The sequence below is a fragment of the uncultured Winogradskyella sp. genome (genome assembly GCF_947501905.1).
In the GTDB taxonomy this organism is placed as follows: Bacteria; Bacteroidota; Bacteroidia; order Flavobacteriales; family Flavobacteriaceae; genus Winogradskyella.
In genome coordinates, this window is sequence record NZ_CANMXL010000001.1 from 346,028 (window position 1) to 772,589 (window position 426,562).

Here is a 426,562-nt window from a genome sequence, read left to right on the forward strand (position 1 = left end):
TCCAAAAAACAACTTAATAAGCTAAAAAAATCTGTATTAGGCTTTAATTCTTGGTTAAAAAGAATCGGAGAAGCACCAACCATATTAGATGAAGATAAGACGGAAAAAACAAAAAACAGATTACGTGCCTATTACTACAAGCGTGGATGGTTATATAATGATGTAGATTACACTATAGAGCGTGACTCAAACAAACGTGCTAAAGTAAAATACACAGTTACTAAAAATCTTCCGAGTATTTTAGACACCTTAAAAACTACAATAAAAACTCCTGTTGTTGACTCAATTTATAAAGCTAATGTTAGTGCCTCATTACTAAAAGAAGGAGAACAATATGATGAAGACAATTTTACTGGTGAACGCTCTAGAATAAATAAACTTATGCGTAACTCTGGTCTTTACTTTTTTGGTCAAGATTATGTGCGTTTCGAAATAGATACTTTTAAATCTAGAAATACTTTTAATGCTGAGTTGTTTATAGATAATCGTGTTATCAGAAATGAGGATTCAACTAGAACAGAGCCCTTTAAAGTCTATAAAATAAAAGAAGTTAATATTATCACTGATGCTTCTAACGAAAATAGAATTGAGGGCAAAAAAATAACAGACAGCACCACTTATAATGGATATAATCTTTACAGTTTTGATAAACTTAAATTTAAACCTAAGGCTTTGACAGATGCTGTTTTTATAAAAAAGGGAGATATATACAGAGATATTGATCGTACTAGGACATCACGATATCTTAATCAGTTACAAATGTTTAGGTATCCAGGTGTAGATTACATTGCCAACGAAGCTGACTCTACGCTTACTGCTAATATATTTTTATCACCTAGAAAAAAATATGAGTTAGGTTTCTCATTTGATGTCTCTCAAAGCAATATACAAACTGTAGGTTTCGCGTTTAGCACTGGTCTAAAGATTAGAAATATTTTTAGAGGCGCGGAAACTTTAGATATTTCCGCATTAGGATCAATTGGCGCCTCAGATGATGTCAGTGATAGCGATAATACTTTTTTTAATATTAATGAGTTTGGTGGCTCAGTTAGTCTAACTATTCCAAGGATATTTTTGCCTTTCAATACTGAAAAAATCATCCCTAAAGCAATGTCTCCTAGTACAAAAATAAATATTGCTGCAACAAGCCAACAAAATATTGGATTAGATAGACAAACGCTCTCAAGCATTTTTGCTTACAATTGGTTTCCTACCGATAAAGTAACTAATAACTTAGAATTGTTTAATGTTCAATATGTACGAAATCTAAATCCCGAAAACTATTTTGGAGTATACTCTAATTCCTTTAATAGATTGAATGAAATTGCTAGGGACATAGGGTATATAGGCAATAATGATGTGCTTCAAAATCCTCCATCAGACTTTACACCTGCAGATACATTTATCAATGATGTACTAAATGGCAACACTTCACTATCGCAAGGAGATGCAGCCTTTACTGATGTGAATAATATAAATCAGCGCCAAGACCGATTAACAGAGGATAACCTTATTATATCCTCTAATTTCGACTACACAAGAGACACAAGAACTGATTTGTCTGACAATAACTTTTCAAGATTTAAATATCATCTTGAAATAGCTGGTAATTTAGCATCTGGTATTTCTAGTCTGGCTGGCTTGGATAAAAATAATGATGGTCGTTATGAGATTTTTAATGTCCCTTTTTCTCAATATTTCAAAACTGAAATTGATTATGTAAAATATTTTGGTTTAAGAGGAAAGAAAAATGTATTAGCCTTTAGAAGTTATTTTGGTGTAGCTATACCGTTTGGCAATTCAAACAACATTCCTTTTGTAGAAAGTTTCTTTGCAGGTGGACCAAATGACAATCGCGCATGGACAGCTTATAATCTTGGCCCTGGAAGTTCTCAAAACACTAATGAATTTAATGAAGCAAACCTAAAATTACATTTCAGTCTTGAGCAACGCTTTAATTTATTTGGAAATTTTGACGGTGCTCTTTTTGTTGACGCTGGTAATATTTGGAATGCATTTGATAATGTTGAAGATGACCCTGAGTCTACATTTACAAATCTCAAATCTTTAAGAGATATTGCTGTAGGTAGTGGTTTTGGTCTCAGGTACGATTTTACCTTTTTCGTACTCCGTGGAGATATTGGTTTTAAGACGTATGACCCATCATTGCAAATGGGAAATCGTTGGTTTACAAACTATAATTTTGGCAATGCTACTTATAACATTGGCATAAATTATCCTTTCTAAAAAACAACATTATTAACGACATCGTTTTCGTTAATTTATGAGCAAATATGCTTACCAAAGAATAGCTTAATGCTGTAAATTATGTATTTTTGAATACTATAATTATTCAACTTAAATACTATGAGTCATAATATAAAACCAGGTGTAGCTACTGGATACGAAGTTCAAGAGATTTTTAAACTTGCCAAAGAAAAAGGCTTTGCCTTACCAGCAGTAAATGTTATTGGCTCAAATACCATAAATGGTGTTTTAGAAACTGCAAAAGAATTAAATTCACCAGTAATAATCCAATTCTCAAACGGAGGCGCACAATTTAATGCTGGAAAAGGCTTAAGTAATGATGATCAAAAAGCAGCTATCGCGGGTAGTATTGCTGGAGCAAAACATGTACACCTTATGGCAGAAGCTTATGGTGTTCCTGTAATTTTACATACTGATCATTGCGCAAAAAAATTATTGCCTTGGATAGATGGTTTGCTAGATGCTAGTGAAGCACATTTTAAAGAAACTGGAAAATCGCTTTACAGTTCACATATGATTGATTTAAGTGAAGAGCCTCTTGAAGAAAATATTGAAATATGTAAAAAATATCTTGCTCGCATGAGTAAGATGGGGATGACTCTAGAAATAGAATTAGGAATCACTGGTGGTGAAGAAGATGGCGTGGATAACAGCGATGTTGACGAGTCCAAATTATACACTCAACCAGAAGAAGTGGCTTATGCTTACGAAGAATTAAGCAAGATAAGTGACCAATTTACAATTGCTGCGGCATTTGGTAATGTGCATGGAGTATACAAGCCAGGTAATGTGAAATTGACGCCTAAAATTCTTAAAAATTCCCAAGAACATATCACAGAAAAATATAATGTAGAGCACAATCATATAGATTTTGTGTTCCATGGTGGTTCTGGTTCTACTTTAGAAGAAATTAGGGAAGCCATTGGTTATGGTGTTATAAAAATGAATATTGACACTGACATGCAATACGCATTTATGTCTGGTGTTAGAGATTACATGGCAGAGAAAGAAGCTTACTTAGCAGCGCAAATAGGAAGCCCAGACGGACCAGACTCTCCAAATAAAAAACATTATGACCCACGTGTTTGGCTACGTAAAGGGGAAAATGCTTTTGTTGAGCGTCTTAAAAAAGCGTTTGAAGATTTAAATAACGTAGACACCTTATAATTAATATTTTACAAAAAATCATTATCCTGCTTCAATATATATTGAAGCAGGATTTTTTTTATAGAAACGTATATAGCAAAAGCAAATGTTGAGTAGTATAGATAAAATGAGTAATTTTGTACGTTTGAAAAACTCAAACAAAAACTAACTAAATCAATTTTAGGATAACTCTAAAATTGAAAACCCAAAAATCTAAAATCAGCATGGCTTGGTTTAAAAGAAAAGATAAAGGTATTCAGACGTCTACTGAAGAAAAGAAAGACACCCCAAAAGGTCTTTGGTACAAATCTCCAACAGGAAAAATTATTGACACCAAAGAGCTTGAGCAAAATTTTTATGTGAGTCCAGAAGATGGCTACCATGTAAGAATAGGAAGTAAAGAATACTTTGAAATATTATTTGACGACAATAAATACAAAGAACTTGACGCAGGTTTAACTTCGAAAGATCCTTTAAAATTTGAAGACACTAAAAAATATCCAGACCGATTAAAAGCAGCACAAGCAAAAACAAACTTAAAAGACGCTGTTCGTACAGCAGTAGGTAAGTCTAAAGGAAATGACTTGGTGATTGCATGTATGGATTTCTCTTTTATTGGCGGTTCAATGGGGAGTGTTGTAGGCGAAAAGATTGCACGAGCAGCAGATTATGCTTTAAAGAAAAAACTACCATTTATGATTATTAGTAAATCTGGTGGAGCGCGAATGATGGAAGCTGCATTATCTTTAATGCAATTAGCAAAAACATCTGCAAAATTAGCACAATTAGCTGATGCTGGTATTCCTTACATTTCATTATGTACTGACCCAACAACAGGAGGAACAACAGCTTCTTTTGCAATGTTAGGAGACATTAATATTTCTGAGCCAGGTGCTTTAATTGGGTTTGCTGGACCTCGAGTTGTAAGAGATACTACTGGAAAAGAATTGCCTGAAGGTTTTCAAACTTCAGAATTTTTGTTAGAACATGGATTTTTAGATTTTATAACTCATCGAAAAGAATTAAAAAACAAGGTGAACCTTTATATAGATTTAATAAAGAATCAAGCTTTAAGAGCATAAAAAAAGCGAGCCAAATGGCTCGCTTTTTCATTAAAACTCAACTTCAACTAATCAAAACTAATTTAAAGTAATGGTAATCTCAGTACCGTTATTGAAGGTAAAGGATGCTTGATTATCGCAATCACCTTCTCCATAATCAAATATACCTCCAAAATTTGTGCGTTGTACATCTACAGTACCACTAACAAAATAAGTACAAATTACTTCTCTTCGTAATGGTGATGTAACTTCGTATGTATGTGTATTTCCGTTTACAAAAGTCGTTGTCCAATTTCCTGTAACTTCAAAAACGTTATCACTAAAAATACCATTGCCAAAACCTTCAACCCACTCTCTTATTTTTAAACCAGAACGTGAAGCTTGAGCACCATTTGGCCATATTACAGTTAAGTCAAGATTATGAGTAAACTGAGGGTTTCCGTTTTCGTTTTCTTTCTCTTTTAAAATTGTACGGCTTCCTAAAATATTCTTATTGTCAAAGAAGAAATCAATCAAATCATAGGTAATTAAAATTTCTTGCGCTTCTATATCTCTTGTGTAAGAGAATACAATTTGTCCTTTAAGAATATGCCCTCTAACTAAACAGCCCTCAGCACCAAAGTCTATGGTAACTTCTCTAAAGCTTTGTTGCGCCACAACTGTAATTGTAACACAATCAGGTAATGCAGGTGGTTGTACTCTTCCGTTAGGGTAAGCTTCATCAAATTCATAAACCTCTATAACCATATCCTCTAGAGATGAGCTAGCTGCATCAACTTCAGAAGCTCTTGCTAATTCTATAATGTCCTGGGAAGTATCATCAGTTTGTAATGGTTCATCATTATCAGAACAAGAATTAAATGCTAATCCGATAATTAGTAAAGTCAAAATGCTTTTAAAAATCTTATTAAAATTTTTCATAATCAATTTATTTAAGTTAATAATGGTTACTTCAAATACTTTATAATCTTCTGCGCACTAAGACTTTAAGCAAAGTATTCAATATTTTTGTTTGTTAACATGATTTTAAGACCTTGTAGTTTTAAAAAGGTTTAATTCTGTTCATCGAAAACTCTAAATAATTGTATTAAAGACTTGTAAATATTTAATTTTTCCTATATTTGCCGCCTGAAAGAACGACTTTCAGAATACATAACAATCATTTACATAAATATTAGCATGTACGTTACAAAAGAAAAGAAGGCTGAAATCTTCGCAAAACACGGTAAAGGCGCAAATGACACAGGTTCTGCAGAAGGGCAAATTGCATTGTTTACTGCAAGAATTAATCACTTAACTGAGCACTTAAAAAACAATCGTAAAGATTATAACACTGAGCGTTCGTTAGTAAAATTAGTGGGTAAGCGTCGCGCATTACTTGACTACTTAACTAAGAAAGATATCTTGAGATATCGTGCGATAGTTAAAGAATTAGGATTAAGAAAATAATCTAAATATAAAGACCACGCCTAACAGCGTGGTTTTTTGTTATCATATTACGCAATCGGAAGCGCCTAAAATTCGAATTGAAGAAGCTAAATACAGTTTTTCATTGGTCAGACAATAATATTTGTCATTTACAACAACTACACACAACAACACAACGACCATTGTTTAACAAGACTTTGATAGCTAAATATCAAAGCGTGAATTAAAATTTTATGATTCCAAAGACTTACAAAGAGGTCATTGACCTTGGAGACGGTAGAGAGATTTCTATCGAAACCGGAAAACTAGCAAAACAAGCACATGGTAGTGTAGTTGTGCAATCAGGAAAATGTATGCTATTGTGTACAGTAGTTTCTAACTATCATCAAAATGATGTTGACTTTTTACCATTAACTGTAGATTACAGAGAAAAGTTTGCTGCAGCAGGTCGTTACCCTGGTGGTTTCTTCAAAAGAGAAGCAAGACCTAGTGATGGTGAAGTATTAACAATGCGTTTGGTAGACCGTGTTTTACGTCCATTATTCCCAAAAGATTACCATTCTGAGACTCAGGTGATGATTCAACTAATGTCTCATGACGATGACGTTATGCCAGATGCTATGGCTGGTTTAGCAGCTTCTGCTGCTATTCAATTATCAGACTTCCCTTTTGAGTGCCCAATCTCAGAAGCTAGAGTAGCTCGTGTAAATGGTGAATTTGTAATCAACCCAACTAGAGCACAATTAGCAGAATCTGATATTGATATGATGATTGGTGCTTCAGCGGATTCTGTAATGATGGTTGAAGGTGAAATGGATGAGATTTCTGAAGAAGAAATGGCAGACGCTATTAAGTTTGCTCACGAAGCCATTAAGGTACAATGTGCTGCTCAAGTACGTTTAGCAGAAGCTGTTGGTAAAAAAGAAGTACGTGAGTATGATCCTGAGCGTTCTGATGAAGACTTAGCTAAGAAGATTCATGATATGGTTTATGACAAAACATATGCCATTGCAAAAGCAGGTTCTGCAAAGCACGAGAGAGGTGCAGCATTTTCTGAAATTAAAGAAGAAGTTTTCAATTCTTTCTCTGAAGAAGAGCAAGATGATTTAGGAAAACTGATTCATAAATATGTAGCGAAAGCACAAAAAGAAGCGATTCGTAATTTAACTTTAGACGAAGGTTTACGTTTAGACGGTCGTAAGACCACAGATATTAGACCAATATGGTGTGAGGTAGATTATTTACCATCTACACATGGTTCGTCTGTATTTACACGTGGTGAGACTCAAGCGTTAGCCACAGTAACATTAGGAACATCTAGAGATGCTAACCAAATAGATATGCCATCTTACGAAGGTGAAGAACGTTTCTATCTACATTATAATTTTCCTCCTTTCTGTACTGGTGAGGCTAGACCAATCCGTGGCACATCTCGTAGAGAAGTAGGACATGGTAATTTAGCACAACGTGCATTAAAAGGTATGGTACCAGAAGATTGTCCTTACACAGTACGTGTGGTGTCTGAAGTATTAGAATCTAACGGTTCTTCTTCTATGGCAACTGTTTGTGCAGGTACAATGGCAATGATGGATGCAGGTGTACAAATGACTAAACCAGTTTCTGGTATTGCTATGGGATTAATTTCTGATGCTGATTCTGGAAAATATGCGGTTTTATCTGACATCTTAGGTGATGAAGATCATTTAGGCGATATGGATTTTAAAGTAACTGGTACTGCTGATGGTATTACAGCTTGCCAAATGGATATTAAAGTAAAAGGATTAAGCTACGAGATTTTAGTCAATGCACTACAGCAAGCTCGTGATGGTCGTTTACATATCTTAGAAAAATTAACAGATACTATTGCACAACCAAATGCTGAAGTTAAGGAACATGCGCCTACAATGATAACAAGGCGTATCCCTAATGAATTTATTGGAGCCTTAATTGGGCCTGGTGGAAAGGTAATTCAAGAATTACAGAAAGAAACTGAGACTACTATTGTTATAAATGAAGATCCTGTAACAGAAGAAGGTGTTGTTGAAATTCTTGGAGTTGGTAGCGCTGGCATTGATGCTGTAATGGCAAAAATTGATTCTTTATTATTTAAGCCAGAAGTAGGTAGCGTTTACGAGGTTAAAGTCATTAAAATGCTTGATTTTGGTGCAGTTGTAGAATATACTGAAGCACCAGGGAATGAAGTTTTATTACACGTAAGTGAATTGGCTTGGGAACGTACAGAAAATGTATCTGATGTGGTAAACATGGGTGATGTTTTTGATGTAAAATACTTCGGTGTAGATTCTAGAACTCGTAAAGAGAAAGTATCTCGTAAAGCTATTTTACCAAAACCTGAAGGTTATGTAGCTAGACCTCCAAGAGACAACAACCGTAATGGTCGTGATAACAATAGGGGTAGAGATAATCGAGGACGTGATAATCGTAACAGAGACAATCGCAGAGACGATAAAAAACCAAGGGAAGATAAAAAAGAGGATTAATTCTTTTAATTCTTAATATATAAAAAGCCCAACAGTGATGTTGGGCTTTTTTTATTCAACTCTGTTATAAACATGATTTACCGAATAGGCTATACCTGAGCTTAATACAATTAGTAATCCTCCTGCCTGTTCTTTATAACCGTTTAAGATTAAATTATCATCCTTAGTTAATCCTAACTCATATTTCATAATATCATATTCTCCTAAAAGATAAGGAATTCCGGAAACTCTAAAGTTTTGATTTCTTAGTTTTACAAATCCATTATTACGTAATCTATATTTTATAATTCTACTTTTGGCAAGACTATCATTTTTGAAAAAATCAATTTTTAAAAATTTTTGGTTAAGAACACTAATTTTAAATGTTTCAAAACTTGTAGTATCTCTATTCTTTTTCCTCCAATTAATTTCTCCATTAAAAGAATTGTGGTACAATTTAATAGAATCTTGAAGCATATTATTATACGTACCTTCAATTGATTTTATGTCAGAAACTTTTTTCTGATTTTCATTTTTATATCTCTTAATTCCAGCACAACTTAAAAATAAGCTACAGAGTATAATGCAAATAAAATGTTTCATAATTTTTAGCTTTTAAAATTCCAATTAATAAATGGTAGTGAACGTTTTTCATTTTTATTCCACAACCCTATCTGAATGCCTTTTAAATTATTACACTTATTAAATAACCCTATTTGAATACCTTTTACTTGAGTATCAAAATTACCTAACAATGCAACACTCAATCCATTGACTTTAAAATGCTTATTCACTAAAGGTGTAATTGAAACACCATTAATTTGTGTATCAAAACCTCCTGTTAAATTTAACTCTAGACCATTAATGATAGCTGGATCAAGAAAAGCAATACCAAACCTAATACCATTAATTTTATCAAACTTATAGGAATCAAGTTTAGACAAGTCATCTAAAGGTGGATTATGCAAAAAAGGAGGTATTGAATGGATTGCAGTTAAAAATGGAAAAAAAATACTCAAAGGATTTAAACCCAACTCCAATCCATTGACTTTATATGTTTTATCTTCCGAATACCAATATTTAAGACTTAAGCCATTTATTTTTTTAGCTCTTGATGGAGAAAAACTAAATACACTTCTTACCTCAATCGAATCTTTAATTTTAATTTTTTGCTCTAAATTGATTTGAGAAAGACACGTCAATGGAATTAAAATGAACCCAGTTATTAAAAAAAACTTCTTCATAATTTATAATGATTTTAAAATTTAAATCAAAATTATTGCAATAATCACATTCAAAACTTGATTAAGCACGATTATAAAAATTAATTTTTGTGATAATCACAAATATTTATATTTTTAAGCATGTATCAAACCCAATTACTAAAGCATTTAAAAAACGAGTTATCTACAAATGCATCTCTAATAGAAGCTGTAGCAACAGCACTAGATATAAGCTATGATGCCGCACATAGACGTGTTAGCCTAAAAAGTAAACTCTCTATAGATGAAAGCGTATTATTAGCAAATTATTACAACCTATCGTTAGACAAACTATTTGAAACCTCTGACCTAAATGTAGTAGCTGTTGAAAAAACAAAGCATATCGAAAGTGAGCAAGAATTACAGCAGTACTTTAAAGAATCTTATGAGTCTTTACTTCCACTACTCACTCAAAAAGACAGTAGTATTTTATATTCAGCTAAAGACATTCCACTGTTTTATAATTTATCCGGAGACACGCTAAGCCGCTTTAAATATTACGTTTGGCTAAAGTTATTGGACCCATCTTTTGCGAACAAAAGTTTTGAAAATTTTGCTCCAAAACCTGCATTAATTGAAACTGGAAAGCAATTAGGAAGCTTGTATAGTGACTTAAACACTTCAGAAATTTGGGACATTACAACTGTAAATAGTACACTAAAACAAATTCATTTTTATACAAAAGCTGGTCAAGCAAGCTCCAAAACAGCATTAAAAATGTGCCTAGAATTAAGACAACTTATAAACCATATAGAGTTAAAATTAACTAGCTCAAATTTTAAACTATACTATAACGAATTACATTTAATGAATAACAATGTATTGGTTAGTGCACCAAATCTGCAATCGTTGTATGTACCTTTCACATTGCTCTCCTATTATAAAACAAATAACAAGTATACTTGCACTGAGGCAGAGATATTCTTAAATAAGCAGCTACAAAACTCCAAATTATTAAATGCTGCTGGCGAGAAGGAACGGAATACTTTTTTCAATAAAATTTATTCAAAAATTGATGCTCTATATCTGCTTATAGAAGCAACCGAAGTATTAGATTTTGAATAAACCGATAACAAATACGCAACCTTTTTTAACTTTAAAAGACTATAAGTAAATAGTCATCATGAAAAATCACTTTATAGTTTATTTATTACTAGTAATAACATCATGTTCTAATGAAAGTATTGACACAAATGAAGAAGTTAACAATCAAGAACTAACTAATTATATTTTCAAAACCTATAATGTAGGTAACGACCCTAACACTATTATACTAGAAAGGAATTTTACAATTGAAAATGATAAAATCATAAGCTCAATAAATACAAGCACTCAATCAAATAATATTGTGACTACGGAGTATACTTATGAGAATAATCGCATTTCAGAAGTCTCTCGTTACATAGATGGCAGCCTAATTTCAATAAAAAACTTTACTTATAATAATGAAGGAAATCTGTCAGAATATTTAAATGAGAATATTGATAGTAATCAAGATAGTTTTTATAATAAGATTAGCTTTATACACACGGCAGACACCATATATGGAATATCTAATGGCAGTGAAGATGGAATAAACTTTGACATTAACTTTGTAGAAGCTAAAATAGTTTTAGATACAAATAAAAACAAAACATATCAAGAGATTTATGATGTCAATAATGATGAAACATCATATACTGAATATACTTATGATAGCAACAATAATATATTAACGTCCAACAAATTTGAAGAGATAAACGGCACCTTTTTTTCTGTATTATCCTTCTCATACACTTATGAAAACACCATAAATACCCTAGCCAGAATATATGAAGAAACTTATGGAAGAGAACTATTAATGTTATTAAACCAACACAGAGAACTTAATACTTCGGCCTTAAATTATTATGACACAAAATATATCACCACAAACTGTTTTCAATCTGTAACGTCAAGTTTTTTTGGAAATAATCTTTCTGCTGAATTTACAAGTACGGCAAACGAAGATAATTATAGTACCTATAGTGATTATAAAACCCTAGATAGTGGGTCTACTATTTCAAGATTTAGTTATGATTTTATTTTTGAATAAAAACTCAATTAATTATCCTTAGTTTATTGTATTGAATTTAGATAACCTAATAAAACGTTGTAAAAAACAAAAGCTAGACGCTCAGAGTCAACTATACAAGCTGTATAAAGATGACTTATTTATTCTATGCCTTAAATATTGCCGTAATAAAGAAGAGGCACAAGATAATTTACAAGATGCATTTCTTGAAATCTTTCAGAAAATAAAATACTATAAAGGCATTGGTTCTTTTGAAGGTTGGATGAAGAGAATTACTATTAACAAGGCTATAGATAAATACAAAAGTAAACACGAAATTAACTTTGAAATTAATGACAACATTCTAAAAGACACTGAATTTACAATCGAGAATATTGAGGCAATTCCTCTTGAGGACATACTCTTTCAAGTACAAAATTTACCATCTCAATATAGATTAGTATTTACCATGTATGAGTTAGATGATTACAGTCATAAAGAAATTGCTGAGTTGCTTAACATAAGTGAAAGCACATCAAAATCTAATCTACATAGGGCCAAAAAACTTTTACAAACCAAAATACAACGACCTATAAAGGCGTCTTAAATATGCTGAAACATGAATTCAAAAAATAACATCGGCACTCAAATAAAATCAAGGCTAAAGCACTTAAGTGCATCACCTGATGACTCTGTTTGGGAAAATATTGAGAAAGAACTAAAGAAAAAGCGACGTAAACGTATTCTATTTTTCTGGTGGTTATCTTCAGGTTCTTTATTAACAATTGCCTTAGTAACAGCAATATTTTATGGCTATACAACATCTAAAAACCCTCTTCAAGAAAAAACTAATGAAATAAATAAATCTACTACAAAAAAAACTACTAACGAAAATGCAGATTATAATAAACCTAGTGAAAAAACCCTTACTTCAGGTATTTCTAAAGAGCCACAAAAACCTTCAGCATCTAAAAAAACCTATTTATTAGAATCTTTAAATAATAAAAACAACTCATCTAAAGGCACTAATAATCTTGTGAGTAAGAAGAACACTTTTAAAAATTTAGATGAAATAAACAATTCTAGTTCGTCAGTGGATAATACTTTAACTCTGCAAGACATTAAAACTGATGAGGAAGAAGAATTAAAACACACAGTCGCAGAAGTTAAGGTAAAGGAAGACATAAAAAAACCTGAAGAATTAAAAGAGAAACAAAAAGACAGTACAAAGAGTCAAGATTATTCTCGTTGGAGTTTTACACCACAAGGCTTATTATCTTATTACGGCACTTTCAAAAGTAATGCTTCAAATAATACTAACTATAATTATGGATTTTTAGCAAGCTATAAAATGAACTCACAATTTTATGCCAGAACAGGAATTCGATTATTAAACCTGAGCCAAGATATTAATGGACTTACAAGAGAAGTCACCTATTATCAGTTCCCCTTAGAGATAAAATACACTCCTTTTCAATATAAAATTAATCCATATGCAATTGGTGGTTTTAGCTATTATAGTTTAAGAGATTCTAAAACAAATAGTAATACTCTAGACTTTCAAGCTACTGTAGGATTAAATGCTGGATTAGGTGCTGAAATAAAATTATGGAAAAAAACTTTTATCAATTTCGAAAGCATTTTTAACTATCAATTAATGCCATTTTCTAATAAAAATGATGTAAAACCATATATCCTCAATTTAAGTTTGGGTATAGAATATAGATTTTAAAAAGCAACCTTTTTCAAAATTTTACATCTAATTATAAATCAATCACCATGAAAAAAATTAATCTTCTTTTTTTAGCACTCTTTTCACTTATACTTTCTTGTACAAAAGATTCGATAGACGAAAATTTCAAAAATGCTTTTGATTGTGAGTTCGACTCCAATCCTAACTTTATTGGAATCTGCTTAAATGGATCAACTTTAGCATTAAAAAATGAAGTGTTAACCTATGCAAGTAAGTCTACTTCGAACTTTTCTGAAATTTCATGGGAAATAGAATCCGGTAATATGGAAATTCTAAATATTGATGCAAGTGTTGAGAACGGTGTTAACAAATCTATTGCAACTATTCAGTTTAACTCTGATTTTAATGGAGGTAGTATTAGAGTTTTTACGATTGACAGCAATAGTAATGCTTTTGCTGAAATTTCTAATTATGCCATAACACTAGAAACTCAGTGAAACCATTAATCATAAAAACTCGTTCATCTTCATATATTTTAATTCTACTAAGCATTTATGAAAATTATGATACCAAATTTTTTATTTCAATTATTAAAATCAACCTATTTTCTTAATACAAATACGTTAATGTTATTTGTATTAGTAATAACAACTAATTCCTGTAGTAAAGATATAGACGACAATCAACGAATTGATTTAAACAATCAATTTAGAGAAATAATCAAAGATCAATATAAAGCTTCAAACGGAATTATTTATTATACAGGTTGCAATTCTTGTACGAGCGACGGAACATACAGTTTCGATTCAAATAATGTTTTATTAGATTTAGAAATATTAGACGATTTACCAGAGGAGCATGATCTTTCGAACTACTTACCTCCTATTGGAGACCAAGGGAGACAAGGTTCATGTGTGTCATGGGCTAGTACTTATTACCTGAAATCAATACAAAAAAGAATTGAGGCTAGTCCTCCATATAATTTATCTACTATAATGAGTCCCTCATATACTTATAATCAAATTACTGAGGGCATTTGTGAAGGCACACCTATAAATAGCGCTCTAGAAATACTAAAAGACAAAGGCACTACACCTTTACAAATATTCCCTTACTTTGATAACACATGCAGTATACAACCTACAGAGGAACAAGATGAAATGGCAATTGAAAATAAAATAGATAGTTACAAATATCTTTGTGGAGAAAACATGATTTTAGAAATGAAAACGCTTATCGTAGAGGAAACTCCAATATTAATTTCAGTATTCCTAACTTCTGAGTTTGCTAAAACTGATGTTTTGGGACTAACAGCTTACAGAGAACATAATATCGACTTTTCTATACCTGGCGGCTGTCATGCCATGTTAGTAGTGGGTTATTCTGAAGCATATAATGCTTTTAAAGTTGTTAACTCATGGGGTGAAGATTGGGGTGATAATGGATTTGTATGGATAGATTATGCAGCCTTTGATAATGTTTTAGATGAAGAAGCTAATTTTAAAGTAATCAGTACAGCCCTAATTGCAAATGATTTATAAAAAAAATCATCCCTTTTGTAACATTTTTTGTGTTTGCTACGTATAACTATAGCACAACATAACGTTGTTGTAAAAATTGCACACATAAAATTACATGAGACAACTTAAAATCACCAAGCAGGTTACTAATAGAGAAACCGCTTCATTAGACAAATATTTACAAGAAATTGGCAAGGTAGACCTTATTACAGCAGACGAAGAAGTAGAATTGGCACAGCGCATTAAAGCTGGAGACCAAATTGCTTTAGAGAAGTTGACAAAGGCAAATTTACGTTTCGTTGTATCTGTGGCTAAACAATATCAAAATCAAGGTCTAACATTACCAGATTTAATTAACGAAGGTAACTTAGGTTTGATTAAAGCCGCACAACGTTTTGATGAAACTCGTGGTTTTAAATTTATATCATATGCAGTTTGGTGGATTAGACAATCAATCCTACAAGCATTAGCTGAACAATCTCGTATTGTACGTTTACCGCTCAATAAAATTGGTTCTATTAACAAAATCAATAAGACATTTGCCTTTTTAGAGCAAAGTCATGAGCGTCCTCCATCTGCTGAAGAAATTGCTAAAGAATTAGACATGACTATTAACGATGTTAAGGAGTCTATGAAAAATTCTGGTCGCCACGTATCTATGGATGCACCTCTTGTTGAAGGAGAAGATTCAAATCTATACGACGTATTACGTAGTGGAGAGTCTCCAAACCCAGATAGAGATTTGTTACACGAATCTTTACGTACAGAGATAGAGCGTGCACTTGAAACTCTAACACCACGTGAAGCAGATGTTATTCGTTTGTACTTTGGTTTAGGAAACCAACATCCAATGACTCTTGAAGAAATTGGTGAGACATTTGACCTTACTCGTGAGCGTGTAAGACAGATAAAAGAGAAAGCAATTCGTAGGTTAAAACATACCTCGCGAAGTAAAATATTAAAGACTTATTTAGGATAGTAAGCTAAGTGTTTTAATTTTCCATTATTTTTTGTTAGATTACAACACGATTTACGACTAAATTACGGTAACAACAGTTACAAAACATAACTGTTCGTTTTTTGATTGATGAAAGAAACCTCGGCTGATTACTGGGGTTTCACTTTTTTATGTAAATTCAGCTTTACCAAACCCCCAATCAAAAATGAAGGCTATTTGCTACATTAGTAACTTTTCTAAAGATTTAGATAAAAAAAGTATTGACAACCTAGTGCATGATGTCAATAAAAAGAATAGGATTCATGATGTTACTGGTCTTTTAATTATTAAAAACAAACACTTTTTTCAAATTTTAGAAGGAGAAGAAGAAAAGACTAATAATTTATATAAAAAAATTAAAACTGATTTAAGGCACACTGGAGTTATCAAATTGTTAGATACAAAAATTGAAGGAAGACTTTTTAAAGACTATAATAGTGGAGAATTTGAAGTTTTTCAAAAATTCTCAGACATGAAAAAGTTATATTTGTACTTCAATTGGATAAAAAATGCAGACTATTTACCTGCAGATGAAATAATTAAATTAACTACCAACTTTTTAAACAATAACAAATGAGTAAATGTCTAATAGCACCTTCAATGCTAGCTGCAGATTTCGGTAATCTTCAACGTGATACAGAAATGGTTAATAATAGTGATGCCGATTGGTTTCACATTGATGTTATGGACGGACATTTTGTACCAAACATTTCTTATGGAATGCCAGTAATAGCTGCTATTAAAAAACATGCTACAAAACCATTAGATGTACACTTGATGATAGAAAAACCTGAGCGTTATATTGAAGAGTTTGCAAAAGTTGGTGTAGATATTATTACGGTACATCACGAAAGCACCGTACACCTTCACAGAACACTAAGGCAAATAAAAGCTGCAGGTTGTAAAGCTGGAATTGTTTTAAACCTAACAACACCTGTTTCTGTTTTAGAAGACATTTTACCAGAATGTTATATGGTATTATTAATGTCTATAAACCCTGGTTTTGGTGGGCAAAAATTTGAAGACATCACTTATAACCGTGTAAAGAAGCTTCGTAAAATGATTGACGAGCAAGGTTTGGATACATTAATAGAGATTGATGGCGGTGTAACTGACCAAAACATAAAAAAACTAGCTGATGCTGGCGCCAATGTTTTTGTAGCTGGAAGTCACGTTTTTAAAAGTGATAATCAGCCAGAAACTATCTCTAATTTAAAGCGTTTGGCTAATTCTTAATTAGTTTTTTAGTAATTACATTAACAATACGCTCAGCAGTTTTGCCATCCCAAAACGGAATGGATTGTGTCTGTTTCCATTGACCTTTAAAAAGCATATCTAAATAGGGTTTTAAATTTTCAGGATTTGTACCTACCAACTCGTTTGTACCTAGTTGAATAGTTTCTGGTCGTTCTGTATTGTCTCTAAGCGTTAAACACGGTATATTCATAATAGAGGTTTCCTCTGTTATGCCTCCGGAATCCGTAATTACTGCTTTAGAATGCTGGACTAGATAATTGAACTCTAAATAACTCAAAGGCTCAACAATGCAAAGGCGCTTAGTATCTACATCTAACTGAGATAATATTTTTTGCGTTCTAGGATGTGCCGGAAATACAATTGGTAAGTCTTTAGTCTGATTCAAAATTTCATTCAACATCACTTCAAGATTATGCTCTTCATCAACATTTGCAGGACGATGCATGGTTAAAACAATATACTGTTGAGCTTTAAGATTTAAAGCCTTCCAAATTGAAGGTTTATAAAATCTATTTTTATTATTCAAAAGTGTATCTATCATGGTGTTTCCAACCAAAAACAGTTGATTCTCGGCTTTACCTTCTTCTAATAAATTTTTATTTGCTAATTCTGAAGTTGTGAAGAAGTAATCAGCTATACTATCAGTCACAATCCTGTTTACTTCCTCAGGCATTGTCATATCGCCAGAGCGAATTCCACCTTCGACATGAGCGACTTCTACATTAAGCTTTTTAGCCACAAGAGTACATGCCATTGTAGAGGTCACATCACCAACAACTATGACCAAATCAGCGGGGAAGCTATTTAACTCTTTTTCAAAAGCTAATAATATACTTGCCGTTTGTTCAGCTTGAGTTCCGCCAGCACATTCAAGATTGGTGTTAGGCTCGGGGATAGCTAATTGTTCAAAAAAACTTTGGGACATGTTTTTATCGTAATGCTGCCCTGTATGTACCAATCGATAACTTAAATCTACCCCATCATCTTTCGCTTTATTTAAAGCACTTATAATAGGTGCAATCTTCATAAAATTTGGACGTGCTCCTGCTACTATTGTAATTCTATACATATTGGACTTTAGGCTGAAAAATTTAAGTTCTTTCAAATTTACACTTTTAGAACAACTATGTCGCCTACAAATAAAAAAACCAGAGGATTTCTCCTCTGGCTCATTTTTGGTGAAAATTGAAGTCTTAATTAAATCCCCAATAGTAATTACTACAATTTTGGCTTCACCTACTTATGAAAGGTAATTTTATATTATTCTTTAAAAGGAGCATACTACTCCCGACATTTTTAAATCTATAGTGCTTCCTTCTGAGCATGAGCAAAATCTTGTTAAGATTTTTCCGTCTGGATATACAACGGTTACCAAAATGGCAAAACACTTCTTGTTATCTGCGATTGGGTTCTCAATTACATTGCCATCTATCTTTAAGACACCTTCTCTATTTTTATTCCTTAACAGTACTTGTACTTTTTGTGTGACATCGTATCCTGCAACTGTTGTAGAACTTGAAGCGTCACAAGAATATATCGCTGAATGGACTTTGAATTTATACTTAGACATAATGGGGGATTTATTTTCTAACTCAGTATAAATGTAGATGACATATATATACTATGCTCATAAAATGTAATGGAAGCGGAATTCTAAACCGTGAAGCAGAAAAAAAAGGTAACGAAAAACTAGAGGGTCTTGACTCGTTTTATAATTTCACGATAATTGTCACTCAAATCGGCTTTATGCCCACCTGATAAAAGAATTAAATTGTCTGAAAGAATTATCTCTTCAACTTTACTAACATTAACAATGAATCGTCTGTGTGTTCTAAAAAATTGGTCTGGATTTAATAGCTTAGAAATTTTTACTAATGATATATTAATAACAAATTTCTCTTTCTCAGTAATAATATTACAGTATTTATCTTCAACCTCTATATAAATAATATCTTTTACGAGAACTTTTTTTAAAGCTTTTCCTTTTTTAATAAAAAGATAGTCGTCCGTGATTACAGTATCTTCATCATCACTTAAAAACACATCTTTTTGTTCGTAGAATTTTTCAAGTGCCATTTCTATAGCATAAAATAATTCTAACTCATTAAAAGGCTTTAGCAAATAACTGAAGGGACGTGTTAGTTTAGCGCGTTCAAATATCTGCCGGTCACTAGAACTAGTTAAAAACACAAAAGGTTTAGCGCTATCTGGGTTTACAGAGATTGCCTCAGCAACATTGATTCCTTCTGGTAGACCATTAAGGAAAATATCCACAATAAGTACATCTGGATTTGTACTATTATAAAGTGAAATGGCATCCTTAAAATTAGTAGCCAAACCTACTACATTAAAATTATTTGCCTCTAAAGAAGCAATTAAAGCATCACTCTCTGATACAGTATCTTCAACAACAAGAACATTTATCTTATCCATTATCACCCGCTTTTGGTAAAGATACAATCATTTTTGTGCCTTTGCCTAATTGACTTTCAATAGAAAACTTTCCATTGTTCTTTCTAATCATAGATTTACAAAGTTGTATTCCCAAACCTGTACCTATAACATCTTCGTTCTCTTTTTTTGATAGTAAACTTGTCTCTTTTAGTAGCTCCAATCGTGTATTGTCACTCATACCTAGTCCGCTATCTTCAATAATTAACTGGATGTAATTTTCGTCTTCAACTTTACTATAAACCGAAATAACATCATTGTTTTCGGTGAACTTTATAGCATTATCAATAAGATTACGAATAATAATTTTCAAAGATTCTTGATCGGCTAAAATTTTGTCTTTTTTTGAAACGCTATTCTCAAATTTAATTTCCTTTTCTGCAAATAAACCTTGATAATTAAAAACCACATGCTCAACTAACATATATAGACGATGCTCCTCTATATGAAAATAAGTTTGCTTGGTCTGAAGCATTGCCCAATTAAGTAAGTTATCTAATAAATTATAGGCGCCATTGACTATACTACTATTAGTATTTAAGAGTTCATCTAGTTTTTCGATATTCTTAGTTTCTAGATTATTGACTAATGTTCTATTACTACTTTTTAAAGCATTTACTGAGGAACGCAAATCGTGGCTAACAATAGAAAACAACTTATCTTTAGTTGCATTAAGAGTGTCTAAAGTTTCGTTCTGAGTAGAAATAATTTTATTGGTCTTTACCTTTTCTCTATAGTAATAAATACTAACACCTAATAATGCTAAAAGCACTAATGCTGAAACCAAAATACCATTTCTCTGAGCAGATTTTACTTTATTTTCTGCTTCTAAGACTTGAAGTTCTTGATTCTTTTTTTCAACAGCTAGTTTTTTACTTAAATCTGCGATTTCCCAGACCTTATCTCTATTCCAAATGGAATCTTTTAAGGTATTAGATGTCTCTAAATACTTAATTGCTGTTTTATAATATCCTTTAGCTTCATTAACCGCAAATAGATTATAATTTATTTGCTGTCTAACATTGATATTTGTGCTATCTTTTTTTTGAAATGCATTGATTGCCTTTAAGAAATATTCTTCAGCTTTTGCATCTTTATACTGCTCAAAATATAAGTTCCCTAGGTTACTGTAATTTATTGCAGCTTGAGTAGTTTTATTATTATTTAAGTATAATTCTAATCCTTTTATATAATATTTCTCAGCTTCATCATAGTTTTTGCTTAACAGGTTAATATTACCTAGAGCATTATATAAAAGTGTTTGCTTTTCAGGGCAAGATTCTTTATCTAATAACAATTCTGCTTTTTTATAGTATGGTATAACTTTGTCAAAGTCTCTAATTCCAGAAATATAAATATCTCCTAGGGCTATATAAGCATAAAATGCTAAATCATTATTTATAGTGTTTTTTGAGAGAGATAATTTATACGTTTCAACACTTTTTTTAAAAGAATTATTTCTCCTATGTAGTTCACCTTCCAAGAAAAGAATTAAAGATTCAAAATTTTTATCCTGTTTTGCTTCTGAATCTAATTTTAAATTTTCGATGAGCTTAAAAGATTCTTCAAGAGAATTATTTGATAGTAATAAATGTGCTTTGTGTAATTTATCAGAATTACATAAAGATTCAATGAACTCTTTTTTTGTACAAGGTTTATGTTGAGAAAAACCGCTAAAAAAAAAGCATACTAAAAATAATAGAGGGAATAAAAATTTAGCAGACATAACACTAAAATAGGTTATATCTGCTAAAAAAAAGAATTGTTGTAATGAAATTAGCCTCCGCCGTTAGTAATTACTTTTGTCTTACGTACTGGATCACCCAATTCCCCTGGATTGGTTACTGGCAAACCTTCTTCATCAACAGAAATATTAATAACTACATTACCATTACCATCTAAAACTGGGCCTGTCAAAGTAAATGAAATTTTGATTACTTGTGTATATACAGTACTTAGTGGAATACTATGATTATATATTGGCGTAATGGATACATCATTGCCATCTTCTACTGCTGACACCTCTATTGATGGCGCTTGATTTGCATATACGTTATTATGAAACGGGGCAATGACTGTTACATTAACTGCACCCTCAGCTAGAGAACTACAATATGCTAAAGGGGTTTCTGGACTTTGAAAATTTTCTCCGTCATCAATTTGAGAAATAGTAACATTAATTATTCCTGGCATAATTTTTAGATTTTAAGGGTTAATAGCCTCCAATATATAGAAATATTTAAAAAATAATCGATTAAATGCCATAAAAGTCCGATTTCCTGTCTTAAAACAGCTTTTATAGGGAATGAAACATAAAATACTTGGAACTAACTAGCTCTAATAATCTGCAAAATTGAAGTTTAGCATCTCCTTTACTGTATTATAAATATTTGGAAAGATAGTCCTAAACTCATCTGGTGTTTCAATAAAACATTCAATTAATACAGCCATGAACTCATATTCATTTGTATATGCATATGCTCTAAAGTATTTGGTAGAAATTAATTCTTGTCTTTTGGTTTCATTCTCTTTTAAATATCTTTTTAAAGCCTTAAAACCATCTCTAAAAATCAATGAACTGATATCATTATTTTTAAAACTATTTAAGTGTATGGCATGACTAAACTCATGAATACCAAGATTTAAGTTATCATTAGCAATATCATAACCTTGTTTAAAATCTTTCCATGATAATGCTAAAACACCTAACATAGGATTAACCTCTCCTTTATGTAATTGTTCGTTAATTTTAGAATAAAAAGCCTCTGGATAGACTAATACTGCTTTTATGATAGATAAGGAATAATCTCTAAATCCAAAAGTTAATTTTACGGCAGTAGCTGATATTAATACAATTATCTCGTCTGTTAATTCCAAACCATCTCTCCCATAAAAGCTCTTATTATTAATAAATGTTGCTACACGGTGTCTAAAGATTAATTGTTCTTTATGAGACAACCTACTATAAAATGTAAACTGTTTTTCTAAAATTCGTACTTGTTCTTTAGTTAAGCTCTTTTTAAAAAGAACAAAATTTAGCATCAAAGGTTTCTTTTTAGATTCAGCATAAGATTGCTCTATAAAACGAAATGTATACTTCAACACAAATAATCCAATTATTGATAAAAAAAATATATTGAAGATTAGACTAGAATTAGTCATAAGATTTTGGGACATTGTTATTTGTAAATATAAAGCCTTTTAAAATAAGTAAGAAATATACTCTTATCAAACAAAAATGCTCAAGTGTGCTTGGCGTAATCTTAATATTACAAGATTAATAATTTGGATTTGCTCCAAACATTCCTCAAGGCTCCGCTTTGAAAATAGTCTAAACAAAAAAACGCTCAAGTAAACTTGGCGTTTTTTCTTATTAAACTATTTATTTGTGACCTCGAAGGGATTCGAACCCCCAACCCTCAGAGCCGAAATCTGATATTCTATCCAGTTGAACTACGAGGCCATATGAGAGACCTTTCGACTGCGCTCAAGGTGACAATACTCTCAAAAAACTTATTTAAGACATTAATTTAGCCTTAACAATAGTAGAAATGGTTTTACCATCGGCTTGGCCTGCCAATTGTTTATTGACAATGCCCATAACTTTACCCATGTCTTTCATACCAACTGCACCAGTATCTGCAATTGCTTTTTCTACAGCTGCAGTAATAGTTGCTTCATCTAATTGCTCTGGCAAAAACTGACTTATAACTTCTGCTTGAGCTAATTCTGGCTCAGCCAAATCGTTTCTATTCTGTTCTGTGAAAATCGCAGCACTATCTTTACGCTGCTTAACCAATTTAGATAAGATTTTTATTTCATCGTCATTAGTTAATTTGCCATCGCCACCAGATGTTTGCGCTAATAAAATTTCGGATTTCACTGCTCTTAATGCTGCTAAAGCCGTTTGATCTTTATCTTTCATTGCGGCTTTCATTGCGGTCATTATATCTGCTTGTAAACTCATAATCGTATTATTTATATGGATTGCGAAGATACTAAACTATTAAAACAAAACCCGAAAAGCTGAGGGGCTTTTCGGGTTTAAAAATGTACTTAATTAGTACTTCAATAGATTAACCATTAATCGACATTATCATGTAAAAAAGAATTGTTACTTCTTAATTGTATATCATCGTTATCATCAGTTCCTACAGACATACGTGATGCGTTGGTCTCTGAAGAATGCTGAGTGTCTTCAAGATTTACGCCTTGTCTTTTATATGCAGGTTCTTTTTCTATTTCGTCAATTTTTGCATTATTAAACTTATAGTTAAAATCTTTCATCTTCTTGCGACGTTCATCAGCTCTAGCTTTTAAGATTTCGGAAATTGGGCTATTCATTGGGTCTATTTCTCCCGAAACTTCCTCTTCTTTTTCTTCAACTGGAAGTGTTTTCTTTTCGAAAACAATCTCTTCTTTTACCTCTTTTTCCGTTTTTGCTTGTGTTGACGTTCCTGTTTCAGAAGTTGAAAAATCGTCTAATGCATAACGTTTTTCTCCTTCTTCATTAACTTCTGTCACAGAAATTAATTCTATTGGGTCTGTAACATCAATGTCTTTAACTTCTTCTTCAAGCTGAAATAACATTTTCTCATCTCCGGTTTCTGGCTCTTCAATTTTTTCGCCATCAAATTGAGATAACGGCAAATCAAAAGTTAGCGTAATCTGTTCTTCCTCTTTTTCATCCTGAACCTCAGTTTCTACTTCCTGAACTGGTGTAATTATAAAATCATCTTCAGTTACTGGTTTAGCATCTAAAACTTCATCATAAATAACATTTATATTTCTAATAGCCTCTGTTGTTTTTATGAGTTCATTCTCAATAACTGGTGTTTCTTCTTCAAAATCATCTTCAGTTAAAGTATGAATAATTGGTGCTTCAACTTCATTCTCTAAAACAATGTCTGGTGTAATAATTGCTGGTTCGATACCTTGAACTTCTACATCTTCTTTATAATCATCATCTTCTAATGCATGAATAACTTTCTTAGCTTCTGTATTAGAAATTTCGTTTTGCTGATCAATATCAAAACCTGTTGCAATAATAGTTACGGAAATAGATTCTTGTAAAGATTCATCCTCTCCAACACCCATGATAATGTTAGCGCCATGTCCTGCCTCTGTTTGGATATGATCATTGATTTCTCCTATCTCATCAATAGTAATTTCCTGAGAACCAGAAACGATAAGCAACAATACGTTTTTAGCTCCAGTAATTTTATTATCGTTTAATAATGGAGAGTCTAATGCTTTCATAATAGCTTCTTGAGCTCTAGTTTGCCCTGAAGCTGTAGCTGAACCCATAATTGCAGTACCACTTTTACTCAATACCGTTTTAGCATCACGTAAATCAATATTTTGTGTGTAATGATGTGTTATAACTTCAGCAATTCCTCTAGAAGCTGTTGATAATACTTCATCTGCTTTTGAGAATCCAGCTTTAAAACCAAGATTACCATAAACCTCACGAAGTTTATTATTATTTATTACAATAAGAGAATCTACATGCTCTCTTAGTTTTTCGACACCACGTTGAGCCTGCTCGTTACGCATTTTTCCTTCAAACTGAAACGGCATTGTTACTATCCCAACGGTTAGGATATCTAACTCACGTGCCATCTTTGCTATAATTGGCGCAGCCCCGGTACCGGTACCACCACCCATTCCTGCTGTAATGAATACCATTTTTGTATTGGTATCTAGCATGCGCCTGATGTCTTCTAAACTCTCAACTGCTGATTGCTCGCCAACATCTGGATTTGCTCCTGCACCAAGACCTTCGGTAAGATTGACACCTAACTGAATTTTGTTTGGAACACCACTATTTTGTAGGGCTTGAGCATCAGTGTTGCAGATTACAAAATCTACACCTTTGATACCTTGTTGAAACATATGATTTATGGCATTGCTTCCGCCTCCTCCAACACCAATGACTTTAATAACATTGGATTGATTTTTTGGTAAGTCGAAAGCAATATTCCCAAATTCGTTGTTGTTGCTCATATTAACTTTGTTATGGGGTTTTATATTTTTTGGATTGATTAATTATATATTTTTTACTATTCTGCGTTGTCTAAAAAGTCCTTAACACGCTCAGTTAGTTTATCTAAGAACGAGCGGCGCTCTTTCTGTACTTCGTTAACAACTTCTTTTATGTCTTCTTCACTAGCTTCATTTTCATTTACAGTTTCTTCAACTGCTTCTTCTGCCATTTTTCGGTCTTGACGTTTTAAGCCATCCATCACCAAACCAACAGCAGTTGCAAATAGAGGACTTGCAATTTCTTCATCACTTCCTCCAGCTAAATGTTCGTTAGGATAACCGATTCTGGTATCCATTCCTGTAATATATTCTACTAATTGTTTTAAGTGTTTTAACTGACTTCCACCACCAGTTAAAACAATACCGGCAATTAATTTTTTCTTTTGTTCCTCGTGTCCGTAGTTTTTTATTTCTACATAAACCTGCTCTATGATTTCTACGACTCTTGCATGAATAATTTTAGACAAGTTTTTCAACGTAATCTCTTTTGGGTCACGACCTCTTAAGCCAGGAATAGACACTATTTCATTGTCTTTATTTTCTCCAGGCCAGGCTGAACCGAATTTCATTTTTAATAATTCCGCTTGCTTTTCTATTATCGAGCAACCTTCCTTGATGTCTTCAGTAATAACATTACCTCCAAAAGGAATTACTGCAGTATGGCGAATAATACCATCTTTAAAAACTGCCAAATCTGTTGTTCCACCACCTATATCAATCAACGCGACACCTGCTTCTTTTTCTTCTTGGCTCAATACTGCATTTGCAGAAGCTAAAGGTTCTAGTGTTATACCTTCTAATTCTAAATCCGAACTTTTTACACAGCGACCAATGTTTCTTATTGAAGACACTTGACCAACTACAACATGAAAATTAGCCTCTAATCTCCCACCATACATCCCTATTGGTTCTTTGATTTCAGCTTGACCATCAACTTTAAATTCTTGTGGTAGCACATGGATGATTTCTTCACCTGGAAGCATAACCAATTTGTGTACTTGGTTAATAAGTCTATCAATATCTGCTTCGTCAATTACCAACTCAGAATTTGCTCTAGTGATGTAATCACTATGTTGTAAACTCCTGATGTGCTGTCCTGCAATACCAACAGTAACTTCTGATATTTTCTCAGAAGCAGCAGCTTCTGCCTCTTGAACAGCCTGCTGAATAGATTGAATTGTTTGCGTAATATTATTTACTACGCCACGATGCACACCTAAGCTTTTAGATTTTCCAACACCTAAAATTTCTACTTTCCCGTATTCATTTTTGCGGCCTATCATCGCCACAATCTTTGTGGTTCCAATATCTAATCCTACCGAAATATTATGCTCTTCCATAATCTATTTTTTGGTGCATATCACTTGGTTATCAAACCTTAAGTTTACACTACTATACGTGTTTATTGTCTTATCCTTTATTGCTTTTTTATAAAAAGCCTTAAAATTATTTATCTTCTTATGAAGCTTATTTAGGCTTCCCATTTTTATGCTAAAATCGTATTTACGCAATCTTAGACTTATATTCTGATTTGCATCTTGACGGATTTCAATAACATGCTGTTTTAAAAATTCGTCTTCATCTACAACTCTAGCGATTTTATAAATTTTATCTAGCTTGGTTTTATAAACCGTACCTGTTACAAGTGGCACTCTCGCTGAATAATTTGCTGACAAAGGCATATAAGACCCTTCATCGTCTACATAATATGAAGCGTTTGTATGCACTCTTGCTATAGGTCTTTTTTGCTCGATTTCTGCTGAAAGCTCACCATTTACGGACATAAAGACCTCAGCATTTTTAACCATCGGATTAGAATTTAGGGCAGATTCTAATACATTCAAATCTATAATATCTTTTTTGTCGTTATTAAGACCACTCGGATTTTGTATTAACAATTTACTAACATTGTCATGTGTCAAAAATAGATTGTCAGAACCTACAAATTCTACATTAGGTTTAGCGATAACTCTAGACTTATTCCTAGCATTTGTAAATGCATACAAAAACCCTACTATCACTAGTAAAATCAACACTTTTATGTAGCCATAATTAACTCGCAATGCTCAATGCTTTTTTAATTGTTTTCACTTCTTCTCCGATATCACCAGCTCCAATAGTTAAAATAACCTTAGCGGAACTCGCTTTTATAGTTTTTACTAACTCTATTTTGCTAATTAATACTTTCTTAGGATTTGAAATTTTCTCTAATAACCATGAAGAATTTACACCTTCAATTGGTAATTCTCTTGCAGGATAAATGTCCAATAATACAATCTCATCAAACTGAGATAAGGCTTCTGCAAATTCATCAGCAAAATCTTTAGTTCTTGAAAATAAATGTGGTTGAAATACAGCCAAAACCTTCTCATTTGGATACATTTCTCGCACGGCTTGATGTACTGCATTAATTTCTTCAGGATGATGCGCATAGTCATCAATAAATACTAAATCATCAGTCTTTATCTGGTAAGTAAATCTGCGCTTAACACCTTTGTAGGATGCTAAAGCTTTGGCGAGCTGTGGTCGAGGGAGACCGTATTCTACAGACATCGCCAATGCTATCAATGCATTAGACAAATTATGTCTACCAGGTAGGTTAAATCTGAAATCTTCTAAAATAGCTTCTGGTGTTTTTACATCAAAAATGTATGTCCCATTTTCTATTCTAATATTTTGTGCGGCATAGTCTGAATTATCTTCAATGCCATATGTTATTCCTTTAATCGGCAAACCATTTCTAACAAATAGCTTTCCGCTTGGCTTTATTTTTTTTGTAAATTCTTCAAAAGATTTTGTCAATTCTGATGCGTCTCCATATATATCTAAATGGTCTGCGTCCATTGATGTAATACAGGCGTAATCTGGAGAAAGTGTTAAGAACGAACGGTCAAATTCATCAGCTTCTACTGCTGTAACTTTAGTCCCGTTTATGATAAGATTTGAATTATAATTTTCGCTAATTCCTCCCAAAAAGGCGGTCATATCTACCTCACATTCATTGAGTAAATGACCAAGAATACTTGTAGTTGTAGTTTTCCCATGCGTACCTGCAACTGCAAAACAGAATGTGTTTTTTGTGATATCACCAAGAACTTCTGAACGCTTCTTGACTTCAAAACCATTATCTAAAAAGTAATTGTATTCTGAATGTGATTTTGGAATTGCTGGTGTATAAACTATAAGTGTTGAAGATTGGTTTTTAAATTCAGTAGGAATAGCATTTACATCATCTTTAAAATGAATTGTAATACCTAAATTTTCTAAAGTCTTTGTAATGTCCGAAGGTGTCTTATCATAACCAGCAACCTTATTTCCATTAGCCACAAAATAGCGCGCTAAAGCGCTCATGCCTATACCGCCGATCCCAATGAAATAAATATTTTCCTTACTGTTCATTTACGTTCAAAAGCTTTTCTACTTCGTCTGCTATATCTTTTGTTGCATTAACTAATGCTCGTCTTTTAATATTTGCTCCTAGAGTTTTTCTAGTGTCTTCTGATTTTAGAAGTTGCTCGAAAGCCTTATTAAAATCAGAATCGAGTTGCGATTCTTTTACCAGAATTGCAGCATCTTTATCCACAATTGCTTGTGCATTTTTTGTTTGGTGGTCTTCAGCTACATTTGGCGATGGAATAAAAATTACTGGCTTACCAACCACGCAAAGTTCAGACACAGAACTTGCTCCAGCTCTTGATATAATGATATCTGCCGCTGCATAAGCCAAATCCATAGTATTTAAAAACGCATGCACTTGCACATTATCATTAGCATTATATTTACTGTATTGTTCTTGATACAATTTTCCGCATTGCCAAATAAGTTGTACCTCATGATTTTTGAAAAAATCGAGTTTACTTTCTATGAGTTGATTTACGCGTCTTGCACCTAAACTTCCTCCTAAAACAAGAAGCGTTAATTTGTTTTCATCCAAACCAAATTCACTTAAAGCTGAAGCCTTTTTACTTTTAATTTCTATTAAATCTTTTCGGATTGGATTGCCCGTTAAAACAATTTTTTCTTTAGGAAAAAAGCGCTCCAAACCTTCATATGCAACACAAATACTATTTGCCTTTTTGCTTAGCAATTTATTAGTGATTCCTGGATATGAATTCTGTTCTTGAATCAATGTTGGGATGCCTTTGGAGTTTGCAACTTGCAACAAAGGACCACTTGCAAAGCCTCCTGTTCCTATAACTACATCAGGCTTGAACTTGCTAATAATTCGTCTTGACTTAAATAAACTAGACATTAGCTTAAAAGGAAACATTAAATTCTTTAACGTCAGTTTTCGTTGAATACCTGAAATCCAAAGCCCCTCAATTTTATAACCAGCTCGCGGTACTTTTTCCATTTCCATACGGTCTTTTGCACCTACGAAAAGGAACTCAGAGTTATCATAACGTGATTTTAATTCATTAGCAATGGCTATTGCAGGATAAATATGTCCACCAGTTCCACCGCCTGATAAAATGAATTTGTATGTCTGTTGACTCTTGTTCAATTTTTTTAAATAGTTTCTGATAAAATATCTAAGGGATTATCTTCTATTTCTTGACCTTCTTGCGCTTTTATTTCTTCACGTTTTGCACTAACACTTAATATGATTCCTATTGCCATGCATGTCATCCAAATTGATGTTCCTCCACTACTTATCAATGGTAATGTTTGCCCTGTAACAGGAAACAGCTCTACAGCCACAGCCATATTAATTAACGCTTGAAACACAATTGGCAGGCCTACACCAAGTACCAAAAGTTTACCAAAAATGGTGTCAGATTTTTGAGATACAATTACAATTCTGAACAACAACCACGAATACATTACCAAGAGAAATAAGCCACCGAACAATCCGTATTCTTCAATAATAATTGCAAAAATGAAATCTGATGATGATTGTGGCAGGACGTTTTTTTGAATACTCTTACCTGGTCCTAAAGGTTTAATACCAACTGCTATAGCAATTTTTGCGTTTTCAATCTGATAATCTTCGACGGTATCTTCTCCGTTAGCAAAGTTTTCGACCCTACTCATCCATGTGTCTACACGATTTGGCATTACATCTGGAAAAGATTTTGCTACTAGAACAAAGAACACCAATGCCATTATACCTGACCCTATTATTAGTATTAAATAACGAATAGGATAACCACCAATGAAGGTTAACAAGACAACCATTAAAAATATAATTGCTGTGGTTGAAAAATTAGCTGGTAATATTAAAGCTAAAACTATAAAAACAGGTATCCACAATGGTAAGATGGTTTCTTTAAAAGATACCTTCTTATCCTTAATTTTTGACAAATAGCGTGCTACATACACCATTAAAACTACCGAAGCTAGCGTTGATGTCTGAAAGGACATATTTACTATCGGAATCTTAATCCATCGACTCGCATTAGCCCCATCAATTGTTGTCCCTTGCAAAACAGTAACCACAAGCAGTACAATAACCACAGGTATCATTACCATAGACAAGCCTCTAAAATATCTGTATGGTATTTTATGTACACCATACATTATTGCAAAGCCTAAAAACAAATGCATAAAGTGCTTCAACAAATAAGCAAAAGTGTTACCCGAGCCGCCAGTATATGCCAAATTACTAGCTGCTGAATAGACAGGCAAAAATGAGAAAATAGCCAACAAAGTTGCTATTGCCCAAATGAGCCTATCACCTTTTATATTTTGAAACAATGCTTGCATTTATCTATTATAACTTACGAACCGAATCTTTGAACTGACGTCCCCTATCTTCATAATTTTCGAACAAATCGAAACTTGCACAAGCTGGAGATAATAGTACATTGTCGCCAGCACTTGCAATCTTGTATGCAATTTTTACGGCTTCGCTCATAAACTGCGTTTCGATAATTACATCGACCATATTCCCAAAAGTTTCCATCAATTTTGCATTATCAACCCCAAGGCAGATAATGGCTTTTACTTTTTCGTTTACAAACGGAAAAAGCTCTCTATAATCATTGCCTTTATCTTCGCCACCAACAATCCAAACCGTCGGTGCTTGCATACTTTCTAAAGCAAAATAAGTTGCATTTACATTGGTAGCTTTGGAGTCATTGATGTATTGTACTTTATTAATTCTGAGTACATTTTCTAGGCGGTGTTCAACACCTTGAAAGTTTTCTAAACTTTCCCTAATGGTCTGCTTTCTAATTTTAAGCAGGTGAGCGGCTGTTGATGCAGCCATTGCATTTTTAACGTTATGTTTTCCGTCTAATGCTAGTTTTTTTATTGGCATAGTTATTTGATTATTATCAATTGTTATTATTATTTCTTCGTCTTTTATGTATGCGCCATTTTCAACTATTTTGGTTAATGAAAATGGTAGTTTTTGAGATTTAATGGTATTTATTTTCATCCAGTCTTCTATAACTGGGTCATCAGCATCGTAAATGAAAAAATCGTCTTCGGTCTGATTTTCTACTATTCTAAATTTTGAAGCGATATAGTGTTCAAACTTATAATCGTAGCGATCCAAATGGTCTGGTGTAATATTGGTTAGTATTGCAATTTTTGGCTTAAAATCTTTAATGTCATCCAACTGAAAACTGCTAATTTCTAACACATAGTTATTGTAATCTTCTTCCAGAATTTGCTTTGCAAAACTATCTCCAATATTACCTGCTAAACCAACATCTAAATCTTGTTTTAATAAGTGATATGCTAGACTTGCTGTTGTTGTTTTACCATTACTTCCTGTAATTGCAACCAAAGTTGCATCAGTGTATTTTGAAGCAAATTCAATTTCAGAAACAATAGGTATGCCAGCTTCGCGAATTTGTTTTACCAAAGGCACTTTATCTGGAATTCCCGGGCTTTTCATTACGATATCTGCATTCAGAATTTTTGATTCTGTATGCTGTTTGTCTTCCCATGTAATCTCATTATGTCTAAGAACGTCCTTATACTTCTTTTTTATTTCTCCTTTATCCGAAACAAAAACATCGTATCCTTTTGCTTTTCCTAACAGTGCTGTCCCAACACCACTTTCTCCTCCACCAAGAATCACAAGCCTTTTCATCTATCTAATTTTCAATGTCACGATGGTTAAAATGGCTAGTAGGATTCCGATAATCCAGAATCTTGTAACTATTTTACTTTCGTGATATCCTGATTTTTGATAATGATGATGCAGAGGCGACATCTTAAAAATGCGTCGGCCTTCTCCATATTTCTTTCTTGTGTATTTGAAATAACTTACCTGCATGATTACCGATAAGTTTTCTGCCAAGAATATGCCGCACAGCATTGGAATTAACCATTCTTTACGCGTCGCAATAGCTATTACCGCAATAATTCCTCCAATAGTTAAACTCCCTGTATCACCCATAAATACTTGAGCTGGATAGGTATTGTACCACAAAAAGCCTATTAAAGCACCAACAAATGCTGCAATGTAAATTGTAATCTCAGAGACTCTTGGGATGTACATAATGTTCAGATATTCTGAGAAAATGATATTACCTGAAACCCACGCAAAAATCCCTAAAGTGAGAACTATTATTGCAGATGTACCTGCGGCGAGACCATCAATGCCATCGGTAAGATTAGCACCATTCGAAACAGCAGTTATTATAATGATTGCCGCCAAGATGAAAATAAGCCAAGCATATTTTCCTAAACTTGGGCTAATCCAAGTGATTAAATCTGCATAGTCAAATTCGTTATTTTTTACAAATGGAATTGTTGTTTTGGTAGACTTTTCTTCAGCTGTAAATAATTTTGAAGCTTCTATATCTGGGTTTTCGGCAAGTAAAACTTTCTGTTGCTCAATAGGCAGCTTCTCCTTCATTGTCACATCCTGATGAAAATATAATGTTACGCCTACGATAATACCTAAGCCAACTTGACCTAAAACTTTAAACTTCCCTTTTAAACCTTCTTTATTATTTTTGAATTTTTTGATATAGTCATCCAGAAAGCCTATTGCACCCATCCAAAGTGTAGTTACAATTAACAGGATGATATAGATATTTGCAATTTTAGCCAGTAATAATACCGGGATTAATGTTGCCAAGATGATGATTAAACCACCCATTGTTGGCGTACCAGCTTTTTCTGCTTGACCTTCCAAACCTAAATCTCTAATCGTCTCACCAACTTGTTTTTTTTGTAAAAACCTAATGATTCGCTTTCCATATACAATTGAGATAAGCAAAGACAAAATCATAGCAATAGCTGCCCTAAATGTTAAATACCCAAAGAGTGTTGCTCCAGGAAATTGAAACTGCTTTTCTAAATAATCGAATAGATAGTATAACATAGTTTTACTTTTGCAATTGGTTTAATAGTTCTCCTACTATTTTATAATCATCAAAATCGGTGCGTTCACCATTTACTTCTTGATACGTTTCGTGTCCTTTGCCAGCAATAAGAATAATATCATTAGGCTGTGCCATTTGGCATGCAGTTTTTATCGCTTGCTTTCTATCTAAAATTGAAACCACTTTTTTGTAATTCTGAGGCTCTACTCCTGATTCGATAGCATCAATTATAGATTGTGGATTTTCTGTTCTTGGATTATCACTTGTAAAAATGACCTTGGTGCTTAAGGCCGATGCTATATGTCCCATTTTTGGTCTCTTTGCTGCATCTCTATCGCCTCCACAACCAACAACTGTAATTAACTCTTCATTTTTTGTACGGATAGCATTTATAGTCTCTAATACATTTTTTAATGCATCTGGTGTATGGGCATAATCAACGATAGCCGTTATTTTTTCTTCTGAAACAAAATATTCGAAACGGCCGCTTACGCTTTCCAGCTCACTTATATACCTTAAACTCTCTTCTTTGTCTAGACCCAATAGTTCTGAAGTGGCATAAATGGCTAATAAATTATAAGCATTGAAACTGCCTATTAGTTTTGTCCAAACTTCATTTTCATTTAATTTCAACAACAATCCTCCAAACTGATTCTCTAAAATTTGTGCTTTGTAATCTGCGTAGGTTTTTAATGCATATGTGTATTTCTTTGCATTGGTATTTTGCATCATTACCACACCATTTTTATCATCAGTGTTAACTAGACAAAATGCTGTTTTTGGCAAGCCATCAAAAAAAGCTTTTTTGACATCTCTATATTCTGCAAATGAAGTATGATAATCTAAATGGTCATGAGACAGATTAGTAAAAATTCCGCCTGTAAAAAACAAACCTTCTGTTCTACTTTGGTGTATACCATGAGAGCTCACTTCCATAAAACAAAACTCAACACCTTCATTATTCATCAATTGTAAATACTTATTTATAGTTAATGAATCTGGTGTTGTGTGTGTCGCCTTATACTCAGCATCATTTACCATAACTTTTACAGTAGATAGTAAGCCTACTTTGTAGCCTGCTTTTTTAAACAACTGGTACAATAAGGAACTAACCGTAGTTTTTCCGTTAGTTCCTGTTGTACCGACTAACTTTAAATTTTCAGAAGGATTTTCATAGTAATTAGCAGCCATAAAGGCTAATGCTTGACTAGAATTTTCTACTTCTATATATGTTACATTATCAACTAAATCGTCCGGTAATTTTTGACAAACAATAGCACGAGCACCATCGCTGACGGCTTTGGATATATAATCATGTCCGTTAGCTACTGCGCCAATAATAGCTACAAAAATGTCATTAGATTTCACATTTCGAGAATCGAATTCAATTTTATTCACTTCAACACTTGTGCTTCCTACAACAGCATTAATAGTAACCTTGTACAATATGTCTTTTAAAATTTTCAAGATGCTTCCAGAACAATTGTTTGGTTAGACTTTAACTTTATGTTTTTTGCAATAGATTGCGATTTAATAACTCCGCTTCCATTTAATTTTACTTTTACATTAACCTCCATGTTTTCAAGAAAAGCAATGGCATCCATAGCTGGCATACCTATTAAGTCTGGCATAATCGTTTTATAGGTATTGGAAACTGAATTGAATTTTTCAAAATCCTGAACAACTTCAGGGTTTTTATAGTCTACAGATTGTATCTCGTCTATTAAAGGCGTATCTGTATAAATCTTTTGCGCAATACGTTTGAAAACAGGCCCAGAAACATCTGCACCATAATAACCAACCTTTGTACTTGGCTTATGAATCACAACAATGCAAGAATATTTTGGGTTTTCTGCAGGAAAATACCCAGCAAATGATGATACATACTTTCGGTCTTTTCGCCATTCTTCATAGTTTGCATAATCTGTTCTTGCTGTACCGGTTTTACCAGCCATAGAAAATGTTTCAGAATACAATCTCTCTCCAGTTCCTCTAATAACTATATTTTTTAGAATGTCCTTGATTTTTGCAAGTGTATTATCCGAACATATTTTATTGACAAGTACTTCTTTATCAAAAACCTCTTCTTCTCTATCAAACTCTTTTACTGCTCTTAGAAATCTAGGTTTGATTAATTGTCCATTATTTGCAATCGCATTGTAAAAAGCCAATGTTTGAAGTGGTGTTAATTGCATATTGTACCCATAAGCCATCGATGGCAATGCATTACGACTCCAAATCTTATCTCCAGGTTTTGGGATTACCGGCTCACCTTCTCCAATGATAGAAACACCTAAGGTTTTATCTAATCTCCAAGCTCGAAGTCTTTTTAAAAATTTCTCAGGATTATTTTTATAATTATCATCAATAATAGTAGCTAAACCAATATTTGAAGACACTTCTAAAGCCTTAGCCGCTGAGATTTTTCCATGACCTGCTCCAGAATCATTTATTGGCCTGCCATAAAACATTTTACGTCCATTCTTTGTATCTACAACCGTTGATGTATCAATAACCTTATCTTCTAAAGCCGCCATCATAGCCATAACCTTAAATGTAGAACCTGGCTCGTGACTTTCGCCAACGGCATAATTAAGACGCTCGTAATATGTTCCGTTTTTATTTCTTCCTAGGTTTGAAATGGCTTTAACCTCTCCTGTTTTTACATCCATAACTACAACACAACCATGTTCTGCTTCATATTTTTCAAGTTGCCCCAACAATGAATGGTGAGCTATATCTTGAATATTTACATCTATTGTTGTATAAATATCTAAACCGTTTTTAGGCTCAATTTCATTGGCGTCTCTTAAAGGCTTCCATTCACCTTTACCTATACGCTGTTTTAAACGTCTACCGTTTTCACCTCTTAAGTAATCTTTACCAAATGCCCCATCAATTCCAACACGAGTTGCATAGCCGTTTTCATCTATACGCTCATAACCTATTGAACGTTCTGCAATACCTCCCATTGGATGTTCTCGTTTTGTGATTTGATCATAGACAAAACCGCCACGAATAGAGCCCAACTCAAAAAGTGGAAAATTTCGAACACGAATAAATTCTGAATAGGATAAATTTTTGAGCAATAATAAATATTGATCCTTTGTATTTCTTGCTTTCTTAATTTTCTGCTCAATACTTCCCGAAGACTTACCAGTAAAAACTGCCAATGAATCGCATAAAGGTTTGATATACTTTTTGAAATTTTTTTCTGAAGATGTTACTGCATCGATAGCAATATTATACTTAGGGATAGATGTAGCTAAAAGACTTCCATCAGCTGAATACACATTACCACGATTAGCTGGAATATCGAATGGCTTTATAGATCGCTTTTGTGCCATGGCACGATACTTATCCCCATCAATAAACTGAATAGTACACAGCTTAAAAACTACGGCAAGTGCAAAGACAAACATACAGCCTGCGACGAAGTACAATCTGTTTAATATGTTGGTTTCTGTTGTTGCCAAAGCTTATTCTTGTGCTTTAATTTTTATTTTTCTTGGAGGAGTTGTTGAAATCTCCAATCCTTTTTCCTTTACTTTTTTTACAATGGTTGACTCCATTTTTAATCTCATGAGTTTGGAACGTCCGTCTACAAATGCTGAACGCAACTCCTTTACTTCATTGCTCATTCTCGATATTTCATAAACTTTCTTGTCAGCACTATGCGCACTAGCAATCATGATTATGGCTAGCCCAGAAATAAAAAGAATGACCCGCCAATTTTTGAACGAATCATCACTGATTAGAAATGTACCTCTTAATATGCTGTAGATACTTTTTTTCACAATTTCTCTGCTATCCTGAGTTTAGCACTTCGTGCTCTATTGTTAATTTTTATTTCCTCTTTTGTTGGGACAATAAGCCCTCCAACCTTCTTTAGTGGTACTTCAAAATTTCCAAACATATCCCGCTCTGGTTCACCCTCAAACATTCCGTTTCTTATATAGCGTTTTACCAGTCTATCTTCTAAAGAATGGTAGGAGATAAAACTCAAACGACCACCAACTTTTAAAACCTGTGGTGTTTGCTGCAACAATTCTTTTAGTACTTCGATTTCTTGATTAACCTCTATTCTTATCGCTTGATAAATCTGAGCCAACACTTTATTTTCTTTCCTATGATTTAAAAATCGCTTTAAGACTATCTTTAATTGCTCACTCGTTTTTATCTCTGCATTTTCTCTTTCTTCAACAATCACTCTTGCCATTGCTGGCGCTTGTCTTAACTCACCATATTGCAAAAACACTTGCTTTAGCTCTTCTTCATCATAAGTATTAACAACTTCAAAAGCAGACAGCTCATTATCCTGATTCATTCTCATATCTAAGTCCGCTTCAAACCTTGTTGAAAAACCACGTTCCGCAACATCAAATTGATGTGACGATACACCAAAATCTGCAAGAATACCGTCAACTTCCTTTACACCATAAAACTTCAAAAACCGCTTGATATATCTAAAGTTTTCATTTATGAGTGTAAACCTATGGTCATCAATAGCATTATTTAAAGCATCTGTATCTTGATCAAATGCATATAATTTTCCATCTGGACCAAGCCTATTCAATATTTCTTGACTATGACCTCCACCTCCAAAAGTGACATCCACGTAAACACCATCTGGCTTTATGTCTAAACCATCAACTGTTTCTTTTAATAAAACTGCATTATGATATTCCATCTACCGCATCATCTTGTCCCATAACCTCTTCAGCTAAATCTGCAAAATCTAATGCTGCATCATCAATAGCTTTCTCATACTTGTCCTTATCCCATATCTCAACAATATTTACAGCCGATGCCAGTACGGTTTGCTTAACAATTCCAGAAAACGACAGTAAATCTTTTGGGATAAGCAAACGACCTGTTGCATCTACCTCTACAACTTTTACTCCCGCAGTAAAGCGTCGAATAAAAGCATCATTTTTTTTATTGAAACGGTTTAACTTATTTACTTTTTGCATCAATTTTTCCCATTCTGGCATCGGATAAAGTTCTAGACAAGGCTGAAAAACTGCACGCTTAATCACAAAACCAGATTGCATAACAGGAGCCAACTGTTTTTTTAAAACAGCTGGCAGCATAAGCCTTCCTTTGGCATCTGCTTTTACTTCGTATGTTCCTATCAATGCGTTCAATCTATTGGGTCAAAAAAGGTTACAAAACAATTTTAAAATCAAATATATTGAAAAATTACCCACATTTTACCACATTTTACCACTTTTGTTGATAAGTTTTCTATTTATCGACTAAAATCAGTGTTTATATGATGATTGAAACATTAGAATATTGATAAAAATGCTACAGGATATTAAAGTTAAAATCCCAAGTATTTAACTATATTTGTTTTTAACTATACTAACTAATGCATGGCACACCTTTTAAAGGAAGAAAAGGATTTTAGATACATTGAAGTTGGCGAAGGAACCCCTATTATCGTCCTTCACGGACTTATGGGTGGACTAAGTAATTTTGATGGTGTTACTGACTTTTTCAGCAATAAAGGTTATAAAGTTCTTATTCCGGAATTACCTATATATACTATGTCTTTACTTAAGACTAACGTAAAGAGTTTTGCCAATTACCTTAAAGATTTTATAGAATTTAAAGGCTTTGATGAGGTTATATTACTAGGAAATTCTCTAGGCGGTCATATTGGTTTATACCACACAAAACTTTATCCTGAAAAAGTAAAAGGTCTCGTCATAACCGGAAGCTCTGGCCTATATGAAAGTGCTATGGGCAGTGGATATACAAAGCGTAGTGATTATGAGGTGATTAAGAAAAAAGCTCAAGATGTTTTTTATGACCCTGAAGTGGCTACAAAAGAGATAGTAGATGAGGTATATGAAACTGTAAATGATAGAAATAAGCTTATAAAAACATTGGCAATTGCAAAAAGTGCTATTAGACACAACATGGCAAAAGACTTACCAAAAATGCATACACCTACTTGTATTATTTGGGGTAAAAATGACAATGTAACACCTCCAGAAGTTGCTGACGAGTTCCATGAATTACTACCCGATTCTGATTTGTTTTGGATAGATAAATGTGGTCATGCAGCTATGATGGAACATCCTGATGAATTTAATAAAATATTACACAGCTGGTTAGAATCAAGAGAGTTTTAAGCAGTTACTTATCTTATGTAATTAAATGAAATTCCCGCTTTCGAGGGAAATGTATATGAAAATTAAATCTGCTGAATTTATAATAAGTAATTCTGATGTAGACAAGTGCCCTACACAGCCATTACCTGAATATGCCTTTATTGGTCGTAGTAATGTTGGAAAGTCTTCTTTAATTAATATGTTGACAAGCCGTAAGAGCTTGGCAAAAACATCTGGAAGACCTGGGAAAACACAACTAATAAATCATTTTTTAATAAACAAAAATTGGTTTTTAGTAGATTTACCAGGCTATGGTTATGCGCGTGTATCTAAATCTTCTAAGAAGAAATTTCAGAAATTTATTACCAATTATTTTGAGCAACGTAAACAACTCGTCTCTGCATTTGTTCTGATAGACATCCGTCATAAACCTCAACCTGTAGATTTAGAGTTTATGCAGTACTTAGGTGAGAAGGAAATACCTTTTTCTATCATTTTTACAAAAGCCGATAAGTTAAAACCAAAAGCTGTAGAAAGACATGTTGAAGATTATTGCAACAATCTATTGCAATATTGGGAAGAACTCCCGCCTCATTTTATTACATCTTCGAGTAAAACTATTGGCAAAGATGAGGTTTTAGGGTTTATTGGAGATACAAATGATGAGATTGAAAAATTACGCGCTCAGGCTTAATTTTTTACATCCAAAGCATCACGTAAGGCATTACCAATTAACATAAATGCCATGACCAAAATCATGATGCAAACACCCGGAATTAAAGCTAAATAAGGTTTTCCCAGTATAATATAATTATAATGGTCTTTAATCATAGCGCCCCAACTCGCCATTGGTGGTTGCGCACCTATACCCAAAAAACTTAATCCACTTTCTATTAAAATAGCAGCTGCAAAATTAGCCGCTGAAATTACAATAAGTGGCGCCATAATATTTGGCAAAATGTGCTTAGTTACAATTCTAAAATCTCTAAAACCTAAAGCTCTTGCCGCAGTAACATATTGTAACTCTTTAGCACCTATTATTTGCCCTCTAACTACTCTCGCTACCTCAACCCACATGGTTAAGCCAACAGCAATAAATACTTGCCAAAACCCTTTACCTAAGGCTAGAGTTATTGCAATAACTAAAAGTAAAGTGGGTATAGACCAAGTGATATTAATTATCCATATGATAAAGGCATCTACTTTCCCGCCATAATAACCCGCCAAACTTCCCATAAAAAGTCCAACAACTAAAGAAATAAAAACAGCCACAAAACCTATAAAAAAAGAAATACGAGCACCTATTAGAATTCTACTTAAATAATCTCTTCCATATTTATCTGTGCCAAAAATGAAGTGCCTTTCTTTGATGAAATCTTTATATTCATTGTTAGGAAAAGTATTAATATCAATTGACTTTTCTTGACCAATCAATCCATCTGAAGCATACTCTATATAAGTTATAGTTTCGTCTTCAAGATTAAAATCTGAAATCGGGATTTCAGTGGTTGTATTATTTTGACCAAAAAAGATTTTAGATATAAATGAATCTTCATCTTTAATTTCATTAGGAATCTCTAACATCCTTACCTTAAATCCAGGAGATTTAGAATGTATAGACAAATGCATCTGATTAGCATTTTTAGAATTGTCAGGCACTAAAACATAGGCGAATACTGAAACTAAACCAATAAACACTATCACCCAGAAACTGAAAACGCCCCAAATATTCTTTTTGAATTTTTGGAGCGCTAACTGTGATAATGAATTATTGTTTTTTGACATCTATGGCCAAGTTTTAGTTTTTCATCTTAGCTACATTGTTTTTAATCGCATAAGACAACTTTAAGTCGTTTAACACATTAAGAGCTTCTTCTACATATACATCCTTACTTAAACTCACATGCCAACGTTTTCTCTTTTCTTTAAGAATAGAATCTTTTTGCATTAAGCTTATTTCATATGGCAACGAATTAAACGTTAAGTTTGTAGAGTAGTCCGATATTTTTTCGAAACGCTTTGCCTCTTCTTCGTTAAGTTCTAAACGTTTTTTGTAACTATTATAATTAAGTGAATACGTTTCGTTATCTCTAATTTCATTAATCCACTTTGCATTTTCATCAATTAACCTTAATTGTTCGTTGCTAGCAATTCGTTCCTTACTTTTTGCTATAGCTGCATCATAATCGTAATAGTTTTCCCAAACATTATAATCCGCCGCACTAATTTCGTCCCAAGCTAATGGATTATCTTGTGTACGCTCTCCAATACCAATATACTTGTAACGGTCTGGCACAACAATATCACTCTTGACACCTTCTAATTGTGTTGAGCCTCCATTAATTCTGTAATACTTATCTGTTGTAAATTTAATAGCACCTAAATCTCCATTAGTATTATTACGCACAACTCTATTTAAGTCCACAACATTCTGCACTGTCCCTTTACCAAAAGTCTGTTCACTCCCTATTATAACTGCTCTTTTATAGTCTTGCATCGCCGCTGCTAAAATCTCTGATGCTGAAGCCGACAATTCATTAACCATAATGACTAATGGGCCATCCCAAACAATAGATTTATCTTTGTCTCTGTATATACGTTTTGGTTCAGTAGTACTCTGAACTTGAACTATTGGACCTTCTTCGATAAATAAACCTGCCATATCTACAACAGCCCCTAATGAGCCTCCACGGTTATCTCTCAAGTCCATAATAATACCTTCAATACCTTCTTTTTTTAAGCGCTCTATTTCGCGCTTAACATCTATAGAACAACTAACTCTATCATCTCGGTCGAAATTATCATAAAAACTAGGAAGGTTTATAACTCCATACTTTTTACCATCTTTAATTACTGTAGATGATTTGGCATAAGTCTCCTCTAATACTACTTCATCACGGACAATAGAAATATCTTCTAGAGCACCGTCTACTTTTTTGACAGTAAGTGTAACTGTTGTTCCTTTTGGTCCTTTTATAAATTTAACAGCATCTTCTAAACGCATACCTACAATATTCACACCTTCTTCTTCATCTTCTTGTGTGACTTTTAATATTTGGTCACCTGTTTCTAGCTTGTTTTGTCTCCAAGCGGGTCCACCACTAATCAGTTCGCTAATAGAAATTACATCTAAACTACGCTGTAAACGCGCACCAATACCATGGTATTTACCAGACATTTCTACATCAAAACGATCTTTATCTTCTGGCTCAAAATAAAATGTATGAGGGTCAAACTCTCTAACAATTGCATTTATATATACTCCAAACCAGTCTTTTCGTTCACGTTCATCCATGTATGTATACAGCTCTGTCAAAGAATTTAAAGTTGTTTCACGAGCTTCTATTTCTAATTCTTTTTTAGATTTTTTCTTTATTGACTCGTCTTCCTGAGACATTAAGAGATTATTCTCAATAGCTTCGTCATAATTAGCAATAGTAGAAAACTTTAATTGCTTTCTCCAGCGCTCTTTCATTTCGCGCTTATTCTTGACATAATCTAAAGATTCGTAATCAGAATTAAAGCTTTCCTCCTTACTATAATCAAAAGGTTTGTCCAAAATTTTTGCATAAACTTCTTTAGACTCAGCAATTCGCTGTAGTAAACGCTTATGAGTTAAATCGAAAAACGCTAAATCATAAGTTTTTAATTGGTCATCTAACTGATTTTTATATGACTCAAACTCTTTGATGTCAGACTTATAAAAATACCTTTTAAAAGGATCTAACTGTCTGATATAATCGTCATAAACTCTTTCCGAAAAATCATCATTAATATCTTGAGGCGCATAATGACCTTGGTCTAATAAATAAGTAATTATTCGAATAAGTAATTTATCTTTGTCCGAACCTTCACCATTTACTTTACTTGTAAAACTACAAGACGCAAATGCTATTAGCAACGCTAGCAATAAGAATTTGTATTTCCCTTTCATGTGTTAATTTTTATTGTTTTCATTATGTCACACGGAACAACCATATTAAGATTTTGACTATTTAGATAAAAAATACTAATCATGGTTGTTTCATATGTTTTTTTAATTTTTGAAAACGCTTTTTCATCAATAATTGTCTAAAATAGACGAAAAAACCATGCCAAAAAACCAAAGCGCTACTAATTTTTTGTTAAACCATGATATAGTAGCTTTTACTAGCTATTTTAGTATTTTAGCACTACAAAATTTAAACACTTAAAATGTCTAAAAGACCGCTGATTTTAGTAACAAATGATGATGGCATTACTGCCCCAGGAATAAGAACACTTATTTCAGTAATGAAAGAGATTGGAGATGTTGTAGTTGTAGCTCCTGATAGTCCACAAAGTGCTATGGGACATGCTATAACTATCAATTCTACATTGCATGTTGAAAAAGTGGTTATTGACAATGGTCCTCAAACAGAATACAGCTGCTCTGGCACACCTGCTGATTGTGTAAAACTGGCGGTTAGAGAAGTTTTAGACAGAAAACCTGACCTTTGTGTATCAGGCATAAACCACGGATCTAACTCTTCTATTAATGTTATTTATTCCGGAACCATGAGTGCAGCTCTTGAAGCTGGCATAGAAAGTATTCCTGCTATAGGTTTTTCTTTATTAGACTATAATTGGGGCGCTAATTTTGAGCATTGCAAATCATTTGTAAAAACAATAGCCTCAAATGTTTTAGAGCATGGCTTACCTGATGGCGTAGTGCTAAATGTAAATCTCCCTAATGTTGAAAAAAAAGACATCAAAGGCATTAAAGTTTGTAGACAAGCACGTGCAAATTGGGAAGAGGAATTTGATAAACGCACCAACCCAATGGGGCGTGAGTATTATTGGTTAACAGGAAAATTTGTAAATATGGATAATGGTGAAGATACTGATGAATGGGCTCTTGAGCACAATTATGTCTCTATTGTTCCTGTTCAGTTTGACTTAACTGCTCATCATGCTATACAACAATTAAACTCTTGGGATTTTGACGCATAAAAAAGAAATAATTATTGGTTTTTTTGTTGGCATTATTGCAGTATTAATTGGTATTTTCTTTTTTGATCTTTGTATTGGTTTGTACAAGGGCAGTTCTTTTAGCCGCATTATTGATCGTTCTTTTAGCACCACGCTTTTAGATAAACGTGCCAGTATAGGTGTACTAATTAACTTGCCTATATTTTATTTATTTTTAAATAAGAAAAAAGAGAATATAGCAAAAGGCGTTTTACTAGCCACAATTTTAGTAGGCATCTTATTTTTAATCAATAAATTATAACCATGAAGTACTACATCATTGCAGGAGAAGCTTCTGGAGACTTACATGGCTCTAATTTAATGAAAGCCCTTTATGAAGAGGATAAAAAAGCTGATATTCGCTTTTGGGGCGGTGACCTTATGCAAAGTATTGGAGGCACTTTAGTCACCCATTACAAAGAACGCTCTTTTATGGGCTTTGCAGAAGTGATACTAAATCTAAAAACCATACTTGGGTTTATTAAATTCTGCAAAAAAGATATTGAAATTTTTAATCCAGATGTTATCGTATTTATAGACAATTCTGGCTTTAATTTACGTATTGCAAAATGGGCAAAAGAAGAAGGTTATAAAACACATTACTATATATCTCCACAAGTGTGGGCATCTCGTGCTGGCAGAGTTAAAAAGATAAAGCGTGATGTTGACGCAATGTATACCATTTTACCTTTTGAGAAACCTTTTTACGACAAATATGGGTATGCTGTTAATTTTGTAGGTCATCCATTAATTGATGCTGTTTCTAATAGAAATTTAGTTGATGAAAATGTTTTTAGACAAGAATACGGATTGAGTAATAAGCCAATTATTGCACTATTACCTGGAAGCAGAAAGCAAGAAATAAAAAAGATGCTTGATGTGATGCTGAGTGTTATTGATGACTATACCGACTACCAATTTGTAATTGCTGGAGCTCCAAGTCAAGATTTTAGTTTTTATAAGTCTATTATTCAGTCAAGAGCAATTGCTTTTATAAATAATAAAACTTACGATTTACTAAGTGTCTCTTTTGCTGCTTTGGTCACTTCTGGAACTGCAACTTTAGAAGCCGCTCTATTTAAAGTACCCCAAGTTGTTTGTTATAAAGCTAATGCTATTTCTTACCAAATTGCAAAACGCATTATTACTTTAAAATATATTTCATTAGTCAACTTAATTATGGACCGTGAAGTGGTTACAGAATTAATTCAAGCTGATTTAAACACCAAACGTCTAAAGAAAGAACTTGGAACTATTTTGAATCCTGAAAAACGCAACCAATTGTTTTTGGATTATTATGAATTAGAGAAAAAGTTAGGAGGAAAAGGCGCCAGTAAAAAAACAGCAAAATTGATTTTTGAAGCGATTAAGAATTAAATATGAAGAAACTCTACCTACTACTAATCATACTAGTAACCTTAAGCAGTTGCAAATCCACAAAAAACAAATCTCAACGCAGCACTAAAAAAATCCCTAAAACCGAAACTAAGAAACCAATATCTAAAGAAGCAACTTCCATTATAGCATATGCAAAACGCTTTAAAGGTGTCAAATACAAATATGGTGGTACTTCTAAAAAAGGGATGGATTGTTCCGGGCTTATTTACACTTCTTTTGGTGCTCATGATATCTCAATGCCAAGAACAACAAAAGATTTAGCTGTTAAGGGTAACTGGGTAGATTTAAAACAAGTACAAGAAGGTGATTTAGTGTTTTTTGCCACTAAAAAAAATAGTCGAAAAGTAAATCATGTAGGTATTGTTACTGAAGTCAATAAAGGAGACGTTTCTTTTATTCATGCTTCAACTAGTCGAGGTGTGATGATATCAAAAATCTCAGAACGTTATTGGTATTTTGCTTACGTTCAAGCCAGACGTTATTTGTAGTTTCGAGAGCGTCAGTTACTAAACATGCAAAATTTCAATATTTTGTAGTAACTTTCTGTCATGAAGCTACTTAATTTTGCAGTCATAAAGCTTACGATTTGCCAAATATGCGGTATTATTATAGGGTTTTACTTAAGCATTCCTCTTAAGGCTATTCTCATACCTTTATCTCTATTCTTACTTAGCTTAATTGTAAGTTATTTCTATTCCAAAACTCATAAGAAATCATCTATACTATTCACTGGCTTTGCTTTTGCAGTATTTATTTTAATAGGCATATTAAGTACTACCCTTTATGACGAAACCAATAGACCGTTGCATTATGTGAATTCTAATATTGAATATACCAACTATCAAGACTTTAGTTTCAGAATAAAAAAGCGTCTAAAATCAGACAACTATAATCATAAGTATATTTCTGAAATTGAAAGTTTAAATGCCAAAAAAGCAATTGGGCAAATCTTAATTAATCTTGATAAGGAATCATTACAAAATGAGCTAACAGTTGATAATCTCTATTTTACAAATACTAAACTTTCCGAAGTTGTAAAACCTAAAAATCCTTTTCAGTTTGATTATTATAATTATTTAAAACAGCGAAATGTTAATCACCAGATTTACATTAAGCAAAATGAATTAATGTTATTAAAAAACGATTCAAAATCTATTGTCGGCTTTGCGGATGCTTTTAGAAACAACGTAAATTTTAAATTAAAAAAGAATGGTTTTAAGCCAGATGCTCTTGCTATTATTAATGCATTACTTCTCGGGCAAAGACAAGATATAAGTCCAGAGATTTATAATAATTATGTAAATGCTGGCACAATACATATTCTAGCTGTTTCTGGTTTACATGTTGGTATTATCTTTTTAATCTTAACGCAGATTCTAAAACCTCTACATAGAATTAAGCATGGAAAACACATTATAAAACCAATACTTATTGTCTTGCTGTTATGGTCTTTTGCTTTTATCGCAGGTTTATCACCATCCGTAACTAGAGCAGTGACTATGTTTAGTATTATAGCTATTGCCCAACATCTAAGAAGACCAACCAATATTTATAACACATTAACAATTTCAGCATTTTTAATGTTGCTTTTTAAGCCTATTTATTTATTCGATGTAGGATTCCAGATGAGTTATTTAGCAGTTTTAGCAATTGTATCTATTCAACCCTTATTATATAATCTATGGAAAGCCCCTAATCTGGTTTTAAACAAATTTTGGGAGATTTTTACAGTTACAGTCGCTGCCCAAATAGGTGTTGCCCCTATTGGATTGTTCTATTTTCATCAGTTTCCTGGTCTATTCTTTGTTTCAAATTTGGTTATCATTCCATTTCTAGGGTTAATTCTTGGCCTAGGTATTTTAGTCATTGCATTGGCATTATTAAACATATTACCTTCGGTTTTGGTTACAGTATTTAGCTTTATCATAAATACACTAAATGCTTTTATTGCTTGGGTTGCACAATTTGAAGATTTTCTACTAAGAGACATTTCTTTTAGTATTTACCATGTATTTTCAAGTTACTTAATTATAATAACCGGACTTTACCTATGGAAACGAAGAACTCTAAAGTCATTGCATTATTCTTTAATGAGTTTATTACTTTTTTCTTGTGTACTATTATATACCAAACACAAAAACACTTCTGAAGAATTTATTGTTTTCAATAAGAATAGAACAACTGTATTAGCTAAAAAAACTAATCAGAGTTTAATGCTCTATCATGATTTAGATAGTTTAACTATAAAAGAAGACAAAACAATTAAAAACTACCAGATTGGCAGTTTTATAAAGGCAACGTCTAATGATAGTTTGATGACTGTTTATACACATAAAGACAAACTTATTTTGATTATAGATAGTTTAGGCATTTATGATGTGAATAGTTTTAAACCCAATCTTGTAATACTAAGAAATTCTCCTAAAATTAATTTAGACAGATTAATTGATTCTCTTAAGCCTGAACAAATCATTGCAGATGCCAGTAATTATAAATCCTATGTAAACCGATGGAAATTAACTTGTGCGTATAAAAAAATCCCTTTTCATAGCACATACGAAAAGGGAGCTTTTATATTAAAGTAATGTATTTATTTACCTTCTTGACCAAAAGTTGGTTTGAAAGCCTTGTAATACTCATTAAATGCTTCTTGAGATGTCATTGTTTTGTACTTATCATCTTTAAACAATTTTAAATACAGCTCTAATTGTTGTGGCTTTTGATAACCTGTAATCGGAGCAATCAATTGTAATTCTTCATCAAAAAAAGCAATTGTAGGATATGCTCTCACTTGTAAAAAGCGAGCAAATTCATGAGAACTATTTCTTCTATTTGCCTTAGCTGGGTCGTAGCTTGGGTTTTTAAAAACATTTTCCTTGTAAGTTACCTCTTTATTACCTTCTGCATTAAACTTTACAGCATAATAATTATCATTAACATACTTAACAACATCTTTATTTTTAAAGGTATTACGATCAAGCATCTTACAAGGACCACACCAATTGGTATATACATCCATCATTATCTTTTTGGGATTTTTCTTCTGTAGAGCTACAGCCTCTTCAAAAGTTACCCAGTTAATCTCCTGTGCTGATACATTGATTGCTAATAGCAATACAAACGCTCCTAAAATTATCTTTTTCATCATATCTGATTTGTAGCAATTACAGTACCAAACTTACAAAATAAAAAAAGCTCCGATTGGAGCTTTTAATATTTTAACAATTTGTTTTATCTCACGCCATGCATTAGTTTTTTAATAACTGGATATAATATTGCTGAAAGAATCCCTAGCCCTACTGCAACTGCAGTTAATAACCAAAAGAAGTAACTTAAACCTTCAGTTTTTGCTATACCTTCTGAAGCTTCACCAAATACCCCAGCTAATTTCATACCAATTGCTACCGCTAAATACCATATACCAAACATCATTGCAATCATTCTACCTGGCACAAGCTTACTCACATAAGATAAAGCGACTGGAGATATACATAGCTCTCCCATAGTATGAAAGAAATAAACTAAGACCAGCCATATAAGACTTACTGACGCTGTTTTAGCACCAACAGGTATATCTGACGCTCCAATAGCTACACATGCCATACCAATACCTAATAAAACCATACCTATGGCATATTTCATGTTTGCATTAGGATTATATTTACTTTCCCACCATTTCGAAAACAATGGTGCAAAAGCAATAATGAACAATGAATTTAGCACTCCAAACCAAGATGCTGGAACCTCAGCAATATCTTTCAAATATTCTGTATACAACATCCAAATAGAAATAGCCCATATTATTATAAAACTAATAGCTAAAATGATATTTGACAATGCATATTTCTCAAATGTTTTTCTAAATAATCTTATTAATACCCATGTAATTATGGATAAAGGAATAATAGTCATTAATGAGTTTACTATCTTGAAAATAAATGCAGAATTACCTTCTAAAACTCGCTGTGTATAATCCCTAGCAAAAATAGTTAATGAACTAGGTGCTTGCTCAAAAATTGCCCAGAAAAAAATGGTAATAAAAGCAAAGAAAATAACTGCTAACATTCTATCTCGAACAATTTTTTCGTATTTAGGTATTCTGATAATCAAGAGCAAAATAAACAATGCTAAAGCCAATAGAATTACAAAATTAGAACCTGATAACCCAAACACTGAAAAATCAAATAAATTATAAGCACCTTCTGAAATTTTAGAAACAGGATCATTTAAAATCCATGCCAAACCTAATATTGATGATATAGCAATTAATGCTAACTGGAAACTTGAAAAAGGATTTAATTTCTCTTTATTTTCTTCTGCTTCATCTTCAAGTTCTTCAATTTGATTTTCAGGCTTCAATCCAATATCGCCAAAAATATTTTGAGCAAACCAAAATTGCAGTAAACCAAATAACATAAAAATACCTGCAACACCAAATCCCCATGACCAGCCTACTTTTTCGCCAAGATAACCACACAATAAAATCCCTAGGAAAGCTCCAGCATTTACTCCCATATAAAAAATAGTATAGGCACCATCTTTTTTTTCTGGTTTTTCAGCATACATCTCTGAAATTATTGAAGTCATATTCGGTTTAAAGAAACCACTGCCAAAAACCAAAAGAGTAAGTCCAGTATATATAAAAAATGGTGTCTCAATTGCCATCGATGCATGACCTAAAGTCATTAATAATGCTCCAATTACAACTGCCCAACGAAATCCAATCACCTTATCAGCCATATAACCTCCAAGGAGTGTTGACAGGTAAACTAAAGATGTATAAGTACCAAAAATAGCAAAAGCATGTTCTCTTGGCCAACCCCAACCTCCATCCATAAGTGATGCAGTAAAAAACATAACGAGCAATGCTCTCATTCCATAATAAGAGAAACGCTCCCACATTTCGGTAAAGAATAACACAAATAATCCCGCAGGATGCCCAAGAACTTTGTCTTTAAAAAGATGATCTAATTTAGATTCCATATTTAATTGATTTGTTATTAAAAAGAAAACCTCATGGTTTTCATCCCATGAGGTTTTATATATAATGCTATTAATTATCCGCTAACTCGAAACCTTCAGCTTCTTCGTGTTTTAAATCTCTTTCTTGGTCTTCAACGCCATGTGTTAAACGCTTTAGTGGTTTAAGTATAGCTATAAATAAGCCGCCAATAACAACAGTAAATACAACAATGCCAATAAATATAGTTTTTTCACCATAGTCAGTTGCAGATTCACCAACTATACCAGCTACTTTATTTCCTAAACCTGTAGCTGCAAAATAAACACCCATCATTAAAGAAGCATATTTTAGCGGTGCCAACTTAGTTATAAAAGATAAGGCTACTGGAGAAATACAAAGCTCTCCTATTGTATGGAATAAGTATGCCAACACCAACCATATCATACTTGAAGTGCCAGACTTTTCAAACTCCATAGCGGCAAATACCATAAATAAAAATCCAAAGCCCATGATTATAATACCTAGTGCCATTTTGAATAATGAAGATGCTTCTCTTCCTTTTAGCTTTCGCTTAGCCCAATATCCAGCAACTGCAGTTGCAAATAATATAATAAAACCAGCATTTAAACTCTGAAACATTACCGTTGGGATTTCCCAACCAAATAACATCCTATCAGTGTTAGTTTCTGTATATAAATTCATTAAACCTCCAGCTTGCTCAAATGCTCCCCAGAAAATAATCACCATAATAAAAGACAATAGAAGCACCAAGAAACGGTCCTTGTATGCTTGTGAACTCAAGTCTTTATATATCATCATTAAAAGTGCAGTAATTGCTGTTAAGAACAAGAATAACAATCCATAACCCCAACCTAAGTAATACCAGCCAATACCTGATAAAATAGTTAATAGAATGGTAACGACTAATTGAAATGGTGAACCAGAAAGTTTTCCATATAATTTACCATAAGATATTTCTTCATCATCATCAGCATTTGCTGGGACAAAATTACCTACATGAGTTAAGTATTTTTGCCCATACAAATAATTAATTAGACCAAGAACCATAACTATTCCTGCAAGACCAAAGCCTGCATGCCAGCCCCATTCTGCTACAACTAAGCCTACAATCATCGTTGCTAGTAAAGAACCTAGATTAATTCCAATGTAAAAAATACTAAATCCTTTATCCCTTCTAATATCTCCATCTTTATATAGTCCTCCAACCATAGTCGATATATTAGGCTTTAACAAACCTACTCCTAAAATAACCAGACCTAATCCAGTATAGAAAGCCCATATATCTGTGAGGACTAAAACGCCGTGACCTAAACAAAGAATAATAGCTCCAAATAAAACAGCCTTTTTTTGACCAATTAATTTATCAGCTATCATACCTCCTGGTATAGACATAACGTAAACTAGCATTGTATACCAACCATAAAGTGCAAGAGCTTCTTTACTTGTCCATCCTAAACCAGCACCTCTATCATCTCCAATGGTCTGCGTAGTCATATAAAGCACTAAAAGCGCTCGCATTCCGTAATAGGAAAAACGCTCCCACATTTCTGTTAGAAATAATATGTATAGGCCAATTGGCTGACCCCATAATTCTTTTTGATGTGCTTTAACTGCTGTAGACATATAATTTATATTAGTTAGTATTTAGTTATTTTATCCTTTTATTTTAGACTTTATTTCCTCTTTTTCTTCTGCTTTTTCACGCTTATCGCCAAGAGTTTTATGAATAAAATCCGTCATTTTATTATACAGATGTAATCTTGTGTTTCCACCATAGATACCATGATTTTTGTCTGGATATATCATCCAATCAAATTGTTTATTGGCTTGCACTAAGGCTTCAACCATACGCATTGTGTTTTGCAAATGCACATTATCATCACCAGACCCATGAATTAATAAAAAGTCGCCTTTTAATTTATCTACATGATTAATTGGCGAATTTTCGTCATAACCACTAGGATTTTCCTGAGGTGTAGTCATGTAACGTTCCGTATATATAGTATCGTAGAATCTCCAACTAGTTACTGGAGCAACTGCTATTGCCATTTTAAAAACATCATTACCTTTAAAAAGTGCATTACTACTCATAAAACCACCATAACTCCAACCCCAAATTCCTATTCGGGATGCATCAACATATGGTAAAGCTCCTAATTTTTTTGCAGCTTCTATCTGGTCTTCAACCTCATATTTACCTAATTCATTTTGAGTCACTTTTTTAAATGCAGCACCTTTTAAACCTGTTCCTCTTCCATCTACACACGCCACAATATAGCCTTGTTGGGCTAAATGCTGATACCAATAATCATTACTCCCATTCCAACGATTAGCAACTTGCTGAGAACCTGGACCTGAATACTGATACATAAACAGTGGATAGGCTTTGTTCTCATCAAAATCTGCAGGTTTAATCATCCACATGTTTAGGTCATTTCCGTTAACAGAAATGGTACTAAACTCTTTTTTAGAAGTCTTATAATCGGTAAGCTTGCTCGCTAACTTATCATTGTCTTTAATACTCTTAACTAACTTGCCGCTTTTAGCGTCGTTTAAAGTATACTCTTGAGGCGAAGTTGCACTAGAATGTGTATTGATAAAATACGTAAAGTCTGCGCTAAAAGAAGCTCTATTTGTACCATCTCTTTTAGTTAAACGCTTTTTGTTTTTCCCATTGAGTTTAACGGAGTACACATCTCTATTAATAGAACCATTTTCAACAGACTGATAAAAGATTGTATTTGAATTTTCGTTAAAGCCATAATAATTGGTCACTTCCCAATTACCATTAGTGACTTGGTTAATTAGCTCTCCATCTTTTGTGTAGTGATAGATATGGTTATAACCATCTTTTTCGCTAGTCCAAATAAAACTATTATCCTTTAAAAATGTGAGATTAAACGTTACATCTATGTATGCATCATCTGTTTCAGCCAATACTAACTTAGAGGAATTTTGAGCAACATCAATCATCCATAAATCTAATTCGTTTTGATGACGATTCATAAACTGAACACTTAAAACATTAGCTCCCTTTGTCCATTCTAATCTTGGGATGTAAAAATCTTTATAAGCCTTATCTACTTTTAATTCAGATAATTTATCTGTATCTAAATCATATAAATGCAAAGACACTTTAGAGTTTCCCTCACCTGCTTTTGGGTATTTAAAAACTTGTTGCGTTTGGTATAAACCAGTTCCAAAAACATCCATTGAAAATTCAGGCACGTCAGATTCATCAAACCTTATAAATGCTATTTTATTGCCATCAGCATTCCAATCAAAAGCACGCACAAAACTAAATTCTTCTTCATATACCCAATCCGTAATACCATTAATAATAGTATTCTTTACGCCATCAAAAGTGAATTGTTTTGCAACTCCAGAGTTTAAATTTTTTACATATAAATTATTCTGAAAACCATAAGCAACCTTTGAGCCATCAGGAGAGAATGTTGGCTCTTGCACTAAGTCATCAGATAACTTTGCTAATTTTTTAGAATTAATATCATAAATATAATATTCACCTAAAGTTGAGCGTCTAAATACAGCTTCTGATTTTGTGGTTAGTAATATTTTAGATTCATCTTTACTAAAGCTATAATCAAAAAAAGCTCCGATTTCTGGTAAATCTGACGAGCTTAATAATGTGGTTACCTTTTCTAAAGTTTTATAGTCATAAATATCGATAGAAGTTGTTCTTGCAGTTCTATCATAATTCAAAACTGAATACTCCTTTCCATTGTTCATAGAATGAAGCGCTTGCATGCCTTCTGTTCTAAAAGTGCCGTTCCAAATTTCTTCTAAGCTAATTTGTTTATTCTGTGCAGTTACTAGAGTTGTAACCAAAAAACCAATAATGGTAAGAAAACGCGTGAATCTCATTAATCTTCGTTATTTAATAAAGCAATGCCAAGTTTACTAAAAATTATGCAAAAAACCCGAATTATTAACAGGAAATCGGCAATATTACAGAACATGCAACACATATTGTACCATTCCTAGTATCTTTGTGTTTTAAATGAAAATTAATCATGCAAAACACCATTTCTGGATTTTCTAAATTAACTAAAACCGAAAAAGTTGATTGGATACTTAAAATGTATTTCAATAATGATGAAACTTCAAGAAATCTAATAACTCAATATTGGAATTCAGACCAAAAACTACAAAAATTGCATGATGAGTTTATAGAAAATACCATAACAAACTTTTATCTACCACTTGGTGTGGCACCAAACTTCTTAATCAATGATACATTGTATACTATACCAATGGCCATTGAAGAAAGCTCTGTAGTTGCAGCAGCAAGTAAAGCTGCTAAATTTTGGTTTGAGCGTGGTGGTTTTAAAGCTAAAGTCATCTCGACAACAAAAATTGGTCAAGTTCACTTTACATATCCTGGTAACAAAACAGATTTGAAAAACTATTTTGAATCTGTAAAATCAAAGCTTATTTCTGATGCCTCTGCAATAACTAAAAACATGGAACGTCGTGGTGGTGGCATTTTAGACATAGAATTACGTGACAAAACTGAAGACTTAGAAAACTACTATCAGCTTCACGCCACATTTGAGACGCTTGACGCTATGGGTGCAAATTTTATAAACTCCTGTTTAGAACAATTTGCCCAAACTTTTGAAGATGAAGCTATAGCACATAATATTGAAGGCATTGACATTATAATGAGTATTTTATCTAACTATGTACCAGAGTGCCTAGTTAGAGCTGAAGTACGTTGTAATATCAAAGATTTAAAAGATAAAGACATTCCAAACCCTAAAGCATTTGCCGAAAAATTTAAGCAAGCTGTTGCTATAGCTGAGGTTGAACCGCATCGTGCCGTTACACATAACAAAGGCATTATGAATGGTATAGATGCTGTTGTTTTGGCTACTGGAAATGATTTTAGAGCGGTTGAAGCTGGTGTACATGCTTATGCTTCAAAAAATGGAACATACTCTAGTTTGACACATTGTAGTATTGAAAATGATGAGTTTTGCTTTTGGTTAGAAATACCATTAGCTCTAGGAACAGTTGGTGGATTAACAAGCTTACACCCATTAGTAAAGTTTGCATTACAAATGTTAGGCAAACCATCTGCTAAAGACTTAATGAAAATTGTAGCAGTTGCTGGCTTGGCGCAAAACTTTGCAGCTCTAAAATCCTTAACCACAACTGGCATTCAGCAAGGACATATGAAAATGCATTTGATGAATATCTTAAATCAGTTTGAAGCTAACGCAACCGAAAAAGCAGAATTAATTGAACATTTTAAAACTAATACAGTAACTCATAGCGCCGTTGTAGAAGCTATTGAAAAGCTAAGGTCATAATATCAATGATAAACTATAGAAGTAACGGAAAGCTATTATTAACAGGAGAGTACCTTGTTCTCGATGGTGCTAAATCTTTAGCATTACCTACTAAATATGGCCAAGAACTTTCTATCATTGAAAATGAAAGCAATTATATTAATTGGAAAAGCTTTGATGAAAACAACAATACCTGGTTTGAAGATAAATTTTTAATAAATAACATACTTTCTTCATCATATACATCAGAAAGCGACATATCTAAAAGACTAATAGATATCTTAAAAAGTATTCATACTCTAAACCCTAGCTTTTTTAAACTAAACAAAGGTTTCAATATTACAACTACTCAAGATTTTAATAGGGCTTGGGGATTAGGTACTTCATCTACTTTAATAAACAATATTGCCAATTGGGTAGGTATTGACCCTTACAAATTATTAGAGCTTACTTTTGGAGGTAGTGGTTATGATATTGCCTGTGCACAAAATAATACGCCTATTACATACCAATTGATTGGTAAAAAACCCCAAGTATCTAAGACTGGCTTTAATCCTAGATTTAAGGACCATCTTTACTTTGTTTATTTAAATCAAAAACAAAACAGTCGTGATGGAATTGCTGCTTACAGAAATTTCAAGGGTGATTTAAAAACTTTTATTTCTGAAATTAATGAGATTACCGAAGCTATTATTTTATGTAATAATCTTAATGAGTTTGAAAAACTTATTACAAAACACGAATATATTATCTCTGAAATCATAAATCAATCACCTATAAAAGATAGGCTTTTTACAGATTTTGATGGCGCTATTAAAAGCCTCGGCGCATGGGGTGGTGACTTTGTTTTAGTGGCTTCTAAAGACAATCCAATAGATTACTTTGAAGCCAAAGGTTACACTACTATTCTTTCGTATTCTGAAATGATAAAATAAAAAAAGGCTTTGCAAAATTGCAAAGCCTTTTTTTATTTCTATAGCTTACTATTTTTAGTAAACCGTTTTTGCTCTATTGTCTTCAACATCAGCAGCCTTTTCTAATGCAGAATACACTTGAGTTTGAACTGTATTTTTACGTGCATTACTTAAACGCGCTAAAATTGCAGCGTAGTTATCAAGTTTTGTTGCTTCAGTAATTTTCGTAACCTCTACCACATAAACTCCTTTTTCTCCATCAACTGGCTTAGAAACCACTCCTTGTTGCAAACCAAATGCTGTACCAATCACTTTAGGTTCTACACCAGCACCAGAAAGTGTTGTGTTTTTCATTGTCAATCCAGTAGCCGTTTTAACCGTTTGTCCTTGATTATTAGCAATATCAGCTAAGGTTGTAGCAGATATCTTATTACGAATCATTTCTGCTTTCTTCTCTTTTCTTACAGCAGCTAAAACAGGTGTTGTTGCATTTTCTACACTCATTAAACCTTCTTCATTAACATCAACTAATTGAGCAACTACATAACCAACTCCAGAAACTGTAAAGCTTTTATAATCGCCAACCTTTGTGTCTTGATTATATGCCCAACGTACAATCTGTCTTTGACTACCTAAACCTGGTATATTTTCATCCAATTCTTTAAAAGTAACTGGCTTAGCTGTTAAACCACGCTCTTCTGCTAATTCTCTGAAATCTCCTGATTCTGCAGCGATTTCAAATTTTTGCTTTCCGTTAAAGACATCGTCAATTGTTTTTTCTGATGCCTCAATCTCACGAGCCACTGTAGCCAGTTTGATGGTATTACTAAATCCTGATTGATCTAATACTTCAATAATATGGTAACCAAAGCTAGTTTCTACAACATCCATATCACCTTTCTTCTTATCAAAAGAAAACGCTTTAAACTCTGGTGCAAATCCTTGATTGTATGTAAACTCTATAACACCTTCTTTTTCGTTACTTACTTTATCAGAAGATAATTCTAATAAATCCTTGAACTTAGAGCGGTTTCCTTTAAGTACATTAAAAATACTATCAGCAGTTGCTTTTGCTTCTTCTGGCGTTCTTGTAACGTCAGGAGCTACTCTATTTGCTCCAGCATAAGGAATTAATATATGGCGTACTTTAACAGAATCTGCTTTACTAGCTCTATCTAAAACTTTAGAATACTTGTAGAAAGTTCCATCTTTATATGGTCCATAATATCCACCTATTTCAGTATTTGCCAAACTATCTTTTGCTACTCCTAATTGAGAAGGTCTTAAATATTCATCAGAGAATTTAATGTCTGAGTTACTATTAACAAACGCTTCAATATTGTTAGTGTTATCAAAACCTAAAACAGTATCAGTAGCTTTAGTTGCTGAATTAAATTCGAACTTATCGGCTTTAAGACCTAATAACTCAGCTTTTAAAGCATCCTCATCTTCTTTAGAAGCATCTTCTCTAAACTCTACAAATAATATCTCTCTAGTCTCATCTACCTCATAAAGATCTCTGTTTTTTTCCATGTAAGCTTTAATCTCAGACTTACTTACTTCAACTAAACTATCTGCAATGCTTGTATAAGGCACTTGTACATATCTTACATCAACAGTTTTTGCATCTGCTAAATACTCATCTTCTGCTTCAGCCACTGTAGCATTAACACCGGCTTTTACTAAGTTATAATATTGCTGCGTTAAAGCACCATTGGCAAGAGACTGCTCATTGTTTGTCCATTGTGCATAATTAATTGTAAACGTGCTCAAAGGCGCCCCTTGTGGCTGGATGTCTTTAAGATTTGCAATAAAAGCATTCAGCTTATTGACATCAAAAATACTGTCTTGATTCTGAAACTCTGGATAAGCACCAAAACTAGTTTCTAATAACTCACGCATTTTATCCTTCTCAACAGAAAGTCCAAGTTTTTCAAACTCTGAACTCATAACAATACGTCTAAGCTCTTCGTTGTAAACTTGATTTTTTATTTGAGTTTCTGTAGCATTTGGACCAGAACGTTGTTGTCTGTTCTGAACCGCAAACATAAATGGTTCTCTTTTAATGTCTTCGCCGTTGATTGTTGCAATAATATCTTGCGATGTCCCAAATGAATCTGAGTTTTTGAATACATCTCCAATTACAAAGGCAAATAATGCCATTGCAATTACTAAAATTAACACTAGCGAACGCTGTCTGATTTTATTTAAAACTGCCATTTTATGGTATATAGTTTGTTGAAATTAAGTGTGCGAAAATAACATTTTATACCAAATAATAAAAGGATGAAGCCTCTTTTTTGACTGACAAGAATAGGATTAGTCTTCAGGCATTAATTTAAGATGAACACTATCTATTTTTGTTAATGAAACCTCTGTTATTTTGAATTTGAAATTTTCTATTATAATCGTCTTACCTAGTTCTGGAATATCCTCTGTATAATTAACAATTAAACCGCCTAAAGTCTCATAAGCTTCACTTTCTGGTAAGTTGATTTTGTAAGTCTCGTTTATATAATCAACTTCTAATCGTGCAGAAAAGTTAAAACTATCTTCTGCAAGCTGTTCTTCAGTAAGTTCTACACTATCATGCTCATCTTCAATTTCGCCAAATAATTCTTCAATAATATCTTCAACGGTCATCATTCCAGAAGTGCCACCATATTCATCAATAACTATTGCAATACTTTTTCTCTTTTTTGTGAGCAGATTCAGTACATCCTTAATAAGGATAGTTTCTGGCACAAAAACCACAGGTATTACAATTGATTTTATAGTCTTAGGTTTTTTAAACAGCTCAAAAGAGTGTACATAGCCAATAATATCATCTATAGATGCTTTATAGACTAGTATTTTAGTGTAGCCTGTGTCTACAAAAATCTGTCGCAAATTTTCTATTGACTCAGATATATCTATTGCCATGATTTCAGTTCTTGGTACCATGACTTCTCTAGCTTTTACTTCTGAAAATTCTAAAGCATTCTGAAAAATTTGTATCTCGCTATCAACCTCGTCATGTTCTTCAACAGATTCCATTTGTTCAGTAATAAAATTACCCAATTCAACCTTAGTTAATGCCAATTCTACTGCATCACCTTCAGTCTTAAAAAAGGTCTTAAGTACAAAGTCAGAAATCCATATTACAAACTCAGAGATTGGTGTAAAAATCAAGTAAAACAGATATGCTGGTAGCGCAAAAAATTTAAGTAATGTGTTTGAATATATCTGGAAAAATACTTTCGGCAAAAATTCTGCAGTTAACAAGATAATAGCTGTAGAAATTATAGTCTGCGACAGTAATTGAAGTTCAAAAAACAAGTAATTAATAATAGTATTATCAGTTGAGAACGTCTGAAACCAATGTACTAAAACCTCTCCCATCTTAAAACCATAGATAACCAATGCAATATTATTACCAATAAGCATAGTGGTAATAAACTTTGAGGGTTTTGCTGTAAGTCTTGCTAGAAGTTTACCTAAAAAGTCCCCTTGTTTTTTCTCTAACTCTATATGAATTTTATTAGAAGACACATAAGCAATCTCCATCCCAGAGAAAAAAGCGGATAGTAAGAGTGATACAATAATAATTATAGCATCAATAGACATAAATTATTTTTTATGACGGTCTTCTATTCTTTTTCTGAAATTCTTACGAAAGAAAAACATAAATATAGCTAGTGCTGCAAAGAAAATTAAAAAATAAGATTTGCTTCTATCTTCTGACCAATTAGAAAAGGCCTCATAAATAAGAACAATTGCGATAACTAAGTAAGCGTATTGAAAGATTTTAAGTGCTTTAATCATGATAATTTACATATTGTAGCACAAAGGTAGTTAATTATTGACTTCGATATCACCTGCGAATTCAAGCATTTCGTAATCATCAAAATTTCTGTCAGAATCAAAACCTCTACCTGAGACATCTGTGCCTTCAGAACGTAGTCTAAACTCTTTATTTGTAAACACCCATTCGCTTGTTTGATCAAAATACATTTGTGGTGTAAATAAGGAGTCTTTTTTATGTGTGGCCAAAATAACATTACCACGAAGATCTACTAAATCTGTTTCGCTGTAAATAATGGCGTAATCCGCAAAGATTTTACTTTTATTGCCGTCATCGTCGTAGATAACAAGCTCTATACCTTCTGGAAACTCTGAAAATGCAAAATTACGGTTTGAGTAATCTAACATTTTTGGACTTAAAAGATTTGCCTTTAACTTAAAAGAATCTGTATACTTTAAGTTTATAGTATCTGCTACACCAATAGGTTCATTTTGCAAAACACCAACTTGCTGTATATCTTTAAAGTTGTTTTTACATGAAAAAAACATAGTCACAGCAATTGCTGTGACTATGTTAAAAATTATATGTAAATATTTTGTTTTCACTTAATAATTAAGGTACTCTAACAGATGCACCAATCCAACATCCTATTTTAATTGTTTGTCCAGAATTACCTTTAGTAAAAATCATACTCTTGTCTGGAGCTTTAGCTGAGTAACTAGCCGCTGTTTGTGATGCCGCCTTCTTTAAACGACCATCTACATTACCTGCTTTACGTGCTTCTGATGCTGCTAACCAATAGACTGCTCTTTTACTAAAGACATCATTTCCACAACTGTTAGCACTACTAGCGTACATACCAGCAATTCTTAGGTAAGGATTTCCATTAGATGGATTAAGTTTTAAGGCTTCTCTGTATAATTGTCTAGCTTTACCATAAGAGCCTTTCTTTCTATTTTTTTCAGCAAGACGGTATACTAACTTCCACTTTTTTAAAGGATCCGTTTGTAAGTCCATTGACTGCTTGTAATACTGTTCTGCCTCAGAAGTTTTTCCTTCTTTTTCTTTTAATACACCTAAATAATATGCTGTATCTGCATTTGGCTCAATAGAATTTTTCTGCTGTACAACTTTAATAAACATTGGGTCATCTGTACAATCCTTAGAATACATTTTATTCATGGCACGTTGTAACCACTTCGCATCATTTTTATTCTCTTCAAAATTCTTTTGATATAATGGGATTAAAACATCGCAAGTTGCTCTCTCACTAATTATACCATCTAAGCTCCCTGAAATTTGGTCAAAAGCCTTAAGCAAACTTTCATAACGTTTCTTATACTGACCCTCTTTTTTTGTCAGAGCAGCTCCAGATTCTTCTTTTTTAATTAACTCATTCAACTTTTTTGATGATTTAGAAACTTCTAATTCTATTTTGTCATTAACATCATCATACTTATCAAAAAGAGATTGAGTCTCTTGAGTAGATTTACTCCCAGCATCATAAGCATTGACCTTTAGATCAAAATATCTATAAAGTGCTCCTGGATCATCAAAACTATCCAAATGATTTTTGTATGCATCATCAAATATTTTATAAATATCATTATCTGTTAAGCCTAATTCTTTTCTATACTTAAATGATAACTTACCTTTTTTTGCATACATTTTTCCTGCTGGAAATTTAGATGCATAATACTTATTGTAATCTTCATATAGAGTCAATAAGTCTTTTACAAAACCTAGCTTTTCAGCTCCAGTATTATTTTTGATTTTATGCTCTAAAATCTTTTCTCCTCTAACATAAATAGCTCTATTAAACTGAGGGCATTTAGTCTTCACTTTCATCCAAGACTCATAAGCTTCGTCATATTTTTTGTTCTTAGCATAAGAATCAAAAATAGATAAGTTATTCATACACTCTTCATCTTGCTGCGCATAACTTGTGTTAAAGCCAACAAGCAAAGCTATGAGTAGTAATGTAATCTTCGTCTTCATCTTTTAAATTTTTGTTAGTTATATTTTCGTTTTTTAAACCATCTATCGCTCAAAGATAGACTTACGTTGACATTAAAGAAATTTTCCTGAATTAAATTGCTGTTCTTTGTTCCTCTTTGGCCAAACTCAAAACCTAAATTAATTTCAGAAAATGTATTCGTTGAAGGGCCAACTGGTAAACCTAGACCAAAAGATATGCCAAACTCATCTATTGATTCATTATTTACAATTAAACCTGTATTTTCGAAACGAGCGCCAGCTCTGTAAACAACTCTTTTGAAGTAACTTGATAGAGATCTATGATTAGGAATATAAAACCCACCTACTGCAAAAGAAGATGCGTTTTCGTATGATGAGTTAGTAGTACTAAAAATAGGATTATCAAAAACACTAGTATTTTGAGAAACATATTCTGCACCTACAAACCACTTAGATGTTTCGCCAATACCTAAACCAAAAGAAAATCTATTTGGTAATTTAAGGTCTGTTTCTTCTAAACCGCTACCAGACAAATCTACATCTATAGTATTTTGAACAAACTCATCTCCTAAAACTGAAACTATTACCGTAGAAATAGAACGGTCATTTTTTGAAGTTAAACTACTTTCTGGAGAATATGTAGCTGTAGCCGATAATTCTAACTTATCTGTTAGCTTACCCTTATAAGCAGCTCCAAAATTAAAATTAAGACCGCTTAAGTCTGACCTATTGTTTTCCCTAGTTGCAAATTGTACAATATTACCATTAGTATCGTACAAAAACTGGATAGCGCTATTTTGAGTATTCCCAAAATTATAATTAGCGTCCACTCCTATTGAAAAATTATCGTTTATAAGATATCCCAAACTTAAGAAAGCCTTATTAAGTCCTCCTTCACCCTCATATCTAAAATCTACCCTATCATTTTGCATTGGATCAGTATCTTGTAATTTGTATCCAACAGATGTAAATGGCAACAAACCAAATCCTGCTCCAAATCTTCCTAAAGGAATCGATACTGCTAAATAATCAAAAGCAGAAGCACTAGTATTTTCTGAGGCTGTATTACTATTTAACGCTATGTTACTATACGATCCTGCAACAGAAAACTTTACAGGCCTACTCTCACCATCATAAGGAGAGGCTTTAAGATTTTTACCTGCATAAGATGCTGGATTTCTAAGATTAATGTGTAAACTGTCTATATAAGAACCTATACTACCCATTCCTCTACTCTCAACTGTGCCTCTAAACTTTAAGCTACCAATTCCATAAAAAGAATATGGTGATGCTGTACCTTGCTGAGCATAGACTTGACAGCTAATAATTGCAATAAGAATTACAACAAATTTTTTAATCATTATTTCGAATTAAATTCTAGAATATAATTTAGACCTTCAAGCAGAAAATCCGAGTTCGCAAATATGCTACTTTTTAATTGTTTAGACAACATTTTAGCATCGCCTCCTGTTAAAATAACTGTTAAATCTGAATATTTTTCTTTATAAATGTTAATTACACCATCAATCTCGTTAACAGTTCCTAAAACCACACCTGAATGTATTGATGCCTCTGTACTATCTCCAACTATAGTTTTTGGCACTTTGGTTTCTAATAACGGAAGATTTGCTGTTAAATTATTTAGTGATTTGTAACGTAATCTTAAACCTGGTGAAATGGCTCCACCTAAGTATTCATTTTCATTAGTAATAAAATCGTAAGTAATACATGTTCCTGCATCAATTATAAGTACATGTTTTTGAGAATACTTTAGCACAGATGCACTAACCAAAGCTATACGATCTACGCCGAGAGTTTCTGGTGTTTTGTATTTGTTTGTAAAAGGTACTTTGGTTTTTGAATTCAATTCCAATACACTAAAGTCTGCTTCAATTAAATCAATTTGTTTATCTGAAAGGCGACCAACAGAAGAAACAATAGCAGATTTTAATTTAGGAAACTGCTTTTTAAGCAGTTTATATTCTTTTTTGAATTGAGAAAGCTTAAAACTTTCTTTCCAAATAAGATTATCCTTTTCGAATATGGCAAATTTTACCAAGGTATTTCCAACATCAACAATAAGATTCATAGGCTTTTGAGAAAAGACAAATTTATAAAATCAAATTTTACAATTTTCTTTTTGGTAATACTAAAAATGAATTTATATTTGCATCCGCTTTAGCAATGAAGCAACTGGTGCCTTAGCTCAGTTGGTAGAGCAAAGGACTGAAAATCCTTGTGTCCCTGGTTCGATTCCTGGAGGCACCACCATCAAAAACCCGATTCATTTGAGTCGGGTTTTTTGGTTTTAAGATTTTATGTAAGCTTTAGGGTTTTACTTCGTCCTAAAATATTATCTTGTTTTTTCAATTAAAACAATAACATATTATATGTCTAAAACATACTATGACCCAGCAGACTTAAGAAAATTTGGAAAAATAACCGAATGGAGTGAAGAATTGGGTAATAAATTTTTTGAATACTACGGAAAAGTTTTTGAAGAAGGTGCTTTATCAGCTCGCGAAAAATCACTCATTGCTTTGGCAGTAGCACATACAGAACAGTGCCCCTATTGTATTGACGCCTACACCAAAGATGGCTTACAACGTGGTGTAACCAAAGAAGAAATGATGGAAGCTATTCATGTTGGTGCAGCTATAAAGAGTGGTGCAACATTAGTGCATGGGGTACAAATGATGAACAAAGTAAATAAACTAGACGGATAGTCTTTTATATATGACAAAACTAAAAACGCAATCGCTAAAAAAAAGACAGAGTGATTTAGCAAACACCAATAAGCAGCTTGAAATTTTATCAAACGGTATTTTTCAAAATGGTGAATTACCAACTTTTAAAAATAAAATTGCTGAGACTAATCAGTTTCCATTAAAAGCAAAAGCTCTAGAGATACTTCAAATTAATGTAGGTTACATGTGTAATCAGGTTTGTGAACATTGCCACGTTGATGCTGGTCCTGACCGTAAGGAGATTATGACGCGTGAGACTATGCAGCAAATATTAGATGTAGTAAAGACTACTGGTGCTCATACGCTCGACTTAACTGGTGGTGCTCCCGAGATGAATCCAAACTTTAGGTGGTTTGTAGAGGAAGCTTCAAAAATTGGAATTAAAGATTTTATTGTGCGTTCTAATCTTACTATTATAAGAGCCAATAAGAAGTATTACGATTTGCCAGAATTCTTCAAAAAACATAACATTCATGTCGTGAGCTCAATGCCACACTGGACACGTGGAAAGACAGATAAACAACGTGGCGAAGGTGTTTTTGACATGTCTATAAAAGCTTTACAAGAGCTTAATGCTGTTGGCTACGGCATGCCTGATAGCGATTTAAAACTTGACTTAGTTTACAATCCATCAGGTGCATTTTTACCAGGAGACCAAGCCAGCATGGAAAAGGACTTTAAAAAAGCATTGATGGAAGATTTTGGCATTCAATTTCATAACTTATTTGCTATTACGAATTTACCTATTTCACGCTTTCTAGATTATTTAATTGCTTCAGAAAATTATGAAGATTACATGTATAGTTTGGTTGAGGCCTATAACCCAATGGCTGTAGAAAATGTGATGTGTACCAACACGCTCTCTGTAAGTTGGGACGGCTATTTATTTGATTGCGATTTTAACCAAATGCTAGATCTACCAGTAAATAGTAAATCTAAGCATATATCAGAATACAAATCTGAATTGCTTGAAGGCAGAAACATAGTTATCTCGCAGCATTGTTATGGCTGCACAGCTGGAGCTGGAAGTAGTTGCCAAGGTAGCGTTGCTTAATTTCTATTAATCATGAAACGTATTATTACATTTTTTTCGATTCTAGTTTCAATGCCAGGATTCTCTCAAGAATCACTTTCAGAATTATTGAAACAATATAACGACAATGGTGTTCCTTACATTTCAATTCAGGAATTAGCAATGCCTAAAACTGAGGCTATTCTTTTAGATGCTAGAGAACCAAAAGAATACCAAGTCAGTCATCTTAAAGGTGCTATTTGTATAGGCTATGATTTTTTTGATTTAAAAACTGTAACAGATAAAATCAAGGATAAGGACCAACCTATTGTGGTATATTGCTCCCTTGGCATACGTTCAGAGACTATTGGCGAAAAGCTCAAAGAAGCAGGCTATACCAACGTACAAAATCTATATGGTGGTATTTTTGAATGGAAAAACAATAATTTTGAAGTCTATAACTCCAATAACAAAACAACTGATAGTGTGCATGCGTTTTCTGAAGAATGGAGCAAATGGCTAAAAAAAGGCATAAAAATTTACCCCAAACCAAAAAAATGATGATTGATAGGGCATTAATTATCTTTACCAGAAATCCTGAATTAGGTAAGTGTAAAACCCGATTAGCAAAATCTGTTGGTGACGAAGAAGCTTTAAAAATCTACAAGTACCTTCTTCAACATACAGCAAATGTTGTAAAAAAAGTAAATGCTGAACGTTTTGTATTTTATTCTGAAAACATTCAGGAAAATGATATCTGGGAAGATGCTTTTTTTCATAAAAAGCTGCAACATGGAAATGACCTTGGTGAGCGTATGCAAAATGCTTTTGAGGCATTATTTTCTAAAAAATTTAAAAAAATAATAATTGTTGGAAGTGACCTCTTAGATTTAGACGAAAAAACAATCGAAAAAACTTATCATAAACTAGAAGAAAGTGATGCTGTCATTGGCCCCGCAGAAGATGGCGGCTATTATCTTTTAGGCATGAAATCTCTCAATAAAAAGGTATTTAAAAACAAAGATTGGGGTTCGAAAACAGTATTAAAACAAACAAAAAAAGATTTTTTTGGACAATCACTGTATGTTTTAGAAACTTTAAACGACATAGATTATTTAGAGGATTTAAAACCTTACAAAAAATTCAATTATTTGTTTTAACTAACACCAATTTTTCATGAAAAAACAACTACTTTTTTTAGCCGTTATTTTTACGGCTTCTTTTCAATTTATTAATGCGCAATGTACAAGAAGCGGCAGTTTTGTTCAGAGTGACCCTGCATATAGTATAAGTGGGGATGCTAATATTACATTTACCACTTCTGGAGATAAAGACGTGATTTTTGAATCCAATTTTGCCACCGTTCAAGGTGCCGATTTAAGAGTTTATGTCTCTAAAATGGACGATATTAAAACTCCAGGGGCAGATGCAGTACAAATATCATCTCAACTTATGAATGATGGTGGAGGCACTGGAGGTCCTGGAGTATCTCCTATAACAGGAATGATGACTTTCGCATTACCTCCAACTGTAGAATTGTCCGATTTTGATTATATAGTTATAGAGTGTATTGTAATCAATGAGCGCTGGGGATATGTAGCTTTAGGAGCTAATACTGGTGCAGATTGCGCTTCTCTTAGTTTAGATAGCAACACACTTTCCAAAGTTGCAATTTATCCTAATCCATCAAACGGAAATATAACTTTACAAGCGCAAACTAATGAAGATGCTCAAATTTCTGTATACAACATCTTAGGGAATAGAGTGTATCAAACAACGCAGTCGCTAAATTCTGAAATGGATTTGTCTAATCTTAAGACTGGTATTTACTTAGTTAAGATTGAAGCAGAAGGCAAACAAACAACAAAAAGATTAATTATAGAATAATTATAATTTAAAAATTGTTTACAATCGTAGTTATAGATACATTTGATACTATAACTACGATTTTTTTATCATGACAAAATATATAACAGAAAGCACCGAATATCTTCAAAAAAAAGGATTTGATAATCCTGAAGTGGGAATAATTTTAGGCACAGGTCTAGGGCAACTTATTAGTGAAATTGAGGTTATTGCTGAAGCTAGCTATAATCATATTCCAAATTTCCCTACAGCTACAGTAGAGTTTCATAAGGGTAAACTAATTTATGGCTTATTAGCAGGTAAGAAAGTTGTGGTTATGCAAGGTCGTTTTCATGTTTATGAAGGCTATTCGCTTCAAGATGTGACTTTCCCAGTGCGTATTATGGAAAAACTAGGTATACAAACCCTTTTAGTGTCTAATGCTGCAGGAGCTATAAATTTAGACTTTAAGAAAGGTGAAATCATGTTAATTGATGATCATATCAATCTACAAGGCAGTTCTCCTTTGGCCTTTAAAGGCGTTGAAGAATTAGGTGAACGCTTTACAGATATGAGCGCTCCATATAATCATGAAATCAATTCAAAGATTGAAGCTATTGCAATTGCTAATAATATCAAATTACACAAAGGTGTTTATGCTTCTGTTGTTGGACCACAATTAGAAACTCGCGCAGAATATCGTATGCTTAAGATTATCGGAGCTGATGCTGTAGGCATGAGTACAGTGCCAGAGGTTATTGTTGCAAATCATTTAAATTTAAAGGTAGCTGCGGTGTCAGTTTTAACAGATGAATGCGACCCAGATAACTTAAAACCTGTTGACATTGGAGAAATCATAGCTATGGCAGGAAAAGCAGAACCAGAGATGATTACCCTTTTTAAAGAATTAATAAAAACGTTATAAGAGAGATTATGAGTTACTTAGAAGCTACAAACGATTTATATAAAGAAGCAGCATTGACGCCAGATGTTGGTTTGTGTTGTACTACAAATCCTATTTGGGAATTACCTGGATTAAAAATTCCTAGAATCATGCAAGAGATGAATTATGGTTGTGGAAGCACTGTAAACGCACGTGATTTAACTAATAATCCAAAAATGCTTTATGTCGGCGTTGGTGGTGGTATGGAGTTATTACAGTTCTCTTACTTTAATCGTCAAAAAGGCGGTGTTATTGGTGTTGATGTTGTAGATGAAATGTTAGAAGCATCTCGCAAGAACTTCATAGAGGCCGAAGCACAAAACGATTGGTTTAAAAGCGAATTTGTTGACCTTAAAAGGGGAGACGCATTAAATCTTCCTGTTGAAGATAATAGCATAGATGTTGCTGCTCAGAACTGTCTTTTCAATATTTTTAAAGCAGAAGATTTAAAGAAGGCCATTGATGAGATGTATCGTGTACTTAAGCCACATGGTCGTCTAGTGATGAGCGACCCAACTTGTGAGCAACCAATGAACGACACATTGCGTAATGATGATAGATTACGTGCATTATGCCTTAGCGGGAGTTTGCCTATTGCAGAATATGTAAAAGCATTAACCGATGCTGGTTTTGGAACTATCGAAATTCGTGCACGTAAGCCTTACCGTATTCTTGACCCTAAAAATTATCCAACTGAAGAGCTTATCTATATAGAATCTATAGAAGTTGCGGCTATTAAAGACCCAATGCCAGAAGATGGACCGTGTATTTTTACAGGAAAAGCTGCTATCTATTATGGAGAAGAGCCTTATTTTGATGACAACAAAGGGCATATCCTACTTAAAAATCAGCCTATAGCTATTTGTGATAAAACTGCAGATGCTTTAGCTGATTTAGGTAGAGACGATATTTTTATTAGCGAGTCTACTTACCATTACGATGGTGGTGGCTGTTGCTAAAATTGACAATAAAAAAGAGCACTAATTAGTGCTCTTTTTTTTGACTAATTGCAAAATCACAATACTATTTAATTATATTATTTTTACTAAGCAATTTTGACTTTGCTGCCGTATGGAAAAGTATATAGACATCTTTAAAAATTCGTATTTGAATTATTGGAATTATCTTAAATACGAATTAATAGACCTCAATCATTGGGATAACTTTTTCTATGGATTAATTATAATTTCTATTGCTGTTTGGCTATTAGAAATTGCTTTCCCTTGGCGAAAACGACAAGCCATTTTTCGTAAAGACTTTTGGTTAGATATATTTTATATGTTTTTCAACTTCTTTATCTTAAATCTCATAATCCTTATTGCGCTGTCCAATACCGCTTCAGAATTTTTTAATGATATACTTAAACGTGTTGGAATAAGTATAGGTAGCCTTCAACTATTTGATGTTGATGATTTACCAAAATGGATGGGTTTGCTCGTGTTTTTCATAGTGTCTGACTTTGTACAATGGAATACGCATCGTTTGTTGCATAGTATACCTTGGCTATGGAATTTCCACAAAGTGCATCATTCTGTAAAAGAAATGGGCTTTGCAGCGCATTTACGCTATCATTGGATGGAGCCTGTGGTTTATAAATCTCTTTTATACATTCCATTAGCAATTATTGGTGGTTTTGACGCACAAGATGTCGCTATCGTTTATTTCTTTGCTATAGCTATTGGACATTTGAATCATGCAAATTTGGGCTGGGACTATGGTTTCTTTAAATATATATTCAACAACCCTAAGATGCACATCTGGCATCATGCTAAAGAATTACCTAAGCATGTAAGGTATGGCGTTAATTTTGGACTTACTTTAAGTCTATGGGATTATCTCTTTAAATCCAATTATGTACCTCATAATGGACGAGACATAGAATTAGGTTTTAGTGGAGACGAAACATTTCCTAAAGATTTTTTAAGTCAAGAATTATATCCTTTAAAAAAGAAATGAAACAAATAGCACTCCTTATACTTTTAGTTTTAATCATGTCATGTGGTGGAGCTAAAAAAGCCATTGAAAACTCTGAATCGACCAAACAAGTTGAAGGAACAAAAACTATTAATACTTCTGAGACTGAAATTAAAGTTGAAAAAGAAATAAAAACTGAAGTCAAAACAAAAGAAGAAACACCTACTGAGACTGAAGATCTAGTTAAAATCTCAGAAACAAAAGCCGAAACAAAGACTGAAGCTTTTAATCATTACGCTTTTGACTATTTATTACAAACAAATGTTTCAGTTGATGGAAATGTTGACTATAAAAATTTTAAAACTCAAAGTGCTGATTTAGCAATTTATATTAAATCATTAACCGAAAATATGCCTTTAGAATCTTGGTCTAAAGAAGATAAACTTGCCTATTGGATAAACGCCTACAATGCATTAACCATTGATTTAATACTTAGAAACTATCCTTTAAATAGTATAAAAAACATAGACAAACCTTGGGACCAACGTCTTTGGAAATTTGGAGACAAATGGCTAAACCTTAATGATATTGAGCATCAAATTCTTCGTAAAATGGACGAACCTCGCATACATTTTGCCATTGTTTGCGCGTCTTTTTCTTGCCCAAAGCTTCAAAATACGGCATTTACGGCTTCAGATATAGATACACAATTAACAGATGCTACTAAAGATTTCTTAGCTGACCAGGACCGAAATAACATTTCAGAAAACAGCCTTAAACTTTCAAAGATTTTTAAGTGGTTTGCTAAGGATTTTAAAACAAATGGTAGCTTAATTGATTTCTTAAACAAATACACTGAAGTTGAGATTTCATCCAAAGCAAAAAAATCTTTCAAAGATTACAATTGGGACTTGAATGATTAAAACTGACATTGACTTTTCTTCGTAAGTAGATATATGATTAGTATTATAATCCCTGTTTTAAATGAGTCCGAAACTATAGAGTCACTTCTCTATCATTTAGTTGATTGCGCAGATTTAAAAAATATAAACGAAATTATTGTTGTTGATGGCGGAAGTGTTGATGGTACTCCAGAAATAATTACGAATTTAGATTTAAAAATAAAATTATTGACTTCAGAAAAAGGTCGTGCTAAGCAGATGAATACTGGTGCTAGATTAGCAACAGGGAACATTTTATACTTCTTACATGCAGATTCTTTTCCACCTGTAAATTATGACCAACATATTATAGAAGAAGTCGAAAAAGGAAATAATGCAGGTTGCTTTCGCTTACAGTTTAATCATAATCACTGGTGGTTACGCCTAGCAAGTTGGCTCACACAGTTTCGCTGGCGAGCTTGCCGAGGTGGTGATCAAAGCCAATTTATTACAAAAGCGTTATTTGAAGATATTGGTGGTTTTGACGAAACCTACACTATCTACGAAGACAATATTTTAATTAACGAACTCTACGAACGCAATGAATTTGTAGTAATAAATAAAAAGATAAAGACCTCAGCAAGGCTTTACGAAAAACACGGTATATGGAATTTACAATACCACTTTTGGACTATATATGTCAAAAAATGGTTTGGCGCTTCTGCAGATGAGTTATATAGATATTACAAAAAATACATATCTTAAAAATACTGTCCAATACCAAACACAAATCCATTGGTAGCATCTGGTGTTATACCATAACCATAATCGATTCTAAACGTAGCATTAAATATTTTTTTATGTATAAATCGCAATCCAATGCCTGGATAAATCCTGATATTTTGAGAATCACCAAAATCACCAAAATCTCCTCCAGGATTTCTCCAACTACCTCCATCAACAAATACATTGGCTTGCATAGCAAACCAATCCTTATCAATAAAAGTATGTCTATACTCAGTATTTAAAACTATTACACCTGTACCACGATCAATTGTATTACCAACACCTCTTACATTTAAGTTATTATCTACAGAAAATGGTGCAAAAGGCGAATCATTATTTGTAGCCAATCCTAAACGCAGTCTATTGGCCCAATTACCCTTTTTTCCAACCCTTAGAAAATATGAAAAATCATTCCAGCCAATAACAAATTCAGGTAATGTTTCATTAGTTGATGTCACATACTGAAAATTGAAGACGCTTTGAAAACCCTCTAAATATTGATAATAATAATTAATATTATTAAACTCATATATCAATTTATATAGCAACTTTTGTACTCTTAATTCTTGAGGCACACTTGGGTTTGTTGCTCCAAATAGATACTCGTAATCTTCAGTAAAATAATTAATCCCTAATTCAAATCGGTTATTAAAATTTGGTTGATACAAGACTAAACCTTCAATAGATTCATTATTATATCTATAATCTGCAGTAGTATTATCAAAAAAAACAGGTTCTTGAGTTGTTAAATTTTGATAGTTAATAGCCAGTCCTAACTTTCTTGAAAAGAGATATGGTGCTCTTAAGTTTATACCATAAGAACTAAAAATATCATCTTGGTAAAAACCACCAAACGTAATATTTTGACCTAATAAATTATATTCATATAGCCCAACTCTGAATGCAAATTCATCGTCATTAGTCGTATAAACATTTGCAGAAGGAATTATAGTAAAATTCTCTACAATATTATAAAACACATTAAATTCATTTGGGGCATTAGCAGGAAACACTTGGTAATAAGCATGTGCTATTGACGGTAAACGCTTTAGCAACTTTATATCTTCTTCTAATTGCATTGAGTCTAGCATAACTCCCGGTTTAACCAGAGCAATTTTTTTTACAAAAGATGATTTTAGTTTTTTATTGCCCTGAACTTTTACATCTACAACTTTGTTTTCTTGTGCTTGAGATAAGCTAAGAAAAAATAGACATAAAATTGAGGTCAGAAATCGCATTATTCAGGGTTATAGTGTAAAAATAACACTTCTTCTAAAAATATTGACCTATTCCAAATACAATACCATTATTTGCCTTATCTCCTAAGTTGATTCCGTAATCAATTCGGAATACTGCATTAAAAATACGCTTGTGGATAAATCTCAGACCAAGACCAGTAAAGAGACTCGCACTTTCACCTTCAATTAAATCTCCTAAATTTCCACCTGGATCTTGCCAAGTGCCGGCGTCTATAAATGCATTACCTTGCAAAGCAAACCAACCTTTTTCGTAAAACGTGTGTCTATATTCGGTATTTAATACAATCGAAGCTGTTCCTCTATCGACCACATTACCTACCCCACGAATATTTAATTGATTATCTAAAGCAAAAGGCGCAAAAGGCGTGGTATCATTTGTAGCATAAGCTAATCGTAAACGGTTTGCCCAATTACCTTTTTCTCCAATACGCTTAAAATATTCAAAATCATTTCGACCAATAAAAAAGTTGCGAAGCAAATCGTTATTCCCGTTTGAATCTAAAGTAAAACTATACGTAAAGACACTTCTAAAACCATCGACATATTGAAACTCATTGGTGATGTTATTATATTCATATTCTCCCACAACCGAAACACGGTCAACACCAAGTTCTTCAGGAATATTTTGAGGGCGATTTCCGTCTAAAAAATTATAATCTATATTGGCAAAATTTAAACCTAATTCAAATCGATTTTTAAAATTATGCTCATAAAATACACGAAATTCAAAAGCTCGACTATCGAATTTATAATTCACCTCATCATTATTATCTAGAAAAATAGGCTCTTGCAATACATTATGCTGATAGTTGACACCAACACCCCATTTACGGGTAATTAAGTTGGGGGCTTCCCAAAAGAAACCATAAGAATCAAATACATTTTTGCTGTAAAAGCCACCAATGATTTGGTTTTGCCCTAAAAAATTAAAATCAAATAATGATACACGATATGCTAAGTCTTCATTGATATCTTGGGACACATTTAGACCCGGAATAATGGCAAAATTCTCAACAACTGTATACGTCAAACTATAGTTTTTATCATCAATCTTTTCGAGCTTAGAAGATGAGCTTGCTACTGAAGGCAATAAACGAAAACGTCTTTCGTCTGATGCAATACGGGCAGTATCTAACTGGCTTCCTTCTTTTACAAAGGCTAAACGTTTAAGGAAGCTAGTTCGTGTACGCTTATTACCCTCAATATTGACTTCTTTAATGGTTTGTGAATGACTAAAGGTAAAGACAATAAAAAAGAAGAATATAGTGGTTGCGAGTTTCATTAGTAAGGATGTTTCATTTTTTGTCGAAGAGATGAAATAACCTTACTTATTTTAAGTAAAAATTCTGATAATAAAACTTACACTATTCTTTTTTGGAGTAATATGTTTTTATCACCTGTTCTACAGGTTTGTTTTGTGGAGTAAATTGATTGTCATCCTTACCTCCTGCCTTATCGTATTGTATAAACCACTTCCAAATAAAGCCGCCCGCAAACCACTCTTCGTGCCAAAAGGTTTCATACAAAGCTTTTGTAGCGTTTACTTGGGCTTCATGATTTACTTCGGTCATACTGCGGTCATACTTCCAAGGTTCTTTACCTGAATAATCGACACTTCGGTAACCATACTCCGTAAACAAAACCTGTTTTTGGTACTTATCTGCATAGCTCTTTATTACAGGTTTGTGCTTTTGCCAACCTTCCATACTTTTTTCAAAAGTTGGTGTTTGTTGATCACTCACTGGAAAATAAGCATCAATACCTATAAAATCTAATTTACCCCAAAATGGTGTTCGCTTGTACTCGTCCCAATTTGCGGCATAAGTGAGTTTTCCTTTGTATACTTTTTTAATTTCATCTATCAAATTGATCCAATATTCTGGACGCTTATCAATAAAATTTTCGAGCTCAGTCCCAATACATAATATCTCGGCATTGATTTCTTTAGCCAAATCGGCATATTCTAAAATAAAACTGGAATAAGAATCTTCTAGTTTTTTCCAATCTGCTTCTGTTTTCATATTTAGAAAGCCAGTAAATTCTCCACGGCGAATCCAAATTTGAGGCTTCACCATTATTCTAATATTCTGCTTTCGCAACTCTTCAGAATATTGTTTTGCTCCTGCTCTAGTTTCTCCAAACCATTGACGGTCTGTATTATGTATTATTTCGGAGCTATTTAAACCTCTGATAAATCCAAATGGCATCACAGCGGCATAATTGGCATTGATTTTAGTAACTAGTGGTTTTGTATGGGTTTCATCAACAGGAATCCCGTAAGCCACAAAACTAGCGCCATTAACCTTTTCATTCTGGCTTGAACAAGATGAAAGTAAAATAGCGTAAACAAAAAAAATTAGAAGCTTAGTTCTATTCATAGTATAGATTTAAGCTCCTAAAATAAGTATATCTCTAAAATAAGGCTCTTAAACCTATATTAAAAGTTTGTCCAAGACCTGTATCGTTACCTCTTACAAAGTTTGTATACAAGGTTTCGATATTTAACTCTTTTGTTAATTGGTACTTTACACCACCTCCAACGGCTGTGAAATCTTGAGAAAAGTTATTATTGATATCTATGAGTTGAGAATGTTGTACTAATCCTAAAATAGTAAATTTAGAGCTCGGGAAATAGCTTAAAAATACACCAGGTGTTAATCTAAAACTATCATTTGCAAAACTATCATTTTCATCACCAAAATTGTATTCTGTATTTAGTTCTGTAAAAATTTGCCAATCACCACTTGGAAAAGTATAATCATAGAAAAAACGATTTTGAAAAATAAATCCGTTTTGGTCTAAGAACACACCATTTTCAGTTTCGTTATCAATTAATGGAATATGAAAAGCAGTCTGAATTGTAAAATTAGATACATTTTTGAATGGGTTAAACTTAATAGCTGGAGCAAAAGAAGTGAACCCAGAGCGTGCAGTACTTGATTCTCCATCAAAAGAGAAGACATCAAAGGCATTTCTATTGCTATTTACATTAGAACGGAATTCTAGTAATAAACCAATATTAAAACGACTGCTTTCAGATACACCAGTAAACACATCTAATGTAGATGTAAAAAAAGTCTCTCTTGGCTCTGTTCCACTACTAAAAGTACTTTCGGTTTGCGTATAAAGGTTATTGAACCATTTTATATCCCACTGTCCTTTCTTTAATAATTTTGAAGGCGTGTATTCTTGTATAACACTTTTTTCTTGTTCTTCGGTCTCTTGAGAAAAGCCAGTAAATCCTATTACTAATGCTATTATAGCTGTTATTATTCTTTTCATTTTTTTGGTTTATTAGTTATAATTTTTAAGTTTATTATTGTTTGTTTAAGTTCCAGTTATATTCAAAATAACTGAGCTTAGATTTTGCTAATATTTTTTCGGTTCTGTACTTATTTATAAAGTCTATTTCCGTTGCTCCATTCATTGTAAAATCTTCTTTATACCATTCCATTATTTTTGAAGCAGAAACTTTGTTTTTCTTCACTTTAAGAAAGCTTCCGTTAATCGCTTTTTTTGTTTGTGCTTCTAATTGAGTTTCCAATGTGCTTGGTAAATACGCTTTACTTATTAATGGAGGACAACCCAAAGCGCCACAAACCAATACAAAATGAAAGCGTGGGTCTTTAAATTTTGGCCTTAATAGTTTATGTTCAATATCATTTAGAGTAATCTGCTTTCCTCCTAAACTATAAGTGGTCTTATCGAAAAACCCTGAATTATCTAATGGAGATTTAGTTGGATAATTATCAATTATACCTTTTATAACAGATAAGTTATAGGCATTAATCCAGAAGGCTTGATAATTCTTTGAATCGCTTTCTGATACAGATACCCCTTCTGCTATTGCTAAAACCGCATTTAAGCCTTCAGGGTTATCGTTGATTCTTGAGTAAGCAACTTTTCCGTTTTTGACATTAGCTTTAAAAAAAGCGTCAGATTGATTAAAGAAATCATTCAAGTTTTGAGCTTGCAGATTTGTCCCGACTAATGCAATTAGTATTAATATGTGTTTTTTCATGATCTATACTTGTTATAAATGTTGTAACGGCACTTATGTCGCGCTTAAAAGAATCTACTTACATATTTTTTGAAAGAAATTTAACGTCTCTTTCAATTTTAATTCCTTACACTTTTTTCCTATTTAAATTCTTTCTAAATTATAGTTACTGCTTAAGGTGTTATCTTTAAATCCGACTCACCAACCACTAACAAAAAAATATGGAACACATCGTAATTATCGGAAACGGTATCTCAGGGGTAACTACCGCAAGGCATATTCGTAAACTATCTGATAAAAAAATAACCATTGTATCTGCAGAAACCGACTACTTCTTTTCACGTACAGCTTTAATGTACATTTATATGGGACATATGAAGTTTGAGCATACCCAACCTTATGAAAATTGGTTTTGGAAAAAGAATAGAATCGAGCTTAAAAAAGGATATGTAAAGACAGTTGAGACTAAATCAAAAACACTTCATTTTGCTAACGGTGATGCTTTGCAATATGATAAATTGGTGATTGCCACTGGAAGTAAGCCTAACAAATTTGGTTGGCCAGGACAAGATTTAAATGGTGTTATGGGCATGTATCATAAACAAGATTTAGACAATCTTGAAGAACACGCGCCTAACAACAAAGTATGTAAGCGTGCAGTTATTGTAGGCGGTGGCTTAATAGGAATTGAATTGGCTGAAATGCTAAATTCCAGAAGCATCCCAGTTACTTTTTTAGTGCGTGAAGATAGTTTTTGGAATGGTGTTTTACCAAGTGGAGAAAGTCAAATGATAAACAGACACATTAAAAATCATCACATAGATTTAAGACTCTCTACCAACTTAAAAGAAATAAAAGCGGACGAAAACGGAAAAGTAAAATCTGTAATTATTGAAGAAACTGGTGAAGAAATTGAGTGTAATGTCGTTGGCCTTACAGCTGGCGTGTCACCAAATATAGATTTTATAAAAGATTCTGAAATAGAAACTGGACGTGGTGTAAAAGTTAATCGTTTCTTAGAAACTAATATAGAAGATGTATATGCCATTGGTGATTGTGCCGAGCAGCATGAAGCTATAGGAAACCGCAGACCAATTGAAGCTGTTTGGTACACTGGTCGTATGATGGGTGAAACTTTAGCGCAAACCATATGTGGCAATCGTATTGAATATAAACCAGGGCATTGGTTTAACTCTGCAAAATTTATGGATATAGAATATCAAACTTATGGTTGGGTATTTAGTGAAAGAAGCAAGCAAGATTACGAGCAACATTTTCATTGGAAACATGAAGATGATACCAAATGTATCACTATTGCATACAATAAAGACACTAATAAATTTTTAGGCATCAATACATTTGGTATTCGTATGCGTCACGACGTTTTTGACAAATGGCTTACTGAGGAGCGCGACGTAGATTATGTTATCAATAATCTACCAAAAGCCAACTTCGACCCAGAATTTTATAGCCATTATGAAGCTGATATTCTTTCAGCCTATAACAACACATTACAAACTGCCTAACCATGAGTAACAAATTAAATCATAGTATGTCTTTGGCAAAACCAGACGCCTTGAACATTACAACAAAACAAAAAATAGCTTTAATAATAGGTATTACTGGCTTATTTATATTAACACTTGCGTTATTAAACACTAGCTTTCCTAATAAAGGATTATTTCTGTCACTGTCTTTAGGCTTAATTTCTATTGGTACTATTGTGTATTCAAGAGAGGCTTATCTTACTAAGCTAGAAGGTATTAAAAATGATGGACAATGGCTTAAATCCATATCCTCAAGAGGACTTTGGGGTTGGATTCTTGGTATAATACTTACCGGATTTTATATTGTCCTTTACTTCTTTGAACAATTATTAGGGCTTGGACAAGGAGTTGATGGAGCAAACACTGGATTAATTTCTTTGTTTGACCCATTAAGTCAACTATTATCTGGACGCCCAGCAAGTCAATGGTTTGTTTACGGAACATTATATACTATTGCCATTTTAGCTTTTGGATACAAGTTTATATTAAAGTACAGGCATAACAAATATCAACAATTACGTACTGTATCAGTTATGTTTTTTCAATTAGGCTTTGCATTTTTAATTCCAGAATTTATGTATCGCATGAATTCTAGCTTACCCTATTACGACCTTAAAAACATGTGGCCTTTAAACTATTACAATTTTGAGCAATACAGAGTGGATAGTTTTATAAACAATGGTAATATTGGTATGGCCTTATTGATATTTGGAGTGCTGTCAATTTTTGTAATCTCACCTTTTTTAACATACAAATATGGAAAACGCTGGTATTGCTCTTGGGTTTGCGGTTGCGGAGGATTAGCTGAAACTGCTGGAGATTCATTTAGACATTTATCTTCTAAAAAGATGTCAGCATGGAAATTAGAACGATGGCTAATACATACTGTTTTAGTATTCTCTGTTGTTATGACAACAGCAGTTATCTATACATATTTGGGTTATGACCCAGATAAATATTGGCTTACTAGAGAAGTTTTTTTGATTAGTATTGGTGTATTCTTAACTATTGTTTTTGCAGTGATAATGATTTTTAAACGCCAAGAGTTAGGGAAAGATGCAAAATTTGGAGCAATAGGCTACTTTGTCGTTATTGCATTACTTATAGCAATGCACTTTACCGGCACTACAGATCAAGTTTTCTTTGTTAAAGCAGGTGCATTAAAATCTGCTTATGGTTTTTATATAGGTTCAATCTTTTCTGGAGTTATTGGTACAGGTTTTTATCCAATTTTAGGAAATCGTGCTTGGTGTCGTTTCGGTTGTCCAATGGCTGGAATTTTAGGATTCCAACAACGCATGTTTTCAAAATTCAGGATTACAACTAACGGTGGTCAATGTATCTCATGTGGTAATTGTTCTAACAGTTGTGAGATGGGAATCGATGTGCGTCACTATGCACAAAAAGGCGAAAACATTGTACGCTCTAGCTGTGTTGGTTGTGGTATTTGTTCTGCGGTTTGCCCAAGAGGTGTTCTTAAATTAGAAAATGACAGTATGAAAGGAAGAATCAATCCTACTGAAGTATTACTAGGAAACGACGTAGATTTAATGGAACTCGTAAACCAAAAGTAATGCATTTAACACTTATTCTTTGCCTTATTTGTAACTTTGCATTTGCACAAAAGAGTTATCAAAAAAATTATTTTGATGATGGTAAGATTGAATCTGCTGGTTGGGTTGAAAACGGAAAAAGAGTCAAGTACTGGCGCACATATCATCCTAACGGAAAGCTAAAGACTGAAGGACATTACAGCAAAGGGCAAAAAACTAAGTTTTGGAAACTTTACAGATTAGATGGCAGTAAAGAAAGTGAAGGTCATTTTCAGAATGATAAGAAAGTTAAATGGTGGATTTTTTACAACAACAGAGGTCTAGTAATTCATAAATGTCAATTAAAAGACAGTCAAAAGAATGGCTATTGTTTGATGTATAAAAATGAAAAACTTACATCGGCCATAAAATATTCTTTAGGCAAAAAAATAAAAGAATGGACTGATTTTAGGTCATTCAAAAAAGAAAATAGATTAAGGGATCTTCAATGAGTAAAACCAGTGCTGAGCATAGCCGAAGTATAAAAGTCATCATTCCTGCTTATAATGAAGCGGAATCTATAACACATGTTATAAAAGACATACCAAAAATAGTAGACGAAGTTATTGTAGTTAGTAATAACTCTACAGATAATACTGAAACCAATGCAAAAAATGCAGGCGCAACAGTTTTAACCGAAAAACAAAGAGGCTATGGTTATGCCTGTCTAAAAGGTATGGATTATGTTGCCCAGAAAGCTAACGAGCCAGATATTATCGTTTTTTTAGATGGTGATTATAGTGATTACCCTGAAGAGCTTACTAAAATAGTCGAACCTATAATTAAAGAAGATATTGATTTTGTTATTGGTGCAAGAGACAAAAAACTAAGAGAAGCTGGTAGTATGACAGGTCCACAAGTTTTTGGAAATTGGTTAGCTACTACTTTGATGAAAATCATGTTTAGGTCAACATTTACAGACCTTGGTCCATTTAGAGCTATAAAATACGATAAGCTTTTAGCGCTTGAAATGGAAGACAAAACCTATGGTTGGACTGTTGAGATGCAACTCAAAGCGTTGAAGAAAAAATACACCTACAGAGAGATTCCTGTAAACTACCGCAACAGAATTGGTGTCTCAAAAGTTTCTGGAACGGTAAAAGGTGCTATATTTGCAGGCGTTAAAATCCTGACATGGATTTTTAAATACAGTTTTAAGTAATGCTATTAGAATCTATAATAATCGTTATTTATACGATTGCCATCATACTCATTTTTATGTATGCTTTGGCGCAACTCAACCTACTATACAACTACCTATCCTCAAAAAAGAAAAAAGATACTTGCGAAAAGTTCGATTTATCTAAGTCAGAAGAAACGCCATACGTTACTATACAACTACCTGTTTTTAACGAGATGTATGTAATGGAAAGACTCTTGGAAAATATTGCTTTAATAGAATATCCTAGAGAAAAACTAGAAATACAAGTACTTGATGATTCCACTGATGAAACTGTTGAGAGTACTTGTAATCATATCGAAAAATTAGCAGCTACTGGTCTAGACATAACACACATTACACGTACTGACCGTCAAGGTTTTAAAGCTGGAGCTTTAAAAGAAGGTTTAGAAATAGCAAAAGGTGAATTTATTGCCATTTTTGATGCGGACTTCTTACCACAACCCAATTGGCTGAAACGTACAATTCCTTATTTTAAAAATAAAAAAATTGGTGTTGTACAAACACGTTGGGGACATATTAATCGTAATTATTCATTATTAACAAGAATACAAGCCTTTGCTTTAGACGCCCACTTTACTTTAGAGCAAGTTGGACGAAATAGTAAAGGACACTTCATCAATTTTAATGGTACAGCAGGCGTTTGGCGTAAAGACTGTATTATTGATGCAGGCAATTGGGAAGGCGATACCCTTACTGAAGATTTAGATTTAAGCTATCGTGCTCAATTAAAAAATTGGGAATTCAAATATTTAGAAGATGTTGAAACACCTGCGGAGTTACCTGTAGTCATTAGTGCTGCGCGCTCACAACAATTCCGTTGGAATAAAGGTGGTGCTGAAAACTTTAGAAAAATGCTTTGGCGTGTTATAAAATCTAAAAACATTTCAGCTAAAACTAAAGTACATGGCTTACTGCATTTGTTAAACAGCACGATGTTTTTAAGCATATTTACGGTGGCTATTTTAAGTATTCCGATGTTATATATTAAAAATGAATACGCACATTTACGTAACTACTTTTACGTGATGAGTTTCTTTGTAACGAGTACTATTATATTCTTTGTGTGTTATTGGTTTATGTACAAAAGTATTTATGGTAGTGGCTTCAAAAAGTTCTTTAGCTACATCGGTATGTTTTTTACCTTTTTCTCAATAGCTATGGGCTTTTCTTTACATAATTCTATCGCAGTATTAGAAGGACATATTGGCAAACGCAGCGAATTTGTACGTACGCCAAAATTCAATATCAGTACACTAAAAGATTCTTGGAAAGGCAATAAATACTTACGTAAAAAGGTATCACCACATGTTATTATAGAAGGTGGATTAATGGCATATTTTGGCTTTGGCATGTATAGTGCATTTGTGGTTGGCGATCAAGGCGGTGATTTTGGACTTTTCCCTTTTCATTTAATGCTTTTTATAGGTTTTGGCTATGTATTTTTTAAGTCTTTAAGTTCTAAAGCATAATAATTCTGGGGTTGCATTATCTTTAATCAATGCTAATAAATTCAAGCTTATTCAAATATCAAAAAACACCTCTATTGTGTCTTTTGATTAGTATTGTATTATATGCAAGTTTTGCATACAACTTGGTTCGTACTGAAGCCACAAAGCTTGTTTTGCTTTATATTTCTCTTTTTGTACTTGCCTATATTCTAAAAAAATCTGCTGGTTTTAATTTTGGCTTTTTAGTACTAGCTTCAGTAATAATTCGATTGGTATTTCTACCTGCCATACCAAATTTATCACAAGATTTTTATCGTTTTATATGGGATGGCCGTATGCTTTTTGAAGGTTACAATCCTTATCTGCACCTGCCAGAGTCATTTATAAAAAATGGAGAATTCCCTATAGCCCAAGCTAAGGAGTTATATGATGGTATGGGCAAATTAAGTGCATCACACTTTACCAATTACCCGCCAATTAATCAGTTGTGCTTCTATATTGCAGCTTTGTTTTCTGGAAAAAGCATTACAGGTGCAGCGATAACCATGCGACTCATAATTATTGCTGCTGATATTGGAACATTATACTTTGGAAAAAAGTTACTCGAAGCTTTAAAATTACCATCTAGTCGTATTTGGTGGTATATACTTAATCCTTTTATTATAATAGAATTGACAGGCAATCTTCATTTTGAAGGCGTTATGATTTTCTTCCTTATTTGGAGTTTGTATTTATTACATTCTGGCAAATGGCAATGGGCAGCTGTAGTTCTGGCTTGCTCTATTTCTGTTAAGCTAATTCCACTAATGTTTTTGCCTATATTTTATTGGTGGTTCACTCCGACTTCACTTCGACCTCGCTCAGTAACCACACCAAGTGAGGAAAATATTAAACAAAAAAAATGGATTCCTGAAAAAAGTGCATTTATAAAACTAGTAGGTTTTTATACTATAGTATTAGTAACAACCATTATTTTATTCATTCCGTTTTTTTCTATGGAATTTGTAAATAATTATGCGGAGACTGTCGGACTTTGGTTTAATAATTTTGAATTTAACGCCAGCATCTATTACCTAGCAAGAGAAATAGGATATGCCATTACTGGTTATAATGAAATTAAAATCATTGGCCGTATTCTTCCAATTGTTGCTTTATTAATAATTCTAGGATTTGCTTTCTTTAAAAAGAATTCAACCATACCAAAACTCACAAGTTCTATTCTCATCGCTTTTACTTGCTATTTATTTTTGAGTACAACTGTACACCCATGGTATTTAGCAACTTTGGTGGCACTTTGCTTATTTACAAATTATAGATTTCCAATCGTATGGAGCTTGGTAATAATACTAAGTTATTTGGCATATTTAAGTATAGGCACTGCAGACAAGTCAGAAAATCTTTGGATTATTGCTATAGAATATAGTATTGTCTTCTTTGCTTTTATATGGGAAGTTATCTTAAAAAAGAAAATTAAGATTTAGTTCTCTAAATCATTGGGTGGCTGAACAGCTTCTGGGTCATCTTCATCAAAATCGTCATAATCATCTTCGTCATAGTTTTCCATAGTCACGGCTAAAGTCGAACTTACTTTTACCAAATACTTTGTGTCTTCAGTAGTTACCTCTACAGCTTGAATAAGTTCATTTTTAGCATTTTTAAATTCAATGATATGAATATCATCGTAACCATCAGGGTACTTTTCTACAAGCAATGCTAAAATTTCTGGTGTTAATTTCTTAAAGTCTACTATAACACGTTTTAAATTGTCTTTCATGTCAAAAAAGAAATAATTCAATAGTACTAATTTACAAAGGAAAAGTATTCAAAAAATAAAATTATATAAATATTTCATTACTATTCGATTAAGTGTTAACTCAATAAAATACTATATTTACTAAACCATAATCAACGATAACTCATCATTACTTGAAACTATAGGTTATTGCTCATAGTTTTGAGTAAAACAAAATATATTAATTATGAAAAAAATTGCATTCTTACAAAACGGCGCTTCCAATAAAGTGCTATTACTTATGGGCTTTTTATTTTTAGCCACTTTTTTATGTAACCCATTACAAGCGCAGAGCAAATCAATAACTGTTAAAGGCATTGTTAATAGTGAGATTGGTCCTTTAGAAGGTGTTAGTATTTATCTTAAAAACTCTAAAACAGGCACAGTTTCAAAGGCAGATGGCAGTTTTACATTTCCTTCGCAGTTAAAAGCTGGCGATGTTTTAATCTTTAGCTATTTGGGTTACGATAAGCAATCTATTATTATTACAGAAACGTCTACTTACTTAGATATTTTTATGAAAGAAGCTCCAATTGATGTACTCAGTGCCGTCAATAATAATAAACGCTATAAGAGCAAACGTCCAAAAAAGAGCTAGATCATCTGGATGAAATTTCGTTATTTTTTTAGTGGAATACTATTAGTTTTTGCACTGCAAGCCCAAACACAAGCTTGGGATTTTGACCATATCAGTTTTAAAAAAGCAGATAGTCTTGCCATGGTTAATAAAGGTGCCTCGTTAGACGATTTACCAGAATTGGTATATAATCTTACCCATAGTTTAGAAACCGATGCTGAGCGGTTTAGAGCCATTTACCTATGGGTTTGCACTAATGTTAAAAACGATTATGGTCTTTATGCAAAAAATAAACGCAAGCGTAAACGCTACCAAGATGATAGCCTAAAACTTGAAGCATGGAACGAAAAATTCAAAAAGAGAATTTTTAAAACGCTCCTTAAAAGAAAGCGAACCATATGCACGGGCTATGCATACATGGTAAAGACGTTGAGTCAATTGGTAAATATAGATTGTAAGATTATTAATGGTTTTGCAAAAACAAGCTCTGGAAATCTTGATGACCTCAGATACCCAAACCACAGTTGGAATGCTGTAAAACTAGATGGCAAATGGTACCTCAGCGACCCAACTTGGGCAAGCGGCGTACAAAATTTAGATAATAGCAGATTTAAGTTTGATTACAATGACGGTCTTTTTTTAGCACCACCAAGATTATTTGCTATTAATCATTTTCCATTAGAAGCAGAATGGTTTTTATTTAAAGATATGCAACCAACATTTACGGATTTTTTAGAAGCTCCCATTGTGTATAATGAAGCGTATAAATTGCTCGCTAATCATAAAACACCTCAAAAATTATACAATGAAGTGCCTCGCAACTATACCTTGAATTTAGAGTGTTTACTAAAACCCAACATCAACCCTAAGAAAATTACTCTAGACATAGATGACGGTATTAGTAGCAAAACTATAGTGCCTGATAATTTTATTATAAAAGACCAAAAACTCTACGTAAAGCATAATCTTACAAAGTATGGCTTTTATGATATTCACTTAAGTATAGACGACCAACTTGTAGTCAGTTATGTCTATAAAGTAAAGCGGTTTAAAGCAAAAAGTAATTAATTATTCCTTCTGGACATAGCCAAAAATATCTCTTCTCTCAAAAGCAGAATTGTGATAATACTTATCTTTATTATATTATAACACTTTGTATATCATGTAGTGAATTAACTCAAAACAGTAAAATGTTATCATTATTTATACGAAATTTATTTTTCACAATTTTACAACCTGGATTAGTCGCTGGGCTCATTCCTTTATGGATTATAGGTTTCAGAATAAGCAACATATTTGATAAAGTTTGGCAATTACACAACTATATAGGAATAATTGTTTTTTTAATTGGCTTTTTAATAATGTTTTGGTGTATCATAAGTTTTGCAATCTATGGACGAGGAACACTTTCTCCTGTTGACCCTACAAAAAAATTGGTAACATCTGGTCTTTATTGTTTCTCCAGAAATCCAATGTATGTTGGTGTGATACTTATTTTAATTGGTGAAGCTGTTTTTTTTAAATCAATTGAATTATGGATTTACTCTCTCTTAGTATTTATAGCTTTCTACATTTTTATATTACTTATTGAAGAACCTCGTTTGAGAAAAGATTTTGGAGAAGAATATAAAACATATTGCAAAAAAGTAAGAAGATGGGTTTAATATTTTTATGCACACCAACAAATTATATAAACAAATAACATCACTTGTCTTTGTGTAACCCATTCCTCCAAGATTTCATTTTACCAAAACACTTATAGCTAAATCTAAACTCCTACATTTTTATTATCTTTAATTCAATTCATCAAAGTCTAGATTTATGTTTAAAAAGTTAATCATATTTACCGTTTTTTTAAGTCTATTTACGCTTCAAAACAATGCTCAGTCCATAAACAATCTTGAAGATATCAATAAAACTTGGGAGAAATTTTATAAAGCTTTTGACAGCTTAGATTATACCTTGATGGCGGATATACATTCTGAAAAATTAATTCGTATATCTGGAGGAAACAGAATCACAGATTATAAAACCTATATAAATAATTACAAAGCTACTTTTGATAGAGCTAGAGAAAATAAAACGTCTAATACTATCGCGCTTCGTTTTTTTGAAAGGATAAGCAATGACTCTACTGCTAGTGAAAGAGGCATCTATAAACTTACTAGAATTGAAAACGGGAAAGCTCCAAAATCTTATTATGGACAATTTCATGTTATTTTTATAAAAGAAAATAATGACTGGAAAATACTAATGGATTATGATTCAAGTGAAGGAAATACTATTGGAGAAAAAGATTACCTTAAAGCAAAAGACATAAATAACTTTGATGATTTTATTAAAAATTAAAGCTGGGTTAAGCTTAAGCCGTAACAGATTATGATACATCTTATTAAGAAGAATATACTTGGTATTTGCATTATTCTTTTAAGCGTTAATTCTTATTCTCAAAACAACGAAAGCAAAGCAAAAGCCTATTTTAATCAATATCTTACAAGTAAAGAGCAATTTAAGCTTATCGCTAAATCTTTACCTACGTTAGAGCAATGCAATGCTGTATTTAAAGAAGTGTATGCAAAAAGGTATTATGAATTTGTATCAACTCTAGATAAGGAAATTGATAGTGCATTTTCAAAACTAGATTTCGAAAAACATAAAGACTGTAAAATTGAATCTGTAAATACGAGTACTTTAAATTCTGAAAAGAATAGTTTTAATGGAGGTATGGATGAATTCCAACATGTTTTTAAGCCCAATATTGTTTTCTATAGAGTGACGTATGTGTTAGAGGACGGTTCAGAATCTTATAATAGTTTCTATAAGTATTTTGTAAATATAGATGGCAACTGGTTATTCTTTGCAAATCCAGGCATAGTATTTAGAGAATAGATTAGAAAAAGAACCCAAAGCTTCCAGTAATACCAAAACGTCTAGCATCTGGTAAATCCAAATAGTTTCCTCTAAAGTTAAAGTCTATTCTCAAGACTTTAAAAATATTGGCAACACCAACGCTATACTCATAATATACTCGAGAATCTGGTGCTCTTAAAACAATCTCGGCAGGATTTCCTGTGGTGCTCAATAATCTATTTTCATCAGACAATTCACCCCAAACACCACGCATACCTAAAACAGCTCTTAGGTTATATTTTTTTAAGAATGGAATACGTGAAAAAATACGGCCATTAAAATTATGTTCTATATGTAAAGACGTATATGTGTCTGTAACAAACTCATAAAAATCTAACTGTGGAAAGGTGTTGTAAATAGAAAAGAACGTTTGGTTACCTGGCACAACACTTAGTAAAGCTAATGGTACTTCACCAAAAGTTTTACCAGCCTCAACTGAAGTTGTTAAGCGTCCAAAACCTCCAACTTGCCACGGCTGAATATACGAGAATTGCAACTTCGTATAATCAAAATCACTATTTAAAAATCCTTTATCACCTTGGCTTACTTGGGCGAATAAACGTGCAAAATTATCGTTCTTCTCCTTTCTTTCTACACCAAAACCTGTCATTTGTCGTTTAGGATAATAAGCTGCAGAAAGTCGTGTTTCAAACTGGTTAACTTCAGATGAAATGCCACTTACGACGTCTGGATTATTATAATCTAAACTAAATGTTGGTGAAGCAGAACGTAACTCGCGATAACTTCCGTCTAAACGTAAAACAAAATTACGCAATGGCTCTATCGAAAAACCAAGGTTAGTAAGGTTAATATTGGTCAATTTATCGTTTGCACCTGTACCAATCACTGCAGATGAGGCTAAGCTTCGACCAAGAACATCCGTAGAACTTGTGAGGCTCGCTCCTATTTGTTCGACATCTCGTCGGTTTCCTCCAAAAATAGTAAGTCGACTTTTCTTATCAAGCAACCATTTCCCTGAGATTCCATATTTAAATTTATCATCTCTAAATCCATATGCCAAAAAGCCTTCTAATCGCCATAAATCATTAGGTCCAAAATAAGTACGTCCTCCTGCTCGTAATCGCAAACCTTCAACATCATTAAACCCAAAAGTTGAAAATATAGGGCCATAATCCATATTAATGCCGGGGAATTCTATATAACCTGAAGCCAAAATACTTCCTAAGTTATATAACCTTTTAAATTTCTTTACGGTTTTTAACGTGTCTAACATTTTATAGACACCTTTTTCGTCTTTATTTAAAGCTTCGAGTCTATTCTTCTGCCAAAAATCTTCTTCACGATTGTAGACATCCGCATCATAGTTATACACAACCTTATCGTAATATTTTGAGTCTTTAGGTTGGTCAAACTTGTAATTATCATAGAGTGTGGTTCGTTTTCCGTAAACACCTCTTGACTTTTCTTTTTTATTTAATGCAAAATCAGACAGGAAATAATCACGCTTAATTAAGAATAGAGAATCATTAAGCACATCAAACTCTTGCTCAATATAGATTTCTTTTACCCAGTTTATATTTGCGCTTTTTGAAGCTTGAAGATTAATCTCTTTAATCGCATAAGTAGAATCATTGACCCAGAAGTCACCTTTAAAAGTCAATTCATTTTTTCGTCTTGGATAATAAATAATATTATAACACCATTTATTATCTATAAAAGCACTATCCGAAAGCACATAGTTATAGGTCTGAACACCTGTACGACTCAGTGGGCTTACAAAACTCTTATCAAAGAACTTAAGATAATTATCATAAACATTATAATCAGAATATAAGTCGTCAATAAAATCTATTATGATTTGATTGTTACTAAATCCTGAGTTTTTATTACCTATTAAATCTTCTCGTTTTTTTCCAAGCAAATTATCGCCAGAAACCTTTTTTACAGATTCATTTAAGAATATTGGTAAATACGTTTTACCCGTAACTCGTGAGGTATCTACTTCTTCAAAAACAAACTCCATACCTCTAAAAAGCTTACTTTTTATAAGGGCACTATCTATGGTATTTAAATCAAATTCAACTTTTTCGTATTGGTCGTATTCGTATTGTTTAAATTGTTTTAAACCATTTTGTCGCTTACGTTCCCATATTTTTTGAAGTATCGCAATAGCAGGATTTTCAGATGCTTTTTTAGATTGCTTTCCTGTTACAATAACTACAGCATCAAGAGCCGCAGCTTCTTCCTTTAGAGTGAATTTTAAATCGTAATTAACCCGTTTTGGTAATTGATACGTTAATATTTCATAGCCTAAAAAAGACACCTCTATAGTGTTCCATGTTTCATCAGACTCTAAATAGAATTTACCATTTTCATTAGTCGTTGTACCAGTTGTCGAGCCTTTAAAAATTACACTAGCGTATGCAACAGGTTCATTATATTCATCAAAAACGTAACCGCTAACTTTTGTCTGTGCCAGTACAAAAGCAGAATTTAAGATTACAATAAGTAGGAGTAGTTTATGCTTCATATCAAAAAAACTTCATCAACTATTGTGCTAAACTTAAATTACAATAGAAGATGAAGCTTATTTAACGCAGAAATCTGCAATTTATTTATTTGTACATTACTTTTTTAACAGCTTTTACAACATCGGTATGATTTGGTAACCATTCCGCTAATAAAACTGGTGAATATGGTGCTGGCGTATCTGCCGTATTTATTTTTACAATTGGTGCATCTAAATAATCGAAAGCTTCAGATTGTACTAAATATGTGATTTCTGTTGCTACGTTACCAAACGGCCAAGCTTCTTCTAAAATCACTAAACGATTCGTTTTCTTTACAGATTCTAAAACTGCTTTTCTATCCATTGGACGTACAGTTCGTAAATCAATAATTTCGCAAGAAATACCTTCCTTTTCTAATTCGTCAGCAGCTTTATAAGCTTCTTTTATAATCTTTCCGAAAGACACAATAGTTACGTCTGTACCTTCACGCTTAATTTCTGCAACTCCTAATGGAATCGTGTATTCGCCTTCTGGCACTTCTCCTTTATCACCATACATTTGCTCACTTTCCATAAAAATAACCGGGTCGTCATCTCTAATCGCAGATTTTAATAATCCTTTTGCGTCATATGGATTTGATGGCACTACTACTTTAAGACCAGGTGTGTTTGCAAACCAGTTTTCAAAAGCCTGAGAATGCGTTGCTGCTAACTGACCAGCAGAAGCTGTTGGACCTCTAAATACAATTGGACATTTAAACTGTCCGCCAGACATTTGTCTAATCTTTGCAGCGTTATTAATAATTTGATCGATACCTACTAGAGAGAAGTTAAACGTCATATACTCTACAATAGGTCTGTTGCCTGTCATTGTAGACCCAATTGCTATTCCTGCAAAACCAAGTTCGGCAATTGGTGTATCTATAACGCGCTTAGCTCCAAACTCGTCAAGCATGCCTTTAGATGCTTTATAAGCACCATTATATTCTGCAACTTCCTCACCCATTAGGTAAATGCTTTCATCTCTACGCATTTCTTCACTCATGGCTTCAGCAATTGCTTCTCTAAATTGAATCGTCTTCATACTTGTAGTTTTAATCGAAAAGCAAAAATAGGAATAATGAAAAATTATATAAATGAAATTTCTTTAAAATTTATTATGCACGCATAGTAAATATTTGAAAAAAAGTGTATATCTTCGTAACCGCTTAATTTGTAGATGGTTTTTACACTTAAAACCCTACAAAACAAAGCGTTTAAGTAGAAATTACGATAACGTTATCGTTAATAAAATCATATTATTTAAAAGATAAAAGAACAGTTATGAAGATTTTAGTATGTATTAGTCATGTACCAGATACAACATCAAAAATTAACTTCACTGATGGTGATACTAAGTTTGATACTAATGGTGTACAATATGTAATTAACCCAAATGATGAGTTTGGTTTAACACGTGCTATGTGGTTTAAAGAAAAACAAGGTGCATCCGTAGATGTTGTTAATGTTGGAGGACCAGAAACAGAACCTACATTACGTAAAGCATTAGCTATTGGTGCAGATTCAGCAATACGTGTTAATACTGAAGCTAAAGATGGTTTTGCTGTCGCAAAAGAACTTGCTAAGGTGGTTACTGACGGCAGCTATGATTTAGTTATTGCTGGTAGAGAGTCTATTGATTATAATGGCGGTATGGTTCCTGGAATGCTTTCAGGTTTAACTGGCGCTAACTTCGTAGCAAATTGTATAGGTCTTGAAGTTGACGGTACAAATGCAAAAGCAGTAAGAGAAATTGATGGCGGTAAAGAAACTGTGAACACATCTCTCCCATTAGTAATTGGTGGGCAAAAAGGATTAGTAGAAGAAAGTGATTTACGTATCCCAAATATGCGAGGTATTATGATGGCTCGTAAAAAACCATTAAATGTGGTTGAACCTGCTGGTGCAAATAATGAAACCTCAGCAAATAGTTTTGAGAAACCAGCGCCTAAAGGTGCCGTTAAATTAGTAGACGCAGATAATATAGATGAATTAATAAACTTACTTCACAACGAAGCAAAGGTGATATAACCTTTGAATAAAACTAAGTTTATAACCATTTAAAAAAGAAAATATGTCAGTTTTAGTATATACAGAATCGGAAAACGGAAAATTAAAAAAAGCAGCTTTAGAGTGTGTGTCTTACGCCAAAGCAATTGCAGATGAAATGGGAACTAGCGTTACAGCAGTTGCTATTAATGCAAATGACACTGATGCTTTAGGAAATTATGGCGCTTCTAAAGTTCTTAACGTCAATAACGATGCGCTTAACACTTTTAACGCCAAACAATATGCATCGGTAATTGAGCAAGCTGCAAAACAAGAAGGCGCTACTGTAGCAATAGTAAGTTCTAGTGCAGATAGCAAATATTTAGCACCTTTATTAGCGGTAGGCTTAGAAGCAGGATATGTTTCTAACGTGGTAGAAAAGCCATCAAACCTATCGCCATTTACTGTAAAACGTACAGCTTTTACTAATAAAGCCTTTGCTAATACAGAAATCAATACAGATGTAAAATTAGTTGGATTATCTAATAATTCATTTGGATTAGTAGAATCTGGAGGTTCAGCTTCAGTTGAAGATTTCTCTCCATCAATTGCAGATTCTGGAGTTTCTGTAGAGTCTGTTGATAAAGCTGTTGGAAAAGTGACTATTGCAGATGCAGAAGTTGTAGTCTCTGGCGGTCGTGGATTAAAAGGTCCTGAAAATTGGGGATTAGTAGAAAATCTTGCTGAAGTTTTAGGTGCAGCAACTGCATGTTCTAAACCCGTATCAGATTTAGGTTGGAGATCTCATAGTGAGCACGTAGGGCAAACAGGAAAACCTGTTGCTACAAACTTATACATTGCTATTGGTATTTCTGGAGCTATTCAGCATTTGGCAGGTATTAGCGCTTCAAAAGTAAAAGTGGTTATTAATACGGATCCAGAAGCACCTTTCTTTAAGGCTGCAGATTATGGCATTGTTGGTGATGCGTTTGAAGTTGTTCCTGTTTTAACAGAAAAACTAAAAGCTTTTAAAGCGCAAAACGCTTAATTATTCTTTTGAAATTATAATAAATGAACCGTTTAGATTTGATTGGCAGTTGCTAAAGTCAAAATTTAAACGGTTCTTTGTGTTTCATAACGCTTCGAAAATAAGTCAAATTTCAAGGTGTTATAAAACGAAATTATTCGGATTTCAATTCGAAATATTTAAAATCTCGATTATCGGGTAAATTATGAGTTTAGTACGTTTAAACATAAAAGGCATTTCGTATAGCCAAACCCAAAATGGCGCTTATGCTTTAATATTAAATGAGGTAGATGGTGATAGAAAATTACCAATAGTTATTGGCGCTTTCGAAGCTCAATCTATAGCTATTGCTCTAGAAAAAGAGATTCGTCCACCACGACCATTAACTCATGATTTATTTAAAAATTTCTCTGATAGATTCGAAATAGTCGTAAAGCAAGTTATTATTCACAAGTTAGTAGATGGTGTTTTTTATTCTAGTCTTATTTGCGAACGTGATAATATAGAAGAAATCATTGATGCCCGTACAAGTGATGCTATTGCATTAGCACTACGTTTTCAAGCACCAATTTTTACCTACAAAAACATATTAGACAAAGCCGGAATCTATCTTAAAGTTAACCCTAAAAAGGATGAGCAAGATCAAGATAGTATTTTAATGGATGAGCTTATTGCAGAAGAAATTGAAACGACTGCTTTTGGCGATGATATATATAAAGAAAAGTCATTAGAAGAATTACATACACTTTTAGATGAAGCCGTAGCTAATGAAGATTATGAAGTTGCAGCAAAGATTAGAGATGAAATTTCTAAACGTTAATCCCACTCACATGAAACATTTTTTATTAGCTATTACAGCTATTTTTTTTGGACTAACAATTAGCGCGCAAGAATTAGAGGAAACAACTGATTCTATAAGTGCTCAAATTGAAGAAAGAACCAACTCAATTAATGTAGCTGAGGTAGTAGATTATAAAATCAATGATTGGCAACTATATGAATATACTATCTATGAAAAATATCCAGATAGTATTCAAACTAAAAAAGAGTTTACAAAAGGAAAAGAATTTGTTAGCCTTGGAAAAAACGGAGAATACGTCTCAATTTTAAATAACACCTTTAAAAAAGGTATTTGGCTTCAGAATAATAATCTTCTTGTTTTCAAACAAAAAGTTCCAACAACTGTTGACGTGTATTATGAGATTACAAAGCAAGATTCTAATCTGTTGGAATTAAAGAATGGAAATGAAGTATTAACTTATATTTCTTCCGAACATCCAAACTTCCTCCCAAAAGAAGAAGTTCAAGATACTATAATCCCAAGTGAAGGTTTCTCATTAACAAGCTTATGGAGAGGTGCTTTGGGGATGGTCACGTTAATCTTTATTGCATTTTTGTTTAGCAGTAATCGTAAAGCTATTAATTGGAAAACTGTTGGTATTGGATTGGCTTTTCAACTTATCATTGCCATTGGAGTTCTTAAAGTGGGATTTGTAAAGACCATCTTTGAAAGTATAGGTCAGGTATTCATCAATATTTTAGATTTTACAAGAGCTGGTAGTGAGTTTTTGTTTAGCGGAGTTATGGATGTTAATTCTTATGGCTTCATTTTCGCTTTCCAAGTATTACCTACCATATTATTTTTCTCTGCATTAACATCGGTACTTTTCTATTTAGGGATTATCCAAAAAGTAGTTAAAGCATTTGGTTGGTTATTGTCTAAACTTCTTAAAATATCAGGTGCGGAAAGCTTAAGCGTTGCTGGTAATATTTTCTTAGGGCAAACCGAAGCACCTTTATTGATAAAGGCCTATTTAGAAAAAATGAACAAGTCCGAGATACTACTTGTTATGATTGGTGGTATGGCAACTGTTGCCGGAGCAGTATTAGCAGCCTATATCGGCTTTCTCGGAGGTGATGACCCAGCACTAAGATTAGTATACGCTAAGCATTTGTTAGCTGCATCTGTAATGGCAGCACCAGGTGCTATTGTGATTTCAAAAATATTATACCCGCAAACCGAGAACATAAATACAGAAGTAAAAGTCTCTCAAGAAAAAATAGGAGCAAATATTTTAGATGCAATTTCAAATGGTACAACCGAAGGCTTAAGGTTAGCTGTAAATGTCGGTGCAATGTTACTCGTCTTTGTAGCATTCATAGCAATGATTAATGGCATTTTGGGCTGGGTTGGTGATGTCACAACCATCAACGAGTGGGTCATGGCAAACACGCCATACCAAACATTATCTCTTGAGCTAATTCTGGGCTATACTTTTGCACCATTAATGTGGCTTATCGGTGTGTCATCTCAAGATATGGCACTAATGGGACAATTATTAGGTGTTAAATTGGCTGCAAGCGAATTTATAGGCTATATCCAGCTAGCAGATTTAAAAAATGTAGCAAATGCTACGCATTTAAATTATAACAAATCAGTAATCATGGCAACCTACATGCTTTGTGGTTTTGCGAACTTCGCTTCTATTGGTATTCAAATTGGAGGTATTGGCTCGTTAGCTCCAGGGCAACGTAAGCAATTATCAAAGTTTGGAATGAAAGCTTTAATTGGTGGTACAATTGCATCGCTAATCTCTGCTACTATTGCAGGTATGATAATAGGATAATTTTAGTTAATAACTTTTTATATCATTAAAAGTCTTAAACTTTATCGTTTAAGGCTTTTTTTTATTTTTATCATCGAATGATTTTGTCATTCTGAGCGCAGTAGAAGAATCTAAAATTCGCTGCTTTTATTAATTTAATGAGATTCCCATTTCTGTGGGAAATGAATATGAAGCAATATCACGATTTAGTTAAGCACGTATTAGCTGAAGGCAACGAAAAAGGGGACCGAACAGGAACAGGGACTAAAAGTGTTTTTGGTTACCAAATGCGCTTTGATTTAAGTGACGGTTTCCCAATGGTAACTACAAAAAAATTACACCTTAAATCTATAATATACGAACTGCTTTGGTTCTTAAAAGGTGATACTAATATTAATTACCTTACTGAAAATGGTGTGCGTATTTGGAATGAATGGGCCGATGAAAATGGCGATTTAGGACCGGTTTATGGCCATCAATGGCGCAACTGGAACAATGATGAAATTGACCAAATTAAAGACGTTATAGAAACTCTAAAGAATAGTCCTGATAGTCGCCGAATGATGGTTTCTGCATGGAACCCTTCGGTAATGCCAGACACTTCAAAGTCCTTTTCGGATAATGTAGCAAATGGTAAAGCGGCACTTCCGCCATGTCATGCCTTCTTTCAGTTTTATGTCGCTGACGGAAAATTATCTTGTCAACTCTACCAACGCAGTGCCGATATCTTTTTAGGTGTACCTTTTAATATTGCGTCCTATGCCTTATTCACAATGATGATGGCGCAAGTATGCGGTTACCAACCAGGTGATTTTATTCATACGTTTGGTGATGCCCATATTTACAACAATCATATGGAGCAATTAGAATTACAATTATCTCGTGATTGCAGACCATTACCAAAAATGGTTTTAAACCCTGAGGTTAAAGATATTTTTGATTTCGATTTTGAAGATTTTACTTTAGTAGATTACAATCCGCATCCTCATATTAAAGGTGCTGTTGCTGTATAAGAATTATTATCTTTACTTAAGATACAATGTTATATGTTCGGAAAAAAGAAACAGACTCCATCTATAGATAAAGACCAATTAGAGCTTATTGAAAATGCACAAAAACGCATTAAGCAAAAGAAAAGGCTCTATATCCATTTTGTAGTTTTCTTAATTGGCGCTGTTTTCTTAATTATTGCCAACACTGTTTTAGGCATAGGCGAAGACTTTAAAATAGCTGATATCAATTGGTTTGTCTATGCAATTCTGGCTTGGTTATTTTTATTTGTCTATCATTTTGTAAATGTCTTTATCACTAATAAGTTTATGAGTAAAGACTGGGAGAAACAACAGTTAGATAGACTAGTTGCCAAACAACAACAACGTATTGACCAACTCAAAGCTAACTTACTTAAAGAAGAAACTAAGATTGCTAAAATACAGATGAAAGAAGAGACACAATCTTCAAAAATAAGTTCTGTAAAAAACAAATCTGAATTAACTATAATTGTAGCTGCTGGTGAAAACAATGCTATTGGTAAGGATAATGACCTTATCTGGCATTTAAGTGATGACCTAAAACGTTTTAAGCGCTTAACCAATGGGCATCATATTATAATGGGCCGTAAGACCTTTGAAAGTTTTCCAAAGCCATTACCTAATAGAATACATGTTGTTATTACACGACAAAAAGATTATAAGGCTCCAGAAGGTGTGATTGTTGTTAACTCTATGGCTGATGCTTTAGATGCTGCTCGTAAAGACGACAATCCGTTTATAATTGGAGGTGGCGAAATCTATAAACAAGCCATGCCCATTGCTAGCAAATTAGAAATCACAAGAGTCCATTCTATTTTTGATGATGCTGATACTTTTTTTCCAGAAATAAACACCTCAATATGGAAAGAAATTAGCAGAACTACACATGATGCAGATGAGAAACATGCACATGCATTTTCTTTTATCACATACGATCGTAAATAATTAGCAACATACCTCAGGCAACCATTCTTGTCTATTTAACGTCTTTTAAAGTATAGATTCTTTTTTATAAATTGAATCGAAATATTAATGGCCACTGTAACACATGCAAAAATTGGTCGTCTTACTAAAAACTATCAATCAAAAAACTCCAACTAATGAGCACACTCAAAATCTCAAATTTATCAAAAACATATGCTAATGGTGTAAAGGCATTAGATGACGTTAGTCTAGAACTCGAAAACGGAATGTTTGGTCTTTTAGGACCAAATGGCGCAGGAAAATCATCACTCATGCGTACATTGGCAACTTTACAAGAAGCAGACTCTGGTTCGGCAAGTTTAGACGATATAGACATCTTAAAACAGCCTGCAGATCTTAGAAAAGTTTTAGGATATTTACCTCAAGAGTTTGGCGTGTATCCTCGTATTACTGCCGAACAATTATTAAATCATATCGCAGTTTTAAAAGGTATTACTAACCCAAAAGAACGTAAGTTACTTGTTAACTATTTATTGGATAAAGTAAATTTATATGATAAACGCAGCAAGTCAGTAAAAGGATTTTCTGGAGGAATGAAACAACGTGTAGGTATTGCACAAGCCTTAATTGGAAATCCAAAGCTTATCATTGTAGATGAGCCAACTGCTGGTCTTGACCCAGGTGAGCGTAATCGTTTTTATAATCTTTTGGCAGATGTAGGTAAAGAAGTTATTGTGATTCTTTCAACCCATATCGTTGATGATGTTAGAGAGCTATGTACCAAAATGGCGATTATGAATTTTGGTGAAATCGTATATCAGGGATCACCACAAAGCGCCATTGATAATCTCGGCGGTAAAGTGTTTCAAAAAATAGTGGACAGAGACCAGCTTAAAGACTACGCCGCAGACTATAAAATTATCTCTAATAAAATGGTTGGTGGCCAACCTTTAATACATGTATATAGTGAAGACCATCCGCAAAATGGTTTTGAACAAGTGACTCCAAATCTGGAGGATGTTTTCTTTTCAAAAATCAATACAGCAAACGTACTTGTTTAATCTTCATTAATCTCATATATCATGTTTAAGACATTTTTTCTTTCAGAATTAAAGTACACCTTAAAACAACCTATGGTGTATATTTTTATGTTCATCTTGGGCTTAATGGAGTTTTTTGCCACAGTAAGTGACAACGTACAAGTAGGTGGCGCTATAGGTAATGTATACAGAAACTCGCCTTATACCTTGACAATTCATGTTACAATATTTTGCATTTTCAGTTTATTAATGGCTGTAGCATTTTTTAATAATGCAGCGTTACGTGATCATAATAACGAGTTTAACGAAATATTATTTACCACACCATTAAGTAAACCAGGGTACTACTTTGGACGCTTTTTAGGTGCATTGTTTGTATCTACACTTCCATTAGTTGGTGTATTTATAGGAATGCTACTGGGCACGTATTTAAACTCCATTTTTAATTGGATAGATACAGAACGTTTTGGGCCTTTCTATATAGAAGCTTTCATCAACAACTATTTGCTTTTCATTTTACCTAATATGTTTCTAGCTGGAACTGTAATTTTTGCCATGGCAAACAAGTGGAAAAGCACAGTTATTTCTTTTGTTGGTGGCTTAGTGATTATCGTAGCATATATTGTTGCAGGTTCGTTTGCTTCGGATGTAGATAACGAAACAGTTGCTGCTTTAACAGATATGTTTGGTATTAACACCTACTCTATTGAAACCAAATACTATACCCCTGTTGAAAAAAATACATTAAGTCCTGGATTCTCTGGACTATTATTATATAATCGATTAATTTGGGTTGCAGTTGGCTTTGTTATTTTAATGCTTTCATATTTTAATTTTTCATTCAAACAGAAAAATAAAAAGGTTAAAAAAGTTAAGAATGGAGCCACTAAAGCTGATAAGATTTTCGACTTACCAAAACTTAATCCATCTTTTACTGGCACTACTAATTGGCAACAATTCAAGAGTTTTTTCTATACCAACTTTTTGAGTATCATTAAGAGTGTGACCTTTAAAATTCTATTCTTATTCTGCATTATTATTTTAGTAACGGACCTTGCTGGTGGTTTTGAGTATTTCGGATTACAGTCATATCCTGTGACCTATAAACTCATTGATTCCATAAAAGACAATACAGATATATTTATCATCATTATTGTAGTATTTTTTAGTGGAGAACTCATTTGGCGAGATAGAGATAATAAAATTAATGAAGTTATTGATGCTACAGCACATACATCATTTATCTCAATGGCCGCTAAGACTTTATCGTTAATCAGTATAGCTACTATCCTAAATCTTTTCTTTATCGGAATAGGTATTATATACCAATTATTAAATGGTTTTACACGTATTGAAGTCGATGTTTATTTATTAGATTTTTTCTATGATAATTTACCTTTATTCATTGTATTTGGTGCAGTAACCATATTGGTACAAGTCTTATCGAGTAACAAGTATATCGGCTATTTTATTGCCATTCTTATACTACTTGTTTTAGAGATTGTTCTAAATATTCTAGACATCAACTCTAATATGGTAGACGTAGGTGGCGGCCCATCAGTTTTGTATTCAGACATGAATAGCTTTGGCCCTGGCCTAAAAGGCGCCTTATGGTTTAACTTATATTGGACTTTTTTCTCAGTATTAGCGTTACTAATTGCTGGAGCTTTATGGAATCGCGGTTCTAAAAGCTCGTTATTGAGTCGAATTAAAACAGCTCGAAAAGAAGTCCCTAAAAGTTATAGAGGTGTAATTATTGGTGCTACTCTTTCATGGTTAGCAGTTGCGGCATTTGTTTATTATAATACTCAAGTATTAAACACATACAAATCAGGTGATACCTTAGAACAGCTTGCTGTAGATTACGAAGAAACCTATAGTAAGTATAGAAATGTAGCTTCTCCAAAAGTTACGGACACCAAATACTTTATTGATATTTTTCCAAAAGAAAGAAACATTTCTGTAAAGGCTAAAATAGAAGTAATGAATGCCACAGATAAGGCTATGGATTCAATTCATGTATATTTTCAAGAAGAATGGGACTCAAAGCTGAGCATCCCTAATTCCAAAGTTGTATTCGAAGATGACACTTATCTTTTTAAGATATATAAATTGTCCTCTCCCTTGCAACCAGGCGAAAAGACAACATTTAATTTAGATACTAAGTATATTACTAAAGGATTTAAAAACAACCGTGGCAGTACTATGGTGGTTAAGAACGGAACATTCTTTAATAATGGAAGTATATTACCAACAATGGGCTATAATGAAGGTTACGAGATTAATGATAGAAATACCCGTAAAAAGTATGGCTTACCTAAAAAAGAACGTTCTCCAAAGTTAACACCCGGTGTGACAAAGCTACATATGGGTAATTACTTATCTGGTGAACAAGGTGATTTTATTAATGTTGAAACTATAATTTCTACATCCGATGACCAAGTGGCAATTGCTCCCGGTTCATTACAAAAACAGTGGATAGATAATGGCAGAAACTACTACCATTACAAAATAGACACACCTTCTTTAAATTTCTATTCATTTATATCGGCAGATTATAAGATTGCAAAGCGCAAATGGAATGACGTAGATATCGAAATCTATCATGACGAAAAACATACTGTCAATATTGACATGATGCTAGATGCGGTTCAACGCTCTTTAGAATATTACACGGAAAATTTTGGACCATATTACCATAAACAAGCGCGAATTATTGAATTTCCTCGCTATGCAAATTTTGCACAAGCATTTCCCGGGACTATGCCTTATGCTGAATCTTTTGGTTTTATTGTTAACCTTGAAGATGAAACAGACAACAACGTCATTGATTTTGTGATTGCACATGAAATGGGACACCAGTGGTGGGCACATCAATTAATTGGAGCCGATATGCAAGGTGGTACAATGCTTAGTGAGAGTTTCTCGCAGTATTCTGCAAATATGACTATGAAGAATATTACTAAAAATCCAATGAAAATGCGTAAGTTTTTAAAGTACGATCACGACCGTTATTTATCTGGACGCAGTGGAGAAAGACTCAAAGAGCTGCCACTTTATAAAGTAGAAGATCAAGCATACATTCACTACGGAAAAGGTAGTGCAATACTTTATGCACTTCAAGATTATATAGGCGAAGACAAAGTAAATATCGCCATGAAAAACTTTTTAGATGAGTATAAATATAATGCACCGCCATATCCAAGTACTCATGACTTTTTACGTCATTTAGAGCCTCAAGTTCCAGATTCATTAAGTTATTTAATTACAGATTGGTTTAAAGAAATCACTTTGTATGATAATAGACTTAAAGAAGCGACTTACAAAAAATTAGATAACGGTAAATATCAAGTAAAGTTAGATATAGAAAGCTATAAAATAAAGTCCGACAGCTTAGGTAATGAGACTCGTGTTCCAATGAATGATTGGATAGATATTGGTTTCTTTATGGATGACGATGAAGACCAATTATATGAACAAAAACGACTTAAATTTAATACAGATACATCTTCTTTAACTGTAGAGTTAGATTCGCTTCCTGCAAAGGCTGCAATCGACCCTAGACATATTTTAATTGACCGTGTTTACAAGGATAACATCAAAGGTCTGAGTATAGAAGAATAATAAAAATCATGCGATAATTAAAAACACCCTATCTATTTAATGTAGTTAGGGTGTTCTTATATATAATTTGCTAATTTCGCCACATGATTAAAGCCTTTCAACTTCGTTTAAATTTACATCAAGAAGGAAAACCCGATGGTTTACTTAACAAAGCGGCTTACGATTTAGACATTGACAAATCGAAAATTCACGGTATTAAAGTTTTACGAAAATCTATCGATGCCCGTAAAAAGAATATCATGTTTAATTATAAAGTTGAAGTTTATATCAACGAACCTATGCCTGAAAACTCAGAGTATAGCTTTGATTATAAAGATGTATCTAAAGCAAAACCCATACACATTATAGGCTTTGGCCCAGCTGGTATGTGGGCGGCATTACGTTGCATTGAGTTAGGTTTTAAACCTATAGTATTAGAACGTGGTAAAAATGTACAAGATCGTCGTCGCGATCTCAAAGCCATAAACCAAGACCATTTCGTTAACGAAGATTCTAACTATTGCTTTGGTGAAGGTGGCGCAGGTACTTATAGCGATGGGAAATTATATACAAGAAGTCTAAAACGTGGCGATGTCCGACGTATTTTTGAAAATCTTGTTTTTCATGGTGCTACAGAACAAATCTTAGTTGATGCGCATCCGCATATAGGCACAAATAAATTACCAAAAGTTGTTCAGAATATAAGAGAAACTATTCTAGAGTTTGGTGGCGGAGTACATTTTGAATCTAGAGTTACAGACTTTAAGATAAAGGATAGTAAGATTGTTAGTATTCAGCTTGAAAATGAAAAAGAATTGGACGTTGACAAAGTTATTTTAGCTACTGGTCATTCAGCACGGGACATATTCTACTTACTTGATAAAAAACAAATTGCATTAAAAGCCAAATCTTTTGCCATGGGCGTAAGAGTTGAGCATCCGCAACACATTATTGATGGTATTCAATACCATTGCAAAGGCGAGCCTCGTAATGAATTATTACCAGCTGCAGCCTATAGCTTAGTACAACAAGTAAATAATCGTGGTGTGTATTCATTTTGTATGTGTCCTGGGGGTTTTATTGTTCCTGCAGCTACTGCAAATGGTGAAGTTGTTGTTAATGGTATGTCACCTTCTAAACGAAATAATAAATATGCCAACTCTGGTATTGTGGTAGAGATAAATGCAGAACGTGATTTGTATAAATACGAACAATTTGGCGCATTAAAAGGTCTTGAGTATCAAAAGAATTTAGAACGTCTAGCCTTTACATCTGGTGGTCGTACCCAAACAGCACCAGCACAACGTTTAACTGATTTTGTTGAAGGCAAATTATCAACAGACTTAAATGACACATCCTATCAACCAGGATTAAAATCATCACCATTACATTCTTTATTTCCCAAACTCATTGGCGGTTCACTTAGAAAAGGCTTTAAAGCTTTTGGAGATAAAATGATAGGTTTCTATACTGAAGAAGCAAATATTATAGGTGTAGAATCGAGAACATCATCTCCTGTTAGTATTCCTAGAAAAGAGACTTTAGAACATCCTGAAATTTCTAATCTTTTCCCATGTGGCGAAGGTGGCGGATATGCTGGTGGTATAGTCTCTGCAGCTATGGATGGCGAGCGTTGTGCAGAAGCGGCTTGTAAGTAAATAATTAAGAATATTTATCCTATTTTTGCACCACTAATTTGAAATTAAAAATGAACGCATATATATTCCCTGGACAAGGTGCGCAATTCTCAGGAATGGGATTAGACCTTTATGAAAATTCGCCTTTAGCACAAGAGCTTTTTGAAAAAGCTAATGATATTCTTGGTTTCTCTATCACAGATATTATGTTTGAAGGTTCTGCAGAAGACTTAAAACAAACCAAAGTTACACAACCAGCTATCTTTTTACATTCCGTAATCTTAGCAAAAACTTTAGGTGATAGCTTTAAACCAGATATGGTAGCTGGTCACTCTTTAGGAGAATTTTCTGCATTAGTTGCTGCTGGCGCATTAACCTTTGAAGATGGCTTAAGATTAGTGTCTCAACGTGCTCAAGCTATGCAAAAAGCATGCGAAATTCAACCAAGTACCATGGCGGCTGTTTTAGGGTTAGATGACGATATTGTAGAAAAAATATGTGCCACTACAGAAGGTGTTGTAGTTGCCGCAAATTATAACTGCCCAGGTCAGTTAGTGATTTCAGGAGAAGTTGAGGCTATTAACAGAGCTTGTGAAGCTCTAAAAGAAGAAGGTGCCAGACGTGCATTGGTATTACCGGTCGGTGGTGCATTCCACTCACCAATGATGGAGCCAGCTCGTGAAGAATTAGCTGCAGCAATTGAGAATACCACTTTTAGTAAACCAAACTGCCCAATATATCAGAATGTAACTGCTTCTGCAATTACAGATGAAAATGAAATTAAAGCCAATCTTATTTCTCAATTAACCGCTCCTGTACGTTGGACACAATCCGTACAACAAATGATTGCTGATGGCGCTACACATTTTACTGAAGTAGGTCCAGGAAAAGTACTTCAAGGCTTAGTAAGAAAAATTAACCGTGATGCAGAAACAGCTTCTGCTACATTTGAAACTAACGCCTAAATATCCATTGACTTTGAACAGAAATCTATTTATCGCGCTTATCATAATTTTTAATGTTGCTATTGACCAAATCTCAAAAGTGTTGGTTAGAGCTAATATTAGTGAAAGTCCTCGTGAAGAAATCGAATTAATTGGTCAGAAGTTTATAATGACTAATGTTTATAATGAAGGTGCTTTTTTAGGAATGGGTAGCGATATGCATCCAACACTTCATTTTATATTCTTAAAATTATTGCCTTTACTTGTTTTAGGTTATGTTATCTATTATATCATAAAAACCAAAAACTTAGATCGTACAAGTCTTATTGCTTTTTGTTGTATTGTAGGTGGTGGATTAGCTAATGTTTTTGATCGCTTTGCTTTTGGAAAAGTAACTGATTTTTTATTTATAGATTTAGGAGGCGTATTTAAAACAGGAATTTTCAATATTGCCGATGTTGCTGTGACGACAGGAATGTTTATGCTAATTTTCAGCAACTTTATCATGAAAAAGAAACAAAACTAAGATTCTTTGTTATTCTAGTTAAAAAGCCTTTCCTAATTAATACCCTTTCAAATAAGTCTGACCTTTATTAAGTTCGTCTACAATATCATTTTTATTAATCTTAAACTTAGTTCTTAAAGTTTTATATTTATTATTTTTATCGGTAAGGTATAAATCTACATGTAAATGAGGTGCCGTACTCCAGCCTACATTACCGCTTAAGCCAATTAACTGACCTTTAGACACTTTTTGCCCAAGACGAACTCTAACACCATTTTGTCTAAAATGTAAATATTGCATTATTGTACCGTCATCATGTAAAATCTTTACAAGATTGTTAAACTCAGCGCATTTTGGTTCATTACAACGCTTAGAATTCTTTTTAACCACTTGTACAACAATTCCATCTCTACATGCTAATACTTTAGTATTTACTGGCATGTCAAAATCTAGTGCAAATTTATTTTGATGAGATATATTTCCATTATAACCTTGCCCAATTTTAAAAGATTTATTGGTTTCAAAAGGCAAATCATAAATATAGTTTTCATCATACTCAGTATCTGTTAAATCTCCTAAATAAGTTCTAGTATTTCCTTTTTTAAATTTCCATCCTTTGGATTTGTCAATTTTATCAAATCGTACTACTTCATAATTTTTTGTTCTAGGAGGGACAACCACATAAGTTCCATTTAGTTTATCAGCCTTAAGGTTTTCAGGATGGTAATCTAATACAAATGTTATAGGCAGCCAATTATCATTATTGGCCATCAGCTTGGTACCCCCTTCAAATTTTTCCCAATTAGATGTATAAGAATCTATCCAAGTTCTATTTTGAGTATTTGAAACTGCAAAAAATAATAGTAGCAGTATTATAAATAATTTTTTCATGTTATCTTAATTCTTATAAACCTTACCTTCTTTCATTACAAAGACTACATTTTCCATTGTAGAAATGTTTTTAGTTGGGTCTTCGTTAACTGCTATAATATCTGCAATAAAACCACTTTTAATCTGACCTAATTCATTTTCCTTTTTTAGAATCATAGCATTTGTTACCGTAGCACTTTGAAGCGTTTCCATCGCAGGCATACCTGCTTCGACCATATAACCAAACTCTTTCCCATTATCACCATGAAAAAAAACTGCAGCATCTGTACCAAATGCAATACCTACTCCATTTTTGTATGCACGGGCAAACATATCTTGAATTTTAGGTCCAATCTCTAAAGCTTTAGGCACTATAATTTCGGGATAATACCCTTTTATTTTTGCTTTATCTGAAACAAACTTACCTGCAGTAATCGTAGGCACCAGATACACATTGTGTTTTTTCATGAGTTCCATTGTTTCTGTACTCATTAGCGTGCCATGCTCAATGGTTTTTACACCACCTATTATAGCACGTTGCATGCCTTCATCTCCATGAGCGTGAGCAGCTACATGAAACCCATAGTCCTTAGCTGTTTCGCAAATGGCTTTGATTTCTTCAATAGTAAATTGTGGGTTTTGTCCGCTTTTAGCAACGCTCAATACGCCGCCAGTTGCTGTAATTTTTATTAAATCTGCACCATTCTTATAACGCTGCCTTACAGCTTTTTTTGCATCTTCAACACCATTAACAACACCTTCTTTTGGTCCAGGATTCCCCATAAGACTCTTTTTAGCACCATTGGTTGGGTCTGCATGCCCACCTGTTGTCGCCAATGCTTTTTCAGCAGTAAATATTCTAGGCCCTTTTACTTTTCCTTGGTTTATAGCATTACGTAAAGATACATTTACACCAGAGCCGCCTAAATCTCTAACGGTTGTAAAACCATTCATTAATGTAACTTCTGCATAGTGCAAAGAATTATATGCTACATCTGCATCATTCTGAGTATAAGCTTGTAAATATCGTTTTGGGTTGGTTTCGTGTTCTATATGTACATGCATATCTATTAAACCTGGCATGACTGTTTTAGATTTTAAATCTATTACATTGCCTGATTCTGGCTTAGCATATCCGTCAACTACATCTATTATTTTGTTTCCTGAAACAATAACTGTCTTCTCACTTAAAACCTTTCCAGATTTTGTATCTACGAGTTTCCCACAATGCAAATACGTATTTTGACCAAATGCACTGATGGCAAATAATAAAACAACAAATTTTAATAATGCTTTCATATCTATTTTATTTAGTTCTTAATTTCTGCTCCCACTTCCATGCATCAGCCATGGCGTCATCCAATGTATATTCAGCTTTCCAACCAAGTTCATCATTAGCTTTTGAGGTATCTGCAAAAGCAGCAGCGACATCACCCTTTCGCCTATCAGTAATTTTATAATTTAGTTTTTGGCCCGAAACACGTTCAAAAGACGCTATAACTTCTAATACAGAATTCCCTTTTCCAGTACCTATATTAAAGGCATCGAAATTAGAATCCTGCTCTTTTTTTATTAATCTTTTTAAAGCGATAACATGCGCTTTAGCGACATCTACCACATGAATATAATCTCTAATACACGTACCATCTTCTGTCGAATAATCATCCCCATACACAGACAATTGTTCTCGTAAACCAATAGCAGTTTGCGTAATATAAGGCACTAAATTTTGAGGAATACCTATTGGTAATTCGCCAATATTTGAAGAATCATGAGCGCCAATAGGGTTAAAATATCTGAGTGCGACTGTTTTTAAATCTGGATTTATTTTACAAGCATCTTTTAAAATTTCTTCGCCAATCTGTTTGGTATTTCCATATGGAGATTGCGCTAGTTTAATAGCAGACTTTTCATTAACAGGAAGTTTATCGGCTTCCCCATACACAGTACACGAGGAGCTAAATATAAAATTCTGCTGTCTTAACCTTTGCAATTCTTGTAATACATAAATTAAAGTAGTTACGTTATTTTCATAGTAAAACAAAGGTTTTTCAATACTTTCGCCTACAGCTTTACTAGCTGCAAAATGTACAACTCCGTCAATATCCTGATGCTGTTCGAAAAAATCTTGAACTTTATTTTTATGTTTTAAGTCTAATTCATAAAACTCTGGAGTTACTCCAGTAATTTTAGTAATGCCTTCTAACACTTTTGTAGACGAGTTTGAAAGGTTGTCTATAATAACAACATCATAGCCTGCAAGCTGTAACTCCACAACTGTATGTGAGCCAATATAACCAAGCCCGCCTGTTACTAGAACCTTCATTTTATGAATTAACCGTCAATAAAATCTAATACTGTTTTGGTAATAAAACCTATTTGCTCCTCATCCAGTTCTGTGTGCATGGGTAAAGAAATAACCGATTGCACCAATTGATTAGTTACTGTAAAATCATCTTCGTTATAACGTTCATCTACATAAGCTTTCTGCTTGTGTAAAGGAATCGGATAATACACACCACAAGGAATTCCATTTCCGTTAAGGTGGGCAACAAGAGCATCTCTATCAACACCTTTAAGGTTTAAAGTATACTGATGAAACACATGACAATCACAAGTATCACAAATACCTTGACAATCTGTCAAACCACTTGGTGTGGTTATGTTAGGATGATCTTTAAATGCTTGATTATATTGTCTTGCTGCATTTCTACGCGCATTATTATAACTATCTAAATGAGGTAATTTAGCGTCTAAAACCGCAGCTTGTAGTGAATCTAATCTTGAATTTACACCAACAACATCATGATGATAGCGCTTATACATTCCATGATTAACAATACCTCTTATAGTATGCGCCAAATCGTCATCATTGGTAAAAATTGCACCACCATCTCCATAGCAACCTAAATTCTTTGATGGAAAAAAAGATGTAGAAGCAACGTGACCAATAACTCCCGTTTTGGTTTTAGAACCATCTTTATGTGTATAATCGCCTCCTATACCTTGAGCATTGTCTTCAATTACATATAGATTATGTGCTTTTGCCAGAGACATAATCTCATCCATATTAGCAGCTAGACCAAACAAATGTACAGGAACAATAGCTTTAGTTTTTGGAGTAATTACTTTTCTTATAGCATCAACATCTATATTAAACGTTATTGGATCTACATCAACTAATACTGGTGTAAGCTTTAGCAGAGCAATCACTTCAACTGTCGCCGCAAAAGTAAAATCTGCTGTAATAACTTCATCGCCTTGTTCAAGGCCTAAACCCATCATCGCAATTTGCAAAGCATCAGTACCATTTGCACATGGTATCACATGCTTTACATCTAGATATTCTTCTAAGTTTTTTTGAAATTGATGAACCTTTGGTCCATTGATAAAAGCGGCGCTTTCTAAAACTTCATTGAACACTGGATTAATAACATCTTTAATCTTTGCATATTGGCCTTGAAGATCGACCATTTGAATTTTTTTCATTCTGGCAGGATATTAAAATACTTTAGCCTTTGGCTACTAGCGAAAGTACAAAAATGTTATGTGTCGCCAATGTATTTAATTGAAAGAAATGTATTTTAGCATAAATCGAATATGTTGAGATTATTTTATTCCATAGGAATTTATTTGACAAGCCTTGTGTTACAAGTGCTTTCTCTTTTTAATCAAAAAATTAAGCTTGGTGTTTCTGGAAGAAAAAACACTTTTAAAATTCTTAGTAATAGTATTTCTAAATTAGATAAAACTATTTGGATGCACTGTGCATCTTTAGGGGAATTTGAGCAAGGATTACCAGTCTTACAAGGATTAAAAATTAAATATCCCAAACACAAAGTGGTTGTATCATTCTTTTCTCCTTCAGGTTATGAGGTTAAGAAAAATACGCCACATGCAGATATCATTGTTTATTTACCTCTTGATACTCCTAAAAATGCTAAACGCTTTATAGATAGTGTTCATCCTGATTTAATTCTATTTGTAAAGTATGAAATATGGCCAAACATAATTCTAGAAGCAAAAAAGAGAGGTATTAAATCGCTTCTTATTTCGGCAACATTCAGACCTAGTCAATCTTATTTTAAATGGTATGGCAGTTTAATGAGAAGTGCTTTGTTTTCTTTTGAACATATCTTCACCCAAGATGAAAATTCTAAAAAACTAATTGAAAGTATTGGATATAACTCTGTATCTGTTTCTGGGGATACGCGTTTTGACCGTGTTAGCAACCAACTAAAAATTGATAACACTGTTGATTTTATAGAAGCGTTTACTAAAAATAACACCTCTATTGTTTTTGGTAGTTCCTGGCCTGCAGACGATTCACTCTTTATTCCATTTATTAACAGTAATAACAATGACAGTATAAAATACATCATTGCACCTCACAATATTAAGGCTAGCTATATTGATTCTATTGTAAAACAGCTTAACCTAAAAACTGTTTGTTTCTCTAATATGAATGGAAAGAATCTGTCTGAATATAAAGTGTTTATTTTAGATACCATTGGATATTTAGGAAAAGTATATAGTTATGCAGATGTTGCTTATGTTGGTGGAGCAGTAGGACATACAGGACTACATAACATTTTAGAACCAGCGGTTTTTGGCATGCCAATTATCATCGGAAAAAATTACCAAAAATTTCCTGAAGCTAAAGAACTTGTGCAGCTTAATGGTATATCTGTTGTAAAAAACGTCAATGAATTAAATGATACGCTTTCATCTTTAATTAAAGATGAAAAATTAAGGAAAGAGCAAGGTGATATTAACTTGGAATTTGTACAAAAAAATAAAGGTGCCGTTAAAAAAATACTCAATCATATTAGCTAATGATGATTTACTTCTTTTGAGTAGTCCCGTTAAGACTTAATTGACTTTTTACCATAATTGTTTTATGCTTAACTCTATTTTTTGAGTTAAGTTCATCCAATAATAATTCTGCAGAAGTTTGTCCAATTTTAAATCCTTTTTGATTAACTACAGATATTTTTGGGCTTGAGACAAACTTAGAATCTACATAGTCAAAACCAATAATAGAAATATCATTTGGTACATCTTTATCTATCTTTTTTACCATATTAAGGGCCATAATGCCAGTAATATGGTCTATGGATATAATGGCATCTATGTTAGAATTTTCCTTTAGATATTTTAAAATCACTTCATCCGGGCTAAGCTCATCATCAAGCTTTAGAACACTTGGCTTAAAAGTAGCTTCTTCCATAGCTTTTGTGTAACCTTTAATTCGTTGTTTACCTACACTTAACTCTTCAATATTGCTAATTAGAAGCAAATGTTTTCTGCTTTCTTCTTGAATTAAATACTTAGTTGCTTGATATACGGTTTCAAAATCGTCTACTACAACCTTACTACAAGCCACATCATTAAGAACCCTATCAAACATAACTATTGGCGTGGTTCTACTAACACTTTCAAAATGCTTTATGTCATGTTTAGTTTGAGTTTCTCTAGCGACTGCGACTATAAATCCGTCAACACTTCCTGTAGACAATAAATCAAAGCTTCGTTGTTCTTTTTCTAAACTCTCGTTAGAAATACAAACTGTCATGTCATAGTTATGGTTACCTAAAGTCGTTTCTATGCCATGGACAACTTCTGCAAAAAAGGGATTCATCAAACTAGGCACCACAACACCGACAACCTTAGTCTTACTAGATTTAAGTTGTTGAGCAATCCTGTTTGGTTTATAGTTAAGCTCATTTGCTAGTTCTGTAACTCTGCGCTTTGTGTTTTCACCTATTTCACTACTATCACTCAAGGCTTTTGAAACCGTAGAAACTGAAACATTTAATAATTTTGCAAGCTCTTTAAGTGTGACCATTGTCTTTTAAAAATTGAAAGATATCTATATAAATGATAAAAATCTCTAGGTTATTAATTCATTTAATACTTCTATTTAAGAAGTTGTTCTACAGCAATATTGATTGATTTAACTGGCAATTTACATGTTCCGTCCACACATACGTATATGTATGTATCATCTTCATTATACCTGTTTTTCATTATAGGAATACCACTATCTTCAGTAGCACCAGCTACTAAAATATTAGGCAAATAATAGTTATTAAGTTCTTTTAATTTTTCTTGAGCATTTTCACCAGATATAGCGACTTCAAAATAAGGGTTTGAATAATTTAAATATAGATTTAACCAATTAGAAAAACTAGATGGTGAGTTTTCGATATTTTCTTTCATATTGCTAAGCATTTGCTTTGCCATTTTAGCATATTGTTCATCGGAGTAGTAATGACTTAGTTTAAAAATGTTTTCTGCAAGCACTGAATTTGATGATGGAATAACATTATCTATAGTCTCTATTTTTCTGGTAATCAAACTCTTTTCAGTATCTGGTGTAAAATAAAACATACCACTATTTTTAGTTAAAAAGTGAGATATAGAATAATCTAAAATGTGCTTAGCAGTTTTTAACCAATCTTCATTTAGTGTCACTTCATATAAGCTTATATATGCAGAAATCACATGAGCATAATCTTCAGAAAATCCTTGAATTGAAGTCATTCCATTTTTGTAATTATGAAACAAACTTCCGTCTGCTTTTAACTGATTTACTTTAATGAATTTTGCATTTTTAATGGCTTTATCTAGATAGTTTTTATCTCCTAAAACGCGATATGCATCAACATAAGCTTTTAACATAAGCCCATTCCATGATGTTAATACTTTATCGTCAGTTCTTGGACGTTCTCTTTTTATACGCTCATCAAATAATTTTTTCTTCCACTCTTCTACTTTAGTTTTTAAATTTGAAATACTCATATCGTGAGAATTTGCAAATCCTTCATCTGTTTTCGTTTTGAATAGCACATAATAGTCATTCTCCCATTTTCCTGTAGCATTTACATTATAGTAAGACGAGAAAAGCTCAAAATCATCTTTTAATATGAGTTTTAGTTCATCTTTTGTCCATCTATAAAAAACGCCTTCTTCTAAAACACCTTCTGCTGTTTTACTATCTGCATCTATAGATGAATAAAATGCGCCATTAGTTTCTGTGAGTTCTCTATCGACAAAACCTAATGTCTCAGTTATAACCGTTTTATAAGACTCCTTTTTTGTTATTTGATATGCTTTGGAATATAGACTTACAAGTTGCGCATTATCATATAGCATTTTTTCAAAATGAGGTATATGCCATTTTTCATCAACGGAATACCTCGAAAAACCGCCACCGATTTGATCATAAAGACCTCCACTTGCCATTTTAGTAAGTGTATTATTTACATAGTCTTGTATATCTTTATCATCATTCTGAAAACTATATCTAAGCAAAAAATCTAAACGACTGGGTATTGGAAATTTAGGCGCCTTATTTTGCCCACCAAAATTATAATCTAACTCTTTTTTCCATTTCTCAGTTTTAGCTTTTAATGCGTTTTTACTATATGTTACTTTATCCGTATTGAGGGTTATTAAATCAGAATTTTTTACACCTTCAGTAAGTTGCTCTGCATATTCAATTACCTTCTCTGGGTTATCCTTATACAAAGTTGACATATCTTTTAAAACTTTCTCCCACTGTCTTTTTGTAAAATAAGTACCTCCAAAAACAGGTTGTCCGTCCGGTAGTGTAATACAGTTAAGAGGCCAGCCACTATTACCTGTCATTAACTGTACAGCATTGATATAAATTTGATCTACATCTGGTCGCTCTTCTCTATCTACCTTGATATTGATAAAATTGTCATTCATGAGTTTAGCGATAGAATCATTTTCAAAGCTTTCTTCTTCCATGACATGACACCAATGACAAGCTGAATATCCTATAGAGATAATAATGAGTTTGTTTTGTTTTTTGGCGAGTTCTAAACTTTCAGTATTCCATGCTTTCCAATTTACAGGATTATATGCATGTTGAAGCAAATATGGACTTGTTTCGTTTATCAATTCATTAGCATGTACGCCTGTAGTTTTTGTCTCAGTATTATTACTAACACAACCAGTCGCAAAACTAATTACTAAACAATACAGAAGTTTTTTTACCATAAAAATTGATACTATTCTAGTTTTTTGAAATACAATATAAAAATAACAAATACGATGTATAAAAAGAGGTCGTCAGAAAATGAATTTTCTGACGACCTCAAGTATTAATTAGTTAAAGATAAACCTAATTCTTAACTAATTTTATTGTTCTTACTGCATCACCAGAATAAAGCTTAGCCAAATAAAGGCCAGTCTTAAGACCAGATGCATCTATAGCTGTTTGTTGGCTATTAGGACTTAAAGTCTGAACTCTTTTACCTAAAATATCATAAACTTCTATTGTATCTATTGTAATGTTTGCACCTTCTATATTCCAACTATCATTTGTTGGATTAGGATATACTCTAATAGAATTTAAATCAAAATCATTAGTACTAAAAGTACTCTCATTAGCTGCCAATGAGAAATTTCCTGGAGCTCTAGCAGTACCATCATCATTAACTCTAACATAATATGTAGTACCATCTACCAAACCTGACACAGCACTTGTTCCGGGATTACAAGCAATTTCTGTTAAACTACCACATGCACCACTCCACACAGATAAGTTTGGCGCATCTGTTTGAAAATAAGCTTCTTCTGTTGATGTTGCAACAAAAGAATACCAAACATCAGAAATTATACCACTATCACAAGTAGCATCTACACCGGAGTCTGTTGCTCCAATATTACTAATAGTAACTGTACTACCATCTAGCAAAATTGGGTCTGCGTCTGCGCAAGTATCGTTAAGCTTGTAGAAATATAAATTATCAAAATATATTGGTCCAAAGGATGGTGACCCAGCAGCTACAACTTGTACAAGAGCCACTTGGTCTCTAGCTGCCATTCCATTATTAAAATCATCTAATGCTACATCTCCAGAAACCCATACACCAGATCCTGATGCATTGACATCAAAGGAAGTATTCGTATTATATGATCCTGCCCCATCTGGATAGTTAGGAAAGTTTAAAAGAAATATTTGAAATAGTTGACCTGGGGATACATCGCCTTCAACATAGAAGTCAATGTGCGCATGGGTAAAATCTGTTAAATCTAGAGCTGGTGACCCTCCAAAAAATTCAAATTGAGCTCCACCACCAGGATTAGGTGCTGTAAGACGTCTAGTATCATCAGTAACATCTATTGTGAAATTATCTAAACTCGCTCCAGCAAAAGTATTTACACCAGACACAGAAACATCTGTATACACTCCACCACTAAATACGGACAAAACATCTCCTGCATCTCGCGCTGGTGGGTCAGGTGCTGCTGTTGCTGGTGGCACTGGACAAGCGTTAGGACATGTCCCACCACAATCTACACCTTCTTCTCCAGGATCCATCATACCATTTTCGCAGGGATCTACTGCTGCAGCTTGACCCGAAATGTTATCAAAATATACTGTCCTAGCAATTGCTGGGTTTATAAAGTTATCCGTGTTAGTGTCCCAGTTTGGAAAAACAACAAAACTGGTATAAACACCATCTGCAATTGGCTTTCCTTCTAGTGAAGTATCAAAGGTTGCCGTTAAAGTTGCCCAAACACCACCTCCAGGGTGAGTTACCACAGCTGAAGCCTCGTCATTAACAGGACCTCTAACCCTAACAAGCATAGATATTGGATCCATAGAATCTGAATACACATCTATTTCCATTTGTCTATCTGCTGGTAAAGTTTGCGTTAAATCTACATTTTGGTCAAGTACAATATTTGCACCTTGCCAAATATCACCTCCTGCACCGGCAATTATTTGAGCTACTGTACCATTTGTTCCTCCCATAGCGGGGTCAGCTACTTCTGCTGTTGATACGCCAGAACCAAACCCTCCATCAATAGCGCCAGGAGTTTCAAAATCTTGTAATACATCTTGAGAAAATCCAAAGGATGCCACAAGCAGCATTAGTAATAATGTAATTTTTTTCATATTATTTCTAGTTATTATTAATATACCTTGCAAAATACTGCTTTTATCTCAAGGCAAGTGTTAATAACGACTATACAAAAACTATACAATCTAAAAATTAGAGTAAAACAAAAAAATCATAAAATACTGTCTTTCAGTATTTTATGATTTTTTATTAATTTGAAATCTGAAAAAAGTATCTATACAAGAATACTTTAGTTGTTTTTACTAAATAATGATACATTATTATTATTATTTGTTACCAATATATTGTCGCCAATTTTTATAACATTTCTGCTATCATAAGGTACATAAAAACCACTTTTAATTGGAGACATAAACTGGAAATTATTATTTCCATCGCCTAATAAAACAGAACCAAATCCGGCATCATATCTTGTTGTCTCGACTTCTACTCCATAATGATTCCCTACTGTTAATATATCTTGATATCCATCTTGATTTACATCCATTATAATAGAAGATTTTATTGGTGATACTTGAGCTTCATTTGGCAACGATTTTATTACTAATTGACCATTGTCATTTATTAATATTACACTATCAAAACTAGAGATTTCATAAATCACAGCATCGTCCACTTTATCCTCTGGTAATATATCTATCAACTTAGATGAAGCAAAACTATGATAATCCTTAAACTTTTCTGCGACATATGGCATTTGCTGACTTGTACATTCTCTTCCTCTTAAAGGCACGTAATCATCTTTATAAAACTTTGCCAAAACCACATCATTAGTTCCGTTTTCATCAAAATCGTTGGCATATACTTTAAAAGGGTGCTCGGGTGTTGCTTTAAATTTATTATTCTTACCTAAGTTTCCTATGACATAATCATCATCGCCATCATTATCTAAATCTTTTGCGGTAATTGACCACCATATACCTCTGGTATTTTTATCCATTCCGTATTTTTCTGAAACATCTTCAAAAACACCATTAGAATTTTCAAGTACCTTAATGGTCATCCATTCTCCAACTACAATTAAATCCTCATCATTATCTTTATCTATATCTGTAAATACAGCATCAGTTACCATACCAATATTTGTAAGACTTGAGGCCAAATTAAATGGCGCTTTCTTAAACTGACCATTGTTATTTATTAATAAATAACTTGTTGCTGGAAATGTATACTTCCCTGAAATAAGTCTTGTGCCTAAAAATAAATCAAGATCACCATCACCATCTACATCAGAAGCTTTTACACATTGAGAACTTTCCTTAATTATTGGCAATGCTTTATTGCTTTTTGAAAATCCTCCAAATCCATCATTGATATATAATCTATCTTGCAATAGTGGATTACCACTCTTAAACTCATTACCTCCACTAGCAACATATAAATCTTTATCTCCATCATTATCAACATCTATAAAAAGGCTGCCTAAGTCTTCTGAAGCTTTATCTTTCTCCCAAGGCTGAGATATGTTTTTAATATAACTTCCTGTTTTTGACTGCGTGTATAATATTCCACTCTGCCCTTTTGCACCTCCAATAAAAACATCATCTAAGCCATCTGCATTGATATCAGCTATTGTAAAAAATGGTCCATTTTGCGACAACTTATGTGGTAATAATATTTCTTCTTGAAAATCATCAAAATCATTTTCGGAATGTTTATAATCTATTCCTAAATCTTTAGCCTTAACTTCTTTAAATAAAGTTTTATTAGATTGGTTTGTTTTCGAATTAGTTTTTGCGTTATCAAAACTAGCAGTAATGGTTTGGTTAGCATCTATATTATTAAACACATTTGTTTTTCCATTACTCCAAATCACTTCTACCTTATCTACTTTAGTAATTTTTCCTAAACCAAAAAACATACCCCCTTCTACTGAAGACAAAAAACCTCTAGTAACATTATTTTCTATAACTTGTTTCTCATTACCATAGTAAATAATTGCTTTAGCTCCTATACCAAATCTATTTTTTTCTGAACCTTCCAATTTTATTTTTAAGAAATTACCCGTAGCTTTATTTTCATAAACAAAGGCTTCACTTTCAATGTTATTTGTGACTATATCTAAATCTCCATCATTATCTAAATCACCGTAAGCCATTCCATTAGAAAAACTTGGCGTGTCAAAGCCCCATGACGTTGTTACCTTTTCAAACTCAAAATTACCTTTGTTTTTAAACGCATAATTGCTTATTGCCTTGGAAGGCGTGTTTTGGCTATATTTAAACAATTCTTTGGGTGGTATATTAATATCGATATTGCTTACTAATTTTCTGTAGTCATTATTATCTATGTCTTTTTTAATACCATTTGAAACTAGAATATCTTTTAATCCATCATTATCCAAATCTACTAGAAGACTTGCCCAACTCCAATCAGTGCTTGAGATACCTGCTAAGTTTGCGACATCAGAAAACACACCTAATCCTGTATTTATTTGTAAGGTATTAGTCATATACTGATAACTATTGGTTGACTCTACCATTTCATTAAAGTTACTTGTATTCATTGATGCCATATTCATCTTTGAACGATAATGATCTGCAGGTGTCATATCTGTAGTAATTAAATCTATTAAACCATCATTGTTAACATCACCTGTATCAGAACCCATGCTGTATTGCGACATGTGCTTTATATAATCTTCAGTTACATCTTTGAATGTTCCATCTCCATTATTATGGTACATAATATCCGGCCCTCCATAATCATTGGACATATACAAATCGATGAACCCATCATTATTAAAATCTGAAGTATTAACACTTAATCCATAACTCATTTCTTCAGAAATACCAGCTTCTGTAGATACATCCGTAAAATAACCATCATCATTTCGGTATAATCGATCTTTAAAATACTTGAATTGATTTCTTGGTATTTTATTAATCAGTAAGGCTTTTTTATCGGCTGGCTGATTGACTTGGTACATATCTAAATCTCCATCATTATCCATATCAAAAAAAGCAGCTTGTGTAGAAAACCCAACGTCAGCTATTCCATATTTTAAAGCTGACTCTGTAAAGGTGAGGTCTTGATTATTAATATATAGTTGATTTCTACGGTCTTTAGATTTTTCAGAATTTCCGTTTCTACTAACATAAATATCTAGATAACCATCTGCATTGATATCAACCATGGTAACTCCCCATGTCCAACCTGGATTTACTGCTATTTTTGATTTCTTTGAAATATCATCAAACTGAAAATTACCTTTATTGAGATATAATTTATCTCCAACTTGATTACCTCCAAAAAAAATATCTGGTAAGCCATCATTATTAATATCTCCTATGGCAACACCTGAACCTACATAAATTTGGCTATAATAATAATGATTAAAATAAGTAGACTCTTTAATTGTATTATTGAAATCTATACCTGTTTGTTCAGATGGTAATAAATCAAAACCGCCAACTAACTCTTCAGGATATAGATTACGATTTGGTTTATCATTACATGAAACAAACAATACAAAAGCTAATAATAAAGCTTCATATATATTTAATCTCTTCATTTATAATTAATAATTATGTGTTTTATAAAGATACTGAATTATCATATTTCAATTAATAAAAAAAGCCTATTTACTGGTATACAGAAAAAGGCTTTTAATTAACAAAACATTTATTTTAATTTAAAACTTAAGGTTCTCATGTTTATCCCAAAGTCCCCAATAAGCTCCTACATCACCTTCGTCTCCAGTTTTCCAAGATTCATCAAAAGATGAAAAGTAAAAAATTGGGATGTCGTTTTCTTTAGTCCAACTCATAGCATCAATAAAATATTTCATAGCCGCTTCTGAGCCAGCCAAAGCACCTTTTTCACCTCCACCTTCACTAGGCCAACCTGTTTCTGTAATAATTATTGGTTTTCCTTGAGCTGCATCAACTACCTGACCATACATGGCTTGCATGTGGCCCAAAGCATATTCTATTGGACATCCTTCCCAATATGGGTAAAGGTTTGCCAATATTACATCTGAATGCTCTACCAATTCTGGATGACGAGAAAATTCGTAATAAGCGTCTACATAACCTACAGGGATATCTAACCCAGACAATGCTTCTTTTACGCGTCTTATATAGCTTAGCAATTCTTCAAGAGATAAGTCATTTCTATACAAAACTTCATTTCCTACAGCAGCAACATCTACATGACCAGCTTTAGCAAGTGCAATCAATCCTTCGATTTCTTTTTCATTATCATCTTTGTCATCACTTAGCCAAGCACCTACCAATGTTTTTAATCCATATTTTTTTGCAACAACAGGTATATGTTCATTACCCTCAATACAAGAAAAAGAACGTATTGCTCCCGTATAAGGTTTTAAAATTTTTACACGCCGCTCTACTTGTTCTATACTGATTTCATCTCCTGGTTCTTGACCATCTTCATACATGCTAAAACAAATACCGTGCATACCATCTCGGATGGTTTTATGCCAAAGTGCTTTTAATTCTTCTAAAGAGTATTTTGATAAATCAATACCTTGCGTATTGATTTGACTATAGTTAGATTTATAATATGATTCTTCTCTGTAAGACATTATTTGTTTTATATTTTATGTCGTTATAATTCGCCTCTTCTTTCAACTAGTATCTCCTTAATTTCTTTTGCTCTGGCTTCATCCAAGCTGTATTTACGCATTACCCAAATAGCTAATGCTGCAGTAAGCACTGGCAATACTATATCTGTAATACGCATTCCTGTTAGGGCTTCTGCTGTTTGCGTTGTCGCAGTAGGATCATAACCAAGTAACTTTAATATAATTCCCGAGAAAACTAATGCAATACCCTGACCGACTTTGATCATCCACCAATAAATAGCACCAAAAGTACCTTCCTTACGAGGCATACCATTTTCTAATTCATCTAAATCACATACATCTGCTGTCATAGACATCATTAAAGTAAATAAACACCCCATACCAAAAGCCATCAAAGGAATAGGCAAAAAGATCATATAATAATTTTCAGGATCAAAGCCCCACCATTTTAAAATATACCCAAATATTGAAATCAACGTTGCATACATAAAAGCTTTACGCTTCCCAAGCTTATTCGCCATCATATTTATAATAGGAATTGCAACAAACGCTGTATATGCTGCAGTTACTGCAGGGAAAAGCGCTACCCACCATTTTGAGGCACCCCAATCACCATCAAACATGTAAAAGTTAATAATAAATACACCAAATTCTGCAACAATTTGAAACCCATTAAATACAAGGAAAGTAGCTAAGCATAATTTGACAAAAGGTTTATTTTTAAGTACTAGTTTTATACCTGTAAATATTTTACCCATACTTTTCCAGAGTGCTTTTGGAGTAATTTCTTCTCTACCTTCCATTTTACTAGCATCTATACCTCGACAAAAAATTGCTGGTAAAATACCTAAAAGAATAATTACAAATCCCGCTATTAAAGCTACAATTCTAACACCTTCAGGTTGTGTAGCAAAAAGATCTCCATCAGGTATTAGTACATATAAAAAAGGCACTAACATCCATGCTACTTGCCCAATGATATTTGCAAAACTCATTAATCGTGTACGCTCTTTATAATCCGATGTCATTTCATATCCAAGAGCAATCAAAGGAGTAGAGAAAATTGTATTACCAAAAATTAGTAATATTGAAAAAATCAATAAATACCAAAAATTATACATCTCGGGGTTTGTATCGTGTACTTGCCACAAAATCGCAAATATTGCACCTGATAAAACTGCCCCTATGAAAATATAAGGTCGTCGCCTTCCAAACTTTGAACTTGTGTTATCTGACACATAGCCCATAACAGGATCTGTTATAGCGTCAAATAATCGAGGAATACCAACTATTAGACCAGCTAATACAGTATCCATTCCAAATCCATCGGCTGACTTTAGTATTACTACGAAAACACCCAGAATTCCTGGAATTAGATTATTTATTAAGTGACCAGCACCGAAGGCTGCTTTTTGACCAATAGGGACTCTAGATGAACTCATATTATATTTGGTTTAGTTAGTTGCTATCATTATCGTCTGAAGTGCTTGAGCACTAATATTTATATGTTTTGATTTTCCATTAAGAGAAATATCAAAATTTTTAGGTTCTTTTCCTTCGTTAAAAACAACTACTGCAATTGTTCCGTCAGGGTTTTGTGCTGCTGTTATTTGAAGTTCTTCATCAGAATTTTCAACACCTATCACTTCTGCGCCAGGGCGTATGTATTTACTAAAATGCGCCATAACATAGTATAATGGCGTATAATACACCTCATCATTATCAGGGTCTACAATTATTGGTGCTACACACCAATTCTTAAACCAGTTTGGTCCGCCTTGCTTATCTAAAACCATGTTCCAATCAACCCATCCGTCTACCCAATTATTTAGACAGCCAATAATGTCTCTGGCATATCTGTTTACCGGAGCATATTTAGGATGTAAATATTTTTCTTCTTCAGATGCCCAATCCCAGCCCCAATCTGTTGCTTCTTTTTTCCAGTACCAAGCATCATCTTTCCATACTGGCACTTGAGAATCTATACAACCTTCTGTTTCTATTAAATACTTATTTGGTGCTTTGTTATGAGCATATTGTAAATCCTCGGAGTAAATCTTATAAGTGCTTTCGTACCAATGTATCGCTGTACCATCAAAATATTTAGAAGTTTCTTCGTTTTTGTACATAGAATCCACCCATTCTTTTAATCCAGCTCGGTTTTGATCGTAACCTAAAATAATTTTATCACCATGCCCATCGGCTTCTAATTTTGGACCTAAATGATTCATGACAAAATTGGTCATCTCATCTGGTGTATAGTGCATACTTTCCCAGTTATTTCCATTACCGTGTGGTTCGTTCTCTACAGTAAAGCCCCAAATATCAATGTCTTGTTCTTTGTAAGCATCAACATACTTTGAGAAAAATAGTGCCCAAGTATCATAATACTTTGGTAATAATTTACCACCAACCCACTCGTTATTATCTTTCATCCAAGGTGCTGCTGTCCAAGGCGATGCAAAAATTTTGAAGCCGTCTTCTGAAACAGACATCGCATCTTTTATCATCGGGATTAAATCATCCATGTCATCCTTTATAGTAAAATGCTCTAAATCCATGTCATCTACTACTGGCGAATATGAATATTGTGATAATGAGAAATCACATGAGTTCATGTGTGTTCTTGTTAGAGAATAATTAGCGCCTTCTTTACTGAAATAGGCTTTTAAAATTTCCTCTCTATTCTTTTTACTAAGCTTATTTAATAAATAGGCTGAAGATTCTGTAAAGGCACCTCCGAAACCTGTTATTTTTTGAAATTTCTTACTTGTATCAATACTTACGGTAGCCGTTAAGCTATCTTCAGCTTTACTAAATTGAGTAATCTCAGTTAAACTATTGCCACTTTCTGAAGTCTCGTAAACTGAGACTTGCAATTGATTGTCTTTACTACAGCTCATTATTAATGTTAAAACACAAATGATACAATACGTCTTTGATTTCATCTTTTTACAATTAATTATTCTATTAGCGAGGCGCCATAATCTCATGTTTAGTAGGCGGCGCTAAGACATCTTCTATTAGCTTAGCTTGATTTCCGCCATATGTCTTTTTTATAGGATTTCCATCTCTTGTTAATCCTTCAAAAACACCATCATCAACTAAATCCCAAATCGGGTATTTAGCTTTTCCGTCTATGGTGAATAAACCAAAATGATTTTCTGAACCTGATGAATTTTCGGCATCTTTCCATTGCTCATTAAATGCTTCAAAATAAAAGCATGAAATTGATGCTTTATTTGTCCATTCGCGCATTAGCTTATAATACACACCTTGCTTATACTCGTCAGTAGCTCTCGAACCATTATCTCCATAAAAACCACTGGATACTGTTGCCCAGCCTGTTTCTCCAATATGTATAGGCTTATTTACACCTAAACTTTTCATATAATTAGTAACACTATCGTATTGTCGTTTAGAAAACTCAATAGCACGCTCAATTGCTAAATCGACTTTCTCTCTTTTGGACAAAATCTCTTGTTTTTCTGGCACTCCCCAAAATTCAGGATTATAATGTGTGTTGTGATAAGGATAAGTGTGCATTGAAATATAATCCACAGCTTTAATTAAATCTTCTAAGTCTTTAACATGATACTGCTCTTCTCCACCACCCCAAGACGCAAAATCATCTGAGCTTGTTATCCACAAATCTTTAGGAAGTTTTCCTTCTGATTTTAAGTTTTGCAAGTGATTAACCCACTTTAAGATTACATTTGGCTGCACATAATAACTTGTTGCCCATTTTACCATGGCTTCATTACCAACTGCTATGACTTTTACAATGTCTGGATATTGATTAGCAAGAGCAACTGCCCTATCTATTTCGGAAGCATTATTTGGGCTTTCGATATCGTGATTTGGTTCTAAACCTGTCCAAGCATTTAGACAATCTATCCAAGCACCGAGCATAACATACATCTCAAAATCTTGGTCTTCAGCTTTTAATTCTGATATCGCTTTTAGAATATTTGAGGCATGTGGTAATTTTGGCTGTACGTTATATGTTCTTACAACTTTAATACCCATTGCCGAAAGCAATTTCATATCCTCTTTTAATTGCGGTATTGTAGGTTGACTATCTCTAGACTTTTTTCTATAGCCTCCATAAGAAATGGCTAAATAGTCAGGATTACCTAATATATCTTTTGCTGTCACTTTTTTATGTGTCTGCATTATTTTCTCTTCTTTTCGATTTTGATTACAAGCTATGATGAATACACTAAAAACAATACAAATTGATATGTTAAAATTCATCTTCATCTTGATTCTATTTTAATATTGATGATTTAATATTCACAACGATACTTTCTATCTCACCACTTCTTGTAAATATACTTTCGCTTTTAGTCTTATCTATTTTTAACCCGTCTTGCATTAGCTTTGTGCCATCCGTTTTAGAAATCTCTATTGCATTTGATTCTGATATCTTATAAACTACTGGTATTTGACAATAGGTAAATGCTAAACTATTTTCTGAAAGTTGCAGTGATTTTGATTCTGATTTTATTGTTGTATAATCGAATATTTTATTAGTCTCTAAAAATTCTTCTTTTCTAAGTAAGCATGGATTAAATGTTAATTGCCCTTTTTCAACAAAAACACCTAACTCTCCAATGCGACTTAATATATCCTCTTTTACCTGGCCTGTCATTCCTGGTTGCTGCGCACCTTTACCTCCCGGTGTATGAGAATAGGGATCTGTTGGAAAAGCGCCATACAATTGTGGCGGTTTGTGCGCGCCTATACCTTCATTAATTTCATAATAGTGCTCTAGTAACCTACCAACAACCTCGTCACTTTCGTTATCACGAACAGCTTTAAGGGCGCATTCTTGAACAGCTAGTTGTAATTTAGATACCATATGCCAGTATATCGAACCTAGACCTTCATATCCATAAAATGTTCCTGAACGACCTGTGAATGCCTTATGATTAAATACATCTTCATAGGTTTGAAGTATTTGTGAACTTTCTTCACTCACTAATTCTTCATATTCTGTACCCAACCCATTTAATACATCTTCAAGGCTATTTGCATTATTAAAATTGCCATTAAAATGATAGTTACCTTTAATATCTTCTGTAATGATTTGTCGATTTCCATTTTCTAACAAACGTGTTAGCAATTTTGAGTCATGAACTGCATTTTTTGGAATATTATTCTTTTCCATAAAACGCGGTAAATCTTTATTAGGATAGAGCAAATAACTGTATTGGTCAGGACGAAATATTTTGCTGTTTTTCATACTATCCAGAACAGCAATGGCTTCATTAGAACTTAAATACCCTGAACTTAAAGCGGCAACTTGACCTTCAAGCATTTCGTCTAAATAAGAGATTTTTATTTCATTATCGTTTACAATAGTAATAAGGTTGTAAGCATGATGCATGCTATCTGAACGCCTATTAGCATCTATAGTATGCTCTAAAAATGTTAACGTAGTTTCTATAAAACTATTTAGTTCTTCATTTTTTAATGATGTTTTATCTCCTGAAAAAGCTTTGTTATAAATAGTAGTTCTGTAAAAACTCCCTGCTTCTCCTAAACCATCTAAAATAGATTTTCTATCCTTATCTGAAATCACATTAGTTAATCTCTTTTTATGGTTCTCTAAAGTTGAATGCACGCTATCGAAGAAGATTTTTAGTTCTTCTGATATTTCAAAACTCTCTAAAGATTGCGAGTTAATTGTATGTTTGAAAAATTTGAGAAAACGTCTCAAATAATTAAGGGTTACCATTGACACACCATTACCAACAAGAGCATTATTAGCATCGTTCCATTCTGGGCGCTGTGTGTTTAACCATATACCAGCTTCGGGGATAAAATTTGATACTTTAGCTAATACAGTAGCTAGTATTTTCTCAACAAAATTAACTTTATAAATAAAATAATTTTTATCTCTAAGTAAAGCGCCATCTGCACCAAGCTGCTCACGTTTTACATGAATCTCTTCATCCGTTTTTTCATCAAAATCTATAGTATCCTTTGGGTTTTTAAGAAGGTCTTGATATGGTTTTATTCTGTAAGGCACATTTGCATAAACAAATAAATCTTTATCAAAAAAGCTACCTAATCTTCCTGGCTTATGATCTTCTATAAATTCTAAAAACTTGAGTAAATATATTATTTGATGATCGCCCCAATACCCTATATAAGACCATGGGTCATCTGGTTCTATGGTTTCCCAATCAAAACCATCTTTAGTTACTCGGTAAGGGTTATATCCATCAAAGGTTGTGGCATTTAAAAACTTGTGAATCATACTTTCCACAAATTCAGGAAAAGCATGCGCTAAAGCTTCCCAATTCTGAAAAATATCACGCCAATTGCCTTCATAATCTAAAACTTTAGAACCATCAATTTCGTTACGTGTATTTATTGAAAATTTATTCCATGGTCTACTTGGATCTCCGTGTCTTCGACTAAACTTAAGCGGCATGTATTCGAGACATAATCTTCTGAAATTTTTGTCATCACTAGCATAGGCCATGTCCCTTAAGTGAAACAAAGAGAATGTACTCGGTAAATCTTTTAAGACATTACTAGACTTAGCGAATACTTTTTTATTAGCTTTAGATATATAGTTAGTAAAGTCCCATTTTTCGATAGTATAATTATCATCAAAGATACCACCACGCATGATATTAAATAATGTATTTGCAAAATGCCTTGTATCTCTTTGCTTATCATTAGTTAATTGCAATGCATCTGAAGAAGCGTTTAATTTTATTAATTTTTGAGTTCCTCTCTCTATATCTTCATCAATAACTGATTCTATATTTACATCAGACTTTATTTGATGCATCAACTTAGCAATATCAGAATGGTCTTGGTTAACGTTAGCTACCAACATCCATTTCTTTTTAGAATCAGGATTTAACTCTACTCTAGCATTTATAAAATAAGCGCCTTTTTCTGCTTTTACGTCTGTCTCTTGTGTTACTTCTCCAGTTTTTCTATAAGTATCTAACTGTAAAGATGAAACTAGATATTTAGGATTATCTAATCCTTTTGACCAAACTGTATTAGCTTTTAGGGCCTCGCTTGGCTCTGCTTTATCTACTATTATTGCACTTAAAGCAAAAATACCTAAGCCATATTCTTCTTCTAATTGATTACGCTTATATGCATCAACTAAATTACTAACTCTCATTTGCGTATCAGATGGCACACCATATGGTAGAACATTTTGAAGTCCATCTAATAATTGCACATTTACTTTAGAGCTACCATTGTTTTCTAGAGATGATTTTTTAGCAAAACCATAAACATCACTAGTATTCCACTCGTATCTATAAGTAAGGTCTAAGTCATGATTTATTTCTTCAAAAATAATTTTGTTTCCATAAATATTCTTATAAAGATTTCTAGACGTTTTATACAAACCTTCTTGTCTAATAGAAAATGGTTCCCAAAGATGTTCCCCATTTATCCAAAAAATAGATTTACTTCCAGTAATTTCAGAAGATTCTGTAATCTTATCATCTGTATAATAAGGAAAAAGAGAGTATTCACTATTTTTTCTTCCAGCTGAAACACCTCCGTTACTTGATATAAACATCCAGTGATTAGAATCACTAACTATGCTCATAAAAAATGGACGCATCTCGTCGCTATTTGAAATTTTGAAATAAGACTCTTTGTCTATAATTACAGTTTCAAAACCTACATCTCTATTAAGATTTAAATCTTTTATATTTTCTTGTAAAACAGGGTTACCCATTGACTTAATTATACTTTTAGTAGTTTTTATAACAAAAGGCTAACTCATAAATTAAATAGCAGTTAGCCTTTTTTTGTTTTTTTACTTTAATTTAAAGTTATTCCATTAACTCTATATCATCAATATAGTATGTACCTCCATTTGTGATAGGGCTGTCTGCCATATCATTATCTGGTTTAATAACTAATCTAAAATATGACGTTGGTGCTGGAATAGCTGTAAATGTGAAGGTTACTTCAGTCCAAACATTTGCATTAGGAACTGTCACAAATGCACCTGGTGGATTACCTACTCCTGGGTCATCTTGAGCTACTTCAAAACGGAATGTAGCATTAGCCTTGGTTGAGTATATCTTCATTTTAAACTCATGAGCAGCATTGGATAAATCAAAATTGCTTGCAAAGTTATTTTGAACGCCTGCAAAGAACTCCGAGCCTGTTGGCTTATCAATTCTTAATACAGCACTAGAAGTATTAATTCCTGATGGGTTAGGGTTAACATCTAAACCTGAAGTTAATCCACTACCAAAATTTAAACTTTGAGGGAAAGTTTCACAACCTTCAAAATCTAATGGTAATGCCGCTGCAGCTACTTCTCCAGTAGTACAATTTCCACCATTAGGTCCACCACCTCCACCTGGCGTACCATATACCATTAAATCGTCAAAATAATATGTACTACCATCAGCCACATTGAAATTGAAGAAAATAACAATCTTATCAAATTGTGGCGTAGCAGTTGGTGCAAAATCATATGTTAATTCTGTCCACGTATTTGCAGCTCCAGTTGTTTGTAAAATTTCAACAAAGTTTCCAGAGTTACCAATTTCTTCTAGTTTTAATAAAACTGGGGTATTTGCAACTGGAGACCAAACTTTCATTCTCATTCCTTCGGATGCGTTAAAATCTAGTTTGTCTGCTAAATCAATTTGTACGTTATCAAAAGGAGAAGCATTAAATCTTAGAACCTCAGCAACTCTACAAGAGCTATTTACCGGGCCAGAAAAATCAGGATTATCGATATATGACACTCCCGTATTATCTCCAATTAAAGCAGGTGTATCTGTCTGGAACGTAATATTTAAATCCGCTGCTGCAATAGATTCTGTAGTTTCAGGTGTACAAGTAGTTGGGCCACCGCCACCACTATAAACCATTATATCATCAAAGAAATAAGTGCTACCGTCAGCTACATTGAAATTAAAGAAAATTACCATTTTATCAAATTGTGGAGTAGCAGTTGGTGCAAAATCATAAGTCAATTCTGTCCAAGTATTTGCAGCTCCTGTCGTTTGTAAAATTTCAACAAAGTTTCCTGGGTTTCCTATTTCTTCTAATTTTAATAAAACTGGTGTGTTTGCAATTGGAGACCAAACTTTCATCTTAATACCTTCTGATGCATTAAAGTCTAACTTATCTGCTAAATCAATTTGAAGATTATCAAACGGTGAGTTATTAAATCTTACAGCCTGACCAACTTTACAAGATGGGTTAACTGCATTGTCAAAATCTGGATTATCTATCCAAGTAAATCCTGTATTATCTTCTATAAACGTAGGTGTATTAGACTGAAACGTAATATTTAAGTCTGCAGCTAATATAGATTCTGAAGTTTCTGGTGTACATGGTGGACCAGTTACTACTGATACTTGCTCTATATCATCCACATAGAATGTTCCCGCATCTGTTTGGTTAAATGCTACAAAAAGTACCATATCATTATACGACCCTGAAGAGTTTAAGGTAAAGGTTAACTCTTCCCATCCAGTACCCATGTGCATTTGTAAATCTTCAACATCGGCTTCAGTGCCATCTTCAAACTTTAATAGAATTGGAAGCGCTTGGTTAGAGAATAATTTTAGTCTTATACCTTTATCTGTAGAAAAATCAACAGGAACATCAAAATTAAAGAATGCGTTTTCAAAATTATCTCCAGCATTTGTAATCTCACCAACCATAGAAGGCATATCGTTAATACCTGATAACTCAGGATTATCTATTACAGTGAAGTTTACATTACCAACTATCTTAGTTGCATAATCAATAGTTTCACAATCAAAATCAACTGGCAATTCTAAATCTGTATCTGTACATGGAATATCCGCGGTATTAATCTGCGAAATATTATCAATATAGAATGTCCCTGCTGTTGTACCTGGACCATCTACAAAAAATGTAATTTGAGAGTAACTTGCTGCTGAATCGAAAGTAAAATATAACTCTTCCCAGCCTGTACCACCATGACTAGCTGTAATCTCTACATCTGCTGCAGTTCCGCTTTCTAATTTTAAAAGAACATCAACCGGTGTGTCTGACCAGAATAATATACTTACAGTTTTATCGGTTGATAAATTTAATGGCTGACCTAACTCAAAGAAAAATCCTTCAAAAGTTGCACCACTATTTACAATCTCTCCTACATTTGAAACTGTTGGGTTAGCGCCAGATGCATCTGGGTTTTCCACTATTTGAAATGCCGCACCGCCAAATACAGTTGCTCCATAATCAACTAAGGGATTATCAAAAGATATTGGGAAAGCTACTTCTTCTGGAATACTAATTGTTATTGTATCTTCAAAAGTGTCTGATGCTCCTGCTACATTATTTGCAGTTAATACAATCGTATAAGTACCAGAAGTATATACTTTTATAGGATTAACCTCAGTAGATGTTGTACCATCACCAAAATCCCAGGTATAACTATCTGCATTTGTTGATGTATTAAGAAATGATACCACACCTGTATCTTGGTTAATTGTTTGTGTGAATTCTGCATTTATCTGTGGTAAGACAGCATCGTCTTCATCGCAGCTTAAATATGCTAAAGCCAAAAACAGGACTGAAAGCAATTTTATTCCTCTAGTTACTTTTTTCATAATATTATTGTATTGCATTATTTTTTATTGTTGATAAACTCGTACATAATCTACGAGCATAGTTTGTGGAAATTCAGTTTCTGCATTAGGTGGTCCTGGCAAATTGCCGCCTACTGCTACATTTAAAATGATATAAAATGGTCTATCGTTAAACACCCATTCTCCTTGACCATTTGTTTCCTCTTCAATATCTTCAGGTGTAATTTGATTATAGAGCACATCATCAATGTAATAATTGATGTAATTTGGACCCCATTCTATTCCATATACATGAAATTCTGTATCTACTCTGGTATTCTCTAATGTGTAGTTTTTTGATACGGACTCTGCCCCAGAATATCCTGGACCATGGACAGTACCAAATATTTGCGTTGGCTCATCTCCTACATTTTCCATAATATCAATTTCTCCTATTTGAGGCCAAATTGAACCATCACTATCATCTCCTAATAGCCAAAATGCAGGCCACATTCCTTGACCATAAGGCAAGCGAATACGTGCTTCAAAGCGTCCATATTGCTGTTGGAACTTATTTTTAGTTTGTAACCTAGCAGATGTATACTGTGCGCCATTAAAATCTTCTTGTTTCGCAGTAATTAAAAGAAAGCCGTTTTCTACAGTTGCATTATCTGGTCTATCCGTGTAATACTGTAATTCGTTATTTCCCCAACCAGGAATTCCTTGTGCAGTACCATCACCAATATCAAAATTCCATATTGTAGTATCTATAACACCATCAGTATTAAAGTCATCTTCAAGTACGAGATTATCAAATGTCGCCACTGTCTGTGTTTCGTCTGTATTACAGCTTGATAAGGCTAGTAGCATCACAAGAACAGGAAATGTGCTTCCCAGAGCTTGTCTTATTTTTATTTTCATGTTATTCATTTTCATATTATTTTTTATGCTATTAATAGAAATAGATATTATCTAGAAATAGGTTTGATATTGTTGGGTTGTCAGGACCATCTTCTGAATTAAATAATAACAATCCTATACGAGACCTATCACTCAACCCTGAAAAGCTAGATAGCGGTATATCAAAACTCGCCCAAGTATCTTGCGCAAGTTCACTACCGTTTATTAAATAAGAACCTACCGTTTCAGTAGCTCCGTAATTAGTTAGTTGCAATAGAAGTCTATCGCCAGACTGTACTGCTTCTTGCACATTGATATCTATATGCAGAGTTGTTAGACCAGTAGCATTCACTGGTGGTACGGCTTCTGCAGGGAATATAACATCATTAAAGACAATACCTACAAAATTTAAATTGGTATAACTAATTATTGATTGATTAGCAACAGGCAAAACACCTCCTAATGTGTTTTGAAAAGGCTCAAAAAATGAATTATATCTAGATACTGGAATATCTACATAAGCATCACTGAATAAAGACACAACAGATGCTGGGTCTTGAGTTGGAACAGGTGCAAATTGAAATGGCCCTGTTGTTGTAATCTCTAAAGAGCCCTCAGCTAAAACACCGTTAAGCTGAGCAGTAATTATTGCTGTTCCTTCTCCAATGACAGAAATTTGTCCAAGTTCGTTAACAAAAGCTACATCTATATTTGAGGATTCAAAATCAAAATAAGAAGGAGCTGCTTCGACTGTAACATTACTACCATCTTCTATATTAAAGGTTTGTGTTAAACCAGTAATCTCTATGGTGGTGTCTGTGAATGCTTGTTGAACAATATCTTGTCCGCTAAATATTTGTGGTCTTGGTTGTGCTACAGTTCCTAAGTTCTCGAATCTTAGCTCATCAATCCAAAACGTAAAGCCAAATCCGTTTGTACTATTGGTTCCTGCTGAAAAGATAAACATCCCTTTTTCTTGTATTAACTTTGAAGCATCTGGTATTGGAATTGTATACTTTCTCCAATCTGTTGAAAGTTGAGTATCTAATTTGCCAACACTGTATTTATTTTCCTGGAAGTCTGTACCAAAACCAAACAACCCTACGGTTGCAGTTGTAGATGCTCTTGCCCAAAATGTCAATGCATCGTAACCGCTAAGGTCTCTTCCTGTTCCGCGATCGAGAAAAATTCCACCTATAAATCCTCCATTAGGATCATTAGGTGCTGGTACATCTATTCTAATTGAAGACGTTCCTTCAAAAGCGATATTATCATCAGTACCAAAACCTTCTGTATTTGCTCCGCCTGCTGGATCAAAAGAAACAAAAAACTCATCGGTAAGGCCAACAGGTGCATCTGTATATATGTCTCCAGTAGTTGGAAATGATGCAAACTCAACATCATCAGACAATCCTCTTTCACATGCAAACATAACTGATAGTACAGCTAGGAGTGTCAATACTTTATTTATGTTATTAATTTTTTTCATCTTAAAAATTATTTTCCAATGTTAATGTGTACATAAGTTCTAATCTCCCATTCTTGTCCGTTGCCGAAACCTACAGGGCTAATAATAGGTGGTGCATTAAACGTATTTGCTGGTGTAGCAAGTGGAGAATATCTTGGTGAAAACTCGTTTAATGATCTCCATGTACCTCTTATACCTATTCGAGTGCTCGGCAAAATAAACCAGTCTGGCTTTCCAATACTTGTTGATAAATCTACCATAAGTTGTAAAGGGAACGTAAGGTTAAAATCTCTGTGATAATCAAATGGTCCCCAATCGTTAACCTTGACATGGGTTTGAAGCATATTCTTTTTATAGATGGCTCTAATATCACCACCAAAACGTTTGATTAATCTATCACTATCACCGTTTGCTTGACCATTTCCATAATAGAAATTTCCAATAATACCTAAATCATTATCAAGCTTAGATACCATTCTTGAATTAATCTCCCACAGGTCTTCAGCAGGTGCTGATTGTGGAAAAGCAAAAAACTGTCTATTTGCAAGGAAACCAATGTGTGCATCAGTAGTCGTAGGCAATCTTCTATATGTAAAACCAAGATTAGCAGCAAATTTTGCATCTTCAGCTCTATCATTGTTCCATTCGTACATCCATGTTCCAGGAGTAGGGTCATAAGTGACTAACATTTCGTAACCATAAGTTTCACGGTTACCGTTTCTTACTGCAAAAGGATCATCAATAATATTTCTTAATCGTCCAGGTCCTTGAACATCATTAGGCATTGGATCTACTAAAGGTTTTTGATACATAAAGTTTGGAGCTAGTTGAAAGTCTCCCACTGTATACGTAAATCCAGATAATACATTGACTTGATTTCCACTACCTGAATCTTTTAATCTCCAACCTGTAAACGTTTGCGTTTGGTCTGCACCTCCATTAGCAACTAAGCCCATATAAGCTGCTTGCCCGTACCAATTAAATTTACCGCCTTGGTACATAACTTTAAATTTACCTCCCCAATTATCACTAGATTGGATTCTATCTTCATAAACCACATAGTTACCAGGGGTACCTCTTACATCTTGAAATGTCAAATCATTTAATGGGCTTCCTGCCCAAATACCACCTATCATGACATCGAACTTACCAAACTCTCTCTCTATTGCAAGTGTAGCTCTTTCCGTAGGGAATGCTGGTATAATACCACTTCGAACTTGATTTGCATCTAGTACACGTTGTCCAGTAGTAGGGTCAATCTGTATATCTGTCTCAAAATCTCTGTGATAAATACCTGTGATATCAAACCCTTTAAATTCCTTATGATATTTAAAAAGCATTGTAGGATTAGCACCCCACCATAGTTGCGGCCCAATTGCAGCTTTTAAGCCTTTAAAAGCACCTTTACCGTCAATTTCTGCACCTAATATTTCACCTCCATAAATATCTAAATTAGGACCATAGTTAGCTTCGGGATATAAACCGAAAAAATCTCCTTCATATCCCCAGTGGTAATGACCCGTTCTATAGAATCCTCTTAAATCGAACTCTTTAGCGTTCCATTCAAATTCAGCACTATAAACTTGAACTCTGTTATTGTCATTCAAAACAATTTCTTCTCCATTAGCACCTTCTACTGTAACTGGTCTGGCTCTATTCTCATAAAATATCTCATCAATTGGGTTTTGAGCTACATTACCAACAATATTGAAATCTACATTAGCCTTCATGTTTGGTGCCGGTTTTCCTTGAATACCAACAAAATAAGACTGCATATGATCAAACCCTAATTGATTAGGGAAAGATGTAGCTGTTGGATCTGGACTATCAGGAGTTGTTAGTAAATTTCCTCCAGTACTAAAAGTTGTAAATCTAGCTCCAAGTCTACTTATACTAAGTTTTTGCGAATCACCAGCTCCAAGAGCTGCTTTGTCTCCACGAGCTTTTAGCACTGCGTCCATTAAGTTTATATTCTTGAAGTAATTCTGAACGAATTCTAAACTTACACCTTCTTCATAAGGATTTAAAGCATGTGCTTCCTTTAGTGCGTAATATGCTGCTCTTGGATATAACGTATATAATCCTCTAGTATTTGTTGGGCCTTTGGCGCATATTCCAAACCACTCTTCGTTCATATTATTTGCACCTGGAAAAGCTTCGTCTATTTTATACCCACCTGCATTCCATGTAGATTCTGTTTGCTGTGTATCTGCATCTTTTCTATCATCAAAACCTGCTTTCCACCATCCATCAGAAAATTGAAATGTAAAACCTCCAAGCGAATTTTGTGCTTTACCTAAACCAGCCGCATTTTCGTAAATTTCTTTCCAGTTACTAACCATGTAATAAGCCTGCATCCTTTGGTCTTCGGCATTTTCGATTGCATTATACGCATCTGAACCAAATTCAGTAAACATGATTGGTTTTCCATATACTTTTTTTACTTCTTCAAAAGCACCTGTAAAAGATTCTCCACGATACATGTTGGTACCATAGATATCAACGTCAGGACATTCATCAGCAACTATATCCAAAAACAATGTATCTCCATTACAAATTGCAACTGGATGATTAGGGTCAATAGCTTTCATTGCTTTTGCCGCCTCATTCATTAGCTTGTACATTGGGCGTCCTCTCAACTCTCCTACTGCTCTTTTCTTTTCGTCTCCTTCAGGGAAATCCTCAGTCTCAGCACCTTGCCAAAATAAACCATAGTTGTTTTCATTACCAATTAAATACATCAGTATACCTGGCGTATTTTTATAGTCGGTCACCATTTTGGTGATTTCTGACATCAATAACTCTATTGTTCGTGGATCTTTATAATCTGTAATTGGTGTCCAAACACCATCTATAGTTAAACCATAACGTCCAAATGAATCATTTAACATGGTGTAGACACCATAATTTTCGTAGATGTACCTTACCCATTTTGCTGGGACTCCGGTATACTGTCTAATAACATTTACATTCATGTTCTGTAAAAGCAACATCTCTGCATCTAGACCTGCTTTTATAATATCATCAGATTTTTTATAAAATTCGGCATCTATAACATTAGTACCTCTTGGAACATAATCCCAATTCATACCATTAATCATAAAGTCTTTACCATCGACAACAAGTCTATCACCATTTTCATCACTGACAACAGAAACCTTAGCAGCTTGAGCAAAAATGGAAGTTGAGATTAGGATTGTAAACAATCCAAGGATTAGTTTCTTCATTATTATTTTCTATTTAAGTGTATTTTTAAATGAATACTATTACTAACACTCTATTGCGATATCAATAAAGTTGAAGCACATTTCTTAGTGTTTTGGTAAATTTAGGAGATATTATTGCGAATATGACAAAATATACTGCAATAAAAAACATACACATAAAAAAATGTATGTTAAAAATGAATAAAAGTTAAACAAAATTTTTAAACAACACGTAATCAATCATTTATGATACTAAAAAATCATATATGTAAGCATAACAAATACTATTTGTATAGGTAATGTTGTGTGAAAAAGCTGAAATGTTGTTATTTTATACTTCTAAAATATAATTTGTTAAGCTAGCTTCATGTGGTAATTCCATCTTTTTTCGCAAACGATATCGCTTTACTTCTACACTTCTGTGTGAGATATTTAATAATGGTGCTATTTCCTTTGACGAAAGATTAAGTCTAAGATAAGCGCATAGCTTTAAATCATTTGGTGTTAATAGCGGATGTAGTTTTTTAATCTTTTTTAAGAAGTCTTTATCAGCATTATTAAATGCTTCTTCAAAGAACTTCCAATCTTCAGTATTATTAATGTTCTTATCTATAATCTTAATGATTTTACTTAAATCTTTGCCTTCACCCATATTATTTAATTCTTTTTTAAGGGTATTTAAAAATTCGTTTTTACGAATTAAATTCATTGTTGATAATCCAAGCTCTCTATTCTTGCTATCTATATCTTGCCTAAGTGTTTTATTTCTAAAAGCCATTATTTGCTTTTGATTTTCTAATTCTTTTATCTCAAACTCTTTTTCTTTAGCGATTACAAGTTTTTGCTTTTGCCTTTTGTAATACATTCTGTTTAAATACTGAATTATAGAAGCAATTAGAAGAAATAAAAGTATATAGCAAACTATTGCCAGAGGTCTTAAATACCATGGCTTTTGAATTGTAAAAGAATAGGAAGCTGTATTAACCGATAAATCATTACCGACTTTAGCTCTTGCTTCAAAAGTATAACTGCCATGGGGCAAATTATCAAAAAGAATATTTGATTTCGGCGACCAGTTACTCCATGTGTCATAGATTCCTTTAAGTCTATATTGATATAAAGATGGTGTTAGCTTGTCAAAATCTGAAACACTATAATTGAAATACAAATCATTCTGCTTGTTTTGCAATGTGACTTGTTGAGATATATTTATAGGCTTTATATCTTGTTGTAATGAAGCATATGAAGCATTATTAATTGATATATTATATTCTCGCTTCTTAAACTTATTTATGTCAATTACTAAGTAACCATCAGTAGTACCCATTAAATAAGTTTCATCTCTTAAGTGAAGTATATTTTCAAATCCTAGTTTACTTTTTCTTAAATCACTTGGCAAATCAATAGTGTTAATAGTTGGTTGACCTGTTAATTTACCAGGCTCTACATAAATCAATTGATCTTTAAAAAAGCACCAAAGTCTATTATTTTCTTTGTCATTTATTAATTTTCCTGACACATAATTGTAATCTGAGAAAAAGTCTTTTAAGAATTCGCTTTTTTTTATGGTTTTATTGTCTTCATCATACACATAAACGCCATCACTATATGTGTAGAGTATACTATCTCTATATTTAACAACACTTGACCCTATACCTTTATCAACACCTTCTTTTGTATACTTCAAAACATTTTTAAGAGAGTCATCAAATCTTATTCTATAAACACCTTTATACTCATGGCTCATTAACAGTTCCTTGTTATCTATAAACTCAAAATATCTTGTAGATATATTGAATCCATCAATTTTATGTTTAAACTGCCAATTCTGGTTTTGCTTTTTTTCAAGGATGCTCAACCCATTATAATTTCCTTGAATTAGCATATTGGGATTTCCATTAATAGACTTAATATTCCAAGTCCCTTTTTCTTTAGAAACTTGTGTAGCTACTCCTCCTTTAATTACAAAACTTCCTTTATCATGTCCGCAAAATAAAGTGCCACCTATACGCTTTAAAAACCAAACTTGCCCTTTTGTTCCAGGAATTAAGTTAAACTTCTCATTTGTATCTAATGCCCTATAAAACAAACCTTGGTTTGTTCCTAAATAAAGGTTCTCTTCGGTTTTTTCAGATGCGTAAACAGTTCCTAAATACCCTTGATCATCAGTATAAACTCTGTAAGGAGAGTTTAAATTAAGCACATTAATACCATTGTCTAATCCCAACCAAATATTACCTGACATGTCTTGAAAAGCCGATAGAACAGTATTATTTGATAAGCCATAATTTTTATTAATTTGAAACAGTAAGTTACCTTCAGCATCTAGTTTAATCACTCCATTAGAAATTGTTCCAAGAATGAAATTTCCGTTTCTTAGTCTTGTACTATTATATACACTAACACTAGAGATTAAGTCATTAGCTGCAATATCCCATTTTTTAATTTGCTCTTCTTGGTACTCAAAAAATCCATTTTCTCTTGTTTGAAACAACAGCCCTTTATTGTTTTTAAAGATATTAATGACCTCTTTATCACTTAAAAATGAAGTGTTAGCAAGTTTAACAACTTCACCATTTTCAATTTTAGATATACCTATACCGCTTTCTTGAAAATAAATAGATTCATCAACTTTAAAAGCTTTAACAATTCTCGCCTCAGAATCAATTATTCTAAATTTTTTTGTCTCAGTATTATGAATATAAATGCGATCTAAGGACTGAAAAAGAATAAACTCTCCAAAAGAAATTATATTCCAGAACTCTTCATCTTCAACTAAATTTCTATCTAAACTACCTACTAGAGATTTATATACCAACTTCCCAAAAGCATCTCTTTTCCAACAGCCAAAATCCATATAGCTACCGGTATAGACTAAATCGTTTATAACCGCTACTGACCTTATGATTGATTGGTTTGGCGTATTGTAGAGCGTCCAACGAGCGCCATTATATTCTAAAAGTCCTTTGTTATTAGCAATGTATATATTTTCATCACTACTCTGGCTTATAGACCAATTCTGATCATCAGCCATATAATCTTGTGGTGTAAATCTTTCAATTGGGGGGAGTTCTTGTGACTGAACTATAGAATAAAACACAAACAAAACAAAACAAAACAATAGTCTAACTTTGGAAGTTCTTAAATTATCAAAACACATAGAATATTTTTTTGTTAAGTTAGTAAAAACTATGCAAATCAATAAAATAAAGGCTTTCAGTCCATAATGCAACATTCATGTATAGTTTTTAAACTCATGACGTTTAATTGCAAAAGCTTTTAAAAACAAAAAAAGCCCAATCTTTCGATTGAGCTTTTCTCTGTACTGAAGGCGGGACTTGAACCCGCACGACCCAAGGGTCATTGGATTTTAAGTCCAACGTGTCTACCAATTCCACCACTTCAGCATCTAGTTACGCATGTAACTAATTTGGTATATTATATTTGAGCGAAAGATGGGATTTGAACCCACGACCTCCACCTTGGCAAGGTGATGCTCTACCCCTGAGCTACTTTCGCAATTTTTTAAAGAACTTTCGCCGTAAAAGCGGATGCAAATTTAAAATATTTATTAGAAAAGCAAAGCCTTTTTTAAAAATAAATAGAATTTATTTTAGGCTTGTTTTTTCTTGAGTAGCATTCGTTTTATTTCGTTAAGCTTCATTAAGGCTTCAACTGGAGTAAGCGTGTCAATATCCGTGTGCAAAATTTCGTCTTTTATTTCTTCTAGTAACGGGTCGTCTAAATTAAAAAAGCTCAATTGTAAATCGTCTTTAAGCGTCTTTACTTTATCCGTTAACTCTTCACTAGAATGTGACTTTTCTAATTTTGATAATATCTTATTTGCACGACGTATCACCTGCTGTGGCATTCCTGCCATTTTTGCAACATGGATACCAAAACTATGTTCACTACCTCCTTCAACTAACTTACGTACAAAAAGTACATTGTCCTTTAGTTCTTTTACAGCAACATTGAAATTCTTGATACGAGAAAACGTTTCGGTCATCTCATTAAGTTCATGATAGTGTGTTGCAAATAAAGTTTTTGGCTTTGCCGGATGCTCATGCAAATATTCACTTATAGCCCAAGCAATAGAAATACCATCATAAGTACTTGTCCCACGACCAATCTCATCTAAAAGCACCAAGCTTCTATCTGAGATATTATTTAAAATAGAAGCCGTTTCATTCATTTCTACCATAAAGGTAGATTCTCCCATAGAGATATTATCACTCGCGCCTACACGTGTAAAAATCTTATCAACTAAACCCATTCTTGCTTCTTTAGCAGGCACAAAACTTCCAATTTGCGCCAATAATACAATAAGTGCTGTTTGTCTTAAAATTGCAGATTTACCAGACATATTAGGTCCAGTAATCATGATAATTTGTTGAGATTTTCTATCCAGATAAACATCATTAGCAATGTAAGGTTCACCTAACGGCAATTGTTTTTCAATTACTGGGTGACGTCCATCTTTAATCTCTAAATCAAAGCTATCATCAATTTGCGGATAATTGTATTTATTAGCTTTTGCTAAGCTTGCAAAACCACACAAGCAATCGAGTTGTCCAATCAATTGTGCATTTTGTTGCACCTGAATAATAAACTGATGCATCCAAGCAATTAACTCAGAAAACAACTGTTGTTCAATAGCTAAAATACGCTCTTCTGCACCAAGTATTTTTGCTTCGTATTCTTTGAGTTCTTCTGTAATGTATCGCTCAGCGTTGACGAGCGTTTGCTTTCTTATCCACTCATCAGGCACTTTATCTTTATGCGAATTACGTACCTCGATATAATACCCAAATACATTATTAGACGCTATTTTAAGCGATGTAATGCCTGTACGCTCACTTTCGCGTTGCAACATACTTTCGAGATAGTCCTTTCCGGATTTAGACAAACCTCTAAGCTCATCTAACTCTGTTGAAAACCCTTCAGCAATGGTATTACCTTTTAACACATTTACAGGTGCTTCTTCATTAAGTGTTTCCTTAATTTTTTCACGAAGCAAATCGCAATTATTTAAGCTTTCACCTAAAACTTTTAAAGCTTCATTTTCACAAGTCTCTGCAACAGATTTTATGGGAACAATGGCCTCTAATGAATTTTTAAGCTGAATAACTTCTCGAGGACTTACTTTAGTAGTGGCGATTTTTGAAATTAAACGTTCTATATCACCAATATGCTTTATTTGCCCTTGAATCTTTTGCAAAATAGGTTCATTATCTAATAAATACTGAACCACTTCATGTCGTTGTTTTATCTTATCGGCATGCTTTAAAGGCAAAGCCAACCAACGCTTAAGCGTACGACCACCCATTGCAGAAATGGTCTTATCTATCACACTTATTAGCGTTACTGCATTGGCATTTGTAGAATGATACAACTCTAAATTTCGGATGGTGAATTTATCCATCCACACATAATCATCCGTTGCAATTCTCGAAATTGTAGCAATATGCTCTAATTTGTTATGTCGCGTTTCGGATAGATAATGCAATACAACACCAGAAGCAATAATACCTTCGTATAAATCTTCGATACCAAAACCTTTGAGTGTATTGGTATTAAAATGCTTGGTCAACGTTTCATTTGCATAATCTGCTTGAAATACCCAATCTTCTAGATAAAACGTATGAAAATCATTCCCGAAAGTTTCGGTAAATTCTTTTCTGCTTTTCTTAGAAATTAAGACTTCACTTGGATTAAAATTTTGAAGTAGCTTATCTATATATTCGGCATTACCCTGAGAAGTCAAAAACTCACCTGTAGAAATATCTAAAAACGAAACGCCTATATGTCGTTTATCAAAATGAACCGAAGCTAAGAAATTATTAGATTTAGAATGCAGAATATCATCATTAAAAGCTACGCCAGGTGTCACTAATTCAGTCACACCACGTTTTACAATTTTTTTGGTTTGCTTAGGGTCTTCAAGTTGGTCGCAAATGGCCACACGCTCACCAGCTTTAACCAGTTTTGGTAAATAAGTATTTAAAGAATGATGTGGAAATCCTGCCAATTCTGTTTCGCTCTCACTACCTGCACCGCGCTTTGTTAAAATAATATCTAAAATTTTAGATGCTTTTACAGCATCACTTCCAAAGGTCTCGTAAAAATCACCTACTCTAAACAACAATAAGGCATCAGGATACTTTGCCTTTATGGCATTGTATTGCTTCATTAATGGTGTTTCTTTTTTTACGATTTTAGCCAATGGTTTTATGTATTTTTGTCCCGATAGTTATCGGGATTGTAAGATTGCTAATTTAGCTAAATAACCGAGTTCAATAAAGCTAAAAAGTTAGAAGTTATCTACAAAAAGACCAAGATTTCAACATGCGAAAATTAAAAAATAGCGAATTAGACCGTTTAGAGATTTCAGAATTTAAAGATGCTGAGAAATCACCAATACTAATTGTTTTAGATAATATTAGGAGTCTGAATAATATTGGTTCGGTTTTTAGAACAAGTGACGCTTTTTTAATTGAGAAAATCTACTTGTGTGGTATTACAGCGCAGCCACCGCATAACGATATACGTAAAACTGCTCTTGGCAGTACGGAAACCGTAGATTGGGAATATGCTGAAAACACGCTTGATATTATTGAAAAACTGAAAGCAGATAAGGTTAAAATTTGCGCTATAGAACAAGCTGAAAATGCCATGATGTTAAATGATTTTAAACCTCAGCCAGATACCAAATATGCTTTTGTCTTTGGTAATGAAGTAAAAGGCGTAGCTCAGAATGTGGTTAACTCAAGTGACACTGTGATTGAAATCCCTCAATATGGCACCAAACACTCTTTAAATATTTCTGTAAGTGCAGGTGTTGTGATTTGGGATGTGTTTTCAAAGTTAAAAAAGAAGCCCGTCTAAATCTTCCCGAAGAAAAGACATAATCATTATTTTTATAAAAAATGAAAATTGAAAATTCAATTCGAAAAAATATTTAAAGGTTGGGGAAAGCAAATCGTCTGTTTTTCTGCATTATTTGTTGTGAATCCTTATTCATTCTGGTATGGTTTACCTGTATATCTTATCGGCATTCTATTAATATGGAATTCAAAGATTACAAAGGAATCAAAAGTTAAATGGTCTGTACTTCCACTAGCTGTAGTTGGAGCAATTTATCTTCTAATTACTCTTTTTTTTATCACTTAATGCTTAAAAAGAAATCACCCTGGCCAACCAAAGCTGTCATGGAACAGATATATGAGCAACACCTTTGGGGTGGAAACACTTTTGATTTTTATTCAGGTGAAGGTTCTCATAAAAAAAACATTACCAAACCATATATCGAAACCGTTTCAGATTTTTTGAAATCACAAAACAAAAAATTAACTGTGTGTGATTTAGGTTGTGGTGATTTTAATATTGGAAAAGACCTTATTAAATACACTGAGAGTTATATCGCTATTGATATCGTAGAATCATTAATTGAAAGAAACAAAGCTCTTTTTCGAGCTGAAAATTTAGAATTTCAGTGCTTAGATATTTCAAAAAACAAATGGCCTAAAGCTGATTGTGTTATTCTAAGACAAGTGCTTCAGCATTTATCAAATACCGAAATTCAGCAAATTCTAGAGAAACTAAAAGCGTACAAATACATAATCCTCACGGAGCATTTACCAGTTGGAGATTTTACATCAAATAAAGATAAAATTGCAAGTCAAGGCATTAGACTAAAACAGCAAAGTGGTGTTAATATTTTGGCAGAGCCTTTTAGTTTTGAAGTGAAAGAGAAAGTGATTTTAAGTGAAGTTGTTTTGGGTGAAAAAGATGGTCGGATAATTACAACACTATTTGAAATATAAATTATGTGATTTCTCCCTTTGGTCGAAATGACTAGTAAACATATTATATTTTTTAATCGAAGTTCTAGTCATGTCGATACGTAGTGAGACATCACATCCCTAGAAGAGAATTTACAAGATAGGAATCCAGATTTCTTCTTCGTTAATCTCTTGCATTGGATTATAACTTGAAGGCAATCTTTCAAAATGCGGTCTACTGTCTAACTCGTATTCAGAATTTGGCAACCAGCTAGAATGAATGTTTTGCCAAAGTGCTATAAAATCTGGAATTGAACCTTTAAAGTCAATTACTAAATATCGTCCAGAAGCAATAGATAAGGTTTCCATGTTTTTTGGAACTGCATCTAGATTAGTGACTTCTACACCAATCCATTTCTCAAATCCCTCATCAGGATTAAAGGTGTTATAATCGAAGCGATTGTATTTTTGTAATGATAGTGTGTACTCATCTTTTCTAGATTTTACTTCTTTTAGCCTTGGCATAAATTGCCTTGCTAATTGAGGTGTCACTAAATGAATATTATGGAAATTTGCTTCAGCTTTTAAGCCAACTACAAGAATCTCTTCTTTTTCAACTACTTTGTACTTCATCATTTATTTCATTTAAAATCCACAAATAGTCTTCTCTATTTTCCACAAAGTCACGATCAGAAATGTCAATGATTTTTACATTAAGCTCCGTTTGAGATTTTAAGAACTCCAAGTACCCGGAATTCAATTTTTCTAGATATTCGTCTTGTATATCGCTTTCGTATTTACGTCCGCGTTTTTTAATATTTTCTTGAAGTCTTTCAGTATTCTGATACAAATAAACATACAAATCTGGCTTGGCAATATCTTTATAAACCTGGTAAAAGAGTTTACGGTACAAACGGAACTCATCTTCTGGTAAAGTTACTTTAGAGAAAATAAGTGATTTGTTAACGTCGTAATCACTAACCATAAAATCCTTAAACAAATCGAGTTGAGATAAATCGTCACTGATTTGCTGATAGCGGTCAGCCAAAAAAGACATTTCTAGAGTGAATGCATAACGCTCAGGTTCTTTGTAAAATTTTGGCAAGAATGCATTGTCTGCAAAACGTTCTAATATCAGTTTCGCATTGAAATCTTGAGCAATTTTCTTAGCTAAGCTAGTTTTGCCTGCACCAATATTCCCTTCAATAGCGATGTAATTATAATCCTTAAAAGCGTATGATTTGCGAGGGTTTTTTAGCCAGATGTTTATTGGCTCAATTACAGAATCATCTTCGCACTCATCTAATAGCGCCTCTATGGTTTTTTTTAAGATAGGATGCTCAAAATCTTTCAGGATATCTAATAATGGTTGTAAAACAAACTTTCTATTTTGAATTTCGGGATGTGGAATAGTTAGATTTTTATCATCAAAAACTTCGTCTTCATAAAAGATAATATCTAAATCTATTTCTCGTGACTCGTAACCTTTTGAAGTTTTTTCGGAGCGTCCCAATTTTTTTTCAATGGCCTGAAGTGCTTTAAGAAGCTTTTTAGAACTAAGATATGTTTCTACTTTAATACAAGCATTGTAAAAATCATCACCTTCAAAACCAAGTGCTGGTGTTTTATATACCTTAGATAACTTTTTTACTGCACCTACGGTTTCGAAAATAGCATCTACAGCAGATTGCAAGTATTGCAACTTATTGCCCTTATTACTGCCAAGCGCTATGTAAACAAGTTTTGATGGTTTCATTGAATAGACAAATTAACTAAAAGAAATATTAATAGATTATCTTTACCTAAACTATTTATTAACCATTTTCGATGCAATTAAAAGACAAGCTCCTAGCCCAACGTATCTATCTGTTTTTAGGCGCATTATTTATAACCTCTCTTGTAGTTTCTAATCTTATTTTTCAGAAATTCTTTTATTGGTATCCTTTAGATATCGAAATCTTTGGTTCTAAGCTTTTTGAAATTTCAGTAGGGATTTTGCCTTATCCAATCACCTTTTTAATCACAGATTTAATTAGTGAAATTTACGGTAAAAAGCGCGCTAACGATATAGTGATTGCTGGTATTTTTGCGTCATTCTTCTCTATGCTAATCGTTTATGTTGCTAATACCGTACCGGCCACTTCATGGGCTCCAGTACAAGATGACACATTTACAACTGTCTTTGGCAGCACTGCTATTGCTGTACTTGCAAGCATGATGGCATATCTTTTAGCTCAATTTGTAGATATTCAGATTTATCATTTTTGGAAGAGTTTGACAAAAGGCAAACACCTTTGGCTTCGTAATAACTTTTCCACTTTTTTATCGCAGTTTGTAGATACTGCAACAGTATTACTTTTGCTCTGCAGTTTTGGTAAAATTGAGTGGGATAAATTTATGGGGTTATTAGCTGCAGGATTTATTTTCAAAGTTATCATAGCTGCACTTGATACCCCATTTTTATACATAGGTGTATACATATTTAGGAGGCGTTTTAAACTTAAAGTCAATGAAGAAATTGATTTAACTTAATCATTTCTTGGTATTAAATTATTATTAAAATTAGTTAACATCACAACTATTCCTTGTAATATTTCGTATTATCTATAGCAATCATTCATATCGTTTAATAAGTAATGAAAAAAGTATTCAAGGTTATTGGTATTATTTTACTCATTTTTATAGTACTCCTTATAAGTGTTCCATTCTTTTTAGAATCTAAAATTGATGCAATTGTTCAGAATTATGCTGATGAAAACCTTAATGCAGAATTAAGTTTTGATGACATTAGTTTAAGCCTAATTAGTAGCTTTCCAAAAGCCGAAGTGAGTATTCAAAACTTAAAAATCAATACACTTGTGCCTTTTGAAGATGAAATATTAGCATCTGCTAAATCCATTTCTTTTGAAATGCCAGTTGGTGAGTTACTCAAGGGCTCTGAAGAGCCTTTAACAATCAATGAAATCATTGCTGATGAACTATTGTTAACTTTAAAAACCAATGAAGCAGGCAATGTAAACTACGACATTGTAAAATCAAAAGATGGGGAAATAAAAATCTCATCTACTAATTCTAATGCTTTTAGTTTTGACATTGAACATTACGAACTTAACAATAGTGCCTTTACTTATATTGACCAAGGTGCAAATACCAACCTTTATGTAACAGAGGTAAATCATAAAGGCAATGGTATTTTTTCTGGTGGCCTTTCTGAACTAGACACTAATACAGAAGCTAGAATTAGTCTTTCTGTTGATAGCACAGAATATTTAAGCAATAATAGTATAAAACTAGATGCGTTAATTGATTTAGACTTAGAACAAAACAAGTATACATTTAAAGAAAATAAAGGTTTTATTAATGCATTACCACTCGAATTTCAAGGTTTTGTTCAACTGGTAGAAAAAGGTCAAGACATTGATATTAGTTTCAAAAATCCTGAGGCCTCTTTTAAAGACTTTTTAGCTGTAATTCCTAAGAACTACACAAAAGATATTGCTAATGTAGAAACTACTGGAGATTTCACTGTAAATGGCATTATAAAAGGCCTTGTTTCTGATGAAACAATTCCTCATTTAGATATCAATATCAATTCTAATAATGCGTCTTTTAAATATCCTGAATTACCAAAAAAAGTTGAAAATATAATTATTGACGCTTCTGTAAAAAACAATACTGGAAATGTTGATGATACGTTTGTAGATATTAATACACTCAACTTTAAAATTGACGAAGATGTTTTTAAATCTGAAGCGCATATAAAGAATTTGACTAAAAATATGTTAGTTAATGCCAATCTAGATGGTGTTTTAAATTTGGCAAATATCACTAAAGCCTATCCTGTTGAATTAGACAATCAGTTAAGTGGAATTTTAAAAGGAAAACTCAATACTTCCTTTGACATGAACGCTATAGAAACCAATGCTTATCAACGTATAAAAAACAACGGAACTATTTCTGTTGAAAATTTCATCTTTTCGTCAGAAGATATTGTAAATCCTATACAAATTAATACAGCAGATTTAAGCTTAAAACCTGGAATGGTAACACTAAACAAGTTTGAAGCGCAAACAGGAAAAAGTGACTTATACGCTACTGGTGTTATTAATAATCTTCTGGGGTTTCTACTGAGTGACAAGAAACTTCAAGGTGATTTTAAAGTCACATCGGACAACTTTGTGGTTTCGGACTTTATGGTTGAGAATGAAGCGGCTTCAGAGACTTCAAATAAAACTACATCAGATTCCGAGTCATTGAAAATTCCTAACTTCTTGGATTGCGTTATTCATGCTAATGCACAAAACGTTGTTTATGACAATTTAAACCTAAAAAAGGTAAGTGGAAAATTGAGAATAAAAGACCAAAACGCAAGCCTTAGTAACATGACCACAGATTTATTTGATGGTAAACTCGGAATTTCTGGAAATGTCTCTACAAAGGATAAAAAACCAAAATTTGATATGGAATTGGCCATGCAACAGTTTGATATCTCTCAATCTTTTAAAGAGCTTGAATTGCTTAAAGCCTTGGCACCAATTGCAAAAGTTGTTCAGGGAAAACTCAACTCTACTGTAAAGCTAAATGGCCTTTTAGATGAAAATTTTTCGCCAGACTTAAGCACAATATCTGGTAATGCATTGGCTGAATTATTAACTACAAAGTTATCTACCTCTCAAAGTAAAATTCTTGAAGGACTTGGTTCTAAATTCGATTTTATAGATTTTCAAGACTTAGATTTAAAAGATTTGAAAACCAAATTGAGTTTCGATAACGGTCAAGTTTCAGTAAAACCATTTACTATAAATTATAAAGACATTCCTATAGAAATTTCCGGAACTCATAGTTTATCAAATACTATGAACTATAGTGCTATATTACAGGTACCCGCAAAATACTTAGGTAATGATGTTAATAATCTGATTGAGAAAATAAATGACACTGAGGTCAATAAAATAACTATTCCAGTGACTGCAAATATTGGCGGGACATTTACAAAACCAAATATTACCACCGACCTGTCAAGTGGTGTTGCAAATCTCACAAAACAACTTATTGAAATTCAGAAACAAAAATTAATAGATAAAGGGTCGGATAAAGTTAATGATTTATTAGGTGGAATATTAGGCGGTACCACTACAAATCCTAAAGACTCAACCCAACTCGATTCTTCAACTACAAAACCTAAAGACCCTGTAAAAGATGGTGTAAAATCTATACTTGGCGGACTTTTAAATAAGAAGAAAAAAGCAAAAGATAGTACAGACAATTAATTACTAGAGACATAGCAAATCAATTTGCAACAAATTATTTGTACATAATTATATTTATTTAATAAAAGATATTATCTTTGCCAACTCTTTAGTAAAATAGACAATAGAATATTACAGATATGATTAAAATAGAAATCAAAGAAGGCGAAAACATAGAAAGAGCTCTTAAAAGATATAAGCGTAAGCACAGAAATGTACAAATTATGCAAAACTTAAGAGAGTCTCGTTATTTTACAAAACCTTCTGTAAAGCGTAGAAGAGAGATTCAAAAAGCTTCTTACATACAAGGTTTAAGAGACGCAGAAAACATATAAGTTATCTTAATATATACTTAAAGCGACCAAATTGGTCGCTTTTTTTATGTCCAAACTGTAAGGTTTAAAAAGTGATAGCTACAAAGTTGCTATGATACTTTTATACCTCTTATTAGGAATTATTACATCTATAATTGGCGCCTTACCATTAGGTGCTTCTAATATTGTAGTTATAAATACAACTATAAAACAAAACTTGAGATTAGCAATGAAAATTGCTATAACCGCAGGAATAGCAGAAGTTATACTGTCTTATTATGCTTTAAACTATAATATGTTAGTTAAAGATTTTTTTATGAGTAATCAATGGCTTCAAGTTTTAATAGCAATAGTTTTATTAGGCATCGGAGGCTTACTTTTCTTCAAAAAAAGTAATTCAAAAAAAGTATCTAAAACCAGTAACTCTTTTTTAAAATCTAAATATGCAACAGGTTTTTTCTTAGGGCTATTGAATCCTCCTGTTTTAGTATATTGGTTATTAGTGTATGGAATTATAAACAGTAATGTTGCTATGCTTTCAGTAAAATCTTCAGCAATTGTGCTCATACTCTTTTTTCTAGGAGTTTACATAGGTAAAGTTTTTACACTATACATATATGGAAAGTTTAGTGTTTTTATGGAACGAAAATTTAAGAATGTAAATTTACTCATCAATAAAGTTACCGGTTCTTTATTGTTCACCGTAGGCGTATTACAGTTTGTGAAGTTGTATTTTATTTAGATACCAATCTCAACTACCAAACCTTCATTAGCCCTTATATTAAAAACAGTGTTATCTTCAAAAATGAAATACTGCCCTTTTATACCTACTAATTTTCCTGAATAAGCGCCTTCTTTTTTTAGATTCAAACTTTTGGGTTTCTCAGGATATTGATTCACAGGAAAATGAAGATGAGTCTCTTCGTTATGCTCAATAAAATAATCTTTTGCTTCAGTAGGAATATGCGATTTTAATCTTTGGCGCCACTCTTTTAAATTCTCATCTTCAATCTCATTCTTTAGCATTTTACGCCAATTGGTTTTATCGGATACAAAATCCTTAAGAGCAACTTCGGTTATCCCAGCTAAATATCTATTTGGCACCTCAACAATTTCAATAGCTTCATGTGCGCCTTGGTCTATCCAACGCGTAGGCACTTGCGCTTTACGCGTTACTCCTACTTTAACATTACTAGAGTTCGCCAGATATACAATATGTGGTTGCAATTGCACTTTCTTTTCGTATTCTAAATCTCTGTCTTCTTTTCCTAAATGTGCTGTACTTAATTCTGGACGCATAATCCAATCTCCAGCATTTGGCGTATCAAAAAAGCAGCTTTTACAAAAACCTTGACGATATATTTCTCTACTTAATCCACAATTAAGGCATTCATCTCCAACATAAGTCATCGTAATTGACTTATTAAGTAGCTGATTTACATGAATAAAATCGTTTTTAAAAACTAAATAATATTGAATCGGATCTTGAAACTCCGTCTGCATTTTAGTAAGTACACCTGTGTAAACCATAATAAAAATTCACTATTTTTAAAATCTAAACTTTATATAAAAAAGTTTAAGAATAACCAACTAAACAATCAAGTTGCCTTAGTGCATAAAGATAACTAATCCATGCCAATTCCTATTGTAAATTCTATTGCTTCATGGTTTTTAAAAAAGCGATTCCATCAGATTGAATTGTTTTTAAAATACCCGCACGATGTACAAAACGAATTGCTTTTTGGCCTGCTAAAAACAGCTAAAGATACAGAGATTGGTAAAACGTATGATTTTGCTTCGATTAAATCTTATGAAGATTTTAATCAGCGTTTACCTGTCGTAAACTACGAGGTTATCCAGCCACAGATAGAACGCTCACGTCTTGGCGAACAAAATATTTTTTGGCCTGGCACTATAAAATGGTTTGCAAAATCTAGTGGCACAACTAATGCAAAAAGTAAATTTATTCCAGTAAGCACTGCTTCTTTAGAAGAATGCCATTATGCGGCTGGCAAAGATTTGCTATGCATGTACCTAAACAATAATCCTGAATCTCAGTTGTTCACAGGAAAGAGCTTAAGACTTGGAGGAAGCAAAGAACTTTACAAAGAAAACGGAACTGTTTTCGGAGATTTATCAGCAATATTAATTGATAATATGCCTTTTTGGGCAGAATTTAGCAGTACTCCAAGTAGCAAAGTATCGTTGATGAGTGAATGGGAAACTAAAATGCAAGCTATTGTTGATGAAACCATAAATGAAAACGTTACAAGCTTAGCAGGTGTGCCATCTTGGATGCTAGTACTACTAAACAATGTTTTAGAAGAAACAGGGAAAGATAGCCTTTTTGATATCTGGCCAAACTTAGAAGTTTACTTTCATGGCGGTGTGAGTTTCAATCCTTACATAGAGCAATACCGATCTATTCTTCCTAAGAAATCATTTAAATATTATGAGATTTATAATGCTTCTGAAGGCTTTTTTGCTATTCAGGATCAAAACTATTCAGGTGATTTACTTTTGATGCTTGACTATGGTATTTTTTATGAATTTATTCCAATGGATGCCTATGGCACAAAAGAGCAGAAAGTAATTCCATTGAGCGAAGTTAAGCTTAATACCAACTATGCCGTAATCATTACCACTAATGCTGGGCTTTGGCGTTATAAAATTGGTGATACGGTAAGATTTGTAAGCTTAAATCCTTACAGAATTAAAGTCTCTGGACGCACCAAACATCATATTAATGCTTTTGGAGAAGAGCTTATTATCGAAAATGCAGAAGATGCTCTTAAAAAAGTATGTAAACGCACTGGTGCTGAAATTGTTGATTACACTGCTGCACCTATCTTTATGAAAGGTAAAGAAAAAGGTGCCCATGAATGGTTGATAGAATTTAAAACACCTCCAGAAAATTTTAATTATTTCTCTGAACTTTTTGACAATGCCCTTAAGGCTTTAAACTCTGATTACGAAGCCAAACGTTATAATAATATGACGCTAAATAAACCCACTATACATCAAGCACGTCATAACTTATTTTATGATTGGTTAAAACAAAATGATAAATTAGGTGGCCAACATAAGGTCCCAAGATTATCTAACACTAGAGATTATATTGATGAGTTACTTTCGTTAAATTCTTAATGCGCTTAATCGTTAAAATTTACATTCTAAAAATCTATACCGAATAATTGTGTTGCTTATCTAAAATGATTTGTGTAGGTAAATATTACATGTACATTTAAATCAAATTAACGAACCGCTTATATTATAAGTTAATTAATCCAACAATAAAAAACCCATGAGTTATCATGGGTTTTTAGTTTTTATAATTACAAAAAAACTTATGACACCGCCTTTAATTTCTTTAAGGTTGATTTTGTAAGTTTCTCTTCAGCATAAGTTTTTGTAACATTAAGCTTGGTTTCGTCAGAACCTGGGAGATTAAACATAGCATCAGTAAGTATTTCTTCGCAAAGCGAACGCAATCCACGAGCACCTAACTTATATTCAATGGCTTTCCCTACAATAAATTCTAGTGCTCCATCAGTAATACTTAATTCAACCTCATCCATTTTAAACAATTTTTTATACTGCTTTACTATGGCATTCTTAGGCTCGGTTAAAATTGCCCTTAACGTTTTGGCATCTAATGGGTCCATGTGGGTCAATACTGGTAAGCGGCCTATAATTTCAGGTATTAGCCCAAAGTCCTTTAAGTCTTTTGGAATGATATATTGGAGTATATTATCATTATCTACATTATCATCAGAATTTATAGAGCTGTAACCAATAGCTTGCATATTTAAGCGCTTAGTAATAACACGTTCAATACCATCAAAAGCTCCTCCAGCAATAAACAAAATATGTTCAGTGTTGACCTCAATAAATTTTTGATCTGGGTGTTTACGACCTCCTTTTGGCGGAACGTTAACAACTGTTCCTTCTAACAATTTTAATAATGCTTGCTGAACACCTTCACCAGAAACATCTCTAGTTATTGATGGGTTATCACTCTTACGAGCAATCTTATCTATCTCATCTATAAAAACAATGCCTCGCTCGGCTTTCTCTAAATTATAATCTGCAGCTTGTAATAAACGTGTTAAAATACTTTCGACATCTTCACCAACATAACCAGCCTCAGTTAATACCGTAGCATCAACAATTGCCAAAGGCACATTAAGCATCCTAGCTACAGTTTTTGCCATAAGGGTTTTACCTGTACCGGTTTGCCCAACCATAATAATATTACTCTTTTGGATTTCGATATCATCATCAGTTGGCGGCTGTAACAATCGTTTATAGTGGTTATAAACAGCAACGGACATTACACGCTTGGTGTATTCTTGTCCGATAATATACTCATCTAAAAAAGCTTTTATTTCTTTTGGCTTTTTCAGCATTAATTCTGCACTAAGCTCAGCGTTTGTCCCTTGCTTAGACTCCTCGATTACTATACCGTTTGCTTGTGTGATACAACGATCACAAATGTGAGCATCTAATCCAGCAATAAGCAAATTGGTCTCTGGCTTTTTCCTACCACAAAACGAACATTCTAATTCTTCCTTTGCCATAATCTTGTATTTCTAAATTTAGTTTAGAAATTTTTAGTCGTTATTAGTCTTTTTTACTTTCTTCCTAAAACTTCATCAATCATACCATACTCCAAAGCTTCTGATGATGTCATCCAATAATCACGGTCAGAATCTTTTTCAACTTGCTCGTAAGTTTTGCCTGAATGGTTAGAAATAATATCATATAATTCTTTTTTCACTTTTAAAGTTTCACGCACTGCAATCTCCATATCAGATACTTGACCTTGAGTACCACTCATTGGTTGATGAATCATAACTCTTGAGTGTTTTAATGCTGAACGCTTACCGTCATGACCAGCACATAATAATACAGCTGCCATAGATGCAGCAATACCTGTACAAATTGTTGCAACATCTGGCTTTATAAACTGCATAGTATCGTAAATACCTAAACCTGCATACACAGAACCTCCAGGAGAATTGATATAGATTTGAACATCTTTAGAAGCATCTACACTCTGTAAGAATAGTAATTGCGCTTGAATAATATTAGCCACTTGATCATTAACGCCTGTACCTAAAAATATAATACGATCCATCATTAAACGTGAGAACACGTCAAAAATAGCAATGTTCATCTGACGCTCCTCTATAATATTTGGCGTCAAATTAGTAGGGTACATACTCTCTATAATCTTACTATAATAATTACTGTTTATTCCTTGATCTTTGGTTGCAAATTTTTCAAATTCTTTTCCGAAATCCATATTCTAAATTCTGTTTGTCGTTAAAATTAATAAGGCGCAAAATCTATTGATTTTACGCCTTAAAGATACAATTTATATTGCTAAATGATTAACTGTAAAATTCTTTTACAAAATCATCATAAGTAATCTCTTTTGTTTTAAGATTAGCTTCGGTTTTGTATAATTCTAAAAGCTTTTGACTCATTAATTGCTCAGACAAACGCTTAACTTCATCCTGGTTAGATAAAATTCGTGCTGCGATATCTTCTAATTCTTTTTCTGAAGGATTCATCTGACCAAACTGTGCCATTTGACCTTTAATCATTTCCATAGCATATGCTTTTAAATCTTCAAACTGAACTTGGAGCTTATGGTCTGTAATTAATTTTCCTTCAATTAACTGATAGCGCATACTTTTTTCAGACTTCTCGTATTCTTCTTTTGCTTGCTCTTCAGTCATTTCTTCTTCACCTGCAGTTTGCATCCATTTCTGTAAAAACTCTGCTGGTAAATCAAACTTTGTGTTATCTACTAAATACTCAGTAACATCATTTAATAGTTTCTGGTCACCTTGCTGTGAAAATTGCTTTTCAGAATCTTCTTTGATTTTTGCTTTTAATTCAGTTACAGAAGTAACAGTACCTTTCCCAAATAACTTATCGAATAACTCTTGATCTAAATCTGCTAATTCTCTCTCGTTGATTTCAGAAACCTCAAAGGCAACTTCTACATTTAAGTCATGAGCATCATCATGAGACACTTTTAAGAACGTCATTAAATCATGTGCGTCATTAAAAAGATTCTTCGTTTTTACAGTAATAACATCACCGGCTTTAGCCCCAATAAATTTCTTAGGATTTGTTTTTCCTTTTAATTTATCTAAAGTAATTGTTGCTACATTATCGATACCAGCATCTTCGTTAGTAAACTTTCCTGTAATTTCTGAAGCTTCAGTTGCTTCAGTCTGAGAAATTATTTTACCGTATTGTTTTTGGATATGCTTAACTTGATTCTCAATCATCTTATCATCAGCAACAATACTATAATGTGTAATTGCTTTTTTACCTTTAAGCTTAACATCAAACTTTGGCGCTAAACCTAGCTCGAACTCAAAAGAAAAGTCATCAGAATTCCAATCTAAATCATCTTGCGCTTTTGGTAAAGGATTACCTAAAACATCTAGTTTTTCTTCTACTAAATACTTACCAATAGCATCTTGTAATAATTTATTAACCTCATCTACCAAAACAGCTTGTCCGTATTGTTTTTTAACCATACCCATTGGCACATGACCTTTTCTAAAACCAGGAATGTTTGCTGTTTTACGATAATCTGATAAGATTTTCTCTACTTTATCACTGTAATCAGCTTTAGCGATATCTACTTTTACAACTGCGTTTAACGCATCGATGTCTTCTCTTGTAATATTCATTGTAATACAATCTAAAATTGGGGTGCAAAAATACACATTTTTTTGCAACACAGCAATAGTTTCAAGCTATTGATTTTTAGTTCTTTTTCTCCTCTTTTAATAGTGAATGTAATATAGATTGAAGCACAGATAAAAGAATACTAAAAAGTACAGCAGTCCATATACCGTTTACAGAAAAACCATCAATGAGCTTATCAGCCAAGAGTATAATTAAAGCATTAATTATTAGAAGAAATAATCCTAATGTAATTATAGTTATTGGTAAAGTTAAGATGATTAAAACTGGTTTCACTAAAAGGTTTAAAATTGAAATTACAATAGCAACGATGATTGCTCCGACATAACCGTCTACACTTACTCCATTTAAAAAATATGCCAAAACAAAAACGAAGAGAGCATTGATAAGTAAACGTAAAATTAAATTCATAATATTATACTAATACTTTATTGTACATAGAAAACTATCGGCAGAGCATATGGCACAATAACAGGCTTGCCCCTTTGATATCCTGGTGTTATTCTTGGTAATGTTTCAAAAACTCTTTGAGTTTCAATTCTCAATCTATGATGAGGTGCCTTAACAGAAGAAAGACTTACATACCCAAGTTTATCAATTTTAAAAGCCACTAAAATCTTTTGTTTCCCTAATAAGCCAATATTCTTCGCTTCATTTTTATCAAAATTATCAAGAATAAACTTTGCTAAGTTTTCATTCATGCATTTTTTCAGAGCTTTATTTCCATACACATTCTCACAACCAGTAAAAACTGGCACTTTTTCTAGAACTCCATCTGGCACCGCAGTTACTTTAAAAGGTAAAGTTTTCTTTTTCGTATTAACTTTCTCAACCTTTTTGCCTGAAGAATCATATTTTACCCATGTTTTAGAAAAAGCATCACCTTTATAACTACCAACCCATTGCAAGTTCCCTAATTCATCATATCGTTTTTCTTCACCATTTTTTTTATCTCTTAAAATAACACCTTCTAATCTCAGGTTCTTATTTTTGTAAAACTGTTTATATATACCATTTCTGTAACCATTTTCATAGCTAACACTCCATTCTAAATTTTCATCTTCATCATAGAATTTCCATTTCCCGCTTAATTGGAAATCTATGTAATTCGATTCAATTTTTAAAGAACCATTTTCTCTATACTCTTTATAATAACCACTCTTATACTGGTTTTTGTAAAACAATTCTCCTGTTTCGTAATAACCAAAAACAATATATCCTTCACCTTCTTTTTCTACTTTTCTTTTAACTATCCCACTTTCAAAAAAAGAAGCTTCGGGAATTTCTTTCTTTCCATTTGTATAACTTGATATATTAGAAATTTGACCACTCTTATAATATCTCTTCCATTCTCCAACTCGTTTTTGATTCTTATATACGCCTTCAGTTTTTAATTCCCCTGAACGATAATATAACTTTGCAGGCCCATCTGGTTTATCTTGAGCAGAAACAGTAATTGAAATAAGTAATAGAATAAGCAATAGGTTTTTCATAAAAATCAATGTATCGAATTATAAATTTACGTTTTTTTAAACACCATAATATCTTGGTATTCGGTTTTACTATTATCAGCATTTTGCCCTTTCCAAAAACCATCAATAATTTCTACAAGTTCTAGATTAGCTTGTTCTAGCATTTGTATAATCTTAGTTTTATGAATAGCAATATTACCAGATTTCACGGTTTCATTCATTAACCTGTAATCTTCTTTTTTGTACGGAAAATTAAAATCTTTTTGAGTAGAAATCTGTACTTCATCAGTTTCATCATAAAAAAAGAAAGTTGAAAAACATTGTCCATCAGATTTTAAAACTCGATATATTTCATGAAAGTAATGCTGAATTTCATCTATCTGCATGTGTGTAAACAAGGATACCGAAAATACTTTTGAAAATGATGCCTCTTTATAAGGAAACTCAAATTCCGTAGCTTTCAATTCTGAAGTATTGTACAAATCATTAAATATAGGTACATACTTAAAATTAAAGTTCAAAAAATCTTTACCTAAGCCTTTATTACACCAATCGACACCTTGCTTTACAACATCAAAACCATCATAAGAACCTTTGCTATTTAAATATGTAGAAAGTGCTATTGCAGAACGACCAACACCACTACCAATATCCAGAACACTATCATTAGGTTGTAAATCTATATGTCTTTTTAAATGCTCTAAATGAAGCACTCCTTGTTTAATGTATTGATTTGCATTGGCAGGTGAGCCTGTATAAATCTGACCTCTAGATGGCACATATTTATTGGTTTTCCCTGATAATTTATCTATAAAATCTACAGGAAAGTAATACACACGACGAATCCAAAAACGTTGACGTGAAGACAATCCATACCAAAAATCTCTTAAAAACTGAGGTTTACCCATATCGGTTAGCAATTTACATTTTTATAAATTGAACTACAGCATCATAAAACGCTTTGGGATTTTCTGCATGCAACCAATGGCCAGCATTACTAATGGTCTCAATCTTAGCATCTGTAAAATGACGATGAATTAAAACTTCATCCAATTCACCTATATATTCTGACTTATCGCCTCGCAAAAAAATAGTTGGTTTAGAAAATGTAGCATGTATTGGCAATGCTTCACCAACTTCAGATACGTTTTCTTTTAAAACTGGTAGGTTAATTCGCAATCCTAATTTACCTTTTTCTACCCAATACAGGTTTTTCAATAAAAACATACGTGTTCCTATCTCGGTAACATAGTTTGCTAAAGCTTTATCCGCCTCTCCACGTGTTTTAATTATTGAAAAATCTAGACTTGTGAGTCCTTCTAAAATAGCATCGTGATGGATAGGATAATAACGTGGTGATATATCTGCAACAATTAACCTATTGACATACTCAGGATATTTTGTTGCAAAACTCATCGCTGTTTTTCCGCCCATAGAATGTCCTAAGAGGATAATATCTTTAAGATGATGAGCATCACAATAAGCCTTTAAATCTTCGACCATTAGTTCGTAATCAAACTCTTCTGAATGAAAACTACGCCCATGATTACGTTGGTCAACAAGATGCATTTCGTAATCAAGTTCTGAAAATTGACGAGAAAGGGTTTTCCAGTTGTCGCCCATTCCTAAAAACCCATGAAGAATTATAAAGGGTTTTCCACTACCAAAAGTATTTCCGTGTAAAATCATGATAAACGGTGCAAATACATTTGTATAACATTCTCAACACCTAGATAAAGACTCTCAGAAATTAAAGCATGACCTATGGACACTTCCAAAAGACCTTCGATATTTTCTTTAAAAAACTTAATATTATCTAGAGATAAATCATGACCTGCATTGACACCTAAGCCTAATTTATTAGCGAGGCGAGCACATTCTGCGTAAGGTTTTATAGCATCGTTATTACCTAATCCGTATTGATGCGCATAAGCTTCAGTATATAACTCTATCCTATCAGTTTCGGTTGTTTTAGCACCTTCAATTTGTTTAAGGTCTGGGTCGACAAAAATGGATGTCCTTATATTATTTCTTTTAAATTCAGAAATAACTTCAACTAAAAAGTCTTTGTGTTTTATGGTATCCCAACCAGCATTTGATGTAATTGCATCAATACCATCTGGCACTAATGTCACTTGAGTAGGCTTCGTCTCTAATACCAAATCTATGAACTTAGGAATAGGGTTTCCTTCAATATTATACTCTGTATGTACAATAGATTTTAAATCATGAGCATCTTGATAACGGATATGTCGCTCATCAGGACGCGGATGGATAGTGACACCTTCTGCACCAAAACGTTGAACATCCTTTGCAAACTGAACCACATTTGGCACATCACCTCCTCTACTATTTCTGAGCGTAGCAATTTTATTAATATTAACACTAAGCTTTGTCATTTCTATCGAATTTAAGAGACAAAAATACAAAGTAGAACACGCTTTTTATGGTTATTTTTAATTAATTTGCAGAACCTTAGAGAAACGATTTATGCAGTTACAGAATTACATTATAAACGATATAAAACCTCTGAATGTCAATGACACAATTGGCGATATACAGCTACTTTTTAATCAATTAACGTATTCTCACATACCTATTGAAAAGGATGGTATTTATATAGGTTGTATTCCAGAAACTGATGCGCATTGCTTTGAATCAAAAAAAATAATCTCTGATTGCAGTTACACTGCTGAAGGCTTTTTTGTCCGAACTACTACTAATTGGTTAGATGTCCTTGAGGCTTTTGCTCAAAACAACAGTAATATTATGCCGGTTTTAAGCTCGGAAAATAAATATTTGGGCTATTATGAGCTCAATGATATTATTCATCTCTTTAATGAAACTCCATTTTTCTCAGAACCTGGCGGTATATTAATTGTTGAAAAAGGAATACAGGACTATTCTTTTAGTGAAATAAGCCAGATTGTAGAGTCTAATGACGCCAAATTACTTGGTGCTTTTATTTCTAAAATTGAAAATGATGTTGCTCAGATTACTCTAAAAGTTGGCAACACTAGCCTAAATGATGTTACACAAACGTTTAGGCGTTATAGTTATAATATTATTGCTGGACATGAAGATGACATCTATATTAAAAGTTTAAAAGATCGCTCAAAATATTTGGATAAGTACTTAAACATTTAAGTTATGAAAGTTGCCATCTACGGTCAAAATTATCAAAACGACAACAATCAAAAAGCTTTTGAGGTTCTTGTCAATTCATTAAAAAATTATGTAGTTGATGTTTTTATTGAATCTCAATTTCTAAAAATTCAAAAAGAAGTATTTCATAATGATTGGTCTTTTGGCATATTTACTGAGCTTGATAATTCATATGATTTATTAATTAGCATCGGTGGTGATGGTACTATTTTAAGAGCTATTACTTATGTCAGAGATTTAGACATCCCAATTGTTGGTATTAATACTGGTAGGTTAGGTTTTTTAGCTACTGTCCAAACTAACGAGATTGAAAATGCAATGTCTAATATTTTTGAAAAGAATTATAAAATATCTGAACGCTCTTTATTGAGTGTTGATATTTCCCCAGAAAATAGTTTGGTTAAAGAGACTAATTTTGCATTGAACGAAGTGACAATCAGCAGAAAAAACACCACTTCTATGATTACAGTAGAAACCCATTTAGATGATGAATATTTAACATCATATTGGGCTGACGGTCTCATATTATCTACGCCCACAGGTTCTACAGGTTATTCTTTAAGTTGTGGCGGACCTGTAATTTCACCTAGTGCACAAAGCTTTGTTTTAACACCAATAGCTCCACACAACCTAAATGCAAGACCTTTGGTAATACCAGACCAGACCTCTGTTAAGCTAAAAGTCAATGGTAGAGAAGATCAATTTTTACTATCATTAGATTCAAGAATAATCACACTCCCAAATACGGCTACAGTAAAAATTAAGAAAGCACCATTTCATATTAAAATGGTTGAACTTTTAGATGAAAGTTTTATTGATACTCTAAGAAAAAAAATGCTTTGGGGAGAAGATCGAAGGAATTAAACAATAAATACCCGTAAATACTGTTTTCTGTAAGACAATTTGTATCAAATTGTTATAGAGTAATCTTAATTGTTATATTTGCAAACTTTTAAAAATTTATGAGGTATCTACTGCTATTTTTATTAGGTGTATTTGGCAGCCAAATCACTAATGCTCAAATTTATGAGTTTGGTGTATTTGCGGGTGGAAGTAATTTCATAGGAGATGTTGGCGCAACCAACTATATATCCCCGAATCAATTAGCCATTGGTGGTATTGTAAAATGGAACAGAAGTCCAAGACATGCCTTTAGAGCCTCATTAATATATTCAAATTTAGAAGTCGATGACCGAAAATCCGATGATCCAAGACGCATCCAAAGAGGTTATGGCTTTAGAAGTGGTATTTTAGAAGCGTCTTTAGGTCTCGAATTTACTTTCTTTGATTGGAACCTACATGAATTAACCCCAAAAGGCACACCCTATTTATACACAGGTATAACAGCTGCTAATCATGAGAATTTTTTCTTTGATAATAATGGTACTCTAACTCAAGAAAACACCTCTAGTTGGGCATATGGAATCCCAATGGTTTTTGGATATAAACAAGTAATAAGTCCTCACTTTATTTTGGCTGCAGAAATTGGTGCCCGTTTTACTTTTTCAGATGAATTAGATGGCAGTGTTCCTGACGCAGATTTTAGAGAACAATTTAGCTTTGGAAACACCAATAGTAATGACTGGTATGTTTTTTCAGGAATTACCTTAACTTACACCTTTGGGCAAAAACCTTGTTATTGCGACTTTTAAAATGAATCTAAAAGACCAAATAGACACGTCTAAGTTACCAAACCATATAGCTATTATAATGGATGGCAATGGTCGTTGGGCAAAACAAAAAGGTTTAGTTAGAGTGCTTGGACATGAAAGCGGCACAAAAGCCGTAAGAGAGACTGTGGAAGCCTGTGCAGAAATTGGTATAAAGCACTTAACACTTTATGCATTTTCTACAGAAAACTGGAACAGACCAAAATTAGAAGTGCAAACCTTAATGAAACTTTTGGTAAAATCTCTAAAAAAAGAGATTAAAACACTTCATGACAATGGAATTAAGTTAACTGCTATTGGATGCTTAAAAGATTTACCAAAAAAAGCATTTGATGAATTAGAATTTGTTAAAGAAAAGACAAAAAATAATACACATATGACATTAACTTTAGCTTTAAGCTACGGTTCTCGTGAAGAACTTGTTAATGTTGTTAAAGAATTATCATTTAAAGTTAAAAATAATATAATTTCGCCCGAAAGTATTGACGAATCAATTATTAATAAGCATCTTTACACGCAAAATTTACCAGACGTAGATTTGCTAATTCGCACTAGTGGTGAACAACGAATTAGCAATTTTTTATTATGGCAAATTGCATATGCAGAATTATATTTTACAAATGTTTTATGGCCAGATTTTAAAAAAGAAAATCTTATAGAAGCCATTAAAGACTATCAAAATAGAGAACGACGATTTGGAAAGACAAGCGAACAGCTTACATAAAAGCATAACCTTAAAAGCCTTGAAGAAACTTTACGCTTTTACATTATTACTTCTTTTACTAATCCCTCAAAGTTCTTTTGGGCAAGATGGTAAAAAATACACAATTAACGATATCATTGTTACTGGTAACACCGCATTTAATGCTAGCACAATTATTACTTACTCTAGACTCAAAAAAGGACAGGAAGTATCATTTGGAGGAGATAAAATAGGTGAAGCAGTAAAGAAGTTATGGGGCTCTAATCTATTCAGCACAATTGATATCTATTTTATAAATATCACTGAAGATAATAAAGTTGATATAGAGATTAATCTTTCCGACTTACCAGAACTAAATGAGACTAAAGTTCAAGGTGTAAAAAAAGGCAAAGTAGACGAAATTCTAGAAGAAAATAATTTAAAACAACGAGTTAAAGTTACCGAAAACCTTGTTACTACTACCAAAAATTATCTTACAAACAAGTATAAGAAAAAAGGATTTTTAAACACTAAAGTTAATGTTATAACATCTGATGTTAAGAACGACTCTATTGAAAAAAAGAGAGTAAACATGCTTATTAACATAGACAAAGGTAACAAAGTAAAAATCAAATCTATAAAATTTAATGGCAACGATAAGCTATCTGATAAGAAGCTCAGAAAAGCCATGAAAAACACAAAACAAAAAAACCCAATTCGTTTTTTAAAACGTTCTAAGTATGTTGAAGAAGACTATAAAGAGGACTTAGTCAGTCTTGTCGATAAATACAAAGAAAATGGTTATAGAGACGCCCGAGTAATCAAGGATTCTATTATCTATAATGATGATAAAAGCATTAGCTTATTAATAGATGTTGAAGAAGGGGAGAAATACACATTTGGTAAAATAGATTTTGTAGGTAATACAGTATATACTGATGAGTTTTTGTCTCAAATATTACGTATAGAAGAAGGGGATACTTATAATGGTGTTGAACTTAAAAAGCGAATTGCAAACGAAGAAAAACCTGATGGTATAGATATTACAAACATCTACCAAAATACAGGCTATATGTTTTCAACAATTAATCCTGTTGAGGTTAGTGCCGATGGGAATGTAATTGACTTAGAAATCAGAATAACTGAAGGTAAGCCTGCTTATTTTAATAGTGTATCAGTTAAAGGAAATGATATCACTAACGATCATGTTATTTACAGAGAAATAAGAACACGCCCAGGCGAGCTTTACAGTAGAGCAAACATTATTAGAACCATTCGTGAACTTGGTCAACTTGGATTTTTTAATGCTCAGGCTATTGTCCCTGATATTAAAAACCCTAATCCAGTTGATGGAACCCTAGATATAGAATATACAGTTGAAGAGCAAGGCTCTAGTCAGATAGAATTACAAGGTGGCTATGGTGGCGGTGGATTCATTGGCACCTTAGGTTTATCTTTTAATAATTTCTCTTTGAGAAATATATTAAATGGTGAGGCATACAAACCTGTTCCACGAGGTGATGGACAGAGTTTAGCCTTAAGATTACAAGCAAGTCAATTTTTTCAAACTTATAGCTTTTCTTTTAGTGAGCCATGGTTAGGTGGTAAAAAGCCATTTCAATTATCTACATCTATTTCTCACTCAAGACAATTCTTGTTTGACCCCGTAACTAGACGCGCCGATAGAAGTAGAAGATTTAATATTACAGGGATTACATTTGGTATCTCAACAAGATTAAAAGAACCAGACGATTATTTCTTGTTTTCTCAGGCATTAAGCTATCAACATTACGACTTACAAAATTATAATACGGGTTTATTTACATTTGGTAATGGGTCATCAAATAACCTATCATATACAATTGGCTTAACAAGAAACAACACATACAACGACCCTATTTACCCTACAGGAGGTTCAAATTTTTCAGCTTCAGCTAAACTTTCAATCCCTTATTCTTTATTTAATGGTGTAGATTACAAAGCCTTAAAACAAGAAAGAGATGGACTTGATCCCATTGCGGATTCTGATAGAATCGCCGAAATTGACCAAGAACGTTTTAAATGGCTTGAATTCTACAAAGTAAAATTTAAGGCTGATTGGTATGCTGAAGTTGCCAAAAAATTAGTTTTAAGACCAAGTGTTGAGTTTGGTTTCTTAGGCGCATACAATAACGATAGAGGTGTTATTCCTTTTGAGCGTTTCTTCCTAGGAGGTGATGGTCTTGGAAACTTTGCTTTAGATGGTCGAGAAGTAATTCAACTTAGAGGTTATCCTAACCAATCTCTATCATCACAAGATGGTGGGTCTATCTATAACAAATTCTCATTAGAGTTACGCTACCCAATTACATTAGGTCAAGGTGCAAAAATATACGCATTAACTTTCGTTGAAGGTGGAGCTTCCGTAAATAGTTTTAGAGATTTTAATCCTTTTAACCTTCAAAGATCTGCTGGTTTAGGTGTTAGAATATTTATGCCTGCCTTTGGATTATTAGGTATAGACTTTGGTAAGCCATTTGATCCTTTACCAGGGCAAACAAGAGTAGGCGGTTGGGAGACTCACTTTATAATTGGTCAGCAATTTTAACTTTGGCACGATATTTTCTAATAGCTTAATAACATTTCATAGTGGTGTTAAAATTTTTAAGAATATATTTCGTTTATTTGGAGTATAACAAGCATTTCTTCAAAGTAAGAATGTTCATTAAGCTAGAATCAAATAATTAAAACATACACCTATGAAATTTAAAGTTCTTTACATATTGGCAATAGTTGGTCTAATGAGCTTTAGCAGTCATGCACAGCGTGGTGTCAGAATTGGCTACATTGATACAGAATATATTCTTGAAAATGTTCCAGATTACCAATCAGCATCAGCACAATTAGAAACAAAACTTACTAAATGGAAGTCAGAGATTGAGAAAAAACTGGCAGACATTGAAACAAAGAAAAAGTCTTTAGAAAATGAAAAAGTATTACTTACTAAGGAACTTTATGAAGAGCGTTTAGAAGATATTTCATTTGAAGAAGCAGAAATTTTAGATTATCAGCAAAAGCGTTTTGGTCCAGGTGGAGATATGATTATACAACGTACACAGTTAATTCAACCTGTACAAGATCAAATATATGCAGCAGTAAAAGAAATAGCTGAAAACAAAAAATATGATTTTGTTTTTGATAAAAATGCAGATTTCTTGATGTTATATTCTGCGGAACGTTTTGATATAAGTGAGCAGGTTTTAAAAATAATTACTCGAGCATCTGCACGAGAACAGGCTAAAACCAAAAAAGAGAAAAGAGCTTTAGAAAAAGAAGCCGCTATTCCTGAAGTAAATAGCACAAAAGATGAACGTGCAAAAGCTTTAGAAGAGCGAAAAGCTCAACGCAAAGCAGAACTAGAACAAAAACGTTTGGATCGTGAAAAAGCTTTAGAAGAGCGTAGACAAAAACAAAAAGATGCGCGAGAGGCTAAGAAAAAAGAAGCAGAAGCAAGAAGACAGAAAGCTTTAGACGCAAGAAATAATGGAAATGCAAAATCTGAAAAAGAGGAAGCAACTAAAACTACTGATACTTCAGCTAGCAAAACTGCTAACCTTAGTGAAAAAGCCAAGAGCAGTGTAAAAACTGACTCTACAAAAGCTATGACACCTAAAGAAATACAAGATGCAAAGCGTAAAAAAGCAATTGCAGACCGAGAAGCTAGAAAGAAAGTTTTAGAAGAGCGTAAAAAGAAAATACTAGAACAACGTAAAAAAGCCAGAGAAGAACGATTAGAGCAGTTGAGAAAAAATGACTCTATCCGTAAGGCTAAAGCCAAGGAAAAAGACAATAATTAAAAAGTTAGAATAACTAAAAACACGTAAATATTAAAATAAAATGAAACGATTAAAAACTCTATTATTAGCAATTATACTTTTTGTAGGAGGTACAAGTTTGAGCAATGCCCAAAGTAAAATTGCACATATTAATCTTGGTGAAATTATTACCTCAATGCCAGAATATAAGGCTGCACAAGGCGAAATCGAGCAACTAACTAAGACATATGAAACTGAGATTCAAGCTGCCTTTAAAGAGATTGATGATAAAGCAAAACAATATACTGCTGAGGGTCCATCTCAAACAGATGATGAAAACAAAAAGCGTAAAGTAGAGCTTGATGGTATGCAACAAAGTCTTGCTGTTTTCCAACAAACTGCTCAGAAAGATATCATGGATAAAGAAGCGGCAAAAATTAAGCCTATCAGAGAGAAAGCTCAGGCTGCTGTGAAAAAAGTTGCTGCTGCTTTAGGCTACGATTATGTATTAGACTTATCTACGTTGGTTGTAGCTACAGGTAAGGATATAACTCCTGAAGTAAAAAAAGAATTAGGTATATAAGCTTTAATTCCATCAAAAAAAATATAATAAAGCCGCTTTTTAAAAGCGGCTTTTTATTTTTGTAATTATGAGTACAAATCCTATCGGCATATTTGATTCTGGAATCGGTGGCACATCTATTTTTAAAGAAATACATACGCTAATGCCTAATGAAAATATAATCTATCTAGCCGATAGCGCCAATGCACCCTATGGTAATAAATCCAAAGAGCGAATACAAGAATTAAGTATAAAGAATACTGAACTACTCATTAGTAAAGGTTGTAAAATTATAGTCGTAGCATGTAATACAGCTACAACCAATGCGATTGACCATTTAAGAAATACGTATAGTATTCCGTTTATTGGTATTGAACCAGCTATAAAACCCGCGTCTTTAAATACAAAAACCAAATCTATTGGCATCTTAGCTACAAAAGGTACATTAGGCAGTACTCTATTCCATAAAACAACAGATTTGTATGCTAATGGCGTTACAATTATTGAGAAAGAAGGAGAAGGCATCGTAACACTTATGGAAGAAGGAAAATTGTACTCTAATGAAATGCAAATGCTTTTAGATAAGTATACCAAACCCATGTTAGAGGCTAATATTGATTATCTGGTATTAGGGTGCACTCATTACCCATATCTTACACCTATTCTCTCTAAAATATTACCTAAGCATATTAAAATCATAGATTCTGGTTTTGCTGTAGCACAACAAACAAAATCCGTTTTAGAACAAAATTCTATTCTAAATACTTCAGTTATTAAACCTAATATAGAATTTTACACGAATACTACTACTTCTATTTTAAATGAGATATTAGAAAGGAAATTTAATGTTGAATACCTAGATTTTTAATCCTTAAACCAACTAGAGTACTTAACATAATTATTGGCAATTCTATTTATTTCACCAGAAACTAATTCTGGACTAATCTCTTTTATTTTTTTTGCGGGCATGCCTGCATAAACACTTCCTGATTCTATAATGGTATTTTTTGTAACAACAGCTCCTGCTGCAATTATACTATTACTTTCTATAACGCAATCGTCCATAACTATACTTCCCATGCCAATAAGGACATTGTCTTTTATAGTACAACCATGCACTATAGCATTGTGTCCAATAGATACATTGTTTCCAATTGTAGTCGGTGATTTTTGATATGTAGCATGGATAACTGCACCGTCTTGTACATTAACCTTATTACCGATTTTTATAAAATGAACATCTCCACGTAATACTGCATTAAACCATATACTGCATTGTTTACCAATAGTGACTTCGCCAACTATAGTGGCATTTTCTGCAATAAAGCAATCTTCTGAAATTTGTGGATGTTTACCGTTTACTGGTTTGATTATTGGCATGTCTGAAAGATTAATTTATTTGAAGTACGATAATAAATCAGATTTTTTTGAAGCAGAAACCATAATTTCTTTGCCGTTGCTTAACACAATACTTCCACCTTTTCCTTTAAGGTATTTTACAATTTCGTCTACGTTAACCAAATAACTTTTATGTACTCTAGCAAAATTTGCAGCAGACAATGCTTCCTCTATATATTTTAAAGTTTTACTTACCAACTTTTTTTTGTTATCCTTTAAAAAGATTTCTGTGTAATTATCGTCGGCTTTGCAATACAGAATGTTATTGGTTTCTAAAACCTCAAAACCATTTTGCTGTGGTATGGTAATCTTTCCATCAACGCTATTAGTTTTAGGCACTAAAACTTGATCTTGTAAAGCATCTTCTTTTGAGCGGATTTCAGTAACATAATCAACAGCCTTAATCAGCTCATCAATAGAGATAGGTTTCATTAAATAGTAGGAGGCATGTGCATTTAGCGCATCTATAGCATAATGGTTATATGCTGTAACAAATATGGTTTGAAAATCGATGTCGCCAACCTTATCTAATAAGTCAAATGCATTGCCATATGGCATTTCTACATCTAAGAAGACTACATCTAAATTATTATTTCTAATTAACACAAGAGCTTCATCTACATTTTCAGCTTCACCTAAAACCGAAATATTTGGGCAATACTTTGCTAAATAATTCTTTAAGATATCTCTACTTGTTTTTTCGTCCTCGACAATAATAGCATTTAACTTCATAGTACAATCAATCTTTTTTTAAGGTTACCTCTACTCTAGTTCCAGTATCTTTCGTATTCTGATAATCTTCAATGGATACATCAACTTTATCTTTATACATATCATTGAGTATCTGAATTCGCTTTTTAATATTACTCAATCCTTTAGAATTATGCTTCTTTTGATTATCTGTTTTTAAGATTTTTGAGCGTTCACGACCCACTCCATCATCTATTATAGATATTGAAATTTCATCTTTGGATATTGGTTTGATTTCAATTTTAAGCATTCCTCTTTCTTTCTTATAGCGTAGTCCATGCCATACTGCATTTTCTATATAAGGCTGTAATAACATTGGTGGGATTTCAAAATCATCTACATCTATTGAATCATTTATATCTATGGTATAATCAAACTTATCTTTAAATCTAAAGTGTTCTAGCTTGGTATATAATTCGAGTAATTCTATTTCTTTTTTGAGTGGAATAAAATCTTCTTCGCTATTTTCTAAAACAGCACGCATTAAAAACGAAAAGTCAGACAGATACTTATTTGCTGTCCGCTCATCATTTACAGCTATAAAACTATTTACAGAATTTAGCGCATTAAAAATAAAATGAGGATTCATTTGACTTCTTAGTGATTTAAGAGCTAACATATTATTTGCCAGTCGTTGTCCCTTGATATACTTGTAGGTAAAGTATGCAGCTATAAGCAACAATGTAAGTCCACTGATTAGAGAATAAATAATAATACTTTGTGTCCTATTTCTTTCTGTTGTTAGTTCATACCGACTTCTACTCAACTCTCGATCATTCTCTAAACTTTTAATCCTTAGTTGGTTTTCTATAAGGTTACGTGATACTCGAGCAGATTGAGATATCTCTTGTTGTTTTTTTAAGTATAGTTTATCAACAGATGCCATAAATGCTTCAAATTCTATTTTGGCTTTATCATATTCCCCCAACCGTTCAAACACATCAACTTTACGCCTTTGCGCATCTTTCTTTACTTCTAAATCACCTCTTTTATCAGCTTCGACAATACTTTCATCCAAATACGGAATAGCTTCATCATACTTTTTTTGTAGTATTAATGCATTACCAATTTTATAGTTTTGTTTTTGAGGTGTTATTGGGCTATTATTAGAGATTATAGAATCTGCTTCAATAGTTTTTACATCTTCTACCACTTCTTTCCTCAAGGAAATTTCATCATCATAATTCCTATTTTCATTATTAAACTCAGCTACAGTAACCTTTTCTTCAACAGAACGCTTTTTACTTTCTTGTTCAGCAAGATTTAAGGAACTATTAAATAAGGTTTTTGCTTTTTGAGTATTACCAGCAGCATTGTACGCTTGAGCAATTTTGGAGTTTAAATCTGTAATCTTAGGACCAATAGCATAAGTAGTCGCAAAATCTAAACTCTTTTCGTAAGAATCAATAGCCTTAGTAATCTCTTTTGTTTTTAAATAGACATCTCCCAAACCTTCATATAACTCTGTTTTTTGATAGTTGGTTAACTCATTCTCTTTTATACTCTTATATGTATCTATTCCTTTTTTGTAATTTTTATTTGCTGTATAAGCTTTTGCTAACTTGATTTTGGTTTCACTTTTATCTTGATTCTGTAAAGCAATTTTATAGTTAGTAACAGACAAATCGTATTGTCCCCAATACATATATAAATCGCCCAAGGTTTGATATGCTTCTGCATTTTGAGGTTGAGACACGCTCTTATCTAAAGCATCGGCAATAAATTGTATGCTTCGTTCCGCATCATTTTTTAGATAAGTATCTGCCGAGTCTATTAATTGATTAAAGGCTTGAATTGTTTTTTTGCGTAGTTCTTTTTGAGTTGGCTTTGGGTCTTGTGGATACACTTCAATTAAAAGACGGTCATTGCTTTTAATCGTATGGTAAACCGTTTGAAAATCCTCATGACTTATAATTACTTGATCGCCAACTTTAACTTTAATCTTAAAATTCCCATCGTATCCAGTTGTAATATATGTTCCGCCATTTACCTGAATAGCTGCTTTTGGAATAGGTTCGTAAGAGTATTTTTCTCGCACAGAACCTCTTACTGTAAAATATTCATCCTCCTGTGCTATTGGTTCATTTTGGGCATATCCAAAAACCACAACTAGGTTTAGCAAGAAGAATAATACTGAAATTTTAATATTAGAGTACACCAGTTAAGTATTAATTTTCAATAAACTTAGTGAGTTTAATTGATTATAAAAAATGAACTCTTTGTAGATTCGCTTGCTATAATGAATGAAACTGCTACTTTACTAACTCAAAAGAGGTTTTCACTCATTCTCCTTATAATTTCAAGCATTTTGTCTTTATTCTGAAAAAAGAAAAACAGTAAACAAAAACGCCTCGATATTTTATCAAGGCGTTTTTGTATTAGTTAATTGCAGGGCAATTACAATCGTATTTTTCACGTCTACAATTAAAGTTGTAGCCCAATGTTATTTGATGGAAACCTCCTGTATTGAAATTAATCGTATTTGCTTGGTATGAATACGTGTAAGCAAATGTAAATTGGTTATAATCAACACCTATAAAAGGTGTAAAATATTGAAGTTTTTGGCTACTCACAGAATTACCTTCCAAAAATTGTGCACCATCTAAACTACGTCTGTAAGACAACCCTCCCCAAACTTTACCAAAATCGACTTCTCTATAGGCTTTGATATTAACATCAATTGAAGACTCTTCTGTTGCATCTCTGTACATGTACATTAATGATGGTTCAAAACTCCAATCACTACCATACTTTTGAAATACATTACCCGCAGAAAGCAAATATGTCCTTAAATTATTAAATGAAAAGCCTTGCTCATTAAAATTTATACCTTCGTTATTTAAGATGTTTTTTGCTGTAACATGCGCATAAAAATCTAAGAAATGGTAAGACATCCCAACATCGATATTAAAGTTTGTTGCACTTTGCTCAATACCCGCAATAAGTTGGTCAAATTCTCCTGGTGCTAAAAAACTAGTTTCATCTAACTTATACTGAATAAATCCAGCACTTAAACCAAAAGAAATCATATTTAAGTCTACTTCATTACGAGATAATAATAAGTGATGCGCATAAGTTACATAGGCACCAGTATTAGAATGAAATCCGTTTTCATCATTATATACAATTGCACCAATTGCAGAAGGACCATCACCCAATCTGCTATGTGCACTCAAAGTTTGCAAACTAGGTGCATCATCTACACCAAACCATTGCTGTCTGGCAGTTAGCCTTACCTTGGCACAATTAGCAACACCTGCCATAGATGGGTGAAGTAAATAATAGTTATCCGTTAAATAATCCGAATATATAGGTATCCCTTCTTGAGAATAACTGAAAAATGACATCATTCCTATTAAGGCAACTAAATAAATATTTTTTAATCTCATATGTATTTTATCGTTTTAATGAGAAGTGAGAACTAAATGTTCGCATTTCATTGTTTGTAGGTTCTATGTACTCTAATCTAAACCAATAATCATCCGATGGCATATTATTGCCTTGATAGGTACCATCCCATCCAGAATTTGTAGGACTCAACTGTTTTAAGAGCTTTCCGTAACGGTCAAATATATAAATTTTTGCACTAGGTTGTGTTACTATTCCTTCTATATTCCAAGTGTCATTATTTCCATCACCATTTGGTGTGAAAAACTTAGGAAAATCAATTACAGTAACTGAACGTATTACAATACCACAGCCATTTATATCTCTTGCAGCTACAACATGGTCACCTCCATTAACATCATTAAATTCATTATCTAACTGCCATGCACCATTATTAAGGCTATACTCATAAGTGCTATTACCTGTAGCTGTAGCAATAATCATATTATTGCCTGTAAATGCTTCCGAAGTAACTTCTACATCAAAAGTATCTGGTATGCCACTCTCTATGACTTCTGTAGAGTCAGAAAAAGTACACATTGTTATAGTAGATGTTGAAATATCTGTAGCTATTACTTCGTATGTTCCACCTTGTGTTGGCGTAATACTAGAGCCTGTTTGTCCCGGCAGTAAATTTCCGTCCAAGCTCCACTCAAAACTATGATCTATAATAGATAATCCAGTGTCTAGAACTAATGGAACATCGACTACCGCTTCATTATTACTAGTTAGGCACAAAATATACTCATCGTCTAAGTCAAAAACTGGTAGAGGATTTACTATTAACGGTACTGGCTGTACTTCGAAACAAATATCTGGAGATAGATTATTACTAACTCTAACCCAAACTGTTTGAGGATTAGACAGATTCTCGTACAAAAATGGTAATGGGTCTACAGAATTTAATGCATCATCTTCAGTAAAGTGATATGTTATTGTATAATCTGCTGGGTCTTGACCATCTAAAACCTCATCCTGCAAATCATCAAAATTAAACTGAGCAATTTCATCACCTATGATATTGTCATCACATAATTCAAAATCTAGCGGCTCACCATCACTATTAGCTTGTGCGCCTTCTAATACTTCTACAAAAAACGACCCTGTATTAGAACACAACACACCATTTGGAGTTGATATATTAGTAATAGCATAAAATATCTCTTGCGAATTCATAACTGTATTTACAAATGCGCTTGGGTCAGGAATCTCTGTTAAATCCAAGTTATCTGCACCCAATTGAGTGGTATGATAGGTAACATTAAACAATGTAGGGTCTTGACCATTTAAAATCTCATCCCGTCTTTGGGTAAGGTCAAATGTAAAAAATCCATCAGTATTATTTTCACACTCTTCTATTGGAGCAATAACAGCTGTAACTACTGGCAATGGATTTACTGTAATATCAAAATCTACTATAGCAAAACAACCTGTATTTATATCCAATACTCTTACATATATAGTTTCTGTTGGATTGGTATTATCATATGCCGCAGGTGTTGTAATCTCATTCGCAACAACATTATTAAGTGCATCGTCATAATCTAAAAAGTACGTTGCTGAAAGATTTGGTATTCCATCAAAAATGAAAGCCTCGTTTTGAGTCAAGTCAAACTCCTCAGATAAATTACCAATAGTTACATCGTCACAAAGTATAATATCTACAGACTCAGTATCTGTTCTTGGCGTAGGGTTAATGGTTCTTAGCTCAAACTGACCTATTCCTTGACACGAATTATCAGTATTATTATCAACCCTAAAAGTAATTGTCTGATTAAAAGGAGATGCAGTATTTATATGATTAGCAATATCTGGTATGGCATTAATTTCTGCTAAAGCATCAGCAGTGGTTTCATAATATGTTACTGTAATGTTTTGTCCAACAGGAAACACAGCTACAATTTGCGCTGTTGCATCACTAAAATCAAACACCGTGATACCATCTGTTATATTATCATCTACTCTCGTATCGTCACATTCCTCGTATGGTGGTATAGCAAACCCTGCAGGTATTGCCGATGTCGAAACAAACAACTCTAATTGCGCTACTCTATAACAAGTATCCCCATTTTCTACTCTAACAAACACAATATCTGGATTGGCTGATGGGTCTGTGTTTGGGTAATTAAGCTCGTTTGTAATAGCATTAGTAGCATTTTCTGCATCTACTTGTGTAGTATAATAAGTAAAGGTTTCTGCAACTGCATTTGTTGAAATTAAATCATTAGCCTCGGTTAAGTTAAATTCTGATAGACCATCTGTATCGATATCGCACTGTCTTAAATCTACTGAAGCCGTGATTACAGGTAGTGCATTAACTTCTAAATCTACTTCAACAGTCTCATAACAGTCAGTATTATCATTATTCTCTACTCTAGCTATAATTTGTGTATCGTCTGTATATAGATTGGTAATGGCCGCTGCATCATTATCGGCATCTAATTGGTTTAAATGATAACTTACTGTAAACTGCATTGGGTCTTGACCATTTAATATAAAACTATCTATATCAGCTGGTGTTAACGAAAAATCAACAAACCCATTGGTATCATCCCCATCTACATTATCATCGCATAACTCATATGTATGAGTCGTTGCTGTTGGTTGGTCAAATACATCTATTATAAAACTTGAAGTAGCAAAACAATCTGTATTTGCTAAATTTTCTATTCTAACCCAAATCGTATCTTCTTCATAAGCAACAAGATTAGTAAACGTGTCTGGTAATGGATTAGTCGTTGAACTAGTCATCGCATCCATTTCTTCTAAATGGAATGATATTTCATATTGCATTGGGTCTTGCATCCCTAAAACAATTGTTCTTAAACCGCCTAAATCAAAATCCCAAAATCCATCATTATTATCATCGCAAAATAATTGAGGAGGAACTGTATTTGCTATAGCTATAGCATCTACTTGTAATGTAATTGTAGATGTATTATAGCAATCTATATTATTATTGTTTTGTACTCTAGCAAATATATCTTGCATATTTGCTGTAGTGTTAGTATAAAGATTTGGCAATGGATTAAGTCCCATATCAGCATCTGTTAAATTTATATGGTAACTCACTGTAAATTGAGCTGGGTCTTGAGCTCCTAAAACCTGAATATCTATAGTTGGTAGATTGAATTCAACCTCACCATTAGTATCATCACCATCATCTGCATTGTCACATAATTGATACGTAAACGGAAAAGCTTCTGCCTCATCTGAAACAGCAATTGTAAAGGTGTCTTCTACAGGACAAGTCCCTATGCCTGATGCTACACTATTATTAGTTACTCGAACTGTAATAGTCTCCGGCGATGATGTATTGCTATAATTTGCTGGATCTGGAATTAATGTCCCACTAGCATCTAAGTATTCAACTTGCACATCTACCTGGGAACCAATGACTAGTGCATCATTAACCGTGAGATTAAATACCTCAGTACTATCACCATCTGTTTCACATTCTACCAAATTTAATGGAGAGTTATCAATAATAGGCTGACTAACAAATTGCACCTCTGCTTCATCTGTAGTTTGACAACTTGTACTCCCAAAACTTATAGTTACAGAATACGTACCATCTCCACCAAAAGTACCTGTTGAAGGTACTGTAAGTGTAGAGTCTGTTTCTCCAGGGATTGGATTTGTTCTATCTGGAAGCTTAAACCATTCAAAAGTAGCACTTGGGTCTGAAACTTGTGTATCTAGTTCAACAGATTCACTGCCACAGCCTGGATTGCCTGATGCTATTGTAAAATCTGGTATATTTCCTCCAAGCCCTGAAAAACTACCTGCTTCTAAAAACACTGCTGAATCTAATGCATTATCAGCCCTATCTGCTATTACTAATTTTATTGTATATGTTTCACCAGGCTGCACAGCACTCTCTGCTGTTAAAAGTGTAGTACGTGCATTATACTCTATTGGAGCTCCGATTCCTTCAGGATCAGCAGAAAAAGCATATGATATATACAGGTTCTGATTAACCGGATTAGGTGTACACACGGTATTATTATAAATCGTACCAACGCTAACAGGTTGTATTACTCTATTTTGGTCTACAAATGTTGCAATATTACGCCATTCATCTGGTTGCCCTATAAATTCAGGGTCAGGAGCAATACCAGGTCCTTTAATCAAAAACGCAAAACCGTCTTGAAAACTACTATTTGGACATTCATTACCTCCTCCAACTCCTGATTCCCATTCTTCAGATGCAAATACATAATTAAATGATATAGTATTTGCTTGTGGTACAAATTCAAATACAACCGAAGTTGCATCATTTGTTGGGAAAACACCAGGCAATCGATTATCTAATATTGTCTTAATATCTGTATCACCTAACCATTGCCCCCCAGAAGTATTATCATCATCAGAATTTGGTCCTGAAGAACTAGGGGCACTAACTAAACCAGTACTTAATATAATACCTCTATCAATAGGAAAAGTTCTATCATCACCTGTAAATGTAAAAAAGCCAAAGCTTCTCGTATTGTTTCCTCCACTGGTTAATCCAGTTGCGGCACTAAGAATATCAACTTCAGCACATTCACTATCAATAAGTTCATCCACAATCAAGTCTTCTAAAGAAAGATTAGAAGAAGGATTTCCTGTAGGATTAACATCTATAGTCTGAGCATGAGAACTCATTAATCCTAAAAAAAAGAAAATGATTACAAAAGCTTTTGCTTTCAAAATATTTTTTGAGAGTAATTTTATCATCACTAAGCGCTTTTTTTTTGAGGAACGAAAATTAATCAATTTAATCGACAACTAAAGTTAAAATTCGATGTAAACCCTGTTAAACAGATAACGTTTGGTTTTCTTATTTCTTATTTTTGCAAAAAAAAGATATGAATCCTACAGATATTACAATACAACCTACCTCTAATGATGCCATTATTAAGTTTGAGGCTAACCGGTTTATTACCCAGCACAATAGCTACGAGTTTAATAACATCGATGAAGCTACCAACTCACCATTAGCGCAGCAATTGTTCTATTTACCGTTTGTAAAAAAGGTATATATCGCTTCAAATTTTGTGGCTATTGAGCGCTATAATATTGTAGAGTGGGCAGATGTGCAAGATGAAGTTGCTGAGCAAATTAAGGCTTATCTTAACTCGGATGCACCTGTAATTAAAGAGGAAGCTTCTAAACCTAAAAATGCAGTTACGGTTTATGCAGAAAGCACACCAAACCCTAGTGTTTTAAAGTTTGTATGCAATAAAGCTCTTGTTGGTCAAATCTGTGAGTTTTCTTCTATTGACGAGGCTAAAGTATCGCCAATTGCTTCAGAATTGTTTCAATTCCCATTTGTAAAAAGCGTTTTTATGGATAAAAACTACATTTCTATTACTAAATATGATGTTGCAGAATGGGAAGACATAACTGTTCAACTTAGAGAGTTTATAAAAACTTACGTTGAAGATGGAAAACCTATTTTAAGTCAACCGATTTCTCAACAAAAAGACCTTAAAGAGAAAAAAGCAGAAACACAGTTTGAAACTTTAGACGATACTTCAAAAAATATCGTTAACATATTAGAGGAATATGTAAAACCTGCTGTAGCAAGCGACGGTGGTAATATTGAGTTTATTTCTTTTGATGAGCAATCGAAAAAAGTAGAGGTGTTACTTCAAGGTGCTTGTAGTGGTTGTCCGTCTTCTACTTTTACACTAAAAAATGGTATAGAGAACATGCTTAAAGAAATGCTAAACGACCAAAACATATCAGTTTCTGCTATTAATGGTTAGATTGTAATTTCTTAAATTTGAAGATACATTAATTTAAAAAATCATAAAATGGCCGTATTAAAAGTTATAGAAGTGCTTTCAAATTCTGAAAAGAGCTGGGAAGATGCAACAAAGAAGGCAGTAAAAGAGGCATCAAAAACTGTTAAGAATATTAAGTCTGTATACGTACAAGACCAAAGTGCTATTGTTAATGGTAATGATGTTGTAGAATTTAGAGTAAATCTTAAATTGACTTTCGAGGTTAGATAAATTTTAACATTTATATGGCATTGTTTTTGATGCCATATTAGATAAAAAGATTAGGTTAGTTGTTTTTATTAAACCTAGCATCATTTTTATAATCTAAAGATTAACAACTCAAAATATTAAACACCATGAAAAAAACAATTTTAACAAGTCTTTGTCTTACACTATTTGTATTTACGCTATTTAGCCAAGGACAGACAAGTATTGATGTTGCTACAGAAAAACTTCTTATGTCTTCAGATGCAAGTAGACCTATAGATGCTGTTGGCAGTCCATATGTCAATGAAAATTTTCTGCCAGTAAAAGTAAAAGGGTACGATAATGTACTTTATACCGGAAGGTTCAATGCATATAATGGTGAAATGGAGATTAACTTAGGAACAAAAATAATTGCGCTTGACAAAAATTTAGACTACCAAGTAATGTTTACGCAGAACAATATGATCTATAGAACATTTAAATTTTCTACGCCAAGTGGAATTGCTAAAAGTGGATTTTTGAATGTTGTTAATGAAACTCCTTCTTTTGCTTTACTAAAAGAAGAAATTATAAAATACTATGACAAAGTTCCTGCTGCTACAAGTTATCAGCAAGATAAGCCTGCAAAATTTTCTAAAGAAGATTCAAACTTTTACCTTAAAAAAGGCAATGTTATTAGGCCTTTCCCTACAAGAAAAAAAGATTTACTAAAGGCTTATCCTAAGAATGCAAAAAAAATAAAAGCTTTTTTAAAGGAAAAGAAAATATCTCTTAAAAAAGAAAAAGACTTGATTAAAGTAGCTGCTTTTTTAGCTCAACTTTAATCAATTATATAACATAAAAAAGATGGTTATTTAATAATAACCATCTTTTTTTATAAACTAACCAAATTCGTATATGAATACTCAAGACTGGATTGATAAAGGCTATGACCTACTAATAAGCATTGGTCCAAAACTTATTGCGGCTTTTCTCATATGGCTTATTGGGAATTTTGTCATAAAAGTTTTACTAAAAGGCGTAAAACGTTTAATGAATAAAAGCAACTACGATGATAGCTTGCAGAAATTTCTAATTAACTTAATCCGTTGGGGGCTTAAGGTTATACTCATCGTCATTGTTTTAACTACAGTTGGTATTGCCACAACCTCTTTTGCTGCAATTTTAGCCTCCATAGGTTTAGCCATTGGTCTTGCACTTCAAGGGTCATTAGGTAATTTTGCTGGCGGTGTACTTATTATGATTTTTAAGCCTTTTAAAATAGGTGACTTGATAGAAGCTCAAGGCGAAATAGGTGTAGTCAAAGAAATTGAAATCTTCACGACTAAACTTACAGGACTATCTAATAAAGAAATCATTTTACCTAATGGTAATCTGTCTAATGGTACAATTGTAAATTATACTTCTGAAGGCACGAGACGTGTTGACCTTATTTTTGGAATTGGCTATGATGAAGATATTAAAAAGGCTAAAGAAGTTTTTATGTCTGTCATAAAAGCGCATCCTAAAGTATTAACCTCGATAACACCAACTGTAGATGTTATGGAACTTGCAGATAGCTCAGTAAATTTTGCTGTTAGGCCTTGGTGCAAAACCGAAGATTATTGGGATGTCTATTTTGGGATTACAGAAAACACAAAAATAGCATTAGATGAAGCAGGTATTGAAATACCATACCCGCACCAAGTAGAGATCAAAAAAGAAGCTTAGAGTTTTTTCGATTTTATAGCCACAAAATCTTTTAGATAATACGGTTCAAAATAAGCAACATCTTCAAAGTCGCTTATTTGGTATTTACTACTTGCTATTTTTCCCATAGTAGAAGCAGAAGGCAACTTTCCTTCAACAAAAATCGCATTATTATTATTAATAATCGTCTTTGTTTTTTCAACAGCATTACCAATGAAATAGACCGTTCCATTTTCTAATTCGGTTTTAAAACTTGCTTCATCCAAAACCTCAGCTTTAATTTCTCTCTTAAAATTATAATCATATCCAAAAACTGCAGAATAGACTTCCATACGTCGTGCATCTAACATAGGTATAATAAGTCCGTCTGAAGCATTTACTTGATGTGCCATAGCTTCTAGAGTAGAAATGGCAATTAATGGCTTATTAAGTGCATAACAAAGTCCTTTTGCTGTAGAAACTCCAATACGTAAGCCTGTGTAAGAACCTGGTCCTTTACTTATGGCAATAGCATCTAAGCTGTTTTTAGACATCCCAGCAGAATCCATAACACCTTTAATAAATAGATGTAATTTTTCAGCATGAGAATAGCCAGCATTATTGTCCTCTTTTAAAACCAAAATCTCCTCATCTTTAGATAAGGAGACTGAACAATTGGTTGTACTTGTTTCTATATTTAAGATTAATGCCATTAAAATCAATCCTCGGCTTTCTCTCCTTCTTCTTCGGAAGCGCCTTTTTTGTCTTTATCTTCTATTTTATCTCCAGGCTTAAGCGTTTTAGACACCATGTTGTATGGCCCTGTAATAATTTTATCACCTTCTTTAAGGCCTGAAATAATTTCGATATTAGTATCATCTTGGATGCCAGTTTTTACAACTCGGAGCTTGGCAACACCATTTTCATTTACAAAAACACATTCAAATTTTTCTTCTTCTTTTGATGATTTTGTATCAGATTCTACTTTAGTTCCGTAAGGCTTCTTAGTTGAACTTGTATCCGTTTTTATAACTATAGCACTAATAGGTACCGCTACCGATTTTTCTCTTTTGTCAGTAATAACATCTACAGTTGCTGTCATACCTGGTCTAAATGGTGAATATGCCTCTGGTTTACCTTCAGTTAATTCAGAATAAGATTCTTCTATAATTCTAACCTTAACCTTAAAATTAGTCACTTGATCAGCAGCTAAAGTTCCCGCAGCAGAGTTAGCTATCTCTGTAACTATACCTTTAAATTCTTTCTTTAAATACGCATCGACTTCAACAATAGTAGTGTCGCCAATATTCACTTTTACAATATCATTCTCGTTGACATCTACTTCGACTTCCATGTTGTTAAGGTTAGCAACTCTAAGGATTTCTGTACCTGCCATTTGCTGAGTACCAACAACACGCTCTCCTAACTCTACATTAAGCAAAGAGATTGTCCCGCTCATTGGTGCATAAATAGTAGTTCTGCTTAAATTATCTCTTGCTTCGTTAACTGACGCACCAGCACTTTGCACACCATAATACGCTGAGCTTTTTCCTGCTTCTGCTGTTTCATAAGCAGCAATAGCTCTGTCCCAATCAGCTCTAGAAATAACACCTTTTTCAAACAGCGCTTTATTTCTATCATAATCTGCTTTAGCTTGTTTTAAAGTAGCCTCTGCTTGCTCCAAACTAGCTCTTACATTTTGATATGTTGCTTGAGAACGATTTAATGCAGACTGAATTAAATCTGGATTTACTCTAACTAATAAATCTCCTTTTTTTACTTGCTGACCTTCTTTAAAAGGCAGTTCTAATATCTCTCCAGAAACTTCACTAGAAATCTTGACTTCTACCTCGGGTTGGATTTTTCCAGTTGCAGAAACTGTTTCTACAATTTCTTTAAGCTCTACTTCTTGGGTTGAAACTTGCTTGAAATTTCCTTTTTTCCCAAACATACCTGTGGACTTACCTATTACAAGAAATAATAATAATGCTCCAACGACTATTAAGGCTATTTTTAATGTTTTACTCATGTCTAAAATTTTAATTCTGTGGCTGGTATACCAAAATACAACTCTAACACTTTTAATTTAAAAATGTAGTCATATTTGGCTGTATTTAAGTTGATTTTTGAATTATCATATCTCAATTTAGCTTGGCTAAAATCGAAAGCATTTGTTAAACCTTCGTCATATCTAGCTTTAGCATATTCGTAAGCTAACTCTTGAGATTCTAATGCTAATAAAGCAGCTTCATATGCTTTTAGACTTCCTTTAGCATCAACATAGGCCTGATAAACAGTAGATTCTAAATCTAATTCTGCTTGTTCTAATTGATACTTACTACGTTCTAGATTAATTTTATTACGCTTTACGTTTGCACGCGTATTAAACCCATTGAAGATGGGAATATTTAAACTAAACCCATAAGAAATTCCATCATTTGCATAAAGCTGATCAATAAATGGATCTGCAGATATTTCTATAGTATTTGTATTTGGAAAATCACTCACAACAGCTTGCCCAGTACCTTGTACTACTCCTATTTGTTGTGTAATTGTAGGATTATTAGGGTCAACTACTTGTGTAAAATTTGGCGAATTTGCATACCTAGTGTTGTAACCAAAAAAAGCAGAAAGCGTTGGCAAGTATGCACCACGTGCAATTTGAAGGTCTTTTTCAGCTAATTCTACATTTTTTTCAGCTATTTTGATTTCAGAACGATTTTCTTTTGCTTTTTCTATAATCTCAGCGGCTGACTTATCTGATATAGAGTCTACAATACCGTAACCTTCATCTTCAATATCAAAATTCTCATAGTCTTTAATCAATAACAATTGTGCTAAACTAATTAAAGAAATCTGTATCTGATTTTCAGCATTAACAATAGATTGTTGCTCACTTGCATCGGTAGCCTTTATTTCTAACAAATCTCCTTGTGGTAACGTACCAACTTCAACCAATTGCTCTGTTTGTCTAATTTGCTGCTTGGTAACTTCGTTTTGAGATTTTAAAACTTCTAAATTCGCTTTATTTAAAATAACCTGAAGATAACTATTTGCAACAAAAAGTGAAATATCGTCCTTCATTTTATCTAATCGATACTGACTAGACAGTTTAGATATTTTTGCCCGTTGTGCCTGTCTTATATTTCTAAGCCCATCGAATACTGTATACCCTACATTAATATTTCCAGAAACAGATAAAAAGGTAGTTGTTTGTGCATTATTTGTAATAGGGTTAAAACTAAGACCTGTGTTTTCATTAACACCAGCTGATGCATTAAGTGACGGTAAAAAATTACCTAATGCTGTTAACCTTTCTATATCGGCAGTTTCTAAATCTAACTCACTTTGTTTTATTGATATATTATTATCCAAAGCATATTGGACGCATTCACTTAATGTCCACTTTTTTTGTGCGTGCGCAGAAACGCTTATCAGTAAAACTGCTATAATAATGATTGATTTTTTCATGTGTCTTTGTCTGTTTTTTTAAAGGGCACAAGGAACATCCAAATATCTTTATAAAGATTTCTTCAAAATTGAAAAATGGCTGTTTCGTAATATGTGCTATATGTCTATGTAAATGTTAATGTGTTACAGAAAACTGATTTAATTTCTACCTGCATATTCTGGTGGTCCTTGTAATTGGTTCCATACTTTTATTTTATCCGTTTCTGAAATACCGCTTTTTACTTCCACAAAAATACCATTACTTATACCTAACTCAATGTCTTTTCTCTCAAACTCTTGGTCACCTACTTCTATTTCAACAAATGGCTTTTTAGTTTCTGGGTCGTATTGTACCAATGCTTCTTTTATAGCTAAAACCTTATCGGCTTTTTCTAAAATAATTGATGCATTAGCACTTAAACCTGCTCTAATAAATGTTGTAGTTGAATCTATTTTTTTAAGCGAACCTTTAATTTCAAACTGAATAGCGCCATTTTCTGCAACACCTTTAGGTGCTATATAATCTAATACGGCGTCAAACTTTTCGTTTTCTATGGCACCAACAGTAATTTCTAATGGCAAACCTTCTTTTATTTTACCAACCTCACTCTCGTCTACTTTACCTTCAAAAATCATTTTAGTGACATCAGCTAAAGAAGCAATTGATGTACCTTCATTAAAGTTATTAGCTTCAATAACTTGGTTTCCTTCTTTTACTGGCACATCTAAAACCATTCCAGAAACTGTAGCCCTTACTTGCGTTTGGGCAATGTTTCCTAAACCAGACGTTGTCCCAGTTTTTATAATGTCATAATTCTGTCTAGATTGTTGCAAATCTATTTTTGCTTGATCTACACGTTGCTTTGCTTGTAAATATGTATTATTAACTTGATCAAAGTCATTTGCAGAAATTACGCCTTTATCAAATAACTGCTTTTGTCTATCGTAAAGTGATTTTTGCGTCTTAAAATTAATTTCTGCAGTCTGTAATGAGTTTCTGTTAGATGCAATATTATTTTTTGAACTTGTTAGAGAAGATACATTTGGTATGACTCTAATTTTTGCAATTAAATCTCCTTGTTTAACAAACTCTCCTGCCTCTACAAACACCTCTTCAATAACTCCAGAAATGTTAGGCTTGATTAAGACCTCTTCTTCTGGAACAATACTACCTGTGGCAACGGTATTTACAACAATTGTTTCTTTTGAAGCACTTTGAGTTATGTAGGTTACAGGGTTTTCCTGGTTTTTATCCCATAAGTAATAAAGTGCTGCCGCAAACACTAATACGATAGTGACTAATACAATTACGGTGGTGGTTCTTTTCATGATTTATACTTAATATATTTTATTCTATTCTTAATGCGTCTACAGGTTTCATTTTTGTTGCTCTATTCGCTGGGATTAATCCAGCTAAAACTCCTGCTAGTACTAATATGGTCAACGCAACTATAACAACTGTCATATTCACACTAGGGTTTGCAAAATTCTCTACTGGCCCAACACTATCTAGGATTGAGTTCATTCCCCATATAGCAAAAGCCGCAAAAGCAACGCCTAGCATTCCTGCTAAAATAGTTAGGATTAAACTTTCTTGTAAAATCTGACCTTTTATAGCCCATGGTGTTGCGCCTAATGCCCGTCTTACACCTATCTCTTTTGTACGCTCTTTTACGACAATGAGCATTATATTATTAATACCTATAACTCCTGATGCTAATATTAATATACCTACAAAATAACCTACAATAGATAATATATCAAACAACCCATTGATACGTCCAAAAGCCTCAGCACGATCAAAATGTCCAATAGCTCTATCGTCATCTGGGTGAACATTTTTTCGGGATTTAATAATATCGAAAACGCGTTGTTTAATAGTTGAAATACTAAAGCCATCTTTTGCAGTAATTGCCATCCAACTCACGCGGTCTCCATAATTAAAAGCTTGATTAAAAGTTGTAAAAGGTATGAATACAGTGTTTGCCTCTTCTTCAGAATCGCCTTGAGAATTGGTGATTTTGAATGTCCCGACAACTTTAAAATTAACGCCGTTAATTTTTATGTAACTTCCAATAATATCTTCTCCTTTGTCATATAACCCTTTAACAACGTCAGGGCCGATAACACATATTTTTCGTTTAGCATTGATATCAGAGTAACTTAAAAAACGTCCTTCAAGGATATCCATTGGTTTTTGTTTTATAAACTCCGGATAATCACCATAAATTTGAAATGCACCTGTTTTGGTTCCTCTAATAACATTATTGGCCCCTTGATAACCGCCAAGAGAGTTACGAGGTGAGATGTATTTTAATTCTGGTAACTCAGCACGAATTGCATCAACATCAGACATTTTGTATTGCAGACGTTTCCCTTTAGGAACACCCTTGTACGAAATTGATGTTGTACGACTCCACATAAACATTGAGTTAGTTGCAAAGTTTCCAAAGTCAGAAGTAACCCCGTTTCTAAGACCATTAGTCAATGCTAAGAGTAATACTAAGATTGTGATACCCCAAAACACACCAAAAGCAGTAAGTACTGTTCTTACTTTGTTAGCGTTTAATGCTTCTAATATTTCGTCCCAGCGATCTTTATTAAACATACTATTCGTCTCTTAGTGCTACAATAGGTTTAATTTTTGCCGCGCGATATGCTGGTAAAAATCCAGCAAAGGCTCCTGCTGCAACCAAAATAAATACAGTTGTGATAGCTGTACCAAAATCTACTTGCGGGAATTTTATAAAAGGGCTATCCACTTGTGGCCCTACTATCTCGAGTAATGCTAAGCCCGCTATTAATCCAAACAATCCCGAAAACATGGTTACGAAAATTGCTTCTTGAAGTATCATCCCAATTATTGAAGATGGTACTGCACCAAGCGCTTTACGTATCCCAATCTCTTTGGTACGCTCTTTAACAATAATGATCATGATATTACCAACACCTACCACTCCTGCTATTATGGTCCCTATACCAATAAACCAAAATACGGCTTTAATGGTATCTATAAGTGAGTAGATTTTCTGAGCTTCTTCAAGTGTATTGTTTACACGAACTGCGGCAGTATCATCTGGGGAAATGATATGCTTCTCTTTTAAATCCGCCTCAATAGCATCAGTAACGTTTTTAGATAGTGCTACGGCTTCATCAAAATTTTCAGACATCTTTACAGTAAAAGACATATTTCTAATATTATCTCCACCATTGAAAGCTGCACGGGCTGAAGTCAATGGTAAAAATACTTGACTTTCTTCACGCTCTCCTCCTGGATCAAAATAAACACCTACAACTTTGTAAGATATACCGAAAATAGATATGTATTTTTCAATTGGGTTTTCTGTTTTAAATAGATCTTGACTAACTTTATTACCTATAACAGCTACCTTTTTACTCTCGTTAACGTCGGATAGATTTATAAATCTTCCTTTACCAATATCAGCATTTTCTATAAATTGATTGTCTGGCAATACACCTTGAACACGGTAATTTCCTGTTTCGTTCTTATAGGTTATTTGTCCTCCCCAAATACTATAATTTGCTGTACGGTATTCTAAAAAGTCGTCATAGTTATTAGACACCATCGCAAAATCTTCGTCTTTGAGCTGAATACGTCGCCCAGGATTTAATCCTTTATAACCTTTTGTTGTAATACGTGTCCTTACAAAAATTTCGTTTGTTGCATCTTGCTGAAACTCTGTTGTGACACCATTTTCGATACCAGAACTAAAACCTAGTAGAATTACTAAAATAAAAATACCCGAAGCCACAGAAAGACCCGTTAAAAACGTACGGAGCTTGTTTTTCTTTAATGTTTCGAATATTTCTTGCCAGCGTTCTACGTTAAACATATTGTTGTGCTCTAACTTGTTCCACTAAACTATCGTCTATAATAACACCATCTTTAAGATTAACAATACGCTTAGTCATTTGCGCAATATCATCTTCGTGTGTAACAACAAGAATGGTTTTTCCTTCATCATTAATGCCTTGAATTAAATCCATAACCTCATATGATGTTTTACTATCTAATGCTCCTGTTGGCTCATCAGCTAATAACACTTTTGGCTCACTAGCTAATGCTCTTGCAATAGCTACACGTTGCTTTTGCCCACCAGACAATTCACTTGGCAAATGGTGTGACCAATCTGCAAGTCCTACTTTTTCTAGATAATGGTGCGCTTTTTCTACACGCTCTTTGCGGGCCATACCTTTATAATACATGGGAAGAGCCACATTATCTACTGCGGTTTTATAATTTATAAGATTAAAAGATTGAAAAATGAATCCTAAAAATTCATTTCTATACTTTGCCGCAACTTTTTCGTTTAAGTTTTTTATAGGAACACCATCAAGAACATAACTCCCTTCGTCCGCCTCATCGAGCATTCCCAAAATATTAAGTAATGTAGATTTTCCTGAACCCGAAGACCCCATAATTGAAACCAGCTCACCTTCTTTTACATCGAAGTTTATACCCTTCAAAACATGAAGTGAATTACTACCCATATGGTAGGATTTGTGCAAGTCTTTGATTTGAATCATAGTAAGGCTGGTAAATTCTGTACAATATTAAACAAAAGCTGAAATCCTTTGTGCTAACTATTTGTTAAGAATTAACATTTTGATTAATATTTATAAGACGTCTAAATACCAATACTGTTACAGTAAATCAGTGAAATTTATGCTTCGGTTTTTGTTCTGAAAAATTTCCAATAAACAATGTAACCAATACCTGCTACTAAAACATAAGGAATTGCCATAAGATAAACAATCCCATCATTAATGCCCTGAGCTGCAGATTGATCTTCTTCACTTTCTAAAACAGCACGACACATGGCACACTGCGCTTCTGCACTTATGCTCAAAAACAAAATGAATAAAAGAGACAATATGACTACTTTAGTTTTCAATATTACACGTAATAAGGGGATATCATTAGGTATACGACAACACCAGTAACTGCAACATATAGCCATAATGGAAATGTAATTTTTGCAATTTTTTTATGGCGCTCTATATTATTTGTTATTGCTCTAACGTATGTGATTAATACAAATGGAATGATAACTATTGATAGCAATATATGTGTCAATAGAATAAAGTAGTAGACATACTTTACAACACCTTCTCCACCAAATTTAGTACTATCACTCGTCATATGATATGCAACATACATAATTAAAAAAGCTGCAGATAATGATATGGCAAACTTCATTAAATTTTCATGACGCTTGCGATTGCCTTTTTTTATTGAAATCACAGCAAGTATAAGAACCAATGCAGTAATACCATTAATAGTAGCATAGATTGGCGGTAAAAATGATAATGATTCTACCTCAATACCAAAATCTTGTAGTTTAACTCTTGAAAGTACAGCAACTATAAGCGGAATTAGTATCGCTAATACAACTATCCATTTGTTGTATTTTTTTTCGTTTTGTGTTTGAATTTGCTCCATATGTTTTTATATAGATTCTGAACTAAGTTCAGAATGACAAAATAATTTTATTCTTTTAAAAGTTTAGCTATATCTTCTTTTAAAATACTTATCTCTTGCGAAATACCTTCATCGTCTGTGCCTTCTTCTTCAGATACAATACCATTATAATATATTAGTGGATTGTCTGGCGATTTTAAACGCGAGCGTATATAACCCTCTTTGTCTATTAAAGCAAAATTACCTGAGTGCTCGAAACCTGCAGCATCCTCACCTTTTGCAGTGTATAAATAAAACCCTTCGTTCGCTAATTTGTATATCGTTTCTTCATCGCCTGTCATCAAGTGCCAATTAGGATTAGTAATACCATATTTTCCTGCATAAGCTTTTAATACTTCTGGTGTATCTACTTCTGGCATAATTGTAAAAGAAGCAACTCCAAAATTATCTGAGTAATCTTCAAAGTGATTTTGAATTTGTACCAAATTATTACTCATTCTAGGACAAATTGTAGGACACGTAGTGAAGAAAAATTCTACTAAGTACACTTTACCTAGATAATCTTCATTTGTAATTGTCTTTCCATTTTGGTTTGTAAAACTAAATGCAGGCACTTTTCTATTTCCACCTGTTCCATCGGGGATATATACCAAATCGGACTGATTTTTCTTTGGTGTTTCTATCTGTTGTGTGGAGACAGATTCACTTCGACTTTCATCTCTGGTTACATCTGCATTTGTTAATCTGTCTATAATTTTAGGAATAAAAATAATTCCGAAAACCAAAATAATAAACGCAATACCGATGTATGAATAATTTGTCTTTTTTGCCATGGCTTATTTTTTTATATCATCTGCTCTTCTTGTTGTAGAATTGAAATTACCTTTGCGTTTCTGACGATATTCCGTAAAGAGGATACGCACATCCTCACTCATTTTATTTTTAATTATTGAAACCTCTATACAGTCGTAAGCGCTCAATGTAGTTATTGCTTTATTTGCTTCAACTTGTTTTTTATCTCTAGCATCTAGCCGACCACGTTGATTTAAATCTTTATCAATGATAAAAACATCGTTAGTTGATAAATCATTTTTAAGTGGACTTTCGACTTTTAAGTTACTATGTAAATTCTTAATTTCTTGCTCAGAACCATATACATAATGCCAAAATCTTAGATCTTCGTACTTAGCAATTTCTTTATGTAATTCTTCAACATCTTTCTCAGCGCCTTCAGGAACTACGATAACTATTTGAAATTTTTTAAAGCCTTTAAATTTGTCATAAACTAGCTCTTTTAAGTTAGAAGCTGCAATAGAATTATTTAAAGGTGTTTTTCCTAAAAATCCTAAAACAGTAATATGGTCTGCTAACTCTATTTTTTCGTCTGAATTAGAAGAAAATCGACTAATGTCTTCAACATTCCTATTGATAATATCTAAAGGAATATAATTGTGTTTTGCCGGATAAAGCATCAACAAAAAAGCTACAGGTAAAAAGAATAAAATACCTAGGACAATGTTACGCTTAAGGTTGTTTTTTTGCATAGTACAAAAATAAAAAAGGTGGTTTATATAAACCACCTTTTGATATCATATTAACACTTCGACAAGCTCAGTGTAAACTCTTTTTGCGGTTAAAAATCTCGTTTTATTAATGCGTCTTCTGCATTGTATACTTCAAACACATAACCACCTTCTTGTAAAAGGATAAATATTAAATAACAGATTAAGAAAACTGCTGTCCAAACTACCATACGACGTAAACTTGATGTTTCATCACGCATGTGCATGAAATCCCAAGTAATATAGTATGCCTTTACAATAGTCAATACAATGAATATTAAATTAAGCGGCTTCATGTAAATGAAAGGCGATAGTATAATGTTATATAATGTTGCGAAAAAACCACCTTCCATTGGATCAATCCAAGTATGCATTAATGCATCTGGCTTGTATATACCTAAAACAACTTCTATTGCTGTTACAATAGTTAAGAATATTAATACACCCCAAATTTTTTGAGTGTTAGATTTAAACTTTAGTAAACCTTGAAATATTTCTAATTTATGTGCGTGTGCCATTTTTTACTTTTGTCTTAAATTAAACTAGGTAGAAGAATGTAAATACAAATACCCAAACTAAATCTACGAAGTGCCAGTACAACCCAACTTTTTCTACCATTTCGTAACTTCCTCTGCGCTCATATGTTCCTAATATGACATTGAAGAAAATAATAATATTAATTACTACTCCTGAGAATACGTGGAAACCGTGAAAACCTGTAATAAAGAAAAAGAAATCTGCAAATAAAGACGTTCCATATTCATTGACTACAAGATTTGCACCTTTGACAACTAGTTGACCGTTTTCTTTTATCTGTCTTAAAGATTCTTCTCTAGATAAAACTGTTTTTTCACCTTCATCATTAATAATCTGGTTTCTTACCAAGATATTAGAATTCGCTTCTAAACCTTTATAAATTTCTTCAACAGAGTATGGAGGTAATGTTTCTTCAGTAACAAACCAAAGTCCATTTTTACGTTCATGCTCAGCTCTTTCAGTAGCCATAGTCACGACAAATTCATCTATAGAAATACGTTTAAATTTTTCTTCACCATCTACCATAACTTTTTCACCAAACTGAAGTATGTTGCCACCTTTTGTTTGTACTGCGCCATAATCACCTTGTATAAATGTTGCCCATTCCCATGCTTGAGAACCAACAAATATTGCGCCTCCAATAATGGTTAAGAACATGTAAAGTGTCACTTTTGCTTTATTCATATGGTGACCAGCATCTACCGCTAATACCATTGTCACAGAAGACATGATAAGAATAAAGGTCATGAATGCTACATATATCATTGGTAACTCTTGTCCGTGTAAAAACGGAACGTGAGTAAACACCTCATCTGCAATTGGCCACTCTTTAATAAACTTAAATCTTGAAAAACCGTATGCTGCTAAAAATCCTGAGAATGTTAAGGCATCTGAAACGATGAAAAACCACATCATTAATTTTCCGTAACTCGCGCCAAGTGGTCTGTTTCCACCTCCCCAAGTTTTGCCTTCTGTACCAGTATTTGCTACTGTAGTATCCATATAAATTATTTAATTTTTAAGATTTGACAAAAATAATCAAATTATGTATCTAAAAAAATATAAAAACAAAAAGAGACACACCCATAAGATGTCTATAAAATGCCAGAAGTGTGCTGCTAACTCTAGTCCAAGCATATTATCTGATGTATATTTTTTATTTAGATTATTTATAATTACCACAACCAAACTGATAAGCCCCGCAATAACATGCAAAATATGCACTACGGCTATCACATAAATAAATGAAATTGTAACATTACTTGTCGCTCCAGTAAAGTAGTAACCGTCTGCTACAAATTCTGAAAAACCTTGAAACTGATTGGAAATAAAAAACACACCCAATGCAAACGTTATCAATAGCCAAATTGTCGTCTGACTAACATTGTTTTGTTTCATAGCACGTTTTGCCATAATCATGGTTAGACTACTGACTATGATGACCAATACAGAAATCATAAATGCTCGAGGCAATTCAAAATCATTAAGCCAATCTTCACGCTTTCTACTAACAATAAACGCACTTGTAAGTCCGGCAAACGTCATTATTAGTGAGCCAATACCAAACCAAAGCATCATTTTTTTGGAGCGTACTTCTTTTTCTTGTTGTGTTCCTTGTGTTAAATCCATATTAGCTTAAAAATTTATCAGCTACATATACAATTTGTAATAATGTAATATATGCAACACTCGATAGCATCAATTGTTTTGCCGCCTTTGGTGTTCTTAGTTTAAATAATTGCAAGGCATAATACACCATGAGCATTCCTAAACCAAAAACGACAATTGCACCTACAACAGATAATTTTAAATCTCCCGTAAAACCAAAGACAGGAATTATTGAAGCTATAATTGTCCAAACTGTATACATAATTATTTGCACAGCAGTGCCTTTATCTGGTTTACCTGTAGGTAGCATAAAAAAGCCTCCTTTTTTATAATCTTCATGCAGAAACCAACCTATTGCCCAAAAATGTGGGAATTGCCAAAAAAACTGAATAGCAAATAAAGTACCTGGCTCAATACCAAAATCATTACGTGCGGCAACCCAACCTAGCATGAATGGAATTGCACCCGGAATAGCCCCAACAAAAACTGCAATTGGTGTTTTGGTCTTTAACGGCGTGTACATGCATGTATAGATAAATATAGAAATAGCACCATACATGGCCGTTTTGGGGTTAATAATATAAAGTGTAGCTACACCAGCCAAAGTAAATAATACCGCAATTGTAAACGCTGCATTAACAGACATTCGTCCCGCAGGAATTGGTCTGTTTTTAGTACGGTCCATTAAGGCATCTAAATCTTTCTCGATGATTTGGTTATAGGCGTTAGAAGCACCAACCATAAAATAGCCACCAAAACATAATAGCAATAAGGTCGTAATGTCAACTGTGTCAGCACCTAAAAAATAACCCGCAATTGAAGAAAACACAACACTAATGGATAATCCCATTTTGGTAATTTCCTTAAAATCTGTCCAAATAGACGCAACAGAAACTGTAGATTTTATAGTGCTCAATGCTATATTATTTGCGACTGCAAAGATAGCTTGAAAATTGGTTTTGAACAACGTAAAACCGCAGTTATTCTTTATTTGAAATTGTTTTATGTAAGAATGTGTAATTTTATACGACACATAGGCTTTAAAAACACCCAGCAACAATGAAAAAATTACTCTCTCTCTGCTTAATATTTACAATAACAATTGGTTTTTCTCAGTCCAGATTTGATAAGGTTGAAATAAAATCTGAAAAGCTATCTGATAATGTGTATGTGCTTTTTGGTGCTGGTGGAAATATTGGCGTATCTGTTGGTGATGATGGTGTGTTTGTCATTGATGACCAATTTGCACCATTATCTGAAAAGATTTTAGCTGAAATAAAAACATTAAGCGATAAACCATTAAAGTTTTTAGTTAACACACATTGGCACGGTGATCATACTGGCGGTAACGTAAATATGGCAAAAGCTGGGGCAACAATTATTGCTCATGATAATGTAAAAGCAAGATTACTCAATCCAAGACGTGATGGTAGTAATAACCCAAAAGAGGCTTTACCAGTTATTACGTTTAATGATAAATTAAGTATTACTATAAATAACGAACCTGTTGCGGTTTTCCATGTCGCTAATGCACACACCGATGGTGATGCCTTGTTATACTTTACGGAAAGTAATGTATTACATACAGGTGACACCTATTTTAAAGGGCGTTACCCGTACATAGATTTAAAATCTGGTGGAAGCGTTAAAGGTTATATCGAAGCTGCTAAACGTGGCTTAATGGTTATTGATGAAAATACTAAGATTATTCCAGGTCACGGTAGCGTTTCTAATAAAGAGGAATACAAAACATTCTTAAAAATGTTAGAAACTATTGAAGCTAATGTGAGTAAAGCAATTGCTGATGGAAAAACTGAAGAGGACGTTAAAGCAGATGCATCTATCACAAAACAATATGACGACTTAGGTTATGGTAGTGGCTTTATTAATAATGAGCGTATTCGATTGACCTTTTACAAGAGTTTGAAAGGGGAATAAAAAAATTAGTCGATTACCCTATAAAATTTGAATCGACTATCCTTTTTATTTTCTTTTTTAAAGCCTTTTTCATCTTTATGTTTTGGCAATTTAAATTCTGAATCGCTAATAATTTTAGGATTTAATTCAAGTAAGATATATTCCTGTAAAGTCTCTGAATTAGAAATTTTCAATTTATAATAATACAAAATCGAATTATTGATTATTGATACTATCTCATCAGGATGTATTTGCTCTCCCATATTGCGCAAAACATTCCTGTCATCAGATAATTTAAAATTATTTTGTTCATTATAAACATACTCTTCATTTCCATATTTCCTAAAAAGAACAAGTTTTTGAACAGGAATTTCATTATCATTCAATTTAAAAATAGTATCTCTTTTTTCAAAAGATATAATTTCACCGAAATGAGAATTTCTCCTCTTGTAAAGCCTACCTGAATATAAATTATCTTCATTTATATATAATCTTTCTGGTTTTTTTCTTTCAGAATAAATAAGATATGTTTTTTGTAATGAATCTATTAAAATCTCCTTCTCAAAACTAACCTTATTCTTTGTTTTTGAATAGTTCTTATTCTTATAAACTACTCTTAATGTATCAAAAAACTTACTTGATTTCGTGAAATCAAACGAACCAACTTTCATATTGTGTTTATAAACTAATTCTCCTTCAAATAACTTCTGAGCAGAAGTTAAGTTTAGGATGAATAGAAAAAATACAACCAATGAATTCTTCATCTATTAAAAATCATTATACCAATTAAATAAATCGGTACGGATACCAAAGTTTATCCAAGTGGTGTTGGTGCGGTTGGTAATAGTTGTTTGAACCGTTGGGTCAAAATTACGGTAGTTGATATTAGCAAACACCTTTAGGTTACTTACTGGGTTAATCACATAACCTGCCATTAGTTCGCCATGAAACACAGACGTATTATTACCTTGACCAATTTCTATACCTGTATCAGAAGGTCTATCGTTTTCGTTTCCAAATATAGAGCCGCCATAATAGAAATTATCTGTTCCATCTCTAAAATCAAAACCGCGTTCTCCAAAAATCAGTTTTGCATCCGCAAACCAACGCTTGTAATTGTAGCGTCCAATCAATACTAATTCTCTAAAGTTATTTCCCCACAAATGAGCAAGTGGCTGATTGTTATGCGCATAATTTAAAACTACAGTATTATGCGAATAGGTATATGGACGCACTTGGTTATATTCCGCCTGAAGCAATAAACCATCAACCCCAAAAGCATTAAAATATTTAGCACCTAACTGAAAGCCAAACTTATTTTTCCAGCTTTTATCTCCTCCAGTGACATCAGAAATTGAAAATTCATCTACCAAGAATTGACCATAAATATTCACCTTATTATTCCATTTGTATTTTGCAGATAAGCCCAAAATTGCATTACCTGCATCCTGACCTGAATTAAACTCTGCGGCTCTTAAGAAAATAATTGGATTGAGATAACTCGCATCAAAGCCACGGTCGTTTTGATTTGACCAAACTACTGATTCAAAAAAGCCTAAATTTAGACGTTTAGAGACATTCCAACTTAAATAGTGGTTAGCAACATATTTAGTTAAAAAAGACCCATCCGGGAGCACTACTTGGTCACGCACATCTTTGTTCCACATCCAAGTACTCGTATATTTTATTTTCCAAAATTTTAAATTCGTTTTTAAAAATGTTGACGGGCTAGCAACATCACTTTGAAACAAGGAACGATAACCATCACCAATAAAGTTTTTACCATGCCCAAACTGAACATTTAAAAACTTAGCTGGCGTATAGGACAAATACGCTTCTGCAACAGGATAATCGTAAGCATCATCTTTAAAGCGTTTTCCGATGCCACGACCAGGTATTATTGCTGGGTCAGGACCAAAGGCTTTTAAGCTTTCTGCATACTCATTAAAGTATTGTGCAAAACGCCCTTGGCTTTCATAAAAAGACGTTGTAAAATTGAATTTCTTTCCTATTCCCGCTTGGATAAAAACACCTCGTGTATTATTAAAAGTAGAACTAAATTCTGCTTCTGAATCTTTACCAACTTGCAAGTCTAAAATAGGATCTATAGTAAACCAATAATCCTTACTTTGTACTTGTACCAAATGCTCGTCCCATAGTTTACGTCCAAGCCACGACTCTGCATTTTTAGAAAGTCCTTCTTTTTCAGCTTTGAAGTCATAATATGGCGCAACATCATCATATAAAAATGGCTTGGCTGCTGTATGCGCATTGGTTCCAATGGCATTCATATTGGCGTCAAAACGCGCATAGTATGTATGCGTAAAAGGTATATTTAATTGACTACTGTATTCTAACTTATCATAAGACTTTAATGAGTTGTTGATGCTGTCAATTTCATTAGAGACTACAGCATTTAAATCTTCATCTTTAGTTTTTGTTTTCTTTTCTGATTTCTCATCTTCTAAGTCCATCTCTTTAGGACTTAACAGCGGAATATTAATCTTTGTCGAATACTGAACATAGGTGGGTTTACCATCATACGAAGCTGGTGTTATTTTTGGTAATGCATCAAATACGCGTTGAGTTTCAGTCTTTAATTCCTCATAAGCGGCATCAACAAATATGATTTGAAACGCTCCGTCTTTGTCTACTTCGAAAAGTAATTTAACTTCTCCTTTATAATTTTCACTTGTTACATTATCAGGAATTTTGAAATTCTCAAAAATAAAACTGTGTAATTGATATCTGAAGCATTCTTTTAAACCTTCAAAAGGTTGATCTGCACATTCTTTAAAAACTGGAGGCTTTTGGTAATTGATTTCGGTTTGGGAAAATCCAAAAAAACTGAATAGAATAAAGATTAAGGAAAAGATATGTTTCATAGATGTATGACCATAATTAACCATCGAAAGATACTATTTTTTTGATGGGCTATAAAAAACAAAAACCGCTATTTTTCAATAACGGTTTACTGCTCGATTTATGATGGATGAAATTAATTTTCTACTTTAAATTTAATTGGCAAACTATACATTACATTAACAGGCTTGTCTTGCTGCATTCCAGGTTTCATTTTAGGAATAATATTTAAAACTCTTGCAGCTTCTTCTTCTAACTTAGGGTGTGGTGCTCTTGAATTTATTTCTACAATTCTGCCATTCTTATCAATCTTAAACTGAGCGTATATTTTCTGAACCCCATTAAGTCCATACTCAGAAGCTATTTCGGTATTGAATTTCCTCTTAACTAGTTTTGTAATCTTATCAGACATACATTTTTTACGCCTAGCATTTGATTTGTACTTTTCACATCCTGGATAAACTGGTACAAATTCTACAGCAATAAAAGGAACATCTATGACTATAGGAGGTTCAATTGGGTCTACAATAGATCCAACATCAACTGGCTTTTTATCCGTAACATTATTATCCGGAGTGATTAAATCTTTAGGCTCAGGATCTACAAAATCATCCTCTTTAGGAATATAGGTATCTATAAGTTTAGTGCTTGCAACTTTTTTAGGTTCTTGCTTCAATTCAGGCTCATAAACTTTAAAATCCGACATTGCAATATCTATGGTTTCATCGCCAGGATCTTGTTGCTGAACCACAATTGTTTTACTCTCAAACTCCATTTCAAAAAGGGCAAATGTACCTAGCAAGCATAGGATTAACCCAATTTGAAAATACAGTGTGGAGTTTTTTTGTAAATTAACCTCGTGCTTTTGAGATTTTCTCACTTCAATACCGCTCTGACCAGCAGTATTGTTGTTTTGACTTTGTTTTTTCATAATATATGATTATTAAAATGTTAATATTATGTCAAAGTCACAATAAGCATACCAAAACAAAAATCCCGTCCAATTAATTTTGAACGGGATTTTAATATATGGAATGTTGTTTTGCTTAGTCCTGTACTTGGAAAAGTATTGGTAATGAGTAAGGCACTGTTACAGCTTTACCTCTTTGCTTACCTGGTTGCATTTTTGGCAATAAACCAATAACACGTTTTGCTTCTTTTTCTAATCCTGGATGTGGTGCTCTTGCGCCAACATTTACAATTCGCCCAGTTTTATCAATTTTAAAGAATACGCTAATACGTTGTCTACCTGATAATCCTAAATCACCTGCCAAGTCTGTATTAAATTTCTTGTTTACAAACTTTGCTACTTTTTCTGACATACACTTTTTCTTAGCTGCGTTTCCTTTCTTCTTTTCACAACCTGGGAAAATTGGCACATTTTCAATTACTGCAAACGGTACCTCTATGTCTTCTTCTACTTCTTCTACCTCAACCTCTTCTACCTCTACAATCTCAGCATCTTGCTCAGTCTCAGTAGATTCAATTACGGTTTCCTCAACTTCTTCCTCATCTTCCACAACCTCAATCTCTACCGGCGCAACAGGTGGTGGTGGTGGCGGTGGTGGCGGTGTAACAATCTGTTCTGTGATTGGTACTTCTTCTTCTAACTCGTCATCTAGATTTAAACCATCTAGTGCAATATCACTCTTGTCGTACGTCTTATAATTAATCGCTAGATTAGTTACAAGCAACATTAATACTAAACCAACAGCAAAGAAAAGTGAGCTGTTACGACTTACGTCTGATTTTGGATTCTTTTTAGGTTCCATAATTTTCTTATTATAAGATGCTAATTTAATTAATAAATCATTAAAAAAGCAAAGGAAATTGCTATTTTAACTTAAGATTTTTGTAATAAAGCACAACAATCGTACCAACTACCACTCCAACACAATTGGCTAGCAGGTCAAGATTATCATAATTACGAAGTGGATTAATAACTTCTTGTACTAGTTCTAATACTACTCCAAAAATTAATGTAGCTATAAAACTAATTAGCAATCCTTTTTTGTAATGGCCTGTAAAAAAATACAAACCCCAAAGTATTGCTAAAGTAATATAAGCAATAAAATGAAAGATTTTGTCTTGAAACTTTATGTTAGTTTCAGGTAAAACTTCATCAGGATTTCCTAAAGTAAAATACAGTAGAATAAATGTATAAGCTACAGCAATTACAAGATAGAATTTTGAGTTTTTAAGCACTAATAAGTGCTTTGTAATCATCCGCAGACATTAAACCTTCTAATTGACTATCGTCAGAAAATTTGAGTTTAATCATCCAACCTGCGCCATACGGATCTGTGTTTACTAATTCCGGCTCGTCTTCAAGTGTTTCGTTAAATTCAATAATTTCTCCACTTAAAGGCAAAAATAAATCTGAGACCGTTTTAACAGCTTCAACTGTTCCAAAAACCTCTTCGATATCTAGGGTTTCGTCTAAAGTTTCTACTTCAACATAAACGATATCGCCTAATTCTCCTTGAGCAAAATCAGTAATACCAACTGTAGCTGTATCACCTTCTATCTTTACCCACTCGTGGTCTTTTGTATATTTTAAATCCGCTGGAATATTCATGGTAATTTTATTTTATTAGCTCAACAAATGTAATTTTTTAAAAGACGATTTTCAAAATTAATTTCCAAAATTATATCGCAATGTAAATCCAGATCTGATTGAGGTCTGTGGGAATGATGTTGAAATTGCAAAATCAGAGAACGAGTAATCAAAGAAAAAGATTCCTGTAAGATTTCTGTTTAAATCATATTGTGCATTAAACTTAACACCCCAAATGGTTTGCCCTGCTGTAATCTGATTGTTTTCTAAATCCAAATATCTAATTATAGTAAGATTATCTCTAATATTAGCATCTAAGGTTAAATTAAGATCGCTATTAACATTACCGCCTCTATTACCGCCTAGTTTTTTAAATAGTCTTACATTTTTGATTCTGTAACCTAATCCTAATGTATACTCTTTACTTTGCTCTTCAGTCATTAAGTTGTTATCAAAACTCAATAATAGTAAACGGCTTGTTCTAACTTCTGCAGTAACCTGAAGTGAGTTTTTCATTGTAGCCTCAATACGTATTAATGGACTAAAGGATTCTTCCAAATTAATACTACTAAATAGTGTCTCGTTTTTAAAGTTGTTTCCTTGATCTAACTCTGTTGGATTTAATGGATCAAAATCTAGGTTAGTTCTAAATTGATTGATACTATATGTAGAACGGTATCCGTGTTGTAAAGAAAAACGTTTAAAGTTTTTTCTAAACCAAGGCAATTTCATTAATCCAGTATACTTAAGTTGCCAATTAGGAATAGGCACATCTCTAAATGCACCTAAGCTTACCTTATTTGGATTAGAGCCATGATACGCAGACAAAAATGCTGGCAATAATACCTTTTGGTTATTTTTACCGAAACCTACTGGAAAGCCTTCTGCATCTCTAGGGAATGTTGTATTACCATAGAAATTAGTTGCTAGCCTATCTGCAATAATTAATCTATTAGCCCTAAAATCGTCGAAAGCAGCAGAAGCATTTTCATCACTTTTAGAAAATGCTGTACCAATTAAGGATGTAGAAATATTAAAGTTACCAAAAGAGTTGTTTATTAATTCTTCATAAGCATCACTAAACCCATCATTATCACTGTCTAATCCTCTAAAGTTTTGTGCTGTATTTTCTTGGAAGTTTCTACTCCCAATCAAGTCAATTTTTAAATCACGCATTGGCTCTAAATTAGCCGTGAAGTCTAAACGCCTATCTACATTTTCAGTATACTGTTGATTAAACTCTGGGAAGATGGTTAACAAGCCATTTCTTGCAACTGTCTCTCTTATATCTCTCTGACTCCCAAATGTAAAACCAACTGTTGGCTGTAATGTGCCAATAAAACCTGGCGTATCGAGGTATCCAGGTAAAAATGTTCCACTATTCTCAACATAGTTTATGTTAACACGCTTAACCATTGTCACTATATCTAATAGTGTATTGCCTATTTGCTTCCCAACACTTTTCTTTTTTGCTGGCGTATTATTTGTTGAATTGTTTCTATTACCGCCAGATGTTCTTCCTGAGGTATTACGCCTTGAGCTTGCCGCTTTTTTAATTCCTAATTCTTTATACAACGACTCCATATTAAGCGTTGTATTTAAGGTGTGAGCACTATTGTTCTGAATAGTATTACCTAAATTAAAAGTACCTATAACATTATTATTAGCGTCGGTTTGTTCGAAATTGAGATTTAAATCCGAGCCTTTTTGCCACCTAAAATCACTATTGTAAGTATAAGTAGATTGCAAGAAACTTAAAATAGGTATCTTATTTAAAGGGAGTTCATAATTAACTAACAGCTGTTGATTTTGAATATTAGGATCACCAACATCAAAGAAACCATCCCAAACATCTAGCTCTGGATCTTGACGCCCGTTTAGACGATCGTCTATAAAATAGTTACGTACAATATTATTATTACTAGCTGTGAAATTTAAGCTCAACGCATCTGTTAAATTATAATTGATTGCATATTGCATATCAAAAGTATAATTACGTCTAAAGACTTCTTCAATTCCGATATTATTACCTACAAGGGCAACTTCTCTAAATTTCTGACTATTAAAATCTCTATTAATATCTGTATTAATTGAAAAGCTTGTTGGTAATAGATTAACATTAAAATCTTTTAGAATCTTCCAATACCTCCCAGTGAATAATGAATCATTCTTTTTGAAAGGCTCTATTTTCTTTGGCTGAAAACTGTATGCATAATTAACTCCTGCTCTTATATTCTGTTGAAGCGATTGCTCTATCTCAAAATCTCTGTGTTGAACTTTGTTATTAGAATAATTGAACGTAAAGTTTTCTACATCATAGAATCGTTGTGGCTTATCAGTAGTTCTTTGTTTTTTAACACCAATAAAATTTATACTCGTACGCTTAGTATAATTTTCTGATTGACGCTCTATTTGTCGAGCTTCTTCAGCAGATTGCGCGGCATTAACACGAGACTCTAAAGTTAAATCGTTATAAAATGCATCAAACTGAGGTGTGATTAATTCTTCTCCTTGAGAATAATTTAAAGGCAAATTAATGCCCCATTTCTTTGGCAATAATTGTCCTAACTGTACATTAGTTACAACATCATAACCTATAACATCTTCTCTACTTCTCTCGTTAGGATTTTGCTCTAAGCCTCCAAATCCTATTGTACTTCGTTGCCCTGAAGCACTAATAGTAGCAAAATCTGCAAAGTTGGTATCCATAGACATTACTGCAGCCCAGCCACCTTCATTTTCTAGGTCGGACATTCTTAACTCATTAAACCAAACTTCTCCACAAACTGGCGTTCTGTTTTTACCAGAATGTTTCAAGCCTACCATAAGCACTCTGATATTACCAAAATTAGGATTCCCTTTTATGGCTACACGTTGGTTTTTAATACCATCATCAAGACCAGTTCCTGGAAATTCTGGCACAGGATTTTCACCTAAAACACCATCAATGACATCATAATAAGTAGGGTTTTCGTTAGCAAGAGTTTGATTAGAAATCCCTCTTGATTTTATTTCTTGTAAAAACTCTAAAGGAATATTAATCTCATTTTCTTCTGGCCAAATACGACGCTCTACAGATGTGCTTCCACTTTGTATTAAATCACTATTAATTAATGGGATTTCGACCTGATAAAAATTATCTGTAAAATCATTACCCATTCTTATAAACGCCACCAATTCACCATCATCTAACGGCTGTGCTTCTTGAGATTGCGCATGCAAAAACATTCTCATTTTTTTATACTGACGCATATCTAAACTGATGTTTTTAAATACGCCTCTTGAATCATTTAGTTCTAAATCACAGGCTTCAAGAACCAAAGATTGCTCATTCTGTCGGATAACATTATTGTTATTATTTAACTCTTCACGTCTTACGCCCGGAGGAATCACATAATTTCCATCATTTTCTTGAATACCAATAATAGCTACATTAAATTCTGCATCAGCACTATTATTATTAGGATTATTATCTAAATCTTGAGTAAATCGTCTCCAATCACTACGTACTAAATCTAGAGTTGCAAAACGCATCACTGTATTTTCGGTAAAATCAGTCATGTATAAACGTGCAAAACGAACAGACCTAATATCTGTAATGCCCCCTACAGCTCTAGTTGGTTCAGAAATTGGCATTCTAAATTGATACCAAGTGACATCTCTAGTATTTCCATTTGGTAATGTTACTGGTGCAACTTTGATATCATTTATCTGTGGATTATTTACATTTAAAGAGGCTGGAGTAATATCTACTTCGTATTCAAAATAACTATCAATGGTATTCATTGTGTTATCTCTGTTCACATCTTCAACATCTGGTTGTGTAGTATTTCCTCTATTAGTTTGAGAAAACGCATCTGGTGTATTACCTTCAAAACCATTATATTGTCTATAACGCTCAAAGATATTACCATCTGTATTTAAAAAGTATGCATAGTTATCTAAAGATGGGTCTGGTCCAAAATCAAGTGATAATCCAGTTTGTTGCTCTAAGAAATCTACAACATCTTGCTCCTCAATATCGTCATAACCATCGTAACCTACATCTTGGTTAATACGCTCTTGACCAGTTGTCCCAAACGTGTAAATTAATGATTGATTTTGAGGCACTGCATAAGGCGTTTGCAGGTTTATATTTTGTAAAAAATCTATGTTTCCATCTTCAGGTAAACCATTTTCAAATTGTTTTTTACCATCTTTTAAAACATCCTCAGAAATATTACCCAAGTTAATCGTTAATTTACCACCTGGATTTGTTGGGTTATCTAAAAATGGATCTTGCACCCAAAACTCAATATACTCAACATTGGCTTGCTCAAAATCGGTAGAGGTTATCTGCCTTGTTATACCTGCCCAACTATCATTTGGATTTAATGCTTGTCCATTAGCTGCTGATGGATCAAAATTGTATGGTCCACGTTCTGTTGGATAGTAAGCTAAATCTAGTGTATTTATAATAGCTAATTGTCCTTGTACTAAATCAATTTCAGGAAAAATTTCCCTGATAAACACCCGTCTAGTGTATAAATCGGACACATCATCATCTGTAATTTCGCTTGGTCTTTGAGGCCCATAAAATATAGGGTCAATGGTATACCAGTTTAAAAAGGCACGGTCAAAACCATTTTGTATACCTGGATCATCCTCGCCACCTTGAGCATAAATTCGTCCTAATTGTCTAGGTCTACTAGATAGCGTCCAAGATAAAGGTGATAATAAATCTATATTACCTTGAGTGCCTTCAAAATCATCAATATATGCTGTGGCTTCTCCTCCAAAATCTGTTCCTTTTGGGGCGCCAGGAGCGAGATAAGCAAATTCCCCTCTAACTGAAAAGTTAGAAGGAACATCTGTATCTATATTAGGCAATTTATTTACCAATCTTGTAAAGAAAGGCACCTCGGTCGCAAAGTTACCATTAACACCAAAGATGGTATTGTTTATTGGCTCAGAATCAAAATTAGCTTTCTGAGTGATTGGACGCTCGTTTAAGTTTAGAAGTGTTGCGCCTAATAAAAAGTTTTCATTAAACTGATGCTCGACATTAATCCCTGTAAAACGTCTCGTTTGCTGGCCGAAAAGTGCATTGTTCTCAACATCTACATTTATTGGTGTATTTGATGCTTTTAAGGCTTCGTCTAAAATCTCAACGCGACCAGCCGCATAGTTTACAACATAATCTACACCTTCAACTAATAATTGCCCATTAGCAGTAACTCTAACAGAACCTCTAGCTGCATTAAACGGAATTGGTATTCCGCCACTACCACTACTTTTAAAACGCCCTTTTATCTGAAATTTATTCTTTTCGGATTCATCTAAAGCCTGTGTTTTAGTAGTCTTGTATAATAAATCGTAAACGTATTTTTCTTGATTGGCATTAGGATATATATCATCATCATAATCGCCAGGATTTAATGGGTCATCTAATACATCAAAAAGGTAATTACCAAAGGGTTGCACTTTGGTAAATATAATTTTACCATTTTGAACCAATACCGTTTGTCCTGGTACAAAATCAAAGAAACCATCACCTCCTTCTTGCGGATCGTTATTAAAATTTAAACGGTCTACATGAAACAACCGTATTAAAGGTGTTTCTTCAATCTCTGTATCATCAGAAGTTGTAGAAGTGTTATTATCATAAAGTTGCGGGAATGGCACTTGCACACCATTAACTTCAGCTGGTGTAATATAATTTAACGGCGAAGCTTCAGTATAAAAAATATTAAGTCTAAAGTCTTCTTGTGATAATTGGAAAGCACCTGTGTCATAGATGTTTTTCATCATTAAGTCCCAAATTGGTTCTTCTACAGCGGTCACAGCGCTCTTTAACATCTTAAGTACTAAACTCTGATTGTTTACAATCTGGTTATTATTACCTGGATTAACCGTGACATCTGTAGCATCTACACCATCATTAGCAAATTCTCCAACTTGAAATACTTGACCTCCAACTGTATACTGAAATGCTACTGCCAAGACTTCGTCATTTAATAATCTCTGATTTAGAGAAATATACCCTAACTGGGTATTTAAAGTATAATCTTGCCCTTGGTTAAGTTTACGCGCACTCTCTAGAATACCATAGTCAAAACCTTCATTGACTTGTACACCTATACCACTTTGCACATTAGTGATATCTCTTACATTATCGTTAAGCTGAGAACCTGGACCACCAATATTAGTAGGGTCAAAGTCGTTATTGCCATTATCTGGAAAACTAGTTGTTGGTACATTAACAAAACCTGGAGGTGTTACATCAAGACCTATACGTTCTGCTTCTCCTAAATCCTGGAACGCAACAACATTACGCACATTCTGGGTTTGGTTATTTCTGTTTGTAACCCAAACCTCTATTCTGGTAATCTGGATATTATTATTAATATATGGATAGGTATTCATTGCCCTATCATAATCTTGCTCAAAATATTGCGCTAAGAAAAAGTGACGATTTTCGTCATAATCACGAGCAAAAAATTCGAATTCTTCAAGAGTTCCTCCACCTTGTGATGTTACTGAACGGGATTCTGATTGTTGTTCAGAAAACACAGCTGTTACTCTAGTTTTTCCAAATTGTAATTGTGTTTTCACACCAAATAAACTTTGCGCCCCAGTAATTAAGGAGCTGTTAAGCGGCATGTTTACGTTACCTATTTCAATCTTTTGAATAATATCATCTTCTGTAGGTGTGTATTCTAATTTTACTAAATTCTGAAAATCAAATGTACGCTCAGTATCATACTGCGCATTTACTTGAAGACGTGTACCAACAGTACCCGTTAAACTCATACTAATACGCTGGTCAAAATCGAAGGTAAAATTACTTCTATTACGTGGCGTAAATGTTGGGTTGTCTTGTTGTGAGAATAAAATCCCTAAATCTACATCAACAGAACCTTGAGGTATTACAGATATGGTGTTACCCCCAAAAATACTTTCGAAAAAATCTGAATTAACATAAAAATCTGGTAGTAAATTTTTCTGAGCGTCATCTGTTCCTTCTTTCTGTCCTGAGGTTGCATCTATCTTTTCTTTGTAATAGGCATTAAGCTTTTCTCTCTGCACTAATTTTTGAAATTGTGCAGGCGTTAAAATTAATGGGTAATTGATATTAAACTTTCCTATTTTTTCGTTGTAGATGTATCTATCTAATATGGGGTCGTATGTATATAATGTTTGAATACTTCCTACTTTTGGCAACTTAATATCTCCGTATGCAAATGTTGTCTTAGTAGAGTCTTGAGTTGTTGGAGTCGTCTGGGCTGAAACAGCAACAAAACACAATAAGCCTATGATAAATAGGCACCATTTTAATTTGACTAAAAAGAAGGGATTATTAGTATTGGTTGTATTCAAAAGTATTATAAGTTTTTTAAAGCGTCTTTGATTAATGTTTCTACATTAGCGTCTGGTTGCTGAGATATAAGTCTATCTATAACTTTTTCGGATTGTTTTTTATTGAATCCTAAAACCTCTAAAGCAGATAACGCTTCACTTTTGTTAGTATTGTTTTGTGTTACGGAAACTTCATCAATTCCATAAACCTTTAACACTTTATCTTTTAAATCTAAGATTACACGTTGTGCAGTTTTTGCTCCAATACCTTTTACAGATTGAATTAAACCTACATCTCCTGAAGCAATTGCATCTTTGACCTGCTCAGGATTAAGAGATGACAACATGGTACGTGCAATGCTTGCACCTACACCACTTACAGAAATCAATAATTTAAAGATTTCGCGCTCTGTCTTTGTAGAAAAACCATAAAGCGTATGCGCATCTTCTTTAACTTGAAAATATGTGTATAGTTTTAGATGCTCTTTGTCAGGAATTTGACCAAAAGTATGTAATGAAATGTTTAACAAATAGCCAACACCATTACAGTCAATAACTACATCTGTTGGATTCTTCTCAACAAGCTTTCCCTCTATGTGTGTAATCATGTAGTTAAAAAAAAGTTAATGCTCAAATGTAATAAAATTATTGAGACTAAAAAGCCTCAAAAAACAGGAATATCCTTACTTTTTAAGCTTACGTTTTTCGCGCTCTTGTGCATCTATGACTGCAATTGCTGTCATATTTACAATTTCATCAACACTTGCATCTAATTGAAGGATGTGAGCAGGTCTCCTTAGTCCCATCATAATTGGACCAATGGACTCTGCTTTATTTAACTCTTTTAATAATTTATATGTAATATTTGCAGATTCTAAATTTGGAAAAATAAGCGTATTCACCTTACGACCTGCTAATTTTGAGAATGGAAAAGTAGCTTGAAGCATTTCTGAATTTAAAGCAAAATCTGCTTGTAACTCTCCATCTACAATCATATCAGGATATGTTCTATGAAGATACTCAACAGAATCCCTCACTTTTTCTGCAGTCTCATTTTCTGAGGATCCAAAGTTTGAATAGGATACCATTGCCATTACTGGCTCAATACCAAACATTTTTGCCGCATTAGAAGTCATTTGAGCAATCTTGGTTAAATCCTTAGCAGATGGGTTTATATTAATAGCTGTATCACTCAAAAACATTGGCCCTCTTTGCGTCATCATAACATTAGTTGTTGCTATACGAGATACACCTTTGGACATACCTATAAGTTCTAGCATCGGTTTAACTACACTAGGATAACTACGCGAATAACCAGAAATTAATGCATCTGCATCACCTTCGTTTACCATCATAGCTGCAAAATAATTACGCTCTCGCATAATTTTTCTTGCAGAATATTTTGTTACACCGTTACGCTCATGACGTTTCCAATACGAATCAGCATACTTATTTTTTCGTTCTAATTCTTCATCTGATTTTGGGTCAATAATAAGTACATCGGCATCAAACTCGATTTCTTGCATTAATGCTACAATAGTTTCACTACGCCCTAATAAAATAGGAATAGCCACACCTTCTTCATAAACAATCTGTGCTGCTTTTAGCACGTCTAATTGATCCGCTTCTGCAAAAACTACTTTTTTAGGATTAGTTTTAGCACGGTTTAATAATAGACGCACTAATTTATTATCAGAACCTAATCGTTCTAATAAACTGTTTTGGTATTTTTCCCAATCTTCGATTGGCTCTTTGGCTACACCACTTTCCATTGCAGCTTTTGCTACTGCTGGTGGAACTTCGGCAATTAGTCTAGGGTCAAAAGGTTTTGGAATAATATAATCTCTTCCAAATGTGAGGCGTGTTTCACCGTAAGCAATATTTACTTGTTCAGGAACAGGTTCTTTAGCCAGTTTAGATAAAGCTTTAACCGCTGCCATCTTCATAGCTTCGTTAATTTTTGTAGCTCTCACATCTAAAGCACCTCTAAAAATAAAAGGGAATCCAAGTACATTATTCACCTGATTAGGATGATCACTTCGACCCGTAGCCATTATAATATCATCGCGTGTATCTAGTGCTAATTGATAAGCTATTTCAGGATTCGGGTTAGCCATAGCAAAAACTATTGGATTAGCTGCCATAGCTTTAAGCATGTCTGGTGTTACAATATCTGCCATAGACAATCCAACAAACACATCGGCATTAATCATAGCCTCATCTAACGTATCAATCTTTCTGTTAGTTGCAAACTCAGCTTTTTGACTCGTCAAATTATCTCTATCACTTCTGATAACACCTTTGCTATCTAACATGACAATATTCTCACGTTTGGCTCCGCATGATTGATATAATCGAGTACACGAAATTGCAGCAGCACCAGCGCCGCTAACAACAATTTTAACGTCTTCTATATTTTTTTCAGCAAGTTCTAAAGCATTAATTAGTGCAGCTGCTGAGATAATTGCTGTACCATGTTGGTCGTCGTGCATAACAGGAATATCTAACTCCTCTTTTAAACGACGTTCAATTTCAAAAGCTTCTGGGGCTTTAATATCTTCAAGATTAATACCTCCAAAAGTAGGTGCAATATTCTTTACAGTTTCTATAAACTCATCTACATTTTCAGTATCTACTTCGATATCAAAAACGTCAATGTCCGCAAAGATTTTAAAAAGTAACCCTTTACCTTCCATCACAGGCTTAGAAGCTTCAGGACCAATATTTCCAAGCCCTAAAACTGCTGTTCCGTTAGAGATGACAGCAACTAAATTTCCTTTTGTAGTATACTTATAAACGTTTTCTTTATCTCTATCTATCTCTAAACATGGCTCTGCAACTCCGGGAGAATAAGCTAGAGATAAATCACGCTGGGAAGCGTATTTTTTAGTTGGAACAACTTTTATTTTTCCTGGTGTAGGCTTTGCATGATATACTAGGGCTTCTCTTCTTTTGCTTTGCTTGCTCATAATTTAAAACTAAATTAAGCGACAAAGATAAGGATTGCTAGAGTTAATACTTAATCTTTTAAAAACTTAATATTTCTCTGTAAACCTGAGAATTTTGTCCGCTTCACCGCTGACTTTTTAAAAACTTGTCTAAACGTATCTTCCGTAATTTCTTCCCAATCTTTTTTGGTCATGGACAAGAGTTCTGGATGTGGATTAAAAAGAGGTTCGTTATGAGGTTTACTAAATCGATTCCATGGGCAAACGTCTTGACAAACATCACAGCCAAACATCCAATCGTCGAATTTACCTTTAAATCCTGATGGAATATTTTCTTTTAGTTCAATAGTGAAGTATGAAATACACTTGCTCCCATCAACCACATACGGCTCAGTAATCGCTTCTGTTGGACAAGCATCAATACACGCTGTACAAGTACCACAATGGTCAGTAGTTGGTGCGTCGTAATCGAGTTCTAAATCTATGATAAGCTCAGCTATAAAATAAAAAGACCCTGTTTTTTGACTCAATAAATTACTATGCTTTCCAATCCAACCTAAACCTGATTTTGCAGCCCAAGCCTTGTCTAAAACTGGAGCAGAATCAACAAATGCACGGCCATTGACTTCTCCAATTTCTTCATTAATAACATGAAGAAGTTCTTTAAGTTTGTCCTTTATAACAAAATGGTAATCGGTTCCATATGCATATTTTGACAACTTATAACTTTCTCCTGTTTGCTCTTGGCTTGGGTAATAATTTAATAATAAAGACACTACACTTTTTGAGTCTTCGACTAGCAGCGTTGGGTCTAAACGCTTATCGAAATGGTTTTCCATATAACGCATTTCGCCTTGCATATTTTTATTTAACCACGCTTCAAGTCGTGGTGCTTCTTCTTCAAGAAATTCCGCTTTACTTATACCACAAGATAAAAAACCGAGGCGTTTGGCTTCGGTTTTAATAAGTTCAGTGTATTTCGTCTTGTTGTTAATCAAAATAAACCGCCTTGTGTTGGTCCTTTAATTTTACCTAAATGTTTATAGGCTTGCTCAGTAACTTCACGACCTCGTGGCGTTCGCATTATAAAACCTTGCTGAATAAGGAATGGTTCATAAACTTCTTCAATAGTTTCAGAGCTTTCACTAACTGCGGTTGCTAATGTTGTTATACCTACTGGTCCACCTTTGAATTTTTCTATAATTGTCGTTAGGATTTTATTATCCATTTCATCCAAACCATGTGCATCTACATTCAATGCTTCTAAAGCAAATTTTGATATTTTAATATCAATATTTCCATCACCTTTTATCTGAGCAAAATCACGGACACGACGCAATAATGCATTTGCAATACGCGGTGTACCTCTACTTCGTCCAGCAATTTCGATTGCAGCTTCCATAGTAATTGGCATATTTAATATAGCAGCACTACGTTGAACAATCGTCGTTAGTAATTCTGTATTATAATATTGAAGACGGCTACTAATACCAAAACGTGCCCGCATTGGTGCTGTTAATAATCCTGATCGGGTTGTTGCGCCTACTAAAGTAAATGGTGCTAGATTAATTTGTACAGTTCTGGCATTGGGGCCAGACTCTATCATAATATCAATCTTATAATCTTCCATTGCTGAATAGAGATACTCCTCTACTATTGGGCTCAAACGATGAATCTCATCTATAAACAATACGTCTCGTTCATCTAGATTAGTCAACAGACCCGCTAAATCTCCTGGCTTATCTAATACTGGCCCAGAAGTAACCTTTATACCAACACTAAGTTCATTAGCCAAAATATGTGCTAATGTCGTTTTTCCTAAACCTGGAGGCCCATGAAATAAGGTATGATCTAAAGCTTCATCTCTAAGGTTAGCTGCTTGAACAAAAATTTGAAGGTTTTCCAACACTTGATCTTGACCTGTAAAGTCATCAAACGAGAGTGGCCGTAATTTCTTTTCGACATCAAGTTCTTCAGGAGAATAGTTTTCGTTTGTTGGATCTAAGTTTTCGTTCATGAAATAATTTAACTCAAATTATGAAGATACTGAAACAAGTTCAGTACAAGCAAATATAAAGAAAAAGCCTTTCTGTTTTCAGAAAGGCTTTGTATTATAAATTTTAGTAGACATCTAATGATGTAATTCTTCTTCACCGTCTTTCATAGGTACATTTTGAGGCACAAAATCTTCATCATGTCCTGGTTTACTATAATCGTAAGACCAACGATAAACATGAGGTATCTCTCCTGGCCAGTTACCATGCATATGCTTTACTGGTGCTGTCCACTCTAATGTATTAGATTTCCATGGGTTTTGCTCAGCTTTTTTACCATAAAATATACTAACAAAAAAGTTATATAAGAATACCAATTGGAAAATACCACCAACTATGGCAAACATTGTAATTACAACATTAGCGTTAGCTGTGTCATCAAATAACGGAAAGTTTGAGTTTGTATAATACCTACGTGGTAAACCTGCCATACCTATAAAGTGCATTGGAAAGAATACACCGTAAGCACATATTGCTGTAACCCAAAAATGTAGATACCCTAAGTTTTTATTAAGCATTCTACCAAACATTCTTGGGAACCAATGGTAGATACCAGCAAACATTCCATAAAGCGCTGATATACCCATTACTAAATGGAAGTGAGCAACCACAAAGTATGTGTCGTGAACATTAATATCTAATGCAGAATCTCCAAGAATTATACCTGTTAAACCACCAGTAATGAAAGTAGAAACTAGCCCTATTGAAAACAGCATCGCTGGATTCATCTGCAAGTTACCTTTCCAGAGTGTGGTTATATAATTAAATGCTTTTACCGCTGAAGGAATTGCAATTAATAGTGTTGTAAATGTAAATACTGAACCTAAGAATGGATTCATTCCTGATATAAACATATGGTGACCCCAAACAATTGTAGATAAGAATGCAATTGCTAAAATTGAAGCTACCATGGCACGATATCCGAAAATTGGTTTACGTGAGTTGGTTGCAATAATTTCAGAAGTAATACCTAATGCTGGTAATAATACAATATATACTTCAGGGTGACCTAAGAACCAGAATAAATGCTCGAACAATACTGGAGATCCACCTTGGTAATGCAATACTTCACCTTGAATAAATATATCTGATAAGAAGAAAGATGTTCCAAAACTTCTATCCATTATTAATAATAATGCTGCAGACAATAATACTGGGAATGAAATAACACCAATAACAGCAGTGACAAAGAATGCCCATATTGTTAATGGTAAACGTGTCATTGACATTCCTTTTGTACGTAAGTTTATTACCGTTACAATATAGTTAAGAGAACCAAGTAATGATGATGCAATGAATATTGCCATAGATACTAACCATAATGTCATACCCATTCCTGAACCTCCTTGAGCCATTGGCAATGCTGATAAAGGCGGATAAATTGTCCAACCTGCAGCTGCTGGTCCAGCTTCTACAAATAATGAAATTATCATTACAACACTTGACACAAAGAATAACCAATATGATATCATGTTAAGAAAACCTGAGGCCATATCTCTCGCACCAATCTGTAATGGAATTAAAAGGTTACTAAATGTACCACTTAAACCTGCTGTTAATACAAAGAATACCATAATAGTACCATGTATTGTTACAAGAGCTAAATATATATCTGCATCCATTACACCTTCTGGTGCCCATTTCCCTAATAAAGCTTCAAACAAAACATTTGGTTGCTCTGGCCATGCAATTTGCATACGGAACATTATAGACATTAATACACCTATAACTCCCATTATAGTACCAGTAATTAAATACTGCTTAGCAATCATCTTATGATCTTGGCTAAAGATATATTTAGTTACAAAAGTCTCTTTGTGATGATGTACGTCGTGGTCGTCGTGAGCGTGTGTATCTGCTGTTGCTGACATAATCTTTATCTTTTCTTAATCAGTTTATTTATTTAATGAATTTGGGAATGTCTTCTGTTCCGCAATCCATGCATCAAATTCTTCTTGTGTTTCAACTACAATTTTCATTTGCATGTTGTAGTGAGATTTACCACATATTTTATTACATAAAAGCAAATAGTCAAATTGGTAATTTAAATCTTGACCTGCTTCTTCAATTTCTGCTTTGCGCTCTAAACGCAATGCATTAATGTTAGCGACTTTATCCTGTATGTCTGGATTTTGACGCATTTCTGCGGTAGTTATAGTTGGTGTAAATCCAAATTGGGTTACCATACCAGGAACACAATTCATCTGTGCTCTAAAATGTGGCATATAAGCCGAGTGTAAAACATCTTGTGAACGCATCTTGAATAATACAGGTCTACCTACTGGCAAGTGTAATTCTGTAACAATAACATCATCCTGAGCATTTGGATCATCTTCATCTATACCTAATATGTTAGCACGATCTAAATCGATTAATCTAACATTAGCTTTACCTAATACATTATCGTCTCCTCCATATCTGGCTTTCCAGTTAAATTGCTGAGCATATAACTCTACAATCATTGGATCTTCACTTTCATCAATATTCATGATATCATTCCAAGTAAATAATCCGTAGATGATAAGACCGGCTAAAACGATTACGGGAATAACTGTCCAAATGGCTTCAAGTGTATTGTTATCTGCATAAAATAATGCTTTTCGTCCTTTTTCACCTTTATACTTATATGCAAAGTAGTGTAATAAGAATTGCGTAATGGTTTGCACTATAAAAATGATAACCATAGATATAATCATAAGGTTATCTAGTTCTGGACCATGCTCAGATGCAGCGTTAGACATTAAAGGCAAATCACCTAAATACACGAAACTAGCAATAGTAATGGCATAGATGAAGATTAGGAAACCTATCATCATGTAACCATTAAATGTATTATCCTTGTCTGTTGCTACTTGATTGTTTGATGCACCTACTTGCGCCAAATCAAAAATCTTAACCATTTGCCACATGGCAACAGCTACAAATAGTACTATTATAAATATTAACAAAGTTGTCATTATCGTTTCAGTTCTAAATTTTTAATTAATAATGAAAGTGCTCGCTTTCTTTAACAAATGGGTTTCCTTTTGCCAATAAAGGTGCTTTACTTAATGCTGTAAACACAATGAGTAAAAAGACTCCAGCAAAGAAGCATATTGCTCCTAATTCTGGTGCTCCAATAAACCATCTATCACTAACAGTTGCTGGCATAATCATATTGAATATGTCCAAATAGTGACCACATAATATGACGATACCTGCCATAACAACAAACCAAGGTATACGCTTATAATCGCTATTCATCAATAATAATAATGGGAATACAAAGTTCATTGCTACCATACCAAAGAATGGTAATTTGTAATCTTCGATTCTTGATACAAAATATGTTACTTCTTCAGGGATGTTAGAATACCAGATTAACATAAACTGTGAGAACCATAAGTACGTCCAGAAAATACTGATACCAAACATGAATTTAGCTAAATCATGTAAATGGCTATCATTAACAAACTCTAATAATCCTTTAGATTTTAGGTAGATGGTTATTAATGCAATTACTGTAATACCACTTACAAACATACTTGCAAATACATACCAACCAAATAATGTAGAGAACCAATGAGGGTCAACACTCATAATCCAATCCCAAGACATCATAGATTCTGTATAAATATAAAACACAAGGAATGCTGCAGATATTCTAAAATTCTTTTTGAAGTTACTATTACCTTCAGCTGTATCTTGAGCTAATGAAAATTTACGAGAAAAATAACGGTACGCAGACCAACCAGCTAAAAAGATAATTCCTCTTGCAAAGAACCAACCTTTGTTAAGCCAACTTTCTTTAGCTTGAATAATTTCATCATGTGCAACTACTTCAGGATCCATCCAAATAAAAAGATGTGAACCTCCAAAGTAAGCTACTAATAATACTAAAATACCTCCTGGCAACACATAAGATGTAATCCCTTCCATAACTCTAAAAAGTACTGGAGACCATCCTGCTTGTGAAGCATATTGAATAGCGTAAAATGCTAACACACCTAAAGCAATCATAAAGAAGAAAAATGCCGCAACATATAAAGCCGCATAAGGTCTATTGTGTATTTGATGTAATACATGTTCTTCATGACTCATCTTATGCTCTTCAGCATGATCTTCACCATGGGCTTCATCAGCATGTGCAGTAGTTTCGCCGTGAGCTTCTCCATGTCCTTCTTCTGCATGCTCGCCACCATGATGAGATTCGCTAGCTAAAAGCTCTTTAACATCATCAACAGTTTCATAATGGTGAGAATCTAAAAAGCCATATGTCCATCCCAATGCTCCAACGACCATTAAAATGATTGACGCTATCTTTAATCGATTTGAAATTTTATATTCCATTTATATAATCTTTATCTAAATCTTATTTTTCTAAATCAGCTTTTAGTTTTTCAACATAAGCTACTACCTGCCAACGTTCTTCTTCACTCATAAAGTTTGCATAAGAACCCATAGAGTTTAATCCGTAATAAATAACATGATAGATACTTCCTTCTGTTAATTCTCTAGTGTCATAGCTTGGTACACCAAGGATTTTTTCACGCTTCATTAAAGTACCTTGACCGTCACCTTTGTTACCATGACAAATACCACAGTATATATCATATAATTCTTTTCCTCTTGCGAAATCAACCGCTGAAGAATCTAAAGGACTTTCTAATCCTGCCTTTGCTTCTTCATACCCTTCTGTCGTATCTTCAATCTCGTATAAAGAATAACCTCTTGGAATTGTTCCTTCAACAGGTAATTGAGCTTCCATATCTCCTTTAAACGCATCAGATTCTTGATAAGGTTCATAGCCTACAGGCTGATACATATTTGGCATATATTGATAGTTACGTCTTGTTTTTTTGTTACAAGACACTATAGTAAATAGCATTACTAATACTACTGTTATTTTTAGTGTAGTCTTCATATTAATGTGCTTCTTCGTCTTTATCAATAATATTAATCTCAACAGCACCTGTTTCTTTTAACAAGCTTGTTAAGTCAGCTTCGTTATTATGGATAGCTATTTCCATAAGGAAATGGTCATCTGTTGTTCTTGGGTCTGGATTTTCTGCTTTCTTAAAAGGCCACATTCTACTACGTAAGTAAAATGTAATAACCATTAAATGGGCTGCAAAAAACACCGTAAGCTCAAACATAATCGGCACAAAAGCTGGCATGTTTTCTAGGTAACTAAAACTTGGCTTACCACCAATATCTTGTGGCCAGTCTTTAATCATGATAAAATTCATCATCACAATTGCAACAGTTAAACCAACACAACCATACATAAACGCAGCAATTGCAATTCGTGTAGGTGCTAATCCCATAGCTTTATCTAGTCCATGTACAGGAAAAGGTGTATATATTTCTTCGATATGATGCTTTTCAGCCTTTACCTTTTTAACGGCAGACATTAAGATATCATCATCGTTATAAATAGCATGAACTACTTTTGAAGCTGCTTCCATATCTATTATTAGTTTAATAAGTTTTTAGCTTGTCCAGCCCAATCATCTCTCTCCGCTCTTCCTGGGAAAGAACCTGTGATTGAGTCTAACAAGTCATATTCTTTTTTGGTCATCTTACTTACTTGAAGGAACGTATAAATACCAATACTATTTAATACTTCTTCCATTTTAGGTCCAATACCATTTACTTTCTTTAAATCATCGGCAGTACCTGTCGTGGCATCAAAAGCACCTATACTTCCTAAAAGGTCGCTAACTTTAGCATCATTAGAAGAAGATGCATCAGAATTCGACGTACTAGCCATTTGAGCAGTTGATGAAGATGTTCTATCATCAGCTCCTGTACCTACTAAACTATCACCACGCTCTCTAATTTTTTTGTAACGCTCACCTGAAGATTTTAAAATTGTTTTTACTTCTGCCTGTGCTATTACAGGGAATGTACGCGAGTACAATAAGAATAACACAAAGAAGAATCCAATTGTTCCTATAAAGATTCCTATATCAACAAATGTTGGAGAGAACATAGACCATGACGATGGTAAGTAATCTCTGTGTAATGATGTTACAATAATTACAAAACGCTCAAACCACATTCCTATGTTTACTACAATAGAAATAAAGAAAGAGAACATAATACTTGTACGTAATTTTTTGAACCACATAAACTGTGGTGAGAATACATTACAGGTCATCATTGCCCAATATGCCCACCAGTAAGGTCCAGTAGCTCTGTTTAAGAATGCATATTGCTCATACTCAACACCTGAATACCATGCTATAAATAACTCCGTAATATAAGCTACACCTACTATAGAACCTGTAATCATAATGACTATGTTCATTAACTCGATGTGCTGCACGGTAATATAATCTTCTAGATTACATACTTTACGCATGATGATTAATAATGTATTTACCATGGCAAATCCTGAGAAAATCGCACCAGCAACAAAGTATGGTGGGAAAATCGTGGTATGCCATCCTGGTATTACTGACGTTGCGAAATCAAACGATACAATGGTGTGTACAGACAATACTAAAGGTGTTGCTAAACCAGCAAGTACCAATGAAACTTCTTCAAAACGTTGCCAATCTTTAGCACGTCCAGACCATCCAAAACTTAATAAAGCATATATTTTCTTTTGGAAAGGCTTAACTGCTCTATCGCGAATCATTGCAAAATCTGGTAATAAACCTGTCCACCAGAATACTAATGAAACAGATAAGTATGTAGAAATTGCAAATACATCCCAAAGTAATGGTGAGTTAAAGTTTACCCATAATGAACCAAATTGGTTAGGAATTGGTAATACCCAATAGGCTAACCATGGGCGACCCATGTGAATAATTGGGAATAAACCAGCTTGTACAACTGAGAAAATGGTCATGGCTTCCGCAGAACGGTTAATAGCCATACGCCATTTTTGACGGAATAATAAAAGTACTGCAGAAATTAAGGTTCCTGCGTGACCAATACCTACCCACCAAACAAAGTTTGTAATATCCCAAGCCCAGTTTACAGTCTTATTAAGACCCCAAACGCCGATTCCTGTAGATATGGTATAAATAATACAACCTATTCCCCAAAGGAATGCTACAAGAGCAATACTAAAAACAATCCACCAAGCGCGGTTTGCTTTTCCTTCGACAGGTCTAGCAACTTCGACAGTGACGTCGTGATAGGATTTTTCTCCAGTTACTAAAGGTCTTCTAATAGGTGCTTCGTAATGAGACGCCATAATTATATATTGATTTCTTTATTAATTTAAGCTTCTTTCGTATTTCTAACTTTCGTATGATAGAACACATTAGGTTTTGTACCAACGTACTCTAATAAATGATACATACGGTCGTCTTCTTTTAATTTGGCTACTTCACTTTCCTTATCATTAACATCACCAAATATCATCGCGCCACTTCCACAAGCTGCTGAACAAGCTGTTTGGAATTCGCCATCTTTAACTTCACGTCCATCACGCTTAGCATCCAAAATAGTTTTCTGCGTCTTTTGGATACAGAATGAACATTTTTCCATCACACCACGAGAACGAACAGTAACGTCTGGGTTTAATACCATACGTCCTAAATCATCATTCATAAAGTAATCGAACTCGTCATTTTGGCTGTATAAGAACCAGTTGAAACGACGTACTTTATATGGACAGTTATTTGCACAGTAACGTGTCCCTACACAACGGTTATATGCCATGTGGTTTTGACCTTGACGACCGTGAGCTGTTGCTGCAACAGGACATACAGTCTCGCAAGGTGCGTGATTACAGTGCTGACACATTACTGGTTGGAATACCACTTGAGGATTCTCATTAGGATTTTCCATTTCACCAAACTCACTTAATGAACTTCCTAAACCAGAAATGTTTTCTTTCTTTTCTAAATCATCACTGAAGGTATCTTCTGATGAGTAATATCTATCAATACGCAACCAATGCATATCTCTACTACGTCTCATTTCAGATTTACCAACAACAGGCACATTGTTTTCTGCGTGACATGCAATTACACATGCACCACAACCTGTACAGGCATTTAAATCTATCGATAAGTTAAAGTGATGTCCTACAGAACGATCAAACTCATCCCATAAATCTACATCTGGAGATGTTACAGGCGTTTCGATATGATTTAATGATACTTCAGGAATAGCATTCCAGTATTTTTTATCTTTTGTGTTGAATACCTCTAAAGTGGTTTCTTTAATGATATCTCCACGTCCCATTAAGGTATTGTGCAATTGCACACAAGCAAATTCATGCTCTCCAGCAGCTTTAGAAATAGAAACTTCTTGAACTGCATTAAAGTTTTGATATAATGGGTAGGCGTTTACACCTGTTTGCATTTCTGTTTTAAGACCAGACGTTCTACCATAACCTAATGATAAACCTACTGAGCCTTTTGCTTGACCTGGCTGAATTAATACTGGTACATCTTTAACAGTCACACCATTTACAGTAACGTCTACTTTACTACCATTAAGTCCACCATTTGCAACGTTTTCATTTACTAAACCTGCAGCGTCTGCATCTGCTTTTGAAATCGTTAAATAATTATCCCAAGATGTTCTTGTTATTGGATCAGGAAATTCTTGTAACCAAGGGTTATTGGCTTGTTGCCCATCTCCTAAACCAGTTTTGGTATAGATTGACAATTCCATTCCGCTTGACTTAGCAGAAGAAGCTAAAGCTCTTGCTGCATTTCCGTTTGGTGTTTCAACATCTTCAGTATCTGAAGTTGTAGTAGTTTCTTCAACAGTTGAAGACCCAGAAACAAACACCCCATCATGTAATGCTTGGTTATAAGAAGCACCATTAAGAATGCTTTCTTTCCAAGTGGCCTTTATATAATCGTTATATGCTGTTGCATTGTCTGTCCACGTTAATAATACATCCTGAAATTGTTTTGTATCAAACAAAGGACGGATTGTCGGTTGCATTAATGCGTAGTGACCTGTTTTTATTTCAACATCTCCCCAAGATTCTAAATAATGAGGCGCTGCAGCAATATAATCACAGTTTATCGCTGTTTCGTCTTGCTTCATAGAGAAAGCAATAGACTTAGTTTTCTTTAAACCTTCAGCAAAATCGGCTGCATTTGGTAATGTGTACATTGGATTTACTCCAACCATTACTAAAGCACCTACTTTACCAGCTTTCATATCGGCAACCAATTGCATTACGGCTTTATCGTTACCTTGCTTTGTATTAATTGTAGTTGTTGTATCAAAAGCCTTACTAGACAATGCCTCGTTAAGCTCTAACACAACAGTTTGTGCATTTACATCTTGAATGCCTGTAACTACAACACCATTACTACCTGCTTTCTTTAATTCTGAAGCTGCAGCTCTAACGGCTTTATCTAAATTTTCTGGAAGATTACCACTAACACCATTTCCAGTAACATAGCTATATAATTTAGCTAATGCTAAACGTTGTTCACTTGGCTTCATTGGCACTCGCTTGTCCGCGTTAGCACCAGTTAAAGACATATTAGATTCAAACTGGATATGACGCGACATTTTCCCATGGTCAGGGATACGCTTATTCGCATAAGCAGAATCAAATCCGCCACCTTGCCAATCTCCTAAGAAATCTGCACCAACAGACACAATAGTCATGGCTTTAGAAAAATCATAATTTGCTAAAGCTCGTTTACCATATTTTGCCTGAAACGCATCTAATGCTGCTGATTCTGAAACCGCATCGTAAGATACGTGACGCACATTACCATACTTTTCTGTAAACTCCCCAACTAACTTAGACGTTGAAGGACTTGCTAAAGTTTGTGTTAAGAATACAATTTCTTTATCACCAACTTCGTTTAAAATCTTTTTAGTGTCTGTATTAAAAGTATCCCATGAAATAGCAGTATCGCCTTTCATCGGCCCTTTAACACGCAAACTATCGTATAAACCTAAAATTGAAGCATTAACTCTTGCATTGGCATGACCATTGGTTTTTGCCAAATTGTTATTCTCAATTTTTATTGGTCGGCCTTCTCTTGTTTTCACTAAAACACTAGCAAAGTCATAACCATCTGCAATTGTAGTTGCATAATAGTTAGCTACACCAGGAACAATCTCCTTTGGCTGTACTACGTAAGGTATAGACTTTACAACTGGTCCTTCACAGGCTGCTAAAGAAGCGGCTGCTGTACTAAAACCAACATATTTTAAGAAATCACGACGCGTAGTAGATGAAGATTCTAATGTTTCTTTATCTCCTAAAAACTCATCTGTAGGAATTGCTTCCACAAATTCATTTTGTTGTAGCGTCTCAACAATAGGGCTATTTTCGTTTAGCTCCTCAACACTTTTCCAGTATTTCTTGTTTGATGACATATAATTGTGAGTTACTTCTTAATTATTAATAATGACACTTACCACATTCTAATCCACCCATTTGCGCTGCAGTTAACTGCTCCACTCCATATTTCTTAGATAATTGCTCGTGAATTTTTGTATAGTATGCGTTGTCTTTAACTTTTACATTTGTTTCTCTGTGGCAATTGATACACCAACCCATTGTTAATGGCGCGTGCTGGTACATAATTTCCATTTCTTCAACCGGACCATGACATGTCTGACACTCAATACCTGCAACAGAAACGTGCTGAGAGTGATTAAAGTAAGCAAAGTCAGGTAAGTTATGAATACGTATCCATTTTACTGGACTTGTTTCTCCAGTGTATGCTCTACCATCCCAACCTACAGCATCATATAGTTTTTGAATTTCAGCATTATAATCAACACCATACTCTTGCCCTTCTGCTAAAGTTTCAGGAGCTACTTCCGAAATTGTTTTATGACAGTTCATACACACATTCAAAGAAGGAATACCTGAAGTTTTACTAACTCTTGCAGATGAGTGACAGTATTTACAATCTATCTTATTATCTCCCGCGTGGATTCTGTGTGAGTAATGTATTGGCTGCACAGGCTCGTAACCTTGATCCACACCCACTTGCATAAAGTAGCCGTAAACAAAATACCCACTAGCTAATAATAAGGCTATAGATGTTACTAACACTAAGAATTGGTTTTGAACAAAGGCTTTCCAAATCGGTATTCCTTTTTCACTCTCAGCAACCGCAATACCTTTTGCATCAGCAAAACGCTTTAATGTTCTGTTAACCAAAACAAGTGCCATAGCCAATAATGCAAATAATAGAGCTAAAGCTCCAAGAATTATTTCATTTGAAATCCCAGGTTCTGGAACTACAATTGGTGTATCATCTCCACCACCTGGAGTTGGCTCTGGCACAAAAGCGGTGTAGGCCAAAACATTATCTATATCTTCATTTGATAAGAAAGAAAATGAATTCATCGCACTTGCATCATAATCCTTTATCTTATTTGCGTAAGCATCTCCTGCATTTATTAAAGCAGAATTATTTTTTATCCATGCATATAGCCAATCTCTATCCAAGCCTTCATCTTCTGAAAGCCTTGCTTCAACATTTCGTAATGCAGGACCAGTCATTGCCTTATCTAACTTATGACAAGCTGCACAATGCGTGTTAAATAAAGTTTTTCCTTTTGCTGGATCGCCATCTTGGGCCAAAACGGTAGTTGAAAACGTAAGTAATAATATTAAACCTAAACGAAGAATATTTGAGGTTAAATTACGGTAGATAACGTGTTTCATATGTGTAGTTGAATTATCTTCTAAAGTTTGGTACGATTTTTTCAGTAAAATATGATAAAAACCATGTTTCTAAAAACTCATGCAAAAATAAGGCATAAAGTCGATTTTAGAAATGTTAGAGAAGTCATAATATTTAATTTATAAACATTCTAAATAACAATATAATCGTTGAATACGTTAAGAAAATATAACTTTGCAATACAAACAAAAGATTATGAATAATTTGAATATAAAAACTCTTTACTTTTTAATACTTACTACAATATCTGTATCTCTATCTGCACAAGAAGGAACAGTTACTGTTAATCAGCCAGATGCTATTAATAAGCTCTTAGAATTTAAAAAAGATGTCAAAACTGTTGAAACATTTAAAATTCAAGTCTACAGTGGCGATAGTTCTTTTAGAGCTGAAAAAGTAAAGTCTGAATTTAGAGAAAAATATAGCCAGTGGCCAACAGAAATGGTCTTTAACACACCTAATTACAAAATTTGGGTTGGTAATTTTAGAGACCGATTAGAAGCTGATCGTGCCCTCCTACGTATTAAGAAAAATTATATGAATGCTTTTATCTTTCAGCCTAAGAAAGATTAAAACTTAATATCTAAAATAAAAAGAGCGAAACCTAAATACCGGTTTCGCTCTTTTTTTATTGAATAATTATTTTCTTTTTTAATGTTGTATCATCTATTCTAATTTTCAGAAAATAGACACCTCGTCTTAATTGAGAAACATCAATATAATTGACATCTTTTTGAGTAACAACACGCTTACCTAAAACATCAAAGAGTGAGACAGTATACTCTTGTTCTAGAGCGCTTCCACTAAGATACAATTTGTCTTTTACAGGGTTTGGATAGACTCTGAATTGTGTTTCTATAGTATTATCATCTATACCCAAAACACTTCCAGACAAACTATTAATTACTCCGCATTGAGACAGTGTAACCGTAGTTGCTTCTTCCCAAGTACCTAAGGTTAATCCTGGTGGATTAGGCATTGAAGCTTCATCATTATAATACAGCAAATAGGTATTCGTAAAATTATCATTCCCGTCATCTGCTAAAATTTCCCATCGTGTATTGGCTGAACTCCACTCAATTTTCAGTTTACAAAAACCTATACCGCTACAATCTCTTGAACCCATCATTGGGTCTGCAACCGTCTCGAAACTATTGCGCCCATTTACAGTATTAACTTGCTCAAAAATATAGTCATTACTGTCTAATAGAGTATTACATGCATTCATCGTAATCTGTTGTGAAAACATGGAAACACTACACACACAGAAAAGCACAGCAAAAATCTGATTAAAGAGTTTCATAGTTATATTAATTTGATGGAAACACACCGACTAAAGCTATAATAAAGTTTACCGAAGTATAAGGGCTTCTATGATTTAACAATTGACCTCCACCAGTATTACCTATCATACCAGAATTCATAGTTGTGGTTGCACCACTAGTGGCATATTCTGGATCTAAAGTTTTTGTCTGAGCAGGATAATTGTTTGCTGGTAGAGAGCTAGTCCCATCTGCGGGTGCCGCATTAACTGTATGGGAATGTGTTGGCATATTATTTATGCCTAACGTAAAACTAGTAGCGCCTCCTTTTTCTCCAAGATTAACATTCGGAAGCCCTGGACCATTACCAGCATGTACCGGTGCTCGGCCTCTTAAATCTGGCAAGGCAAATGTGGTTTCCCCATCTCCGCCATAGGTTGTTCCTAATATTGAAAATAAAGCTTGATATTGGGCAATAGGAAGCAATTGACCGTCACATAAAGCCCAGCCACTAGGAGCAAAATTACCTGCAAACATTCTCATTTCACCTATAAAAGGTTCTTGTGCATTAGATAAATTGACTGAGCATAAAGCAAAAGCCAATATTAAAAGAGTAATGATTTTTTTCATGATTATTTGATTTGATTAATAGCTGATTATAAAGTTAAACAAAAAAAGCACTCCTTTTTCGTGGAGTGCTTTTTAATAATATCTAAAATATATTAAAGTCTTTTATTTCAAAGTCTTTTTAACTTCAACTTCTTGGAAGGCTTCTATAACATCGCCTTCTTTAATATCATTGTAATTTTTGACTTGCATACCGCAATCGTAACCTTTAGACACCTCTTTTACATCGTCCTTGAATCGTTTTAGTGATTCTAGTTCTCCTGTGAAAATTACAACACCATCACGTATTAAACGGATACCAGAGTTTCTGAAAATCTTACCATTGGTAACCATACATCCTGCAATAGTTCCGATTTTAGAAATCTTGAACGTTTCACGGATTTCAGCAGTACCAGTAATCTCTTCTTTAAGTTCTGGGGATAACATACCTTCCATTGCATCTTTAAGATCATTAATAGCATCGTAGATAATAGAATATGTACGGATATCGATTTCTTCTTTATCTGCAATTTGACGTGCATTACCCATTGGTCGCACATTAAATCCAATAATAATTGCATCCGAAGCTGTTGCTAATAAAACATCACTTTCTGTAATGGCTCCAACACCTTTATGAATGATATTTACTTGAATCTCTTCTGTAGATAGCTTCTGGAAAGAGTCTGTTAATGCTTCAACAGAACCATCCACATCACCTTTAAGGATAATATTAAGTTCTTGGAAATCTCCAAGCGCTATACGTCTACCGATTTCATCAAGAGTAATATGACGTTGTGTTCTTACAGATTGCTCACGTTGTAATTGTGTACGCTTAGTTGCAATTTGCTTAGCTTCACGCTCGTCTTCAAATACATTAAATTTATCGCCTGCTTGTGGGGCACCATCTAAACCTAATATTGAAACTGGTGTTGACGGACCTGCTTCAGCAACATCATTTCCACGTTCATCTTGCATGGCTTTTACCTTACCTGAATTTTTTCCAGCTAAAACATAATCTCCAATTTTCAAGGTCCCCGCTTGTACTAATATTGTAGATACATAGCCACGTCCTTTGTCTAGAAACGCTTCAACCACTGTACCTTGTGCTGCTTTATCAGGATTCGCTTTAAGTTCTAATAACTCAGCTTCAAGCAATACTTTTTCTAATAATTCTTTAACACCAGTTCCCACTTTAGCAGAGATATCATGAGATTGAATTTTTCCACCCCAATCTTCAACTAAAAGGTTCATTTGCGCTAATCCTTCTTTTACTTTTTCAGGATTTGCATCTGGCTTATCTATTTTATTAATCGCAAAAACAATTGGTACTCCAGCTGCTTGAGCATGAGAAATTGCTTCTTTTGTTTGCGGCATAATATCATCATCCGCTGCTGCAACAATAATAGCTATATCTGTAACTTGAGCACCACGAGCACGCATGGCTGTAAAGGCTTCGTGACCTGGTGTATCCAGAAACGCAATTTTTTGTCCGTTTTCTAGCTGAACACCATATGCTCCAATATGCTGTGTGATTCCACCTGATTCTCCAGCAATTACATTTTCTTTACGTATGTAATCTAATAAAGAGGTTTTACCGTGATCTACGTGACCCATTACTGTTACAATTGGAGCACGATCTACCAAATCTTCAGGTTTATCTTCAATCTCTTCGAAAGATTCTTCGATATCTGCTGTAATAAACTCTACAGAATAACCAAATTCTTCTGCAACGATAGACAAGGTCTCAGCATCTAAACGCTGATTCATAGTTACCATCATTCCTAAAGACATACATGCAGAAATTACTTGAGTTACACCAACATCCATCATAGTAGCAACTTCACTTACGGTAACAAACTCTGTTACTTTAAGGATTTTGCTTTCTGCTGCTGCTAGCTCTTCATTAATTTCTGTTTGCTCTCTATGCTGGTCTCTTTTATCTCTACGATATTTAGCACCTTTACCCTTACTGCTCTTCCCTTGAAGCTTTTCAAGAGTTTCACGAATTTGTTTTTTTACATCCTCTTCACTAGGCTCTTCCTTAACAACTTTCGGTCGATTATTACCTCTACCTTTAAAATTGCCTCTTCTGTTATCGTTATTATTTGATTTACCTGGATCACCTGGCTTACTTATTCTACGTCTTTTACGTTTGTTAGCATCACCAGCCTTAGGTTTGTTGTTATCTTCTTTTTTCTTTTTAGGCTTATTAAATTGGGCTAAATCAATTTTTTTACCTGTAATATTAGGACCGCTAAGCTTCTTATACTGTGTCTTAATCTTTTCATCTACTGGCTCAGAAGTAGATGAAGATTCTTCCTTAGTATCTTCGGTTTTGGTTTCAACTGCTTTTGGCTCCTCTTTCTTTGGAGCTTCTTCAGTTTTTTTAGCAGCAGGCTTTTCCTTTTTTGCAGAAGCTTCTTTTTTAGGTGCTTCAGCTTTTGGTTCCTCTTTCTTTGGAGCTTCTTCAGCTTTTGGCTTATCACCATCCAAATCTATTTTACCAACTTGCTTAGGCCCAGAAAGCTCAGCTTTTGCTTTAAGTACAGTTTCTTTTTCTGCGTCTTCTTTTACCTTTTCTTCGAGTTCACGCTCGCGTTTTTCTCTAAGCGCTTCTTTTTCTTTCAGCTTTGCTTCGCTTACTTCCTGCGCTTTTTCACGTTTAGTCGCATCAGTCTGAAATTCATCAGCCAATGTATCATAAACATCTTGAGAAATTTTTGTATTAGGGCTTTTCTCTATCTCTATGCCTTTAGATTCTAAGAAATCTACAGCACGATCAAGGGAGATATTTAATTCCCTAAGTACTTTATTTATTCTAATTTGAGCCATATATGCTTTTATATAATCCTAAATATATAGTTTACCAATTGATTTGCAAAAATTGGATTTTTTAGTCTTCGAATTCTTCTTTTAGAATTCTAATAACATCTGTAATTGTTTCTTCTTCTAAATCTATACGCTTCACAAGGTCATTTACATCCTGCTCTAAAATACTTTTTGCAGTATCTAAACCAGCCTTGCTAAACTCTTGAATAATCCATTCTTCGATTTCATCAGAGAATTCACTTAATTCTACATCTTCTTCAGCACCTTCTCTAAATACATCAATCTCATAACCTGTTAACTTACCAGCTAATCTAATATTATGACCTCCACGACCAATAGCTTTAGACACTTCTTCTGGCTTTAACAATACTTCAGCACGCATGTTTTCTTCATCTAGCTTAAGAGATGTCACTCTTGCTGGACTCAACGCACGTGTTATAAATAATTGAATGTTATTGGTGTAATTGATAACATCGATATTTTCGTTTCCTAACTCACGAACTATACCATGAATTCTAGAACCTTTCATACCAACGCAAGCTCCTACTGGATCAATCCTATCATCATATGAATCCACAGCTACTTTTGCTTTTTCACCAGGAATACGAACAACATTCTTAACTGTAATTAGACCATCAAAAACTTCTGGTATTTCTTGTTCAAATAATTTTTCAAGGAACAATGGTGATGTTCTTGACATAATTATTGCTGGTTTACTTCCTTTAAGTTCGACACTTTCGATTACACCTCTTACGTTTTCGCCTTTACGGAAAAAGTCTGAAGGTATTTGCTTGTCTTTTGGTAAAATAATTTCATTACCATCATCATCTAATAAAATGATAGCTCTATGACGAATATGGTGAACCTCAGCAGCATAAATCTCTCCTTCAAGTTCTTTAAATTGCTTATAAATATTTGTGTTATCGTGCTCGTGAATTTTAGAAATTAAGTTTTGTTTTAATGCTAAAATCGAACGTCTTCCTAATTCAAAAAGCTTTACTTCTTCCGCTACATCTTCACCTACCTCAAAATCTGGTTCAATTTTTTGAGCTTCAGACAATTCGATTTCTTGATTTTCATCTTCTACTTCTCCATCTGCAACAACAATTCTGTTTCTCCAAATCTCTAAATCTCCTTTATCTGGATTTATAATGATATCAAAGTTATCATCATCTCCATATTTCTTTTTCAATGCATTACGTAATACATCTTCTAGAATCGCCATTAGCGTAACTCTATCTATTAATTTATCATCTTTAAAATCTGAAAATGATTCAATTAACGCTAAATTTTCCATATTAACAGGACTTAAAATTTTATTTTAACTTTTGCTTCTTTTATATCTTCTAAAGCAATCATAGCCTCTTTGGTTACAGTTACTTTTCCTTTTCCTATTGGTTTTGGCTCTCGAGCTTTCCATGTTAACTGAATGGAATTCTCATTGGCTTCTACCAATTGACCTTCAATATTCTTATTATCATTGGTCTTAACTTCTAGATTACGACCAATATTTTTCTTGTACTGTCTTGGTATTGTTAATGGCGATGTTGCTCCAGCTGAAAGCACTTCTAAAGAAAAATCTTCTTCTTCTCTATCTAAGTTATGTTCTATGGCACGACTGATAAACATACAATCTTCCACTAACACACCATTATCGCCATCGATAACTACTTTAATAGCATTATCTGCTCCTACCGTCATACTTATTAAAAACAAATCTTGACGCTCGTCAAGTCCACTTTGTAATAATTCTTCTACCTTATTTTTTAACATACAGCTATAAAAAGAGGGGACTTTTCGTCCCCTCATTATCTTCATTTCCTTAAACAGTGGTGCAAATATACGATATATATCGAATTTTGCAAGGTGTTTAAGTTCTAAAATTCTGAACTTACCTAGGTTATACGCTAGGTTTTATTCAGTTAGAGATGAAAAACAAAAAATCCTAACTCAATTTGAATTAGGATTTAAATTTATGTTGGCCTACTAGGGCTCGAACCTAGACTCTTCTGGACCAAAACCAGACGTGTTGCCAGTTACACCATAGGCCATCATCTCAAAATGAGGATGCAAATTTATAACAAAGTTTGAGTTGGACAAAAAAAAGAAGGAAAAATAATTTAAAATACTTAACGTTTGCTTAAAAACATTCGGCTGTGTTGTAATTATTAGTAAATTCGCCAGCATCAAAAGCATTAATTTTTATGACCAATTTCAACTTTAAAAAGTGGAACACAATTTTAGGATGGTTTGTGTTTGCTGTAGCAGCAATCACTTATGCCTTAACTATTGAACCAACAGTTAGTTTTTGGGATGCCGGCGAATACATTTTAACCTCTTCTAAATTACAAGTAGGTCATCCTCCAGGAGCTCCTTTGTTTCAAATGCTTGGTGCATTTTTCTCCATGTTTGCTTTAGAACCATCTCAAATTGGTGCTTTATTAAATATGATGAGTGCTGTATCAAGTGCTTTTACTATACTTTTTATGTTTTGGACAGTTACTATTCTGCTTCGTAAAATGGTAAAATATGATGTTAAAAAAGATGCGACAAGTAAAGGGATGGCTATTCTAGGTAGTGCCTTGGTCGGCAGTTTGGCTTTTACTTTTACTGATTCTTTTTGGTTTAATGCTGTTGAAACAGAAGTTTACGCTATGGCAACACTAATTATGTCCGTTATGTTTTACTTGGCATTACGTTGGGAAGAAGACATGCACAAGCCTAGAGGAAATCGATGGCTGATTCTTATTGCTTTTGTAATTGGTTTGTCTTTTGGGGTTCACTTCATGGGGTTATTAACCATTCCTGCTATTGGTCTTATTTATTATTTTAAAAATTACGGAGAAGAATTGCCAAAAGATTTTCTGTTGATTGTTCCTTTTCTTGTTGCCATAGTTTTAGCAATACTATTTTGTGTAGTATTGATTTTAAATTACGATATAGGCAAAAGCTCTAGGCTAATACTTCTTGCTTTAATAGCACTAATTAGCTTACCATATATTATATACTTTCAATTTCAAAAAAACCGTTCTTTTAAAGGGTTCTTGAAAAAAACTCAACGCTTTGCATACGCCAACATTATATCTGCTGCAATACTGTTATTCATCTTTAAACTTCTATTACCTAATGCGCTTCGCTTTTTTGGTTGGATGGAAGTTTTTATTGTCAATAACTTTGGATTACCATTTCACTCAGGAACAATAATCGCAGGCTTAATCGTTATCGCCGCATTCTATTTTGTACTTAAGTATACGCGACAAAAAGGATTTATTCATGCCAATACTCTAGTACTATGTTTGCTATTTATATTCATAGGCTTTTCGTCGTGGATGATGCTTCCTATTCGTGCTAATGCTCATGTTATCATTAACGAAAATGACCCATCTGATGCAAGAGAATTATTAGCTTACTATAACTTAGAACAATATCCAGAAACCCACTTATTCTATGGTCCTCAGTTTACAGAGTTATATTCTGGTCAAGATGCAGATGAGCCTTTTGTAGACGACAAAAAGAATTACGAAAAAGATTATGAGACTGGCAAATATGTTATCATAAACGATTGGGAGAATGCTAAACAAAATTATAACTCTGAGCATGCAATGCCTTTACCGCGTATGTGGAGTACCGAGCATGCTGAAAACTATATGATGTTTACAGGCTTAATTGATTTTAAAGTTAAGCCAACATTAGGTGCAGACATATACGAAAGCTATCTCAATGGCGGCTATCCAGAAGAAGAAGCTAGTGCAAGGGCCAGCTATCAAATGCAGGCAATTAATAAAATGGTAAACGATTTTAAACGCGCAGTAGCTGAAGGCAAAGTTGATTATGAAGACTACCATAACTTTCTAAAAGAAAATGCTCAATCGTATTTTGAAGTTGAAAAACCTTCATTTTTAGATAACACGATGTACATGTTTCAATACCAGTTTGGGTATATGTATTGGCGTTATTTTATGTGGAATTTTACCGGACGCCAAAATGATATTCAAGGAAAATATGATGACTTTAATGGTAATTGGATTTCAGGTATTGACTTTATAGATAAATTACACATTGGCATGTCTCAAGAAAACTTACCAAGTGATGTTAAGAATAATAAAGGAAGAAACACATATTACTTCCTTCCATTAATATTAGGGTTAATTGGGTTTTTCTTTTTGTTGAATGTCGACAAAAAACGCTTTTGGGTGCTTTTAGTTTTCTTTTTACTCACAGGTTTAGCCATTCAATTTTACACAAATATTAGACCTTTTGAGCCCCGTGAAAGAGATTATTCTGTTGTAGGTTCATTTTATGTTTTTGCCATTTGGATAGGCTTCGGCGTTTACGCACTTTATGATTTACTAACCAAAAAAGCCAAAAAGAGCTTTGTACCAGTAGCTGCAATTACATTAGCTTGCTTAATAGCTGTTCCTGGAGTTTTAGCCGCTAACAATTGGGATGACCATGACCGTTCTGGTAAGTATACTGCGAACTCTATGGCACGAAAGTATTTAGAATCATGTGCTCCAAATGCTATACTATTTACGATAGGTGATAACGATTCTTTCCCGCTTTGGTATCTTCAAGAAATCGAAGGTGTACGTACAGATGTACGTGTTGTAAATACAAGTTTATTCCAAACCGCTTGGTACATTGACCAAATGAAACGTAAAGCGTATTCCAGTGAGCCAATTCCTTCTCAATTAACGCACAAGCAATATAGAGATGGCACAAGAGACTATACGTTTTACAGAGAAATCAATGATAAAATTGCAAAAGACACTTTAGACATTAAAGACTTTATGGATTTTATTTCTAGTGATAAGAAAACTACAAAATTAAAACATCGTGTAGCTGCAGAAGGCGAAGACCCTAATGGTTATCCTAGTTATTTTATAAACTCCAATTACTATCCTACCCGAAATATTAGAGTACCTGTTAATAAAGAAACCGTACTTAAAAATGGCATAGTAAAACCAAAAGATGCTGATAAAATAGAGCCATACTTAGACGTAAAAATCTCTGGAAGTGCCATTTACAAAAACCGATTATTAATGTTAGATATTATTGCTAACAATAATTGGGAGCGCCCAATCTATTTTAGTGGTGGCGCATTTGCAGATGAAGATTATATCTGGATGAAAGACTATTTACAACTTGATGGCTTATGCTACAAGCTTGTACCAATAAAAACACCTGTTGACAAAGCTAATCCTTTTGATATGGGACGTGTTGACCCAGACTTAATGTACGACCTAGTGAAGTCTTGGGATTGGGGCGGAAGTGGCGAAGACATATATCATGATGTCGAAACTCGTAAAAACGGGATTACTTATCGTGGTAATATGGCACGTCTTATAGAAACTCTATTAGATGAGAAAAAATTAGATAAAGCTGAAGAAATGGCTGACTTAGCCATGGAAAAAATGCCTGTAGACACTTTTGGTTTCTATACCTTATTAGAGCCTTATATTTCAACTTATTTTGAGGTTGGTGCTGATGAAAAGGCCAAGAAATTATATCTCGATGTTGCCGCTAAGTATCAAGAAAATCTTGTGTATTATAGTGGGCAAGACTTAAAGGTGCAGGCAGATATAATAGATGAAATTTTTACCGATATTCAAAAATACCGTTCTTTAGTTGATGCACTTGTTGCTTATGGCGATAGAGATTTTGCCTTAGAGCAGACTAGAAAGTTCAATGAATATTTAGAATTATTTAATCCTTTAATGGGTGAAGAAGCTCCTTCTGAAGAACCAGAAGTTGATTTAGAAGAACTTTTTAGAGATGGTAATAATGATACTACAACTAAAACAATCCCAGCTGAAGTAGATAGCACTAACTAGATGAAACAACCACTATTACTTTTATCCATAGTATAAAATAATAAAGTTGTTCTATGTGACAATTTAAAAACAATAAATAGCATCACATGAAACTCATTCCTGCAAAAACGCCAGGTTTTGTAAAGTCTTTATTCCCCAATTTTATTTGGAACATTGACACCAAAAAGAATGAATTATATCTCACGTTTGATGATGGTCCAACACCAGAAATTACACTTTGGGTTTTAGAACAACTTAAAGCCTATGGTGCAAAAGCGACGTTCTTTTGTATAGGAAGTAATGTTGAAAAGCATCCTGAAATTATTAAAGCTATATTAACTGATGGGCATTCCATGGGGAACCATACTTATAATCATTTAAAAGGTTGGAAACATAAAACAAAAGACTATTTGACTGATGTTGAATTAGCTCAAAAAGCTATTGATAAAATATCGTCATCAGACAGAAAATTGTTCCGTCCACCATATGGGAAGTTTAAGACCAAACAAGCCAAGGAACTTCAAAAATTAGGTTACAACATTGTCATGTGGGATGTCTTGTCTTTTGATTGGGATGCTTCAGTATCTGAAGAAGAATGTTTCAACAACATCCTTAATTCTGCAAAAGAGGGCAGCATTATTGTATTACATGATAGTGTAAAAGCTGAGCGAAATTTAAAAGCGGTATTACCTAAGGTTTTAGAATTTTATAGTGAAAAAGGTTATAAGTTTAAATCACTAAGCTAAACATACTCCTGAATAATCCCAATCAACGTATTGGCATCTTGCTCACCGCTGTGGCGCCATTTCATTTCGCCATTTTTGTAGATAATAAGTGTAGGTAAACCTTTTACTCGCAGGGCTTCAGCAAGTTCTTGGTTTTTATCGACATCGATTTTAATCACCTTAGCTTTATCACCAAGAGCTGCAGCAACATCTCTAAGTACAGGATGCATTGCGGTAGACTGCTCATTCCATTCTGTGAAGAAATCTAGTAGCACAGGTTTGTCTACATCTATAAGTTCTCCAAATTTTGACATATTAGTTAAGGTTTTAGTCAAATCAACACCTCAAACTTAAGCATTTTTTTTATACTATACTTTAAATAAGCGCACGTATTACTTTCAGTTTGATGCTATTATAAATATACAATTTAGTTTACAAACAAACTAAATGCTAAGTATTGGCTTTTTTGCTGCCTTTTTTAAGCTCAATTACTGTGATTTCTGGCCAAATACCCACACGTCCAGGAAATGCCAAATAGCCAAATCCTCTATTAACGTTTATGTATTGTCCTAGCTCTTCATAAATACCTGCCCAACGCTTGTAACGCCACTTTACAGGGCTCCATTTAAACCAACCTGGAATCTCAATACCAAATTGCATACCATGTGTATGTCCACTAAGTGTTATATGATAATGGTAATCGTCATTAACAACCTCAGCATCCCAATGACTTGGGTCGTGACTTAGTAAAACTTTAAAATCGTCTTTGTCAACTGCAGATTTTGCTTTTTGTAAATCTCCTGCTTTTTTAAAACCACCTTTACCCCAATTCTCAACACCAACTATAGCAATACGTTGCCCATCTTTTTCTATAAATCGATTTTCATTTAATAACAAATCAAAACCAATATCTTTCTGAAGCGTTTTTAAATCTTCAAGATTTTGCTTTTTAGCATCCTCAGAACTCCAGCGCACATAATCGCCATAATCATGATTTCCAAGAACCGAATACATGCCATCTTTTGCTTTCAACTTATTAAAAACAGGAACATAAGGCTCTAATTCTGTGGCTTTATTATTTACCATATCCCCTGTAAATAATATGACATCACTTTGTTGTTCATTGATTAAATCTACAGCATATTTTACCTTATCAATATTATCAAAACTTCCAGAATGAATATCACTAATTTGAGTCAGCTTATAACCATCAAAAGCCTCAGGTAAGTCCTCAAAATGGAGTACATATTTTAAAACTTTAAAGTTGTATTTACCTTTATAAATTCCGTATAAAATAGACACAAATGGTACTGCGGCCAACCCTAATGCAATCTGACTTATAAACTTTCTGCGTGCCGGAAAATGTCTAGTTACATCGCCACTATCTTGAGTGAAATAGCTATAAACTGCTTGAGGTACTCTAAAAATATCTTCGCCAAACATAATAAGTAGTAAGACTGTTTTTGGAACAATCATAGCTATTAAAAGTCCTACAGCATAAGAATTGCTATGAGAAAATCCATCACTACGACTAAAGCTATAAAACTGATATACAAAATTTCCTAAAACTGCTAAAGTAAAAATCCAATACAATGCATACCACCAATTACTTTTTGTAATAGTCCTTAGAGATTGAAATGCATAATAGTCTGCAACTCCAATAATTAGTAAAAATATAAACCAACGAATCATACCTGAATTTTAAAAAACCAAAATTACGAAGACCAAAACTGAGTTATCTTATGAAACTGTTAAAGCTTTTTAGATTTAAATCTTCAAGCTTATCAGCTTCAGTCTTAAAATGAATTGAATATGTTTTATTAGGCAACATATTGAAAAAATTATCTGAAAAATGACCTTTCATATCAGCATATAAAAACACATCTTTTTGAAACGTCTCACTAGATAATTCAATATTAAAACCATCTTCTACCTTTATAATTTCTGTATTAATATCGGCTTGATTTAGCTGTAAATCTTTAGCCTTTACAAAAAAGAAAAATGAAGTTTTGTCTTTAAACGTATAAACTAAAACCGCACTATCTTTTTTGAAATTAATGGCTTCTAAATTTTGCTCAATTATAAGCTGACTAACATTAGCCTCAACTATTCTTGTCTGGGTGTTTTCCCAAATAACATTGCCTTTAAAGTCCATAAGTTTCATGTGTATCCGTCCAGCGACTTTATCGAGCTTATCATTAACAATCCAAGTTTTTAAGGTGTCATTTTCTATTTTTGATGAGATTAATACATCCTCAAAACTACGCTTAGCTTTGTAATGAAGCGCCTTCCAATTACCAAAATAATCAATGCTTGACCACGATACAGATGGCCAACAATCGTTCAATTGCCAATACAATGTGCCCATATTGTATGGCTTTGCACGACGCTGAGCTTCGATACCTTTTGTGATGCCATAAGCTTGTAATAATTGGCTCATATATACGTAATTTTCAGCACTGTTCGGAACAGGAAAATCACGTCTCATATATTCATCGATTAATTGAAAACCTCTTGAATGTTTCTGATGGTTTTTAAAACCTTCTGATGAAATCTCTATACTGTCATTTTGATTAATGTATCTAATCGTTTCATAAGTCGGTAAAGACTGAAAGCCAAACTCACTCATAAAGCGAGGTACGTTTTCCTCAAGATGCTCAAATGGATAGGCATCATGCCAAATCCACCAATCATGTGCATCACCATCATATTTATACTTTGGATTTCCACGTCCGTATTTTGGTGATGATTCCCAATAATCTGTATCTGTATATTTTGAAACCGTTTCTGGTAAAATTGAATCAAAAACTTTTAGATAATTGTTCCAAATCTCTTCTTTTTCTGTTTCACTTCTTCCTGCTTGCCAACCCCATCGATGCCACCCTTCTGAGTTTTCATTATTACCGCACCATAATGCGATGGAGGCATGATTACGGAGTCGTTTTACATTATCTACAGCCTCTTGTTTTACATTTTTCAAGAAGTCATCATCACCAGGATACATCGCACAAGCAAACATAAAATCTTGCCACACGAGAATACCTTTTTCATTGCACAAATCATAAAATATGTCGTTCTCGTAAATACCTCCACCCCAAACTCTGAGCATATTCATATTAGCCTCTACAACGTTATCCAATAACTTTTCGTAATGTGCATCTGTGACTTTGTTTTGCAAACTATTTTGAGGAATATAATTAGCACCTTTTGCATAAATAGATTGACCGTTAACTTTAAAATAAAAGCTCTCACCAATACTATCTTTTTCAGTAATTAGTTCTATATCTCTGATGCCGTATTTTGTAGAAACGCTATCAAGAATTTTTTCACCGTCTTTAACAATAACTTTAATGTCATATAAATAGGGTTCGCCGAGATTGTGTGGCCACCATAGTTTTGGGTTTTTGATTTTGAATGGAATTTCAGGTTTTTCAGGACTTAAAGGACTCATTTCTCCATTGATGTATAATTCATATTTAATAGAATTCTTTAAAAATATTCTATCATCAATCTCAACTGTTAAATTAGCTATTGAATCCGTTATTTGATTTTGAATAAAATTAATATTATCAATCTTATAATCATTCCAAGAAACCAATTTAATCGGTCGCCAAATTCCGCTTGTATTTAATTTTGGTCCCCAATCCCAACCGTATTGAAATTGAGCTTTTCGGGTAAAAATGCGTTCACCTTCGGGCAATTCGTAATCTAGTTTTTCTTTTTTGATGGTTTCCTGCTTTGAAGTACTTTCAAAAAGGATTCGCAACTCGTTTTCAGCTTTTAAATTCGGTTTTACATTAACATCAAAACCTCGGAAAGCATTGTTTGTTTTCAGAATTAAACTATCATTTAAATAAACAAAAGCGTAAGTGTCTAAGCCTTCAAAACTGAGTTCTAAATGCTTTTTTTCTAATGTTTCTTTATCAACTGAAAACATGGTTTTGTATTCCCAATCCGTATCGGAAACCCATTGTACCTTTTTTTCGTTATCTCCAACAAATGAATCTTCAATTAACTGATGGTCTAGCAAATCTGAAAATATATTCCCAGGTACTGTGACTGATTTCCATACGGTATCTGTTACTTTTTTGAATCGCCAATTATTATGCAATTCCATAGTTACTGGGACATCATGCTTGGGTTGACAACTAAATACTATGAGTATTAAAAATAATAGACTATATCGCATCTAAAATGGCTTTAATTGTACTGACATCAGAAACGGTTTGTTGCATAGCAAACACGGAGTCGGCTTGGTCTATTTTTACAGAAGCAGAAGCATGAATCTCTTTTAATCCAACTTCTTTAAATTTTGAAGCATTTTCTGGTGAAATACCCCCACCAGCTAATATGTTAATTCTGCCATTAGTAACTTTATTTAATTGCTCAAGTATATCTAGACCTTCTTCTGCTGATTTTTCCTGTCCAGATGTTAATACACGTTCTACACCCAAATCGATTAATTGTTCTAAAGCTTCAGCTGGATTTACAACCTCATCAAAAGCACGATGGAATGTAAATGGCAGTGGTTTTGACAACTCAACTAATTCTTGTGTTCTCTCTATATCGATGGTTCTATCAGAATTTAAAACGCCAGAAACGATACCATGACAATCCAAATTTTTACAGATTTGGATGTCTTTTTTCATCACTTCAAACTCATCATCTGAATACACGAAATTTCCACTTCGTGGCCTGATTAAAACAAAAACTGATAGCGATAATTCATCTAAAACTTTTCTTATTAAACCATATGACGGAGTAATACCTCCAATAGATAATTCTTGACAAAGCTCTATCCGATGCGCTCCTGCATCTTGTGCATTTTTAGCTGATTGGTATGAGTTGGCACAGACTTCTAAAATCATACTAGTTTACTATAATTTCGTCAATAAATGTCCATGCTTTATTGCCAGCGCCTTGCTTGCCTTCTGGGATTGTGCCGTAGTTTTTAATAACTATTTCTATCTCAGTAATAAACGTTGCTTCCATGTTGTAAGAATGATTTACAATTAAATCACTATTATTTTTTATGAGATTAATGTCATTAATTGTTCTTCCATCTTCTTTGAGTTTAAAACTAAATCCAATTTGTTCAGGTGCATAAATCCACTGTCCGTTCCCATTATGAAATCGAGTTAAAATTGAGTTTACTTCCTTGGGTGTTTCAAAAGTTATAGTAATAATAATATCCTCACCCCAAAAGCCCAACCATTCTTTATCTCCATAACGAGTATCACTACCACTAATGCCATTAATTAAACCTTCTGCACCGCTACCAGAATAAGCCTTGTGTGGCTTTTTGTCTATCATGATTTTTGCACCAACAGCTTTATGATAATTGATGTTTTGCGTAAAAGTTTTTCCCAATTGCTTTTCAGAATTAAATACAGCAGCCTTAATCATAATACTTTTTGAAATTGGAATTTGAGATGTATAAATTTCTGAGTTTAAAGTTGGTTCACTCCCATCAATTGTATAACGTATGTCTTTTCCATCGGTTAAGGTTTTAAGCATGTAAAATGATTTTTCACCATCTGAAATCATTTTGCCTTGAATTTCATACAAATGATTTGCATAATTAATATCAAGTAGATCTAATCGTTTGTGAAAGCTTTCTACGCGTGATACAAAATCTTTATAGTTTTTATTTTCTGAAGTTGACCAAACGACTTCACTCATGGCAAGCATTCTTGGAAAAGCCATATACTCTACTTGTTCCTCAATGGGCATGTATTCTGTCCAAACATTGCCTTGAGCTCCCAAAACATATTTAGCTTCTTTAGCATTTAATTCTTCAGGAATTGGATCAAAGCCATACACCTTTTCTAAAGGTAAATAACCGCCTATTGCCGTTGGTTCATCTTCATTATCGGATTGGTAATAATCAAAATAACAATGTGATGTTGGTGTCATTATCACATTATGACCTGATTTTGCGGCTCCAACTGCTCCATTTGTACCTCGCCAAGACATTACCGTAGCATTTGGAGCTAAACCTCCTTCTAAAATTTCGTCCCAACCAATGATTTGTCGCCCTTTAGAATTGAGATATTTTTCCATTCGAGTAATGAAATAATTCTGAAGTTCGTGCTCATCCTTCAAACCTTCAGATTTAATTCTATCTTGACAATCTTTACACGTTTTCCAACGTGTTTTAGGGGCTTCATCTCCGCCAATATGGATGTACTTACTTGGGAATAATTCTAAAACCTCATCCAAAACGTCTTCCAAAAAATTAAAAGTTTCATCTTTTGTACAATAAATATCTTCAAAAACGCCCCATTTAGTAGCAACCTCAACTTTTTCTCCTGAGCATCCTAACTCAGGGTAAGCCGCAATCACAGCTTGACTGTGCCCAGGCATTTCAATTTCAGGAATTACAGTGACCATTCGAGCTTTCGCATATGCAACAATGTCTTTTATTTGATCTTGTGTATAAACACCACCATACTTTTTACTATCAAATTGATGTGGTTGGTCACTATAATGCCCAATTAATGTCTCGTTTCTATAGGCTGAAACAGTATTTAACTCTGGGTACTTTTTAATCTCAACACGCCAACCCTGATCATCGGTTAAGTGCCAATGAAACGTATTCATCTTTAGCATTGCCATAGCATCGATATACTTTTTTATAAAATCTACCGAAAACATATGTCTAGACACATCCAGATGCATACCGCGATACGAAAATTGAGGTTCGTCTTCAATTTCAAGAGCTTTTATATTTAATCCCTTAGATTTGAAGTTCTTTGAAACAAATTCTGGTGGTAAAAGCTGAATTAAACTTTGAATAGCATAAAAAGTACCTTTTGCAGATCTTGCCTTTACAGTAATTTCTTGGGGTGTTATTTTCAACTTATACGCTTCAGAATTTGAAATTGAGGCATCAAAAACAAATCTTATAGTATTTGATTTCCCAGTATTTAATCCAAAAATAGATTCCGAAATACTTTCCCAATACCTAATTGCTGGCTCTAGCTCTGTATCGTAAACAAAATGTGTATCTGAACTTAAGAGAAATTTCCCTTCAGTAATCTCTTGACTTTGGGGCGCCGGAATAATTTGGGGGTTTATAATTTGAAATTCCTCTTTTTTACAATTAAAAAAAGTAATCAGTAAAAATAAAATAAGTACGTTTTTCTTGAAATGCATTTTAGTATCTTAGGTGCTTTAAAATTAGTAATCTTTTGATGAATCCTAAATTTATTTCAGCTTTCATTGGCATTCTTTTACTTTTTGGATGTCAAAATGAGAATTCAGTTACAACTGCAAAAAAAGACAAACCTCTAATTAATTACGTAAACACTTTTATCGGTACTGGAGGTCATGGTCATACTTATCCTGGCGCAACGCTACCTTACGGTATGATGCAATTGAGTCCTGACACACGTCTCGAAGGTTGGGATGGTTGCTCAGGCTATCATTATACAGATGAGTATATCTACGGCTTTTCGCATACACATTTAAGTGGCACAGGAATTAGTGATTATGGTGATGTACTTTTAATGCCAACTAATACCATTGAATTTAATAATGGTGCTGATGGAAAAGCAGGTTATCGTGCACATTTTTCTCACGATAATGAAGATGCAGAACCTGGATATTACAAAGTTCATTTAGATTCTACTGATATTGATGTGGAACTTACAGTTTCTAATCGAAGTGGTATTCATAAATATGAATTTCCTTCAGCAGAAAACCAATACATGGTCCTCGATTTAGCACATCGTGATAAGTTATTAAACTATAAAATTGAGAAAATCGACGATAAAACCATTCAGGGTTTACGTCACTCAGAAGCCTGGGCAAAAGATCAGCGTTTGTTTTATTACATAACTTTCTCGCATCCGATGGAACGTATTGTTTATGATGATAACGAAGGCAATCCAATAACCAAAAATTACAAGTTTAGTAGTAAGAAAGCTGTCATTAAGTTCGATAATCCAAACAACGAAACTGTTTACATTAAAGTCGGAATTTCAGCCGTTGATATTGAAGGCGCAAAGAAAAATATGACTGCGGAAATCGGAGACAAAGATTTTGAATCTATCAAGAAAAGTGGACAAGACTATTGGGAATCTCAACTTGAAAAAATTGTCATAGAAACCGATGACACTAATAATAAAACCAATTTTTACTCGGCATTGTATCACACCATGCTTGCGCCACAACGCTATCAAGATGTTGATGGGCGCTACCGCGGCATGGATTTAAAAATTCATGAAGCAGATTTCGATTATTATTCAGTATTCTCACTTTGGGATACTTATCGTGCAGCACATCCACTTTATACAATTATAGAACAAGACCGCACCAATCACTTTATCAATACGTTTTTAGCTAAATATGACGAAGGTGGTATTATGCCTATGTGGGATTTAGCGGCTAATTATACTGATTGTATGATTGGTTATCATGCCGTGCCAGTTGTTGCTGATGCGTACCTCAAAGGGATTCGTGGTTACGATACTGAAAAAGCTTTTGAAGCTATGAAACATTCAGCTACTCGTGATAAATTTGGCTTAGAAGCATACAAAAGATACGGTTTCATTCCTGTTGATGAAGAAAGCGAATCTGTGTCAAAAACCTTAGAATATGCTTATGATGATTGGACCATTGCACAAATGGCAAAAGACATGGGTAAAACCGAAGATTATAAAACTTACATTCAACGTGCTCAGTATTACAAAAATGTGTTTGATCCAGAATCCAAATTTATGCGCGGGCGTTTTAGAAACACATGGTTTGCGCCTTTTGACCCATACGAAGTCAATTTTAACTACACCGAAGCCAACTCTTGGCAATACAGTTTCTATGTGCCACAGGATGTTTCAGGCTTTATTGACTTATTAGGAGGAAAAGACCAGCTAGAAGCACAGTTAGATGAATTATTTTCTGCAAACACGGAATTTTCTGGACGTCACCAATCTGATATTACTGGCCTAATTGGGCAATATGCTCATGGCAATGAGCCAAGCCATCATATGGCATATCTCTATAATTTTGTAAACAAACCATATAAAACACAAGAGAAAGTCTATCAGATTTTAACGGAGCTTTACAACAATGACCCAGATGGGGTTTCAGGAAATGAAGATTGTGGGCAAATGAGTGCTTGGTACGTATTAAGTTCTATGGGCTTTTATTCGGTAACTCCGGGAAGTAATGAATATGTCATTGGAACGCCATTATTTGATAAAGCAACTATTAATCTTGAAAATGGAAAGCAATTCAATATAGTAGCAAATAATATGAGTGATACCAATATCTATATAGAAAGTGCAAAGTTAAATGGAAAAACACTAGAGAAAACATTCATTAACCATTCAGATATTGTTGAAGGCGGAACCCTAGAATTAACAATGACAGACAAACCTTCGACTTGGGGAACTGATGAAGGCAATGAGCCAAAAACTGAAATTAAAGATCATATTATTTTGCCTTCACCATATATTGAAAAAGGAGACATCACCTTTAGAGGTGAAACCGAAGTAGTTTTAAATACTTCTGAAAAAGATGCAAAAATCTTCTATGCGTTGAATGATGAAGCGTTTCAGGTTTATGAAAAGCCATTCAAACTTACAACCGATATAAAGGTGAAATTATATTCTGAAAAAGGCGAATTAAAAAGTCCTATTTTAGAAACACCATTCTTTAAGATTGATCCAAACCTGAGTATCACATTAGAAGCTGAATTTGCTAATCAGTATTCTGCTGGAGGAAACGATGCTTTAATAGATGGTATCAGAAGCACAAAAAATTACAGAACCGGAAGTTGGCAAGGGTATCATGACCAAGATTTGATTGCAATAGTAGACTTAGGCTCAGTAAAGCCTATAAATACTATAACTTCAAATTATTTAAGAGACCAAGGTGCTTGGATTTTTCATCCAACCGAAGTAGAATATTTAGTATCAAAAGACGGAAAAACATTCACTTCAATTGGTAAGAAAACATTAGAAACCAAACCAAAGAATTACAATATTGCTATTGAAACTGTAGAGATGAAAATTCCGAAATCTAATTACAGGTACGTTAAAGTCATCGCTAAAAAATTAGGTGCTTTACCTGAGTGGCATATTGGCCATCCTATGGATGGTCGCAGCTGGATTTTTGTTGATGAGATTTCGGTGAAATAAAAAACTAACTAACAATTAAAATAAATTATGAGTAACCAACAAACTAACAAATCGGCATTAACGACCTTGGTGACTGTGTTCTTTTTCTGGGGCTTTATTGCAGCTTCAAATGGCGTTTTTATTCCATTTTGTAAAACCTATTTTAATATAGATCAGTTTCAATCACAATTGGTAGATTTCGCGTTTTATGGAGCCTACTACGTGGGAGCTTTGTTGCTTTTTATTCTTTCGAGCTCTATTAAGAAAGACATTGTCAATTCTTGGGGTTACAAAAAAGTAATTGTCTACGGATTACTCCTTTCTGCAATTGGTGCTTTTATTATGTATCCCGCAACTGCAGGTGCAGAACAAGGACAAACAGCAGTATTCTATTTTGTACTAATAGCGCTTTTTATTGTTGGTTTAGGCTTCTCTTTACAACAAACAGGAGCTAATCCTTTTGCAATTGCATTAGGAGCTCCAGAGACTGGTTCTCATCGTTTAAATCTTGCTGGAGGTATTAACTCTTTCGGAACAACAATAGGACCAATTGTTGTGGCTCTAGTACTTTTTGGAACAGCATCCGTAAGTCCAGAAGAATTAGTTCGAATGATTAAGAACAATGAAATTACATTAACAACAGTACAGTTACTGTATATCGGTGTAGGCGTATTGTTTTTAATTGCAGCGGCACTTTTTCATTTTTCAAAAAAATTACCTGCTTTAAAGTCTGATACCGATTTTGAACCTGCAAACAAAGCAAGAAATTTATTGGTGACTTTAACTTTAATCATCGTTGCATGTTTCGGCTATATTTTTAGCACTTATGCAGGAGACGCTGAAGCCACAAAGCAGGTAGAGAACACAAGACTTATCTTATTGTTTGTCGCATTAGCGGCAGTAATTGCTTCCGTTTTTATTGCTAACACTAGTGCTTCTAAAAATCCTATTGGTTGGGGCGCGATGAAGTATCCGCAATTGGTTTTAGGGATGCTCGCTATCTTTACATATGTTGGTGTTGAGGTTACTATTCAGTCTAACTTAGGTGAACTCCTAAAAACAGCTGCAGATAGTGTAAGTAATCTTAATCCACTAGGTTTACCTGTCCTGAATGATGCAGAAATTGGAAAATATATCTCTATGTACTGGGGTGGTTTAATGATTGGACGATGGGTTGGTGCGATTACCGTATTTAGTCCAAGCAAAGGACTTAAAAAAGTACTACTGATTATTGTACCATACATTGCTTTTGGTGTTATTATTTTAGCAAATTCGGCAAGTTCTTTAGTATCTTCTGGGGAGCTTAATTTTACAACTAACGAAATGTTATTCTTTGCTATTTGTGTTGCGGTTCAAATTTTTGGATTCTTCCTAGCGAAAGACAAGCCTGTTGCTACGTTGAAAATATTTAGCTTGTTAGGGGTTTTAGGAATGTTAATAGGTTTATTTACGACCGGAAATTTAGCATTATTCGCATTTTTATCTGGTGGTTTATTCTGTTCTATTATGTGGCCATGTATATTTACGTTAAGTATTGCTGGTCTTGGAAAATATACATCTCAAGGTTCGGCTTTCTTAATCATGATGATTTTAGGTGGCGCAATCATTCCACCATTACAAGGAAAATTAGCAGACATATTCAGTATACAATCTTCGTATTGGATTGCTGTATTTTGTTTTGTTTACCTTTTGTTTTATGCCTACAGAACAAAAACAGTTTTGGACAAGCAAGGCGTAACTTATTAATAAATCTAGAATTAAATGAAACGCAGAAAGTTTTTAAAGAATGCTTCATTAACAGGTGTAGGAATTGCTGTTGGCTCATCTATTGTATCATGTGATGATGCAACCCAAAGCAAAGCTATTCCATCAAAAGTTAATTCTGAATCTAAAGCAATCTTACCTGTTGTCGTTGCCACTTGGCATGTAGAAGAAGCTACGGCCAAAGCCATGGAAGTTATAAACACTGGAGGAAGTTCTCTAGATGCAGTAGAGCTTGGTTGTAAAGTAGAAGAAGCTAATGAAAAAGGCCAATCCGTCGGCAAAGGTGGTTTACCTGACCGTGAGGGCAATGTCACTCTTGATGCTTGTATCATGGATAAAAAAGGTAACTGTGGTGCGGTAGTCTATTTAAAAGACATTAAACATGCTGTATCTGTAGCCAGAAAAGTAATGGAAGAGACACCTCATGTGATGCTTGCTGGAGAGGGCGCTAAACAATTTGCACTTGAGCAAGGTTTTATAGCTGAAGATTTATTAACCGAAGCTTCAAAAAAAGCTTGGGAAAAATGGAAAGTTGAGGCCAAATACAAACCCATTATTAATATCGAAAACCATGACACTATTGGTATGCTAGCCGTTGATAAAAACGGGGATATCTCTGGCGCTTGTACAACTAGTGGTTTAGCTTACAAAATGAATGGTCGCATTGGTGACTCCCCAATTATTGGTTCAGGATTATTTATAGATAACGAAGTTGGTGGTGCTACCGCTACTGGACTTGGTGAAGAGGTTGTAAAAACTGTTGGTAGCTTCTTAATTGTTGAATTAATGCGTCAAGGTAAATCTCCTCAAGAAGCCTGTGAAGAAGCCATTGGACGTATAGTCAATAAGCCAGGAAAAGATTATAAAGATTTTCAGGTAGGCTACATTGCCGTAAATAAGAAAGGGGAAACAGGTTGCTACTCTATACATCAGTATTTTAGTATTACTAAATTTCAAGATGGTGAGAATAAGCAGATACAGTCAGACTTTTATAATAAAGACTAAAGCCACTTTACAGTAAATCGCGCTAATTTTTCTTTATAATTATTATACGGCGGAAACAATAACTCTGCAATACTGTAAGTCTGTTGCTTCACCACTGCACGTTCATTACTAAAAGCTTTAAAACCATAATACCCGTGAGATTTACCAATACCACTGTTATTAATACCTCCAAACGGTAAATTATGGTTGGCATAATGAATCACATTATTATTAATACATGTGCCTCCTGCTCGCGTATTATTTAAAATCGTCCTTATGTTTTTCTTACTTTTACTGTATGCATACAATGCTAGCGGACGTTCTTTATCATTAATATAAGTGATAGCTTCATCAAGTGTTTTGTATGTTACAATTGGTAGAATTGGCCCAAATATTTCGTCTTGCAAAAGTGTAGCATCGTCTTTTAAGTCTGCAACTAGAGTTGGCGAAATATATTTTGAAGTTTCATCTGCTTCAGAACTAGAATAAATAGTTGCATTATTTAATTTTGCATCCTCTAAATGCGCCATAAGACGTTTATAATGCTTTGGTGTCACTATTCGCCCATAAGAATTAGAAGTCCCTGGGTTATCGCTATAAAACCTTTTTAACCATGCTTTACATTCGTCTATAAATTCATCTTTGATTTGTTCATCTACTATTGCATAATCTGGCGAAACACATATCTGGCCACAGTTCATAAACTTGCCCCACATAATTTTTTTAGCAGCAATTTTTAAGTTTGTTGTTTTATCAACTAGTGTTGGAGATTTTCCGCCTAACTCAAGAGTTACAGATGCTAAATGCTCTGCAGCGGCTTTCATTATTATCTTACCCACCATTGGCGAACCCGTAAAAAAGATATGGTTAAAAGGCAGTTTTAATAAATCTGTAGACGTTTGCACTTCGCCTTCAACTAAAGCCACTTCATCTTCACTAAAAACAGTATTTACGATTTTCTTCATTAACGTAGAAGAATGAGGCGTCATTTCTGAAGGTTTAATAATAGCTGTATTTCCAGCGGCAATAGCAGACACTAAAGGTCCAAAGGTAAGATTGAAAGGGAAATTCCAAGGAGATATAATTAAGCATACACCTTTTGCTTCATACTTTATGTACGATTTAGAACCTAACATAGACAATGGTGTCTTTACTTTTTTGTTACGCATCCACTGGTGTAAATAAGTTTTAGCATGCTTAACCTCTCCTACAATTTGATAAATCTCCGTCATCTCGGACTCTACATCTGGTTTACCTAAATCTTTTTGCAGTGCCTCTTTAATCTCGTCTCTAAAGGTCACTTCTACAGCTCGTTGAAGTGCATTTAATTTTGTAATACGCTGATTATAAGAGCTATTAGCTACATTAAATTGATTGCTTTTTTGCTTTTGGAATAACTTATAGTATGGATTATCGGTCATTTTTGTCATTATATCGTATTGATTTTAAAGGGCTACAGAACGAAATTGTGCATTTCGTCGATGTTTTCAACAAATGCATTCCGTTTGTCTAAAAGTATACTGAATTGGTCTAAAAAATTGTAAAGTATACTCTTTTGTGTCGTTAATTTGCCCTGTTGTTAAAAATAAGAACAATAAAACAAATGAAAAACCTAATTCTAATAATAGCATTCTTAACTCTACCACTAGTAGGGTTTGCACAGACTGAAAAGCCTATATCTATTGATGCAACAGAATTAGTAGTTTTAAAAAAGGTTGAAGAGGTTGCACCTAGAAAAGCAAGAGCTTCTCGTAACGCAAAGCATCTTAAAGTTAATTACAAGAAAAGTAACGATATTATAAGCATTAAAGCTTACCGCAAGAGTCTTAAAGACAAAGTGCGTAGAAAAAAATTGTGCTAGACGCAATAATTTAGTTTTAAATCATAAAATCCTTTTGTCGCAAGATGAAAGGATTTTTTATATACAAAAAAAAGCCCTTCCAAATCTGGAAGGGCTTTTTTTACTAATAGATATTATTTGATTTTGTTACCATTTTTATCGAAAAAATGATATTCAAGATAAGTGTAAGCATCTCTAGGTAAAACTTTTACCCATTTTTTGTGTTCAAAAAACCACTTTGAACGTACTGATGGAAACCCTTTGGTTAAAAAGGCTGCTATAAAAGGATGTGCATGTAATGATACCTTTTTATAGTCTTTTTTGTAAATCCTTTCTAAGTCTTGACTCATACGTTCAACAACTTTGATTGGCGCTTCAATTTCGTCGCCACCAATGCTATTAGGATTGACTTCTTTAGTTTTAATATTACGCTCTGGCCTAACGCGTTGTCTGGTTATTTGCACTAATCCAAACTTACTCGGCGGTAATATTTTGTGTTTTGCTTTATCATCTTTCATTTCGTCACGAAGATGATTGTAAAGTTTTTTTCGATTTTCTGCTTTGCCCATGTCTATAAAATCGACAACAATGATGCCGCCCATATCACGTAAACGTAATTGTCTGGCAACCTCGGACGCAGATATTAAATTAACCTCTAAAGCAGTGTCTTCTTGGTTTTTCTCTTTATTAGAGCGATTACCACTGTTAACATCTACAACATGAAGGGCTTCGGTATGTTCTATAACCAAATAAGCGCCTTTTGCCATGCTTACGGTACGTCCAAATGATGTTTTTATTTGACGTTCGATACCAAATTTTTCGAAAATTGGCATGCCATTTTTATAGTGTTTTACAATGTTTTCCTTCTTTGGTGCAATTTGTTGCACATAATCTTTTACTTGTCCATACAAAATTTCATCATTAACATGAATACCAGAGAATGAATCGTTAAAAATATCTCTCAAAATTGAGGATGCTTTGTTCATTTCTCCCAATACTTTTGTTGGGTGATGTGCTTTGTAGAGTTTTTTACACATTGCTGTCCATCGGTTCAGCAAGTTTTGCAAATCACTATCTATTTCTGCCACTTTTTTACCTTCGGCAACGGTACGTATAATTACGCCAAAACCTTTAGGTGTTATACTTTTTACCAAACGTTTTAGTCGGTCTTTTTCTTCTTGCGATTCTATTTTCTGAGAAACAGAAATACGATTAGAAAAAGGCACTAAAACAATGTAACGACCAGCAATAGATAATTCTGAACTAATGCGAGGTCCTTTGGTAGAAATTGGCTCTTTTACAACTTGTACTAATAGTGATTGGTTAGACTTAATGGCTTCTGCAATTTTGCCATTTTTGTCTAAATCTTTTTCAAAAGGAAAGTTTTTGAGTGTGTAATCTCTTAATTTCCCTGTGCTTACACGTTTAATGAATTTTAAAAGAGAAGGCAATTGCGGACCCAAATCATGATAATGCAAAAATGCATCTTTCTCATAACCTACGTTTACAAACGCGGCATTAAGTCCAGGAACGACTTTACGTATTTTGGCAATAAAAATATCGCCAACGGCAAAGTTGTTATCCTCTTCATCTTTGTGCAATTCAATAAGTTTTCCATCTTTTAATAAGGCAAAATCAACAATATCTGAACTCGATCTTACGATTAATTCTTTGTTCATAATGTTAATTTATATCCATCTCTTAATTGAGACAGATGGATTTTACTTAATTTTTTGACACAGGATGTATTATCCAGCAAATCTATGGTGCAATCTATTAAATACAGCCGTAGATTTTATATCAAAGAACGTTTTTTTAAAACCGAAAAAAGTAGTTGTCTAACTACTTTTCCGATTTATTTTTTCTTGTGACGATTAGCGCGTCTACGTTTCTTACGCTTATGCGTCGCTACCTTGTGTCTTTTTCTTTTTTTACCACTTGGCATAAATAATTCGTTTTTAAATTAATATTTTACTTAGTATGTTTAGTTCACTTCTACTTTAGCTTTTACACCTTCTAAAAAGATTTTAGCTGGCTTAAATGCAGGTATGTTGTGAGCTGGTATTTTTATAGTTGTATTCTTAGAGATATTACGTCCTGTTTTTTCTGCTCTTGTTTTTATTATAAAGCTTCCAAAACCTCTTAAATATACATTGTCACCACTCTCTAAAGATGTTTTTACTTCGTCCATGAAAGATTCAACTGTAGCCTGTACATCACCTTTTTCTATTCCTAATTTATCAGAAATTTTAGCTACTAAATCTGCTTTTGTCATTTTGTTTAATTTATTTGTGTTACTATTATTTTAAGGGGTAGCAAATATATGTAATTTAAATTCAATATTTCAAACGTAATTCATTAAAATTTAAGCGGATATAGTTTTATGTTTGCAATGTTCTACACTTTTTATAAATGAATTTTTCAGAAAACGTAATCAACTGGTACTCAAGCAATAAAAGAGACTTACCTTGGAGGTACACTATAAATCCATATTACATATGGCTTTCTGAAATCATTTTACAGCAGACGCAGGTTAAACAAGGCTTACCATATTACAAATCTTTTGTAAAAGCATTTCCTACAATTTTTGACCTTGCAAAAAGTGATGAACAAAACGTTTTAAAACTATGGCAAGGTTTGGGCTACTATTCCAGAGCTAGAAATTTACATTATACAGCCAAGCATATAGTTAATGAGTTAGAGGGCGTATTCCCTAACAATTACAAAGAAATTATAAAACTAAAAGGTGTAGGTGATTATACCGCTAGTGCTATTGCATCGATTGCTTTTGGGGAAGTAGCTGCTGTTGTAGACGGAAATGTTTATAGAGTATTGTCTCGTTTTTATGGTATTGATACGCCTATAAACACTACAAAAGGCATTAAAGAATTTAAAGCCTTAGCAACTGAACTAATTGACCCAAAACAGCCAGCTCTTTTTAATCAGTCCATAATGGAATTTGGCGCACAACAATGCAAACCAAAAAACCCATACTGCATTGTTTGTCCGCTTCAACCTGGTTGCGTTGCGTTTCAAAAGAATAAGATTTCAGAATTACCTGTTAAGCTAAAAAAACTAAAGGTTAGAAATAGGTATTTTAATTACCTCGTCATAATTGACAGTAATAAAAATACCATTATAGAACAGCGCACTCAAAAAGGGATTTGGCAAAACCTTTATCAATTTCCACTTATTGAAACCGAAAAAAGTATTACTATTTCAGAGTTTAAATCTGCAACTTCAGAAAATAAATTTCTGAAAAACTTGAATTTTGAATTCAACTTGTATGATGAGAAAGACGTGGTACATAAATTATCTCATCAGCACTTACATACTAAATTCTGGATTATTGAAGTGAATAGTCTACCTGGAAAAGGGATATCGACTAATACAATTAAAGACTATCCTGTTCCTGTTTTAATTAGTGAGTTTATATCCAAATTTAAATTTTAAAAAATCCCTATTCTTATTTTTATTATTTTTAAGTACAGAATAGAAAAAGTGTAATTTTGCACTCCTTATTAAACTTAAACATAGATTATGTCTGGAACACTAAATAAAGTAATGCTAATTGGGCATTTAGGAGATGAAGTAAAGATGCATTATTTTGATGATAAAAATTGTGTGGGCCGTTTCCCTCTGGCTACTAACGAGACTTATACTAACAAGCAAACAAATGAGCGTGTTTCTAATACAGAATGGCATAATATTGTTGTACGTAACAAAGCCGCTGAAATTTGTGAAAAGTATTTAAGCAAAGGAGACAAGGTCTATATAGAAGGTCGTATTAAAACGCGTAAGTGGACAGATGATAAAGGTATGGAACGCTACTCTACAGAAATTCAATGTAACGATTTTACGTTTTTAACCAATAAGAACGAACAGCAACAAAATGCTGCACCACAGAGTTCTGCTCAAACATCTGAACCTGTAAAACCAGCTAATGATGTTTCCTTAACGGATGATAATGATGATTTACCATTTTAGATTATTATAGAATAAAAACCCATTGCTTTGGATCCTGAACCCATTAGTTTTCTAATAACCTTAATTACCATTAACACCTCTTTTCTGGTAAGTTTTATAGTCCTCGCTGTATTATTATTTTGTTCTGCATTAATCTCTGGGGTTGAAGTCGCTTTATTTTCTTTAACAAAATCTGATATAGATACTGCTAATGCCGAACACACAAAAAGTATTAGCATTATTACATCACTTTTAGAAAAGCCAAAAAAACTTTTAGCTACCATATTAGTTGCTAATAACTTTATAAATATTGCCATTGTTATTTTGTTTGCATATTTAGGTGAATTTCTCTTTTCTTCAATTGAAAGTTCAATCGTTAGATTTTTACTAGAAGTTGTTTCTGCAACATTTTTAATTCTGTTATTCGGAGAAATCATCCCTAAAATATACGCCAGTAGAAATAGTGTTAAATTTTCAGTAGCTATGGCAAGACCTCTAAGAATTCTAGATGTTATATTCTCTCCAGTAAGTATGCCTTTGCGTTTTATAACTATCCAAATACAAAACAAGTTAGGTAAGCAAAAATCTAATATTAGTGTAGATCAACTTTCACAGGCATTAGAATTAACTGATGATAACGATACGACTAAGGAAGAGCAGCAAATTCTGCAAAGTATAGTTTCTTTTGGTAATACTGACACTAAACAGGTTATGCGCCCTCGCATGGATATTTTTGCGGTTAATATCGAAGCTGATTTTAATACCATTATTCCAGAAATAATTAGTAATGGTTATTCTCGTATTCCTGTATATGAAGAAAGCATAGATAACGTCGTTGGTATTTTGTATGTAAAAGATTTATTACCTCATCTTAACAAGACATCTTTTGATTGGACTAGTATCTTAAGAGAGCCTTTCTTTGTTCCGGAAAACAAGAAACTTGATGATTTAATGCAAGAGTTTCAAACCAAAAAAGTGCATTTAGCGGTTGTAGTAGATGAGTATGGTGGTACTTCTGGAGTAGTATCTTTAGAAGATATTATTGAAGAAATTGTAGGAGACATCAGTGACGAGTATGATGTAGACGACCTTAACTACACCAAAATAGATGATAAAAACTACCGTTTTGATGGTAAAACTCAGCTGAAAGATATCTACAAAATTCTAGGACTTGAGGACACTTCACTTTTTGAAGACAAAAAAGGAGAGGCAGAGACTATTGCTGGTTTTATTTTAGAGATTTCTGGAGGATTTCCTCGTATCAACAGTAAAATAAATTTTGAAAATTACGTTTTTACTACAGAAGCTATTGAGAAAAAGCGCATAAAACAAATAAAGCTAACTATTTTAGATACATAATTCTAATACGTATACTTATTCATTTAGGTTATAACAATGAAAAAAATCATAATTCCTCTTTTCGTCTTTTTTTTAGTTGGTTGTGGCAATGACCCATTACCTAAGCCTAAAGCGTTTTTAAGATTAGATTATCCTACACCAATATATAACCGTGTAGACATACCTGTGCCTTTTTCTTTTGAAAAGAATACACTATCAAAATCTATTTCTAAAATAAAAACTGAAGATAATGGCACTTCATATAGTGTAGATATTGAATACCCGAAATTGAAAGGCACTATATACCTAACTTATAAAAAGGTTACTGAAACCAATTTAAAGAGCTTATTAAGAGACGCTCAAAACTTGACTCAGAAACATACTCAAAAAGCAGACGAAATACAAAGTGAGTTTTTTGAATATCCAAAAAAGAATGTTTATGGTATGTTTTATGAAGTTGGTGGCAATGCCGCTTCTCAATCACAATTTTATGCTACGGACAGCACAAATCACTTTTTAAGTGGCTCTCTTTACTTTTATGCAAAACCTAATTACGATTCTATATATCCAGCTGCAATATATCTTAGAAACGATATAAAACGTGTTATGGAGAGTTTAGAGTGGAAATATTAAATCTAAAAGCATCATTAATAAAAAAAGCCCATCATTTCTGATGGGCTTTTATATTATTAAGATTATACGGTTATCCTATTGATAAACCCACTCGCCTCCAGTTTTTATAACTGCAAACTCTTCTGTTGCATTACCTGGCGCCCAAGTTTCTGCAATCACGACATACTTTTGTCCTTCTTCTGCGCTTGGATTTAAATTATCTAAAATTGCACCTACAGCAGTTAACATCATTTCATCTGTCCAGCTATCACTACTTCCTGTTCTTTTAAAGTTACCAAAACTATCTAAGTTATCTACAGCATCCTCAAAGCCCATAACACCGGTAAGTTCAGAAACCACCAATTCATAATCTGCAGTAACTAATTCGTATCTAATAGTATTGTCTGGCACCCATACACCATCATTAAATCCAAATTGTAAAGATGCTTGAAATGGCAACCACTCTCCGCTAGTAAATGTGTAGAAATCTCCTCTTCTTGAAACACCACCAGAGAAGTATTTGTAGATTACAAATAACTCATCACCTTCCTGAGCAAATGGATATGTTAACCCTAAGAATTGTGGTACATAATTTTCTGGTAAAACAGAGTCACTAAAGTTGTTAAAACGACCTGGTTGTCCTGATTCTTCTCCCATAGAATCGTAATCTGCATCACTTAAATAGTAAACACCTTCTGCTTCTTCCCAAGAACCTCCATCATAAACGAAGTACTCACCTTTTCCATTAGTATCTCCAGATACTCCAACCGCTTTTGTAGCAAAAGATTGGACTCTCCAACGCGCAGAATTAGAATCCGTAGCTGTATATCTAAAAGCGACATAAACTTCCTGGCCATCGTATGCAGAAAAATCTAAATCAGGAGAGGTTGTTAATGAACCATATGCGTTTTTATCAAAACTTAAAGCAGTCCAATCCATAGCATCAATACCTCCACCAGGAGTATATGTAGTTGATATCATGATGTCTATTGAAGCAGGATCCGCACCAAAGAAATCAATCTCTTGAGTAATCTCGAAAAGGACACTTGTTTGACCTGATAAATCAATTAACGGAGAAACCATCCACTCTTCCATTGCGTTTGAAGATCCATTAAAGGCAGAACCAGTAACATTTGAACCTGTTGCATTCCACCCTAAATCTGCTGGTCCTGAAATAGAGACCACTTCAAAATTTCCAAAATCTCCAGGGAATTCAGCTCTATATAAATCAGCAATACCTACAGTAGGTGTTTCGAAATACTGATCGTACTCTACCAATAAGTACTGTCCATCAACTGGGCTCATAATTTGAGCGTCTAATACAGCAGGAATCTCATCAGTTGCATCAACATTAGGGTAAAAACCAAAAGCATCACTTCCAGTAGACGCATAATCTGCATTTGATAATTGGTATGTATCAGAATCTGTAAAATCTGAAACACCATCTATACCACTAAAAAACAAATTATAGTTAACCAATACCGAAGAACCTTGTCCATATAAAGGATATAAATCTGCAAGAAAATCTGGTAATAAAGCTTTTGCTTCGTCTACAGTTTGAAACGCTCCATCTACCATAAGCGCATCATAATCTTCTGTTGTAAGTGTGTACTCAAAAGTACCAACATTTGGTGCTGCAGGGATTGCATCAATCTCTTCATTAATATCTTCTAATGGGTTACAGCTTGTAAAAGCTATAGCCACTAAAGCGAATAAATAAACTATTTTTTTCATTTTTCTTTTTTTTAAAATTTAATTTTAGCACCTACACTAAATGTACGTCCAAAGCCGTAAAATACTCTTGCACCTTGTGCAGTTCCGTCACCATCTTGAGAGTCAGCAATATATTCTGTATTGAATATGTTATTAATTCTACCTGTTAATGTAGCATCAAAGTTACCAAACTTAAAATTATGACGCATAGCAGTATCAAAAATTCCGTAAGCAGGTACCTTCCATGCTTGAGGTCCAGCTGTACCTCTATCACTAGGATCGAAATCTGAATATAAATCTGCAAAGTAATTATAGTCAACAGTTAAGATGGTGTCGGGTCCAATATCATAATTAGCTCCTAATGCAAAAGTTGTTTGAGCAGCATCACCTACTCTTAAATCTTCAATAATGATATCTACGGTGTCTACAAGATTTTGTTCTTCGTCTCTAATCTCAACATTTTCTACATTGTTTCCCCATCTCCAATCTCCAATTGAGGCCATACCTGTTATTCTTAAGTTATCCCACGGACGGTAAACGAAATCTATTTCAATTCCTTTATGGATAGCATCTACTCCTAAAATATTAACGAAAGCTAACTCATTGCTTTGTGTTTGGAAAGACGCAAACTCTGTTCTATCATTCCATCTTGTATGATATACATTAACATTGGCACTTAACTTATCACTTCTGTAACCATAACCTAACTCAAAACTTGTAATCTTTTGGTTAGGTGCATCATCATTAATATCCTCATTATTAAATCTTGGATAAACAGCTCTAAAGAAAGGTGCTTTTTCAAAATATCCTAAGTTAGCAAATACATTATGGTTATCATCTAAATTATAGTTAGCACCACCTTTTACGCCATAACCAAAAAAGTTAGAAGTTCCTGTAGTTTGTAGTGGGTCTGAATCTAAATAGTTAAAACGATCTACACGCTTATAACCAGTATTTGAAGCTGCTAACGAAACAAAAGCTGCTAATTTATCTTTAGAATATTCTAATTGTGTAAATCCGCCAATCCAGTTTACAATACCATCATTATCATAGTTAACTTTATCACCAACTTTAGTTTGTCTGTTTGGATTGTTAACATCATTATCATCAAGGTAGTATTGACCACCTAATAAATCTGTAACTTCTTGGAAGTGGATTCCTTTGTAATATCTAAAATCTAGACCTCCTAAAAGGACTAACTCATCTGTTAAGTCTGTTTGATAAGTAGATAAAACACCATACCATTTATGGTCATTACGTGATGCTCTTAAAATAGTTTCAGAACCGTTAACACCTAGGTCTTCGTTTTCTTGTGCAATTCTATCAAAATCAATTGGTCCATATAAACCATCTCTATATTCTCCAATTCCTGTAGAAGGGTCAAAACCAAATTTGTTTACCCCACGGAAACCTCCACCTCCACCAGTACCGAACGATACGTATGCAGCAGTAGATAATTTAGATTTATCATTAATGTTCCAATAGTGGTTTAAAGAGATTTGCGGTTTGTGGTAAAAGTTATCTTCCTGAAAAGTAATTTGCCCATTTCTATAACCCCAATCTGAGTTAAATTTTATACCTCTTTCAGACTTTCTGAATGTTTCAATTGAATGTCTGTTTTGTCTCTGACCATGACGTTGCTTAGCACCAAAAGCTGTAAATGCTAATTTATGATTCTCGTTTATTTGCTTAGATATGTTAATGAAGTAAGACACTGCGTTAAACTCAGTACCATCAACAAAGCCATCACCATCTGTTTTAGCTGCAGAAACTGTAGCTGCAAAGCCATTATCCATTAAACCTGTTGAATACGTAACACCAAATTTCTTGAAACCATCGTTACCCAAAGTCGTATAGAAATTTCCACCGGCTTCAACGTCTGTTGTTTTAGAGATAATGTTGATTGTTCCACCTACAGAAGGTACAGCAACTTTAGCCGCACCAAGACCTCTTTGCACCTGCATAGAACTTGTTACATCTCCTAAACCTGCCCAGTTACTCCAGAAAACACGACCGTTTTCCATGTCGTTTATTGGAACACCGTTAATCATCACGGCAACATTCTCAGAATTAAAACCTCTTAAGTTAATACGACCATCTCCGTATCCACCACCTTGTTTAGTAGCATATACACCAGGCGTAGATTTTAAAACCTCAGGAAATTCTTGAGTTCCTAATTTTAGTTCGATTTGTTCTGCTTTTACTGTAGAAACAGCAACAGGTGTCTTTCTGTCTACTGCTACAGAAGCAATAATCATTACTTCATCTAAACCTACGTCGCTAACCATTAAAGTAATCGTTCCTAAATCTTTACTAGCATCAAAAGCTATAGTTTGTGAAACATAACCTACATAAGAGATTACTAATTCCCCAGAAGCTTCTTTTGTAGTAATTGAAAAGTTTCCGTCAAAGTTTGTGGAAGTACCATTAGTAGTGCCTTTTTCAAGAATGTTAACTCCTGGTAGTGGTCCATTAAAATCTGAACCTAAAATTTTACCAGTAATTGTACTTTGAGAAAAAGTTACTGAAGTGAATAACATCACTACAAAAACTAGTACAAATTGTGAAATTTTTTTCATTGTGTATAAAGTTGATTTGTTTTTTACGCCGCAAAAATACGACTAATGTTGGTTGAAATATTAACTGAATGTTAAGAATTTTAACAGTCAAAATTAATTAAAAGGAAGGGTGTAAAACACTTAAAAATTTAAGAATTCTGAATATTTTTCAACAAAATGTTAATCATTTCTTAAAAAACTCAATGAGACTCTGAGTAGAGGTGTCATGAGGATTGTGAATAACTGGAGAATTTAAGTCTTCTAAAATTGTTTTTGCTAATTTTTTACCTAGTTCAACACCAAATTGGTCATAGCTAAAAATATTCCAAATAACACCTTGCACAAATATTTTATGCTCATACATAGCTATCAATTTTCCTAAACTTTCTGGAGTTAGTTTTTGAATTAAGATTGATGTTGTTGGTTTATTGCCTTCGAAAATTTTGAAAGGCAAAAGCATTTGCTTCTGTTCCTCAGAAGCGTTTCCTAATTCTTCTAAAACCTCATCTTCGGTTTTACCATTCATTAAAGCTTCGGTCTGCGCAAAATAATTAGACATCAGCTTATCGTGATGGTCTTTATTACCGTGAAGTGATTTTACATAACCAATAAAATCTGTTGGGATTAATTTTGTGCCTTGATGTATCAATTGAAAAAAGGCATGTTGCGAGTTAGTTCCTGGCTCTCCCCAAATCAGAGTTCCTGTTTGATAATTAACTGGCTCACCATCTCTATCCACGCTTTTTCCATTACTTTCCATAATACCTTGTTGCAAATATGTTGCAAATTGATTAAGATATTGCGTATAAGGGATTATAGCTTCACTCTCAGCTTCATAAAAGTTATTATACCAAACTGTTAATAATGCAGCAATGACTGGAATGTTTTCTTCAAAATCTGAAGTTCTAAAATGTTCATCCATTTTATGAGCACCACTGAGAAGATTTTCAAAATTATCATATCCTAAGGCAAGACTTATTGACAAGCCAACTGCACTCCATAACGAAAAACGGCCGCCAACCCAATCTTTTATTGGGAAAATATTTGCTTCATCTATACCAAAAGCTTTTACGCTTTCAATATTTGTAGATACCGCAACAAAATGATTAGCTATTGCTTCTTTTGGTAAAGCTTGCAAAAACCAAGCTCTAATAGAATTAGCATTAGAAAGTGTCTCCTGAGTCGTAAATGTTTTAGAAACGATTACAAAAAGTGTCGTTTCAGGATTTAGGTTTTTAACTATTTCTTGATAGTGATCACCATCAACATTACTTACAAAGTGTGTATTAAGTTGATTTTTATAAAACTGAAGTGAGTCTACCACCATTGCTGGCCCTAAATCAGAACCTCCAATACCAATATTTACTACATCTGTAATTTGTTCTCCTGTAAAACCTCTATGATTACCACTTGCAATATTATTTGTGAAATTTTTAATTTTTTCTTTTACAGCATAAACTCCAGGAATTACATTTTCTCCGTCTACAAAAACTTCAGCGCTTTCTGGCGCTCTAAGTGCAGTATGAAGAACAGCCCTTCCTTCAGTTTTATTAATAATGTCGCCGTCGAAATATTTTGAAATAGCATCTTTAAGATTCAACTCCTTTGCTAAATCCGTAAGTAACAAAATGGTTTCTTTAGTAATTCTATTTTTAGAAAAATCGACATAAAAATCATCCCAAATCACAGTCAATTCTTCTGCTCGTTTTGAGTTATTCTTAAATAATTCTTTAAGATGAACATCTTTTAATTCAGAAAAATGCGATTGTAAGTGTGACCAAGCTTTGGTCGTAGTTGGATTGGTTGCTTGTAATGCCATAATTATTGTATCTCTGAAAGTGTCTCTTCAGTTTCTGGAGGAAGTGAATCTTCAACCAAAATAATATTATCTAATTGATGTTTTATAGGAACGATGTAATCTAAAAATTTAACTTTTAAGCTATCCGAAATAGGCTTTGCCTCAGGTAATTTTTGTTTAAATGGATCGACTTGCTTTCCATTTTTCCAAAAACGATAGCACACATGATTACCCGCTGAACTCCCTGTATTACCAACATACCCAATAACATCTCCTTGTTTTACAAATTGACCGACTTTTGCTTTTCGGCGAGACATGTGAAGATATTGTGTTTCATAAGTGGCGTTATGCCTAATTTTTACATACTTACCATTGCCTCTTGTATAAGAAGATTTAGTAACTGTTCCATTTGCAGTAGCTAAAATAGGTGTACCATTTGCTGCAGCAAAGTCGGTACCTCGATGGGCTTTTACGCGATAGCCATAATGCGCAATGCGCCTTTTTAAATTATATCTTGAAGACACACGACCTCCAAATTTAATCGGTGATTTTAAAAAGGCTCGTCTTAAATTTTTTGCTTCATCATTAAAATAATCTACAATCCCTTTTACACTATCTGTCTCAAACTCAAAAGCATAAAACGGCTTTTTATTGTGCTCAAAATAAGCTGCTTTTACATGGTCTACACCTGCATAAATGCTATCATCGATATACTTATCTGTATAAATAACTTTAAAACGGTCACCCGGTTGCAGTCGGTTAAAATCTATAGTCCAAGCATAGATTTCGTTAGCCATCTTATTTGCCAAACGCTGACTTAAGCCTTTTTTATCTAAAACCATCGAAATCCCGCTACCTTGAGGTATGACACCAGATGCTTCTCTCTCAACATATTTTATGGGTTTTCTACCCATATAAGCCTGAATAGAATCCTGAAAATCTATGACAACATATTCTTCTTTACTAGGTTGATAAATAAAACTTTTTGGTGTCTCTAAACTATCCTTTGCGCAAAGTAAAGTATAAGGCTTACCAACTTGTAACCTTCTTATATCGAATGAGTCTTTTGCCTTCTCGGCAATTTGAAATATTTTTGGATAACCAATATTGTTTCGTTCTAAGATTTCTCCAAAACTGTCACCACTTTTAATGGTGTCTCTTTTAACAATAAAGTCATCCAGGTTAAAGCCAAATTCAAGATTTTCTTTAACCTCTACAACTGCTAATTCTTCAATTGTTTCTTCTGGCTTATCCTCTTTACATGTCCAAAAAATTGCAGCTATTACTGCTATCCAAACTAATCTTTTTAAATGCATTAATCGTTCTTGGTTTATATATTTGTCCCCCAATTTTCTAATTCTTCTTCACTCCACAAATCTGGAAAGAAAATACGGCGTTGGTATTTTGGATGCATGTATTTTTTCCAATCACTACCTCCAGTAGCTTCGCCATCACCAATACCACTTTCTATATAATGTTTTGCGGCATTATAATGTGCCATTACCCATGTAACATTTACTGTATAATCATAATGTCGCATAGCCTTAACTAAATCTTGATCTTCTTGATCTTCTTTTGGTAGCTCTTTAAAGCGTGTCCACAAGTTTTTAGTATTGTATGTTTCCATAAACCTTAAAAATTCGTTCTTATAACGTTTTTCAAAGTTTACTAATAATGTAGATTTTTTTCCTGTTTTATGATCTTTCCCTGCTGCTTGCCAATACAAGTGTTCAAAGGCATGTGTATATGGCGTGTTTCTATCAATATCTTTTCTGAATCTATAGTCTATAAGATTAATTAATTCTGTAGAAGCAAATTCTATAAAACGATACTGAGCACTTTGAAAACCACTTGCTGGTGTTAGAGTATATCTAAATTTCATGTATTGCTCTACTTCCATACCTTCTCTCATAATATTGAAAGATGTGGTAAGCATATCAAAATATCTAGAAACTCGCATGATTTTACTTTCAAAAAAATCTGCTTTTAGATTTTCTTTTTCAGCAACTTGAGATATTTCCCAAAGAATCATCTTAAAAATAAGCTCATTGATTTGATGATAGGCAATAAAAACCATCTCATCTGGCAAAGTAGTTCGTTGAGTTTGTAATCCTAGTAAAGCATCAGTTTGTATATAATCCCAATACGTTATAGGCTTACTATATAAAAGGCCCAGAAGATGGTCGTCTGTATCTTGGTCTATACCATTATACTTTTCTTGAAGTGCTTTTATAATATGTGAATAGTCTGGTTGGTCTGACATATGTTTTAATCAAATTGAACTTCGAAAGAATGTTTAAGCCCTTTATATTTTTCTAAATCTGCACGTAAAGAGCCTACAGCTAAATCTGCTTTTATCTTTAAAGGTATTTTATTTTTATCTGCACTTACCCATAACGTCAAACTTTCTTCTTCTTTAAAGACACGTCCAGCCATTACATAGGGTCTAAATTTAAGCGTTTTCACTTTTATTTTACTACCATTTAATTTGACTTTTATCGTTTCACGGCCCAAAAATTTAAGTTTGAATGGATAGTTCTCTTCATCAAAAAACATACTCAACTTTACAACATCTCCTTTTTTAATACTCTCAGTATCATAGTTATTTCTGAGGTAATAAAATGCAGAAACTAAATCTTGAACATTTGTATCAATGTCGACAGATTTTATTGTTTTATATTTTTTGTTATTGACTTTGGCTTTTTTGTTCTCATGGTCAAAAGCAATCTCAACATCTTTTTTGTGACCACCTTCGTCAATTTTTCTGATAAACTTATATGGCAAGCCCGTTTTTGTATCGAAATAACTTTCGTAACGATCTCTTACTTTAAAAAACCAATTTATAGCGCCAGTTGTTTTTCCTTTACCTACAACATGATAAACTGGCTTTCCGTCCAGGCTTTTTTCTTTAATATTTAATGTAGCTTCACCTGCTTTAAGCCATCCGCTATAACTCATACGAAACTTGAACCATTCTCCACTTTTAAAGGCAGATTCTTGCTGAGCTACTACAAGTTGTAAGCTAACTATGGTAATAAAAAATAGTAAACACTTTTTCATAAAAAATCTGTAATACAAATGTAACTTTTATATCTACATTTTATTAGTAATAGCATAACATTTACAATTACTATTCCAAAAGTATTAAAAGTAAAAAACACCGTCAATAGTTGACGGTGTTTTAACGTAAATACAACATTGTATATTATAGTGTGCCGCGTTTGGCTTGTTCGCGTTCAATAGATTCAAATAAAGCCTTAAAATTTCCTGCGCCAAAGCCTTGTGCTCCCATGCGTTGGATAATTTCAAAAAATAATGTTGGTCTATCCTCTACAGGTTTTGTAAAAATCTGTAGCAAATACCCTTCTTCATCTGCATCTACCAAAATAGATAATCGCTGCAACTCAGCAATATCTTCTTTCATCATATCCATATGCACTCCTAATCGCTCTGGAATCATATCGTAATAAGATTGCGGTGGTGGTGGTAAAAACTCCACGCCCCGAGCCCTTAATTGAGCAACCGTTTTTATGATATCATCTGTTGCTACAGCAATATGTTGAACACCTGAGTCTTCATAAAAATCTAAATATTCTTCTATTTGCGATTTTTTTGCAGCTTTCGCAGGTTCATTTATTGGGAACTTGATTCGACCATTACCATTACTCATTACTTTACTCATTAAGGCTGAATACTCAGTATGAATTTGCTTATCGTCAAAAGACAAAAAGTTAACAAAACCCATAACATCTTCGTACCATTTAACCCATTTGTTCATTTGACCCCAACCTACATTACCAACCATGTGGTCTATGTATTTTAAGCCAACTGGTTCTGGATTATAATCACTTTTCCACTCAACAAAACCTGGTAAAAACGCACCTTTATAATTTTTACGTTCTACAAACATATGTACGGTTTCTCCATAAGTATATATTCCAGCTCTAACGACCTCCCCAAAATCATCAGACTCAACTCTTGGTTCCATAAATGATTTTGCACCACGCTTAGTGGTTTCTTCGTAAGATTTTTTAGCATCATCTACCCAAAGCGCTACAACTTTAACGCCGTCGCCGTGCTTGACTATATGGTCATTTACTGGTGATTTACTATTTAGAGGCGTCGTTAAGACAATTCTTATTTTGTCTTGCTTTAACACATAACTTACCTCGTCTTTTGACCCAGTTTCTAAACCTTTATATGCATAGGATTGAAAGCCAAATGCTGTTTTATAAAAATGTGCGGATTGTTTTGCATTACCTACATAGAACTCTACATAATCTGTTCCTAAAAGTGGTAAGAAATCTTGCGCGCCTTCAAATATTTTTTCCAGTCCATAATCGACTGATTTTACTTCTTTTGCCATGATTTAATTTTTAAAATATTTAATCAATTTTTTTGACTGTTGTTTTTTATTCTAACCAAGATTTATAGTAATCTTCATCAGCTATTTTTAAAGCTTCTTCTGTAACTTTTAGAGGCTTAAATGTATCTATCATCACAGCCAATTCATCTGTTTTTACTTTGCCAATACTACGCTCCATAGCTCCAGGATGTGGTCCATGAGGTATGCCAGCTGGATGCAAAGAAATATGACCTTTGTCAATATCATTACGGCTCATAAAATCACCATCAACATAATACAATACCTCATCACTATCTATATTGCTATGATTGTATGGTGCTGGCACTGCTAAAGGGTGATAATCATACAACCTTGGTACAAAGCTGCAAACGACAAACGCATCAGTCTCAAAAGTTTGATGCACAGGTGGTGGTTGATGCACACGTCCTGTTATGGGCTCAAAGTCATGAATAGAAAATGCATACGGATAGTTATAGCCATCATAGCCCACTACATCAAAAGGATGCGAAGCATAGATCATATCAAAAATTTCGTCTTGCTTTTTTACTTTAATTAAAAATTCTCCCGACTCATTATACGTTTCTAGTTCTTGAGGCTGTCTTAAATCGCGTTCACAAAATGGTGAATGTTCTAATAATTGTCCAAACCAATTACGGTAACGCTTAGGCGTATAAATAGGACGATAAGACTCTACAATAAAAAGGCGATTGTCCTCAGTATCAAAATCTAGTTTGTAGATGATACCACGAGGTACTAATAGATAATCTCCATACTTGAAATCTAAATTTCCCAGATGTGTTCTTAATTTACCTGTTCCTTTATGAATGAAAATTAACTCATCTGCATCAGTATTTTTATAAAAATAATCTTTGGTTGAAGATTTTGGTGCTGATAAAATAATATTACAATCACTATTAGATAATACTATTTTTCGGCTCTGTAAATAATCGTTCTCTGGCTTCACTTTAAAACCATGCAAACGATAAGACTGCATATTATTGGCCTTCGCTATCTTTGGAGCAACGCTATATTGTCCTTTAATTTCTTTGACTTGTGTTGGACGCTGTTCATGGTAGCTATTTGTTGACATCCCATCAAAGCCAATAGTTCCAAATAGTTGTTCGTAGTAAAAACTACCATCAGGTTTTTTGAATTGGGTATGTCGTTTAGGTGGAATTTCTCCGAGTTTATGATAAAATGGCATTCTTGAATTGTTTAGATGTTATATTGTTTAGGCATATAAAGTAACACTTGCAATACCTGTCTCTAAAGTTACAAAAAATGCGTGCTTATTCTGGATTCCTTTTGATAAGGAAATGAAGGTAAAGTTTTAAATCTGTCCAGAATAGTGTCATAACTGTACAAATATCGGAAAATATGTGAAACCCTAAAACCAAAAACCAACATTAAAAAACCAGTAGCTCTCTTTTAATTCAGGTGAAATTGTATACTTTGCCTCAATTGGTCCTAAAAATGTTTCTATAGAATAACCTAAAGCATAACCTGTATAATCTGGTACAGATATCCATTCGTCATCATCAAAAATGTTGTCTTCTATATTAGCAAAATTGCCAGATAACATGATATGATGCTTTTTAAACAATTCGTAATCTAGATTAATATCAGCTTTAACAAAGCTATTCCCGACTACTGATAAATAATCATATCCATAAAAAGAATCTATGTTATTTATAAAATTTTCGCCATAACCACCAAATGCAAAATTTAAGAAATTTGTTGAGCGATCTCCTAATTGAAATCCTCCAGAAGTTTTAAGATTAATAGACAACTTATCTAATGGGCTAAAGGCATAACCTATTTCGGCTTTTGCAATAGAAAAGGGTTCGAAATCATTATTGAAACCACTAGCTGTCAAATACCAATGTACATTACCATCAAACCAAAATCCATTATTTGGGAAATAACGATTATCGTACTTGTCTATTTTTAGATTTCCAAAAAGGCTAAAATAATCAGTATTCTCGAATGTAAAATCTTCTTCCGCATTGTTATTATTTAAGTTTTCGGTCGTGATTTTTAATCGCTTATGCTCAACGCCTAAATTTATAGCAAACTCTTTTGCTAGCAAGGTTTGAAAGTACAACTGATTGGTTTGATCTTGAAGTTCGACATCTACTTTGTTTAGGTTAACTAAAAGAGGATCGTCTGGTTGCAACAGTAAATTTGCATTCACTCGTCTATCGAACTGATTATATCTAGATTTTAAACCTATACTAACGTAAAACCCTTTATCAATAAAATAATCAAAATCATACCTAATATTATCTCCAAGAACAATATCTAAAGCAGCTATATCATTCTTAGACAGCAAGCGTTTTTGAGATATATTTATCAAAGCCGCACTTTTATATAGACCATCATAGTGCACACCTAATTTTATAAATGTACTTGTTTCTGATTCTTTGATTTTTGCATCTAAATCATAAACACCTTCTGTATCTGTAGGTAATAATTTATATCTAAATGCATCGAAATTGTTAGTTGCAACTAAGTTGTTTATCCCTCTATTTAGTTCATTATAACTAATATCATCGTCTCCCTTAAGCTTTAATTTTCCTAAAACATAAGAACGCGTATAACGCTTATTACCTGAGACGTATGTGTTTCTAATTTTAATACTATCCGTAATACTAAGGTGTTTTCTTACGGTAAAGTCTTTTTGGGTTTCTTTTAATTTCTTTAAAGCTTCTAATTGTTCTTTTGCTGCAGCTTCACCATTTTTAACAATGTCTCTTCCTTCTCCAAATGAAATAACCGAAAAATTAGTGATATCTGGTTTAATATAAATATCGGTAAGCTTTCGCTTTTCCTTCATATCATTAATAGTTCTAAAATTATTTATTTGTAGCAAGATATCTGGAGCAGAATTCAATGCTTCTCTATCTTTTAAATCATCTTGTACATCCACTCCAATAATAATATCCATCCCTTTTGCCCTTAGCTCTTTAATAGGGTAGTTATTGGTAACACCGCCGTCTATATAAATTTTATTATCAATTACAACTGGCTGAAACAAGGAAGGAAACGCACCACTGGCTGCAACAGCTTCAGCTAAATTACCTGAATCCATAACTACAGGCTCTCCAGTTTCTATATTAGTTGCAATACAGAAAAAAGGAATTGGCAAATCTTCAAAATTAGACACATCATTTACAGGAAGCATCATTTTGTATAATAGGTTATATACATTTTGCCCTCTTGACAAACCTGAGGGCAATGAAATTTTAAACTTCTGAAAAGGAAGACTAACAGCATAGCGTTCGGAATTATTTCGTTCGGCTAAAGATTTTGATTTTCTAGAAAACTTATCGTTAATCAACATATCAAAATCTATAGTTTTGAATAGTGAATCTAACTGTTTACCAGAATATCCAGATGAATACAACGACCCAATAATTGCTCCCATACTAGTACCTGCGATGTAATCTACTTTAATACCTAAACTATCTATAACTTTTAAAGTACCTATATGCGCAAATCCTTTTGCACCACCACCACTTAAAACTAGACCTACTTTAGGTCTCTCAATCTCTTGAGCTCGTAATTGCAAACCTGAAAACATTAAGACAAGTAATCCAAAAACGATGATATGTTTAGTCTTAATTCTCACTTTATTCTTTATGGTAATAGTTATATACTTTATTGGCTCTCGATACACCTACAACTGTCTCGAGTTCATCTAGCTTAGCATTAGCAATTCGCTTTACAGTTTTAAACGCTTTCATCAAATCTACTATTGTTTGCTCACCAACACCAGGAATATTTTCTAACTCAGTTTTTAGTGCACCTTTACTTCTCCTATTTCTATGGTGTTCAATCCCAAAACGATGCGCTTCGTTTCTGAGTTGTTGAATAATCTTTAGTGTTTCGCTTTTTTTATCTAAATATAATGGAATTGGGTCATCTGGATAAAATAATTCTTCTAAACGTTTGGCTATACCGATGATTGCTATTTTTTTGCGCAAACCTAAAAGGTCTAAACTCTTTAATGCCGAAGATAATTGCCCTTTTCCGCCATCTATAATTATAAGATGTGGTAATGGCTGGTCTTCTTCCAAGAGTCGTTTATATCTTCTATGCACTACCTCTTCCATAGACGCAAAATCATCTGGCCCTTCAACAGTTTTTATATTAAAATGGCGATAATCTTTTTTGCTGGGCTTACCATTTTTAAAAACCACACAAGCGGCTACGGGATTTGTCCCTTGTATATTAGAATTATCAAAACACTCGATATGTCTAGGCTCGTCAGACAAACGCAAATCTGCTTTCATCTGTGCCATAATACGATTAGCATGCCGGTCTGGATCAGTAATTTTAATCTGCTTCATTTTATCCATACGATAATACTTAGCATTACGTATAGATAAATCTAAAATACTTTTCTTATCCCCAAGTTTAGGAACCGTTATCTTGATAGTATCTCCCAACTCTACTTTAAAAGGCACATAGATTTCTTTACTATTAGAATGAAAACGTTGTCTGATTTCGGTAATTGCTATCTCTAACAATTCTTTATCTGTTTCTTGAAGTTTCTTTTTAATTTCTAGAGTATGTGACCTAATTATAGAACCATAAGACAATTGTAAAAAATTGATATATGCATAGCTCTCATCACTTACAATAGAAAACACATCTACATTACTAATCTTAGGATTAACAACAGTAGACTTTGCTTGGTAATTTTCAAGAATATCCAATTTCTCTTTGACTTTTTGTGCATCTTCAAACTGCATTTGTTCTGCATAAGTCTTCATTTGCTTTCTAAATTGCTGAAGTGAATCTTTAAAATTTCCTTTTAAAATTTCTCTAATCGCTGAAATGTTTCCATGATATTGCGCTTCAGTTTCTAGACCTTCGCAAGCACCTTTACAGTTTCCTAAATGGTATTCTAAACAAACTTTAAACTTTCCTGCTTCAACCTTCTGTTCTGTTAAATGATAATTACATGTTCTTAATTGATACAAGCCTTTAATTAAACCTAATAAAGTTTTTACAGTTTTCATACTTGTATATGGTCCAAAATATTCTGACCCATCTTTAATAACTCGACGTGTAGAAAACACTCTAGGAAAACGTTCTTTCTTGACACAAATCCAAGGATACGATTTGTCATCTTTAAGCAACACATTATAGCGCGGTTTATACTTCTTAATAAGATTGTTCTCTAATAACAGTGCATCACTCTCTGTCTCAACCACAATATGCTTTACCGAAACTATTTTCTTAACCAAAACACGGGTTTTACCATAATCGTGATGTTTAGTAAAATAAGAGCTTACACGCTTTTTTATATTCTTAGCTTTACCAACATAAATTAAGTTATCATCAGCATCAAAATACTGATAGACACCTGGTTGATGAGGTAAGGTTTTTATCTGAATATCTAAAGCAGTTTCGGACATGTATTCAAAGGTATATAAAAGTTAAGAGTTATATAAGTTTGACTAACTCTAAATACTTTTTAACTTTAGCATTTTAAGCACCACAAAATGAATATCGTAATACTTTCTAGAAATGAAAACTTATATTCCACGAGACGCCTTATTGAAGAAGGCGAAAATCGCGGTCATGAGGTTGAGGTTATAGACCCATTAAAGTGCGATATTATTATTGAGCAAGAAAAGCCAACCATCTATTACAAGGACCGTTATCTCAATTACGTAGACGCCATTATCCCAAGAATAGGCGCATCTGTTACCTTTTTTGGTTGCGCTGTTGTCAGACAATTTGAAATGATGAATGTCTTTACCACTGTGACGTCTGATGCTATTTTAAGGTCAAGAGATAAACTTCGTAGTTTTCAGCGCTTATCTAAAGCGGGAATTGGAATGCCAAAAACAGTATTTACCAATTATTCTCGTGATGTAGAAGAAGTATTGAATCATGTTGGAGGTCCTCCTGTAATTATTAAACTTCTAGAAGGTACTCAAGGTTTAGGTGTGGTTTTAGCCGAATCAAAAAATGCAGCTGAATCTGTACTAGAAGCTTTTAACGGTTTACAAGCTAGAGCCTTAGTACAAGAATATATTGAAGAAGCTAAAGGTGCAGATTTGCGTGCATTAGTTGTAGACAACCAAGTGGTTGGCGCCATGAAACGCCAAGGAAAAGATGGCGAATTCCGTTCTAACCTACATCGTGGTGGTCATGCAGATTATATTAGACTATCTGAAAGTGAATTAAAACTTGCAATAAAAGCATCTCGAGCATTAAAATTACCTGTTTGTGGTGTAGATATGTTACAATCTAATCGCGGACCTTTAATCATGGAAGTAAATTCTACTCCAGGACTAGAAGGTATTGAAGGTGCTACACAAAAAAACATTGCCAGAGCAATTATTACGTTTATAGAACGTAATAGAAAATAGAGACAGAAAGATTATATGAGTGAAAAAGAAGTTCTAGATATTTTAGGTCAAAAAGTAGGTCTTGGTGAAAGCGCCAAAGTCAGTTTTAATGTAGCCAAACTTCATACCCAAAACAGGATTGATGTCCCAGTTATTATAGAACGTTCCAAAAAACCTGGACCAACAATTTTAATAACTGCTGGTATACATGGCGATGAAGTTAATGGTGTAGAAATTGTACGCCAAGTCATAGCTAAAGGTATTAATAAACCTAAACGAGGTACTATAATCTGTGTACCTGTAATTAATGTTTTTGGGTTTATACATATGGACCGTTTATTTCCTGATGGACGTGACCTAAATCGTGTTTTTCCTGGTGGAAAAGGTGGCTCCTTAGCCAGTCGTGTGGCACATAAGCTTATGACTCAAATTGTGCCTCATGCTGATTTAATTTTAGACTTTCATACTGGTGGTGCAGATCGTTTTAATGCGGCACAAATACGAATCGTAAAAAATGAAGTCGTTTTAGATGAGCTTGCCCAAGTTTTTGGAGCGCCGTTTATATTCAATTCTAAAAACTTGAATAAATCTTTTAGAAACTCTTGTTATAAACTTGGTATCCCAATGTTATTATTTGAAGGCGGAAAATCTTTTCATATAGATACTACGATTACAAATACTGGTGTAAATGGCGTTAAACGTGTATTGAATCATTTAGAAATGCTTAATCGCAAATTCAAAGTATCTCGTCCCAAAAAACAGTGTGTAAAAATCACCGAGAGTAAATGGATACGTGCAAAATATTCTGGGATGTTTAAGCCTACAGTAAATGTGACATCAAAAGTTGAAAAAGGTGATGTTATTGGTAATATTACTGACCCATACGGTAGTTTTAATCATTTTATAAAAGCACCTAATAGCGGTTATGTTTTTAATGTTAATGAATCTCCCATCATATATCAAGGTGATGCTATTTTTCATATCTCTACAAAACTTGAAGACTAATGACTAAGTCTGAAATACGCAAAAAACACAAAGCACTTCGTCAAGAATTAAGCTATGACGAGATAGAAAATAGAAGCCTCAGTATTGCCAATCAACTATTACAACTAGATATATGGAATCACTCTTTCTATCATATCTTTTTACCCATCCAAGAGCAGAAGGAAATAAATACAGAGTACATCTTAAATATTCTTGCCGGAAAAGATAAAAACATTGTCATTTCTAAAAGTAATTTTGAAGACTATACCATGTCTCATTTTCTACTTACCGACAATACCACTTTAAAGAAAAACGAATATAATATTCCTGAACCTATAGATGGTATTCCTATTTTGCCTCAACAAATAGACCTTGTTTTTGTACCACTTTTGGCTTTTGACACTTTTGGAAATCGGGTTGGTTATGGTAAAGGGTTTTATGATCGTTTTCTTTCGGGATACAGACCAGAGACCTTAAAAATTGGATTATCTTTTTTTGAAGCTGAGACTGAAGAATTTGAAGTTTCAGAAAATGATATAAAGTTGGATTATTGTATAACTCCCAATGAAATATATAAATTTTTTAAAGGCTAAATATACTGATCACTCTAAAGCACGTCTATTTTCAAAATCTTATCGTTGGCTTATACCATTAATTACATTATATAAGTCACTTGTTACGTAAAACAGGTCATTTATTACTTCCCTTTTTCTATACACATATGTTATACCTTAATTGTTGAATCTTATACAGATATCAATTTCTTATAAATTAGTAATCATATTATCTAATTTATAAAACCAATAACTTAAGAAAGATTATATCCTTAAAACATAAAAATGAAACAAATTTACCTTATCACTATTAGTTTACTAATAATTCTAGCAGCAAATATGTTTACTTATGCTCAAACCATCTATTATGTAGATGCATCAAAGATTGATAATTCAGGTGATGGTCTCAATTGGGCAAATGCAAAAAAAGATTTACAACCAGTGCTTGATATAGCAATATTAGGTGATGAAATACGTGTAGCTTCTGGCACCTATTTACCTACAGAAAGCCCTGATGCTACATCTATAACCACACGTGATTTTGCATTTCATTTTAATGTAAATATTGTACTGAAAGGTAGCTATATCCCCGATACTGATTCTGATCCTAGCAATGACGTACAAGACTATGCAAATTCCAGTATATTAAGTGGAGACATGGGTTCGGGAACTAATACCTACCATGTATTGATTACCCATGGATTAAGCACAAGTAGTATTATAGATGGGTTTACCATTAAGGCTGGAAGAGCTAATAGCACAAGCTCAACAGGCATTAACTATATAGGCGTGTCTTATTTAAGATTTAATGGTGCAGGAATGTATAATGTGGCATCTTCTCCTAGTCTTATTAATATGATATTTTCTGACAATACGGCTTCAAATGGTGGCGCTATTTATAATGATTCATCTTCTCCTAACTTTACTAATGTTGTATTTTATCAAAATACGGCTTTAGTTGGTGGAGGGATATACAATAAGAATGCTAATCCCGACCTTACTAATATAACTTTTTTTGAAAACTTTAGTGCCTTTGGTGCTAGTGGAGCTGGAATGTATAATGACACATCTACTCCTACACTCAACAATACTGTATTTTATAATAATACTAATGGAACTGGTACTGTTTCTGATATTGATGGAAGTACTATCAATTCAAATTCCACCAATAATGCTTCTGATGGTACGGGAGGTGGCATTAGCATAACAAACCCCACAACTTTTGTGAATTTAAGTGCAGTAGCAGCTAATACTATTTTTGTAGATGCTACCAACCCTGCAGGTAGCGATGGTGTTTTTGGCTCATTGGATGATGGACTTATACCTGCTAATGGTAGTCCACTTGTAGACTCGGGAGATAATACACAATTGCCAAGTGGCATAATCACAGATATTACTGGACAACCACGCATAACAGGTAGCACTACTGATATTGGTGCTTATGAATATAATAATACCCTAAATGCGCCTGAGATAGATCATAAAAATAACATGGTTATTTTTCCTAACCCTTTGGAAACGGTATTACATATTAAAAGTCAAATAAACATTACCTCAGCGCAAGTGTATAGCATGAGTGGGCAATTACTGTACTCAAGTACAGGTGCTAATATTAAAACCTTGGAGTTAAACGAATTAACTTCAGGTGTATATCTTTTAAAAGTAGTTCAATCTAATAATAAGGTAACTCAAAGTTTTAGAATTATTAAGCAGTAGTTGGATATTTTTAATCTTAAATGCATTGTACCAGATATTTTAGTTGACTTAAAGTCGAAGAAAGATTGTTATTTTTTAGGAAAAGCCCTTTTATTAAACACAATCAAAATACCAATACCTGTACTAATAGCCATATCTGCAATATTAAAAACTGGGTCAAAAAAGGAGAATTGTTTTCCTCCAAAAAACGGCAACCAGTCTGGTAAAATGCCATTATACAATGGGAAGTTAAGCATATCTACTACTTTACCATAAAACAAACCTGAATAACCACCTTCATTAGGTAAAAATGTAGCGACTTGTCCGTAGCTGTCATCAAACAAAACACCATAAAAAACAGAGTCAATAATATTACCTAATGCTCCTGCAAATATCAGAGAAATAGCAAAGATTAAAGTTTTTGTTTTTTGCTTTTTTATAACATCATAAAGCCAATAACCAATGCCAGTTACTGCAGCAATTCTGAATAGAGTGAGAATAAGCTTTGCAGATTTATCGGTAATAAAAGAAAAAATGTCACTCAATTTTGTGCCCCAAGCCATACCATCATTTTCAACAAATACTACCTTGAACCATGAGGATACGGTAACGTCTTCATGTAATTCAAAATTCATTTTAATATATATTTTACTGATTTGGTCTATCAGTAAAATGACAATTATAATTAGTACGGATTTTTTTAAAGACATATATGAGGCTCCTATTCTTGCTTTTCTACTTTTATATTACCACCGTTAGTAGTTAATCGCCATACATTAAAGCCTAACATATTACTAGGAAAATCTACCAATCCATGATGTGAGTCGGTTTCTATTATAGCATTACTAGTCTTTACGTAAATATTACCATCTATGGTTTTTATTGTTGCTAACTTAGCTATAGCATTAATAGTACAACCGCCTTGAAATAAGTTTATGTTTAACTCATTAAATACACCCTTTGCTTCAACAGAACCTACATCACTCTTTATAGAAAGGTTTAATTTTTCTGGCATTTTTATTTGCAACGTTGCTGCAATAACTTTGTGGGCATTTCTCTTATCATCAGGAGTTTTTTCCAAAGAGACTCGCTCTAACGAGATAAATAATTGATTATTCTTAACTTCTGAAATAACCTGATAATCATTACCATATTCACCATCAGATAATGATTTTACAGAAATATCCTCTGCAACTTTAGTCTTGACAGAAATATTAAAAATTTGATTGCCATCGACTATAACCTCAGAAATACCTTTTGCAGTAAAAATGGATTCAGATTTATTTTGCGATAAACTAAATAATGGTGCTAGAAAAAAAAGCCCTAATAAAAAAGTCTTGAAATTAGCATTCCAAGACTTAAAGATATTTATATGATTGTCCATGCAGTACTATTACTTCTGCATGTTCTTGGCTTCAATACTTAAAGTCGCGTGAGGCACTAATTTTAACCGTTCTTTATTAATAAGTTTTCCAGTAACTCTACAAACACCATAGGTTTTGTTCTCTATACGAATAATCGCATTTTTTAGGTCACGAATAAACTTCTCTTGACGTATTGCCAAAGCCGAATTTGCTTCTTTACTCATTGTTGCACTACCTTCTTCAAAAGCTTTGAATGTAGGTGAGGTATCATCCGTACCATTATTATGGTCGTTCATGTAAGCACTCTTTATGAGCTCTAAGTCGTGCTCTGCTTTATCAATTTTTTCTTGAATAAGTACTCTAAATTCTTCTAAAGCTTTATCTGAGTATCTATTTTTAGCGTCTGTTGCCATATCTTAATGTTTTTTAATAGACAGCTTGGTATTTACATCATCGAAATTAATCTCTATACCATGGTCTAAGTTATCTACAATTTTTAAATCGTTTGTTAAAGTTTCAGTTTTAATATAAGCTTCATTATCATTTACAGCAGCAATTATATCTGAATTACTTAGTAACTGTACGTCAATTCTGTCAGTAACCTCAAATCCTGAATCTTTACGTAAATTCTGAATTCGATTTACAAGCTCTCTTGCAATACCTTCTCTACGTAAATCTTCATTTATTGTAACGTCTAACGCCACTGTTAATGGGCCTTCATTAGCCACAAGCCATCCTTCGATATCTTGCGATGTAATCTCAACATCATCTAGCCCTAATGTAATATTTTTTCCATTAATTTCAAGATCAAAAGCACCATTTTGCTCCATTTTGTTGATATCTTCTGAAGTGAAATTATTTACCGCGCTGGCAATCAACTTCATATCCTTACCAAAACGTGGTCCTAAAGCTTTAAAATTTGGCTTTATCTGTTTTACTAATATATCTGAAGCATCTTCTAAAAGCTCTACTTCTTTGATATTAACTTCATGTTTTATTAAATCTGCAACGGCTTCAATTTCTTGTTTCTGTTGACTATTAGTCACAGGAATCATAATTTTCTGAAGCGGTTGACGTACTTTTATTTTCTCTTTTGCTCGTAACGATAATACTAGAGATGAAATAGTTTGTGCGCTTTCCATTTTACGCTCTAAAGACTTATCAATCACTTTTTCATCACACACGGGGAATTCTGCTAAATGTACACTTTCAAAATTTTCCTTTTTGGTTACTGCATTCAAATCTAAATACAAACGATCCATAAAGAATGGTGCAATTGGTCCCCCTAATTTTGATAGCGTAACCATACATGTATAAAGCGTTTGATATGCCGAAATTTTATCAGCTTGGTAATCCCCTTTCCAGAAACGTCTTCTACTTAAACGCACATACCAGTTACTTAAGTATTCTTGAGTAAAATTAGAGATTGCTCTTGCTGCTTTTGTTGGTTCATATTCTGCATAGAAAGCATCCACTTTTTTGATTAATGTATTTAATTCTGAAAGAATCCAACGGTCTATTTCTGGTCTTTCGTTTAGTGGAATATCTGCTTCAGAATAATCAAAACCATCTAAGTTTGTATATAATGAAAAGAATGAATAGGTATTATAGAGTGTTCCAAAGAACTTACGTTTTACCTCTTCTATCCCATCAATATCAAATTTTAAATTATCCCAAGGATTAGCATTGCTTATCATGTACCAACGCGTGGCATCCGCACCATATTTTGATAAAGTTTCAAAAGGGTCAGTGGCGTTTCCTAAACGCTTAGACATTTTTTGTCCGTTTTTATCTAAAACTAATCCGTTAGACACAACATTTTTGTAAGCTACAGAATCGAAAACCATAGTTCCGATAGCATGCAAGGTATAGAACCAACCACGTGTTTGGTCTACGCCTTCGGCTATAAAATCTGCTGGAAATGATTTATTCTCGTCAATGAGTTCTTTATTTTCAAATGGATAATGCCACTGTGCATAAGGCATAGAGCCAGAATCGAACCAAACATCTATTAAATCGCTTTCACGTTTCATAGGCTGTCCTGAACCTGAAACAAGAACAATCTTATCTACAACATTTTTATGAAGATCTATCTTCTCATAGTTGTCTTCAGACATATTACCTACTTCAAAATCAGCAAAGATATCTTCGGAAAGCACTCCTGCTTCAATAGACTTTGCCATTTCTGCTTTGAGCTCTTTCATTGAGCCGATGCAAATCTGTTCTTTCCCGTCTTCGGTACGCCAAATTGGTAATGGAATTCCCCAAAAACGAGAGCGTGATAAGTTCCAATCGTTTGCATTAGCTAGCCAGTTTCCAAAACGACCTTCGCCTGTAGATTTTGGCTTCCAGTTAATACCCATATTAAGTTCGTGCATACGACCTTTAACATCCGTTACTTTAATAAACCAAGAATCTAAAGGATAATATAAAATTGGCTTATCAGTACGCCAGCAATTTGGATAACTGTGCTTATATTTTTCAACCTTGAAGGCTTTATTTTCTGTCTTAAGTTTAATCGCAAGCTCAACATCCACAGATTTTTCAGGAGCTTCGCCATCAGTATAATACTCATTCTTTACATATTTGCCCGCAAATTCTCCCATCTCTGGTCTAAACTTCCCTTGTAAATCTACAAGTGGCACCAAATTGTCGTTATCGTCTTTAACTAAAAGTGGTGGCACTTCTGGCTTTGCTTGCTTTGCTACTAAAGCATCATCTGCTCCAAACGTAGGTGCTGTGTGTACGATTCCTGTACCGTCTTCAGTCGTTACAAAATCTCCAGAAATTACTCTAAAAGCATTCTCTGGGTTATCGTTTGGTAAGGCGTAGTCTAAAAGTTGCTCGTAAGTGATGCCTACTAAATCTGCACCTTTAAATTCTTTGGCAACATGATAAGGAATTTTTTTATCGCCAGAATTGTAAGCTAGTAATTCTGATTTTTCTTCAACTTGATTAAATTTTCCAGCAAATTGTTTTCCTACTAAATTTTTGGCCAATACCACATTTATTGGTTGAAATGTGTATTGGTTATAGGTTTCTACTAAAACGTAATCAATCTTTGGCCCAACCGTTAATGCTGTATTACTTGGCAACGTCCAAGGCGTTGTTGTCCAAGCTAAGAAATAAATATCGCCTTCGTCCTGTAAAAAATTAGGTAAACTATCTTCATTTACTTTAAACTGAGCTACAACTGTTGTATCAGTAACATCTTGATAAGTGCCAGGCTGATTTAACTCATGTGAGCTTAAGCCTGTTCCTGCTTTAGGAGAATAAGGTTGTATCGTATAACCTTTGTATAATAAATCTTTGTCGTAAATCTGCTTTAGTAACCACCAAACAGATTCCATATATTTAGATTTGTATGTAATATATGGGTCATCCATATTTACCCAATACCCCATTTTCTGAGTGAGGTCATTCCAGATATCTGTATAACGCATCACCGCTTTTTTACAAGCAGCGTTGTACTCTTCTACTGTAATTTTTGTGCCAATGTCTTCTTTGGTAATACCAAGTTCTTTCTCAACACCAAGTTCAATAGGTAATCCGTGCGTGTCCCAGCCTGCTTTTCGTTTTACCTGAAACCCTTTCATGGTTTTATAGCGTGGAAAAATATCTTTAATCGCGCGAGCTAAAACATGGTGAACACCTGGTAAACCATTTGCAGATGGTGGTCCTTCGAAAAAGACATAAGGTGGTTTGCCTTCTCTTGTGGTTACACTTTTATTGAAGATATCATTTGCTTCCCAATAGTTACTGATTTCATCAGCAACGTTTGGCAAGTTAAGTCCTTTATATTCAGGGAACTTTTGGCTCATTACTCGCATTTATTATAAGGATGCGAAAATACTAATTTTTGAGTAATTTCCTGAGTTGAATAGCTCAAAAAAACGCTTAATATCTATGAGATAAATTATTTTAGCCTAAGGAAATATCAGAGTCTAAATCGACAAGTTTGTTTTTTAAACCATAAATGACTAATCCTGCTACATTTTTGGAGTTCGTTTTTAAAAGTAAACTGTTTCGGTGACCTTCTACTGTTCTTGGACTAAGACACAGCTTATCTGCTATATCTTTAGCAGTCATCTGCTTACAGATGAGCCCCAGTATTTGCAACTCTCTTTTTGAGAAATAGTTAGTATCAAAATTAGATTTAATTGCTTTGCTCTTAGTACCATTTATGCTTTCATGAATATACTTAAGTACAATTTTGTCATAATAAAATCCTTTTCTATAAACTTCTTTTATGGTCTTTATCATTAATTTAGGCGTACTATTTTTTGCCAAATAAGCAACAGCACCAATAGAAATCATATTTAAAATAAAAGGTTTACTAAAATAACTCGTTAGCGCAATCATTTTGATTTCAGGAAACTCCTTTCTGATAATTTTTGTGACCTCCACGCCATTCAATTCTGGCATTTTTAAGTCTGTAACTACAATATCTGGCTGCACTTTAGACTTCTTTAACTTCTTCAATAAGTCACTCCCATTTTCAGCATCAAATAAAACCTCGATATTACTTTCGCTTTCTAGTATGGATTTAAGCCCTTGCCTAAACAACAACTCGTCATCCGCTAACACTATTTTTATTTTAGATTCCATAATTACAACGAATTATAAATTGACTTCCTTTTCCACTTGAGCTCTCTACATTAAGGACACCATTCAATATCTTCACCCTACTCTTAATGTTTTGTATGCCTATACCAGGTTTGCTTTCAACTTCTGACATTTTAAAACCTATACCATTATCTTGATATCTTATCATGAATCCATCTGCATCTTGTTCCATGTAAATAACCAACTCATTAGCTTTTCCATGACGAATTGAGTTATTTATAAGTTCTTGTAAAATTCTAAATACATGTAACTGATTAGTTTGTGACAGAAGCAATTCCTCAACATTATACTCAATATCTATTTTGGTATTTCTAGTAAACTCCTCAAACAATTCTTCTAAAGCTACTTTTAGTCCAAATTTCTCTAATATTGGAGGTAATAAGTCGTGAGCAATCTTTCTAGAACTTTCAAGAGTAGAAGAAGTTATATCTAAAATCTGTTCTAAAGTTTCTTTTTGTTTTTGGGTTATTTCTTTATCCTCTAAAAGCACATTAGTTGTTAAGCTTACCACATTGAGTTTAGAACTAATTGCATCATGAAGGTCTTGTGCTATACGTTTTCTTTCTGTTTCTTGTATAGCTATAGATGTTTGTAATATTTTTTGTTGATGCTTTACTTTAAGAGAAGCTTTTTCTTTTTCTTTTTCTATGATTTTCCGTCTTGAATAATGGAAAAACAGAATTATCCCAGAACTTATTATAACTAAAAATATAAGACCAAAAACTAAAGCCTGAATTATCTCGCTTTGATTGGTCTGTAATTCTTGAACCATTCTATAAATATTAACATTAAAAAAAGTAAATACAAGACATCATTTATCATCCAAATTTCGCGGATACCAGTGTTTATATCTTGGGTAGACAAATAATTTCCTAAAATAAATATCAGGGTACTTGCGCTTAGGTATATTAAGATACCTGCATTTATGTAAAAATACCCTTTAGACATATTTAGTGAGTTATAGAGATAAACAATAGAATAAATAACTAAAGGTAAAGAGCATATAAAAATCTCTACTAAGTCAAACTTAAAATATCGAGAAGGCTCATTTACATATCTTATAGTCAGAATAATCAAAATGATTATTAGAGTTGTAAAAACGTATTTCTTTTGATGCTTTACAAATAAACTTTCATAAAAAAAAGACAATAAAATAAATTGCAAAACGAAATAATAATGAGACAAAAATAAGTTGTCCCTACCACCGTCATAAGCCAAATAAAAACTCCATGCTTGAATTACAAAAGTTACAATCAAGTAAACTGTAAATATGACATAAGTCTTCTTTTTTCTATGAAATTTAAAAGTTATCAAGAACACTATTATATTTATAAATAGTATAACTACACCAGCATTCTCAATAATATCTTCGAGAAATTTTATCATTTAAAAAGAGTTATCATCCAAATAATGGACTTCCTGGGTCACAATTATTAGGACATGGCTTAGAAAAATCGTAAACCTCACCATCACCATCTTCTAGTTCATATGTATCTTTTCTACCAGGAACCATATCTCTATACACTCCATCTTTACCTAATTTTGTACCAACAATTAATATCTTTTCTCCATTACCTTCTTGAGTTTCAGGATCTATAGCCATGTAGGCTCTAACATCTTTGTTTTTAGTACTCCTAAGCTTATAATTACCTTTTTTAGTTTTCTTAAGAATATTCATCTCTTCCAAAACCTCTACCAAATCTACTGTAGGGATTAGAAAGGCCTTGCAATTATTTGGGCAGGTTTCTCTCCAATTTTTGGTCCATTGTTCCGCATCTTTTAAAAGAATTGCATTTTTACTCATAATAATCTTTTTGGTTGTTTAACACATTAAAATTAAACATATTTTTTGCACAAACCCTATAGTTCTGCAAAAACAGGTATTTCTACGCGGTTTTATAATAGCGCACTTTTGCTCTAAAATAACCTGCTCATTTATAGTAGTTTAGCGATATAAAATCAAAAAAACATGTATAACGTAACAATTAAAAACAATTACATCTATGACTTAGGGACGTCAACAGGTGTGACTATCGACAAGGGCAGTAGTTTTACATTAAACGACCGTGGCTCATTTGTTTTGACTATTCCTGGAATGGGAGAAATGAACTTTATTGATTTAGGAGACAAAAAGCTAGACGGGTTTCCTATTCCTAAAGAGACTTGGGGCGCTTTGGTTCGCTATAGTAATGTCGAAGCATATTACAGGTACGAAGGCCAAGGAGAATTAATCATAACGGTTGATGCACTTGGAGGCAGTACAATAAGTACTGATAATGGTTCAATGATAATGATTTCTCTACCAGAATTTACTATTGTACAACATTAAAAAATATTAATTTAAAAAAACAACTATTATGGATCCATTTTTAGGACAAATTATGATGTTTGGTGGTAATTTTGCCCCAAGAGGCTGGGCACTTTGTGATGGCCAACTATTACCCATTGCTAGTTATTCTGCATTATTCTCAATACTAGGCACCACTTATGGCGGTGATGGTAGAACCACTTTTGGTTTACCAGACTTAAGAGGTAGGGTACCAATGCATGCAGGAACAGGCCCTGGTTTAAGAAATGCAAAATTAGGTACTAAAGGCGGTAAAGAAACTGTAACTTTAACCACACAAGAGATACCTAGTCATAGTCACTCTGGCACCATAGAAGCAGCTGACCCAGTGTCAAGGGGCGCAGGAACAGACTCTCCAACTAATGCATATCCTGCGAAAGGTGGCACATATGCTACTAATAAAAATGTAACTATGGCTAGCGATGCTGTAGCAGGAAATCCTACAGGTGGCGGTCAAGCACACGACAACATGCAACCCTATCAAGTTGTTAACTATGTAATTGCTCTACAAGGCATCTTTCCTTCTAGAAGCTAAACAGTTAAGCGGTAAAAGAATAATTCTTTTACCGTTTTTATACTCTTACTTTAAAAAACTCTAATATTCTTTTTTATGAAAAACAACTACACTTTAAAAAAAACATTAAAGCTATTGGTAGTTTCTTTTTGTTTTTTCTTTTCAAGTTTTAGCTCTATAGGGCAGACATTAAATTTTACTTCTGATACAGCAATTGATAATGGTTCTAGCATTACTGAGACCATTACCATGGGGCCAGATGATTTTGTTCTCACTATTTCTCACCCTGGCAATGAAGACTTATTCGATTTAGGAGCTGGAGATTTTGTGATTTTTATTTCTAGTCTTGGGGTAACTATTAACGAATCTTATAATATAAGCCTTACAAAAAACGGAGACCCATTTAGTTTCACCTTAAATAGTTTAGACTATGATACTGTAGAAGCTGGTGATATATCAATTGAAAATCAAGACGATGCCATTATTACCCCAAATACAAACTATGGAATAGGAATTGGGACTATCTCCCCGACAAACATGGCAAATGCTACAGATATCTCAAGTTTTAAAATTACTCCTAATGATACTGATAGCTCATTTGAATTAAATGATTTTGCCTTCCACAACTTTAACATAACTGTTGGCAGTATATTAAATACAACTGCTTTTGAAATAAATAAATTAAAACTTTACCCAAATCCTTCAAACGGAAATGTAACCATCAAAAACTCTGGTTTGGCATTGCAAAATGCAACTATAACTGATATTAATGGTCGTACGATTGGGATTTATGATTTGAAAGGGGTAAGAGAAGATAAGCACTTAGATCTATCTTCCGTTTTGTCTTCTGGCATTTATTTAATAAAGATTTCGTCTAGCACTTCAACTACAGTTAAAAAGCTTTTGGTACAATAAAAACATCTATTTTAAATAACAAAATCTCCAAACATCTGGAGGTTTTGTTTACAATTAAGTTAAAAACTGTTTATCCTCCATTAAGAGGACTATCTGGGTCACAATTGTTAGGGCATGGTTTAGAAAAATCAAAAGCGCCACTACCGTTTAAATCAGACTTACTAAAAGGTGCATTTTTTTCGCCTTCTACCATATCACGATCAACACCATTACTATCTTTCATTGTCCCCACCATAATTAAAGTTTGCCCATTAGCTTCAGTTTGCTTTGGATTTACGGCTAGGTAAGCACGTATACTTGAACTCTCCACATTTTGTAATGTAATTACACCTTTAGCCTCTTGTAGAACTTTCATTTCTTTAAGAATATCTACAATAGTCTCACAACTAATTAAAAATGCTTTAGCGTCACCAGATTTCATATTATCCTGATAATTTTTGGTCCAGTTTTTAGCGTCTTCAATTGAGATTAATGCTTTGCTCATTATAATTTAGTTTTTAGGGATTAATAGTTAAAAATACAGAATTTATTTACAAAATGATTAGAATAGAGATTCAAAAAATTAAGCTAAAAAATCAACTAAATCTTCAATCTTAGAAATTAATTGAACTTTAATCTTGGTGTCCTTTAGACTAATCTTATTGTATTTAGACACAAATATGGTAGAAAAACCTAATTTTTCGGCTTCTAAAATGCGCTGCTCTACACGTTGTACAGGTCTAATCTCACCAGACAAACCAACCTCAGCAGCAAAACAATAATCGCTTTGTAATGCCTCATCTTCATTAGAGGATAATATAGCAGCAACGACTGCTAAATCTATCGCAGGGTCATCTACGGTAATACCTCCTGTAATATTTAAAAACACATCTTTAGCTCCTAAACGGAAACCTGCACGCTTTTCTAAAACAGCTAAAAGCATATTTAGGCGCTTAGCATTAAAGCCTGTAGCGGATCGCTGAGGCGTTCCATAAACTGCTGTACTAACTAACGCTTGAACCTCTATCATTAAAGGACGCATACCTTCTAAAGTTGCCGCTATGGCATTGCCTGATAATTCACCATCTTTTTCTGAAATAAGAATCTCTGAAGGATTACTTACTTCGCGTAAGCCAGAACCTTGCATTTCATATATGCCAAGCTCATTCGTAGAACCAAATCGATTTTTATTAGCTCTTAAAATTCTAAAAACATGATTGCGGTCGCCTTCAAATTGTAAAACCGTATCGACCATATGTTCCAAAATTTTTGGCCCAGCAATATTCCCATCTTTTGTAATATGCCCAATTAATAATACAGGTGTTGCTGTTTCTTTGGCAAATTTTATGAGCTCAGTAGTACATTCTTTAATTTGAGAGGTACTACCAGCTGAAGATTCTATATAATCGCTATGTAGCGTCTGAATAGAATCGACAATAACAATATCTGGTTCTAAAGCTTCAACTTGCTTAAATATGTTCTGAGTTTTTGTTTCGGTTAGGATATAACAATTCTCACTATTAGGCTGAATACGCTCAGCACGCATTTTTATTTGCTTTTGGCTTTCCTCTCCAGAAACATAAAGTGTTTTATAGGGTAATTTTAAAGCTATTTGAAGTAATAAAGTACTCTTACCTATTCCGGGTTCTCCACCAAGAAGTGTTAATGACCCAGAAACCATACCACCTCCAAGAACACGATTAAACTCCTCATCCTGCATGTTCATTCTTGCATCTTGAGCTCCGTCAATCTCTTTAATTTTTAATGGTTTTGACACTCGTTTTGAAGATGATGAAGATGGTGATTTCCAATCACTCTTTTCAGGTTTTTGGATGACCTCTTCTATAATGGTATTCCATTGTTTACATGCAGTACATTGCCCTTGCCATTTGCTATATTGATTACCGCAATTTTGACAGAAAAATGAAGTTTTTACTTTTGCCATTAATACCCAAAATCTGCTTTAATTTGCTCCGCTTTTTCAAGCATCAAATCTTTTGTAATCCCGCCAATTTCTTCAAGAATATATGCAGATTGAAAGGTCTTCATTGCTTTTTTAGATTCTCCAATATTCTCGAGATATAAGCCTTTATAATAACTAGGTAATACAGTATCAGGATAGTTCTTTTTAGCCAATTTTGAAAGATCCTCGTAATACTCCCATTTTTGTTTCTTTTTTATAGCTGCTGCTACAGCCTTAAAATCATTAATAAGGATTTGTTTTTCGATACCGAACATGTTTTTTATTTCTTCGTACTTCTGCTCTAAATATTCTACTGGTGAGCCTTCAAGTTTTAAGATAGATTCTTTGTACTCTTTTTTGCTAATAGGTTGAAAAATAAAGAAAATAGACTCCAATGCTTTAGGTATGGCATGTGCTGGCATGGCATAATGCGTTGGACCATCAAACTCCTTAAAAGTGTATAATACATTATCATTATCTAATCCTTTAAGTGTGTTATTTAAAGATGCTGAGGCTTCCATTATATGCTTTACATCTGCATTTGAAACTGCCAAATAATAAAAAATCTTTTTCTCTATTGATGTTAACCTTTCTCCCAAATATTGTTCCATATCCATGGCCAAATCTGGACTTATGGTCACATAAGCATTAAAAACAGGATTTTGTCTTATGAGATAATAATTAATAAAGTTTGCTGTTTCACCATGTCCTACTGCTACTCTAAAAGTTTCGGTTTTATAATTATCCTCAATAAAAGGAATGAGCTCTTTGCCTACAAACTCAAAAAAATCGGCTCCACTTTCAACTGGCAATGAATTCTGTTCCGAATAGATTAAATCATCTTCTCTCGATTCTATTTGGTTAATACCAACAACTATAGATTCTGGAATATCTTCCCAATAGGCATAATAATCTACATTACCAGCTACAGCTTCAAAAAGATAGTCACCGTCAAAGACATAAATAACAGGATAAGCTTTATCGTCTTCGTCCGAATAGCCTCTTGGTAATAATATTTTTAATTCTCGGTCTTCACCTAAAATACTAGAAGAAATCGTTTTGTATTTGGCTTGAGAAAATCCAATAAATCCTACAAATAGGACTATAAAAGTAGCCTTTAGCTTAGTCATGGTTAATCATGGTTTGGTTGCCAAGGCAAGGTAAAAAATATTTCTATACTTCTTTAATCTTACGATTATAGATTGGTAAGTAAATTAGTGAGAGACCTCCAAAAATTATGATTATAAAAGTTTGAGACGCCCACATAATCCACCCAAAAGCATAGCTTGGGTCTTTAGCAATACCAAATATTGAAAAAGCGGCAAAAACAGCAACAGGGAAAGATCCAATTCCTCCATTAGTTGCAGCAATACTAAAACTTGCAGAAATAAAGCCTATAAGAACTGCTGCAAACGGTATGCTTCTTGTCTCTTCTATTGAAAAAGAGGTAAAATAAAACATGAGCACATACATTCCCCAAATAAAAAGCGTATGAAAAATAAATGCCCATTTTTTCTTCATTTTAAAAATACTTAAAGCACCTTCAATTGCTCCATTAATAAAGTTTTTAATCTTTATTGCCCATTTGGATTTACTGTTTTTTATAATTCTAAAACCTATTATAAAAATCAATAGAAAAACACCGGAAGCAATAGCTATTTTAACTGGGTCAAATCTTTCTGTTAAGAACGCATAAATAAACTCGAACTGTAAAAAAAGTGTGATGACTATAATGCCCAAAAACACAATCATATCAGCTATACGTTCTGCTACAATTGTTCCAAAACCTTTTTCAAAAGGTACACCTTCATAATTTGTAAGGATAGAAACCCTAGCAATTTCACCAGCTCTTGGAATAGTATAATTAATAAGATATGTTGCAAAAACAGCCATTATACTATTACCTAACTTAATATCATAACCCAAAGGTTCTAATTGAAACCGCCATCTATATGCTCTTGACAAATGACTTAAAAGTCCTAAAATTGCTCCAAAAATTATCCAGGTTTTATCAGCAGATTTCCAATAGTCTATAATTTTTGAAAGCGGAACATCTGTTAATGCGTACCAAACTAAAGCCACACCTAGTAAAAGTGGTAGAACTATTTTTAATACGGAAACAGATTTACTCAAAAGAGTTATTTTAATAAGTTGGTGGCTTCATCAGGGAATACTAATGAAGGTTTAAAAACTTTAGCATCTTCAATATCCATAAAAGCATACGTAATAAGTATCAACACATCTCCTGGAGAAACCAGTCTAGCGGCAGCCCCGTTTAATGTTATTTCGCCACTGTTACGCGGACCAGGAATTGCATATGTTTCCAGACGTGCGCCATTGTTATTATTAACAATTTGCACTTTCTCACCTTGGATAATATTAGCCGCGTCCATTAGGTCTTCGTCAATGGTAATACTGCCAATGTAATTAAGGTCTGCACCTGTAACTTTTACACGATGAATTTTAGATTTTACAACTTGAATTTGCATGAGGCAAAGGTAATTAATTTAGGGCGATATTATCTATAAGTCTTATATCGTCTGCATATACTGCAATAAATGCCCTATATACTTTTTTTGTTGATTTTCGTTTTACTGGTTTTAGGGTTTTTACATCTGCAATTAAAAAATATTCTAGCTCTAAAAACTCTTGGTTTGCAAACTGTTTAGTAACCCATTCCGTAACTGCTTTAGCACTTTTTGTGCCAAACTTTGTTTTGGCAGTTTTAAGCGTTTTATAGATAAATGGAGCTACAACTCTATACTCGGGTTTTAATCTCTCATTACGAGAACTCATTGCTAAACCATCAGCTGCCCTAAAGATTGGACAGCCTATAATTTCTGCGGGTATTTTATGAAGCTCAACCATTTTTTTGACAATCTGTAACTGCTGAAAATCTTTTTGTCCAAAATAAGCTTTATTAGGTTTTACGATTTCTAATAATCGTTTTACAATTGTACCAACACCGTCAAAATGTCCTGGTCTAAATGCACCTTCCATTTCATGCTCCAACCCATCAAAAGTAAAGCTTTCGGAAGTTATATTGTTATCATATATATCTTCTACACTTGGATTGTAAACAAAGATTTTAGAATCGGAAACAGTCTCTAATAATTTAACATCTCTATCTAATGTTCTTGGGTATTTTTCTAGATCTTCAGCATTATTAAACTGGGTTGGATTAACAAAAATACTTACGACTACAAAGTCATTATCGGAGAGTCCAAAATTTACTAAAGACAAATGCCCTTCATGTAATGCGCCCATAGTTGGCACAAAACCAATAGTGGCTTTACTTCTCCTTAAACTCTGAAGGTGAGATGATAAGTCTGTTTTATTATGAAATATTTTCAATTCTGTAACATAAGTTTAACGCGTGCAAACTTAAGATTTTACTAGCAATTGGCATAAATTTTTGTAATTTTGCATGTTTTTTACTTTTAATTTCTAAATCAATCGGTATATGAAAGATAAACGAATATTGTATGTGTCCTCGGAAGTAGTTCCGTATTTACCTGAAACCGAAATTTCTTCAATGTCATTTGAAGCACCTCGAATGGTGAATAAACAAGGTGGACAGATACGAATATTTATGCCGCGATTTGGAAATATTAATGAACGTAGACATCAACTCCATGAAGTTATTAGATTATCGGGTATTAATCTTGTGATTAATGACTTGGATATGCCTCTAATAATTAAAGTAGCTTCTATTCCTAAAGAACGCATTCAGGTTTACTTTATAGATAATGAAGAATATTTTAAACGTAAAGCCACATTAACAGATGAAGACGGTAAGCTTTTCCCAGATAATGATGAGCGCGCTATTTTCTTTGCTAAAGGGGTTATCGAAACTGTTAAAAAACTAAACTGGGCTCCAGATATTATTCATGTTAATGGTTGGTTGGCATCATTATTGCCACTTTATCTTAAAGAATTTTATAAAACTGAGCCATTATTTACTGAAAGTAAAATTGTTACCTCTGTATACAATCAAAACTTTGATGGTACGTTAGATAAAGACATGAAAAAGAAAGTGAGTTTTGATGGCCTTGATGAAGAAGCTATACAAGCATTAAGTGAACCTAACTACATTAATTTAATGAAGATTGCTATTGATAATTCTGACGCCGTAATCAAAGGTTCTCAAGAGTTACCAAATGAATTGGATAGTTATATTGATGAGTTAAATAAACCGACTTTAGGTTATCACTCTCCAGAAGAATTTGCTGAACCGTATTCAGAATTTTACACAAACAGTGTACTACAATAGTTAAAAATACTTATGAGATTACACAAGAAAAGCTTAAGAAATATATTAGTTCTTGGATTTATAACCGGATTATTTATTGCCTGTGATGAAGATTTCACTACAATAGATTCTGATATTATTAATGAAGAAACTGCTACAAACTTTAACACCACCTCTGAAAAGTTTGATGTCATTAGTTATACTGATAGACTCAACCCAGTACAGACAAGTGGCTTGGGGTTAAATATGTTAGGAGTTTTCAATGACCCAACTTATGGTCAAACTGTGGCAAGTGTTGTAACACAAGTAAATACAGGTTTAGTAAACCCAACTTTTGGGGATAATGTAGTGTTAGATTCTGTTGTATTAACCATCCCAATTTTTAGCAGAAGTATTGGTCTAACAGAAGATAATGGCATTGAATATGAAATTGACTCAGTACTTCCTAGAGGAGACAGTTATAACCCAATAAAGTTGAGTATCTATGAAAATAGTTATTTCTTAAGAGACTTTGACCCAAACGGAGACTTTGACATAAGTCAATCTTATTTCTCTAATAAATCTGCATCAGCTACTGAGCCAATAGGTGCATCAGATTTAGAATTTACACTTATAGATGAGATAGAAATTTTAGATATTAGTAACAAAGAAGTTATCTTAACTGATGGGGATGAGACAGAAGCAACAATTACGCAAAGGCTCTCTCCAAGAATTAGAATTGCATGGGACAAAAACGTAACTGAAGATGATGATGTAATTAATTATTGGACTCAAAAAATCCTTGATCAAGAAGGAGAGACTACACTAAGCAACTCTAATAACTTTAATGATTATTTTAGAGGTCTATATTTTAAGGCTGAAGCAATAAATGATAATGGCTCTTTAATGCTTCTTAATCTATCCCAACAAGATGCAAATGTTACATTGTTTTACTCATTTGATTCTCCTACTGTAACTGGAGAGCGAGATCAATCAACATATACCTTAACATTTAGTCCAACACGAGCTAATTTTTTTGAAAACAACTATATTTTACCATTCGATGATGGAGATGAAGTACAAGGAGATAGCAGATTATATCTTAAAGGAGGTGAAGGTGCATTAGCCTCAATTAGCTTATTTAATGGCGAAAATTCTGATGACGATAACACTACGGATAACACTTTTGAAGCTTTCAGAAAACAATTCGTCAATCTAGATGATGATGGAAATTTTGTATCATCAAGAAGATTAATTAATGAAGCTAATCTTGTCTTTTACGTGGATCAAGACTTAGTTGAAGGAGAAGAGCCAGAAAGATTATACCTATATAACAAAACTAACGGTGGCCCTCTATTAGATTATTTTGAAGACAGTCAGAACAATACATTGCCCTCTTTATCAATACCCAATCATTTAGGAACTTTAATTAGAGATGAAGACACAGGCCAAGGCCGTTACAAAATGAAAATCACTTCTCATATTAATAATCTATTATTAAACAATACAGATAATGTTGAATTAGGACTTGCTGTTTCTGGAAATGTAAATCTTGAAGCTACTGTCCCACAATATAGAGTACAGGCAACAGGTAATGAGACAGAAACACTACCTGTAAGTAGTGTTATCACTCCCAGAGGCACAGTATTACACGGTAATAATAATGAAGACTCAAACATAGATAAACGTTTATTTCTTGAAATCTACTATACCTGTTTAGAAACCGATATAGATTGCCCAAACAACTAACAAATAACTTATGTGTGGAATTGTAGGATATATAGGCCATAGAGAAGCATACCCAATTATTCTTAAAGGTTTACAAAGATTAGAATATAGAGGTTATGATAGTGCCGGAATAGCACTTTATGATGGTAATAATATTAAGCTTTCTAAAACCAAAGGTAAAGTTGCCGATTTAAAAGAACGACTAGAAAATGAAATCCCTACAACTGGAAATTTAGGTATTGGACATACGCGTTGGGCTACACATGGTGTTCCCAATGATGTTAATTCTCACCCACACTATTCAAACTCTGGAGATTTAGTAATTATACACAATGGCATCATAGAAAATTATGAAGCTATCAAGACTGAATTAATCAAACGTGGTTACACTTTTAATTCAGATACTGATACTGAGGTATTAATAAACTTAATTGAAGAAGTTAAGAAAAAGCAAGGTGTAAAGCTTGGAAAAGCAGTACAGATTGCACTTAACGAAGTTGTAGGCGCCTATGCCATTGCTGTTTTTGACAAAAACAAACCTAACGAAATTGTTGTAGCAAAACTAGGAAGTCCTCTTGCCATAGGTGTTGGTGATGAAGAATTCTTTATAGCTAGTGACGCTTCCCCTTTTATAGAATTTACAAAGAATGCCATTTATTTAGAAGATGAAGAAATGGCAGTTGTAAGGTTAGGTAAAAAGATTAAAATCCGAAAAATAAAAGATGATTCTTTAGTTAATCCTCTAATGCAAGAACTAAAATTTAATTTAGAACAAATTGAAAAAGGTGGTTACGAGCATTTTATGTTAAAAGAAATATACGAACAACCACATGCCATAAAAGATACTTATAGAGGACGGCTACTTGCTAAAGATGGTATTATAAGAATGGCTGGTGTCGAGAATCATAAAGAGAAGTTTCTCAATGCTAATCGCATAATTATAGTTGCCTGTGGCACATCATGGCACGCTGGTTTAGTTGCAGAATATATATTTGAAGACCTAGCCAGAATTCCTGTAGAAGTCGAATATGCTTCAGAATTTAGATACAGAAACCCTGTAATAACAGATCAAGATGTTGTTATAGCCATCTCCCAATCAGGAGAAACAGCAGACACTCTAGCTGCTATCAAATTAGCCAAAGAACATGGGGCATTTGTCTTTGGAGTATGTAATGTAGTGGGCTCTAGTATTGCAAGAGAAACCGATGCAGGCGCATACACACATGCTGGACCAGAAATTGGTGTAGCCTCAACAAAAGCATTTACGACTCAGATTACTGTTCTTACTTTAATTGCTTTAAAATTGGCTAAAGAGAAAGGAGCTATTTCTAATTCTGATTTTCATTATCACCTTGAGCAGTTAGAGTTAATACCAGATAAAGTTGCTAAAGCACTTGAGTCAGATAAACATATTAAAGCAGTTGCTGAAACATATAAAGATGCTTCAAACTGTCTTTACCTAGGGCGTGGATATAATTTCCCGGTAGCCTTAGAAGGTGCCTTAAAGCTGAAAGAAATATCTTATATTCATGCTGAAGGATACCCTGCTGCTGAGATGAAACATGGTCCTATTGCTCTAATTGATGAGCAAATGCCAGTTTTTGTTATAGCTACTAAAAAAGGGCATTACGAAAAGGTAGTCAGTAACATTCAAGAAATAAAATCTAGAAAAGGTAAAATCATTGCTATTGTAACAGAAGGTGATGTAGATGTGAAGAAACTTGCTGACCATACAATCGAAGTTCCAGAGACTTTAGAGTCACTAAGCCCGCTTTTAACTACAATACCTTTACAACTTTTATCATATCATATTGCAGTAATGCTAAATAAAAATGTTGATCAACCTCGAAATTTAGCAAAATCAGTAACTGTAGAGTAAAATAAAATCATAAATTAAATTTTAAAATCCATAAAAAAAGCTCAAGTTTTTATGGATTTTTTGATTTTTAAGGTCTTTAATTACCGAAAAGTGCTATGCATGCATAATTTTTTAGAAATTTCTTATCAAGTTTTCATATATTTAGTTAAATTGGTCAACTAATAAATTAACTAATTCTTACACATGAAGACAACCCTAAAGTTTTTTGTAATGCTTTTTTCTGTGATTTCGTTTGCACAAACCACAGTTAAAGGAAAAATTACGGACAATACAGGTCAACCTTTACCTGGTGCCAACGTTATAATAGAAGGAACAACTACTGGAACAAGTTCTGATTTTGATGGCAATTACATCTTAACCACAGATCAAGCGCCACCATTCAAAATTGTAATTTCTTATACTGGTTTTGAAACTCAAACCCTAGAAGTTACAGCAAATGACCAAACAGTCGATGTACAATTAAAAGAAGGGAATGAACTTGATGAAGTGGTTATCTCCGCATCTAGAACACCTGAACGTATTTTTGAATCTCCTGTAACGGTAGAACGTTTTGGACTAAAAGAAATAAAAAATACACCTTCAGTTGACTTCTACGATGGACTAGAAAACCTTAAAGGGGTTGACATCAATACAAATAGCTTAACGTTTAAATCAATTAACACTAGAGGTTTTGCAACATTTGCAAACACCCGCTTTATGCAGTTAGTTGATGGTATGGACAACTCCGCACCAGCACTTAATTTCCCTTTAGGTAACCTTTTAGGGATGACTGAAACGGATGTAAATAGTGTTGAACTTTTACCCGGAGCTGCTTCTGCACTTTATGGTGCAAATGCATTTAATGGTATACTATTTATGAGAAGTAAAAGTCCATTTGATAACCAAGGTATAAGCGGATATATCAAACGTGGTGTTACTTCACAAGAAGCTGCAGGAGATAATGATTATACAGATTTAGGTATACGTATGGCCTATAAGTTTAGCGACAAATTTGCTGCTAAAGTTAATTTCGGATATTTAAAAGGAACCGATTGGGCTGCTACAAGTGTGGAAGATAAATTGAACCGTGGACTTACAAGAGCAGATACAGATTACGATGGTATTAATGTGTATGGAGATGAAGTAAGTACTAATATTTTCACTGCTTCAGGGAATTTACCTTTAGTCCCTGATGTTGAAGTAAGTAGAACTGGATATGACGAAAGAGATTTAACAAACTATAATGCCGAAAGTATTAAAGCAGATTGGGGATTATATTTCCGCCCTTGGGGAGATGATTTCGAAATTCAGTATGTTGGTAAGGTAGGTTCTGGTAACACAATCTATCAAGGTGCTAACCGCTACAACATCAAAAATTTCTTCTTACAACAACACAAAATAGAAATTAGAAACGATAATTTCTTTGTCAGAGGTTATGTCACAGAAGATAAGGCTGGAGATTCTTACGATATGGTATTCACAGGAATCAATATCAATAGAGCATGGAAATCAGATACGCAATGGTTCGGTGACTATATTAACAACTACGTATTGGCTACTTTAGGAGGGGCTACTGATACACAAGCGCATTCTGCTGCAAGACAAGCTGCAGACACAGGGCGTTTTCTGCCAGGTACTCCTGAATTTCAAAATGCTTTTGATGCAAGCATCAATGATCCTGATTTAACTACAGGTTCTAAATTCCAAGATAATTCAAAGATATATCATGCAGATGCTAACTATAACTTTAGTCACCTTTGGGATGTTGCAGAAGTTCAAGTTGGTGCTTCATACAGAAGATATCGTTTAAATTCCTTTGGAACAATTTATACAGATACTGATGGCCCTATTAACTACTCAGAAGTTGGTGTATATACTCAAATTCAAAAATCATTAGAATTGTCTGATAATGTAGAGATGAAACTTACTGGTTCTTTAAGATATGATAAGTCAGAGCTTTTTGACGGGTTCTTCTCTCCAAGATTGTCTGCTGGTTTTACTGTTAATGAAAACCATAACTTCAGAGCCTCTTTCCAAACTGGTTTCAGAAACCCTACAACTCAAGATTTATATATTGGTTTAGACGTAGGTCGTGCCATATTAATTGGTGGTGCTGCTGATAATCCTGCAAGAGATATTAGAAACTATGGATTAAGCCCAACAGGATCGGCTCTATTAGGAGGTCAAACAAGTATTGATTTTGATGGAACTGGAGCCTATAACAATTCATTCTTTGCTAGTTCTGTAGTAGATGGATTTGCTGTTACTGGTAATCCTGCGGACTTAGAAATTGCAAATTCTAACCTTGCTCAACCAGAGCAGGTAAGTTCTTTTGAAGTCGGTTATCGTGGTAAAGTAAAAGGTTTTGTTATTGATGCCTCTGCTTATTACAATGCATACAAAGACTTTTTAGCTAACGAAACAGTAATTGCACCATTCTATGGAGATGTACAATTAACACAAAATATTCCTGGTACATCTACACCATTGGCAGTTGCAGCAATTGCAAATGGAGATTTCGAAGCATATCAGACATATACTAATTCTGATGCTGACGTAAACTCTTATGGTGCTGCTATACAAGTTTCGACAAAAATATTTGATGGATTTGACATTAGTGCTAATTATACATATGCTAAGTTAGACTTTGATGTAAATGCAAATCCTGATTTTAGAACTAACTTTAATACACCTGAACATAAGGTAAAAGTTAACTTTGGAAAAACTGAATTATTCAAAAACTTTGGATTTAATGTAGCTTGGAGATGGAGTGATAATTACTTCTGGGAAGCTTCATTTGGAGATGGAGAGATTCCTGCATTTAATGTTTTAGATGCACAGATTAATTACAGAATCCCAAGTCTTAAGTCTACTTTCAAATTAGGAGCAACAAACTTATTACAAGACGAATACTTTACAGCTTTCGGTACTGGATTTATTGGTTCACAATATTACCTGTCTTGGACAATCAATAATCTATAACAATTACAAATTATTATGAAAAAAATTAAATATATAGCATTATCACTTTTCGCTTTAGGTTTTATCGCCTGTGAAAATGATACATTAGAAGACCTTAGAGATAGAGTAAACCAAGACACTGAAGATTTACCTGAATTAAGTGCAGGTACTGCTGACTTTTCAAATTTTGTATCTATTGGAGCATCATTTACTGCAGGTTTTACAGATAATGGTTTATTTATTGCTTCCCAAGAAAATTCGTTTCCTAATATCATGGCAACTCAATTTGCAAAAATTGGTGGTGGTACATTCACACAACCAATGATGAGTGATAATTTTGGAGGGTTAATTCTCGCAGGTAATCCTGTTTTAAATCCTGCAAATGGAGAAAGATTATTTGCAGAACGTTTAGTGTTTGGAGGTGCAGGACCAGTTCCGCTTCAAAGTATTAATCCTGCTGCAATGTCTACAACAGATTTTGCTTTAAATAACCCTACAGGACCTTTTAGCAATTTAGGAGTGCCAGGAGCAAAGAGTTTTCATATGATAGCACCTGGATATGGTAATTTAGCTAATTTCCCTGCCGCTGCAAACCCTTATGCTATTAGGTTAACAGGAGCTACACCTAATGCTTCAATGTTAGATTTAGCAGTTGCTCAAAACCCAACATTTTTTACGCTTTCTGAAGTTGGAGGAAATGATGTTTTAGGTTTTGCAACATCTGGAGGTGATGGAAGCAATCCAATTACTGACACAGCTACATTTGATTTTGCATTGAACGCTTTAGTTTCTGGTTTAACAGCTAATGGTTCTAAAGGCGCCATCGGTAATTTACCAGATATTACAAGTTTATCGTTTTTCACAACAGTTGCACACAATCCTGTTCCATTAGACGCAGCAACAGCTGGATTTTTAAATAGTGCTCAAGCTTATGGTGCATATAATGCAGGTATCGTTCAGGCTTATGCTTTTTTAGTAGCAACTACGCCATTAACACAAGCAGAAGCTGATGCTGAAATAGCTCAGAGAACAATAACATTTGCAGCTGGTGAAGGAAATGCTGTTGTAATAGTTGACGAAGATTTAAGAGACTTAACTGGTATAAACATTCAGCTTCAAAATTTAAGACAAGCAACATCAGATGATTTAGTATTACTAACTGCTGGTAGTTTAATCCCTCAAGGCGGAGGAACTGCTACGCCACTTTCTGATACTTTTGTATTGACTCCTCAAGAACAACAAGAAATTGCAACAGCTACAGATGCTTACAATGCTAGTATATCTGCGGCTGCAAATGCAAACGGTTTAGCTTTAGTTGACTTAAACTCAATTTTAGAAGAAGCTGCTACTGTAGGTGTACAATTTGATCAGTTTAATTTAAATACTGATTTAGTATTTGGTGGTCTAGTAAGTTTAGATGGCGTTCACTTAACAGGGAGAGGTTATGCCCTAATGGCAAATGCTTTCCTTGAAGCTATAGATGCAACTTATGGCTCTAATTTTGTTGCATCAGGTAATGTAGCTAAAGGAGGTGATTTCCCTACCAACTACTCGCCTTTATTACAGTAAAACAATTTTAAAATAAATACTTAAAGCGCGTTCTAATAGAACGCGCTTTTTTTATCTAAAAAAGCTTCGTAAAAAAGTCTTTGTTTTTTAAATAAAACTATATCTTTGCAGCGCGAAAAACGAGCTGTTTTTCATATTTAAATTATTGCAAAACAAAAACATATAAGTAATGTCAAAAGTTACAGGTAAAGTTGCACAAATCGTAGGTCCAGTTATCGATGTAGAATTCGCTGCTGGTTCAGAACTTCCAAAGATTTATGATTCGTTAGAAATTAATAACCAAGATGGTTCAAAATTAGTATTAGAGGTACAATCTCACATTGGTGAAGATACTGTACGTACTATTGCTATGGATTCTTCTGATGGTTTAAGTAGAGGAACAGAAGTTCACGCAACTGGTGCTCCAATCCAAATGCCAATTGGAGAAGATGTTTACGGACGTCTTTTTAATGTAATTGGTGATGCTATTGATGGATTAGGTGATTTACCTAAAGCTGGTGAAGCTGGTTTACCTATTCACAGACAAGCGCCTAAGTTTGAAGAATTATCAACATCTACAGAAGTTTTATTTACAGGTATTAAAGTAATTGACCTTATTGAGCCTTATGCAAAAGGTGGTAAGATTGGATTATTTGGTGGTGCTGGTGTAGGTAAAACAGTACTAATCCAAGAGTTGATTAACAATATTGCAAAAGGACATGGTGGACTTTCTGTATTCGCAGGAGTAGGTGAAAGAACACGTGAAGGAAACGATTTACTTCGTGAGATGTTAGAGTCAGGAATTATCAAATACGGTGACGACTTTATGCACTCTATGGAAGAAGGTGGATGGGATCTTCAAAAAGTAGACAAGTCTGCTATGAAAGATTCTAAAGCAACTTTCGTTTTTGGTCAGATGAATGAGCCTCCTGGAGCACGTGCTCGTGTTGCCTTATCTGGTTTAACTATTGCTGAATATTTCCGTGATGGTGCTGGAGACGGACAAGGAAAAGATGTATTATTCTTCGTAGATAACATTTTCCGTTTTACACAAGCTGGTTCTGAGGTATCTGCATTATTAGGTCGTATGCCATCTGCCGTAGGTTACCAACCAACATTAGCAACTGAGATGGGTGCCATGCAAGAGCGTATTACTTCCACAAAGAAAGGTTCTATTACATCTGTACAAGCAGTATATGTACCTGCAGATGATTTAACGGATCCTGCACCTGCAACAACATTTGCCCACTTAGATGCAACAACGGTATTATCTCGTAAAATTGCAGAGCTTGGTATTTATCCTGCAGTAGATCCATTAGATTCTACATCAAGAATCTTAACTGCAGATATTTTAGGTGACGAGCATTACGATTGTGCTCAACGTGTAAAAGAGTTATTGCAACGTTATAAAGAATTACAAGATATTATTGCTATCCTTGGTATGGAGGAGTTATCTGAAGAAGATAAAATGGCTGTAGGTAGAGCAAGACGTGTACAACGTTTCTTATCGCAACCTTTCCACGTAGCTGAACAGTTTACAGGTATTCCAGGTGTATTAGTAGATATTAAAGAAACAATTAAAGGCTTTAACATGATTATGGATGGTGAATTAGATCACTTACCAGAAGCTGCGTTTAACCTTAAAGGTTCTATCGAAGAAGCTATCGAAGCTGGAGAGAAAATGTTAGCTGAAGCTTAATCTAAAACTCTAAAACTATGTATTTAGAAATTGTATCACCAGAAGCTACATTATTTAGTGGTGAAGTAACAAGCGTTGCTGTTCCGGGTGTTAATGGAGAGTTTGAAATGTTAACAAATCACGCTCCTATTGTATCTATCCTTAAAGCAGGAAATGTAACCATTAATGGAGATGTTGCTCTTGAAGAAGAAGTCGAAAAGAGATTTACAAAACAAGATGGGAAAACTTTATTAGCTATCAATTCTGGTACTATAGAAATGAAAGATAATAAGCTTATAATTTTGGCTGATTAAGTCATAGTATTTTCAATCTAGTATAAATATATTCTAAAAAACACATCTTTCGATGTGTTTTTTTATGCTATAATTTTATAATCTTAAAAGATTGTGCTTTATCAAATTTGCTTTCAGCAGTAAGTAAATATACTCCTGAAGTTAAATCTGAAACATCAATTTCATTGTCATATTTACTCTTTGTTTCCAATTTAATTAAGCTTCCAGATAGATTATAAATACTTAATTTAAAAATCTCTTGACTTTTAAAATTAATCTTTAGCCTATTTTTTACTGGGTTAGAAAACGTTAATAAATCCTCTTCATTAGAAGTTGTGCTCAAACTTTGTGGTATTGAAAAATCGACAATTACCGGCAAATGATCTGAAGCAGTACTTGTATCTGAAATCAATAAATTATATTCAGAAAGTCTACTCATAGACATAACTTCTGTTTGTAGAGTATAAGATTTTTCTGCTTGTAAAACAGCATCCGAAAAAATCATATAATCTAATTTACCCGGAGGAAAAGCAGAAAAATCATTTCGCCAAGTATAGTTCATGGGAATATCACTTTGTAAAACATTTTCATCCTTCATATCACTATCATCCCAATCTAAAGGGGCTCCATTCCCATAAGTAGCTGTGTCTTGTATATCTCCTGTAACAAGCGTAGTTAATTGCTGTGATAATCCAACTAAATTTAAATCTCCTGAATAAACTATTGGAGTATCTTCTAATAAAGTTATAATACCTCCAGAAGTTTTAGCATCTAATATAAAAGCTGCATACTCATCTACTTGACGTTGTCTTGCTTCATCATTACCACAACATGTTAAGTGTGCATTGGTAAATAATAAGTCTGTTTGGTAACTAGAAGGCAAGTCAATAAGCACAGGAAACTGCCTTTCTAAATCCCATTGCTGTGTAATTTCCCATCTAGAAACAGTAACTTCTCCTCCATGCTTCTCAACATACCAGCCATTAGGGTTTCCTAAAGGAAGCCAAGTATCAAACAATGATTTTATGTAGCTTTCTGAGGTTCCACTACTCTCCACAAAACCTACTATATCTGGATTAATAGCATTTAAAATGCGCTCATATTCATCTAATTTGTCATTATCCAATAAACCATTTAACTTAGTATTATAACCCATTATTCTAATATAACTAGAGTTAGACTTGGATAAATCTATTGGCACGTACGGACTTGTAGGGTTACTACTAAAAGTATAGGTGTAAATATTATTTAGATTAGGTAACCAATCAAAATTATCTACATTTCTAAATAATATTTTTACTTGATTTATAGGAAATAATGCATTTACCCCATCAGGAATTGCGTCTCTCCGTATTGCTATTTCAAACTCATCTGATGTTACTGTTGGCGCAGAACGAAATGTAATGTCAGAAAAAAAAATATTTGGACTAGAAGTACCATTAAAATTATTATATAAAATACGATCAGCTAAATCTATTCCTAACTCTGCTCCAAAATCGTCTCGTACTGCAAAGCCAGTAGAAACATCTAAGTCTGTGTCCAAATACAAGAATAGGTCATGTAAAATAGGTGTGCCTCCTGTTAAATCAAACTCGCTATTTGCCTTTATTCTTAAATAAAGAAAATTGTCATCGTTTGTTACTTGAAATTCTAGCAAATCTATTCCATTAATACTCTCTGCCGTATCTGTATAAGTCTGTAAATCTGATGTCCAATCATCAAAAACACCGTCTATAAATATGGTTTTCGATTGAGAAAAAGAGGTTTTAAAACTAATCAATAAAATCATTGAGCACAAAAATGTAATACTTCTCATTTTAAAATTACTATAATTTAATCGTGTTATAACTTCTTAATGACATTGGTAACAATTCCCCAAATAACAAAGTTATTATCTGATGTTATTTTTATAATAGGATAATCCGGATTTTCTGGCTGAAGCCAAACTTCATCTTTAGAGACCCTCAAACGTTTTACGGTAAACTCTCCATCTAAAAAGCAAACGGCTATCTTATTATTTTCTGGCTCTAAACTACGGTCAATCACCAATAAATCATTATCGTCTAAGCCTGCGCCAATCATAGATTGTCCAGAAACTCTAGCATAGAATGTAGCCTCCTTATTTTTTACCAGCTCTTCATCCAAAGATAAACGCTGCTCCTTAAAATCATCCGCTGGTGATGGGAAACCTGCTGAAATCCCTGTGTCAAAAAAATTAGCTCCAGCATCTTCCTTTGATTCTGGAATAAAGAATGTTAAGTTATCGGATTTTTGTACTATCATTTTACAGTAATAATATCATTAATATTTGTTGTATATCTTGGGGAGAGTCGTTCTTGACGCATTTTCCAAGTGCGTTCTAAATCTTGATTTCCTATTTTAATTTTATCTCCTTTATACTTTCTGTTTATTGTATCTATAGCAGACATTAAGGGTTTATGTTTAGGGTCTTCTTTACTAAACATATCTAACTGATAGTTGTCTGTAGGGACTAAACCTGTAACAATAACTCCTGCTCTTTTATATTTAATGCCAGGTTTGTGAATCGATTCTACCGCATTAACAGCCCCTCTACTAATTAATAATGAAGAATCCGTAGGATACGGAAAACTCACTATTGTACTTGCACGATGTTGCTCTTCTCCTTTCTTATGTCTATTACTGCTTAAAGTTACAATAATCATATGGCAACTAGAACCCTGCTTACGCAATTTTTCTGCACAACTTGCTGCAAAAGTAGAAACACGTTCTTTAATATAATTAATATCATCGTAAGTGTAATCAAAGCTTCTAGTTGTTGCAATGGCACGTTTACGAGTAGGCTCTTCTAGCTTTATTTTAGAAATACCTTCTAAATCTTTTTTTAATTTCCATTCTGTTATAGAAAATGTTTTACGGACCCATTCATCATTAAGTTGCGTAAAATCATATGCTGTTTTACATCCTTTGGCTTTTAATCGTTTTTGTAACCCTCGACCTATGCCCCAAACATCTTCTAATTTTATCCATTTTAAGGCTTTAATCCGACTTTCTTCAGAATCTATAACATAACTTCCTTTTGTTTTTTTAGGAAATTTTCTAGCAATCTTATTAGCAACTTTGCTCAATGCTTTTGTTGGTGCTATACCTACACAAGTAGGAATACCTGTCCATTTTAATATACGCTGTCTTATTTGCATGCCATAATTTTCAAAATCATAATTTTCAAAACCTTTGAATTGAAGGAAAGCCTCATCTATACTATATACTTCAACATCTGGCGTAAATTGTTCAAGTATTTTCATTACACGGCTACTCATATCTCCATACAATGGATAGTTAGATGATAACACGCTTATGTTATTTGCTTTGCAAAAACCTTCCCACTTAAAGATTGGTGCTCCAAATGGTAAGTTTATCGCTTTGGCTTCATCACTCATAGAAATAACACAACCATCATTATTACTAAGAATAGCAACTGGTTTTCCTTCTAAATTAGGATTAAAGACACGCTCGCAAGAAGTATAAAAGTTATTACAGTCTACTAAAGCATACATAGACTATAAAGATACAAAGTCTACTTTGTTTTTTAAGCTACGAATTGGCTTAAACTAGACTAAAATCTGTCTAATTATTTTAGCGTTTCAATGTAAAATGTGAAGAGAATGTTCTTGAGCTACCATCATTACCTAAATAATCTACTCTAAACCAATAATCACTGGTAGGCATTAGTGCACCATTATAAGTTCCATTCCAACCGGTTGCTATAGGGCTTATGGTTTTTAATAATTTACCAAACCTATCGAATATATATATTCGAGCAGCTACTTGATTATTTAGGCATTCGATATTCCATGAGTCATTAAACCCATCTCCGTTAGGTGTGAAAAATTTTGGATAGTCTAAAACACGAAATATTTCTATAGCATCTATACTACAATTATTGATTTGACGTACTCTAATGACATGTTCATCACAACCTCTAATATTTGAAAACGTGTTTTGAGTCGTCCAAATACCGTTGTCTAATTGATACTCATACATCCCATCACCTCCAGTTGCAGTAGCAACTACAATTTGATTATCACTAAATGGTTCAGAAATTAATTCAATAGAAAGTTCTAATTCGTTTACTGGTAAAACCTCTATTTCTTTCTCAATTACCGAAGCACACTGATTTGGGTCTGGGGTAAAAATATACTCTGTAGTTATTTGATTATTTACTGACTCTGACCAGTTTCCTGTAATTCCCTCGTTAGAGACATTAGGCAAAACCAAATCTGTATCTCCTTGACAAATAAAATCTGGTAAACTAAACGATGGGATTACAGGTTGAAGCACCTCAATTATTAACGAGCTGCTAGCAACACAACCTTGACCAGTATCTGGAGTAAAGGTATACTCTGTGGTATTTTGATTGTCTAATGCTGGCGACCATACGCCGTTAATTCCATTATTTGAAACAAGTGGTAATTCTTGTAAAAACTCGCCTGGGCAAATAGGATTGACAAAGTCAAATTCTGGAATACTATTAGAAATAACCATAATTGTCAAATCTGCATTATTAGCACATTCACCTGCATTTGGCGTAAATGTATAAGTAGTGGTCGCCGTATTATTTAAAGCAGGAGACCACGTCCCAGTAATTCCATTGTTAGAGGTTGTTGGTAATGGCGCTAATATATCCCCTTCACAAACAGGATTAATTGCATCAAAAATTGGTAATACAGGTATATCCACTACGACATCTAGTGTAGTGATGATAGCGCATTCTCCAGTATTTGGCGTAAAAGTATACGTAGTTGTACTCATATTATTTAGAGCTGGCGACCATGTTCCCGTAATTCCATTATTAGAAGTTGTTGGTAATGGTGCTAAAGCTTCACCTTCGCAAATAGAATTAACCGCATTGAAAACTGGTAATACAGGTGCATTAACTATAATGTCTAATGTAGTAGATATTGCGCACTCACCTATGTTTGGTGTAAAAGTATACGTGGTTGTAGTAGTATTATTTAAAGCTGGAGACCATATTCCTGTAATTCCGTCATTAGAAGTCGTTGGTAATGGTGCTAAAGTTTCACCTTCACAAATGGGCATCACAGCATCAAAACTGGGAGTAACAGGTACTATAACATCAATTTGTAGCGTGGCTGTATCCACACAGCCTTGCCCAGTGTCTGGCGTAAACGAATATATTGTCGTCGCCATATTGTTAAGAGCTGGCGACCATGTTCCTGTAATTCCATTGTTAGAAGTCGTTGGCAATGGAGCAAGTGTTTCTCCCTGACAAATGGCAGCTACAGGATTAAATGTAGGCAATGTAAGAGGAATGACAACAATGTCTGTAGTAATAGAATTTGCGCAATCAATATTTGGTGTAAATATATAGGTAGTAGTTTGCGTATTATTTAAAGCTGGAGACCATGTTCCTGTTATACCCTCAAGAGAAGTAGTTGGTAATGATGTTAATGAGCCTCCTTCACAAATTTGAGAAACAACATTAAAAGTAGGTGTCTGGTTTGGTAAAACCGTTAGTGTAAAATCATCCACTGTTGTATCTCCGCAAACATCACCAATTGTTACTGTATATGTTGTGGTACTATTTGGAGAAAATGATGGGTTTGCAATATTAGGATTACTCACGCCGCTTGTTGGTGACCAAGAATAGGTAACACCACTTGGAATAGTAGCATCTACTTGAACATCATCATTTTCGCAAATGGTTTCATCTTGAAGCTGTAAGTTATCTATAAATGAAATACTGTTAAAACAAACTTGATGTAAATTAGACAAACCACCTGTTGAGCCAACAAAACCAAAGAATACACTATCATCACCAGAAAAAATTACATTCTTAATATCTAAAGCCAGGGTTAGCCTTAATTCGCAATCAAAAAATACGCTTAGTATTTCGGTAGTAGCATTCCACTCAATTTTTATTTCATGTGTATTACCATCTTCAATATTCTGAGATGTAAGGCTTGCCTGTATAGGGCCTGCTAAATTTGCACTTGGATTGTTGTGAAAAGGGTTGCCGTCTCTTTGGATAGCGATATGATCAAATATTGGATCTGCTAAGAGACCTTCAGAGGGAATATTATTCTGATAGGTGTCAAATTCTATAATTAATGATTCTGTTATACCTTCATATCCAAGACCTCCACCAACTCCTCCGATAGTAGGTGTTGGATTTCTTTTAAATACTAAAGCCATACCATCAGCTCCATTAGCATCTTTACTACCAAAATTATTTTGATAGTTTATAGTGAAGTCTTGGTCAAAATCTATGGCATTATCATACCAGACTCCACCAGCTTGACTTAGCAAATCTTGAGTAATAATATAGCAATTACCTCCTTGGTCAATGGCATTGCCGATAACTGTTGCATTTAATTGAGCATAGCTTTTTGAGAGAGAAATAGTAAGTACTACTAAGATTACATATTTTATCTTTTTCACTCATTTTAATTTAGTTTATGAAGATATTAAACTATACATCTATATACAATAGAATTGTCCCATTGTATAGTTTTTGTATAGTTAAAAAAGAACCTAATCTTCTATATACTCTAAAACATCACTTGGTTGACAATCTAGAGCTTTACAAATAGCTTCTAGTGTGGAGAAACGAATAGCCTTAGCCTTTCCTGATTTTAATATGGAAAGGTTAGCCGTAGTAATGCTTATAATCTCTGCAAGTTCTTTGCTCTTCATACCTCGTCTAACTAACATGACGTCTAAATTTACTTTTATAGCCATAGCCTATATGGTTAGTTCGTTATCCTCTTCTACTTCTTTTCCTCTTTTAAATATTTCAGCTAAAATGAAGAATGCTAAACCTACAGGAATTAAAAACGTAAACTCTGATTTTAATTCATCAAAGAAATCAAAAGTAGCATTACCAATTAATGCTAATAAAAACCGAAGTATTAAAACATTTAAGGTGTACCAAATAAAAATATTCCCAATCTTATTAAAGTATTTAATATTCTTATCACTAAAATAGTTTCCCGCCTCAATTTCTTTTAAAATAGATAAGAAATAGCTAAAGCCATAAATAAGATAGCCTCTCCAAAAGAACAGACCTGCACTAATAGCATAATAACTCCATTCTATAGCATTCTTTGAGGTAAACCAGTTTTCACTTTTGTTTGCAGTTTTAGCCCAATTTTGAAATTTTTCAAACTGATTAAAGTCAAACTCGCGCATGTCATTTAAAAGCACTGAAACTGCACCTAATAATAATCCATAGGTTATAACAGTTAATATGGTTGTATTGTCTTTCATAATTATATGGTTAAATCGTTTTCTTCTTTTATAGTCTTAGTGTCTCTAAGAACAGTGCTCATTAACATTAAAAACAATCCTATGCCTATTAGAAATAAATAGACCAATGTTTTTTCACTAAAACCAATTGAAAATTGAAAATTGAAAAACACATTGCTTATCCCATTAATACACCATGCAGAAACTCCTGTAATAACCATAAATTTTCCAGAAGTGGATAGTGTTTTTATAAGCTCATTATTATAAAAATCTTTTTTTAAAAACAATTTTATAGCCTTTCTCATATCCCAAAGTGCCTTAATAAAAATAGCGTAAACCCCAAGCCTTAAGATTGTATAAACATAAAGCATAGCTTCGGTTTTAAAATTGATTACATCTACTCTTAAATCAACAAAATCCTGTTTTATACCAAAGAGAAGTGCTACGAAAAAGAAAATCCCCAAACCAATAGCGATTAGTAGAAGGAAAATAATAACATTTAATATCGAATAAAGTGTTTTTGCAGAGCTCATAATTATTGTTTAACGATAACAAATATATAAAAATTATTGATAAACAATAATTTTTATGAAATAATAGTGTGATTTTATAATACTTTATTAGGTTTGTATCTTTGGCCAATGCTACCCAAAAAACTACATAAAAAATTAGAAGAGCGTAAAGCCAATAATGCTTTTAGACAATTAGGGAACTCTAATGCTCTTGTAGATTTTTCATCTAATGACTACTTAGGATTCTCAAAATCTGAAACCATTTTTGAGAATACAAAAGCTTTTCTTGATTCAAATGATTTTAATGTAAATGGTGCAACAGGTTCTCGATTACTATCTGGTAATCATGAGTTGTACAAAAAATTAGAACAGACACTTTGCGGGTTTCATAACTCCGAAGCGGCATTAGTTTATAATTCAGGCTATGATGCTAATTTGGGTTTCTTTTCAGCAGTACCACAACGTGGCGATATTATACTTTATGACGAATATAGTCACGCATCCATAAGAGACGGCATTCAACTTAGTAATGCGAAGACTTATAAATTTAAGCACAATAATTTAGAAGACTTAAATAAGATGCTGAAACACGTTCAGCATGATTCAAACAGCGTATATATAGTTACAGAGTCCGTATTTTCTATGGATGGTGATTCTCCAAATATGGAAGCACTTTTAGAATTATCAAAGGAATACAATACGCACTTAATTATAGACGAAGCGCATGCAGTTGGTGTATTTGGCCAAGGCTTGGTTACAATTCCTGTCTTTGCACGTATTATCACTTTTGGGAAAGCTTTAGGTTGTCACGGTGCAGCAATTTTAGGTTCTCAAGATTTAAAAGATTATTTGGTTAATTTTTCAAGAAGTTTGGTTTATACAACAGCTTTGCCTCCACATTCTGTTGCTACTATTCAATGTGCTTATGATTATTTACAAGATTCTAAAGCTTCTTATGAATTAGATAGTATTATTGAGTTTTTTAAATCTGAAATCAAACGATTAAATCTAGAAGATAAATTCATACTAAGTAGTTCAGCAATTCACTGCTGTATTATTTCAGGAAACGAAAATGTAAAGAACGCTGCTTCAAAACTTCAAGAAAAAGGATTTGACGTCAAACCAATCCTTTCGCCAACAGTTTCCAAAAATCAAGAACGCTTACGTTTTTGCCTCCATAGCTATAATTCTGAGCAAGAAATCACTCAAGTCTTAGAGTTACTTGCTACCTTTGCTTTATGACAGAGAAGACTTTTGTAACTATAGCCAAATACCAATATTCATCCGAAGCTCAAATTGCTAAAGGGCGATTAGAAGCAGACGGTATAAAAGTCTTTTTAGCAGACAACTTAACAATTGATACTGATCCGTTGGTTAGTAATGCTATTGGCGGTGTAAAACTAAAAGTATATACTGAAGATGAACTTGAGGCTAAAAAGATTTTGAAATCTATAAAAGCATATTCCTTAGACAATAACGGACAGCCCATAGAGTGCCCAAATTGCAAGCAGCATCATATAGAACTGTTTTCTTCAATTGATAATTTTAAATCATTAATAGCATTTATATTTGGAATCATAACTTTTACATTGCCTTTTAGTACACGCTACAAATATGTTTGTGAAGATTGTAAAACTGAGTTTCCTATAAAAAAAGAGTATCCTTTCAAAGGCAAACGCATATGAGCACTTATTTCATTACAGGAATATCTACAGATGTAGGCAAAACCATAATATCTGCAGTTTTAGTTGAAGCCTTAGAGGCAGATTATTGGAAGCCCGTCCAAGCTGGTGATTTAGAAAATAGCGACACACACAAAGTAAAGCGCTATGTGTCTAATTCTAAATCTGTTTTTCATGAGAATAGTTATGCTTTAAAAACACCTATGAGTCCTCATGGTGCTGCTGAAATTGACGGAATTACTATTGACGTAAAGAACATTCAACCTCCAAAAACAAAGAATCATTTAATTATTGAAGGTGCTGGCGGTCTAATGGTACCATTAAATGACAAAGACACTATTTTAGATATTATCCAACCAAATTATAAAGTCATTGTAGTTTCCAGACATTATTTAGGAAGCATAAATCACACATTATTAACTATAAACACGTTAAAGGAAAAAGGATTTGATGTGAGTTTGATTTATAGTGGGAATGAACACAAATCCACCGAAAGCATTATCAAAAAAATGACAGGAGTTACTGTCCTCGGAAGGATTGAAGACGAACCTTACTTTGACAAAAACGTAATTAAAGAATATGCCGAAAAGTTTAAAAAGAGCTTATGAGTTTAAGAGAGCGTGATAAAAAACATCTTTGGCATCCACTGAAACAACACCAAACCCATCCTGAAAGTTTGGCTATTGTAAAAGCAAAAGGTTGTCTTTTAACTGATGAAGATGGTAATGAATATATAGATGCCATTTCATCATGGTACACATGCATGTTTGGGCATTGCAATGACTATATCGTTGATAAAGTGTCACAACAAATGCGTCAGTTAGACCAAATAATGTTCAGTGATTTTACACATGAGCCTGCAGTGAAGTTATCAGAAGAGCTCATTAAAATATTACCTCAAGGTCAAACAAAAATCTTTTTTAATGATAATGGTTCTACTGCGGTTGAAGCTGGTATTAAAATGACCTTACAGTATTACTACAATCTCGATGAAAAACGTTCAGTTTTTATCGCTTTTGAAAATGGTTTCCATGGCGACACCTTTGGAGCTATGAGTGTTTCAGGCTTATCCGTTTACAATGGTCCTTTTGAAGAATTTTTAATTGATGTCAAACGGATTCCAACACCTGATGGAACAAATCACCTATCCATTTTAAAGCAACTCGAAACATATACTAAAGATTTTGACATCGCTGGTTTTATATACGAACCTTTAGTCCAAGGTGCAGCTGGAATGAAAATTCATAACGCTGAAGGGTTAAACACTATTTTAAAATTCTGTAAAGACAATCACATCTTAACCATTGCTGATGAAGTGATGACTGGTTTTGGTAAAACAGGTAAACATTTTGCATCAGATTACATAGAAACTAAACCCGATATTATTTGTTTAAGTAAAGCGTTAACAGCAGGTTTAGTTCCTATGGCTATTACGTCTTGTACTCAAAATATTTACGATGCTTTTTTAAGTAAGGAAATGGCAAAAGGTTTTTTCCATTGCCATACGTATTCTGCCAATCCAATTGCTTGTTCCGCTGCTATTGCTACTGTAGAATTACTGACGTCTAATGACATTCAAGATAATATAAGTAGCATATCAAAATCACATCAACATTTTTCTGAACGTATTTCTAAACATCCAAAAGTAAAATCAACCAGACATATCGGTGTTATTTTTGCTTTAGATTTAGACATCAACGTCCCTCGTTATGGCGATTTACGAGAAAAATTACTGAAGTTTTTTATGGATAATGGGGTGTTTTTAAGACCTCTTGGCAACACCATTTATATTCAACCACCATATGTAATTTCAGAATCAGAATTAGAAAAAGTATACAGTACAATTGAAGCAGCGTTAAATACCCTCTAGTTTTTCCTCCATAAGATTGATTTGTTTCTGAGAATCTTTTATTTGCACATATAATTTTTCATATACCCATTTACCATAATCTTTCTTAGCAACAACTACTATTCTAGCTTCTCCTTTAGGACCTTTAATCGGAATTTTAAAATCTGCTTCTCCATCATCTCCATTTAAACTAATATTACCTTGTAACATACCGTCCTTCTCTATGGGTTCACCTATTAAAGCGATGATATTTTCATTTGTTGTAGCTTGCTCCATAGCATATTTATAAGGAGTCGAAGATGTAAACATTTTTGTTACACCAAAAAATATACTCCCTACAAATACAACTAAAAGCACTATTATAGTCAAACAGCCACCTCCAAGCACCCATCCCCAATTTCTACTAAACCAGCTTTTCTTTCTATACTCTTCCATTTTATCTTTTAAATTAAATCTCCTACAAAATAATAAATTGATCCTGTTAACTTCCATTAGAAATCATTAAATCTTACATTTGTTTTAAATATTTTCCACTTGAAACAACCAATATCTATAACTGCAATTTCATCTATTTCTCCTTTAGGTTTCAATACCGAAACTATATGGAAAAACTACCAATCAGGACATCATTTTTTTTTTAAAAAAGAAGGGAACTGGGTAGCACAATTACCAAAAAGTGCTAAAGAAGAAATTGAATCACTTCGCTATTCAAATTCAAAATATAAGCATCTTGATGATTCTGTTTTATTCGGGATATATTCAGCAAGGCAAGCCGTAAAATCTGCTGGTTGGGATACTAAAGATAATTTTGGAATAAACATTGGGTCTTCTCGAGGAGCCACAGGTTTATTTGAAATGTATTTTGAAGATTTCTTAGAACATAAAAAAGCACAAACCTTAAGTTCTCCAACAACAACTTTAGGAAACATCTCGTCTTGGATTGCTCACGATTTGCAAACCAAAGGCCCAGAGATTTCACATTCTATAACATGCTCAACAGCATTACACGCTATGCTTAATGGGGTCGCTTGGTTACAAGCTGGACTAACAAATAAATTTTTAGTTGGTGGTAGTGAAGCTCCACTAACGCCGTTTACCATTGCACAAATGCAAGCGCTTAAAATCTATTCTAAAGAATCCGATAATAGACCTTGCAAAGCTTTAGATTTCAACAAAACAAAAAACACCATGATTCTTGGCGAAGCCGCTGCAATGGCTTGTTTAGAAATTGAAAAAAGCAGTAAAACTCTCGCACTAATTGAAGGTATTGGCTACGGTACAGAATTATTAGAGCACAACGCTTCATTATCTACAAATGCAGATTGTTTTCAACGCTCAATGGCAATGGCTTTAGATGACTCAAACCCTGATGACGTTGATATTATTGTAACGCATACTCCTGGAACAATAAAAGGTGATTTGGCAGAATACAATGCGATAAAAGAAATTTTTTGTAACAAAATTCCTGCTTTGACTACTAATAAATTGAAAGTAGGTCACAGTCTCGGTGCTTCGGGATTACTAAGTATAGAAATGGCCGTACTTATGCTTAACCATCAAACCTTTATTGACATCCCGTATTTGGAACAATCGTCTCCAAAAAAGATTTCAAAAATTATGATTAACGCCGTAGGTTTTGGTGGTAACGCAGTGTCTGTATTACTTTCAAAATAGGATGAAACACGCCTATATTAGGTCATATTACTAACTCATTTTAAATCGTTGAATTATGCTAGAGTGGTTTTCTAATTTAGAATTCTTTCCAAAACTGTATTGGTCCATCGCACTTATTGGGTCCTTAATTTTTACTATCGTAATGATTATGGCATTCACTGGTGGTGATGCAGATGACATTGAAGATGTCGATGCCGAAATTGAAGGCGATGCTGGGATTGGTTTTCAGTTTTTAACTTTTAAAAATTTGGTAGGCTTTTTTACCATTTTTGGTTGGAGCGGTATTGCATGTATCGATGCAGGTTTATCTAAACCTGTAACCATTATGATTTCGGTATTTGCAGGTTTGGTTATGATGACGATAATGGCAGCTTTGTTTTACTTTATGAGTAAACTAACTGATAGTGGCACTTTAAAAATGAAAAACGCTATCGATGCCATTGGCGAAGTGTATCTTACCATTGGCGCAGACCGTTCTAGAATGGGAAAAGTGAGTGTAAAAGTTCAAGGCACTATGCGAGAATTAGATGCCTTGACAGATTCGCTTTCAGATTTAAAAACTGGAACGATTATTAAAGTTGTTGATGTAACAAATAATGGAATTCTTATCGTGGACCAAACACGAAAACCCATTAAACCGTCACAAATTGAAGAATCTCATCTTATTGAGGAATAAAAATTAATTATTACTAACCATACTAAATCTTAACTATATGAAATCATTAAATATCCTTCTTCAAGAGAACATCATGGAAGGCATTGGTGGCCCAATGGTTCTTATTTTCTCTGTACTTTTTGTAGTACTCATTCTTATTGTATTAATCAAACGTTACAAGCGTTGTCCATCGGATAGAATTCTGGTAGTTTATGGTAAAGTTGGCGGTGGTCAATCGGCCAAGTGTATTCATGGTGGAGCTGCCTTTATCTTACCTGTAATTCAGGATTACGAATTTTTAGATTTAACGCCAATTTCTATTGAGGTTAATCTAGTAAATGCACTTTCAAAACAGAATATTCGTGTTAACGTACCATCACGTTTTACTATTGGTGTTTCTACAGAGCCAGGTGTCATGCAAAATGCAGCTGAGCGTTTATTAGGCTTAGGACAAAATGAAATACAAGATTTAGCCCAAGAAATTATTTTCGGTCAGTTACGTTTAGTGGTTGCGTCAATGGATATTGAGGAAATTAACTCTGATAGAGATAAATTTTTGGCTAATATTTCTCAGTCTGTAGAATCGGAGTTAAAGAAAGTAGGTCTCAAGCTAATTAACGTAAATATTACGGATATTGTTGACGAGTCTGGCTACATTGAAGCTCTTGGTAAAGAAGCTGCTGCACACGCTATCAACGCGGCTCGTAAGTCTGTAGCAGAAAAAACTAGAGATGGTTCTATTGGTGAAGCTAATGCTGTACAAGACGAAAGAACACAAGTCGCAGCAGCAAACGCACAAGCTGTAGAAGGAGAAAACTCTGCTAAAATTTCTGTAGCAAATTCAGATTCGCTACGTCGTCAGCGTGAAGCAGAAGCAGAAAGAGTTGCTATCGCTGCTGAAAAAGTACAATCAGCAAAAGCACTAGAAGAGTCGTATGCTGCGGAACAACAAGCCGAATTAGCGAGAGCTGAGCGTGAACGCTCATCTCAAATGGCAGATGTTATTGTACCTGCTGAAATTGATAAACGTAAGGTTGAAATTGATGCCGAAGCAGAAGCTGAGCGCATTAGAAGGCGTGCTAAAGGTGAGGCAGATGCTATATTATTTAAAGCGCAAGCTGAAGCAAAAGGGTTGTACGAAGTCTTAACAAAGCAAGCTGCTGGTTTAGATGAAATCGTAAAAGCAGCTGGCAACAGCTCTAAAGATGCGGTACTTTTATTAATTGCTGATAAATTACCTGAGCTAGTAAAAACACAAGCTGAAGCGATTAAGAATATAAAAATAGATAAAGTGACTGTTTGGGAAAACGGTGGCGGAAAAGACGGACAAACATCTACTTCTAATTTTATATCGGGCATGTATAAAGCTGTACCACCTTTACAAGAAATGTTTAATATGGCGGGAATGGATTTACCTGAGTACTTAAAAGGTAAAGACAAAAAAGAGATTGACGCAGATGATGCTGAAGTTGAAACGTCTGAAGACTAATAATCATTTTTAATAAATTCCACCCGATTGGGTGGAATTTATCATTCTATATATTCATGAACAAATTCACTTTTAAAAGACAACTTCCGATATGGAAGACAGTACTAGGTTTGTTAGTATTAATTATAGGTTTGATTTCTCTTTTTTCAAGTTTTAGAGGTTTTGTCGTTATAGGTCTTGGTATTTACATGCTTTTAGTTGAAGGCTCAGAATTCGATTTTATAAACAGAAAATATAGAAAAACTAAGTCCATACTAGGCTTTACCATCGGCAATTGGCAATCACTTCCGGAAATAGAATACGTTTCCGTTTTTAAAACAAATGAAACCACAACCTTAAGGCAAACATCTGCTGAAGCTAATGTTACAAATGAGGTTATTAAACTAAACTTGTTCTATAACAGCAATAAAAGAATTGAGGCATATAGGACTTATGATACCGAAGATGCCTTTAATAAAGCAAGGGAAATAGCATCTTTATTAAATGTTGATATTTTAGATGCTACCGAGCGAGAATCTAAATGGATATAACTATTTTTGTTTTATAAATACTTGACGTTTATGAGTACAGTAAGACACAATTGGACCAAAGAAGAAATCCTTGAGATATACAACAAACCTTTTATGGATTTGTTATACGAAGCAGCAGCAACGCATCGCTTACATCATGACCCAAATACGGTTCAAGTTTCTACATTGTTATCAATAAAAACTGGAGGTTGTCCAGAAGATTGTGGTTATTGTCCTCAAGCAGCACGCTATCATACTGATATTGAAGGGAATGATTTAATGTCTGTACAGCAAGTAAAAGCACAAGCCTTACGTGCAAAATCTTCAGGAAGTTCTAGAGTTTGTATGGGAGCAGCATGGCGAAATGTAAAAGACGGCCCTGAGTTTGACCAAGTTTTAGAAATGGTCCGTACAATTAATAAGCTAGATATGGAAGTGTGTTGTACGCTTGGTATGGTTACCGAAAATCAGGCACAACGTTTGGCTGAAGCTGGTTTATATGCTTACAATCATAACTTAGATTCTTCAGAAGAATATTATAAAGAAGTGATTTCCACTCGTGGTTTTGAAGACCGTTTAGAAACTATAGATAACGTTCGTAAAACCAATGTTACTGTATGTTCTGGCGGTATTATTGGTATGGGTGAAAAAACTGAAGATCGTGCAGGAATGCTTGTTGCACTTTCTACATTAGATCCTCAACCAGAATCAACACCAATCAATGCACTAGTTGCTGTTGATGGCACACCTTTAGAAGACCAACAACCAGTCTCAATCTGGGATATGGTTCGTATGGTTGCTACAACACGTATTGTCCTTCCAGAAACTCAGGTGCGTTTAAGTGCTGGTCGTACACAAATGAGCCGAGAAGGTCAAGCAATGTGCTTCTTTGCAGGTGCTAACTCTATTTTTGCTGGAGATAAATTACTGACAACTCCAAACCCTGATGTTAACGAGGATATGGAAATGTTTAAGTTATTGGGGTTAAATCCACAGAAACCGTTTACTAAAAAAGTACAACCACAAACGGTTGAAGCATCAGATTCTCAATTTGAAGCTTTAGGCGAAAAACCTAGGTGGTCAAGACCAGAACATAAGATTGAGCGCAACGAAGATGCTAAGCAAAAAGCTAAGGCATTAAAATAATTCGTTAAAGTTCGTTTTACAATTTTCTAATTTTAGTCACGTTTTATTAACTTTGAGTTACTAATATCAACCTAACTTGGAATTAAATCTACAAGACATTCCTCGTGTAAAAACGATTACCAAAGAGGATTTTATTAAAAACTACTTTAAACCTCAAAAGCCTGTGGTTATTGAGCGTTTTATTGAAGATTGGCCTGCATATTCTAAATGGAGTTTGGACTACATGAAAGAGACTGCAGGCGATATCACTGTACCGCTTTACGATGATAGACCTGTAGATTATAAGGATGGTTTTAATGAGGCGCATGCTAAAATGAAAATGAGTGATTATGTGGATTTGTTAAAGCGTGAGCCTACAAAATATCGCATTTTCCTTTGGAATATATTAAAAGAGGTACCTCAACTTCAGAAGGATTTTAGTTTTCCAGATTTCGGTTTACGGCTCATGAAGGGTTTACCAATGCTCTTTTTTGGTGGAAGAGATTCCTACACCTTTATGCACTACGATATTGATTTGGCTAACATCTTTCACTTTCATTTTGAAGGTGAAAAACAATGTATTTTATTCGACCAAAAACAGAATAAGTATTTGTATAAAATACCTCACTCATTAATCACACGTGAGGATATCAATTTTGCCAATCCAGATTTTAAGAAATGGCCTGCACTAAAAAATGCTAAGGGTTGGGTTTGCAATCTTAATCATGGAGAAGTTTTGTATATGCCTGAAGGTTATTGGCATTATATGCGTTATATAACACCTGGTTTTTCTATGAGTTTGCGTGCTATTGCTCGTAATCCTAAAAATTTGAGTAAAGCCATTTACAATGTATTCATTATGCGAAGTTTTGATAATATTATGCGTCGCATAAAAGGTCAGAAATGGATAGATTGGAAAAATGAACAGGCTATTATAAGGACTAATAAAACGCAAAACGCTACGTCATAAGCTCGTTTATTTTTTCATAAACTAGGTTAGACTCCCATCCACGGTAAAGTAAATAATCTGCAACTTTCTTTTTCTTTTTATAGATGTTTTTTTCCTGAACCTGAGTCATTCGCTTAAGCGTTAATTCATGTAATGTTTCAAAATAATCATCAGAATCAATTTCTTTTAGAGCCGAATCAATACTATATTTTGAAATTTGACGAAATTTTAATTCTCTTATAATTCTATTCTTGCCCCATTTCTTTATTCGAAATTTTCCTCTTGCAAAAGCCTTTGCAAAACGCTCTTCATTAAGATAATTATTTTCAATAAGGTGCACTACAATAGTATCAATGACCTCTGGTATCATCCGCATATGTCGCAGTTTATCGGTAACATCTTTGTGACATCTCTCCTGATATGCACAATAATTTTCTAGCATTTTCTGCGCTTCATCGAGAGAATAGGTTTTTTGAGGGTTCATAACACAAAAATAGGTTGTAATTACCTTACTTTGTGTCTAATGTGACAAAAAAACCAAATCGTTATGTTTAAAAAACTACCTATTCTTTTACTTGCTTTTTTCTCTTTTTCTCTTATTGGGTATGGGCAAACAACTATATATTCTGAAGACTTTACAGGACAAGATGGCAAAGGTGCTATTGGTCCTGGACCAATAACTGATGTATCTGGTGTTTCATGGACAGTAGACATTAGTAATGCTTCTCTCACAGCAACAAATGATTATTTTCAAGTAAGAAGTGAAATGCTTGAAGCTAGAGATCTTGACACAGATGCTACATGGTTGTCACCAGTTATTGATATTACAAATTTCACTAATGTTCAATTCTCTTTAGAAGCCTCAGAAAATGACGCTACAGATACTCTTGAGGATGCAGACACTTTTGTTACAGAATATAGAATTGATGGAGGTGCATGGACACTAGCTGCAAATAATGGTACTATAATCAATGATTTTCCGTTGACTGTTGTATCTGACACAGGCTTGTCTGGTTCTACTATTGAGCTTAGAGTTACAATGACAGTTAATGGTAATGATGAAAGACCGTTGTTAGACAATATTCTTGTAGAAGGTACTGCTCCAGTGACACCGACTGTTAATGTAAGTCCTCCATCTATATCTGGATTAGGCTATGTAGAAGGCGATGCTTCATTAACTGAACAAAGTTTTGGTGTTGTCGGTTCTGCACTTTCAACAGATATAGTCATTACTGCACCGACAAATTTTGAAATTTCTTTGACTTCGGGTGCAGGGTTTGGAGGTTCTATTAATTTAACTCCTGCTTCTGGTGATGTAGCACTTACAAACATATATGTTAGACTTATTTCTGGCTTGACGGTAAATACATACAGTGACAACATAACAGTTGCTAGCACAGGTATAACAACTATTAATGTTCCTGTTGATGGAGAAGTTACTGCAACTATACCAAATTGTTCTGAATTAATTATTAGTGAATACCATGAACCTCAAGGTGCTGGAACAGGTAATAATAAATACATAGAGTTATATAACCCTACTAATAGCACAATAGATTTAACCGCATACAGAATTGCTAGATATAGTAATGGAGCAACACTACCAAATATTGCTAATTTATCTGGTTCTGTAGGCCCATATTCAACGTTCTTGTTATCTAGAAATGGCGCAGCAATTACTGGAGATTTAGTTATCACAGGTGCTGCTTTAAATTTTAGTGGTAACGACGCAATGGCCTTACAAACTATTAATGGTGAAAATATTGACGTGATAGGATTTATCGGAGATGGCTCAAATTTTGCTCAGAACACAGTATTAAGAAGAAATCAAGACGTAACTATACCAACAGTTGCTTATGATGCCTCTCAATGGACTACTGCTCCAGTAAATGATACTAGTGACTTTGGAGCGCATGTAAATGATTGCGCTTGTCTTACGTCTACGACTTGGGATGGTACATCATGGAGTGCTGGTGCTCCAGATGAATTTACGGCAGCTATACTTGACGGTGACTATACAGTAGATGCTACTAATCCTAGTTTCACAGCATGTAGTCTCGTTATTAATGTTGGGGGAAGTTTAACAATCACAAATGGTTATTTTGTAGAAGTAATGAATGACATAACCATAAATGATGATGGTTCTGTATCTAACGAAGTTACAGTTGAAACTCAAGGCAGTTTTGTACAACGTGGTGATGGTGCTTTAGCTGGGTCATTTACTCTTAACGCTGGTGCTACCTCTGTTGTAAATAAAACTACATCGCCATTGACAAATTGGTATGATGTTACTTATTGGAGTTCTCCAGTTGTAGGTGAAAGTACAGATGGTGCATTATTTGATAGTAGTAGAGTGTTTTGGTTTAATGCTGTCAATTATCTTGATGCCGATGGAAATAATTTAGACGATAATGAAGATGCATGGACAAGAGAGCAAGGAGATTTCCCTATGACTCCTGGTCAAGGTTTTGCAGGAAGTCATAATCAGGTTGGTTTTCTTGGTGCAGGATTTTCGTACAGTTATGTTTTTGAAGGCGCATACAATACAGGAGATGTTACATACCCTGTATATAATGACCCAATGAATGGTTTGCACTGGAATTTAATTGGAAACCCATATCCTTCTGCTATAGATATTGACGAATTTTTTGCTCAAAACGGAACTGTTGCCCCAGGAAATAATACAGTTTATGAAGTTATCTATATGTGGTCTCAAGTAAACCCAGTCGATGCTGCAAATCCAGGTAATGAAGTTCTTAACTACAATCAAAATGACTATATCACTGTAAATACTTTAGGGGAAGCCGGTAACGGAACTACAGCTGCACCTTCTAGACAAGTACCTTCTGGGCAAGCATTTTTTATACCTTCTGCCTCTACTGGAAGTGTTGTGTTTACTAATAGTATGCGTGTAAGTGGCAATAATGCCAATGATGAATTTTATAGAACTAGTAATTCAAGTGTTGCTAGTACTTCTAATTCGATAGAAAAATTACATTTAAATCTAAGTTCGGGTATAGGGATTTACAGTCAAATCTGTGTTGCTTATGCTGATATTGCTACTGATGGAAATGATGGCAATGCTATAGACACAAACAGAAATTATGCAGGTAACGCAGGCGTCCTTTATTCTTTAGATAATAATGGTGATGGCTTTTATGTCATTCAAGGAAAAGCAAAGTCTAGTCTTACTGAAGACGAAGTTATTAAATTAGGTTTTGGAGCTTACATAACTACAAACGAAACCTATACTTTAGAAGCTGTAGGACGTGAAGGTGATTTCTTGAGTAATAATCCTGTTTACTTAAAAGATAATGACTTAAACATTATTCATGATTTAACTTCTTCAGGTTATACATTTACTTCTGATGGTGGCACTTTCAATGAGAGATTTGAAATTGTATTTAAAAATCAAGCTCTTTCGACTGATGATAACATTCTAAGTGAAAATGATTTAATTATTATGGAGCTTACTGATGGAAATGTCAAATTTGAATTAAAAAACGCATCACTTACAATAAATAATATTTCTATCTATGACTTACAGGGTAGACTTGTATATAACTTAGATGGAGATTCATCTTCTGAAACTTACAACCTTTCAAATCTAAAGACACAAGTATTTATTGCTAAAGTTGAGTTAGCTAATGGGCTAACAATTACAAAAAAATCGATAAAGAAATAAGCTAAACAATCCTTAAAAAAACTCCTGACATTGTTTGGAGTTTTTTTTATAAACTATACTTAAGAGAAATTATAAGATTTCTTCCAGCTGCAGCAATACCTGAAGAATAAGGTCTATAGCGTTGGTCTGTTATGTTCTCTAGACTTGTAGTTAATTCAAAATTATCGTTAATCTTAAATTGAGTTCTTAAGTTTAAAGTATACCATGAAGGAGAATATGGGTTTCCATTCTCATCTCTAGCATAGAGATAATCTTTACTAATTTCTGATGGCGCCAATTCATTAAAGTTTAACTCATTATTATATATCGCAAAAGCATCAAATGTCCATTTCTTATGTTTGTATGTTAAATGTGTGCGACCAAAACTTGGAGCAATATGCCTTACTGGCGCTTCTAATCCATTAGCTTCTTCGGTACCACCTATAATGTTGTATTGCGACCTTAGCTGTAATTTTTCAGAAAAATTAACCTCAGCACCCATTTCAAAACCATAGATATACTCTTGAGATGCATTCTGAATAGCTTGTACAGTACTTAATTCTCCATCATAAAGAATTTCACTTTGTCCATTTAGTGTAAAATCACGACGTATTAAAGCATTATCCAAAAACGTGTAATATGTGGCTAAGTCTAACTTTACTTTATCATTAAAGTTAAGTTTAAGACCAAGCTCACCTCCGTACGCATATTCTGGCTTTAAATTATTGTTAGGTACCACCACTGAGCCAGGTTCGGAATCAAAAACCTTACCTATATCATCTATGTTAGGTGCTCTAAAGGCTGTTGAAGCATTTAAATTCCACTCTATTAAGTCACTGGGTATCCATCTAATACCTGCAGTTCCCGTTAGAGCTCCCGAATTTATTTTAGATGTATTAAAAGGAAGATTTAAAAACACATTATTAGCCTCAAAATTTGCATTAGATATTATGTGGTTATATCGTAATCCTGACTGGAAAACAAACTTCTTATTGGGTTTATACTTATAGCTCGTGTAAGCTGCAATAGATTGCCATGTAGCACCATCTGGATACCTTGACAAAGATGCAGTATTTTGTCCTGTATCTATATTTGTTTCGAATCCAACAGAACCAACAATATTGTACAGGTACTCTAATCCGTAGTATAAACTTGAGGTTTTACTCAGCCTCTTTTCTAAATCTAAATTAAATGAAAATGCATCAACCTGCTCAGAACGTGTTCTTCGAGTTACTGACTGGAAGTTTCTATCAATTCTACTTTCTTTAAAATTTTGATATGCTACTGTCGCCTTTATCTTATCATAAAAAGTAGAACTACTGCTTAACTTAGTCACAGTAAGATTGCTCATAAACCATTTTTGAGGTCCATAATACCATTCCGCAGAACGCAAACCATTATTGCTAGGTCTAATAAGTCTATCATATCTTGCAAAATCCGATGTGCCTGAGTAATGCAAGCCTAAGTCGAATTTTAAATTGTCTGCTGGTTCAAAATGTACCTTTTGCATTAAGTTAATCTGATTGTAACCTGTAGGGTTTTGTATTAATGGGTCAGAATTATTAACCAAAATGTCTGTCCCATTTACAGTTTCTACAAACTGTGTTCTTAAATATTCGTCGGGGCCATGACGACCCATTCTTAAATCTTCAAAATCAGTAAAACTTACACTAGATAGAAAACCCCATTTATTATAACCAAGGTTTACATCTGCATGTATTGTTTTTTCATTATTTGCAGTAGCATATCTTGTAACTGCATTAGTCTTTATAAACGCATCGTCTTTATAAGATAACTGAGGCTTTTTAGTGTAAAAACTCATAACACCGCCAATAGCATCGCTTCCGTAAACCACAGAACCAGCACCAAGTGTTACCTCTGTATTTTGAATAGCAAAAGGGTCTATGGAAATGACATTTTGTAAATTTCCGCCTCTAAATATGGCATTATTCATGCGAACACCATCAACTGCAATGAGTAATCTATTTGTAGAAAAACCTCTAATAATAGGACTACCTCCACCTAGTTGGCTTTTTTGCACAAATATATTTCCTGTAGCTGCTAAAGCATCTGCGCTAGTCTGAGGATTTGCTAATGCAATGTCACTAGCACTAACGCTAACTATAGATTGTGGTATATCTCTCTTGTTTTGTTCAAACTTTGAAGCTGAGATAACTACTTGATTTAAATCCTCTATACTTAGAGTCATAAAAACTTCAAACCCGCTCTGTGTAATTTCGCTTTTTGTTAGTTGCAATTTGGTATAAAGAAAATTCTGAAAATAGATAACTTCATTTTCTGAAAACACATCTATTACTACCTTACCATCAATATCAGTGATTACTGATTTATTTTTTTTTAGATTGTAAAGAACCACACCGGGAATTGGTTCTTTTGAAGCTTTTTCTTTTACAACAATTGTCTGTGCTTGGCCTATTAAGCCTAACATTAAAAAGATAATTACTATAATCTTTGCACGTAAAAAATTCAACCTAAAAGTATGATTTGTTAGCGAAAAACCTCGCCTAAGATTTTTAATGATTTTGGTTTTTTAAAACCCTCCAAATGTAACTCAAAATATAACAATAGCATATCTAAAAAGCTATGCCTTTCAAGTGCATTAATTTTTATAGTTGAAATAGCATCAAAATTTATGCCTAGTAGTTGTTTTAACAATGTTAAATTCTTCCCAGAAACTGAATAGTGCCCCTCTGATTGTGTTTCAAAATAGCCAGTTCTCAAATTAAAAAAGAATGTATTCTCCTTTGATTCACATGGCTGAAAACCTAAATATCGACTTAATTTTAAAAGAAATAATAAATGGAAATTGGCATAATCGTCTTCACTATCTAAATATTGAAACGCCGTCTCTATGAAATGAAATAAATCTGTATTTTTTTCTTCTTCTTTTAAGACCATTGTCATTAATTCAGATAAAAACATAACTATAGCGCTCTTATAGACGTTACTATATAATGTCTTATATATGTAATTAGACTTTATGTCTCTTAAGTAATGTAATGATTGGTTGGGCTTGTAATTTTCTTCAACTGCTAATTGCATTAAAGGCTGAAAATAAACACTTTTGGCTCGGCTAGTTTTTGAAGATTTGAGCCCTCCCTTTATAAGATAGCTAACAGTGCCTCTATGCTTAGTATATGCACGAACAATTAAATCGTAATCTTTATACTTTATTTTACTCAGAACAATAATATTGGATTTAATGAGCATAAATACAATGATTATCTTATAATAAGAAGCTTTATTATTTTACTTTCAAAAGAATCTAAATCATTAATTATGATAAGATATACTCCTGAAGCGACGATATTATTTGCTAAGTTTTTACCATTCCATATTGCGGTTCCTCCATCAATGGCAAAATTGGTTCTAAGGTTAGAGTTACGTCTATTAACTCGTGATTGCGCTTCTGCGACAAGATTACCTTCAATGTCTGTGATTTTAATATTTACATTTTCCGTTAGGCCAACAACTTTAACACCTTTATTAATATCGTTTAAGTCATTTGCTCCTAAAATATCGTACTCGGGTCTTACTGGATTAGGATATGCATATGCATCATCTAATTCTTCTACTGGAGATGTGCCTCCAGCCTTAAATGAAAGCAAACCATTAGGTGTTGAAAAATAAACAGTTCCATTACTTTCGTCAATTGAGATGTCATTAATCGTGTTTGTTGGTAATGGCGAGTTTGCTGTAGTAAAATGATAAATAGTTGACTGACCGTTTGGACTAACGTAGAATACTCCAGAATCTACTGTTCCAATCCACTTATTATTAGACCCATCTACTTCAATATCAGTAATTTCTTGGTTTTCAAGTAATTCTCTAGCTAAACCGTCCTCTAGAAAAATTATAGGTTCAACAAAGGGATTTTCTTCTTCATAAAAGCCTGAGGTATTAAATAGCACTCTAAGTCCATTTCTTGTACCTATCCAAAGTTGATTTGATTTATCTAATGCTAATGCTCTTACTCTAGATGAAGTTAACCCTTGGGTTTCGTCTTCTATTTGTCTTATGCTAGTGCCTTCATTTTCATTAAATGCAATAAGTCCATTACTAGCTGACCCTATCCATTTTGTTCCAGTATTATTGTCAATCACTATATCGTAAAACCCTAATTCATCAAATACTGGGTCGACAATAAATGATGCAAAACTAAATGTTCGCCACTGATTATTAGAAGGATTATAAGATTTTAATGCCAAATCCACTCTACTCGTCATATTCCAAAGATTTCCTTCATCATCAAAGGCAGAAGCTCCTGTTCTGATATCGATTAAATCTGGCAATGAAGGGATAATAAGTGATTGAAGTGGACTATTTGTTTCATCAAAAAAATTAGTAGGCTCAAAGTTGTTAAACTCTAATAGTCCATCTATGAAAGAGCTCACAAATACCTGGTTAGGGTTTGATGGGTTAATTGTAATTTTATTTAACTCACGCATTCCTAGAAGGCTATCAAATGGTATATTTGTCCATTCTTCCCCTCTTAATATACTCACACCTCTACTGTTAAGTGGATATGGATTTAATCTATCTGTATACTCCCCAAATGTCACCCATAATCCCTCTCTAAAAGCTTGAATTTTAAAGCCATTATTTCTTAAAGGTCCATCTGGCCTAATTTCAACAAAAGTAGTGGTATCACTAATATTTGTACGCAATACTCCAAAAGTACTTGTACCAATATAAATATCTGTACCAAAACTAATTGCCGATGAATATTGTGTCTGAAAATCTGTGGTTTGATTGACTTGCGTTATTATGACTGCCGAAGAATTAAATATAAAAACTGAATTGTTATTTGTATATAACAACTGACCATCAACTGATTCTGAATCTAATGGTAGTAAATTAAAAGTAAAGACCGGTGTTAATACATCATTGACAAACTCAATTAGATTTCTATCTGTGCGTAGACCATACAAACGGTTATCTACTGTTTCTATAGATACATAACTGCCACTCGTAATAGTTTGCCATTGACTAGCATCTATTAAATTTGGATTGGTTAATAATCCTTTTCTAATACCATTTCCTGCATTACATGCAGCATAAATAAAACCATTAAAAATAGTAGTTTTTTCAACAGGTATTTGCGTGTTGTTGTTTCCTATAAAATAAGTGTCACCAAACTCTAAACGCTCTAAATCATAAACCGAAATTCCAAAATCTGTAGATATATATGCCAAACCTTCATGTTCATAGAAATCATTAATACCTTTTATACTTGGGTCAATACTTTCTTTTTCAAGAATATCTACTACAGTTAATACACTTTGGTCAGACTCGAAATAAATTTCCATAAGACCCGTTTTATATCCAATAAGTAGTAATTGATTTTCCTCGCTATATTCTATTGTAGAAATTAATTCTCCTGAAAGTCCTTGTATGGTTGTAATCTTCTCAACTTCATTAGAGTTTACATCATAACTGAAAATTACATTTTCTGAAGCTGCGAAAATTTTAAACTCACTACGTGTTACATCTACAATGTTGTAATAAGAAAAATAGTCTTGCCAGAGTGCTGAAAAATCTTGCGCATCTGATTTAAAAGTCGTGAAGAAAATCACAAAAAAAACGAGAATGTATCGTTTTATCATTTCAATTTAAGTTTGTTCAAATATATTTATTACTAACGTTATTTTTTGCGTTATCATATATAAAAAAAGCTCCTACAATGTTAGCAGGAGCTTTTTCGTGTATTAAGATTATAAATTAAACCACACCTTGGGCTAACATAGCATCTGCTACTTTAACAAAACCTGCAATATTTGCTCCCGTTATGTAATCTATAGAGCCGTCATCATTTTTACCATATTTCACACAAGAATCATGTATATCTTCCATGATATCTTTTAATCTATTATCTACTTCCTCTCTGGTCCAACTTAATCTTAATGAGTTTTGACTCATTTCTAAACCTGAAGTTGCAACACCTCCTGCATTAGATGCTTTTCCTGGTGCAAACAAAATTTTAGCCTTCTGAAACTCATGAATTGCCTCAGGCGTTGATGGCATATTTGCACCTTCAGATACACAAATACAACCATTATCTATAAGTTGCTTAGCTTCTTCTCCATTTAACTCGTTCTGAGTTGCACATGGCAATGCAATATCACAAGCTACTGACCATGGTCTTTCTCCTTTGAAATATTTTGCGTTTGGATACTTATCTACATACTCACTAATACGTCCTCTTTTTACATTTTTAAGGTCCATAACATACGCTAACTTATCCGTGTCTATACCATCTTCATCTAAAATATAACCTCCAGAATCAGAAAAGGTTAAAACAGTTGCTCCTAATTCAATAGCTTTTTCAGCTGCATATTGTGCTACATTTCCAGAACCAGAAATCACAACTTTTTTACCGCTAAAAGAATCGTTTTTAGTTTTTAGCATATTTTGTGCGAAGTATACATTTCCGTAACCTGTAGCTTCTGGACGAATTAATGACCCTCCCCAAGAATGTCCCTTACCTGTTAATACACCTGTAAAAGAGTTCTTTAATTTTTTATACATTCCAAACATAAACCCAATCTCTCTAGCACCTACTCCAATATCTCCAGCTGGCACATCCGTATTATGACCTATATGCCTAAAAAGCTCTGACATAAAGGCATGACAAAAACGCATAATCTCATTATCGCTCTTACCTTTAGGATTAAAGTCAGAACCCCCTTTACCGCCACCCATTGGCAATGTTGTTAATGCGTTTTTGAAAACTTGCTCAAAAGCCAAGAACTTTAAAATACTAGCATTAACCGAAGGATGAAAACGTAAACCCCCTTTATATGGGCCAATAGCGGAGTTCATTTGTATTCTATATCCTCTATTTACTTGAAGTTCTCCAGAGTCATCTACCCAACAAACTCGAAAAGAAATAAGTCGTTCTGGCTCAACCATACGAAGCAAAATATTCTTTCCGTGATAAATATCATTTTTAACTATATAAGGAATCACAGTTTCAGCAACTTCCTCTACTGCTTGTAAGAATTCTGGCTCATGGCCATTACGCTTCTTTACTTCGTCTAAAAACGCTTCAATTTTATCTTTCATTTGATATATTATTAGTGTATTCTTAATTTTAAGTCACAAAGATACATTATCTGTAAAAAAATCGATTTATTTTTTTAATATTATCAATATCTTTTTAATATTTAATTTTTAGCTTCGTTTAATCTATGCAAACAATAAATATGCATTTCGTCCGTTTTATTTTGTATTTCGTCGATATTTTTTATATTTGTCCATGAATAAGCCCAAAAAAGAGCTAAATCTATGACTATTAACCTGAGGCAGTTACTCATTATTTGTGTTGTAATTTTAACAACACATGTTTCGCAAGCACAACTTGGCTTTTCTCACGAAGTGGGTGTCATTACTGGACCAGTACAGTTTCGTTCAGATTTTGGACAACGCTTTAATGAAGAAAATAATATTGGTAATACTGGTTATGGTATCGGCATTATTCACTATATAAATTTTTCTTATAGAGCAGATTGTAATTGCTATACATCTGACACTTATTTTAATGATCACTTTAAATTACGAAGCGAGATTTCTTATAATAAGACTAAATTAGACCATTTTGGTCGTTGGGTAGATGCTAGTCAATTTGGTATAGATGGGCAACGATTAAGAGCGCATTCTGGTGAAGCCAATAACTTTGATATTGGTATGCAGTTAGAGTACTTCCCTCTTAGTATTAGAGCTTTTTCATCACATACTGGTGGTTGGGCTCCTTTTGTTAGTTTGGGTGCACATTATACCATGTCATCTCCAAAACAGTTTACCACATTTGCACGTCAAGGTGCTGGTGCTTCTGATAATAATATTTTTAACCCCGACAATATTTACGGCCCATGGATACAAGCTAGTAATGGAGAATATCCCATAGACGTAAGTTCTATAAATGCTTGGTCTGTAGTTTCTAGTATAGGTACAAGATACAAATTGACTATACTTTCAGATTTAATGATAGATTTAAGATTTCAATATTACTTTAGTGATTGGATTGACGGTTTAAACCATAAATTACCTTCTAATAAGTTTAATGACGTATTGATTTGGCTAAACTTTGGCTACATCTATTATTTGGACTAAAAATTAAAGACATAAGCAAATTATCCTATCGCTTGTTTTAAATCTGCTATTAAATCGGCTTCATCTTCAATACCTACACTTAATCTTATTAGCGCGTCTACTACACCTGTTTTTTCTCGTTCTTCTTTTGGTATACTTGCGTGGGTCATACTTGCTGGATGACCTGCTAAAGACTCTACACCACCTAAAGACTCCGCAAGTGTGAAAATCTTCATATTTTCGACGATTTTAATCGCTTCATTATAATTATTTCCTTTAGTTACAAAAGAGACCATGCCGCCAAAATCATTCATTTGCGATTTTGCAATATTATGATTTGGATGACTTTCAAAACCTGGCCAATATACTTTTTCAATCTTTGGGTGATTTGCCAAATATTCAGCTACAGCTTTCCCGTTTTCGCAATGACGTTGCATACGAATATGCAGTGTTTTTATTCCTCTTAAAGCCAAAAAACTATCCTGAGGTCCGCAAACCGCACCACTAGCATTTTGTATAAAGTACAAACGTTTAGCTAAGTCTTGATCTTTAACTACTAAAGCTCCCATAACCAAATCGCTATGACCTCCAATATATTTTGTTGCAGAATGCATTACTATATCTGCTCCTAAATCTAATGGCTGTTGAAGGTAAGGTGTTGCAAATGTGTTATCTACAGCTAGCAATACATTTTTTCGCTTTGCTATATTAGCCGTAGTTTTAATATCAATGATATTCATTACAGGGTTTGTTGGTGTTTCTACCCAAATGAGTTTTGTATTTTCATTGATATAATCTTCAATTTTTTCGGCATTTTCCATACCAATAAAATGAAATTTAATACCGAAATTCTTATAAATACTAGTGAACAAACGATAGCTTCCGCCATATAAATCATTTGTTGAAACGACTTCATCTCCTGGTTCGAGTAATTTTAAAACAGCGTCAATTGCTGCTAATCCAGATCCAAAAGCTAAGCCATGACTTCCATTTTCTATACTGGCTAATGCGTTTTCTAAAGCACTACGAGTTGGGTTATGTGTACGAGAGTACTCATAACCTTTATGACCACCTGGTGTAGATTGCGCATATGTAGACGTTTGATAAATTGGTGGCATTACAGAACCATAAGCAGGATCATGTTGTTGGCCGCCATGAATCGTTTTTGTATTGAACTTCATAAAAAATAATTTTCAAAGCATAACAAATTTAACCCTTAATTCGTTGTATTCAAATGTATAGCATACCTTTATTAAATGTTAAATAAAAGTCCTTTTGGTTTGAAAAAAATAATTCTACTCCTAGTCTCTTTAGTTTTCTTTTTTGGATGTAACGAAGACGTAAAGCCACTCGAATTTGAAACTTCTATAATCAATACCTCATATAAAGCAGATATTGAAGTTTCTTTTGATAAGGCTAAAACAACTTCTGACATTGCCAAAAAAGTAAATACTTCAATCACTTCAGAAATCTTAAAATCTATACCTAATTCTGAAGCTCACAAAACTATTGAAGATGCTTTAAAAGCTTTTGATAATGATTATATAGAATTTAAAAATGAATTTCCTGAGAGCCAACAAGCATGGGCTTTAGCTATTGAAACAGAAGTGCTTTATAAAACTGAAAACATTATAACAATGGGTTTAAGTACTTATTCTGATACAGGTGGTGCTCATGGTAATGATAGTATTCAATTTTTGAATTTTAATCCAGAAACTGGAAACCGATATTCAAACGAAGAATTATTTAGTGATGTAGAGGGTTTTAAAAAACTCGCAGAAACCTACTTTTTAGACCATATGAAAAATGAAGGTTCTGATATTTCAGAATTTTTCTTTGGGAAATCTTTTCAGCTTCCTGAAAATATTGGTTTTAATGAAGAAGGCGTGATTTTATTATACAATGTGTATGAGATAGCATCATATAATCAGGGATATACAGAATTTGTAATTCCAATTGAAAATGTGCAACAATTTCTAAAAATCTAACTAGAATATTTTTTTGTAATTCTTTTTATAATAGGTCCAACTGTTAATCCTTGGCCTACGATAGAAACAATAACCACTATATAAGTCATTACCAGAAATAAATCTTTGTTCATATCTACTGTTAAGCTAAGAGCCAGTGCAATAGATATACCTCCGCGTAAACCTCCCCAAGTCATAATCAAAGTTGTTTTTGGCACAAAATCTAAACGTTTCGCAAAGATTTTTACCGGTGCAAAAAGCGATATGTACCTACAGGCTAAAATAACAGGTATGGCTATTAAACCAGCATAGAGATAACTTGTGTCTAGCGCTAGGACTAGCATTTCCATACCAATCATTACAAATAAAATTGTGTTTAGTAACACATCAATTAATTCCCAAAACTTGTCTACATAAGCTTCTGTAACCTCAGACATTGATGTTTCTCTGATAGTATCATTCCCAACAATTAAACCTGCTGTAACCATAGCTAAAGGTGCAGATAGATGTAATTTATGAGCTAAAAGTGTTCCTCCCATAACAGCAGCAAGTGTAATAATAACCTCTACTTCGTAATTATCAATGGATTTCATTAATCGATAAGCAATCCAACCTAATAATCCTCCAAGTAATATTCCTCCACCAACTTCTTGAATAAAAAGTGTTGCAATTTCAGAAACTTCAATAGCAGCATTTGGCTTTTTTGCAATAGCATAAATGGTTAAAAATATAACAACACCAACACCATCGTTGAATAAAGATTCTCCAACTATTTTTGTTTCTAATTTTTTTGGCGCACCTACTTTTTTTAAAATTCCTAAAACTGCAATTGGATCTGTTGGAGAAATTAATGCTCCAAAAAGCAGACAATGAATAAAAGTTACATTAAAACCCATAGCTGTTAAAAGCGGATACATTATTGCGCCTACTAAAAGTGTAGACCCTAAAACACCAATTGTCGCAAAAGCTAAAATAGGCCAACGCTGTATTTTAAGTTGGTCAAAATTAGTATGTAACGCACCTGCAAAAAGCAAAAAACTTAGCATGACGTCTAGGAGTAAAGTTCCAAAATTTATGTTAGAAATAAATTCGCGTTCAGTCTGTAAAATAGTATCATCAAACTGCCCAATAACAACAGCGCCCATAGTAAATACAATGGTAATAAGCATTAAGCCAATAGTAATCGGTAACTTTAAAAACTTAACATTTATATATCCAAAAAGTGCAGATATAACTACTAATATTGATGCAATGCCAAAGTAATCCATAATCTTAAAGTGCTTTTATTAATGCTAAAATATAGCCGTAGTGAATGCCTTCATGAAAATTATTAAATGCCAAAGCTTCGTCTACATTTGTTAGTATACTTCCTGTTGAAACAGTATATTCTTTATAGCCTTTAAAAACACCGTTGTTATAATCTTCTTCAGTTTGGTTAATTGGGGCGTATAATAAACGTCTTATCTCTTCTACTTCCGCTTGGCTTACGTCTCGTTCTGTTTTTGTGCCTTTTCTATATAGAGAAATCATTTTGTCTGACAATACGCCTTCTAACCCAGACAATTTATAAACCAATAATTGTTGTGTAATAATACTATGGGCAATGTTCCAAATGATATTGTTTTTGAATCCTGCTGGCACTTTATTTAACTGCTCTAAAGTGAGCCTATCTAAAAAACCTTCTAACAGAATTCTATTTTTTCTAGTGATATCAATATCGTAATGCATTGTCATATATTTTTATTAAAAGTACAGTATTTTACTTTGAAATGAAGTTTCTTTGCAATTGCAAATTAAGTGATTCTTTAATGATGAAAAAAATATATTACCTCAGTACTTGTGACACCTGTAAGCGTATTATAAATGAGTTGAACTTGTCTTCTGATTTTATACTTCAAGACATCAAAACAGAAACGATGACTAAAGCTCAAATAGAAGAAATGAGAGCTTTGACCGATAGCTATGAAGCTTTATTTAGTAAGCGCGCACGTCTATACAAAGAATTAGGATTAAAAGAAAAGTCGCTTTCAGAAGAAGAATATAAAAACTATATTTTAGAACATTATACATTTTTAAAACGTCCTGTCATTTTATATAACAATCAAATCTTTATTGGCAACTCTAAAAAAACTGTAGAATCTGCTAAACTTGCTATACATGAATAGTAGAGCTTTTGCTATAGTTGCATTATTTCTTGTACAGCTCCTGTATGGTCTTAACTATACGTTTGCAAAAGTGATTATTAACGAAAACTTTGTAAAACCTCTTGGCCTTGTGATATTGCGAGTTGGAGGTGCAACATTACTATTTTGGTTAATTAGCCCTCTACTCCCTAAAGAAAAGATTGATAAGAAAGATTACATTAAGTTCTTTTTCGCTGCAGTATTTGGGGTCATGATTAATATGATATTATTTCTAAAAGGACTAGAGCTAACCACACCTATTCATGCAGCGGCGATAGTAACCATCACTCCTGTAATTATCTTAATATTGTCCTCTTTTGTTTTAAAAGAAAAAGTCACTCCTCTAAAAGTTATAGGTGTTGTTCTTGCTTTTAGTGGTGCAATCGTATTAACTATTTATGGCAAATCAGCTCGCGCTGGTGACGATATAGTTTTGGGTAATACTCTAATTTTTATCAATGCCATTTCTTATAGCATCTATATTATTTTAATTAAAAAATTAACAGAAAAATACCATCCTTTTACGTTTATAAAATGGTTATTCTTGTTTGGTTTTATATTAGTTCTTCCTTTTGGATTTAAGGATATTACTCAAATGGAATGGACCGCCTTTACGCCATATGCATGGACCGCTTTATTATTTGTTGTTGTTGGTGCTACCTTTGCCACTTACCTATTAAACCCATTAGCATTACGCAAACTTAAAGCTACTACAGTAGGTGTATTTATCTATTTACAACCTGTAATTGCTGGCCTATTTGCTATTATCATGGGTGCTGATGTAGTTGATACTGTTAAAATCTCAGCTATGGTTCTAATATTTTTAGGAGTATATTTAGTTACCATAAAACCAAAAAAGGTTAAATCTTGAGTTTAAAAACCGAAATATTTAATACCGTAGATAACATTCCTCAAGCCTATTGGGACACTCTTAACTGCTGTACAAATATTTACTATTCTCCTGAGTTTTTAAAAGCTTTTGAGCAAGCAAATACAGATATTGTTTTTAACTATGTTTTTGTGACCAGAAATGACGAAGCTATTACTTTTGCCAATACACAATTAGTTACAATTGGTGTTGAAACTATTACTCAGAATATAAAAATGAATGCATGGATAAAACGAAACATCAATCGTTTGTTTTGTGACAACCATATAAGAATTTTGTTTTGCGGTAATGTTTTTTTAAGTGGAGAGTATGGTACATTTTTAAAAGAGGGTGAAGAAAAAATTGAAGCTTTTGAAACACTTGCCGAAGGTATTAAACGACTCTCAAAATCATTAAAAAAGCTTAATGGTCTTTTTGTAAAAGACTTTAAAAACGAATCGCTTTATATTACAAAACACCTCGATAAGTTTGGTTATACGCCTATGCAAGTAGAGCCAAATATGATTATTACTTTAAAACCAGAATGGCAAACTTTTGAGGATTACAAAGCAGCATTAAAATCCAAATACCGTGTAAAAGCAAACAAAGCAGATTCTAAAAGTGCTGTTTTAGTTTCTAAAAATTTTAATGCACAAGATATAGAAACCTATAAATCACAACTACAAGAACTCTATCAGAATACTATTGATAATGCTGATTTTAATGCGCAAATCTTAAACTTAAATACCTACACTTTTTTAAAAGAAAGCTTTAGTGATGAGTTTACAGTAATAGGTTATTTTTTAGAAGATCAACTTGTTGGGTTTTTATCTGCCATGAAAAATGAAGACAACCTAGATGCCCATTTTATTGGTATAGATTACAGCAATAATAAAGAGTTTGGCATCTATCCTCGAATACTCAACGATTATGTAAGGCTTGGCTTAGAAACAAAAGCCAAACGAATTAATTTAGGTCGCACTGCATCTGAAATAAAAAGCACACTTGGTGCAGAACCAGAAACTTTAACTTGCTATTTTAAACATAAAAGAACTTTACCAAATACAATAATAAAGCCCTTTGTGAAAAATGTGACGATTAAAACATTTAAGCAGCATAAGCCTTTTAAATGAGCCTATAATTCTATATTCTTTGGCTTCACGCCATGCTTACGGGTATCTTCTTTAGTTAGTATTTTAAAGCTTTCAGATTTAGGGAATTTATCTGCTAATTCTTGTAAACTCTCTGGCAACCCACAAAGCTTTCTAGCTTTCAAGTCTATCCAACCACCTTGCATTTCGCAATAGGCAAGATTTCGACCTTTATGGTCATAAAAATTATGTTCAAACATAAAAAACATCCCATCTTCACTCAAACCAGAAACTTCTATTGTTACAGTTATAGGCATGCCAATAAATGATTCTTTAAAATAGTACATGTGCTCATAAAATACTACTGGACCTATACCGTGTTTATGTATTTCTGGCATAGAAAATCCTTGCTCTGCAAAGAAAGACATCCGTGCATGACTCATAAAATTGGTATATGCAGAGTTTGCTAAATGGCCATTAGCATCAACATCACTCCAACGGATTTCAAATTGTTTTTTGTACATATTTACGTTCATTATAATGAAGCAGTAAAGATAAAATAAAACCGTTCTATTTTGTACCTTTGGCCAACTTTAAAGTTCTGTATTATATGATACAATCCATGACTGGTTATGGGAAATCTGTGCTTCAGCTTCCTACCAAAAAAATAACAATAGAATTAAAATCGCTAAACAGTAAAAATCTAGACCTCAATGTACGCATGCCTTCTATGTACCGTGCAAAAGAGTTAGATATACGTAAGCTTATCGCTAAACATTTGGTGAGAGGAAAAGTGGATTTTTCGTTGTATGTAGAAGTTACTGGAGAAGATACCAGCTCAAAAATTAATAAGACTATTGTAAGAGAATACATTAAGCAACTGAAAGATGTTGTGGACGGTAATGAAACTGAGCTATTGAAAATGGCAATACGCTTACCAGACGCCATAACTACAGAACGTGATGATATTGATGAAAACGAATGGAAAGCCATCCAAAATGAAATAAACACAGCCTTAGAACATATTAAAACTTATCGTGAAGACGAAGGCGCTACTTTAAAACAGGATTTTGAAGCTCGTATTAGGTCTTTACGAGATTTGCTAAATCAAGTTATAAAAATGGACCCAGAACGTATAGATGGTGTTCGTGCCAGGCTTGAAAAAGGCATTGCAGATATTAAAGAAAAGGTTGATGAAAACCGTTTTGAACAAGAACTCGTTTATTACATCGAAAAATTTGATATCACAGAAGAAAAAGTACGGTTAGATAATCACTTGGATTACTTTATTTCGTCTTTAAATTCTGCAGATTCAAATGGTAAAAAACTAGGCTTTATTTCTCAAGAAATAGGAAGAGAGATAAACACTATTGGTTCAAAATCTAACTATGCCCCAATGCAAAAATTAGTTGTACAGATGAAAGATGAGCTTGAAAAAATTAAAGAACAAATGTTAAACGCTCTATAACGTGGCAGATAAAAACACATCCAAACAAGGCAAACTAATTGTGTTTTCAGCACCTTCTGGTTCTGGAAAAACCACTATTGTCCGTCACTTGCTTAAACAAGAAGAACTCAATTTAGAGTTCTCTATTTCTGCCACATCACGAGAAAAACGCGGTAAAGAGGTTGACGGCAAAGATTATTATTACTTATCGCTTAAAGAGTTTAAAAATAAAATTAAAGCTGACGAATTTTTAGAGTGGGAAGAAGTATATCGCGATAATTTTTATGGTACTTTAAAAGAAGAGGTTGAGCGTATTTGGGCAAAAGGCAAACATGTAATTTTTGACATTGATGTCTCTGGTGGATTACGTATAAAACGAAAATTCCCAGAGCAAACCATTGCTATTTTTGTAAAACCTCCAGACTTAAACGAACTGGTAAAACGACTAAAGGAACGTGGTGAAGAGAGTGAAGAAAAAATAAGCATGCGTGTTTCTAAAGCACCTGCTGAGCTAGCCACAGCACCTTTGTTTGATGAAATTGTAGTAAATTCAGATTTAGATACGGCATTAGAAAATGCTTATAACTTAGTTTCAGAATTTGTAAACAACTAGTACATGAAAATTGGTCTCTATTTTGGCACGTTTAATCCTATTCATGTTGGACATTTAACCATTGCCAATCATTTGGCTGAGCATAGTGATTTAGACCAAGTTTGGTTTGTAGTAACACCTTTAAGCCCTTTTAAAAAGAAAAGTAGCCTGCTAGATAACCACCAGCGTTTAGAGATGGTATATAGAGCTACAAAAGATTACAATAAATTAAGACCTAGTGATATTGAGTTTACTTTACCTGAACCTAATTATACTATTGATACACTTACCTATTTACTTGAAAAATTTTCTGAACATGAGTTTTCTTTAATCATGGGAGAAGATAATTTAAAGAGTTTCCACAAATGGAAAAACTACGAACTTATATTAGAAAACCATAATATTTACGTGTATCCTAGAATTTCTGAAGGTAAAATTGAAACTAAATTTGATGGTCATCCAAAAATCCACCATGTAGATGCACCTATAATGGAAATCTCCTCAACATTTATTCGTAAGTCTATTAAAGATGGTAAAAATATAAGACCTCTTCTACCAGAACATGTTTGGGAATATGTAGATGAAATGAATTTTTATAAATAACCGCACGCAATGTCATTCTGAGCTAAGTGAAGAATCTCGAACAAGAAAATATCGAAAAAAGAAAAAACACACCTCTAACTGCTTCTGAAGCTTTAGGTTTCTTTTTTATACCTATTAGCTTTGCTAAACTTAAAAGATGGAGTAACACAGACTTTAATAAAGCCGAAATGGAAAGGTTTAAGAAATTTGGGTTTGACAGAAAAATAAAAGAAGCTAAAGACATTAGAAAGTTTGGGCTTATATTCTATACTTCTATACCTATAATCTTAGCTTATTTATTAAAATAAGATTAAAAATGGTAAAACGCATTTTCTAAATGTTCAATCTTAAATGCTCCTTTTTCTTTTACAATAGCTATAATATCAAAACGTACTTCAACGTCTAAGTCATTAACTGAGACGTATTCATCAACTGCTTTGACTAAATTCTTTATTTGTTTGGGTTTTACAAAATCTTGAGGATTTCCAAAATCTGTCGTAGAACGTGTTTTAACTTCAACTATAGCCAGTATATCATCCTTTTGAGCAATAATATCAACCTCAGCTTTTTCAAAACGGTAATTCTGTGCAACAATAGCGTAGTTGTTTTCAATAAGAAAATCCACTGCTAATTGTTCGCCTTTTTTGCCAAGTTCGTTATGTTGCGCCATATCTCTAAAATAGAAAAATAGTATTACATTTATTGTGTCAATCAATTCAAATTATTATATCATCTATGGATTTCCCTTTTAGCTTTGGACAAAAAAGTTCATTACTATTAATATTCTTTTTTCATGGTATTGTGTTTTCGTTTTTATCACTCAGAAAAGGAATCGTACATAATAATAAAGCAAGCAAATGGTTGAGTTTATTACTGTTTCTGTATGCCATGTATATCACACCTTACATGTTAGGTTATGCTAATTGGTATTCCAAAAAAATTACTGCGGACATTCTGTTTTTTATACCATTTATGCAGGTATTATTAATTGGACCTGTCGTCTATTTTTATACTAAAAGCCAATTAAATTCAGGGTTCAAACTTTCTAAAAAAGACTATATTCATTTTATACCTGCCATATTATATGCCATATACAGCTTAGTAGTTTTTATTACCGATAAATTGATTTTAGACGACTATTATTTCTATGCAGATTACCGAGATAAGGATATGTCAAATTGGTATCAAGCAACAGGATTAGTATCGATGGCATTCTATCTTGGTTTGAGTTTACGCTACTATTCAAATTATAAAAAGTTGCTTTTTGACACAGTAAGTTATGCCGACTCTATATTGTTTAAATGGATTAGAAACTTCATGATTGCCTTTTTGGGTATTCTCATATTGCGGGTGCTATTTTTTATTACTAATCCCGAATGGGGCGAATTCGGAAGTCAGTTCTGGCACTATATTGCATTTTCATTTGTGTTTTACTATATCGCTGTTACTGGTTATAGCAACATTATAAAACAGACTACATTATCTGTTGAAAAATTTAAAGTGATTAATGTCTTTGAAGATGAAGTTTCAGTTTTTAAAGATGAAACTACAACAAATGCTAGTGAAAAAGACCTTACCATATGGAAAGACAAACTTTCTAAATTAATGACAGAAAATCACTTATTTGAAAATCCCCGTTTAACACTTTCTGATGTTGCTAAAGAATTAAGTACGACGACAAAGACCATATCTTCAGTTGTAAATTCTGGTTTTAATATGAATTTTAATGATTTTGTAAATCATCATAGAATTGAATCTGTAAAAGAAAAATTTGAAAATGGTGAGCAAAACACCACTACCCTTTTAGGGATTGCTTTAGATTGTGGTTTTAATAGTAAAGCCACATTTAATAGAGCTTTTAAAAAGAGTACGTCTCTTTCTCCAAAAGACTATTTAGAAAAATTAACAAAAGAATAGGTCTCAAATCAAGATTTGAAGCGTTTAGCGTACTATTTACCATGACATTTGTATCAAATTAAAAAAACGTCATGAAAAAATCACTTACACTATTCGCTTTACTAATTTCAATTTCACTAGTTGCTCAACAACAAATAAAACAAATTGATGCTATTGTTAATTCTAAACTATCAGACAATGATCCTGGGTTATTTGTAGGTGTAGTTAAAGATGGGAAAATCATTTACGAAAACTATAAAGGTTTAGCCAGTCTGCAACATAATGTAAAGATTGATGCCAGTTCACGCTCTAACATTGCATCTACAGCAAAACAGTTTACGGCTTTAATGATATTAAACTTATCTCTAGAGCAAAAGCTAAGTTTAGAAGATGATATTAGAAAATACTTACCTAAACTCTACCCAAGCGTAAAAGAGAAAATTAAAATAAGACACCTAATTAACCATACAAGTGGTGTTAGAGACTTTTATGATTTAATGAGTATACAACAAGAACCATGGTGGAGAAGAGAAGGTTTAGATAATGATGATGCTATTGAACTATTAGAAAAGCAAGAAGATTTAGCCTTTGAACCTGGTTCAAGATACATGTATAGTAATTCGGGATATACATTGCTAACTAAAATTATTGAAGTGGCTTCAGGTGAAAAATTCCATGACTATTCCGAAAAATTCTTTAAAAATCTTGGGATGGAGAATACGGTATTTCTTAAAAACTATATGGCAGTTATTCCAAACCAGGCCTTACCATATTCTGATTGGGGTGATGGTGTTTGGCAACAATATCCTATGATAACAAACTTATATGGCGATGGTTTTTTGTTTACCTCACTTAAGGACCAATTGATTTTTGAACAGGCTATACAAAATGCAAAATTCAACAATAACCGATTATTAATCGAAAGTCAAAGCCCAATACCTAATAGTGAAATAAAGACCTATGGCTTTGGACTTGAGTTAGGAGAAAGACTAAACTACAACTCTGTTCACCATTCTGGAGGAACGGGATCTTATCATTCCCAAACCATTCGTTTTCCTGAAGAAAAATTAACTGTCTTTGTAATGAGTAATAACAGTAATTTATGGAGTGGTGCTATTGCAGATGAAGTGGCAAAATTATTTCTACCAAAAAAAGAAGCAGTTATTACATACGACCAACGTTTGAAAGAAGTATCTAATGCTATTGCAACAACCGAAATTTTAGGTCAATACCTCTCGCCAGGTAACTATTTGATTAGAATAGAGAAAAAAGACGAAAAACTAACTTGGAGAAACGGCAATAACAACCCTATAGAGCTTAAAAAAGAAGCACAGAATCTTTACAGCTTATCGTATAACTCTAAAACTAAAATAGGCTTTTATAAAAACGAATTGATCTTATTCTATCCTTCTGGAAAAACAAGTATTTATAACAAAATACCTAAGCAAGAAGTGACACTTGCAGATTTAGAAAGTTATGTTGGACAATATTACAGTACAGAATTGGATGTTAATTTTACGCTTGCATTAAAAAACAATAAACTTATTATTACTCTTGATGGTTGGAAAAAGAAACATGAGGTAGAAATATTAAATCCAAATGAGCTTTTAGTCTTTGATTATATATTAAAAATAGAGCGCGACCAATTCAACAGAGTTACTAACATTCTTCTCACAACTAATCGCATACTCAATAATAAATTCATCAAAAAAACGAACTTAAAATTTCAACCAAAAATTGAAACTGAAAACGGATCTATTAATGTCACAACTATTGGCTCTCGAGATGGTAAGTCTTCTCAAATATTATTAACCAAAAACTATCCTAATGGCAATGAAATTTGGTCACAACAATTTGGTGGTAAAAGCTATGACAAGGCAAGTTCTATTTTGGCAACAGATGATGGCTATTTAATCATTGGCTCTACGAGTTCTTATGGTAAAGGTAACTATGACATGTTTGTTGTTAAGACTGATAAAAAAGGAAATGAAATCTGGCAAAACTCTTATGGAGATTTTTACAACGAATATGGATATTCAGCCGAGAAGACAGACTCTGGCTATATCGTTAAAGGCACTATACAGAAATGTTCTTCAAATACGGATGTGTTTAATAGAACTTGCACTACTAATGTTTGGTTTGTTTCTATAGATGACAATGGTAAAGAATTGTCAAATGAAATTTTGGAAGAGATTAATGAGGCTTATAATTAACATCAATATAATCAATCGCTTCTTGCTGAGTTAAAACAGCAAACTTTTTATAGCGTTCATGCACATCAACGATTTCATCTAAGGCCTTTTCAATAAGGCCTTTGTTTTTCCATGTATTCAAATGTGTTATTACGGTTTGTAAACACCCTTTTTTATAAGCAATTTGTCCTAACACATGAATTAAAGTATCTGATACACGTTTGGTTTCATCAAATTCTAGCTCCTTTAAAAGCGGTAAAATATCTTGTGGGTATGTTCGTCCTCTTAATTCAATGCCGTGGCAGATTTCACGACGTATTTCTTTATCAGGATGTTTTAAATATGTTTTAGCCCAAGCCAAAACAGGTTCAGGGTTTCGCTCTCCCATTTTCTTTATTGAGCCAATAACAGCATTACGCACGCGATGATGTGCATCGAACAAGCTCGTATCCATAAAATGCTGAATCTTATTAAAATGAAATTTCCCAATCTCACCTGCGGCATTAATAACGGTTTGACGTACTAACTCATCTTCATGCTTTATTAATTCATTTAATACCTGAAAAACACTTGATTGTAACTGGGTTTGTGCGTAGAAAATTTTTCCGATAGCTAAGTACCCTGTTTTGCGAATATAAGTATCGTCATCAGAAAAGTATTTAAAAATTGATAAGGAGTTACTGTGCATTAAATCATTTTCAATCTCTTGATTGATGCTTTCTACAAGTAAATTCCGCTCCACCTTAGATAAATCGTAAAATCCCATATTATTAATTTACTAACACAAGCTTATAACCTACACCATGGACATTTTCAATAATTATAGAACTATCCGCCGAAAGCTTTTTTCTTAATTTTGAAATAAACGTATCCAAACTTCTACCAACAACAACGCCATTATCTTCCCAAACCCTTTTAGTTAGTTCGTCTCTGGTAATAATTTGATTAGGGTTAGCAACAAAGATGGCTAATAATTCACATTCTTTTTTTGAAAGTGCAATTTCAACAGCTTCTTTAATTAACTTATTTTGGTTTTGATAAAACTGAAAACTTCCAACCTTAATATAATCGCTATTTTGCTTTTCATTTTTTAGAGCTTGTTTCCTCCTATATATCAAAAACAATAGCAATAAAAAAGCAGCTAAAACACTGCCATACAGCAATGTCTTTTTATTCATCAACGACGCCACTCTTCTTGTAAATCTCACTTCAATATAGTAGCAATCCAAAGGTAAGTTTCTACTCATACAAGGAATAATGGTACTTTCTTCATCGATACTCATCTCATAACTATAAGCGACCTCATCATCTACACACTGAATGACCTCGACTAGGTAATGCTTAGGCAAATTTGCCTTCTTAAAATTAGTCTCTATAAACGAAACCAAATTGGAAGGCTCAAAGGATAACTCTTCTTGAAAAGACAATCTATACTTAGATTGCTTTAGGGCTACAACTGGTAAAATTAGAGATGTTGAATCTTGATGAGATAGTAGCAACTGATTACCAACCTCACGAAAAGAAATCTTAACACGCTCTGAAAACTCATCATTTTCAATACCCGAACATGATAAGATTAAGATGAAAAATAAAAAACTAGAAATTGTGTTAATGGACTTTCTCTTCATAATTACTGTAAATAACATACAATTTCATGACTTTTTACAACTGTTGACACTTCTTTTACATTTTTTTGACACTCTTCCTTTTATCTCATTCTAGTTTTATCAAAACAAATTTTAATCAAAAAGATAATATCATGAAAAAACGAACATTGCTTATTGTAATTACACTTTTTACAGCTTTTACTTATGCTCAGACTTCAAATTCTGACTTAATAGAAAAATTAGATATCAATACATCTAAAAGCGAACTTAAATGGTCATGCGAATATGCTTTTTATTTTGGAGGTCATGATGGCACAATAAATTTTGAAAATGGTTATTTTTTAAAACAAAATGGAGCTATTACTGGTGGTGCGTTTACGATAGATATGAATTCTATTAAAAATTTAGATATAAAAAATGCCGAAGCTAATGCAGGCTTGGTAGAGCATCTTAAAAATGAAGATTTCTTTGATGTGAAAAAATTTCCAAAATCAAAATTGGTAATAACTAAAGTTACTTATCATGATGCAACACATATGCGTATGGAAGCTAATCTTAAAATAAAAGATATTACCTTACCCGTAAATTTTCAGGCCGAAGTTGATTACCAAAAGAAAGAGATGACTACACGATTTAAAATAGACCGCACACTTTGGGGTGTTACCTACAACTCAAAAGAAGTTGAAGGCAAATTAAAAGATGGTCTTATCTCTGATGCTATAGGTTTTGAAGTAAAATTGAGTTTATAAAAATTATGAAAGAGATTATATCAATTATTGCAATTTTGCTGTTTGCAGGATTACACAGTCAAGAAGAAAATTTAGGTGTTTTAGAATCAGATAGTACTTGGAAAAAAGAACTTATTAAAATGCCTTTAGGATTTGCCAGAGAGATCAATTACGAAGGTTTTGAAGACATTAGATTTGCAAATGGTTGGTCAAAAAAAGAAAGTCCCGAGTTTTGGGCTTATACTTTTGTTTGGCATGTAAAAGGCATACAAAAACAAACCGAAGAAAATTTAACTACACACCTAAAAGCTTATTTTGATGGCTTAATGTTGCCTGATGATAACGATAAACAGAAAGTTCCAGGAGCAACTATATCTTTTAGTAAAACTAAAAATCAAGAGTCTAGTTTTACAGGGACAATAAAAACCTACGATAGGTTTCATACCAAAGCCACTATTACCTTAAACTGTACGGTAAAAGCTTATTATTGTAATACACTAAACACCACTACAGTTTTATTCAGATTTTCACTACAACCTTTTAATCATAAAGTTTGGGATAAGTTTAATGACGTAAAACTTAGTGATGAGGTTTGTGATGATTAAGGCTTAAAAATTATTTTGTAACCTTTCTTTTTGTTGACTTGTCCAATAAGTGTGAATTCGCAATAACACATTTATAAACATTAAAAAGTCATCAAAAAATGAACACTTTAAAACACTATTTTTTAATTTTTTGCACAAGCTTATGTTTAGTTGGGCTTGGACAAAACAAATCAAAATCAATACAATTACCTGACGGTAGCGAGATTTCAATAGCTTACTTAAACGATTATATTCAAAAGGCTATGGACTCTCTTAATTTGCCTGGGTTATCTATAGCAATAGTTAACGACAATACAATTGCTTATCACAATACATTTGGCTTTAAAAACATAAAAACAGAAGAGCCAATAACTAAACGTACGCTTTTTGAAGGTGCATCACTTTCAAAACCTTTATTCGCCTATTTTTTAATGAAAATGGCCGAAGATGGGAAGATAGATTTAGACAAACCCATTTTTCCTTATCTAGAAGCTATTTTTCCTGAAGGAATTATTGCTGAAACATCACTTGAAAATTATAAAACATTAACGCCTAGAATTATCCTATCTCATGGAACTGGCATCCCAAATTGGGTCAAAGGAAAGCCTATCGAAATAGCTTTTAAACCAGGAACAGATTTTTCATATTCTGGAGAAGCTTACCAGCATTTAGGAGCTGCTTTTGGCACTAAATTGGGTATAGCTTGGGGGAAAAAGTTAGATTCTCTTTTTATTAATGAGGCTGCATTGCCAATTGGGATGGGTAGAAGCTTATATACTTGGGATTCAAAATATGAGAATACCATAGCAAGAGGTCACATAAAAGGTAAAGTGAATCCAGAAATTAATAGGTATAAAAAAGTTGGTCCAGGGTTTAGCTTACACTCAGATGCAGAAGATTACGCCATGTTTCTTATTGAAATGATGAACCCTAAAAACATTTCAGTAGCCACAAGAGATGAAATGCTTAAAGAACATAATCACTTTAAAAAAGATAATAAACTCTATAAAGAAACAGGACAAACTGGTTGGGGCTTAGGCTTTGCACAAAAGCCAACACCATATGGACTAATGCACCTGCATACTGGAAATAATAAGGATTTTCAAGCTTACACAATGTTTATACCAGACCAAAAATATGGTTTTGTTATGTTTGCTAATTCAGATAACTTATTTCCTTTTTTAGAGAAGCTAGAAGAATTATTAGGAGAACATTTTTAAACTATAAATATGAAAGATTACAACGAAATTATAGGGTTTACAATTATTGTATTAGGGTTATTATTAGTGGTTTTTATAATTGCTAGGTATACCTACTTGATAAAAAAAGAAATGATAAGCAAAGGGATTTATCTAGAAAACAGAACCGTAAAATACAAATACTTAGATATAGGCTGCATTGTTTTTGGATTAGGGATTGGTCTATTAGTATCATCCATTTTTACTGAATTAAACCTAACAGAAGACACAACAGATTTATTGGTTTGGGGAACGATTTTAATTTTTGCTGCAGCAGGATTAGTAGCCGCACATTTCATTAGAAAGAGACTTGAAAAATAAAGAAGAAGATTTTAGTTTAATTCGTAAAGTAAACGAAGGTGATACTAGTGCATTTAGACAATTGGTCTATCTACACAAAGATGTATCACTTTCGCTTGCATATTCTATTTTGAAGGATTTAACAATCTCTGAAGATGTTATACAAGATGTGTTTATTAAAGTATTTCATAAACTAAGTACATTCAATTTTAAATCTTCCTTTTCTACTTGGCTTTATCGCATTGTAATTAATACCTCATACAATGAGCTAAAAAAACGAAAAGCAAGTATCTCATTAGACGAAGACAATACAGGCAATTTATTTGCGCCTATTGAGAACAAAGACTTTATGAGGAAGTCCGACCAAAAAAAATACATTAATCTAGCATTAAAACAATTAAGAACAGATGAGGCTTTAGCATTGAGATTATTTTATTTATGTGAATTAAGCATCAAAGAAATCGAAGAGATAACAAATTTTAAAAAATCAAAAATTAAGGTTGATTTACATCGCGGAAGAGAAAATCTAAACTTTCAACTTAGACAATTGTTGGGTGATGATATAAACTATTTATTATGAATGAAGAACAGTTAAAAAAAATTATGAAAAAGAGTTCGGTAGAAACTTCAAAAGGTTTTATAAATGACCTTATGACATCTATTGAAGCAAACCATGAAACTCAAAAAACTTCTTATAAGAGATTAATTTGGTTGGTATCGCTTATATCGTTAGTAACAATTTCTGGATTAATTTTGTTATTTATGGAATCTAATACAGTTGAAAATACCTATCTGAAATTTATATCTGATATTCCAAAAATGCCAATATTAGTAATAGTTACTCTATCTCTATTATTTGGGATTAACTATTTGATACGATTAAATGAAGAAAATTCAATTACAGCCTAGTTATAGACCACTGAAGACTTTTCTTTTGTAACTTTTAGCTCAATAGTTTTACCAAAAACCATAGCTCTATTGTCTTTTTCATGGCCTGCTGGCATATTAAACGCAATCGGAAAATCATATTCCGCGAAAGCATCTAAAATCAATTGCTCTACAGAAGTTCCCCAAAGTGTAGTGTTTTTTCGCATTTTGGACATATCGCCAACAATAAGACCTTTACAGTTTTTAAAATAACCCGCACGTTTTAGACTTTGTAACATACGGTCTATATGGTATTTGTACTCACCTATTTCTTCAATAAATAAAATTTTCCCAGAGGTGTCAATACTAGTTTCAGAACCTAACATGGTATGTAACATGGTTAAGTTTCCACCAACTAATTGCCCAGATGTATTACCAACCTTATTGTGTTTAGAACCTTCTAATGTGTAATCAACTGGGCTACCAAAAATTGCAGATTTAAAAGTACTTACTGTTTCTCGAATATCATCTAAATCCTTGGTTAAGCTCACGCACATTAATGCATGTAAAGATTGAAATCCTCGATTATGAAATTGGTTATGCAACGCCGTGATATCTGAATAGCCAATCAGCCATTTTGGATTATTTTCGAATTTAGTAAAATCGAGTTTGTCTAAAATTCTTACAGTTCCGTAACCGCCCCTCGCGCACCAAATAGCACTTATTTTAGGGTCATCTAATGCGTTTTGAAAATCCTCACATCTCTGCTCATCAGTACCAGCAAAATGGTTAGCCTTGCTAAATACATGTTTACCTACTACAGCATTCAAACCCCATTTTTTTAATAGCGAAACAGCTTGCTGCACTTCGCCTTCTCTATTTTTTAATATTCCAGAAGGCGCTACTATAGCTACTGTATCACCTGCTTTTAAGTATGGTGGTTGAATCATTTCAGAATTTTGTTTTGTTGAATTTTGAGCATAATTAATCATACCTATAAAAAGTAAAAAAAGTAGAGGAATGTGTTTGCTTTTCAAAATCATAAAAAGTGCTTTTTGTAAATATATAAAGTATAATTATAAGACCCCTAAAAGTTAAATTTAATATTATTTTAACGAAAAACATCCAGAGTTCTTACATAACACGTAGATATTCAATATATTATGTGTCCCAAAATTATTTTTTAATTAAAAATTCTACTTATGGCTGTTATTACTTCATGTATCACAAGTTCATTACAACCCTACGTTCCTTCCACTGAAAACCCTTGGAATAAAGAACGCGTAAGGCATGTATACAGGCGCCTTAGCTATGACGCATCAAAAGCAGATATAGACAATGGACTATTACTTTCTCCTAGCGAACTTATAAATCAACTAGTTGATGAATCTAAAGATACACCTGCATTACCAACCCCTTCTTGGGCTGATTTTACATATTTTGATTATCAAAATATGGGTCTCGATTTTGATGATGAAACACAAGCCAATCATCAAGAGTTAAGGATGTCCTTAAAAAATTTGATGCTTACCACTGGTCTAAAAGCTAGGATGATAATGTTTTGGAGCAATCATTTTGTAACACGACTTGAGGATTATTATACAAGTAACCATCTTTATGAGTATTATGCCACTTTAGAACAACATGCTCTTGGCAACTTTAAAGACCTTACTAGCGATGTTGGTTTAACAAGTGCAATGCTCTTGTATTTAAATGGTTTTCAAAATAGAAAAAACAACCCAAATGAAAATTATGCCCGTGAGCTTTACGAATTATTTACCTTAGGTGTTGATAACGGTTATACACAAACTGATATTACCGAAACAGCAAAAGCATTAACAGGCTATAACGACAGAGAACATTGGACAGCTCCAATTACATTTAACCCCGATAAGTTTGATGATTCGACAAAAACTATTTTTACTCAAGTAGGAAATTGGGGTTATGATGATGTTATACGTATTCTATTTGAAGAAAAAAGTCCATTAATAGCAAGTCACATTTGCCGTAAGCTATATACTTATTTTGTTAGTCCAACACCTAATGAAGATGTAATTTCTGAAATGGCTAGTGTTTTTGAAATTGACTTTAATATTTCAACTGTTTTAAAATCTCTATTCAAGAGCGAACATTTTTTTGATTCAAAATCTATTGGTGTTCAGATTAAAAGTCCTTATGACATGTTTATGTCATACTTAAATGTCACAAGATTTAGCATTGAACCAGATTATTTCGAAGGCTTTCAGTGGTTTACCTCAACATTAGGCCAAACCATGTTTGAGCCCATTGATGTTGCAGGATGGCAGGGAGACAAAGACTGGATTAATTCTAGTACATTAACTGGTCGTTGGCGAATTCTGGAATGGGTCGTTTGGCATACATGGGAAAACTATACTGAAGAGTTAAGAACATTTGCAAAAAGAAGTTCTGACAACAGTAATGACCCATATATAGTTGCAAAAAGTATTATCGATAGATTTATGCCCCTAAATCTTCATACTGCTGAGGATTATCAGACTGCTACAGACATATTTAAACATGATGTTCCAGAAAATTACTACGAAGATGGCATTTGGAACTTAGATTGGGACTCCGTTCCTTTTCAAGTTATTCTTTTGTTATTACATCTTATAAAAATCCCAGAATTCCAACTTAAATAACCTACTGCTATGTGTAATCACGATTTAAATAAACATAAAACAAAAGCCGCCAATGCTCACGACATGGAGCATAAAAAATGGAATAGACGCTCATTTTTACAAGCTTTAGGGCTTGCCGGCGCAGGAACCATGATGATTGGTGGCGCTCCTTTATCTGCATCTACAAACACAAAACTTGCAGCTGCTATTAGTGCCTCTGAAACTGATAGAGTATTAATAATTATACGATTAAAAGGTGGTAATGACGGGCTTAACACTATAGTTCCTATTTATGACTATGACAACTATGCCATATCAAGACCTTCTATAAAACATGATTTAAATAATCTTATAAACTTAGGCTCAGATTTTGGTATGCCTAATTACATGGGAGATTTACAAAGTTTATGGGATAATGGCGGAATGAAGGTTGTGCATGGTGTTGGTTACGAAAATCCTAATCAATCTCATTTCGCGAGTTCAGATATTTGGGCATCAACAGATGCAAATAATACAACGCAATCTGGATGGTTAGGGCGATATTTTGAAGAGCTTTACCCTGAATATATATTAAATCCCCCTGAAATTCCTGCTGCCGTACAAATTGGCAGTATTGGAAACTTAATCTTTGAAGGCGATTCAAACAATTATGCTTTTTCTGTTGCAAATCCAAACCAACTTGAAGCTATAGCTCAAAATGGCACAGTTCACGACATGAACAATCTACCAGATTGTATTTACGGAGAGCAATTAGAGTTTTTAAGAGGCACAACAAACACCACTTATAAATATGCTAATACTATTCATGAGGCTTTTGAAAATGGTGTAAATACCTCAGAATACTTAGATGAGAAGTTGGGCAAACAATTAGCTATAGTGGCAAGATTAATAAAAGGTAATTTAGGCACTAAGGTATATATGGTAACTCTTGGTGGTTTTGATACACATGCGAATCAAGCAGAAAAACACCAAGAGCTTTTAACAGATTTATCAAACTCTATCAATAAATTTTATGAGGATTTAGCTTCTGTTGGTATGGATGATAAAGTATTATCTATGACTATAAGTGAATTTGGTCGTCGTACTTACGAGAATGGATCTAATGGTACTGATCATGGTACTGCTGCCCCATTAATGTTATTTGGCCCAGCAATCCAAGGCAATGGTTTTATTGGCAATCACCCAAGTTTAACAGCACTTGTAGACGATAATTTAGATTATGAACAAGACTTTAGAGCCATTTACGCTTCGATAATGGAAGACTGGCTTTGTGTTAATAGTAACTTAGTTAATGAAGCTCTGTTAAATGTTAATTATGAGCGTGTTGATTTAGGTTTTAATTGCAGTGCCTTAGGTGTTGATGATTTTAATAGAGATCGTTTTAAACATTTTGTTATTTATCCAAATAATGATACCATTATTAAATTTATAAATCCATTTACACAACATACTGTCGTTAAACTGTATGATATAATGGGAAGAGAGATAGCCACGCTTAAAAACGAAATGTTATTTGCGGGCGAGCATAGTATTAATGTAAAAAACACAATAAAAACCAAACTTAGCCTTGGACAATATATCTATAGAATATCTGTAGGTAATCAAAATTTTAGCAAGTCTTTAATTATAAGATAGTCCAGCAAAATTATCCCTCATAAAAGCCTTTAGTTATTACTAAGGGCTTTTCATTTTATAACTACAAGTAAAATCGTAATTTTGCGCTTCAGTAAAAATTAGAAAATTCATGTCTAAGCGTTATACCATTACAGCCGCACTTCCTTACACTAACGGACCAATACATATCGGTCATTTAGCTGGTGTTTATGTCCCTGCAGATATCTATTCAAGATATTTAAGACTTACGGGGAATGATGTTGCTTTTATTTGTGGTAGTGACGAGCATGGTGTTCCTATTACAATTAAGGCTAAAAAAGAAGGTGTAACACCTCAGGACATAGTAGATAAATATCATACAATTATTAAAACATCTTTTGAAGATTTTGGTATCACGTTTGATAACTATTCGCGTACCTCAGCAAAAATTCATCATGATACAGCTTCAGAGTTTTTTAAGACCTTGTATGATAAAAATGAATTTGTTGAAGAAGTTTCAGAACAATTATATGATGCTGAAGGCAATCAGTTTTTAGCAGATCGTTTTGTTATTGGAACTTGCCCAAAATGTGGTAATGAGGAGAGTTATGGTGACCAGTGCGAAAACTGCGGCACTAGCCATAATGCAACGGATTTGATAAATCCAAAATCTGCAATTACAGGCAATATTCCAACTTTAAAAGAAACTAAACATTGGTTTTTACCTTTAAACAAACACGAGCAATTCTTAAAAGAGTGGATTTTAGAAGGCCATAAAAAAGACTGGAAACCTAATGTTTATGGACAAGTAAAGTCATGGATAGATGATGGCTTGCGTCCTCGTGCTGTAACCCGAGACTTAGATTGGGGAATTCCTGTACCTGTTGAAGGAGGTGAAGGAAAGGTCCTTTATGTTTGGTTCGATGCGCCGATTGGTTATATCTCTGCTACTAAAGAGTGGGCTGCTCGAAAAGGTAAAAATTGGGAAGATTATTGGAAAAAAGACGATACGGCTTTAGTTCACTTTATTGGTAAGGACAATATTGTATTTCACTGCATTATTTTCCCGGCAATGCTTAAAGCAGAAGGCTCGTATATTTTACCTAAAAATGTACCTGCAAACGAATTCTTAAATCTAGAAGGCAACAAATTATCAACTTCAAAAAATTGGGCGGTTTGGTTACCAGACTATCTAAAAGATTTTCCTAATCAACAAGATGTATTACGTTATGCACTGACAGCAAATGCTCCAGAAACAAAGGATAACGATTTTACTTGGAAAGATTTTCAAGCAAGAAATAACAATGAGTTGGTTGCTATTTTTGGAAACTTCATTAACCGAGTCGTAGTACTTACAAATAAATATTATAATGGCGTTATTCCTGGACCTTCAGATTTATCTTCAGTAGACCAAGAAACTCTGGCTGCTGTAAAAGCGTATCCATCTGTTATTGCTAGCTCTATCGAACGTTACCGTTTTAGAGAAGCTAGTCAAGAATTAATGAATTTAGCTCGATTAGGGAATAAGTATCTTGCTGACGAAGAACCATGGAAAACGATAAAAACAGACGAGGAGCGAACAAAAACAGTGATGTTTGTAGCATTACAAATTGCGTCTGCTCTTTCTGTTTTATGTGAACCGTTTTTACCATTTACATCTGCTAAGATGAAAAACATATTAAACTCTAGAGATAACTCTTGGGATAATATTTCAAGTAAAGAAATTTTATTACCCGCTGAACATCAAATTGGTAAAGGTGAATTATTATTCTCTAAAATTGAAGATGCTCAAATCCAAGTGCAACTCGACAAACTAGAAGCTAGCAAAAAAGCTAATGAAGTAGCTAATAAGGCTGTAGAACCTCAAAAAAAGGAAATTACTTTTGACGATTTCACTAAACTAGACATCAGAGTTGGCACTATCTTAGAGGCTAAAAAAATGCCTAAAACCAAAAAACTTTTAGTACTTAAAGTAGATACAGGTATCGATACTAGAACAATAGTTTCTGGTATTGCGGAAAGCTTTAAGCCAGAAGATGTGGTTGGTAAACGTGTTACAGTTTTAGTGAATTTAGCTCCAAGAAAACTAAGAGGTGTAGAAAGCCAAGGCATGATTTTAATGACAGAAAATGAATCAGGGGATTTGGTTTTTGTTAACCCTGACATTAAAGATATCTCAAACGGATTAAAAATTAGTTAAAAGTCTAGTTTTAGGAATAGTTTTTGATGAGATTTATATAAAATTTCTTACTATGCTCAAAACTACTTTCTATCGGCTTTTATTATTTTCTTTTTTATTACCAACTTTAGTTAGTGCAAATCTTAATGCACAATCTACAGATACTGTAGACGCATATGAAGAATACTCCGAAGCACCCAGAGAAATAGCATATGCTCATCTTAATAAATCTACTTATATAGAAGGTGAAATGTTAGGGTTTACAGCTTATGTTTTTGATAAGTTTACCAAAAAGCCATCTAAAATGACAAGCAATCTATATTGCACTATAAGCGATGAAGAAGGAAAGGTGATTAAGAAAAAGCTAGTCCGAGTAAATAAAGGCGTTGCCTCTAATGTATTTGACGTAGATAGTACATTATCTACTGGTATTTTCACCTTTAAAGCTTACACAAATTGGATGCGTAATTTTGAAGAGCAAAACCATTTTGAGCAAACATTTAAAGTTATTGATGCTGATAATTTAGGTGAAGTTAAACCTGTTTCACCTAAAGATATTCAAATAGATTTACAAGCCCTAGGTGAAGGCGGACATATTATATATAATGTGTCTAACACAATAGGTATTATTGCTAAAAATCAATTTGGCTATGGTATTGCCAATGCTTATGGTTCTATAAAAGATGATTCTGGTAATATTGTTTCAGAATTTCAATTAAACGATGTTGGCCTTGCTAAAACACTATTAACACCTATTCCTGGAAAAAGATATTCTGCAAACATAAATATAAATGAACAAGAAGTATCTTCTCAAACACTTAATATCGAATCTTACGGTATAGCTATGAGTTTATCATCAACTTCTGACATTATAAGACTTCAAGTTAAAACTAATACAGAAACATTACAACGCAATAAAAATAGAGATTACAAAGTTGCATTACACAATGGTAGTGACATGGTTTTGTCTCCTTTTCAACTTAATGAAAATGGAACAGTAGTCCTAAGTTTTCCTAAAAGTGAATTATCAAGAGGTGTTAACATTTTTACGATTTTCAGCAATGACGAAAAACCGCTTTTAGAACGTTTATACTTTAACAATTCATCTATTTTACAAAACAAAATATCTAAAGTAAAAGTTAAGCCTGAAACTGACAGCTTAAGTATTAACTTAGACCTTGACTTAACCGAGACTCTAAAATCATCTCATTTGAGTGTTTCTATTTTACCGTCTGAAACTAAATCTTACAATCATCATCATAATATTTTAACCCAATTATTTATTCAGCCATACATAAAAGGGCGCATCGAAAATGGCTCGAGTTATTTTAAATCTAATGATAGAAAAACACAATATAATTTAGACTTGTTAATGCTTACACAAGGTTGGAGTAGTTATAATTGGAAAACTATTTTAAACAATCAAGAACGCACATTTCTTTATCCTTTTGAGCGTGGCATTGATATTGTTGCAAATGTTAATAAAGAAAAACCAGGAACTTATATTGTATATCCTTTAGCAGGTAATAAGACTAAAATTTTTGATGTACCACAGAACGAAGAGGTCTTTACTATTAAAAAATCTTTCCCTACTAACGATGATTTATTCAGGATTGGATATGTAAATACTAAAAAGAAAAAGTTTAAAGAAAAACCATCGTTATATTTACAGTATTATCCTTCAAAATTTCCTGAGTTTAAAAATGAACTAAATGTAATTGACGAAACATATACTCTTAATGAAACATCAGTTAATCCAAATCAGGAAATTAATACAGAAAAAGAGGATAACGTTACCAAACTTGATGAGGTATTAATCAAAGCAGAAAGCAGGAAAACTAGGCTTGAAACTTTACAGACTAAAGCAACTAATGCCAGAATAGATTTAATAGCAGACAATATTAAGCTTAGAAATCTCAGGCTAGATTTATATTTACAACGTTTGGGTTGGGTAACACAGTTTGATTATTTTTCTGGGACGCTTAGTATTACTAATCCAAGGGTAAAATGGGGAAATCCTGTTCCTTTGGTTTATTTAGATAATGCACTTCTTTCTGGTCTAGGTGTAAACTCAGATTTTAGTCTCTTAACTTTTTTAAATATGGGAGATATTGACTATATAGAATACGAATTTTATGGTGTTGGAGGAGGAATAAGAGGAAATGCGGGATTTATAAAAATTTTCTCTGACCCAAATGGTACAACAATTAAAAAGAATAATAAGGTCACAACATATGATGTCCCTCTAAGGTTTAGTAAAGAAAAAACATTTTACACTCCAAAATACAAATATTACAATAGCGATTTTTTTATAGAATATGGTACCATTGGCTGGCATCCAAATGTCAAATTAGATGCTACTGGAACAGCTAATTTTAAGTTTTACGATACCAAAACTAAAGATATTTCACTATTTGTAGAAGGCATTCTAAATGATAACGAGTATATTTCTCAAGAAATAAAAATTGAAAGAGAAAACTAAGTGCTCAAAATAGCATACCATCCTATTTACAGACACCAACTTCCTTTGGGGCATCGATTTCCTATGGAAAAATACGAATTGTTACCCCAACAATTACTTCATGAAGGGACTTGTACTAGTCATAATTTTTTTGAACCTACTCGACCTAATGATAAGTATATTTTAGCTGTACATGAGCCAGACTATTTTTATGATTTACTAAACATTACGCTCAATCAAAGAGCTGCCAGAAAAATCGGATTCCCGCTCAGTGAAATCTTAGTAGAACGTGAACGTTTTATAACAGACGGCACCATTAAAGCCAGTGAATTTGCATTAAAAAACGGTATTGCTATGAATATTGCTGGTGGCACACATCATGCTTATACCAACCGTGGAGAGGCATTCTGTATGATTAATGATCAAGCTGTTGGTGCAAAATATCTTCAAAGTAAAGGCTTAGCAGATAAAATTCTTATTGTAGATTTAGATGTACATCAAGGTAATGGTACTGCAGAAATTTTTCGGGAAGATAATTCTGTTTTTACATTTTCAATGCATGGGGCTAGTAATTATCCTTTTAAAAAAGAGCAAAGCAATTTAGATATTGCTCTAGAAAACAATACCGATGATAATACCTATCTCAAAATTTTAAAGAAAACTTTACCTCGGCTAATAGATGAGCAACAACCAGACTTTATTTACTACTTATCTGGTGTTGATGTTGTAGCTAGTGACAAACTTGGCAAGCTAGCTATGACTATTAATGGTTGTAAAGCTAGAGATCAATTTGTTTTAGAGCAATGCAAAGCAAATGATATTCCTGTTATGTGTAGTATGGGCGGCGGTTATTCGCCAAATATTAAAACTATTGTAGATGCACATGCTAATACATTTAGGTTAGCTCAGGAAATCTTTTTCTAAGCAGAATTACGGCTCGCATTAATATTACCAAACATAGCACGAGTAACAATTTTCTCAAAAATGGCTATTTGAGCTTCGTCTCTAGTAGTACTATTTTCAAGGTCTTTGATTTTTTTTAATGCATATTGTTGTATGGTAAGCAACGGCAATACTATAGATTCTCTAACTTCTATAGATGATTTACCTACGGGCTCATTTTCCATTAAAGTATCATATCCTGAAAGTTTTAAAATTAGGCGTTTTGATGTTTTGTATTCTTCGTAAATCAAGGTCCAAAACTCACCAAACTTCTTATTTTCTTGCATATATTTTGTCAAATCAAAAAAGGATTTGGTTAAAGACATCATACTATTTTCTATCAGTGTTTTAAAGAATTTTGATTCATTATAAAGTTGTTTCACTTTATCAAATTCATTATTGTCTTCATAGACTTTTAGTGCTGTCCCTACACCAAAAAAACCTGGTACATTTTGTTTTAACTGACTCCAACTTCCAACAAATGGAATTGCTCGTAAATCTGAAAAGACGAGTTCAGTGGACTTACCCCGTTTAGATGGTCTACTACCAATATTTGTTTTTGCATAGTACTTTAATGTACTCATATGCTGCAAATATTGTAGAAATTTTGGATGACTCTTAAAATCCACATAAGCCTGATAACTTATTTCTGCTAGTCTATCCATCAACGCTTTATTCTCTGGAGACATCTCAAGATTTTTATCATTAAGGCTATTAGAAATTCCTGAGCTTATTAATTGCTCCATGTTGTACTGAGAAGATGCTAATGTTCCAAAATTAGAACTAATCGTCTGACCTTGAATAGTTAATTGTATTTCTTTATCTTCAATTGTTGGTCCTAGCGAAGCGTAAAATTGATGTGTTTTTCCACCTCCACGTGCTGGTGGTCCACCACGACCGTCAAAGAAAATAACATTTATATCATATTTACGAGACATCTCCGTCATAGCCTCTTTAGCTTTAAAAATAGCCCAATTTGCCATTAAATAACCACCATCTTTTGTACCATCACTAAAACCTAACATAATGGTTTGTTTGTTCCCTCGAGCTTCTAAATGTTTTCGATAGTTAGGATTAGTATATAACTCTTCCATAACTTTTGGAGCCGCTATTAAATCTGGAACAGTCTCAAAAAGCGGAACAACATCTGCTGTAAGTTCATCGCTAAAAGCTATAATTTTTAGCATTGCAAAAAGTTGCAATACATTTAGAGTGGTCTGGTTATTACTAATAATATATCGGTTACAAGCTATTTCTCCATTTTGCTCTTGAATGGTTTTCATTGCTCTAATGGTCTCTACAATGTTTATAGCCAACTCATCTTTAAATTCTATATTACCTATTGAGCCTTTTATCTCTGAAAGATGTTTTAATTGCTTTGATATTTCTAAATCAAAAAAGTTTTTAGGGAATAAATCACTGTCATTCTCAATAAGTTCTGCAACTAAATTTCTAAACATAGCATCGTGCACACGACTATCTTGACGAATATCTAAGCTTGCAAAGTGATACCCAAACAATGTTGTTTTGTTTATAAGAGACGTAATTTTATTTACATATAACGATTGATGCTCTGTTACTAATAGCGTTCTTATTCTTTTTAGCTCAGTAACAAACTCCTCTAAAGAAATCTGGTTTTCTTTATCTAATAATGTATTGTGAAGTTGGTGATTAAGCTCTATGATTCGCTCTCTAACTCCTTTAAAAGTGAGACGTCGTCTTAAATACTTAACATCTTTTATATATTTTTTAATAATAGATTCTTTAAGTTTTTTGGCAACATTAAGTGTTATTTGAGGTGTTACAAAAGGATTTCCATCCCTATCTCCTCCTGGCCAAAAGCCAATATTTAAAATTGAATTGTCTATCTCTTCTTCATCAAAAATATTTTGTTGGGCATAATCATAAATGTTTCCAAATGAATGATAAAACACATTCTTTAAATACCAAATAAGGTTTACAGCCTCATCGTATGGTGTGGGCTTTTTTTCTTTAAAGAATGGTGTTTTACCTAATTGCCCTAATAAACTATTTATTTCCTGAAGATTATCTTCTTTAACAGCTTTCGACAAATCTGTAATTATACCTAGTACTGTACCTGGATAAAACTGTGTCGGATGAGCTGTAAGCACAATCCTTACCTTAAACGTTTTTAGATACTCTTGTAAGAGTTGCTTTTTATTTTCAGCCTCGGCTGTTTCTTTTAAATTTCTGAGTGTTCCAATACCTTCCATATTATTTACCACAGGAAAAGCTGCATCTTCTACTGCATCAAACAAAACGACTTGTCTTTCGATATACTGAATAAACCTAAACAATAAATTTATTTGACTCTTAGCACTAAGTCTGGCTTGGTATTTTTTAAAGAAAGTATCTACTATTGCTGTTGGGTTTTCACCAGCATCAAAGCCTTTTTTACAAGTCTCATAAAACAGTGGCAATAATGCAACTGTTTTTGAAAGCGTATCAAAAGGCAGGTTCATAAAAATGCCATTATATATCTGATACTTTTGTAAAACTTGAGTATTAAATCTTGACAATTTAGGCTTTATAGACATTTTGCAGATATTTTCTCATTAAAAATACTAAAGAGAAATTAGAATAATTATGAATTAGAGTGAAAAAGACATCTAAGGCTTTACTATTATTTTATTTGTCTTTTTTACTATGTATCTTTGATAAAAACGTAAACTATGCTTTCAAAAACTATAGAATCTGCATTAAACAAGCAAATAAAAATAGAGGCAGAATCTTCTCAAGTATATCTAGCCATGGCTGTATGGGCAGAAGTTAAAGGTCTAGAAGGAATTTCTAATTTTATGTATGATCAATCTGATGAAGAGCGAGAGCATATGCTTAAATTGGTAAAGTTTGTAAATGAACGTGGTGGTCATGCGCATATTAGTGAACTTAATGCGCCTAATGTGTCTTTTGATTCTTTTAAAAAGATGTTTGAAAAACTCTTAGAACACGAAATTTTTGTGTCCGAAAGTATTAATGAATTGGTACATATTTCACTCCAAGAGAGAGACTATGCTACACATAACTTTTTACAGTGGTATGTTGCTGAGCAAATTGAAGAAGAAGCTACCGCAAGAACTATACTAGATAAGATAAATATGATAGGCGACGATAAAGGAGGGCTCTATTTATTTGACAGAGACATACAGCAATTAACCGTAGTTAGTTCTGCTGCTCCAAACACAGGCGTTTAAATGTTAAAGTTTATTTAGATTAAATACAAATAATTACTTTTGCACAGTTATTTAAGTAAATAATTGTGGGTAAAAAGAAAGGTAAAAAACTTAAAAAGGAGCGGATCAAAGTACTTGAGGCTTCTGGTTTAGATGCTTTAGGTAAAATCAAGTCTAAGTGTTGTAAAAAATATAAAAAGGCAGAACACAAACGTTGCAAAAAGTGTCCTTGCTTTGATTTACTTAAAAAAGTAGCTTAATAAGGCTACTTTTTTAGTCTTATACATTTATAATTATAATAATTCGTAATTTTTGGCAAAGCTTTTAGACTAAGCAGTAATGCAATATCAATTTAAAGAATTTTCTACTGACGCCATCTTTTATCTTAATGACCAAAAGGCTCTAAAATCATTTGAAATTCCAAAACAAACAGAGCTTTATACTTTTATATGGGCAAAGTCTGAACCTATAGAATTAATTATAGATAGTGTCCCTTTTACCTTAAAACCTCAAAGTATTTTGGCATTGACACCTATTCAATATCTTCAGGTTGTTAATAATTCTGAAGCGATTATCTATCAATTCAATCGTGAGTTTTATTGCATTAAAGATCATGACCAAGAAGTAAGCTGTGTAGGTATTTTATTTTTTGGCAATACTAATATCCCTGTTATTACACTTAATAAAACGGAACAGCGTAAGTTTGAGATACTTCACGAAGTATTTATTGATGAGCTAGAGACTAAAGACAATATACAAGCCGAAATGCTGCGTATGCTCATGGCGCGATTTATTATAAAAAGTACACGTTTATTAAAAGCAAAAAGCGGCATTGTAGAAACCCCTAAAAGCTCTAAGGTAGATTTACTTCGTTCATTTAATTTTTTAGTAGAGCAACATTTTAGAAAAGAACATAGTGTTGGTTTTTATGCCGATATGCTTTTTAAATCTCCCAAAACTTTATCCAATAATTTTGCCAAACTTAATCAAAGCCCTCTTCAAATTATACATGAGCGGATTGTTTTAGAAGCAAAACGACTACTTATCTATACCGATAAAACTGCTAAAGAAATTGCCTACGAAGTTGGCTTTGACGACGCTTCACATTTAAGTAGATTATTTAAAAAGCATACTTCACAATCGCCTTCTGACTTTAAAAAGAAGCTAAAAATATCTTCTTAGGAAAAATTGACAATCATTAGGGCAAATTCTTCATTCTTCAGATAGACTTCCTATTGCATCTTTGCATTGTAATTATAAAACAACAATAAGATGAAAAAGACACACAAATCTATATTCAATTTAATAGAAATATTCAGAAGCAGTCCTAAAAGAATTCTTAACACAATAAGTGCAGCAACACATTGTGAGCACAAATCTATACATGATTATTATTGTGATTCTGAAAAACCTTTTATAAGCAGTAAAGATTAAAGGGGGAGATATTGACAAGTCAAAAGGAAAAACAAACATTCCCTAATTCTAAAAACGGTAGCAACTTTGTACCAACAAAAAACACTGAAATAGTTTCAGTTTTAAAAACAAATAATAACAATTAAAAAATAAAATTATGAGCACATTTAATGTTCCAACAAGAGAAGACGTAAGCACAAATAACCAAGCTATTTTTGACAACCTAAATAAAGGACTTGGTTTTGTACCTAACTTATTTGCGACCTACGCATACAGCGATACTGCATTAGAGAATTATTTAAATTTTGCTAATGCTAAAACATCTCTTTCTGCAAAAGAAAAAGAAGTAGTAAACCTAGCTGTTAGTCAAGTAAACGACTGTATATATTGTTTATCAGCACATACTGCAATTGGCAAAATGAATGGTTTTACTGATGAACAGATATTTGAGTTAAGAGCAGGATATTCTTCAGTTAATAACAAATTAGATGCTTTAGCAAAACTTGCTAAAAACATTACAGAGAATAGAGGAAAGACTGATGAAACAGTTTTGGAAAACTTTTTTAATGCAGGATACACAAAAGCAAACTTAATAGATACTATTTCATTAGTTGGAGACAAAACCATATCTAACTATGTACATAGTACCACTAAAGTTCCTGTAGATTTTCCAGTGGCACAACCATTAGAATTAGAAACAGCATAATTAACCAAGTCGCAATGATGCGCAATAAACACAAATAATAAAACAACAAATATCATGAAAAAAGTAATTTCAATTTTAGTAATCGCATTAACATTCACAGTAATAGGTAATGCACAAGAGACCATGAAAAAAGACGCAATGATGAAAGATGGCAAAGCCAAGATTGTATCTTTAGAACAAACCAAAGGTGAGTTTACACAGAAGACAATAACGTTAGAAGAAGGTTCTTATGTTTTTGAAATATCTAACAATAATGTTGGTCATAAAGTAGGTTTTGTGTTAGCGCCAAAATCTAATCCAGATGCACATATTAAAACGGCATATGTAACAAAGGCTGTTGAAAATAACACAAAAGGGACATCCAATACAACAACCTTAGCTAAAGGAGAGTATGTATATTTTTGCCCACTAAATCCAACACCACAATACACATTGATTGTAAAGTAATATTGACATAAAATTAAAAAAAAGGAGGCTTTTTATAGAAAAAGCCTCCTTTTTATGTTAAATGAAAAGAAAAAACGTTAGTCTTTCGTTATTTTTGCGTCTCAAAAAAAGCAACGATTGAATTTATGATAAAGAATTACATTACAACTGGAATACTTATATTCCTCCTTTTATTTAATTTTTCATTTTCTGATGCGCAAACTATTATTTATAATACTGAAGAAAATGGGATAAAAGGCTGCACCTTGCCAGTATCAAATAAAATTAATATAAGTTACACTCCACCATCTGAATTTGTGAAAGAAAGATTAGCCAATAGAGCAAATCCTTGCTCTACTATAGAAGTAATATACAATGGATTCCCTACAGATATTTTTGGCGGCCCTGGTGAGGCTCAGTTGGCTTTTCAATTTGCAGTAGATATATGGGAAACATTATTAGACTCTCCAGTAACAATAACAATTGATGCTACATTTGCTCCAGCAGCATTAGGCAATTTAGGTAGTGCTGGCCCAGAATTTTATGCAACTGTTCCTGGTCAAGGCCCTAATACATTATATCCAGCTGCTTTAGCGGAAAAATTAATTGGCTCTGAGCTTAACGGTACTAATTCTGTTGATATAGGTTGTAATTTCAATTCAAATGTCGATTGGTATTTTGGGACTGATGGTAATGCAGGGACACAAATTGATTTTGTTAGTGTAGTATTACATGAATTAGGTCATGGTTTAGGGATTACAGGTTTTCATTTTGTAAATAATAATTTGGGTTATGTTAGGAGAGAACCTAGTGGATTAAGTATTGCATTAGATGGCTCTTCTCAATTTAACTCTATATGGGATTCCTTTATAGATGCTGGAGATATTTTCGGAAACCCTATCTCAATCTTGAATGCAACTAATTTTCCTGAAGCTTCTGACCTTATGCTAGTCGCATTTACAAGTGATAACTTAACATGTAATAGCCCATTAGCTACTGCGCAAAATGGAGGTGACGCACCTAAGACTTTTGCGCCAAGTACATACTCTGGTGGATCTTCCTATAGTCACTGGGATGAAAATACTTTTAATGGAACTAGCAACGCCCTTATGACACCTATTTTAGATAATGGAGAAGCTATCCATGACCCAGGTAACATCACACTTGGCTTTATGGAAGATATGGGTTGGTCACTCTGTCAAGGCTCTTTAAGCACAAATGATTTTACATTAGAAGATATTAAAGTTAGTCCAAATCCTTTTGTAAATTCGATAACAATAAACCTCCCTTCTACTTTATCTATTGAAGAATTTGATATCTCTATCATAGATATTAATGGCCGAAAGATATTAAAACAAACCACAGATATTATAAACGGAAAAATAGAAATCTCTAATCTAGCAAATCTTAAAACTGCACTTTATTTTTTAAATATTGAGAGTAAAACATCAGATTTAAGAATTACAAAAAAGATTATAAAACAATAATTAAATTATGAAAAAGAATACCTTAATAACCTATCTTACTTGTTTCTTTTTTTTATCAGTTTTAGTAACCTATTCTCAGTCTATCCAAAACATAGACGAAGTAAGGTTAATTTGTGAAATGCCAGATACAGGTACCCCAAACGATACTTTTGTTGCTTTAAGAGAAGCTGCTAGAGAAAGATTAGAAAATCGCTCTACCCCATGTACAAATTTTGTTGTTAATTATACTGGTTTCCCTTCCGGAATACCTGCTGGACCAGGAACTGAACAAATTGCTTTTCAATTGGCTGTTGATATATGGGCAACACTTATAGAATCTGACCAGACTATATATATTGATGCTAACTGGGTAGATACCGGTAATCCAAGTAACCTTGGTGGAGCAGCTGCTTCTTATTTTGCTCCATTACCTGGCAGTACAGACAATATTATTTATCCTGCAGCTTTATTTGAGAAATTAACTAATACGGTAAATACTGGCGATGACATATTTTGTCAGTTTAACTCATCTAGATCAGACTGGTTTTTTCCTCAAGATATAAACGGAGATGCACCTCCTGGATTTTTTAATTTTACAGCTGTAGTATTACATGAGATTGGTCATGGATTAGGTATGGCAGGTTTTGGAAGAACTAGAGGTACACTATTTGGAACAGGTGGCTACATAAGAAGAGATGTAAACGGAAACACAACTCCTTTAGAGAATGACCCAAATGCCATATGGACTACCCCGTGGGACACATTTATTGAGTCTAATGGCACTCCTATTCTAGATGAAACCACCTTTCCTGACCCTTCAACCACAATGTTGACTGCATTTACTACTAATGATGGTAGTCTGAATTGCAATAGCCCAATAGCCGTTGCTCAAAACGGAGGGGATCTTGCAGAGACTTATGCTCCAACTAATTTTGTGGCTGGCACAAGTTATAGTCATTGGGACGAAAGTACATTTAATGGTACTGAAACTGCTTTAATGACTCCTTTTTTAGGTGCTGGTGAAGATGTATATGATCCAGGTAATGTCACCTTAGGGTTTATGGAAGATATGGGATGGACCTTATGTCAAGGCTCATTAAGTACAGAAAACTTTGCTTTAGAAAACGTAAAAATAAGTCCAAACCCTTTTACGCAATCTATTACTATAGAATTACCTCCTCAAATTATAAATCAAGAATTTAATGTGTCTATAGTAGATATTAATGGACGTATAATTTCAAATTCTGAAGCTAATACTTTAAATGGGGAAATCACAATCTCTAACCTAAGTAATCTTAAAAATGCACTTTACTTTTTAACTATAGAAAGTAAAACATCAGATTTAAGGATTACAAAAAAGATAATTAAGAATTAGAATATTCAATACAATAAAGAAAAGGGGAGCAAATTTTGCTCCCTTTTTTGCTATACATCATTAAGAGCTAAACAGAGGCTTGAACAAAAAAACAGAAATTACTTACAAAAAAAATTGTCTTAAATCATAATGTTTCACTATTTTTATACTGATAATCAAGACTTTGCTTCTATGAAGAAAAATTACATTAATACTCACTTAGCAACCCTAATTGTATTTTTTGTTTTTAATCTATCATATAGTCAAAATAATAATGGTCAACTAACTGTTATAGAAAATAATGACCATGATTATAACATGATTGGCTGTACATTAACAATTTCCAACTATCAAAATAGAGTCTATATTCCTCCAAGAGAATGGGTACAAGAGCGATTTCAAAATAGAGTAAACCCATGTTCTTCAATTGAAGTAACATACAATGGTTTTCCTGTTAATGGGCCAGAACAACAAGCATTTCAGTTTGCTGTAGATATTTGGGAGTCACTTTTAGACTCACCTGTTACTATACGAGTAAATGCCAATTGGACTGATTTAGGTCTATCATTAGGAAGTGCTGGCCCAGCATTTTTTACAGAAATCCCAGGTGGTGGGGCAAATACACTATATCCAGCAGCATTAGCGGAATCTATTTTAGGCACAGAACTTAATGGCTCCAACTCCATAGATATTAACTGTAACCTTAATTCTCAGTATTCGAACTGGTATTTTGGTACTGATGGAAATCCAACTGTAACCCAATATGATTTTGTTACTGTAGTATTGCATGAGCTAGGACATGGATTAGGTATGATTGGTTTTGGAGGTAGAACTGGTACAGGTCCGGACTTTGAAGGCTATATAAGAAGAGCACTTGATTTAACGTATCAGCCAGGTGCACAATATTTTAGTATTTGGGATACATTTATAAGTGGGCAAGATATTTTAACAAATCCTATATCTATTTTAAATGAAGTTAACTTTCCTGATCCATCTGATATAATGTTAATAGCTATTACAAGCGAAAATTTAACATGCAATGCTCCTACTGCTGTTGCACAAAATGGTGGTGTAAGACCTAATACCTATGCACCCTCAACTTATCAATCATCTTCTTCTTACAGCCATTGGGCTGAATCTGGATTTACTTCAAATCTGCTAATGACACCAACAACTGGTTTAGGGGAAGCGGTTCACGATCCAAGTAATGTAACTCTAGGGTTTTTGAAAGATATGGGTTGGACACTTTGTCAAGGAGCTTTAAGCTCTAATGATTTTTCTCTTGATAATATTAAAATTAACCCAAATCCTTTTACAGAGACTATAACTTTGGATTTGCCATCTAACTTAACTAACCAAGAGTTTAATATCTCTATTATAGATATTAATGGTCGTGTTGTATATAATCAATCTGCAAATGCTGCAAGTGGAAAAATTAAGATTTCTAACCTTAGTAATCTTAAAAATGCACTTTACTTTTTCACTATAGAAAGTAAAACTTCTGATTTAAGCATTACACAAAAGATAATTAAGAAATAGTATCCTCTTAAAATTATACACAAAAGGGAAGCATTCATGCTTCCCTTCTTCTTTTACATTATTTAGCTTTCTATTTTCCTAACATTAATAATTCGCTACAAACAACTTCTGTGGTATATCTTTTTATACCGTCTTTATCTTCCCAAGAACGTGTGGTTAATTTGCCTTCTATAGCAACTTCTTTTCCTTTACCAACATACTTCTCTACAATTTGCGCTGTTTTCCCCCATGCCACAATATTATGTGTTGATGGAGAATTTACTTTTTCACCTTGATTTAAAGAAATCAATCTGAGTAACCATTCTTTAAGGCGAACACAGCTAGTCCAACTCTAGATTTAAGTTCTAATTTTTCGAATAGACTATCCCTGTAATTCTCTACAGTTCTTGGGCTACAAAACATCTTTTCTGAAATTTCTTTGTAGTTCATTTCAGTTACGGAGTATTTTAAGAATTCTATTTCGCGGTCAGATAAATTTAACTTTGAACTAGCGTCAATGGTATCTTCTCGAATGCTTGTAAAAACTTTGCTTGCTGCCCAATCTGGAAAAAATTGACCATTTTTCACAAGACTGTTCAATGCTTTTTCTAAATCATTTGGTTGCGCATTTTTGAGCATATAGCCTTTAGCTCCATTTTTAATCATCTTAATTAAACTTTGCTCATCATCTTGCATGCTTAATGCCATAATTAATATGTCTGGATAGGTTGCTTTTAACCATTGGGCAGTTTCAAAGCCATCCATAATAGGCATGCTAATATCTAATAGAATGATTTTAGGGAGCGATTTAGTCTTGATTTTTTCTTGAAAATCTAATCCGTTTTCACTAATATGAATTACCTCAAAATCTTTAAAATTTGATATTATACTTTTTAATGCGTTTGCAATTAGTATATGGTCATCAACAATAGCTATTGTGTGTTTCATCAAACAGGTATTTTTAAAGTTAATGTGGTTCCGTTTTTATTGCTTTCAAGATTAAAACTACCCTTAAGTATTCCTATTCTTTTCTTCATATTATTTAAGCCAATCCCCTTAAAGTTTGTACTTTCAGTATCAAACCCTTTACCGTCATCTTTTAAACGCATTTGTATTTCAGTTTCAGAAGTAAACATGTCGATATTTATTTTTTTGCATTGTGCGTGTTTTATACTGTTTTGTATAAATTCTTGGACCACTCTAAACACTATACTTTTAGTTTGATAGGAATTGATATGGTGCTTTGATTTGTTCTCAAACGCAATGTCATAGGTCTTTAATTCTTGAATTTTTTTGCATTCGTTTTTAATTAATTCTGAAAGCGTATAGTTTGTGATAGTATCATCTGTTAACGATTTTGAGAGATGTCTTAAATCGTTTAATGATTCATTAATGATGTCGTTAATGTTGTTAATAGTTGTGTTAGCGTCTGGTACTTTTTTTTCATAAACAAGTTGTTGAAGATATAAGCTCGACAGCGTGAGTTTTTGCCCAACATTATCATGTATTTCTCTGCCAATATGTTGCATTGTTTCTTTTTGTATTTCAGTTTGTGTTTTTAAAAGCTCCTTTTTATGCAATATATCAACCGTTTCAAGTTGGTTTAAGTGTTCTTTCTTTTTAATTCTGTATTGTCTCACAAATGCTATAATAGACACCATAAAAATGATGAAAACAAGATTGAATATTATAAATGAAATTATTACGATTGTTCTTTCCCCCATACTAACGAAGCTATAAATAGCAAATACATAATGCAATTTGCTATTAGAAAATATACATAATAATATTCAACAACACTCTTGTAATCAAGATATAAATACTTTTGAAACACATGAAATGGCAGAGAGCCAATATAAAATAGCATTACCCCAAAATTTATGTAAAACATTCTATTCTCTTGAAATTTGAGAATACTATCGTTCTTTATTTGTTTTAAATATTCAAGAACGACCAATATAATTAGGATTAAGGAACCTACATTCAAGCAAAAACTAAGAGCACCTCTTACATCTTCAATAGAACTTATAATTATACAAGTTAAAATGTATAGGACTGTACAAACAATAAACAAGGTGTTCTTTTGCAAAGATTTTCTTGCATAAAGCCAATAAAGAAAGATGAACTCAAGAGGGACTCCAAAAAATAAATTATAGTATTGATTTGTTTCAGCAGATATAAACTCTATAGATGTTAGAATATACTCCTGTATAAATATAATTACCAAATAAACACAGAACCATCTCCAATAGCTATTTCTTAATCTGAAAAAATAAAAACATCCTGTTAGCGCTGCTAAAAATTGAATTACTAACAGGATATGATTTAGTATTTGATAAAGCTCTTCCATTTACAAAAATTAAAATGCAACACCTGCAGGACCAAAAGGTGGATACAAATTACCATGATTTTGAACACCTATTCTTTGAGTTGATCTACTTCCACTGTGTGAAGCTCCAATTACAGGAATTTTTTTAGCTGGGTCCAAGTATTCTTCCATACCAATGATACCAGTATTATATGTGTCAGGATTCGTTGGGTCAAAATCGAGATCAATACCTTTCTTTCGTATTGTAGAAACTGCAATTAATGTATGACGCCTTTCAAATGTATTTGGTAGCCCAGCTAAATCTGAGTAAGACGCCATTTTTTCAGGATAACTTGCATAATAAAAGCGAAGTCCTAAGTCAGTACTAGGGATATTGTTCTTTTTTGCATTAATTTCTAAGTGGTAGATGTATGCTTTTATCGTTTCTAAGTCAAGCCACATAGCTCTGGAATCCTTTGGCATTGACCTGCTTATAGCAGTAAGCTGGTTGTCTTCATAACCATTTGTCATTTTGTGAACTAAACCAACATCCAAATCACTCATCGGCTGAGAAGAATAATTCATACAAATAGAAGTGCTATTCGAAGTGCTCCCAGTTCCTCTTAAAAAAGAACAACTATTCATCATTAAGGCAGTTACTCCTAAAGCTGTTACTAAAGTTAAAAATTTTGTTTTCATGATTTCATGTTTTTAAGTTATTAAATATACTTTTTTTAAATCTTCACAAATAAAGAAATATCAATTAGTGTTTTAGTAAGTAGTTGAACCTAAATAACTAGGGTTAAACAACCTAACTTTTTTTAGTTAATCAAACAGATGTTTTAAGGTTGCTCGCTCATCAATTACATATGGGTTTAATGGGAGATTTGTAAAGTGAAAACAGGGAAACCGAAAACTGTAATATAGAGTAGGTGAATTAAAATTTTAATATTATGAAACTCGAAATCAAAAATGTAAAAATTGAAAAATTGGTTTTAAAAAATGACAGCTGTGTTGAAACTTCGAACTCTAGTCCAAGCCCTTATTGGCTATTTCCTGGTATAGTTCACAATTTAATGCTTCAACAAGTATTAGGTGCTATTCCGTCGTTTAAAATTAAAAGTGAAAAAGCTCAAGAAATTTTTAAGATGAAAATAATAGATCTTAATAAAAATCTAGAATTAGGCTATAACGAGGAAGATATAAAAGCTATTAATGTTTTGCCTCCTAAAGGAGAAAATATATATGACTATCTAAAGAATATACTCTTAAACGGAGGGAATACTGGGCCATTTAATCCAGAACCAAGTATTGTTGAAAAATGGATTGAAGTCTTAGATATACTAGAAAAGAATAAAGAAAACTTAAAAAAATCTGCAATGGAACTTAGTGAATTTTATAAAAATAATATTCGACAAGTTAATAACAAGGAGGTCTTTACAAAGATATTGTCTATTACATACCACAGCGCCAAGCTCTATTCAAAAAAGGAGAATAGAATTCAACTTCTAAAAAATGTGAGTAATGATGATGTAATTAAACACGAAGCCTCAATTAATTGGTGGAAAGTCGCTGGATGTGATGGTTTAGGGCTATTGGCTGGAGGTGTTGGTGCTGTAATAGCAAGTGGATGTTCAGCAATTAATCAATCGTAATGAATATTCTGTTCACTATTACTAACTCCTGCTTAAAAGGCAGGAGTTAGTTCTTAAATACTATTATTATTCTTGAGAATAAATAAATTATTTTCCTAACATCAACAACTCATTCACCACTACTTCAGTCACATATCGTTTCTGTCCTTCTTTGTCATCATAACTCCTAGAAGTCAATTTACCTTCGATTGCAATTTCCTTTCCTTTGGTTACATACTTCTCAATAATGTCAGCAGTTTTGTTCCATGCAATTAAATTATGCCAGTCAGTTTGTGTTACTTTCTCTCCTTGAGCATTTTTATAACTCTCATTTGTTGCCAGTGAGAATTTGGCCAATTTCTTACCACTTTCTAAAGTGATAATCTCTGGGTCGTTTCCTAAATTTCCTATTAACTGAACTTTATTTCTTAATGTATTCATGATTTCTAAATTGTTTTATTTGTATTGGGTCATAGCCCAAAAACTGTATTATGTTTTGTTTGTTTTTTATATTAGGTTCTGCTACTCCTCGTTCCCATTTATCGATTGTTGATTCATAAACTTCCAACTCTAATCCCATTTCAAATCGAGTTAGGCATTTATCAAGCCTCGCTTGTTTTAAAAAATCACCATAATGAGAAGGGACAAGCGGATAGCCTCTCTTAGGCGGCACGATTGCGATTAAATCGATGGTGCAAATGCTCAATGCTGTTGTGCCATTGTGTGTCTGTTACTTTTTCGCCTTGCAAATTCTTATAGCTTTCATTCGTAGCAATTGAGAATTTTGCAAGTGTTTTTCCTGATTCAAGATTGATGATTTCTGGATCATTTCCTAAGTTACCAATCAACTGTACTTTGTTTCTTAATGTGTTCATGTGTTCTAAAATTTTAATGTTAAACAGTTAATACTATCGAGTTTAAGTACTGAAACTATTCCAGTAGTATTTCGACAGAGCAAATATTAGAAGATGACCTAATTAAAGTCGGTAGTTACGTGTTTAAATTCGTTTGTAAATATTTGTAGTCGTTTGTAAATGGATAATTTGTATATTGTAATCGTTTAATATCTCTTTAAAATTAGATGCTATCAGTAGAAAATCTATTTATATAGAAACGCCAAGACTTATTCTTAGAGAATTTAGAAAAGAAGATGTAAACTCACTTTTTCAACTAGATTCTAATCCAATAGTTCATAAATATTTGGGTAATAAACCTGTAAAAGATATAAGCGAATCTGAGAGATATATTGAAGACTGCCTGCCAAAATATATCAGTCATGGTATTTGTAGGTTAGCCGTTATTGAAAAACAAAGTGAGGCTTTTATTGGATGGTCTGGTTTGCGATTTATTGATGACTATACATTTAATAGCAAAACTAACTTCTATGATGTTGGCTACAGACTAATGCCTGAATATTGGGGCAAAGGCTACGCTACAGAAGCAGGAAAAGCATCTGTTGACTTTGGGTTTAAAGCATTAAACCTTAAAACAATTTATGGCATTACCGAACTAGGCAACATAGCATCCCATAAAGCTTTATTAAAAATAGGTCTGAATTATATCGAAGACTTTAAATATAAAAATGAAGAAATTTTAAGATGGTATCGCATTAAAAATCCAAGATTATGAATAAAACATGCCCAGAATGTGGAGACAAAATAATTGGTAGAGTAGATAAAAAATTCTGTAGTGATGGTTGTAGAAATGCTTATAATAATCGCATTAATAAAGATTCTAAAAACTTAATTAGAAACACTAATAATAGACTAAGAAAAAATTACAGAATACTTGAAGATTTAAATCCTGATAAAAAAACAAAAACCTCAAGAGCAAAGCTTATAGAGAAAGGGTTTGATTTCAATTATTTTACGAGCATATATACCACAAAAGCAGGAACGATATACTACTTTATATACGACCAAGGCTATCTCCCTTTAGATGGTGATTACTACGCTCTAGTAAAACGTGACGATTAACCTTTTATATTACTATTCCAGTTTTCGGATTTAAGTTGCAGTGCCGCTTTAAGGATGTCCTTTTGGCTAATTTGCCCTACTAGCTTACCATTTTCAACTATAGGGAAACGACGTCTTTTAGAATTAAGAAACTTATTAGCGGCATCAAAAATATCCATGTTGCCATCAATGGTTTCTACATTTTTAATCATGCGGTTTTCAACCATATCTTCTTCTAATGGCATATTGTAATAACGACTTTCACTTAATTGTTTTAAGCAATCACCCTCAGATATTATGCCAACCAACTCATTTTTTTCATTAACAACAGGCCCGCCAGAAATTTTGTTTTTTATTATGGCCTCGACTACAGCATGTACTTTTTGATGAGGGCTAAAGGTTATTAAGTTAGTGGTCATATAATCCCTAACCTTAAGTGCTTTTTGAGGCATGCTCGCTTGTTGCTTACGCGCTCCTTGAAAACTTTTAATACCCATAACCTTTGTTTTTAAGAGTGAATATTAAAGTTACTTAAAATTAAGGAGCTAAGCAAAAAAATGATATTGCAAGCTTATATTTGTAGTTCAAATAACACAATGGGTATAAGCAAAATAAATAATAGAATAAGCATCATTGGCTGTGGTTGGTTAGGTCTACCATTAGCCATACAGCTTATAGAAAATGGACTTGACATTAAAGGCTCTACGACTTCAGAAAACAAACTCGAAGCGCTCGATAACCTTGGCATTACCCCTTTTTTAATTCGCCTTAATGAAACTAAAATTGAAGGTGATATTTCCGAATTCCTAAATAACTCAGAAACACTAATTATAAATATTCCACCTGGCTTAAGAAAAAACCCAGACAAGAATTACGTTTCTGAAATCAAATTACTTATTAAGCATATTGAGAAAAGCAGTATTAAAAATGTGCTCTATATAAGTTCTACTTCAGTTTATAATAATGACCCTAAATTTCCAATAATTACAGAAAAAACAAAACCTAATGCAATATCTAATTCAGGAAAACAACTTATTGAAATAGAAAATGTACTTAAAAATAATTCAGCTTTTAATACAACGATTTTAAGATTTGCAGGGCTTTTTGACCAAGAGAGACACCCAGGGAAAATAATTTCAGGAAGAAAACATATTTTAAATCCCGAAGCACCCGTTAATCTAATTCATAAAAACGATTGTATTTCTATTATTGCTCAATTAATTGAAAAAGACTTTTGGAACGAAGAATTTAATGCCTGCTACCCTAATCACCCAACTAAAGAGCAATACTATAAACAGTATTGCCAAGCAAATAACTTAGAGCTTCCTGAGTATAATAGAGAAGACATTTCTATGGGAAAAATAATAGATGCCACAAAATTGGCACAACTCTTGAAATATGAGTACAAAACTGGCCTCTAGGAAATTAATAACTTTTTAAGACCTATTCGTATTAATTTTCATAGATTTGGCGCATTAAATTTTAAAACAATGAAGAAGATTACAATTGCCTTAGTTATGCTTGTTTCAGCAATGAGTTTTTCTCAAGGTAACGCAGATTTAAAAGCACATTACGAAGCTTTTTACAAACAAATGAAAAACCAAGGAGACGTTCAAGGTGTTATCAATGCAATGACACATTTAGAAGTCTTAACACCGTCTCAAGCACGAAGAGATACTTTAGCTTACTTATATGTATCTGAAGGCAAATATCTTCAAGCACTTAACACTATTGGTATTGAGAAAAATGCAACAGACTCTGACTTAAATGTTGAAGTAAAAGCAATTTCTCTTAAAAACCTAAACGAAAGCAAAAGAGCTCTTGAGCATTACAATGTTTTGTTTAGCAGAAAAGCTAATCCATCTTTAGCTTATGAGATTGCTGATTTAATGATTCAGAATTCTGATTTAGCTGGTGCAAAATCAAAAATCGAATATGGTATCACTAATGCCAAAGATGATATGAAACGTGCTTTTTACGAAACGCAACGTCCATACGAGACCTCTTTAAAAGCAGCATTTTTATACCTTAAGGCTCTGGTTACATTCCAAGAAAACCAAACAAATGTAGACCCTGCTCTAAAATTGGTTAACGATGCGCTAGCCATTGACCCTAATTTTAATATGGCTAAACGTACTCGTGAAGCTTTAGAAGCAAAAAAAGCAGCACCAAAAAATTAGACACTAGATATATTATATAAAAAATGCAGCTTATTTAAGCTGCATTTTTTATATAATATATCTAGGTTTTTAACTAAATTTTCTACCAGATTCTAACACGTTGTTCTGGAGCTAAATACATAGCATCTCCCTCTTTAATATTGAAAGCTTCATAAAATGCATCTATATTTTTTAGAGGCTGTGTTGCTCTTATATTACCAGGCGAATGTGTGTCTGTTTTAATTTGAGTTCTTAAAGCATCTTCTCTAATAAGTGTTCTCCAAACAGTTGCCCATGACATGAAAAATCGCTGTTCTGGTGTAAATCCATCAATATCATCTGGCCTTCCATTCTCTTCATAAAACAATTGTAATCCATCGTAAGCTCCAAGAACACCACCTAAGTCACCGATGTTTTCTCCTAAAGTAAATGGTCCGTTTACATAAACACTATCAAGTACTTCTAATGCAGAGTATTGGTCAGCTAAAGCTTTTCCTCTCTTTTCGAACTCTGCGAGGTCCTCAGGAGTCCACCAATTGTTCACATTGCCATCGCCATCAAAACGTGCACCAGAATCGTCAAAAGCATGAGATATCTCATGACCAATTACCGCTCCTATACCTCCATAATTTACTGCCTCATCAGCTTTGTAGTTATAGAATGGTGGTTGCAAAATAGCAGCAGGAAATACTATCTCATTGTTTAATGGGTTAAAATATGCATTAACAGTCTGTGGAGACATACCCCATTGCTTTTTATCTACTGGCTCATTTATCTCTGATAAGTTTTTCTTCTGAGACCATTCACCAACTGCTAACATATTTTCCGCATAAGAGTTCCCTTCTTTCACTTGCATTTCAGAATAATCTTCCCATTCATCTGGGTATGCAATCTTAACCGTAAACTTATCTAGCTTTTCAATTGCTTTAGTTTTTGTTTCATCTGTCATCCAATCTAGTTTTTGGATTCTATTTTGAAAAGCTTTAATAACATTAGCAATCATTTTTTCAGCTTTTTCTTTTGCCTCAGGCGGAAATTTAGAATCAACATATAATTTTCCTATAGCCTCACCAACACTTCCATTTACAGTTCCTAGTGCTCTTTCCTCTGGTGTTCTTTGTTTTTTAGCTCCTCGCAATGTTTTGCTATAAAAATCCCAATTTGCTTTTTCAATTTCTGTGGTTAAGAAGCCAGCTGCATTATCTAATGTACTCCATGTCATTAAAGTTTTAATATCCTCAATAGGGGTCTCTTGTAAGAAGGCATCTAAGGATTTCATATACTTTGGTTGCATTACTAAAAGTGTATCCACTTTCTTTTCAATGCCCATATCATCCATGAATTTCTTCCAATCAATTGATGGGGCCATTTTTTGCAAATCCTGAAGAGAAGTTGGGTTATTAAAGTTTCTAATATCTCTACTCGCCACCTTATCTAACCTAGGTTCTGCCAATTGGGTTTCTAATTCTAATATACGTTGAGCAGCCTTACGAGCATTAGTCTCTGAATAATTAATAAACTGAAGCATACGCGTCATATGATCCACATATTTACCTCTAATTTCCTTAGTTTTTTCGTCTTGATCTAAATAATAATCACGTTGTAACCCTAATCCCCCTGGGAATACCCAAGCAGTATTCATAGTACTATTATTTAAATCAGGATTAGCTCCAATACCCGCAAATGGTGCAGAGACGCCTAAAGTAGAAGCATAAATTTCTTGCATTTGATTAAGATTAGATATGCTATTAATCTTCTCTAATAAAGGTTCTAAAGGCTTAATACCCGCTTCATCTCTTGCAACAGTATCTAACTGAGAGTCAAAGATTAAAAGTGCTTTTTTCTGATCAGACCCTTCTTTATAGGTTCCCAATTCTTTTGAGACATTAAGAATTTCTAGCACATCATTTCTAGTAGATTTGCGTAACACGCCAAATCCTCCCCAACGTGTTTCTTCATCTGGGATAGTAGTGGTTTTCATCCAATTACCATTCACGTAATTGTAAAAGTCTTCGTTAGGACTTACGTCTTTATCCATGTTTTCCAGATTGATTCCTGGAATTTCTTCGGACATCGCAGTCTCTTTTTTGGCATCTTCTTTACATGCTATAACTGAAAAACATGTAAAAACCATTATCGCCAAGAGGCGACTAAAATTAGTTTTCATGGGTAGTTAATATTTAATTTGATTAAAAGTAGTTATTATTTAGACCTGAAAAATCAAAATTTGTTACATCTTAACAAAGATTTAATGAGATTGTAGCTAATCAGTAATGTGCTTATTCATCATAAGGTCGAATAGCTTCCTTATCTCTTTTATCAAATTCAAGTTTTTTATTAATCCCAAAAATAAGATTAGAATTAGCAATAAGTAAATCCCTTATACTTCCTAATTTATTATCGACAGAATAATTATCTAATGTCAAATCATTATTTAATTTCAAAAGTTTTGTTTCCAAAACTGAGATTCTAGAGTTAATTGGGTTTGTATTAATATTTTCGGGTAAACTTACTTTAAGGCTATCCAAGAAAACTTTTAAAGTATCTTTTTCAGCTGTAAAGAATGTAACATCCGCTTTCTTTAAAAAAGAAATTTGCGTAGACAACTCCTGAAATCTCGTCCATTGTGCAACTTCTTTTTTTGCATCTTCACTTAAGATATAATCATTGTATTTAAAACTCTCTATAGCTTTAGCCGTTATGGTTTTAGTATCTTGTTTTTGTTCTTCTAAAACTTTAGGGGTAGTTTTTGAATTATCATCTCCGCAGCTAAAAAATACTACCAAGACCAAAATGTATAGAAATTTTATTCTCATTAATACAATAAATTACTGATGTGGTAAAGATAAATAAACTTAAATAGCATCTAACCGTATTTCAATGTCTATAATATCAAATACTAAATTCTTATTAAAACTATATTTTTTCTGATTTATTATTGAAAAACTAGTGTTAATTCTTGTTATTTTTGATAATCATTTAAAAATTCGATATGCCTTCAAAAATATTAATTATAGGTGCATGTGGACAGATTGGCACTGAACTTACGACAAGATTAAGAGAACTATACGGTGTAGAAAATGTCATTGCTAGTGATATTAACACCCGTAATCTAGACTTGGTTAATTCTGGTCCTTTTGAAATTATTGATGCCAAAAATTTTAATGCAGTAAAAGATTGTTGCAAAAATTATAATATCGATACTGTCTATCTCATGGCGGCCCTACTTAGTGCTACAGGAGAGAAATACCCAATGGAAGCATGGGACTTAAACATGAATTCGCTCTTTCATGTTTTAAATCTAGCTAAAGGCGGCACTATCAAAAAAATATTTTGGCCAAGTAGTGTTGCCGTTTTTGGACCAACAACTCCTACAGAAAATACACCTCAGCATACCACTTGCGAACCTACTACAGTATATGGTATTACCAAACAAGTTGGTGAGCGTTGGTGCGAGTATTATCATAAGAAATATGGTGTAGATGTACGTAGTATTAGATATCCAGGTATTATTAGTCACAAAGCTATGCCAGGTGGAGGAACTACAGATTATGCTGTTGAGATTTACCATAAAGCTGTAAAAGAAGGTATTTATGAATGTTTTCTTTCTGAAAACACTGAACTTCCTATGATGTTTATGGACGATGCTATAAAAGCCACTACAGAATTAATGCAAGCTCCTACTGAAAAAATTAATATACGCTCGGCATATAACCTAGCGGCCATATCATTTACACCTCAACAAGTTTTTGAAAGTATAAAAAAATACATTCCTGAGTTTACAATTACTTATAAGCCTGACTTTAGACAAGCCATCGCAGACAGCTGGCCCTCATCTATTGATGATAACATAGCACGAAAAGATTGGGGTTGGCAACATGATTTTGACCTAGATAAAATGACTCAAGTAATGCTAGAAAACTTAGAGAAGCAAGTTTGCAAGGTAGATTTTGAATAACATTTTACTGACTCACAAAAATTAAAAAGCTAGCTTGTTCTTTTAATAACTTAGCATTACAATTTTATTTATTCTTCAGCGTATTACTTAAGTGAAATACATATGTGGCATTAAATCCAAAGTGTAAATTAGGGTCTTTAAAGTTAAAGTTATTTCGGGTTTGGGTGATAAACGTGTCCTCAACCATATTACGTGTATTCGTCAACATGAGCTGAATTAAAATATCTCCTAATTCCCAATTAACGCCAATAGCAAAAGGGTCATAAGTGTCAAAAGAATCTATAGGATTAAATGTCCTGTAATACTCTGAAACTAATGCCAAATGAGGTCCAAGCTTATACCTTGCTCCAAAACCTAGTGCGAAGAAATTCTTATTATCTTGATTAGGCACACCTAAAGGTTTATGAACAAACGTTGGTGCCAATTGCAAAGAAAATTTTGAAGTCATTCTTCTTGAAACAAGTACTTGAGATGTAAAGGCTAATCTTTCTGAAAAATCTCCAGATAAGCCTGAGTATATAGAGCCCGAACTACTATTATAACTTCCTGTTTGTAATAAAGTAATATTAAAAGGCACAGATTTCTCTCCCTTTTGCTGACTCCATAATTTATACTTAAGATAGCTATCAAAAAGACCATCAAACGTAGTGCCTCCCATACCAAAAGATAATCTGTCTGACACACCATATTCTAATGCTATCCTTGTCGTCATTTTATCAGCTGCAAAACTCTGAGAACGATCGCCTGGTAAATTCCAAAAGCGAGTTGCGGTGAACAATTCTAATACACCTTTACTCCTAACCTCTGTTGAGTGCCCAAAAGCTACTCTAGTCATTTTAAACGCTGGTGGCACATAGTTTGTAGCGCTTTTTTGCTCTTTATTTAAAATCTCTAACAAATCCTGGGCAGTAGACATTTGAACACTACCCAAAAGTAAAAGACATGCTATTACTGTTTTTTTAATTTTCATATGGCAGATATTCAAATTTAAAATTTACTTCTATACTTTTTGCAATATTGCCTGCTAGTAATGGTGGTATATTGATGTTATAATCTTCTACAAAAGTTTCGAAAACGCCAGAGAGTATATAATTGCCATTATTGTTTTCGATTTTAGTTTTAATTTCTATGTCTTTAGACACGCCATGCATCTTAAATACACCCTTAATGATCTTAATTTGCGTACCTTGAATATTAGCCTCAAAATTTAATATTTTACCTTCAAACGTTGCTTTTGGGTAAATATCAGATTCTATATAACTTTCGTTAAAATGCTCTCTCATTAAGGCTTTTTCAAAAATAAAAGCATTCATAAGCATATCAACGGCAATAGTGCCTTCTTGAAGATCTATGATACTAGAAACTTGATTGTTTTCTGCTTTAATATTTTCTACAGAAGTATATGAAAAGAATGACACTTGACCTTGCCTAGCAATTACCTTCTCTGAACTTTGGGTAATAGCAAAACCTAGTATTAATAGTAACGCCAAAAAAGATTTATTCATTTGTTTTTGGTTGGGGAATTATACAATTTAAGAGAATAACATCATTTAAGGTGCCTTTAAGAATACCTTTAATGCTAATTTCATCTCCCAAATTTAAACTATTTATGGCTAATTTTTGATTTTTCTGCATGTCGCAAATTACCAATCTATCGGTCTCTTTTTTCCCTTTAAGGATAATTGTAGAGCGATTGTTTAGACTATTGATATCTTGAATAATACCTTCAACTAGCACAACATTTTCAATAAGGTTATCTTCATTAAAGTTTAAATCTTTTTCAATGATTTGGTCAACATGAAATTGTTTTACATCTAAAGACTCAGTAACCATTTTATCTGAATTTTCAGTACAGCTATTTAGTCCTAAAAATACTAATACAATAAGTAAAAGCTTTGGAATAAATAATTGTATGTATGTATTTAATAACATTGACATTGTACTACAAATTTACTGACTCTTTTCGTTAGTTATTGTATGGGACATAAAATTAATCCCCAAAGTGTTTTATTTCTCTAGGGATTACAAAATCAACCAATAAAACTAAACTCTAAATAGTCGTTGTTGTTTTCATCTTAATTATGGCAATAAGAGGCATTAACAACTACAAAGAGATTTAGAAAACTCTTCTTCAATTCGTTCTCCTTTTTCAGGGTATCCCAATCTAGACAGAACATTTAAAGCGGTAGATAATTTATCTGCCTTAATAAAATTGAAGATAATCAGAGACTCTTTAGGATATAGTCTTACATTTTTTACGTTTTCTATAACCTGTAGTTCTTTTTTTATACAAACTGAACAATTTTTACAAAAGCGTTGTTGTACTTCTATTTTTGCTGTTGATGTCATATGCTTAATGATTAATTAAAATACCCTTGATAAATTAAAGCCAAAGAAAATATCTCCATCACCCCAATCTCCTGTTGCTTGCCCCAAAAATGCATTTGTATTCATTGGCTGCGCATTGGTAAAATGTAATTGGAATACATGGCCACCAGTTTCTAAATCAAACCCAATAGAAAGTGGGTTTTTAAATGGCGACGTATCTGCTCTGTTCAAGTGCGCACCGTAATCAAAGTTTATAGACCATCTTTTGGTAAGCTTATGTCTACCACCAAAACCTATAACATATTGCGAATTGTCTTGCTCATTAACATCTACATAATTATCATGAAAAAATGTAGGCATTAGCTGCAATGAGAAGTTTTTATTAAACTTCTTAGAGATTAATAATTGTGTGGTATAACCTAGTCTATTCTTAAACTCTAAACCGGGTAAAAATGCATCATCCAAAGATGTGTTGATTAATATATTACTTGAACTAACAACTGTAAATGGCGAACCTCCTTTTTTCTCTCTAAGTAATCTTATTTTTAAAGAAGACTCATAAATTTTACGGAAAGAACTTCTTGAAACGCCAATATTAATTGCATCTGTGACACCATAGATAAGATTAAGTCTTGTTACGGCTTGATCAAGGCCAAAAAAGTCCTTTAACCCTGTCTCTAAAGACCCAAATCTGTGAGATACCACAAAATAGAGTTCCTTTTTAGATATCATCTTAGTCGATTCAAAATTTACAATTTTGAGGCCTTTAAAAGCGGCTGTTTTATAGTCTTCTTCTGTTTCAGAATCTATTTCTGAAAATAAGTCTTCCTGCGCAAAAAACAATGCTGGAAACAGAAAGGTTAGTATATATAAGTATTTCATTTTAATTGATTCATTTGATTAGTGTTGATTGGTCAATCTTTACGAGTTCGAGCAACTCATCATAGCCTACACACCTGCCTTTTATAGTTATTTGTTCTCCTTTTTGAAACTTTAAAGTTTCTTGAGAATTAAAACTCACTTGTACACCATTACTAAGAACAACATCATTATCTTCTATTGAAGTAATGCCTCCTTTCATCTCTATAACTTGGTCTAGATAGTTGGTAGTTGCTAATGCTTCGTTAGTTTGAAATTGCTCAAAGATATCTTTAGCAGAAAGGCTTACAGTAGCCTTTTCATTAGCTATATCTCTATGCTCACTATTAAAAACATAGTTGTAAACTAAAAATGCAGATATTAAACCAATAATTAAGACCCCAAGAAGCATATATATCTTCTTTCTCATTTTATTGTAGGTTAAAGTCTAGGTAGACAATGATTTCATTTGCTATTTTCTTTCTTACAATGCTTGGTATTTCGATATCAAAATCAGCTGGGGTCACCTTGAACGACCCCTGCATGATTATTGACCCATTGGATTTCTTAATGTTAAGCGTTGTTCTAATTTGTTTTTCTTTTCCACGCAATTCAATTTTCCCATCGACAGTAACACTAGTTGTATTCTCACCTAAGTTAGAATAGTCGAAATCCAATAGTTCCCCCCTAAATTTAGCTTTCGGATAGGTTTCCGATTCTATATAATTTTCATTAAAGTGCTCTTCCATTAAAGAGTTTTTAAATCTAAAACTCTTCATTAAAGCCAACGAAGCCATTTCACCTGTATCTGTATTTAAAATAGCAGTAACTGAAGCGTTAGTAGCTTTAACAGGCTCAAATGTTTTTTCTGAAGCTTCAAAAGTTATCTTACCCTTTTTATCTATTAGTTTTTGAGCAGTTACAGAACTCGTTATAAAAACCATAGCTACAAAAAGTATCTGTAAAAAGGTTGATTTTGTTGTTTTCATGTGTATTGATTTATTTGGTGTAATAGGTTATACTATTTTCTTTTAAGAATCATCTACAGCCAAGGGTATTTCTACCCTTAGTTATAGACTTAATCAATCGAAAAAACATAACTTAATTATGCAAAATGGAGTACTTGGTGTTAACCAAAGCCTCTTAATTCTCTGGCTTACCATCATCAATCCATTGCTGAATTAGGTCGATAGTAGATTGTGGCAATCTGCCTGAAGGAGGCATTGCTCCTGGAGCTCCATTAGATAAGTTCATTCTATTAAAAATACCATTGGCTCTTTGACTAACTTGAGTGAAATTTACAAGAGCAAAAGGAGCTCCATTTGTTGGTGGAGCACCATGACAGCTTACACAAGCGGCACTCATTATAGGCTCAATATCATCAACATAATTAACTAAAGGTTCTGCATCATCATCCGTGTCGTCGTCAGTATCGTCTGTGTCATCTGTGTCATCGGGATTCTCTATATCATTCCCAGTGTCAACGAAATCATCTTCGCTATCGCTCGCACAAGCAAAAATGCTAAGTGCTAATACCATTAAAAAAATTAGTCTTGTTGTTTTCATTTTATTGTTTTGTTTTGAGTTTTTTAATGTAGTTTTCAAATAAAAAGTTGTTCAACATTTATACTGCAATACTACGCTCATGAAATGGGTGTTGAAAAAGAAACTGGCTGAAGAGGAAAAAACGCGTCTGAAACAGAAAAAAACCACTTGAAAGAATACTACTATTCCACTTTTAAGGAATAAATGTGATTTAAAACTGAATAATTAAGCTTGAAAAAATACTTCTAAAACATAAAATAGTCTTTCATATTTAAAGAAACAGATGTTAATGCTCGTTATGTTTCTTTAAGCTTATGCATACAAAATTTATATATTCGCATATATTTTTAGATTTCCATGCGTAAAGACAAACTGTACTTACTTACATTTTTATCGTTGTCATTAGTGTTTTTAATTATCTCTAGTGTGGCAATTAGGTATTTTGTTAATGAAGCTGCAGAAAAGGTTTTAGAGACTCAATTAGAGTTTAGCAAACGAGAAGCTAAACAAGTGGCTATGCTAATTGGTAACCAATTAGAAAATGGCATATCTAAAGAAGTGTCCATAAAAAGTATTCAACAAAGTATAGAAAACTCAAACTTAGACGCTGGTTTTGTAAGTGTATTTAATTGGTCTGGTGATATCGTTTGTCATCCAGATGTAAAACAATTAGGACAGTCTATAAGTAACAAAGAATCTTTTATTTCTTCTGTATCAGACGAAGTTACATCGCAAGACCTCTACAAGTTATTACAAAAACATGAAGACATAGGTGATACTCCTAGTCTTAAAAACAATCAAGACTCAGAGGTTATATTTATTTATCCGGTAGCCAACTCTGATTGGATTGTTGGTGCACATGCCAATACGTTTAAAGTATCGCAACAAATAAAAAAGATTAGAAGTAATTTTCAGATTATATTATTGGTTATGGGCTTTCTATTTATACTTTCATCTGTATTGATAGTACGTTTGATAGGTAGTAAATACGAAAAAAAGCTTGAGATAAAGAATGAAAAACTATCTGACGAAATTATAAATCTTTCAAAATTAAATAGTGCTTTAGACACTTATCAGCAACAAGTATCAGATAGGTCTTTACTAAATGAAGATGTTGATAGCAGCGCTAAAAAGAGAATCCTTACATATGTTAGAAACGAACTTGTATCTGTATCTACAGAAGATATTGCTTACATCTATACAGATATGGGGATTACATATGTTCTCTGTTCTGATGGTAAGCGTTCTACTTCTAACTCTAGCTTAGACGAGCTATACACCAATCTTGACAATACTTATTTTTTTAGAGCAAACAGACAGTTTATTATCGCCATATCATCAATTGATAAGATTGTAAAGTATGGTAACAATCAGTTAAAGATACTTATTAACCCAAACTCTGAAGTTGATATTATTATAAGTAAAAACAAAGCTGCGGAGTTTAAAAAGTGGTTGAATCTATAGCTAGGTTTATGCCATAACTGAATACATATTCCTAAAATCTATAATTCTATACACCTTTAGTACTAACGATATCATTATTTAATCCCCAAGAGCTGTCAATAACTATTTTATGTTTGTTATATATTGCCATTAATTACGACTTAGCGTTAGCGATTATTATACTTTGTATTGAAATTTAACTACCCTCTAAACAAAAAGAAGTCATCCTTCATGTCTTCAATCTGGGCATCTTCGTTAGTAATGATATAATCGATGGCTTTAGAGGTAAAGGTTTCACCTTTTTCAGTAAGAGATACTACATCATTTTCAATATGAATCATATTATTTTTTTGAGCTAAATCCAACACTTTTTTTGCACGTACTTTTTGCCAATTGATATGTTCTCGTAAATGATTTACATGGCGTTCTTCAACTTCACTATGGTTTTTTAAGTGTAACAAAAAAGTAATTAAAGAGACTTCTGCTTGTTGCTGTTTTTCGCGATACAACACAGCAATAATACCTTTGTTTGGCGCAAAAAGATAAACGGCTAAAAACAACAATCCTAAAACTGTGGTAATAGAACCAGCAATTGAGGCATCTAACCAATGTGCCACCCAATAACCAAACACAGCACTAAAAATTCCAAAAACTACTGAAAGCACTAACATTTTTTTGAGATTTTTTGTCAATAAATAGGCAGCTGCGGCAGGTGCAATCATTAAGGCTACAACCAATATGGCCCCAACAGCATCAAAAGCACCAACTGTAGTCACTGACGATACAGACATTAGTCCGTAATGGATAATGGCTGGCGAAAACCCTAAAGATGTTGCTAAGCCTTTATCAAAAGTGCTCACCTTTAATTCTTTAAAAAAGGCAATAAGCAATGTTAGTGTAATGATTAAAATCATACCAATAATCCAAAGTGCTTTTGGCCCCACATCTGTTCCTGCGATAATTAATCTATCAAAAGGGGCAAAAGCCAATTCACCTAGTAATACGGCATCAACATCTAAATGTACATCATTGGCATTTTTGGCAATCATAATAACGCCGATACTAAATAAAGCAGGAAATACTAGTCCAATAGCAGTATCTTCTTTTACCAGACCGGTTTTCTGAATATATTCAACTAAAACAACTGTAATAATTCCTGTTAAAGCGGCTAAAACAATTAGTAATGGCGAATTTAAATCGTGCGTAATAAAAAACCCAACAACAATTCCTGGAAGGATTGAATGACTTATGGCATCACTAATCATTGCCATCTTTCTGAGTACTAAAAACGTCCCTGGAATAGCACAAGCTACAGCAACTAGACTAGCAATGAGTTGTATTTCTATCTGAGCACTATTCATTACTATCGGTTTGTTGGTTGTATAAATTTGCTGCTGTAGTATAACCTAGTTTTGTTAAGCTCCACATATTGCCTTGAAGTTGCACAAAACCTTTATCAACTAGTTTTTTGAGTGTTCCTTTTGTGTAACCTTGAAAGTTGTTTAAGATTTTTATAGTATGAGGATGCGAAATATCTTCGTGTGTTTCTGCAATCTGATGCATAAAAGCAAGGGTTTTATTTAATTCTAAATCACGGCGATTTTTTATAAACCGGATTTGCTTGAACAGTAATCCACGACTTGGTGAAAAAATAAATGAAAACACAACAAAAACAGCGGCTACTAACACAATGACTGGCCCAGTAGATAAGTTGTTCTGACTTGCACTTATGGCTGTGCCAAACACACCTGAAAATGCACCAAATATTGCCGCTAGAAACACCATTTTTGCTAAGCTATTTGTCCATTGTCTTGCAGCAGCAGCAGGTGCTAAAAGCATGGCACTCATTAATACGACACCAACGGTTTGTAATCCTAAAACAATAGCTAAAACAATAAAGCTTGTAATAAGAATATCTATAGTCTTTGTATTAAACCCAAGCGTTTTTGTATAATCTGCATCGAATAGAAGTATTTTGAATTCTTTCCAGAAAAGCAATAATACTAATACACAAAGCCCAGTGACAATAGCCATTAACCAAACATCACTTTCAACAAGAGTTGCGGCTTGTCCAAACAAATATTTATCTAAACCAGCTTGATTGGCATTAGGTTGTTTTTGAATAAATGTGAGAAGCAGCATTCCAAATCCAAAAAATAAGGAGAGAATTAAGCCTAATGCAGTATCTGATTTGAGATGAGTTTTTTTAACAATACCTCTAATCCAGAATGTACCAATTAGACCACTTACTAAAGCTCCTAGAAGTAAAATATTAGTGTCTTTTGTGCCTGTTATTAAAAACGCAATAGCGATTCCTGGAAGCGCCGCATGACTTATGGCATCTCCTAAAAGGCTTTGCTTTCTGAGTACGGCAAAACTCCCTAACATTCCAGTTACTGCACCTAAAATGGCTGTGCCAAGAGTTATGGTACGTAGCGTGTAGTCATTAAAGACTAAAGAAAAATATTCTTTTAAGTCCATTATTCCTGAATACTTACTTTGTAATTAATACCGTAAGTTTTGGTTAAATTATCATCATTAAAAATATCTTTGACAGGTCCAGTCGCTATCTTTTTTACATTTAAGAAGGTGACCCAATCAAAGTATTCTGGCACGGTTTGTAAATCGTGATGAACAACAATTACCGTTTTCCCCGCTTTTCGTAATTCTTTTAAAATATTGATAATAGCAATCTCAGTTGTAGCGTCTACGCCTTGAAAAGGTTCGTCCATAAAATAGATAGATGCGTTTTGTACTAAAGCTCTTGCTAGAAAGATACGTTGTTGCTGTCCACCAGAAAGCTGACTTATTTGCCTGTTTTTAAAAGGAAGCATCCCCACTTTTTCTAAGGCTTCTAATGCCGCTTTTTTCTGCTTTTGACCAGGACGTTTTATCCAGCCTAAGCTTCCATAAGTCCCCATCATAACGACATCTAATGCCGTTGTAGGAAAGTCCCAATCTACACTTCCTTTTTGAGGTACATAAGCTACAAGTTGACGCTGTTTTTTGTAAGGTTTATCATAGATGCTGACACTACCTGCAATAGGGTTTAATATGCCTAGAATAGATTTTATTAACGTAGATTTTCCAGCGCCATTTGGACCTACAATAGCCATGAGTACACCTTCAGGAATTTCTAAATCGATATCCCAAAGTACAGGTTTGTAGTTATAAGCTACGGTTAAGTCGTCTACTTTTACGGCTATTTTTTGTTCCATTATTTTAGTGCGTTAACAATGGTATTTACATTGTATTTAAACATTCCGATGTAGGTACCTTCAATAGTGCCTGCATTTCCTAGAGCGTCACTGTAAAGGGTTCCACCAATTTCAACATTATGGTCTTTGGCTTTTACAGCAGCCACTAAAGCTTCAATTGTTCGTTTAGGTACTGAGCTTTCAACAAAAATGGCTTTAATTTTATTTTCAATAATAAAGTTGGATAGCTTCTGAACGTCTTTAACACCTGCTTCAGTAGCAGTAGATAATCCTTGAAGACCAACCACATTAAAATCGTAATTTTTCCCGAAGTAATTGAAAGCATCATGAGCTGTAACTAGGATACGTTTTTCCTTTGGAAGTGTATTGATGATATTAGAAACTTCGGTTTCAAGTGCTGTTAATTTAGCTAAATATGCCTTTTCATTTTCAATAAAATTGATTGCATTTTTTGGGTCTTTTTTAGATAATACTTTAGTAACTTCTTTTGTGAATTGTTTGAAGAATTCAATATTAAACCACACATGCGGATCATAGTTTGAAGCAAAATAATCCGAACCAATGAGTTGAGATTTATCTAAGCCTTCACCTAAGGCAACTTGAGTTTTGTTAGTGTTTCCCATTTTCTCGAAAACCTCTACAAGTTTACCTTCAAGATGTAAACCATTGTAAAAAATAATGTTAGCATTGACTAATTTGGTAACATCGCCTTCACTAGCTTTATACAAATGAGGATCAACACCACTACCCATTAAACCATCAACTTCGATTAAGTCACCGCCAATGTTTTTCACCAAATCGGTAATCATGGTCGTCGTCGTTACCACTTTTAGTTTCCCACTAGTTTCAGTTTCGTTTTTACAGTTGAATAAACAAACAACTGCGATTAATACAATTAGCTTTTTCATTATTGTTTTGGTTTTATTCTATAACTTAATCCCATACCTATTAATACATCTTGACCTTCAGTAATACTAGTGCCTACATAAGCATCAAATTGCAAATCATTAGACGCTAAATAGGTAAAGCCAGCATCCCAAAAATGGTTTGCAGAACTGTCTTCAGGTAAGTCGCCATAAACTTCGGCGTACATTCCCCATTTATCTGAAAGGCTATACCCATAAGCCAATGTATAAATAGCAGCTGCTTCAGAAGAATCGTCGCCCCATTGTGCTCCTATATTATATCCTAAACTTGAGTTTTCGCTTAGTGTATGAGATAAGGAAAATCTAAAATCGACCGCTGTTGTTTCAGGTCTATAATCTTGCCCAGCACTAAAAATTGGAAATACATGCCCAATTAATGCAATTTCTGGCATTGCACCATTTTCTTTGGCAACATCTATTTTCATACCCAATAATAACGGTGATAATCCACTGGTAACATTGTTTAGTTTAGTGCCGTTTACCTTAGTCACGCCTTCAACAAAATCCCAACCTAAGCGCAATTCTAGATTATCTAGTAATCCGTAACGGATAAGCATTGTATTGTAAGTGTAGTTTTCGTTTTTTATGTTATTGGCTTCGAAAGATTCGTAAAGACCACCTGTTTCAAACTGAAGTACTCCTTTCCCAACAGTCGAAGATGCTTCAGTAGCATCAGGCCTGTCGGTTACTAAAGGATTATTTAATCTTTCGTCTTGGTCTTGTGCTATTCCTTTAAATGAAATAGAAATTAAGATGGTGATTAAAATGAATTTAATTGATTTCATTAACATAGATAATTTGTGTGAAGTCCTGATTAAGAACAATAGTATTTGAGTGTATGGTTATTTGTGTCATTTTTGAATTCTGGAATTGTTTTTTCACTGCAATTTTATTTCCGTATTTTATACCGTTAAGGGCACAAAACTCAAAGAATTCTTTATCTGTACTCATTAAGCGAGAGACAATATATTCTGTGTTCTCTTCCGCATTAATTAAAGCGATTGAGGTATCTTTTGTTGTAATTTCTCCATCGGCATTTGGTATTGGGTCACCATGTGGGTCAAACTTTGGGTGACCGAGATATTCGCTAATTTTTTCAGCTAAAAAATCTGATGTCTCATGTTCTAACAACTCTGCTTCACGATGAATTTCATGTAAAGACATATCAAACATTTGATGTAATAAAGCTTCCCAGAGACGATGTTTCCTCACTACGTTTAGTGCCATTTTTTCGCCTTTTTTTGTTAGGCGAAGCGCTTGGTATTTTTCATAATTGAGTAAGCCTTTGGCATCTAGTTTTTTTGCCATATCTGTAGCTGCAGCACTCGATATCCCAAGCTTAGATGCTATGTTCCCAGGTTTTGTGTCTGTAATATCATGATTTTCATTGTTGTAAATGGCCTTTACAAAGTTTTCTATTGCTACTGACATTTTGCATTGCTTTAATTAATTTTTAAGTAAGCTTAAAAATTTTTCAAAATTAACTAAAATATTTAATAAAATCATCTTTTTTATATCTTTTGTAACGGCTAATAGAAATTGAAGTCTTTTAGGTATGAAAAAACGTGTTGTTGCCTTATTACTGTTTTGTTCAGCATCTATTAGTGGTCAAGGAAGGCCAGAAACCCAAGGGATTTTAGTTGAATACAATAACATCTCTATTGGAAAGAGCTTTGCGTTTAATGATTATGAAATACGGTTTGTAGATGTATTGTCGGATTCTCGTTGTCCAAAAGCAGTGATGTGTATCGTTGCAGGTGAAGCCGTTGTAAAGGTTAAAATTTATAAATCAGGAAAAAGAATTATAGAAAAAACATTGACTTTTACACCAACTGTATTTCTACCAAATAGTAAAGGGAATTTGTATGATACAGAGTTATTAAAGGTTACAGGCGTAGCACTATATCCTTATCCAGTTGCAGATAATCAAATTCAAAAAGAAAATTATAGTCTTAAGCTTTTAATTGAGGAATTAGTAGAATGATTTAGTGACAACCACAACCGTCATTACCACAAGCTTTAACAACTTTTTTCTTAGGTTTCCATATAAATTTTCGAACTAAGAACGTCAATGCTAATCCTATGGTAATAAAAACTAATATGTTTTGAATACTATCGTTCATAGTGTTTTAGTCGTTTGTAATCCTAATACCTTATTTTAAAAACTGATAAGCAATTAATGCTACAATATACGCAATTGCAGTCATAATTGTTAATTGTAATATTGGCCATTTCCATGAGTTTGTTTCACGTTTTACAATAGCTAATGTACTCATACATTGCATGGCAAAGGCATAAAATAGTAATAGTGAAATCCCCGAAGCTAAATTAAATAATGGTGTTCCTAAAACAGGATTTATTTCTTTAGCCATTCTGTTTTTTATAGTGGCTTCTTCATCACTGCCTACACTGTAAATCGTAGCAAGTGTACCTACAAAAACTTCGCGAGCTGCAAAAGAACTAACAATGGCTATACCAATTTTCCAGTCGTAGCCTAGAGGTCTTATGGCAGGTTCAATAGCACGTCCTGTTATACCAATAAATGAATATTCGAGTTTATGAGAGGCTATTTTTTGGTCTAATTCTTCTTGCGATAAATTATCTGAAGCATATTGTTCTGTTATAATTTCTTCAGCGTTATTAAACTGGTCTCCCGGCCCATAAGACGCCAAGAACCACAATATGATAGAAATGGCTAAAATAATTTTACCAGCACCAAATATGAAAGATTTTGTTTTCTCAATTACGGTAAGTGCAACATTTTTAAATAGTGGTAATTTATAATTGGGCATCTCTACGACAAAGAAAGACTTGGACTTAATTTTCATGAACTTATTGAGCAAGTATGCAGAACCAACTGCCGCTCCAAACCCTATAAGATATAGTAACATTAAAGTTAGTGCTTGATAACTTAGGCCTAAAAATCGACCTTCAGGAATAACCAAGGATATAATAATTAAATATACAGGTAGTCTTGCCGAGCAGGTTGTAAATGGTGTCACTAAAATGGTAATGAGGCGTTCTTTCCAACTCTCAATATTACGGGTAGCCATAATTGCAGGAATTGCACAAGCAGTACCAGAAATAAGTGGCACAACACTTTTGCCACTTAATCCAAAACGTCTCATAATACGGTCCATTAAAAACACAACCCGACTCATATAGCCGCTTTCTTCAAGAACGGCAATGAATAAGAATAAAAAGGCAATTTGAGGTATAAATATGACAATACCACCTAAACCAGGAATAACACCTTCGGCTAATAAATTGGTAAAAGCTCCTGATGGCAATACATTTTTTGTCCACTCGCTTAATGAAGCAAAAGTACTATCAATTAAGTCCATTGGGACTTCTGCCCAATCGTAAATAGCTTGAAATATAGTGAGCAGAATGAAGAAAAATATGAGATACCCCCAAACTTTATGGGTTAATATTCTGTCTAACTTTATTCGTAAATCTTTAGCGGAACTTAAGTCAATGGTCTGTCCATTTTTTAGAACATTATTTATAAACTGATAACGCTTTATGGTTTCTTTTTGCTGAAGCCTTTTAAGGTCGGTTTCCGATTTGGTTTTAAAACTAGAGGTATCTGCAATAGACTGTCTATCTACTTTACCAAAGTTAACATCTTGCGTTATGACTAACCACAGTTTATATAAAGACTGGTTTGGAAATGCTTTTTTTAAACCTTCAAAATAAGAAGTATCAATATCTTGTGTGTTTAAACAAGGCGCAATAGATAAGCTTTTATAATTTGAAATTAAAGCCTTTAAATTATCTATGCCTTTTCCTTTTCTGGTACTTATTAAAGCAATTTTGGTATCGAGTTGTTCTTCTAACGTTTCAATATCTAAAGAAATGCCTTTGTAAGCCATACGGTCAGACATATTAATGACCAAGATTGTAGGTATTTCAAGATCTTTAATCTGAGTATATATAAGAAGATTTCGTTTTAAATTTTCGACATCTGTAATAACTACTGCAACGTCTGGATAATCTTTATCGTTTTTATTTAGCAGTAATTCTATAACAACACTTTCATCTAATGAGGATGCATTAAGACTATATGTTCCTGGTAAATCTAAAATATGTGCTTTTACACCACGAGGTAATTTGCAAACACCTTCTTTCTTTTCTACCGTTATACCTGGGTAGTTACCGACTTTTTGGTTGAGGCCAGTTAATGCATTAAAAACTGATGTTTTACCAGTATTTGGGTTTCCAATTAAAGCAACATTAATCTGCTTACTCATTGTTGGTGTCTATTAAAATATGATTGGCGGTTTCTTTTCTGATGGCTAAATGTGTGCCATTAATATTAAGATACATCGGGTCAGAAAATGGAGCCACTTGAACCAACTCAACAGAATTACCAGGCAAACAGCCCATTTCTAGAAGTTTTAGAGGAATACTTTTTGAAGAAACATCCTTGATGATGCCTTGTTGTCCGCGTTTTAGTTCAGCTAATGTCAATGTCTTTATTTTTTGAGATTCCGATATTCATCGGAATAAGCTCAATCTCCAATTTTTAATGCGTTTCACTTCTAAAAATTGAGTTTCGCTTATTTAGAATAATTTTAAAGAAGCAAAAATAACAGAAAATATTCAGTGTAGGTTACAAGCTTCACACATTTTTAAGAACCTCCAAAATATTTAAGCGTTTCAATATCTTCGAGGAGCTGCTCAATATCTTCTGGTTTGGTGCCGTCATAAAAACCTCTAATTTGACGTTTTTTGTCTATAAGTAAGAAGTTTTCGGTATGAATCATATCATAGATATCGCCATTTCCATCTTCTTTAACAGCCAAATAACTCTTTCGTGCTAACTTATATATCTGTTTTTTGTCGCCGGTAACTAAATTCCATTTTCTATCTACAACACCTTTTTCTTTTGCATAAGCTTTTAATACTGGAACACTGTCTTTAACAGGTGTTACAGAATGTGATAATAATAAGACCTCATCATCTTTAAAAGTTGCACTTTGTATCTTGTACATATGGTCCGTCATTATTGGACAGATGGTTTGACATGTTGTAAAAAAGAAATCGGCCACATAGATTTTATCCTTGTAATGGTCTTGCGTGATGGTTTTACCGTTTTGATTGGTTAAACTAAAGTCTGCTATAGTGTGGTATTTAGAAACATGACGAATACTTTCGTCTACCATTTCCAAGTTAACATTTTCTGGATTCCAAATGGGTAAAGGTTTCTTTTGATTAAGAACACTATAAATAATTCCAATAATAACTAGGCAGATTACAGAAAAGAAGATTCCAAACTTTTTGTAACCTTTAAAAAATGTGGTTAAGGACATATCACTGACTTATTTATAGCTGTGCAAAGATACATCTCAACAGAATTTTTTTCATGATTTTTATCAGCATTTAACGTTTAAATTTAAACTTAGGGCATGAGCTGTTAAAAAAATGTTGAATAGAAAGTCAATAATTTTCTAAATCCCTTTAAAGCGTTACTTTTGTCAATCGAATTTTTGAAAACGGATACATGGAATTTGTAATAAAGATATCTCAATTTTTACTCAGTTTATCCTTGCTTATTGTATTGCATGAGCTAGGACACTTTATACCTGCCAAATTATTTAAAACTAAGGTGGAGAAATTCTACCTATTTTTTGATGTGAAGTTTTCTTTATTTAAAAAGAAAATAGGAGAAACGGTTTACGGTATTGGCTGGCTACCACTCGGCGGTTATGTAAAGATTGCAGGGATGATTGACGAGAGTATGGATAAGGAACAAATGGCATTACCGCCAAAACCATGGGAGTTCCGTTCTAAGCCTGCTTGGCAGCGCTTAATAATTATGTTAGGTGGTGTAACAGTCAACTTTATTTTAGCCTATGTGATTTATGTATTTGTTTCTTTTGGTTATGGAGATGCCGATGTAAAAGTAGATAGTTTAAAAGATGGGTATTGGATTGAGCATCCAATTTTAAATGAAGCTGGATTTAAAACTGGAGATAAAGTTTTAAAAATAAATGATAATCCTATTGTTAATGATTCTGATATTGGTCAATATCTTATTGAAGCTCAATCCATCACTATAGAAAGAGATGGGCAAACAAAAACCTTTGATTTGCCAGAAGATTTCTTAGGTCAATTATCATCAAGTAGAAATAAAGATTTATTTGAATACCGTGTGCCTTTTATGGTTGCAAACATAGCCGATAGCTCTGCGAATAAATCTAAAGACATTAAGGATGGAGATATCATTAAGTCTATAAACGGAAAAGAACTTGTTTACTATGACCAATTAAATGACAACCTTAATGGAATAAAAAACACAAATGTTGATGTGGAATTGCTTAGAGACGGAAAACTAATCAATACACAACTAACTTTAGATAAGGATGGTAAGTTTGGATTTAATCCATACAGAATACACCCAGACTTTGAAAAATTAGGTTATTACGAAGTGTTTAGAAGAGAATATACTTTTGGAGAAAGTTTTGCTGCTGGTGGTAAAAAATTCACAAAAACCATTACCAATTACTTTAGTCAACTAAAAGCTATATTTAGTCCAAGTACAGGAGCCTACAAGGGTCTTGGGGGATTTAAAGCTATTTATGACGTTTTTCCTGATGTTTGGAGTTGGTATTCTTTTTGGAAGCTCACAGCATTCTTATCTATTATGTTAGCTATTCTAAATCTATTGCCAATACCAGCATTAGACGGTGGACATGTCATGTTTTTGTTGTACGAAATGATTTCTGGACGTGCACCAAGCGAAAAGTTTTTAGAACGCGCACAGGTTATAGGATTCTTTATTTTAATAGCTTTAGTTTTATTTGCTAATGGAAACGATATCTTTAAAGCCTTAACCAATTAAAAATATTTAGATTTTTCTTTAAAAAACAATGTTTCGCTTTGTTGTAAATAAAAATTTAATTTATATTTGCGCTCGCTAAAAGCGAAAAACACCTTCCTCTTTAGCTCAGTTGGTTAGAGCATCTGACTGTTAATCAGAGGGTCCTTGGTTCGAGCCCAAGAAGAGGAGCAAACAAAGTTCAACAGAAATGTTGGACTTTTTTGTGGAATAAATTGGCGGAAAGCGATGCATTGAGCTAAGTCGAAATGTTTATGCTGAGTGTAGCCTTGTTTCAACTATTTATAAAGTATTTTTAAAAAACGTATATTTTTAATAAGAATCTTCAATTCAGAACTATTATCCCCAAAAATAGATTCTTAAATGAGCTTCAAGATACTTTTCATTTTTAGAAAAACATATTGTTTTTCTACCTAATCTTTTAATATGAGTTCTTAAGTTTAAGTTCATGCGTTCAATTTTGTTAGTACAATATTGAAATCGTTTGTGAATCTCATTAGGAATTAAACGTGGATAAATATTTAATCTATCTGTATAAATTCTACTGGGTTGGAGTAAAAGTATTTTATTGATTAGTGGTCTTATATTTTCTGATGTTTTTCTACCTACAATAAAATCAATGATGGCTTTTGTTTGTTGTTCTAAGGCATAAGTAATCCAAGTGACATTATTTTTATTACCAATAAAACTCCATAATTCATCTACTTCAAATTTACATCCTAACTTTTGAAAGTATGGTGGTTTAATTTGCTTACTTATTTTCAACATTCTTGAAAGCACAGTCTTTGCCGAAATACCAATAATTCTTGAAATACTTCTTATTCCACAACTCTCTTTCAGTAAACTTTTAATCAGAGTATTTATATCTTTATGATAAGCTCTATATGTATATTGCTGTTGAAACCTATGATTACAAAGCTTACACTTATAACGTTGTTTGTTATTTTGGAATCCATTTTTTATTGAAACTCCTTTACATTTGGGACATAGAATTTTTTCCATGACCTAATTTACTACATAACAATTTTACAAACCTTTATTTTATAGTCTCTAAGAGATTTTCTATTTCTTCAATATATCAATGAACATAGAAAACCAATAATTAGATTTCATACTAACCATTGGTTTTCAATTATTTAAAGTCATATTTTAGTCCATGACCTTTTTTACTACATTACCCTTTTATTTAACTATTTTAGACATAATTATAAATGTATAGAATGTTTAATAGGCTTTTAGTAATTATTACTCTTTGTTTTTTAGTGCTTCCTCCCACATTGTTTGCGCAAGAGATTAATGTGAAAAGGATAGAGACTAACAATAATGGTGAAAGTGCTGTAATTAAAAAGTGTCTCTTCATTAATAAACAGGGTTATTATTGGTATAGCACCTTTAATGGATTAATGAAAATTTACGGGAGAGATCAGTTTTTTATCCCCTATAACCATCCCGATAGCCTTGATATTCCTATAACACATGATATACTTGAATCTAGTAGGAATGTTCTTTGGGCAGCTACTAAACAAGGCGTGTTTTACAAAGACTTAACAACAGGACGAGAGCAATGGTTATCTATTAATTTAATACACGGTGGAACCGGAGAGACTGTAGAGATTACTTCAATATTTGAAGATTCTAAGCAGAACATATGGTTTGGAAGCAATGATCGCTATATTTTTAAATATACGTCCGGTATGTTAAAAACCTTTACGATTTCTGATTTCTCTCATGGAAGTGAAAATATGACTATAGTATCCGAAGAACCCAACGGTTCACTGATTATTAGACGACATAATCATTGGTATAGTTTACGAAATGATATTATAAAAGTGATTTCAGAGCCCAATTATAACAAATATAAAAACATGGCTACGCTGTCCTTTAAGAAGAATCAGTTTTTTGGGCAGGAAAAAGGAGGAACTTATTCTTATGATAACCAAAAGTATAGTTACCATTACAACGCAATTATAGATAAATTTATTGTTGAAATTCCTTTTCAACAACGCAACTTATTTAAGTATAGTAACGAAAAAGGAGATATTGAAATTTGGCTAAAAGATAACTCAACATTAAGCAAATTATATTTCACAAGAAACAAAGAAGCAATAATACTTCGTAAAGAAAAAAAGATAGAACACAATACTTATCTTTGGGATTTTGATTTCTTTAAAGACGATATTATAACTTTAAACGAATATGGTTTTTCCATTTTTAGGTCAAAAAAGGACTATTTTAAAACCTATCTTAAGGATAATTTTCCAATAAGCACCAGACAGTTTTATAAGGATAAACATGGTGGCGTAATAGTATCTACATATTCAGGTTTCTTTAGAAAAGAAATAAACGAGGATACATTTAAACCTCTTGTGCTTTCTCCTATAGGAAAAGTGGAGAAGTTAAGAAATGTATTAATCGGGTATCATTTTATCAACGATTCTATTGCTATTGGCTATGGATACTCACGTGAACTATACCAGATAAACTTTAACTCAAAGGTCTATAAACTCTTGTCCAAACCGGAAGATTTGAACTGGTCTAAATACGGTAATATTCAAGACATTGAACCCATAGATGATAATAAACTCTATATAGGAGGCTCTAATGGCCTGTTTGAATATGATATTAACAAGCACAAATTCACCGATAGAAATACTCTTTCAACACAGGTGAATTTAAAAAATCATGTAATTAAAGATATTCTCCTCAATAAAGAAAGAAAGGAACTATGGATTGGGACAGAAAATAATGGATTGTATCTTAAAAAGTTCGATGTAGATTCAATCTATCATTTTACAAAAAATAACCCCGATTTGCCTATTTGCAGTAATAAAATAGAACTAATTATCCAAGACAAAAATGGCTTTATATGGGTAGGTACTGATAATGGGTTGCAAAAGATAGATCCAGTAACTTTGACTAGTGAAAATAAATCAAAAAATAAAGGGTTTAAAAATCAATTTATAGTAGGAATGCTAGAAGATCGAGAAAACAATAATTTGTGGTTAGGCACCTATAATGGATTGGTTTGTTATAATACGGTTTCTGAAAAGATTTCCGATTTTTTTGAATTCGATGGGATTTCGAATAACGAGTTCAATGCCAAATCTTCCTTTAAGTATAATGATTCAACATTCTATTTTGGAAGTATTAATGGAATTACAAAGTTTAATCCTAAAGTGGTTACAATTGATGACGACAAACCTATCCTCAGTTTAACTAAAATATCACATTTTGATACCGAATCTAAAAAGAGAAAGGAGCAAATATTCGGAATCAATAACAGAACTCAATTTGAACTTCCATACAACCAAAATTATCTTACCTTACACTTTGCCATTAATGATATTCCTGGTAGTGAAAAATGTTCATACCTATATAAAATAAAGGAAATCAATGATGAATGGGTTAATCTTGAAGATATTAATCAGATCCAACTCCAAGGGCTTAGAGCAGGTATGTATACCCTATTGGTAAAAGGTTATGATAGCAAGTCTAAAGAAACCAATAATCTAACCTATACCATAGAGGTCCAAGAAGTGTTTTATAAGACTTCTTGGTTTCGATTTTTTGTTTTGGTATTAGTCATTACAATAATATTTGTAGGCGCTTACTACAAAAACAGGCAGTTGAAGTCCAAATTTAAAATTCAAAATAGGATGAAACAATTGGAGGCACGCTCCTTTAGAGCTTTAATGAATCCTCATTTTATTTTTAATTCATTAAACGGAATACAAAGTACCATGATCACTAAAGGCGAATTAGCTGCTAATAAGTATATTATTGCTTTTTCGAGACTAATGCGCCTTATCCTAGATACTAACAATTTCGAGTATGTACTTCTTAAAAATGAAATATCGTATATAGAGGCTTATCTTGAGCTAGAGAGTATTCGTTTAGACAACAACCTTGAATATCATCTTATTATTGGAGAAAATGTCGAAGTAGACCTTATAAAAATACCTAATATGCTAATACAACCAATAGTAGAAAATGCTATTATTCATGGACTCCTTCCCAAAAAAGATAATAGAGTTTTAAAAGTTATCTTTAATAATTCACAAAATGATTTTATAATTCAAGTTGAAGATAACGGTGTAGGTAGAAAAGTAGCCGAAGAAAACAAGTTAAAAAGAAAAAATATACATCAATCATGGTCTTCGAAAATATCACAAGAACGTATAGATATCTCAAATACGATAAATGAACATAATATTTCTATTCAAACTATAGATTTATATGAAAACCTTAGTCCAGCTGGAACAAAGGTGATTTTGAGATTTTCAGAGAACAGAAAGTAATCTTACAAAGAAATTTTTTTTATTTCTTTTGTAAAAAGGAAGGACTAATTACTACAACTCAAAATCTAAATTGACTTAAAACTTTATCTTTATGTCTTTTAATACCATTTCTAGGTTTAAGAGAAAATTCATCATACCAAATTTTCACATTTTCTTTTCGGAGGGATTCAAATCAAGATTATATATCCTTTTCTTTTTTCTCCAAAATATGAGATTGTAATATGCACTAAGTATAAGAAACTTCAATCGCAGAATTATAATTATTCATAAGCAAAAAATTTCATTTTTATATATAATTGAAGTCATCTTGCCTTTTTTTGTGGAATAATTTGAAAAGAAATGTCATAAAGAATTATTAGAATTTTAATAGTTATTACAGTTTTTAGCCCGTTTATTTTCATATATGACCAGTTATCTATTTGCAATTTTGTTTTAAAATAAGTTTTACAACATTTAAACCTTTAAACTTGTGAAACTATGCAAAAGATAAAAACAGTTATCATTTTATATTTCATCATTTTATTTTTTCTTAATGGTCAGGTTATCTTTAATTATAGCCCTAATGTGTATTTTGAGCCTATTTGCTATTTTTTTTTAATAATTCTTTCCATTGTTTTGTTTTTTCTTGTAAAACGTTCTGAAACAAAATAAATATTACTCCTTAATTTTAAGAAATCTTTTCAAGGAGTCAACTTTTCTTTTTGATATTGGAATAGGCTTTTGGTGACCTTTTAATTCTAAAATAAAGTTATTTCTTTTTTTATACATCTGTTTTAATTTAGAAAGATTGATTAGATAAGAATTATGGACCCTGTAAAATCCTTTATTCTTTAGCTTTTTTTCATATTCCCCTAGATTTTTACTAGAAACTATTTGTTTATTATCTATTAAATGAATTGTGGTATAACGTCCTTGAGCTTCAAAAAACAAAATATCTTTTGTATGCTCTAGCTCTACTTTAGATAAAGTGGGGATAGCTATAATGTCTAAATCTTCAGCTTTTTTATGATTAGCTTTTATTTTGAGATTTTGAATATACTCTTTAGTTCTCAATTTTTTAATCACCTTATGGAGCGCACTAGTTATTTGTTCTAACTCTATAGGCTTGAGAACATAATCAGATATTTCATACTTTATTGCTTTTGCAGCAAATCGTTCATACGAACTTAAGATTACAATTTCAATATCATAAGACTTTAATTCATCAAGTATCCGAAAGGGGTTGTTGGAATCTACATGTGTATCTAAAATTACAGCATCTGGGTTTAATTCCTTTACTAATTCTATACTATTTTCAACGTTTTGAGCCGTACCTACTATAGTAATATTTGGGAAAAACCTTGCAACATAATTTTGAATTAATTTTATAGATTTTTGATCACTGTCTATTACAACAATATTATATATGCTCATCAAATATAGAGATTAGTATAACTAAGGTAGTCTAACTGATACTCCTGAATAAAGTCTATGTAATAATTGGTAATATATAGTTATAAACGGTCTAATTATGGTTATAATTGAACTGTTTTGTGTGTCATAAACTCAGCACACTTTTTATTTTAACCCTAAAAAACGGTGTAATTGTTCTTGTCTGCGTTTAGCTATGGGCAATAAATCCCCATTAGACATTTCACAATAGTTACCCGCAGCTTTATTTATATTTACTACGTGCATTAAATTAATAATATAACTATTATGAATTCTAAAAAAATGACTTTGTTCTAGAGTCTTCTCGTAGTTACCAATATTTTTAGTTGCCATTAAGGTTTTCTTGCCTTTAATATAAAAATTTGTGTAACGCCCTTCAGATTTAAAATATATTATATCATCAAGGTTAACAAAATCTATTTTATCCATTGAGGGAACAGCAATAATATTTAAATTATCATAATCTTCAATAGTATTAGAAAGTAAATCGATTTGTTTGCGTTGGGTATAAAAATTATTTTCTATATCCTTATATGCTTTTGCTACAGCAGAAATTAGTTCTTCTATTTTAATGGGTTTCATTATATAATCTATAGCATTATAACGAAAAGCTTTAACCGCAAACTCATTAAATGATGTAACAAATATTACTTTTGTTTTTGAGTAGTCTACATTCTCTAGAACATCAAACCCTGTGCCTTGATCTAAAATAATATCTAAAAATAGAAGGTCTGGTTTTTGTTCATTAATGATTTGGATTGCATTAGTTTTAGTCACTGCACTCCCAACAATATTTACATAAGGACAATATTGCTTTAAAAAATGAATTAGTAAATCATTGTTGTTTACCTCATCATCAACTATTATAGCCCTGATATTTTGCATAGTTCCCCTCTTAAACTACACTAATGTAATTAAAAGTGCTAAAAAAACAACTAATTATTTATTATAATATTGGTTACTTCTTTATGAGTATAAAAAATTCTATGACCTGTTAATATTAATCGTCTATAAAACCATATGCTAACTGTTATTTTAATGCAAGAATAAAGTGGTTAATTTATACTTGAAAGACTTAGTTATAAAATAGACAGGTATAATAGGGTTTGTCATTAGAATCAACCAAAACCCCTATACCTACATGTGTAAAATTGCCCTCAATTACACGTTTATGAGACAAACTGTTTAGCCAGGCATTGAAAGCAGATTCAGCTGAACTATAACCGTAAGCTACATTTTCTGCTACTTCTATAGCTCCTACTGCTTTTAAGCCATTTTTACGCTTATAAAAAAAATCATGACTTATAGTATTGTTCTCAATCATATATTTTGTATGCTCTACGGCATATGCAGTAGCATAAGTGCCGTCTAATTGTATTGAATTCAAGTTTAGGTCTTGTCTATATGAATTTATGCGTAGCAGAATAGCATTGGCAACTTCATGGTTTGTCTCATTAGCTAAGCTAAGGTCTATTTGATTTGAAATAAAATTGTCATCTACGGAGTCTTTTGTACAGGACTGAGTAAAAAGAATTAAAATTATAATTATTGATACAGAATAGGTTCTCATGTAATAAATTTTTTTGGTTTATTACGCGAAGTACCTTAGTTTTTCGTGTTAAAATAAATACTATGTAATAAGTGGGATATATAGCTAACAAGTGTAAATTTTACCTCCCAAAAGCTTAATAAATCGATTATTAGCTATATATCCCACTTATTACATGAAACCTATAGGTTGTTACATTAATCTTTTAATTTCCAAGCTTATATAGTAATATTAAGCATTCAAATGAATGAATAACTTCACTATTATTTAATGGAAATAGAACATTTGGATTAATAGCGTAAAAACACTCTTAATATTTAAGAGTGTTTTTTTGTTATGAATCAGCCTAGATTTTTATAAGAAAGCAGACTGTACTTTTAGCAAAGAAGGCCGTATTGATGTTTTTTGTAGTTTATTTGTTAATAGCCTGGAGATTAAGGCTTAGAGGAATCTCTATAATTACTCTAGTTCCTCTTGCTTTGTCATTTTCATAGAGATCAATTGTTCTTATGTTTAGCTTTTTATTAGAGTATTGATTTGTTAGCGCAATTCTTTCGTTTAGAATTCTAGTTGCATGAGATTTATGATGTTCTTTGATTTGCCTATTAATTAGCATAGAGGCCTTTCTCCCTATGCCATTGTCTTCAATGGTACAAACCAAATATTCATTAACACATTCAAACACAATAGATAACTTTTTGTCGTTATCAGATTTTGATACTAAACCATGTCTTATGGCATTTTCGACTATAGGTTGTATAAGCATACAAGGAATATTAATAAAGGAGGCTTTTCTTCCATTTAAGTTTTTTTCTATAGAAAACTCTAGGTCATTTAATAATCGAGATTTTTCAAGATTTATATATGATTCTATATACTTTATTTCCTGATCTATAGAAACCATTTCATCGTGACTCATGTCTAAAGTAGAGCGCAATAAATTTGAAAAAGAACCTAAAAATTTATTAGCTTCAAATTCACCTTTTAAAAACATTATACTCTGTAAGCTATTTAATGAATTGAAAATAAAATGAGGATTCATTTGCGCACGTAATGCCTTTGCCTCTAGTTGTCCCATTCGTAATCGTATGGCTTCATCCTTTTTTAGTTTTTCTCTAATTGCTTTTATTCTTAATTGAAAAATAACTACAATTACAGAGAGAACTAATATAGTCATTAAAACCCTAGCCCACGATGTATGCCACCAAGGTGGTTTTATTGTAAAGTTATAAACAACGGTATTACTTAAATTCCCCGTCTCACCTATAGCTCTTGCTTTAAATGTATAATTTCCATAAGGAATATTTTGAACAGCAATATTAGGCGATTTAAGCAAAGGACTCCATGTATTGTCCAATCCATCAACAACATACTGATACATTATCTTTGAAGGTGAATTCCATTCGGTAGCGCTTAATTGAAAAGATAAATCATTAATATTATATGGTAGTTCTAAATTTTGAGGGACATTACTAAACTTTGATTTAGATTTTGTAGTTTTAGCTATGGTTCTTCTAACTTCTGAACCCTCTATATAAGCTTTATTTGATAATTGTCCGTAATCAATAAACTCTTGTTCTACCTCAATACTATTCAAAGTTAGTTTTGGAATAGAATTTGGAATTACCATATCCTTACTCGCTATAGAGACCACTCCATCTGTAGTTCCCCACCAAAGCTTTCCTTTTGAATCCTTTAATGCTGAATTAAACATTATTTCTGGTTTAAAAAACCCAGTAGAATAATCAAAATGTTTATAAAAATAAGATTGATTTTTTGCTATACTATCACTTTCTAATTGTATAACACCATTACTATTAGTACCTAACCATATTCGACGACCATCATCTTCCATAAGAATGGATCCTATTTGGGATTGCTCAAACGGCTTTATGCCTCTGTAATGCAATAACTTATTTGGAAACTTGACTCCCGATTCCATGACTAATTTATATAGACCGTTGTTAGATACAATAATTATATTACCCTCTTGGTCCGTTGTGGGATTGCAAATAATACTATTGTCAAAATACCTTTCTATTGGGTAATGAAAAAAACTATGACCATCAAATAAAATAAGGTCTCGGGTGGTTGTTATCCACATATTATCATTAATATCCTCCGTAATACCATTTACAAATTTATTCTTAAAGCTTTCTATTTCACTATAAGAGGTAAGTTTATCCTTTTCAAGCTTTGCAATGCCTTTTCCAGAACCCAACCAAATCGTCCCATTTCTATCATTATACATAGTAGCTACTCCTTTGACCTCTTGTGGGACTTTACCCGTTATTGAATCTAAAAGTGTATAGAACTTTTCATGATCTATTACATATAGCTCGTCATATTCTCCTATCCATATCTGACCCAATGAATCCAACAAGGCTTCATAGCCGTTATAATATCCTGTACTATAGTTTTCACTTTCAAATTTTTCTATTTCCTGTCCATTATACTTAAGAATACCTTTAAAATGTAAAATCCAGATGTTTCCTGCGTTATCTTCCACAATATCATCGATTCTGCCATCAGTAATACTATATTCATTAGGCCAAATTTGAAAAGAGTTCATATTAATAATATTTATTCCTCCATCAAAACTAGAGGTCCAAATATTTCCAGAATGATCTTCAACAAGATCTGAAATGAAATTGGCATTCATCCCATTCTCCTTAGAAAGACTTATGTACGTATTGTCACTAAGTAGTTCAATTCCTGTACCAAATGTAGCTATGGCAATGGTATTGTCTTTGAGTGGGAAAATTTTATAAATATTTTTTGCGGATTTTTCTTCTAATCTTTCAATTACCTCATATCTTTTGTTTTTTATCCTAACTATTCTTGAATAGTCGTAATACATGATATTGCCGTTCCAATCCTTAGAAATACCTCGAAGTTCATGAACCAATCCTGGTAGGTTTATCCATTGTATAAACGTATTATTTTGATAGATATTTATACCTTTTTGTGTAGCAATCCAAATGTCTCCGTTATCTAATGATTCAATTCCCAGAATATCATTTGATGTAAGTCCGTTAAGGGTAGTGTAATTTGTAACCTCAACCCCTGTTAAATTATCTTGCTCTAATTTAAATACGCCATTGTGTTTGGTTCCTATCCAAAGCGTGCCATCATTTGATAGATGTATACTAGAAACATTTTCAATACCCTGGCGTTTTCCGATATATGTAAAAGAATATCCATCAAAAAAAATGATATTGTATTCTGCAGAATTAGTTCTTATCCATAAGCCATCTTTAATATCACCGATAATCTCATCAATAGCAGCATTTTTATCCCTATCTAGGTTGTAGTTCCAAAAATAATCACCATCATATTTTATAAGTCCTAAAGTTGATGTTCCTATCCATATATGCCCATTGCTATCATTATATATACACTGTGATACAGATTGGGGAAGCCCTATTTCTTTGCTTAAATATTTTATATTTACACGTGCTTGAGGTTTAGATCTCATTGTACCAGCATCTAATAGCTTAGGTTCTATAACAGATGTGATTTTTGGTGCCCAAATGGTATCTTCATTAAAAACAGCATATCCTGATTTGGGAATTGAAAACTTAAAAGGTTGTGGATTGAAATCTTCATCTATTCTAAAAGTTGCCAGCTTATTAAAGTCTATTTCGCTTCCTCTAGTGGTTTTTAGTTTTTTAGGAAACATTGGATCTTGAATTTTTTCTACCGACTTTAAGTCAGAAGGTTTCCTTGAAAGTTTTTGTGTTGTTAAAACACTAGAATCAATCTCTATGCCTACAGGATTTTTAAGTTTTATAGTCTGGTGGGTCTTTAATACTCCTATTTCAGACTTTTGGGAAGGAGTGTGCTCTATAATATATTCTTGTTTATTACAACTTATGAAGACTGAAGTAAAAAGAACAATAATTAAAAAATAAAGTTTTTTAACCCGTGTTGTATAATATGTAAAATCAATAATCATTTATTTATATAAAGTCATAAACAAAGCCTAAGTATATAAATGTGATACAAAGCATCTAAACAAAGACCATAGGAATGAGAATACCTTATAAATCAAAAAGAAACAGATAATAGAAAAAAGCAAATATAATAGCCTATACATTTGGACTTAAAATCAAAAACGCGTTTTAAGACTACCAAAATGTAACAAGAGAAAAAACACATACATTATTTATCTATAATAATAAAACATCTAAATACCATAAGTACAGTACTAAATTGATTCTTTTTTTACTCGACGTTATCTAAGCATTAGTCTAATAGGATAATAAAAGCGATAAAGTATAAACTACACTTTATCGCTTTAGAGATAAAAAAAACTCAAACCGCTAATATTAATATTATTTTCTATCTCATAAGGGGATTAATTATTAACAATAAATTCACTTCTTCGGTTTTGTTGATGTTCATATTCTGAACAATTTGTTCCGTTGTAGCAACTATTTTTTAATTGACTTTCTCCATAGCCACGTCCTGTTAACCTCGATTGCGAAATACCACCATTATTTACTAAATAATCTATGGTTGCTTTTACTCGTCTGTCTGATAAATGCATGTTGTAGTTGTCATTAGCTCTACTATCGGTATGAGAGCGCACATCAATTTTAAGATTAGGATGTAGTTGCATCACAGCGATAACTTTCTGAAGTTCTATTTCTGCGTCAGGACGTATATTAGATTTATCTAAATCAAAATAGATAGGCTTAAGTATTAAGTTGGCAATATCACTGCCATCAGTGACACCATGCGTACGTTTATCTAAAAGAATATCCATTCTAGAAACTCCGTCAACAGGCTCATTTACAGATTCTTCATTGGTTTGATACCCATTTTTCTCTGCACGGATAAATTTCACCTTATTACAATCTACCTCACTAAAATCATAAAGGCCTGCTGGAGCCACTTTTTGAGAAATAATAGTATTATCTGCACCAATTAATGACACTAATGTATTCTCTAAAATATCACCAGTCTTTTTATCTCTTACAACACCTTTAAGATCTACTATACATGGCGCCACATAGCCATCATTTTCAGTAAAACTAAAAATATCATCACTTGCAGAGTCCTCTCTATTCGTTGCAAAATAACCAGATTTTTTCTTAGCATCAATTACAAAAGCAAAATCGTCCATTGTGCTGTTTATTGGTTCTCCTAAGTTTTCTACTTTGCCATAAACACCATCACTATTTGGTTTTGCTTGGTAAATATCAAGACCACCTAAATTATAAATCTGCCCGTTAGATGCAAAATAAAAACTACCGTCAGAGGCCACAAAAGGGAACATCTCATTTCCTGGAGTATTAAAACCAGCCATATTAAAAACAGCACCAAAACTACCATCATCATAGATTTCAGTTTCGTATATGTCGGTACCACCCTTACTGCCATTTCCTGGCATGTCACTTACAAAATATAGCTTACTTTCGTCATTACTAAGTGCGGGATGTCCTGTAGAATATTCGCTATTGTTAAAGGGCAATTCTTCAATATTAGTCCATTTGCCATCTATCTTTTGTGCTCGGTAAAGTTTAAGCCTAGTGGTTTTGTTACCATCTTTACCAAGCTTTTTGTTATGGTAGTCGTTACGTGTAAAATATAAGGTCTCTCCATCTTTTGTCATGGCTATAGAGCCTTCGTTATATTTAGAATTGACATCACCTCCTAATTCAGATAAACTACTTTTATTTAATAAAAATATATCTGATGTAGGTTGGTTATTCCATGGCGTTTTTAAGTCACCACTATTTGCCGAAACAACATAAAGCGTATCATTGTTATAGTATGCAGGATAGTCAGAGTAAGTTGTGTTGAATCTAGCTTTTTCAGCTAAATATCTATAAGACACATTTTCTATTGCACTTAAAACATTAGAGGCTTTTACATAATTTTCACCTTTGGATTTATAAAAGCGTTCTAAATAAACATCTGCCTTTTGGTAATCCCCAATAGCTTTCAGTGATTGACCAAATCTAAAGTTATAATCTCCTCCCTGTTCTCCTTGTAAATCATAAAGTTTTCCATACCACTTAGAGGCTTCACTATAATTAGCATTAAAGTAATTAGCATCACCTAAATGTTTGAAAATATCGGCATCTTCATAACCTTTGTTGGCTACGGCCTCATAAACTTCAATAGCATCTATATAAGCCAGATTTTCGAAATTTTTATCCGCTTTTTTTATATTTCCTTTTTGAGCATAACCCAATCCAGACAGTAATATTAAGCTACAAATTATAATATATGTGTTAATTGTTTTCATATGCCAAAGAATTAAAAGAATCTAGGGGTTAGTAAGCGTTTTGTACGGCGAGTTAAAATATCGAAACGCAAAAATATCTCATGTGACCCAGAGTTGTAATTAGCCAAGTCTTGTATGCCAAAGTCGTAAGCATAGCCAATAAGCATGCTGTCTGAAATTTGAAACCCGGCTAGTCCACTAATTGCAGCATCTAAACGGTAGGCCGCACCAAGTGTAAACTTCTCATTAAACAAAAAGTTAGCAGAGATATCTATTGCTGCGGGAGCACCTGAAACAAACTTCCCTAATACTGCGGGCTTAAACTTTGTATTATCATTAAGGTCAAAGACATAGCCTGCAGTAGTATAAAATGCCATACGCTCTGAAGCATTGGACACAGTTGTATCATCGTAGTGTATGGTCTCCAAAAAGTTGGGTACGGATAAGCCAACATACCAAGATTGGTTATCATGTAAAAACAAGCCAGCACCTACCACTGGCTTTAGACGATTATCTATATTATTTTGTTGTAGCTCATCACTAGGGTCAAAAATATTTAACACAGAGTAGTCGACATTAAGGAGGTTAACACCAGCCTTAAGACCAAATGCTAATTTTACATCATTATCATCTAATGGAATTGAATAGGAGAAATCTCCTGTAATGTTACTCTCATCAGCAGGACCAATTTTATCTTGTATAAAACTTAGACCTAAACCTGTTCTTTGTGAATCGCCTAAAGGGGTATTTAAGCTAAAATTTAAGGTTTCTGGTGCACCATCAAGTCCTACCCATTGATTGCGGTATAAAGGGGTAATACTCAATAACCCTCTTGAACCAGCATAAGCAGGATTTATAGTCTGCGTATTATACATATACTGTGTGTATTGCGAATCTTGTTGCGCATGCAAAGAGTTTGCAAGACCTAGTATGAGCCCAGTAACCAGTAAAAAAGCAAGGTTATAGCTATTTGTTTTTATGTTATTTTTTCTCATCTGTTCAGTTTTAATCTGTGGTTAAGTAGAGGTAGCCAGCTTTTTTTATACGTTGGGTAACCCCATTGACTTGGGCATCATAAGTAATAACATAGAAGTAAGTAGCTGTTGGTAATAAATTGCTTCCTGCAACAGTCAGTCTACCATCTGAGAAACCTCTAAACACGTTGCCGTTTCTATCATAATCACTGGTTTCAAAGACCTTAACACCCCAACGATTAAAAACCTGTACATTATTATTTGCCAAATTTTCAATACCGTCAATTATGAAATAGTCATTTTTGCCATCACCGTTAGGAGTTACACCATTATAAATCACGACATCTCCCTCTTCAATAATTCCAGAATTTACACGAGCTAAAGTAAAAATGCCATACGCATCTAGTGCCAGTGGCGTGGTTACTGTTTTATCAACCGTATTAACAATACCGCCTTCATCAATCCAGATACCTTGGGCTTGATCCCAACGTGCTATGTGTATTTCTTCGAGAGGGTTGTCAGCAATTTCTTGTGGGGTCGTGCTACCTTCTTCCCAACTGAGAGTTAAGAGCACATCACTTGTTCCAGCATCTTTAGTTATGGTCCAAAATTCTGCTGTATCTAAAAGGGTAATAACGCCCGCAGCATTAGCGGTAGGAGTTTCGCCATTAATGGTTTGCCCTACTGGATTTTCAAAAAAGTATTTTCCTGAAAATGTATCGTTTGTATTGTCCGGGGCGCTGATGGCCGCATAGCGGAAAAATTGTTTATCTCCAATAGGAAACTCAAAACTATCATCACCTATTTTTTGAACAGGACCGTCTACATGGCTCCCATCAAATACTTGGGTATGTGTTGCGTTATCTTCAAATATGATGGCGCCACCAAAATCGTCGTTATTTACGATACCATTATTAAAATCGGCCTCATTGGCAATGCTCATATCTCCACTGACTTCAAATGATGCTGTAGGACTTGACACATTATCAAAAAGCACATTGTAAAAGTAACTTATGTTACCACCAGCCAGTTGCTGTACAGCTTCTCCTTGAAAGCGTGTTAATCCTCCGCTGGCAAAATCTACAGTACCATTATTTGTAAAATGCGCATAAATAAAAGCCTCTCCATCATTAATAAACGTACCTGTATTATTAAAGTCGCCAACTGTAGAAAACTGCGTATTAGGAAGTATTGCGAGTTCACCAGTATTGGCAGTTTGGGCAATTAAGGCACAAGGAAACAAGAGCACCCAACCTATTTGCCATATTTTTATTGATATTTTCATATTTTTTGTTTTAGTGATGTTATGTTTTAAAAGAATGGCTTGCTTAAGAATTAACTCAAGCTAACGTGGTATCACAAACCATTCTTAGATAGCTATCCCAACTAATTGAGAATAGCAACCAACCTTCATCTATAATTTTATTTTGTTCATAACTTCTATTAATCAATGCTTGCTATATGGGTCCGCCATCAGTCACAGTCCAACCTTTACCAATAATTACGTTTCGAGGCGCTGTTCCAGTACCAGCGAAGTATTGTGAATTACCAAAGTGAACCTCGCCAGGATTTGGTCTTGGTGTCGTTGGTGCTGGTGGTATAGGCAGTAATGGCGCCCAATTGATGAGCGTTTGGGTATAGGCTGCCGTTGTCATATTGGTTCCATTCATAAAATCTTTCATATGAGCTGCATTAATCACGTTCCAGCCGCTTACATCCAGTTGTCCTGCAAGCCCAAAACAGTTAAAAAACATGAGTTCAAAAACAATCCCGTTGGTAACATCCCAATTATTAACACCCGATAATGTTGTTAAACTTGTACAGTTAGAAAACATAGCTTCGAAATTTGCTACGCCACCAGTAACCCATCCCGAGACATCCAGTGATGTAAGACTGATGCAACCAGTAAATTGTCTAATCATTGTAGTACCCGAGCTCGTATTCCAGTTACTTACATCCAGACTAGAAAGTGCGCGACAATTGGCAAATTGAGCACTGAACGCTTGTACATTAGATACATCCCAATTACTTACATCTAAGCCATTAATAACTCTACAGTCGTCAAATTGAGAGGCCATACTCGTGGCATTAGACGTATTCCAACCGCTCACATCGAGGGTGGTTAACGAGGAACAGCGGCTAAACTGAGCTGTAAAATCCACTCCAGAGGAAACATTCCACAGACTTACATCCAAATTGTTAATGTTTGTACATCCTGAAAAGTGAGCTCTAAAATTAACTCCCGATGACAAGTCCCAGTTGCGAACATTTAAAGTTGGCAATGAAGAACATGCTGTAAACTGAAAGCTGAAATCAGTACCAGAACCTAGATCCCATAGACTTACATCTAAGCTCGAAATCGAAGAACAGCCTAAAAACTGACGACTGAAATCTGTACCAGAGGCTAAATCCCAATTGCTTACATCTAAGAAGGTAAAGGACGAACAACCAGCAAACTGTCCACTAAAGTTTGTTCCAGAAGATAAATCCCAGTTACCAACAGCCAAATTGCCAAGAGCGGAGCATCCATTAAACTGATCGCTAAAGTTAGTTCCAGCCGAAAGATCCCAACTACTTGTATTTAGATTTGTGAGCGAGGAACAGTCTCTAAATTGGTTTGAAAAATCGGTAACACCATCTACATTTAGTTGGTCTCCTGCGGAAACCACCAAGTTACTGCAGCCATAAAAGGCATCGTTACCGGCATTCCTTAGTACGCCCCATTGGATGACATCTACCATCTTTAATCGATCTCCCGTATTGGCGAATTGCCATCCTTCAATTTGACCCGTAATCACAATTCTATAGGTGCCAGGTGCGGCATATGTATGTGTGGCATTGCCAAGGGTCGCATTGGTTACCACTCCGCTAGTTCCATCTCCCCAATTTACATTGAAACCATAGGTTCCCGAGGGTGGTAAAGGAAGCACGACCGTATTGGCGGGTGAACTTCCAGCGGAAGTATTGGCTGGAATCCAATCTGAAATAAAAGCACCGCCTCCGCTATCGTTCCTTAGCACACTACCCATTTGGGCAAAACTGCTTTGAAACAGTCCTAAGACAAGTATCGCTAGTATAAAACGTATTTTAAAACTCATAATTTAGATTTTTAATAGAGCAAGACGTAACGTTTACTTGTGCACCCCTTGCTCTTATTATTCCTTTACACTATTGTTCCATCGTATAATAGGTCCCTTGGTAGTAGTAGAAGGTTACCATTTGCCCTGTTGGAACAAGTAAACTACCTACTGAAGTAGCGCCATCTTCCTTCACAAAATTTGCAGGGAAATTCACGGTACCATTATTAGCTCCCACAAAGTGAAAGTTGTATACTCCACCATCTACCGGATTGGTAGGTGCGAGAATGCTAATGATGTTTAGAGAAGACATATCGAAACGGTAAATACCTTCTGGAATACTAGCTAAATCCACAGTAATATTAGGAGTCACAGTTACTATCTGAATGTTATTTACTTTACTGATAGTATTACCAGCAATGCTAATTAAGTTTCCTGCGGTATAGGTCGTGGAGATTGACGACAATGGTACTGTTTGTGTGTTGCCGTTTTCAATGCTGATGCTTAGGTTGCCCCCAGATACGCTGAAATCAGTGATTGTCTGGTCGTCCGTATTCACACCTGTTGCAATGTCTGCCAAAGCAACTGATACTGTATTACTGTCACTATCCGTAAGAACAAGGTTAGTACCAACTGTTGCTAACGTCGTATTAGTGGTATTGGTATCTGCATCTGTACCTGCCAAATCAGCCAAGGCTAAAGTCACAGTATTGTTATCACTATCGGTAAGGATAAGGTTTGTGCCATCCTCTGTTAAGCTAGTATTGGTAGTATTAGTATCTGCTCCTGCTGCAATATCTGCCAATGGCACTGAAACCGTATTACTATCACTATCAGTAAGAACAAGGTTAGTGCCAACTGTTGCTAACGTCGTATTCGTAGTATTGGTGTCAGCATCTGTTCCTGCCAAATCAGCCAAAGCTAAAGTCACTGTGTTATTTTCACTATCAGTAAGAATCAAGTTTGTGCCGTCTTCTGTTAAACTAACATTGGTTGTATTAGTATCGGCATCAGTACCTGCTAAATCAGATAATGCTAATGTTACCGTGTTATTATCGCTATCGGTAAGAATAAGGTTAGTACCGTCTTCTGTTAAGCTTACATTAGTTGTATTTGTGTCAGCATCCGTACCTGCTAAATCAGCCAAAGCTAAAGTCACTGTGTTATTTTCACTATCAGTAAGAATCAAGTTTGTACCATCTTCTGTTAAGCTTACGTTTGTTGTATTAGTATCTGCTCCTGCTGCAATATCTGCCAATGGCACTGAAACCGTATTACTATCACTATCAGTAAGAACAAGGTTAGTTCCAACTGTAGCTAACGTCGTATTAGTAGTATTGGTGTCCGCATCTGTACCTGCCAGATCAGCCAAAGCTAAAGTCACCGTATTGTTATCACTATCGGTAAGGATTAAGTTTGTACCATCTTCAGTTAAGCTAACGTTGGTGGTATTAGTATCGGCATCAGTACCTGCTAAGTCAGCTAAAGCTAGTGTTACCGTGTTATTATCGCTATCAGTAAGAATAAGGTTAGTACCGTCTTCTGTTAAGCTTACATTAGTTGTATTTGTGTCAGCATCCGTACCTGCTAAATCAGCCAAGGCTAATGTAACCGTATTGTTATCACTATCGGTTAGAATAAGGTTAGTACCATCTTCTGTTAAGCTAACATTGGTAGTGTTTGTATCAGTTCCTGCTGAGATATCTCCTAAAGCAACCGTTGCTGTATTACCGTCTTCTAGCGTAATACTCAAGTTAGATCCAGATACACTAAAATCTGTTATCGTTTGATCATCTGTATCAACACCAGCTGCAATATCTGCTAAAGCAACTGATACCGTATTGCTGTCACTATCAGTCAATACAAGATTAGTTCCAACTGTGGCTAGCGCAGTATTAGTGGTATTGGTGTCCGCATCTGTACCTGCCAAATCAGCCAAAGCTAATGTAACCGTATTGTTATCACTATCGGTAAGGATTAAGTTTGTACCATCTTCAGTTAAGCTAACGTTGGTTGTGTTGGTATCAGCATCCGTACCCGCTAAGTCAGCTAAAGCTAGTGTTACCGTGTTATTATCGCTATCAGTAAGAATCAGGTTAGTACCGTCTTCTGTTAAGCTAACATTGGTAGTGTTCGTATCTGCTGCCGTACCAGCTAAATCAGCCAAGGCTAATGTAACTGTATTGTTATCACTATCGGTTAGAATCAGGTTAGTACCGTCTTCTGTTAAGCTAACGTTGGTAGTGTTCGTATCTGCTGCAGTACCTGCTAAATCAGCTAAAGCTAATGTTACCGTATTGTTGTCACTATCTGTAAGGATTAAGTTAGTACCATCTTCTGTTAAACTAACGTTGGTAGTGTTTGTATCTGCTGCCGTTCCAGCTAAATCGGCTAAAGCTAATGTAACGGTGTTGTTATCGCTATCAGTAAGGATAAGGTTGGTACCATCTTCTGTTAGGCTAACGTTGGTGGTGTTCGTATCTGCTGCTGTTCCAGCTAGATCAGCTAAAGCTAGTGTTACCGTGTTATTATCACTATCGGTCAGGATAAGGCTTGTGCCATCTTCTGTTAAACTAACGTTGGTAGTATTCGTATCTGTTGCTGTACCAGAGGTATTTTGTACCCATTGTGCCCCATTAAAAAACCAACGCCCTTTTGTATCTGTATCATAAACTTCCAAACCTTCGGCTGGAGCAACAATAGCTATACGTTGTGCTGTGGTCATACGTGGAATTAAAATACCTGCGGTAGTACTGGTAATGTCTACTGCTGAAGAAGGGTCTGGATTGTTAGTCCCTACACCTGTTTGCGCACTTGCGACACAAGTGATCATTAAGGTTAGTATAAATAATATTTTTTTCATTGTACTTGTTTTTATAGCGGTTTATATTGTGAATTCATTTATTGTTTTTGACTCGTTAGTAATTCCTCGATACGCTTTAAGCGAGCTTCGAGTTCATTAATCTTGGCTTCTTTTGCTTTGAGTTCTTTTTGCTGTGCTATGGTATGCAAGAAAAGTTCTTCTACTTTTTCTAAGAGTTGTCCAGATAATGCTGAAATATTGACTCTGTAGTAACCGTCTTCGGTTTTTTCCAGTTCTTTTATTCCTGTTACACCAGGTAAGTGTTTGTTGTTTAGAATAAAAGCGTCAACTTCTTCGAGTGTTTTAAATTTGTAGCTTGTATTAAGTTTTGAAGTGCCATCTACATAGTCTTCAAATACATAGTCTGCATAGACTCCAGTATCAGTTAATAAAGCACCGCCACCTGAAGCATAAACATTTCCAGCCACTTCTAGTTTTTCGTTAGGAGTTGGTGTACCAATACCGACGTTACCAGTATCAGCATTCATAACAACAAAAGGAGTTGCACTACCACTATTAAAGAACTCAAATAAATAAGGTGTGTGTAAGCCTAAATTAGATCCATTACTTCCAACACCAGTTCCCGAATTTCTTACAGAAAAACCTGATGTTCTCGCAGCTTGAAAAGTATTTCCTGCGTCTTCTGAATGAAGTGCGAGTCTAAACTCTTCCATTGTATCAACAGTTTCTCCTGTAGATAATTGAGACCCTCCAATTTGAAGCTTTGAAGATGGATTACTTAAACCTATACCTACGTTACCCAGAGTATAAATGTCTTCCGTGTTTGTAGTTGCACCCATATTGTCATCGGTGCCAAACCAAGGTTCTACGTTTATAGCAGAAGTTGATGGGTCTTCCCAAGTAAGCTGTCCAGCACCATCTGTAGTAAGTACCTCGTTGGCGTTTCCGTTATCTGAAGGAAATTCATAAGTCTCATTAGCTGTCCCTCTTCTATAGCCAAAGACGATACCACTGTTAGGCTCCACATGTATGTTGCTAAGGTTATTAGGAGTATTACTAAAATCTACAGAGCTTATAGTAATACCATCCTGATTTACACCAAAACCACTATTAAACGACGTATTTTCTGAAAAATAAGTGAGATTTGCTCCGAAATTGGCTCTTAGGAAAAATTGCCCTCCAGAATTGCTTGAATTAGGGCCTAAACCAATACTTGTACCATTTGTATGAGCCGATGCTCTAACTTCTCCAGGAGTGGTATTAAAGAAAGCTATGGGTCCTGTACCGTCCCAAATTTCTTGATTATGAGAATACATTACGTTAGCAGGTGAAGGACTCGTAAGATCTAAAGGGAAGTCTCCCGAATAGAAGCCTGCATAGTGATTAGGAGCTAGTTGTACTTTGGTTTTTAATGAACCTACTACCTCTAGTGTTTCTGAAGGTGCATTAGTGCCTATACCTACATTGCCATTAGGCTTTACCGCAAAGACTTCATCTAAATCTTGATTTCTTAATAGAGTTATGTATCCAAAATTAGTGCTAGGAGAACCTGCAGTTATAACTTGCCCGCTATTAAAAGCCCCAGTACCTCTATTTTCAATCCAAGAAGCCCAACCACCAGCATTTTCGCTAAATACTACAGAAGACCCAATAGTTCCACTTATTGATCCTGGGTCATCTCCTACTTGTAATTTAGCAATAGGGTTCATGGTACCAATACCCACATTGCCATTATCGAGTGCTACAAATTCTGCACCCGTTGGTCTTGCTGTAGTACCATCACTTAAGGTTCCTAGTTCAATACTTGTATTTGCTGGGTTATTTACCCATGCGTCGTCTGTGGTATCCCCAGCAGAAGTGTTTTGTACCCATTGCGTACCATCAAAGAACCATCGGCCTTTGGTATCGGTATCATATACTTCTAGCCCTTCAGCAGGAGCAACAATAGCTGTTCGCTGAGCAGTAGTCATGCGCGGAATTAATATCCCTGCAGTTGTACTACTAATATCTAGAGCAGAAGAAGGATCTGGATTATTAGTACCTATGGCTTGTTGCGCTTCCATATTAAAGGCGCATAGCATTAAGGCAATACTATATATGTATTTTATTTTTGTTTTCATGTTTTAGGTTTTATCATGCCTTTTTAGCGAGGTATACCTATTGATTTAAGATAAACCAGTTTGCACCATCGCTCTGTAACGTGAAAGTTTGATACGGTAAATTGGTGGTTCGTGTAGCAACACCATCAATAGTTGCCCCTGCGCCATCTAATACTACATTATTAACTGTAGCATCAACCTTTTTAACCACATACTTTTTACCCATTACTGGAGTAGGAAGAGTAAGTGTAATAGCGCCACCTGAAGCATCTGCCAAAACCGTAGCATCATCTGCCGCTATAGTATAAGACGTAGTTTCAGTACGAATAGCTGCCGTAGTAGTTATGGTAGACGCATTGATACTTTTAAGTTCACCTGTTGCATTATCAGCAGTTACTATTAAATCAGTAGCTGCATCTGTACCTGTAAGGTCACTTACACGTACTTTACCATTTACCTCTAGTTTTTCGTTAGGTGTAATGGTTCCAATACCGATGTTACCATCATTTTTAATGGTCATACGAGGTTGTGCAATCGTGCTACCCACTGGAGTAGTTTCGAAAATTAATTTTCCCGGAGCCGAAGTAGCTGTTGGAACACCATCAGTTTCAGTTGATATTTCTGCAAAAATCGGTATTGCAACAAGAGGGTCTGGATTAAATCCCACTAAACCTCTATAACGCAATCCTCCTAAGCGTGTTCCATCTTGGTCTATAACTTGTGGTAAGATTGCTGTACCGTAGGTTCTTATTAAATCGATGTCCATATCGTTAGTAAGGTCACCGCTTAAAGAACGTACAAAAAGGGCATCGTCTGAGTTTTCAGAAACAACATGTAATGCGCCTAATGGTAGCGGCGTTCCAACACCAACACGACCTAAACTATATATATCCTCTGTATTTTGAGTTGCCCCTGTATCATCTGCAGTTCCTAAAATACCATCTGGTCCTGCTCCAAACCAAGGTTCGTTGCTTGATGGATTTTGGTTTACCCAATTGGTTCCGTTGTTTGTCCACACGTTTCCATTAGCGGCATCTACATATACCGCTCCAGCAGCACCCGTAGTTCCATTTGTGTTTGGATCTCCAGTCCCTGTTTGGGTGATATCGAAATTTACTACTGTATTATCAGCCGCTGTATGTGTAAAGGTTCCGTCACCATTGTTTTGAAGAACATCTGAATTGGCATTGATTACAGTTATCAGTTCATTATAAATATCACCTTGGTTAGTGATGTTGTTCACTACATCAGCAATCACATCAATAGTGATGCTATCACCATTAGCATTGGTTAATACATAAGAACCATCATTGTTATCCAATAAAGTTGTTGTATTGGCATCGAATACTACTTGAGTGCCATCAGCCGCTGTATGTGTAAAGGTACCATCATTATTATCTTGGAATACATCTGAATTGGCATTGATTACGGTTATCAGTTCATTATAAATGTCACCTTGGTTAGTAATGTTGTTCACTACATCAGCAATCACATCAATAGTGATGCTGTCTCCATTAGCATTGGTTAATACATAAGAGCCATCATTGTTATCCAATAAAGTTGTTGTATTGGCATCGAATACTACTTGCGTGCCATCTGCCGCTGTATGTGTAAAGGTTCCGTCATCATTATCTTCAAAGACATCAGAGTTGGCATTGATTACGGTAATCAATTCATTAAAGATATCACCTTGGTTAGTGATATTGTTCACCACATCAGCAATCACATCTATAGTGATGCTATCTCCATTGGCATTGGTCAACACATAAGAACCGTCATTATTATCCAATAAAGTTGTTGTATTGGCATCGAATACTACTTGCGTGCCATCTGCCGCTGTATGTGTAAAGGTTCCGTC

The 426,562-nt window shown here is 33.5% G+C and carries 360 protein-coding genes, 6 tRNA genes and 3 pseudogenes (1 of these 369 only partly in view); 155 read left to right on the plus strand and 214 right to left on the minus strand.

Going from position 1 to position 426,562, the window contains the following annotated elements; translation table 11 throughout:
* From Q0770_RS01705 to accD, 3 genes are all read left to right on the plus strand, one after another.
* On the plus strand, nt 1-2,247 hold the 3' portion of the coding sequence (locus Q0770_RS01705) for a BamA/TamA family outer membrane protein (RefSeq protein WP_299114053.1). The gene continues 258 nt to the left of window position 1, outside the view; only the last 2,247 of its 2,505 coding nucleotides appear in the window; its start codon lies off the left edge, out of view; its stop codon occupies nt 2,245-2,247.
* Nucleotides 2,248-2,367: 120 nt separating this feature from the next.
* Nucleotides 2,368-3,435 (plus strand): class II fructose-bisphosphate aldolase, encoded by a 1,068-nt coding sequence (gene fbaA, locus Q0770_RS01710; protein ID WP_299113369.1) that lies wholly within the window; start codon nt 2,368-2,370, stop codon nt 3,433-3,435.
* 203 nt (nt 3,436-3,638) lie between these two features.
* Nucleotides 3,639-4,496, plus strand: coding sequence for an acetyl-CoA carboxylase, carboxyltransferase subunit beta (gene accD, locus Q0770_RS01715; protein WP_299113371.1), 858 nt, complete (start codon nt 3,639-3,641; stop codon nt 4,494-4,496).
* Nucleotides 4,497-4,553: 57 nt separating this feature from the next.
* On the opposite strand, the gene Q0770_RS01720 is transcribed toward accD, so the two are convergent.
* Nucleotides 4,554-5,396: a hypothetical protein gene (locus Q0770_RS01720; RefSeq protein WP_299113373.1), complete on the minus strand. Its 843-nt coding sequence runs from the start codon at nt 5,394-5,396 to the stop codon at nt 4,554-4,556.
* Nucleotides 5,397-5,654: 258 nt separating this feature from the next.
* Between Q0770_RS01720 and rpsO the strand changes: the two genes are divergently transcribed.
* Both rpsO and Q0770_RS01730 read left to right on the plus strand, forming a co-directional pair.
* On the plus strand, nt 5,655-5,924 hold the full coding sequence (gene rpsO, locus Q0770_RS01725) for a 30S ribosomal protein S15 (protein ID WP_299113375.1): 270 nt from the start codon (nt 5,655-5,657) through the stop codon (nt 5,922-5,924).
* 212 nt (nt 5,925-6,136) lie between these two features.
* Nucleotides 6,137-8,404, plus strand: a complete 2,268-nt coding sequence (locus tag Q0770_RS01730; protein WP_299113376.1) for a polyribonucleotide nucleotidyltransferase — start codon at nt 6,137-6,139, stop codon at nt 8,402-8,404.
* 51 nt (nt 8,405-8,455) lie between these two features.
* On the opposite strand, the gene Q0770_RS01735 is transcribed toward Q0770_RS01730, so the two are convergent.
* Nucleotides 8,456-8,986 (minus strand): hypothetical protein, encoded by a 531-nt coding sequence (locus Q0770_RS01735; RefSeq protein WP_299113378.1) that lies wholly within the window; start codon nt 8,984-8,986, stop codon nt 8,456-8,458.
* Between the two features lie 5 nt (nt 8,987-8,991).
* Nucleotides 8,992-9,627, minus strand: coding sequence for an LA_2272 family surface repeat-containing protein (locus Q0770_RS01740; protein ID WP_299113380.1), 636 nt, complete (start codon nt 9,625-9,627; stop codon nt 8,992-8,994).
* 120 nt (nt 9,628-9,747) lie between these two features.
* Between Q0770_RS01740 and Q0770_RS01745 the strand changes: the two genes are divergently transcribed.
* The 9 genes from Q0770_RS01745 (at nt 9,748) to rpe (ending at nt 17,123) form a co-directional block, all read left to right on the plus strand.
* A complete protein-coding gene (locus Q0770_RS01745; RefSeq protein WP_299113382.1) occupies nt 9,748-10,710 on the plus strand; it encodes a hypothetical protein in 963 nt (320 codons plus the stop codon).
* Between the two features lie 58 nt (nt 10,711-10,768).
* Nucleotides 10,769-11,719, plus strand: a complete 951-nt coding sequence (locus Q0770_RS01750; RefSeq protein WP_299113384.1) for a hypothetical protein — start codon at nt 10,769-10,771, stop codon at nt 11,717-11,719.
* A 31-nt stretch (nt 11,720-11,750) separates the two neighbouring features.
* Nucleotides 11,751-12,284 carry an RNA polymerase sigma factor gene (locus tag Q0770_RS01755; RefSeq protein ID WP_299113385.1) on the plus strand — a complete coding sequence of 178 codons (534 nt, stop codon included), beginning with the start codon at nt 11,751-11,753 and terminating at the stop codon, nt 12,282-12,284.
* Nucleotides 12,285-12,296: 12 nt separating this feature from the next.
* Nucleotides 12,297-13,409: a porin family protein gene (locus Q0770_RS01760; protein WP_299113387.1), complete on the plus strand. Its 1,113-nt coding sequence runs from the start codon at nt 12,297-12,299 to the stop codon at nt 13,407-13,409.
* A 47-nt stretch (nt 13,410-13,456) separates the two neighbouring features.
* Nucleotides 13,457-13,867 carry a hypothetical protein gene (locus tag Q0770_RS01765; protein ID WP_299113389.1) on the plus strand — a complete coding sequence of 137 codons (411 nt, stop codon included), beginning with the start codon at nt 13,457-13,459 and terminating at the stop codon, nt 13,865-13,867.
* A gap of 129 nt (nt 13,868-13,996) precedes the next feature.
* Nucleotides 13,997-14,911 (plus strand): C1 family peptidase, encoded by a 915-nt coding sequence (locus Q0770_RS01770; protein ID WP_299113390.1) that lies wholly within the window; start codon nt 13,997-13,999, stop codon nt 14,909-14,911.
* A 94-nt stretch (nt 14,912-15,005) separates the two neighbouring features.
* Nucleotides 15,006-15,869 carry an RNA polymerase sigma factor RpoD/SigA gene (locus tag Q0770_RS01775; RefSeq protein WP_008270568.1) on the plus strand — a complete coding sequence of 288 codons (864 nt, stop codon included), beginning with the start codon at nt 15,006-15,008 and terminating at the stop codon, nt 15,867-15,869.
* 184 nt (nt 15,870-16,053) lie between these two features.
* A complete protein-coding gene (locus Q0770_RS01780; RefSeq protein ID WP_299113393.1) occupies nt 16,054-16,464 on the plus strand; it encodes a BLUF domain-containing protein in 411 nt (136 codons plus the stop codon).
* A complete protein-coding gene (gene rpe / locus Q0770_RS01785; RefSeq protein WP_299113395.1) occupies nt 16,461-17,123 on the plus strand; it encodes a ribulose-phosphate 3-epimerase in 663 nt (220 codons plus the stop codon). Before Q0770_RS01780 ends, rpe begins: the two co-directional genes overlap by 4 nt.
* Here rpe and wecB read toward each other — a convergent pair.
* The 21 genes from wecB to mraZ all read right to left on the minus strand — a co-directional run bounded on the left by wecB (nt 17,113) and on the right by mraZ (nt 39,075).
* Nucleotides 17,113-18,213 carry a non-hydrolyzing UDP-N-acetylglucosamine 2-epimerase gene (gene wecB / locus Q0770_RS01790; RefSeq protein WP_299114055.1) on the minus strand — a complete coding sequence of 367 codons (1,101 nt, stop codon included), beginning with the start codon at nt 18,211-18,213 and terminating at the stop codon, nt 17,113-17,115. The genes rpe and wecB overlap by 11 nt on opposite strands.
* A 198-nt stretch (nt 18,214-18,411) precedes the next feature.
* Nucleotides 18,412-18,714 carry a hypothetical protein gene (locus Q0770_RS01795; RefSeq protein WP_299113397.1) on the minus strand — a complete coding sequence of 101 codons (303 nt, stop codon included), beginning with the start codon at nt 18,712-18,714 and terminating at the stop codon, nt 18,412-18,414.
* A gap of 119 nt (nt 18,715-18,833) precedes the next feature.
* Nucleotides 18,834-19,577 carry a LytTR family DNA-binding domain-containing protein gene (locus Q0770_RS01800; RefSeq protein WP_299113399.1) on the minus strand — a complete coding sequence of 248 codons (744 nt, stop codon included), beginning with the start codon at nt 19,575-19,577 and terminating at the stop codon, nt 18,834-18,836.
* Nucleotides 19,570-21,321, minus strand: a complete 1,752-nt coding sequence (locus Q0770_RS01805; RefSeq protein WP_299113401.1) for a tetratricopeptide repeat-containing sensor histidine kinase — start codon at nt 21,319-21,321, stop codon at nt 19,570-19,572. Before Q0770_RS01805 ends, Q0770_RS01800 begins: the two co-directional genes overlap by 8 nt.
* A gap of 50 nt (nt 21,322-21,371) precedes the next feature.
* Complete coding sequence (locus Q0770_RS01810) at nt 21,372-21,788, minus strand: hypothetical protein (RefSeq protein WP_299113403.1); 417 nt, start codon at nt 21,786-21,788, stop codon at nt 21,372-21,374.
* 144 nt (nt 21,789-21,932) lie between these two features.
* Entirely contained in the window at nt 21,933-22,700 is a 768-nt protein-coding gene (locus Q0770_RS01815) for a zinc-dependent peptidase (protein ID WP_370454709.1), read from the minus strand.
* 284 nt (nt 22,701-22,984) lie between these two features.
* Nucleotides 22,985-23,058, minus strand: a tRNA-Arg gene (locus tag Q0770_RS01820).
* A 54-nt stretch (nt 23,059-23,112) separates the two neighbouring features.
* Entirely contained in the window at nt 23,113-23,562 is a 450-nt protein-coding gene (locus Q0770_RS01825) for a GatB/YqeY domain-containing protein (protein WP_299113407.1), read from the minus strand.
* Nucleotides 23,563-23,678: 116 nt separating this feature from the next.
* The gene (ftsZ, locus tag Q0770_RS01830; RefSeq protein ID WP_299113409.1) at nt 23,679-25,601 is read right to left on the minus strand and encodes a cell division protein FtsZ; all 1,923 of its coding nucleotides are present in this window, start codon (nt 25,599-25,601) and stop codon (nt 23,679-23,681) included.
* Nucleotides 25,602-25,657: 56 nt separating this feature from the next.
* Nucleotides 25,658-26,980, minus strand: coding sequence for a cell division protein FtsA (gene ftsA, locus Q0770_RS01835; protein WP_299113411.1), 1,323 nt, complete (start codon nt 26,978-26,980; stop codon nt 25,658-25,660).
* A 3-nt stretch (nt 26,981-26,983) separates the two neighbouring features.
* Nucleotides 26,984-27,703, minus strand: coding sequence for a cell division protein FtsQ/DivIB (locus tag Q0770_RS01840; RefSeq protein WP_299113413.1), 720 nt, complete (start codon nt 27,701-27,703; stop codon nt 26,984-26,986).
* Nucleotides 27,693-29,039, minus strand: a complete 1,347-nt coding sequence (gene murC / locus Q0770_RS01845) for a UDP-N-acetylmuramate--L-alanine ligase (RefSeq protein ID WP_299113415.1) — start codon at nt 29,037-29,039, stop codon at nt 27,693-27,695. Before murC ends, Q0770_RS01840 begins: the two co-directional genes overlap by 11 nt.
* The gene (gene murG, locus Q0770_RS01850) at nt 29,029-30,144 is read right to left on the minus strand and encodes an undecaprenyldiphospho-muramoylpentapeptide beta-N-acetylglucosaminyltransferase (protein WP_299113417.1); all 1,116 of its coding nucleotides are present in this window, start codon (nt 30,142-30,144) and stop codon (nt 29,029-29,031) included. Before murG ends, murC begins: the two co-directional genes overlap by 11 nt.
* Before the next feature lie 5 nt (nt 30,145-30,149).
* Entirely contained in the window at nt 30,150-31,346 is a 1,197-nt protein-coding gene (locus tag Q0770_RS01855; protein ID WP_299113419.1) for an FtsW/RodA/SpoVE family cell cycle protein, read from the minus strand.
* Between the two features lie 7 nt (nt 31,347-31,353).
* Nucleotides 31,354-32,685, minus strand: a complete 1,332-nt coding sequence (murD, locus tag Q0770_RS01860; RefSeq protein ID WP_299113421.1) for a UDP-N-acetylmuramoyl-L-alanine--D-glutamate ligase — start codon at nt 32,683-32,685, stop codon at nt 31,354-31,356.
* Entirely contained in the window at nt 32,686-33,927 is a 1,242-nt protein-coding gene (mraY, locus tag Q0770_RS01865; protein ID WP_299113423.1) for a phospho-N-acetylmuramoyl-pentapeptide-transferase, read from the minus strand. It lies immediately after the preceding gene.
* 4 nt (nt 33,928-33,931) lie between these two features.
* Complete coding sequence (locus tag Q0770_RS01870) at nt 33,932-35,395, minus strand: UDP-N-acetylmuramoyl-L-alanyl-D-glutamate--2,6-diaminopimelate ligase (protein ID WP_299113425.1); 1,464 nt, start codon at nt 35,393-35,395, stop codon at nt 33,932-33,934.
* A complete protein-coding gene (locus Q0770_RS01875; protein WP_299114057.1) occupies nt 35,392-37,350 on the minus strand; it encodes a penicillin-binding protein in 1,959 nt (652 codons plus the stop codon). Before Q0770_RS01875 ends, Q0770_RS01870 begins: the two co-directional genes overlap by 4 nt.
* Nucleotides 37,351-37,407: 57 nt before the next feature.
* Nucleotides 37,408-37,725: an FtsL-like putative cell division protein gene (locus tag Q0770_RS01880; RefSeq protein ID WP_299113427.1), complete on the minus strand. Its 318-nt coding sequence runs from the start codon at nt 37,723-37,725 to the stop codon at nt 37,408-37,410.
* Nucleotides 37,722-38,618, minus strand: a complete 897-nt coding sequence (gene rsmH, locus Q0770_RS01885; protein ID WP_299113429.1) for a 16S rRNA (cytosine(1402)-N(4))-methyltransferase RsmH — start codon at nt 38,616-38,618, stop codon at nt 37,722-37,724. The genes Q0770_RS01880 and rsmH overlap by 4 nt, the downstream gene beginning before the upstream one ends.
* On the minus strand, nt 38,605-39,075 hold the full coding sequence (gene mraZ / locus Q0770_RS01890; RefSeq protein WP_188373599.1) for a division/cell wall cluster transcriptional repressor MraZ: 471 nt from the start codon (nt 39,073-39,075) through the stop codon (nt 38,605-38,607). Before mraZ ends, rsmH begins: the two co-directional genes overlap by 14 nt.
* Nucleotides 39,076-39,306: 231 nt before the next feature.
* Between mraZ and Q0770_RS01895 the strand changes: the two genes are divergently transcribed.
* The gene (locus Q0770_RS01895; protein ID WP_299113435.1) at nt 39,307-40,071 is read left to right on the plus strand and encodes an alpha/beta fold hydrolase; all 765 of its coding nucleotides are present in this window, start codon (nt 39,307-39,309) and stop codon (nt 40,069-40,071) included.
* Between the two features lie 55 nt (nt 40,072-40,126).
* On the plus strand, nt 40,127-40,744 hold the full coding sequence (yihA, locus tag Q0770_RS01900; RefSeq protein ID WP_299113437.1) for a ribosome biogenesis GTP-binding protein YihA/YsxC: 618 nt from the start codon (nt 40,127-40,129) through the stop codon (nt 40,742-40,744).
* Here the strand turns inward: yihA and Q0770_RS01905 are convergent.
* Both Q0770_RS01905 and Q0770_RS01910 read right to left on the minus strand, forming a co-directional pair.
* Nucleotides 40,741-41,835: an ABC transporter permease gene (locus Q0770_RS01905; RefSeq protein ID WP_299113439.1), complete on the minus strand. Its 1,095-nt coding sequence runs from the start codon at nt 41,833-41,835 to the stop codon at nt 40,741-40,743. The two genes, yihA and Q0770_RS01905, sit on opposite strands and share 4 nt — an antisense overlap.
* 13 nt (nt 41,836-41,848) lie before the next feature.
* Nucleotides 41,849-43,984, minus strand: coding sequence for a carboxy terminal-processing peptidase (locus Q0770_RS01910; RefSeq protein ID WP_299113441.1), 2,136 nt, complete (start codon nt 43,982-43,984; stop codon nt 41,849-41,851).
* A gap of 260 nt (nt 43,985-44,244) precedes the next feature.
* On the opposite strand from Q0770_RS01910, the gene surE reads away from it, so the two are divergent.
* Genes surE through Q0770_RS01935 form a run of 5 tightly spaced genes read left to right on the plus strand, consistent with a single transcriptional unit; the run spans nt 44,245 to nt 49,022 of the window.
* Nucleotides 44,245-45,021 (plus strand): 5'/3'-nucleotidase SurE, encoded by a 777-nt coding sequence (surE, locus tag Q0770_RS01915; RefSeq protein WP_299113443.1) that lies wholly within the window; start codon nt 44,245-44,247, stop codon nt 45,019-45,021.
* Nucleotides 45,011-45,301, plus strand: coding sequence for a hypothetical protein (locus Q0770_RS01920; protein ID WP_299113445.1), 291 nt, complete (start codon nt 45,011-45,013; stop codon nt 45,299-45,301). Before surE ends, Q0770_RS01920 begins: the two co-directional genes overlap by 11 nt.
* 2 nt (nt 45,302-45,303) lie before the next feature.
* On the plus strand, nt 45,304-46,416 hold the full coding sequence (gene lpxB / locus Q0770_RS01925; protein WP_299113448.1) for a lipid-A-disaccharide synthase: 1,113 nt from the start codon (nt 45,304-45,306) through the stop codon (nt 46,414-46,416).
* Between the two features lie 2 nt (nt 46,417-46,418).
* The gene (locus Q0770_RS01930; RefSeq protein ID WP_299113451.1) at nt 46,419-46,925 is read left to right on the plus strand and encodes a C40 family peptidase; all 507 of its coding nucleotides are present in this window, start codon (nt 46,419-46,421) and stop codon (nt 46,923-46,925) included.
* 60 nt (nt 46,926-46,985) lie between these two features.
* Nucleotides 46,986-49,022, plus strand: a complete 2,037-nt coding sequence (locus Q0770_RS01935) for a ComEC/Rec2 family competence protein (RefSeq protein ID WP_299113453.1) — start codon at nt 46,986-46,988, stop codon at nt 49,020-49,022.
* A gap of 5 nt (nt 49,023-49,027) precedes the next feature.
* Here Q0770_RS01935 and Q0770_RS01940 read toward each other — a convergent pair whose 3' ends face one another.
* The 4 genes from Q0770_RS01940 to Q0770_RS01955 form a co-directional block, all read right to left on the minus strand.
* Nucleotides 49,028-49,585: a thioredoxin fold domain-containing protein gene (locus Q0770_RS01940; protein WP_299113455.1), complete on the minus strand. Its 558-nt coding sequence runs from the start codon at nt 49,583-49,585 to the stop codon at nt 49,028-49,030.
* An 83-nt stretch (nt 49,586-49,668) separates the two neighbouring features.
* Entirely contained in the window at nt 49,669-51,420 is a 1,752-nt protein-coding gene (locus Q0770_RS01945) for a peptide MFS transporter (protein ID WP_299113456.1), read from the minus strand.
* A 70-nt stretch (nt 51,421-51,490) separates the two neighbouring features.
* A complete protein-coding gene (locus Q0770_RS01950; protein ID WP_299113458.1) occupies nt 51,491-53,044 on the minus strand; it encodes a peptide MFS transporter in 1,554 nt (517 codons plus the stop codon).
* Nucleotides 53,045-53,074: 30 nt separating this feature from the next.
* Nucleotides 53,075-55,306 (minus strand): S9 family peptidase, encoded by a 2,232-nt coding sequence (locus Q0770_RS01955; protein ID WP_299113460.1) that lies wholly within the window; start codon nt 55,304-55,306, stop codon nt 53,075-53,077.
* A 149-nt stretch (nt 55,307-55,455) separates the two neighbouring features.
* Between Q0770_RS01955 and Q0770_RS01960 the strand changes: the two genes are divergently transcribed.
* Nucleotides 55,456-56,757, plus strand: a complete 1,302-nt coding sequence (locus tag Q0770_RS01960; protein WP_299113463.1) for a hydroxymethylglutaryl-CoA reductase, degradative — start codon at nt 55,456-55,458, stop codon at nt 56,755-56,757.
* A gap of 5 nt (nt 56,758-56,762) precedes the next feature.
* Nucleotides 56,763-57,671, plus strand: coding sequence for a GYDIA family GHMP kinase (locus Q0770_RS01965; RefSeq protein WP_299113466.1), 909 nt, complete (start codon nt 56,763-56,765; stop codon nt 57,669-57,671).
* Between the two features lie 54 nt (nt 57,672-57,725).
* On the opposite strand, the gene Q0770_RS01970 is transcribed toward Q0770_RS01965, so the two are convergent.
* From Q0770_RS01970 to Q0770_RS01995, 6 genes are all read right to left on the minus strand, one after another.
* Nucleotides 57,726-59,870 (minus strand): peptidylprolyl isomerase, encoded by a 2,145-nt coding sequence (locus tag Q0770_RS01970; RefSeq protein ID WP_299113468.1) that lies wholly within the window; start codon nt 59,868-59,870, stop codon nt 57,726-57,728.
* A 99-nt stretch (nt 59,871-59,969) separates the two neighbouring features.
* A complete protein-coding gene (locus tag Q0770_RS01975) occupies nt 59,970-61,256 on the minus strand; it encodes a hemolysin family protein (RefSeq protein ID WP_299113470.1) in 1,287 nt (428 codons plus the stop codon).
* Between the two features lie 228 nt (nt 61,257-61,484).
* Nucleotides 61,485-62,039, minus strand: a complete 555-nt coding sequence (lptC, locus tag Q0770_RS01980; RefSeq protein WP_299113472.1) for an LPS export ABC transporter periplasmic protein LptC — start codon at nt 62,037-62,039, stop codon at nt 61,485-61,487.
* A 7-nt stretch (nt 62,040-62,046) separates the two neighbouring features.
* Nucleotides 62,047-63,432: a hypothetical protein gene (locus tag Q0770_RS01985; RefSeq protein ID WP_299113474.1), complete on the minus strand. Its 1,386-nt coding sequence runs from the start codon at nt 63,430-63,432 to the stop codon at nt 62,047-62,049.
* A gap of 14 nt (nt 63,433-63,446) precedes the next feature.
* Entirely contained in the window at nt 63,447-64,772 is a 1,326-nt protein-coding gene (locus tag Q0770_RS01990; RefSeq protein ID WP_299113476.1) for a hypothetical protein, read from the minus strand.
* The gene (locus Q0770_RS01995; protein WP_299113478.1) at nt 64,772-65,500 is read right to left on the minus strand and encodes a type III pantothenate kinase; all 729 of its coding nucleotides are present in this window, start codon (nt 65,498-65,500) and stop codon (nt 64,772-64,774) included. The genes Q0770_RS01990 and Q0770_RS01995 overlap by 1 nt, the downstream gene beginning before the upstream one ends.
* 106 nt (nt 65,501-65,606) lie before the next feature.
* Here Q0770_RS01995 and Q0770_RS02000 point away from each other — a divergent pair.
* The 11 genes from Q0770_RS02000 to Q0770_RS02050 all read left to right on the plus strand — a co-directional run bounded on the left by Q0770_RS02000 (nt 65,607) and on the right by Q0770_RS02050 (nt 73,518).
* Nucleotides 65,607-65,682, plus strand: a tRNA-Phe gene (locus Q0770_RS02000).
* Nucleotides 65,683-65,801: 119 nt separating this feature from the next.
* A complete protein-coding gene (locus tag Q0770_RS02005; RefSeq protein ID WP_008270413.1) occupies nt 65,802-66,137 on the plus strand; it encodes an arsenosugar biosynthesis-associated peroxidase-like protein in 336 nt (111 codons plus the stop codon).
* Nucleotides 66,138-66,147: 10 nt separating this feature from the next.
* Complete coding sequence (gene arsS / locus Q0770_RS02010) at nt 66,148-67,212, plus strand: arsenosugar biosynthesis radical SAM (seleno)protein ArsS (RefSeq protein WP_299113480.1); 1,065 nt, start codon at nt 66,148-66,150, stop codon at nt 67,210-67,212.
* 12 nt (nt 67,213-67,224) lie between these two features.
* Nucleotides 67,225-67,731, plus strand: a complete 507-nt coding sequence (locus Q0770_RS02015) for a rhodanese-like domain-containing protein (RefSeq protein ID WP_299113482.1) — start codon at nt 67,225-67,227, stop codon at nt 67,729-67,731.
* The gene (locus Q0770_RS02020; RefSeq protein ID WP_306420450.1) at nt 67,728-68,330 is read left to right on the plus strand and encodes a TIGR04282 family arsenosugar biosynthesis glycosyltransferase; all 603 of its coding nucleotides are present in this window, start codon (nt 67,728-67,730) and stop codon (nt 68,328-68,330) included. The genes Q0770_RS02015 and Q0770_RS02020 overlap by 4 nt, the downstream gene beginning before the upstream one ends.
* A 16-nt stretch (nt 68,331-68,346) precedes the next feature.
* Nucleotides 68,347-69,057, plus strand: a complete 711-nt coding sequence (locus Q0770_RS02025) for a T9SS type A sorting domain-containing protein (protein WP_299113484.1) — start codon at nt 68,347-68,349, stop codon at nt 69,055-69,057.
* 70 nt (nt 69,058-69,127) lie between these two features.
* The gene (locus Q0770_RS02030; protein WP_299113486.1) at nt 69,128-69,940 is read left to right on the plus strand and encodes a purine-nucleoside phosphorylase; all 813 of its coding nucleotides are present in this window, start codon (nt 69,128-69,130) and stop codon (nt 69,938-69,940) included.
* A gap of 8 nt (nt 69,941-69,948) precedes the next feature.
* Complete coding sequence (gene arsM / locus Q0770_RS02035; protein WP_299113488.1) at nt 69,949-70,917, plus strand: arsenosugar biosynthesis arsenite methyltransferase ArsM; 969 nt, start codon at nt 69,949-69,951, stop codon at nt 70,915-70,917.
* Between the two features lie 112 nt (nt 70,918-71,029).
* Nucleotides 71,030-71,914, plus strand: coding sequence for a sterol desaturase family protein (locus tag Q0770_RS02040; protein ID WP_299113490.1), 885 nt, complete (start codon nt 71,030-71,032; stop codon nt 71,912-71,914).
* On the plus strand, nt 71,911-72,795 hold the full coding sequence (locus Q0770_RS02045) for a DUF547 domain-containing protein (protein ID WP_299113492.1): 885 nt from the start codon (nt 71,911-71,913) through the stop codon (nt 72,793-72,795). The genes Q0770_RS02040 and Q0770_RS02045 overlap by 4 nt, the downstream gene beginning before the upstream one ends.
* Nucleotides 72,796-72,828: 33 nt before the next feature.
* Entirely contained in the window at nt 72,829-73,518 is a 690-nt protein-coding gene (locus Q0770_RS02050) for a TIGR04283 family arsenosugar biosynthesis glycosyltransferase (protein WP_299113494.1), read from the plus strand.
* On the opposite strand, the gene Q0770_RS02055 is transcribed toward Q0770_RS02050, so the two are convergent.
* From Q0770_RS02055 to Q0770_RS02075, 5 genes are all read right to left on the minus strand, one after another.
* The gene (locus Q0770_RS02055) at nt 73,515-74,777 is read right to left on the minus strand and encodes an outer membrane protein assembly factor (protein ID WP_299113496.1); all 1,263 of its coding nucleotides are present in this window, start codon (nt 74,775-74,777) and stop codon (nt 73,515-73,517) included. The two genes, Q0770_RS02050 and Q0770_RS02055, sit on opposite strands and share 4 nt — an antisense overlap.
* 34 nt (nt 74,778-74,811) lie before the next feature.
* Complete coding sequence (locus Q0770_RS02060) at nt 74,812-76,080, minus strand: POTRA domain-containing protein (RefSeq protein ID WP_299113498.1); 1,269 nt, start codon at nt 76,078-76,080, stop codon at nt 74,812-74,814.
* Nucleotides 76,081-76,162: 82 nt separating this feature from the next.
* Nucleotides 76,163-77,176 carry a glycoside hydrolase gene (locus Q0770_RS02065; protein ID WP_299113500.1) on the minus strand — a complete coding sequence of 338 codons (1,014 nt, stop codon included), beginning with the start codon at nt 77,174-77,176 and terminating at the stop codon, nt 76,163-76,165.
* Between the two features lie 34 nt (nt 77,177-77,210).
* Complete coding sequence (locus tag Q0770_RS02070; protein WP_299113502.1) at nt 77,211-78,080, minus strand: hypothetical protein; 870 nt, start codon at nt 78,078-78,080, stop codon at nt 77,211-77,213.
* A 34-nt stretch (nt 78,081-78,114) separates the two neighbouring features.
* Entirely contained in the window at nt 78,115-78,819 is a 705-nt protein-coding gene (locus Q0770_RS02075) for a DUF547 domain-containing protein (RefSeq protein ID WP_299113504.1), read from the minus strand.
* 200 nt (nt 78,820-79,019) lie between these two features.
* On the opposite strand from Q0770_RS02075, the gene Q0770_RS02080 reads away from it, so the two are divergent.
* Genes Q0770_RS02080 through Q0770_RS02105 form a run of 6 tightly spaced genes read left to right on the plus strand, consistent with a single transcriptional unit; the run spans nt 79,020 to nt 86,049 of the window.
* A complete protein-coding gene (locus Q0770_RS02080) occupies nt 79,020-80,324 on the plus strand; it encodes an NAD(P)/FAD-dependent oxidoreductase (protein WP_299113506.1) in 1,305 nt (434 codons plus the stop codon).
* 2 nt (nt 80,325-80,326) lie between these two features.
* Complete coding sequence (locus tag Q0770_RS02085) at nt 80,327-81,919, plus strand: 4Fe-4S dicluster domain-containing protein (protein ID WP_299113508.1); 1,593 nt, start codon at nt 80,327-80,329, stop codon at nt 81,917-81,919.
* Entirely contained in the window at nt 81,919-82,389 is a 471-nt protein-coding gene (locus Q0770_RS02090; protein WP_299113510.1) for a toxin-antitoxin system YwqK family antitoxin, read from the plus strand. The genes Q0770_RS02085 and Q0770_RS02090 overlap by 1 nt, the downstream gene beginning before the upstream one ends.
* Nucleotides 82,386-83,099, plus strand: a complete 714-nt coding sequence (locus tag Q0770_RS02095) for a glycosyltransferase family 2 protein (protein WP_299113512.1) — start codon at nt 82,386-82,388, stop codon at nt 83,097-83,099. The genes Q0770_RS02090 and Q0770_RS02095 overlap by 4 nt, the downstream gene beginning before the upstream one ends.
* Nucleotides 83,099-84,589 carry a cellulose synthase family protein gene (locus tag Q0770_RS02100; protein ID WP_299113514.1) on the plus strand — a complete coding sequence of 497 codons (1,491 nt, stop codon included), beginning with the start codon at nt 83,099-83,101 and terminating at the stop codon, nt 84,587-84,589. The genes Q0770_RS02095 and Q0770_RS02100 overlap by 1 nt, the downstream gene beginning before the upstream one ends.
* Before the next feature lie 29 nt (nt 84,590-84,618).
* Nucleotides 84,619-86,049, plus strand: coding sequence for a mannosyltransferase (locus Q0770_RS02105; protein WP_299113516.1), 1,431 nt, complete (start codon nt 84,619-84,621; stop codon nt 86,047-86,049).
* Here the strand turns inward: Q0770_RS02105 and Q0770_RS02110 are convergent.
* Complete coding sequence (locus tag Q0770_RS02110) at nt 86,046-86,342, minus strand: hypothetical protein (RefSeq protein ID WP_299113518.1); 297 nt, start codon at nt 86,340-86,342, stop codon at nt 86,046-86,048. The two genes, Q0770_RS02105 and Q0770_RS02110, sit on opposite strands and share 4 nt — an antisense overlap.
* A gap of 205 nt (nt 86,343-86,547) precedes the next feature.
* Between Q0770_RS02110 and Q0770_RS02115 the strand changes: the two genes are divergently transcribed.
* The 5 genes from Q0770_RS02115 (at nt 86,548) to Q0770_RS02135 (ending at nt 89,826) form a co-directional block, all read left to right on the plus strand.
* Nucleotides 86,548-86,958, plus strand: coding sequence for a carboxypeptidase-like regulatory domain-containing protein (locus tag Q0770_RS02115; RefSeq protein WP_299113520.1), 411 nt, complete (start codon nt 86,548-86,550; stop codon nt 86,956-86,958).
* A 9-nt stretch (nt 86,959-86,967) separates the two neighbouring features.
* A complete protein-coding gene (locus Q0770_RS02120) occupies nt 86,968-88,005 on the plus strand; it encodes a transglutaminase domain-containing protein (protein ID WP_299113521.1) in 1,038 nt (345 codons plus the stop codon).
* Nucleotides 88,006-88,127: 122 nt separating this feature from the next.
* Entirely contained in the window at nt 88,128-88,601 is a 474-nt protein-coding gene (locus Q0770_RS02125; protein WP_299113524.1) for an isoprenylcysteine carboxylmethyltransferase family protein, read from the plus strand.
* A 157-nt stretch (nt 88,602-88,758) separates the two neighbouring features.
* The gene (locus Q0770_RS02130; protein WP_299113527.1) at nt 88,759-89,286 is read left to right on the plus strand and encodes a nuclear transport factor 2 family protein; all 528 of its coding nucleotides are present in this window, start codon (nt 88,759-88,761) and stop codon (nt 89,284-89,286) included.
* A 30-nt stretch (nt 89,287-89,316) separates the two neighbouring features.
* The gene (locus Q0770_RS02135) at nt 89,317-89,826 is read left to right on the plus strand and encodes a hypothetical protein (protein WP_299113529.1); all 510 of its coding nucleotides are present in this window, start codon (nt 89,317-89,319) and stop codon (nt 89,824-89,826) included.
* 1 nt (nt 89,827) lies between these two features.
* On the opposite strand, the gene Q0770_RS02140 is transcribed toward Q0770_RS02135, so the two are convergent.
* Together Q0770_RS02140 and Q0770_RS02145 are read right to left on the minus strand one after the other, a co-directional pair.
* A complete protein-coding gene (locus tag Q0770_RS02140; RefSeq protein WP_299113531.1) occupies nt 89,828-92,338 on the minus strand; it encodes a DUF5686 family protein in 2,511 nt (836 codons plus the stop codon).
* A gap of 85 nt (nt 92,339-92,423) precedes the next feature.
* A complete protein-coding gene (locus Q0770_RS02145) occupies nt 92,424-93,401 on the minus strand; it encodes a pyruvate dehydrogenase complex E1 component subunit beta (protein WP_299113533.1) in 978 nt (325 codons plus the stop codon).
* 239 nt (nt 93,402-93,640) lie between these two features.
* On the opposite strand from Q0770_RS02145, the gene Q0770_RS02150 reads away from it, so the two are divergent.
* From Q0770_RS02150 to lspA, 11 genes are all read left to right on the plus strand, one after another.
* On the plus strand, nt 93,641-94,387 hold the full coding sequence (locus tag Q0770_RS02150; protein WP_299113535.1) for an electron transfer flavoprotein subunit beta/FixA family protein: 747 nt from the start codon (nt 93,641-93,643) through the stop codon (nt 94,385-94,387).
* Nucleotides 94,388-94,430: 43 nt separating this feature from the next.
* Nucleotides 94,431-95,393: an electron transfer flavoprotein subunit alpha/FixB family protein gene (locus tag Q0770_RS02155; protein WP_299113537.1), complete on the plus strand. Its 963-nt coding sequence runs from the start codon at nt 94,431-94,433 to the stop codon at nt 95,391-95,393.
* A 184-nt stretch (nt 95,394-95,577) separates the two neighbouring features.
* Nucleotides 95,578-96,192 (plus strand): bifunctional nuclease family protein, encoded by a 615-nt coding sequence (locus Q0770_RS02160; RefSeq protein WP_299113539.1) that lies wholly within the window; start codon nt 95,578-95,580, stop codon nt 96,190-96,192.
* A 10-nt stretch (nt 96,193-96,202) separates the two neighbouring features.
* Entirely contained in the window at nt 96,203-97,999 is a 1,797-nt protein-coding gene (locus tag Q0770_RS02165) for a NupC/NupG family nucleoside CNT transporter (RefSeq protein WP_299113541.1), read from the plus strand.
* A gap of 167 nt (nt 98,000-98,166) precedes the next feature.
* Nucleotides 98,167-98,991, plus strand: a complete 825-nt coding sequence (locus Q0770_RS02170; RefSeq protein ID WP_299114061.1) for a thymidylate synthase — start codon at nt 98,167-98,169, stop codon at nt 98,989-98,991.
* 33 nt (nt 98,992-99,024) lie between these two features.
* On the plus strand, nt 99,025-99,954 hold the full coding sequence (locus Q0770_RS02175) for a dihydrofolate reductase (protein WP_299113544.1): 930 nt from the start codon (nt 99,025-99,027) through the stop codon (nt 99,952-99,954).
* Between the two features lie 155 nt (nt 99,955-100,109).
* Nucleotides 100,110-100,994 (plus strand): ABC transporter ATP-binding protein, encoded by an 885-nt coding sequence (locus Q0770_RS02180; RefSeq protein WP_299113546.1) that lies wholly within the window; start codon nt 100,110-100,112, stop codon nt 100,992-100,994.
* A 21-nt stretch (nt 100,995-101,015) separates the two neighbouring features.
* Nucleotides 101,016-104,597 (plus strand): M1 family aminopeptidase, encoded by a 3,582-nt coding sequence (locus Q0770_RS02185; protein ID WP_299113548.1) that lies wholly within the window; start codon nt 101,016-101,018, stop codon nt 104,595-104,597.
* 83 nt (nt 104,598-104,680) lie between these two features.
* On the plus strand, nt 104,681-106,234 hold the full coding sequence (locus Q0770_RS02190) for an NAD(P)/FAD-dependent oxidoreductase (RefSeq protein ID WP_299113549.1): 1,554 nt from the start codon (nt 104,681-104,683) through the stop codon (nt 106,232-106,234).
* A gap of 50 nt (nt 106,235-106,284) precedes the next feature.
* Nucleotides 106,285-107,178 carry an ACP S-malonyltransferase gene (fabD, locus tag Q0770_RS02195; protein WP_299113550.1) on the plus strand — a complete coding sequence of 298 codons (894 nt, stop codon included), beginning with the start codon at nt 106,285-106,287 and terminating at the stop codon, nt 107,176-107,178.
* A 13-nt stretch (nt 107,179-107,191) separates the two neighbouring features.
* On the plus strand, nt 107,192-107,683 hold the full coding sequence (lspA, locus tag Q0770_RS02200) for a signal peptidase II (RefSeq protein WP_306420454.1): 492 nt from the start codon (nt 107,192-107,194) through the stop codon (nt 107,681-107,683).
* Nucleotides 107,684-107,719: 36 nt separating this feature from the next.
* On the opposite strand, the gene Q0770_RS02205 is transcribed toward lspA, so the two are convergent.
* The 4 genes from Q0770_RS02205 to Q0770_RS02220 are packed head-to-tail and all read right to left on the minus strand — an operon-like array spanning nt 107,720 to nt 112,021.
* The gene (locus Q0770_RS02205) at nt 107,720-108,553 is read right to left on the minus strand and encodes a M23 family metallopeptidase (protein ID WP_299113552.1); all 834 of its coding nucleotides are present in this window, start codon (nt 108,551-108,553) and stop codon (nt 107,720-107,722) included.
* A gap of 6 nt (nt 108,554-108,559) precedes the next feature.
* The gene (locus Q0770_RS02210) at nt 108,560-109,831 is read right to left on the minus strand and encodes an amidohydrolase family protein (protein WP_299113554.1); all 1,272 of its coding nucleotides are present in this window, start codon (nt 109,829-109,831) and stop codon (nt 108,560-108,562) included.
* Nucleotides 109,832-109,838: 7 nt separating this feature from the next.
* Nucleotides 109,839-110,858: a UDP-glucose 4-epimerase GalE gene (gene galE / locus Q0770_RS02215; protein WP_299113556.1), complete on the minus strand. Its 1,020-nt coding sequence runs from the start codon at nt 110,856-110,858 to the stop codon at nt 109,839-109,841.
* Nucleotides 110,859-110,866: 8 nt separating this feature from the next.
* A complete protein-coding gene (locus Q0770_RS02220; protein WP_299113558.1) occupies nt 110,867-112,021 on the minus strand; it encodes a DegT/DnrJ/EryC1/StrS aminotransferase family protein in 1,155 nt (384 codons plus the stop codon).
* Nucleotides 112,022-112,132: 111 nt separating this feature from the next.
* Here Q0770_RS02220 and Q0770_RS02225 point away from each other — a divergent pair, with 111 nt between their 5' ends.
* Nucleotides 112,133-113,368 (plus strand): 3-deoxy-D-manno-octulosonic acid transferase, encoded by a 1,236-nt coding sequence (locus tag Q0770_RS02225; RefSeq protein WP_306420455.1) that lies wholly within the window; start codon nt 112,133-112,135, stop codon nt 113,366-113,368.
* A gap of 7 nt (nt 113,369-113,375) precedes the next feature.
* Here the strand turns inward: Q0770_RS02225 and Q0770_RS02230 are convergent, their stop codons facing one another.
* From Q0770_RS02230 to mutS, 17 genes are all read right to left on the minus strand, one after another.
* Entirely contained in the window at nt 113,376-114,380 is a 1,005-nt protein-coding gene (locus tag Q0770_RS02230) for a LacI family DNA-binding transcriptional regulator (RefSeq protein ID WP_299113560.1), read from the minus strand.
* 71 nt (nt 114,381-114,451) lie between these two features.
* On the minus strand, nt 114,452-116,563 hold the full coding sequence (locus Q0770_RS02235; RefSeq protein WP_299113562.1) for a thioredoxin domain-containing protein: 2,112 nt from the start codon (nt 116,561-116,563) through the stop codon (nt 114,452-114,454).
* 124 nt (nt 116,564-116,687) lie between these two features.
* Nucleotides 116,688-118,472, minus strand: a complete 1,785-nt coding sequence (locus Q0770_RS02240) for a T9SS type A sorting domain-containing protein (protein ID WP_299113564.1) — start codon at nt 118,470-118,472, stop codon at nt 116,688-116,690.
* A 194-nt stretch (nt 118,473-118,666) separates the two neighbouring features.
* Nucleotides 118,667-121,951: a VCBS repeat-containing protein gene (locus tag Q0770_RS02245; protein ID WP_299113566.1), complete on the minus strand. Its 3,285-nt coding sequence runs from the start codon at nt 121,949-121,951 to the stop codon at nt 118,667-118,669.
* Nucleotides 121,952-122,071: 120 nt separating this feature from the next.
* Entirely contained in the window at nt 122,072-122,983 is a 912-nt protein-coding gene (locus tag Q0770_RS02250; protein ID WP_299113568.1) for a glycosyl hydrolase family 17 protein, read from the minus strand.
* 23 nt (nt 122,984-123,006) lie between these two features.
* The gene (locus Q0770_RS02255) at nt 123,007-124,425 is read right to left on the minus strand and encodes an MFS transporter (RefSeq protein WP_299113570.1); all 1,419 of its coding nucleotides are present in this window, start codon (nt 124,423-124,425) and stop codon (nt 123,007-123,009) included.
* Nucleotides 124,426-124,437: 12 nt separating this feature from the next.
* Nucleotides 124,438-125,931: a glycoside hydrolase family 30 protein gene (locus Q0770_RS02260; RefSeq protein ID WP_299113572.1), complete on the minus strand. Its 1,494-nt coding sequence runs from the start codon at nt 125,929-125,931 to the stop codon at nt 124,438-124,440.
* Between the two features lie 22 nt (nt 125,932-125,953).
* Entirely contained in the window at nt 125,954-127,246 is a 1,293-nt protein-coding gene (locus Q0770_RS02265) for a glycosyl hydrolase family 17 protein (protein ID WP_299113574.1), read from the minus strand.
* A gap of 7 nt (nt 127,247-127,253) precedes the next feature.
* Nucleotides 127,254-130,712, minus strand: coding sequence for a hypothetical protein (locus Q0770_RS02270; protein WP_299113576.1), 3,459 nt, complete (start codon nt 130,710-130,712; stop codon nt 127,254-127,256).
* A gap of 97 nt (nt 130,713-130,809) precedes the next feature.
* Nucleotides 130,810-133,587, minus strand: a complete 2,778-nt coding sequence (locus Q0770_RS02275; protein WP_299113578.1) for a PKD domain-containing protein — start codon at nt 133,585-133,587, stop codon at nt 130,810-130,812.
* A gap of 24 nt (nt 133,588-133,611) precedes the next feature.
* Nucleotides 133,612-134,466, minus strand: coding sequence for a glycoside hydrolase family 16 protein (locus tag Q0770_RS02280; RefSeq protein ID WP_299113580.1), 855 nt, complete (start codon nt 134,464-134,466; stop codon nt 133,612-133,614).
* A gap of 31 nt (nt 134,467-134,497) precedes the next feature.
* Nucleotides 134,498-135,934, minus strand: a complete 1,437-nt coding sequence (locus Q0770_RS02285; protein ID WP_299113582.1) for a carbohydrate-binding protein — start codon at nt 135,932-135,934, stop codon at nt 134,498-134,500.
* An 8-nt stretch (nt 135,935-135,942) separates the two neighbouring features.
* Complete coding sequence (locus tag Q0770_RS02290) at nt 135,943-139,140, minus strand: glycoside hydrolase family 2 TIM barrel-domain containing protein (protein WP_299113584.1); 3,198 nt, start codon at nt 139,138-139,140, stop codon at nt 135,943-135,945.
* Between the two features lie 310 nt (nt 139,141-139,450).
* Nucleotides 139,451-142,279, minus strand: a complete 2,829-nt coding sequence (locus Q0770_RS02295) for a triple tyrosine motif-containing protein (protein ID WP_299113586.1) — start codon at nt 142,277-142,279, stop codon at nt 139,451-139,453.
* A 163-nt stretch (nt 142,280-142,442) separates the two neighbouring features.
* Nucleotides 142,443-142,526 (minus strand) — tRNA-Leu (locus Q0770_RS02300).
* A 40-nt stretch (nt 142,527-142,566) separates the two neighbouring features.
* Nucleotides 142,567-142,638, minus strand: a tRNA-Gly gene (locus tag Q0770_RS02305).
* 94 nt (nt 142,639-142,732) lie between these two features.
* A complete protein-coding gene (mutS, locus tag Q0770_RS02310; protein WP_299113588.1) occupies nt 142,733-145,345 on the minus strand; it encodes a DNA mismatch repair protein MutS in 2,613 nt (870 codons plus the stop codon).
* Nucleotides 145,346-145,467: 122 nt separating this feature from the next.
* Between mutS and Q0770_RS02315 the strand changes: the two genes are divergently transcribed.
* Nucleotides 145,468-146,007 (plus strand): RNA methyltransferase, encoded by a 540-nt coding sequence (locus Q0770_RS02315; RefSeq protein WP_299113590.1) that lies wholly within the window; start codon nt 145,468-145,470, stop codon nt 146,005-146,007.
* A gap of 323 nt (nt 146,008-146,330) precedes the next feature.
* Nucleotides 146,331-146,945 (plus strand): class I SAM-dependent methyltransferase, encoded by a 615-nt coding sequence (locus tag Q0770_RS02320; RefSeq protein ID WP_299113592.1) that lies wholly within the window; start codon nt 146,331-146,333, stop codon nt 146,943-146,945.
* Nucleotides 146,946-147,056: 111 nt separating this feature from the next.
* Here Q0770_RS02320 and Q0770_RS02325 read toward each other — a convergent pair whose 3' ends face one another.
* Together Q0770_RS02325 and folK are read right to left on the minus strand one after the other, a co-directional pair.
* Nucleotides 147,057-147,539, minus strand: a complete 483-nt coding sequence (locus Q0770_RS02325; protein ID WP_299113594.1) for a GyrI-like domain-containing protein — start codon at nt 147,537-147,539, stop codon at nt 147,057-147,059.
* A complete protein-coding gene (gene folK / locus Q0770_RS02330) occupies nt 147,517-148,659 on the minus strand; it encodes a 2-amino-4-hydroxy-6-hydroxymethyldihydropteridine diphosphokinase (RefSeq protein ID WP_299113597.1) in 1,143 nt (380 codons plus the stop codon). Before folK ends, Q0770_RS02325 begins: the two co-directional genes overlap by 23 nt.
* Before the next feature lie 71 nt (nt 148,660-148,730).
* Here folK and Q0770_RS02335 point away from each other — a divergent pair, with 71 nt between their 5' ends.
* The 4 genes from Q0770_RS02335 (at nt 148,731) to Q0770_RS02350 (ending at nt 153,208) form a co-directional block, all read left to right on the plus strand.
* A complete protein-coding gene (locus Q0770_RS02335; protein ID WP_299113599.1) occupies nt 148,731-149,435 on the plus strand; it encodes a queuosine precursor transporter in 705 nt (234 codons plus the stop codon).
* Nucleotides 149,436-149,539: 104 nt separating this feature from the next.
* Nucleotides 149,540-152,173: an AsmA-like C-terminal region-containing protein gene (locus tag Q0770_RS02340; RefSeq protein ID WP_299113602.1), complete on the plus strand. Its 2,634-nt coding sequence runs from the start codon at nt 149,540-149,542 to the stop codon at nt 152,171-152,173.
* A 119-nt stretch (nt 152,174-152,292) separates the two neighbouring features.
* Nucleotides 152,293-152,487 carry a 30S ribosomal protein S21 gene (gene rpsU, locus Q0770_RS02345; protein WP_087491986.1) on the plus strand — a complete coding sequence of 65 codons (195 nt, stop codon included), beginning with the start codon at nt 152,293-152,295 and terminating at the stop codon, nt 152,485-152,487.
* Nucleotides 152,488-152,578: 91 nt separating this feature from the next.
* Nucleotides 152,579-153,208 (plus strand): LysE family transporter, encoded by a 630-nt coding sequence (locus Q0770_RS02350; protein ID WP_299113604.1) that lies wholly within the window; start codon nt 152,579-152,581, stop codon nt 153,206-153,208.
* Here Q0770_RS02350 and Q0770_RS02355 read toward each other — a convergent pair.
* Nucleotides 153,205-153,996, minus strand: a complete 792-nt coding sequence (locus Q0770_RS02355; protein WP_299113606.1) for a DUF2797 domain-containing protein — start codon at nt 153,994-153,996, stop codon at nt 153,205-153,207. The two genes, Q0770_RS02350 and Q0770_RS02355, sit on opposite strands and share 4 nt — an antisense overlap.
* Before the next feature lie 102 nt (nt 153,997-154,098).
* Here Q0770_RS02355 and Q0770_RS02360 point away from each other — a divergent pair, with 102 nt between their 5' ends.
* Nucleotides 154,099-155,613: a GH3 auxin-responsive promoter family protein gene (locus Q0770_RS02360; RefSeq protein ID WP_299113608.1), complete on the plus strand. Its 1,515-nt coding sequence runs from the start codon at nt 154,099-154,101 to the stop codon at nt 155,611-155,613.
* Nucleotides 155,614-155,813: 200 nt separating this feature from the next.
* On the opposite strand, the gene clpX is transcribed toward Q0770_RS02360, so the two are convergent.
* The 8 genes from clpX to Q0770_RS02400 all read right to left on the minus strand — a co-directional run bounded on the left by clpX (nt 155,814) and on the right by Q0770_RS02400 (nt 163,072).
* Nucleotides 155,814-157,046, minus strand: a complete 1,233-nt coding sequence (gene clpX / locus Q0770_RS02365; protein WP_299113610.1) for an ATP-dependent Clp protease ATP-binding subunit ClpX — start codon at nt 157,044-157,046, stop codon at nt 155,814-155,816.
* Nucleotides 157,047-157,099: 53 nt separating this feature from the next.
* On the minus strand, nt 157,100-157,774 hold the full coding sequence (gene clpP / locus Q0770_RS02370; protein WP_188373511.1) for an ATP-dependent Clp endopeptidase proteolytic subunit ClpP: 675 nt from the start codon (nt 157,772-157,774) through the stop codon (nt 157,100-157,102).
* Between the two features lie 88 nt (nt 157,775-157,862).
* The gene (tig, locus tag Q0770_RS02375) at nt 157,863-159,185 is read right to left on the minus strand and encodes a trigger factor (protein WP_299113613.1); all 1,323 of its coding nucleotides are present in this window, start codon (nt 159,183-159,185) and stop codon (nt 157,863-157,865) included.
* 76 nt (nt 159,186-159,261) lie between these two features.
* Nucleotides 159,262-159,612, minus strand: a complete 351-nt coding sequence (locus Q0770_RS02380; protein ID WP_299113615.1) for a phage holin family protein — start codon at nt 159,610-159,612, stop codon at nt 159,262-159,264.
* A gap of 17 nt (nt 159,613-159,629) precedes the next feature.
* Nucleotides 159,630-160,694, minus strand: a complete 1,065-nt coding sequence (locus tag Q0770_RS02385) for a toxin-antitoxin system YwqK family antitoxin (protein ID WP_299113617.1) — start codon at nt 160,692-160,694, stop codon at nt 159,630-159,632.
* Nucleotides 160,695-160,720: 26 nt separating this feature from the next.
* Nucleotides 160,721-161,581 (minus strand): class I SAM-dependent methyltransferase, encoded by an 861-nt coding sequence (locus Q0770_RS02390; protein WP_299113619.1) that lies wholly within the window; start codon nt 161,579-161,581, stop codon nt 160,721-160,723.
* Nucleotides 161,582-161,594: 13 nt separating this feature from the next.
* Nucleotides 161,595-162,362, minus strand: a complete 768-nt coding sequence (locus Q0770_RS02395) for an alpha/beta fold hydrolase (protein WP_299113621.1) — start codon at nt 162,360-162,362, stop codon at nt 161,595-161,597.
* Nucleotides 162,359-163,072: a pyridoxine 5'-phosphate synthase gene (locus tag Q0770_RS02400; RefSeq protein WP_299113623.1), complete on the minus strand. Its 714-nt coding sequence runs from the start codon at nt 163,070-163,072 to the stop codon at nt 162,359-162,361. The genes Q0770_RS02395 and Q0770_RS02400 overlap by 4 nt, the downstream gene beginning before the upstream one ends.
* A 91-nt stretch (nt 163,073-163,163) precedes the next feature.
* On the opposite strand from Q0770_RS02400, the gene Q0770_RS02405 reads away from it, so the two are divergent.
* The 8 genes from Q0770_RS02405 (at nt 163,164) to murI (ending at nt 171,414) form a co-directional block, all read left to right on the plus strand.
* A complete protein-coding gene (locus Q0770_RS02405; protein ID WP_299113625.1) occupies nt 163,164-163,820 on the plus strand; it encodes a CBS domain-containing protein in 657 nt (218 codons plus the stop codon).
* Between the two features lie 3 nt (nt 163,821-163,823).
* Nucleotides 163,824-164,702 (plus strand): NAD kinase, encoded by an 879-nt coding sequence (locus Q0770_RS02410; RefSeq protein ID WP_299113627.1) that lies wholly within the window; start codon nt 163,824-163,826, stop codon nt 164,700-164,702.
* 98 nt (nt 164,703-164,800) lie between these two features.
* Nucleotides 164,801-165,490, plus strand: a complete 690-nt coding sequence (locus Q0770_RS02415) for a DUF6089 family protein (protein ID WP_299113629.1) — start codon at nt 164,801-164,803, stop codon at nt 165,488-165,490.
* 1 nt (nt 165,491) lies between these two features.
* Nucleotides 165,492-166,232, plus strand: a complete 741-nt coding sequence (locus tag Q0770_RS02420) for an isoprenyl transferase (RefSeq protein WP_299114067.1) — start codon at nt 165,492-165,494, stop codon at nt 166,230-166,232.
* Nucleotides 166,204-168,777: an outer membrane protein assembly factor gene (locus tag Q0770_RS02425; protein ID WP_299113631.1), complete on the plus strand. Its 2,574-nt coding sequence runs from the start codon at nt 166,204-166,206 to the stop codon at nt 168,775-168,777. Before Q0770_RS02420 ends, Q0770_RS02425 begins: the two co-directional genes overlap by 29 nt.
* Before the next feature lie 151 nt (nt 168,778-168,928).
* Nucleotides 168,929-170,026, plus strand: coding sequence for an OmpH family outer membrane protein (locus Q0770_RS02430; protein WP_299113633.1), 1,098 nt, complete (start codon nt 168,929-168,931; stop codon nt 170,024-170,026).
* Between the two features lie 40 nt (nt 170,027-170,066).
* A complete protein-coding gene (locus tag Q0770_RS02435; RefSeq protein ID WP_299113636.1) occupies nt 170,067-170,567 on the plus strand; it encodes an OmpH family outer membrane protein in 501 nt (166 codons plus the stop codon).
* A 67-nt stretch (nt 170,568-170,634) separates the two neighbouring features.
* Nucleotides 170,635-171,414 carry a glutamate racemase gene (gene murI, locus Q0770_RS02440; RefSeq protein ID WP_299113638.1) on the plus strand — a complete coding sequence of 260 codons (780 nt, stop codon included), beginning with the start codon at nt 170,635-170,637 and terminating at the stop codon, nt 171,412-171,414.
* Here murI and Q0770_RS02445 read toward each other — a convergent pair.
* From Q0770_RS02445 to Q0770_RS02465, 5 genes are all read right to left on the minus strand, one after another.
* Complete coding sequence (locus tag Q0770_RS02445; RefSeq protein WP_299113640.1) at nt 171,411-171,926, minus strand: gamma carbonic anhydrase family protein; 516 nt, start codon at nt 171,924-171,926, stop codon at nt 171,411-171,413. The genes murI and Q0770_RS02445 overlap by 4 nt on opposite strands.
* A gap of 15 nt (nt 171,927-171,941) precedes the next feature.
* Complete coding sequence (locus Q0770_RS02450; RefSeq protein WP_299113642.1) at nt 171,942-172,676, minus strand: LytTR family DNA-binding domain-containing protein; 735 nt, start codon at nt 172,674-172,676, stop codon at nt 171,942-171,944.
* Nucleotides 172,677-172,683: 7 nt separating this feature from the next.
* Nucleotides 172,684-174,816, minus strand: coding sequence for a histidine kinase (locus Q0770_RS02455; protein ID WP_299113644.1), 2,133 nt, complete (start codon nt 174,814-174,816; stop codon nt 172,684-172,686).
* 256 nt (nt 174,817-175,072) lie between these two features.
* A complete protein-coding gene (locus Q0770_RS02460; protein ID WP_299113646.1) occupies nt 175,073-176,083 on the minus strand; it encodes a type IX secretion system membrane protein PorP/SprF in 1,011 nt (336 codons plus the stop codon).
* Nucleotides 176,084-176,090: 7 nt separating this feature from the next.
* Nucleotides 176,091-180,800 carry a T9SS type B sorting domain-containing protein gene (locus Q0770_RS02465; RefSeq protein WP_299113648.1) on the minus strand — a complete coding sequence of 1,570 codons (4,710 nt, stop codon included), beginning with the start codon at nt 180,798-180,800 and terminating at the stop codon, nt 176,091-176,093.
* A gap of 131 nt (nt 180,801-180,931) precedes the next feature.
* On the opposite strand from Q0770_RS02465, the gene Q0770_RS02470 reads away from it, so the two are divergent.
* The 4 genes from Q0770_RS02470 (at nt 180,932) to Q0770_RS02485 (ending at nt 183,769) form a co-directional block, all read left to right on the plus strand.
* Nucleotides 180,932-181,834: a NifU family protein gene (locus Q0770_RS02470; protein ID WP_299113650.1), complete on the plus strand. Its 903-nt coding sequence runs from the start codon at nt 180,932-180,934 to the stop codon at nt 181,832-181,834.
* A gap of 48 nt (nt 181,835-181,882) precedes the next feature.
* Entirely contained in the window at nt 181,883-182,083 is a 201-nt protein-coding gene (locus Q0770_RS02475; RefSeq protein WP_299113652.1) for a dodecin family protein, read from the plus strand.
* Between the two features lie 125 nt (nt 182,084-182,208).
* The gene (locus Q0770_RS02480; RefSeq protein WP_299113654.1) at nt 182,209-182,883 is read left to right on the plus strand and encodes a hypothetical protein; all 675 of its coding nucleotides are present in this window, start codon (nt 182,209-182,211) and stop codon (nt 182,881-182,883) included.
* 73 nt (nt 182,884-182,956) lie between these two features.
* Entirely contained in the window at nt 182,957-183,769 is an 813-nt protein-coding gene (locus tag Q0770_RS02485) for a mechanosensitive ion channel family protein (protein WP_299113657.1), read from the plus strand.
* On the opposite strand, the gene tsaB is transcribed toward Q0770_RS02485, so the two are convergent.
* From tsaB to cyoE, 15 genes are all read right to left on the minus strand, one after another.
* Nucleotides 183,766-184,440, minus strand: a complete 675-nt coding sequence (gene tsaB, locus Q0770_RS02490) for a tRNA (adenosine(37)-N6)-threonylcarbamoyltransferase complex dimerization subunit type 1 TsaB (RefSeq protein ID WP_299113659.1) — start codon at nt 184,438-184,440, stop codon at nt 183,766-183,768. The genes Q0770_RS02485 and tsaB overlap by 4 nt on opposite strands.
* A 5-nt stretch (nt 184,441-184,445) precedes the next feature.
* Complete coding sequence (locus Q0770_RS02495) at nt 184,446-185,756, minus strand: efflux RND transporter periplasmic adaptor subunit (protein ID WP_299113661.1); 1,311 nt, start codon at nt 185,754-185,756, stop codon at nt 184,446-184,448.
* Nucleotides 185,757-185,758: 2 nt separating this feature from the next.
* A complete protein-coding gene (locus Q0770_RS02500; RefSeq protein ID WP_299113663.1) occupies nt 185,759-187,198 on the minus strand; it encodes a TolC family protein in 1,440 nt (479 codons plus the stop codon).
* A gap of 138 nt (nt 187,199-187,336) precedes the next feature.
* Nucleotides 187,337-188,506, minus strand: a complete 1,170-nt coding sequence (locus Q0770_RS02505; protein ID WP_299113665.1) for an efflux RND transporter periplasmic adaptor subunit — start codon at nt 188,504-188,506, stop codon at nt 187,337-187,339.
* A 19-nt stretch (nt 188,507-188,525) separates the two neighbouring features.
* Nucleotides 188,526-189,785, minus strand: coding sequence for an ABC transporter permease (locus Q0770_RS02510; protein WP_299113666.1), 1,260 nt, complete (start codon nt 189,783-189,785; stop codon nt 188,526-188,528).
* Nucleotide 189,786: 1 nt separating this feature from the next.
* Nucleotides 189,787-191,031 (minus strand): ABC transporter permease, encoded by a 1,245-nt coding sequence (locus tag Q0770_RS02515; RefSeq protein WP_299113669.1) that lies wholly within the window; start codon nt 191,029-191,031, stop codon nt 189,787-189,789.
* On the minus strand, nt 191,024-191,725 hold the full coding sequence (locus Q0770_RS02520; protein ID WP_299113671.1) for an ABC transporter ATP-binding protein: 702 nt from the start codon (nt 191,723-191,725) through the stop codon (nt 191,024-191,026). Before Q0770_RS02520 ends, Q0770_RS02515 begins: the two co-directional genes overlap by 8 nt.
* Before the next feature lie 137 nt (nt 191,726-191,862).
* Nucleotides 191,863-192,093, minus strand: coding sequence for a hypothetical protein (locus Q0770_RS02525; RefSeq protein ID WP_299113672.1), 231 nt, complete (start codon nt 192,091-192,093; stop codon nt 191,863-191,865).
* A gap of 2 nt (nt 192,094-192,095) precedes the next feature.
* The gene (locus Q0770_RS02530; protein WP_299113673.1) at nt 192,096-192,641 is read right to left on the minus strand and encodes a DUF420 domain-containing protein; all 546 of its coding nucleotides are present in this window, start codon (nt 192,639-192,641) and stop codon (nt 192,096-192,098) included.
* A 47-nt stretch (nt 192,642-192,688) separates the two neighbouring features.
* A complete protein-coding gene (locus Q0770_RS02535; protein WP_299113675.1) occupies nt 192,689-193,453 on the minus strand; it encodes an SCO family protein in 765 nt (254 codons plus the stop codon).
* Between the two features lie 3 nt (nt 193,454-193,456).
* Nucleotides 193,457-194,164, minus strand: coding sequence for a hypothetical protein (locus Q0770_RS02540; RefSeq protein WP_299113677.1), 708 nt, complete (start codon nt 194,162-194,164; stop codon nt 193,457-193,459).
* An 89-nt stretch (nt 194,165-194,253) separates the two neighbouring features.
* Nucleotides 194,254-194,700, minus strand: coding sequence for a cytochrome C oxidase subunit IV family protein (locus tag Q0770_RS02545; RefSeq protein WP_299113679.1), 447 nt, complete (start codon nt 194,698-194,700; stop codon nt 194,254-194,256).
* A gap of 19 nt (nt 194,701-194,719) precedes the next feature.
* Nucleotides 194,720-195,721 (minus strand): cytochrome c oxidase subunit 3, encoded by a 1,002-nt coding sequence (locus Q0770_RS02550; RefSeq protein ID WP_299113681.1) that lies wholly within the window; start codon nt 195,719-195,721, stop codon nt 194,720-194,722.
* 36 nt (nt 195,722-195,757) lie between these two features.
* Nucleotides 195,758-196,348: a heme-copper oxidase subunit III gene (locus Q0770_RS02555; RefSeq protein WP_299113683.1), complete on the minus strand. Its 591-nt coding sequence runs from the start codon at nt 196,346-196,348 to the stop codon at nt 195,758-195,760.
* Nucleotide 196,349: 1 nt separating this feature from the next.
* Nucleotides 196,350-197,243, minus strand: coding sequence for a heme o synthase (cyoE, locus tag Q0770_RS02560; protein WP_299113685.1), 894 nt, complete (start codon nt 197,241-197,243; stop codon nt 196,350-196,352).
* Nucleotides 197,244-197,386: 143 nt separating this feature from the next.
* Here cyoE and Q0770_RS02565 point away from each other — a divergent pair, with 143 nt between their 5' ends.
* On the plus strand, nt 197,387-198,265 hold the full coding sequence (locus tag Q0770_RS02565; RefSeq protein ID WP_299113687.1) for an MBL fold metallo-hydrolase: 879 nt from the start codon (nt 197,387-197,389) through the stop codon (nt 198,263-198,265).
* A 5-nt stretch (nt 198,266-198,270) separates the two neighbouring features.
* On the opposite strand, the gene Q0770_RS02570 is transcribed toward Q0770_RS02565, so the two are convergent.
* The 19 genes from Q0770_RS02570 to Q0770_RS02660 all read right to left on the minus strand — a co-directional run bounded on the left by Q0770_RS02570 (nt 198,271) and on the right by Q0770_RS02660 (nt 227,614).
* Nucleotides 198,271-199,008 (minus strand): hypothetical protein, encoded by a 738-nt coding sequence (locus Q0770_RS02570; protein WP_299113689.1) that lies wholly within the window; start codon nt 199,006-199,008, stop codon nt 198,271-198,273.
* A 3-nt stretch (nt 199,009-199,011) separates the two neighbouring features.
* Entirely contained in the window at nt 199,012-201,129 is a 2,118-nt protein-coding gene (locus tag Q0770_RS02575; RefSeq protein WP_299113691.1) for a gliding motility protein RemB, read from the minus strand.
* A gap of 113 nt (nt 201,130-201,242) precedes the next feature.
* Nucleotides 201,243-202,037: an energy transducer TonB gene (locus Q0770_RS02580; RefSeq protein WP_299113693.1), complete on the minus strand. Its 795-nt coding sequence runs from the start codon at nt 202,035-202,037 to the stop codon at nt 201,243-201,245.
* Nucleotides 202,038-202,152: 115 nt separating this feature from the next.
* Nucleotides 202,153-202,878 carry an energy transducer TonB gene (locus tag Q0770_RS02585; protein ID WP_299113695.1) on the minus strand — a complete coding sequence of 242 codons (726 nt, stop codon included), beginning with the start codon at nt 202,876-202,878 and terminating at the stop codon, nt 202,153-202,155.
* A 61-nt stretch (nt 202,879-202,939) separates the two neighbouring features.
* Nucleotides 202,940-203,332 carry a VanZ family protein gene (locus Q0770_RS02590; RefSeq protein ID WP_299113697.1) on the minus strand — a complete coding sequence of 131 codons (393 nt, stop codon included), beginning with the start codon at nt 203,330-203,332 and terminating at the stop codon, nt 202,940-202,942.
* Nucleotides 203,304-203,684, minus strand: coding sequence for a glycine cleavage system protein GcvH (gene gcvH / locus Q0770_RS02595; protein ID WP_299113699.1), 381 nt, complete (start codon nt 203,682-203,684; stop codon nt 203,304-203,306). The genes Q0770_RS02590 and gcvH overlap by 29 nt, the downstream gene beginning before the upstream one ends.
* Nucleotides 203,685-203,741: 57 nt before the next feature.
* Nucleotides 203,742-211,022 carry a cell surface protein SprA gene (sprA, locus tag Q0770_RS02600; protein ID WP_299113701.1) on the minus strand — a complete coding sequence of 2,427 codons (7,281 nt, stop codon included), beginning with the start codon at nt 211,020-211,022 and terminating at the stop codon, nt 203,742-203,744.
* A gap of 5 nt (nt 211,023-211,027) precedes the next feature.
* On the minus strand, nt 211,028-211,609 hold the full coding sequence (gene ruvA / locus Q0770_RS02605) for a Holliday junction branch migration protein RuvA (RefSeq protein ID WP_299113705.1): 582 nt from the start codon (nt 211,607-211,609) through the stop codon (nt 211,028-211,030).
* A 75-nt stretch (nt 211,610-211,684) separates the two neighbouring features.
* Nucleotides 211,685-213,970 carry an NADP-dependent malic enzyme gene (locus tag Q0770_RS02610; RefSeq protein ID WP_299113706.1) on the minus strand — a complete coding sequence of 762 codons (2,286 nt, stop codon included), beginning with the start codon at nt 213,968-213,970 and terminating at the stop codon, nt 211,685-211,687.
* Nucleotides 213,971-214,020: 50 nt separating this feature from the next.
* Complete coding sequence (queG, locus tag Q0770_RS02615; RefSeq protein ID WP_370454710.1) at nt 214,021-214,947, minus strand: tRNA epoxyqueuosine(34) reductase QueG; 927 nt, start codon at nt 214,945-214,947, stop codon at nt 214,021-214,023.
* Nucleotides 214,944-215,966 carry a Holliday junction branch migration DNA helicase RuvB gene (ruvB, locus tag Q0770_RS02620; RefSeq protein WP_299113708.1) on the minus strand — a complete coding sequence of 341 codons (1,023 nt, stop codon included), beginning with the start codon at nt 215,964-215,966 and terminating at the stop codon, nt 214,944-214,946. Before ruvB ends, queG begins: the two co-directional genes overlap by 4 nt.
* 114 nt (nt 215,967-216,080) lie before the next feature.
* Nucleotides 216,081-217,874 (minus strand): cbb3-type cytochrome c oxidase subunit I, encoded by a 1,794-nt coding sequence (locus Q0770_RS02625; protein WP_299113710.1) that lies wholly within the window; start codon nt 217,872-217,874, stop codon nt 216,081-216,083.
* 24 nt (nt 217,875-217,898) lie between these two features.
* The gene (locus Q0770_RS02630) at nt 217,899-218,960 is read right to left on the minus strand and encodes a cytochrome c oxidase subunit II (RefSeq protein ID WP_299113713.1); all 1,062 of its coding nucleotides are present in this window, start codon (nt 218,958-218,960) and stop codon (nt 217,899-217,901) included.
* A 25-nt stretch (nt 218,961-218,985) separates the two neighbouring features.
* Nucleotides 218,986-220,332: a quinol:cytochrome C oxidoreductase gene (locus Q0770_RS02635; RefSeq protein WP_299113715.1), complete on the minus strand. Its 1,347-nt coding sequence runs from the start codon at nt 220,330-220,332 to the stop codon at nt 218,986-218,988.
* Between the two features lie 22 nt (nt 220,333-220,354).
* Complete coding sequence (locus Q0770_RS02640) at nt 220,355-220,906, minus strand: cytochrome c (protein WP_299113716.1); 552 nt, start codon at nt 220,904-220,906, stop codon at nt 220,355-220,357.
* Between the two features lies 1 nt (nt 220,907).
* On the minus strand, nt 220,908-221,450 hold the full coding sequence (locus tag Q0770_RS02645) for a DUF3341 domain-containing protein (RefSeq protein WP_299113718.1): 543 nt from the start codon (nt 221,448-221,450) through the stop codon (nt 220,908-220,910).
* Between the two features lie 8 nt (nt 221,451-221,458).
* Entirely contained in the window at nt 221,459-223,192 is a 1,734-nt protein-coding gene (gene nrfD, locus Q0770_RS02650; RefSeq protein ID WP_299113720.1) for an NrfD/PsrC family molybdoenzyme membrane anchor subunit, read from the minus strand.
* A 26-nt stretch (nt 223,193-223,218) separates the two neighbouring features.
* Nucleotides 223,219-226,308, minus strand: coding sequence for a TAT-variant-translocated molybdopterin oxidoreductase (locus tag Q0770_RS02655; RefSeq protein WP_299113722.1), 3,090 nt, complete (start codon nt 226,306-226,308; stop codon nt 223,219-223,221).
* A 25-nt stretch (nt 226,309-226,333) separates the two neighbouring features.
* Nucleotides 226,334-227,614, minus strand: a complete 1,281-nt coding sequence (locus tag Q0770_RS02660) for a c-type cytochrome (RefSeq protein ID WP_299113724.1) — start codon at nt 227,612-227,614, stop codon at nt 226,334-226,336.
* A gap of 214 nt (nt 227,615-227,828) precedes the next feature.
* On the opposite strand from Q0770_RS02660, the gene Q0770_RS02665 reads away from it, so the two are divergent.
* Nucleotides 227,829-228,206 (plus strand): SPOR domain-containing protein, encoded by a 378-nt coding sequence (locus Q0770_RS02665; protein WP_299113726.1) that lies wholly within the window; start codon nt 227,829-227,831, stop codon nt 228,204-228,206.
* Nucleotides 228,207-228,261: 55 nt separating this feature from the next.
* Here the strand turns inward: Q0770_RS02665 and Q0770_RS02670 are convergent, their stop codons facing one another.
* The 6 genes from Q0770_RS02670 to Q0770_RS02695 form a co-directional block, all read right to left on the minus strand.
* Complete coding sequence (locus tag Q0770_RS02670; RefSeq protein ID WP_299113728.1) at nt 228,262-228,936, minus strand: T9SS type A sorting domain-containing protein; 675 nt, start codon at nt 228,934-228,936, stop codon at nt 228,262-228,264.
* A gap of 7 nt (nt 228,937-228,943) precedes the next feature.
* Nucleotides 228,944-229,525 carry a phage tail protein gene (locus Q0770_RS02675; protein WP_299113730.1) on the minus strand — a complete coding sequence of 194 codons (582 nt, stop codon included), beginning with the start codon at nt 229,523-229,525 and terminating at the stop codon, nt 228,944-228,946.
* 102 nt (nt 229,526-229,627) lie between these two features.
* Nucleotides 229,628-232,333 carry a translation initiation factor IF-2 gene (infB, locus tag Q0770_RS02680; RefSeq protein ID WP_299113732.1) on the minus strand — a complete coding sequence of 902 codons (2,706 nt, stop codon included), beginning with the start codon at nt 232,331-232,333 and terminating at the stop codon, nt 229,628-229,630.
* A 61-nt stretch (nt 232,334-232,394) separates the two neighbouring features.
* Nucleotides 232,395-233,627, minus strand: a complete 1,233-nt coding sequence (gene nusA, locus Q0770_RS02685) for a transcription termination factor NusA (RefSeq protein ID WP_299113734.1) — start codon at nt 233,625-233,627, stop codon at nt 232,395-232,397.
* An 11-nt stretch (nt 233,628-233,638) separates the two neighbouring features.
* Entirely contained in the window at nt 233,639-234,103 is a 465-nt protein-coding gene (gene rimP / locus Q0770_RS02690; RefSeq protein WP_299113736.1) for a ribosome assembly cofactor RimP, read from the minus strand.
* 205 nt (nt 234,104-234,308) lie between these two features.
* Nucleotides 234,309-234,381 (minus strand) — tRNA-Gln (locus Q0770_RS02695).
* A 153-nt stretch (nt 234,382-234,534) separates the two neighbouring features.
* Here Q0770_RS02695 and Q0770_RS02700 point away from each other — a divergent pair.
* Entirely contained in the window at nt 234,535-238,164 is a 3,630-nt protein-coding gene (locus Q0770_RS02700; RefSeq protein ID WP_299113738.1) for a DUF2723 domain-containing protein, read from the plus strand.
* A gap of 86 nt (nt 238,165-238,250) precedes the next feature.
* Nucleotides 238,251-238,889, plus strand: a complete 639-nt coding sequence (locus Q0770_RS02705; RefSeq protein ID WP_299113740.1) for a polysaccharide deacetylase family protein — start codon at nt 238,251-238,253, stop codon at nt 238,887-238,889.
* Here the strand turns inward: Q0770_RS02705 and Q0770_RS02710 are convergent.
* From Q0770_RS02710 to Q0770_RS02730, 5 genes are all read right to left on the minus strand, one after another.
* Nucleotides 238,886-239,182 carry a co-chaperone YbbN gene (locus Q0770_RS02710; RefSeq protein WP_188373452.1) on the minus strand — a complete coding sequence of 99 codons (297 nt, stop codon included), beginning with the start codon at nt 239,180-239,182 and terminating at the stop codon, nt 238,886-238,888. The genes Q0770_RS02705 and Q0770_RS02710 overlap by 4 nt on opposite strands.
* Before the next feature lie 136 nt (nt 239,183-239,318).
* Nucleotides 239,319-240,560: a metallophosphoesterase gene (locus tag Q0770_RS02715; RefSeq protein WP_299113741.1), complete on the minus strand. Its 1,242-nt coding sequence runs from the start codon at nt 240,558-240,560 to the stop codon at nt 239,319-239,321.
* Nucleotides 240,561-240,603: 43 nt separating this feature from the next.
* Nucleotides 240,604-243,057: a glycoside hydrolase family 2 protein gene (locus Q0770_RS02720; RefSeq protein WP_299113742.1), complete on the minus strand. Its 2,454-nt coding sequence runs from the start codon at nt 243,055-243,057 to the stop codon at nt 240,604-240,606.
* Nucleotides 243,047-243,736, minus strand: coding sequence for a copper homeostasis protein CutC (locus tag Q0770_RS02725; protein ID WP_299113744.1), 690 nt, complete (start codon nt 243,734-243,736; stop codon nt 243,047-243,049). Before Q0770_RS02725 ends, Q0770_RS02720 begins: the two co-directional genes overlap by 11 nt.
* A gap of 1 nt (nt 243,737) precedes the next feature.
* The gene (locus tag Q0770_RS02730) at nt 243,738-246,026 is read right to left on the minus strand and encodes a beta-N-acetylhexosaminidase (RefSeq protein ID WP_299113746.1); all 2,289 of its coding nucleotides are present in this window, start codon (nt 246,024-246,026) and stop codon (nt 243,738-243,740) included.
* 38 nt (nt 246,027-246,064) lie between these two features.
* On the opposite strand from Q0770_RS02730, the gene Q0770_RS02735 reads away from it, so the two are divergent.
* The 3 genes from Q0770_RS02735 to Q0770_RS02745 are packed head-to-tail and all read left to right on the plus strand — an operon-like array spanning nt 246,065 to nt 251,761.
* Entirely contained in the window at nt 246,065-249,013 is a 2,949-nt protein-coding gene (locus tag Q0770_RS02735; protein WP_299113748.1) for a GH92 family glycosyl hydrolase, read from the plus strand.
* 27 nt (nt 249,014-249,040) lie between these two features.
* The gene (locus Q0770_RS02740; protein ID WP_299113750.1) at nt 249,041-250,738 is read left to right on the plus strand and encodes an MFS transporter; all 1,698 of its coding nucleotides are present in this window, start codon (nt 249,041-249,043) and stop codon (nt 250,736-250,738) included.
* A gap of 15 nt (nt 250,739-250,753) precedes the next feature.
* On the plus strand, nt 250,754-251,761 hold the full coding sequence (locus Q0770_RS02745; protein WP_299113752.1) for an isoaspartyl peptidase/L-asparaginase family protein: 1,008 nt from the start codon (nt 250,754-250,756) through the stop codon (nt 251,759-251,761).
* On the opposite strand, the gene Q0770_RS02750 is transcribed toward Q0770_RS02745, so the two are convergent.
* Complete coding sequence (locus tag Q0770_RS02750; protein WP_299113754.1) at nt 251,758-253,170, minus strand: aldehyde dehydrogenase family protein; 1,413 nt, start codon at nt 253,168-253,170, stop codon at nt 251,758-251,760. The genes Q0770_RS02745 and Q0770_RS02750 overlap by 4 nt on opposite strands.
* Before the next feature lie 173 nt (nt 253,171-253,343).
* Between Q0770_RS02750 and Q0770_RS02755 the strand changes: the two genes are divergently transcribed.
* Nucleotides 253,344-253,601 (plus strand): hypothetical protein, encoded by a 258-nt coding sequence (locus Q0770_RS02755; RefSeq protein ID WP_299113756.1) that lies wholly within the window; start codon nt 253,344-253,346, stop codon nt 253,599-253,601.
* Between the two features lie 113 nt (nt 253,602-253,714).
* Here Q0770_RS02755 and Q0770_RS02760 read toward each other — a convergent pair whose 3' ends face one another.
* Together Q0770_RS02760 and Q0770_RS02765 are read right to left on the minus strand one after the other, a co-directional pair.
* A complete protein-coding gene (locus Q0770_RS02760; protein ID WP_299113758.1) occupies nt 253,715-255,259 on the minus strand; it encodes an Rne/Rng family ribonuclease in 1,545 nt (514 codons plus the stop codon).
* Nucleotides 255,260-255,564: 305 nt separating this feature from the next.
* Nucleotides 255,565-255,855: an HU family DNA-binding protein gene (locus Q0770_RS02765; RefSeq protein ID WP_087492065.1), complete on the minus strand. Its 291-nt coding sequence runs from the start codon at nt 255,853-255,855 to the stop codon at nt 255,565-255,567.
* Between the two features lie 137 nt (nt 255,856-255,992).
* Between Q0770_RS02765 and mutY the strand changes: the two genes are divergently transcribed.
* The 4 genes from mutY to gldD all read left to right on the plus strand — a co-directional run bounded on the left by mutY (nt 255,993) and on the right by gldD (nt 259,517).
* Complete coding sequence (gene mutY / locus Q0770_RS02770; protein ID WP_299113761.1) at nt 255,993-257,033, plus strand: A/G-specific adenine glycosylase; 1,041 nt, start codon at nt 255,993-255,995, stop codon at nt 257,031-257,033.
* 87 nt (nt 257,034-257,120) lie between these two features.
* A complete protein-coding gene (locus Q0770_RS02775) occupies nt 257,121-257,567 on the plus strand; it encodes a single-stranded DNA-binding protein (RefSeq protein WP_299113763.1) in 447 nt (148 codons plus the stop codon).
* Between the two features lie 27 nt (nt 257,568-257,594).
* Nucleotides 257,595-258,905 (plus strand): gliding motility-associated protein GldE, encoded by a 1,311-nt coding sequence (locus tag Q0770_RS02780; RefSeq protein ID WP_299113765.1) that lies wholly within the window; start codon nt 257,595-257,597, stop codon nt 258,903-258,905.
* A gap of 36 nt (nt 258,906-258,941) precedes the next feature.
* Complete coding sequence (gene gldD, locus Q0770_RS02785) at nt 258,942-259,517, plus strand: gliding motility lipoprotein GldD (RefSeq protein ID WP_299113767.1); 576 nt, start codon at nt 258,942-258,944, stop codon at nt 259,515-259,517.
* 75 nt (nt 259,518-259,592) lie between these two features.
* Here gldD and Q0770_RS02790 read toward each other — a convergent pair whose 3' ends face one another.
* The 10 genes from Q0770_RS02790 to uvrC form a co-directional block, all read right to left on the minus strand.
* Nucleotides 259,593-261,230, minus strand: a complete 1,638-nt coding sequence (locus Q0770_RS02790; RefSeq protein ID WP_299113769.1) for a choice-of-anchor J domain-containing protein — start codon at nt 261,228-261,230, stop codon at nt 259,593-259,595.
* Between the two features lie 11 nt (nt 261,231-261,241).
* Complete coding sequence (locus tag Q0770_RS02795) at nt 261,242-263,788, minus strand: TonB-dependent receptor domain-containing protein (protein ID WP_299113771.1); 2,547 nt, start codon at nt 263,786-263,788, stop codon at nt 261,242-261,244.
* A gap of 163 nt (nt 263,789-263,951) precedes the next feature.
* The gene (gene pgi, locus Q0770_RS02800; RefSeq protein ID WP_299113773.1) at nt 263,952-265,586 is read right to left on the minus strand and encodes a glucose-6-phosphate isomerase; all 1,635 of its coding nucleotides are present in this window, start codon (nt 265,584-265,586) and stop codon (nt 263,952-263,954) included.
* A 2-nt stretch (nt 265,587-265,588) separates the two neighbouring features.
* A complete protein-coding gene (locus Q0770_RS02805; protein ID WP_299113775.1) occupies nt 265,589-266,881 on the minus strand; it encodes a peptidoglycan DD-metalloendopeptidase family protein in 1,293 nt (430 codons plus the stop codon).
* A 14-nt stretch (nt 266,882-266,895) separates the two neighbouring features.
* The gene (locus tag Q0770_RS02810) at nt 266,896-267,828 is read right to left on the minus strand and encodes a tryptophan 2,3-dioxygenase family protein (RefSeq protein ID WP_299113777.1); all 933 of its coding nucleotides are present in this window, start codon (nt 267,826-267,828) and stop codon (nt 266,896-266,898) included.
* A 5-nt stretch (nt 267,829-267,833) separates the two neighbouring features.
* Nucleotides 267,834-268,625, minus strand: a complete 792-nt coding sequence (locus Q0770_RS02815; protein ID WP_299113779.1) for a DUF3108 domain-containing protein — start codon at nt 268,623-268,625, stop codon at nt 267,834-267,836.
* A gap of 145 nt (nt 268,626-268,770) precedes the next feature.
* Nucleotides 268,771-269,931, minus strand: coding sequence for a 4-hydroxyphenylpyruvate dioxygenase (hppD, locus tag Q0770_RS02820; RefSeq protein ID WP_299113781.1), 1,161 nt, complete (start codon nt 269,929-269,931; stop codon nt 268,771-268,773).
* A 46-nt stretch (nt 269,932-269,977) separates the two neighbouring features.
* Entirely contained in the window at nt 269,978-271,135 is a 1,158-nt protein-coding gene (locus tag Q0770_RS02825; RefSeq protein ID WP_299113783.1) for a homogentisate 1,2-dioxygenase, read from the minus strand.
* A gap of 183 nt (nt 271,136-271,318) precedes the next feature.
* Entirely contained in the window at nt 271,319-273,562 is a 2,244-nt protein-coding gene (locus Q0770_RS02830) for a patatin-like phospholipase family protein (protein ID WP_306420457.1), read from the minus strand.
* A gap of 1 nt (nt 273,563) precedes the next feature.
* Nucleotides 273,564-275,357 carry an excinuclease ABC subunit UvrC gene (gene uvrC / locus Q0770_RS02835; RefSeq protein ID WP_299113785.1) on the minus strand — a complete coding sequence of 598 codons (1,794 nt, stop codon included), beginning with the start codon at nt 275,355-275,357 and terminating at the stop codon, nt 273,564-273,566.
* Nucleotides 275,358-275,444: 87 nt separating this feature from the next.
* On the opposite strand from uvrC, the gene rimK reads away from it, so the two are divergent.
* The 4 genes from rimK (at nt 275,445) to Q0770_RS02855 (ending at nt 279,553) form a co-directional block, all read left to right on the plus strand.
* A complete protein-coding gene (gene rimK, locus Q0770_RS02840; protein ID WP_299113787.1) occupies nt 275,445-276,320 on the plus strand; it encodes a 30S ribosomal protein S6--L-glutamate ligase in 876 nt (291 codons plus the stop codon).
* Nucleotides 276,321-276,335: 15 nt separating this feature from the next.
* On the plus strand, nt 276,336-277,304 hold the full coding sequence (locus Q0770_RS02845) for a succinylglutamate desuccinylase/aspartoacylase family protein (protein ID WP_299113789.1): 969 nt from the start codon (nt 276,336-276,338) through the stop codon (nt 277,302-277,304).
* Nucleotides 277,304-277,876, plus strand: a complete 573-nt coding sequence (locus Q0770_RS02850; protein ID WP_299113791.1) for a 5-formyltetrahydrofolate cyclo-ligase — start codon at nt 277,304-277,306, stop codon at nt 277,874-277,876. The genes Q0770_RS02845 and Q0770_RS02850 overlap by 1 nt, the downstream gene beginning before the upstream one ends.
* A gap of 246 nt (nt 277,877-278,122) precedes the next feature.
* Nucleotides 278,123-279,553, plus strand: a complete 1,431-nt coding sequence (locus Q0770_RS02855; protein ID WP_299113793.1) for a T9SS type A sorting domain-containing protein — start codon at nt 278,123-278,125, stop codon at nt 279,551-279,553.
* Nucleotides 279,554-279,621: 68 nt separating this feature from the next.
* Here the strand turns inward: Q0770_RS02855 and Q0770_RS02860 are convergent, their stop codons facing one another.
* The 7 genes from Q0770_RS02860 to Q0770_RS02890 all read right to left on the minus strand — a co-directional run bounded on the left by Q0770_RS02860 (nt 279,622) and on the right by Q0770_RS02890 (nt 287,326).
* Nucleotides 279,622-280,242 carry a lipoprotein signal peptidase gene (locus Q0770_RS02860; RefSeq protein ID WP_299113795.1) on the minus strand — a complete coding sequence of 207 codons (621 nt, stop codon included), beginning with the start codon at nt 280,240-280,242 and terminating at the stop codon, nt 279,622-279,624.
* An 11-nt stretch (nt 280,243-280,253) separates the two neighbouring features.
* Nucleotides 280,254-280,916, minus strand: coding sequence for a hypothetical protein (locus Q0770_RS02865; protein ID WP_299113797.1), 663 nt, complete (start codon nt 280,914-280,916; stop codon nt 280,254-280,256).
* Between the two features lie 9 nt (nt 280,917-280,925).
* Nucleotides 280,926-281,309: a TraR/DksA C4-type zinc finger protein gene (locus Q0770_RS02870; protein WP_188373423.1), complete on the minus strand. Its 384-nt coding sequence runs from the start codon at nt 281,307-281,309 to the stop codon at nt 280,926-280,928.
* 3 nt (nt 281,310-281,312) lie between these two features.
* Nucleotides 281,313-284,717: an isoleucine--tRNA ligase gene (gene ileS, locus Q0770_RS02875; protein WP_299113801.1), complete on the minus strand. Its 3,405-nt coding sequence runs from the start codon at nt 284,715-284,717 to the stop codon at nt 281,313-281,315.
* A gap of 100 nt (nt 284,718-284,817) precedes the next feature.
* On the minus strand, nt 284,818-285,504 hold the full coding sequence (locus Q0770_RS02880) for a response regulator transcription factor (protein ID WP_299113803.1): 687 nt from the start codon (nt 285,502-285,504) through the stop codon (nt 284,818-284,820).
* Nucleotides 285,494-286,294 (minus strand): sensor histidine kinase, encoded by an 801-nt coding sequence (locus Q0770_RS02885; RefSeq protein WP_299113805.1) that lies wholly within the window; start codon nt 286,292-286,294, stop codon nt 285,494-285,496. Before Q0770_RS02885 ends, Q0770_RS02880 begins: the two co-directional genes overlap by 11 nt.
* 627 nt (nt 286,295-286,921) lie before the next feature.
* Entirely contained in the window at nt 286,922-287,326 is a 405-nt protein-coding gene (locus Q0770_RS02890; protein ID WP_299113807.1) for a hypothetical protein, read from the minus strand.
* A 165-nt stretch (nt 287,327-287,491) separates the two neighbouring features.
* On the opposite strand from Q0770_RS02890, the gene Q0770_RS02895 reads away from it, so the two are divergent.
* The 3 genes from Q0770_RS02895 (at nt 287,492) to Q0770_RS02905 (ending at nt 289,298) form a co-directional block, all read left to right on the plus strand.
* The gene (locus tag Q0770_RS02895) at nt 287,492-287,851 is read left to right on the plus strand and encodes a hypothetical protein (protein ID WP_299113809.1); all 360 of its coding nucleotides are present in this window, start codon (nt 287,492-287,494) and stop codon (nt 287,849-287,851) included.
* Nucleotides 287,852-287,879: 28 nt separating this feature from the next.
* On the plus strand, nt 287,880-288,404 hold the full coding sequence (locus Q0770_RS02900) for a phage tail protein (protein WP_299113811.1): 525 nt from the start codon (nt 287,880-287,882) through the stop codon (nt 288,402-288,404).
* 75 nt (nt 288,405-288,479) lie between these two features.
* On the plus strand, nt 288,480-289,298 hold the full coding sequence (locus Q0770_RS02905) for a T9SS type A sorting domain-containing protein (RefSeq protein ID WP_299113813.1): 819 nt from the start codon (nt 288,480-288,482) through the stop codon (nt 289,296-289,298).
* A 70-nt stretch (nt 289,299-289,368) separates the two neighbouring features.
* On the opposite strand, the gene Q0770_RS02910 is transcribed toward Q0770_RS02905, so the two are convergent.
* The 6 genes from Q0770_RS02910 to panC form a co-directional block, all read right to left on the minus strand.
* The gene (locus Q0770_RS02910) at nt 289,369-289,782 is read right to left on the minus strand and encodes a hypothetical protein (RefSeq protein ID WP_299113815.1); all 414 of its coding nucleotides are present in this window, start codon (nt 289,780-289,782) and stop codon (nt 289,369-289,371) included.
* A 78-nt stretch (nt 289,783-289,860) separates the two neighbouring features.
* The gene (gene radA, locus Q0770_RS02915) at nt 289,861-291,222 is read right to left on the minus strand and encodes a DNA repair protein RadA (protein ID WP_299113817.1); all 1,362 of its coding nucleotides are present in this window, start codon (nt 291,220-291,222) and stop codon (nt 289,861-289,863) included.
* Nucleotides 291,222-292,370, minus strand: a complete 1,149-nt coding sequence (locus Q0770_RS02920; RefSeq protein ID WP_299113819.1) for an alpha/beta hydrolase — start codon at nt 292,368-292,370, stop codon at nt 291,222-291,224. The genes radA and Q0770_RS02920 overlap by 1 nt, the downstream gene beginning before the upstream one ends.
* Nucleotides 292,371-292,413: 43 nt before the next feature.
* A complete protein-coding gene (locus Q0770_RS02925) occupies nt 292,414-293,373 on the minus strand; it encodes a lysylphosphatidylglycerol synthase transmembrane domain-containing protein (protein ID WP_299113821.1) in 960 nt (319 codons plus the stop codon).
* Between the two features lie 5 nt (nt 293,374-293,378).
* Nucleotides 293,379-293,729 carry an aspartate 1-decarboxylase gene (panD, locus tag Q0770_RS02930; RefSeq protein WP_188373414.1) on the minus strand — a complete coding sequence of 117 codons (351 nt, stop codon included), beginning with the start codon at nt 293,727-293,729 and terminating at the stop codon, nt 293,379-293,381.
* A gap of 13 nt (nt 293,730-293,742) precedes the next feature.
* On the minus strand, nt 293,743-294,594 hold the full coding sequence (gene panC, locus Q0770_RS02935; protein WP_299113826.1) for a pantoate--beta-alanine ligase: 852 nt from the start codon (nt 294,592-294,594) through the stop codon (nt 293,743-293,745).
* A gap of 109 nt (nt 294,595-294,703) precedes the next feature.
* Here panC and Q0770_RS02940 point away from each other — a divergent pair, with 109 nt between their 5' ends.
* The 7 genes from Q0770_RS02940 to Q0770_RS02970 all read left to right on the plus strand — a co-directional run bounded on the left by Q0770_RS02940 (nt 294,704) and on the right by Q0770_RS02970 (nt 305,558).
* On the plus strand, nt 294,704-295,513 hold the full coding sequence (locus Q0770_RS02940) for a glycogen/starch synthase (RefSeq protein WP_299113828.1): 810 nt from the start codon (nt 294,704-294,706) through the stop codon (nt 295,511-295,513).
* Nucleotides 295,514-295,525: 12 nt separating this feature from the next.
* Nucleotides 295,526-297,220 (plus strand): DUF4270 domain-containing protein, encoded by a 1,695-nt coding sequence (locus tag Q0770_RS02945; RefSeq protein ID WP_299113830.1) that lies wholly within the window; start codon nt 295,526-295,528, stop codon nt 297,218-297,220.
* A 10-nt stretch (nt 297,221-297,230) separates the two neighbouring features.
* Nucleotides 297,231-299,078 (plus strand): glutamine--fructose-6-phosphate transaminase (isomerizing), encoded by a 1,848-nt coding sequence (gene glmS, locus Q0770_RS02950; protein ID WP_299113832.1) that lies wholly within the window; start codon nt 297,231-297,233, stop codon nt 299,076-299,078.
* Between the two features lie 183 nt (nt 299,079-299,261).
* On the plus strand, nt 299,262-302,039 hold the full coding sequence (locus tag Q0770_RS02955) for a TonB-dependent receptor domain-containing protein (RefSeq protein ID WP_299113834.1): 2,778 nt from the start codon (nt 299,262-299,264) through the stop codon (nt 302,037-302,039).
* Between the two features lie 15 nt (nt 302,040-302,054).
* A complete protein-coding gene (locus Q0770_RS02960; protein ID WP_299113836.1) occupies nt 302,055-303,587 on the plus strand; it encodes a G-D-S-L family lipolytic protein in 1,533 nt (510 codons plus the stop codon).
* A 169-nt stretch (nt 303,588-303,756) separates the two neighbouring features.
* Nucleotides 303,757-305,265 (plus strand): F0F1 ATP synthase subunit beta, encoded by a 1,509-nt coding sequence (gene atpD / locus Q0770_RS02965; protein ID WP_299113838.1) that lies wholly within the window; start codon nt 303,757-303,759, stop codon nt 305,263-305,265.
* A 17-nt stretch (nt 305,266-305,282) separates the two neighbouring features.
* Nucleotides 305,283-305,558, plus strand: a complete 276-nt coding sequence (locus tag Q0770_RS02970; RefSeq protein ID WP_299113840.1) for a F0F1 ATP synthase subunit epsilon — start codon at nt 305,283-305,285, stop codon at nt 305,556-305,558.
* 67 nt (nt 305,559-305,625) lie between these two features.
* On the opposite strand, the gene Q0770_RS02975 is transcribed toward Q0770_RS02970, so the two are convergent.
* The 7 genes from Q0770_RS02975 to Q0770_RS03005 all read right to left on the minus strand — a co-directional run bounded on the left by Q0770_RS02975 (nt 305,626) and on the right by Q0770_RS03005 (nt 313,318).
* On the minus strand, nt 305,626-307,326 hold the full coding sequence (locus tag Q0770_RS02975) for a T9SS type A sorting domain-containing protein (protein WP_299113843.1): 1,701 nt from the start codon (nt 307,324-307,326) through the stop codon (nt 305,626-305,628).
* Between the two features lie 53 nt (nt 307,327-307,379).
* Nucleotides 307,380-307,820 (minus strand): LexA family transcriptional regulator, encoded by a 441-nt coding sequence (locus tag Q0770_RS02980; protein ID WP_299113845.1) that lies wholly within the window; start codon nt 307,818-307,820, stop codon nt 307,380-307,382.
* The gene (locus Q0770_RS02985; protein WP_299113847.1) at nt 307,817-309,073 is read right to left on the minus strand and encodes a Y-family DNA polymerase; all 1,257 of its coding nucleotides are present in this window, start codon (nt 309,071-309,073) and stop codon (nt 307,817-307,819) included. Before Q0770_RS02985 ends, Q0770_RS02980 begins: the two co-directional genes overlap by 4 nt.
* Before the next feature lie 79 nt (nt 309,074-309,152).
* Complete coding sequence (locus Q0770_RS02990) at nt 309,153-311,978, minus strand: T9SS type B sorting domain-containing protein (RefSeq protein WP_299113849.1); 2,826 nt, start codon at nt 311,976-311,978, stop codon at nt 309,153-309,155.
* Between the two features lie 93 nt (nt 311,979-312,071).
* The gene (locus Q0770_RS02995) at nt 312,072-312,278 is read right to left on the minus strand and encodes a helix-turn-helix transcriptional regulator (protein WP_299113851.1); all 207 of its coding nucleotides are present in this window, start codon (nt 312,276-312,278) and stop codon (nt 312,072-312,074) included.
* A gap of 3 nt (nt 312,279-312,281) precedes the next feature.
* Nucleotides 312,282-312,806 (minus strand): DUF2975 domain-containing protein, encoded by a 525-nt coding sequence (locus Q0770_RS03000; RefSeq protein ID WP_299113852.1) that lies wholly within the window; start codon nt 312,804-312,806, stop codon nt 312,282-312,284.
* A gap of 2 nt (nt 312,807-312,808) precedes the next feature.
* On the minus strand, nt 312,809-313,318 hold the full coding sequence (locus Q0770_RS03005; RefSeq protein ID WP_299113853.1) for a DUF2975 domain-containing protein: 510 nt from the start codon (nt 313,316-313,318) through the stop codon (nt 312,809-312,811).
* A 108-nt stretch (nt 313,319-313,426) separates the two neighbouring features.
* Between Q0770_RS03005 and Q0770_RS03010 the strand changes: the two genes are divergently transcribed.
* From Q0770_RS03010 to bioA, 4 genes are read left to right on the plus strand one after another with little or no spacing between them, the layout of a single operon-like run.
* Nucleotides 313,427-314,539 (plus strand): pyridoxal phosphate-dependent aminotransferase family protein, encoded by a 1,113-nt coding sequence (locus Q0770_RS03010; protein WP_299113854.1) that lies wholly within the window; start codon nt 313,427-313,429, stop codon nt 314,537-314,539.
* Nucleotides 314,536-314,982 (plus strand): DUF2007 domain-containing protein, encoded by a 447-nt coding sequence (locus Q0770_RS03015; protein WP_299113856.1) that lies wholly within the window; start codon nt 314,536-314,538, stop codon nt 314,980-314,982. The genes Q0770_RS03010 and Q0770_RS03015 overlap by 4 nt, the downstream gene beginning before the upstream one ends.
* The gene (bioD, locus tag Q0770_RS03020; protein ID WP_299113858.1) at nt 314,979-315,587 is read left to right on the plus strand and encodes a dethiobiotin synthase; all 609 of its coding nucleotides are present in this window, start codon (nt 314,979-314,981) and stop codon (nt 315,585-315,587) included. The genes Q0770_RS03015 and bioD overlap by 4 nt, the downstream gene beginning before the upstream one ends.
* Nucleotides 315,584-316,849 (plus strand): adenosylmethionine--8-amino-7-oxononanoate transaminase, encoded by a 1,266-nt coding sequence (bioA, locus tag Q0770_RS03025; protein ID WP_299113860.1) that lies wholly within the window; start codon nt 315,584-315,586, stop codon nt 316,847-316,849. The genes bioD and bioA overlap by 4 nt, the downstream gene beginning before the upstream one ends.
* On the opposite strand, the gene Q0770_RS03030 is transcribed toward bioA, so the two are convergent.
* Nucleotides 316,835-317,263 carry a cytochrome c oxidase assembly factor Coa1 family protein gene (locus Q0770_RS03030; RefSeq protein ID WP_299113862.1) on the minus strand — a complete coding sequence of 143 codons (429 nt, stop codon included), beginning with the start codon at nt 317,261-317,263 and terminating at the stop codon, nt 316,835-316,837. The genes bioA and Q0770_RS03030 overlap by 15 nt on opposite strands.
* A 99-nt stretch (nt 317,264-317,362) precedes the next feature.
* On the opposite strand from Q0770_RS03030, the gene Q0770_RS03035 reads away from it, so the two are divergent.
* The 6 genes from Q0770_RS03035 to Q0770_RS03060 all read left to right on the plus strand — a co-directional run bounded on the left by Q0770_RS03035 (nt 317,363) and on the right by Q0770_RS03060 (nt 323,250).
* On the plus strand, nt 317,363-318,502 hold the full coding sequence (locus Q0770_RS03035) for a beta-ketoacyl synthase N-terminal-like domain-containing protein (RefSeq protein ID WP_299113864.1): 1,140 nt from the start codon (nt 317,363-317,365) through the stop codon (nt 318,500-318,502).
* Nucleotides 318,503-318,557: 55 nt separating this feature from the next.
* Entirely contained in the window at nt 318,558-319,178 is a 621-nt protein-coding gene (locus Q0770_RS03040) for a hypothetical protein (protein ID WP_299113866.1), read from the plus strand.
* A 94-nt stretch (nt 319,179-319,272) separates the two neighbouring features.
* Entirely contained in the window at nt 319,273-320,646 is a 1,374-nt protein-coding gene (locus Q0770_RS03045) for a flotillin family protein (RefSeq protein WP_370454712.1), read from the plus strand.
* Between the two features lie 56 nt (nt 320,647-320,702).
* Nucleotides 320,703-321,176 carry a hypothetical protein gene (locus tag Q0770_RS03050; protein WP_299113870.1) on the plus strand — a complete coding sequence of 158 codons (474 nt, stop codon included), beginning with the start codon at nt 320,703-320,705 and terminating at the stop codon, nt 321,174-321,176.
* Between the two features lie 30 nt (nt 321,177-321,206).
* Nucleotides 321,207-322,301, plus strand: coding sequence for a biotin synthase BioB (gene bioB / locus Q0770_RS03055; RefSeq protein WP_299113872.1), 1,095 nt, complete (start codon nt 321,207-321,209; stop codon nt 322,299-322,301).
* A gap of 76 nt (nt 322,302-322,377) precedes the next feature.
* Nucleotides 322,378-323,250 (plus strand): cupin-like domain-containing protein, encoded by an 873-nt coding sequence (locus tag Q0770_RS03060; protein ID WP_299113874.1) that lies wholly within the window; start codon nt 322,378-322,380, stop codon nt 323,248-323,250.
* Here the strand turns inward: Q0770_RS03060 and Q0770_RS03065 are convergent.
* Complete coding sequence (locus Q0770_RS03065; protein WP_299113876.1) at nt 323,240-323,713, minus strand: regulatory protein RecX; 474 nt, start codon at nt 323,711-323,713, stop codon at nt 323,240-323,242. The genes Q0770_RS03060 and Q0770_RS03065 overlap by 11 nt on opposite strands.
* Nucleotides 323,714-323,776: 63 nt before the next feature.
* Between Q0770_RS03065 and Q0770_RS03070 the strand changes: the two genes are divergently transcribed.
* Nucleotides 323,777-326,914, plus strand: a complete 3,138-nt coding sequence (locus tag Q0770_RS03070) for a lamin tail domain-containing protein (RefSeq protein ID WP_299113877.1) — start codon at nt 323,777-323,779, stop codon at nt 326,912-326,914.
* A gap of 46 nt (nt 326,915-326,960) precedes the next feature.
* Here the strand turns inward: Q0770_RS03070 and Q0770_RS03075 are convergent, their stop codons facing one another.
* The 4 genes from Q0770_RS03075 to gdhA form a co-directional block, all read right to left on the minus strand.
* Complete coding sequence (locus Q0770_RS03075; RefSeq protein ID WP_299113879.1) at nt 326,961-329,342, minus strand: TonB-dependent siderophore receptor; 2,382 nt, start codon at nt 329,340-329,342, stop codon at nt 326,961-326,963.
* 59 nt (nt 329,343-329,401) lie between these two features.
* Nucleotides 329,402-330,124 (minus strand): DNA repair protein RecO, encoded by a 723-nt coding sequence (gene recO, locus Q0770_RS03080; RefSeq protein WP_299113881.1) that lies wholly within the window; start codon nt 330,122-330,124, stop codon nt 329,402-329,404.
* 11 nt (nt 330,125-330,135) lie between these two features.
* A complete protein-coding gene (locus Q0770_RS03085; RefSeq protein ID WP_299113883.1) occupies nt 330,136-332,520 on the minus strand; it encodes a two-component regulator propeller domain-containing protein in 2,385 nt (794 codons plus the stop codon).
* Between the two features lie 115 nt (nt 332,521-332,635).
* Complete coding sequence (gene gdhA / locus Q0770_RS03090; protein WP_299113885.1) at nt 332,636-333,979, minus strand: NADP-specific glutamate dehydrogenase; 1,344 nt, start codon at nt 333,977-333,979, stop codon at nt 332,636-332,638.
* A gap of 222 nt (nt 333,980-334,201) precedes the next feature.
* Between gdhA and Q0770_RS03095 the strand changes: the two genes are divergently transcribed.
* Entirely contained in the window at nt 334,202-335,026 is an 825-nt protein-coding gene (locus Q0770_RS03095; protein ID WP_299113887.1) for a glutamate dehydrogenase, read from the plus strand.
* A 20-nt stretch (nt 335,027-335,046) separates the two neighbouring features.
* Here the strand turns inward: Q0770_RS03095 and Q0770_RS03100 are convergent, their stop codons facing one another.
* Nucleotides 335,047-336,186: a cystathionine gamma-synthase gene (locus Q0770_RS03100; protein WP_299113888.1), complete on the minus strand. Its 1,140-nt coding sequence runs from the start codon at nt 336,184-336,186 to the stop codon at nt 335,047-335,049.
* A 99-nt stretch (nt 336,187-336,285) separates the two neighbouring features.
* On the opposite strand from Q0770_RS03100, the gene Q0770_RS03105 reads away from it, so the two are divergent.
* Nucleotides 336,286-336,993, plus strand: a complete 708-nt coding sequence (locus Q0770_RS03105) for a DUF3298 and DUF4163 domain-containing protein (RefSeq protein ID WP_299113890.1) — start codon at nt 336,286-336,288, stop codon at nt 336,991-336,993.
* On the opposite strand, the gene Q0770_RS03110 is transcribed toward Q0770_RS03105, so the two are convergent.
* Together Q0770_RS03110 and Q0770_RS03115 are read right to left on the minus strand one after the other, a co-directional pair.
* Nucleotides 336,990-338,240, minus strand: a complete 1,251-nt coding sequence (locus Q0770_RS03110) for a sodium:proton antiporter (RefSeq protein ID WP_299113892.1) — start codon at nt 338,238-338,240, stop codon at nt 336,990-336,992. The genes Q0770_RS03105 and Q0770_RS03110 overlap by 4 nt on opposite strands.
* A 4-nt stretch (nt 338,241-338,244) precedes the next feature.
* On the minus strand, nt 338,245-338,700 hold the full coding sequence (locus tag Q0770_RS03115; RefSeq protein ID WP_299113894.1) for a DinB family protein: 456 nt from the start codon (nt 338,698-338,700) through the stop codon (nt 338,245-338,247).
* A gap of 83 nt (nt 338,701-338,783) precedes the next feature.
* Between Q0770_RS03115 and Q0770_RS03120 the strand changes: the two genes are divergently transcribed.
* The 3 genes from Q0770_RS03120 to Q0770_RS03130 are packed head-to-tail and all read left to right on the plus strand — an operon-like array spanning nt 338,784 to nt 341,156.
* Nucleotides 338,784-339,137, plus strand: a complete 354-nt coding sequence (locus Q0770_RS03120; RefSeq protein WP_299114073.1) for an arsenate reductase family protein — start codon at nt 338,784-338,786, stop codon at nt 339,135-339,137.
* Nucleotides 339,130-340,026 (plus strand): DMT family transporter, encoded by an 897-nt coding sequence (locus Q0770_RS03125; protein ID WP_299113896.1) that lies wholly within the window; start codon nt 339,130-339,132, stop codon nt 340,024-340,026. The genes Q0770_RS03120 and Q0770_RS03125 overlap by 8 nt, the downstream gene beginning before the upstream one ends.
* On the plus strand, nt 340,023-341,156 hold the full coding sequence (locus Q0770_RS03130; RefSeq protein WP_299113898.1) for a hypothetical protein: 1,134 nt from the start codon (nt 340,023-340,025) through the stop codon (nt 341,154-341,156). The genes Q0770_RS03125 and Q0770_RS03130 overlap by 4 nt, the downstream gene beginning before the upstream one ends.
* Nucleotides 341,157-341,158: 2 nt before the next feature.
* Here the strand turns inward: Q0770_RS03130 and Q0770_RS03135 are convergent, their stop codons facing one another.
* Nucleotides 341,159-341,638, minus strand: coding sequence for a thioesterase family protein (locus tag Q0770_RS03135; protein ID WP_299113900.1), 480 nt, complete (start codon nt 341,636-341,638; stop codon nt 341,159-341,161).
* 86 nt (nt 341,639-341,724) lie between these two features.
* On the opposite strand from Q0770_RS03135, the gene Q0770_RS03140 reads away from it, so the two are divergent.
* The 4 genes from Q0770_RS03140 to Q0770_RS03155 are packed head-to-tail and all read left to right on the plus strand — an operon-like array spanning nt 341,725 to nt 344,043.
* The gene (locus Q0770_RS03140) at nt 341,725-342,582 is read left to right on the plus strand and encodes a YicC/YloC family endoribonuclease (protein WP_299113902.1); all 858 of its coding nucleotides are present in this window, start codon (nt 341,725-341,727) and stop codon (nt 342,580-342,582) included.
* A 1-nt stretch (nt 342,583) separates the two neighbouring features.
* Nucleotides 342,584-343,174 carry a guanylate kinase gene (gmk, locus tag Q0770_RS03145; RefSeq protein ID WP_299113905.1) on the plus strand — a complete coding sequence of 197 codons (591 nt, stop codon included), beginning with the start codon at nt 342,584-342,586 and terminating at the stop codon, nt 343,172-343,174.
* A 3-nt stretch (nt 343,175-343,177) separates the two neighbouring features.
* Nucleotides 343,178-343,756 (plus strand): nicotinate (nicotinamide) nucleotide adenylyltransferase, encoded by a 579-nt coding sequence (nadD, locus tag Q0770_RS03150; RefSeq protein WP_299113907.1) that lies wholly within the window; start codon nt 343,178-343,180, stop codon nt 343,754-343,756.
* A 26-nt stretch (nt 343,757-343,782) separates the two neighbouring features.
* Nucleotides 343,783-344,043 carry a hypothetical protein gene (locus Q0770_RS03155; protein ID WP_299113909.1) on the plus strand — a complete coding sequence of 87 codons (261 nt, stop codon included), beginning with the start codon at nt 343,783-343,785 and terminating at the stop codon, nt 344,041-344,043.
* A 2-nt stretch (nt 344,044-344,045) separates the two neighbouring features.
* Here Q0770_RS03155 and Q0770_RS03160 read toward each other — a convergent pair whose 3' ends face one another.
* Nucleotides 344,046-344,405 (minus strand): YraN family protein, encoded by a 360-nt coding sequence (locus tag Q0770_RS03160; protein WP_299113911.1) that lies wholly within the window; start codon nt 344,403-344,405, stop codon nt 344,046-344,048.
* Nucleotides 344,406-344,470: 65 nt separating this feature from the next.
* On the opposite strand from Q0770_RS03160, the gene Q0770_RS03165 reads away from it, so the two are divergent.
* A complete protein-coding gene (locus Q0770_RS03165; protein WP_299113913.1) occupies nt 344,471-345,652 on the plus strand; it encodes an AraC family transcriptional regulator in 1,182 nt (393 codons plus the stop codon).
* A gap of 71 nt (nt 345,653-345,723) precedes the next feature.
* Entirely contained in the window at nt 345,724-347,844 is a 2,121-nt protein-coding gene (locus Q0770_RS03170; protein ID WP_299113915.1) for a serine hydrolase, read from the plus strand.
* On the opposite strand, the gene Q0770_RS03175 is transcribed toward Q0770_RS03170, so the two are convergent.
* Complete coding sequence (locus Q0770_RS03175) at nt 347,825-348,589, minus strand: HEAT repeat domain-containing protein (protein ID WP_299113918.1); 765 nt, start codon at nt 348,587-348,589, stop codon at nt 347,825-347,827. The genes Q0770_RS03170 and Q0770_RS03175 overlap by 20 nt on opposite strands.
* A 4-nt stretch (nt 348,590-348,593) precedes the next feature.
* Complete coding sequence (locus tag Q0770_RS03180) at nt 348,594-349,451, minus strand: winged helix-turn-helix domain-containing protein (RefSeq protein WP_299113920.1); 858 nt, start codon at nt 349,449-349,451, stop codon at nt 348,594-348,596.
* A 131-nt stretch (nt 349,452-349,582) separates the two neighbouring features.
* Here Q0770_RS03180 and Q0770_RS03185 point away from each other — a divergent pair, with 131 nt between their 5' ends.
* The 6 genes from Q0770_RS03185 to Q0770_RS03210 all read left to right on the plus strand — a co-directional run bounded on the left by Q0770_RS03185 (nt 349,583) and on the right by Q0770_RS03210 (nt 353,189).
* Nucleotides 349,583-350,179 carry a YceI family protein gene (locus Q0770_RS03185; RefSeq protein ID WP_299113922.1) on the plus strand — a complete coding sequence of 199 codons (597 nt, stop codon included), beginning with the start codon at nt 349,583-349,585 and terminating at the stop codon, nt 350,177-350,179.
* Between the two features lie 5 nt (nt 350,180-350,184).
* The gene (locus tag Q0770_RS03190; RefSeq protein WP_299113924.1) at nt 350,185-350,763 is read left to right on the plus strand and encodes a hypothetical protein; all 579 of its coding nucleotides are present in this window, start codon (nt 350,185-350,187) and stop codon (nt 350,761-350,763) included.
* A 98-nt stretch (nt 350,764-350,861) separates the two neighbouring features.
* Entirely contained in the window at nt 350,862-351,962 is a 1,101-nt protein-coding gene (locus Q0770_RS03195) for a serine hydrolase (RefSeq protein ID WP_299113926.1), read from the plus strand.
* A 9-nt stretch (nt 351,963-351,971) separates the two neighbouring features.
* The gene (locus Q0770_RS03200) at nt 351,972-352,301 is read left to right on the plus strand and encodes a hypothetical protein (protein WP_299113928.1); all 330 of its coding nucleotides are present in this window, start codon (nt 351,972-351,974) and stop codon (nt 352,299-352,301) included.
* Nucleotides 352,291-352,860 (plus strand): RNA polymerase sigma factor, encoded by a 570-nt coding sequence (locus tag Q0770_RS03205; protein WP_299113930.1) that lies wholly within the window; start codon nt 352,291-352,293, stop codon nt 352,858-352,860. Before Q0770_RS03200 ends, Q0770_RS03205 begins: the two co-directional genes overlap by 11 nt.
* Nucleotides 352,857-353,189 carry a hypothetical protein gene (locus tag Q0770_RS03210; protein ID WP_299113931.1) on the plus strand — a complete coding sequence of 111 codons (333 nt, stop codon included), beginning with the start codon at nt 352,857-352,859 and terminating at the stop codon, nt 353,187-353,189. Before Q0770_RS03205 ends, Q0770_RS03210 begins: the two co-directional genes overlap by 4 nt.
* Here Q0770_RS03210 and Q0770_RS03215 read toward each other — a convergent pair.
* Complete coding sequence (locus tag Q0770_RS03215) at nt 353,186-354,190, minus strand: LD-carboxypeptidase (protein ID WP_370454711.1); 1,005 nt, start codon at nt 354,188-354,190, stop codon at nt 353,186-353,188. The two genes, Q0770_RS03210 and Q0770_RS03215, sit on opposite strands and share 4 nt — an antisense overlap.
* Nucleotides 354,191-354,349: 159 nt before the next feature.
* Between Q0770_RS03215 and Q0770_RS03220 the strand changes: the two genes are divergently transcribed.
* From Q0770_RS03220 to Q0770_RS03240, 5 genes are all read left to right on the plus strand, one after another.
* Nucleotides 354,350-355,807 carry a DUF1800 family protein gene (locus Q0770_RS03220; protein WP_299113933.1) on the plus strand — a complete coding sequence of 486 codons (1,458 nt, stop codon included), beginning with the start codon at nt 354,350-354,352 and terminating at the stop codon, nt 355,805-355,807.
* A gap of 9 nt (nt 355,808-355,816) precedes the next feature.
* Nucleotides 355,817-357,421, plus strand: a complete 1,605-nt coding sequence (locus tag Q0770_RS03225) for a DUF1501 domain-containing protein (protein ID WP_299113935.1) — start codon at nt 355,817-355,819, stop codon at nt 357,419-357,421.
* Nucleotides 357,422-357,530: 109 nt separating this feature from the next.
* A complete protein-coding gene (gene metG / locus Q0770_RS03230; RefSeq protein ID WP_299113937.1) occupies nt 357,531-359,579 on the plus strand; it encodes a methionine--tRNA ligase in 2,049 nt (682 codons plus the stop codon).
* A 52-nt stretch (nt 359,580-359,631) separates the two neighbouring features.
* On the plus strand, nt 359,632-362,040 hold the full coding sequence (locus Q0770_RS03235; protein ID WP_299113939.1) for a hypothetical protein: 2,409 nt from the start codon (nt 359,632-359,634) through the stop codon (nt 362,038-362,040).
* Entirely contained in the window at nt 362,041-362,943 is a 903-nt protein-coding gene (locus Q0770_RS03240; RefSeq protein ID WP_299113941.1) for a histone deacetylase, read from the plus strand.
* Here Q0770_RS03240 and Q0770_RS03245 read toward each other — a convergent pair.
* The gene (locus Q0770_RS03245) at nt 362,940-365,519 is read right to left on the minus strand and encodes a phosphoenolpyruvate carboxylase (RefSeq protein ID WP_299113943.1); all 2,580 of its coding nucleotides are present in this window, start codon (nt 365,517-365,519) and stop codon (nt 362,940-362,942) included. The two genes, Q0770_RS03240 and Q0770_RS03245, sit on opposite strands and share 4 nt — an antisense overlap.
* 135 nt (nt 365,520-365,654) lie before the next feature.
* Here Q0770_RS03245 and Q0770_RS03250 point away from each other — a divergent pair, with 135 nt between their 5' ends.
* The 9 genes from Q0770_RS03250 (at nt 365,655) to Q0770_RS03290 (ending at nt 373,059) form a co-directional block, all read left to right on the plus strand.
* Complete coding sequence (locus Q0770_RS03250; protein WP_299113944.1) at nt 365,655-366,176, plus strand: ferritin; 522 nt, start codon at nt 365,655-365,657, stop codon at nt 366,174-366,176.
* Nucleotides 366,177-366,241: 65 nt separating this feature from the next.
* Complete coding sequence (locus tag Q0770_RS03255) at nt 366,242-366,415, plus strand: hypothetical protein (protein ID WP_299113947.1); 174 nt, start codon at nt 366,242-366,244, stop codon at nt 366,413-366,415.
* Nucleotides 366,416-366,494: 79 nt separating this feature from the next.
* Nucleotides 366,495-367,337 (plus strand): helix-turn-helix domain-containing protein, encoded by an 843-nt coding sequence (locus Q0770_RS03260; protein WP_299113949.1) that lies wholly within the window; start codon nt 366,495-366,497, stop codon nt 367,335-367,337.
* 90 nt (nt 367,338-367,427) lie between these two features.
* Complete coding sequence (locus Q0770_RS03265) at nt 367,428-367,589, plus strand: hypothetical protein (protein ID WP_299113951.1); 162 nt, start codon at nt 367,428-367,430, stop codon at nt 367,587-367,589.
* A gap of 136 nt (nt 367,590-367,725) precedes the next feature.
* Nucleotides 367,726-368,274 carry a carboxymuconolactone decarboxylase family protein gene (locus Q0770_RS03270; protein ID WP_299113953.1) on the plus strand — a complete coding sequence of 183 codons (549 nt, stop codon included), beginning with the start codon at nt 367,726-367,728 and terminating at the stop codon, nt 368,272-368,274.
* A gap of 54 nt (nt 368,275-368,328) precedes the next feature.
* Entirely contained in the window at nt 368,329-368,721 is a 393-nt protein-coding gene (locus Q0770_RS03275; RefSeq protein WP_299113955.1) for a hypothetical protein, read from the plus strand.
* Nucleotides 368,722-368,846: 125 nt separating this feature from the next.
* Entirely contained in the window at nt 368,847-370,187 is a 1,341-nt protein-coding gene (locus tag Q0770_RS03280; protein ID WP_299113957.1) for a T9SS type A sorting domain-containing protein, read from the plus strand.
* Between the two features lie 7 nt (nt 370,188-370,194).
* A complete protein-coding gene (locus Q0770_RS03285) occupies nt 370,195-371,541 on the plus strand; it encodes a T9SS type A sorting domain-containing protein (RefSeq protein WP_299113959.1) in 1,347 nt (448 codons plus the stop codon).
* Nucleotides 371,542-371,712: 171 nt separating this feature from the next.
* Nucleotides 371,713-373,059 carry a T9SS type A sorting domain-containing protein gene (locus Q0770_RS03290; RefSeq protein ID WP_299113961.1) on the plus strand — a complete coding sequence of 449 codons (1,347 nt, stop codon included), beginning with the start codon at nt 371,713-371,715 and terminating at the stop codon, nt 373,057-373,059.
* 70 nt (nt 373,060-373,129) lie between these two features.
* On the opposite strand, the pseudogene Q0770_RS03295 reads toward Q0770_RS03290, so the two are convergent.
* The 4 genes and pseudogenes from Q0770_RS03295 to Q0770_RS03310 form a co-directional block, all read right to left on the minus strand.
* Nucleotides 373,130-373,333: pseudogene (locus Q0770_RS03295) on the minus strand (single-stranded DNA-binding protein); the annotation flags it as partial.
* Nucleotides 373,334-373,344: 11 nt separating this feature from the next.
* A complete protein-coding gene (locus tag Q0770_RS03300; RefSeq protein WP_299113963.1) occupies nt 373,345-373,986 on the minus strand; it encodes a response regulator transcription factor in 642 nt (213 codons plus the stop codon).
* Nucleotides 373,986-374,762, minus strand: a complete 777-nt coding sequence (locus Q0770_RS03305; RefSeq protein ID WP_299113965.1) for a sensor histidine kinase — start codon at nt 374,760-374,762, stop codon at nt 373,986-373,988. The genes Q0770_RS03300 and Q0770_RS03305 overlap by 1 nt, the downstream gene beginning before the upstream one ends.
* A gap of 635 nt (nt 374,763-375,397) precedes the next feature.
* Nucleotides 375,398-376,045, minus strand: a complete 648-nt coding sequence (locus Q0770_RS03310) for a hypothetical protein (protein WP_299113967.1) — start codon at nt 376,043-376,045, stop codon at nt 375,398-375,400.
* Nucleotides 376,046-376,299: 254 nt separating this feature from the next.
* On the opposite strand from Q0770_RS03310, the gene Q0770_RS03315 reads away from it, so the two are divergent.
* Nucleotides 376,300-377,001 carry a hypothetical protein gene (locus Q0770_RS03315; RefSeq protein WP_299113969.1) on the plus strand — a complete coding sequence of 234 codons (702 nt, stop codon included), beginning with the start codon at nt 376,300-376,302 and terminating at the stop codon, nt 376,999-377,001.
* Between the two features lie 87 nt (nt 377,002-377,088).
* Here Q0770_RS03315 and Q0770_RS03320 read toward each other — a convergent pair whose 3' ends face one another.
* The 3 genes and pseudogenes from Q0770_RS03320 to Q0770_RS03330 form a co-directional block, all read right to left on the minus strand.
* Nucleotides 377,089-377,421 (minus strand): single-stranded DNA-binding protein, encoded by a 333-nt coding sequence (locus tag Q0770_RS03320; protein WP_299113971.1) that lies wholly within the window; start codon nt 377,419-377,421, stop codon nt 377,089-377,091.
* Entirely contained in the window at nt 377,402-377,653 is a 252-nt protein-coding gene (locus Q0770_RS03325; protein ID WP_299113973.1) for a helix-turn-helix transcriptional regulator, read from the minus strand. The genes Q0770_RS03320 and Q0770_RS03325 overlap by 20 nt, the downstream gene beginning before the upstream one ends.
* A 31-nt stretch (nt 377,654-377,684) precedes the next feature.
* A pseudogene (locus Q0770_RS03330) lies at nt 377,685-377,855 on the minus strand (single-stranded DNA-binding protein); the annotation flags it as partial.
* A 250-nt stretch (nt 377,856-378,105) separates the two neighbouring features.
* Between Q0770_RS03330 and Q0770_RS03335 the strand changes: the two are divergent.
* A complete protein-coding gene (locus tag Q0770_RS03335) occupies nt 378,106-378,609 on the plus strand; it encodes a GNAT family N-acetyltransferase (protein ID WP_299114077.1) in 504 nt (167 codons plus the stop codon).
* Nucleotides 378,606-378,956 (plus strand): hypothetical protein, encoded by a 351-nt coding sequence (locus tag Q0770_RS03340; protein ID WP_299113975.1) that lies wholly within the window; start codon nt 378,606-378,608, stop codon nt 378,954-378,956. Before Q0770_RS03335 ends, Q0770_RS03340 begins: the two co-directional genes overlap by 4 nt.
* On the opposite strand, the gene Q0770_RS03345 is transcribed toward Q0770_RS03340, so the two are convergent.
* Nucleotides 378,953-379,432: a CBS domain-containing protein gene (locus Q0770_RS03345; RefSeq protein ID WP_299113977.1), complete on the minus strand. Its 480-nt coding sequence runs from the start codon at nt 379,430-379,432 to the stop codon at nt 378,953-378,955. The two genes, Q0770_RS03340 and Q0770_RS03345, sit on opposite strands and share 4 nt — an antisense overlap.
* 99 nt (nt 379,433-379,531) lie before the next feature.
* Here Q0770_RS03345 and Q0770_RS03350 point away from each other — a divergent pair, with 99 nt between their 5' ends.
* Both Q0770_RS03350 and Q0770_RS03355 read left to right on the plus strand, forming a co-directional pair.
* Nucleotides 379,532-380,356 (plus strand): NAD(P)H-binding protein, encoded by an 825-nt coding sequence (locus Q0770_RS03350; RefSeq protein ID WP_299113978.1) that lies wholly within the window; start codon nt 379,532-379,534, stop codon nt 380,354-380,356.
* 69 nt (nt 380,357-380,425) lie between these two features.
* A complete protein-coding gene (locus Q0770_RS03355) occupies nt 380,426-381,115 on the plus strand; it encodes a hypothetical protein (protein ID WP_299113980.1) in 690 nt (229 codons plus the stop codon).
* An 82-nt stretch (nt 381,116-381,197) separates the two neighbouring features.
* On the opposite strand, the gene Q0770_RS03360 is transcribed toward Q0770_RS03355, so the two are convergent.
* Nucleotides 381,198-383,261: a M13 family metallopeptidase gene (locus Q0770_RS03360; RefSeq protein WP_299113982.1), complete on the minus strand. Its 2,064-nt coding sequence runs from the start codon at nt 383,259-383,261 to the stop codon at nt 381,198-381,200.
* Between the two features lie 112 nt (nt 383,262-383,373).
* The gene (locus Q0770_RS03365; protein WP_299113984.1) at nt 383,374-383,910 is read right to left on the minus strand and encodes a hypothetical protein; all 537 of its coding nucleotides are present in this window, start codon (nt 383,908-383,910) and stop codon (nt 383,374-383,376) included.
* 176 nt (nt 383,911-384,086) lie between these two features.
* Here Q0770_RS03365 and Q0770_RS03370 point away from each other — a divergent pair, with 176 nt between their 5' ends.
* Nucleotides 384,087-385,052 carry an NAD-dependent epimerase/dehydratase family protein gene (locus Q0770_RS03370; protein ID WP_299113986.1) on the plus strand — a complete coding sequence of 322 codons (966 nt, stop codon included), beginning with the start codon at nt 384,087-384,089 and terminating at the stop codon, nt 385,050-385,052.
* Nucleotides 385,053-385,116: 64 nt separating this feature from the next.
* Here Q0770_RS03370 and Q0770_RS03375 read toward each other — a convergent pair whose 3' ends face one another.
* The 8 genes from Q0770_RS03375 to Q0770_RS03410 all read right to left on the minus strand — a co-directional run bounded on the left by Q0770_RS03375 (nt 385,117) and on the right by Q0770_RS03410 (nt 389,804).
* Nucleotides 385,117-386,022 carry a DUF5777 family beta-barrel protein gene (locus tag Q0770_RS03375; protein ID WP_299113988.1) on the minus strand — a complete coding sequence of 302 codons (906 nt, stop codon included), beginning with the start codon at nt 386,020-386,022 and terminating at the stop codon, nt 385,117-385,119.
* Complete coding sequence (locus tag Q0770_RS03380; RefSeq protein ID WP_299113990.1) at nt 386,012-386,557, minus strand: YceI family protein; 546 nt, start codon at nt 386,555-386,557, stop codon at nt 386,012-386,014. Before Q0770_RS03380 ends, Q0770_RS03375 begins: the two co-directional genes overlap by 11 nt.
* Complete coding sequence (locus Q0770_RS03385; RefSeq protein WP_299113992.1) at nt 386,550-386,990, minus strand: hypothetical protein; 441 nt, start codon at nt 386,988-386,990, stop codon at nt 386,550-386,552. Before Q0770_RS03385 ends, Q0770_RS03380 begins: the two co-directional genes overlap by 8 nt.
* 159 nt (nt 386,991-387,149) lie before the next feature.
* Nucleotides 387,150-387,401 (minus strand): hypothetical protein, encoded by a 252-nt coding sequence (locus tag Q0770_RS03390; protein WP_299113994.1) that lies wholly within the window; start codon nt 387,399-387,401, stop codon nt 387,150-387,152.
* Between the two features lie 15 nt (nt 387,402-387,416).
* Nucleotides 387,417-388,262 (minus strand): DUF5777 family beta-barrel protein, encoded by an 846-nt coding sequence (locus tag Q0770_RS03395; RefSeq protein WP_299113996.1) that lies wholly within the window; start codon nt 388,260-388,262, stop codon nt 387,417-387,419.
* A 10-nt stretch (nt 388,263-388,272) separates the two neighbouring features.
* Entirely contained in the window at nt 388,273-388,668 is a 396-nt protein-coding gene (locus Q0770_RS03400; protein ID WP_299113997.1) for a hypothetical protein, read from the minus strand.
* Nucleotide 388,669: 1 nt separating this feature from the next.
* Nucleotides 388,670-389,227 carry a YceI family protein gene (locus Q0770_RS03405; protein WP_299113998.1) on the minus strand — a complete coding sequence of 186 codons (558 nt, stop codon included), beginning with the start codon at nt 389,225-389,227 and terminating at the stop codon, nt 388,670-388,672.
* A 154-nt stretch (nt 389,228-389,381) separates the two neighbouring features.
* Nucleotides 389,382-389,804 (minus strand): hypothetical protein, encoded by a 423-nt coding sequence (locus Q0770_RS03410; RefSeq protein ID WP_299113999.1) that lies wholly within the window; start codon nt 389,802-389,804, stop codon nt 389,382-389,384.
* Nucleotides 389,805-390,140: 336 nt separating this feature from the next.
* On the opposite strand from Q0770_RS03410, the gene Q0770_RS03415 reads away from it, so the two are divergent.
* A complete protein-coding gene (locus Q0770_RS03415) occupies nt 390,141-391,247 on the plus strand; it encodes a LytTR family DNA-binding domain-containing protein (RefSeq protein WP_299114000.1) in 1,107 nt (368 codons plus the stop codon).
* 179 nt (nt 391,248-391,426) lie between these two features.
* Here Q0770_RS03415 and Q0770_RS03420 read toward each other — a convergent pair whose 3' ends face one another.
* From Q0770_RS03420 to Q0770_RS03445, 6 genes are read right to left on the minus strand one after another with little or no spacing between them, the layout of a single operon-like run.
* The gene (locus Q0770_RS03420; RefSeq protein ID WP_299114001.1) at nt 391,427-392,587 is read right to left on the minus strand and encodes a metal ABC transporter permease; all 1,161 of its coding nucleotides are present in this window, start codon (nt 392,585-392,587) and stop codon (nt 391,427-391,429) included.
* On the minus strand, nt 392,580-393,707 hold the full coding sequence (locus Q0770_RS03425) for a metal ABC transporter permease (RefSeq protein WP_299114002.1): 1,128 nt from the start codon (nt 393,705-393,707) through the stop codon (nt 392,580-392,582). Before Q0770_RS03425 ends, Q0770_RS03420 begins: the two co-directional genes overlap by 8 nt.
* A complete protein-coding gene (locus Q0770_RS03430; RefSeq protein ID WP_299114003.1) occupies nt 393,707-394,444 on the minus strand; it encodes a metal ABC transporter ATP-binding protein in 738 nt (245 codons plus the stop codon). Before Q0770_RS03430 ends, Q0770_RS03425 begins: the two co-directional genes overlap by 1 nt.
* Nucleotides 394,444-395,352: a metal ABC transporter solute-binding protein, Zn/Mn family gene (locus Q0770_RS03435; protein WP_299114004.1), complete on the minus strand. Its 909-nt coding sequence runs from the start codon at nt 395,350-395,352 to the stop codon at nt 394,444-394,446. Before Q0770_RS03435 ends, Q0770_RS03430 begins: the two co-directional genes overlap by 1 nt.
* A complete protein-coding gene (locus Q0770_RS03440; RefSeq protein ID WP_299114005.1) occupies nt 395,352-396,155 on the minus strand; it encodes a transporter in 804 nt (267 codons plus the stop codon). The genes Q0770_RS03435 and Q0770_RS03440 overlap by 1 nt, the downstream gene beginning before the upstream one ends.
* A complete protein-coding gene (locus Q0770_RS03445) occupies nt 396,142-396,801 on the minus strand; it encodes a metal-dependent transcriptional regulator (RefSeq protein WP_299114006.1) in 660 nt (219 codons plus the stop codon). The genes Q0770_RS03440 and Q0770_RS03445 overlap by 14 nt, the downstream gene beginning before the upstream one ends.
* A gap of 124 nt (nt 396,802-396,925) precedes the next feature.
* Here Q0770_RS03445 and Q0770_RS03450 point away from each other — a divergent pair, with 124 nt between their 5' ends.
* Nucleotides 396,926-397,354, plus strand: coding sequence for a hypothetical protein (locus Q0770_RS03450; RefSeq protein WP_299114007.1), 429 nt, complete (start codon nt 396,926-396,928; stop codon nt 397,352-397,354).
* A 1-nt stretch (nt 397,355) separates the two neighbouring features.
* On the opposite strand, the gene Q0770_RS03455 is transcribed toward Q0770_RS03450, so the two are convergent.
* The 4 genes from Q0770_RS03455 to Q0770_RS03470 all read right to left on the minus strand — a co-directional run bounded on the left by Q0770_RS03455 (nt 397,356) and on the right by Q0770_RS03470 (nt 400,685).
* Nucleotides 397,356-397,493: a FeoB-associated Cys-rich membrane protein gene (locus Q0770_RS03455; RefSeq protein WP_299114008.1), complete on the minus strand. Its 138-nt coding sequence runs from the start codon at nt 397,491-397,493 to the stop codon at nt 397,356-397,358.
* Between the two features lie 30 nt (nt 397,494-397,523).
* Nucleotides 397,524-399,623, minus strand: coding sequence for a ferrous iron transport protein B (gene feoB / locus Q0770_RS03460; protein ID WP_299114010.1), 2,100 nt, complete (start codon nt 399,621-399,623; stop codon nt 397,524-397,526).
* On the minus strand, nt 399,616-399,843 hold the full coding sequence (locus Q0770_RS03465) for a FeoA family protein (RefSeq protein WP_299114012.1): 228 nt from the start codon (nt 399,841-399,843) through the stop codon (nt 399,616-399,618). The genes feoB and Q0770_RS03465 overlap by 8 nt, the downstream gene beginning before the upstream one ends.
* Before the next feature lie 161 nt (nt 399,844-400,004).
* On the minus strand, nt 400,005-400,685 hold the full coding sequence (locus Q0770_RS03470) for an SCO family protein (protein ID WP_299114014.1): 681 nt from the start codon (nt 400,683-400,685) through the stop codon (nt 400,005-400,007).
* 191 nt (nt 400,686-400,876) lie between these two features.
* Between Q0770_RS03470 and rseP the strand changes: the two genes are divergently transcribed.
* Both rseP and Q0770_RS03480 read left to right on the plus strand, forming a co-directional pair.
* On the plus strand, nt 400,877-402,217 hold the full coding sequence (gene rseP, locus Q0770_RS03475; protein WP_299114016.1) for an RIP metalloprotease RseP: 1,341 nt from the start codon (nt 400,877-400,879) through the stop codon (nt 402,215-402,217).
* A gap of 94 nt (nt 402,218-402,311) precedes the next feature.
* A tRNA-Asn gene (locus tag Q0770_RS03480) sits at nt 402,312-402,385 on the plus strand.
* Between the two features lie 168 nt (nt 402,386-402,553).
* On the opposite strand, the gene Q0770_RS03485 is transcribed toward Q0770_RS03480, so the two are convergent.
* On the minus strand, nt 402,554-403,216 hold the full coding sequence (locus Q0770_RS03485; RefSeq protein ID WP_299114018.1) for an IS1 family transposase: 663 nt from the start codon (nt 403,214-403,216) through the stop codon (nt 402,554-402,556).
* A gap of 296 nt (nt 403,217-403,512) precedes the next feature.
* Between Q0770_RS03485 and Q0770_RS03490 the strand changes: the two genes are divergently transcribed.
* Nucleotides 403,513-406,512 carry a sensor histidine kinase gene (locus Q0770_RS03490; protein ID WP_299114020.1) on the plus strand — a complete coding sequence of 1,000 codons (3,000 nt, stop codon included), beginning with the start codon at nt 403,513-403,515 and terminating at the stop codon, nt 406,510-406,512.
* Between the two features lie 654 nt (nt 406,513-407,166).
* On the opposite strand, the gene Q0770_RS03495 is transcribed toward Q0770_RS03490, so the two are convergent.
* The 11 genes and pseudogenes from Q0770_RS03495 to Q0770_RS03545 form a co-directional block, all read right to left on the minus strand.
* Nucleotides 407,167-407,925, minus strand: coding sequence for a LytTR family DNA-binding domain-containing protein (locus Q0770_RS03495; protein ID WP_299114022.1), 759 nt, complete (start codon nt 407,923-407,925; stop codon nt 407,167-407,169).
* A 144-nt stretch (nt 407,926-408,069) separates the two neighbouring features.
* Nucleotides 408,070-408,828, minus strand: a complete 759-nt coding sequence (locus Q0770_RS03500; protein ID WP_299114024.1) for a LytTR family DNA-binding domain-containing protein — start codon at nt 408,826-408,828, stop codon at nt 408,070-408,072.
* Nucleotides 408,829-409,018: 190 nt separating this feature from the next.
* Nucleotides 409,019-409,513, minus strand: coding sequence for a CAP domain-containing protein (locus tag Q0770_RS03505; RefSeq protein WP_299114026.1), 495 nt, complete (start codon nt 409,511-409,513; stop codon nt 409,019-409,021).
* Between the two features lie 391 nt (nt 409,514-409,904).
* On the minus strand, nt 409,905-413,450 hold the full coding sequence (locus tag Q0770_RS03510; RefSeq protein ID WP_299114028.1) for a sensor histidine kinase: 3,546 nt from the start codon (nt 413,448-413,450) through the stop codon (nt 409,905-409,907).
* A gap of 402 nt (nt 413,451-413,852) precedes the next feature.
* On the minus strand, nt 413,853-415,751 hold the full coding sequence (locus Q0770_RS03515; RefSeq protein ID WP_299114030.1) for an OmpA family protein: 1,899 nt from the start codon (nt 415,749-415,751) through the stop codon (nt 413,853-413,855).
* 11 nt (nt 415,752-415,762) lie between these two features.
* A complete protein-coding gene (locus tag Q0770_RS03520) occupies nt 415,763-416,725 on the minus strand; it encodes a type IX secretion system membrane protein PorP/SprF (protein ID WP_299114032.1) in 963 nt (320 codons plus the stop codon).
* A 10-nt stretch (nt 416,726-416,735) separates the two neighbouring features.
* Nucleotides 416,736-417,989, minus strand: a complete 1,254-nt coding sequence (locus tag Q0770_RS03525; protein WP_299114034.1) for a gliding motility-associated C-terminal domain-containing protein — start codon at nt 417,987-417,989, stop codon at nt 416,736-416,738.
* 172 nt (nt 417,990-418,161) lie between these two features.
* The gene (locus Q0770_RS03530) at nt 418,162-419,802 is read right to left on the minus strand and encodes a BspA family leucine-rich repeat surface protein (protein WP_299114036.1); all 1,641 of its coding nucleotides are present in this window, start codon (nt 419,800-419,802) and stop codon (nt 418,162-418,164) included.
* A 70-nt stretch (nt 419,803-419,872) separates the two neighbouring features.
* Nucleotides 419,873-422,644, minus strand: coding sequence for a hypothetical protein (locus Q0770_RS03535; RefSeq protein WP_299114038.1), 2,772 nt, complete (start codon nt 422,642-422,644; stop codon nt 419,873-419,875).
* Nucleotides 422,645-422,682: 38 nt separating this feature from the next.
* A complete protein-coding gene (locus Q0770_RS03540) occupies nt 422,683-424,725 on the minus strand; it encodes a hypothetical protein (protein WP_299114040.1) in 2,043 nt (680 codons plus the stop codon).
* Between the two features lie 37 nt (nt 424,726-424,762).
* A pseudogene (locus tag Q0770_RS03545) lies at nt 424,763-426,562 on the minus strand (hypothetical protein); the annotation flags it as partial.

Coding starts and splice junctions, on each gene's coding strand:
- fbaA (WP_299113369.1), top strand. CDS start 2,368: ATGAGTCATAATATAAAACCAGGTGTAGCTACTGGATACGAAGTTCAA.
- accD (WP_299113371.1), top strand. CDS start 3,639: ATGGCTTGGTTTAAAAGAAAAGATAAAGGTATTCAGACGTCTACTGAA.
- Q0770_RS01720 (WP_299113373.1), bottom strand. CDS start 5,396: ATGAAAAATTTTAATAAGATTTTTAAAAGCATTTTGACTTTACTAATT.
- rpsO (WP_299113375.1), top strand. CDS start 5,655: ATGTACGTTACAAAAGAAAAGAAGGCTGAAATCTTCGCAAAACACGGT.
- Q0770_RS01730 (WP_299113376.1), top strand. CDS start 6,137: ATGATTCCAAAGACTTACAAAGAGGTCATTGACCTTGGAGACGGTAGA.
- Q0770_RS01735 (WP_299113378.1), bottom strand. CDS start 8,986: ATGAAACATTTTATTTGCATTATACTCTGTAGCTTATTTTTAAGTTGT.
- Q0770_RS01740 (WP_299113380.1), bottom strand. CDS start 9,627: ATGAAGAAGTTTTTTTTAATAACTGGGTTCATTTTAATTCCATTGACG.
- Q0770_RS01745 (WP_299113382.1), top strand. CDS start 9,748: ATGTATCAAACCCAATTACTAAAGCATTTAAAAAACGAGTTATCTACA.
- Q0770_RS01750 (WP_299113384.1), top strand. CDS start 10,769: ATGAAAAATCACTTTATAGTTTATTTATTACTAGTAATAACATCATGT.
- Q0770_RS01760 (WP_299113387.1), top strand. CDS start 12,297: ATGAATTCAAAAAATAACATCGGCACTCAAATAAAATCAAGGCTAAAG.
- Q0770_RS01765 (WP_299113389.1), top strand. CDS start 13,457: ATGAAAAAAATTAATCTTCTTTTTTTAGCACTCTTTTCACTTATACTT.
- Q0770_RS01770 (WP_299113390.1), top strand. CDS start 13,997: ATGTTATTTGTATTAGTAATAACAACTAATTCCTGTAGTAAAGATATA.
- Q0770_RS01775 (WP_008270568.1), top strand. CDS start 15,006: ATGAGACAACTTAAAATCACCAAGCAGGTTACTAATAGAGAAACCGCT.
- Q0770_RS01780 (WP_299113393.1), top strand. CDS start 16,054: ATGAAGGCTATTTGCTACATTAGTAACTTTTCTAAAGATTTAGATAAA.
- rpe (WP_299113395.1), top strand. CDS start 16,461: ATGAGTAAATGTCTAATAGCACCTTCAATGCTAGCTGCAGATTTCGGT.
- wecB (WP_299114055.1), bottom strand. CDS start 18,213: ATGTATAGAATTACAATAGTAGCAGGAGCACGTCCAAATTTTATGAAG.
- Q0770_RS01795 (WP_299113397.1), bottom strand. CDS start 18,714: ATGTCTAAGTATAAATTCAAAGTCCATTCAGCGATATATTCTTGTGAC.
- Q0770_RS01800 (WP_299113399.1), bottom strand. CDS start 19,577: ATGGATAAGATAAATGTTCTTGTTGTTGAAGATACTGTATCAGAGAGT.
- Q0770_RS01805 (WP_299113401.1), bottom strand. CDS start 21,321: ATGTCTGCTAAATTTTTATTCCCTCTATTATTTTTAGTATGCTTTTTT.
- Q0770_RS01810 (WP_299113403.1), bottom strand. CDS start 21,788: ATGCCAGGAATAATTAATGTTACTATTTCTCAAATTGATGACGGAGAA.
- Q0770_RS01825 (WP_299113407.1), bottom strand. CDS start 23,562: ATGAGTTTACAAGCAGATATAATGACCGCAATGAAAGCCGCAATGAAA.
- ftsZ (WP_299113409.1), bottom strand. CDS start 25,601: ATGAGCAACAACAACGAATTTGGGAATATTGCTTTCGACTTACCAAAA.
- ftsA (WP_299113411.1), bottom strand. CDS start 26,980: ATGGAAGAGCATAATATTTCGGTAGGATTAGATATTGGAACCACAAAG.
- murC (WP_299113415.1), bottom strand. CDS start 29,039: ATGAACAGTAAGGAAAATATTTATTTCATTGGGATCGGCGGTATAGGC.
- Q0770_RS01855 (WP_299113419.1), bottom strand. CDS start 31,346: ATGCAAGCATTGTTTCAAAATATAAAAGGTGATAGGCTCATTTGGGCA.
- murD (WP_299113421.1), bottom strand. CDS start 32,685: ATGAAAAGGCTTGTGATTCTTGGTGGAGGAGAAAGTGGTGTTGGGACA.
- mraY (WP_299113423.1), bottom strand. CDS start 33,927: ATGTTATACTATCTATTCGATTATTTAGAAAAGCAGTTTCAATTTCCT.
- Q0770_RS01875 (WP_299114057.1), bottom strand. CDS start 37,350: ATGTTTGTCTTTGCACTTGCCGTAGTTTTTAAGCTGTGTACTATTCAG.
- rsmH (WP_299113429.1), bottom strand. CDS start 38,618: ATGGAATATCATAATGCAGTTTTATTAAAAGAAACAGTTGATGGTTTA.
- Q0770_RS01895 (WP_299113435.1), top strand. CDS start 39,307: ATGGCACACCTTTTAAAGGAAGAAAAGGATTTTAGATACATTGAAGTT.
- yihA (WP_299113437.1), top strand. CDS start 40,127: ATGAAAATTAAATCTGCTGAATTTATAATAAGTAATTCTGATGTAGAC.
- Q0770_RS01905 (WP_299113439.1), bottom strand. CDS start 41,835: ATGTCAAAAAACAATAATTCATTATCACAGTTAGCGCTCCAAAAATTC.
- Q0770_RS01910 (WP_299113441.1), bottom strand. CDS start 43,984: ATGAAAGGGAAATACAAATTCTTATTGCTAGCGTTGCTAATAGCATTT.
- surE (WP_299113443.1), top strand. CDS start 44,245: ATGTCTAAAAGACCGCTGATTTTAGTAACAAATGATGATGGCATTACT.
- lpxB (WP_299113448.1), top strand. CDS start 45,304: ATGAAGTACTACATCATTGCAGGAGAAGCTTCTGGAGACTTACATGGC.
- Q0770_RS01930 (WP_299113451.1), top strand. CDS start 46,419: ATGAAGAAACTCTACCTACTACTAATCATACTAGTAACCTTAAGCAGT.
- Q0770_RS01935 (WP_299113453.1), top strand. CDS start 46,986: ATGAAGCTACTTAATTTTGCAGTCATAAAGCTTACGATTTGCCAAATA.
- Q0770_RS01940 (WP_299113455.1), bottom strand. CDS start 49,585: ATGATGAAAAAGATAATTTTAGGAGCGTTTGTATTGCTATTAGCAATC.
- Q0770_RS01945 (WP_299113456.1), bottom strand. CDS start 51,420: ATGGAATCTAAATTAGATCATCTTTTTAAAGACAAAGTTCTTGGGCAT.
- Q0770_RS01950 (WP_299113458.1), bottom strand. CDS start 53,044: ATGTCTACAGCAGTTAAAGCACATCAAAAAGAATTATGGGGTCAGCCA.
- Q0770_RS01955 (WP_299113460.1), bottom strand. CDS start 55,306: ATGAGATTCACGCGTTTTCTTACCATTATTGGTTTTTTGGTTACAACT.
- Q0770_RS01960 (WP_299113463.1), top strand. CDS start 55,456: ATGCAAAACACCATTTCTGGATTTTCTAAATTAACTAAAACCGAAAAA.
- Q0770_RS01965 (WP_299113466.1), top strand. CDS start 56,763: ATGATAAACTATAGAAGTAACGGAAAGCTATTATTAACAGGAGAGTAC.
- Q0770_RS01970 (WP_299113468.1), bottom strand. CDS start 59,870: ATGGCAGTTTTAAATAAAATCAGACAGCGTTCGCTAGTGTTAATTTTA.
- Q0770_RS01975 (WP_299113470.1), bottom strand. CDS start 61,256: ATGTCTATTGATGCTATAATTATTATTGTATCACTCTTACTATCCGCT.
- Q0770_RS01985 (WP_299113474.1), bottom strand. CDS start 63,432: ATGAAGACGAAGATTACATTACTACTCATAGCTTTGCTTGTTGGCTTT.
- Q0770_RS01990 (WP_299113476.1), bottom strand. CDS start 64,772: ATGATTAAAAAATTTGTTGTAATTCTTATTGCAATTATTAGCTGTCAA.
- Q0770_RS01995 (WP_299113478.1), bottom strand. CDS start 65,500: ATGAATCTTATTGTTGATGTTGGAAATACCTTGGTAAAATTTGCCATA.
- Q0770_RS02005 (WP_008270413.1), top strand. CDS start 65,802: ATGTCTAAAACATACTATGACCCAGCAGACTTAAGAAAATTTGGAAAA.
- arsS (WP_299113480.1), top strand. CDS start 66,148: ATGACAAAACTAAAAACGCAATCGCTAAAAAAAAGACAGAGTGATTTA.
- Q0770_RS02015 (WP_299113482.1), top strand. CDS start 67,225: ATGAAACGTATTATTACATTTTTTTCGATTCTAGTTTCAATGCCAGGA.
- Q0770_RS02020 (WP_306420450.1), top strand. CDS start 67,728: ATGATGATTGATAGGGCATTAATTATCTTTACCAGAAATCCTGAATTA.
- Q0770_RS02025 (WP_299113484.1), top strand. CDS start 68,347: ATGAAAAAACAACTACTTTTTTTAGCCGTTATTTTTACGGCTTCTTTT.
- Q0770_RS02030 (WP_299113486.1), top strand. CDS start 69,128: ATGACAAAATATATAACAGAAAGCACCGAATATCTTCAAAAAAAAGGA.
- arsM (WP_299113488.1), top strand. CDS start 69,949: ATGAGTTACTTAGAAGCTACAAACGATTTATATAAAGAAGCAGCATTG.
- Q0770_RS02040 (WP_299113490.1), top strand. CDS start 71,030: ATGGAAAAGTATATAGACATCTTTAAAAATTCGTATTTGAATTATTGG.
- Q0770_RS02045 (WP_299113492.1), top strand. CDS start 71,911: ATGAAACAAATAGCACTCCTTATACTTTTAGTTTTAATCATGTCATGT.
- Q0770_RS02050 (WP_299113494.1), top strand. CDS start 72,829: ATGATTAGTATTATAATCCCTGTTTTAAATGAGTCCGAAACTATAGAG.
- Q0770_RS02055 (WP_299113496.1), bottom strand. CDS start 74,777: ATGCGATTTCTGACCTCAATTTTATGTCTATTTTTTCTTAGCTTATCT.
- Q0770_RS02060 (WP_299113498.1), bottom strand. CDS start 76,080: ATGAAACTCGCAACCACTATATTCTTCTTTTTTATTGTCTTTACCTTT.
- Q0770_RS02065 (WP_299113500.1), bottom strand. CDS start 77,176: ATGAATAGAACTAAGCTTCTAATTTTTTTTGTTTACGCTATTTTACTT.
- Q0770_RS02070 (WP_299113502.1), bottom strand. CDS start 78,080: ATGAAAAGAATAATAACAGCTATAATAGCATTAGTAATAGGATTTACT.
- Q0770_RS02075 (WP_299113504.1), bottom strand. CDS start 78,819: ATGAAAAAACACATATTAATACTAATTGCATTAGTCGGGACAAATCTG.
- Q0770_RS02080 (WP_299113506.1), top strand. CDS start 79,020: ATGGAACACATCGTAATTATCGGAAACGGTATCTCAGGGGTAACTACC.
- Q0770_RS02085 (WP_299113508.1), top strand. CDS start 80,327: ATGAGTAACAAATTAAATCATAGTATGTCTTTGGCAAAACCAGACGCC.
- Q0770_RS02090 (WP_299113510.1), top strand. CDS start 81,919: ATGCATTTAACACTTATTCTTTGCCTTATTTGTAACTTTGCATTTGCA.
- Q0770_RS02095 (WP_299113512.1), top strand. CDS start 82,386: ATGAGTAAAACCAGTGCTGAGCATAGCCGAAGTATAAAAGTCATCATT.
- Q0770_RS02100 (WP_299113514.1), top strand. CDS start 83,099: ATGCTATTAGAATCTATAATAATCGTTATTTATACGATTGCCATCATA.
- Q0770_RS02105 (WP_299113516.1), top strand. CDS start 84,619: ATGCTAATAAATTCAAGCTTATTCAAATATCAAAAAACACCTCTATTG.
- Q0770_RS02110 (WP_299113518.1), bottom strand. CDS start 86,342: ATGAAAGACAATTTAAAACGTGTTATAGTAGACTTTAAGAAATTAACA.
- Q0770_RS02115 (WP_299113520.1), top strand. CDS start 86,548: ATGAAAAAAATTGCATTCTTACAAAACGGCGCTTCCAATAAAGTGCTA.
- Q0770_RS02120 (WP_299113521.1), top strand. CDS start 86,968: ATGAAATTTCGTTATTTTTTTAGTGGAATACTATTAGTTTTTGCACTG.
- Q0770_RS02125 (WP_299113524.1), top strand. CDS start 88,128: ATGTTATCATTATTTATACGAAATTTATTTTTCACAATTTTACAACCT.
- Q0770_RS02130 (WP_299113527.1), top strand. CDS start 88,759: ATGTTTAAAAAGTTAATCATATTTACCGTTTTTTTAAGTCTATTTACG.
- Q0770_RS02135 (WP_299113529.1), top strand. CDS start 89,317: ATGATACATCTTATTAAGAAGAATATACTTGGTATTTGCATTATTCTT.
- Q0770_RS02140 (WP_299113531.1), bottom strand. CDS start 92,338: ATGAAGCATAAACTACTCCTACTTATTGTAATCTTAAATTCTGCTTTT.
- Q0770_RS02145 (WP_299113533.1), bottom strand. CDS start 93,401: ATGAAGACGATTCAATTTAGAGAAGCAATTGCTGAAGCCATGAGTGAA.
- Q0770_RS02150 (WP_299113535.1), top strand. CDS start 93,641: ATGAAGATTTTAGTATGTATTAGTCATGTACCAGATACAACATCAAAA.
- Q0770_RS02155 (WP_299113537.1), top strand. CDS start 94,431: ATGTCAGTTTTAGTATATACAGAATCGGAAAACGGAAAATTAAAAAAA.
- Q0770_RS02160 (WP_299113539.1), top strand. CDS start 95,578: ATGAGTTTAGTACGTTTAAACATAAAAGGCATTTCGTATAGCCAAACC.
- Q0770_RS02165 (WP_299113541.1), top strand. CDS start 96,203: ATGAAACATTTTTTATTAGCTATTACAGCTATTTTTTTTGGACTAACA.
- Q0770_RS02170 (WP_299114061.1), top strand. CDS start 98,167: ATGAAGCAATATCACGATTTAGTTAAGCACGTATTAGCTGAAGGCAAC.
- Q0770_RS02175 (WP_299113544.1), top strand. CDS start 99,025: ATGTTCGGAAAAAAGAAACAGACTCCATCTATAGATAAAGACCAATTA.
- Q0770_RS02180 (WP_299113546.1), top strand. CDS start 100,110: ATGAGCACACTCAAAATCTCAAATTTATCAAAAACATATGCTAATGGT.
- Q0770_RS02185 (WP_299113548.1), top strand. CDS start 101,016: ATGTTTAAGACATTTTTTCTTTCAGAATTAAAGTACACCTTAAAACAA.
- Q0770_RS02190 (WP_299113549.1), top strand. CDS start 104,681: ATGATTAAAGCCTTTCAACTTCGTTTAAATTTACATCAAGAAGGAAAA.
- fabD (WP_299113550.1), top strand. CDS start 106,285: ATGAACGCATATATATTCCCTGGACAAGGTGCGCAATTCTCAGGAATG.
- Q0770_RS02205 (WP_299113552.1), bottom strand. CDS start 108,553: ATGAAAAAATTATTTATAATACTGCTACTATTATTTTTTGCAGTTTCA.
- Q0770_RS02210 (WP_299113554.1), bottom strand. CDS start 109,831: ATGAAAGCATTATTAAAATTTGTTGTTTTATTATTTGCCATCAGTGCA.
- galE (WP_299113556.1), bottom strand. CDS start 110,858: ATGAAGGTTCTAGTAACAGGCGGGCTTGGTTATATTGGCTCACATACA.
- Q0770_RS02220 (WP_299113558.1), bottom strand. CDS start 112,021: ATGAAAAAAATTCAAATGGTCGATCTTCAAGGCCAATATGCAAAGATT.
- Q0770_RS02225 (WP_306420455.1), top strand. CDS start 112,133: ATGTTGAGATTATTTTATTCCATAGGAATTTATTTGACAAGCCTTGTG.
- Q0770_RS02230 (WP_299113560.1), bottom strand. CDS start 114,380: ATGGTCACACTTAAAGAGCTTGCAAAATTATTAAATGTTTCAGTTTCT.
- Q0770_RS02235 (WP_299113562.1), bottom strand. CDS start 116,563: ATGGTAAAAAAACTTCTGTATTGTTTAGTAATTAGTTTTGCGACTGGT.
- Q0770_RS02240 (WP_299113564.1), bottom strand. CDS start 118,472: ATGAAAAAAATTACATTATTACTAATGCTGCTTGTGGCATCCTTTGGA.
- Q0770_RS02245 (WP_299113566.1), bottom strand. CDS start 121,951: ATGAAGAGATTAAATATATATGAAGCTTTATTATTAGCTTTTGTATTG.
- Q0770_RS02250 (WP_299113568.1), bottom strand. CDS start 122,983: ATGTCTTACAGAGAAGAATCATATTATAAATCTAACTATAGTCAAATC.
- Q0770_RS02255 (WP_299113570.1), bottom strand. CDS start 124,425: ATGAGTTCATCTAGAGTCCCTATTGGTCAAAAAGCAGCCTTCGGTGCT.
- Q0770_RS02260 (WP_299113572.1), bottom strand. CDS start 125,931: ATGAAATCAAAGACGTATTGTATCATTTGTGTTTTAACATTAATAATG.
- Q0770_RS02265 (WP_299113574.1), bottom strand. CDS start 127,246: ATGAAGATGAATTTTAACATATCAATTTGTATTGTTTTTAGTGTATTC.
- Q0770_RS02270 (WP_299113576.1), bottom strand. CDS start 130,712: ATGGGTAACCCTGTTTTACAAGAAAATATAAAAGATTTAAATCTTAAT.
- Q0770_RS02275 (WP_299113578.1), bottom strand. CDS start 133,587: ATGAAAAAAGTAACTAGAGGAATAAAATTGCTTTCAGTCCTGTTTTTG.
- Q0770_RS02280 (WP_299113580.1), bottom strand. CDS start 134,466: ATGAAAATAAAAATAAGACAAGCTCTGGGAAGCACATTTCCTGTTCTT.
- Q0770_RS02285 (WP_299113582.1), bottom strand. CDS start 135,934: ATGAAAAAAATTAATAACATAAATAAAGTATTGACACTCCTAGCTGTA.
- Q0770_RS02290 (WP_299113584.1), bottom strand. CDS start 139,140: ATGAAGAAACTAATCCTTGGATTGTTTACAATCCTAATCTCAACTTCC.
- Q0770_RS02295 (WP_299113586.1), bottom strand. CDS start 142,279: ATGTGTTTTGATAATTTAAGAACTTCCAAAGTTAGACTATTGTTTTGT.
- Q0770_RS02315 (WP_299113590.1), top strand. CDS start 145,468: ATGCGAAAATTAAAAAATAGCGAATTAGACCGTTTAGAGATTTCAGAA.
- Q0770_RS02320 (WP_299113592.1), top strand. CDS start 146,331: ATGGAACAGATATATGAGCAACACCTTTGGGGTGGAAACACTTTTGAT.
- Q0770_RS02325 (WP_299113594.1), bottom strand. CDS start 147,539: ATGATGAAGTACAAAGTAGTTGAAAAAGAAGAGATTCTTGTAGTTGGC.
- folK (WP_299113597.1), bottom strand. CDS start 148,659: ATGAAACCATCAAAACTTGTTTACATAGCGCTTGGCAGTAATAAGGGC.
- Q0770_RS02335 (WP_299113599.1), top strand. CDS start 148,731: ATGCAATTAAAAGACAAGCTCCTAGCCCAACGTATCTATCTGTTTTTA.
- Q0770_RS02340 (WP_299113602.1), top strand. CDS start 149,540: ATGAAAAAAGTATTCAAGGTTATTGGTATTATTTTACTCATTTTTATA.
- rpsU (WP_087491986.1), top strand. CDS start 152,293: ATGATTAAAATAGAAATCAAAGAAGGCGAAAACATAGAAAGAGCTCTT.
- Q0770_RS02350 (WP_299113604.1), top strand. CDS start 152,579: ATGATACTTTTATACCTCTTATTAGGAATTATTACATCTATAATTGGC.
- Q0770_RS02355 (WP_299113606.1), bottom strand. CDS start 153,996: ATGGTTTACACAGGTGTACTTACTAAAATGCAGACGGAGTTTCAAGAT.
- Q0770_RS02360 (WP_299113608.1), top strand. CDS start 154,099: ATGCCAATTCCTATTGTAAATTCTATTGCTTCATGGTTTTTAAAAAAG.
- clpX (WP_299113610.1), bottom strand. CDS start 157,046: ATGGCAAAGGAAGAATTAGAATGTTCGTTTTGTGGTAGGAAAAAGCCA.
- clpP (WP_188373511.1), bottom strand. CDS start 157,774: ATGGATTTCGGAAAAGAATTTGAAAAATTTGCAACCAAAGATCAAGGA.
- tig (WP_299113613.1), bottom strand. CDS start 159,185: ATGAATATTACAAGAGAAGACATCGATGCGTTAAACGCAGTTGTAAAA.
- Q0770_RS02380 (WP_299113615.1), bottom strand. CDS start 159,612: ATGAATTTAATTTTACGTTTACTTATCAATGCTCTCTTCGTTTTTGTT.
- Q0770_RS02385 (WP_299113617.1), bottom strand. CDS start 160,694: ATGAAAAACCTATTGCTTATTCTATTACTTATTTCAATTACTGTTTCT.
- Q0770_RS02390 (WP_299113619.1), bottom strand. CDS start 161,581: ATGGGTAAACCTCAGTTTTTAAGAGATTTTTGGTATGGATTGTCTTCA.
- Q0770_RS02395 (WP_299113621.1), bottom strand. CDS start 162,362: ATGATTTTACACGGAAATACTTTTGGTAGTGGAAAACCCTTTATAATT.
- Q0770_RS02400 (WP_299113623.1), bottom strand. CDS start 163,072: ATGACAAAGCTTAGTGTTAATATTAATAAAATTGCTACGCTCAGAAAT.
- Q0770_RS02405 (WP_299113625.1), top strand. CDS start 163,164: ATGCAGTTACAGAATTACATTATAAACGATATAAAACCTCTGAATGTC.
- Q0770_RS02410 (WP_299113627.1), top strand. CDS start 163,824: ATGAAAGTTGCCATCTACGGTCAAAATTATCAAAACGACAACAATCAA.
- Q0770_RS02415 (WP_299113629.1), top strand. CDS start 164,801: ATGAGGTATCTACTGCTATTTTTATTAGGTGTATTTGGCAGCCAAATC.
- Q0770_RS02420 (WP_299114067.1), top strand. CDS start 165,492: ATGAATCTAAAAGACCAAATAGACACGTCTAAGTTACCAAACCATATA.
- Q0770_RS02430 (WP_299113633.1), top strand. CDS start 168,929: ATGAAATTTAAAGTTCTTTACATATTGGCAATAGTTGGTCTAATGAGC.
- Q0770_RS02435 (WP_299113636.1), top strand. CDS start 170,067: ATGAAACGATTAAAAACTCTATTATTAGCAATTATACTTTTTGTAGGA.
- murI (WP_299113638.1), top strand. CDS start 170,635: ATGAGTACAAATCCTATCGGCATATTTGATTCTGGAATCGGTGGCACA.
- Q0770_RS02445 (WP_299113640.1), bottom strand. CDS start 171,926: ATGCCAATAATCAAACCAGTAAACGGTAAACATCCACAAATTTCAGAA.
- Q0770_RS02450 (WP_299113642.1), bottom strand. CDS start 172,676: ATGAAGTTAAATGCTATTATTGTCGAGGACGAAAAAACAAGTAGAGAT.
- Q0770_RS02460 (WP_299113646.1), bottom strand. CDS start 176,083: ATGAGATTAAAAAATATTTATTTAGTTGCCTTAATAGGAATGATGTCA.
- Q0770_RS02465 (WP_299113648.1), bottom strand. CDS start 180,800: ATGATAAAATTACTCTCAAAAAATATTTTGAAAGCAAAAGCTTTTGTA.
- Q0770_RS02470 (WP_299113650.1), top strand. CDS start 180,932: ATGAATCCTACAGATATTACAATACAACCTACCTCTAATGATGCCATT.
- Q0770_RS02475 (WP_299113652.1), top strand. CDS start 181,883: ATGGCCGTATTAAAAGTTATAGAAGTGCTTTCAAATTCTGAAAAGAGC.
- Q0770_RS02480 (WP_299113654.1), top strand. CDS start 182,209: ATGAAAAAAACAATTTTAACAAGTCTTTGTCTTACACTATTTGTATTT.
- Q0770_RS02485 (WP_299113657.1), top strand. CDS start 182,957: ATGAATACTCAAGACTGGATTGATAAAGGCTATGACCTACTAATAAGC.
- tsaB (WP_299113659.1), bottom strand. CDS start 184,440: ATGGCATTAATCTTAAATATAGAAACAAGTACAACCAATTGTTCAGTC.
- Q0770_RS02495 (WP_299113661.1), bottom strand. CDS start 185,756: ATGAGTAAAACATTAAAAATAGCCTTAATAGTCGTTGGAGCATTATTA.
- Q0770_RS02500 (WP_299113663.1), bottom strand. CDS start 187,198: ATGAAAAAATCAATCATTATTATAGCAGTTTTACTGATAAGCGTTTCT.
- Q0770_RS02505 (WP_299113665.1), bottom strand. CDS start 188,506: ATGAAAAGAACCACCACCGTAATTGTATTAGTCACTATCGTATTAGTG.
- Q0770_RS02510 (WP_299113666.1), bottom strand. CDS start 189,785: ATGTTTAATAAAGATCGCTGGGACGAAATATTAGAAGCATTAAACGCT.
- Q0770_RS02515 (WP_299113669.1), bottom strand. CDS start 191,031: ATGTTTAACGTAGAACGCTGGCAAGAAATATTCGAAACATTAAAGAAA.
- Q0770_RS02520 (WP_299113671.1), bottom strand. CDS start 191,725: ATGATTCAAATCAAAGACTTGCACAAATCCTACCATATGGGTAGTAAT.
- Q0770_RS02530 (WP_299113673.1), bottom strand. CDS start 192,641: ATGGAGCAAATTCAAACACAAAACGAAAAAAAATACAACAAATGGATA.
- Q0770_RS02535 (WP_299113675.1), bottom strand. CDS start 193,453: ATGGCAAAAAAGACAAATTATTCATACATCGGTATTGCGTTTATTATT.
- Q0770_RS02540 (WP_299113677.1), bottom strand. CDS start 194,164: ATGCAAAAAAACAACCTTAAGCGTAACATTGTCCTAGGTATTTTATTC.
- Q0770_RS02545 (WP_299113679.1), bottom strand. CDS start 194,700: ATGGCACACGCACATAAATTAGAAATATTTCAAGGTTTACTAAAGTTT.
- Q0770_RS02550 (WP_299113681.1), bottom strand. CDS start 195,721: ATGGATACTACAGTAGCAAATACTGGTACAGAAGGCAAAACTTGGGGA.
- Q0770_RS02555 (WP_299113683.1), bottom strand. CDS start 196,348: ATGGATTTAACACAAGGAACACAACAAGAAAAAGAAGTACGCTCCAAA.
- Q0770_RS02565 (WP_299113687.1), top strand. CDS start 197,387: ATGAAAAAATTACTCTCTCTCTGCTTAATATTTACAATAACAATTGGT.
- Q0770_RS02570 (WP_299113689.1), bottom strand. CDS start 199,008: ATGAAGAATTCATTGGTTGTATTTTTTCTATTCATCCTAAACTTAACT.
- Q0770_RS02575 (WP_299113691.1), bottom strand. CDS start 201,129: ATGAAACATATCTTTTCCTTAATCTTTATTCTATTCAGTTTTTTTGGA.
- Q0770_RS02580 (WP_299113693.1), bottom strand. CDS start 202,037: ATGAAAAAACAAAGTCAAAACAACAATACTGCTGGTCAGAGCGGTATT.
- Q0770_RS02585 (WP_299113695.1), bottom strand. CDS start 202,878: ATGGAACCTAAAAAGAATCCAAAATCAGACGTAAGTCGTAACAGCTCA.
- Q0770_RS02590 (WP_299113697.1), bottom strand. CDS start 203,332: ATGATTACAAAGCACTTATTAGTGCTTAAAAACTCAAAATTCTATCTT.
- gcvH (WP_299113699.1), bottom strand. CDS start 203,684: ATGAATATTCCAGCGGATTTAAAATATACAAAAGACCACGAGTGGGTA.
- ruvA (WP_299113705.1), bottom strand. CDS start 211,609: ATGATTACACACATAGAGGGAAAGCTTGTTGAGAAGAATCCAACAGAT.
- Q0770_RS02610 (WP_299113706.1), bottom strand. CDS start 213,970: ATGAGCAAGCAAAGCAAAAGAAGAGAAGCCCTAGTATATCATGCAAAG.
- ruvB (WP_299113708.1), bottom strand. CDS start 215,966: ATGAACGAAAACTTAGATCCAACAAACGAAAACTATTCTCCTGAAGAA.
- Q0770_RS02625 (WP_299113710.1), bottom strand. CDS start 217,874: ATGTCAGCAACAGCAGATACACACGCTCACGACGACCACGACGTACAT.
- Q0770_RS02630 (WP_299113713.1), bottom strand. CDS start 218,960: ATGACAACTTTGTTAATATTTATAATAGTACTATTTGTAGCTGTTGCC.
- Q0770_RS02635 (WP_299113715.1), bottom strand. CDS start 220,332: ATGGAATATAAAATTTCAAATCGATTAAAGATAGCGTCAATCATTTTA.
- Q0770_RS02640 (WP_299113716.1), bottom strand. CDS start 220,906: ATGAAGACTACACTAAAAATAACAGTAGTATTAGTAATGCTATTTACT.
- Q0770_RS02645 (WP_299113718.1), bottom strand. CDS start 221,450: ATGGAAGCAGCTTCAAAAGTAGTTCATGCTATTTATAACGATGATGAT.
- nrfD (WP_299113720.1), bottom strand. CDS start 223,192: ATGGCGTCTCATTACGAAGCACCTATTAGAAGACCTTTAGTAACTGGA.
- Q0770_RS02655 (WP_299113722.1), bottom strand. CDS start 226,308: ATGTCATCAAACAAGAAATACTGGAAAAGTGTTGAGGAGCTAAACGAA.
- Q0770_RS02660 (WP_299113724.1), bottom strand. CDS start 227,614: ATGAAACACGTTATCTACCGTAATTTAACCTCAAATATTCTTCGTTTA.
- Q0770_RS02665 (WP_299113726.1), top strand. CDS start 227,829: ATGAATAATTTGAATATAAAAACTCTTTACTTTTTAATACTTACTACA.
- Q0770_RS02670 (WP_299113728.1), bottom strand. CDS start 228,936: ATGAAACTCTTTAATCAGATTTTTGCTGTGCTTTTCTGTGTGTGTAGT.
- Q0770_RS02675 (WP_299113730.1), bottom strand. CDS start 229,525: ATGAAAAAAATCATTACTCTTTTAATATTGGCTTTTGCTTTATGCTCA.
- infB (WP_299113732.1), bottom strand. CDS start 232,333: ATGGCTCAAATTAGAATAAATAAAGTACTTAGGGAATTAAATATCTCC.
- nusA (WP_299113734.1), bottom strand. CDS start 233,627: ATGGAAAATTTAGCGTTAATTGAATCATTTTCAGATTTTAAAGATGAT.
- rimP (WP_299113736.1), bottom strand. CDS start 234,103: ATGTTAAAAAATAAGGTAGAAGAATTATTACAAAGTGGACTTGACGAG.
- Q0770_RS02700 (WP_299113738.1), top strand. CDS start 234,535: ATGACCAATTTCAACTTTAAAAAGTGGAACACAATTTTAGGATGGTTT.
- Q0770_RS02705 (WP_299113740.1), top strand. CDS start 238,251: ATGAAACTCATTCCTGCAAAAACGCCAGGTTTTGTAAAGTCTTTATTC.
- Q0770_RS02710 (WP_188373452.1), bottom strand. CDS start 239,182: ATGTCAAAATTTGGAGAACTTATAGATGTAGACAAACCTGTGCTACTA.
- Q0770_RS02715 (WP_299113741.1), bottom strand. CDS start 240,560: ATGATTCGTTGGTTTATATTTTTACTAATTATTGGAGTTGCAGACTAT.
- Q0770_RS02720 (WP_299113742.1), bottom strand. CDS start 243,057: ATGCGATATAGTCTATTATTTTTAATACTCATAGTATTTAGTTGTCAA.
- Q0770_RS02725 (WP_299113744.1), bottom strand. CDS start 243,736: ATGATTTTAGAAGTCTGTGCCAACTCATACCAATCAGCTAAAAATGCA.
- Q0770_RS02730 (WP_299113746.1), bottom strand. CDS start 246,026: ATGCATTTCAAGAAAAACGTACTTATTTTATTTTTACTGATTACTTTT.
- Q0770_RS02735 (WP_299113748.1), top strand. CDS start 246,065: ATGAATCCTAAATTTATTTCAGCTTTCATTGGCATTCTTTTACTTTTT.
- Q0770_RS02740 (WP_299113750.1), top strand. CDS start 249,041: ATGAGTAACCAACAAACTAACAAATCGGCATTAACGACCTTGGTGACT.
- Q0770_RS02745 (WP_299113752.1), top strand. CDS start 250,754: ATGAAACGCAGAAAGTTTTTAAAGAATGCTTCATTAACAGGTGTAGGA.
- Q0770_RS02750 (WP_299113754.1), bottom strand. CDS start 253,170: ATGACAAAAATGACCGATAATCCATACTATAAGTTATTCCAAAAGCAA.
- Q0770_RS02755 (WP_299113756.1), top strand. CDS start 253,344: ATGAAAAACCTAATTCTAATAATAGCATTCTTAACTCTACCACTAGTA.
- Q0770_RS02760 (WP_299113758.1), bottom strand. CDS start 255,259: ATGAACAAAGAATTAATCGTAAGATCGAGTTCAGATATTGTTGATTTT.
- Q0770_RS02765 (WP_087492065.1), bottom strand. CDS start 255,855: ATGACAAAAGCAGATTTAGTAGCTAAAATTTCTGATAAATTAGGAATA.
- mutY (WP_299113761.1), top strand. CDS start 255,993: ATGAATTTTTCAGAAAACGTAATCAACTGGTACTCAAGCAATAAAAGA.
- Q0770_RS02775 (WP_299113763.1), top strand. CDS start 257,121: ATGTCTGGAACACTAAATAAAGTAATGCTAATTGGGCATTTAGGAGAT.
- gldD (WP_299113767.1), top strand. CDS start 258,942: ATGAAAAAAATCATAATTCCTCTTTTCGTCTTTTTTTTAGTTGGTTGT.
- Q0770_RS02790 (WP_299113769.1), bottom strand. CDS start 261,230: ATGAAAAAAATAGTTTATTTATTCGCTTTAGTGGCTATAGCTTTTACA.
- Q0770_RS02795 (WP_299113771.1), bottom strand. CDS start 263,788: ATGAAAAAAATTTCACAATTTGTACTAGTTTTTGTAGTGATGTTATTC.
- pgi (WP_299113773.1), bottom strand. CDS start 265,586: ATGGCATTACAAGCAACCAATCCAACTACGACCAAAGCTTGGTCACAC.
- Q0770_RS02805 (WP_299113775.1), bottom strand. CDS start 266,881: ATGCATTTAAAAAGATTAGTTTGGATAGCAGTAATAGCTGCAATTTTT.
- Q0770_RS02810 (WP_299113777.1), bottom strand. CDS start 267,828: ATGTCAGACCAACCAGACTATTCACATATTATAAAAGCACTTCAAGAA.
- Q0770_RS02815 (WP_299113779.1), bottom strand. CDS start 268,625: ATGAAAAAGTGTTTACTATTTTTTATTACCATAGTTAGCTTACAACTT.
- hppD (WP_299113781.1), bottom strand. CDS start 269,931: ATGGCAAAAGAAGTAAAATCAGTCGATTATGGACTGGAAAAAATATTT.
- Q0770_RS02825 (WP_299113783.1), bottom strand. CDS start 271,135: ATGCCATTTTATCATAAACTCGGAGAAATTCCACCTAAACGACATACC.
- uvrC (WP_299113785.1), bottom strand. CDS start 275,357: ATGTCCGAAACTGCTTTAGATATTCAGATAAAAACCTTACCTCATCAA.
- rimK (WP_299113787.1), top strand. CDS start 275,445: ATGAATATCGTAATACTTTCTAGAAATGAAAACTTATATTCCACGAGA.
- Q0770_RS02845 (WP_299113789.1), top strand. CDS start 276,336: ATGAGTGAAAAAGAAGTTCTAGATATTTTAGGTCAAAAAGTAGGTCTT.
- Q0770_RS02850 (WP_299113791.1), top strand. CDS start 277,304: ATGACTAAGTCTGAAATACGCAAAAAACACAAAGCACTTCGTCAAGAA.
- Q0770_RS02855 (WP_299113793.1), top strand. CDS start 278,123: ATGAAACAAATTTACCTTATCACTATTAGTTTACTAATAATTCTAGCA.
- Q0770_RS02860 (WP_299113795.1), bottom strand. CDS start 280,242: ATGTCTTTAAAAAAATCCGTACTAATTATAATTGTCATTTTACTGATA.
- Q0770_RS02865 (WP_299113797.1), bottom strand. CDS start 280,916: ATGGACAATCATATAAATATCTTTAAGTCTTGGAATGCTAATTTCAAG.
- Q0770_RS02870 (WP_188373423.1), bottom strand. CDS start 281,309: ATGGCAACAGACGCTAAAAATAGATACTCAGATAAAGCTTTAGAAGAA.
- ileS (WP_299113801.1), bottom strand. CDS start 284,717: ATGAGCCAAAAGTTCCCTGAATATAAAGGACTTAACTTGCCAAACGTT.
- Q0770_RS02880 (WP_299113803.1), bottom strand. CDS start 285,504: ATGGAATCTAAAATAAAAATAGTGTTAGCGGATGACGAGTTGTTGTTT.
- Q0770_RS02885 (WP_299113805.1), bottom strand. CDS start 286,294: ATGGTTCAAGAATTACAGACCAATCAAAGCGAGATAATTCAGGCTTTA.
- Q0770_RS02890 (WP_299113807.1), bottom strand. CDS start 287,326: ATGAGTAAAAATGCAATTCTTTTAAAAGATGCGGAACAATGGACCAAA.
- Q0770_RS02895 (WP_299113809.1), top strand. CDS start 287,492: ATGTATAACGTAACAATTAAAAACAATTACATCTATGACTTAGGGACG.
- Q0770_RS02900 (WP_299113811.1), top strand. CDS start 287,880: ATGGATCCATTTTTAGGACAAATTATGATGTTTGGTGGTAATTTTGCC.
- Q0770_RS02905 (WP_299113813.1), top strand. CDS start 288,480: ATGAAAAACAACTACACTTTAAAAAAAACATTAAAGCTATTGGTAGTT.
- Q0770_RS02910 (WP_299113815.1), bottom strand. CDS start 289,782: ATGAGCAAAGCATTAATCTCAATTGAAGACGCTAAAAACTGGACCAAA.
- radA (WP_299113817.1), bottom strand. CDS start 291,222: ATGGCAAAAGTAAAAACTTCATTTTTCTGTCAAAATTGCGGTAATCAA.
- Q0770_RS02920 (WP_299113819.1), bottom strand. CDS start 292,370: ATGACTAAGCTAAAGGCTACTTTTATAGTCCTATTTGTAGGATTTATT.
- panD (WP_188373414.1), bottom strand. CDS start 293,729: ATGCAAATTCAAGTTGTAAAATCTAAAATTCATCGTGTAAAAGTTACA.
- Q0770_RS02940 (WP_299113828.1), top strand. CDS start 294,704: ATGAAAGATAAACGAATATTGTATGTGTCCTCGGAAGTAGTTCCGTAT.
- Q0770_RS02945 (WP_299113830.1), top strand. CDS start 295,526: ATGAGATTACACAAGAAAAGCTTAAGAAATATATTAGTTCTTGGATTT.
- glmS (WP_299113832.1), top strand. CDS start 297,231: ATGTGTGGAATTGTAGGATATATAGGCCATAGAGAAGCATACCCAATT.
- Q0770_RS02955 (WP_299113834.1), top strand. CDS start 299,262: ATGAAGACAACCCTAAAGTTTTTTGTAATGCTTTTTTCTGTGATTTCG.
- Q0770_RS02960 (WP_299113836.1), top strand. CDS start 302,055: ATGAAAAAAATTAAATATATAGCATTATCACTTTTCGCTTTAGGTTTT.
- atpD (WP_299113838.1), top strand. CDS start 303,757: ATGTCAAAAGTTACAGGTAAAGTTGCACAAATCGTAGGTCCAGTTATC.
- Q0770_RS02970 (WP_299113840.1), top strand. CDS start 305,283: ATGTATTTAGAAATTGTATCACCAGAAGCTACATTATTTAGTGGTGAA.
- Q0770_RS02975 (WP_299113843.1), bottom strand. CDS start 307,326: ATGATTTTATTGATTAGTTTTAAAACCTCTTTTTCTCAATCGAAAACC.
- Q0770_RS02980 (WP_299113845.1), bottom strand. CDS start 307,820: ATGATAGTACAAAAATCCGATAACTTAACATTCTTTATTCCAGAATCA.
- Q0770_RS02985 (WP_299113847.1), bottom strand. CDS start 309,073: ATGTATGCTTTAGTAGACTGTAATAACTTTTATACTTCTTGCGAGCGT.
- Q0770_RS02995 (WP_299113851.1), bottom strand. CDS start 312,278: ATGGCTATAAAAGTAAATTTAGACGTCATGTTAGTTAGACGAGGTATG.
- Q0770_RS03000 (WP_299113852.1), bottom strand. CDS start 312,806: ATGAAAGACAATACAACCATATTAACTGTTATAACCTATGGATTATTA.
- Q0770_RS03005 (WP_299113853.1), bottom strand. CDS start 313,318: ATGAGCTCTGCAAAAACACTTTATTCGATATTAAATGTTATTATTTTC.
- Q0770_RS03010 (WP_299113854.1), top strand. CDS start 313,427: ATGCTACCCAAAAAACTACATAAAAAATTAGAAGAGCGTAAAGCCAAT.
- Q0770_RS03015 (WP_299113856.1), top strand. CDS start 314,536: ATGACAGAGAAGACTTTTGTAACTATAGCCAAATACCAATATTCATCC.
- bioD (WP_299113858.1), top strand. CDS start 314,979: ATGAGCACTTATTTCATTACAGGAATATCTACAGATGTAGGCAAAACC.
- bioA (WP_299113860.1), top strand. CDS start 315,584: ATGAGTTTAAGAGAGCGTGATAAAAAACATCTTTGGCATCCACTGAAA.
- Q0770_RS03030 (WP_299113862.1), bottom strand. CDS start 317,263: ATGGAAGAGTATAGAAAGAAAAGCTGGTTTAGTAGAAATTGGGGATGG.
- Q0770_RS03040 (WP_299113866.1), top strand. CDS start 318,558: ATGCTAGAGTGGTTTTCTAATTTAGAATTCTTTCCAAAACTGTATTGG.
- Q0770_RS03045 (WP_370454712.1), top strand. CDS start 319,273: ATGGTTCTTATTTTCTCTGTACTTTTTGTAGTACTCATTCTTATTGTA.
- Q0770_RS03050 (WP_299113870.1), top strand. CDS start 320,703: ATGAACAAATTCACTTTTAAAAGACAACTTCCGATATGGAAGACAGTA.
- bioB (WP_299113872.1), top strand. CDS start 321,207: ATGAGTACAGTAAGACACAATTGGACCAAAGAAGAAATCCTTGAGATA.
- Q0770_RS03065 (WP_299113876.1), bottom strand. CDS start 323,713: ATGAACCCTCAAAAAACCTATTCTCTCGATGAAGCGCAGAAAATGCTA.
- Q0770_RS03070 (WP_299113877.1), top strand. CDS start 323,777: ATGTTTAAAAAACTACCTATTCTTTTACTTGCTTTTTTCTCTTTTTCT.
- Q0770_RS03075 (WP_299113879.1), bottom strand. CDS start 329,342: ATGTTAGGCTTAATAGGCCAAGCACAGACAATTGTTGTAAAAGAAAAA.
- recO (WP_299113881.1), bottom strand. CDS start 330,124: ATGCTCATTAAATCCAATATTATTGTTCTGAGTAAAATAAAGTATAAA.
- Q0770_RS03085 (WP_299113883.1), bottom strand. CDS start 332,520: ATGATAAAACGATACATTCTCGTTTTTTTTGTGATTTTCTTCACGACT.
- gdhA (WP_299113885.1), bottom strand. CDS start 333,979: ATGAAAGATAAAATTGAAGCGTTTTTAGACGAAGTAAAGAAGCGTAAT.
- Q0770_RS03095 (WP_299113887.1), top strand. CDS start 334,202: ATGACTATTAACCTGAGGCAGTTACTCATTATTTGTGTTGTAATTTTA.
- Q0770_RS03100 (WP_299113888.1), bottom strand. CDS start 336,186: ATGAAGTTCAATACAAAAACGATTCATGGCGGCCAACAACATGATCCT.
- Q0770_RS03110 (WP_299113892.1), bottom strand. CDS start 338,240: ATGGATTACTTTGGCATTGCATCAATATTAGTAGTTATATCTGCACTT.
- Q0770_RS03115 (WP_299113894.1), bottom strand. CDS start 338,700: ATGCATTACGATATTGATATCACTAGAAAAAATAGAATTCTGTTAGAA.
- Q0770_RS03120 (WP_299114073.1), top strand. CDS start 338,784: ATGAAAAAAATATATTACCTCAGTACTTGTGACACCTGTAAGCGTATT.
- Q0770_RS03125 (WP_299113896.1), top strand. CDS start 339,130: ATGAATAGTAGAGCTTTTGCTATAGTTGCATTATTTCTTGTACAGCTC.
- Q0770_RS03135 (WP_299113900.1), bottom strand. CDS start 341,638: ATGTACAAAAAACAATTTGAAATCCGTTGGAGTGATGTTGATGCTAAT.
- Q0770_RS03140 (WP_299113902.1), top strand. CDS start 341,725: ATGATACAATCCATGACTGGTTATGGGAAATCTGTGCTTCAGCTTCCT.
- nadD (WP_299113907.1), top strand. CDS start 343,178: ATGAAAATTGGTCTCTATTTTGGCACGTTTAATCCTATTCATGTTGGA.
- Q0770_RS03160 (WP_299113911.1), bottom strand. CDS start 344,405: ATGGCGCAACATAACGAACTTGGCAAAAAAGGCGAACAATTAGCAGTG.
- Q0770_RS03165 (WP_299113913.1), top strand. CDS start 344,471: ATGGATTTCCCTTTTAGCTTTGGACAAAAAAGTTCATTACTATTAATA.
- Q0770_RS03170 (WP_299113915.1), top strand. CDS start 345,724: ATGAAAAAATCACTTACACTATTCGCTTTACTAATTTCAATTTCACTA.
- Q0770_RS03175 (WP_299113918.1), bottom strand. CDS start 348,589: ATGGGATTTTACGATTTATCTAAGGTGGAGCGGAATTTACTTGTAGAA.
- Q0770_RS03180 (WP_299113920.1), bottom strand. CDS start 349,451: ATGAAGAGAAAGTCCATTAACACAATTTCTAGTTTTTTATTTTTCATC.
- Q0770_RS03185 (WP_299113922.1), top strand. CDS start 349,583: ATGAAAAAACGAACATTGCTTATTGTAATTACACTTTTTACAGCTTTT.
- Q0770_RS03190 (WP_299113924.1), top strand. CDS start 350,185: ATGAAAGAGATTATATCAATTATTGCAATTTTGCTGTTTGCAGGATTA.
- Q0770_RS03195 (WP_299113926.1), top strand. CDS start 350,862: ATGAACACTTTAAAACACTATTTTTTAATTTTTTGCACAAGCTTATGT.
- Q0770_RS03200 (WP_299113928.1), top strand. CDS start 351,972: ATGAAAGATTACAACGAAATTATAGGGTTTACAATTATTGTATTAGGG.
- Q0770_RS03210 (WP_299113931.1), top strand. CDS start 352,857: ATGAATGAAGAACAGTTAAAAAAAATTATGAAAAAGAGTTCGGTAGAA.
- Q0770_RS03215 (WP_370454711.1), bottom strand. CDS start 354,190: ATGATTTTGAAAAGCAAACACATTCCTCTACTTTTTTTACTTTTTATA.
- Q0770_RS03220 (WP_299113933.1), top strand. CDS start 354,350: ATGGCTGTTATTACTTCATGTATCACAAGTTCATTACAACCCTACGTT.
- Q0770_RS03225 (WP_299113935.1), top strand. CDS start 355,817: ATGTGTAATCACGATTTAAATAAACATAAAACAAAAGCCGCCAATGCT.
- metG (WP_299113937.1), top strand. CDS start 357,531: ATGTCTAAGCGTTATACCATTACAGCCGCACTTCCTTACACTAACGGA.
- Q0770_RS03235 (WP_299113939.1), top strand. CDS start 359,632: ATGCTCAAAACTACTTTCTATCGGCTTTTATTATTTTCTTTTTTATTA.
- Q0770_RS03245 (WP_299113943.1), bottom strand. CDS start 365,519: ATGTCTATAAAGCCTAAATTGTCAAGATTTAATACTCAAGTTTTACAA.
- Q0770_RS03250 (WP_299113944.1), top strand. CDS start 365,655: ATGCTTTCAAAAACTATAGAATCTGCATTAAACAAGCAAATAAAAATA.
- Q0770_RS03260 (WP_299113949.1), top strand. CDS start 366,495: ATGCAATATCAATTTAAAGAATTTTCTACTGACGCCATCTTTTATCTT.
- Q0770_RS03265 (WP_299113951.1), top strand. CDS start 367,428: ATGAAAAAGACACACAAATCTATATTCAATTTAATAGAAATATTCAGA.
- Q0770_RS03270 (WP_299113953.1), top strand. CDS start 367,726: ATGAGCACATTTAATGTTCCAACAAGAGAAGACGTAAGCACAAATAAC.
- Q0770_RS03275 (WP_299113955.1), top strand. CDS start 368,329: ATGAAAAAAGTAATTTCAATTTTAGTAATCGCATTAACATTCACAGTA.
- Q0770_RS03280 (WP_299113957.1), top strand. CDS start 368,847: ATGATAAAGAATTACATTACAACTGGAATACTTATATTCCTCCTTTTA.
- Q0770_RS03285 (WP_299113959.1), top strand. CDS start 370,195: ATGAAAAAGAATACCTTAATAACCTATCTTACTTGTTTCTTTTTTTTA.
- Q0770_RS03290 (WP_299113961.1), top strand. CDS start 371,713: ATGAAGAAAAATTACATTAATACTCACTTAGCAACCCTAATTGTATTT.
- Q0770_RS03300 (WP_299113963.1), bottom strand. CDS start 373,986: ATGAAACACACAATAGCTATTGTTGATGACCATATACTAATTGCAAAC.
- Q0770_RS03305 (WP_299113965.1), bottom strand. CDS start 374,762: ATGGGGGAAAGAACAATCGTAATAATTTCATTTATAATATTCAATCTT.
- Q0770_RS03310 (WP_299113967.1), bottom strand. CDS start 376,045: ATGAAAACAAAATTTTTAACTTTAGTAACAGCTTTAGGAGTAACTGCC.
- Q0770_RS03315 (WP_299113969.1), top strand. CDS start 376,300: ATGAAACTCGAAATCAAAAATGTAAAAATTGAAAAATTGGTTTTAAAA.
- Q0770_RS03320 (WP_299113971.1), bottom strand. CDS start 377,421: ATGAATACATTAAGAAATAAAGTTCAGTTAATAGGAAATTTAGGAAAC.
- Q0770_RS03340 (WP_299113975.1), top strand. CDS start 378,606: ATGAATAAAACATGCCCAGAATGTGGAGACAAAATAATTGGTAGAGTA.
- Q0770_RS03345 (WP_299113977.1), bottom strand. CDS start 379,432: ATGGGTATTAAAAGTTTTCAAGGAGCGCGTAAGCAACAAGCGAGCATG.
- Q0770_RS03350 (WP_299113978.1), top strand. CDS start 379,532: ATGGGTATAAGCAAAATAAATAATAGAATAAGCATCATTGGCTGTGGT.
- Q0770_RS03355 (WP_299113980.1), top strand. CDS start 380,426: ATGAAGAAGATTACAATTGCCTTAGTTATGCTTGTTTCAGCAATGAGT.
- Q0770_RS03360 (WP_299113982.1), bottom strand. CDS start 383,261: ATGAAAACTAATTTTAGTCGCCTCTTGGCGATAATGGTTTTTACATGT.
- Q0770_RS03365 (WP_299113984.1), bottom strand. CDS start 383,910: ATGAGAATAAAATTTCTATACATTTTGGTCTTGGTAGTATTTTTTAGC.
- Q0770_RS03370 (WP_299113986.1), top strand. CDS start 384,087: ATGCCTTCAAAAATATTAATTATAGGTGCATGTGGACAGATTGGCACT.
- Q0770_RS03375 (WP_299113988.1), bottom strand. CDS start 386,022: ATGAAAATTAAAAAAACAGTAATAGCATGTCTTTTACTTTTGGGTAGT.
- Q0770_RS03380 (WP_299113990.1), bottom strand. CDS start 386,557: ATGAATAAATCTTTTTTGGCGTTACTATTAATACTAGGTTTTGCTATT.
- Q0770_RS03385 (WP_299113992.1), bottom strand. CDS start 386,990: ATGTCAATGTTATTAAATACATACATACAATTATTTATTCCAAAGCTT.
- Q0770_RS03390 (WP_299113994.1), bottom strand. CDS start 387,401: ATGACATCAACAGCAAAAATAGAAGTACAACAACGCTTTTGTAAAAAT.
- Q0770_RS03395 (WP_299113996.1), bottom strand. CDS start 388,262: ATGAAATACTTATATATACTAACCTTTCTGTTTCCAGCATTGTTTTTT.
- Q0770_RS03400 (WP_299113997.1), bottom strand. CDS start 388,668: ATGAGAAAGAAGATATATATGCTTCTTGGGGTCTTAATTATTGGTTTA.
- Q0770_RS03405 (WP_299113998.1), bottom strand. CDS start 389,227: ATGAAAACAACAAAATCAACCTTTTTACAGATACTTTTTGTAGCTATG.
- Q0770_RS03410 (WP_299113999.1), bottom strand. CDS start 389,804: ATGAAAACAACAAGACTAATTTTTTTAATGGTATTAGCACTTAGCATT.
- Q0770_RS03415 (WP_299114000.1), top strand. CDS start 390,141: ATGCGTAAAGACAAACTGTACTTACTTACATTTTTATCGTTGTCATTA.
- Q0770_RS03420 (WP_299114001.1), bottom strand. CDS start 392,587: ATGAATAGTGCTCAGATAGAAATACAACTCATTGCTAGTCTAGTTGCT.
- Q0770_RS03425 (WP_299114002.1), bottom strand. CDS start 393,707: ATGGACTTAAAAGAATATTTTTCTTTAGTCTTTAATGACTACACGCTA.
- Q0770_RS03430 (WP_299114003.1), bottom strand. CDS start 394,444: ATGGAACAAAAAATAGCCGTAAAAGTAGACGACTTAACCGTAGCTTAT.
- Q0770_RS03435 (WP_299114004.1), bottom strand. CDS start 395,352: ATGAAAAAGCTAATTGTATTAATCGCAGTTGTTTGTTTATTCAACTGT.
- Q0770_RS03440 (WP_299114005.1), bottom strand. CDS start 396,155: ATGAAATCAATTAAATTCATTTTAATCACCATCTTAATTTCTATTTCA.
- Q0770_RS03445 (WP_299114006.1), bottom strand. CDS start 396,801: ATGTCAGTAGCAATAGAAAACTTTGTAAAGGCCATTTACAACAATGAA.
- Q0770_RS03450 (WP_299114007.1), top strand. CDS start 396,926: ATGAAAAAACGTGTTGTTGCCTTATTACTGTTTTGTTCAGCATCTATT.
- Q0770_RS03455 (WP_299114008.1), bottom strand. CDS start 397,493: ATGAACGATAGTATTCAAAACATATTAGTTTTTATTACCATAGGATTA.
- feoB (WP_299114010.1), bottom strand. CDS start 399,623: ATGAGTAAGCAGATTAATGTTGCTTTAATTGGAAACCCAAATACTGGT.
- Q0770_RS03470 (WP_299114014.1), bottom strand. CDS start 400,685: ATGTCCTTAACCACATTTTTTAAAGGTTACAAAAAGTTTGGAATCTTC.
- rseP (WP_299114016.1), top strand. CDS start 400,877: ATGGAATTTGTAATAAAGATATCTCAATTTTTACTCAGTTTATCCTTG.
- Q0770_RS03485 (WP_299114018.1), bottom strand. CDS start 403,216: ATGGAAAAAATTCTATGTCCCAAATGTAAAGGAGTTTCAATAAAAAAT.
- Q0770_RS03495 (WP_299114022.1), bottom strand. CDS start 407,925: ATGAGCATATATAATATTGTTGTAATAGACAGTGATCAAAAATCTATA.
- Q0770_RS03500 (WP_299114024.1), bottom strand. CDS start 408,828: ATGCAAAATATCAGGGCTATAATAGTTGATGATGAGGTAAACAACAAT.
- Q0770_RS03505 (WP_299114026.1), bottom strand. CDS start 409,513: ATGAGAACCTATTCTGTATCAATAATTATAATTTTAATTCTTTTTACT.
- Q0770_RS03510 (WP_299114028.1), bottom strand. CDS start 413,450: ATGATTATTGATTTTACATATTATACAACACGGGTTAAAAAACTTTAT.
- Q0770_RS03515 (WP_299114030.1), bottom strand. CDS start 415,751: ATGAAAACAATTAACACATATATTATAATTTGTAGCTTAATATTACTG.
- Q0770_RS03520 (WP_299114032.1), bottom strand. CDS start 416,725: ATGAGAAAAAATAACATAAAAACAAATAGCTATAACCTTGCTTTTTTA.
- Q0770_RS03525 (WP_299114034.1), bottom strand. CDS start 417,989: ATGAAAATATCAATAAAAATATGGCAAATAGGTTGGGTGCTCTTGTTT.
- Q0770_RS03530 (WP_299114036.1), bottom strand. CDS start 419,802: ATGAGTTTTAAAATACGTTTTATACTAGCGATACTTGTCTTAGGACTG.
- Q0770_RS03535 (WP_299114038.1), bottom strand. CDS start 422,644: ATGAAAAAAATATTATTTATACTAACCTTAATGATCACTTGTGTCGCA.
- Q0770_RS03540 (WP_299114040.1), bottom strand. CDS start 424,725: ATGAAAACAAAAATAAAATACATATATAGTATTGCCTTAATGCTATGC.